Raw genomic sequence first — 451,844 nt, forward strand, 5'->3', positions numbered from 1 at the left:
GTGTGGGAGCGCATCGGAGGTGGGGGGCGAGGGAGTGTCGGCTTCGCAGTGCCCGGGTGCGAGATCGCGATCGCGGAGGACGGCGAGATCCTCGTCCGGAGTCCGGGCAACACGCCCGGTTATCGGAACGCGGACCGCGGGGAGTCCGGACTCTTCATCGACGACTGGCTCGCCACCGGCGACGTTGGCCACCTCGACGAGGGCGGACGCCTTCACGTGACCGACCGGAAGAAGGAGCTGATCGTCAACGGTTCTGGGAAGAACATCTCGCCCACGGCGATCGAGGACAAAATCTCAGGGCACGGGTTCATCAACCAGGTCGTCGCCGTTGGCGACGGGAGGCCGTACGTCACGGGGCTGATGACGGTCAGCGAGCCGGCTCTTGTGTCCTTCGCCCAGGAACGCGGTATCGACGGTGCCGTGTCGGAGCTGATCCGTCACCCTGCTGTGCTCGAAGAAGCGCAGCGGATCGTGGACCTAGCGAACGAGCGCTTGTCCCGACCGGAGCAGATCAAGCGGTTCCGACTTGTGGAGGATCAATGGTCGATCGACTCCGGGGACCTGACACCCACGTTCAAGCTGCGGCGGCGGGCCGTCCTCGCGCGCTACTCCGCCGTCGTCGACAACCTCTACGGACAGCCGAGAAACGGAGAATCATGAATTACGACTACGTGCAGGTGGAGCGCCGCGGGCCGGTGATGCTGATCGGCATCAACCGACCCGACAAGGCCAACGCCCTGAACCTGCAGGCTGTCCGCGAGCTCTCTAGCGCCTACGCGGGGCTCGACGCTGACGACTCCGTTCGCGTGGGCGTGCTCCACGGCATCGGCCGGCACTTCACCGCCGGGATGGACCTCCGTGAAGTTGCTCCCGAGGTGTCGAGGGGAAACTCCTTGCTCGCCCCTGGCGGTATGCACCCTTGGCAGGTCGAAGGCGAGAGACTCTCCAAGCCCTTGATTGCAGCCGTACACGGAAAGTGCCTGACCCTCGGGGTCGAGCTGGTGCTTGCAGCGGACATCGTGGTCTGCGCGGTGTCGTCATCGTTTGCGACGCTCGAACCGCAGGTCGGTCTCTTCCCGTTCGGAGGAGGCACCATTCGACTTCCCCAGAGAGCCGGCTGGGGAAACGCCATGCGATGGCTTCTCACCTCCGAGGAGTACGACGCCCAGGAGGCCTACCGCATCGGCCTGGTCCAAGAGGTGGTGGATGACGGTGACCACCTGACGCGAGCCATGCAGCTGGCCGACAAGATCGCTCGCCAAGCGCCACTGGCGATCAAGGCAATGCTCGGGAACAGCCGTCGGGCCCAGCGAGACGGTGAGGCAGCGGCCGAGCTCGAGATGCCCCGGCTCGCTCAGCAGACCTTCACCTCCATTGACGGTCAGGCCGGCATCGACTCGTTCAGGGAGCCTGGCGGCCCTCCCGTGTTCGTCGGGCGATGACCGCGGTGGAAGCCGGCGCGGCTCGACCACGTGCGACTGACGATCTGGCTTCGATACTCCTCTCCGAGCAGCAAGGTGTGATGGAGGTGCCCCCGTTTGCCTGGGGATTCGGTGGCCTGCACGGTGGCTTGGCCCTATCGCTCGTCGCATCCTCGATGCAGCGCACGGCCCCCGACCGACCGTTGCGCTCGATCAGCGGGCAGTTCCACCGGCCGATTCGCGAGACGTTCACGATCGAATCGTACGTGCTTCGCTCCGGCCGCAGCGTGACAGCGATGCAGGCAACGTGCTACGGCGCCGCCGGGGTCTGTCTCACAGCTACAGCGTTCCTCGGGTCCGACCAAGAGCCAGGCGCGCCCGTGTATGCCCCCGATGCGCCAGACGTCCCAGGCCCCGATCTGCTGGCGCCGCTGCACGGGATGGATGACAAGGTTCCGGTCCTCAGCCAGGTCGAGGTCCGACCCGTGGGCTCTGTCCGGCCGTACGCCGGTGCTGCGGATCCGGTCATGACCGCTTGGATGCGGTTAAAAGATCAAGAGGAGCCCGTAGACCCGTGCAGCGTGATCTTCTTCCTGGACGCCCTTCCTCCGTCGTACACAGCGGTCCTGACTGAGCAGCGACCTGTGCCGACACTGGAACTCTCGGCTCACCTCACTTCCAACGTCCCGACATCGCCCTGGGTCCTCGTTCGATCCAGGACGGTGCGGGCCAGCGAAGGCGGATGGGTGACCGAGACGATCGACGCCTGGGACCCGGAAGGCGCACATCTGGGGTCTGCTCGGCAGCTCCGACTCACCGCAGCAGCCGGCTAGTTCTCGACCCCGACGCAGACACATCCCAAGGCGCCCCGAACGCCGCGATCAACCTAGGAGCACTTCCGGTGGCAGCAAACATCCATGACCGGATCAACTACGGCGTCGCGGACCGGGTGGCACGCATCGAGCTCGCCCACCCCGGAGCCGCCAACAGCCTGGACCAGCGCATGGGTGAAGCCCTGCGCGAGGCGGCCGCCCGCGCCGCGACGGATGCCGGGAACGGCGACGCACGCGTCGTGGTCGTGAGCGCCCAGGGCCGACTGTTCAGCGTCGGCGGTGACCTGGGCGAGTTCGCAGGAGCAGCGGATCGCGGCGCCCAGGTCCAGGCGACGTCCGACAACCTGCACGCGGGTCTGGCGACTCTTCGGGCGCTCGAGGTGCCGCTGGTCTCGGTCATCAACGGCACTGCCGCGGGCGGCGGTCTAGGTGTTGCCCTCGTCGGTGACATCGTGATCGCCGCAGCCGAAGCGAAGCTCGTCCTGGCGTACACCGCCTCCGGCCTGACACCAGACTGCGGGCTGAGTTGGGTGATCCCGAACCGACTGTCCTGGGCCCGCGCCATGGACCTCGCTCTCACCAACCGTGTCCTCACAGGAGCCGAAGCGGCCGACTGGGGACTGGTGAGCCGCGCCGTACCCCGGGAGGCCCTGGACACAACGGTCGAGGCCGTCGTGTCCGGACTCCGCAATGGCGCCTCGAATGCCATGGCCAACTCCAAGCGGTTGATGCGCGAGTCGGCTGGCCGGACCATGGCAGACCAGATGGGCGAAGAAGCGGCGACCATCTCCCGCGCCATTGTGGGGCCCGACGGCGTCGAGGGCGTCGACTCCTTCCTGGCAAAGCGCCAGCCGTCCTACCAGTGAGGGTCAGATGTGACCGGCATGAGCGAAAGCGCCGACGTGATCCGGTGGGACCAGGAGTGATCGGCGCTTTCGAGATCTTCACCCGACGTTGGAATCTCGCCATCCTCGCTGAGTGCCATTTCGGGGTACGCAGGTTTAACGATTTCAAGAGGCGACTCGGGATAAACCTCAAAACATTGACAATGCATTTGGAATCTCTTGTCGAGGACGACGTCTTCCGACGGTCGCATTACAGACCAAGCCGGACAGGTTCGAGTATCGGATGACGGCGAAGGGCCGCGACCTGTTTCCGATTCTCATGACCATCGAGAGTTGGGCTGCGCGATGGGCTCCCCACGGAGCGGCAGACCGCTGGTACGTCGAGCACATGCTCTGTCAGCAGAGTTGCAGCGCACGCGTGGTGTGCGACCGCTGCGCGGAGCCAGTCGACTCGCAGCAGGTGCACGTCGTCGCGCGCGCCGACGCACCTACGCTGCAACTCGCGAGCAGGTCCTCCTACCAGGAACGCAGGCCACGATGAAGGCATTGAGAATTCGTGCGTTCGGGAAGCCGACCGCGGCCCCCGAACTGATCGAGTCCGACGACGTCGAAGCGAGCACCGGACAGGTGCTCGTCGCAATGGAGGCAGCGCCCATCAACCCGTCGGACCTGCCGTTCATCAGGGGCCACTACGCCATGCTGGGTGTCAATCCTCTGACTGCCGACCTTCGGCTCCGATCCTTCGTCCGGCTCACGCCAAGCACGTCGGCGTCCGCACCCTCAACGTGGTCCTCCGACCCGAGGTCGCGGCCGAGCTTCTGGAACTAGGCGGCGACGCAGTGGTCGTCAGTGGGCCCGTGCTGGGTGAGCAGATGGACACGGCACTCGGCGACGAGCGCCCGTCGCTGCTGCTCGACTCAGTCGCCGGGCAGACCTCCACGAGCCCCGCGTCCTGGCTCGCTAACGGGGGCACCGTCGTGAGCTACGGCGGGCTGAGCGGCACCCCCGTCGCCGTCATGCCCGCCGATTTGATCTTCCGCGACAACATCCGCGTCCGCGGCTTCTGGCAGAAGCACTGGCTCGACACCACGCCGCGCGAGGAGATCATCGCGACCTATGCCCGACTGGCCGCTCTCGTCAGCGAGGGTGTCTTGGCGGCTCCGCTGGCAGCCACCTACCCCCTCGAACGGCACCGGGATGCGTTGGCCCACGCCGCGCAGACCGGCCGCGGCGGGAAGGTGCTTTTCGTCTGGTGAGGAGTTGCTCATCAAGCATCCGCTGCCCGTGGGGGCGTCCCCGACGTATCCTCAGTACGTGTAGAAGCCGCGCCTAGACTTCCGACCGAGCAGACCGCCCTGTCATCGGGACTCCACGACCACGACATCGAGACCAGCACGCACGCTCACTTCAGCAATGCGGGCCCCGTCAGGCCGCTTCCGATGACACCGATTCGCTGCATTGCCTGTCCTTTCCTTGGGCATTGCAGCGTAGGAAAGCTGACGCGCGTCTCTAGAACGATCGCGTCCTGCATCGGTACGGGGTCCGCCACTGAGGGAACCTCTGCCGCGCCAAGGCAGTCCGGTACTAGCGCCGGGCGCGACCGTCCTAGAGCACGAGGTTGCTGTGTTCCTATCTTGAAAAGAGGCCAATACTAATTTTGGCTGGGCCGGATGTCCCGGCGTACCAACCGCCCATTGGAGGCGCCACGTGAACACCGAAACGAACCCAACCGCCGTGCCGATTCGGGCGACAGTCTTCGCCGGGCGGTGGCCGAACGTCCCATTCGAGGAGATGCCCGACCTGATCCCCTCCGGCACCTTCTCGCCCACCACGGCGACCCTCATCAGCGGTGCTACGGAGATCGTCCTGATCGACGCACTGCACCTGATCGAAGAGGTCAAGGACCTCGGCGACCTGATCGAGCGCACGGGCAAGAAGCTGACGACGATCTACATCACCCATGACCATGCCGACCATTACCTGGGCATGGGGCCCCTCCTGGAGCGGTTCCCGGAGGCGAAATGCGTCGCCCTGCCCAGTGTCGTCGAGTCCATGAAGGAAACGAGGGAGATGCAGGTCGGCCAGTGGCAACTGCTGTTCGGTGACACCGGCGTGGCCTTCGGACCCTACCCGGAGCCGATCGATGGAGACACCCTGTGGGTCGACGGCTCCCCGATCCGGATCATCGAAGTGAAGCAGGCCGATATCCACCCGACGTCGCTGGTCCACGTGCCCGCGCTCGACCTCGTCATCGCCGGCGACTCGATCTACAACGAGATCCACCCGATGCTCGGACTGTCGACTCCCGCGGAGTGGCAGGACTGGCTCGAGACCATCGACGTGGTCGAGAGCCTGCAGCCGAAGATGATCGTCGCTGGTCACCGCCGGCCAGACGGGGACGACTACGCCGTTGACACGATGATCGCCGAGACCCGGGCCTACATCCGGGACTTCTCGGCTGCATTCGACGTCGCGACGAGTGTCGAGGAGTTGGTCGGCGCGATGATGACGAAGTACCCCAATCACGGCAACGTCTGGAGCTTGATGTTCTCGGCCGCGAGCGTGATCGGGGTCCGCGAGAACGGCGTCTCGGTCTCAGCCGCAGTCTCAGCCGCCACATCCTGACAGCTGCATGATCTTCCGGCTGGCCCCGGCGAGCAATTCCCCGCGTCCAGCCGGGCCTCACTGCCGATTGTCGGCCGCCTCAGGAACGGCGGCGTCAGGTACGGGACCAGGTTCGCCGAGCGGGTCGTACCTGTCGCCGGGCAACGCGAAGAAGGCGGTGGAACCGCGCCATGCACAGAATCCCGACGACGATCTATCACTTATTCACGCAAGGGAGCGCCGTGTCCGAGAAGCCCGCAACCCTGGAGACCTTCCAGTACCCTAGAACCACTCCGCTGAGACCCTCACCGAGATCTGCACCGAATACGTCCACCATGCCGGTTTCCGCTTTGCCATCCTGACGCTTGAGAACGCTGACCGCCGCCCCGTGACGCTAGATCCGGAGTCGCTGAACAACGTCGTGGCCGCAGTGCGGGCCTTGGACTTGTCTGCGGTGGATGCAGTCGCCGTGACTGGAGCGGGCAGCAGGCAAGAACCTCTCGGCACGGGCGGCCGCGGAACTTGGCCTCGTCGATGCCGTCCTCCCGGAATACGGCTTCCTGACAGCGTCGTTGGTCTCCCGGGTTATCGCCGTCATGAGCACCGTAGTGCTGGCCTGGCTCCTGCGCCGCAAGGAGCAGGCTGCAGACAACGCGTCGGTTGGCCTCCTTGAATGATGCCGCTGCGGGCTTTTGACACCTGCCCGCGCCCAGTCCTGCTTCCTACGAAGAAACGAGAATCACATGACCAGCGCTAGCCAGGAATGCACCGACCTTCAGATCTCTGACGAACTGAGGGACCGGATGCATCAGTTGTACAAACAACTCCACGCCAACCCAGAACTGTCCATGCAGGAACACAAGACGGCCGCCCTTATCTCCGAGCGCCTCGGTGCCCTGGGCATCGAGAACTTCCCCTGCGGCGGAACCGGCGTCGTCGGGGTCATCCGCAACGGCGAGGGCCCTGTCGTCGGATTCCGCGCCGACACCGACGGGCTGCCGATTGCGGAGGACACGGGGCTGGAGTATGCCAGCACAGCCCGCGGCGTGCTGGCCGATGGCACCGATGTGCCGGTCATGCACGGCTGCGGACACGACATTCACATCGTGTCCCTGCTAACCGCGGCCGAGTTGCTGCTCGAAGCAAAGGAGCACTGGAGCGGCACCATCGTGCTGATCTTCCAGCCGGGGGAAGAAACAGCCGCCGGCGCGAAGGCCATGGTGGCGGACGGACTGTGGCACAAGGCGCCTCACCCGGAAATTCTCTACGGCCAGCATGTGGTGGCCGGCCTGGCAGGCACCATCTCTGTCAGCCGGGGAAACGCGATGGCGATGGCAGACTCGTGGAAGGTGACGGTCGATGGCCGGCAATCGCACGGCTCGCAGCCGCAGAGCGCCATAGACCCCATTGTCCTGGGCGCCCAGATGGTGGTGCGCCTGCAGACTATCGTCTCCCGCGAAGTCGACCCGCTGGAGTCGGCCGTGGTGACAGTCGGCACCTTCCATGCCGGTCTCAAGGAGAACATCATCCCCGCGACGGCCGAATTCACCCTGAACATTCGGACGCTGGAACCGGCTGTCCGCTCCCAGGTGCTCGATGCCATCCGGCGGATCCTCGACGCAGAGGCAGACGCTTCCGGCGCTCCGCACCCGCAGGTCGAGGAGCTCTACACATTCCCGCGGATGTACAACGAACCCGCCGGCACGGACGCTGTAGTGGAAGAACTCCGCGCCGCGTTCGGGGAGGGGCAGGTGGATTTGATGCCCCCGCTGATGGGCAGCGAGGACTTCGGGGCCCTGGCAGAACCCCTGGGGATTCCGTCCGTCTATTGGGCGTTCGGCGGTCTCAGCAGCGAGATTCTCGACGCCGACGCGCCCGTCCCGGGCAACCATTCACCGCATTTTGCACCCGTGATTGAACCAACGCTGGCAACGGGTGCCCGGGCAGCCGCCTCGGTCCTGCTGGCCCGGTTGCGGATCTCGTAGCCTGCACCGACAGGGCCCAGAGGGAGGGCACTGCAGTGGTCATGTCGAAGCCCCCACTCCTTGAATGGCGGTCGTTACCGAAGAATGCGCGCACGGATCCTTGCCGCTTCGGTGCCCCAGAATGCCATTGCCGGCTCCGCTCTGGCGATCCCGATTCTGGCCGTGCAGCGAATGAACGACGTCGGCGCCGGGGGTGCGCTGGTTGCCGCCTCACTGGGTCCGATTTTCTTCGCGGCACCACTCGCAGACGCAGCCCTCGATAGACCTCGCCGCCCCGGCTCGTTGGGCGCGGTTTCCAGTTTGCATACCGCCACGGCTCTCGCGGCGTCCGCATTCCTCGGCCAGATGGCCATGCCGGGGTTGCGTTCGCACTCCTGGCTGTGTTTGGAGCAGCCTCGCCCTTCTAACATAGGCGGTCTCTCGTGCTGCGCCTTGTGCCGGTGTGGATGGTCTCTCTCTTCAGGAAGTAGGGCTGGAATGGCTCTCCAGAATGGGGGTAGCACAACAGTCATCGAAGTGAATCAGCTTGCGTTCATTGAATCCGTTGCGGATCCAGATGATGGCCCCATCTTCGGTCTTTGCTTCGACCGTTCCGGTCCCTGGACCGATACCCGATCCGTCCAGGTAGGGCCATGATCCTGGGTAGGGCCACTGCATGACTGGCGCCAGACGTGGACCGCGCAGGGAAGGCACACGGCAACCATCGCCACCATCAAGACGCTGAGCCAACCATGCGTGACATTGCCGCCGAGGCAGCCATCTCATCAGGGCCAGAGCGGACTTACAGCGCTTCGACTGTTCTGCCACGGGGTGCTCCCCGTTGGATGAAGCTCGACCGGGCACGGCAACCGCTACTTCGCCCGGGTCCTAGGCGAAGCCGATACCTTCCTGGGCGAACGCTACCGAAGAATCGCACGGCGGCGCGGCAAGAAACGCGCCATCGTCGATGTCGGACGTTCCATTCTCGTGATCATCTGGCACCTGATCCAAGATCCGGACGCACGGTCCGTCCATGACCTCGGCGCCGACCACTTCAGCCGCCACACCAACCCCGACACCAGCAAACGCAACCACGTCCGCCAGCTCGAAGCCCGCGGTTACACCGTGACCCTGACCCCGGCAGCCTGACCCCATCCTCATCATCCACCGGCAGGCTCACCCCCGCCCGCCGGACAACTCCACCTGCACCGACTACAGGAAGCTCACCCCATTTTCGGCAGACGGTCTGGGTCACCAGATCGACCAGATGTCGCCGGTGGAGGTGGAAGGTGCTCGCAATGCACTACTGGTCCTCACCGCAGGCATGATCCGAGCGGTCCAGGGTCCCGACGTCGGCGACGCCGACTTCCTGCCGCTCCTCCGGCAACAACTGGAGGCGTGGATCGTTGAGCACCTCGCCTCGGGTGCGATCAGGGTCCGCGATCTGGCCGCAGCGCACAACGTCGCGTCCAGGACCGTCCATCGCGCCTTCGCCAGGACCGGTGACACCGTCGGATCTGTTATCCGTGTGCACCGTATCGCGGCCGCCCGCTCTGACCTGGTGAACGCGGGCTCTTCGATCGCCACGATCGCTCACCGCTGGGGGTTCTGCGACGCGAGTCACCTGGGACGGGAGTTCCGACGCGAGTTCTCGATGTCGCCCAGCGACTATCGCGAGGCATACGCCGTTACCTGATTACCAGACGATCGACGTGGCGCTCGGGTACCGGCGCCGGGCGTGATCGTTCTAGTTTTGGCCCGTCACATGACCAAAACTGAAGATGTGACGCGCGCCTCATCGGTGAGGAGTGCATCAACACCGGCAGGTCTGACGAACTTACGCTCAGGCATTCAGCCGCTACAACTATTCAGGAGGAACCGCAGATGCCGAGAACCCCAAGGGCGGGCCACGGACTGCGGTGGCTCGAGAAAGGCTCACCATGGCCAGCAACGTTCCGGCCGCAGCGGTCGATGAATTGAATCAGGAGTGTGTGCTCCGATGAAATTACCGACGGCGGTACGCCGTATCCATCGAACAGAAAGTTCACTGATGGCAATGAACAAAAAAGCCCTGCGCAGCGTTATCGCGTTCGCGGGCATCTCCGCATTCGCTTTGACGGCCTGCACGGGCCCGTCCGGCGGAGGCGGTTCGGCTTCTTCAGCTGCCGGCGGCCCGATCGCCTACGGCACCACGGACAAGGTCACCGCCTTGGATCCTGCGGGCTCGTACGACAACGGTTCGTTCATGGTGATGAACCAGGTCTATTCCTTCCTGCTTAACTCGAAGCCGGGCAGTGCCGAGCCCGTTCCGGACCTGGCCGAGTCCGCGTCCTTCACCTCACCCACCGGATACACCGTCAAGCTGAAGCCCGGACTCAAGTGGGCCAACGGCCACACCCTGGACTCCAAGGACGTGAAGTTCTCCTTCGACCGGCAGGTCAAGATCGCCGATCCTGTCGGCCCTTCCAGCCTCTTGACCAACATTGAGAGTGTATCCACCCCGGACGCAACCACTGTGGTGTTCAAGCTTAAGCAGGCCAACGACCAGACCTTTGCGCAGATCCTCAGCAGCTCGCCGATCGTCGACGACGAGGTCTTCCCGGCGGACAAGCTGCTTTCGGATGACGACATCATCAAGGCCAAGGCGTTCTACGGCCAGTACACCATCGACAGCTACAAGAAGAACGAGCTCATCAGCCTCAAGGCCTACCCGGACTACCAGGGTGTCTTGGGCAAGCCAGCCAATGATGCCGCCACGATCAAGTACTACGCCGATCCCACCAACATGAAGCTGGACATCCAGCAGGGCAACATCGACGTCGCAAACCGCAGCCTGAGCGCCACCGACATCGATGACCTGAAGAAGGACTCCAAGGTCAAGGTCAATGTGGGCCCCGGCGGCGAAATCCGCTACATCACGTTCAACTTCGACACCATGCCCTTCGGTGCCAAGGCTGCGGATGCCGATCCGGCCAAGGCGACCGGCGTCCGCCAGGCCATCGCCAACCTCGTTGACCGCCAGGCCATCGCGGACCAGGTCTACAAGGGCACCTACCTGCCCCTGTACTCCAACGTTCCCGGCGGCTTCCTCGGCGCCAACGAATCGTTCAAGGACGCTTACGGCGACGCCGGCAAGCCCAGCCTGGACAAGGCCAAGAAGGTCCTGGCCGACGCTGGTGTGACCACCCCTGTGTCGCTGAACCTGCAGTACAACGCGGACCACTACGGCAAGTCCTCGGGCGACGAGTACGCCATGATCAAGGACCAGCTGGAGAAGTCGGGCCTGTTCAAGGTCAACCTGCAGTCCACCGAGTGGGTTACCTACAGTAAAGCTGCGCGTGCTGATGAATACCCGCTGTTCCAGCTCGGCTGGTTCCCGGACTTCAGTGACGCCGACAACTACCTGTCCCCGTTCTTTCCGAACGGCGGCTGGCTGAAGAACCACTACAACAACCCCACCGTGACGGACCTGATCAACAAGCAGCTCACCACCACGGATAAGACCGCCCGCGAGTCGGCCATCAAGGACGCCCAGAACGCGCTGGCGAAGGACATTTCGACGCTGCCGCTGCTCCAGGGCGCGCAGGTTGCCATTTCGGCGAACGGTGTGAACGGCGTCGACAAGACGCTTGACGCCTCCTTCAAGTTCCGTTTGGGAACTGTCTCCAAGTAAGGCTGCATCAGCTGTCCTGACCAGCCTGCGAGGCGGGGGCGCCCTCGAGGCGCCCCCGCCTTTCCTGGTGATTGCCGCATCCTGCAGTTCACGGGGCCGGCCCCTGGCCGCGAAAGCACAACTTTAGGTACCAATGACAACACTGATTGAGGCGCCGCCAAGCGCCGCCGACGGACTCCTTCCGTCCAAGAAAAAATCCACGGGCGGGGGACTGGGCACCTACATCCTGGTCCGGTTCTTCCTGATCATTCCGACTATTTTCATCCTGGTGACCCTGGTCTTCTTCCTGATGCGGGTCATCGGTGACCCCATCACCGCCGCCCAGGGCGGCAGGCTTCCCCCCGAAGCGCTCGCCCAGCGCATTCACGACGCCGGGTACGACCGCCCGATCCTGGTGCAGTACCTGGAATACGTCGGCCAGGTGGCGACCGGCAACTTCGGCACCACCATCACCGACCGCCGGCCCGTTGTTGAAATGCTCGCAACCTTCGGCGCGGCAACCCTGGAACTGGCCATCAACGCCCTCATCGTGGCCCTGCTGGTCGGCATCCCGCTCGGCCTGATCGCCGCCTACAAGCGCGACAAGGCACCCGACGCCGTCCTGCGCTTCTTCGCCATCCTCTGCTACGCCACCCCTGTCTTCTTCGCGGGCATTCTGATGAAGCTGACCTTCTCGGTCTGGCTCGGCTGGCTGCCCGTCGCGGGACGGGCCTCCACCAGGACCGAACTGGCCATGGGAAGCCTGGCTTCCCCCACCGGGATCTATTGGCTGGACGCGCTGCGCAGCGGCAACATGACCGCGTTCGGCGACGTCGCTGCCCATTCGGTCCTCCCGGCCGTGACCCTGGGCCTGCTGACGGCCGGGGTCTTCCTCCGGCTGGTCCGCACCAACGTCATCGGCACGCTAGGCAAGGACTACGTCGAGGCCGGCAGGTCCCGCGGCGTCAGTAACTACCGGCTCGTCACCAAGCACGCCTACAAGCCAGCCCTCATCCCGATCATCACGGTCATGGGCCTCCAGATCGCCCTCCTGCTGGGCGGGGCCATCCTCACGGAGTCCACCTTCGAGTGGAAGGGCCTCGGCTACCAGCTGGTGCAATACCTGAACTCCCGCGACTTCGTCGCCGTCCAGGGCATCGTCGTGCTGCTGGCGGTCATCGTTGCCATCACGAACTTCATCGTCGACGTCATCGCAGCCCTGATCGACCCGCGAGTGAGGTACTAGCCATGAACGCAACCACAGTAAGCGGGCGCAAGCAGCCCCTCCTTTACCGCCTGCCGGTCATCTCGCACTTCCGGACGAGCGTCGGGCTGCAGCGCGGCATGCTCGTCACCGGCCTGGTGCTGGCCGTCGCCTTCCTGCTGACGGCGGCGCTGGCACCGGTCATCACCCCCTACGGCTTTGCCCAGCTCAGCGATGCGTCGGGTACATTCCCGGCACAGCAGCCCCCCAGCTCTGCCCACATTTGGGGCACCACGGTGAGCGGCTATGACGTCTTTTCCCGCGTGATCTGGGGCGCCCAGACGGCCTTTGTCGTGATCGTCGTCGCCGTCGTGATGTCGATTTTCCTCGGCGTCGCACTCGGCCTCCTCAGCGGCTACTTCGGCGGCTGGCTGGACCGGATGCTGGTGGTGATCGCCGACGCGATCTACGCTTTCCCGTCGCTCCTGCTGGCCATCGTGATGTCAATCGTCATCAACCACGGCCAGTCCAGTTTCTGGGGCGGCATCGTTGCCTGCGCCATCTCCATCTCCGTGGTGTTCGTCCCGCAGTACTTCCGGGTAATCCGTGCCGAGACCATCCGGCTGAAGGCAGAGCCGTACGTTGAATCAGCCAAGGTGGTGGGCGCCTCAAGCGTCCGCATCATGGGCCGCCACATCTTCAAGAACGCGACCCGCACACTGCCGCTGATCTTCACGCTGAACGCCTCCGAGGCAATTCTGACCCTGGCCGGACTCGGCTTCCTGGGGTTCGGTATCGAACCAACCTCCGCCGCCGAATGGGGCTTCGACCTCAACAAGGCCATAGCTGATGCTTCCTCGGGCATCTGGTGGACGGGTATCTACCCCGGTACGGCCATCGTCCTGACCGTGCTTGGGCTGACCCTGGTCGGTGAGAGCATGAACGATCTCAACGATCCACGGCTCAGGGGCCGCAAGAAGGCCGGGAGCAAGGTACCCGCCCCCGTCGGCCCCGCCCCCACCGCCGGCGCGCAGGACGCCGCTGAAGCAGAATCGAGCAGTTCATGACCACCAACATCGACCGGCCGGGCCCCGTTCTGGACATCGAGAACCTCAAAGTCACGTTCGCGACCGATGCTGGCGACGTCTTCGCCGTCAAGGACGTCAGCCTCGAAGTCAACCCCGGCGAGGTAGTCGCCATCGTTGGCGAATCGGGATCCGGTAAGACGGTGACGGCCAAGACCATCCTGGGCCTGCTGCCGGAGACGGCCGCCAGTCAGGGCGCGGTCCTGATCAACGGCAACAACGTCATCAGCGTCAGCGAGGCCAGGCTGCGGGAGATCCGGGGCCGCGATGTGGCCATGGTGTTCCAGGAACCGTCCACGGCCCTCAACCCGGTCTTCACCGTGGGCTGGCAGATTGCCGAAGGCATCCGCGCGCACGCCGGCACCAGCGGCAAGGTCTCGGCCAAGGACGCCAAGGCGCGGGCAATCGAAGCCCTCCGCAAAGTGGGCATCCCTGACCCGGAAACGCGGGTCAACTACTACCCGCACCAGTTCTCGGGCGGCCAGAAACAGCGCGTCGTGATTGCCGCCGCGCTCGCCCTGAACCCTGGCCTCATCGTGGCCGACGAGCCGACCACCGCCCTGGATGTCACCGTCCAGGCCGAGATCCTGGAACTGCTGCGGGACCTGCGCGATAACTACGGGACTTCCATTGTGCTGATCACGCACAACATGGGCGTCGTCGCCGACCTCGCCGACCGCGTCGTGGTCATGTACCAGGGCGACGTTGTGGAGGAGGCGTCCTCACGAGTGCTGTTCGCCCAGCCCAAGAAGGACTACACCAAGAAGCTCCTCGCCGCCGTCCCGCACCTGGGCCGCAACTCCGCATCCGTAGGCATGGTCGAACGTGCCCACCAGGGCGGCCAGGTGCTGGTTGAGTCAAAGAACCTGACCATCGAGTATCCGGGACGATTGGGCAGCCCGGCGTTCAAGGCCGTCGACGACGTCAGCTTCACCGTGTCCGAAGGCGAAGTCTTCGGTCTCGTGGGGGAGTCCGGCTCCGGCAAGACGACCATCGGCCGGGCGATCGCCGGCCTCAACCGGACCACGGGCGGCAGCCTGAAGGTGCTGGGCTACGAAATGCTGAACTTCAAAGAGCGCACCTTCAAGCCGCTCCGCAAGGAGATCGGCTTCGTGTTCCAGGACCCGGCGGCCTCGTTCAACCCGCAGCTGACCATCGGCGACTGTGTGGCAGAGCCGCTGATTATCCACTCCAAACCGTCCGCGGCAGAGGCGCGCAAGAAGGTCGGCGAGTTGCTCGAGTCGGTGCAGCTGCCGGCGTCGTTCGCTGACCGGTTCCCGCACGAACTCTCCGGCGGGCAGCGCCAGCGCGCCTCCCTGGCCCGTGCGCTCATCCTGAACCCGAAACTGCTCATCGCCGATGAGCCGACGTCGGCCCTGGACGTGTCCGTGCAGGCCGTGGTGCTGGAACTTTTCAAGGAGATCCAGCAGGAGTTCGGCTTCGCGGCCCTGTTCATCAGCCATGACCTCGCCGTGGTGGACATGCTCGCCCACTGGGTCGGGGTGCTCTACAAGGGCAAGATGGTGGAGCAAGGCCTTGGCAACCAGGTGATGGGCAACCCGAGCCACGACTACACGAAGAAACTCATCGCGTCGCTGCCCGTTCCCGATCCTGAAGAACAAGCCAGACGCCGCGAAGAGCACCGCGAGATGCTCGAAACCGAGCTGCTGGGAAACTAAGGCGCAGCCAACCGTAAAACAGTCGTAAACAGGCCCTTCGCAGTTAAGCATGGTTGGCCAGTTGGCTCCGATAGGGCGGCTTGGCCGACGGTGTTGTTGAAACCAAAGACCGGGCACCGGGAAATGGGGAACCTGGCCTTTGAAGCTGCCGTTTCGTAGCTGGCTGCGTTGACCGGGAGGTGCGCCCGGGCTTGTAGAGCCACAGCTCGTCCGGCGCCGCAGGGCAGGCCCTCCCGGTGGCGGACGGCCTGCCCTGCGGCGCCGACGATCTGCGGCGGGACGACCTCACCTGGACCTCCCCTTCCGGCGGGCCAAGAGCACTTCCAAAAGACCAATACTTTGAACAACCTGAAGGGCAGACCGTTGACCGACCTCCTCCGACCTGGGCCTCAGGATCACCGCCACCCACCGTGGCGCTGGAAAAGAAGCTTCCGCGCACAGAGCCCGGGACGCATCCCTGGCCATGATCCAACCATTGATCCTCGAACTTTCCCGCAGGATCAGCCGCCGGGCTGCGCTCCTGAAGGCCTCATCGATGGACCCGCCCCCAAAGCTCCAACGACCTGGCCGCCCTCGCGTGGATCCAGCGATCCCTGGATGAAGTTGAAGCCACCATCGTTGGTCTGTCGGCAGCAAACCGCCGCCATTCTGCGGCGTTCCAAGGTCCTGCTGAAAGCCTGGCCCCTAAGTTCCGCTGGGCCAATCGACCGGCCGGTTTCGTCCCCGACTGACCATGCCGGCGGCTACCGCTTCTCCTTCCACGCCACGGCAGCTGGCCTGTCGAAAGTACTGATCACCCCCTGAGAGTGAGGACTCATCACCATGCACGCAACACCCGGTTGTCTCGTCGTAGCCGTTCAAACGCGAAAGGAACTGGACGCCGTTCTGGATGAGGCGGTGGATCTCCTGAAGCCGGCGGCGATGGCTGAACACGTCGGCATCTCCGTGACGCGGCTGGCCCCCGGCCGCTATGAAGCGCGCCTGAACAGCGAAGTTCCCCCCGGCGTGACACTCGAAAAGTGGGGGTATGAGCTGCGATGAGCCAGGGTCAGAGCGGTGTCTCCGGTGCGCCGGCCAGCAGCGTGTTTAATATGGTCTGCCCTGCTGCCCGCCAGGCCGGCTGTTCGCTGCGTGCGGCAGCTCTCGACGCAGGGCCAGGGAGAAGCGGGTCGAAAGAGTCGCTGACAGAATGCGAAATTGAAGTTTTCTTGTCCCTGGCCCGCGGCCACCGCATCGCCGTGAGAGATCACGAAACGGGCGCATTGTCGCATGGGTGGGTTGACATGGCGTTTCCCGAACACGGATTTGTCTGGGTTATCACGGACGTCGGTGAGCGGAAGCTGCTCGACATTGGTCGGCACACGGTCTGGCGGCCCGACCAGTCCGAACCCTGCGGCAGCGTTCGCCGGGAAGCCGGTTGCCGTCCGGAGTCCGGAGTCCGGAGCGCGGCGTGTGCCGCGGAGCACGCGTAAGCCCGCCCTAACGGGGTCGCCGTAGTACTCGCCGAAAATCGGGCGGATATTGCTGGGGTAGGCTTCTGAGCTGGGAACTTGTGGGCTCGTTGGAGGTCGTTCTTGGCTACGCACGTGTTTGCTGATGAAGAGCTGGATCGGCTTCGGGGGTTCCCGGAGATCGGCCGGGACGAGTTGTTCCGGTTCTTCACCCTGACCCCGGCGGATGTCGCGTTCGTCGATCCCGGCCGGGGGCGTGGACCGGCTGACCGGCTGGGTTTGGCAGTGGCGTTGTGCACGTTACCGTGGCTGGGGTTCGTGCCGGACAAGGTGTCTTCGGCGCCGCCGGTGGTGGTGGCCCGGCTGGCCGGCCAGCTCGGTATCGATGCGGAGGAGTTGCGGTCCTATGGGCGGCGCGCGAAGACCCGGACCGAGCATCTGCGGTTGGTGGCGAAGTATCTGGGGTGGCGGCTGCCGTCGACGATGGAGCTCAAGGAGCTGGACGAGTTCCTCCTGGCCCGGGCGTTGGAGCACGACTCGCCAACGTTGCTGTTCCGGCTGGGATGCGAGTACTTGATCTCGGCACGAGTGCTCCGGCCCGGGCCGGTGGCCGTGGTCGAGCGGGTCGCGCATGCCCGCGCCGAGGCGCAGCGGGAGACTTTCGACCGGCTGGCCCGCGAATTCACCGAGGCCCGGTGCGCCGCGCTGGACGCACTGCTGGTGACCGACCCCGGGATCGGCATGTCCCGGTTGCGGTGGCTGTCGACAGGCCCTGTCGAGGCGTCCCCGGCCGCGGTGAAAGCTGAGGTCGCCAAGCTGGAGTTCCTGCGCGGCCTGGGTGCGGATACCCTCGACTTGTCGGTGCTGCCCGCCGAGCGGCGTCGGTTCCTGGCCACGGTCGGGCGCCGGTTGACCGCGCAGGCGCTGGAACGACGCGATCCGCAGCGCCGCTACCCGATCCTGCTTACGATGCTGGCGCAGTCGGCGACCGATGTGCTCGACGAGGTGGTGCAGCTGTTTGACCAGGCCATCTCCGCGCGGGAAAGCAAAGCCGGGCGCAAGATGCGCGACGCGCTTGCCGAGCGGGGCAAGGCCGGGGAGGACCGGCAGGCGCTGCTGGATGACCTGCTGGCCATCATCACCGACCCGGCCGTGCCTGATGAGCAGATCGGCGGGTTGATCCGTGGTGACCGGATCGGGTGGCCCCGCCTGCGGGCCGCGTTGGCGCAGGCTTGCCCGCGATTGCCGCGCGATCATGGGCATCTCACGGCTTTGGACGGCTCCTACGGGTATCTGCGGCAATTCACGCCGCACGTCCTCGCCGCGGTGACGTTCGCCGGCGGCACCGCCGCGGCCGGGCTGCTCGATGCTGTGGAGATCCTGCGAGGACTCAACGCCGCCGGTGCCCGCCTGGTCCCGGCCGACGCGCCGACCGGGTTCGTGCCTGCGCGGTGGCGCGGCTACCTGGAGGGTGCGGCCATGTCCGGCAACACCAGCGCCTACCGGCACTACTGGGAGCTGTGCACGCTGCTGGCCCTGCGCGACGGGCTGCGCACCGGGGACGTGTTCGTGCCGGGCTCGCGCCGCTACTCCGACCCGGCTGCCTACCTGCTCACCCCGGACAGGTGGGGATTGCAGCGCGCAGAGTTCTGCCGGCTGGTGGGCAAGGCCGCCGATCCCGCCCGTGCGCTGGCCGCGGCTGAGGACGAGCTGGGCGAGGCGCTCGGGGAGCTTGAGGTGGTCCTGGCCGCCGGGGACGGCCCGGTGCGCCTGGACGAGGACGGTGACCTGGTGATCTCGCCGCTGTCGGCGGAGGACGTGCCGGCCGAGGCGACGGCGTTGAAGGCGGAACTGACCGCGATGCTGCCGTTCGCGCCGATCGTGTCGTTGCTGATCGAGCTGGACAAGCGCACCGGCTACTTGGACTTCTTCACCCATGCCGGGGGCAAGCAGGCCCGCAGCCCGGAGTTGAAGCGGAACCTGATCGCGGTGCTGATCAGCCATTCCACCAACCTTGGACTCACGCGGATGGCTGATGCGTGCGGGATCTCCTACGACGTGCTGGCCTGGACTGCGGAGTGGTACGTGCGGGAGGAGACGCTGCGCGCGGCGAACCTGGCGATCATCGACTACCACCAACGGCTGCCGCTGGCCCCGGTGTTCGGCACCGGCACCCTGTCCTCCTCGGACGGCCAGCGCTTCCCGACCCGCGGCAAGTCCGTCACCGCCAGGGCCCTGAGCAGGTATTTCGCGAACGAAGGGCTCTCGACGTACACGCACGTGACGGACCAGCACACCACCTACGGCACGAAGGTCATCGTCGCCACGAAACGCGAGGCCCATTACGTCCTTGACGAAATCCTGGGGAACGCGACCGACATCCCCATCACCGAGCACGCGACGGACACGCATGGGGTGACGCTGGTCAACTTCGCCCTCTTCGACCTGCTCGGACTCCAGCTCTCGCCCCGCATCCGGGACCTGGGCAAGATCACCCTCAACCGCATGGGATCCCGCGCGCAGGCCGAAGCCGACTACCCGAACACCGGGCCGTTGCTGACACGCAAGCTGAACACCGAGCTGATCGCCGAGCACTACGACGACCTGCTCCGCCTGGCCGGGTCGCTGAAATTCGGGCACGCCACCGCGTCCCTGCTGGTCGGCAAGCTCTCCGCGTCCGGCAGGCAGAACGCGCTGGCGGCGGCGCTGAAGGAGTACGGGGCGCTGCGCCGCACCATCTACGCCGCCCGCTACCTGGCCGACCCTGCCTACCGGCGCAAGATCTCCCGGCAGTTGAACAAGGGAGAGTCGCTGCACGCACTCAAACGGGACCTGCTTTACGCGCACGAGGGCGCCGTTCGTGCCCGGCACCTGGAACGGCAGACGGAGCAGGCGTGGTGTCTGACCCTGGTCACCAACGCCGTGGTCGCGTGGACCACGGAGTACTACGGTCTGGCCGTCGAGTCGATGCGGACGGCGGGGCGGCGTCTCGACGACGAGGTGTTGGCACACATCTCCCCGGCGCACAGCGAGAACATCAACTTCTTCGGATCCATCGACGTCGACATCGAAGGTGAGCTGGCCCAGCTCGGCCCCACCGGCTACCGGCCGTTGCGGGTGCGCGACACGCTGTTCTGAAGTGAGGGCGTGGGGCACCGCTTGGTGGGGCACGGTGGTGGCGGGTTTCCCGTCAGGTGTGTAGGCACGGTCTCCCCGGAACGGCCGGTCATGCGCCCGCCCGGACCCCAGGTGAACGTGTTGGTGGTGGGTGGCCCGGCGGCTGGGGTGCCGGTCACGGACTGGAGTCGCTGGGGGCCGGGCTCTCCGGCTGCCGGGTAGCCGTGTTTCGGTGGTGGCGAGGTCCACTGCAGCGTCGAAGCGTTTGACCTGGGACCGGTCCCAGGCGCGATGCCGGGGCCGGGACGGTTCGTTTCCGCGATCATGGATGCCGTGCGGGATGCCCTTGCTGTTGGCTGGAACTGTGGGGTTGGTGCCCCGCGCGGTTCGTGCGGCTAGGGTACGGTGTAGGAGTTCAGCGGCCGGCCGGTGCTGCCGTATGTGAGGTCCAGGGTGAGGAGGCCTTTGCGTTCCAGTGCGCTGAGGTACCGTTGGGCGGTCGGGCGGCTGACGCCGAGCTGGTCGGCGATCTCCGCAGCGCTGACGGGGGCGCCGGCGGCGCGGACGGCGTCGAGCGCTTTCTGCATGGTGGGCTGCAGGCGCGGCGCCGGGGCGGGGGGCATGGGCCCGGCCGAGCGGGCGTTGTAGAGGCTGTCGATGGTGGCCTGGTTGGCGGTTGATGCGGATTCCAGTTCCTGCCGCCACTTCCGGTACGCCTCCAGCTGGGTGCGGAGCCGGTCAAAGCTGAAGGGTTTGACGAGGTAATAGACCGCGCCGCTGGCCATGGCTGACTTGACGGTGGCCAGGTCCTGGGCGGCGGTGATGATGATGCAGTCAACCTGGGTTCCGGCCGCTTGCAGGGACCGTAGCAGGGAGATCCCGTCCTCGTCCGGAAGGTGGACGTCCAGCAGGAGCAGGTCCGGGTTCAGACGCGCGATTGCCTCCCGCGCGGCTGCGGCGCTGTATACTTCGCCCACGCATTCGAAGCCGTCAACCCTGGCCACGCGGGCCGCGTGGATTCCGGCGACCCTGAAGTCGTCGTCAACGACCAGTGTCTTGATCAATGCCTGCCCTCCTGTCCTTGTCCGCAATGTGCGGGTTGGCCGGCAGCCATACCTCAAAATTGCCGCCTGGCCCCGGGAACACGTCGAGGGTGCCCCCTGCCCGATGCACGATTCTCCTGACCAGGGCCAGTCCGATTCCTCGCCGCATGCCCGGTCGCGGGTCCTTGGTGGAATAGCCGTCCACCACTACCTGGTCGATCTTGTCTGCCGGGACGCCGGGTCCGTTGTCGCGCACGGCGATGAATACACCGTCGGCGTCATCAAACTGTACCGTGACCGTGCGTGGGCGGGGCGTGTTGGCCAGCGCGTCCAAGGCGTTGTCCAGGAGGTTCCCGACGATGGTCAGCAGTTCCGCCTGGTCAACCTGGGGACGTTCCAGCCGAGACTCGGCGGTCACCTCGATTTGCACGTCCTGTTCGGCGGCAACGGTGATCTTGGCCAGCAGCAGGGCTGCCAGTTCCGGCGGCGCGAGCCGTGAACGGAGCCATTCGCTGAGCGATCTGGACGCGGTGGATAGTTGCGAGACGTAGCTCTTGGCCTGCTCCACTTCCCCCATCTCCAGCAGGCCGTCTACGATGTGCAGCCGGTTGGCGTATTCGTGCTCCAGGGCGCGCATTGCCTCCATCAGGCCCTGGATGGAGTGCAAGTCCCGGACCAGGGCCTCGATCTCGGTGCGGTCCCGCAGGGTGATGACGGAACCGATGCTCCGCCCGGCGGTCGAGACGGGCATACGGTTGACCACCAGCAGCGCATCCTTTGTCAGTGCCACCTGGTCGGTGCCGGAGAGCTTGCCGGTGAGCAGGTCCCGGAGCCTCCCGTCCGGAATCAGTTCGGCAACCGGTTTTCCCAGCGCCGGTTCCTCGATCTGGAGCAGCCGGCGGGCTTCCCCGTTGATGACCGTCACCCTGCCGTCGTCGTCAAGCCCGACGACGGCCTCCCGGATCCCGTGCAACAGCGCCTCGCGCTCTTGCAACAGGGAGGCGATCTCGGCCGGCTCCAGGTTGAAGGTGACACGCTTGATCCGGCGGGAGAGCAGCAGTGAACCGCTGATTCCCAGGGCCAGGACCAATGCCGAGAACCCGGTGATCAGCCAGATGTTCTGGACCTGGGTGTCCAAGATCTTGGTTTCCTCAATGCCCACCGACACCTGGCCGATGACCGAGCCGTCCGCCCCGAAGATCGGGGCCTTGGCGTTGGCCGACGTGCCCAGGCTGCCCTGGTTGAACCCCAGGTGGGTTTCGCCGTCCAGCACGGCGACGGGTTCCTCCAGCGTGTGGCCGATCAGGGCCGGGTTCGGGTGGGAGAACCGGACGCCGTTGCGGTCGGTCACCACGACGTAGGCGGACTGTGCGGCGGCCGTGATCTCCTGGGCGAGCCCGTCGATGATGTGCTGGGGATCCCCGGCTGCCAGGGCGGACCGGATCTCCGGCATCTGCGCGGTGGTGCTCGCAATCCCCAGGGCACGCAGCTGGTACTGCCGGTCCAAGGTCTGGTTGCTGATCAGCGTGAACAAAAACCCGCCCAGGACGACGGTGAGCAGCAGCAACAGGAGCGAGACCCGGAGGATCAGGGTGGTCAGGGTCGAAGAATGGCGCCCGGACCGGAAGCGCCGTGTCGCTGATGCGCGGCTCACCGGAATCCGCGCCCCGGCCGGGCATTTACCCTGCTGCAGAAAACGCACAAAACGTGCACTTTCCCTGTTAAGGCGCACAACTTACTGAAGTCTTCTGGCACGAACGATCACTTTCTAAGCTTGACATAGTTTCCGTGATCCACCTCACGGACGTGAAGGACTCCCAAGGAGGGGATTCGAGAGTGACAAGGGTGTCAGAACTCCAAGGAAGCAGCCGCACGCCCGCCGGAACCGGCGTTCGGGCCCCACAGGCTGCTGGAAGCCGACGACCCCCACCTTGAAGACCGGCATCGCGCGGACCTGAAGTCGGCGGCACGCGGCCAACGTCACAACCATAAACACCGCAGCTTCACGATGCCGCTGAACCGAAAAGAACCTACCCGGCCGTCTCGCTTACCTGACACACCACGGTGGCGTCTGTCGTAACGAGCGGTCACAAGAACCGAAAGACAGAGAGGTCTTAGCACAATGGATGCTAATCATCCCAACCGGCCGCCCGCGGCCCCCCAGAGAGCCGAGGACGCGGCAGGCATCGACATCGTCGGGTTGACCAAGCGTTATCTCACGCCCAAAGGCGAGACATTCACCGCCATCCGTGATGTGACCCTCAGCGTGGAACCGGGCCAGTTCTGCTCCATTGTCGGACCGACCGGCTGCGGCAAGTCCACCACGCTCGCCCAGGTCTCGGGCCTGGAAAACCCGAGCGAAGGCTCCGTCAAGGTGGGCGGCCTGACCGTGGAGGGCATCACGAACGGCGTGAGCTACATGTTCCAGGCAGACGCGCTGTTCCCCTGGAAGAGCGTGCTCGGCAACGTGATGATGGGCCCGACGCTCCTCGGCACGCCCAAGCGCGAAGCCACGGCACTAGCCAGGGACTGGCTGCGTCGGGTCGGCCTGGCCGGCTTCGAGGATCGCTACCCGCACCAGTTGTCCGGGGGTATGCGCAAGCGCGTGGCAATGGCTGCGTCCCTCATCAACAATCCTCGGATTCTCTTGATGGATGAGCCGTTCGGCGCGCTCGACGTGCAGACCAAGGCCATCATGCAGAACGAGCTGCTGAAGCTCTGGGAGGAGCTGCGCCCTTCGGTCCTGTTCATCACTCATGACCTCGACGAGGCGGTGGCGCTCTCCGATCGGGTCGTCATCATGACGAGCAGCCCGGGCTCGGTCAAGGATGTCTTCGACATCGATCTGCCGAGGCCGCGCGGAAATGTCCAGGAGATCCGCCACGAGGAGCGCTTCCTGGAGCTCCAGGGGCAGATTTGGGAGTCCTTGAAGGACGAAGTTGACCGCGCTTATGCGCGGTCAGCAGGAGCAGCAGGAGCAGCAGCATGACAACCCTCACCCATAATGAAACGCGCAAGAGCGAGAAGCCAGTGGAAACCGAGACAGCAGCCAAGAACGCCGGCCGGAACAAAGCCCGGCGCCGCACGAGAGCGATCTGGATAGGTCGCCTGGCACTCGCCGTCGTCGTGATTGGCGGCTGGCAGTGGTTCACCGAGGAGGGCTGGGTCGACAAGTTCTTCTTCGGCCAGCCCACGCAGATCTGGGACGCCCTCGTCAAGCTCTTCACAGAGGGAACCGCATTCGGCACCATTTGGGAGAACCTCGGGGTCACGGCCCAGGAAGCGCTCCTCGGTTTCGTGCTCGGGACGCTCGTCGGTGTCGTGCTCGGCCTCCTCCTGGGCTCAAACAAGTACCTCTCGGCGGTCGTCGGGCCGTACATCCGGATCTTGAATTCGATCCCCCGTATTGTGCTCGGCTCGATCTTCATCGTGGCGTTCGGCCTCGGGAGCTTCCCGAAGATCCTCCTCGCAGCCGTGCTCGTGTTCTTCGTCGTCTTCTTCAATGCGTTCCAAGGCGTCCGCGAAGTGGACCAGAACCTCGTGGCGAACGTGCGGGTGCTCGGCGCCTCCCCGTTCCAGGTGGCGATGCACGTGACGATCCCGTCCGCCATGACGTGGATCATCGCGAGCCTCCACACCGCATTCGGCTTCGCGATCATCGGTGCCCTCGTCGCGGAGGTGCTGGGCGCCCAGAAGGGTATCGGCCTCATCATCAGCCAAGCCCAGGGCACCTTCGATCCGGACACAGTCTTCGCCTGCATGGTGATCATTGCCGTCATCACGCTTGGGGCCGAATTCCTCATCGGGCTGCTTGAGCACCGGCTCCTCAAGTGGCGTCCACCGAACCGCTCCGAGGCCCAGTCGATCTAAGGCCGAAAACAGACTTTCCCACCCAGCAATTCTGTTCCACCAAAACACCCACATCCCTTCGGGGATCAACATAGGATGCGTAAAACAATGATGAAACGCACTATCTTTGCCGTCGCCGCTACCGGAGCCGTTGCCCTCAGTCTCGCGGCATGTGGCGGCGGTGCCCCCGCTGCCAGCGGCGGGGGCACTGCGAGCTCCGGCCCGATGCCCACCGTGAAGATGATGATCGGCGGCATCGACAAGCAGATCTACCTGCCGTATAAGCTCGCGGACCAGCTCGGCCTGTACAAGAAGTACGGCGTCAATATGGAGCTCTCCACCGAGACCGACGGCGGTGTTGGCGCCGAAGACGCCATGGCATCAGGCCAGGTCGACATGTCCGGCGCTTGGTACATCCACACCTTCGACTTCCAATCGAAGGGCAAGAACATCATCAACCTCGTGCAGCTCTCGGGGGCCCCGGGCGAGCGCATCATGTGCAGCCCCAACGCCAACGTCCACTCCGGCGCCGACATCAAAGGCAAGAAGATGGGCGTCACCGACCTCGGATCCGGCACCGACACGCTGACTCAGTTCATCGCCGCGCAGGCCGGCGTCTCGCACAAGGACTACACCACCGTCAAGGCCGGAGCGGGCGCTACCGCCCTTGCCGCCATCAAGACCGGTGCGGCTGACTGTGTGATGACGACCCAGCCGACCGTGGCCGCGATGGAGGGCCAGGGCATCGCTCAGTCGGCGATCGACCTCGCCACGACCGACGGCGCGAACAAGGCCGTGGGCGGCACCTGGCCGGCTGCGGGCGTCATCGCCAACGCCGACTGGGTCAAGACCCACGAGGACGCCGTTCAGCGGGTCGTCAACGCGCTCGTGGAGACGATGCACTGGATCGCGACGCATTCGGCCCAAGACATTGCCGACAAGCTGCCCCAGGACTACGTCCAGAACAAGAACGTCAAGAAGGAGGACTACGTCAAGGCGCTCGAGGAGGACAAGGGTCAGTTCCTCCCGGACGGCATCATGCCCGCGGGCGGCCCCAAGACCATCGCTTCGATGGAGAAGCTGCTCGGCATGGACGTCTCGAAGATCCCGGTCGGCGGCACCTTCACGAATAAGTACGCGATCGAGGCGAACAAGGTTGGCGGCTTCACGACCACCTCGACGCCTGCCGGCGACAACGGCTGATGTGATCCCCACATAGAAGTACCGGCGTCACAATGCCACCGAGCAAATGACGCCTCACGATCGGCCTGCGTGGTACTCCACGCAGGCCGATCGAACCTCACCCGCTCCACATGACCACGACCTCCGCCCACAAGGACGTTGACCAGAACCCCCGCCAATATCTAACGTCAAGACGCTGAAGTACATCCAGGACCGCACGGCCGCCGGACTGACCGATTCGGTGCCCGCGATTACTACGCCGGGGTCGGCAACCCTGCCTACACCCGGCCACAGGATGCGAAGCCAAGGCAAGACCACCGACATGGCGCCACAACGCCGACGCGCAAAAAGGAACCCCACCACCAAGCGCCACCCACAGAAAGGACAACCGTGACAACCGACGAATACGTCCGGGACTGGACAAGGATCCGGACCCGCGACGAAATCAAGCTCAGCAAGGACGGCCAGGTATTCGCCCGCGGACTCGCCGACGGAGTCACCCACGACGGGAACACGCTGTGGCTGATCCAACCCGTGGGAAAGGGCCGGTCCATGTTCAACAACCAGGAAGGTGTCCTCGCCTTCCGCACCTACCCGTCAACCCCCGCCCCGCAGATCTAACCCCCTCTGCCGCGAAGCGCGCCCCGGACAAGGACCCCGCCGTGAACGAAACCGCACCGCTCCGCCTCGACATCGCCGTCAGCGAGGCCCAAAGCAAAGACGACCGGCTCACCGACGCCGTCAACCGACTGATACCCGCTGCACTGGAGCACAGGCACGGCATACTCGTCACCCAACACGACACCGCCAACTACACCCTCGAGGTGCACCCCTCCGTCCCCTGCGGAACCATCCACGAAAAAAGCCGCTCGGAACCATAAACCGAACCGGAATATATCCCCGGTGTGACAACAGGCCGGAGAATTCCCCACCTTCCTGACCATCCCGGCCTATGCCCGCTACCAAACGTCAGCCAGGTCCCAGCAATCCATCGCAACAGGAAACCCGAAAGTCGGGTGCATGGGCTGGCTGCGGTTCGAGTGATGCGCCAGCACCTGAAGCGGCGTATGACCGGGCCCTAGCTCCGCGTGCCGTTCGACAGGGCGGTACGCGGAGTGTCGGTGCTGAGAATTCCTAGAATCTGCTCAGTTCCTAAACCTCCTGGAAAGCAATGAGACATGATCTCTGAGACCGCAGGGCCTCTGTGACTCTGAAGAGTAGTCGCAGCCCCTATGAGGAGGCACTCGCTTCCCGATTCGGACGGCGACTTCGTTGGCAGAGCACGTTGCGTGATTCTCCACTACCCCCAGACGCCGCTGGCCCCCTGGGGCTCGATGCCGTGCCAAGCGGGGGTTACCCTCAACGGCTCCCAGATTCCAGCCGTGGATAACCCGATTTGCCCCCGATTGTGGACAGGTAAAAGTCACCCTGACTTTGCTGGACCTACAGTGCTGTTTGCTCTTGTCGGCGTCCCGTCCCATACCTAGACTCTCTAGGTATGGGACGAAGTTCAGTGAACGGACAGCTTGACCTTCTGCTGCTTGGCTCGCTCGGTGCGGGCGAGGCACACGGCTACGCGCTCATCGCGCGCGTTCACGAGCGCAGCGGAGCGCGGCTTGAGCTTCAGGAGGGCTCGGTCTACCCCGCGTTGCACAAGCTTGAGACGGCGGGGTGCGTCTCGAGCCGTTGGGCGGACGACGCCGGCGGCCGCCGGAGAGTCTATGCGCTCACCGGGGCCGGGCACGCCGAGCTTGCCCGCATGGTGGAGGAATGGAAGGGCTTCTCGGCGGCGGTGCGGGGCGTCCTTGGGGTGGCGTCGTGAATGCGGGGAGCGGCGCCGGGGCCGAAGAGTGGCCCATCGACGCATACCTCGACGAGCTCTTCGTGGCCGCGCGTGACGGCGATCCCGCTGCCGCGCGCAGGCTCCTCGCTGAGACCGAGGCGCATCTGCGCGAATGCGCCGCCCGGCTCCGCGGGCAGGGCCTGGACCCGGAGGACGCCGAGCGCGAGGCTGTCCGCCGCTTCGGACCTGTCGGCACCGTGACGCCGGTCCTGCGCCCGTCACTTCGTGACGTCGCCCGGCTGCCTTTGCGCGCGTTCTTGCGCCCCTTGGTCGGCCTCGCGGCTGTTGGCGCGATCGCCGTCGGCGTGAGCGGCGCCATTTCGGAGCTGTTGGGCCGGATCTGGGGCGCGGGCTTCGTGGCCGGCGATCTCCCCGGCGTCGCCTATACGGCCGCCAGGTGCGCGGTCCTTCAGGCACCTTATGCTGGCCTCGACTGTGCCCAGGCCGCCGCCGAGCACCACTGGGGCGAGGTCGTCGAATACCGTGTGGTTTTTGGTGTGCTGGGCCTTGTCCTCCTGCTCGTATGGCGGCTCCTGCCCCGAGAAGCCGCGCTCCCGGCAGGCCTCGCGCCGTCGCTCGCGGCAGCGGCTTTCCTGCTCGCCGCCGCGGCGACCGGCGTCCAGGCCCTCAACGCCGCCGTCCAAGGCTGGCAGGGCACGGGGGCGTGGCTGAGCGCCGTCGTCGTCGCCCTGCCGCTCGCCGTCGTGTTCGCGGTAGCCGCCCTGCGCAGGATGCGCATGAAGCCCGTGCGTTCATAACGCCGCACGGCGACGGGAGTTGCCGCGGCCGCTGTCGCTGTTGTCGGCCAAGCGCATGGTTCTGGCCTATGACCGGGAACAAGCCGGCCTGAACACGGAGCCGTACACTTCGTTGCAGAAGGCCCTCGACCGGAATAACAAGCGGCACATCCACGGCCGGGCACCCCTTTGACCACGATCCTCTTCTGAAGGATGACGACTCATGAGCATCCCAGCCGACGCCTTGGCTGCACGCACGCGTCTCGCGGTGCTGCCTCAGCCGGCCCATTCTGTCCTGTACCCGGCCATCCTTGCAGTCATCACCTTTGCTCTGGGGTTCTCCGTCAAAGGGTTGCCCGATGTCACCGGGGCGGAACTCGCGGTCGATCAGCTGTTCGGCCGCCACCACAACGGTGTGCTCGACGCCATGGCCCTGACCATCAACACCGTCTTCTCCCCGGTCGGGAACATTGTCATCCTGATCCTGGTCTTCTCCTTCCTGCTGCTGGTGAGGAAATCCCCGGTGAACGCGGTCGCGGCTTGTTCCGCGGCCGCGGTCGGCTGGCTGTCGAGTGAAATCTTCAAGCTCCTCGTCGCTGAACCCCGCCCCAACCAGTCTCTGCTGACCGATGTCCTGGTGCCCGAACCCGGATCGGACAGTTTCCCCAGCGGGCATACCGCGTTCGCTGTCGCCCTGGCCATCGCTGTCTGGTTCCTGGCCTGGAACACCAGATGGTCGGTGTTGGCGTTCGTTACCGGGCTGGTTTTCGCCGTCGCGGTCGGGCTTTCGCGGATCTATCTGGGCGTCCATTTCCCTACCGATATTCTTGGTTCGTTCCTTTCGGCCACCGCTGCGATCACGTTCTACACCGGAATCTGGAACCGATACGGACTGGCCGTGCTGCGCCGTGTCCCGCTCATTGAACGGTTCGGCACTATTCCCGCCGCTCCCGTCCGCAGCGCCACCCGCGGGAGCACGAGCGCACACGGCGACGGGTCGGATAGTTGATGCGGGCATGGAAGGACGTGACGCGTCGACCGCGGCCTGCCGGGCACGTGCCTGAAGACACTTGGCCCCCTTTACGCGGCCGGGTTCACACGGCGTTCGGGGCCCATGGGAGCGCCGCAGGACCTCGGCGCGGAACCGGCAGCATCGGGATCGGCTTATTGGCCTTCGGAATGCTGCTGGCCCTCTATGACGTCGCCGAAATCATCCTCAAGCCCATCTTCGGATCCGTCAGCGACCGGATCGGGGCCAGACCGTTATCATTGGCGGCCTCCTAGGTGCGTTTCTTAGCCGCTGAGCCGGACCACTTTGGCGCCGAGGTCCGGGCCCCCCAGGGTGAAGTCGCTCAGGCTGGTGAATTGCACGAATTTGCCGATCAGGCCTTTGCAGCTGCCCTTGCAGCTGGGGGAACCGTTGTTGTTCCAGCTGTGGCCCGGGAAGTTGAAGCCAAGGAGCTGGAATGCGGCGAAGCCTTTGATGTGGTAGTTGCCGTTGCTGTCGACGTCATCGAATACGGGCAGGATGATGGTCTGGTTTTCCAAGGAATCAAACACGGCCGAGCACTGCCCGGGTTCGCTGACACCCTGCTTGGATGGAACCCAAGGGCTGGCCAGTGAAACCGTTGCCCCGCATTTTCCCGTGTCCGATTGCAGCCAGCCGAATCCTCCGGGGATGATGTGACCCGACGGGCTGGAGCTGACGCACGTCGTGGTTCCGTGGATCGGCAGGACCTGGATCGCTCCGGACAGATCGAACTCGCACTCGGAGAAGGTGACCGGCAGGGTGACGGTTCCGCTGTACGGGGACCCCCACTTGGCTGTGGACTCAGCCTTGACATCAGTGCGGCTAACGCCGAATATCCTTGCCAGGCCCAGCGAGACTCCGCTCCCGTTGGCGTCCCGGGCCGAGACATCGACGACTACGGTGCCGGGGCCGGGGAAGGTCGGGGCAGCCGCGTCAGCGATGCCGCCGTTGTTGTTTGCCCGGGCAAGCTGCAGCGCCTTCCCGGCGGCGGCGGGGGTGCACAGACTCGCACCCCGGGTAGCGCAGTCCTGGGCGATCGCCAAGGCCCCGGCATCGGCACCGTTTTGGAGTTGCGCGCGCTGAGCGTAGAGGTTGCCGACGTCAATGGCGATGGCCCCGAAACCCAGCAGCACCACCATAAGCAGCGCGATCAGGACAGCAGCGGCACCGCGTTCACTAGTATCTTTCAAACCCGCCCCCAGGCAGCGTCTTAGGGGTCGCCAGTTCTCAGTGGCGACCCCTGCCGCAATCATAGGGGGTCCAGGGCAGTTCAGAACAGGTGCCCGCTGTCAGTTTTTCAGCTTCGATGGCGGGGCGTGAAGTGCCAGCGGTCCTTGGGAGTCAACGGATCTCGCGGGCCGCCGCCGTGCAACTGCGAAAGAATTTCGCAACACTGCTCGTCTGGATGTCCGTGCTCCCGCTTGTAGTCATTCCCCAGTGATAGGAGACCCCGGGTTCACCCCATGGTTCATGACGGCTTTCGCCGTTGTTTTGGTGATTGGGACGATGTTCGTTGTTCGCGACTTCCAGCGGGCTGGCAGGTTCCTTGCCAGCACAACAGAGCCGGGAGCCCCGAGCGCAGCCCAGTGACGACAACCGTGGCCGGCCATAGCCGGCTCCCTCGCCACGCCGGAGCCGATCATGAATGCGCGCTTCCCAGCTGGCATGGGCTCCATAGGGGTTGTCGTCGGCATCTGCCTAGCCGCCTTGGACAAGTTCGATGTAGCGGCTGTTCAATTCCTCAAGTGGGGCCGTGAAGTAGTCGCCGGTTCTGGTTGCTTCCGCGTACGAACTGACTCCGAAGAGGGCCGCCGCGCAGACCTGCCCGCCGATCAGATAGTTCCGCTCGTCCGGTTCGTGGTCCAAGGTATATCCGGCAACGGGGCCGTCGAACGTGTAGTAGGGCACCGCGCTGGTTATCGTCGGGTGGCTTCGCTGCGTCTCGAGCAACCACGCCTGATAGACGGGCTTGAGTTTGTCCGGGTAAGCAAGGACGAGGTTCCTAAGGTGGCTGAAGTTATCGAGAGATTTGAAGTCATCGCTGGATTCGGCCTGGAGCTCCTCCAGCGCTTCTATTTCTTCGTCCGTGTACGTCCAGCTTTCTGACTGGGAGGCACGCATTCTCGCGATACTGACCGTGCGATCCCGCAACGCAAGCTCCAATGCTTCCGCTCCGACCTGGGCGACCCAGAAAAGCCGCATTGAATGCTCGAGTGTAGACCGGACAAGGGGCGACGACTCTTCTGCATACCCCTGAGAGTCCAACAAGATCGCAGCGGCCCCAGTCCGGAGGAGCCGGGTGACCCAGCCCCAAGACATTGCGATAGAAGCAGCGTTACTGAGGTGCTCCCTTTCCCCGTTACCGTACGGGGCCGGATCCGGCGCCGGCGCCGCAGCCACCAACGCTTCGATGGCCCGATACAAAGCGGCATAGTCTTCCCGGCGTGCTGGCTGGTCCACTCGTTACTCGATTATTTCCAAGGGCGGAAGCTGGTCCACGATCTTCATCGTTTCCACCGACACGGTAACGATGCGTTTGATGAGATCCAGGATGTAGCGCGGGTCGCCTACTTCACGGCAGTAGTCGTTGGGGTCGTTGGTGATCTGGGAATCCTTGTGGGTCGTGACCTGGTAGCGGTCGATGATCCACTCCAAAGCCGACTTGCCGTTGACCTGGTAGTCGTAGGCTTCGTCCGGGATCCCGGCAAGTGTTATCCGCGGGTTGTAGATAATGCTGGAGCGGTCCTTGCGGGCGCCGAAGGACAGCTTGTTCACGCGGTAGAAGTCGTACTCGTCGCCTGCAGACGTGCCCTGGATGATCTCTTTCAGTGGGTACTGTTCGACGGTCTCGTAGTTGAGATGCAGCGCGGTTAGCTGACGTCCTGCCGTGCTGAAACCCCAGAAGTCCTTGACCTTCGGGATTCTGGGCAACATCTTCATCAGGTCCGCCTTGTACGTCTCCTTGTACGTCGGGCTGTGCAGGAGACCGTAGACGTAGTAGAAGATGTCCTCCTTGCCCAACTGCGAGTCCTCGTAGAAGACCCGGTAAGAGGACAGGGTGGAGTCGGTAATGTTGTCCCTGCGACGGTAACCGTCGACGACAACACCCTCGGAATCCGTGAACAAGTCGGATTGAACCTCTGCCCCCACCGCTTCATATGTGTAGAGGCTGAACCATTGAGCCTTGGAAATGTATTCAAGGTCCGGAAGGTCCGATGTGATCAAGACCGAATAATCGCGCCGGCGTTCTCCCGACGATCCGATGGCGAGATTCTGGTGCTTCGGTGTAGGGAACAGCTTCGGTAGTTGATACACGCGGGTATTTACGGACCTATCGAAGTAAGTGGTCTGACGGGCAAAAGGCCGGTAAGCAATCGGAACGATCCGCTCGCCGTCAAATGAATGGATGGTGCCCCTGCTAGCGTCCTGGGCGAAGTTTTCGCTCCAACTGATCATTGAGGGGTTGAGGTCGATCGTGCTTGTGGGGTTCACTCTGAGCCGGGCAACTTCTGCGTTGTAATACTCGATCATCCGCTGAACATTTCGATCGACTTCACCTCGGCTGAAGTTGGTGACCCACGAATCGCGACCTGTGGCGACTCCCAAGCTGTAGGTGGAAAATATCGGGGTCTGGGGCAAATCGCCTTTCTTAGGCTTGTGCCCGAGGGGCTGGTAAGCGTCGTAACCCGCATCCCTCACGTTGATCCAATCCCCGTGATCATTGGGAACGACGGACTCCCACTCGGTGCCTTCCAGCGATTGCTCGATTTCGAGGATGTCCAGCTTCTGTTCGCGCGTGAGGTAGTCCCCAATGTCCCGGTATTGGATGTCGACCGACCCGCCATGGGCCGAGTTTTTGATCAGGATGCAGATTGCAATCGGAGTGCGTGCACCGCTCCCGAAGATTTTGCCGCCTTCCTTGCGAGAAAGCTCGCCGGATGTTCGCTGATTACCGCGGAGGTTGTAGACGAAGATTCGGCTGAATTCGGCTTCAAACGTCTTACGGAAACCATCCATCGAGTTGCTGTCGATGAAGCTACCGTTGGAGACGAAGGCAATAACTCCGTCATCCTTGATTCGGTTCGAGGCCCACCGGATTCCGCGTATGTAGGAGTCCATAAGATTTTTCGTCGAGGACGCGTTGGACCGAGCTGCATAAGTATTCGTGATCGCTGCGTCCAAGACCGGATACTTCTGGTTTTGGTTATTGTCGTTAGCGCTTGTCTGACCGACAGAGTACGGCGGGTTCATCACGATGACGCGGATGTCTTGGTGCTTCTGCCGCTGTACGCGCTCAGAGTTCTCCGGAAAGAGTTCACTCGACTCGATCTGGCCGTCAGATTCGTTGAGCTGAAATGTGTCAGTGAGGGCGATGCCTTCGAAGGGTACGTAGCCATTACCCAGCCCGTGTTTGGCCGCTTCCTCGGCAAAAACAGTCTCGATGTTTATGGCGGCGATGTAGTAGCTGAGCAGGACGATTTCGTTGGCGAAGAGCTCCTGGGTGTATTTGCGGTGCAGGTCCTCGGGTTTGATTAGCCCGGATTGCAGCAGCCGGGTCATGAACGTTCCGGTGCCGACGAAGGGTTCCAGGATGGAGACACCCTCGTCCGAGAGGGACTTTCCGAACTCCAGCCGCAGTGCGGCGTCGGCCGACCGAAGGATGTAATCGACCACGGGGACGGGGGTGAACACGATTCCGAGGCGGTCCGCGACACGGGGGAACGCGTTGCGGAAGAAGTTGTCGTAGAGCTCCAGGATGATCTTCTGCTTCGCTGCTGCGTTGTCGATGGACTTCACGCGGGCCCGGACCGAGTCGTAGAACTTCTCCAGCCCGGCACGTTCCTTTTCGAATGCGGAGTGGTCATCGAGCTGGTTGAGGATGCTCTGCATCGAGACCGAGACTGGGTTGTGTTCGGTGAAGTTGGAGTCTTTGAACATGGCGTCAAAGACCGGCTTGGTGACCAGGTGCTGGGCGAGCATTTCGACGGCCTGGGCCTCGTCGATCTCCGGGTTCAGGTTCTCCTGAAGCCCCTGGATGAAGTCGTCGAACGCTGCACGGTGCCCCGCATCGGCGTTGGCCAAGAGACTGTTGATCAGGACGATGTGCTTGTTGGCAATCGCCGCGATGTCCTTGGACCAGTCCTCCCAGTACATGCGGTTGCCGCACTTGTCCACGATCTTCGCGTACACGGAGTCCTTCCACTCGTCCGCCGGGAACTGCAGGGCTGGCTGCTCCCAGACCGGCTCCTCCGAGCCGCCACTCTCGCCGGCGCCACCCTGACCGCCACCTTCGCCGCCTGAGTTTCCGCCGACGTTTGTCCTGGCCTTCTTCTTCGGCGTGAGGTCCACGGTCTCGACCAGGATCGATTCGGGAGCTTTGTGGTTGAGCTCGATCTGGTTGATCGAGGCATCCATGCGCTCATCATGCGCGCGAAGGGCCTGCAGCACCTGCCAGACGACCTTGTAGCGGTTATTGTCCCGCAGCGCGTCGGAGGTGGACATGCCCTCCGGGATGGCAATCGGCAGCACGATGTATCCGAACTGCTTTCCCTTGGCGATCCGCATCACCCGGCCCACGGCCTGAATGACGTCCACCATGGAATTGCGGGGGTTCAGGAACAGGACGGCGTCCAGCGACGGGACGTCCACGCCCTCGGTCAGGCAGCGGGCGTTCGTCAGGATCCTGCAGACCGGCTCGTCGGAGTCGACGTCTTCCTTGAGCCAGTCGAGCCGCTCAGCGCGCGTGATGGCGTTGAATCCGCCGTCGACGTGCTTCACCTCGACCCTCAGGTCATCGGTGGGGTCATCGTTTTCCAGGTTGGTCAGGTGCACCCGCACCAGGTCCTCGAACTCGGACTCAACCAGCTTGGAGGATTTGATGTCACGGTTGAAGGCCACAGCCCGCTTCATCGGTGCCAGGTCGTTGCCGAAAGAGACCTCGTGGGCGCCGGAACGGCGCTTGGCCAGGCCGTTCCAGCAGCCGATGAGCTTGGCAACGTCGTCGATCTGCAGTTCCATGTTGGAATCGGCGAGCTGGTCCTGGAAGGAGGAGACCACCTGGGTTTCGTCCACGCCAAGGACCAGAACCTTGTAGTCCGTGAGGAGCTTGTTGGTGACGGCCTCACCGAAGCCGATCCGGTAGAAGACCGGGCCGTACATCGTCTCGTCGTCCATGGAGCAGAGGATCGCGTCCCGCTCCATCGCCTTGTTTTTCGTGTCGTCATTGAACAGACGCGGGGTGGCCGTCATGTAGAGGCGCTTGGCGCCGGCCACGACGTCGTTTCGGTGGACCTTCACGAAATGGGAATCCTCGGTGCCGGCCAGGGTGGCGCCGGTGGTGCGGTGGGCCTCATCGCAGATGATCAGGTCGAAGTCGGCCAGGCCGGCTTTCTGTGCCTGGGAGACGGCGTCGATGGACTGGTAGGTGGAGAAGACCACGGTCATGCCCTCGTCCAGTTCCCGGTTACCCATCGCCTCCAGCAACGTGGCGCCGTCCGTGGTGGCCGGAATCTGGAGGTCATGGATGGCGACGTCGGTGAAATCGGAGTTCTTCTGCCGGCCGACTTTGTTGTCGGAGCAGACGGCGTAGGCGTGCATGGTCAGGCTGGTCTCGTCCGACCATTCCTTGAGTGACTGGGACATCAGTGCCAGGGAGGGGACAAGGAAGAGGATCCTCGCGTGCCCTTCCTGCTCCGCGATCCGTTCGGCGATCTTGAGCGCCGTGAAAGTCTTGCCGGTACCGCAGGCCATGATTAGCTTGCCCCGGTGGTTCGTCTCGAAACCCTTCATCGTGGCGCTGACGGCTTCATGCTGGTGGGTTCGCAGCTGCTTCTTGTCGTGCAGGCGGGGTGCCTTGGACGGGTCCGTAAGTTCGTAGGTGGCCCAGTCGATGTTGGAGTTCCGGAAGTCCGTGAGCCCGATGCGCTGGATCGGCAGGTGCTGGTTGTCCAGCATTTCCTCGGCATTCGGGGACCAGTCGCGGCCGGTGGTGTCCACGATAAGCCGATGGCTGAAGACCGACTTCCCGGAGGCGGAGATGAAGGAGTCAATGTCCTTCTTCTGGATCTTGTGGCCCTCGGCGTAGAACTTGCACTGGACGGCCGTGAGGCCGCCATCCTGGCGTTCGGCCACCAGGTCGATGCCGTTGTCTTTCTTGCCGTCGCGGTCCGGCCAGTCCCGCCACAACCAGACATTGCGGTACTGCGGAGCCTGGACCCCGTCCTTCTCCAGGTACCGGCCAACGAGCTGTTCGAAATAGTTGCCCTTCATCCGCTCCGAGTCGGCAAGCTCGCGATACGAATCAAGCAGTAGATCGAACGTTGCCACAGAGAGACCCCCGGAGAAGAGCGTAAACACGAGATCGGCTGAAACCGACGCTTCTGATCATATGGTGGAGGGGAGGTCCAGTCCGCCATTTTCTGGCCTGACTGGGATACTTGTCCCCATGACATCGCTGCTGGAAACAATGGCCCGGTACGAGATGACAGCGTCGTGGGCCGTGTGGCCGCCGGCCGAGTCCTACATGCGCACGAGTGATATTTCCTTCCCTGCGGAGGACCTCGACGGCGTCCTCCATGCCCGGTCAATCATCCTCGGGCTCAACCCCGGCGAACCATCCGTCGAGCGCAGGCCATGGCATAACTTCCACACCGCGGGGAAACACAACGACCACTTCCTTGCCGAAGCATTCCGCGGCACCCCGCACTGGGGCGCGTACATGACCGACCTCCTCACCGAGGTCAACTCGAAGTCGGCGACCCTTGACCTGAGCGGCGAAAGAATCCGCCGCGACGTCGCTGTGCTCGTGGAACAGCTGCAGGCCCTGGGAGCGGCCGATCCGCTGTTCATTGTCCTCGGCACGAAGGCCGCCAAGGCGTTCACCGACCACGTGCCTGTCCTTGCGGACGCGCTCGGTCTCAACACTGTCCGCTGGGCCGCGGTGCCCCACTATTCGGCAGCGAATGGCCGGGTCCACGGGAACAGCACCGGAAAATACCGGAAACTCGTCCTCGACGCGCTGCCGGGCGTCGCGAGCTGAGGCGCTGCTTGGGCCGGGAGACCGCCCAGTCCGCACACATAGAGCACATGCCTACTTCCCCTGTTGTCGCCTTCAACCTCAAGCGGCCCTGTGGAGCGTGCCCGTTCCGCAACGACCAGCCTTCCTTCCTGGACTCGGACCGTGCCCAGGAGATCGCCGACCACCTCCATGCCGGCGAGTCATTCCATTGCCACAAGACGCTCGTCTACGAAAACGAGGACGGGACCGGCGAGACCACGGACAAGTCGATGCACTGTGCCGGGGCGATGATCGTCCTGGAGCATGAGGAACGGCCCAACCAGATCATGCGCATCGGTGAACGCCTCGGGTTCTACGACCGCTCCGCTCTGGTCATGGATTCCCCGGTCCCCGCCTCCCTGGATGAGTGGGTCGGCCTGCACTCAGGGCGTCAGGCATGAGTGCCTCCGTCATCGCCCACGTCAGGGTCAGGACTCCAGCCGCCACCATCGAAGTGTGGAAGGAAGAGTCCGGGGATCTGAGCATCCGGATTACAGGACTGGTCCGGGACTGGTACGGCTTCATCGACCTCAGCGGCTCGGGCGCCATTGAACCCGGACCGGAACACGCCTGGATCCGGACCCAGGTCTGCGAAGCGCTTTGCACGGCGATGGGACCTCACGGACTTGATAAGTACACCCGAACGCTGATCACTACGTCACCGGGTTGGTATGAGGTCTGCAAGATGGCCAGCGCCGAACTCGGTGGCGGACGGGCCCTGGAATAGCTATTTCCGCGGCCCTTCAGACGTCACTGCCCCACGCTGGGTTTCCTAGTGGCTTCCGCTAGGTAGATAAGTGCCTGCCGTTCCGTGAACCCCGCCTTGCAGAGCTCCGTGAACGCCTCGTGTAGGCTCGTCGCCGCGATCTGCAGCGGCGTCAACGCGGAAGAGTCCTCGGCCATAGCCTGATGCTACAAGGCCAGGGGGTCCTTGTCCCGAGTACATCGCACGTGACCCCATTTCCTATCAGGGATCTTGGTATTCGCTTTCACTGCCATTGGCAAATGCGATTCGTTCAGAGCCGCTTTGCAATCCGGTCTGGAAGCACGAAAGCCCCGACTGGCAGTTGAGGGCTCGTCGGGGCTTTCGGTGACCAGACTGCAGCGAGCAAGCTGCGGGCGTCGGCCAATTCGGCTGCCAGCGCCGGGAGTAGCCGGTGGGCGGCTGCGATGAACTCGGCGTTTGCCCGGCCGTAGTCGTCAGGGGCGGTGGATACGTCGGCGATGAGCCCGAACAGCCCGCGTCCTTCCAGGATGATCTTGGTGTCCTGATGCATCTCGGGCAAAACGACCCAGTTACCCTGGGTTGTCTTTGCGTGGAGCGCAATGAGCCCGTCGAGGTCGCCCGGGTTCAGCTTAGCCATCGGTGAGGCCGTCGCCGGTCTTCACGGCCTGCACTTCCTCGACCTTGACGCCTTTGAAGAGGGCCAGGACGGAGGGTTCGATCCAGACGTTCTCCGGGTTCTTGTCAAGGATGCTTTCGATGTGGACGCGGGTGTGGTGTCCGCAGAGCATGATGTCGCGCAGCTCCGTGGTGCCGTCAGGCTGGGGTAGGCGGAAGTCGAATTGTGCCTGCGCGTGCTGCGGGCAGCGGTCGCACCGGTCCAGGAGACCGAGGGTACGCACGGGCTTGCTGATCTTCTGGGCGTCCAGCAGTGCGTTGAGACGGGATGCCAGGGAAAGTGTGGGGACGGCCGGGGCCGTCAGGGTTGCTGTACTCATGACGGTCATGTGTGCGGCTCCTTAAACTGCGCTCACCGGGGCTGAACGTACGGCGCGGACAACGTAACGTGCGGCCATGGCGACCACGAGGCCGATCAGACCGAACTCGAACAGGTGGCCTGTGATGACCCCGGCGGCGAAGAGAGTGTAGGCGGCAAGGCCGAGCACGGGCTCCATGAAGTGGCGGCGGCCGGCGAAGCTGGCCACCAGTGTCGAGGTGAGGTACCTGACGGCGGCGAAGACACCGAAAGCGGCCAGGCCGGTGATGGCCAGCCACGTACCGATCTGGATCGGGCTGCCGCCCTTGATCATGTAGGTGAGCACGTCCGGGTCCAGATCGATGATCTTCCAGATGACCAGAAGCGCGAGCAGGGTGCCGGCGATGGTCATCGCAACGCTCCAGAGCCCGGGCGAGCGGAGCAGGGATGCGCCTGCCGTGCCGTCGTCAAGAGTTGTCATTGTGGTGCCTTCCGTCAGCGGAGTTGCGTTCATGCCGGACGATACCGGCAAGGACTGACACGGCCGCCTCGGCGACATCTGCCGGGAGGTCTTCCCGGAGGGCCTCAGCTGAGGCCCGGAGGATCTGGCGAACGACCAGGGGTGCGAGGTGTACGGCGTGCTGGGTTGATAGCAGAACGCCTGCGTTGGTGAATTCTTCCGTGCAACTGCATCCCGGAACGCCGGCCTTGAATCGAAACTGGTGCCCGACGATCAGGTCCGAAACTGCCCCGATCAGGTTTGGCTCCGGTCGGGATCGCGGCGCGGCCACGGCACTCATGCTGCATCCTGAAGCTTGGCGGGCCGAACCGTGACGTCATAACCGAGACGGGTAAAAGAGGCGACGGCACCGTCCGGGTCGGTGGCCAGTGCGTCGACGGTCTTGTCGAAGGTACGGTGGTCCACCGTATGCCACGGCGATGCCCGGGGATCCGGGCCAGCGACAAGTGCCGCGAGCCAACCGAGGACACCCGTGCCGCGAGTCGGAGTCGGCGGCCGCCAGCGGAGCTCAACAATGGTGTCGGTGTCGCTCAGGTAGAAGCGGTGCAAGTCGGAGGGCGGCATACCGATTATCATGCGGCGATACCAGAGAAAGCGGCACCGGCGCCCGGGATATCCGGTTGTGATGTTCGTTTCACTGCGAGAAGGGATCCCGTTCGGATTCGTGCAAGGCAGCACAGGCGGCTTGTTTGGCGGCCAGTAGCCTGGAATCGGCGGTCATCTCGCCGGTGCCTTCCAACAGCAGTTCGCGGGTCAGCTCAGGAAGGGCGCGCTCGACGGCCGAGGCGACCGCACCTAGGGTGTTGCGCTTGTCGAGAGCATCGGTGAGTGCGTTCTCGGAGTCGAACCGGCTGGCTACGGGGTCAACACGGTCCGGGCTCGCATGGCGGACAGGTAGGCCGCGTAGCTCCACGTCAGGTTGTGAACACTGCGTTCGTAGCCCGTGGCGCCGTCGAACTGCTCTGAGAGCTCTAGGTTGTCACTGTGGTAGATGACCGCCCGCACCATGGCGTCACCGGTTGCCGCCAAGGCGGCGGCGGCTGCCGCGGGGGCCGTCAGTGCGTCGATGCCGGACTGGGCAAAGAAGGGTGTGGACAGGTTGTCCACAGGTAACTTGCCGCTCGACTTGATCTCGGCGGCCAGCTTGTAGTGCAGCTCAGCAACATTGCACGTGGAGAGAGCCCAAGGGTGATCGCCGAGCACCGGGTGCAAGGTGTCACCGTCGTAGACGTCGCCCGGGTAGCGGCCGAACAGCGGACCGATGCCGAACTCTTCCTTGTCCGCCTTGTTAATCGGGTAGAAGGCCATGCCGCCCTCCTCCCATTGCGAGCGTAGCTGGGCGGCAGTGGCCAGCAGTTTGGTGTCGGTGACGGGAATGGCACCGTAAACGGCCGACTGGACGATGTCGATGTTCGGGTCGTAACCGCTGACGACCGGGTTCTGGGGCGATGGCTGTGCCCCGTTACCGGGGTCGGCCATCATGCTCACGTACTTGCTCCCGTCCCAGTGGCCTGCGAGGGCGTGGTGCAGCCAGTCGGCGGCGGGCTGTAACCCGGCTGGCTTGTTGATACCGGCAACGGTCGAGGCCTGGATCTCCTCGAAGCAGCGCAGTTGGGCGGACCGGGCGAAGAAACTGTACCCGCTGTGCTCCTCCCACAGGTTCGTGGTGGGACCCTTGTAGACGCCGAGGAGGAAGGCCACGTTCGAGTTCACCAGGTCGACCGCCTGCTTCTGGGTGTCAGGGTCGAGCTGGTCGTAGGCGGCCAGGATGGTGATCGATTGCAAGGCCGGACCGTCGTTCTGTTCGGTCCAAGGGCGGATGTCGCCGTCGATCTTGAAGCAGGCGTGACCCTTGGTCAACGGCGGCTGGGCGTTGGAGTGGCAGAGGTCGGCGAACTTCACGTAGTCGTTGAGGGTCTGGACCGTCCCGCCCGGACGGGTGGGCATATCAGCTTTAGCCACCTCCATGGCAGCGATGGCCCCGTCGCGCACCCAGTTGAAGACGTAGTCCTCATCGATGCCTGGGGTGTCGGCCGGGAAGGACGGGGCGGCGATGATGCAGCCGGGCTTCGAGTCTCTGGAAACGTCACCCGGAAACTGTGGATCGCTGTAGATGAATCCGTCACTGGCGATGTTCCGGAACATGAACGTGTACATGAGCGGCGCGAGCAACGGCAGATCGACCGCTCCCGGCGCAAAGGAGACTTGGACGTTCGCCCGAGCTCGGGGAGTGCCGGCGGGTCGGTTCGTGCGGGAGTGCATGGTGGTGGACTCGAACATTGCTGATCCTCAATATGTTCCGCGCGGATGTCGGATCGGGAAGCGCCCCTCAACTGATCCAGATACTCGACCTCGCCCAAAGGAATGTCAAGACTCAGAATCAAGGTGTGAGAACTAGCCTGGGGGAGGGAGCCGCTAACCGTTGAGGATCTTGGTGTTCATCGGCTGAGACGTTCCTGGTCCAGTTCGTAGAGCGCCTCGCACGCCGCCTTCATGTCCTCCGCATAGGCCGGATCGATGACCGCCCCGTGGGAGCCTTCGGTGACCAGTTCCTGGGTGATCGCCAGCAGATGTGCTGCCGCCACATCGGTGACGAGGCTGAGCTTCGCTGACCGGCCGAAGCCGACATGGTTGATAGCGTCACGGACGTCGACGCCTTTCTCGTTGACCAGGTACTGGAGGTAGGCGTTCCCGCCCGCGCCACTGGCCCGTTGGGTGTCATTCGGAATTGCGGCGAAAACGGATGAGGTGTCGTCACCGTCGATGCCCAGAAGGCGCTGCACGCCCCGGTCGGAGGCGTGCCGGAGGTTGAAGGTCATCATGTCGGACCGTCCCCGGCCCGGGATGATTCGGTCCCAGAGGGCCTCACGGACTTCCCAATCGGCACGGGTGACGCCGTCAGGGTAAGAGTCGGAGCTGTCCCAGAAGCCGTATTCTTCGATCTCCTCCATCGTTGAGAAGGCGGCGCGGAGGTCCTGGTTGTAGGTGACGGCCAGCAGGTAGAACCCGCCGGTGAGAGGGTCCTTGCCGATCTGGACGCCGAATTCGTTCGGGTCGTGGCGGCGCTCCATGGGACTTGTCCTGGCTTGCTCCAGGTGCCATTCACGCCAGGCCGTATATCCTGCTCGTTCGGCGATGGGGTCGCCCCGGAACCAGGTCTCGTCGATGGCGTCAACGTAGAGACCGGCGAGCAGCTTCGCGTCGGCAGCGTCACGGGCAGGGTCCAGGACCTCCCGGACACGGGTAATGAAGTCGAACGGCTCGATGCCGGGCATGAGGCGGTAGCCGTGGCTGATATCGGTGCTCAAGTGAAGTCCTTCAGGGTCGGGATCTGATGGACTTCATGTGTGCGGAGGGAACCGAGGAGCTTCCCGCCGCCGAGATAGTGACGAGGAGCGCCGGGCACCCCTGTCAATACGGATGAGCCCTAATGGACGGCGGGCTTAAGACTCCAGGTGGAATTCCACCCGGTACCGCATGAACCGGATGTTCTGAGCCACCGACAACGCGCGGCGGATCCGTATGTCGTCATCGAGGGCGATGATGATGCCTTCGACGGTCTGCCCCGGTTCCAGCAGCTTCTCCTGGACGAATCCCATGTAGCGCTGGATTTGTCCGACGACAACGTCGCTGGCCCGGGCACGCTTGAGTTCGACGACGAGGATGCGCTTCCGGTCCTTGCTGACCGCGAGGATGTCCATCGGGCCGGTGTCGGAGGGGTACTGCTGGCCTGCAAGCTGGCCGTCTTCCTCGTAGATGTCGTACTCCTGTCCCAGGACGGTGCTGCGCCAGTTGTGCACCAGGAAGTCTTCGAGCTGTTTCTCCATCTGGAAGGCAAGCTGCTCTTCCACCTCGGTGGCGATGGCAGCCTCCATGATCGGCACGTCGGGTCTCCCGGTCAGCTGTGCGAGCTCTGCGCTATGGGCGGTGAGCTGCAAAACCGTCTGCGGCCGGCCTGCCGATGATGCAAGCAGCGGACTCATGTCATCCCGGCTGAAGGAACCCTGCCAGTCGACGCGGCGACGGTGGGGGAGTTCGGTCCCGGCGTGGTACTCATAGCCGGACGTGACAACCCCGTACTGGTAGGTCCGGCCAGGTTTCGGGGCAAGGACGACGTCGCCCTCAGTGATGGCCTCACAGGCTGCGTGAAGATTGCCCATCCCGAGACCCGCACCGATCTTCGACATCTCCGGGTACATTTCCCGGTAGATGCCGTTCAGTGCCCCGCGGAACGCATCGGAGCCCGCACCGAGGTACGGCTTGATGTCGTAGTCCATGAAATGGACGCCCAAGTAACCGGCCTCGATCATTTCCTCCGCGTTGACGCCGCCCGTGCCCAGACGGACGACCCAGTATGCTGTCACTTCTCTCCCAGCCAACGGTCCCGACGGTCCGTTTAGTCATTTGGTTGAACCTACAGCACCGAACTGGATCCCATGAACGGCTAAGACGCTTGGGCGGGGTTAGAGGCTTTCCTTTGCAGCGCTATCTGGCGTTCGGATCAGTCCTCGCGTCATCTTCAGATAATGCGTCGTCGCGGTCAGGAACAGAATTGCAGTAATCCCCCCCGTCACCGTGCATTTCATCGTGCGGGTCTTACGTACATAACGCTTGCCAGGAATCGTGCGGACAGGAACATCCGCTTCTCGTGGCACGGCAGTCGACCGTCTAACGGGCGGTTCGCAACCTGGGGCCGGCCCACCGATGACATTTTCCGAAGTCATCTGCACGGAACGTCAGGAGTCCTCTGCACTACAGGAACAGCTCATCTGGGGCGGGGCGGGTCCAGCAAGGATCCAGCGGGCCCGCCTGATTGGTGGTGCGGTTTGGCTAATTCGTTGGTGAGGCGTGCATGCCACAATGAGGCCCATGACTCGAATCCTCATGATCGGCATCCACGCGCGAGCCCTCGACTATAGCAAGCTGCCTCCTGGCCTCGACGAGGCCACGATGACCGAACGGATCGAAGCGGGGTTCGGGGCCACTACGGCCGCCGGCTTCGACGCCGTCAACTGCCTGATCGGCACCTCCCCGGACGAGGCCGAAGCAGAGATTCGCTCGGCGTTCGGTCGTGATCGTTTCGGCCTCGTGATGATCGGGGGCGGCATCAGGATGATCCCGGAGTACACCGAGCTCTTCGAACGGATCATCAACGTGTGCAATGCGGAATCGCCCGGAATCACATTCTGCTTCAACACATCGCCCGAGACGACTCTGGACGCGTTGGAGCGTCACGCCCAGCCGTGAACGTCTGCGACGCGATCCGGTGCGCCGACTGAAAGGTCAGTGTCGGCGTTCCGCGAATTGGCGCGGCGTCAGGAGCCGCGGACGATGCGGTGTGGCCAGCGCACGAATACGACCGTTACTGGTCACGCTCACCCGCAGATTTTAAAGGTGCGCACCGGCTGATGTCGTCGCGGCCGGTTCCGGCGCGCCAGTAAGCCGGACCGGTTCCGATCACGGAGGGAGTCGCTCGTAGAATGGCTCCTGCCGACCATCGACGGTTGGTGGAAGTTTAGGTTTGGGTGGATGGGCTCGTCTATGTGGGCAAAGTCGGAACAGAACGGCTCTCACGGAGGTCGGCGTTGATCGACTGGAGCGGCATCGGTCAGCCAGTTTTCGACCGGATGGTCGAGCTGCTGATCAGGCGTTGCTACAGAGACCCCAAGTACAAGGTCTGGGCGGTAAACGGCCGGGGCGGCGACGGCGGCCTCGACGTTGTTGTCGACGATGGCGATAGCCGCCATGTTTTCCAACTTAAGTACTTCCCCGGCGGCTTTCCCGCCAGTGGTAGCCGACGCGCCCAAATCCGCCGCTCGCTCGTGAAGGCACTCGGTGAGAAGAGGATGGACGAGTGGACGCTTGTCCTTCCCGAGAACCTCACTATCGGTGAGGAGAACTTCATCCGCAGGCTTGCAAAGAAGCATGAGGTCAGCGCATCGTGGTGGGCTCGACTCGAACTCGACAATCTGCTCTCGCGGAACTCGGACCTTGAGACTTACTTCAAGCGGGACGACCTGCGGGAGATGGCCAGGGACTACAACGTCGAGGCGGCCATGATAGCCAACGGCGCTACCGACATCGTCGAGCGGATGAAACGCCTCCAGGAGGCCATTGACACCACGGATCCCCACTGGACGCTCGAGCCGTCCATGGTCAACGGCGAGGTCCAGCTCGCGGTGAAGGCGAAGACCCCGCGTGCCGCCGAGGATTCACCTCTGAAAGTCCACCTCGAGAGCACTTTCGGACCGGACCAGGCCGAACTGCTGGAAAGGGTCCAACGTTCCCTCGGCTACGGCACGGGCGAGTCTGTCTCGCTCCCTCCCGAGGTCGTCCAGAGTCTGCGGGTCACCGGCCCGTCTCTCCTCGCCGCCGATCTTGAGGGCGCCCATGTCTCCTTCGTCCCTGAACCCTCCGCACACATGGTGGGATCCACTGTGGACGTGAAGGTCCTCGGCACCAACGGGGAAGTCGTCTTCAGCCGCGAAGGTACGGTCAGGCACTTTGGTGTGGCGGCTCTAGGCATCTCGGTGGTAGCCGGGTTCGGGCCTTGCTTCACCCTCACCCTGCTCGTCCCGCGAGAGAACGGGAAGCCATGCGAGTTCTCCTTCAAGTTCAGCACCGAGGGCGCTTACCCCCAGGACGTCCTCGCGGCCGTCGAACTCGCCCAGAAGCTTACCGACGCGGCCCAGCTCGAGGTCTGGGTCGGCGAACAGAAGCTCATCGCCGGATCGGCTCCGACCACCGACGGACTCCACGACAGGGACGCACTCGAGCAGCTCAAGCTGGCGATGACCGACCTCATCAGAATCCAGGAATTTACAGGCCGGCACTTCGCCGTCCCGGTGTTGAAAGCAGACAGCCTCATCTCGCTCCGGACGATCGCCATCATGATCAACGGAGGTTGTAGCGTGTGGCCGTTCTCCGTGGCCGTCCCGGATCAGGCAGTCATTGCAAGAGAGCAGCTTCCGAACCTCCTCGCGCAGTTCGAGGGAGAGGTTTCGAACGGCTACTTCTATGCCGAGTACACAACCCAGATCGGTCGCCACCAAATCGACATCGGACCCGTATGCCTCATCACGCAAGCCATCCGGCTCTCGAACCGCAAGGAGATCCTCGCAGCCCTCGACGATACCGACAGCACGGAACCGGTCGCCGTCTCATTCGAGGTCCCGGAAGCAGCAGTCCTGGCCTACATGCCTCACCGGGTCAAAAGTCCCGGCGTACCGCTCGCAGTAACGCCGTGGCAGATCCCCGGCGTACCCGAACCCCTGGCCCCCGAAGCGTTCGAATCCACGACGATCACCCCAGCCGACCCCGCCGGACTCCCGCCCCGGGAGTCCTAGGCATCACAGCCAGCCCGAACCGCACCTCGGTGGGTTTTCGGGCCAGCCGAAGAGTGTCCAGGGCGACACGACGAGCAGGCCGCAGACGGGTACTGTCGTACGGCAGCCTTGGCGCAGCCACTCACCGTAGGGGTGTAGGCGGCCCTTTCGCGGGGGCGATTGTCAATCGAGTGCGTGACAGGTGCACGGATAGGGATGGTTGAAGAGCGCTCCACAGAATAGAGTTCGGTAACAGAAATATAGGGGTAAGCCTGGGTAAAACTAAGGCTTGCGGTTCTCGGCCCCGCCATTCTCATGATCGGTTTGGTCTTCCTTGCCTTCGCCCAACCCGACCTATTGCGGCCCCTCATGTTGGTAATGTTCGGCGTCATGGCCGTCGCTCTTTTGACAGCATTCTTTGTGGAACGACGGGTGAAACGGCGAGACCGGTAACTGCCACAGACCGGTAAAGGATCCCATTACGCGCTGAGGGGATCCCTGACCGGGCCGAAAAGTGCCCTTCAGGCGCGCGGGACCAAATGCCAGCCTGTGCCGGCCCAAGCAGGAAGCCACCCTGACCGAGTAACACGCTCGGCTCGATGTTCTGTTGCCTTCACCGTCGAAAGTCCTAAGGCAGCCTCACCGGGAAAGACCTGAAGCTCGCCATGGCACGAAGCGCCAGCCGACGGGAATGGTTACCCTCGCCATGCAGTCGTTCCGGATCAGTCAGTGTTGTTTGTTGTGATCTGCTGAGGGCCGACCAGGGCTGAATAGGTATCGGTGCCAAATGATGACGTGAGGACCGGCAAGAATCCCGGCGAAAAGGATGCTCATCCATGGAGGCTGGCCGCTGTGAACAACGATCAGGAGTGCCCATGGCACTGAGCAGAACAGCGCCACGATCGACCACAACAGTCTCTTACGTACGTCGGCTGGTTCCATGCCGCCATCGTAGCCGCGCACGGTTACGGGCGACAGCCTCGGAACGAAGAGTTTTCCCGCAGGCACGCTGGTGGATCCCTATTCGTGCATGATGGCCGACCAGCTGGCGGGCAGTCGCGCGGGATGATGCGAGCCTAGGCATCCCGGTAGTGGAGGCGCCGGAGTGGGGAGGACGGGTCGTCCTGGCTTTGGGAACGTCGTCCCGAATTTCTCCCAGTGGCCGCTACAGACGTGAAGTCCCTCTACGACATCGCGTTTCCCGTACCGGTATAAGAGCCAAACGTGAATGTCGGCCAGTGGCGGGTTCTGTTTCGCTAAAGAAGATGATCTGTCACTGACCGCGCCATTGTGCTCTCCCGTTAAGGAAGCCCAGCGTTGCCTGAGAGAAAACGGTGGGGGACCAAGTCGATGTCTTACAGCACGCCCAGGAAGCTGCCGAAGACTGAGCTGATGCGGCGGTTTGTATTGGACTGTCGATCGCAACGATAAGTGGGCCGTTTTCGCAGCGCTAGATGTCACCTTGGTGGCCGTTTGCCGATCGGATAATGGGACGCCATTCACGGCCCGAGCTCCGCAAATGTCCCGATGTGTACGCTATCCCAATGAGCAAGGTGACCTCGGAGGGCAGTTTGTGGCGACGAGTCCTACAGGCGTTGAGGAACTTGTTTGCGGACGGTGGGCCATTGGCGCCTGGATGGGGCTTCGGTCGGCGGAAGAACTGACGAAAATGTTCGATAAATCACTTCTGTGCCTCGGAGACCGCTAACCTCAGGGGAGGACTAAGGGGCCCATCATGATGGAAATCGCGTTGACCTGCACACACGCAACCTTGAACGTGGATGCGCAAGGCACCTTCCATCTGCGGTGGGCGCCCGGATCATCGGTGTCGGGCGACGATGCTGACGCCGTCGTCGCAGCCATCCGGGGCGTGAGCGGAGGCCGGCTGCAGCCCATGCTCGTAGAGGTCGTGGACGTGTATATGAGCCTCGAGTCCAGAATGACGCTGCAGGGGACGCAGTTTGTATCCGCTGTGGCACTAGTCGGGGCCACCGTGGTCGACCGGGTGATGGCCGGGGCCCTGATGCGGGAGCAGGTGTGCCCGCGCGGATACTTCACTTCCGTCGAGGAGGCCAGGGAATGGCTGAACCGGTTGCCGGTTCCGGAAGCGTTGGAAGAATCCGTCAGCCTGACTGATGAGAGACCCGATGCCTCGGGCCTCCTGGTGTAATAGACATATTTCTCGCCTACACTCTCGAAGACCCCATCGTGCGTCAAACACCAATCCATGATTGGCACATGGCCTCCAAGATAAGCGTTCCAAGCACGAATACGTCGGGGCTTTCTGCGGATCCTAGGCGGCGGCCAGGTGGGCGATCGGGTACTGCTGCAGGTCGGTCAGGTGGGTGCGGACCAGGGCGTCGACGGCCTGGAACCGGGTGGTGCCGTGCTGCTTGATTCCGGCACCGGTCCGGTCCGGGACCCAGTCACGGACGGTAGTGTTGGGCTTGAGAGTTCCCGTGACGGAACCGATGTGTTCACCATCGAGGTAGACATCGGCGGTCACCAGGAAAGTTGATCCTTCGCCGGTTTTGCGGTCCGGTCCGAGTTCGGCGGTTCGGGTCCGGAACCAGGCCGGCTTGTTCCACTTGCCGGGAGTCACGGGCTTCAGTTTGATGTCAGGCATGAATCTCCAATCAGGACTGTTCAGCCCCTCATGTGTGCGGGGACTCACCCCGCCCTCACCGCCCCGGCATGCCGCGGCTTACTACAGAAGGAGTCGGCCTTTAGCCCAGCCCCTGACTGCCAGCAGGTCCAGATCCGTGGCGACTGGTCCGTCGCGGAAGAACCGTTCATATACCGCTTCGGGATCAAAAGCGCCGAGGGCGAACTCGTCTATGACCTGCTCGAGGGCGTCATGAATCCTGGCGTCATCCGGCGTGGAACCGAGTACGTCAGCCAACGCCTGAACCAGATCGTCGCGGGTGTGGCGGACAACTTCGTCGGGATGTTGAGGCATCGCTGAACCTCCGGTCACAGAACAGCGCAGATGCTGTGGCTACATGATAGCGACTCGGCCTACCAAGGCAAGGTGTCGGCGGATGTGCCTGTCTCGATGCGCTCAACAGGGTGGAAGTCGATGCGGTGCTTGTCCGGGCGGGCACGGGTGAGGAAGTCGAGGGAGTCGTCGGCACGGGGAAGGCGGACCGGTTGCACGGGATGCGGCGTCGATGAGGACCCAGACTCCCCGGTCCTCGTCCAGGATGATCGTATCGGAGGCGCCGGCCGCGTCCCTGGCTACCGGTTGCGCATAGACAGGCAGGACAGCCAATGCCTATCTAGTGGTTGTCGCCGTCCGGCCAGAGTCGTATCCGGCGCCCCGCCGCGCGCCCTTTCTCAGCGGCGTCGGTAGCCGCTTGACGCCGCCCGGCTTCCGCGGCTGCTTTCACGGCGCGCTTCACTTCTTCCTCGAAGGCGCCGGCGGCATATGCGTGACGGACCATGTCAATGACCCGCTCATCGGACCTGTCCCAGGCGAGTTCGAGCTCGGCGGCCAGATCGGCGCCGATGGCCCGGGCCCGCGCGTCGTCGAAGGATTCCCTGGCCCTCTTCTCGGCGGCAGCCTGGACCGCCGCCCATTGCTCCGGGGTAAGCAGGACATCGTCCGCGGTCCCCTTGCCGCTGACCGACCGGTGGAGCAGCGCTTTGAGCCTGTCCTTGGTCTCGTCTTTGACCAGGTCCTTGGATGCTTCTTTGAAGATCTCCGCAAGTGCGGAGACCGCGGCGGCGGCAGCGGCGCCAATGGCAGAGGGTGAGAGGAGTGCGGCCAGTGGGTCCTCAGCGGGGCTGGGCTCGTGCTTCTGGGACACGCGCGCCGCGATGTCTGGCGCCAGTCCGCCCCCGGAGGACGAATCGTCCTCCAGGGGCAAAAGAAGATCCGGGGTGTTCTCCTTCGTGGCCTCACGGGGTGATGTGTTGGTGCCCGCCTCCGGGGGGTGGGACGCAGCAGCCACTGCGCCCAGGGCGGCCGCCGCGCCGACGAGCATGCTGCCCGCTCCCGCTCCGAGCCGTCGCAGGAGGCTGGGCCTGTTCCTGTCCGGCCCCGAGGAGCCGTCGCCCGTCCGCATCATGTCCACATTCTAGGCTCCGAGCGTGCCCTGGGGGAGGCTTTGGTATGATCGGCGGTTGCCTGGGCGCAATCGAGGCCAGGGTAAGGGGCTTGCAGGACAGCACATCGGGCGGCCGTGTAGGTGATAAGGATCCCCCAAAACACGGCTGGCGTGATCTCCTCTTCGCTGCCAGGCTCGACCCATTCGTTCGGGGCTGCCTTCTCGAAATGGTCTTCAGCGAGTAGGCCGGACAGACGAGCGAGTCGGCAGCGACGGCTTCGAGTTCCGCTTCGGAGCGGACACTGCGGAATGGTTGCATGGCTTCTTTCCGCTACCAGGGCAGCTGGGACCTGAAGGTCCCCTTAGGGATGCTGAATAAGGTTTCGAACTTGCCCGTGACCGGGTTCAGCTCCTGAATCGACATGTCCACGCTGGCCACGCCGCCGTACATCTGATGGGAGATCGCCGCCTTTGCGTTGCCCAGACCGGTATGCGCCTTCTTGACCGGGCTGCGGCCCGGGATGATCGACGTCCACGAGCTCGGCTTCAACGGCTCGGGCGCGGTCGCTGCGGCATCCCACAACACCCACGCTTCGGGGGCATCCGTGGGGCAATGCATGGTCAGGATCGTCCAGAGTTCGTGGATGTTCCACTCGCGGGTGGACCCGAACCCGACGTAGATGTCGCTGCGTCCGTCGTCGGGGACTCTGCCGGCCCACGCTTTGCGGTATGCGTGCCCTGGGAATCGCGGCGGACAGACGATCGAATCGATGCTCAGGGCGGCGAGCTCTTCGCGGGTCATGATGATGCGGAACGGTTCCATGCCCTGCATGTGTGGGGCAAAGACAGGAAAGCTCCCCGGCCGGCCGCTGGTGAACCTTGGGCACATGAGTCATGAGCCCAAACCGGGGTGGGCTTCTGACCGGCTATGCAGAACGACGGCTTCGCCCTAGGGTTGGCGCTAACCATCCAGTAGCCAGGGGTCTCATTGAACATGTATCGCCGGACCCGGCGGATCTCATCGATAAGAACCACCCCGCTCCAGCTATTCTTTCTGGTTACAGCCCTCTTTTTCGCGGCCGCGGCCCCGTCACGGATTCAGTTCATAGTCTCGGGTGTGGTGCTCGTGCTGGTCGGTGTGGCCATGGCGGTCACCACTCTTAGGAAGGAACGGCCCCGGCCCGAGGTGTTTCTTGAGGAGGAGCACTTCGACGGTGGAGGGACCGTGCGCTCCAAAGAGACCATTTGGGGCGGCCTTGCCGTCCATCCGGCGTACAGGATGCTGGTGCTCAGCCCCACATCCGAAGCTCTCAACTTCAGCGTCGCGTACGGCTTGGGGAGACTCTTCGGGCCCTGGTCTCTTCAACGGGCCGAAGTCGCCAAGATCGAGCGCGTCAGGACCTGGCTAACCGCTCACGACGCCATCAGGATCATCCCGGTCAGCGGTCCGCCTTGGTATTTCCTGTCGCATGAGCCAGGCACAGTACTGGCCTGTCTGGAAGACCTTGGCTACCCGGTGTCCACCGACATCGTCAGGTGGCCCTGATCGTGGGATCGGTCAGGAGCGGGCTGGCCTTTTCTCCCGCCGGGCTCAGGTTTCGCTTCCTAGGTTCCGGTAGGCGTCCACGGCAGCGTCCACCTTGGCCCGGCGTTCAGCAGGTGGCGTGCCGGGACCATCGGTCATCTCGACCGCAAGCCAGACGCCGCGGAGCCGGTTGAGACGCCTCTGAGTGAGCTCGGCGAAGGCTTGTGCCTCTGCAAGGTACTGGCGCGTTTCAACGGCAGCGTCGGCGTGGCCGGCGTCCTCCAGGGTCTGGGCCATGGCCTCCATAGCCTCAAGACGAGGGAAGACCTCAGCCGGGTGCATCACGTTGCCGACCAAGTCGTATGCCCGCGGGCTCATGGCTTAAATATCCTGCCGGTCTTCGGGTCGATCTGGGGGATGTGGACTGCCCGGGCGAAAGCGTTCGGGCGAGGCTTCGGAATCAGACCAAGGCGTGCCCGGGCAGCGTCGGCGGTGATGTCGTCTTTGTCCTCGATCATCATCCACAGGGTCTGGCTATCCAGTGAGGGGTTGTTCGCGGCGTTCCGACGGGCCATGCAGTCGTCCTGGTCGGTGGCGAGTTCCCTGAGTGTCTCCAGGGACGCGGATTGGTTGGCGGCGACGTACTCGCGGCACCAGCCGGCATCCGAGTCGCCGTCGCCCCGGTTGCCGGGGAGATTGATCAGTTCGTGGAGGCGCTCGGGCGAAGTTTCAGGGTTCTGTGCTTCATCGCGGAGGGATGTCATGGACACCATGTGTACGGAGTTGGTGCCGGCTCTCACCGCCTCCAGCCGCGAATCATCCGCGTACGACACGGGAAAGGATCGCGAACATCTTCCTTCGGCCAGCGTCGGCGGCGTACTGTGCTGCCTACCCTAGGCAAGGAGACCATCCGTGAAAGCAAACAGTAAGATCCGGGTCATCGCACCGGCGCCGATCCTGATCGATCGGGTCCTGATTATGGCAGTTTGAGTTGGGACCGGTTCTGCAGGTCTGAGTTGAGCCCGCTTCGAGGCTCGCTGGTTGATGAATCGCAGTTTCAGCTTAGGGGGAGGTGGCAATGGCTTCGCGGACGGCGGCGAGCCGTATCCGGGTGTCGTTATTCTGGGACTTTGTGTAGAGGCGTGTTTGGTAGACGTCGGAGGTCACGGACATCAGCGGTGCCCGGGCGAGCGGGTCACACATGGGAGGAATCTGGCCGCTGACGGCGTCAAGGAATGGGTTGAGGAATCCATTGGCGATGACGTCCTCCTGGCGTCACCCTAGATTGCCCCTGAAGACACCTTCAGGAGGACCAGGCCTACAAGGGCGGGTACGGGTTCGCGCCCTTGATCGCCAGCGTTAACTATGGTGCCGGCAACGGAACCGGGGATATCCTGGCCGCCGTGCTGCGCCCGGGCAATGCCGGGGCTAACGCTCACAGCAATTGCTGGACTCACGGTTGTCGGAACGCGCTCAGACCTGTACAGGGGGGAGGGTGCCACCGGGAGGAGTACCACCGGGAGGAGTGCCGCCGCCGGTGCCGCCGCCGTTGTTGCCGCCGTTGCCGCCGCCGTGGGTGCCGCCGCCGCCGCGCCCGCCGTGATCGCCGCCGCGACCGCCGTCGCCGCGACCGCCGTGATCGCCGCCGCGACCGCCGTCGTTGTGATCGCCGCCGCGATCGCTGTGACCACCACCATGAGGGGCTGCCATCGCGGGTGCAGCACTGACCGACAGAGAAAGAGCGGCGGCGAGGACGATGCTTGAAAGAATTTTGGACTTGGACATCAGATTCCCAAACTTGAGTTGAAAGAAGAGGTACATCCGCCAGCCACGTAGCGGGTGAGAAACGACAAGCTGACACCACGTAAAAATCCGCCAACTAAATGAACGTCAGCAAAACCCCTTTCCCGTGCTCGGCGTAGCTGTGGACCGTGAGCTCCAGCTGCGGAGCCAGACCTTTGTCAACGCGACCGAGGTCTGCCCTTCTCTCGGGTCTTCGGTTGGCGGAAGCCGAGCTAATGTCGGTGTCCGAAGGAAATCGCCGCGGCGCGCTGCTGCGCTGCGGCCATCGGATGTCGGCTGGCGCCCGCCGAAATAGCGGCCAGTCCGGAGCCTAAGGGCCGGCCACCGCTTGGGCAAGAGTGGCGGTACCTGTCTTATGGGGCAGGATCACTCAGGACTAACTACTGGTTTACATGATCGTCTTTGCCTCCACAGTGGAATCAGCCGGAGGGTATCCGGTGTTCATCAGTGACGTGTCACCGGATTCCATTCTGATGGTCTGAGTCCGGCCGAGGGCCCATGTGTACGGAACCGGCGTCGGGTCTCCCCGCATTGGAGACGGGTGTGTCAGTGCCCGCCGCGGCGCAGCAGCCCGGCGACTGCGGAACGGATACCCGGTACGAACCAGACGGCGCCTCCGGCGATCGCCACGATACCGATGATCGTCAATAGCGGGACCGGGTTGAACGGCGCAGTCTGCGATGCCGGGCTGACCGCGGCCTGCGACGACGGCGACGTCGTCGTCGGGGGCGGGGTGTGGACCGCCATCTCGGTCATCGTAGGTACCGGGGTAGCCCGTGCCGACGGTGCTGCCGTCGACGACGGCGTCGCCGCGGCGGCGGTCGACGCAGAGGATCCGGAAGCTGAAGCCCCGGATCCGTTTGATGCACCGGGCGGATTAGCCGGAGGCAGCTCCTTCGTAACCGGCTGGGCTGGGGGGACTCTTGCGGTGACCCCGGAGGTTCCGGGTTCAGTCACCCCAGGTGGCAGGGTGCCGGTGAGCACGCCAGGGTCATTCGGCGCGGGAGCCGGGGCCGGAGGCGGCTGGTACCCGGGGGCCGACCATGCCGGCGGAGTTGCAGCCGTCATCGGGCGTCCGTCCGGGCCGATCGCGCCGGGGGTGCCGTTGTTGATGCCAACGCCAGTGTACGCGCCGGGCTGTCCTGCGGACGGACCGAATCCGCTGGCCCCGCAGACCTGGTTGCCTTTGTCATCGAGCATGCAAGTGTCGGCTTGCGCAGGGGCAGACAGCAGCATCATGGCGACAGCAGCAAGTGGAACGGTCAGTGCCGCGCGGCGGAACCGGAGCGTGATCACAGTAGCCTCCTCAGCATCTGGCATATTCACCAGGGACCATGCGTAGACCCCAACCCCGTCCTCACCGCAGCGAGTGGGAAATGGTCGGGAGAGCGGCTGGAAAGAAATCAGCCGACGTAAATCTCCCCGAATATGGCTTGTTGGACTGTTCTGTCCACGACCAAGGCATCGAAGCCGCGAGTATCGTTGTCGGTCTCGACCATGAATACCTCCCGGTCGGGCAGCTTGTTTGTGCTGGCCAAGGTGTTGAACGCTCCACGCAATTGATCGAAAGTGAGGGTTTTGTCCGAGGGTACTTCGTCGTCGGGCAGCAGCTCGCGCACGAAGTCCCGCACGATGATCCGGCAGGTCTTTGCGTCTTTGTCGACAGTGGCACTGGCCGCCCAATAGGCAGTAGCAGAGCCGTAGTGGTCCAGGAGGTCGATGATCTTCTCGTCACTGAGCCGGACGGAGGGGGTTTTCGTGGTCGTCATGTGACTTATGTGTGCGGAGCATACCCACATCCTCATCGCTGAAGCGGGCAGGCGGGCGGCGGCGGTCAGAAGACCGGTCTCAAACGATTCTGCCGCCGCCGGCCGCATCCATTGGGTTCCATCCGGTCGTTCACTCCGAAGGTCACCAAAGAGGTAATCGCTGCTGACGCTGAGAGGGTTACGCGTTCCTGAAGAATTTCTTTCCGTGATCACGCTCACACCGTGTTAGCGGGTGCGTCCAACCACGGGGCAAGGAGTGGCCTGTGCCGTACACATGGGGCACATGAAGATCACGGCCTACATGAACCTGCAGCCAAAACACATCAATTTCGATCTCACCACTGGCACGGTCAGCTTGGATAATTCGGCGCGACGGTGGGAAAACGACGTCTATCCTTCCATCCTGGCTGCCACCGAAGCACTGTCTCCGGATGCCGCCATCTACGCCGTCACAGCTCAAGTGCCCGAGGGGAGCCTGTTTGAGGTTTACGGGTCGAAAGACCAAACCGAAGGGCGCACCGGCGGATATGTAGCGGGCTTCTTCGACAATTTCCCGGCCGCCTACGCCGCGGCCGAAGGGCTTGGGGTACAGGGTGACCGCGGCGACATCAGGATTCTCCTGGCCCCCGCGAGGATCTACAGCACCGTTGAGGAGTGGAAGCAGGGGTTCGATCTGGACGCAGCCCGGAAATCCACGCGCCTGGAGTCGGCTGACTTACTCCACATCGTGCAGCTCGACGCCGACGATGCGAAGGCGCTCGGCGCCGCTGACCCGGAGTATGCCATGTGGAAGAAACTGAACGAAAAGTTCGGGGCGAAGACCGGGGCCGCCGAATGAGCGATACCGTCCTTGCCGAATGGAAGCAGCGCATCGCCGCCGACCCCGAGGCCCGGTTCGCTATCTCCCTGGACCGGCTCGCGTATGCCAAGGACAACCACACCCTCGGCACCGATTTGGTCCGCACCTTCGTGCGCACCGTGGATCCAGAATACTTGCCCGAACCGGACGCGGCTGCTGTCGCTCGGCTCCGCCACGGCATGAACGCACTCACCGGCCGGGCCAGCATCCTGGGCGGGCGGTACGGTGACCTGACGGTCGCCGTGCGTGACGCCGACGGATCGGTCTTTGACTGGATTACCGACGTCGAGGCCCGCGACACCGTGCAGAGAATCGCCGGATCCAACAGGGCGTTGGCGGAGAGGATCGCCCGCCGGTCCGCGGCTTAGCTCAGAGTGCGCCGCGCGGTGTTGCCGTCAAGCAGGTCGCTGACGCGGGCCGGAACAAGCTCCCGCAGGAACCCGAGATTGCCCTGGGCCGAGGATCCGGCGGCCGCTTCTGCAATGGACTCCAGAACCGACACCGCGGTCTGCCGTGCGTCATCCGCGTCCATTCCCCAGGCTGTACCCTCGCGAACGAGGTGTTCCAGGGTGATGTAGCCCAGGCGGATCTGCCCTGCCACGGCATGGCCGGCGTTGTTGCTGGCCGCATAGAGCAGCAGGGTGGGCGCCACATCGTAGAGCGGGGCGAGCAGCACTTCGCCGCCGTCCCGCAAGATGAGCGAGTAATTCTTGGAGTGGGCGTCCCCGTTGCCGATCGCCACGTTGAAGGAGACAGCCCGGAGCAGATCCCTGCGGAACTCGGCGTCATCGCGCGTGTGCGGGGCGGCCGCATTGACCAGGCGGGTAAGCCGCGATGGCGGGGCCGAGGTGCCTTCGTACTTCGCTGCGCTCGTCAGCGCCAACGCCTGGGTGAAATCTTCCTGGTGCAGCCGGCTACCATCCGGCGCCCGGTCGAACCTGTCCACGACGATGGCCTGTCTGGTCCCGAAATTCTCCAGGTGCGCCTTCGCGGCGGGCAAGCCGGCGGCCGCAGCCGTCTTCAGCGCCCAGTCCTCCGAGCCGAGGAGATCGGGGATGGTCGAGTCCAGGGGCTCCGGCTTGACGATGTGGGTGGAGACGGCTCCGCGCCCCGGCCATGCCCAGCCGCAGCCGTTCCGTGTCAGCAACACCTTGGACTGGACACCGCCCAGGGACGCGGTGACGAGGAAGTCGTCGGGCAGGTCCCAGGTCGGGAGTGACTCCACAACCCCCGTCACCTCGTCGTCCGTCATCGGAATCGCAGCGCCGGGCAGTTCAGGCGATTCGCCGGGCGGCAGGACTTGAACGGCGCCGGCGCAGTCGGCACCCAGCACGCGGAGAAGGCCGAAGGCATCCGGTGCGGTGAGCTTGTTTTCTTTGGCAATATGGGACCGCACCTGGCCTTCCGGCAGGAGTCCGTCGAAGAAGTTGTAGACCTCCGGCCCGCCGATCCTCTTCCGGCTCAGGGGCATGGACAGCGACAGCAGGATGGACTCGGCGCCATACTCGGCCAAGGGTGCCAGGTCGTACAGGAAAGACAGCTTAAGCCCGCTGCCCTGAAGCTCACCGATCCGCCTGCCGCGAAGGAAAACATCGAGGGTGCGTGCACTCATGAGATGACCTGAAGCTTCGAGAAGCGCGGCACAAGGGCAACGTCACGGCCCAGGACCCTGATTGCCCGCATGGCGACCACGACGGATACCGCCTCACCCCGCTCAAGCCGGATAACGGTTCCGCGGGTCACTTTGAGCCGATCCGCCAGATCCTGCTGGGTCAGGCCGGCTTCCTTGCGCGCGTCCGCGATGGACCGTCCCAGGGACGGCGCATCGACGGCCCGGTAAAACGGGGTCAGCTGGTCATGTTCCATATATCGATCATATTGCCAACATGCGCATTTGTTCAATATCTCGAACATTCAGCTTCCATGGAGGAATGTTCGATATTTCATACAACGGGAACCGTTGGGTGCACTTTTCCGCCCAACGGAGACACTTCTGTGAAGCACCGCACACATACCCGGCATGAGCACCCGACAGATCCTCCAGCTGACCATCCTCGCTTCCGCCCTTGTCCTCGGCATCATCCCCGAGTCCTTCAACGGCCTATCCGTCCTGGCCATCCTGCTCGCCGCTTCGGTCTTCCTGCTCCAGCCCGGCACGATGACGCACCTCCGGCGTCGCCCAGTCCTGCGCCTCGTCAAGTAATCGGGAATCGCGCACCCCTAGACAAAAAGAGTGACGGCACCGATTCGGTGCCGTCACTCTTTTATTGGTCCCGGTTCGGCCCGGAACCTAGGTCCGGGTTCCGATCAGGCGGTGAGACGGTAGCGGACCCGGCGGCCGAGGGCCGCTTCGTCCTGATCGATGTCCGGGTCGAACAAGACATCTTCCCAGCCGTCCTGCCAGCACCACAGCAAGCAGGTCATGTGGCGGGAAGCCATGACACAAAGCCGGCCGGGGGAGAGTTGGTGCGTTCCGGCGGTGGTGTAGCCGATCAGCGGATCCATTGCCACCACGGCGTGCCACTGGCCGCCCTGCAGCTTGTCAGCGGTGCCGACCGTGATGCCGTCCATCTTGAACGATTCCAGAATGGCCTTGATCTTCGTCTCCTGGGCGTTGTGGGCGACGACGACGGCGACATCCGCGGTTCCCAGGAGCCGGGTGACGGGCATGCCGTCCTTGTCGAACTCGACCAGCGTCGTGCCGACCAGGTCAGCGGCATGCCGGGCGATGATTTCCAGGGTAGGCAGGTGGTCATACGTCGGCGAGACCTCCAGCTGGAGCGGGACGATCTCGGAGGCCCGGTTACCGAACGCATCGGTCAGGTAGCGGTCAGGACGCTGGGACGTGAAAGGGAACTTGTACAGGGGTGCGATCACATCGACAGTTTCCTGGCCCAGACGGTAGGTCGTGTCCATGGACAGAATCTCAGCACCCTCCATCTGGGAGAACACCTCGGGAGCCCGCATGTGGGGCGCGCGCTGCTTGCCGCGGAATGCGTCGGTAGCAATCGTGACGACAGGGCCGATCTGCCCGGGGTCACCGACGAACAAAACCTGCTGGGCGTTGTCGGCTGCTGCCGCCACGTCCGCGAACGTTGCCTGGTAGGCCTCGTCGACAATCATCAAATCACAGTCGGTGCTGGCCGACGAAGACTTCAACGACGCGAGAGTCCGCACCACCGGGGTGTTGCGTCCACCGTCGTGGGCGCCGCCTTGGGAGACGCCTTCGGGCGGTTCCATGTTGTTGACGGAAAGGGCGACCTGCGGGTTGCCGTTCTTGTCCGGCCCCAGCTCGGCGGCGATGCGCGCGGAAATGTCGTAGGCGCCGTTGCGGGTCGGGCAGCCGATGATCATTTTCAGATCGGAACGCTCTTTCAGGTACGCAACGATCATGGTGACCAGCCAGGTCTTGCCGGCACCCGGAGGGGAGTCGATGACCGTCACCGGAGACCCGGACCAGACGCTGTGCAGAGCCTTGGCGAGCACAGAACCGATCACAAGGGTCCGCCCGTCATCCTCAACAAGAGGTTCCGGTTCGGTCACCGTGGTGCCGGGGGCGGCGTCAATTCCGAGGTCTGAGAGATCAAGTCCGAATGTCATGTACCCCATGTGTACGGCGGAGGTTGGCCCCCTCACCGTCGCGAAACAGCTCCCGGAGCCCTTTTCCGAACCCGATTGCACTCTCGATTCGAGCCCGCAGTCGGTCAAGACTGCCTCCTGCCGACCTTTGCCGCACCCCGGTCGGTTAGTTTTATGGCCTTGGATCCCAGTGTTGGCGCGGTTTTTGTGGTTTCTGCCGACCTAACCGACCTTTTTGGGGATGTGCGGGCTTATATAGAGAAGAGATATGTATTGGCTATATATACCGGGGTCCCCCTATAGAGAGAGTTAAAAGGTCGGTTAAGTCGGTTTTATATATATAGGGGCCCTGCTTCCCAGTGTTGGCGCGGTTTTTGCTGACCGACCCAGGGGTCGGTTTCCGGTCGGTTTTGGTCGGTCAAGTGCAACCCGAGAGCGCAATGCCCGGGTGACCCGGGTCGGCCCCGCCTCGACAGGACCTTGGCCACGGACGCGGGATGCCCGGCCTGGTTGCGATCGGTCGCCTTCCCGCCGCCCGTTGGCATTCTTTTCTTCGGTCAGGTAACGTTCGCTTCAGAAGGGGCCGCCAAGGCGCGAACACGAGGATGTTCGAATCCAGCTGGCCCGGGTTTCGCAGCAGGATTTCGCGGACGCTAACAACGCAGCCATTAGGCCATTCTGAAGTCACAATAACGTCTCTACGAGCCGCCAAGGGAGTTGGTACTTAGCGCTCGAAAGCTTTGTCGGCTACTACGTCGAGAGGTAGCCATCCGCGTCGAAGACCAGATGTGGGCCCTCCGGATTCGCTAACCCCGTTCTCGTTGCGGCGTTGGACAACCAGAGGGATTCAACACTCGCATCGGCGTTGCGTTCCTTGCGGGAGGCAAACTCCGGGGATCTTGTCTGGACCATGGATCCCTAGGGCGACAAGGCGACCGACTCTCGACCAGGACATCCGCCATCCTGAGGAGGACACGATTGCCGATTCAGACACGCTCGTCACCGTCGGTGAGAGGGCGCCGGAGAAAACGCTGGCGCGGTTCGCGGGGCCGTAATGTGTGAGCTATGAAAACCTTGGTCCTGCTCGACGTCGATGGCACCATCGTGCCGACTCGGTACCCGTGGACCACGACAGGGCTCCGAGGATTGCAGGAATTCAACCTCGTCGTCCCGCCCTATGCGCCAACGACCGTGCGCATTCGCCCATACGTCATTGCCGCCCTTAGCTCGTTCCACGCGCAAGGCGCAGACATTAAATGGCTTTCTTCCTGGGGGCGGAAAGCTAGATTCCTGGCCCGGTCAATCGGCCTCCCGGAATTCGAGGTCTTCCATGACCCCTCTCCCGAGGAAATTTTCATGTACGCCCGCTCTCAGCGGCCTTGGAAGTGGTTTGGCGTCAGGGATGCCGCCGAAGACGTCTGGGAGACGCCAGTGCGCGTGATCTGGGTTGATAACGAGCCGGCAGGCGGCCAGACAAGAGACCTCGAGGCGCATCTAACAGAGATGCACGCCAACATCGCCGAGGTGAAGCTGGTTCGGCCCTTCGACGAGCGAGGACTGACACTGAAGGATCTGCGGAGAGTCGCAGCATTGTTGGGCGTCGAGCCGCCGCCCCGTTCGCCGGACACCACCGGCCTGCCCGGGGGTACTAGAGATGCAGCACGATGACGCCCTAGCCCGCGCTGAGGCGGCCAAGGAACGCTGGATGAAGCGATTGTGCCTTGGGTCGTTCTCCCTCCCCGAGGCCGCCGTGCTGATGAACCCCATTGCGCCGGACCCGGCCCAGGTCGTAAAGCTCAGCCGCGAGGGAAAACTTCTCGCCTTCGAGTACGCAGGCGAGCTGTGGCTCCCCAAATATCAGTTCGCCGGGAGGGAGATTCTCCCGGTCATTCCGAAACTCATTACGGTTGCGCGCGAGGCCGGTGTGCCCGACACCGATTTGGCCCTCTGGGCGATCAGCCCCTCGACCTTATTCGGGGAACAGGACTCGCCCGCCAATCATCTGGATACTCCGGCCAAGGTCATTGGCGCGGCTCACATCCACTTCGAGGCCACGTGGTGAAATACGAAGGTGCCGAGCGGCGCGAGGGCCGTTTCGGCTACGAGCCGCACCGACAGATATGGCTCGCCGAATGGGACAGGTTCTTGCATGCCACCGCCGAGGAATTGGTCGATGGCATGCTCCGGCTCTGTGAGCTTGAGAACGACATGCGGAACATATCGCGGCCTCGTCGGCGCGGGACCATTCCAACCAGAAGAGGGCGGCAGCGCGGGCCCACTCCTCAGTCATCAGGTCTGGTCGGATGAGCTCACGAGGGTAGCCCTTGCGGATCGATTGGTCGACCAGATACCGGCTGACCTTGATTCGGTCGATCCGGGCGGAACCCGGGGAGTGACCCAGAGGTCTTTGCCGTCCGTTTCGAAATCGTGGCCGTTCAGGGAGAAGGCCAAAGGTTCGGCCGGCGCCGAACGGGTACGGAGGTATCCGCGGCCGCGCTCAAGAGGACCTGGCCTACCCATCGGCGGGCTCCCGCACGCGTTCCGTGCGCATCACGACGGCAAACACGGAGATGGCGACCAGGAGGACGATCAACGGACACAGAATGTCCTCCAGGAAGTATTCGATCAACAGGTCAACCACGACCGCCCCTTTCAAGCAGAAGCGTGTCCTCCATAGTTTGAGTCCAAAGGCGCTTTCGTATCCATCTCGGGTCACCGGAACGAGGAGCATGCGCTCCGGGCCCATGGTGAATATCTTTAGCGGACGCTCGGATTCAAGTTCACGATCTACAAGCGCAATCACAACGGCATCGAGATGAGAATCTTTTCCCAGGACCTTGCCGCGTGGTTCCTGCAGATGTTCGGACACCGCGCCCAAAACAAGCGTTTCCCGTCATGGATTTCGACCTTTCGAAGTCCCAGCTCGAGCAGGTTTTCCTCGGTTACATGGCCGGCGACGGGCACGCTAAGGTGTCGGCCAACGGTGAGAAGGCAGTGTTCTCGTGGACAACGGTTTCAACGTCCCTGAGCGGCCAGCTTGGGCTCATCGCAGCAGCTCTCGGGTACTGGACAGGCACGAGGACCATTCGAGGCGGCTTCAAGGATGCGACATCTACTATCAACGCAATGAATGCGAGTGACTCCTATGTGACTGAATTCACGGATGACACTCACGAGGGTCCCTGGAACTGGAGGCGAGTCTCAAAGGTCACTTCCAGATACGCGAAACGCGGGGAGCGACTCTGGGACCTGTCGTTGGAAGGCGACGAGTCGTACGTGGTCGGTAGCGCTGCTGTCCACAACTGCAATCGAATCGGGCAGCAGAACACCTGCATGGTTACGACGCTGCTCGCGACCAACACCCTTGATGCCCACATGCGAGCGATTCTTCGGAACAAGGCGAAGGATCTGAACGTCATGCTCCCGGGCGCCGACAACAACGTCACCGAGATGACCTCGGCACTGAACGAGCAGTCCAACGCCTACAAGGCCATCACCCCGGAGGACCTGGAGATGGAGAAGCAGTTCAAGTCCCTGGGCGACATCATCGAACACATCGTCTTGGATGTCATGGACGCCCGCGGCTACGAGCTGGCCGCCTGATGACGGGACGACGGCCTGCCGCACACATGATCAGCATGAGCACGACAGGGGACCGCTGATGGCGGGCCTGGAAACCAATTCCGAGTACGGGGAGACCGCCCAGGCGGTTAGCCTCGGCCTTGCCGTGCTGCGCAAATGCAAACAGAACTCCTGGGACGGGTTGACTGCAGCCATGGCAGCCGACGATGTCAACGTCATCAAGGCATTCAAGGCCCTCGACATGGACGATGCCCAGCTGGACCTGATGAGCCGCCGCCAGCCGGAGATCAGTCTTATCAGGATCAGCCCGGCTGTCGTTCCGGTCATCTGCCCGGTCTGCGGCATGTTCATCCTCACCTCGGACACCGCGCCGTCAAAGTGCCAGGTCACCGCAGGCTGCGAAGGCAAACCCGCGAAGGTCGCCGCCGCGAAAGCCACCAAAGCCGCACCAAAGCCGACCTCGGCCGCAGAGACCGTTAATGAACCGACCGCCACCAAGCCCATGCCCATCGACGAAGTAGTGGGCGGGATGGCCGCCGCCGTGGAGGAGCTCCACGAAGTCGTCTCGGCGAAGGACGCTGCAGACAAGGAATTCGAGGCAGTCGCCGAGGCCGGTATCGCCGACTTCGAGGCCGAACAACGCCCGACGGAGAATCTCGCCTTGGAAGACCTCGCCGAGGACTTCATCAAAGCGCCGGCAGCACCCCAAACCATCCGCTCCCGGATCGTCCTCGACGACGACAACGGCTTCGACTAACGTGTGTCGTCTCATCCGGAGTGCTAAGTACGTCCCGTAAGGTCAGAGTAGTTTCGGCCATGTGGCCACCGGGATACGAAAGGCCGAGAGTCCAATGACAACTCCACCAGCTGGTTGGTACGACGATCAGACAACCCCGGGCCGCCAGCGATGGTTTGACGGCACTCAATGGACGGACCACTTCCAATCTGCCCCCGTGATGCCTCCACCGCACGCAGGCTACGCGCCACAGCCTTACCAGCAGCCAGCTCCACAGCAGCGGAACAGCTGGGGCCCGATGACTTCATCGAATCTCAACGTCAACCGCGAGGTCGTCTACAACCGCCAGCAGACCCCCCACAGCATGACCAAATGGATCCTCATCTCCATCTTCACGGGCGGCATCGGATTCATCTGGATGGTCTACTACGGCATGAGTCCTAACCACTACTGGAAGGCCTGACCGTTTCGGCCAAGGCATAGCCGGGCTGCTAGGCCATCGTCAGGCTAGATGATTCTCGGTCGCTGAGGACCCTGGCGACTGTCGTTTTTGACACCCCGAGCCGCTGCGCGATTGCCCGCTGGCTGAGGTCCTGATCGGCCAGTTCACGGATCGTTTTCGGGTCGACCTCAGCGCGCTTTTTCGGGGTGGTCCGCGGGTGGTCCTTTTGGTGGTCCACAAGTGGTCCATCAGCTGGTCCTTTACGTGGTCCATTTGAAGTGGTCCACTGGTCCTTTTCTCCGGTCCGTGAGTGGTCCATCTGGTCCAATTTCTTCTGCGCGCGGCGCCGGCGGGACGCCACCGACCCATACACCGGAGCAACCGCGAGCTTCACGGTCGTCTCCGTCGCGAAGAACAAGCTGACCGGCATTATGGCTGCCAGGAACGCCCCGAACATGACAGTCCCATTCCAGGCCGTGAGCACACCGCCGGGCGCCAAGACGTGCGCTGCGTTGGCGAGGACGGAAACGAACGTGAAGAAGCCGACGGCGACCCAGGAAAGGGCCGTCGATTCCCCTCTAGCCCTTTGAACACTGGCCGCAACGGCGTATACGAGGATCGTTGAGTCGACGACGATGGGGACGAGCCAGCGGAGTTCGGAAGGGATGCCGGCCCATGTCGCGGCCTGGATCAAACCCAGGAACGAGAGGGTAAAACTGGCGATCGCGAGGATCCCCACGAGCCCCAGCGATAGCAGCATCATTGTCCGGCCGTCTGGTTCGATTCGTGCGCTCACAGATGTCCTCCCTGCTCCTCTGGCCCTCGGGCCGCCTCTGGATGCCCAGTCTAGGGGTGGTCCACGACAGTCTATGGACCACTAAAAGGACCACCCTGCTGATTCGGGATGGACCACCGCATGGACCACTAAAAGGACCACCCTGGACCACACAAAAGGACCACCCCAAAAACCCCTGGTGAGAGCCGTCCGAAAGTCCGTACACATGAGGCCCATGAACCCCTCGACCCGCACTCTTCGCGCCCTTGCATTGACCGTCCTGATCGCCGCCGGGACAGCCGGTTGCGGCTCCCCGCAAATATGCCGATGCACAGTCGGCCCTGGTAACGTCTCTGAACCGCCTGATGACGACTGCCGCAAAACACCCAGGCCTGGTCGCCAATAAGGAGTTCACTGCCGCCGCGAAAACGCTGCAGGACACGACCCCGGAGATTGTGGCCGCCCAGGCCGCCTACAACGACGCAGCCGAACACTACAACAGCGTCCGCGAGAGTTTCCCGGGTAGTTTACTGGCTCCCGTCCTCGGGCACGGTACAGCTTGGGGAACTTTCATACCTCGGTAGCGTCGTCTCGGCGTCGGGTACCCGGCGTGGCCGGATGGCAGGGAAGAGGATCCTGACGAACGCCAGCCCACCGGGGACAATCCAATCTGCCGTGGGCGTGAGCTTTCCGTCCAGAGCGACAAAAATGAGCGGGATTGCGAATCCGATGCCCCACAGGGCCGCGAGCAGATCCTTGCCGATCTCAGAGCCTTTTGGCGGCCGGAAGCCCTTTGAGCAGTTCTGGACAATGACAATGACACAGAACAACGCGGCAGCGAGTATCGAGATGCTGAGGCCAGCATCGAAGAGGTTTGCTGCCGGCCCGTGAAGGCGAAACAGTATGCCAACCGCTAGACAAGAATCGTGAACACTACCGGGGACACCGCAACGTAGATGTTGGTCTTGCGCGGCGTCGAGGATTTCTTAGCGCCCGGCGCGGTCGAGCCCTTGGTCTGGTTGGTCAATTTTCCCCCACTGTTGTTGTTCCGCCGTTGAGTCTAATGGCAGTGCCGGTGACAGTATCGACGCCACCCGCACACATAGCCGGCATGAGTACCGCGACCATCCCAGCCCCCACCGACGACGCTGCCCTCGCCACGCTGCGCGAACTCCTCACCGGAGATGGACAGGCACTCGCTCCAGCTCCAACCATGTGGTCGGCCAGTTGGAACGGCCCAGGGGTCCGCGTCCTGACCTCAAGCCGCCAGGCCGCCACCGGCTGGACACGCCGCTGCGCCGACCCGTCCTACGGTGTCGCTTGGCGCCTTCGCGACGATATCGTAGACGTCCTTGAAACCATCCTCGTCCCCGTGGACTAGCGACACCTCGGGGTAGAGAGCGGCTCTGTCCGCACACATGAGTCCTGAGACATCATCCCCGACCCCTGGAGACCTTCCTTGACGTACGCCGAAGCGAAACTCGCCGAATACCCGACTCAGGACGAAAACCAGCTGCTGATCGCCTTCGCCGCCGAACTGCTGGCACGGCGCAAGTTCGCGTCCACCGGCCACGCGGGCACGACCTGGGGTGACTGGATCGGCAATCGGGCCGAAACCCGGGAAGAACGCATGGAGCCGTTCGTTGCCCATGCCGCCAACCTGGCCGCAATTGGGATCCTCTCCTGGCCAGACTCCGAGACCGTGGGGATTGTCTGGACAGTTGAAGGCCCCGGGCAGACCCGCGGGTCGAATGCCGCCCCGGCCCTCGATTGGATCCAGCCCTTCGGCTGGAACGCTAAACGTGCCATTGCCTACTTCCGGGCCTGCGCATTGACCGGACAACCGTGCCGTCTCCAATGGTCGTTCTCGGCCAAGAAGGGTTTGAACCTTGCCTGATCCAGTTGCCTCCCCGCCGCGGCTCCTTATCACCGGCTCCCGCACTTGGGTTGACCGTCAGGTCATCAAGAATGCTCTCCGCGACTGGTGGGATTCCACCGACCGCGACCCCGAAGCCATCCTGGTGTCCGGGGCGTGCCCGAAAGGTGCCGACCGGATCTGCGAAGAAGTCTGGGAACACAACGGCTTAACCGTCGAGAGGCACCCGGCCCAGTGGAAGAAGCCGGATGGTTCTAAAGACATGGGCGCTGGATTTACCCGCAACAGGGCCATGGTGGATACCGTCCCGGACCACCTGATCGCTTTCATCATGGACGGCTCGAATGGCGCGACGCACACGCTCAACTACGCCAAACGCAAAGGGATCCCGGTCACCGTCCACGAAGCTACTTCGGCATGAAAAGTGATGTCACGGAGGGGCCACATCTGATCAATCCGTTTGACCTGCTCGAAGCCCACGGCATCACAGCCAGCGTTACGGACCCACAGCATGACTGCCGCTCCGGTGCGAGCTTTGTCATCGACCCGTTCGCTGAGCAGCCGTTCGCAGCGTCCGGCGGCCACATCCGCGAGGTCATGAACGCTGCAGCCAACGCGGCCGCCGCGTTCCTAGCCGTGGCAGACAACAAGGGCACAGAGCTGCCGGATGAAATTCGGAGCTTGCTCGTCCAGGTTGCCGCCGAAAAAGGCGACCGGCCGGGCTGCCGCGGTCAGAGACGCGTGACGTGACCTCGGGGAGAGCGACTCACGGCTCTGCGCATGGGTGGGTCAGAACACTTCCTGAGGAGACCCCTTGCCGCACCTCGCTTCACCCGGCGCCACCCTTGCCGGTCCCGATGACCTAGAGATACCGTCCCCGGCCTACGGGAGGTAGAGCGTCAACTCGCGGGCAGGACCGGTGTAGTTGATCATCACCGCGCGCCTTTTGAGGAAATCCGCCAGCGTGTCGACATACACGCGCGGGAACGCGAAGTCGCCGATGGGTACCGGATGGAGCTCCGCGTCCTTCTTCATGTCCAGGAGCTGGTCCCGGTTGTACGGCTTGCCTTGCCGATCCTTCATCCCGGACCCGGCCCCGGCCGATTGGATACTTTGCAGGAAGTGTTCGATGCGGCCGTCCGGGCGCACCGTGCCGCAATGATCGCGGGCGATCTTCACGATGGTGCCAGGCGGCAGGGTGTACCCGTTCTGGATGTCGGCCAAAAGCTTGGTTTCCATGGTGTGGACAATCCTCCGGGGCCCGACGGGCGGGTCCGAGTCGCGCCAATCAACTGCCTTTTTGTCCTTGGCATGGTCGACGACGAAGACCGGATGGTCCCAGCAGAAGACGGCGGCTTCGGGCTGCTTCCCGATCTGGATCTGGCCATCGGCTTGGGAGGTCCCTTGGACCATGAGTTGCAGGAGAACTTTGGAGTTCTGCCGATCGAGCAGACATGCGTCGTCGTCCCAGCAGCGCGTCTGGTGGTCGTAGGCGTAGAAGGGTCGCGGATTCCCTGTGGCATCGGCAAACAGCAGGCGGCCGCTGGTATCGATACTGAGGGGCTGGACGGAGAACGGCCCCGGACCTGGCGCGGTGTCGGGGGCGTAATGGAGGGCAAGAGACCATCCCGCGCCCGTCAGGGATATGTTGCGGCCGGGCCGGTCACCGGTGGAGGGGTCGTCGGCGGACTTCACCAGCCTGACCACGATATGGCTGGTGAACAGTCTCTCCGTCTCCGGGCAGCTGCTCGGGCGGGGCAGGGAGGCGGGGTCGGGCTCGATGACGATCTTGCAGGGGTGCTCCATGATCTGGATCTCGCCATCGGCTTGGGAGGTCCCTTGGACCATGAACTGCAGGATGACTTTGGAGTTCTGCTGCCGGCGGAGCACGCATTTGTCCGCGTCCCAGCAGCGCGTCTGGTAGTCGTAGGCGTAGAAGGGTTGCGGCTTCCCTGTGGCATCGGCAAACAGCAGGCGGCCGCTGGTATCAATACCGAGGGGCTGGACGGAGAACGGCCCGGGATCCGGTCCGGTGTCGGGGGCGTATTTGAGGGCAAGAGACCATTCCGCGCCCGCCAGGGTTGTGTCGGGGCCGAGCCGGTCACCGGTGGCGGACTCGCCGGTGTCATAGTTCTCCAGCCTGACCACGATGCGGCTGGTGAACGGTCTGTCCGGGGCGCTGGTAGAGCGGGGCAGGGAGCCCGGGTTCGGCTCGATAACAACCCTGCAGGTGTCCAGCCGGATGGCGGCGGGCTGGATCCGGTCCGGCGGGACCTGCGGTAAGTGCTCCCGGCAGGCCTGGTAGTGCTGGGCGGCCATCCAGTCGAAGGCGCCGCTGGTGGATTCCTGCCCGAAGCCGTAGCCGGTGGGCCGGACGTTGAAGGATACCGGGTAGCTGCCCTGCGGGCTCGCACCCAGTTTCTGCATGGCGGGGTCGTCCCGGAGGTGGAACAGGCACCTCAGCGTCACGCCCTGGCGCCGTTTGGCCGCGTCCGCGGGCCGCGCCACGGGGTGGCCGGCGATGTCCAGCCCGCGCGGGTCCTGGGTCAGTTCGAAGTAGTCGTCCAGGCGCAGGGGCTCCCCGCCGGGGATGTCCGCTGCGTGCGGGATCTGCACGATCTCCAGGCCGCCCGGGTAGGGGGCTTCCTGGCCGAAGAGGAACAGTGCCGGCTCCACCCGGATGCGGGTGTTTCCGTCGGTGAGCCCGCGGGACTTGTCTGCCCACAGTTCGAGCCGGGGGCCCGCGCCGATCGCCTGGACCTGCACGGGAGGGCTGGTGGCCGGGACCGGGACCGGGTTAATCTCGCGCGTCTTGGCGTTGCGCACGACGACGTCGAGCACTGCCCAGACGTTGAGCGGGTGGTCCAGGTCGCTCCACTGGGCCGTGATCACGACCTGGGTGCGCGGGGGCAGGGCCGGCTGGATCCGTGCGACCGGGATTGGGTTGAGGAAGTAGGTGCGCCCGTCCGCGAATGAGTACCTCATACTCGGCACGTAGTTCTCAGCGACGACGATCCGCTCCCACTGGCCGGGGCCGGAGCTTGCCCTGAAGGGTTGCGGGGTGACCACGTGGTCGAGCTCCCACAAGTCCGGGGGGCCGACGGTGACGTCGTACTCCGCGAACACCAGGTCGACACCATCACTCCAGATTTGCTGGTACATGCCGCGGGTCCGCACGGAGGGACTCACCCGCACGGTGACATCCACCTGCGGGCCGGTCCGTGGGTCCACCCTTCGAGGTGGCGGAGGAACCGCCACGGGCCGGGCCGGGCGGCCGGGCGGACGGCCCGCCGCGGCGCGCCGGGTGTGACCGCGGTGCCGGAGGTAGCCCAGGGCGCCCAGCGCACCGGCCAGCGCGAGTGCCGAACCGGCGATCAGCGGTGCCAGGTTGCCCGCCTGTCCGCCTGCGGCATCCCGGGCGAAGGAGACGCTCTGCGGTAAGGCACTGATGTTGTTCTGCGTGTCGCGGGCGACCACACTCACCTGGTGGGATCCGACGGCAACGTTGTCCAGCGACAGTTCCCCGCCGGTGACCCCGGACTGGGCCTGCCCGTCGAGCGACCAGTCGTAGACGATCTGGGCGTCCGGGGCCTGGTCGGTGACCGACGCGGTGCAGATGACCTGCCCGGCGTTCTGCAGGGAGTTGGTGTCGCATGCCAGCCCGGCGGTGAGTGCGGGCGGGGTCGGGGTGGTGGATGCGCCGGCGTTCGGGCAGGGCGGGATCGTCTTGAGGATCGCGTCGGTTTGGCCGGCGATCTGGTACATCGTGTCGGTCGGCAGGGTCCGGGTGCTCGAGTCGGGATTCACCACGTACCCGGCGTTGGTGAAGACGGCGTAGCAGCCGCGGCTGAACACCAACGTCGGAACCGCCCCTGTTGAGCCGCCGCCGAACTCCTCTCCGGCCTCGCCGTACGTCGTCTCGGGACGCGGCGGGTCCAAGGGGTTGTCGGAGGACGGCGCGGTCGCGAAGGCTCGGGCCTCGTCGGCGCTGGCGTGGACGCTCACCGCGACGATCCCGAAGGCCAGGTACCCTCCGGCGGGTGCCGGATCAGTGGTGTAGATGCGCTTCTGGCACATGTTGCCGGGCTGGGCAGGTACGGTGGTGGGCTCCCCCGGGAGCACCGGAGGCAGACCCGACGGCATCAGCGTGCATAGATCATTCGGGTCCGGGGCAGCCACCGCCTGCGGTACACCGACCGTGTAAAGCAGGACCAGCGCGGCCATTGCGCCGAGGATGGCAGCCGCGCGCCCCCACAACCGGCAACGACGGGCGAGCCCCACCCCGGATCCTGTCCGGGATGGTCCTTCGGGGCGGACCCGGGGGGCAGTGTGGCCGATATTCATGGAACGACCCGTTCCAGCTGAGAGCAGCGCTGTTCGTACCGGCCCGCCAGAGCGCCGCCCTGTTCCTGACCGCCGCACCATGTGCATCAGTACAAATTCCGTACCCGCGCACAAATCCGCGATATGTGATAGCCGCCACAATTTTATCCCGGCGCCCCGGAACCTGTCAGCGCGATCCGGGCAGATAGTCCGTCTATACCGAGTCCGGACCTTGATTCAGCCGGCTGTTGATTCAGATTGGCTGCGGCTGCGGTCCGATCTCTTGGATCGACTGTGACCTGCGGCAGGAGGGGCTGGATACGTCCCTTGCAAGCCATGGCTCCAGCCGCCGTCACCGAGCTCAGCGCAGCGCCCCGCGCGGATCTGGACGAAAACGACGGCGGTTCCGGATGGCGGTCCCGCTACACCATCGAACCAGAGGAAAGGTTCAACCTTTCCGGCCATCTCATTGGTGTCATCGAGTGAGTCAGCTCCCACAGGGGCATCGCGGAAAGGTATTTGAGCGAGTGCCGACATAAGCGCACGACCGCCGATTTCCGGCTCATGCTCGACTTCGCGCCTTCGGACAAAAGGGAGGAAGTTACTCCTTGCCTGTGGGGTCCGCGTTTGTCCCGCTCTCAACCGGCGAACCTCCCGGCCTCGGCCCCCGACGCTTCAACGCTTGATCAACTGTGACAGAACCAAAGTAGAAAGCCACAACGACGGAGGTAAGAGATGTGAAGCTCTTCAGCAGTTCTTCGGACGTAGTATTCACCCCTGACGCAGGGCCCCAAAACACGGCCCACGATGTCAGGACGAGGTACAAGAGGACCACCGTGGCCGCGATGGCATCGCGCATGGCAACCGCACCCGGCTCCTGCCGATAGGCCCGTTCATAACCCCAGATGCCATAAAACGTGAAAACGACGAGGCAACCGAGTCCGATGATGTACCCGAGGTCCTTGAAGGACCCCAGATCCGTGAAGGTGTTAAGTTCAACGATGGGCGCTGCGATAACTACTAGGATTCCGGGGGCGACAACGATGACCCACATCCAAGGGAATTGCCTTGGACCATAAACCTTTTCCGTCCGAGCGTCCGTAGCCATATGAGCCTCCGCCGGAGTATTTGAAGCCCGGCTGAGCCCCAGTTTCGACCCCCACTTTCAGCCTGTCAACCCCCTGTTGACTCATCGGAGATGCCCAAGGGAATCAGTGGCTTTGCCGCCCTCGTGAAACCGCTCTGGTTCACCTGGCAGGGAGCCGCAGCACACGGTCGAACCCTCCGGGCTGGCGCGCGATTCCTCCGTGGCGACGGTGCTGACGCCTGGCTGAACCGCTCCGTCAGCCTCGCCGTGGACCTGGCCGCTGGCTGGTCCGTGAACCCGCTGACCATCCTCGAAGGTTGTGCCATGTCCGTCGTCGTCCTGTGCCGGGACGCGACTGGCATCTTGTCGGTGCTGAAAATTCCCGGGAACCGTGCCATGGTTCTGGCGGAGTCGTCGGCCCTGGCCATCTGGAACAACGGAGCGTTGCCAGGACTGATCGCGACCGACGCGGAAACCGGTTCGTTCCTGATGGAACATGTGCCTTCGTGCGGAACTGAGCTGGACGCGCAGGACATCACCGCACTACTGGCCCGGCTCCATATTCCCGCGGGACCAGACCTGCAGCCCCTCGAGAACATCCTCCAGGACAGGATTCTTGGCGCCACGACCCGCGCTGCCGGACTCGGCATGGAAAGCGAACGCGCCGACTTGGCCGTGGCGACAGCACTGATCGCCCGGATGCAGAACACCGCGGTTCCCGTCATGGTGCACGGGGACTTCCAAGCCAAGAATGTCTTGCATGGAGTTTGCGGTCCGGTCGCGATCGACCCGTTGCCGGCCTCCGGCGACCCGGTATCCGACTTGGGCCTGTGGATCGGCGGGGGCTCGGCCGGGCCCAGGGCCCGTGCACTGTGGACATTCATGGAATGCGCGGAGGACCCGCTGCGCCTGTTGGCCTGGACCTAGGCGATGACGGTGCTCGAGTATCGGCCAGGAAACCCGGGGTCGGAGGACGGGGCTGAGTTCATTGCTGGACACCGTGACGTTGCACTACCCGCCTAGACCCGACGAGCTCACGCCCGTTCAATCAGGCAGCACTTGGGTCAGTGTTCAGAACGGTCGTTGAGGGAACGTTCCGAGGATGTTGTACGCGATGCTGTTCAAGGTTGTCGGATCCTTGGAGAAAGCGGTGTGTGTGGCGGCGTGGCTCTGCATTCCCAATGCTGCACCAGAGTTTGTGGGTGTCCAGACAAGGTGGTCGAATGTTTTCTTCAGATTGTCATACGCCTCGAAGTTCACCTGGATGCCGAGGAGGTCGGAATCGAGGGGATCCTCCAGGACGTTGCGGATGAACCACAGGAGCGACCCGTCCTTGTAGAGACCAAGTAGCCTGTCGGCCGCCTCGTGGTCCTTGTCCATGCTGAACATCCATTTCTTACCGATGGCGCCATTGTTGACCGCGGTGATGAACTCTTTGTAAACGTCCACACGGATGGCCGGTGCAAGAAATTGGAGGGTCTCGATCTTGAATTCCTTGTTGGTCAGAAGCGGGAGGAAGTGCGCGTGGAAGATGCTCCCGGCGCTGCATCCCACAGCGTGCAGCTCGGTTTTGGACTGAAGGGTGGACTTCTGCCCGACGAGTGCTTCCGCGAAGAGGAACGCGCCGCCGTCGGACCCAGTGTTCGAACGCTCGGCGGCCTTCTTCATCTGGCCCCAATCGATGGGGACGCCGAGAAGGTCCGCGCTGTCGACGAACCAGCCATCCTCTGGTTCCCCTTTGAGAGCCGCCTTGACGTGGTCGAATTTCTTCGTCTCTTCCGCGCCTGTGAAAGCTTTCCAGAAAAGGTCAACCATGGTGGCAAATGGGCCGGTGTCCCAGAGTAAGTAGATGGGGTAGACCCCGTTGTCGATCCATAGGGGGGCGCGGTCCACAACTTCCTGGATGGCGCTGGTGCGCGGGACGTTCCCGCCGTGCGCCCAGAACATCACCGGAACCCTGTGGTCCGGCCCGAGTGCGTCCCGCTGCTGGTCGATGAAATCTGGCAGGGCGTGTTCGAAGATGAGTTCAAACTGATCATTTGGCTTCACACCGTCGGCCCCTGCGGGCAGACCATCATCGAGGAAGATGGCATGCTGGCGAAGCAGTTTCTTGTGGCTTGGGAGCAGGAACATTACCGATCCTTTCCGTAATTTCTATGCCCCGGCTGCACTGCTTTCGCTCTCACGGACACCCTGGTAAAGACTGCGTCGATGTCAGCGATATGGGATCGGTGCAATCGGAGCTGGTGGTTGAGTATAGGAGTGCTTCAAGCTCGATTCCAGAGGGAATTATTGACTGGCGAGCGACCCTACAGACGCCTTCAACGAATCGGCGATCCCGAGCCCTTGCCTTATGGCACATGCGTCAGGACACGAGCGGGAATCGGGCTACCCGCCGGCGGCTGAAGGCGGGGGAGGGATGGTGGTCTCTCCGCACACATGTCGACCATGACTACGCCCTCAACGTCCCAGCCCGCCCGCGTCGCAGTCCGGACAGTTTCCGCGGTCAGGAAGCTCAGCACCGACCAGATCCTGGCCATTATGGAAGCTTCGGACCGCCGGGAGGGTCGGGTCCTTCCGATCCTCTGGGAGACCGTCCGGGCTGCCGATCCGACCCTGGTTCACACACTCGATGAGTTGCACGCCAAAAACGCCGCAGCCGATCTGCCCCGGTTCGAGGAACTTCGTTCCCTCCACAACAAGAACGTTGCTGCCGCTGTCGCCGGCCCGGCCGGGAAACGCCTCGCGGTCTTGGCCGTGGGGGCGCTGGTCCTCGCGCCGGTGTCCTTTTTCGCCGCCGCCATCGGCATGATCGGGGCAGGGTTCATGATTGCGGGAATCGTCGCTTCCCTCGTCCTGGCTGCCTTCGTATACCGATCAGGCCACAGGATCGCCGCGTCAATACCCACCCGAGTCTTCGCCGACCCCCAGCACGCAGCCTCCATCGTGTGGGATACCGCCATCGACGCCGCCGCTTCGATAGCGCTGCGGCACCGGGAAGGGGAGGCCGGGCTGACCCCGGACGTACTCGGAGCACTCTCCTCGACGTGGACTAACGCTGGCCTGTCCCTGGACCTCTTGGTCCCGGTTGTTCGGGCGCCACGGACCAATTCCGTCGCCGCTGCTGCTCCGGCCAAAGCCCGGTCCGGAGCAGCACGACGTAGTCCGCAGGCGACCTCAGGTGCGGGGCACCGGGTTCAGGCTGCCTGACCACGGACCCCGGCTCATGCACGGACCCCGGCTCATGCACGGACCCCGGCTCATGGAATTCTGATCGGCAAGCTTGAATCACCGGTTGTGCCGGTGCCGAGGCGACCGGACCCATTGAAGCCCCACGCCCAGGCCGTGCCATCATTCTTGATCGCGAACGCTGAACTTCCGTCCGCCGTGATGGCCTTGATGCCGGTCAGGTTAACCGATATTGGTCTGAACGCATTTGCACCAGCAGTGCCATTTCCAAGTTGCCCATAGAAATTGCCGCCCCAGGCTACAGCAGTACCGTCGGCCTTTAGCGCGTAAGTGGAGTATCCGGCTGTGGTGACGTGTTGTACCCCTGCAAGTCCGTTGACCGGAGCAGGGGACGGTGAAGACGACCCGGAGCTTCCGATGCCGAGCTGGCCGTTGAAATTTCCACCCCAATCCCACAAGGTTCCATCGGTTTTCACCGCATAGACCGAATACCCGTCAGTTGTGAGTTCCTGAACGCCCGTAACTGCCTTGGCCTGCACCGGCGTCAAGGAGTCCGTGGTGGTGCCGTTGCCGAGTTGGCCGTTGCCATTGCCGCCCCAGGCCCAGACGGTTCCGTCTGCCTTCTGCGCAAGAGTCGTTCCCCGTGAAGTTGCCAGCCCGTTTACTCCTGAAAGGGTAGTGACTTGAGCAGGGGTCGAGATCTTGACGGTGTTTCCAATACCAAGTCGTCCTCTGCTGTTGTCGCCCCAGGCCCAAACTGTCCCGTCGTTTTTCACTGCAAAGGCCGACTGGAGTGAGGCCACAACGTGTTGGATGTTGGTCAAGCCGCTAACTTGTACAGGTGCGAGGGAGTCTGCAGTCCCTCCGTTGCCAAGCTCGCCCCAGGCGTTGCTGCCCCAAGCCCAAACCGTTCCGTCGGTTCGCAGTGCGAGGGTGGTGAACTCATCGCTGACGATGCTCTGGACCTTGGTCAACCCTTGTACTTGCGCAGGTGAGGTCAGGTCGGTCGTGGTTCCATTGCCGAGTTTGCCGGAGGAATTTCTCCCCCATGCCCACACTGTTCCGTCAGTTTTTACCGCGAACGCAGAGAATCCGTCAGTAGTGATGTTTTGGACTCCGGCTAGTCCGGTCACTTTTACTGGGGAGGTTGACGGAGTTGTATTGCCGATGCCGAGTTGGCCGTAGCGATTCGAGCCGAAAGCCCAGACAGTTCCGTCGCTTCTCACCTCGTAGGTGGTGGTTGAATACTCGCCTGTTGCTATGGATGTGTTTATGGCCTGACCCGACGGGACTACGGTCAAGGTGGCCGTGCCTGGTACTAGATCCCTCGCGGCCTTAACTGTGTGCGGGCCAGGCGATGCCGGAGTGCAGATGTTTCGTTTGCAAACGCCATCCGGAGAGATGCCGAATGTGGTTTCGGATGTCACATCGCCGAGGGGCACGTTGAAGGGGTTGATGGCCATGGCTTGGTATGTCTGAGGGGTTCCGGCCGCAATGGTGGCCGACGCTGGTGTGATGCTTAGGTGGTCAACAACCCCGGGTAGCTGGCTGAGTATCGTTTTCGCAATTTTCGATCCTGTCGAGATCACCGTTTTGTTGTTTTGGTAGCTGTTCGTATGGATGTCAAGGGCAGGTCCGTAATTTCCAAACGTGGACCAAGAGGTGTCGCAGACAAGGTCGCCTTTGTTGCAGATGTCATAGGTGCTGGACGGTGTGGGCACGTCGTCCGACTGAACGTTGAGGTTCTTTTCAAAGAAGGTCCGGATGCCTTGGGCCGAGGCGGGCGCAGTACCGAAGCGCATCGCGTTGCTTCTACTGACCTTCGCAGGGTCGGCGATCAACACGGTGCCAACGATGCGACGAAGGTACGCGGGGCCTTCGGAATTGTTTGGATTACTGAGGCGGAGAAGCAATTCATGCATCACCATTGCCCCTTGGGAGAAACCCGCCAGTACAAACCGCATGTTCGGACACTGAGATGCCTCGGTAGTGAGTTCATCCATGGCAGCTGTGATGCCCTCGTCAACACTTGCCAGAAACGTTTCCACGTGGTTTTTGGCGTACATGGCACCAAAGGCTGCAAGGGCGGGTCCCCTGCGTACCCCGTGCTTCGGAATTTGGTTCCATTGCGTCTGTTCAGATGGGGTCAACTTTGTCGGGTGCACTGCCGAATACACTACTAAGAGAGCTTTAGTCTTCAGTGTTCGGCCAAGACTAGGCACGACTGTCTTGCCGAGGTCCGTCCTCATCTGCTGAAAGACGGAATCGACTTCAGGACCCATTCCAGACTGTACGCCACCGCCTATCGCGTCAGGCTCTCCGGATCCACGGGCCCCGATAAAAAGGACATCCTGGCAGTCAGACGGTGCAGCAAGAATTGTTGCTTTGCTAAGGGACTCGGACGGTGACGCAAAAGCAACCTGGGGAGTGAGGGCCGTGGCACATACAAAGGTCGAGACAATCGTTGAAGCTAGAAGTCGTCGCGCCAACGAACCGTTCCTGATTGTCCGAAGCCGTTGCGTAATTGTTCCGAGAATCCCGGGTTCTGAGCCTGAATGAGTGGACTGGTCTTCATGGAAAGCTGGCATAGTTTCACCCTTCTTGCTGAGACCATGCATCGTCGGCAGGACAGGGGTCTTTTGGCTTCCCCAAGCCAAAGACTCCCCAGTCTTATCCGAGCACTGAGCCTGCTGTCAATGGAGTGATATGTAGTTAACGGATGTATGAGGATACGGGTAATAGCCTCCGGTGAGAGTTCGCCACGGCACCGCACACATAGATTTCAAGCCTGGGAAACCGGGTCATCCGAAGGTCGGGGAAAGCGCGCCCCGGAGGACGGACAGGGAGGCTGGTCGGCACCAGTCCACCTGGTCCTAGATTGGAACCCCTTGAGATAGGGGCCCGGATTCGCCTTCCGGCAATGGACAAAGAGCCCGAGACGGCGGCCTCCGGAACTAGCCGACGGATGAGAAGTGCTTGGCCGACGATGTACAGGACATCACCGATGCAAGGCGGGCTGGTTCGAATCCAGGTGGCGGCGTGCTTCAACATAGCGAAAGAGGCAGGGTGAGTAATCTCCCTGCCTCTTCTTTGCCCTGCTGCTGAAAGTCAGGCACTCAAGTGTCGGCCCCTCCGGTGCGAGGCGTGGGCGAGGCCCACCTGCTTTGCCCAGAAGTCCATCTCCGCTTCGACCCCGTCGTACAGGCCTTCCTGTGCGGCGAGGGTGAAGAATCCTTTGCCAGGGTAGTTCTCCCCGCTGAGCTTGACCAGTGAGGTCAGCATGTATTCGTTGCCGTCCTCCCAGTCACGGGCTGCGATCCGGACCAGCAGTGCACTGATGCCTGCGCGGCCATCCTCCGCGTTCAGGTTGAACGCGGGTAGACCGGTCGATTTCGCCAGATCCTTGTTGAACACCCCGTAGTCTGTCAGGGACTGGTCACGGGCCACCTGTTGCAGGATCCGCCGACCCTCCTCGGTTAGCTCGTTCCACTCTGCTTCGCTGCGCTCTGCCATGTTCAACCCCTCGTCGTTGTGCGGCCAGACTAGCAGGGTGGGAGAGCGCATCGACCGTGTCCGTACACATAGGACCGGAACGCCGCCGGCTGTGCGGCCAACCCCCAGCCATCAAATGAAAGAGAACAAGCTCCATGCCTGAAACCCGTGCCGGACTACCGGCCATCTTGACCGACGGTCTGGGCCGTGCCAGCATCCGCTCAGTCCAGGCCCTGGCCGTTGCTGCCCTCGCCTGGGTTGTTATCTGGTCCCTGACCCGCGTGCCACTGGTCATGATTCCGGTCATGATCGCCCTGATCCTCGCTGCCGCAATTTCACCGCTGGTCCGTTGGTTGACCGCTCGCTCCTGGCCGCGCGCCCTGGCGACCGCCACAGCCTTCGTCGGGATCCTGGTCGTATTCGGCGGGATCGTCACCGGGGTTGTCTTCCTCATTCGCGCCCAATCCAAAGACCTCGCCGCCAAGGTAGCCACCGGCATCTACCGCCTCCACGAGTTCCTAAACAACGGACCCATCCCGGTCAGCGACACCCAGATCAACGACACCCGCGGGACCGTCCAGCACTTCTTCACCTCCAGCTCCTTCGACACCCAGGCACTCACCGGGGCACGTACCGCCGGTGAAATCCTCGCCGGCATGGTCCTCATGGCCGTCATCTTGTTTTTCTTCCTCAAGGACGGCGAAAAGATCCGGACCTTCCTCATCGGTTTCCTGCCCGCCGATCACCGCGCCAAGGCGCATCTGGCTGCTGACCGCTCCGCTGCCGTCCTGGGCGGCTATGTCCGGGGAACCGCCCTTGTGGCAGCCTCCAACGGGTTGATCGTCGGTGTCGCCCTCGCCATCCTCGGAGTACCGCTTGCCTTGCCGTTGGGCGTCTTCGTGTTCATCGGCGGTTTCATCCCGATTGTCGGTTCCACGGCCGCCGGTACCGTAGCGGTCGTGATCGCGCTGATCTCCAACAGCCCTGTCACGGCCCTGATCGTTCTCGCGGTGATCGTCGGCGTGAACCAGCTCGAACACCACTTCCTGCAGCCGGTGCTGATGGGCAAGGTTCTGAGCATCCACGGCCTGGCCATCCTGTTGGCCCTGGCCGCCGGCACCATGCTCGCCGGTGTCATCGGGGCTCTCTTGGCCGTACCGGTCATCGCTGTCGGCTGGACCGTTCTCAAGACGCTCACTGACCGGGACCCGGCTCCGGAAGCTACAGCAGAGACGCTGGAACCAGTGAAGGCCTGATAGCCCAAAAGCCGCCTTGCCACCTGACAGGGCGGCATATTCGAGACGATGGTACTCATGGACCGGGACATCAGTGGACCTGGAGATGACACGCCATTACAGCAGCAGGGACCAGGCTCAAGCCGGCCACGCCAGGAGGTGCGCAAAGGTGCGGAAACTGGTTCACTCGGAGCCACGACAGCGGCAATTGATCCGCAGGGGTCGTAAGCGTAAACGGCAAGAGCCTGGACCAAAGGCCGGAAAGCTAGCCAATAAGACCTCGCTGAGATTGCCCGCGGTCTTCTGTCGGTAATCGGACTCTAGCCATTCATCCTGGACGTCCGACAGATCAGTCGATGTCCACGACCAATGGCATGTGGTCGCTGTGCTGCAGCCAGGCATGGGGCTCACCGATGGCAACCTTCGCTGCAATCGTTGAAGAAAGAAACGCGTAGTCGATGTGGTGCCCGAGTTCAGGGTTCCAGTTGTGGAAGAAGGTCTTGACCTGCTCGCTGCCATGAGCTGTCTGATTCTGGCGGTGAAAAATACTGTCCATTCCGATGCCAGACAGCTTGTCGACGAGCATTGAATGGTTCCGGCCCCGGTGTTCTGCATCCCAGATCGTGTTGCTGTTGAAGTCACCGACTAGCATCCCGCGGCCCGCACTGAGGAAGCGAGTGTGCGCGTCAACAATTTCATGCGTAACCCGGACATATCGCAGATCCCGTGTCAGCTGGTGTGCCCACAGGGCGACGACGTTTAACCCGTCGACGCTGAACGGAATATGCCACGGCATGGCGGGATCACCTGGCTCCGTAACTTTGTAGCTGGCGGGGCTCATTCCGATCACCCCGAGACCCTTGTGTGGATTGGAGCCCACCCACGCAGCGAAGTTATAGTCTCCGCTTTCAATATCCTTTTTCGAGACTTCCTGGACGATGGCGACGTCAGGGAGCAAAGCGTCAAGCAGGTGACGCTTCTTGTAGAAAGCCATCGAGCAATTCCAAGAGACGATCCGCATTTAGCACCCTTTGCGTTGTAGACCTCAGAAATCCTATCCGTGTACGGAACTTTCAGACGAAAGGAGCCGACCAGCTGGCGGAGCGCTACAACATAGCGGAAGGCAGCGGGAGAGCGCCCTCCCGCCGATTTCCGTTGGCACAGTCCTAGTGCCGTCTACTTGCTTGCGACGGCTGCTTTCAGTTTTGACCCGGCCGTGAACTTCACGGCGTGGCCTGCGGCGATTTCGATCGCTTCACCCGTCTGCGGGTTGCGGCCGGTGCGGGCAGCACGCTCGGTGCGTTCTACGGCGAGCCAGCCTGGAATGGTGATCTTCTCACCGCTGGACACCGATTCTGCGAACACTTCGAACAGTCCGTCGAGGATCCTGTTCACTTCCGTCTTCGCAGCGCCGGCTTTGCCTGCAACCTGGTCAATCAGCTCGGTGCGGTTTATAGCCATAGGTTGGTCCGTGGGTTCTGTCTTTGTATCTGGGAAACTACCATCGGTCCGCATGGCACGCTCCGTCCGCCACACCGTGACAGGGCCAGGTTATTTTGAACCCGACGGTCCCGCCTGTAACGATTGCTGGGTATTGCCGACCTGCTCCTGCCAAAAGTCGAGCTCGTCGCGCTCGGCCGGATCGATGAAGTGCTCCCTCTCCGCGAGCGTTGAAGAAGCACTGGCCTGGACCGCTCTCTGTCGTGCGTTTCACCAGGCGATGTGAGCATCAGCTCTTCACACATGTTTTGCAGAAACCGCTGACATGCAGGTGTCAACATACGGAAAGCCGGTCGCGTCAAACAGGCAAGCGCCGTTTCACTCGAATATGGTTTCAGGAGACTGTGCTGTCACAACAGGCGGTGCTCGAGGCTCGATCAAATGGGGATTCATGAATATCAAGGCTCTGGTTGTCACTCTGGGATGTGCCATCCTCCTTTCCGCTTGCAGCCCCGGGCTTCAGAAGGACGCTTCATACAAAGATGTCATGGCCCTGCGTGACGCTTACGTCGCCGCAGCAATCGTGAGCGACCCCAAATGCCCAGACAAGCCGACCCAGGACGCTAAGGCAGATCAGGGGTGGCAGGCTACGACCTGTGGCGCCAACACTGTGCTCCTTGTCGCAGACAACAGCGCAACACTCAACAAGATGGTCGCGCAGGACGTGAAGTATAAGACCGCCCGAGATGCCGTCCTGGTCGGTCCTAACTGGGAAGCCCGGGGCCCGGAGTTCGAGATCAAGGACCTTCAAGGAAAGCTTGGCGGCAAGCTCCAATAGCCTTCGAAGTGCCCTACACAAGGCGCCTCTGGCACCCGTCGCCGAATAAGCGTCCGGGCTCAGCTTTTCTGAGGAAGTTCAGATGCCTTCTCAAGAAGCACGCTCGGTTCTACTTCCAGGACTTCAGCAATCCTGAAGAACGTCGGCATCGGTATGGATCGCTTTGCTGTCATGTAGTGGCTCATCGTCGCGCGGGAGACGGGGACGGCGTCGGCCAGGGCATGTTGCAGCATGGAGCGCGACTAGTTCGACCCCCGGGGTCTTTGTCCGAAAGCTCCACGACAGGAACCCAACAAAATCCCTGATGATCTCCTAAGGCAGCTTCTTTGGGGACGTTCGGTGAGGGATCCTTCTCCGGACGGTGTCGGCACCCTTGAAAAGTTTCGGGTATGGACTCCGTTGTGTCCCGTGACAGCGCAGGCCATGCTCCCCGAAGGCACAGGATCTTCCAAGGATTCGCCAAAGGGACATAATGGCGCCGGTCGTCTCTAGGATGTCCCGGAGGGAGACTCGCAGAGCGCGGCGCGGAACCGTAACGGTCCGGCGAATGACGCGCGCCTGAGGCGGAATTTCTGGTTTGACCTGTACAAATGAGGTGGCTTGGTGCGCGTCGCCGGGCCCTCACACCCGTAATACACGTTCTCTTCGAGGGGGAAAATTGAATAGGAAGTCCTTGGTCGCGGTTGCCCTGCTGACGGCAGCCCTGAGCGGCTGCTCCGCATCTACCCAGACCGGCGGCGGCACCGGCGGAAGCAACAGCAGTGCCGCGGCCGCGACGTCCGCCCAGACCGCGCAGGCTGTCAAGCCCCTGTCGGTCGCCGACATCGTCTCCCAGGGCTGGCTTGCCGGAACGGCAAGCCCGCAGTTCCCCGAGGGCACGGCTGGGAAGACCGATGTCGTCGCGTCGGCCCCGATTGTCCCGAGTCAGACGGGGACGTCCGTGGCGGTCGCGGTCAGGAACAACACCTCGGCACCCGTCATTCACGTCGACGTGACGGCTGCGGCAAAGGATGCGACCGGGAAAATCGTGGCCTCCGGGTCCAGCCAGGGCTTGAGCCCTCAGACAATCCCGGCTGGCGGAATCGGCCTCGGCTACGTGTACTTCGCCCCGGGCACCGCGATCACGGCTGATTCGAAGCTGTCCTTCACCGTCGCGTCGCGGCCGGTGAAGGGCACGCCCTACCAACGTGACCTCAAGGTGGACCAGGCCAGTGCCTCCGGGGAGAACATCGTCGGACAGGCCACGAACACCTCGAAGGATACCCTCACGGGCCCCTATACGGTCACCATGACCTGCTTCGACGACAAGGGCGGGCTGCTGAGCAGCAAGCTCGACTTCGCCAAACCGGGCGCTGACCTTGCCGCGGGGCAGAGCGTCACCTTCCAGATCGGGCTGTACGGTCAGCCGTGTCCGTCGTTCCTCGTCGGGGTCTCGGGCTTCGGCCCGCTCTCGTAGGCGCGCCGAGCACTGCGCTGGGAGGGACCCGTGGATGACTGCTTAGATTCCGGCCTTGGACCAATAGTCCAAAGTGCTTTGGACAATTGGATTCCGCTTATGCCGGGGCCACCCCACGGGCGGCTGTTTTCAATTGTCCAAAGCACTTTGGACTATTGCGTACACCCCTGGGCCGGGGTTCCTGTTGGCCGCAGCGGCTAAGGTGGGTGCGTGCCAGAGATCGAACCTAAACTGCCCAGCGGCTATGCCGGAATGCTCGTCTCCCTCAAAGAGCTGGTCACCTCGGCGCAGCTGCGCGCACAGCAAGCCGCGAGCAACGCCATGGTTGAAATGTACTGGGAGATCGGCTCCACGATCCTGCAGCGCCAGGCGGACCAGCCTTGGGGGACCAAGATTCTGCAGCGACTTGCAGCTGATCTGAAATCCGCCTTTCCACACATGCGTGGGTTCTCCCGCTCAAACCTGTTCTACATGAGGGCATTCGCGGCCGCTTGGGACTTATCGAAGCCATCCGTCCGAAACCGTGTTAGCGGGCTGCCCTGGGGCCACATCATCGAACTCCTCAAGCTGAAAGACCCGGCGATCCGTGACTGGTACGCAGAACGGGCCGTTGAGCACAAATGGCGGCTGGAAGTTCTCGAGCACCAGATCACTACCGGGCTACACCGCAGAGTCGGGGCTGCTCCGAACAATCTCGAAGAACGTCTCTACGAGGATGGGGCGGCCCTTGCCCATAGTGTTGCCAAAGATCCGTTGGTTTTCGACTTCCTCGGCCTGACCAAGGAAGTCGAGGAACTGGCCATGGAGGAGGCCATGACCCAGCGGATGTCGCAAACGCTGGCCGAGTTCGGCCGGGGATTTGCCTTCTACGGCCGCCAGTATCACCTCGATGTCCAGGGTGAAGACTTCTACATCGACCTTCTTCTGGTCCATGTCCCGACCAACCGCTTCGTGGTCGTGGAGCTAAAGTCCGGGAAATTCAGGCCAGAGAATCTGGGGCAGTTGACTTTCTACGTCGCAGCAGTCAATGACCTCGTGAAGTTCCCGGGGATGGCCCCCAGCGTGGGGATTCTTGTTTGCGGATCAAAGCACGAGCCGACAGTGCGATACGCGCTGGACGGTTCATCTCAGCCTGTCGCCGTCAGCTCGTACACCTATGACTCGCTACCGCCGGAGGAACGAGCCGCCTTGCCATCCCCGGAGGCGATCACCGCGGCACTCGAACAGGGAACTGTGGAAGGCACGGAAAGTTTGTAATCGCCGGTCGCGTCCGACTCAACCTCCGGTTGACCGCTTGAAACCGTCCCTGCCGTGGAAGCGCCGATGAGTGGACCTGTTCCGCCGGTGCCGCACACATGAGGTGCATGCCCAAGAAGAAGCAAGCACAGCCGATCCGACCCGAGCTCATGGCGCCCCTGACCGAGATCCTCCGCGACCGCGGCCTTGACGTGCGCCACTGGCCCGCAGACGAGGCGGCCGCCTACCGTGACAACGGCGGATTCCAGGAAGGGCGCGACGCTGTGCACTGTGTTCGGATTGCCAAGGCCGCCGAATCCATCGAAGAGGTCTTCCAGTCCGTCTTGACGCAGGCCTTCATTGACGGCGTCTCGGCCGCTCAGGCAATGACCGGCTTCACCGACGAGACCTTCCAGTCCATTCTGGACAAGGAAGGCATCGGAGACCAGGCGATCTGAAACCGGCTGCGGGGGAGAGGCCCCGGATTATCCGGACACATAGGGGCCATGACGTTCACGTTCCTCCGCCGTCCCTGGCCTGTCGTCTTGAAGCCGGGCTTTCTTGCGCTGTTCGCCGCCATGACGCTGGGCGGGGCGATGCTCATCTTCTCTCGCCGCCTCGCCCTCACCGGGCAGTCAGCGATCATCTGGCAGGAAGCGGCACTGAGCGGGGCGCTGGTCGTCACCGGGCTGGTCCTGCATGAGACGGGCCACGCCTTTGCAGCGCAGGCCACCGGCCGCAAGGTGGAACGGCTCGAGTTCGGCTTTGCCGGGGGAGCGGCCACCAGCGGCAACACGACACCGTGGCGACGAGTGATGGCCATCGCCGCGGGGCCCTTTGCCGATCTCGTCTTCGGATCTCTCTTGTGGTCATCCGGCGGCGGCAGATGGGACAACGCCCTGGGAGCCGCGGGCTTCATGGTCCTCATCAACGGAGCAGGGAACATCCTTCCCATCCACCAGGCCCTGGACGGAACCCGGCTCTTGCGCTTCCTGCGGCTCGCGCTGCACGGCAACGATCCACTCCTCTGCGTCCCAATCGGACCATGCCCGGCATGCACCGGCGCAACCCCAGACCCGGTGCCGGAGCAGCTCGGGTCGGCAACGATGATCTAGCCAAGCTCCAGTACGCCGTCACCAAGCGAGTCCTGAAGCGGCCAAGCAGCAGCGACCAACGGCGACAACCTGCCTCCAAGGGCAGTATCACTCCCAGAACTTGCGGAACCCCTTCATTTGCTGAAAGGGTTTTGTCAGAAAGACCCCGTCGGCGTCCCCCACGTCTGCGGGGTTTTTCCTTTGTCCGGTACGTGCTGGGGCCGCACACAGAAATGCATGACCAGAAAACCCAAGCACCAGCCCGCAGGGCAGCCCGACGGCGGTCAATTCGCCCCCGAAACCCGTTCCGAACCCGACATCAGCCTGGACGGCCTCGCCGGTCCGATCACGGCCGCCGACATCATCGGTGCCGGCACATATCCGGTAACCCTGCGCTTCGTCGACTACGACGACAAACTCACCCCGGATCAGATGGAAATGATCCTGGCGGGCCGGTGGAACGACGCGGAGAACGATGTCGAGGAGAACTTCACCGATAATGCGTACGAGGAAGCCGTCCGGGTGGCACGGGAAGAGCTCGAGGCCGCGGTGCAGGCGGGCCGGTTCGACCGAGAATGGGATGAGCTTGAACTCGACGAACAAGACGAAGCCCGCTACGCGGTCGAAGCGCGCGACGATTCGGACCCGGTGAAAGACCTGCTGCGCAACACCCGCGACCAGCTCATGCGGACGTCCCTCGGCAAGCCCGCTGAAAGGCTCTCGGACTCCCGTTGGGCCTTCGGGCACAAGCTGGACGACGGCGGCTCAGAAGCCCGCCAGAAAGCCCTCCGCGACCTTCTGAGCGAGGCCGGCATGGACACTTCCTCCGAGGATGTCCAGGAGGCGCTGGCGGAACTCGTCGACAACGGGCCCTGGGACTGGCACGAAGGGGTGCAGCTGGACGTGATTTTCTATGCTCCGCTCGAAGGGAGGAAGCAGCGGATTTGTGCCGCCCTTCTTCGTTTCACAGTCGCCGAAGCTGCCTTCTGCCGACCTTTTTCGCACCCCGGTCGGTTAGTTTTATGGGCTTGGATCCCAGTGTTGGCGCGGTTTTTGTGGTTTCTGCCGACCTAACCGACCTTTTTGGGGATGTGCGGGCTTATATGGAGAAGAGATATGTATTGGCTATATATACCGGGGTCCCCCTATAGAGAGAGTTAAAAGGTCGGTTAAGTCGGTTTTATATATATAGGGGCCCAGCTTCCCAGTGTTGGCGCGGTTTTTGCTGACCGACCCAGGGGTCGGTTTCCGGTCGGTTTTGGTCGGTCAGGCGCTTCTGGCCTCCGACGGGGTGGTCACACCGATCTGCGCATGGTTACGTGCATGGCGACCAAGACCAAAACCACTCCGGCTAAGACGCAGCGGACCACAGCGGCAAAGACGCCGCGGCCGAAGACCGCCAAGCCGGCATCACCTGGTAAGCCGGCTCGGAAGAAGGTTGCCCCGAAGACCGGCGCGCGCCGGACCACTGCTGCAGCATCGCCATCGACAACACGACCGGTTTCCGGAACACGCCCGGCACGCCCGGCAGCACCCCGCCGGAAAACGTCCCGCGCCCCAAAACCGAAGGCCATGGAAGTGCTCTACTCGGGCAAGGTTTTCCGGTCCCGGCTGGAGGCCCGCTGGGCCGTCTTCCTGGACCTGCTCGGGGTCAACTGGGACTACGAACCGTGCCATTACGAAGTCGGCCCGGATCTGTATTACCTGCCCGACTTCTATCTCCCTGACCACCAGGCCTGGCTCGAGGTCAAGGGAGCGCCGTTCATGGACGCCGACTCCTACGCAAAGGTCCTCGGCGCCATCGCCGGCCCGCAGCGGGTCCCGCTACGGGAGTACCCCTACACAGCTTCGGAGCGGCTCCTGCTCGGCGGCCCGTTCAAGGCACCGAAGCACGGGCATGTCCCGGTCCACACGCTGATCACACCGGCGGGGGAGAAGTCAGCACACCTGAGCTACGCCGTCTTCGCAACCAGCGCCGATGGTGCGGCCCTCATCAAGCCCATCGGCCAGCCCTGGGACACCGCGCCGGCGACCGGAGCCAGGCCCGCCCGCCGGCCCTCACCAGGACGCCTCGCCCAGCTCCTTGAACCCGAACCGCACCTCGGCGAGGTCAAGGATGAACGGATTCCCCGCGCCTACGACGCGGCCTACCGGCTCACCTTCGACGAAGGCACCCGAAAGGTCACCGACAATGCCGCCCGCACGCTCTTGGCCGCCCTTGCACACCGCCGCTCGGGCCGCCCCCTTGGCGCCACCTCAGCGGCGTGATTCTAAGGCGGCGCCCGCCGGGTAGCTTTGGCCCCGTCTCCGCACACATGGGGTCCATGCCTGAAACTGCCCCTGAACCTCTCGACGGAACCGCCCTCGCCGCGGTCCTCACCGGACTAGCCACCACTGCCAAGCGGGACCGCCGCGCGACCGACGCCTACCGCATCATGGAATCCGCGGACAGCGTCGACGGCGTCATCCGACGGCTCTCGAACGCGGCCAAGCACGCCGTCCTGGACGCCTACGACGTGCTGAAAACCAAGTTCGGCATGGAGGACTCCCACGAGCTCTACGACTTCCTGAACCAGGTTCTGGCCAGGACCCACCTATACGAGAAGGCGTTCAACGCCGAAACCCACGTCGGCTGCGTAGACCGCGCAATGGCCAAGGCCACCGAGGAGACTCTCGTCGCGGCTGGCCGCGCAGAAGCCGGACCACGCCAGCAGGGTCGGCGCATCGATGCCGCGGCCCTCGCCCCGGACAGCAACGGCGGCATCATCGGGAACGTCTCAGCCGCCGACGCGCTCGTACTGGCCGACCTGGCTGATGACGCCCTGCGTATCCAGCGGATCTCCGTCGATGTCCGCACCATCACTGATCGCCTCGCCGCTGCCCACTCCGAACTGCCAGCCGACAAGCTCTCATCCATAGTCCGCTTGGTGCTAGCAGAAGCGTCCCTGATCGCCCGGGAACAAGACGGGCTGCCCTCATGAGCTTCCAGACAACCCTCACCCTCTGTCTCTTCAGTGCTGTCACCGTCCCGACGGCGCTGCTGATCATCGCCCTCGTTGTCACCTCCTGGTGGGAGAAGCGCCGCATCCGCCAGGCCGTCCATCTCGCCGATCGTCGGATCGCCATTCTTCCCGCCCGCAAAACCGCGGCTCTGGAACGGGCCTTGCACGACTACCTTCGCACCCCGGCCGGTTCAGCCGTCGCCTCCGACCCGCGCATCATGGCCCGGCTGGAAGTGTTCGCCAGCCTGGCCCGGGCACGCACCTTCGACCGCGAACTGCACCTGCGCCGCAAAGCCGAAGAGGATCTGCTCCTCGCACCACTTTTCGAATCCGCCTGAAAGGACCACCCATGTCATCAGTCACCGCCGGCCGCAAAGCTGCCGCACCCCTGTCCCGCCCCATTGTTGCCACCGGGATTGCCACGACCGTACTGATCGGTGCCGGGGCGTTCATCCTTTCGTTTGCTTCCTTGACCGACCTGGCCTCCCGTTCCGGGATCAACCCGGCACTGGCGTGGATCTGGCCGATCATCGTCGACGGGCTCATCGTGGCCGCGACCGTCGCGATTGTCGCCCTTGCCGGTCACGACCGCCGCACCCTGGCCTACCCGTGGGCTCTGCTGTTCCTGGGCGCCGTCGTTTCCACTGCGGCCAACAGCGTCCACGCGATCATCTCGGTGGACCAGAACCACGGGGGTGTGCCGCCGATCGTCTCGGCCATTGTTGCCGCCATGCCGCCGCTGGTGCTCCTGGCCATTACCCACCTGACCGTCATCCTCGTCCAGAAGGCCGCCCCGGTCCCGGCGCAGAAGAAGAAGGCGCCAAAGCCCTCGGCAGCCTCGAAGGCGCCCGTACCGGCCGCACCCTTGCCCGTGAAGAAGCCCGCGTTTTCCTCCACCTTCTTCGAACCAGTCGACCGGGCCCCCGAGTCCGTACCAGCCGCCCGGGAGCCTGAGCTCGCGCACGTCTAGCTCCCGGCGGTGACGCAGCACAGTGCCGCCGCACACATTCCCGGCATGAAGAAGACCCGCAAATCCGTCCACCTCGAGCTGCTGTGCATCGTGTGCAGCGGCGGCAAACAGGACAGCAACGGGGCCTACACGGTATGCGCACTGTGCACCCTCGATGGGGCCGTCGTTCCGATTGCTGCGCCGGCTGCTGCATAACCGTAATTGCCGCACACAGTGGGGCATGAGCTCAGACCAGCCCCGCGTCCGTCCCGGCGTACCCGACTCGGGACAGTGGACGGCCTACGGCCACAACGACAACGTCCCGGGCCTGCACACCCCCGTGACGGCTCCCGGACCGGTGTTCGGGCTGACACCTGAATACTTCGATCCCTCGGACCAGGCGGTCTACGATCGGCACGAGCAACTTCTCATCGCCTCCGGTATCGAGGCCACCATTGAGGACAACCCCGTGCTGCTCGGAGGACGCACCGAATTTGTCGCCACCACCTCGGGGCACCGTTTCATCCTGGGAGTCACCGACGCAGGGGTAAGCGTCCACCGCGACCCGGATCAGGTCCCGACGGACGCCCGCGACACGACCGGATTCATCCTGGAAATCGACGGCGAAGCTACCCGCCCGGACCACATCTCCGAGGCCATGGACTTTGCGATCCGCCGTGCCGCCTTCGACGACGCGCTCCACCACGCCGGGATCACATCCACGGACGCGGTCGAGTTCAGCAAATTCACCGTTCATGAAGCACGCGGTGGCAGACACACCGCAGAACTGACCATCGCCACCTCCAGCGGCACGTTCCGCCTCGAAACCCGCGACACCGAACCTGGCGCCGAATACGGCATCGCCGATTTCACGGCTGGCCGATTCCTGACCGGCAGGGCGGCCGAAGCCGTCCTGATGAGCGCAATCAAATCGTCCGGACAGAAAAACCTCGACGCCGAAGGATTCCTCCGGAAACTCACCGACGCGGCCACCGAAGCCTGGGCCTTGATGACGGCACAGCACGAGAAGGTTGAAAACTCATGACGATCCAGAACCGCGTGAAGCCCGGGGTCCCGTCCGGCGGACAGTATTCGGCCACCGACCACGCCGAGAGCGCTATCTCCTTGGACGCGCCCCGGATCCGGATTCCCTCTGCACGCTCGTTACACCGGTTGATCTTCGAGGATCGACCCTCCAACGGCGAACGCCGCAGCCTGGCCAGGACCGCTGTGGAGCAGGCCCTGGACGGTGACGCCTTCGACGTCGTCCGCAGTTCCGCGCTCAAGGACGCTGTCCGGGCCGAGGCTGAACGGGACGACTCCCTGGACCGTGCACTGGACCGGGTAGCCCGGAAAGACGTCAGACCCCACCAGCTCGGCGATGACCTGGCCACCGAGCTGAACGACATCAGGGAAAGGCGTGAGGCCATCGAGTCGCACTACGTCACGCACCGCCAGGATCTTTATGAGGCGGCCGCCGGGCATGTCGGTGATAGCCCGGCGGACTACGAGGCTGCTTTGAAGCGCATCTTCCCTCACGCGGGGCCGATCTGGTACGAACGCGCCTTGGCAGACCAGAAAAGCGAACCCGAACACATCCAAAAGATGGAACTCGCCCGCATGGCCGTCGTCGCCGAACGTGACCTGGTCCTTCGCGCCGTCCACCCCGAGGTTCCCGTCGAGGAGAATCCTGATTTCACCTCGCATCCGGTCTGCGCCCTTGAATCCTCCATCGACGGGCTCATCTCCCGCCGCGGAGATCCGACCTGCGACGAAAATGTCCGTTATCTCGCCAACAACACGGACGGCGGCGCCGGCTACGGCAACGCCTTCATCCGGCGAATCGCTGAAAAGCGCCTAGCCGCCTGGCGCCACACCCCGATCGACCGCACTGGAAAGGCATGACCATGACCCTCGCTACCAACACCCCGATTGACACGGCTCCAGATGAGCCTGCGACCAAGCCCGGCGCCATCATCGAAATGATCGCCGTCATCAACGCAGCCACCGTGCCCGGGACCATTGAACGGCTGGATGGCGAGACGGTCCTGGAGAACAAGTTCATCAGGAGACCTACATATCAGCCATGCAGGGGCGGCTTCGCTCGTCCCGCCGTGGAACGGGAAAATTCGCCCGGAAGCTTCCTTTGGGTTCCAGCCGTCTTGTTCCGGAGGTAGCGCGGGCTGATACTGCTGCTGTGTTCCGGAAACGACCCTGCTAACTCTGTGGTGCCGCGAGCCCGCATATCAGCCTGGTGGTGGAGAGCCCGTTTCCGCGGGGACCGTGGAATGTTGCCATCAGCACGGGCGTCAGAATTCTGCTTCTTTTGCTCTCCTTTCCGGTCCATGCTTCCTGCTCAACGACGGCAAAACGGATGGTGAAGCGATGGATGTTCTCTATCAACGATGTGCGGGACTGGATGTTTCCAAGCGGGACGCGAAGGCCTGCGTGCGCATCACGAGCGAGGGCGGCAGAACGACCCAGGAGATCACGACCTGGACGGCCATGACGAACGAGGTCAACCGGCTGGCCGAATACTTGCTGGACCAGGGCGTGGCCCTGATCGTGATGGAGGCGACCGGGGATTACTGGCGCCAGTTCTACTTCCTGCTCGAAGACAAAGGACTGAACGTTCAGCTGGTGCATGCCAGAGAGGCAAGGAACCTGCCCGGACGCAAAACCGATGTTTCGGACTCGGCCTGGCTGGCACAGCTTGGCGCGCACGGCCTCCTGCACGGCTGCCTGGTCCCACCGGAAAACATCCGCCAGCTTCGCGATTTGACGCGGACGCGCTCCGCCATCACCGACGAGAGGTCCAGGGAAGTCCAGCGGCTGGAGAAGATGCTGGAAGACTCCGGAATCAAGCTCTCCTCGATCGCAACAGACATCACCGGCGCCTCCGGCAGGGCAATGCTCCAGGCCCTGATTGAGGGCCAGAACGACCCGGCAGCGCTGGCCGATCTCGCGAAACGGAGCATGCGACGGAAGATCCCCGCGCTGACGGAGGCGCTGACGGGCCGCTTCAACGCCCACCACGCGTTCATGGCCCGGCTGTTCCTGAACCGGATCGATGCCCACAGCAAGGACATCGCCACCCTCGACGCGCGGATCGATGAGCTCATGCAGCCTTTTAGCGCTGCCCGGGAACTGCTGGCGACAATCCCGGGCATCAGCAGCCGAACCGCCGAGGTCATCATCGCCGAAACCGGGGCGGACATGTCCGTTTTCCCCACGGCCGGGCACCTGGCATCCTGGGCCGGCACCGCGCCGGGGGCCAACGAATCCGCCGGGCGGGTCAAATCGACCAAGACCAGGCCCGGGAACCGCTACCTGAAACGGGTCCTGGGCACGGCCGCAATGACGGTGGCCCGATCACAGACCACCTATCTCGGCGCGAAATACAGGCGCATCAAGTCCCGGCGCGGGCCAATGAAAGCACTCGTCGCCGTCGAGCATTCCATGCTCATCGCCATCTGGCACATGCTCAACACCGGCGAATGCTACGCCGATCCGGGCCCGGACTACTACACCCGGCGCCAGCCCCTACGCAGCAAGGAAAGAGCCATCCAACAACTCGAAAGTCTCGGCTACCAGGTCACCCTCGAACCGCTCCAGCACACCGCATAACCCGCACGCTGCCGCCCCCTGGGACCACAGCCGCGACCACACAATTTTCGCGTCAGAGGTCGGCCTGTATGTCGGCCATGTAGCCTCTGGCCTGGAGCCCCTTCCTCCTGGCCACAACAACTAACCCTGCCGTTGCCAAGCATCAGTTCCTGGCCGGACCCGGTTTTTCTGCCGTTCGATGACCTCCGGGATGTAATCTCCGGGGAAAAGCCCGAAGCTCCGGTTCGATGTCGAACCGCCTTTCTGATGCTCCAACTTAAGCGCACGCTTCTCCGCCTGCTCGGCAGGAGCCAGAGCCTCATCCCACTCGCGAAACCACTCATCAATTGCTTGGGACCGATCGCGCACCTTGTTTTGCCGCACCAGGACATCCACGTCAATGGGCTCTTCCGGCAGTTTCGGCGGGGCGGCGTTCCTGGCCGCGGGTGCGGGCTTGACGGGTTTTGGTGTCGATACGGGTTCCCGGCTCGGGCCGCGTTGCGGAGGCTTCGACTGTGGCCTCGCTCGTCTTTGTTCGGCGGCACCTTTGGCGATTGCGACGGGCACCGCGACAAATAGCGCAGCAAGAGCCCATTGGGCGATCTGGAGGACCAGGTACATGAGTTTGGCCAATGCGATCACTGAATACCAGACCAACTTGCCCATCAGCCAAAACAAAGGCCACAACAGGAAACCCACGAGTCTAAACATCATGACCTACCCTAATCCCGGAAGACCACTTGCCGGGAGCTCTTGAGAAAGCTACCTGGGCAAGCGAACAGCGAGGCGACCGGTTAGTGCCGCGCAAAAGCTGTTGAGTAGCCGTTCGGCGGCTGACCCCCGCGCGGGTTCGGAGTCCTCCCAATTCATAACCCATCACGCCAGTATGCCTGTGCCGCCAAAATCGCGCTCAGCGTGTCCGAAAATGCTCGCGCGCCCGGGACGAATTGGCTTCCGGACGGCTGCAGCCGGGTGAGTTCTGAAATGATCTGCGGAGCATAACCCTCGAGCCGGCGCCTGGCCGCAGACGGAGCGCTTGAGGACCTTGCGGAGAGCAAGAGGCGCTTACCAATGGAAGCCCATAACCGGTGCGAATAATGGCGGTAAGGAGTTGCCGGACCATCGAGTTAAGGCCTACGGTAACCTGCACCTCTGAGTACCGGTATCCGATTTGTAGTGATAGTTTCGAGTGTTCGTGCCCAAACCGCTCCCAGTGGCCAAAACGGGGAGCTTAAAGACCGCGAACCGAAGTCTCCCCCGATTCGAAGGACGCAAATGACAGCCGCAGTAGGGCACATAGGTAGTTAGGCCCAGCAAAGGAGACCGTCGCTTCATGGGCTTTCGTATGCCGACCGGGCCCGCAGAACATGTTGCCCTGATAGCGGCGGCCAGGGGACTGACCGTGCAGGACTATGTAGTAGCTGCCGTGACGGCCCAGTTGAACCAAGACCTCCGACGGCCCGAAATCGAGGATCTCACTGGGCATCAACAGCTGACACCGAAAAACGAACGCCGTCTGATCAGCTTTAGACTAGCGACCGAGAAAGCGGAAATCGTCCGCGAACTCGCCACCAAAGAGGGCTACGAGAATCTCAGCGACTGGGTGGCGATGGTGGTCAGTGAATACATCGATGCGAAGAGGCCGGCCGGACATTCTACTGATCGCCTCTCCGAAAGAAGCGCCTGACAGTTGCCGTTTGTGACAGAATCCAGAAACCCTATGAAGGAGAATCATGGCGGCGCAGGTTTACAAGCTCGGTTTCGGGGCCGGCAGGATCAGGGACAACGGAGACGGCACCGCCTCCTACTTCGGGTCCCTCGACCCCAATCCGTCCTTCCAAGTACGAATCTCCGACGTCACCGGTTTCGCACTGAGCAGTGGATGGATGTTCCGGATCCTGGGCAACGGAGCCGGACTGGCCTCCGCCTCCGTCACGCGCTTCGCACCGCCCCGGATCGAAGCATGGTTCCGGGGACACCCGGACTTCGGCCGAAACACGTCCCCTGCACCCAGCCCCGCATTCCAGCAGCTGGACGGCCGGCTCATTGCTGACGAGCTGATCAAACTTGCCGGGCTTCGCGACGCCGGCATCCTGAGCGGTGACTGGTTCGCCGCCCAGAAAGCCCGACTCCTGGGCTGAGCTCAAGAACCCACGAACACGACCAGGGCCCCGGGAACTTCCGGGGCCTTGTTGCGTGCCCGGTGGGGAGCACTAAGCAGGGGCAAACGGCGGGACTCGCGGCGGTTGTCTTCCGCCCCTGTGTGCTTTTGCGGTACGAGTTGCGTGGCACCTAGACGAGGTGGTTCCAAGGGGAGGAGCAACCACGATGTCCAATGTTTATGTCGAGTCGCTGCCAAAGGGCAGTTCGGCTCCGGTTACTGGCTGCGCCCTAGAGCACGAACACAACGCAAACGTTACTGGTAAGACATAACAAACCCAGCAACAAGCCATCGACGACGCTGAGCGACTGGGTCATCGGCCACTCATCGCGCGCGTTCGGAACACGGGCAAGAGGATTCCAGATCACTGGCGTAGCTGATGAATAGCTCGCGTCCGATGGCGCGAGCTATTCGGGGTGCTTCCGCCTCTCCAGTCCCCGTTTTGACGCCCTTGGCCGCCGAACGTCATCGGCGAGCGGTTCTGGCGGGACGAGGAGCCAGTTTCCTAGGCCGAGCTTCCGGAGACCGAGCCCTTGGTCCCTAGTGGCTCCGGTACCGCTACTTCCACTCGACCTGTATCAGGTCGTTGTGGAAGATGCGTTGTCGCGTTTTCGGAACGGGAAGAATCGTGACAACCATCAAAATGTCGATGGCTTTTCGTTTTTGAGCCCAGGTCAAGGATTCCCAGGCATCTCGAATATTGTCCGCACTGAGCAGATCGTTCACGACTGGCGTAGAGACTGGTCCTGACATCTGGCGCTCGACCCGTGCGAGCTTGTCCTTGAGCGACAACGTACGCGAACGAAACTTCTCGCCGCTGATAATGCCGTCTTCGTACAGTGCGAAGGCTTCTTCCAAGAGATCCCGAAGATCTGCCGCCTGGATCGCGAGCGGCTTCTCTGCGCTGGCGGGGGCAGGGGCATGAGTGCTGAGCAGTTTGCGGGCATCCGTTCGAGACAAACGAGCGATTACGATCTCAGAAACCAAGGCGTCGCTTTTCACTGCGTTCCGGGCGAGGTGGAGCCCGGAGTGGCATCTGTATACCGACCACCGCTTTGATTGACTGCCGCCTGAAACGGCCGATCGGACAGTTGCGTTGCGGCCATTCGCAGAGCACACTCCGCACAGTGCAAGGCCGGAAAGTAGCCATTTGCCGCGCGTGTCGAAGCTGCGCCGTCGTGTCGGATCGGACAGGATCGCACCGGCGCGTCTGAAAGTCGCCTCGTCGATAATCGGCTCCCACTTCGCGAGGCCAACGACAGTGCCCTTGTAGGTCGACATTCCGTAATTCCGGTCGCGGAGGAGGAGTTGCTTCAGGGACTGGACTCCCCAGTCTCGGCCTGTTGTTGTTTTTACGCCTTTCGCGTTCCATTCACGGCAAATGCTCCCCAGAGAAGTGCCACTAATCACTGCGTCGTAAGCAGACCGCACGAGTGCAGCTTCTCCGGAGTGGAGGCGCATGGCTCCTTGTTCGTAGCCAAATGGGCGTGCGCCCCCGCGCCAGGTGCCCAGCTCGGCATTTTGCTTGTGGGAGCGGGTGATTCGTTCCGCTTTGTGCTCGGATTCATAGCGGGACATAGTCCCAACCGTGCGTGCGATCATGCGACCGGTTGGAGTTGCTAGATCGACGCGGCCCCCCGTCACGAAGTGCGTCTCGATACCACGGGGTTCCACGACGTCGATGTACGCCTCGAGTTCCCTGGGCGAACGATGAAGCCTGTCACCGTGCCACGCAATGACTACTTCGACAGCACCAGAAGCTACGGCTTGGAGGAGGTCTTCGTAAGCCGGGCGCTTCTTTCCGCTGTAGGCACTTACGTCGTTGTCGATAAAGGTCTCCACCTTACGAAACCCAAGGCTCTTCGCGAGCTTTCGGCAATCTTCCTCCTGCCTGCGGACGCCGAGGCCTTCCCCGGCTTTGTCATCAGAGATCCGAACATAGACCGCGGCGGTCATGCGGCACACTCCGTCTGAGCACGTGCAGTAATCAGGGCTGCGAGAGCTTCGGCCTGCGTACTGCGCAGCCTGGGTGCCTTATTGGCAATGCTTATCGCCAGCGTGCGAACGGCGGGATCGTATTGGTTAGGGGCTGTAGTTATTGGGTCCACACATGCTTCTATGCGTCGAGTTGGCCGACGGCCCACACTTGTCGCGCGCAGCTCATTCTGGGGCTTCCGGGCATGTGTACCGTTCACGCCAACTCTGCCCACGATGCCGTGACCAAGATTTGCACGCTGCCGCTGCTGGCCGGTGACAACATTTCGAGTGCGTTCGTTGTTCCAACAGTGGCGTCCTGCATCGACCTCGTGGTCCATTGCAGCCGCCATGCGGACGGACGCCGGCAAGTCACCGAAGTCCTTTCGCTGGGCCGACGCGTGGAAAACGGCATCATTGAGTCGTCCATGGTATTCGCGATGCAGGATGGCCGCCTTCAACCCAAAACGCATTCCATGCCCGCTGCGGAGAAATTCGCCCGGGCAGGCTTCGATGTTGCGACGCTGCTGGAGCACTACTGATGGCGCCGTTGTTGGGTGTTCTATGTGGGCTGGGCGTATTTCTCATCTGGTGGTCCGCCTGGGAGCAACAGCCTGCTGTCAACGAATCTAAACCGAAACGCCTCGAGACCTTGCTGCTCACCGCCGGGATCGAAAAAGTGAGCGTCCGGGGATTCATTGCGTCCTGTGTGGGATTGGGCCTTTTCGCCGTGTTGGTGATCTTCATCATGACAGCCTCCCTTTCGATCGCGGCCTGCTTCGGCCTGTTCGGAGCCTGGCTTCCATTGGCCATTGTCAGCTGGCGGGCGCGCAAACGGACAGCGATGCTCCGGGAGCTATGGCCAGACGTGGTTGACCATCTGCGCTCGGCAATCCGAGCGGGACTTTCGCTGCCCGAGGCCCTCGTCCAGCTCGCTGACAAAGGTCCCGAGGACCTGCGGGAACTCTTCCGAGAATTCGGCGCGGATTACCGTTCCGGTGGCCATTTCGATTCAGCACTGAGCAAGCTGAAAGAGCGCCTGGCCGATCCCGTTGCCGACCGGATCATCGAGGCGCTCAGACTGACCCGGGAAGTGGGCGGCTCCGATCTCGGCCGACTTCTGGGAACTCTCGCCGAATTCCTTCGCGAGAGCGCGCGGACTAGAAGTGAGCTTGAGGCACGACAATCATGGACTATCAACGGAGCGCGACTGGCGGTTGCCGCTCCTTGGATCGTCCTTATGCTGCTGGCTAGTAGGCCGGAAGCTGTTGATGCGTACAATTCCGCGGCGGGAGCCAGCGTGCTGGGAGGCGGACTCTTGGTCTCGGGGCTCTGCTACTGGGGCATGCTCCGCATAGGCGCCCTTCCCGAGGACGAAAGAGTGCTTCGATGACTGCGCTGACTGCCATGACCGTGTTCTGCGGTCTTCTCCTGGGAGCCGGGCTGTGGCTCATCTTCGTTCGCATGCCATTTATGCGCTCTACTCCTTTCTCGGAACGCATTGAGCCGCAACTAAGGTCCCAAAACCTTGAGTCCCGATTGCTCGCATCCTCCACTGACATTGCGCCGTTCGGCCCTTTGGAACGCATTCTGCGGCCTGTTTTCCGGGACGCGTTGCACCACCTGACGCGGTTCAACTTCGGTACCGCCGCACTCAACAAGAGGCTGGCGAAGGCCGGTTCGGGAAAATCTGCGTTGGACTTTCGCGCAGAGCAGCTGTTGTGGGCAGCGGCGGGCTTTGCCATGGCGGTTGTCGCCGCGATCATGGGGGTAACGGCGGGCCGGTTCAGCCCGCTGCTTGCGGTCGTCTCAGTCGTGGTTTGTGCGCTTGGTGGGTTCCTTTTCCGCGACTACTTGCTGGGGGTGCAGATCAAGCGACGGGAGAGCCGGATGCTGGCGGAATTCCCCAGCCTTGCCGAACTGATGGCACTTGCGGTCGGCGCGGGGGAGAGCGCTAGCGGCGCCCTCGACCGCGTGTGTCGTACGGCAAGCGGCGAATTGGCGAAGGAGTTTGCCTTGGTATTGGCCGCAACGCGCGCCGGCACGCCTCTGATCGAAGCGCTGCACGAGTTTTCGGGACGAACCGACCTCGGCCCGCTTGTCCGGTTCGTGGATGGAATGGTAGTTGCCGTCGAGCGCGGTACCCCCTTGGCCGATGTATTGCGGGCCCAGGCTGCAGACGTCCGTGATTCAGCCAAACGCGAGCTGATGGAAGCGGCAGGCCGGAAGGAGATCGCCATGATGGTCCCGCTTGTTTTCGGCGTCCTGCCCCTCACCGTGGTCTTCGCCGTGTACCCGGGCCTAGCCGCGCTGAATCTTGGCTTCTAATGCGCGATCCACGACGACCTTTTCGTATCCATCACATGGACTTCGCTGAATGTCCACAACAAAAACCGCACGGAAATTCGCAACGGATTCCTGCACATGGAAATGGGGAATAATGAAGAAACTCGGACGCAGCGGCTTTCCCGCATCAGGCCTTCTGCTTTGGCAATTGTGGACTCTCCTGCTATCCGGATCAGGACTCAAGACGGACGCGGGAAAGTACTTGGCCTCCGGAGACAATCATCCCGAGCGAGGCGATGTGCCCGGTTGGGTGATGATCACATTGATGTCTGCGGCACTCGTTGCGGGTTTGCTCGCACTCGCCGGTCCGGCTCTTGAAGGGCTCTTCAACCAAGCCATAAGCAAGGTGGGAAAGTAGCCCATGCCGTTCCGCAGCAGGGGAGCGGAGCATGGCAGCCGAGCCGGTGTTTGTCGCCGGGACGAGCAGGGATCCGCCGTCGTGGATTTTGTTTTGGTCGGTGGGCTCGTGACAGTGTTCTTCCTTGCCATCGTCCAGCTGACCCTCGTGATGCATGTGCGAAATACCCTCATCGATGCGGCCTCGTCCGGAGCCCGCTACGGCACCCTCGCGGACAGGACGCCGGCAGATGCGCGTGAGCGTACCGCCGACCTGATCGGCACTGCCCTGAATGCCGAGTTTGCCCGGGACATCTCGACGTCGGAGGCTAGCGTCCAAGGAATCCGCACCTTGGAAGTGACGGTCCGGGCGCCCTTGCCCGTCATAGGGTTGCTCGGACCGGGCCCTGCTCTGGAGGTGAGGGGTCATGCCGCGATTTCCGACTGATCTTGCCCGCGCTGGTCTTGCCCGGTTCCGCGAGGCGCTCTGCCTTCCACTCCAGGAGGGGCCAGACAACAACGGGACGCGGCGTGCCCCCGGACAGCGTGCTCCTGAGCGGGGAAGCGCTGTGGTGGAGTTCACTCTTTTGTCCCTCCTGCTCATGGTTCCTGTGGTCTATTTCATCGTCACCATCGGGCAGGTCCAGGGTGGTTCTTTCGCCGTCGTCGGTGCAGCGGACCAGGCCGCAAAAGTTTACGTGACGCGGAAAGACGCCTCCCAAGGCCGTGTCGCAGCTGAACAGGCTGCCTCATTGACTCTCGCCGACTATGGGCATTCCTCCCGACGGGCGACTGTAGACATCGCGTGCGACCGCGATGACTGTCTCTCTGCCGGGACCGCTGTCACTGTTACGGTCAAGCTCACGGTACCGCTGCCGATGGTGCCCTTCGGCGAGGCTCTAAGCCTGGATGCCGCGCATCTGAATGCGTCTGCCACGCAAATCGTCGGACGGTTCAGGTGACGGACGTTGCCCCGCCCGCAGACGCGCAGAGGTCCCGCGCAAAGGGCAGGGAGAATGGCCAAATGATGGTCTTGACCATCGGCTACGTGGTGGTCGCATTGTTGCTGGCAACGGTCGTTGCCGCGGCTTCCGCAGTGTACATAGAACACAAGAAGCTTCTCTCCGTGGCCGACGGAGCGTCGGTAGCTGCTGCGGACAGCTATTCGCTGGGCCAAGTAGGGGGTGCTGAAAAGCCCTCGGCCGTCCTCAGCAGCGAGAGGGTTCGCAGTGTTACCGAGTCATACTTGAGCCAAAACAGTGCGTATTCAAGGTTCGATCAACTTGCCGTCGGACTGGACACGGGAAGTCCGGACAGCGCCACGGCTGAGGTGGTGCTCAGGGCGGTTGCCCATCCGCCCGTAGTGAGTTTCCTGCTGGCCGAAGGCGTTCCGATCGAAGCCCGATCCACCGCGCGTTCCCGACTGACCCGCTAAGACAAGCCTTCATATCTCTATTGCCCCGCGCCACGCCGGGCAAAGGATGGCGTACTCTGGTACAACCATGGCTGAGATTGACTTTCCCGCAGAAATCCGCGCACTTCGCTCCACCTACCGCTCCATCGAACAGGTTTCCGACGTCGAGAAGCTCAAGGAAGAGATCGCGGAACTGAGCGAGCAAGCTGGTGAGCCGAACCTCTGGGACGATCCTTCCTCCGCGCAGGTGATTACGTCCAAGTTGTCACACCGGCAGTCAGAACTTGAGCGGTTGAACAGGCTGGCGGGACGCATCGACGATCTCGAAGTCCTTGTCGAGCTCGGCCAGGACGAAGACGACGACGCCTCCATGGTCGAAGCCGCTGTGGAACTCGATTCAATCCGTAAGGCCCTCAAGGAACTTGAGGTGGTCACCTTGCTCTCGGGAGAGTACGACGAACGCGAAGCCGTGGTCACTATCCGTGCGGGTGCAGGCGGTGTTGATGCTGCAGATTTCGCCGAGATGCTGATGCGCATGTACCTACGCTGGGCAGAGCGCCATGGCTACCCGACTACCGTGATGGACACTTCGTACGCTGAAGAAGCGGGCCTCAAGTCAGCTACCTTCGAGGTCAAGGCGCCGTACGCGTTCGGAACGCTCAGTGTCGAAGCCGGAACGCACCGACTTGTCCGCATCAGCCCCTTCGACAACCAAGGCCGGCGACAAACTTCCTTTGCCGCCGTCGAGGTTATTCCGCTCATTGAGCAGACCGACTCGATTGACATTCCGGACAATGAGATCCGCGTCGATGTCTTCCGTTCTTCCGGTCCTGGCGGACAGTCGGTCAACACTACGGACTCCGCTGTGCGTTTGACCCACATTCCGAGCGGAATTGTGGTCTCCATGCAAAACGAGAAGTCCCAGCTGCAGAACCGCGCAGCTGCCATGCGCGTGCTCCAATCGCGCCTCCTCCTGCTGAAAAAGGAACAGGAAGACGCTGAGAAGAAGGCATTCGCCGGGGATGTGAAGGCGTCGTGGGGCGACCAGATGCGTTCCTACGTGCTCAATCCGTATCAGATGGTCAAGGACTTGCGCACTGAACATGAAGTGGGCAACACGTCAGCGGTGCTCGACGGCGACATCGACGACTTCATCGACGCCGGCATCCGCTGGCGCACCGGCAACCGCAACGCCGCAGAGTAGCCACTGACCGTCCGATTGGGCGACACACCGCACCAACCCCGCAATTCCCCTGCGGAGCGTGCGTATAGTCGAAGAGCCGGCGCTCAACTTCCCCCATCGAAAGCCCGTGCGCTGGCGGTTGGACTGGCCGAACGTGGCATGTCCGGCGGGGTTCTGAAGAGTCATGATCCGATTTGAGAATGTCACCAAGGTCTACGACCCCAATGCCCGTCCGGCGCTGGATGCTGTCAACCTTGAGATTGACCGTGGAGAATTCACCTTCCTCGTCGGGGCCTCAGGCTCCGGCAAGTCGACGTTTCTGCGACTCATTCTGAAGGAAGACCGGGCAACATCCGGTTCGGTCTACGTCGCCGGCCAAAACGTGGCCAACATTTCAAGCTGGCGCGTCCCCAAGCTTCGCCGTGGCATCGGCGTCGTTTTCCAGGATTTCCGTTTGTTGCCACAGAAGAACGTCTTCGCCAACGTGGCCTTCGCCATGCAGGTGATTGGCAAGAGCCGAAGCATCATCCGGGAGACAGTTCCAGAGGTGCTGAAGACTGTTGGGCTTGAAGGCAAGGAACGCCGCATGCCCCATGAGCTCTCCGGTGGTGAGCAGCAGCGCGTGGCCATCGCCCGCGCCGTCGTCAATCGGCCCGGCATCCTGCTGGCGGACGAGCCTACCGGAAACCTGGACCCCATCACCTCGATGGGCATTATGGGCGTGCTCGACAAGATCAACCAGAACGGCACCACTGTGGTCATGGCGACGCATGACGACGACATTGTGAACGAGATGCGCAAACGCGTGGTGGAGCTCCGGAACGGAGTTGTGGTCCGTGACGAGGCAAGGGCTCTTTACACCTCGATGATTCCGGTCGTGGGGGAGTCCCGGCGAATGAAGGACGCCAGCGATGCGGAAATCGACCGCGCGCAGGGGGGTCAGCAGTGAGACTCGCGTTTATCCTGGGCGAGATCGGCAGCGGCCTCCGCCGGAACGTGTCCATGGTGATTTCCGTGGTCCTGGTGACTTTTGTGTCCTTGACGTTTGTTGGCGCGGCTGGCATGCTGCAGATGCAAATCAACCAGATGAAGGGCTACTGGTATGACAAAGTCCAGGTTGCCATCTTCCTCTGCAATGACTCCTCGACGGCGACCGGCTGTGCTTCGGGCGCAGTGACCAAGGAACAGCAAGACAACCTCGCCAAGATGCTCGACTCGCCCGCCGTCAAGCAATACATCAGCGACTACCAATTTGAGTCCCAGGCCGAGGCGTTCAAGCACTTCAAGGAACAGTTCTCCAACTCTCCGATTGTTGACTCGGTAACCCAGGATCAGCTTCCAGCATCGTTCCGAATCAACATGAAGAACCCCGAGAAGTACCAGATCATCAGCGAAACATTCTCCTCCCAAGCCGGCGTAGAGACCGTGAGCGATCAGCGTCAGGTCCTGGAACGGATCTTTGAGTGGATGAACGGCGCATCTGTGGCGGCAATGGTGGTCGCAGGAATCATGATCTTCTGCGCTGTCCTGCTAATAACCACAACCATCCGATTGTCCGCGTTCAGCAGGCGACGGGAGACAGGCATTATGCGGCTCGTTGGAGCATCGAAAACCGTTATCCAGCTGCCGTTCATACTTGAAGGCGTCATTGCCGCCGTCGTCGGAGCCGTGCTGGCCTCCGGCACACTGTGGCTGGTGGCCCAATTCTGGCTCAACGGAGACTTGTCGAAACAGTTCCTGAATACTCCATTTATTTCCTCGGCCCAGGTACTCGTGATAGCGCCGGTCCTGATAGCGTTGGGCGGCGGCCTGGCAGGGATATCTTCCCTCCTGACCCTTCGCCGATACCTCAAGGTGTAGCCATGAAAAGCAGTGACCTCCAGCGAACAGGACAGCCGATGGCCCGGAAGTACCAGGCTGCCATGCAGCTACGCATGGTTAGCGGCCGTGCGAAGGTTGCTGGCTCTGTGCTGGCCATTGCACTGGCTGCGAGCTTGGGCACCGCCCCCCTGGCACGCGCAGATGACCTCGATGACCAGCAGGCCGCCCTCAACGCGGAATCGGCGCGAGTACAACAATCCTTGGAGTTTGTGGACGCGAACATCGCCAAGGCGGCTGGCGACCTCGTGATCTACCAGGGCAGGCTCCCCGGAGCGCAACAAGCACTTCTCGAAGCGCAGGGCAGGGTCGCTTCTGCGGTGAAGGAAGCCGAAGCTCTCGCAGCGCGTGTCGATTTGGCGCAGCAGAGCAAGGCCAAGATCACCGAGCAGTTGGAAAACGACAAGCAAAAGATCACGGACACCAAGAAACTCATCGGCCAGATCGCGGCCCAGGCGTACAAGTCCGGCGGCGTGCCCACAAACGTTGCCCTGCTGTTCGGATCGAACGACGGCGGCAACCTCACCGAAACCATGGATCTCGCCAACCAGGCGATGCGTAGCCAAAACGCCACGATGACCAAGTTGACGCAGCAGAGTGCCACCAACGTGAACTCGCAGGCCCGGCTTGCCGCCGTCGAACAGGAAATTCGCGATCTCAAGGCGAAGGCTGATGCCGCACTGGAACGTGAAAAGGCAGCTCGTGACGATGCAGCGGCCAAGAAGGCCGAGGTGGACAAGCTGATTTCCGACACCACCCGCCTCAATAGCCAACTTCAAGCGGCCAAGCCAGGGATTCAGACTCAACTGCAGCAAGTCAAGGCGATGCAGGATGCCGTCGCGGCTGAGATCTCCGAGCGGGACCGCAAGCTGCGTGAAGCGTGGCTGGCCGAGCAACAGCGGCTCGCCGCAGCCGCGGCTGCTGCCGCCCAGGCCCAAGGCCAGGCACCGCAACCGTACGTCCCACCTGTGAGCAATCCGCGCTCCGGCTTTGGCCTGATCCACCCGGTTCCCGGGAATATCCCCATCACGTCGGGATTCGGATGGCGTGCGACGCCGCCTGGAACCATTGATTTCTACGGCCAGGGCGGTTACATGCACACCGGTATCGACTTCGGTGCGCCTTGCGGCACCCCGGTGTATGCGGCCGCGGCCGGCACGGTCTTTTCGGCTGGCTGGGGCAACGACGGCGGTGGGAACCGGGTCAAGATATCGCACGGGGTCATCAACGGCGACTCCCTGACCACTATCTACTACCACAACACCAGTGTGGTGGTTTCTTCCGGGCAGCAGGTGAGCCAAGGCCAGCTCATCGCCTACTCGGGTACAACGGGTAACTCCACTGGATGCCATGTACATTTTGAAACCTGGGTGAATGGTCAGGCTACGGATCCCATGAACCTTCTGTAGCCCACGCGGCAGGGTTCTGCTGGCGTAGACTAGTGTGATTCTTCGACAACCAAGGAGTTCTACCGTGCCCAAGGAAAGTGGCCGTAAGGTAGTGGCCACCAATCGGAAGGCCCGGCATGACTACCACATATTGGATACTTATGAGGCTGGAATTGCCCTGATGGGAACTGAAGTGAAGTCCCTGCGTGAGGGTCATGCCTCCATGGTTGATGGCTTCTGCACCTTCTACAACGACGAGTTGTGGATGGAGGGCATCCACATCCCTGAGTACAACCAAGGGAGCTGGACCAACCATGCCGCCCGCCGCCGTCGTAAGCTGCTGCTTCACCGCGAGGAACTCAACAAGATTTCCGGCAAGATCCGCGAGACCGGTCTGACGGTGGTGCCGCTCCAGCTGTACTTCCTGGACGGACGCGCCAAAGTCGAGATTGCCCTCGCTCGGGGCAAGAAGGACTATGACAAGCGGCAGACGCTGCGTGAGCAGCAGGATAAGCGCGAATCGCTGCGCGAACTCCGCGAGCGGAACCGCCGCTAAATCGGTGAGGATTCCGTCGGGGCGGCGGCTAAGGCGTGTCCCGGAATGTTCCGGCGCCTCCGTGCGTTATGATGATTACCCCAGCAGGAATTGTTTCGTGGGTGCTCTTGAGCGGTCGCGGTTCTGCAGGGATTGATAACAAAATACGGGGATGATCGGTTTCGACGATGTTAGTCGCGACAGGTGAAGCGGGCCGAGGATGCAGAATTATCTCGTAAACGCTGTCTGCAAACCAATAAGTGCCAATTCTAAGCGCACTGACTTCGCTCTTGCTGCCTAAGCAGTAAGACAGTCCGTCAGCCCGAGGTTGCTATTGCCCCGGATCCTGGCGTCATTTAGATAGCCACTGCTGTTTGCCTTCGTCATCGAGGCAAATGGGACACTTAGATGACTGGGCCCGGATCAGCTACTTGTTCGCAGGATAGCTGGGGCCGAGAAATTCCGACGCGAACTGCGCCCGGAGAAGCCCTGACAACACGACATCGGACGGGGGTTCAATTCCCCCCATCTCCACCTAAGATGACCCCTAGATCCTTGAGATCTAGGGGTTTTCTTTTTGCCTGTTGGCGGGAACCCCGATTTTGTTGGCGCGAAACGACACTGATAGGGGACAGACGTGGAAGCGGCAAGGGGCAGAACGGTACAGACCGATCAAGTGGGGGGGCGTGGAGCCGAACCGACGAACTGAATTGGGCGGCTGACCGAACCGTGCTCCGTGACCTCCGCAAGCGAGGAGATCAGCCCTCCGACTGGCTCGCCAACGCACCTCCTAGACGCGAACGTACCCGTTCACGTGGTGCAAGCGCGGCTCGGCCACGAGGACCCGCAGACGACACTTCGCGTCTACGCTCGACTGTCCAAGGCATCCGACGCCGCAGCGGCGGACGCGCAGTCAGCAAAGCACCCCAGGCTCCCGCGGCACCCGCCGGCGACGTCATCACGCAACTCGAGCGGCTTGCCGAGCTGCGCAAGAATGGGATCTTGACCGAGGAAGAGTTCCAAGCCCAGAAGTCGGCGGTCCTCAACCCCTAACCGAAAAATGCCACGCCGCCATAGAACGCTGGGGGTGGAAGTTACCTGCACAATCGAAGCTCCAGACGGCAGCTTCAGCCATGTCAGCACAACGGCACCAACCTATGAGGAAGCGCTGGCTGCGGCGCGGTCCCGGGTGCCAGAAGACAGTCGCGTGATTGTGATCAGGACTGCCAGCTACTAGTGGTTGAAGCTGGTGGCTATCGGGTCCTGCCACTTAGGGCGCGGGCGAGGTGATGGTTCATGCTGCCGGTTTCGACGAACCTCTGGTGCCAGGAGAGGGCTTCTGCGAGGAGATGCGGCGTGTGTTTTCCGTAGCTTTCACGCTTGGCGCGGTCGTAGTAGTCCTGGAGCAGTGGGCGGTAGTCGGGGTGTGTACAGCGGTCAATGATTAGTTGTGCGCGCTGTTTCGGTGCGAGTCCACGAAGGTCCGCCAGGCCCTGTTCGGTAACGATGACCATGGTGTCGTGTTCGGTGTGGTCGACGTGGCTGGCCATGGGCACGATGCCGGAGATGCTGCCTGCCTTGGCGGTACTGGGGGACATGAAGACCGAAAGCGAGCCGTTTCGGGCGAAGTCGCCGGAGCCGCCGATGCCGTTCATGATTCTGCTGCCGGCGATGTGGGTGGAGTTGACGTTGCCGTAGATGTCGGCCTCGATCATGCCGTTCATCGCGATGCAGCCCAGACGGCGGATGAGCTCGGGGTGGTTGGAGATTTCCTGGGGGCGCAGCAGGATACGGGTGCGGTAGAAGTCGACGTTGTTGTTGAATTCCTGCACGCCGGCGGCGCTGAGCGAAAATGAGGTGGCGGAGGCCATCTTCAGGACGCCCTCGCGGATCAATTCGAGCATGCCGTCCTGGATGACCTCGGTGTAGGCGGTCAGTCCTTCGTAGCCGCTCTCGGACAGAGCGGCTAGTACGGCGTTGGCGATGTTGCCGACACCGGATTGCAGCGGGAGCAGTTTCTTGGTCAGTCGGCCCTGTTTGATTTCGTGTGTGAAGAAGTCCAGCAGGTGCCCTGCGATCCGCTGTGAGGCTTCATCGGGAGCGCTGAAGGGGGAGTTCCGGTCGGGGGCGTCGGTGGCGACGACGGCTACGATTTTGGCGGGATCCACGTGGAGGTATGGTTCCCCGATGCGATCATCAGGTCTGGTCAGCGGTATGGGTTTCCGGTCGGGGGGCAGAGCCGTGCCGTAATAGATGTCGTGCATTCCTTCCAGCCCGGCCGGCTGGAAGCGGTTGACTTCGAGAATGATTTTATCTGCCTGTTCGAGCCAGGTCTTGTTGTTCCCGACAGACGAGGACGGTATCAGCCGGCCATCCTCAAGGACACCGGCTACCTCGATCACGGCGACGTCGATATTGCCGAAGAACCCGGCCCAGGTGTGCTGGGCGACGTGACTGAGGTGCATGTCGATGTAGTCGATCTCACCCTTGTTGATGCGTTCGCGCAGTGCAGGGTCGGATTGGTACGGCAGACGCAGTTCAATGCCGTTGACTTTGGCCAGGGCGCCGTCGAGCTCGGGGGCTGTGGAAGCGCCGGTGAGGACCTTGATCCGGAACGGATCGCCCGCGGCAGTGGCGGCCTCCATTCGGGCCGCCAGGGCCTGCGGCACCGCTTTCGGGTAGCCGGCGCCGGTGAAGCCACTCATGGCCACCGTCATGCCGGGTTTGATCAGGCCAGCAGCCTGCTCAGCGGACATCAGCCGGTTGAACATGTCGGCGTTACGGATACGGTCGTGCATCAAGGCCCCTTCATTGGAACTTCCGCATCAACTTTACGTCGTGGAGGGTTCAAACCCTGTTTGTGAAGACAGATCGAAACACCCTCCTACGTCTATTTGGATGATCATGTCCTGCCGGGGCTGGGCTGGTTGCGGACGGCCACGATCATTACGACGGCGGCTTCAGACGCGTTGGGCCACATCCACGACCGCACACCACTGATCGTGCCGCCCGACATGTTTTCAGACTGGCTTGACCCTGAAACCACAGCCGAGGCTGACGTCCGCGCCTTGCTGGACTCCATGCCTGAACCACACCTGGTGCCCCGGGTGGTCAGCGACAAGGTCAACTACGTGCGCAACAACGGCCCCGAACTCATCCAGCCGGCCGCCTGAACGCAACCGGGAGTGTCACCGGCGCCCAAAGGCCATAACAATGGCCACCACGGCCGCGACGACTAGCACCGCCACAACCCAGATCCACTGTTGTCCGTCCAAGTTGGCCCCAATCTCAGGTCTTGGTTCAGTCTCCCAAAATGGCGGTTATTGAGCGAGTTCCGGAGACCGCACATCTTGACCAAGGGAACAGCCGCCGATTGTCTGCCCGCGGTGGCAGACTCTGGCTGTGGAGGAAAAGAAGTTCTGGAATCCGCCGCGCTCGTCGGCTCCCATGCCCGTGGTGCCTCCGGTTGACCCGGCGGTGGTGGATGGCGCGACGACGGCCCGGGAGCCGCTGCCAGTGTTCGTGATGCTGGAATACGATAACGGCGAGACCCATGAGGTGCCGGGGTTCGCGCATGGGTGGACGCGAGCCCATGTGTTGGTGTCAGTGCCCTGGCCGATGGATTACTACGAAGGCCGCAAAGTAGTCTGGGTCGAAGCATCCAAGGTGCGACGCCGGACCATCGACCGGAATGTGCGTTAAGCACGAAATCAGCCCTCACCGTGGGGGACGTCGAGGGCTGATGGTGTGTAGGCCTGGGCGCGGGTACACGGCCCGCTAAGTTGCCGGTTACCCCAATCCCACAGGGGCCGCATGTCGGCGCGGATCCGGCGCGGCTGGACCGGTCAAGCCTAAGACCAGCGACCAGTGTCGAGCAAGAAGAGCTATGCCGGCCCGTCTCAGACGGATAACATGAGCGCGTTATCGGGTCGCCCACGTCTTTATCGAGAGCGGATACTTGGGCGTTGAGGTCTTCTTCGTCCTGAGCGGATTCATCATTAGCCATAACTATGCTGACTGTTTCCGCAACGTCTCGTTGCAGAACTACCGGGGATTCTTAGTAAACAGATTTGCCAGACTCTACCCTGCGCATCTAATCACCCTCGTGGTTGTTGCGCTGCTTGTCGTAGCTGCCGGTGTTCTTCATGTCGCTCTCGCCTCAGACGGGAAATATGATCCGCTCGGCTTCGTGATGAACGTGCTGATGTTGCAGGCTGTCCCACCCGCGGACGCGTGGAACGGTCCAGCCTGGTCGATCAGCGCCGAGTTGGGGGCGTACCTCACCTTCCCACTGCTCGCCTTGGCTGTGATGCGAGTCCGCTCACGAGCCAGCATACTCGCGCTTGCGGCTGCCGCCCTTGCGTTCACCGTGGCCGGACAGTTCGCTCTTGCAGCGAACTCAGATTTCGCACCAATCGGGTACGGGTCTATTTGGATTCGGGTCCTTGGTGAGTTTACGGCGGGCTGCTTCCTGTGGCGCTTTTGGGCACGAGTTGTCAAGGGGCCGAAGTATGATTTCTACGCCATTGCCGGCGTCATCGTGGTTTGCATCGCAACCCACAAAGCAAGACCACGCTCACCAAGGCCAGAAGGAACATCCACGGCGCGGCCTCCTACATGATCAGCCTGTCGGCGGGTGCTTTCCCGCCCAAATGCGGGCAAAAACCATCGCCACCACGAGGACCGCAGAAATCGCAACCAACACCCACGACACGACCGGATATTGCGCGCTACCCTCAGCCAGACTTACGAGCTGGGAACCCGCGATAAATGCGTACAGGACGGAAAGCCAGACCATCTGCAGCGTGGTTTTCTGCCACTTTTTCCGAGCGGCCATGGCCCAACCCTAGCCACAGTCCAAGAGGTTAGACAGACTTAGCCGAGGCTCGGGGGGATATTTTCGCTAATGCCTGGGGTGCGAACGGGAGGCTCCGGGGAGGGGTGTTCCCCCATACCCCGATACGGGTTTCTGGGATACGAGTTTTCGTATCTGGGGTTATCCACTTTTCACCATCGGCGGCTGGTTTTGAGCGGCTTGGCTGCCATGACCGTTGTTGCTTTTGGTGCAGCGCGGTTTCCTTTGGATTGGTTGCATCTGCGGCAGCAGACTACGCAGTTCTCGATGCTGTCTTGTCCGCCTCGTGAGTGCGGGATGACGTGGTCTGCTTCGGCGCTGTTGGGGTTGAGTCCGACGCCGTAGTCGAGGACAACGCTGCAGTACGGGCATCGGGTCTGGCCGTCGGATCTGGCTTGCTTCTTGGCTGCGCGTGAGATGCGCTTCCATGTGGCTGTGCCCGTACGTGAGGTAGCGATGACTACCTCGCCGTTCATGTCCGGCTACCTCTGTATTTAGTTGTGGTGGCCACGTTTTAACATTGCAAAGGCCATAGCGGGGCAACAAAAAAGGCCGAACCCATACTGGTTCAGCCTTCGGTAGAAGAGACAGTTGTCCTGTGAACGGATCTAGATTAACACATCAACTTACGGCGGCAAGCTGGTTGGTGCGCGTGTCTGCAGCGTTTCAGGACCAAACGAACGGTGCCGGGGCTCGTGCGGGCACTGGCCCCGGCACCTCAGTTCTAAATGACTAGCCGCCGCACGTGATCGTGACTGAGCCAGACTGGTGGACGCCGGGGCCGAGGTCTGCACACTGCTTCGCCACGGTTGCGGCGCCAACGGCAATAGCAATAATGACGATGATCCCCACGACTACGCCAATGGCGCCGATGATGATGCCGGCTAGGGCGAAGCCGTTCTTGGCTCCGGCCTTGCGTGACTGGACCTTCGCGATGATGCTGACGATCAGACCGACGAAGGTCAAGGGGCCAAGCAGGGACAGAATGAACCCGACGATTCCGAGAGACTTACCCGGAACGGGCGTAGACGGCTGGGGCTGGTAAGGCTCGGGCTGCTGGGGGGCGCCTGGGACCGAATTGACAGCATTGTGCTGGGCCATAGTTTTTCCTTCATGAGAATGAGACCTGAAATGCGAGGAAGATGCTCCATGGTGATCGCGTCGGCCGGCAAAGTCTATAGTTCCCGTCGCGCATGCTCATCAATCTGTCCATGGACAAGCCAAAAATAACATAGTCTATTCTCTGCCTTTCCGCTTTCAGTAAATCGTCTCGAATATTTCGCAGGACATTCACGGAACGTGAATCTACAGGCAATCCTCTAGCTGATCCACGCCAGCTGGTCTCCGGCCCATTCGGCCCCGCATCCGTCGCATCCGGCCGTCCAGAGCGAGGGATGGTTCATCTTTTCCTCGTCATGGTTCCAGTATTCGACCCAGAGGTTTGGTTCTCGTTCCGGGCCATGGGCGCCATGGTGGCCTGCGTTGCACGAGCAGAGCCCGGATTCGGTCAACCCAATCGAGCGCGACGCCTGCCAAGTAGGCTGCCCATTCGCCGTCGAGGATTGCCCATCCCTTGAGCATTTCGACGAAGGTTGCCCCGGTACTCCTTTCCGGTTCGCTCGAATTCTTCTGCCAGGGCATCTTCACGTATCCGAGTCTCGAGCTCGATTGCTTTGACGTTGACGGCCATGCCGATGCCTTGGCCAGTCCCGCCGTCGAGTCCGCTAGCCTGGGCCCGGAGCCTCCACCGGAGCCTCCACCGGAGCAGTAACCGGACACGCAAAAATGAGCCCCATCCTCAACTCGAGGGTGGGGCTTATTTGTTGGGCAGATTGCCCCTCGAATATTGTTGGCGTCGCCAACATGACCTAGAACGACCTAGATTCGACCTAGGCAAAAACAGCGGAATCTAGCGGAACCTGGATGCAACTGATATCCAAAAAAGTGCCAGATGGGGTTTTCAATTCCCCCATCTCCACCTTTGTGATGAGTCGAGGCATCCTTCACGGATGAGTCGGGTCATCGATTACACCCCGGTCTTCGGACCGGGGTGTTTTTCTTTGTCTGGGTTGGTAGTCGCGGGCGGGGTCGCGGCCTGCTGTTTCCGTCGGCCTCAGGATTCCGGATGATGAGGCCCGGGCTCGTCGCCCTTACCGCCGTCGTTGGCCAGGGGATATCCAGTGTCCTGTTCGCGGTGTTTGGGAGTGCTTTTGCGATCAAGCAACGTCCGTCGCTGGCGTCCAAAGACCATCACAGCTCCTACCACCGCTGCTCCAACAATCACCAGCGCGACCCAGATCCATTGTTGCCCGTCCAAGTTCGCCCCCAATCCCAGCACATCGGCTGTTTCCGGCATTGCTACGAAAGGCCGATGCCCCGGCGGCCCAGTCCGGGAGGCGGACCCAGTACGGAGTCAGTCCTTGTCCCTACGCGGTGATGCACCTACCCTGGTTCTGGGACGGCGGGTAGTCCATCCAGCCCGTCCACCTTCTTGGCTGTGGGCGCTAGCAAGCGGGGTCCGAATCAGCCTCATCGTCATCATGATTTACCCCATTCCTGATGGTTGCGGACTCTGGACTCATCCGCGGTCCGGGCTCAGTCGCGGAAATCTGGCCCATCCGTCTCGGCATTGACGCTAGCCGCAACAGTAGGAGTACAGATCGCCCCTGTCGCGAGTGGTGGTTGCTTGTTTTGGGGATTTCCTACTCGACAACTGCCTCGGTGCGCCGGGTGTGGTTGTTAACCAGCGGTGCGTCACGGAAGCCGCCCGTTCGGTGCTTCAGTTCAGGGAGGGTCCGACGGCGCCACGCCGCTCCGCTGACGAAGGCGCCGTTCGTTAGTCGATCAGGAAGATCCGGACGAGCACCCGATGGGGATGGCGTTCGCCGGTTCCGATGGCAAGACGGCTGTTGAGCCAGGAAAGTTCGGGTGTGGAACTGGTCAGGCGTGGCCAGCAACGAAAGTAGATCCGGTCCGGGGAGACGGCCTCGCCGCGGTTCAAACGTTCGATGTCCTCTTCCGTGCCGTGGCGGCATCTAGTTCGGTGAGTTCCGGGCTGCGCAGTATCTGGTAGTCGGCGCCGCCCGGAAGGACCTTCCCGCTGACATGGCGGCCGTGGAAAGTTCCTCCGGTGATTGGCACGATCCGGCGGTGCCCCTCCGGTGTAGTCCCGAGGTCGACCGGCGGCCCGACGTCGACAGAGACTTCGGCGAAGAAGGACAGCCCGGGGCGGTTGTCCGGTCGGTGGTCACAATACGCCTGCGATCAGCTGGCTCGGGTGCAGCTCATCGAAGTGGATGGTTTGCCGGGCAGTGACCGTCTCGTCGGAGTCGTAGGCGCGCTTGCCGGTGTTCAGGTTTCTGTCCCAGCGCGGATGGCAGCTGGAGGTGACTTGCACCCGGAGGCGTTCGCCGGGCTTGTTACCGCTACAGAGGCTTTCCGCATCCGCACGATGGCCATGGACGACTGGCGCGCCTTTCCCCGGAACGGCCCCAAGAGCTCCTCCCCCAAGAAATGGCCCTTGGCCGAAGCCCGCAAGATCTTCGTAGGCTTGTACGATGGTCTTGCAGCTTCGGCCCTGGCCCAAGTCGAGGCGATCGTTGCCGACACCGCACCGACCCTTGGTGGATCTGCGTCGTGCCTCCCTATCGAGGCCGAACGCTGACATGCCAAGCTTCCTAGGAACGAATACTTCAGGAAACGGTGCTTCGGCGGAGCTCGCTTTTGCGGATCTTTCCGCTGGCAGTTCGCGGCATGTCGTCCACGAACACCACAGTCTTCGGGATTTTGTAGCGGGCCAGTTTGCCTGCCAAGTGTTCCTTGAGTTCGTCCCCGGTTAAGGACGCTCCCTCGCGGAGCACTACCACGGCGCGTGGCACTTCTCCCCACTTCTCGTCCGGCACGCCGATGACTGCCACGCTGCCCACGGCTTCTAGTTCACTGATCGCTTGTTCCACCTCGGCAGGGTAGATGTTCTCGCCGCCCGAAATGATCATGTCCTTGAGCCTGTCCGAGACGAAGACGAATCCGTCCGCGTCCTTGTAACCCATGTCCCCGGACTTGAACCAGCCGCCGTCTTCATATGATTCAGCCGTGGCATCGGGCCGATTCCAGTATTCGTGGATGACGTTGGGGCCCTTGATCTGGATTTCCCCGACTGTCCCCTGCTCGGCAAGGCCTCCTGCGACGTCGGCGATCCGGACGTCGCTGAAGAAATGCGGGAGTCCGGAAGAGCCCGCCTTGTCCCAGGACCTGGCGGCGGGCAGCGTGGTGGCGCCCGGCGCGGTCTCCGTCATTCCATAGCCGTTGGAGAAGCGCAGCCCGCGCGTCTCGTACGCTTCGAGTACGCGCATCGGTACTGCCGATCCGCCGCAGGTCAGCTTGTTGAGGGAGCTAAGGTCCGACGTCGGCCAGGCCGGGTGCTCGCAGAGCATCTGGTAGGTGGTGGGCACCCCGCTGATGGTAGTGGCCCGGTGCCGCTCGATGAGCTCAAGGGTGCGTTGGGGATCGAACCTTGACTCCAGGACCACTGTCCCGCCCTTGAGGAGCGTCGGCAGCACTCCCATGTCGAGCGAGGCCACGTGGAACATCGGGGAGATCATCAGGGCCACGTCGGTGGAAGAGAAATCGAAGTCGACGATCACGTTGATGCAGTTCCAGGTGATATTGCCGTGGGTCAGCAGCGCACCCTTCGGTCGACCCGTCGTGCCTGACGTGTAAAGGATCATGGCACCGTCGTCTAGCCCTACTTCTTCGTCCAGATGCTGCGGAGCCCCCGAGGCGACGACGTCCTCATAGTCTTCCGCCGGCGTCGTGCTCTCACGTCCGCTGTCGCCGGAAGAAGCGGTACGGTCGCCCATGAACCAGTCGCCGACGGCGATGCGCCGGCTCACGTGGGTGCCTTCCGCGCCGCTGGCCGCAAGACTGCCGAGGCTCGCGGAGTGGATCAGCGCAACGGCGCCGCAGTCGTCAAGCTGAAAGGTGATCTCCGGCGGCGCCAATCGAGTGTTGAGCGGTACGAAGATCGCTCCGAGCTGCCCACAAGCAAAAAGCGTTTCCAGGAAGGCGGGGTGGTTTTCACCGAGGTAGGCCACCCTGTCGCCCTTGGCGACACCCCCGGCTTTGAGGGCGTTGGCGAGCCTGTCCGATCGTTCCGCAAATTCCTCATAGCTGAGTTGGCGGTCTCCGGCGATCAGCGCAATCTTGCTTCCGGACTTCGGGCGGCGACGCTGCAGCCACGAGCCAATGCCAAAATTCTCCATGACGGTCCTTTCTTCTTTCCAAGCTAGACCTTTCCCCGCCTCACGGCCGGATGGTCTGCAAATCGTTGTTCTTCGGTTCCCGCGTCAACAGGATGAAGATGATGGAGACGACCGACATCGCGGCAAGGTAGAAGACCACCGAGCCCGTGTTTTGGCCCGAGTCCTTGAAGATCTGGGCCACGATCCCGGGTGTGAAACCCGCACCGAGGAGCGTCGCGAGCTGGTACCCGAGCGAGGCCCCCGTATAGCGGGATGTGGTGCCGAACTGCTCGGACACGAATGCGGCCAGAGGGCCGAAGAGCGTCGAGTGGATCATCAGGCCGAGGGTGAAGGCGACGAAGATCAGCAGGATGTTGTTCGAGGACAACATCTGGAACATCGGGACCAGATAGGCGATGAAGAGTACGAGTCCGCCGATCATTACGGGCCTCCGGCCCAGCTTGTCCGAGAGCCGGCCACCAAGGATCACGAAGACGATGGAAATGAATGAAGCAGCGGCGAAGGCGTACAAGACGCCCTGCCGGTCGGCGCCCTTGGAGACGGCGAAGGTGACGGCGAACGTCGCCAGGACCACCTGGAGTGCAAAACCCGCCGCCCCGGCGAGCATGGTGAAGATCAGGGTCTTAGGCCGGCGCAGCACCTGGAGGAGCGGGATGACGGGCTTCGCGACGGGGCGGGAGTCCTCCTCCGCGTTCCGGGCTGCCCTTTCCTGTTCAATGGCCGCCTTGAAGATCGGGCTCTCCGAAACCTTCAACCGGACGAACATGCCCACTGCGAGCAAGACAAACGACAGCAGGAAGGGAACGCGCCAGCCCCAGGCAAGGAACTGGGAGTTCGGCAGGGCCGAGAAGACGCCCATGATGAGGGTGCCCAGCACGGCGCCCGATGGCGCCCCGGCGTTGACGAACGAGGCTGCGAAACCGCGCCTTCCCGATTCCGAGTGCTCCAGAGCCATCAAGGCGGCTCCGCCCCACTCGCCGCCCACGGCGATGCCCTGGAAAACACGAAGCACAACAAGCATCACGGCACCCCAAGGCCCGGCCACCGAGGCGCCCGGGACCAGGCCGATCAGCGCGGAAGCCAGGCCCATAACCAACATGGAGACAATGAGCATTCCCTTGCGCCCCAGCTTGTCGCCGAAGTGCCCGAAGATGACGCCACCCAGAGGGCGGGCCACGTATCCCGCGGCGAAGGTGCCGTAGGCGGCCACGACACCCACCCAGTCGTCCATTCCCGAGAAGAAGACCTTGGGGAAGACCACTGCCGCCGCAGTGGCATACAGCAGGAAGTCGTAGTACTCGATGGTGCTCCCCAAGTAGCTGGAAGCAATGACCGTGCGTGCTTCCTTGCGCTTGGTGGCCACGTCCATGGATTGAAGCTGCGATATTTGGGACATCGTTGTTCCTTAAAGCAGTGGTGGGGGTTGGGAGTAGTGGACTACTTGTAGAAGCGGGCGAGGAATTCGGCCACGACTGCGGGGCGTTCCTGGCCTTCGATTTCGATGGTGTTGGAAACCTTGATCTGGGCGCCGCCTTTGACCTCGGTGACTTCGGCGATGGTGGCTTGCATGCGGATGCGCGCTCCCACCTTGACCGGCGAGGTGAAACGGACTTTGTCCAGGCCGTAGTTCACCTTGGTGGTGACGCCCTCGACGTCGAACAGCTCGCCCCAGAAGGGGATGATGAGCGAGAGGGTGAGGAAGCCGTGAGCGATCGGGGCGCCGAAAGGTCCGTCCTTCGCGCGTTCCGGATCGACGTGGATCCACTGATCGTCTCCGGTTGCATCCGCGAATTTGTTGATTTGTTCCTGGGTGATTTCGCGGTATTCGGTGACGCCGAGATCGGTCCCGGCGAGGGTGAGCAGTTTGTCGAAGTCGACGACGAGATTGGGCATTGTTGCCTCCTGTGGTGGTTTTGCATTATTGAAGAAGTACGACGGCGGTGCTCGCCGTGCGGGGGCTGCCCGCCGCCGTCGTCGGGCATCTAGCGGGTAAAGGCGCTTTCGCCCGTAAGGGCGCGCCCGACGATCAGGGCGTTGATTTCGTGGGTTCCTTCGTAGGAGTAGACGGCCTCGGCGTCAGCGTGGAACCGGGCAACATCGCTCTCGAGGGTGATGCCGTTGCCGCCCGCCAGCTCGCGGGCCAGAGCGACTGTTTCCCGCATCGCCAGGGACGTTTGCATCTTGGCCAGGGCGGAGTCCTGGTCGCGGTAGACCCCCTTGGCCTGCTGCTCGGTCAGCCGGACCACGAGGGACAAACTTGCCGTGAGGTTGCCGAGCATGCGGGCCAACTTCTCCTGCACCAACTGGAAAGAACCCAGCGGGCGGCCGAACTGCCGGCGCTCGCCGACGTAGCGGAGCGCTGCTTCGAACGCGCCAGCCTGGATACCGGTGGCGATCCAGGCGACGTCCGAGCGCATGGCCCGGAGCATCGCGGCAACGTCCCTGAACGAGTTCACGTTGTGCAGGCGCATGGATTCGGAGACCCGGACGCCGTCGAGCGTGATGTGGGCGTTTTGCATCATCCGCAGGGCGGTTTTCCGTTGAATCTTCTCCAAGGTCACGCCGGCGGCTCCGCGGTCTACGAGGAACGCCTTGACCTGTCCGTCCGCGACATCCCGGGCGAATACTGCGAGGACATCCGCCGTCAAGGCGCCCCCGATCCAGCGCTTGGCACCATCGAGCACCCAGGTGTCGTCGCTGGGATCGCGGCGCGCGGTGGTGGAGAGTCCGCCGGCAATGTCCGAGCCGGATTCCGGTTCGGTCAGCGAGAAGACGCCTTTGAGTGAGAAATCGATCACGCGCGGCATCCACTCGGCCTGCTGTTCCGCCGAGGCGCCTACGCGGATGGCGGTGCGGAAGAGGCCGGCTTGCGCCGTGTACCACGTGGCCAGCGAAGCATCCGTGCGGGCGATTTCGAAGATCCTGAAGCCCTGGTAGATGCCTCGTGCGGGACCGTTCTCTGCCCCGGAGCCCCTGAGCTCCGCCGGTTCCATAATGTCGAGATCGATGAGCGGCTGGGCCAACTGCGCAGGGAACTCGCCCCGCTCCCAGTAGTCGGCCAACAGTGGCTTCGCTTCGCGGTCCAGGAAGTCGCGCAAGCGGCCCAGGACCCGGCGCTCGTCCTCCTTGAGGAGGGACTCGGCGTCGTAGTAGTCGCAGACGTTGTAGAGCCTGCTCGGCTCAGCTGTGATGGCGCCCATGTCAGGCGTCCAATCCGAGCAAGCGCACGGCGTTGTCCTTGAGGATCTTGGGCCGGACCTCGTCCTTGAGCGGGAGGTCGGCGAAGGCAGCCAGCCACTTCTGCGGCGTGATGAGCGGGAAGTCCGTGCCGAAGAGGACCTTGTCCTGCAGCACGGAGTTGGACATGCGCACCAGTGACTCGGGGAAGTACTTGGGGGACCAGCCGGATAGATCGATGAACACATTCGACTTGTGCGTCGCGATGGAGTTGGCTTCATCCTGCCAGGGGACCGAGGGGTGGGCCATGATGATCTGCAACTCGGGGAAGTCTGCGGCGATGGCGTCGAGCAGGAGCGGGTTGGAGTACGCCAGCTTGATGCCGTAGCCGCCGGGCAGGCCGGCGCCCATGCCGTTCTGGCCGGTGTGGAAGATCGCCGGGAGGCCTAGTTCCTGCAGTGTCTCCCAGAGTGGGTAGAACTGCTCGTTGGAGGGGTCGAAGCCCTGCAGGCTCGGGTGGAACTTGAAGCCGCGGGCGCCCAGGTCGATCACCTGGTGCTTGGCGCCCTGGACGGCCTCGGCGCCTCTGCGGGGGTCCACGCTGCCGAACGGGATCAGCACGTCGTTGTTCCTGGCGGCTCCCGCGATCAGTTCGGGGATGCTGTTGGGCTCGTGATTGAGCTGCGTGCGGGCGTCCACGGTGAAGACGACCGCGGCCATGTTCAGTTCGCGGTATACCTCGGCGATCCGGTCCAGCGAAGGGGTGCGGTCCTCAGCCTTGAAGTACTTGGCGGAAGCTTCCGTCAGGGCCGGTGGCAGCGATTCGTGGCTATGGCCATCCACTTCGAGATGGACGTGCATGTCGATCGCGTCAAGTTTTGAGGCGTCGATGCCGAGCTCGTAGCGCTGAGGTGCGGAGTGCGCGGCCACGTCAGCGGACCTGCGCTGCTGCGGCAGCTTCGGGCTGCAGTTCCTCGGGCAGGGGCAGGAATTCTTCGCCGACGCTCTGCAGCTTGTCGCCGAACAGCGAGTCGAAGTTCTCTACGAGGTCCTGGTAACCCCATCCGCCCTCGCGGTACTCTGTCGCGGCAGCTTCGGGGTGGGTCCAGAGTTGGAGTCGGTCTCCGCCGGCGCCGATGGCCTGGCCGGTAATGCCAGCCGCTTCGTCGGAGGCGAGGAAGGCAATGAGCCCGGAGACGTCGTCGGCCGTTCCAAAGCCAAGCTCGTGGCGGAAGAAGTGCGGCATGGCCTCGCCGCGCTCGTCCGCCTCCACCGCTTTCCGGAAGTACGGGATGGTCTTGGTCATGGCCGTCGCGGCCACGGGGATGACAGCGTTGGCAGTGACACCGGCCTTCTTCATTTCCAGCGCCCAGGTCCGGACCATTCCGACGATTCCGGCCTTCGCAGCGGCGTAGTTGCTCTGGCCGAAGTTGCCGCGCTGCCCGGTCGGCGAACCGATGGCGATGATGCGGCCAGCGGTGCCGTTCTCCTTGAAGTAGCCGAAGGCCTCGCGGGCGCAGGTGAAGGTGCCGCGGAGGTGGACGTTGATCACCAGGTCGAAGTCCTCGTCCGTCATCTTCAGTAAGCTCTTGTCGCGCAGGATCCCGGCGTTGGTGACCAGGATGTCCAGACGGCCGAACTCCCTGACGGCCGCCGCCACCAGCTCTTTCGCTGCTTCCGTGCTGCCGACGGGAGCGACGACGGCGACTGCCCGGCCGCCGTCGGCCTCGATGGTCCGGACTGCTTCGCCGGCTACCTCGGCGTCGACGTCGTTGATGACCACCGCCGCGCCCTGGCGGGCGAGTTCCCTGGCGTATGCCAGCCCCAGGCCACGGCCGCTTCCGGTGACAATCGCTACTTTTCCTGACAGGCTCATCGCTGCTCCTTTGCTCGATCCCCGTGCATCCGTCCGCTAGGCATGGGATGCTGTTCTGTATCCATGAAAATACGTATAGTTGAAAATGTCAACGATTGATTTTGAAGATTATTGGAGTTTATTATGACGATCGAGGCGCAGGACGAACAGCAGGCTGCCACGAAGGACCGGCTCGTCGCCGCGCCGATCAGTCAGGACGTGGGTTTCCTGCTCGCCAAGCTCCATGCAGGCGGGTCGGTGGTGAACAACCGGGCGCTTGCTGAGTTCGACCTCAAGGAGCGCTCGTACTCGGTGCTGCTCCTGGCCAACAGCGGCCTGGAGCCTACCCAGCGGGAATTGGCGGACTTCCTTAGCCTCGACCCCAGCCAGATCGTCGCGTTGGTGGACGAACTCGAAAAGCGGAAACTCGTGGTCAGGGCACCCGGCAAGCAGGACCGCCGGGCAAAGACTGTGACGGCTACGGCGAAGGGGACCCAACTGCTCGCCCAAGCAGCCGTTGCTGCCCGCCGCGCAGAGTCCGAGGTGCTCGCGGCGCTCGCGGACGAGGAAGCCGCCGAGCTCAAGGCGTTGCTGCGCAAAGCATTGTGGGGTTAGGCACTCTGGGGTTAGGCGCTGGGGGGTAGGTGCCAATTTCTCGTTCACCCACGGCGTAGGACGGAACGGACTAACCGCAGCAGAGTATTCGTTGATATAGACACCACCGGTTACAGGAGGTGCACGATGAGTACGTTGCCGGAACAAACTTTTCCTGAGGACGTCCCTGACGCCCCGTCGGATGACGAAGCCTTGGACGCCTACTCGCGGACAGTGATGCACGTCGCAGAGGCTGTCACGCCGCATGTTGCAGCTTTGGAGATGAGCAGCGCCCGCAGAAACGGCCAAGTCAGGATCGGAAGTGGATCGGCTGTGGTGTTCACGGGAGACGGCTACATGCTGACCAACGCCCACGTGGTCTCGGGTCTCCGCTCCGGGCGGGCAATCTTCGCCGACGGAACCCATACTGACGTCGAACTCGTCGGTGCGGACCCCTTATCCGATCTCGCCATTGTCCGCGGGCACCACACCCCGCCGCCCGCCACATTGGGCAACGCTGAGTCACTGCGCGTGGGCCAATTGGTGATCGCTGTGGGCAACCCGCTAGGGCTCGCAGGATCAGTGACCGCGGGCGTCGTCAGTGGGCTCGGACGTTCCATCCCGGTCAGGTCCGGCAGGCACAGCAGGGTCATCGAGGACGTCATCCAGACCGACGCAGCCCTGAATCCGGGCAATTCCGGGGGAGCCCTTGCCGACACCAAGGGGCGGATAGTTGGAATCAACACCGCTGTGGCTGGCTTGGGCCTCGGGCTTGCCGTGCCCATCAACACCACCACTCAACGGATCATCGCCGCGCTGCTCAGGGACGGACGGGTCCGCAGGGCATACCTTGGCTTGGTGAGTACCCCTATTCCGTTGGATGCGAGTGCGGTGATCCGGACAGGCCAAAAAGAAGCACTCCGGGTGGTGGAAGTCATCGCTGGATCTCCGGCTGAGCGAGCGGGACTGCTTGCGGGCGATCTTGTCCTCAGCGCACAGTCGCGGGCCGTATCCAGCGCCGAAAGCCTTCAGAAACTCTTGTTTTCGCAGGCCATAGGGGAGCCGTTCCTGCTGACGGTCCTTCGGGACGGAAAAGTCCACGCAATTGTGGCCGTGCCCAGCGAAATGACTGACGCGGATTCATGAGGAGCCGGGGCCATGATGGAACCAGTTCGTTAAAAAGCCGGGTGGCTAAAAAGCCGGGGCCTGACGGCCCCGGCTTTTTGCTATTTCTTCCTCATCCTCAAATGGGCCACGGGATCCACGGCAGCGTCGGATTCGTGCTTGGCACGCTTCACGGCCCGTTTCTCCTTGATGGACTTGATACTCTTCTTCGCCTCGTGCTGGTGCGGTGCTTTGTCAGGCATGTCATGCTCCCTAACTACGGATCTTCCCTGAAGATCCTGCAAAGAGGGTCCTGAAAGGCCCTCTCTTTGTAAGCTACGCCTGTTTCCGCCGAAAGCAACCGGCCGCTCAACGCACTAACAGCTATGCTTCGGACGCCGGAACGTCAACAATGCCCACGAATCGCGAGCCGATTCCCTCGTACTCGCTGCGGACCTCGCCGGGCAGGATTCCGGGGACCTCGCTGTTGCGGTGGTGCCCGCAGAAAACGTAAGTGAACTCGGGCCACCACTTCTTGGGACGGGCAGCCTCCGTGTAACCGCACACCACACAGCTCAGGTGAACCCAGACAGGCCGCTTGCCGGTGCGGTTGGCGCGCGATTGGACGAGCCATTGCGGTGGATTGTCCTGGAGCTCGGTCAGCTCGGCTTTTGAAAGCCTGGACGGGATGCCGTGGCGTTGGGCCATTTCAATCGAAATATCAAGGGCCAGTGCGGCGTCACGTCTGCTAATCACCATTCAACGATACGGGACTTTCGCCGTGGCAGGATTGCGGAGGAATCCCGGCGTCAGCGGACAAGCAGGCGTAGGCTGTGCTCATGACCGACGCAGCGGCCCTGCTGCCAAGCACTCCGCTGCAAAAGCGGGTCCTTGTTGTGGCTATTGTGGCTTCCTTCATCGCTATTTTGGATGGCTTTGTAGTGAACCTCGCGCTCCCGGCGATTGGGCGCGAATTGGGTGGTGGACTTGTCATCCAGCAATGGGTGGTGGATGCCTACCTTTTGACCTTGGGCGCGCTGATCCTGGTTGCTGGCTCCCTGTCTGACCATTTCGGTCGTGCGCGCATCCTGGAATGGGGACTCGCCGGTTTCACCATCACTTCCGTCATCTGCGGTCTCGCCTGGAACGGTGAGGTGCTGGTGGTGTCACGGGGCCTGCAAGGGATCGCCGGGGCGCTCCTGGTTCCGAGTTCGCTCGCCATGATCGTCACGTTCTTCTCGGGGCCGGCGCAGTCAAAGGCGATCGGCCAGTGGTCCGGCTGGACCAGCGCGGCAGCCATCGTAGCCCCGCTCATCGGCGGCGCCTCGGTAGATCTGTTGTCCTGGCGCGTGATCTTTTTTATCAACGTGATTCCGGGCGTCGCCGTCTGGCCGATTCTGGCGGGGTTGCGGAAGTCCGACGCCGCCACGGACAGGAACAAGAAGATCGACTACCTCGGTGCTTTCCTGGCCATGGTGGGACTGGGCGGCCCGGTTTACGCCTTCATCGAACAGGGACGGACGGGCTGGGGGAACATGCTGGTCTGGATGCCGCTCGGCGTCGGGGTGGTGGGCATGACCCTGTTCCTGATCCACGAAGCCAGGACCCCGGAACCAATGCTGCCCCTCCGGCTCTTCGCCATCCGCAACTTCGGTTGGGGAAACCTGGCCACGCTCGCCATTTATGGCGCCTTGGCGCTGGGCTTCTTCGCGGTGGGTATCTATTTGCAGCAAGTCGGAGGAATGAAAGCGACCACTGCGGGAATAGCTTTGCTTCCCGCGACTGTGATCCTGATGCTCATGGCCTCGTTCTTCGGCGGCCTGGCCGGCAAATACGGTCCTCGGTGGTTCATGACGGCGGGACCGTTCATCTGTGGAATAGGGTTCCTCATGACCATGGCCGTCCAGGAGCCCCTGAACTACTGGACGCAGGTGCTACCAGGGCAGATTGTCTTCGGAATTGGCCTCAGCACCCTGGTGGCCCCCCTCACCGCGGCTATCCTGGGTGCCGTTCCTACCGAAGAGGCAGGGATCGGCTCCGCCGTGAACAACGCCATAGCCCGTATTGCGGGCTTGATCTGCATCGCGTTCGCCGGGCTCATCATCGGCCCGGTCTTCAGCCGCCAAGGTCTCATCAATGCCGTGGTGGTCACCGCAGTGCTGTTCTTCATCGGGGCGGCGGCATCCGCCGTCGGGATCCGGAACCCGGTCTTGGCCCCTGCGGTGACGGATTCTCCGGAGGGTCCAGCCCCCGACGACGGCGGGACGGCAACCCAGCGCGTCTGAAACACAGCGCGGTCCTGAAACACTGCGCGGTCCAGCGGCCGTTTCGTTAGCGTTCCGCGAGGACGCAACCCTCGTGCGCGGTGTCCGTGGCTACCCAAAGCGCCGACGTGACTTCGTCGGCGAGATCGTAGTCGCGGCTGCCCGGGCCTTTTCCGATCCGGACCACCAGAGCGCCGCCGAACGGCTTGCGGCCAATTACCTGGATGTTGGCATCAAGGTCGATTTCCTCGGCAGACAGGTAGCGCAGCAACTCCGGGTTCTCGTCGCTGATCCGGGTAATCTTCCCGGAGTGGCCGTCGTCGAGCTCGATCATTCGGTGCGCATGTGGCAGGGTCACCGAACCGTCAGCGGCGGGGATGGGGTCACCGTGGGGATCGCGTCCGGGATTGCCCAGCTTGGCTGCCATGCGATCGATGAAGGTGTCCGAGACGGCGTGCTCGAGCATCTCGGCCTCGTCATGGACTTCGTCCCAGCTGTAGCCCAGTTCCCTCACGAGGTAAGTCTCGATCAGGCGATGCCTGCGGACCATGCCCAGGGCAAGCTGCATTCCCTGGGGCGTCAACGTAATGGCACTGTAGGGCTGGTGGTCCACCAGGCCTTGGTCCTTGAGCTTGCGGACCATCTCCGAGACGGAGGAATTGGCGACGCCTAGCCGCTGCGCCAGCTGCGAGGACGTGATGGGTTTGTCCTGCCACTCCGTGAAGGAGTAGATGACCTTGACGTAGTCCTCGATCGAGGAGGAGGGCGCACTGGTCTTCACGGTTACAAGCCTATCTTGAACCGGCGGCCTCAGACCTTCCACGCCCGCCAGCTCTGCGTGAGGTACGGCAGCGTGACGACCTCGCCCTCCGTGTGCCCCAGATGCTCGAAGAGATACCACTGGAGGTTCCCCAGCACCTTGGCCCGGGTGGCGTCATTCGCCCTCAGATAATAGCTGCGGGACTTCACCAGTTCGAGGATGTCAGCCGGGGTCACGGGATCCTCCCAATGCGTCACGTGACTTTCCAGACCGGCAAACTCCGGTCCAACCACAGGCCGGAAGTCCCGTTTGTGGACATCGCCGGCATGCATGATGCGGGACAAGCGGTGGACCCAGGGCACGGATGTGTCCAACTGGTTCCAGATCAAGCCGATAACGCCCCCGGGGCGCAGGATCCGGGCGATCTCGGTGCTGGCGGCGAGGGGATCGCACCAGTGCCAGGCTTGGGCAACGCTGACGACGTCGAATGCTGAGTCCGCCAGTCCAGTTGCCTCGGCCGTTCCCTCCAGGGCGACCACTTGTGGATACATTTTGCGCAGTTGCATGAGCATGTCCGTGGAAGGGTCCACCGCGGAGACGGCCAGGCCGCGCTCGACCAGGAGCGCCGTGAACTTTCCAGTCCCGGCTCCCAGGTCCGCCGCGTCTTGCGCCCCTTCCGGCAGGAGCCAATCGGCTGAATCCGCTGGATAGCCCGGCCGGACCCTGTCATAGTGCTCCCCGCCGTCCTGAAAGCTCTGACCGAGCTCAAGGCGCCGTTCCTCATAGAGCTTGGGGCCGGCTGACGTGCCTTTGGATCGCGGGGCCACGCAGGAACTCCTTCGTAGGACGTGAAAATACCCTACGAATCTATCGCAATCAGTCGATAGTGCAGGGAGCTGCGCCCGCGGTCCCGGGGGTGTTGGGAGCCCACTCCGGGTAGCTGCGGTGGTCGTTCGCAGGGACCCAACGGCCCGCATCCACGACGTAGTCCCAGCCGAGGCCGTTGCTCTTGAGCGCCTGGATGCCTGCGATGAGCCGTGTGGCGTCCTCCAGCCGCGACCCCACGCCGAAACTGGCCCGCAGGGATCCGGACGGGAGGCCTAAGCGCTTGAGCAAAGGATGGGCGCAAAAACGCCCATCGCGGAGGCCAATGCCGTGTTCGGCCGCAAGATAGGCCGCCACGAGGCCTGCGTCATAGCCTTGGAGCGAGAAGTTCACGACGCCGATGGTGTCCTGGGGATCGGTGTCGCTGAAGATCTGGTGGACGGTCACGCCGTCGATCGCATTGAGGCCATCAACCAAATGTGTACGGATGGCGGCTTCGTGGGCATGCCATTCCTCGTGGTCCAGGCTGGCGATGACCTGCGCGGCCCGTGCGAGGGTGGCCGCGCCGAGCACGTTCGGCGAGCCTCCTTCGTGCCTGGCCGGTCCCGTGGCCCAACTCACGGAGTCAAGGCGTGCCTCGCGGACTGCTCCGCCTCCAGCAAGGTGGGGTGTGCCGGCGTCGAGCCAGTCGGGACGGCCCACCAGGACGCCCGCGCCGAACGGTGCATAGAGCTTATGCCCGGAGAAAACCAAGTAGTCAACATCCGCGGCGGCGATATCGATGCGGCGGTGCGGAGCGAGCTGGGCCGCGTCCACCACAATCCGCGCGCCGAATTCGTGGGCCAAAGCAGCAAGTTCCTTGATGGGCAGGATCTCGCCCGTCACGTTCGAGGCACCCGTGACTGCCAGGAGGCTGACACCCCCGTGGGAGAGTGCCGTGCGCAAATTGGCTACGGTGTCGACCAAAGTTCCCGCTGCCACAATGCCGCGGTGCGGAACGCCTTGCCACGGCAGGAGATTGGCGTGGTGTTCGATGTCCAGATAGAGGACCTCGCCAATGTGGCGCCCGTCCGCGACAGGCAGGCACCCAGCCAGGAGGTTGAGCGAGTCGGTGGTGTTGCGGGTGAAAATCACGGAATCGTCTGCCCGGCCACCAACGAAGTCGCGGACGATGTTGCGGGCGTTTTCATAGACTGAGGTGCTGATCTGTGAGGCATAGCCTGCGCCGCGATGGACACTCGCGTAGTACGGGAGGATCTCGTTGAGATATGCCGAAACTACGGTCAAGGCAGGCGCCGAGGCGCCGTAGTCGAGGTTGGCGTAGCGGACGTGGCCGCCCTGGATCAGAGGCGCTTGCAGTTCTGCGCCAGTCACCGCGGCCAACGGACGGGATGCCGGAGATCGGGATTCACTGCGCTGCTGCGCGGCATCGTGGTGCTGCGAGAGAGCGGGAGAAGTAAACGTGGCTGTGCTCATGGGACCTCACTCAAGAGGGACCCCTGCGTGCAGGGGGTCCGCGCTTGCCGCATCCGTTCCGGACCGGCCGGGTCGTCACCCGGGGCACCCCGCCGCGATGGAGGGTTGCCGGCCAGCAAACCGGGGTTTCGCGCTGGCACTCGTGACCTGTAAAGAGACTAGGACACCCGCGAGGCGGGTTCCAATGTGACCCTGATTGTTAAGCGGATTGTTACGATCACCGGAAAATGTGCCTTCTGCCGAAGAAAAAGTGGCGGACGCCCCGAAAAGGGGGCGTCCGCCGTCGTTTATTCAGTGAATAGAGTGGATTAGAGGAGGTCGTCGAGCTCGGGGTTGAGCCTCTTTAGGACCTCGGAATGCAGGATTGAGTTGGTAGCGACGGCGTTTCCGCCAAAGGGACCATCCGCGCCGTTCAGGGACGTGAAGCGTCCGCCGGCTTCAGTCACGATCGGCACCAAGGCAGCCATGTCGTAGACCTGGAGTTCCGGTTCCGCGGCGATGTCCACGGCGCCCTCGGCCACCAGGCAATAGGACCAGAAATCGCCGTACGCGCGGCTGCGCCAGACATCGTTCTCAAGGCCCAGGAAGTTGTCGAGCGAGCCGTGCTGCTTCCACTCGGAAAGCTCAGAGTAGGAAAGCGAGGCATCCTCAAGCCGTGACACGTTGGAGACTTTCAGCCGGGTGGCTGCGGCCAGTGATCGGCCCATGTAGGCGCCCGAGCCCTTGGCAGCCCACCAGCGCTTGCCGAGCGCCGGAGCGCTGACAAGTCCCACCACAACTTCGCCCTCGTCCACGAGGGCGATCAGCGTTGCCCAGACGGGTACGCCACGCACGAAGTTCTTGGTCCCGTCGATCGGATCGATGATCCAACGCCTTGCGCCGTGGCCGGTGCTGCCGAATTCTTCGCCGAGGACGGCATCGCGGGGGCGGGAACGGGAGAGCTGCCCGCGGATTGCTTCCTCGGCAGCCTTGTCGGCATCGGTCACTGGGCTCAGGTCGGGTTTGGTCTCGACCTGAAGGTCCAGTGCCTTGAACCGCTCCATTGTCAGGGAATCGACGGAGTCGGCCAGGACATGGGCCAGCCGCAGGTCGTCGTTGTAGCTCGAATCGGGTTGGGTCATGGTTCCAAACTACCGTCTATTCGCCAGTGAACCGGGGAGGTAGGACGGCAACCGACGCGCAGTCAGTTGACCCTGCGGTTCAATTGACTGTGCCCAATTCCTTGGCCTCTTGGACTTCCATGCGCGGGTCCGCGCCAAGGAGCCGACGCAACGATGCCAGGCGGGCGGGGCCGGCCTCGCCGGCATGGCCATTAGCGACCCACGAATCCAAGCCACAACGGACGGCGGAGGCATCGTGCTTGCAACCCCGCTCGCACGATTCCGTTCCGGGTTCCAGATCCGGGAAGGCGTGCAGGATGCGGTCCGGGTTCACGTGGGCCAGGCCGAAAGAACGGATGCCGGGCGTATCGATGATCCAGCTGCCGCCAGGGGCGTCGCTGAGCTTCAATGCAAGTGCTGAGGACGAGGTATGGCGGCCCCGGCCCGTGACGGCGTTGACCCCACCGGTGGCGCGCTCGGCGCCCGTAAGGGCATTCACCATGGTGGATTTCCCGACGCCGGAGTGGCCCAGGAGGACGGTGACCTTGCCGTCGAGGTAGTCCCGCAGTTGGCCGACGGCGTCGCCATCAAGCCGGGCGGACAAGCCATCGTCGGACCGGGCGTCGATGCCGGAGGCGCCTGCATCGGCCGTCCGGCTGATGATGATGGGGAAGCCAAGGCTTACATAGTTGGCGAGCAGTTCCGTGGGATCCTTGACATCCGCTTTGGTGACGAGCAGTAGCGGCTCGATCCCGGCGTCGTACGCTGCTACCAAGGCGCGGTCGATAAATCCTGTCCGGGGCTCCGGGTTGGCAGACGCAACCACCACCACGAGCTGGTCGGCGTTGGCCACCACAGCCCGTTCGATGGGATCCGTGTCGTCGGCGCTTCGCCGCAGGAGGGTCTTTCGCTCCTCGACGCGCACGAGGCGGGCGAGGGTATCCGGGGCTCCGGACACATCGCCGACGAGGGCCACGAAGTCTCCAGGGACCACGGGGGAGCGCCGGAGTTCCCGGGCACGGGCCGCAATGACGATTCGCTCGTTGTCCGAGCTTTCGCCCACTATTGCGGTGTATCGGCCGCGGTCGACCGTAATGATGCGCCCTATCACGGCGTCGTCGTGGCTGGGGCGGTCCTTCGTGCGGGGGCGGGTGCCCTTCTTGTTGGGGCGGATCCGGACATCGGATTCGTCCCAGGAGCTTGCGTCGCGAGCCATCGTTAGTTGCTTGTCTCCGTTGAACCGGTGTCCGCGGCCGCTGGGCCACCAGTGAGCATTGACGCCCAGATTTGCGGAAATTCCGGCATGGTCTTGGAAGTGGTCGCGATGTCTTCGACCTGGATGCCCTCGACGGCGAGCCCAAGGATGGCGCCCGCGGTCGCCATGCGGTGATCGGCGTAACTGTGCACGACGCCGGCATGCAGCGCTGCGGGGCGGATCACCAAGCCGTCGCTGGTTTCCTCGGCGTCGCCACCGAGCCGGTTGATTTCAGCCACCAGCGCTGCAAGCCTGTCCGTTTCGTGGCCGCGCAAATGCGCGATGCCAGTGAGCCGGGAAGGGCCTGAGGCCAGGGCGCACAATGCCGCCACAGTGGGGGCGAGCTCGCTGGTTTCGTCGAAGTCCGCACCAAGGATTTCGGAGCCGCCCGTGACAGTCAAAGTGCCGTTGTCCAGCGTGACGGTCGCACCCATGGTGGCAAGAATGTCCCGCCAGAGGTCGCCCACCTGTGTGGTGTTTGCAGGCCAGTTGGGGATTCGGACGGTTCCCCGGGTGGCCAGCGCCGCAGCGAGGAACGGTCCTGCGTTGGAGAGATCCTGCTCGATTCTCTCGTCGAAAGCCTGGATGGGCCCGGGGGCCACACGCCAATGGTTCGGCACGGAGTCATCCACCTGGACTCCCGCGCCGCGCAGGACCGAAACTGTCATGTTGATGTGGTCGAGGCTCGGCACGGGCTTGCCCACATGTTCCAGGTGCAGGCCTTCTTCGAAGCGGGCACCGACCAGCAGCAAGGCGGAGACGAACTGCGAAGAGGCGCTCGCATCAATGACGAGGTGGCCACCGCGTACCGAACCGGTACCGGAAACTTTGAACGGCAAGGAAGCGGCCGGTTGCCCGTCCAGGGCGCTGACTTCTACCCCGAGTGTTCGGAGGGCTTCGATGATGGTGCCCATGGGCCGTTGGCGCGCGTGTGGATCGCCGTCGAACACCGAAATGCCGTTGCGGAGTGCAGCAAGGGGCGGCACGAAGCGCATGACTGTGCCGGCAAGTCCGCAGTCGATGGCGGACTCGGGAGCAGCCGCAGCCGCGTCCATCGGGGTGACTTCAAGGTCCGGGCCGTACTGTCCGTCGCCTGGAACTCCCGTAACGGTTGCGCCAAGCTGGCGCAGGGCTTCGACCATCAGCGCAGAGTCCCGAGAATGCAGGGGTGCCCGCAACCGGGACGGGCCGTCGGCCAATGCCGCCAGAACGAGATAGCGGTTGGTCAGCGACTTGGAACCGGGAACCGTGACCGTGGCATCCACGGGGTGGCCGGCGAAAGGCGCCGGCCACAAGGGGAGTACGGAGGCTGTAGGGCTGCCTGATTCGTCTGTCTGCGTTGCGGGGGTTCCTGGCATGCTTCCTTATGCTCCAACTGCGTTGTCTACGGCCTTGCGAACGGCGCGGTCTGTCTTCTTGAGCTGCTTACCGGTGGCCTTCTTGGCGTCCATGGCGAGGTGTTCGGCGCGCCACGCGAGACTTGGCCGGCCGGCCGTGTCCACGGCAGCGAGCAGCACGCCGCCGGTCAAGGATATGTTCTTGAGCAACTGGGCGCGGCGGGCGAGCCGGCCTTCCTTCGTGCTGATGTCTGCGGAGCGCCATTCGACAAAAGTGTTCAGCACCGAAATACCCGCAAGCAGCGTAGCCGAGAACCGGGAACACTTGCCGAGGGCGAGCAAGGCGCCCGCGCCTACCTGCGTGCCGCCGATGACGCGCGCCAGCATTTTTTCGTCCGCCTGGAAGGGCAGCGACTCCGAAGCACGGCGGAGCAGCGGGGAAAGCTGCTCGGCAGTGTCATCCGCGTTCTTGAGCTTGTCCAGCCCCGCGACAACAAAGCTGGAAGCCAACATTGGCCTGGCGAGAAAACGGACGAGGGACATGTTTTTGCCTCCTGGATGGCTTGCCACAATGGTCAGGTGGTGCTGCGTTCGAGTGGTGCGGTTTTCACGGGGTGCAGTCGGATCTAGTCTTGCATCTTTGTGGAATATTTGCCCGGAGCCTGCCGTTGTGAGAAGAAGGTGCGGTATGGGCTGGACCTCGGGTTTAGGCGTGTGTGTTGTGCTGCGCCTGTGTCAACGTCGTTGAGCGGAGATGGTTTTTTGGCCTTGGTTAAGGACCGCGAGGAACACTTGGCGCTTGGGCGGGAGCTGCCAGTGGACTCCCGGAGGGTGACAGTAGACTTGGATGCAATGAGCACCATGGATCCGGCCGCAGCGGCCATGTACAAAGCAGCGACGGAAGTCGCGGACGCAACGTCCGGTGACGACGCAGCTGTTGAGGCCGACGTCGAGATTGCGGTGGACTTTGCGTCCGAGACTCCTGAACAACGGAGGGCGCGCTTCGAACGCGACGCCATGCAGTATGTCGACCAGCTCTATTCGGCTGCCATGCGCATGGCCAGAAATCCGTCCGACGCCGAGGATCTGGTCCAGGAGGCCTACACAAAGGCTTTCTCGGCCTTCCACCAGTACAAGCCAGGTACCAACCTCAAGGCATGGCTGTACCGCATCTTGACCAACACGTACATCAACCTCTACCGGAAGCGGCAGCGCGAACCGCTGCAGTCGAATTCGGACACCATCGAAGACTGGCAGCTGGCGCGGGCGGAATCGCACACGTCTACGGGGCTGCGCTCCGCGGAAGCGGAGGCATTGGATCATTTGCCGGACTCGGACGTGAAGAGCGCCTTGCAGTCCATTCCGGAGGAATTCCGGCTCGCGGTGTACTTCGCTGACGTCGAAGGCTTCGCATACAAGGAAATATCAGACATCATGAATACCCCGATCGGGACGGTAATGTCCCGGCTTCATCGCGGCAGGAAAATGTTGCGTGATCTGCTGGCGGACTACGCCGCGGAACGGGGAATCAGCGCCGGCGCGGAAGACAAGGCATTGGCCGTGGGCGCGGCCGCAAGCAAAAAACAGGAGAAAAGGAAATGAGCTGCCAAGGATTGGGCGACTGCGACGATGCTCGGATGCAGCGTATCTACGAGTACCTCGATGGTGCGTTGACCCGTGAAGACATCGCAGAGATCAAAGTGCACCTGGAAGACTGCCCGGAGTGCACCGAGCAGTACGACCTTGAGTGCGTCATTCGCACCGTGGTGAAGCGCTCCTGCACTGAGGCGGCTCCTGAGAACCTCAAGAACTCGATCCTGGACAGGATCCACTCGATGAAGTCGGTGGACGTCTAAGCGCCTGGAACGGCAAGGGCCCCGGAAACCTGATGGTTTCCGGGGCCCTCCGCATTAAGTCTTACGCTAAGCCGCTGGCTTAGGTGTTGGGACGCTTGCCGTGGTTTGCGCCGCCGCGCTTGCGGTCACGACGCTTACGTGCACGCTTGCTCATAGCTGGCCTCCTTAGATTCTTGATACTCAATAAAGCTGCCCTCCAGTCTCCCACATCCGGGGGCCGCCCCGCGAACCGGAAGATCAAGGGTGGGAGGCGCTGTGCCAGCCCCTCAGTGGATTCCGGACTCAGCCCCGCAGGGAATTTCGGATGGAGATCCTTGCCTGGTCCAGGACGGTGCGCACGGTTTCAAGGGCGATCGGAGTCAGGGCCTTGGACCCCGCATGCTGTCGCAGTTCCACGCGGATGTCATCACGGAATGACTGGACCATCATCTCGGCCTCCTTGAGGATCCGGTGTCCCTCCGGCGAGTAGCTTCCCGCCCACGACTGGAATTCCGGCGACTTCGCACTGGCGCGTGCGGCTTCGGCGGTTGCCGCCAGGTCTGCCCGCAAGCCGCGCATGTTGCTGCGGATATCCTCGCGGAGATTATCAGCCAACCGCCGCACGGACGCAGAGATGTTGTCCTCGACGTCGGCCAGTTCCTGCCGCCGGCTGTTGAGCTCCGCCAGTCCGGCAGTGGTGATGGAGTAGTTGGTGCGGCGCCCATCACTGCTGGTGGCTACCAGTCCTTCTTCCTCGAGTTTGCCAAGGCGCGGGTAGATGGTTCCGGCGCTGGGGGAATAGGTCCCTCCGAAGCGTTCGCCGAGGGCTTTGATGAGCTCATAGCCGTGCTTGGGGCCTGATTCCAAGAGTGCCAGCAGATAGAGCCGGAGGGCTCCATGGGCAAAGACGGGCGGCATCAGACTTCCTCTTCTCCGGGGACTGAGTGTGCTGTTCCGGGGGTTGGTGCGCTGCCATGGATGATAGAGGTTTTTCCGGACACGGAATTGGTGCGCACCACCATGAGGCGCTCGTCGGGGCCAGCGATGGTCTGGACCCTGCCGCCTCCCTGGGCGTAGAGCTGGTCATCGATCATCACGGTGCCGCCGGCCGTCTTGGCAACGATGTCCACTCCGACGTCATGCGGCAGGCGGATCGTGAGGTCGCCCGATACGGAATTGGCTCCGAGATCCTGGGTGTAGCCGTGGAGATCGAAGCTGAGGTCGCCGCTGACAGTGTTGGCCCGTATGTTCTTGAAGCGGCCCGAAGCCGTGACCTCGCCTGAGACGCTCTTGGCGGTCATGATGCCGTCGTGGTTCCGGGCGATGACTTCGCCGCTGACTGTGTTGACTTGAAGCTCGCCGCGCGTGCCGTCTGCGAGGACTGACCCGGAAACCGTGTTGAGGCGGATATGGCCAGTGACGCCCGACACCATGCCGTCACCGCCCACGGTTCCTGCTTCGACGTCAACACCGGCGGGCAATGCAATGCTGATGACGACGGTGTTCGTACTGGTGTTGTTGACCGTCCCCATAAGGTTGCGGAACCAACCCTGCGGGCCGTGCAACTGATGGCGGACTTCGAGCCGGCCATCAACGAGGCTGACGCTCAGTGGATCACCGTTGATTTCCGAGACTTCGATCCTGGCGATCGGTTCATCGTGCGTGACCACGTCGAAGCGGCCTTTGACGATCCCCAGCTTAAGTGAGCGGACGCCGTCGACGTCGATGGTCTGCGGGCCAGTAACGGTCCAGTTTTCTTCTGACATGACCCCTCCAAAGGATGCGATATATCGCGTATGAAACTTACGATATATCGCAAATTGCAATTGGGCAATGGGTCCATCGTTGGAGGGGGCGCCCCGTGCTGCGGTTATTCCGGCTGGGCGATCCTCAGCCATTGGAACCAGCCGCGGTGCAACACGAGCCAGGCCATGAGGCCGTAGCCCGCTTGGCCCGGGGTGCCACCGTTGGCTGCGAGGTCAGTACGCCATTGTTCGTGGCTGAGCAACGGCGAGAACGTGTCCACGTACTGGTGGTTGCGGCGGGTAGTGACGTCTGCAAATGCGGCGTTGAGTTCCGCGATCCGGCGGTTCTTGGCCGGGTCCAGCGTAGGTGGCGGACCGACGACGAACACTTCGATGTTGCTTTGGGATGCCCCGTCCAGGATATTGGCCAGGTTGAGGCGGCTACGCGCTGTGGAGACGCCGAATTCGATGTCACGGCTGGACAGGCCGATCACGAGGCGGTTCTCATGGACGTTGCTGAAGCGTCGCCCGGCCTCGTCGAGCCAGCGGCCCGCAAGGCCCTCTGTGCCCTCCATGGGGCAGGGAAGCGAGTAACTCTCCACAAGAACGCCGTCCTGGGGAGTTCGTGCAAGAACCCTTCCGAGCCAGCCCAAGGCCCTGGGGTCACCGAGCCCGGCGAGTAGTTCATCACCAACAGCTGCTATGCGCAGCTTCCTGTCTTCCACAGTTACCTCTTCACCAAACGTTGCGGTCCTTGCATTGTGCCCGGCCGGGCGGCAGGATCACCGGACACTTGTTCCATTAAACAGAACTGCCCGGCTGGAAGCGGGTATTGAACCTCCAGCCGGGCAGTCGCCGTCTTACTTGCGTTCGAACGCCTGCTTGAGCAAGGTAGCCTGCTCGGCGCTGTGGCGCTTCATGGAACCGGCTGCCGTGGAGGCCGACGCCGGACGCGAAACGAGGCGGACCTTGCGGTCCAGTGCTTGCGGCAGATTCAAGCCGATGAACGGCCAGGGACCCTGGTTGGCGGGTTCGTCCTGCGCCCAGACGATGTCGGCGTTCGGGTATTTGGCCAGTTCCGCTTCGATCAGGGCCTGGGGCAACGGGTACAGCTGCTCCAGGCGGATGATTGCCGTCGAGGTGTCGCTGATCTTTTGGCGGTTCGACAGGAGATCGTAGTAGAGACGGCCGGAAACCAGGATCACGCGGTCCACGCTCTGAGCCTGCAGGGGCTCGTGCTCGCCGATGACCGGCTTGAAGCCGCCTGTGGTGAAGTCCTCTACCGCAGAAGCCGCCCCCTTGAGGCGCAAAAGCTGCTTGGGGGTGAAGACGATGAGCGGCTTGCGTGGACGGCTGTAGGCCTGCCGGCGCAGCAAGTGGAAGTGCGAAGCAGCCGTCGTGGGGTTGGCCACGATCATGTTGTCCTCGGCGCACAGCTGCAGGAAGCGTTCGATACGGGCGGACGAGTGGTCCGGTCCCTGGCCTTCGTAGCCGTGCGGCAGCATGAGCACGAGCGAGGAACGCTGGCCCCACTTCTGCTCGGCGGAGGAGATGAATTCGTCGATGATGGTCTGCGCACCGTTGACGAAGTCACCGAACTGGGCTTCCCACAAGACCAAGGCATCCGGGCGTTCCACGGAATAGCCGTATTCGAATCCCATGGCGGCGTATTCGGACAACAAGGAGTCGTAGATCCACAGCTTGGCCTGCTTGTCGCTCAGGTTGCCCAGCGGCATCCATTCGCTGCCGTTGGCCCGGTCGTGGAAGACGGCGTGGCGTTGCACGAACGTGCCACGGCGGGAGTCCTGGCCGGCCAGTCGGACGGGAACGCCCTCCATGACAAGCGAACCAAAGGCTGCGATCTCACCGAAGCCCCAGTCGATGCCGCCTTCGCGGGACATCTGCTCGCGCTTCTCCAGGAGCTGCTTGAGCTTGGAGTGGACCGTGAAGTCCTCAGGAACGTCCAGGTGCGCCTGACCGATCCGTTGGAGCATCTCGGCTGAAATAGCGGTGGTGGCCGGCGCGTTGGTCCCGGAGTCCGCCTGCTGGGCGATGGGACGCTCGATGTCGGAGACCGCGGCGGAATCAGCCGTGATGATCGGGATCGGCGAAGTCTGTGCAGCGTGGGTCTCAGCGAAGACGCGTTCCAAGCGTTCCTGGTAGTCGCGCAGCAACTGCTCGGCTTCGTCCTCGGTGATGTCGTCACGGCCAATGAGCGACTCGGTGTAGAGCTTGCGGACGGAGCGCTTGGCTTCGATCAAGTTGTACATGAGGGGCTGCGTCATCGAGGGGTCGTCGCCCTCGTTGTGTCCACGGCGGCGGTAGCACACCATGTCGACAATGACGTCCTTGTGGAAGCGCTGGCGGAATTGGTAAGCCAACTGCGCGATGCGCACCACAGCTTCGGGGTCGTCACCGTTCACGTGGAAGACCGGGGCTTGGATCATCTTGGCCACGTCGGTGGAGTACGTCGAGGAACGCGACGACGAAGGCGCCGTGGTGAAGCCGACCTGGTTGTTGACGATGATGTGGATGGTTCCACCGGTACGGTAACCACGCAACTGGGACAGGTTGAGCGTTTCCGCCACGACGCCCTGGCCGGCAAACGCGGCATCGCCGTGAACCATGATCGGCAGCACTGGGAATGCCTCGCCCTGGTCCAGCCGGTCCTGCTTGGCCCGGACAATGCCTTCAAGCACGGAGTCAACCGCTTCAAGGTGGGACGGATTGGCGGCGAGATAGACCTTGGTCTCATTGCCGTTGTCCGAGGTGAACGTGCCCTCGGTGCCGAGGTGGTACTTGACGTCGCCTGAGCCTTGTACCGAACGGGGGTCCTGGGTGCCTTCGAATTCACGGAACACCTGGGCGTAGGTCTTGCCTGCGATGTTGGTCAGCACGTTGAGGCGGCCACGGTGGGCCATGCCGATCGCAACTTCGTCGAGGCCGTCGTCGGCAGCGTCGGAAATGATGGTGTCCAACAGCGGAATCAGGGATTCTCCGCCTTCGAGGGAGAATCGCTTCTGGCCCACGAACTTGGTCTGCAGGAAGGTTTCGAAGGCCTCCGCTGCGTTGAGCTTGGAAACGATACGAAGTTGCTCTTCGCGGCTCGGCTTGGAGTATGGGTGCTCCACCTGGTCCTGGAACCACTTGCGCTCTTCAGGCTCCTGGATGTGCATGTATTCAATGCCCGTGGTGCGGCAGTAGGCATCGCGAAGGACGCCGAGGATGTCGCGGAACTTGAGCATCGGCTTGCCGCCGAAACCGCCGGTGGGCCATTCGCGGTCCAAGTCCCACAGGGTGAGCCCATAAGTGAGGACGTCGAGGTCAGGGTGCTTGCGCTGGACGTACTCAAGCGGGTTCGTGTCTGCCATGAGGTGGCCGCGGACCCGGTAGGAGTGGATCAACTGCTGGATGCGGGCAACCTTGTTGATCTCGTCAGCCGGGTCCACCTGAAGGTCGGGGCTCCAACGGACGGGCTCGTAGGGAATGCGCAGGGCTTCGAAGATCTCGTCGTAGAAGTTCTGTGCACCGAGGAGCAGCTGGTGGACGAGCTTGAGGAATTCACCACTGCCGGCGCCCTGGATGACGCGGTGGTCGTACGTGGACGTCAACGTGAGGATCTTGCTGATGGCGTTCTGGGCGATGATCTTCTCGCTGGCGCCCTGCCATTCAGCCGGGTAGTCGAGGGCTCCGACGCCGATGATGGCAGCTTGGCCCTTGGAGAGCCGTGGCACGGAATGCACGGTGCCGATGCCGCCTGGGTTTGTCAGGGAGACCGTGGTGCCCGCGTGGTCGTCCGCAGTGAGCTTGCCGTTGCGGGCGCGCTTGATCAAGTCTTCATAGGTGTGCCAGAACTCCGCGAAGTTCATGGTCTCGGCCTTCTTGATGTTGGGGACCATCAGGAGGCGGGTACCGTCGGGCTTTGGCATGTCAATGGCGATGCCGAAGTTGACGTGCGCGGGCTGCACGGCAACGGGCTTGCCGTCAATTTCGTCATAGTACACGTTCATTGACGGGAACTGGGAGAGGGCGCGGACCACAGCGTAGCCAATGAGGTGCGTGAAGGACACCTTGCCGCCGCGGGCTCGGGCAAGGTTGGAATTGATGACAACGCGGTTGTCGATCAGCAGCTTCGCCGGAACGGCCCTGACGCTCGTGGCAGTAGGGACTTCAAGGCTCATGACCATGTTGGAAGCGATGGCCTTGGCCGGACCGCGGAGGACGGATACGACGTCCTCTTCCGGCGGAGTGGGGGCCTTGGTGCTCTTGGGAAGCTGTGCCGGGATCGGCTGGGCCTGGCTGCCGTCGGACGGCTTCTGCGCGCCGTCTTTGGCGACAGTGGCCGGAGCCTTCTTGGCCGGCGCTGTAACGGCAGGAGTTGCGGCCGGGGCAGGCGTGCCGGTGGCAGGAGCGGCTGCCGGAACAACCGCGGGCGCGATCGGCGTCATTGCCGTTGCTGCGGCCTGTGCCACGATAGGAATTTCACGAGTGGGAGGGTTCGCAGGGGCTGCGGATGTTCCGTTGGAAGAAGTGCCGTCAGCGGTATCGAAGGATTCGAAAAGCGGCCACCACTTGGCGTCGACCGAATTCTTGTCCTGCTGGTACCGCTCGTACAGTTCGTCAACGAGCCACTCGTTTCCGCCAAATTCCTCGGGTAGACGGTGGCTTGGCTGCTCTGGCACTTGAAATACGCCTCTTCCATGAGTGTTGATTTCCAGCTGGCCCGGGGAACTGCAGGGGGTGCAAGGCGAGCCAGGGTCTGGGTCCCGCGAACTCAGACCCTAGCCAGTCTAGTGACGAGCGACGGCTATCTGCCAATAGTGGTGACCTAAATCATGCCAATCCCGATGTGCGCTGGATGAAGCGCCCTGACGGGGCCCTGTTTTCGCGTGTCATTTCCGCGGATTATCAGGCGCAGACCTTGTCACGGCCGGTGAATTCGCTTCACCGCCGGACTGTAGACTGGGATTCTTATGGACAGTAATTCTAGGTGCCGGCCTGGGACCTGCGGGGGAAGCCGTTTGGCAATCTCCGCGCAGCGCACCCGTCGAGCCGGCAACACCCGTACACGTGCCCATCGAACCCCGGAGCTTCAGGCCGGCAGGGCAGCGGATCGTTCTTCTGCTGCGTCCGACCAACCCCCGCCGGGTCAATCAGCCATTAGTCTCCCCAGGCTCCTGCTCCTGCCTTCCGCACAAGCCGGCGGTGGCCTCTAATGGAGTGGCTTTTCCTTCTCGCCGGTGTGTTCCTGATTCTGGGCACGGGCTTCTTTGTCGCCGTGGAATTCTCCCTCGTGACACTCGACCAGGCGACCGTCCAAAGGGCGATCGACGACGGCGACCACGCCGCCGTGGCGTTGCTGAAGTGCTTGAAATCCCTTTCTACCCAGCTGTCAAGCTGCCAATTGGGGATCACCCTCACTACCCTGCTGACCGGTTTCGTCATGGAGCCTTCGGTTGGCTCTCTGCTGCACGGACCGTTGCTCTGGGCCGGGCTGCCCGAGGCTGCTGCGCAGTCCGTGTCGCTCATCATTGCCATGACCTTCGCCACCGCGTTGTCGATGCTGATCGGCGAGCTCGTCCCCAAGAACATGGCCTTAGCCTTGGCTTTTCCGCTGGGCCGGGGGTTGGCCCGTCCGCAATTGATGTTCACAGCCGTGTTCAAGCCCGCAATCGTGGTGCTCAATGGCTTCTCCAACAAGATGCTCAACCTCGTTGGGCTTGAGGCCAAGGAAGAGATCTCCGGCGCCCGCTCGCCTTCTGAACTGGCCTCGTTGGTGCGCCGTTCGGCGGAGCTGGGAACCCTCGACGCCGGGACGGCCAACTTCGTTGCGCGCACGCTGAACTTTTCCGCCCGGACCGCGGCGGATGTCATGACGCCGCGCATCCGTATGGAAACCATTGACGCCGATCAGCCGGTATCGGACATCATCGAGGCCGCCCGGCGCACCGGATACTCCCGCTTTCCTGTCATCGGAGAGTCCGCCGATGACATCCGTGGTGTGGTGCACATCAAGAAAGCCGTGTCCGTCCCGTCTGAACGCAGGAGGAGGGTCGAGGCCGGCGCCATCATGTCCGAGGTCCTGAGCGTGCCCGAAACCATCCACCTCGACTCTTTGCTCTTGGAACTCCGCGAGGGCAACCTGCAACTCGCCGTCGTGCTTGATGAGTACGGCGGAACCGCAGGAATCGCAACGCTCGAGGACCTGGTGGAGGAAATCGTTGGCGAAGTGGCAGATGAACACGACAAAGTCCGGCCTGGCTTGCTGCAAAGCGCCTCGGGGGACTGGTACTTCCCAGGACTATTGCGGCCGGACGAGGTCAGCGAACAGATCCCTGGCCTGACCGTCCCGGACGACCCCGCGTACGAGACCGTAGGCGGCTACATCATGAGCAAACTGGGACGAATCGCGATTGTCGGCGACGTCGTTGAGGCGGGTGGTGGCACCCTAGCTGTCACTCGAATGGACGGCCGCCGGATCGATCGCATTTGCTTCCATCCCACAGCACCCGAGCCTGACCATGAAGGCACTGACGTTAAACCCACTGCGGAACGTGAAGCGACGGGATGGCAAAGCAGGAAGCAAGCCAGCAAGCGGCTAGGTAAGAGCTCCGGCAGCTCGGCAGGCGATGCCATTGGCAGCCCCGCAGGCAAAACCGCCCGCAAAGGACGTGCAGCATGAGCGACTGGGCAGGAATCCTGTGGCTCATAGTGCTGTTGATCGGCAACGCGTTCTTTGTCGGCGCCGAGTTTGCAGTCATGTCTGCGCGCCGCAGCCAGATTGAACCTTTGGCCAAACGCGGTTCCAAACGCGCGCAGACCACCCTCTACGCGATGGAACACGTCTCGTTGATGCTTGCGTGTGCTCAGCTTGGCATTACCGTCTGTTCGTTGCTGCTTCTCCTCGTAGCCGAGCCGGCCATCCACCATTTGCTGGGAACACCACTGGAATCCGTGGGCGTCCCCGTCGAATTGGCCGATGTTATCGCTTTTGCGGTTGCCTTGCTGGCGGTCACGTTCTTGCATGTCACCTTTGGCGAGATGGTCCCCAAGAACATCTCTGTTTCGGTGGCGGACAAGGCAGCATTGCTGTTGGCGCCTCCTTTGGTCCACATAGCCCGCTTCGTGAAGCCGGTTATCTGGACGCTGAACTTTCTGGCAAATCGTATTCTGCGCTTGATGAAGATCGAGCCGAAGCACGAGGTGACCTCCTCCTTCACGCTTGAGGAGGTGCAGTCGATCGTCCAGGAATCGACTCGCCACGGACTGGTGGACGACGACGCTGGCCTTCTGAGCGGCGCACTTGAGTTTTCAGAGCACACCGCAGCGCACATCATGGTGCCGCTCGACAAGCTCGTGATGCTCAAGCCGGGATCCACGCCGCGCCAACTGGAGAAAGCCGTCAGCCGCACCGGTTTCTCGCGTTTCCCGGTGTTGGACGACGACGGCGAGCTGACCGGGTACCTGCACATCAAGGATGTGCTCTCCATTCCGGAAGAGGGACGGCGCTATCCGATTGCGGAAAGCCGGATTCGGTCCCTCGTGAACCTCGCCCCTGAGGACGAGATTGAAGATGCCATGTCCGTGATGCAACGGACCGGCTCGCACCTTGGCCGGGTTGTCGGGGCGGGCGGCGCGACGCTGGGCGTGCTGTTCCTGGAAGACGTTATCGAACAGTTGGTTGGCGAGATCCGGGATGCTACCCAGGCCACGGGGATCCGGCGCTTGGGCGGACCTGCGTCAACATAGGTTCTTGCCGGCCCTGCGGGGCCGGCAAAAACCTCTCATAAATCCTAAATAGGAATCATTCCCATTTATGGATACACTCATTGAGCCAACTATTGTGCCTGATTCTCATTTGAGTAGATCCGAGGTTTCCCGTGCGTCGCACCGCCGCCCGTCTTTCCCTTGCCGCTTCCGCTGGCCTTGCCGTCCTGCTTGCCGCATGCGCGGCACCCGCCGCGACTGCGCCGTCGTCCTCCTCCGGGGTGATCGATGTGGTCGCCTCCACCAGTGTTTATGGCGACATCGTCAAGAGCGTCGGTGGCGACAAGGTGGCGGTGACCTCCATCATCACCAAGACCAGCCAGGATCCGCACTCCTACGAAGCCAGCACCCAGGACAAGTTGGCCATCTCGAAAGCCCGGCTGGTGATCGACAACGGTGCGGGCTACGACGACTTCTTCAGCAAGCTGAGCAATGACAGCAAAGTCCCCGCTGACGAGGTAATCACCGCCGTCAACGCGTCCGGGCTCCTTCCCACCGCAACGGCCGGCGCAACCTCCAAGGTGCCGGAAGGGTTCAACGAGCATGTCTGGTACAACTTCGACGCCATGGGCAGGCTGGCCGATGCCGTTGCTGCGAAGCTCGGAAGCCTGAACTCCGCGGAAGCCAAGACGTTCACCGCCAATGCCGATAAGTTCAAGTCGTCCCTGAGCGGGCTCAGCGCCAAAGTGGCCGAAATCAAGGCGTCCAAGGGCTCCGCTCCGGTAGCCATCACCGAGCCGGTCCCCGGCTACTTGCTCGAAGCTGCTGGCCTGGAGAACAAGACACCTGAGGAATTCAGCCACGCGATTGAGGCAGGCTCGGACGTTCCTCCAGCGGCAGTCAAGGAAACGAGCGATCTGATTGCTTCGAAGTCGGTGCGGTTCCTGGCGTACAACGAACAGACCGCGGGCGCCGAGACGGAGAAGCTGAAGGCCGCGGCAACCACGGCCGGAGTTCCGGTTGTCGGATTCACCGAGACACTTCCGGAGGGCAAGGACTACATCGCCTGGATGACGGACAACGTGGGCAACATCGCCGCTGCGCTGAACAAGTAGCCAGCATGGGCAAGACAGGAAGCTGACGGGCCCCGCAATCGTCCTAAGATGTACAGGGCGGCTGCGGGGCGTTTTGTGTTCCGAACATAGGGCGCTTTCCAAAACACAGGGTGCATTCCAGGCGCATGCAACAGCAATACAGCTTCGCGAACCCCAGGGATCGAGGATTTCTTTTTGACACCGGTAGTGAGCCTTCGCGGTGCGGGTCTCCAGTTTGGCCAGCGGGCCCTCTGGAAGGACCTCGATGTGGATATCAGGGCGGGTGAGTTCTTCGCTGTGCTTGGTCCCAACGGCAGCGGCAAGACCAGTTTCCTCAAAGTCCTCCTCGGCCTGCAGCAACTGCACTCAGGGACGGTGACCGTGGGCGGACACCCCGTTGAACGAGGCAGCCGAAGGATCGGCTATGTCCCGCAGCAGAAGTCCTTTGCCCCGGACACACCACTGCGCGCCCGGGACTTGGTTGCCCTCGGCGTCGACGGCCACCGCTGGGGTTTGCGGATTAACGCCAAGGCTGTCAATGACCGCGTCGACAGCCTTTTGGAACTGGTGGGGGCAAGCGATTACGCCCGCGTTCCAGTTGGCCAATTGTCAGGAGGGGAGCAGCAGAGGCTCCGCGTTGCGCAGGCGTTGGCCACTGAGCCTGAACTCCTGCTCTGTGACGAACCGCTGCTCTCCCTGGATTTGCACCACCAACAGGCCGTGAGCGCCCTCATTAACCGACAATGCCACCAACAGAACAGCGCAGTGGTGTTCGTGACCCACGAGATCAACCCGGTCATCGACTACGTAGACCGTGTCCTCTACCTCGCAGGCGGCAGGTTCAGGGTGGGAACGCCTGAAGAGGTCATGACCACAGAGGTCCTCTCCGAGCTGTACAACAGCCATGTGGAGGTGATCCGCGCGAACGGCCGGATCGTCGTCGTCGGGCTTCCGGACGCCACCACCCACTACCATGACGACGCGCACGCCGGCGTGGAGGAAGGCCACTAAATGGACTTTGGCAGCATCCTGCACACCATCTTCAACTTTGAAAACTACGGCGAACTGCTGGCGTTAGTACAGAATTCCATCTGGGCTGGTGCCGTCCTAGGCCTGCTCGGCGGGCTCGTCGGCACTTTTGTCATGAAACGGGACCTTGCTTTCGCCGTGCACGGCATTTCGGAATTGTCCTTCGCCGGGGCCTCATTCGCATTGCTCATCGGAACGGACATCATTCTTGGCTCGCTGGCGGGTTCTGTTGCGGCCGCACTGCTGCTGGGACTTATGGGCGTCCGGGCGCGAGACAAGAATTCGATCATCGGTGTCATCATGCCGTTCGGACTGGGCCTTGGCATCTTGTTCCTGGCCCTTTACCAGGGCCGGGCTGCCAACAAGTTCGGACTCCTGACCGGCCAGATCGTCTCGGTGGACACCGTGCAGCTCCAGGTTCTGGCAGGCACGGGCGTGGTGGTCATGATCGCGCTGGCCGCAATGTGGCGGCCGCTGAGTTTCGCAAGCGTTGATCCCGAGATGGCGGAAGCCAGGGGAGTGCCCGTCCGCGGGTTGGCGATTGCCTTCATGGTGTTGCTCGGCGTCAGCGTCGCACTGTCCATCCAGATAGTCGGCGCACTGCTGGTACTGGCCCTGCTGATCACTCCCGCGGCAGCTGCCCTGCGGGTGACCACTTCGCCGCGGCTTGTGGTCCTGTTGAGCGTGCTCTTTGCCATCACTGCCACGGTGGGCGGAATCCTCCTCGCGCTCGGCAGCAGGATTCCCATCAGCCCGTACGTCACCACATTGTCGTTCCTGATCTACGTGGTGTGCCGGATCATCGGCAACGTACGCGCGAAACGGGGGATCAACGGAAGGATAGTCCGTCCGCACCAAACCGTCCTGGACCAAGCAGCGGAAGACCGCGCGGTGGCCGGCTAGAGCAGGCCGGCGGCCTTCTTGGCAGTGCACTCGGGGCAGAGTCCGAAAATCTCCACGGTGTGGGCCACTTCGGTGTAGCCGTTCTCGGCTGCCACCCGGGCCGCCCACGTCTCGACGGCCGGTGCCTCCACCTCGACGGCCTTGCCGCAATTGCGGCACAGCAAGTGATGGTGGTGACCCGTTACGGCGCAGCGGCGGTAGACGGCTTCACCGTCGGCATTGCGAAGAACATCTATGAGACCATCGTCGGCCAGGGACTGCAGAATGCGGTAAGCCGTGGCCAAGGACACGGAGACGCCCTGGTTCTGGAGCAACCTGTACAGTTCCTGGGTGCTCACGAAATCGTCCAGTTCGTCCAGGGCGGCGCTGACAGCCAGGCGCTGTTTGGTGACGCGCTGCTCCTTGACAGCGGGATCCTTCGCAGCCGGGAGCGGCTGGGCTGCGGGCCCGGACGTGGCGGCATTGGCGCCGTGTGACATTCGTGAACTCATTTCGATGTGGATGTTCGCAAACACCAAGGTTACCAGCCGGCCACCCGTGGACATCGGTTCTTGGGCGCCGGCGCGTGGACACCGCCGGAGGCCCGCCCCTAGGCTGGCAGCATGAAGCTCACCAAGTTCACCCATGCTTGTGTCCGCCTGCAAAAGGACAGCCAGGTCCTCGTGATTGACCCGGGCACCTACTCCGAGTCCGAGGAAGCCCTTGCCGGGGCCCACGCGGTGCTGATCACCCACGAGCACGCTGACCATGTGGACGCCGACGCCGTGGTCGAGGCGCTCAAAGGAAACCCCGGATTGCAGGTGCATGCACCTGCAGGTGTCGCCTCCCAGCTCGCTGCCAAAGCGGGCGACGACGGCGGCCGGGTGCACGCCGTCGAACCCGGCTCCTCCTTCGAAGCCGGTGGCTTCGCGGTACGCTCCTTCGGAGGCCAACATGCCCTCATCCACCCGCAGATTCCCGTAGTGGCCAACATCGGCTACCTTGTGGACGAAAATGTCTTCCACCCCGGGGATTCGTTCGTTGTCCCTGATGGCATTGACGTCAAGACGCTCCTGGTGCCGATTCACGCACCGTGGTCAAAGGTGGGCGAAGTGGTGGACTTCGTGATCTCCGTCCGGGCACCCAAGGCATACCCGGTCCACGACGGCCTGCTCAACGAACTGGGGCGCGGGCTGGTTGAAGCGCACGTGACCCGGATCGGCGCGAAGTATGGCACCAGCTACGCCAGGCTGTCCCCGCGGGAGTCGGTGGAGGTCTAGCCCGGTCCGCTGGCCGTCCCGTCTACATATTGCTTGGCCACGTGCCCGTCTCGAAGAAGTCGACCAGGACGGCCTCGTACGGCTCGGGATCCAGGCCGCGCTCGGCGATCCAGGCCGGGTTGTAATAGCTTCCCGCGTAGCGATCGCCGGCGTCGCACATGAGGGACACAATGCTGCCGCGCTTTCCCTGGGCAACCATGTCGGCAATCAATTGGCAGACGCCCCAAAGGTTGGTTCCTGTGGATGGCCCGGCATGAAGCCCTGCAAGCCGCTGCAGTTGGCGCATGGCCGCCACAGAAGCGGCGTCGGGAACCTGGATCATCGTGTCGATGACGGCCGGGACGAAGCTGGGCTCCATCCGGGGCCGCCCAATGCCTTCGATGCGGGACGGCATCCCCGTGGAATAGTCTGGGACGCCGTCGCGCCAACCCGGATAGAACGCTGAGTTCTCCGGATCGACAACGGCCAGCCGGGTGGAGTGGCAGTGGTACCGCAAGTACCGGCCGATGGTGGCACTGGTTCCCCCGGTACCCGCGCCCACCACGATCCACTCGGGTACGGGGTGCTCTTCGAGGGCGAGTTGCTCAAAGATCGACTCGGCGATGTTGTTGTTCCCCCGCCAGTCCGTGGCGCGCTCGGCGAAGGTGAATTGGTCCATGTAGTAACCGCCAGACGTTCGGGCAACGTCCTCGGCTACCGCATAGACCTCGGAAGCATGGTCCACCAGCAGGCAGGCGCCACCGAACTCTTCGATGAGCGCGATCTTTTCCGGGCTGGTGGTCCGGGTCATCACGGCGATGAAGGGAAGACCGATCAGCCTGGCGAAGTATGCCTCCGATACCGCTGTGCTGCCGCTCGAAGCCTCGACGATGGTGGTCCCTTCGGTGATCCAGCCGTTGACCAGGCCGTAGAGGAAGAGCGACCGGGCTAAACGATGCTTGAGGCTGCCGGAACGGTGCGTGGACTCGTCCTTGAGGTAGAGCTCGACGCCCCAGTGTTCGGGGAGCGGCACCGCGTAGAGGTGCGTGTCCGCCGAGCGGTTGTTCTCGGCCTCGATGCGGCGGATTGCCTCGCTGGCCCATGCCCGGTCCTGGTTGCGTAGAGTGCTCACCGATCCAGCCTACCGGCGGTGCCTGCCGCGCAAGGATAGGCTGGTGACCGGTTGGCAGCTGCATGGCAGCTGATAGGTAGTCGCTGCAAAACGAAGGAGATTTGATGGCCACCCTCATTGACGTAGCCGCGCTCAAGGAACGCATGGACGCGGGCAAGCGGACCGTATTGCTTGATGTCCGCTGGGTGCTGGGCGATCCGCACGGCCATTCGCATTTCCGCCAGGCCCACATCCCCGGCGCAGTCTACGTGGACTTGCACAATGAGCTCGCGGATCCCTCCGCCGAGGGCCAGGGTAGGCACCCGTTGCCGCGCACCGCCGCGCTGCAGCAAAGCGCCCGTGCTTGGGGCATCAACGACGGCGACACCGTGGTTGCGTACGACGACAGCGGCAGCACCGCGGCCGCGCGGTTATGGTGGCTGCTCCGGGACGCCGGTTTCCATTCCGTGTTCCTGCTCGACGGCGGATTGGCCGCCTGGCGCGCAGCCGGCTACCCGTTGGCCCAGGATGAGCAGCCACCGGTTCCCGGCGACGTCGTTCTTGGACACGGCCACATGGAAGCGATCAGCATGGAGGAAGCGGCAGACTGGCACAATCGCGGAATCCTTCTCGACGCCCGCGCGGGAGAACGCTACCGCGGTGAAATCGAACCCATTGATCCCCGCGCCGGACACATCCCCGGCGCGTTGAGTGCCCCCACCGCCGGAAACCTCGGCCCGGACGGCACTTTTCTCCGTGCAGCCGAGCTCCGCGATAGATTTGCTGCCCTGGGCATCGACGATGGCAGCAAAGTGGCCGTGTATTGCGGTTCAGGTGTGACGGCAGCCCATGAAATCGCAGCCCTTGAAATTGCCGGATTCAAGGCCGCGCTGTTCCCGGGCTCCTTTTCGCAGTGGTCCTCGCTTGACTCCAACCGGGTGGTGACCGGTGCCGAGCCCCTGGGCAATGATATCGGAGGGCCTAGCGGCAGTGAGTGGCAAGAATTCAGTTCGCGGGGGTAGCGTCGAAGCATGACTCCCGGACGCCCCGTTCCCCCGCCCCTTGGCAAACCGCTCGTCGTGAGTGACGAGACAGCGGACGCCGCGCCCGCCACCCCATCAACCCCCGTGGCCGCGCAGGGCTCGCCAACTCTCGCGGCCGCCTACGGCGCGACTTCTGCGGTGAGCGGTCTTGTCCCCCTGACTGTGGCCCGTCGCGCACCCAAGGAAGACGACGTCGAGATCGAGATCGATTTCTGCGGCCTGTGCCACTCTGATGTCCACGCGACACGGGGCGAATGGGGGGCCCAAAACTATCCGCTGGTTCCAGGCCACGAAATCGTGGGCCGGGTCCGCAGCGTGGGCTCCGCCGTCGACGACTTCGCGCCCGGTGACCTGGTGGGCGTCGGCTGCTTGGTGGACTCCTGCCGGGAGTGCGACAGCTGCCTCGAAGGCCTGGAACAGTATTGCGAACGCGGAAACGTGGGGACCTACGGGGTGAAGGACGCCCGGAACGGCGACTCCATCACCCAGGGCGGTTACTCCACCTCGGTGGTGGTTGACCGCCGCTTCGTGCTGCGCGTGCCCGAGGGCCTTGACCCGGCCGCGGTGGCGCCATTGCTGTGCGCGGGCATCACCACCTACTCGCCGCTGCGTTACTTTGACGTCGAGGAAGGGGACGTGGTGGGTGTCGTCGGACTCGGCGGACTGGGCCACATGGCCGTCAAGATCGCCAAGGCCATGGGTGCGCAGGTGGTGGTCTTCACCACGTCGGATGCCAAGATGGAGGCGGCAATCGAGCTTGGTGCGGACGACGTGATCCTCTCGAAGGACCCCGAAGCAATGGAGGGCGCCAACCGCACCATCGACGTGATTATAGACACCGTTGCGGCGCCCCATGATCTGAACCCGTACTTCCGCACCCTGCGGCTGAACGGCGCCCTCTTCCAATTGGGACTGCCTTCCACCGACATGCCTCCGGTCAGTCCCGGGGCGCTGATCCGACGCCGGCTCTCCTACGCGGGCTCGTTGATCGGCGGGATTGCCGAGACCCAGGAAATGCTGGATTTCTGTGCCGAGCACGGCCTGGTCAGCGACGTCGAAGTCGTCACCGCCCGGCAACTCAATGAAGCCTTCGATCGTATGGTTGCCGGCGACGTAAAATACCGTTTCGTCCTCGATACCAAGACCCTTCAGCCCCCTTCGGAAAAGGCAGACGTATGAGCACCCTGTTTACCAAGATCATCAACGGCGAGATTCCCGGACGTTTTGTTTGGAAGGACGACGACGTGGTGGCCTTCCTGACCATCGCCCCCATCACCCAGGGCCACACCTTGGTGGTCCCTCGAGACGAGGTTGATTCCTGGACTGACGCTTCTCCGGAATTGTTGGGCAAGGTCATGGATGTCGCCCAGAAGATCGGCAAAGTGCAGGAGGATGTGTTCGCGGCCAAACGCATCGGCGTTCTCGTGGAGGGCTTCGAGATCGAGCACCTGCACGTCCACGTGTGGCCGGCCTACTCCATGGCCGATTTCGAGGTCCACAACGTTGACCGCCACCCGGATCCCGCAACAATGGACACCAGCGGGGTCAAGCTTCGTGCCGGCCTCCGCGCCGCCGGGCACGGAGAGTTCGTTCCGGCGGACTGAGGCAGGATGCCGCGGAACTCTCCCAGATGCTCGCTCACCGTTGGCGCCCTTTCCCGATCCTCCTGCAGATATAGGCCGTTTTTGGACGACGCTCGCTCACCTTTGGTGGAGAAACCCGAAACCCTCCTGCACAAGAGTTGAATTGCTCCCCGGAAGTTGGACTAAGAAATTCAGTCCCGATTTCCGGGGAGCAGTTTTGTGAACTGCAGGAGGGTTTCGGTTTTGACCCTTATAAGTGCAGGAGGGTTGAAAGAATGGCCGCGATAAGTGAGCGAGGATCGGTACCCTCCCGGCGCATTGCGGGACGGGCTGAGGGAGGTGGGGCTAGTATTTTGCGCCCGCGCCTCGGCTACACGGGTGCCAACGCTTGGTTGAGCACCGTCCGGATACGTTTTTCCGAGACCGAGTAGGCCGTGCCAAGCTCGACCGCGAAGAGGCTCACGCGGAGTTCCTCGATCATCCAGCGCACCCGTGTTAACTCGGCACCCGCGCGTCGGCCGGGCAGCAGCGCAGAGACAGCGTCGTCGTAGTCGTCTTCCAAACCCTGCACCACTGACATGTTCAGCCCGTCCCGCTGGACATTGTTCGGAAGCTTTTCGAGGCGCTTCTCGATTCCAGCCAGATATCGAGGCAGTTGGCTGAGCTGTGCGTAGCCCGTCCGTGCCACAAAACCGGGGAAGACGAGTTGCTCCAGTTGGCTCTTCATATCGTTGAGCGCACTGATCAAGGCGAGGCTCGTGCTGCCCTTGAGTTGCTTCTCGATCCGCCGGGTGCTGGCCAGGACGCGTTCGACGACGGCTGTCACCGTGAAGACGGTGTCGATCAGTTCCGCTCGGACCACTTCGTAAAGGGCATCGAACGATGCCTTGTCCCAGGGCAGTTCGGCCGGAGTCAGCTTGTCGATAGCCGCGAGGGCACAGTCCGCGATCAAAGCGCTCACCGAACCGTGCGGGTTCTGGCTGAACGTCAGTTTCTCGGTGTTGCTCAAGTGCTCCAGGACATAGCGGTCCGGGGCGGGAACGCGGAGAGCGAGCAAACGGATGACACCGCCACGCATGGCGGACTCTTGCTCCGCCCGGGTCTGGAACACCCGCAGCGCGACGGACTTGCCCTCATCTACCAGGGCCGGGAAACCCGTGACGTCGTGCCCCTTCACCGTGCGGGTCACTTGGCGTTCAATTGCGCCGAAGGTCCACTCAGTGAGCCCGCTTTGCTCGTACAGGAAACGGGCAGTGTGTGGGACCGGGCTACCGCCGGACGAGGCTGGGACTCCGGCAGCGGTAACCTCGGCAGTGAGCGCTCCGGTGCCCCTCGGTCCGTTGGTGCGGGCCGTCGTCGCGGGTGTTGCTCCGAGGGATTCGGCGATGGCCCGGCGGGTGGCCGGGGCCAGTTGCTCCTGGAGCGCGGCGAGGTCCTTCCCCTCGTCCAGTACCTTGCCGCGGCTGTCCACGACCTTGAAACTGACGCGCAGGTGCGCCGGCACGGCGTCCCAATTCCACGAGCCACGCGGAATGACGTGCCCGCGGATACGGCGCAACACGAGCTCGAGCGAGGCCTCAAGCTCGTCCACGGCAGGATCGAAGTCGGTTTCCAACGCAGCAGCCGCTTGCCGGGCCACATCCGGGGCCGGGACGAAGTTCTTGCGGATGTGCTTGGGCAGCGACTTGATCAACGCCGTGACGAGCTCCACCCGTTGGCCGGGGATCTGCCATCTGAAGGCGGCGTCGTCGAGTTGGTTAAGGAACAGCACGGGGACTTCGGCTGTGACACCGTCCGAGGGATTAGGCGGCGAGCCGGGAGCCACGGGGTGGAATTCATAGCTCAGCGGCAGCTCAAAGCCTTTGTGCAGCCACGTTTGCGGATAAGCAGAATCATCCAAGGCCTCGGCATCCTCGCTGATGAGGAGCGATTGGTCGAAGTCCAGCAGGGTGGGGTCTTGCTGGCGGGCTTCCTTCCACCATTTGTCGAAGTGCCGTTCGGAGACTACGTCTTTGCCGATCCTGGCGTCGTAGAACTCGAAGAGCGTGTGGTCGTCCACCAAGATGTCCCGGCGGCGCATCCTGGTCTCGAGTTCCTCGATCTCGTGGAGGAGGGCACGGTTGCGGTGGAAGAACTTGTGGTGGGTCTTCCAATCGCCTTCGACGAGGGCGTGCCGGATGAAGAGCTCGCGGGAGATTTCCGGGTCGATCCGGCCGTAATTGATGCGGCGGTTCGGGATGATGGGAACTCCGTAGAGCATCACCTTCTCGTGCGCCATGACCGAGCCTGTCCGGGGGGACCAGTGGGGCTCGCTGTAGGAGCGCTTCACGAGATCCGGTGCTACTTGCTCAGCCCACAGGGGATCGAACTTCGCCGCGACCCGGGCCCAAAGCCGGCTTGTCTCAACCAATTCCGCGGCCATGACAAAGGCCGGAGACTTCTTGAACAAAGCCGAGCCCGGGAAGATAGCGAACCGGCTGCCGCGTGCTCCGGCGTATTCGCGCTTGCGTTCGTCCAGCAAGCCGATGTGGCTCAGCAGCCCCGAGAGCAAGCTGATGTGGATGGCCTCGTTGTTGCCTACGGGGTCGGCCTCGCGCTTGTTGTCGATCGTGATGCCCAGTGGCTTGGCTAGCTGGCGCAATTGCTGGAAGAGGTCCTGCCATTCGCGGACGCGCAAATAGTTGATGAACTCGTTCCTACATAGCCGGCGGAATTGCGTGGAGGAGAGCTCCTGCTGCTTTTCCTGGATGTAGTTCCAGAGATTCAGGAATCCGGTGAAGTCCGAGTTCTCGTCCCGGAAGCGCGCGTGCTTCTCCGCTGCAAGTTGTTGCTTGTCCGTTGGGCGCTCGCGCGGATCCTGGATCGTCAAAGCGGCCGCCAGGATCATGACTTCCTTGACGCAGCCGCGCCTTCCGGCCTCCACAATCATCCTGCCGAGCCTGGGGTCCACCGGGAGCTGGGCCAACTTCTGCCCGACGGCGGTGAGGCCGCCGCCCGCACGCCCGTTGCCACGGTCGCCCGTGGGAGGAGCTCCGCCGTCGATGGCTGGGGGAGTGCCGCCGTCGCCCGTGCGCGCGGCGCTTAGGGCGCCGAGTTCGCGCAGCAGCGTGACGCCGTCGTTGATGGCACGGGAGTCCGGTGGCTCAACAAAGGGGAAGTTCTCTACGTCTTTGGGGCCGCGGGCTACTCCCATGGCCGTCATCTGCAGGATGACCGCGGCAAGGTTGGTTCTCAGGATCTCCGGATCGGTGAACGGGGGGCGGGACTCGAAGTCTTCCTCGGAATAGAGCCGGATGGCGATACCCTCCGAGACACGCCCGCAGCGGCCGGAACGCTGGCTTGCCGATGCCTGTGAAACACGTTCAATCGGCAGCCGCTGCACCTTTGTCCGGTGCGAGTAACGCGAGATACGGGCTGTACCAGTGTCGATGACGTACTTGATGCCGGGAACCGTCAGGGATGTTTCCGCGACGTTGGTGGCGAGGATGATCCGCCTCTTACCGCCGGGGTTGAAGACCCTGTGCTGCTCCTGCAGGCTCAAGCGGGCAAACAGTGGCAGGACTTCGGTTCCCGCTAGCCTTCGGTTGGACGCGATCCGGCCGTTCAGGGCCTCGGCTGCGTCGCGGATCTCGCGCTCGCCGGAGAAGAACACCAGAATGTCGCCGGGAGCTTCCAGTGCAAGTTCGTCGACGGCGTCGCACACTGCATCGAGGGGATCGCGGTCTTCCTCGAGTTCGTCGTCGGACGCGTCTTCATCGCCACCGCCGGCGGGCTGGGACAGCGGACGGTAGCGGATTTCCACGGGGTACGTACGGCCCGAGACCTCGATGATTGGCGCGGGGTCCTCCTCGCTGCCGAAATGCTTGGCGAAACGCTGGGGATCGATCGTGGCCGAGGTGATGATGATCTTCAGGTCCGGCCGCTGCGGCAGGATCCGCTTGAGGTAGCCCAGGATGAAGTCGATGTTGAGGCTGCGCTCGTGTGCCTCGTCGATGATGATGGCACTGTATTTCCGCAGCAGCTTGTCGCGCTGGATTTCTGCGAGCAGGATGCCGTCGGTCATCAACTTGATCTTGGTGGCCTTGCTGACTTCGCCTGTGAATCGGACCTGGAAGCCGACTTCCTGGCCGATCTCCACGTCCATCTCGAAGGCGATACGTTCGGCAACCGTTCGTGCGGCAAGGCGGCGCGGCTGGGTGTGGCCGATCAGCCCCTTGTCCCCGAGGCCGAGTTCCAGGCACATCTTGGGGATCTGGGTGGTCTTGCCGGAGCCGGTTTCGCCGGCGATGATAGTCACTTGGTTTGCGGCGATGGCCGCCATCAAGTCCTCGCGGCGCTCGGAGACGGGCAGCTCTGCGGGGTAGGAAATATGAAGTGTCATGGCTGCTGACAGTCTACTGTGGCGGCGCCTCGCCCTGCAGTGCGTGGTTCCCTGCGGCTTTTTCCAATCGCCCGGCCATGGTGCGGGCGTAGTCCTTGAACTCCTCGGGAGAGATGATCTCAAAGTCCATGTCCAGGGCAGCGAGGTGGGCGGCCGGCTGCGCCAGGCTGTCCCAGCCCGCGCGGAGCAGGGTGGCGTTCCCGCCGTCGTCGCTCAAGCTGGCGAGCTGCGGGCCGACGACGGCGGCCACCTCGCCAATGGGGGCATGGAGGCGGACGACCACGTCGTAGCGGTAAGGCGAGCGGGTCACGGATCGCTGGACGTAGTCCGCTAGGTCCTTGGCCGGCAGTGGGCGCGGCACATACTTTTTCCGTTCAACCGGCAAGGACGCGATGCGGTCCGCACGGAACGTGCGCCAGTCTTCCCGGTCAACGTCCCACGCCACCAGATACCAGCGGCGCCCGGTGTCCACCAAGCGGTACGGTTCCACGAGGCGGCGGCCGGCGTCGCCGTCGGCCTTGACGTAGTCAAAACTGAGTTGCCGTTTGTCCGCGATCGCGGCAGAGGCCACCGTGAGCTGCTGGGGGTCTACCGACGCCGCGTTGCTCGGCAGCGTGGTGACTGCGGCTTTGAGCATGGCGAACTTGGGGCGCAGCCGCGAGGGCAGTACCTGTTCGAGTTTGGCGAGTGCGCGTACTGACGCCTCCCCGATGCCGGCCACAGGGCCCGCCGCCACGGAGTTCAGTCCCAAAGCAACCGCCAAGGCCTCGTTGTCGTCGAGCAGAAGCGGCGGGAGCTGGGCTCCGGCGCCCAATTGGTAGCCGCCGGCTACGCCAGGTGAGGCATGGATGGGATAGCCGAGGTTGCGGAGCTTATCGATGTCGCGGCGGACAGTACGCTCTGTGACTCCCATCCGGTTGGCCAATGCCGGACCGGTCCATTCACGCCGGACCTGCAGCAAGGACAGCAATTGCAACAGCCTGGCGGACGTCTGGATCATGGCATTGAATCTAGCCCAAAATGCGGACAAAAGCCGTCCTCATTGAGTTCCAGGCCGCGTCCGAGCCTTCCGGCAGCGGCTGGGTCGCGCAGGAAGGCTCGGACAGTGGGTGGTTAGAGACAGGGCGTGGTTAGAAGACGCGAAGGGTCCAGTAGGGGGTGCTAGGCAGTTCCCGGGCGGTCCAAGGCTCTTCGGAACGGACGGGGGGAAGGTGACCGCGGCCGTCCCGAAGAACTGCTGAGACGGTAGCAGCGGCAGTGATGACGAGGATGATGAACACCAAGATTCCGACGATTTCCATGTCTCCATCGTGTTCCTGATCCAGTTCAAGAAACAGTGGCAGAAATGACCCATTTAGGCAATTTTCTGCCACACTGGAGTTATGTTGAAAACGGTGGCAATCATTGTGGTTCCCAACTTCTCGATCTTCGAGTTCGGGACCGCCTACGAGGTCTTTGGCATTGATCGCAAGGACCGGGGGAGTGGCGTTCCCAGCTTTGATTTCAGGGTCTGCACCCCTGTCCCGGGCGATGTGAAGATGAAGTCCGGCCTGTCGATGCACGTCGGCCTGGGGCTGGAGGCCGCGGACGATGCCGACCTCGTCATCATGGCCCCCTACGGCAGGGACGAGGACGTTCCGGAATCCGTGCTGGATGCCCTGAGGGCAGCCCATGCGCGCGGGGCATGGGTCATGTCGATTTGTTCCGGAGCATACGCACTTGCGCGCGCTGGGCTCTTGGACGGGCGTCGCTGCACCACACACTGGCACTACTCGCAGGATCTGGCCAGCAGGTATCCGAAGATCCATGTGGACGAGAACGTGCTCTACGTCCAGGACGGAACACTCATTACGAGCGCGGGTACGGCAGCGGGGATTGACGCTTGCCTGCATCTGGTCCGTGTGGAGTTGGGTGCCAATGTCGCAGCAGCCATTGCGCGCGACATGGTGGTTCCACCGCACCGGGACGGCGGCCAGGCCCAGTTCATCGATCGGCCCATGCCCACGTGCGGCTCGGCGCCCATGGAGGCCTTGCTGCGCTGGATGGTGGAGAACCTGGATCGGGACCACAGCGTCAACGAATTGGCGTCCCGGCTTCACATGTCCGCCCGGACCTTCGCACGCCGTTTCCGGGCCGAGACGGGCGCCACACCTGCAGCCTGGCTCAACTCGCAGCGAGTGCTCCGAGCCCAGGAACTCCTGGAAACCACCGAACTGAACATTGACGAAGTTGCACGCGAAGCCGGGTTCGGGCATTCCGTGCTGCTGAGGCACCACTTTGCCAAAGTCCTGGACACGAGCCCGCAGTCCTACCGGAGGGCTTTCCGCGGCCAGTTGGCCGAAGTTGGCTAGCGGAGGGTTTCCCGGCCTTCCACCTTGGCGTGCTCCACGAGGGTGTGCCATGGACCGGTGACCGCGGTCTCCGGGAGCGTTGCCCTGTGTTGACCTGCTCGGATCGAATACGTGAACCGGTCGGCTTGCCCAGCCATTTGCCCGGCTGATTGCCCGCGAGACGGCACTTGGTCCCAAGGGCAGGCCTCCACGATCGGCATCCAGCGTTGCTTGTCTTCGGAGCTGGCGGCATCCACGGTCCAGACGCGCGTGATCGCGGCGACGCCGCCGCTGCGCTGGACGGTGATTTTCATGTTCGACGGCTTCCACTGCTCTGGTATGTGTTGCTAGAGCTTTACCTTCACAGTTTCCCACGCCTTCAGGACGGCGTCATGCTCGGCTGAATCAGCTCCGAACAGTTCCTCCGCCGACGTCGCGGTTGCCTTGGCGAAGCGCCGGAAGGTGCAGGTGGCAGGTAGGGAGCCGCTTGTCAGGGTGTTGTACCAGATCTGGCCGGGCGCCTCCCACGCATTGCCGCCCAGCTCCAGCGCAACGACGGAGAAAGCCCTGTTGGGGATCCCTGAGTTGATGTGGACACCGCCGTTGTCCGCGGTGGTGCGGACATACGTATCCATGGAGTCCGGTTGCGGATCCTTCCCGAGCACGTCGTCGTCGTAGGCGGTGCCCGGTGCCATCATTGAGCGCAGTGCGGCCCCTTGAACGGCATCCGTGAACAAGCCCTCGCCAATCAGCCAGCTGGCCTCGGCCGAGGATTGCTTTTTGGCATGCTGCTCCACCAACGCTCCAAAAACGTCGGACATGGACTCGTTGAGGGCTCCCGCCTGGTTCCGATAGGCGAGTGCTGCTGTGTACTGGGTGACGCCGTGTGCGAGTTCGTGCCCGATCACACTGAGCGACTTGGTGAACCTTTGGAAGATCTCGCCGTCGCCGTCACCGAACACCATCTGGCTGCCATTCCAGAACGCATTGTCGTATAGCTGGCCGTAGTGGACCGCGGCATCGAGTTTCAGCCCGGCGCCGTCGATCGAATTCCTGCTGAACACTTCTGCGTAGAGCCTGTGGGTTTCGCCCAGTCCGTCGTAGGCTTCATCGGCGGCCGCGTCTCCGGTAGCCGCACCGCCCTCCTTGCGGACGAGCTTTCCGGGCAGGACCTCGGTGGACCCGGTGTCGTAGATGGTCCGTTTCGGCGGACCAGGCTTGGCCTGGCGGGCTGTGGGTACCGGGGCTGGCACTGGAAGCGAGCGGACGGCCTGAAGGGACTTGATGTGGAGCAGGGATTCCTTGGCCGCCCGTGCAATGATCCGCAGGCGGGGCTCATTCTGGGTTGCCAGCCTGCGCAGCATGTAGGGCGGAATGATGGAACAGATCACAGCGAACCCTTTCGTACCTGGTGGACTTGACCGGGTACGAACAGCTTAGAAGCGGCCACCGACATTTTGGCCGGCTGGGTGCGGCATGTCCGTCATCACGTGAAGTGAGAGGCCTCGACCCGGCATGGAGGCAAGGAGTCCACGTCGTTTTCGGAACCCTTGAGGATCCGTTGCAGCTTGCCGAGGTCCACGATGCCGTTGCCCCACGCCAACTCGATTTCGTAGAGGGCTTGTTTGTTGCGGCGGGCGGCTTCACAGTCCGGCATCAGTGTCCTCGGGTTCCGGGCGAAGGACGGTTGCGAGTTGCACCGCTGGCAGCCGCGAGAGTTTCCCGGCAAGGACCGGCGCTTTGGCTTCGAGCTCCGGGAACGCAGTTGCGGGCTCCATTTTTGGTATCTGCACAAGAACCATGTGTAGGGAGGGAGCAAAACGTGACGCGGTTTTTCCACTTATTTTTGATTGCCATCCCAGCAACCCGCCGGAGCAAAGAAAAACCCCGCCAGTTCTTGAACTGGCGGGGTTTTCTGTTGTGCCCTCGATAGGATTCGAACCTACGGCCTTCTGCTCCGGAGGCAGACGCTCTATCCCCTGAGCTACGAGGGCATCCAGGGCTCCCATCCGTTGCCGGAGGGACGTCCATGAGCTTAGCAGGTCACCGCGCCGCAATGGAAAACGGTGGGGCTTCGCGCCGCGTCAGTAGCCCGAGAACGAGTCGGTATGGATTCGTCGGGCTCCAGCACGGCGTGCGGCAGCGCGAAGGGAGTCTACGTTTGCCGGGGACCCGGACACGTACACGTCCCGTTCGGCAACATCGGGAACGAGTTCCCGCAGCGAGTTGCCATCGATCCGGCCCTGTCCGGCGTCGTGCATGAACGACGGCGGTGCGGAACCGTCTGCCACGCGCGCAATGACGCGCGCACCGGAGGCCTCCAGGACATCTCGCCCGGCAAGTTCGGCAGCGCTGGGGGCGAGATACAACACCACGATGTCCCTTCGCGCGGAGTCGAGCGACGCGAGCTGGGACAAGAAAGGCGTGATCCCGATCCCCGCAGCGATGAGCAGCACGGGTTTGCCGACGTCGGACGGTAGGACAAAGTCACCGCCTACCGCGGTGCCACGAACGCATTCTCCGGCCTCAAGGGCGAGCAACGCTCGCTTGGCGGCCGAGATCGGTTCCGCCGTGCCGACGCCGAATGTCACTTCCGGTGAGCCTGGTGCGCTGGTGATGCTGAAGACCCGTCTCCGTCCCTTCCCGTCGGAGCGCAAGTGCGGAAGGTTGAGCTCCATGAACTGCCCGGGAATGAAACGAACGGGACGGCGCGGCTCAAAACGGAATTCGGTAGTGAAAGGAGTCAGGGGACGCGACCCCTTGAAGGTCAGCATGACCCCGCCGCGTTGTCCCGCGAGGAATGCGAGGAAGTTGCCCACGAGCAGCGCAAGTTCCGGCGAATTGGCCACGATACCCAGGTTGTACGGCACTGCGAACAACACGCCGACCACCACCGCCAGCGCCAATTGCTGCAAACGCCGAGGCGGCAAGGTAAGCGGCTCCGTGAGCATGAAGCCCACGAAGAACAGGAGCGGCCGTTGCGCAAATGGCTGCCAGAGGGCGGATCCCCATGTCATGCCCGCTTGCAGGAGTTCGGCGCACACGATGGATACCGTGACCACGAGGAACGTGCAGGCCATCAGCATCTTCTGCGTCCTGTACAGCACCAGCAGGACCCCGGGCACCAGGAGCCACAACATGGCCGGTGTCGCCGCCCACCATGTCGCGATGTTCAAACCCGTGAGGCTGGCTATGAAGGCGCCGGCGGCAGCGGGGTTGAAAATGTGCCGGCCACGGAAAGCCAGCACATACTTGGACGCGGACGCCAGGACACATGCCACAACCACCCCGGCAAGGTCAGGAACCTGAACTGTGGGCACGAGTTCGGTGGGCCAGAACAGGAAGTACAGGAGAAGGCCCGTGATGAGCGAAGACTCCGAATGGGGCCGGACCTTGAACAGCATGGCCATGAGCCGGTTGGACGCATACGTCAGTCCCACGCACAGCACGAGGTGGACGAGCATTTCCGGCAGGCCGAACGTCAGCCAGCCGAGGACGTTCAACACCATGCTGTACACCGCGAGGATGGCGAGGATCCAAAGAATCAGCCGGTACATGGTGAAGCGGCCAAGCCAGGCGTCCGCACGCGCTTTGATGGCAATCATGTGAACAGTGTCCCTTCAAAACCTGCAGAGTAGGCGGCGTGTCCGTCCGAATAGACCTTGAGCCAGGAGAAATCGAATTCTTCGTCGAGCACCTTCGGATCCACCAAGAAGAGTGCCGTGGCCAGCGCATCGGCTTCCAGTGCCGAGGCGGCCATGGTCCAGGTGGCCACCACCGTCTCCACCGGGCGCCCGGTGGCGCCGTCCAGGACATGGTGCAGGCCGTCGCCCCACGCGCGCCGGTTTGCCGCAGAAGCGCACAGGGCACCGTCGTGGAGTTCGACGACGCCGATCGCCTGGGTGGGGTCGTAAGGGTGTTCGAGGGCCACGCCCAAGGGTTCCGCGCCGGAGTGGAGCATGTCGCCGCTCGCATCCACAAGGAACTCTGTGATCCCCGCTGAGCGCAGGACCGCGGCTGCTAGGTCCACCAGTTGGCCCTTTCCCGCAGCACCAATGTCCAGTACCAAGGGAGCGGAAGTGGAGATCTTTGAGCCGTTCCACTCCAGGACGTCTTCCCAGCGCGGCGCCGGCACCGGGTGGCCGAGGGGCCGCAGGGCATAGTCCGCCCCGTAGCCCAGCTGCTCAAGGCTGGTGCCGATAAGTGGCGTCATGGCACCCCTGCTGAGGTGGTACAACTTCCTGAACAGCACTTCCAACTCGGACGCACCCGCCGGGAGAACCACAGTTCCGGGTTCCCGCGCGAGCCGCGCAATGAGGGAGTCGGTGCGGAACCGTGAATAGCTTCGGTCGTAATCCTCCACGACGCCAAGCACGCTGCGGCGGACCGCACTGGGAAGCGGCTCCGGCGTCGAAATCTCCCACCTGGTTCCGATTCCGTCGAAGGCGAAGTCGCTCCAGCCCACGTGCGGCATCGCGGTTATTTGGCCTCGGACTTGATGGTTTCCACGGCTTGGTTGAACCCGCCGCTGGTCAGGGAAGAGCCTGCGACCTTGGACACGTTGATGTCGTCCAGCTTCTTGCCGACGATCTGCGCTGCGATTCCGTCCTTGAACTCGCCCTGGAACTTCTTGGTGTTCGGGTTCGAGGGGTGGACGGTGATGTCGACGCCGGAAATGGTGCCACCAGACAAGGTCAACTGGACGCCTACGGTTTCCTGGCCGTTGGGCGAAGTGTAGGAGCCGTCGGCACTGTAGGTACCGTCCTTGTACGAGGCCGATGATGACGAGCCTGTCGTGGCCAGCTTGCTGGCGCCCGCCTGCGTGCTCGTATTCTGCGGTGTGCTGCCCTGGGCTGCGCTGGCTTGGGTGGAGGGCGCGCAAGCCGCCACCGAGCCGGCGAGGGTGAGGCCGGCGGCGCCGACGAGAATGCTCCTGTGGAGTGGCGTAGTCATGTTCTGCTCGTTTCAACTGGACAAGAAAGGGTCTTGGCACATGGACCGGACGCACGGTTCGGGCACGAGGCCGTTCCGCTGTTCAACGTGGAAATCAGCCTAGCGGCTCAGTCTGGGAGCTGTAGGTGGTGAAACTGTGCGTAACCTGTGCGCTAACCGGTGCCGACGTGCACGTGATCACCAAGCAAAGAATTCCACCACTTGCAAGCCCCACCGGTAGGCTAGACGGGTGACTCCCGAAGAACTCTCCGCCGCCATATCCGCCTGCCTGAAAGACGCTGTCGCCGCTGGCGAGCTTGCGCTTTCCGAATCTGCCCTCCCCGAGGACGTACGCGTGGAGCGACCCAAGAACCGGGAGCATGGCGACTGGGCCACCAACATTGCTTTGCAGCTGGCCAAACAGGCAGGGACCAACCCGCGCGAATTCGCCACGGTTCTCAGCAAGCGACTGGAAGCGATCGACGGCGTCACCGCTGTGGACATCGCCGGCCCGGGCTTCCTCAACATCACCGTGGACGCGGCCGCCGCCGGCACACTGGCCAAGGCGATCGTCGAGGCGGGAAGCTCCTACGGAACCAACCAGGCGCTCGCAGGCCATGTGGTCAACATGGAGTTCGTCTCCGCCAACCCCACGGGACCGCTGCACATTGGACACACGCGCTGGGCCGCCTTGGGCGATTCCATTGCCCGCGTCCTCCGCGCCTCCGGCGCGGAGGTCACCGCCGAGTACTACATCAACGACGCCGGCACGCAGATGAACGTATTTGCGAACTCGGTGCTGTCTCGCCTGCACGGGCGCGGCGTTCCGGAAGGCGGCTACCCCGGAGAGTACATCCGGGAACTCGGCGATGAGGTCCTCAAGGCCCATCCGGCAATCCGTGAACTCACCGATGTGGCAGCGCTGCCGGTGATCCGCGCCGCCGCCTACCAAGCCCAGATGAAAGACATCAAGGACACACTTGCCGAATTCGGCGTGGCTTTCGATGTCTTCTTCTCCGAACAGGAACTGCACGACGCCGGTGCGATCGAATCCGCTGTTGCGCGCCTCCGGGAGCAGGGTCATGTGTTCGACGACGGCGGGGCCGTCTGGCTGCGCACCACGGACTTTGGGGATGACAAGGACCGGGTGATGATCCGCGCCAACGGTGAACCGACGTATTTCGCCGCCGACGCAGCCTATTACCTGTCGAAGAAGGACCGCGGCTTCACGGAGAAGATCTACCTACTCGGCGCGGACCACCATGGCTACATCAACCGGCTCAAGGCCATTGCTGCCTGCGCCGGCGATGACCCCGAGGTCAACATTGAGGTCCTGATCGGGCAACTGGTCTCCGTCAACGGAGCCAAGCTGTCGAAGCGTGCCGGCAACATCATCGAGCTCAAGGACCTTATCGAGTGGCTCGGGAAGGACGCGGTGCGTTACTCGTTGGCGCGCTTCCCCGCAGACTCGCCGCTGACACTGGATCCGGAACTGCTGAAGAAGAACAGCAACGAAAACCCGGTGTTCTATGTGCAGTACGCGCATGCCCGTTCCCGCGGAACCGCCCGGAACGCGATCGAGGCCGGCGTGGGCCACAGCGCTTTCGACGCCTCCCTCCTGGACCACGCCACCGAGAACGAGCTGCTGTCCTACCTCGGCAGCTACCCGTCCATCGTGGCCAAGGCCGCGGAGCTCCGCGAACCGCACCGGGTGGCCCGCCACCTCGAGGTCATCGCCGGGGCATACCACCGTTGGTACGACGCCTGCCGCGTTTCGCCGCTGGGCGACGAGCCGGTGCAGGACGTCAACCGCACACGGCTGTGGCTCAACGACGCCACGAGCCAGGTCCTGGCCAACGGACTTGGGCTCCTCGGCGTTTCAGCTCCGGAACGGATGTGATCTGGCGTGCAGAATAGCGACACAGCCTCACCACTTGCCCCCGAATGGCTCGCAGTACCGGAGGACGTGAACGCGCTTCACGCGCCGATGTGGGCCGAAGACGTCCAGAGGAACGACGACGGCGAACTCGCCATTGCCGGGGTTCCCGTCAGTGAGCTCAAGGCGGAGTTCGGCACCCCGCTGTTCGTGATGAGCGAGGGCGATTTCCGTGCCCGCGCCCGCTCCTTCAAGGATGCCTTCGACGCGGCATTCGACGACATCTGCGGGGGAGTGGACGTTTACTATGCTGGAAAGTCCTTCTTGTGCACTGCCGTGGCGAACTGGGTGGCCGAGGAAGGCCTGCGCCTGGACACCTGCTCCGGCGGAGAGCTCGCTGTCGCGGCCCGCGCCGGCATCAGCGGTGCCAATTTGGGCCTCCACGGCAATAACAAGTCCGATGCCGAGATCAATCGGGCACTGGACATGAAGCTCGGACGCATTGTGGTGGACAGCCTCGACGAGCTCGAACGGGTGGCCAAGATAGCCTCCGGCCGCGGCGAAACGGCGAAGGTGATGTTGCGGCTTACTCCCGGTGTCCACGCCCACACCCACGAATTCATTGCCACGGCCCATGAGGACCAAAAATTCGGGCTCTCCATGGCCGAAGACTCCACTGAGGCAGTAGGCCTCTCGGCAGCGGAGGAAGCCGTGGCGGCGGCTACGTCCTACCCCAACGTGGAACTCCTGGGACTGCATTGCCATATCGGTTCGCAGATCTTCGAGCCGAACGGGTTCGCCGTTGCGGCCGAAAAGCTCCTGGGATTCCTTGCCGCAATGCAGGAGAAGTACTCCATCGTCTTGCCGGAACTGGACCTGGGCGGTGGCTACGGGATCGCCTATACGCCGGCCGACACCCCGCGCCCGCCAGCCGAAATCGCGCAGGCGATGGCCGCCGTCGTACGCTCAAAGTGCGCTGAGCTGGGCATCACTTCGCCGCGTATTTCGATTGAGCCCGGCCGCGCGATCGTGGGCACCAGCACCTTTACCTTGTACGAGGTCGGGACGCTTAAAACCGTTCGCGTGGATGCGCCTGCAGATGCCGATGGCAAGGAAAACGTTACGTTCCCTCGTCGCTATGTGTCGGTGGACGGTGGCATGAGCGACAACGCCCGTCCGGTGCTGTACGACGCGGATTATTCGGCCGTTATCGCCTCGCGCGCCTCGGATGCCGTCCCGCAACTGTCCCGAGTAGTGGGCAAACATTGCGAGAGCGGCGACATAGTTGTTAGAGATGTATATCTGCCCGAAGACGTGGCAGCCGGTGATCTTCTCGCTGTACCGGGGACCGGCGCTTACTGCTGGGCCCTCTCAAGCAACTACAACTATCTGGCCAGGCCTGGCGTTGTCGCTGTGCGCGATGGATCCGCCCGGCTGATCGTCCGCGGGGAAACCGAAGAAGATCTTTTGAACCGCGACATGGGAGTGGCGAATGTCTGAAGTGCGAACCCTGAAGGTGGCCCTGCTGGGCTGTGGCAATGTTGGGGCCCAGGTAGCGCGGATTCTCCTTGACGACGCCGACGCCCTTGCGGCCCGCAGTGGTGCGCGCTTGGAGCTGTCCGGAATCGCCGTGCGCAACATCGATGCAAAGCGCGACGTTGAACTGCCGCGCGAACTGTTCACCACCGACGCCGACACCCTGGTCAAGGACGCGGATCTGGTGATCGAGCTCATGGGCGGCATTGAGCCGGCCCGCTCGCTCATCCTGGCTGCCATGCAGCACGGCGCCTGCGTCGTCACCGGCAACAAGGCCCTGCTGGCACAGGACGGCCCCACACTCTACGAAGAGGCTGACAAGGCGGGCGTCCAGCTGTCCTACGAAGCGGCCGTCGCCGGAGCCATTCCGATCCTGCGCCCCATCCGCGACAGCCTCTCCGGCGACCGCATTACCCGGGTCCTGGGCATCGTCAACGGCACCACCAACTTCATCCTCGACCAAATGGACAGCACCGGTGCGCAGTTCGCCGACGCCTTGGCTGAGGCCCAACGCCTTGGTTACGCGGAAGCCGACCCCACCGCCGACGTCGAAGGCCACGACGCCGCAGCCAAGGCTGCCATCCTCGCGTCCTTGTCCTTCCACACGCGTTTCGCGCTCGAGGACGTCTACTGCGAAGGCATCACCAACGTCAGCGCAGCTGACATTGTGGCAGCGAAGGAGGCCGGCTTTGTCATCAAGCTGCTCGCCATCGCCGAGAAGATCGAGAGTTTGGAGCCCGGTAACGGCGGCGGGATCTCGGTCCGTGTGCATCCCACCCTCCTGCCGCGTGAACACCCGCTTGCGGCCGTTCGCGGTGCGTTCAACGCAGTCTTCATCGAAGCCGAAAATGCCGGCGAGCTGATGTTCTACGGCCGGGGCGCGGGCGGAACCCCGACGGCGTCTGCCGTGTTGGGCGACCTCGTCTCGGCTGCCCGCCGCGTGGTGCTGGGAGGTCCCGGTCGAACCGAGACCACCACCGGGCACGTGCCTGCATTGTCGATAGATGCCTCGAACACCAGCTACTACATCGGCCTCGACGTTGCCGACCAGGCCGGCGTGCTGGCCCGGATCACCCATATCTTTGCGGAGCACGGCGTATCCATCGAAATCATGCGCCAGACGATCCACCGTGACGCCGCCTCGAACGTTGAGTCGGCCGAGCTGAAGATCGTCACGCACCGCGCATCCGAAGCCGCACTCGCGGCAACCGTCGAGGCCATCAAGGGCCTGGACGTCATCAATTCTGTGACATCCGTCCTGCGGGTAGAAGGGGTCTAAGTGGCTCACCAATGGCGCGGAGTAATCCGCGAATACGCTGATCGTTTGCCTGTAACGGAAGCCACGAAGGTCATTACCCTCGGTGAGGGCGGAACACCGCTCGTCCACGCGCAGAAGCTCTCCGAGCTCACTGGATCCACCGTCTACCTGAAGGTGGAGGGCATGAACCCCACCGGGTCCTTCAAGGACCGCGGCATGACCATGGCCATGACTGCAGCAGTCGAAGCAGGCGCCAAGGCAGTTGTTTGCGCATCCACGGGCAACACCTCGGCTTCGGCCGCCGCGTACGCCACGGCCGCCGGGCTGAAGTGCGCCGTGCTGGTTCCCGAAGGCAAGATCTCCATGGGCAAGCTCAGCCAGGCGATCGCACACGGCGCCACGCTCCTCCAGGTGGATGGTAACTTCGACAACTGCTTGGACATCGCCCGCAAGCTCGGTGAGTCCTATCCGGTGTTCCTCGTGAACTCGGTCAACCCCGCCCGTATCCAGGGACAGAAGACCGGTGCCTTCGAAATTGTCGACGCCCTCGGCGACGCTCCGGACATCCACGTCCTACCGGTGGGCAACGCTGGCAACATCAGCGCGTACTGGAAGGGCTACAAGGAGTACTCCGCGCCCTTCGAGTCCGCAACCGCGGGCACCCTTCCCGCCGTCTCCACTAAAACGCCAGCCATGTGGGGCTTCCAGGCCGCAGGTGCGGCACCGTTCGTGGTGGGCCACCCCATCACTGAACCGGACACCATCGCCACGGCCATCCGCATCGGCAACCCGGCATCCTGGGATACGGCGATCGCGGCACGTGACGAATCCGGTGGCTTCATCGACGCCGTGACTGACGAAGAAATCCTCGACGCACACCGCTGGCTTTCCGCCAAGGAAGGCGTTTTCGTCGAACCCGGCTCCGCGGCGGGCGTCGCCGGGCTCATCAAAAAGCACGCCGCAGGCGAAGTTCCCTCCGGAAAGACGATCGTCATCACGGTCACCGGTCACGGACTCAAGGACCCGCAGTGGGCCCTCCGTACCGAAGACGGCAATGAAGTCCAGCCCGTCAAGGTACCGAACGACGTCGTGACTGTGGCAGCTGAACTGGGACTGGAAGAAAGCTAAGAGTGGAAACCACGCAGCCCACCGCGACCGGACTCGAGCTTGTCGCGGCAGGCCAGCAGCTGACCGTCAGGGTCCCGGGCACCAGCGCCAACCTGGGCCCCGGCTATGACAGCCTCGGCCTGGCGTTGTCGATCTACGACACCCTGACCGTCGAAACGCTCACCACCGGAGAGCTCGAGTTCGAGCTTTCCGGTGAGGGGGCCGACAGTCTTCCACGTGATGCCAGCCACCTCGTGGTTCGCGCGATCAACACGGCCCTGGAACGCCTCGGCTTCCGGCACAATGGCTTGAAGATCACCGCGGACAACGTCAACCCGCATGGCCGCGGACTCGGTTCCTCGGCATCTGCGGTGGTTGCGGCCGTTACCGCAGCCAACGCTTTGGTGCCCGAATCCGCACAACGCGACCGTGAATGGATTCTGCAACTCACGAGCGAGATGGAAGGCCACCCGGACAACGTCGCACCGGCGATTTTCGGCGGACTGGCCTTGTCATGGCAGGACAGCGAGCAGTACAGCAGCACGCGTGCGGAAGTGGTTCCGTCCGTCATCCCCATCGTCGCCGTTCCCGACTACGAACTGTCCACCGAGACAGCCCGCGGCTTGCTTCCGGCCTCCATCGGTCATCATGCCGCCGCCATGAACTCCGGACGCGCCGCGCTCTTGATCCACGCCTTGACTGCGCAGCCCCGTTTCCTGCTTCCCGGAACTGAAGACTACCTGCACCAGAGCTACCGCGCAGAGGCCATGCGGCCTAGCGCGGCCCTGATTGCGGCATTGCGGTTATCAGGCCATGCCGCGGTTGTTTCCGGCGCAGGCCCTACAGTTCTGGCATTGGCAAACGGCGCGGACGAGGCAGAAGCGATTACGGAATTCATTGCCTCTTTCACTGCGGACAACACACCGGACGTTTCTTGGCGCGTGATGACACTGGCAGTGGACGTTGAAGGTGCTAGAGTGGACTTGCACCGGCGGTAGAACCGCGGGCAGTTCCCTGACATTGGATCCCGGCATAACGCCGTTCCCGTCTCCTACTGTGTCGAAGTCTGCCGGTGCCGTCTCCTTATCGGCCTGTCGCAGGTGCCACAGAACCCTTTCTGTTACCCGGACCGTCAGCCCGCGCCCCGCCCGCCGGAGCATCGAAGACGTATCAGTATCCGGCCCTGCTGAAACTAAACCGGCAAGACCGAAATCACGGCTGCAGATCTGAACTGCAGTCCAGAACAAATCATCGCGTCCAGCTCTAGGTCTGGACGCCGTCGAGGGGGAAGGATCCTTCGTGACAGAAACCACTGAGCTGGCTTCAGCTGTGGACACAACATCTTCTGCAGCTGAATCAACGGCCGCAACCGCCAAGAGCAGCGGCCTTGCAGGCCTCAAGCTCGCGCAGCTCCAGGCTCTCGCCAGTCAGCTGGGCATTTCGGGCGGATCCCGGATGCGCAAGGGGGACTTGGTTTCGGCTATCTCAGCCCACCGTGCCGGTGCAACCACTAGCAAGGCCCCTGCCGCGACCAAAGCCGTAGCACCAAAGGTCTCGCCTGCAGCAGCAACAGTTGAGGATGCTGCCGCACCTGCCGCAGCATCCACCGAAGCTCCTGCGCAGGAAGGCACCAGGGCACGTGGCCGTGGCCGAAGCCGCCGCGCCACGAGCGACGGCGTCGTTGCCGCTCCTGCTGCCACGGAAACCGTGGAGGCTCCCGCCCCTGCCGCCGAGGCTCCTGCTGCTCCTGTAGCCGAAGCAAGCGAGGCCGTCGGCGAACGTCGCCAGCCCCGCACACGCAATCGTCGTCGCGGCGAAGCGGCCGCAGCTCCTGCTGAGGCCGGAGAATCCAGCGAGACCCGTGCGGCCGAGCAGCCCCAGGCTGAACAACCCCGCGTGGAACAGCGTCAAACCGAACAGCGCCAAGCCGATCAGCGTCAGGCCCAGCCGCGCCAAGGTGAGCAGGCTTCTGCCGAAGCCGGCGAACCTTCCCAGCGCGATCGCCGCGACAACACCCGTACGCGGCGCGAAGACACTAACGACGGCGATGACACCGGCAACCGCCGCAATCGTCGCAACCGCCGCGACCGCAACGATCGTCCGGGTCCGCAGGACAACCGTGATGGCCGCGACAACCGCGAAGGAAACACCCGCAGCGACCGCTTCCGGGACCGCAACGAACGCCGTCGCGGCCGCGGCCAAGGCCCCGACGTCGACGACGTCGAGGTCACCGAGGATGACGTCCTGCTGCCCGTTGCCGGCATCCTGGATGTGCTGGAGAACTACGCGTTCATCCGCACTTCCGGCTACCTGCCCGGCGCCAACGACGTTTACGTGTCCCTCGCCCAGGTCAAGAAGTACAACCTGCGCAAGGGCGACGCCGTGGTCGGCGCAATCCGCGCTCCGCGTGACGGCGAAGACCGCAGCCAGCAGACCGCACGCCAGAAGTTCAATGCGCTCGTCCGCGTCACGTCGGTCAACGGCAAGACACCGGAAGAGCTCAAGGACCGCGTCGAATTCGCAAAACTCGTCCCGCTGTACCCGTCCGAGCGCCTGCGCCTCGAAACGGACCCCAAGAAGATCGGCCCGCGTGTCATCGACCTCGTGGCCCCGATCGGCAAGGGCCAGCGCGGCCTGATCGTCTCCCCGCCCAAGGCTGGCAAGACGCTCATCCTGCAGTCCATCGCCAACGCGATCACCACCAACAACCCTGAGGTCCACCTCATGATGGTGCTGGTTGACGAACGTCCCGAAGAAGTCACGGACATGCAGCGCACAGTCAAGGGTGAGGTCATTGCCTCCACCTTCGACCGTCCCGCCGATGACCACACGACGGTTGCCGAGCTCTCCATCGAACGCGCCAAGCGCCTTGTGGAAATGGGCATGGACGTGGTGGTCCTCCTGGACTCCATGACCCGCCTGGGCCGCGCCTACAACCTGGCAGCACCGGCCTCCGGCCGCATCCTGTCCGGTGGCGTCGACTCCGCTGCGCTCTACCCGCCGAAGCGCTTCTTCGGTGCTGCGCGCAACATCGAAAACGGTGGCTCGCTGACCATCCTGGCAACCGCGCTCGTGGAGACCGGTTCCAAGATGGACGAGGTCATCTTCGAAGAGTTCAAGGGCACGGGCAACATGGAGCTCCGCCTGTCCCGCCAGCTCGCGGACAAGCGTATCTTCCCGGCCGTGGACGTCAACGCCTCCGGTACCCGTCGCGAAGAGAACCTGCTTTCGGCTGAAGAAGTCAAGATCATGTGGAAGCTGCGCCGCGTCCTGTCCGGACTCGAGACCCAGCAGAGCCTTGAACTCCTGACTAACAAGATCCGGGAGACCGGGAGCAACGTCGAATTCCTGATGCAGGTACAGAAGACGACTCTTGGAGCTAAGTCGGATAACGACAAATAGCTGGCTTCGTGAGCCGCTGAATTTGCTGCCCCGCCCCTACGCCGGGTGGGGCAGCAAAATCAGCGGCTCGCTGTTTAAGACGGAATTCCTGGCCCTACAGCAACGCGGGGTCAGATACGGCCCATCCTGGCCCTCAGCATGGGCCGTATCTGACCCCGCGTTGCAGTTACTAGACTTGGTTGCAAGTCGAAAGAGGTTTTGAAATGTTTGAGTCCGTACAGGGATTGCTTGATGAGCATGCTGCTATTCAGGCGCAGTTGAGTGATCCTGCTGTTTATGCCGATCAGTCCATGGCTCGCAAGTTGGGGCGGCGTTCTGCCCAGTTGCAGGGCATCGTGGAGGCTTACAACCGTTGGCGCGGGCTCATGGACGATCTTGAAGCGGCTAAGGAAATGGCTTCCGAAGATGCCGAATTTGCTGCTGAGGTCGGCGAGATTGAGGTAAAGCTTCCGGCAGCTCAGGAGAAATTGCGCCGGCTGCTGATTCCTCGCGATCCTGACGACGCCCGCAACGTCATTCTTGAGGTCAAGGGTGGTGAAGGCGGCGATGAAGCGGCCCTCTTCGCCGGGGATCTGCTGCGCATGTACATGCGTTATGCGGAGTCGCGCGGCTGGAAGACCGAGCTCATCTCGGCCACGGAATCCGATCTAGGTGGCTACAAGGACGTCCAGATGGCCGTCAAGGGCAACTCGAACGATCCCGCTGAGGGCGTGTATGCCCGGCTGAAGTTCGAAGGCGGCGTGCACCGCGTTCAGCGTGTTCCCGTTACCGAGTCCCAAGGCCGTATTCACACCTCTGCGGCAGGTGTTCTGGTGCTCCCGGAAGTGGATGAGCCCGAAGAGCTCGAAATCAACCAGAACGACCTCAAGATCGACGTCTACAGGTCCTCGGGCCCTGGCGGCCAGTCCGTCAACACCACAGACTCTGCAGTCCGCATCACCCACCTTCCTACGGGCATCGTGGTGGCAATGCAGAACGAAAAATCCCAGCTACAGAACAGGGAAGCCGGCATGCGCGTCCTGCGTGCCCGCATCCTCGCCCACCAACAGGAGCAGATCGACGCCGAGAACTCGGCCCAGCGCAAGTCGCAGATCCGCACCATGGACCGTTCGGAGCGCATCCGCACGTACAATTTCCCGGAAAACCGGATCGCCGACCACCGAACCGGCTACAAGGCCTACAACCTCGACGCCGTCATGAACGGCGACCTGGAGCCGGTCATCCAATCGGCCATCGAGATGGACGAACAATCGCGCCTGGATGCCCTGGGCGAGTAACAGCCTGCAGGGAAACTCATGACGCTCTTTCCTGGCCAGAGCCTGGCTGACGCCGTCCGCGAGGCGACTGCCATCCTGTCCGACGCGGGCGTGCCCACTCCGCGCGTGGACGCCGAGCTCCTCGCTGAACATCTCCTGGGTGTCGGCCTCGGGCGCTTGCGTGCCATGCTCCTCGGCGATTCTGCAGCCCCTGAAGGCTATGCGGACCTGGTGGCCGAGCGTGCACGGCGCGTACCGCTCCAGCACATCACCGGCGTCGCGCATTTCCGCTACCTCGCGCTGGCCGTGGGCCCTGGCGTGTTCATTCCGCGCCCTGAAACGGAATCGGTCGTTCAGTTGGTCATCGACCACCTCGAGGGTCACCCGCACCCCAAGGTTGTGGATCTCGGCACCGGATCCGGCGCTATTGCTGGCTCGATCGCCCACGAACTGCCTGGGGCCGAGGTCCACGCCGTTGAATTCAGCACGTTTGCCCACGCCTGGGCCGCCAGGAACCTGGAGCCACTAGGCGTTAAGCTCGTGCAGGGCGACCTCCGCAACGCCTTGCCCGAACACAACGGAACTTTCGACGTCGTCGTTTCCAATCCGCCCTACATCCCCGCTGAAGCCATTCCGAACGAACCTGAAGTGGCACTACACGATCCACCCGAGGCGCTGTACGGCGGGGGAGCGGATGGGATGGAGCTTCCGACGGCGGCTGCCGCCTCGGCTGCCCGGCTCCTCAAGGGCGGCGGCTTCTTCGTGATGGAGCACGCCGAGGTGCAGGCAAAGTGGATTTCCGAACATCTGAAGGCCGTGGGCTGCTGGATGCAAGTCACTACCCACCTTGATCTCAACGGCAAGGAACGTGCCACGAGCGCAGTGTTGGCAATCGATGCCTCCGGGAAATGAAAGAATAGCGCTGTGACCACAAGCTACAACTGCACGTCAGAGGAACAACGCGCCGAAGGGCTGGAGCATGCGCAGCGCGCCATCAGCGAGAAAAAGTGTGTCGTCATGCCGACGGACACCGTCTACGGCATTGCCGCCGACGCGTTCTCACCCCAGGCCGTCACCATGCTGCTTGTCTCGAAAGGCCGCGGCCGCCATATGCCGCCCCCCGTACTGATCCCACGGCTCAATGCGCTGGACGGGCTGGCAACCGATGTGTCGGAAGACGCCCGTAAACTGGCAGACGCCTTCTGGCCTGGTGGCCTGACGCTGATCTTCCACGCCCAGCCGTCCTTGGACTGGGACCTGGGGGAGACCCGCGGAACCGTGGCCCTGCGCATGCCCGACGACGAAATTGCGCTTGAACTGCTCAACCGCACAGGTCCGCTGGCGGTGTCTTCAGCCAATCGCACCGGTCAACCCGCCGCGCAGACGGCTGCAGAGGCGAGGACCCAGCTTGCCGAATCGGTCGAGGTGTACCTCGAGGGCGGGTTCCGGCCTGTCGAGGGAACCGAGTCTGTAGCATCAACCATTGTTGACGCCACCACCCTGCCGCTCCGCGTGGTACGCGACGGTGCTGTTTCCCTGGAACGCCTCCGCGACGTGGTTCCCGGCGTGCTGGCGCTCGGCGAAACCGTGCCTGAGCCGGAGACGGAGCCGGAGACGGACGAGATTAGGGCCGAATGAGCCTGGTCCGGGATCGCGTTCCGCTACTGGACGTAGACGTCACTGCCCTGTGCACGGACGAACTTATCGAGGCCATGAGCGGGTTCGTTTCGGATGGCACCACCAAGGTGGTCCTTGGGCACAACCTGCACAGTGTCACGCTGTTTCATTCGAGTCCGGATTTCCGCGACCTTTATGAGCGCAGCGATGTGGTCCTCCTGGATGGAGCGCCTGTCGCCATGCTTTGGGGACTTGGCCACCGTGGAGGCTCACGGAGCGACAGCCCAGGCCTGATGGAATACCGCTTGGGATCCACTGACTGGGTGCCGGCGCTAGGCGGCGTCGAGGGACTACGCCGGATCGCCGTCGTCGGGGCGGGCCCCGAGGCCAACGCCAAGACAGTCCAACGGCTGCGCGAGATCGTGCCCGGTGCCGAGGTCTCTGGCCGGCCCGGTGAGAATTGGGACAACTCCAGCGAAGAGGCCGCCGTTGCCTGGCTCGCGGAGTTCCGTCCCCAACTGGTGCTTCTTGGCCTGGGAATGCCGCTGCAGGAGTCGGTCTTGCACCGGCGGCTGGACGAGCTTCCGCCCGCCGTCTACTGCACCGTCGGCGGGGCTATCGAACAGTTGGCGGGGCTCCAGAAGCTCGCTCCACGCTGGCTCGGCCGCCTCGGGCTTGAATGGGCTTGGCGACTTGTCCTGCATCCGGGGCGCGTCGCGTACCGGGTCTTCGGTGAGCCGTGGGTGCTACTCGGCCTGCTGGCCCGGCGTCGGCTCTCTCGTAAGGACAGCACCCAGCCGGGCCGCTAGAATTTCTGGTCCTCCAGCGGGCCAAAGCCCTTGTTGCGCAAACCGGCCGAGAATGCCCGGAACCACTCGGCGAGCCCACGGAAGTCACCGCGGGGAAGGAAGTAGCCCAGGTAGCCTCCGACATCGGCCACCATGGATTTGCCGCGCCGATACCGGCGGATCAAATAGCCGCGGTTGCGGTAGTAGAAGTAGCGCTTGAACGCCGAATCCGGCACGATCACGTGCCAGCGCGCCCCAAAGACGTGCTTGGTCTCGGAAAACGCATGCGGGTGGGTGATCCACGCCGTGGCGACCGTACCGAAGCGTATCCCCGCTTTCCTGAGGCGGATCATGAAGTCCACTTCATCGCCGCGGATGAACAGCCGGATATCCGGCACTCCCACTTTGAAGAAGACGCTGGTACGGATGAGGGCCCCGTTGAAGAAGTGCCCGACGTCGGGCAGGAACCCGGCCTTCTCGACTTCGGAACGGTCGTGGGTCACCTTGCCGTCGATCCGGAAGAAGAAGGAGAGCTTGTCCGGGTGGCCGGGAGCCACTACGAGCGGGACCACAGCATCCAGTCCCCGGGCTTCCGCCTCGCGAACCAGGGTTTCGAGGCATTCTGGATCGCCTGGTTCGGCGTCATCGTCCATGATCCAGACCCATTCAGCGCCGCTGGCCACTGCCTTGAGGATCGCAAGGGCGAAGCCCCCCGCGCCGCCCAGATTGGCCTCGGAGCGAACGTAGTCCACGTTTGGGTGGCTTGATGCGAGCTCCCGCGAAGGGGTAGTACCGCTGTCCACAAGACAGATGGTGTCCACCGCGATGGACTGATTGTTGACAGCGTCCAGCAGGACAGCAAGCTCTCCGGGGCGGTCAAAGGTCACAGCCGCAACGGCAACGGAGACAGTCATGTAGGGTTCCTTCCGGGCAGTAGCGGGGAGGATCCTCCCGGCTCGCCCTAGGGGCGCGTGAAACGGAGCAAAGCCGCCGTTGCCGCTAGTATCTTGACAGAGTCCAACTGTAGTACAGCAATATTCGGCGGTGCGCAGAGGTGTTGCGGGTGACGTGCCGGCAGCTATTCGCCGGGGACGAAATCCACCACCGCCAACAGGAGCCGCCACGTGATCATGTACTCACTCATGATGCTCACGGCTGCCGTCGTGTCGTATCTTGCAACCTGGGTAGCCCGCCAGATGGGGAACAAACTTCGGCTGTTTGCCCCTATCCGCAGCCGCGATATGCACTCGGTGCCGATCTCCCGACTCGGTGGCCTGGGACTTTTCGCGGGCTTTGCCGTGGCCCTCGCCGTAGCAAGCAATTCATTTTTCGTAAAAGACATCTTCCACGGGAACGGTGCGCCGTGGGGGATACTGGCCGGCGCCCTGGTAATCGTCGCGGTCGGTGTTGCCGACGACGTGATGGACATCCGATGGTGGGTCAAACTGATCGGCCAGTGCACAGCCGGCACGATCGTTGCGGTCTGGGGCGTGCAGATGTCGGTGATTCCGTTTGTTCCGGAGCCCATTCGGATTGAGTCGGAACCGCTGCGGGTCGTTCTGACCGCCCTCCTCATTGTGACCACCATGAACGCCGTCAACTTCATCGACGGACTCGATGGCTTGGCTGCGGGTGTCGCCGCGATTGGCGGGGTTGCGTTTTTCCTGACGGCCTACTGGGTCCACCGCAACGCGACACTCACGGACCGCTCGGACTTGGCGGCGCTGCTGATGGCGATCATCGTAGGTTGCTGCATCGGCTTCCTGCCACACAACTGGTTCCCGGCCAAGATCTTCATGGGCGACTCAGGCGCCATGCTTTTGGGCCTCGTGATGGCCTCGGCAGGTGTGGTATCCACGGGCCAGATCAGCTCCGGACTTTACGACCGCGCCAACGGTATTCCTACGATCGTCCCCATCCTGCTGCCGTTCGCGATTCTCTCGCTGCCGTTGTTGGACCTCGGGCTGGCGGTGTTGCGGCGGACTGCACGTGGGCAATCGCCGTGGTCGGCCGACCGAGGACACCTGCACCACAAGCTCATAGAGCTTGGTCACACACACCGGACGGCAGTGCTCATGATGTATGTGTGGACCTGCATCCTGGCGTTCGGAGGCCTGGCCTTCGCTGTTTTCCCCTGGCAGATGGTTCTCACGGTGGACATCGTGGCCGCGCTGATTATGGCCGGCGTGACAGCCTGGCCGTACTTCGCCCGCGGCGGAGGCTCCACCCGGTAGTCGGTGTGTGACAAGGGCGTTAACATCACAGTTCTATCTCATGTAGAATTCTAGGGCGGACAGTCACTCGCCCGTGCACCCACCCTCCTGAGACTTTGGCATCTTTGCCACGACGATTGGCATCCCCATGACCTCCAACGCCGGCGGACAACAGTCCGACTCGAACGGCGTTGCTGTCTCCCGCTCCAGTTCTTCGCTGTGGCTGCGGCTTCTTTTCCTCAGCTCGACGGCGGCGGTCGCGGCTCTCGCCGCAACGTCCATTGTTGCGGCGGTCATGAACGGTGGCCTGGGAGTTCTTTCCGTCGCGTTCGGCGGGGCGCTGGTGATGGCCTTTTTTGCCATCAGCTTGCTGATCGGCCATTTTGTTGGCCGTGACAATCCCTCCGGCGCCGTCGGCCTCTTCGTTGCCAGCTACTTTGTCAAGGTGGTGGGCTTTGCCCTGGTGCTGTTCGTCTTCGGAGCCCCCGCGTGGCTGCACGGTCGCTGGTTCGTGATTGGCGCCGTCGTCGCCGTTGTCTCGTGGCAAGCCGCCGAAATCTACGGCTTCAGCAAGGCCCGGCTCCAGATATATAACGACCCCGCAGCAGGCGAAGGAGGCGACGATGTTCACTCCTAGGAACAAGCTACGCCCCGCCACGCCCAATGCCGCAAAACCCGGCAATTCCACTGTGTCCGCGAGCGACGGAAGCGACGGCGGATACAACGCCGGCATTGCCGTCTTCAGCTACATTGTTGGCGGAATCATAGTCTGGAGTTTGATAGGCTGGGGTCTGGATAATCTGTGGGGGACTCACTGGATTGTGCTCCTTGGCGCTCTGCTTGGAGCCGCAGGAGGGTTCTATCTTTCCCATATGCACGGCCTCACTAGTCAGCGCTCGTCTTCCGGTGAGAGCAAAGCAGACAGTGGTCCGTCCCAGGACGGGGACAGTAATGCCAAATAATTTCACACGGGAAATGGCTGCAAGAAACGCGGCCGGATCCTCAACAACGCCCAATGATGGACACTGCAGAGAGGAAACGCGTTGATCGCGCTTGCGCTCCCGGCCCAGGATTCAGGGACCTTCACTCCTCCCGGAATCGACCAAATGCACCTGCCGGCTATCCTGCCGTGGGGTGCGAGCGATGGCTTCTCCAAGCAGATGTTGCTGGTGATCCTGTCGGTCGTCCTTATCGCTACATTCTTCATCCTCGCCGCGCGTAAGCAGCAGCTGGTTCCCGGCAAGCTGCAGTTCGCAGGCGAGATGGCCTACGGCTTCGTCCGCAACAGCATCGCCAAGGACATTATCGGCGGCCGCGACTTCATGAAGTTCGTGCCGCTCCTGTTCTCCTTGTTCTTCTTCATCCTGGTGAACAACATCTACGGTGCCATTCCCGTGATCCAGCTTCCGAGCTTCTCGCACGTCGGCGGGGCCTATGTGCTGGCCGCGGTCGTGTATGTCACCTGGATCGGCATCGGAATCAAGAAGAACGGGTTGAAGTACTTCAAGCTCGCCACCGTTCCTTCGGGTGTTCCGTGGTACATCCTGCCGATCGTCGTGCCGATCGAAATCATCTCCAACTTCATGGTCCGCCCGGTCACGCACAGCCTCCGTCTCTTTGCCACCATGATGGCAGGGCACCTTATTGTGATGATCGCCGGCTCCGGCATTGAGTTCCTCGTCATGCAGGAAAACGTCCTTCTCAAGGGTGCATCCGTGCTGGTACTCGTTGGCGCCGTCGCCATGTACATGCTCGAGGCCTTGATCATGGTGCTGCAGGCATATGTCTTCACTCTTCTGACCGCGATTTACATCGAAGGCGCGCTCCACGCGGACAGCCACTAGGCACACCCCCTAATCTTCCCCCTCGGGGGTTGAAGCAAACCAAACAACCTGCCGCGACTGCGGCATCTTGAAAGGAAAACAATGAACGGCGATATCAACGGCTCCCTTAACCTCATTGGCTACGGTCTCTCCGCAATCGGCGGTGGTATCGGTGTGGGTCTCGTATTTGCTGCTTACATCAACGGTGTTGCACGTCAGCCGGAAGCCCAGCGCGTGCTTCAGCCGATCGCGTTCCTTGGTCTGGCTCTGACGGAAGCCCTCGCCATCCTCGGCCTGGTCTTCGCTTTCGTTCTCAAGTAAACCGCTAAGAACCAAGCGAACATTCAGAACCGAGTAGATAAGGACGGGTGAAACATGAATCAGCAGATCATCTCAGCCGCCGCTCAAGGCGCCGCCGAGTCGGCTAATCCGCTCGTTCCCAACCTCTGGGAAATGGGCGTCGTGCTCGTCGGCTTCGGGGTCCTCTTTTACATCGTGGTCAAGTTTGTTGTCCCGATGTTCGAGAAGACTTTTGCCGAGCGCGCAGAGGCGATTGAGGGCGGCATTGCCAAGGCTGAAAAGGCCCAGGCTGAAGCTTCTGCAGCTCTCGAAGAGTACAAGCAGCAGCTCCACGATGCCCGCGCCGAGGCTAACCGCATTCGCGAAGAAGCTCGTGCCGAAGGTGCCCAGATCCTCGCGGAGCTGAAGACCAAGGCAGCAGCCGAGTCTGCACGCATCACCGAGCAGGCGCATGCCCAGATCGAATCGGAGCGTCAGGCAGCTGTTGTCTCCCTTCGTTCCGAGGTGGGCACCTTGGCCACGACTTTGGCTGAGCGCATCGTTGGCGAATCGCTCAGCGATGACGAGCGTGCCGCCCGCGTGGTGGACCGCTTCCTCGCAGATCTGGAGACCCAGAGCGCAGGTGCAGCTAAGTAATGGCAGGTGTATCGAGCGAATCGCTGACCAAAGCGCTGGAGCAGTTGGAAGCTACGCTTCCAACGGCCTCGCTGCAGTTGGCTAAGGACCTCTTCGGAATCCTGGGAACGGTGGACAGCTCGGCTGGCTTGCGCCGCGCCCTGACTGACCCTTCCCGCAGTGGAGAAGAAAAGTCGGCGCTGGTCAAGCAGCTGGTTGGCGGGAAAGTCTCCGCTGATGCTGCGGAAATTGCGAGTGGATTGGCCAGCGCACGCTGGGCATCGGCACGCGATATCGGCGATGCACTCGAGACTCTTGCCGCCACGGTGGTTATCGCTGTGGCTGAAAACAAGTCGGCCGTTTCTGCCTCCGGAATCACGGGGCTGGAAGAGCTGGAAAACGATCTGTTTGCTTTCAACCAGACCGTTGCTTCCAGTCACGAGGTACAACGTGCTCTGGGAGAGTCGCAGGCAAGTGCTGCGGCCAAGATCAGCCTGGCCGGGAAGCTGGTTCCTGGCGCAAGCCCGGAAGCTCAACTTCTCATCGGCCAGGCCGTGTCGCAGCCGCGCGGTGTCAAGCCGAGCAAGCTCATCGACAACTTTGCCAAGCTTGCAGCCAAGCGCCAGCAGCGCTGGATCGCAACTGTCCGCGTTACCCGTCCGTTGACGGATGCGCAGGCCAGCCGTCTGCAGGCCGGGCTTGATGCCCTCTATGGCCGCGAGCTGAAGGTCAACATCAGCGTTGATCCGACGTTGATCGGTGGAATCCGGGTCCAGGTGGCTGACGAAGTGCTTGACGCTTCCGTCGTAGCCCGCCTGTCCGAGCTCCGCCGGCAACTCGCCGGCTAGCCAGACAAGCACAACTTAACTGATACAAACACCGGTCATCGTGAGCAACGATGATCACGAAAACAGGAGAGCAGGGACTGCAGATGGCCGAATTGACCATCAACGCCGACGACGTCCGTAATGCGTTGAACGAGTTCGCGGCGTCCTACGAACCCGGAAACGCAGAGCGCGTAGAGGTCGGCCGCGTGACCGCCGCAAGTGACGGCATCGCCCGTGTTGAGGGCCTTCCCTCGGTCATGGCGAACGAGCTGCTTCGCTTCGAAGACGGCACCCTGGGCTTGGCCCAGAACCTCGACGTCCGCGAAATCGGCGTCATCATCCTCGGTGACTTCACCGGTATCGAAGAAGGCCAGGAAGTCCACCGCACCGGTGAAATCCTGTCCGTCCCGGTAGGCGACGCCTTCCTGGGCCGCGTGGTTGACCCCTTGGGCCAGCCGATCGATGACCTCGGCGAGATCAAGGCCGAGACCACCCGCGCACTGGAACTCCAGGCTCCAGGCGTGACCCAGCGCAAATCGGTTCACGAGCCCATGCAGACCGGTCTCAAGGCTATCGACGCCATGATTCCGATCGGCCGTGGCCAGCGTCAGCTGATCATCGGTGACCGCCAGACCGGCAAGACCGCCATCGCCGTGGACACCATCATCAACCAGAAGGCCAACTGGGCTTCGGGCGATGTGACCAAGCAGGTCCGCTGCGTTTACGTCGGCGTCGGCCAGAAGGCTTCCACGATCGCCGCTGTCCGCCAGACCTTGGAAGACCACGGCGCGCTGGAATACACCACCATCGTGGCCTCTCCGGCATCTGATCCGGCTGGCTTCAAGTACTTGGCTCCGTACGCAGGCTCTGCCATCGGCCAGCATTGGATGTACGGCGGCAAGCACGTGTTGGTGATCTTCGATGACCTGTCGAAGCAGGCTGAAGCCTACCGCGCAGTTTCCTTGCTGCTCCGCCGCCCGCCGGGACGCGAAGCGTACCCGGGTGACGTTTTCTACTTGCACTCCCGTCTGCTTGAGCGTTGTGCCAAGCTCTCCGACGAGCTGGGCGCAGGTTCGATGACCGGTCTCCCGATCGTTGAAACCAAGGCAAACGACGTCTCGGCCTACATCCCGACCAACGTCATCTCCATCACCGATGGCCAGATCTTCCTGCAGTCGGACCTCTTCAACGCCAACCAGCGCCCCGCTGTTGACGTCGGTGTGTCCGTGTCCCGCGTTGGTGGTGCGGCGCAGGTCAAGTCGATGAAGAAGGTCTCCGGTACGTTGAAGCTGGACCTGGCACAGTACCGCGACATGCAGGCGTTCGCGATGTTCGCGTCGGACCTTGACGCGGCCTCCCGCCAGCAGCTGACCCGTGGTGCCCGCCTGATGGAACTGCTTAAGCAGGGCCAGTACTCGCCGTTCCCGGTCGAGGACCAGGTTGTGTCCATCTGGGCCGGTACAAAGGGCTACTTGGACGATGTCCCGGTTGAGGATGTCAGCCGGTTCGAGTCCGAGTTCCTGGAGCACCTCAAGCACAAGTCCTCCATCCTGACCACGCTGGCGCAGACCAACGTCCTGGACGACGACACCGCTGAAGCGCTGAAGACCGCCATCGTTGCCTTCAAAAAGGGCTTCTTCGGCGAAGGCGACAACCTCCTGGTTGGTGCCGGACACGAAGAGCACGAAGCGATCTCCGGCGGCGAAGTCGACCAGGAAAAGATCGTCAAGCAGAAGCGCTAGAGCATTGGTTCCCGGGCCTGCGTAAACGCAGGCCCGGGGCCTTCGCCAAGCCTTAGCCGCTGATCCATCGGGATCTTAGGAAAGGAAATGTATGGGAGCCCAGATCCGGGTCTACCGCCAGAAGATCAGCTCGACGACGTCGATGCGCAAGATCTTCAAGGCGATGGAACTGATCGCTACCTCGCGCATCGGTAAGGCCCGCGCCCGCTTGGCAGCTTCACTGCCTTACGCAAACGCGATCACCCGTGCCGTTTCTGCTGTCGCAAGCCAGAGCGAAATCGATCACCCGCTCGTCACCGAGCCGGAACAGATCCGCCGTGCCGCCGTCCTGGTTATCACCTCGGACCGTGGCCTGGCTGGTTCTTACTCGGCGAGCGTGCTCAAGCAGGCCGAAGGACTCAACGAACTTCTCCGAGCAGAGGGCAAGGAAGTCAAGACATACCTGGTTGGCCGTAAGGCCCAGGCATACTTCGACTTCCGCAACCGTTCGTACTCCCGCGTATGGACCGGCGGAACGGACGCACCGGAATTCAAGACCGCAAGGGAAATCGGTGCCGCTCTTCTCGAAGAGTTCGCCAATGACTTCGCTGAGGGTGGCGTGGATGAGATCCACGTCGTTTACACCCGCTTCAAGTCGATGGTGACACAGGAACCCACAGTTGTTCGTCTGCTGCCGCTCGAAGTTGAAGAGCAGACGGTCAGTGAGTCCGAGCTTCTGCCTCTGTACGAATTTGAACCAGAATCGGAGCAAGTGCTCGACGCACTGCTGCCGCGTTACATCGAGTCCCGCATCTTCGCAGCGATGCTGCAGGCAGCAGCTTCCGAGCTCGCCGCCCGCCAGCGTGCCATGAAGTCGGCAGGCGACAACGCGACCGATCTGATCAAGAAGTACACGCGTCTGCGCAACACGGCCCGCCAGGCTGAGATCACGCAGGAGCTTTCCGAAATCGTGGCCGGCGCCGACGCCCTGAGCGCGTAGCCGCCGGTGTCTGGTTCGGCGCAAGCTGCACCTGCACCAAATAGATAAACTTAACCCCACGCCATCTACTGAGTGAAGTGAGAGAGATGACTGCCACCGCTACCGAGCACGCAGCTGCAACGGCCGGCGCCACCGGCCGTATTGCCCGTGTCATTGGCCCGGTTGTCGACGTCGAATTCCCGGCTGACGCAATCCCGTCGATCTACCATGCGCTTACCACTGAGATCACTCTCAACGGTGAGACCAAGACCATCACGTTCGAGACCTCCCAGCACCTGGGTGACAACCTCGTCCGCGCCATCGCCCTGCAGGCCACCGACGGACTTGTCCGCGGCACCTCCGTGCAGGACACCGGTGCCCCGATCTCCGTGCCTGTCGGCGACGGAGTCAAGGGCCACATCTTCAACGTCCTTGGCAAGCCGCTTGACGTTGACGAGTCCGAGATCAAGGCTGACGCTTACTGGCCGATCCACCGCAAGGCTCCCGCCTTCGCGTCCCTCGAGGGCTCCACGGAGATGCTCGAGACCGGTATCAAGGTTATCGACCTTCTCACCCCGTACATCAAGGGTGGAAAGATCGGTCTGTTCGGTGGCGCCGGTGTCGGCAAGACCGTCCTGATCCAGGAAATGATCACCCGTGTTGCCCGTAACTTCGGTGGTACTTCGGTATTCGCCGGTGTTGGCGAGCGCACCCGTGAAGGCAACGACCTCTGGGTTGAAATGGAAGAGGCAGGCGTCCTCAAGGACACCGCCCTTGTGTTCGGCCAGATGGACGAGCCGCCGGGAACGCGTTTGCGAGTGGCGCTGTCCGCCCTGACCATGGCGGAGTACTTCCGCGATGTGCAGAACCAGGACGTGCTGCTCTTCATCGACAACATCTTCCGCTTCACCCAGGCCGGTTCCGAGGTCTCCACCCTGCTCGGCCGCATGCCGTCCGCAGTTGGCTACCAGCCGAACCTCGCCGACGAGATGGGCCTCCTGCAGGAGCGCATCACTTCGACCAAGGGTCACTCGATCACGTCGATGCAGGCGATCTACGTGCCCGCTGATGACTACACCGACCCGGCTCCGGCAACGACCTTCGCACACCTCGACGCGACCACGGAACTTTCCCGTGAAATCGCCTCCCGTGGTCTGTACCCGGCCGTTGACCCGCTGACGTCGACGTCCCGCATCCTGGACCCGCAGTACATCGGCAAGGACCACTACAACACGGCCGTCCGCGTGAAGCAGATCCTGCAGAAGAACAAGGAACTCCAGGACATCATCGCCATCCTCGGTGTTGACGAACTGTCCGAAGAAGACAAGATCGTCGTGTCTCGTGCACGCCGCATCCAGCAGTTCCTGTCCCAGAACACCTACACCGCCAAGCAGTTCACCGGCGTCGAGGGCTCCACCGTGTCCATCAAGGACACCGTGGAAGGCTTCACGGCCATCTGCGACGGCGAGCTGGACCACATCGCAGAGCAGGCGTTCTTCAACGTCGGCGGCCTGGATGACGTTGAGCGCCAGTGGGCCAAGATCCAGGAACAGACCAAGTAGTATGGCTGAGCTCGAGGTTGAGATTGTCGCAGCGGACCACTTTGTGTGGTCCGGTGCGGCCAAGATGGTCAAGGCCCGGACCAGCGATGGAGAAATCGGGATACTGCCGGGCCACTCGCCCCTCCTCGCCATCCTGGCCGAGGGCGAGCTGGCCATCGAGCCGGTTTCCGGAGACCGCTTGTCGGTAGTTGTGGACGGCGGGTTCTTCTCCGTCGACAACAACCGCGTGGTGATCGTCGCTGACAACGCCAAGCTGGGCGAAGCAGCTACTGCGGGGATCCGATAGCAAGACCTTGATGGACGATTCTGCTATTCCGTTCATCGCCTTGGCAACGGCGTTTGCGTTGCTGATTTTTACACTGTGCCTCGTCGGGGTGCGCCGCTTCAATTTGCGGCGCGCCTTGGGCACGGTCGACGCCTCCATTTGCATGGCTGGAAACAGCTGGCGGATGGGGGTTTGTCGTTATCAGGACTCGGAACTCGAGTGGTTCCGCTTGCTCTCCCTCAGCTTCCGTCCGAGGCACAGCTTTCGGCGCAGTTCCTTGGAGCTCCTGGGTCGCCGGAAGCCAACCGAAGAAGAACTGACGAGGCTGCAGCCCGACGTCGTGGTCGTGGAACTCCAGCATGACGGCCGGCGGTTCATGCTGGCGATGAGATTTGATGCTTACGCCGGGTTGTCTTCTTGGCTGGAAGCTGGCCCCGTGGTGGGCGTCGGCACCTGGCGCTGAGGGCTGTGGACTTTCTTGACAAATTAAGCCTTGTTGATGGTCCATTCTTTTGGACTATCCTTGGCGCGGGAATCGCCGGGGGAGCATTCCTGCTCCTTCGACCAAGCTGGCGCTGGCTGCTCTCCATTTTTGTGGCCGTTGTCCTGGCAATCGGAGTTGTGGCATTCATCCACTGGTTGCTCGTCAACGTTCTCACCGTGTTCCCTGAGGATCTCCCCTTCGATGTTCTTGCGTGGTCCGTGGTTGCCTTCTCAGCGGTGGCCCTCTTCCTCTTCCGGCTCCCCGGTTCTTCGTGGCGTGTCAGGAGCGCCGCCGCAGGCTCGTTCGTCGCCGTTTTGCTCCTTGCTGCGCTTCAGATCAACAGCTATTTCGGCCTCAACCACACGGCAGCAGATCTCTTCGGCCACAATGTGGGGCGGATTCCGGAGCTTGGGGACGAGTTCAAGAAGGTTGCTTCGGGACCCCTCCCGGTATCAGCGCATGGTGCGGGAATAGTCCGCAGGGCATCGATTCCGGGGACCGAATCCGGTTTCAAGGCGCAGGATGCTTTCATCTACCTGCCGCCAGCCTACCTGGCCACCGACCGAACCCAATTACCCGTGCTGGTTTTGTTCGCCGGCCAGCCCGGACGTCCCGCTGACTGGCTGACCGGCGGACTACTCGAACCGACCATGAATGCCTTCGCGGCAAAACATGGTGGAGTAGCGCCGGTTGTGGTGGTGGTCGATCCAAACGGTTCCGACACTGCAAACACCATGTGCATGGATAGCCGGATCGCCCGTGCCGACACGTACCTCGCGGTCGATGTTCCGCGCTGGATCAACTCGACTCTCGATGTGTCCGCCGATCCAAGGAAATGGGCCGTCGGAGGGTTTTCCTTCGGGGCGACTTGTGCCATGCAGATGACTACTTTGCATCCTGAAATCTACCCTTCCTTCATTGCTTTCTCGGGCGAGCGGGAGCCTTCACTTGGTCCCGACCGCCGGCGGACCATCCAGACGGCATTCGGCGGAGACTCTGCGGCTTTCGATGCCCTGACTCCGCTGACCTTGATGAAAAAGCAAAGCTACGCCGGGCATGCAGGCTTCATAGCGGTGGGTACCGCTGATGGTGAGTTCGGCCATTTCGCCACCGAGCTTGCGACGGCGGCCCGCGGTGCCGGGTTCGATATCAAGCAGGCTTCGGTTGCGGGAGCCGGCCACTCCTGGGCGGTGGCCGTGCAGGAGTTTCCTTCCGCGATGGATTTCCTGGCGCCGCGGTGGGGGATCACGCAATGAGCACCCAGGAAGCTCAATTGTCCAAGGACCAAGCAGCCGTGCACGAGGACGCCAAGCCCGCACGGAAGATGGTGGCAGCGCTCGTTCAGGCCTTGGTTGGAAACGTGGCCGTCCACATTGGTGCAATCCCCTTCACCGTAGTGGTGCTCGCGCTCTACCTGCTTACTCCGGCAATCTTCGATCCCGACGTCGCGTTCAGCCCCGATGTGTTGCGGCACCTCACCAGCGTGAGCGGTGGCGGATTGAAGTCAGGGGACTGGTGGTCCATCTGGACCTCGATGTTCTTTCCCGTCAATCCCTTCGACTACGTTACGAGCTCGCTCCTGCTCGTCGTGCTGCTGGGGTCCTCAGAGCGCAAATTTGGCTGGTTCCGCACTGCAGCAGGGTTCCTTGGTGGCCAGTTTGCCACGGTCACTGCTTTCCTGCTGGCGGTCCAGGTCGCAGCCTACGCCGACGACGGCTGGTTGGGACGGATGATGGACGCCAGCACTTCCGGTCCCCTTCCCGCAACCCTCTTCGTCTCGATGGCCGCCAGCGGTCTTTTTCCCACGCTGTGGCGTCGGCGACTAAGGGCGACAGTTGTGTCATTGGCACTTCTCCTGGTCCTCTACGTTGGCGATCCCTCGGCTGTCATGGCGCTCACCGGAGCGCTGGTGGGACTGGGGAGCGGTCTGTGGCTCCAACTCGACCAAGGCATACAACCGAGCCATCGCGCAACCAGGCGTGAGACGCGAAACCTGTTATCACTCATGGTGGCGATCTTCGGCGTCGGGCCCCTTGTAGCCGGCGCCGTGCGGAGCCCTGCGGGGCCGATGGCATTGCTCCGCGAGATGGTCCTGAACCCTGTCCCCACACTCACGCAACTGCAGGCCAATTGCGGCGGCACCGTGGACATCAAGTGCCTGGAACTTGGACGGCAGGGCTATCCCGGGCCAGCCGGAGTAGCCCTGGCCGTCGTACCCGCATTGCTTCTCCTCATTTGTGCGGTGGGCATGCGTCAAGGAAGGCGCTTGGCGCTGAAGATCGCCATTGGCGTGCAGCTTGGTGTGGTGGCCCTGTCCTTCGCCTATCTGGTTTTGTTTGCCAGCATTCCGCACTTTCCAGGGCATGGCCGCACTGTGGTCCTGGGCTCCGCAGTATTCCATATCCTGACCCTCGCGCTTGTTCCGCTCATCCTGGCGGTTCTGCTTTTCCTGTTCAGGGGCAACTTTGTGGTGGCGTCGAGGGCGCCCCTTCGCCGGAAGATGGCGTTGCTGGTTGGCGGAACGTGGGTTGTACTGGCGAGTGCCTACACAGGTGCCTGGCTCGGCTCGGGCGGAATGGCGTACGACGGCGGCGTCCTGGGGCTCGTTGCCGAACTCGCCCGGCAGTATCTTCCCCTGCCGATACCCACGGCTTTTGGGCGCGTGTTCGCGGAGCGCAGCGCCGCGGAATCAATATTGTTCGCGTGGTCGGGGATTGTCTTCTGGCTTGTAGCACTCGCCGCGGTGTGGATGCTGCTCCTCAAGCGGCAACACGGTCCTGGCGGGGACGATCCTGCCCGGCAAGTGGCAAGGGAATTGGTTAAGCGCGGCGGAGAGTCCCTCTCCTGGATGGCGCTTTGGGAGCCGAACAAGTTCTGGTTCACTCCCGGAATGGACGCCGGGATTGCCTACCAGCAGCATGGAAACGTTGCACTGACCCTCGCCGGTCCGTTCGGCGTTCGCGAACAGGCCCGGGCCGCGACCGAAGGTTTCCTCGACTACTGTGCGGACCACGCATTGGTGCCGTGCCTCTACTCCTGCACCGAGGAATTGTGGCCGATGTTGCGATCCGCGGGATTTCGCCGAATTGCCGTCGCCCAGGAAACCCGGCTCTTCATCCGCGATCTCGAGTTCACGGGCAAAGCATGGCAAAACGTCCGGACAGCCAAGAACCGGGCGCTCAAAGCCGGCGTTGAAGTCCGGTGGGGACGCTATTCAAAGTTCTCCCAGCACATCCGTTCCCAACTTGGCGAGGTGTCAGAAGAGTGGGCCGCCAGGAAGAAAGTACCTGAAATGGGCTTTACCCTGGGTTCCCTCGACGAGCTGATGGACGACGACGTGCTGTGTTGCATAGCCGTCGACAGCAAAGGGTTTGTCTACGGGGTCACCAGTTGGCTGCCCGTGTTTCGTGAGGGTCGAGTGATTAGCTGGACATTGGACTTCATGCGCCGGCGGGGTGATGCGTTCCCGGGCATCATGGAATTCATGATTGCCTCAGCGGTGCAGGAGTTGCGTCACGGAGTGGAGGTCATATCCTTGTCTGGTTCACCGTTGGCCGGGGATCCCGAGGAGTTCTCCAGCGGAGACGCCGGTATGGCGGGCATTCTCGACCTTGTTGGCAGGACCTTGGAACCTGTTTACGGATTCCGGTCGCTGGCACGCTTCAAATCCAGGTTCCAGCCCGAGTACAGGACTCTCTATATGTACTACCAGGACAGCTTGGAGATTCCCGCGATCGGCGCTGCGCTAAGCCGGGCATATTTGCCAGGGCTGTCCGTTCGGCAAACTGCCAGGCTTCTTCGCACTCTCGTTGCGTGAATAGCGTGCGTCACGAAGGCTAATTCGCTACAACGAAAGGCCTTGCACAACAAAGGGCCCTGCGCTTAGCGCAAGGCCCTTTGTTGTTGAATCTACCGCAGGTGAATCTGCTCAGCAGAATTCAAGCAGTCAAACTAGACAGCGGTTACGCCGGTGGCCTGCGGGCCCTTTGCGCCCTGACCGATCTCGAACTGAACGCGCTGGTTCTCATCGAGGGTGCGGAAGCCGCCGGTCTGGATCTCGGAGTAGTGGACAAAGACGTCGCCTTCTGCGTCGTCCGGGGTAATGAAGCCGAAGCCCTTTTCAGCGTTGAACCACTTGACGGTGCCCAGTGCCATTTTTGTTTCTCCTCATTGTGGAACTATTAAGTCCGGCACACTGCGTGCCGACCTTGGTTACTCCGCGAGAAGACCTGGTTTTCCGTCCAAGCAAGGCTTGGTTGGCTTCGCAGGAGCTTCACGCTCGCAACGCGTCTTGCGAGCATGAATCACACCTACACAAAGACTGCTACAACACTTTCATGGCGGCTACTGGAGGTCAACGGTCTGTCCGGGAATTCCGACAAATTTTAAGTAAAAAGAAGGTAACGGAAGAAAGCGGCTCCCACCATTGGGCGTTTGCGAATTCGGCCTAGCCTCGATCTTTCATGAGGCAGGATTTCGGCGGGGTCAGGGCTTACCGGCGGCCTGACGTGGTCGATTTTTGCATGAGGGTGTGACGGAAGGGCCGCTGACCGATGGCGGCTGGGCGCGGGCGGTTCCACTACCACCCGGGGTGCGGCTTTTGCTTCCCGTGGTTCCCTGTTGTCCGGTCCGGTTGCCGGCTATGGCGGGGTGATAGCCCTCAGCCTCGCGAGAGCGTTTATCAGCAGAGACGTTTCGGGTGCCTTGGATGCCAGGTGAAGGGTGATCTGTCGGGCGTGCCGGCTGATCTTGCCGGCGATCTCGAAAATCCGGGCCCGGAGTTTCTTGGGTTCCCACCGCCGCGCCTTGGTTCCGGGGAAAGCGAGCATCTGCGCCCATGCGGTGATCTCGGCCGCGAGCATGACCAGGTGGCACCAGAGCGTGTTCGCGGCGAAGGAGTGCAAGGGCAGGTTCCTCAGGCCGGTGTCCTTGACGCCCCGGATCCTATCCTCGCACCGGGCCCGCAACCGGTGCCGTGCTTCAAGATCGGCGAGCTGCCCGCGGGCCTGGTTTGTCGCGAACGCTGTGTAGCGCATCCCGTCGATGTCGGTGATCCGCAGCTGCGCGCCCGGGTGCGGGATTTCCTTGCGGACGATGACCCGCAAACCTTTGGGCCATGCGGAGAGCTCGAGCATGCCTGTGACATCCGCGACCCAGGCGCCGTCACGTTCTTCCCCGTCGCTGTTGTAGGCCCGCGTCCACGCCTTTTGAGGGATCAGCGGCAGGACGTTTTCGAGGGCACCATGGATCGGGAATCCGACCGAGTACCCCAGGTTCCGGTGGCGGGCGGCGAGCCAGTGCAGGAACTCGTGGGTGCCGCCGGCGGAGTCGGTGCGGATCATGAGCTTCCGCCCGGACCGGTGTCCGGCCGGGAGTTGTTTCAGCGCGTCTTTGACGATCTGGATGTGGTCGGCGGCGGTGTTGGAGCCGGCGTTGCCCGGGCGCAGGATCACTGCCAGGGGTTCACCGGTTCCCTCGGCGCCGTGGTCGATGAACGCGGCCAGCGGGTGGAACCCGAAGCCTTTCTTCCACGTCGGGCGGGCGTGTTCCTTGTCCGAATGGGCGCTCAGGAGCGTGGCATCAACGTCGATCACGACCGGGTTCCAGACGCTGGCGTTGTGCAACGGGGAGGCGTCCCCGGCAGCGTTCCAGGCACGGGCGCGGGCTTCGGCACGCGCCTTGTTGACCGCGGCCAGCGCCTTGGCCGGGTCGACCGTGGCGAGCACCTTGACCAGCCTGCTGACCGTGGGATCCGAGGCCACCAGCCCGTAAACCTCCGGCTGGGTCCGGAGCCGGTCCACGTCCGCCAGGCAGTCCCCGCCGGTCGCCAGGGACAGGGCCTGGTCGGTGAGGATCTTGCCGGGGTCATGCCGGGCGAAGGGCTTACGCCACGGCCCAAGTCCGGCCGACAAGCCAGCCATCAACCCCGTTGCCCGGACGGCTTCCGTCAGCACCAGCCCACCGGCCTGGGACACCACCCCGTCCCCGGCGGAATCAACACGGACAGACGGGTACGACGGGGTAAAGTGGTTCACCAGAAAGGTGCTCCTTCGAGCGGGTCAAAACAGTGCGTCAACAACACTATTTTCCCAGCTCAGGGGCACCTTTCCCTGCTTAAACACGCACTGGCCGCACCACCCCCTGAAATACCGAGGCTAGGCCAGCCAATCCCCATTGCGCAATACGCCCCCAAGTTGCAGATCTTTGTCAACGACCACCAGATCGGCCCGCAGGCCCCGGCGAAGGCCGCCGAGTTCATCGGAGAGTCCCAAAACTGCGGCTGGAACCGCCGTCGCCGACGAAACGGCGTCGGCGAGCCCGACTCCGGCCGCTACGGTGTGCCGGACGACGTCGAGCATGGTGGCAGTGCCGCCGGCGATGGAGCCGTTGGCATCCAAGGTGGCCACGCCGTCCGTCACGGTCACGGGCGATGGGCCCAGCATGTAGTTTCCGTCGGAGAGTCCCGCTGCTGCCATCGAATCGGTCACGAGGACAATGTTCGCGGCACCTACCAGCTGAAAAACGGTTGCCACGGTGCTTGGATCGAGGTGGGTCCCGTCCGCAATCAGTTCCACCACGGCCTTGCCTTCTTGCGCCGTGCGAAGGGAGGCAGCCACGGGGCCGGGGGAGCGGTGATGCATGGGAGGCATGCCGTTGAACAAGTGCGTGACAGTCGGCAAGGAGCTGACGCCGTCAAAACCAGCGGATTCCAGGCCCTCCCTTGCCGCAGTGAGGGAGGCAGCAGCTGTTGCGTCGTCGCAATCCGTGTGGCCAAGTGACGGCGTCACTCCGTGGAACGTCATCAGGTCCACCAGCGCCGCGGCCCCGGGCAGCTCGGGGGCATAAGTCATCGTGGCAAGCTTGCCGGCGGCGGCCTCAACCAACTCGTTCATGAGATCCAGGTCAGGCTCGAGCAGATAAGCAGGATTCTGCGCGCCGCAGCGGGCATGGGAGAGGAAGGGCCCCTCCAAGTGGATTCCCGCCACAAGCCCTTCATCGGCCAAGCGCACGTAGAGCTCGATGCCGCGGAGGAGGTCCTCCCGAGACGCAGTGACCATGCTGGCGAGCAAGGTTGTGGTTCCTGACCGGTGCAGGAAATCGATGGCCTTGCGCGCAGAGGATTCGTCGGCCCCTGGGAAGTCGCCACCGTTGCCTCCGTGGCAATGCACATCCACGAAACCGGGAAAGATGTAACGTTCCGAGGGGAAATCCGTCCGCGGCGTTTCCTCGAAGCCTTCAAAGGAAGCTTCGTGGAATTCGGCGGCCCGCCCGGCAAAGGCGATGCGGTCGTCCTCCACCGCCACCAGCCCATCTTCGATCACCACACCGTCAGTGACGATGGTTCCGGTTATAAGGTGGCGCACAGGCGCAGACGCAGGCCGGTCTGGGACAGTCATGCTTTGATTCTAGTTGCCTGTGGTTGCCTCTGACCCGGTTTAGCCCAGCATGAAGGCGGGGCCAACCGGAGCACCTAGAACAAGCGCGACTCGCTGTCATCTACGCCGCGCATGGCGTCATAGTCCAGGGTGATGCAGTCGATTCCGCGGTCGTTGGCAAGGACTTTGGCCTGCGGCTTGATCTGCTGGGCGGCGAAGATGCCCCGTACCGGCGCCAGCAGTGGATCGCGGTTGAGCAGTTCGAGGTATCGCGTGAGCTGCTCGACCCCGTCGATGTCGCCGCGCCGCTTGAGTTCGACGGCGACTGTTCCGCCGTCGCTGTCCCTGGCGAGGATGTCCACTGGCCCGATGGCGGTGAAGTACTCACGGCGGATGAGCGAATAGCCGGCCCCGAGGGTTTCGATCTGCTCGGCAAGCAGTCGCTGCAGGTCGGCCTCGACGCCATCCTTGATGAGCCCGGGGTCGGTTCCGAGGTCGTGGAACGTGTCGTGGAGGTGCTGGTAGATGTTGATGATGAGCCGGTCATCGGTCTTGGCCGATTGCACGGTCCACTGCTCTACCACGCCTTCTTCGACCTCGGTCTCCTCCGGCGTGGTCACCCGGAGAGTAGCGGGCGGGCTCATCCAGTTCAGCGGCTTGTAGGAGCCGCCGTCGGAGTGGACCAGGACCGAACCATCGGATTTGACGAGCAAAAGCCGTGTGGCAAGCGGGAGGTGGGCCTTGAGGCGGCCAACGTAATCAACGGAACAACGGGCTATGACGAGTCGCACCCGCTCCACTTTACTTCCTCTGCCGTTTGCATTCAGCGACTGGGGCAGAATGGAGACATGCCCCGCTCCAACCGCCCCCGACGCACCGAATCAGCCAAGGCAAGCTGGAAACGGACAGGCGCGTCGCCGGAACTGGATCTGGAACGCGCCCGTTCGGGCATCGCCCGCAGGGAAAGTGCCCCCGACGGCGACTGGATGGTCCGGACCATGACCGCACGGAATGCCGAGAAGACCTATATCTGCCCCGGTTGTTCGATGGCCATCGTGCCGGGAATCGCCCACTTGGTGGTGTGGTCCGAGACGCACCTTTTCGGTGAAGCCGCCGGATTGGCGGAACGCCGGCACTGGCACAACAACTGCTGGACAGGCCGCACGTACCGGTACCGCTGAGCACTTAAGCTTGGAAGCATGAGTTTCGATCCTGCGTCCCTCGTTTTCAGCCAGCCGGAGTCTGCCACGGACATCAGGGCATCCACGGTTTTGCCGGCGCGCCGGGAGAATGTGGAGTTTCTCACCGAAGACGGCAAGTTGCTTGTGGGGGAGCTGGCGCTGCCGGAATCCGGTGAGGTCAGGGCAACGCTGATTACCCTGCACCCTTTGCCGACGCACGGGGGATTCATGGATTCGCACGTTTACCGCAAGGCGTCGTATCGACTTCCGGCACTGGCCGGCGTCGCGGTTTTGCGCTTCAATACCCGGGGGACGCATTCGCCGCGGGGGACCAGCCAGGGGCATTTCGACGAAGGAATCGGTGAGCGGTACGACGTCGAGGCCGCCGTTCGCTTCGCGGTGGAACGCGGGCTTCCGAACCGCTGGTTGGTGGGTTGGTCTTTTGGTACTGAGCTGGCCTTGATGTACGGGGCAGTTGAACCTGTGGCTTCCCAAGTGGAGGGCGCCGTCCTGCTGTCACCACCGCTGCACCGGGCAACGGATGTGCACCTGAAGGAATGGGCTGCCTCCGGAAAGCCACTGACAGTCCTGGTCCCGGAACACGACGACTATCTTCAGCCTGCTGAGGCCGCTGAGCGATTCAGCCAGGTGCCCCAGGCCCGTGTATTGGGGATCGACGGCGCCAAGCACCTGTGGGTCGGGGAGAAGTACGCGGCACGGGTTCTGGACGAGATCGTCGACGACGTGACGGAAGCCGGCGCAGGACCCGATGGCCTGCCGCGCCAATGGACAGGCCCAGTGGCCACGGTCTAATGGTCACGGCCTAGTGGCGGTCCTGCCGGATGATGAAGACTTCCTTGATCAGCAGCATGATGGCTGCCGCCGTCGGGATGGCAATCAAGGCGCCGAGGACGCCCAGCAAGCTGCCGCCTGCGATCACCGAGATCACGGCGACTGCGCCGGGAACTGCGACGGCTTTCTGCATGATGCGTGGGGAGATGAAATAGGCTTCGAATTGCAGATAGGCGAAGTAGCAGATGGCGTAGACCACTGCCGTTTGCCACCCAGCAGTCAAGGCCACCAGAATGACCACCACGGCGGCGATCATTCCTCCCACCAGGGGTATGAACGCGAGCAGGGCCACCACGAAAGCCAGAAGGACGCTGAACGGAATGCCCAGGATACTCATGACGATGAAAGCGAACAATGCGTTGAGCAAGGCCACGCAAGCTTGGCCGATCACGTAGTTGCCCACAGAACGCGTGATTTCCTCTGACAAGGCCTCCACACGCGGCCGGCGCGAGCGGGGGGCAAGCCTGTAGCCCCACCTCTTCATGGCGGGCAGCGCACCGAGGAAGTACAGGCTGAGGACCAGGACGATCAGCGTCCCGAATACGCCGTTGGCCACCGTGGAACCGAAACCTACCACGCCGCCGAAGATGCCACCCATCGCGTCCGGGTTCTTGACGAACTTGTCCAGCTCCTGGCTGATCCTGTCGCGGACGCCGAACTGGCTGTCCAAGGACCGGAAGAAATCGGAATCCACGAAACCGCGGATCCAATCAGGAGCCTGCCGCACGAGCTGCGAGACCTGATCCACGATCGTGGGGATGAGAGTGCCAAAAAACGCTGCCACTCCGGCAACAACCGCTCCGACCGCAATGACGACGCCGGCAGGGCGCGGAATCCTTCGGCCCTCGAGCCAACGAACCACGGGATCCAAGCCCAGTGCAATGAACAAGGCGGTCACGATCCATAGCAACAGCTGGGCGGTATTGGTACCGATGTAGTACAGCAAGAGAGCGACACCGACGCCGGCCGTGCCCATGAATCCGACATAGAGCGGATGCTGCGCGGACATCCTCGGACCGGGGGAGCCGAAGCGCGGATCGTCGGATTCGTCCTGCTCGGCCTCGGCTGTTTCATGCTCAAGCTCGGGCGGCATCTCGAAACGCACCCGCGGCTGTGCGCCCGGAATGGGCTGGCGGAGCCGGCGCACGAAGGAAGCCATCAGCCCCTCGCCATGATCTCTGGCGTCCTCGGCGGACCCGTTGGCCAAACTATCCGGGCTGGTCCCGGGCTGTTGTTCGGCGGGAGCCGGACCCTTTCGCTCTTTCACGTGTTTCAGCTGCCTTTTCGTTCCGCGTTCAGGCTCCGGCGGTGCCCGCTGTCATGTTGTTCGCCACACTATCAGGAGGCCTGAATTGGCGGATTCCAGGGGCCAACCGGCGTGCCGGGGTGCTCCACGGGAGGACCTCGAACTGACTCTTCGGTAACAAAACCGTTACCCTTGAAGTTCAACGACCGCTGATGATTGGTATTCCTGTGCGATTGAAGACTGCAGTTTCGCTGGTGCTGCTTGGCCTGCTGACACTGTTGGCCGGTGTTGGCCAGCTGACCTTTTGGGCTCCCGCCGAGACCGTGACCGCGTCCACTCCCGGCGACGCCAAAGCCGCTCCGCTGACGGTGATCAACCAAACCGTGCTGACGCACAAGGGCGGTCCCACAAAGATCAGCGTCAAGGGTGATGGCAATTTCGTACTGGCTGTTGGCCGCCCGGATGACGTCGACGCCTGGGTGGGAAAGACCGCACACAACAGCGTCAACGGGGTCTCCGAGGACAGCAAGTCCCTCCAAGTCGCCGGCGCTGACGGCGAAGCAACAGCTCCATCCCCGGCCGGATCGGACCTGTGGGTGGAAACCGAGAACGCCAACGGTCAGCTGGACTACACCTTTACCCCGCCGGCGAGTGGCGACTGGTCGCTGCTCTTGGCCAGCGACGGAACCAAGCCCGCGCCGTCCACGGTCTCCGTGACGTTCCCCAACGATGCCACCATGCCGTGGGCCGTCCCGCTCATCGTTATTGGCGCGATCCTCATCGTCGCGGGTGCGGCGCTGCCCTTCGTCAACAAGTTCACACGCGGCCGGGGCAAGGGCCCTCGCCCAAGCGATCCCGCCGACGGCGGGAAGACAAACGAGAACACGGAAGTCGATAACGGCACCGCTGGCGAGGACACCAAGAAGAGCACGGGCGGCGGTCCTGCGCTCCGTGTCTCGGTCGTGGCCGCCGCAGTGGCAGCTGCCCTCGTTGGTGGCACTGCGGCGGGCGCCCAGGCGAGCGAGACCCCTTCTCCCTCAGGGGCACCGAGCGCGAGCCCGTCTGGGACCTCCGCGGCCCCGTCTGCCCCCGTCTTGGTGGACGCCCAACTCAAACGCATACTGGAACAGGTCGCCAGCGCAGTGGCCGCCGGCGATGCCGCGCGCGATGCCGCCAAACTCGCTCCCCGGGTTGACGGCACGGAGCTGCAGGTGCGGACCCAGAACTACAAGATCCGGTCCCAGGTTGCAACGCACGAGGCACGGATGCCTGTCCGGTCCAGCAAGTTGCTGGGCAGCGTCATTACCACTCAGCGCAGCTGGCCGCGCACGGTGATGGCCGTGACGCAGGGCGACGGCAACGTGGTTCCCCAGGTCCTGACCCTTGTGCAGGCTTCGCCGCGCGAGAACTACAAGCTCAAGAGCGCTTCTCCGCTCCAGCCCGGGACGTCCTTCCCGGCGATCCCCCTGGGCGGAACCCAGCAGTTAGCAGCCGGGGACAAATCCGGGCTGCAGTACAGCGGGACCGAAGCGCTGGCCGCCCTGGGTGATCGCCTGACCAAGGCGGACTCCGCGTTCAAGGACAAGCTGGTAGAGGGAACCAACTCGCCCTACATTGCCGACGTCCTGGACTACCAGGCCAGCACGGTGAAGGCCGGCGCCAATGGAAACTTCACCTTCACCCACACCCCTGCTCCGGCGGACACGGCAGTGTTCAGGACGTCCGACGGAGGCGCTGTGGTTGTGGGAAAGCTGGACTTCGATTTCACCAGCAAGCCCAAGTCTGATGGCGACACGCTGACCGTGGACAAGGCTGCGGCTGTGCTTGCCGGCGGGGATTCCACGAAAGTGGGCCTGGTGCAGACCTTCGCGGAGTCAGTGGCCGTGTACATTCCGCCGGCTGGTTCGACTGCTCCGATGAAGCTCGTTGCCGCGGTCCGCGGTCTGGTGGGAGCCAGCTTCAAGTAGGCAAATGCTTGTGGCGCAGCGGCTAGAGTGGACGGTATGAGTTCGCCAGGATCCCGTCCCGTCTCTCCAGCCGCTGCCAGCCAGCTCAACCTTCGCGGCGCCGTCGACCTCTCTGCATTGCGGCGCCCTGCGCCGTCGGCATCGAGCGGTGTCCCGGCTGCCTCAGGGGGAAGCAGCGGAAGTGCCCAGCCCCTGCGAGTAGATGCCACCGAGGCTAATTTCCAAGACCTCGTGCAGCTGTCCTCGCAGATTCCGGTCCTTTTCCTCCTGTGGTCCAACCGCTCCTTGGAATCTTCGAATCTGCTGCAGAGCCTCGAAACTGTTGTCGAAGGTTTCGCCGGCAAAGTCGTCCTGGCCGCGGCGGACGTTGACGCGTTCCCGCAGCTTGCGCAGGCGTTCCAGATCCAGGCCATCCCCACCGCTGTCGCAGTGTTGAAAGGCCAGCCTGTGCCGCTGTTCGAGGGGCCCGCCTCGGACCAGGAAATCCGCAGCCTTATCGATGAACTCCTCAAGGTGGCCGAAGCCAACGGAGTGACGGGCAGCATCGGCGAAGGCGCTCCTGCCGCTGAGGCCCCGCCTTTGCCGCCCCTGCACCAAGCAGCCTTCGATGCCATTGAGGCCGGGGACTACGCCGCTGCCGCGATCGCTTACCGTCAGGCGCTTGCCGAGAGGCCCGCAGACTCGGAAGCGAAGGCCGGACTCGCGCAGGTGGAACTGATGGGCCGGCTCGAGTCCTTGACCGCGACAGAAGCCGAAGCCCTGCGCCTCCAGGCCGCGGAGGAGCCGGACAATATCGAAGTGCAGCTCAGTGTGGCGGACCTCGACATCTCTGGTGGCCACATCGAGGACGCGTTCAACCGCATCATTGCCTTCATCGGCCGCAATTTCGGGCCTGAGCGCGAAACCGCGCGTGTGCGCCTGCTTGAGCTGTTCGACGTCGTCGGCATTTCGGACCAACGTGTGGCCAAGGCCCGGCAGGGTCTCGCGCGAGTCCTCTTCTAATGACGCAGCCGGCGTTGTTCAGCCCGCTTCAGTTGCGCTCCTTGACCTTGCCTCATCGAGGCTGGGTGTCACCGATGTGCCAGTACAGTTGCTCGCCCGACGGCGATGGCGGAGTGCCCAACGATTGGCACCTGGTGCACCTCGGAGCGTTTGCCACGGGCGGGGCGGCCCTCATCCTCACCGAGGCGGCAGCGGTAAGCCCCGAGGGGCGGATCAGCCCGAGAGACGCAGGGCTTTACACCGATGAGCAGGCGGCGGCCTGGGAGCGGATCGTGGACTTCGTCCACCGGAACAGCGCCATCGGAGGCAAGATCGGCGCCCAACTGGCACACGCCGGGCGCAAGGCTTCGACCTATTGGCCCTTTGCTGAACGGGACGGATCCGTTGCGGAGGCCGACGGCGGCTGGGTGCCCCGGGGCCCTGGCGATGAAGCCTTTGCCGGGCTTGCCACCCCCGTTGCGATGAGCGAGGCGGACATCCAGGCCGTGATTTCCGACTTCGCGGCGGCGGCCGTGCGGGCAGTGGACGCGGGTTTCGACACCGTCGAGATCCACGGCGCCCATGGCTACCTCCTGCATGAGTTCCAAAGCCCGCTGATCAATAAGCGCGATGATTCCTGGGGAGGCAGTGAGGGCGGCCGTAACCGCCTGACTCTTGCGGTCATCGATGCCGTCCGTGCCGTCATCCCCGACTCGATGCCATTGTTGCTTCGGATTTCGGCCAGCGACTGGGCCGAGGGTGGCGTGGACATTGACACCTCGGTGCGCCTGGCCCGGGCGGCGTCCGAGCGCGGTGCGGACTTGGTGGATGTCTCAAGCGGCGGCGCCGTGGCCCATCAGCGGATCAAAGCCGGCCCCGGCTATCAGGCGGGATTCTCTGAGCAGATCCGGCGCGAGGCAGGCGTCCCCACTGGGGCTGTCGGCTTCCTGACGTCCTCCGGGCAAGCCGAACATACCGTGGCCACCGGCCAAGCCGACGGCGTCTTCATGGCCCGCGCGGCACTTCGAGATCCGCACTGGTGGCTTCGTGCAGCTTTTGAACTCGGGTTCCCCTTGGAGTGGGCGCCGCAGTATCAGCGCGCGGTTCCGCGGCACAGCTTCTGACGCCAAGCGTTTGGAGATCTGATCCTTTCCACGTCTAGTCCTTTGGGAGGAGGCAGGTTCGGAAGGGGTGGTCCGGAGTTCCCCCTCACGGACGACCCCCGGGAGCCTTGCCGGGACTAGGCTGGCTGCATGAGTGTCCAGGTTCACGACTCCGCTCCCACCCTCCCGGTGCCCGCTTTGGCGCTTCGCGGGCTGGCCAAACGCTTCGGCGGCAAGATCGCCGTCGACGGCATCAGCCTGGATGTGCCCGCCGGCTCCTTCTACGGAGTGGTTGGTCCCAACGGGGCGGGCAAGACGACCACATTGTCCATGGCAACGGGGCTCCTTCGGCCGGATTTCGGAACTGCCTTCATTCATGGCCTGGACGTATGGGCGAAGCCTCTGGAAGCCAAGAAACTGATGGGCATATTGCCGGACGGTGTGAGGCTCTTCGACAGATTGACCGGCGAACAGCTGGTCACCTATGCGGGCCTGCTGCGCGGCATGGACAGGGAAGTTGTTGCCCAGAGGGTAGGCGAACTGCTTGAAGCATTGGATCTCAGCGGCGACGCGGGCACCCTCGTGGTGGACTATTCCGCCGGCATGACAAAGAAGATCGCACTGGCCTCGGCGCTCATCCATGCGCCAAGGCTGTTGGTGCTGGACGAGCCCTTTGAATCGGTGGATCCAATATCAGCAGCCAACATCAGGCGGATCCTGGACAATTATGTGTCCTCGGGAGGGACCGTGATCGTCTCAAGTCACGTCATGGACCTGGTGCAGCGCATGTGCGACCACGTGGCCGTGGTGGCGGCGGGCAGGGTGCTGACCGCCGGAACCGTGGATGAGGTCCGCGACGGCGCCACGCTCGAGGACCGCTTCGTGCAGTTGGTGGGCGGCGGGAACCGGACGGAAGGCCTGGAATGGTTGCGCACCTTCTGAGCCTGAAATGGCGGCTCCTACTGAACGGCTTCCGGCGCAGTCCCGGCCAGATCGTGGGGATCGCGATCGGCGGGCTCTACGCATTGGGAGTCGTGGCGACCCTGATTGCAGTCCTTGTCGCCTTGCGGTGGGCCGACACTGAGACCGCACATACCGCCGTCGTCCTCGGCGGCGCTGCTGCGATTCTGGCTTGGGCTGTGGTGCCGCTGATGGCCTCGGCCGCGGATATGACGCTTGACCCTTCCCGCTTCACGACGTCGGCGATCCCCATGCGCCAGCTGCTGACCGGACTTGCACTCGCCGGATTCATCGGATTGCCGGGCTCGTCCACCCTGATGGTGGCTTTGTTCACTGCTGCAACATGGTGGCGAAGTGTGCCGGCGGTGGCCGGTGCTCTGGTGGGCGCCGTGCTGGGCGTCGGCAGCTGTGTGGTGCTGTCGAAAGTGGTAACGACGGCGACAGCCAGCCTCGCTGCCTCCCGTCGCTTCAAGGATGCGAGCAGCATTGTGGTCTTTGTGCCCCTTGTCTTGATGGGACCCATCGTGGCCGGCGTAGTCGGGGGAGTGTCCACTTCGACCGACTATCTTCCCGAACTCGCCCGGACGGTCTCCTGGACTCCGCTCGGCGCTCCCTGGGCCCTCGGCGGGGATCTGGCATCGGGAGATGTCGTGGGCGCCGCCATAAAGACGCTCATCTCGTTGGCCACTCTCCTCGCGCTGTTTGCATGTTGGAATGCACTGCTCAAGCGGGCGCTGGTTACTCCGAGATACTCGGGCGGATCAGGAAAACGCGGCGGAAAACTTGGCTTGTTCGGATTTGTGCCGGCAACTCCTACCGGCGCTGTGGCGGCACGCGCCCTCACCTACTGGCTCCGTGATCCGCGCTATGCGGCCGCACTGACTGTGATCCCGTTGCTGCCCGTGATATTCCTGTTCCAGTCCGGGCAGTCCGGAGGCTACTCCATGCTGATGGTCCTCGGGCCCCTGACTGCTTTTGTCCTCGCCTGGTCCATTGCCGCCGATGTTTCGTACGACAACACCGCGTTTGCCTTGCATCTGGCCACCGGGGTCCGCGGCATCGACGACCGGCTTGGCCGGGCCCTGGCTTGCCTGGCCTTCGCGCTCCCCGTGGTGCTGATCTTCGCCGTCGGGCCATTTTTCCTGACGGGAGATTGGGACTGGCTGCCCGGTATTCTTGGACTTTCCTTGGGCGTATTGTTTACGGGCCTGGGGTTGTCTTCCATCGTGTCGGCGCGGTACACGTCAAGCGTGCCGTTGCCCGGTGACAGCCCGTTCAAGAAGCCGCCAGGCAACGTTGCCCAGACACTGGCCGTCCAGTTCGGAGGAATGGCGGTCCTGCTAGTCCTGCTCTTTCCCGAACTTGTGCTCGTGATTGTCCAGTCCGTCACGGGCGATCCGTTGTGGGGGTGGATCAATCTTGCAATGGGGGCACTTCTTGGAGTTGTTCTCTTCGTGGCGGGTATCCGGATCGGCGGCCGCTGGCTTGACTCACGCGGGCCGGAACTCTTCGCTCAACTTAGCGTCCACCGTTGATTCCAGCGACAATGACACGATATGGGACATGGGATAACCTAAAAGTCGAACCAGTCGAACCAGTCGAACCGGGAAACTCAGCTAGAAAGGTCGTGGACCATGGAAGTTGTCATCCTTCCGGGAAGCAAGCAGATCGGGGCACTTGCTGCAGATGCCATCGAGTCGCTGCTTCGTCGAAAGCCGAACGCTGTCCTGGGCCTTGCCACGGGCTCGTCTCCGCTCCCTGTCTACGACGAGCTTGCGCGCCGCCACCAGGAAAGGGGCCTCGACTTTAGCCAGGCCCACGCTTTCGCCCTGGACGAATACGTAGGGCTCGAGCCTGGACATCCGGAATCGTACCGTGAAGTCATCCGGCGCGAATTCACGGACAGGGTCAACATCGACCCCGCGAACGTCCATAGCCCCGACGGCACCGCAGTAGACCTTCCTGCAGCGTGCCAGGCGTATGAGGACTCCATGCGGGCACTCGGCGGCGTTGACCTGCAGATTCTCGGTGTGGGGACCGATGGCCACATCGGATTCAATGAGCCCGGCTCGTCGCTCGCCTCGCGGACCCGGATCAAGACGCTGATCGAGCAGACCCGCAAGGACAACGCCCGCTTCTTCAAGAGCATCGACGACGTCCCGCACCACGTGGTCACGCAGGGGCTCGGAACCATCATGGATGCCCGGCACGTCGTCCTGATTGCCACCGGCGCGCAGAAAGCCCAAACTGTACGGGACTTTGTGGAAGGGCCCGTCGCAGCCATCTGCGCCGCATCGGTGCTGCAGATGCACCAGCACGCCACCATCCTGATTGATGAAGCTGCCGCTTCCTCGCTCAAGCTTGCCGACTACTACCGGCACACGTACGACAACAAGCCGAAGTGGCAGAGCATCTGATCGCGTAGCTGCAACGGCTAAGATGGATGGCATGACGACGCTGCCTCCGGACCCATTCGAAAACGATCCCATGCGCGAGCTTTCCGGAGCCGGAACTTCCACTGCAACCATTGAGCGCGAGGAAGTGCGCCAGGAGGTGGAACCCGGTGACCGGGAGCGTTTCTCGCACTATGTCCGCAAGGAAAAGATCATGGAGTCCGCCCTGACAGGCGCACCCGTGATTGCGCTGTGCGGCAAAGTGTGGACTCCTGGCCGGGATCCGCAGAAGTTCCCGGTCTGCCCCGAGTGTAAAGAAATCTATGACGGACTTCGCCCCGGTAACGACGGCGGAGACAAGGGCAGCGGCTCGGGCGACTCCAAGTAGTAAGCAAGTCCCAGAAGTGAGCAATCCCTAGTAGTTGGATATTTCCTAGTAGCAGACGGGGGAGTGTTTTGTCCTGCCTGTTTGCTGCCATGCGTGATCCGGCGCATCCGGAAAGATTGGTGTTTTTGTGGTTATTTGGGTTTCGCTGCCTACAGCGGCCTTGCTTGGAATCGTCGCTGCCTCGTGCCGCGGCCTGCCTGGAACTGCGCCTGGTGGCGTGGCCCGCGGCTTGATTGCCGCGAGTCAGGCAGACACCAAGCGGGTGGAATCCGCGTGACTGAAACACTTTTCGGCGGCCCTGCCCTGCCCCCGGCCTATCCGGAACGCGCGGCCTGGGGAACCGCCCCGAAACTGCGTGCCTGGCAGCAGGAAGCCCTGGATCTGTATCTGACCACCAACCCCCGTGACTTCCTCGCAGTAGCCACGCCGGGCGCCGGTAAGACCACCTTCGCTCTCCGGATCGCTTCGACGCTCATAGACAACGGAACCGTCAACCGCGTGACGATCGTTGCTCCCACGGACCACTTGAAGCGCCAGTGGGCGGATGCCGCTGCCAAGGTGGGCATTGCCATCGACCCGAACTTCAAGAATTCCGACGGTCAGCACGGCAGGGGTTTTGTCGGCGTCGCGGTGACGTATGCACAGGTAGCCAGCAAGCCGATGCTCCACCGCGCCAAGACCGAGGCCGCCCGCACGCTGGTCATCCTGGATGAAATCCACCACGGTGGAGAGGCGTTGTCCTGGGGCGACGGATTGCGGGAGGCCTTCGATCCCGCTGCGAGGCGCCTGGCCCTCACGGGTACGCCGTTCCGCTCGGATACTTCGCCCATTCCTTTCGTCGAATATGCCGAAGACCGCGATGGCATCCGGCGATCGAAGGCGGACTACACCTACGGCTACGGCAACGCATTGAGGGACCATGTTGTCCGCCCCGTGCTGTTCATGGCGTATTCGGGCCAGATGCGATGGCGTACCAGCGCCGGCGACGAAATCGCGGCTTCCCTCGGCGAGGCCGCCGTGACCAAGGACATCACCTCCCAGGCCTGGCGGACCGCCCTGAACGCAAGCGGCGAATGGATCCCTGCGGTTCTTGCCGCCGCGGACAAGCGCCTCAGTGAGGTGCGCCGTACCGTGCCCGACGCCGGAGGCCTCGTCATTGCGACGGACCACGACGACGCTCGTGCGTACGCTGGCCAGCTCAAGAAGATCACGGGTCAGTCGCCCACGGTGATTCTGTCCGATGATTCCAAGGCTTCGCACAAGATCGAGGAGTTCACCGAGAGCGACAAGCGCTGGATGGTGGCTGTCCGCATGGTGTCCGAAGGCGTTGACGTCCCCCGGCTTTCAGTCGGCGTCTACGCCACGTCCACGTCCACGCCGCTGTTCTTCGCCCAGGCCGTTGGCCGCTTCGTCCGTGCCCGCAAGCGCGGCGAGACAGCGTCGGTGTTCCTGCCCTCCGTCCCGCCCCTCATGGCCCTCGCCAACTCCATGGAGGCCGAGCGGGACCATGCCTTGGACCGGCCCGAGAAGGAAGATCCGGACGGTCTCTTCAACCCCGAAGAGAATCTGATGGCCGAGGCCAACCGCGAGGAGAAGGCGTCGGACTCCTTGGAAAAGGGCAAGTTCGAAGCACTCGATTCCCAGGCGTCCTTTGACCGCGTGCTGTTCGACGGCGGCGAGTTCGGTACCGGAGCAGATATCGGTTCCGAGGACGAACTTGATTTCCTCGGGATTCCGGGGCTGCTTGATGCGGAACAGGTGGGAACTTTGCTCAGGCAACGGCAACACGATCAGCAGTCCCGGAAGAAGCGTCAGTCGCCGTTGGCGGCCGCAGCGGCACCCGCGGTTCCGGACCACCGGATGCTGATGGATTTGCGCAACGAGCTTGCCAAGAACGTGGCGGCGTGGTCTGCCCGCACAGGCACTCCGCACGGCGTCGTTCATAACAAATTGCGCGAAGTGTGCGGCGGGCCGGCCGTCGCCCAAGCGAACGAAGACCAATTGCAGTCTCGGCTGCGCAAGCTTCAGGATTGGTTCATCGGGCGGAAGTAGAGCCGCTTGACTGCTTGGCCGGGATTCGCGGCCTCAGCTCTGTCCCAGTTCGACGCCGTTTTCCTCGAGTTCCGCGTAGGTCTCGCCAAGATCTTCCGCGATTCCGGCGGTGAGTTCGCCGATCACTGTCACGGAGTAGCCGGCCTGGACGGCATCCAAAGCGGTGGCTTTGACGCAATAGTCCGTGGCTATTCCCACTACCACCACTTCTTCCACTCCGTGGCTTTGCAGCCAGTCGTCGAGGCCCAGCGCGTCTTCGTCAAGCTCGGCAGTAGGGACGGCGCCGGGCGCGAGCTCGCCGGTGGGCACCTCGTCTTCGGGTGCCAGGACTCCTTCGAACCCCGAGTACGCCGCAGTGTACTGTCCCTTGCGGAAATAGGCCTGGATATATTCGGCATCCAGGTCCGGGTGGAGCTCGGCACCCTTGCTCCCGGCGCGGCAATGCGGAGGCCAACTGTCCACCAGGTCCGGCGTGTCCGAAAAATGGCTTCCCGGGTCCACGTGCCAGTCCTGTGTGGCCACGATGTGGTCGAAATGCTGGTGATTGGAATCGAGGTATTCGCTGATGGCTGCGGCTGTGGCAGCGCCACCTTCCACGGCAAGGGATCCGCCCTCGCAGAAGTCGTTCTGGACGTCGACGATGATCAGGGCCCGGGACATTCAGTCCTCCTCGTAGATGGTGGGGATTGCCGGCTCGCCTCGTTGCAGCCTCCGGACCACGGGTGGGAGCTCAGCCATGGTGGCTGCATGGCGGTCCTGTGCCCGGACTACCCCTTCGTGCCCTGTCCACCCAGGGAGCAGTTCACCATTCTTGATGAACTGCTGGAGCAGCGGGCGGTCGTTGCCGTCGTCTTCCGGCCGGTGTCCGGTGCCTACGATCTCGTGCGTTGCGATGCCGTGTTCGTCAAGTTTGCGGAGGGCGTATTTGCGCCCGCCCACGCTGGCCTTGTTCTTGGCAACCTTGGCGACAGAGACGAATTCCCCGGCATCGTTGGTGCGGCTGACCAGCTTGTAGACCATGCTGGCCGTCGGCGCTCCCGATCCGGTGACCAGGGAGGTGCCCACGCCGTACACATCCACCGGGGCCGACTGGAGGGCGGCGATGGCGTATTCATCGAGGTCCGAGGTGACGACGATCCTGGTGTTGACGTTGCCGAGACTGTCCAGAAGCTCGCGAACCCATTGTGCCTGGGCCACGAGGTCTCCGGAATCCAGGCGGACCGCTCCCAGCTTGTCACCTGCGAGTTCGACGGCGGTGCGAACCCCGGTCCCGACGTCGTAGGTGTCTACCAGAAGCGTTGTTTCCGGTCCGAACGCGGAGATCTGCGCTTCGAAGGCCTCGCGCTCGGTATCGTGCAGGAGCGTGAACGAGTGGGCCGCGGTGCCTACGGTCTTGATGCCGTAACGGCGGCCCGCCTCAAGGTTGGATGTGCTGCCAAAGCCGGCGATGACCGCGGCCCGTGCGGCCGCCGTCGCGGATTCCTCCTGCGTGCGCCGAGAGCCCATCTCGATGCAGGGCCGGTTCCCGGCGGCACTGGTCATGCGGGAGGCGGCCGAAGCTATGGCGGTGTCGTGGTTGAGGACGGACAGGATGTAGGTTTCCAGGATGCACGCTTCCGCGAACGTGGATTCGACGATCAGGATGGGGGAGCCTGGAAAGTATGCTTCGCCCTCGGGATAGCCCCAGATGTCGCCGGAGAACCTGTAGTCAGCCAGGAAGTCCAGGGTTTGCCTGTCCACCACTTTGTGCTGGTCCAGGAAGGCGAGCTCGGCGTCGCCGAAACGGAAGTCCTTGATTCCTTCGAGCAGCCTGCCGGTGCCGGCGACGATGCCGTAGCGGCGCCCATCTGGCAGCCGGCGGGCGAAGGCCTCGAAGACCGAGCGCCGGTGCGCCGCCCCGGAATGCAGGGCAGCTTCCAGCATTGTCAGCTCATAGTGATCGGTGTACAACGACGTGCGGGGATGGTCCCAGGCGACGGATCTACTCACGAATTCACTCTAGTCCCCACCGGCTCCCAGGTCTCGCTTCGCTCGGCCCGGGCCCCTCGCCGGCGTGGGCCCACCCACCGGCTCCCAGGTCTCGCCGGTGTGGGCCCGTCCATCGCCATTAGAATGGACAGATGACCACTACCGTCGCCCCCGGCACCTGCGCAGCCACAGACATAGGCTTAAAGGGAGAGGAACGGACGGACACCGCGGAGCAGTCGTCCACCGACGTCCTCAGCGCTGCTGACATCCCTTGGAACCTCGTGGTCTGGAACGATCCCGTCAATCTCATGAGCTATGTGAGTTACGTGTTCCAGAGCTACTTCGGCTATTCCGAGGCGAAATCCAACAAACTCATGCTCGAGGTCCATAGAAAGGGCCGTTCGATCGTAGCGTACGGTGGCAAGGAACAGGTTGAGCAGCACGCGGTTGCCATGCACGGCTACGGTTTGTGGGCAACGGTTGAAAAGGCGAGTAGCAGCGGCGACGGCCGGGGACGCAAGGGTGGCGCACGTGGCTAAGGCTTTTAAGTACGGACTCAAAGGGATTACCGGCTACCTTGAGCCCGCCGAGCGTGAACTCCTGCGCGGCCTTCTGGACGATGTCATTTCCATGCTGGAACCGGAGCTGTCCCAGAATGAAGACCCCTTGACGGCCCTGATCGGCCTGGACATGAATGTCAAGGAACCGTCCGATCGCGCCTTGCTCAGGCTGCTGCCAAACGTCATGAAGAACGACGACGCCGCTTCCCTCGAGTTCCGCCAGCTCACCGAGCGCTCGCTGCGGGAAGGAAAAATCGGTGCGCTTCGGGCCGCAGCGATGGGCCTGGACCGCAACGAGCTGGTGCTCACGCCGGAGGAGGCCAAGCTCTGGTCCATGGCGCTCAACGACGTCCGCCTAGTGCTGGCCGAGCGCCTCGATATCCGCGACGAAGCCGATGCCGACCATGTCCACGCCATGCAGGACTGGTCCCAGGCCGAAGACGTAGAGAGCTATCTGGCCCTCGTGTACAACTTCACTACCTGGCTCCAGGAATCGCTGGTGCAGGCCATGATGGCATCGATGGACCGGAAAGCCTGAGATGAAATTGGACGTGCTCGCCGCCTTTCGTGTGACAAAACAGACACGAGGCCCCCGCCACAAGTCATGGTTGCGGCACATGCCTTGGCTTATTCTCTAAGAATCATGAACTCAGCATCGGATACGGTATCGGGTGGGGAGAGCGCCGCACCGGCGCCGGAATCCCAGCGCAAGCCGGAAACAGTGAACAACAAGGCAGACAACACTTTGCTGGGATCACGCCCCATAGGTGTCTTCGATTCCGGAGTGGGCGGGCTTACTGTGGCGCGGTCGATCATCGACCAATTGCCCAATGAGTCCATCATTTACGTGGGGGACACTGCCAACGGACCTTACGGGCCTCTTCCTATCGCCGAAGTCCGGGCCAACGCCCTCGGGGTCATGGACGAGCTCGTGGACTCCGGGGTCAAGCTTCTGACGATCGCCTGCAATTCAGCCTCGGCCGCAGTCTTGCGCGATGCCAGGGAGCGGTACACGGCCCGCTACGGGATTCCCGTCATTGAGGTCATCCAACCGGCGGTCCGCCGGGCGGTGTCCGCTACGCGATCTGGCCGGATAGGCGTGATCGGGACATCGGCCACGGTAGGCTCCCGGGCCTATGAGGACACCTTTGCCGCCGCCCCGGACCTGAGTATCACCTCGGTGGCCTGTCCGGAATTCGTGAGCTTCGTGGAGGCCGGCATTACCACCGGTCCCGAGCTCCTGGCCGCAGCCCACGAGTACCTGGAACCGCTCAGGGATGCCGGAGTGGACACCGTGGTGTTGGGTTGCACGCACTACCCGCTGCTGACGGGAGTGATCTCATACGTCATGGGGGAGGACGTCACCCTTGTGTCCAGCGCCGAGGAGACTGCCAAAGACGTGTACCGCGCCCTGGCCACGCACGGGATCCAGCGCACCGACGCCAGCCTGCCGCGCCACGACTTCATGGCGACCGGCGACGCTGTCCAGTTCGAAACCCTGGCGCGCCGCTTCCTCGGCCCTGAGGTCCTGTCCGTGCGCCACGTGGACCATGTAGCCGCGCAGTACCCGACAGGAAGCCTCGCGCGCATCACCCCGGAAATGCTGGAGGCCGCCCGCACGGGAGGCCACCATGCGAGGACATCCAACTTCGTTGATCCTGCAGCCTTCACCGTAAACGAATTCGGCGCGGCCCGCGGGGGCCGCATCCAGTGAAACTGACCATTGTTGGCTGCACGGGTTCCTTTCCCGGGCCAGGCTCTCCGGCGTCGTGCTACCTGCTGACCGCGCAAGACGGCGAACGCCAGTGGAAGATCGTCATGGACCTAGGCAGTGGTGCGCTCGGGGCCATCCAGCGGTACACGGACCTCGAAGACATCGACGCGATCTTCCTGACCCATTTGCACCCGGACCACTGCATGGACCTGTGCGGACTGCACGTGGCCGTCCGCTGGAAGCCAGGCGGTTGGGGTCGGGACAGGATCCCCGTGTGGGGGCCCGCCGCGACGGCCGACCGGATGGCCACTGCCTACGGGCTGGAACTGGACCCCGGAATGCACGAAGAATTCGACTTCAGCAACTGGCGCGAACGCCAGTCCGTGCAGCTCGGACCGTTCACGGTGACGCCGTATGCCGTGAACCATCCGGTAGAAGAGGCCTATGCATTGCGCGTAGAGGTCACGGAGCCGGGCAAGGAAGGAAGCCCCGTCACCAGGATCCTGACGTACTCCGGAGACACCGACTCGTGCGAGGGACTAGAGGATGCAGCCCGCAACGCGGATCTCTTCCTGTGTGAGGCAGCCTTCGAAGAAGGCCGCGACGACGACATCAAGGATGTGCACCTGACCGGCAAGCGCGCGGGGCAGGCAGCCACAGCCGCGGGAGCCCGACGCCTCCTCCTGACTCACATTCCCGTGTGGACGTCGCAGACCAAGGTCATGGCAGAGGCGCGGCCCGAGTTCGCCGGCGATGTCGCCGTCGCGGTTGCCGGGGTTCACTACACCGTCTGAACCCGCAGTCCAGCAGCGGCTGTGTGATCGCTAAGCTTGCAGTATGACTTCCGAAGCCACATCTGTCCCCGTCATCCGAGCCGATGGCCGCACGCCTGACCAGCTCCGTCCCATCAGCATTACGCGCGGCTGGTCCAAGCAGGCCGAAGGCTCGGCCCTGATCGAGTTCGGCAACACCCGGGTCCTGTGCACAGCTTCCCTGACTGAAGGTGTGCCGCGCTGGCTCAAAGGTGAAGGCCGCGGCTGGGTCACGGCCGAGTATGCCATGCTTCCGCGGGCCACGAACACCCGTTCCGACCGTGAGTCGGTCAAGGGAAGGATCGGCGGACGCACGCACGAGATTTCGCGCCTGATCGGCCGGTCGCTGCGTTCCATCATCGACACCAAGGCGCTAGGCGAGAACACGATCGTGCTGGACTGCGATGTCCTCCAGGCCGACGGCGGAACCCGCACCGCAGCGATCACCGGCGCCTACGTGGCGCTCGCCGAAGCGATCCGCTTCGCCCGGGAGAACAAGATGATCGCCAAGAACGCGCAGCCGCTGATCGACACCATCGCTGCCGTCTCTGTAGGGATCATCGACGGCATCCCCATGCTGGACCTGCCCTACGTAGAGGACGTGCGTGCCGAAACCGACATGAACGTAGTGGTCACCGGCTCGGGGAAGTTCGTAGAGGTCCAAGGAACCGCCGAGGGAGCCCCGTTTGACCGCGATGAGCTGAATGCGCTGCTGGACCTTGCCCTCATTGGCACGGGCGAGCTGGCGGCGATCCAGCGCGAGACCCTGGCCGAGGCCCCGTGAGCGAGGCGATGGCCTCAGCTGTTCCGCGACTCGTTCTCGCCACCCACAACAAGGGCAAGCTGCGCGAGCTCAGGGAACTCCTCAGGGGGCAGGTCCCAGGGCTCGACGTCGATACCCAAGTGATTGACGCGGCCGCGGCCGGAGCACCCGACATTGCAGAGACCGGGGTAACTTTTGCCGAGAACTCCCTGCTCAAGGCACGGGCCGTAGCTGAAGCCACCGGACTGGTGGCGATTGCCGATGATTCCGGGCTCGCCGTGGACGTGCTGGGTGGAGCTCCCGGCATCTTCTCGGCCCGTTGGTCCGGCCGGCATGGTGACGATGCAGCCAATCTCCAGCTCTTGCTGGCGCAATTGTCCGACGTCCCCGACGCGCACCGTGGAGCGGCGTTTGTCTGCGCGGCGGCACTCGCTGTACCCGACGCCGTCGACGGCGGTGGGCGGGAGGTGGTCGAATACGGCCAGTTGGAAGGCACCCTCTTGCGTGAACCCCGCGGTGCGGGTGGATTCGGCTACGACCCCGTGCTGCAGCCGCAGGGCTTGGACCGCAGCTGCGCCGAGCTGAGTTCCGAGGAAAAGAACGCCATCAGCCACCGTGGCAAGGCGTTCCGGGCGCTGCTTCCGGCCATCGTGGACGCCCTTCGCTAGAAACGCGAATGGCACCCCGCTACCGCAGGGTGCCATTCGACTTGATGGGGCCGGCTCAGCTATTCGCTGCGCTTGCCGGCTTCGTGTTCTTCGGTGAACTCCTCGACGGGTTCTGTTCCACGTTCGGTGGCCTTGCGCTTCGCCATGAAGCCGCGGATGACCTCGATTGCGACGGGGACCACTGAGATCAGCACGATGACCACAAAGATGATGTCGAGGTTGTCCCGGACCCACGGCACCTTGTCGCCCAGAAGATATCCGAGCAGCGTGACGCCGCCGCCCCAGAGCACGGCGCCGATGACGTTGAAGATGAAGAACTTGCGCTTGTCCATTTGCGCGACGCCGACGATCACCGGGACGAAGGTGCGGATGATCGGGACGAAGCGGGCCAGGATCAAGGCCTTGCCGCCGTGCTTTTCGAAGAAGGCGTGTGCGCTTTCTACATTCTCCCGCTTGAACAGCTTGGAATCAGGCTTGTTGAAAATGGCAGGTCCGGCCTTGGAGCCAATGAGGTAGCCGCTCTGGTTGCCGATGATCGCCGACACAATGATCAGGGCAGCAAGTGCCCAGATATTGAACTTGATGGTGTCCGTGGCCACGAGCAAGCCCGCAGTGAAGAGCATGGAATCGCCAGGGAGGAAGAAGCCCACCAGGAGCCCCGTTTCTGCGAACACAATTCCGCAGACAACCAGGACTACCCACGGCGCCAAAGCGGGGTTGGCCAGGAAGACCTGGGGGTTCAACCAGTCGGGGAGGAGCGCGGACATGTGCGGCTGCACCTGTCCTGCGCCCCCCCAAGCGGACACGGCAAAGTCGTTCATCGCAGAAAGGGTCACCCTTCAAGGGTACGGGACAACCGCCGTCGGGCCTTGAGACATCCGCTTGGGGGTGTCTGAGAGACACTGCCACCAGCCGCCCGGCGTGCGTAGCGTGGTGGATGTGGACAGAAGAGACGACATCCGTGACTTCCTGATATCGCGTCGAGCGAAGATCAGCCCGGAGCAGGCCGGCATCCCCGTGTATGGGGAGTTGCGCCGTGTTCCCGGCCTGCGCCGTGAGGAAGTGGCGCAGCTGGCCGGGGTCAGCACGGACTACTACACCCGCCTGGAACGCGGCAGTATTCGCGGCGTCTCCGACGCCGTGCTCGAGGCCGTGTCAGCGGCCCTTCAGTTGGACGAGGCTGAGCGGGCGTACCTGATGGATCTGGCAAGGACGGCCAACGCCCCGTCGCCGCGGGCGGCACGCCGGCCACCGCGGCAAAGGGTCCGTCCCGGGGTGCAGCGTCTGCTTGATGGGATGACCGGAGCGGTCGCCATCGTGCAGAACGGCCGTTCGGACGTCTTGGCCGCTAACCTGTTGGGCCGGGCGCTGTACGGGCCGGTGTTCAGTTTCGCCGAACAGCTCAACCCCGCCGAACAGTCGGGACCGGGGACACTCGCCCGGCTGCCGAACCAGGCGCGCTATCTCTTCCTCGATCCGGGCGCGGGTGACTTCTACCCTGATTGGCGCGCGATCGCCGCGACCACGGTCGCGATGCTGCGCCTGGAATCGGGGCGGAACCCCGACGACCGGGCGCTGAACGAGCTGGTCGGGGAGCTGACCACGCGCAGCGCACTGTTCGCCGCCCTGTGGGCCGGACATGACGTACGGATCCACACCTCGGGCACCAAACGCTTCCACCACCCTCTCGCCGGGGACTTGTCCCTGCAGTTCGAGACACTGGACCTTCCCGGCGACGAGGGTCAAACCCTGTTCACCTTCACCGCGGAACCTGGCTCCGCGTCCGAGAACGCGCTGGCGTTCCTTGCCAGCTGGGCGGCATCGCCTCCCGGAACAACTACCGCCGGCACCCCTGCCGGTGGATCCACCTCCCCAGGCCTGCCTTCCCATTCGCGGCCAGGGACACCCAACCCAGGAAAGACAAAACCATGAGTGAGCAGAATTACAAAGCAGGACCAACGGAAAGCAGGATCGCGAAGCAGGTCTGGTTCGTCACCGGAGCGGGCCGCGGCATGGGGACCGACATCGCGAAGGCGGCTCTGGCCGCCGGCCACGCGGTCGTCGCCACCGGCCGCAACCCCGAAAAGGTCGCCCAGGCCGTTGGCGAGAACGAGGACCTGCTGGCCGTCAAGCTTGACGTCACCGACCCCGCCGCCGCGGAAGCGGCCGTCCAGGCCGCCGTCGACCGCTTCGGCCGGATCGACGTGCTCGTGAACAATGCCGGCAACTTTTACGCCGGGTTCTTCGAGGAAATCACCCCGGAAGACTTCCGGGCACAGATCGAAACCACCATGTTCGGGCCCATGAACGTTACCCGCGCCGCGCTGCCGGTCCTGCGGGCCCAGCGCTCGGGCCTGGTAATCACGATCTCCTCGACCGCCGGGATCGTCGGCGGGGAGTTCCTGACCGCCTACGCCGCGTCCAAGTTCGGTGTCGAAGGCTGGGCCGAGTCCCTGGCCCCCGAAATCGCACCCTTCGGGATCCGCACCATGCTCATAGAACCGGGGTTTTTCCGCACCGAACTCCTCACCCCGGAATCCACGAGCTACGCCGAATCCACCATCAAGGACTACGGCGAACGCACCGAACAGACCGTCACTTCATGGAAGAGCATGGATGGACAGCAAGGCGGAGACCCGGCCAAACTCGCGGATGCCCTGATCCGACTGGCCGAGTTGGAGGATCCTCCACTCCGGTTCGCCGCAGGGTCGGACGCAGTGGGTGTCTTCGAGCAGCGGGCCAAAGCTCTCCGGGCTCAGGCCGAGGCCCACCGTGACCTCTCCAGCAACCTCGCCTACAGCGACGCCTGAGGACACCATGACACCTGCGTCGATGCAGCCCGCTTCGCAACAGGCCACATCTGAAGGATCGTTCCGAGCCCCGAGGTTCCCGTGGGGTGGACTTCTGATCCTCGCCGCGGCAGGTTTCACAGCCGTCACCACCGAACTCCTTCCGTCCGGACTGCTGCCCCAGATCAGCAGGGACCTCGGGGTGGTGGAATCAGCTGTGGGCTCCCTCACGGCCGCCTATGCGGCAGTCATTGTCTTCACTGCGCTTCCCTTGTCGAGGCTGCTAGGCGGACGAGTCCCGCGCAAGCCATTGTTGATCGCCACCGTACTCGCGTTCGCACTGAGCAACGTGCTGTTGGCCTCCAGCCCCAGCCTGGGCTTGGCAGTTGCCGCGAGGCTCCTCGGCGGTGTGGCCCACGGGATGCTGTGGTCAAGCATGGCCCCTTACGTTGCCAGGATCGTTCCAGCGCACTCTGTCGGAAAAGCAATGGCCATGGTCTTCAGCGGTAACAGCATCGCGCTTGCGGTCGGCGCTCCGATCGGCACACTCATGGGCTCGGTGCTCAGCTGGCGTGCCTCGTTCCTCGTCCTGGCCGGAGTCGGTGCGGTCCTCGCCTTGCTGGCGGTGTGGGTGCTCCCGGCCGCCCCCGACGTGGACGGCAATACCAGGCCGACCCTCCGCGGAGCCCTGAAGCTGCCCGGCGTGATCGCGGTGGCCACGGCCTGGCCCCTCTTGCTCCTGGGCCACTTCACCCTCTTCACCTATATCGCCCCGTTCCTCCACGGCTCAGGCCTTCCGGATGCCTTCACCAGCATCTCCCTGTCCGTAGTGGGGGCTGCCAGCCTCGTGGGGATCTGGATCGCCGGTCTCACTGCCGATTCCTATCCGCGGCGCTCCCTGCTTTCAGCGGTCGCTTTGCTTGTGGTCGCCTTCGGCCTGTTGCCAGTAATGGGCGGCACATGGGGCGGTGAACTCGTGCTGGTGACCGTGTGGGGAGCTGCGTTCGGGGCTGTCGGTATTTACAATCAGGCTGCGATCCTCCGCGCTGGCGGAGAACACAAGGACGCCGCGAACGGCTTGACGGTGGTTACCATTCAACTGGGCATCGCCGTCGGCGCCGGGTACGGCGCTTTGGCCCTGACTACTGCCGGCGCCCTGTGGGTGCCGCTAGCCGCAGCCGTCCCGACGGCGGCAGCCCTCGCAATCGTCATGGCCAGCCGCCGGGGCGGATACCCGGCCGGACCGCGGGAGCTGAGGGCCCCAGGACACCGGCCTTCCACATGACCGAGGCGCTGGGCGGCTCTTTCCCCTGTAACCTTGACCAGTGGCATTGGACTTTACGGCGATCGACTTTGAAACTGCGAACGGCTTCAGGGGCTCGCCGTGCTCGGTCGGCCTCAGCAAGGTCCGCGGCGGAGTAGTGGTGGAGGAAGCCTCCTGGCTCATGCGCCCACCAGAAAACCACGACCACTTCGAGTACCACAACACACGAATCCACGGCATCCGGGCCGAGGACGTCGCCGGCGCTCCACGCTTTGGGGAAGTCTTTCCCGAAATCGGGGCTTTCATCGGCGGCGATATTTTGGCCGCCCACAATGCAGCCTTCGATCTCGGCGTCATCCGTTCCGGGCTTGAAGTGTCCGGGCTGCCTGGCCCGGCCTACGAATACGTTTGCACCGTGATGTTGTCCAGGCGCTGTTATTCCCTGGTTTCCAATTCCCTGCCCTACGCCGCGGAAGAGGCCGGCGTGCCCCTCGTGAATCATCACGATGCCGCCGAGGACGCCCGGGCCTGCGCGGGGATCCTGGTCGATATTGCACGCAGAAACGATGCGAACAGTATTGCCGAGCTCTACTTGTCCCTCGGCCTGGCCTTGCCAAAACAGCAGGCCTTCCAGCCGGGAGACGGCCTGTCCAAGCAAACCCTGGCTGCGCTCGCGGCCGTCGGGGCCGTGTCGCAACCTTCTGGCCGCTCCGGCGTCGGGAATGGCGCCGGCCAACTTGGGCGAGCCTGGAGCAACTGGCCGGAAGAGGGCACCAATCCGGTGCCCAACCCTGCAGCGGAACCGGGACACCCGCTGTTCGGCCAGACTGTAGTTTTCACCGGTGAACTTGCCATTGCCCGGCCGGAGGCGAAACAGCGGGCCGCGGAGATGGGCGCACGCCCCGAGAGCCGCGTCACCGGAAGGACCACGGTCCTGGTGGTCGGTGACGGCTTCGTGGCAGGCGATCTCCGGAACGGTCGCCTCACGGGGAAAGCCAAGCGGGTCCTGGAGTTGCATGGCCGCGGCCAACAGATCGAGGTGCTTTCCGAGGGAGAGTTCCTGCAGATGGTCGGCGGAAGCTAGCAGCATCAATATTCACACGGAGCAACAAAGCTTCCCGTTGCGTGCCCGCACTCCTAGCCTTGAGCCATGACACAGGGAAAGAAGGCTGACACCGCACGGTTCACCGCAGGGACGCCGGCTCCGGCGGCCATTGGGTGGCGGGCCGTCTTCGCTTTTCCCAATCCTGTCAATGAGTACGCCGCGAGGATCACTGCGGGCCTTGTGGTTTTGGCTGCGGTGCTTACGCTCCTCACCGGTTTTGGCTGGGGGCTCGTGCTGATTGCGGCCGGTTTCTGGTTGCGGGTGCTGTTCGGGCCCAGGATCTCGCCGTTTGCCTTGTTGTCCGTTAAGGTCCTGGCACCCCGGGTCGGTCCTGCCAAGCTTGTTCCGGGTCCGCCCAAGCGCTTCGCACAAGGAATCGGCGCCGTGCTGAGTAGCGCTGCCGTGGTTCTCTTCTTCGCCGGTTTCGCGCTGGGGGCGTGGATCCTGCTGGCCCTGTTGATTGTTGCGGCGTCCCTTGAGTCGTTTGTGGGATTCTGCCTTGGCTGCGCCATTTTCGGTTTCCTGCTGAAGCGTGGCCTCATTCCCGAGGAAGTTTGCGAAGCCTGCAATAACATCGCACTTCGCCAGGCCTGAACTAGCTTTTCCTAGCCGACCTTTTCCTAGCCGACCGTGACGGCGATCAACTGTTGTGCCATCGCGCGGATGACTTCCGGCGCCTCAAGGGCTTCAAGCCAGTCCGACGGCAGGGCGGCCTCACCGTGGAATGCCCCCAGGATATTGCCCGCAATTGAAGCGGTGGAGTCACTGTCACCGCTGTGGTTCAGCGCGACGGCCACCGCCTGACGGAAATGAGCGGCCGGATCGAGCTGTGCCTCGTCCGCCGTGGCGGTCGCCAACACGGCATAGAGCCCGACGGCGAGTGCCTCCTCCGCGACCCAGCCTTCGCCCAGTTGCGCCGTGAGTTCTTCGGGGCTGAGCACGGTTCCGGTGGAGGATAGTTCCAGCGCTTGGCGGAGACGGTCCAACAGTTCAGGGGCTGGATCCGGCAATGCCGCCACCACACTCAAGGCATGTTCAGCCGCAGTCCGTACATCCAAGCCCGTGGCCAGTTTGTGCACCAGCACGCTGAAGGCGCCGGCACTCTGCCGTGCCGAAGGGTGCCCGTGGGTCAGCGACGCGGCGTCAGTGCTCAGCTTGTAGACCGTGGCTTCGGAAATATGCGGGACCAAGCCAAATGGAGCGGATCGCATCACCGTGCCGCAACCCTTCGATTCCGGATTGACAGGGCGAAATTTTGTCCCCATCTGGCCCGTGGCGAGTCCGCTCAGGCACGCTTTGCCCGGATGCCTGCGGTGCCGGAGCACTTCCTGGCTGTCAATCCAACGCGGTTGGGGAACGGGGGCCGATGCCGGCAAGGCCACGTCCTGCGTGGCGAGCCAGCGAAGATACGCAAGCCAGAGGCACGCCGTTTCATCGGCTGCTACGCCGTCGTTGGCCCACTCAAGCGCGTCCACGAGGCCGTCCACGGTGTACAGCGTCATCTGGGTGTCGTCCGAAAAGTGGGTGCCGCCGTCGAGCTGTCCGAACGAGGTGAGGCCTGCCGCGCCGTAGCGGGAGCGGATGGTGTCCATGTCGTCGAATTCCACCGCGTATCCGAGCGAATCGCCCAGGGCCCCTCCCAGCAGGCAGCCGAGGACCCGGGACTCGAAGGATGGCACGGCGGAGGGGGGCGGTTCAGCACTCATAGTGGTAATTTACCGCGGCTGCTTCGCCGGACTTCACATGCCCACTGATACGGTGGCTCCTGAACCAGGAGGCAGTGATGCGTGAACCCGCGTGGCGGAAAACCGGAAAGACGCCGGACTACAGATTCTCCCTCGCAAATGAGCGGACCTTCCTAGCCTGGATTCGCACTTCCTTGGCGCTCCTGGCGGGCGCCGTCGCGATCGATCAGCTTGCTCCGAACATCGCACCACAGCCGGTGCGCATTGTCCTGTGCGTCGTGCTTTCAATTATTGGCGCTGGTCTCGCGACGCTTGCCTACCGACGTTGGGCGCAGATGGAGGCCGCCATGCGCAACGACCAAGCGTTGCCGTTCTCACGGGTCATGATGCTGATGACCATCGTGGTTGCCGTGGCAGCCTTCACGTTTGCTGTGTTGATCCTGGTGGCGCGTTGAGCGTCGAGGCCAGGGATTCAGGGCTGCAGCCGGAGCGCACCACGCTCGCCTGGCGCCGGACCCTTATTTCGCTTCTGGTTGTGGATCTCTTTATCTGGCGCAGGTGGCTGTCGGCCAAGTCGGGTGCGGGGCAACTGCCCACTGGAATACCCGGGCTCGACTACCAAGGAATCTGCGCTTTGACGGCCGCCGCTGCGACGATTGCTCTGGGCAGCGTTGTTTGGGTAAGGTCCCGTCAGCTCCACCAGGGCGCGGACGAAGCGTCGGCCGTCCTCATGCTGGCAAGCGCGGGGTCCATCATCGCACTGGGTTGCGCGGCTGTCGCCGCGATCGCACTTGGCGACTAGGCTCGGATTCAGGTAGCGTCCAGACTCGGCTGACAGGATGCTGCAGGGCACAGCGCGCGATCTGCTGCGTAGCTAGCTGTTGCCGTGCGCCTCCGCAACACGCCACCCGAACTTCGAACTAAGGAATCATCCGACATGACCACAACTGTGTCCGTTCCCTCCTCCCGCGGTACCGGGCTCATCGCCCGGGCGTCCGCTGAAGCTCTGGGGACGTTGTTCCTTGTGGTTATTGGCTTGGGTGTGCTCATCTTCATCAATCCCCAGGCGGTTCCGATGCCGGCATCGCTGGCCAGCGGCCTCGCCGTTACCGCTGCCATGCTTGCCTTCGGCTACTTGTCAGGTGGGCATTTCAATCCGGCAGTCACCGTTGGCCACGTGATCGCGGGCCGCACGAAGCTCGTGGATGGAGCCGCCTACCTGGGAGCCCAGCTTGTGGGTGGTTTGCTGGGCGCACTGGCGATCTTCGCCGTCGTGCGGACTGTTCCCGGAATCACCGACAGCCGTAACGTCTTTGACACCGCGACCTCGGGGTTCGGTGCGCATTCCAGCTTCCAGGTTCCGCTGACCGGCGTGATGCTCATCGAGGTACTCGGCGCAGCGATCCTGGTGGGGGTCTTCCTGGGGGTCACCGCCCGGCGGAACCCCAGCAAGGTTGCCGCACCGTTCGCCGTCGGCCTGACCGTCGCAGTCCTGCTGCAGCTGGGCCAATCCACCGGAAACCTTGCCTTCAACCCGGCCCGTGCCACCGCATCCGCAGTTTTCAGTTCCGGCTGGGCGCTGGAGCAGCTCTGGCTCTTCTGGGTGGCGCCCTTGGTGGGGGCAGCGATCGCGGGTCTCATCTTCCGCGGCTTCGGTGAGTCCGCTCCGGCGGTCGTCGCGGAGATTGAAGAACCGGCGCAGTCCGGCGAATGGGACGAAGAGTCCGACGACGACGCGGACGCCGCCGCCCCGAAGGGCCCGGCAGAGGTTTCACCCGCTGCTGCGCCCGCTGCGCCTGCGGCAGAAGTGAAGCCCGACGTCGACCCCGCCCGTGATTTCTTCGACGGCAAGCGGGACTGAGACCGGAATTAGTTGCCCGGAAGGCCCCGATATTCCCGATGCCGCCGTGCCGCGCCAAAAATGTCTGTGCCTCCCGTTAGCGTGAAAACATGAAGCTTCTTCACACTTCGGATTGGCACCTGGGCCGCTCATTCCATGGCGTCGGGATGCTGGATGCCCAGCGCAACTTCATTGAGCAATTGCTGGCAGTTGTCCGCGATCAATCGGTCGATGTCGTGCTGATTGCCGGTGACGTTTACGACCGTGCCCTTCCCGGCCTGGATGTTGTGAAGCTTCTCGACGACGCCCTGGTTCGGATCACAGACGCCGGGGCCAAGGTGGTGCTGACCAGCGGCAACCATGATTCCGCGATCCGCCTCGGGTTCGCCTCACGCCTGCTGGAGCGCGGGGGAGTCCATTTGAGGACACGCGTGGAGGACTTGGATTCCCCGGTCTTGTTCGCACTTGACGGGAGCGGCGCCGGCAAAGCCAATCCGGGGGCCCCGGTGCTGGCCGTCTACGGCATTCCCTATCTTGAACCGAGGCTCGTTGCCGAACGGCTCAGCACCCAAACGGCGAGTCATTTTGACGTCACCCAGGCAGCGGTGCAGCTGATTCACAAGGACATCTCCCGGCGAAGCGAGACGGGACCCGTGCATTCCGTGGTGCTGGCACACACGTTCGCGAGTGGAGGCATTACCTCGGACAGCGAACGCGATCTGAGCATCGGCGGTTTGGGAGCAGTGCCACTCGATCTCTTCGATGGCTTTGGCTACACGGCCTTGGGCCATCTCCACGGGCGGCAGGAACTTTCCGAGCACGTCCGGTACTCGGGTTCTCCACTTGCCTACTCGTTCTCCGAAGCCAAGCATCGGAAGGGTGCCTGGCTGATTGACGTCGGAGTGGACGGCGTGAAGAGCGTCGAGGAAATCTTGTGGAAGGCACCGCGGGAGCTGGCGATTCTCAGGGGGAAGCTCGCCGGGCTCTTGGAGTCCGAGGAACACAACTGGGCCGAATCCGCCTACTGCCAGATCACCCTCACGGACTCCGCACGGCCGGCGCAGGCCATGGAACAGTTGCGTACCCGTTTCCCGGACACACTGGTGTTGGGCTTTGACCCGGAGGACGCCGAGGGCAGAGCCAAGGCCAGCTACAGCAGCAGGCTTGCCGAAGCCGAGGACGATCTCGGCGTTTGCTGTGGTTTCCTTGACCATGTGCGCGGGAGGCCCGCTGACGAAACTGAACTTTCCGCGCTTCGTGAAGCCTTGGAAGCCGTCCGGCTGGAAGGAGCGGAGCTGTGAGAATCCACCGCCTTGAGATCGAGGCTTTCGGTCCGTTTGCGGGGGTTCAGTCGATCGACTTCGATCAGCTGGGAGCCCAGGGTCTGTTCCTCTTGAATGGTGCTACAGGCGCCGGAAAGACGAGCGTGCTCGACGCCATTTGCTTTGCCTTGTACGGTTCGGTGCCCGGCGCCCGCCAAGACGGCAAACGCTTGCGGAGCGACCACGCGGAACCGGCTGCAGAGCCCCGCGTTGTCTGCGAATTCTCGGCGCGCGGGAGGCGCTTCGAAGTCACCCGCTCCCCGGCGTGGGACAGGCCCAGCGCCCGCGGACGCAAAGGCTTCACCACCCAGCAGGCCAAGACCCTCCTGCGCGAACGGGTCAATGGTTCTTGGGAAGAGAAGAGTTCCCGCAACGACGAAGCCGGTGCGGAAATCGGTGATGTCCTCGGGATGGATCGGGAGCAGTTCACCAGGGTGGTCATGCTCCCGCAGGGAGACTTCGCGGCCTTCCTACGCTCCAAGGCTTCCGACCGGCTCGACCTGCTGCAGAAGCTCTTCGGCACCCAGCGTTTTGAAGCCATCGAGCAACAGTTGGCGCTCCAGGCAAATGCCGCGCGCGCAGAAGTGGAAGGCAACCAGAACGGTCTTCACTTGCTCCATCAGCGCGCCGAATCGGAGTTCGCGCAGCTAGGCATTGAAGATTCAGTGGAGCTGGATGTCCATGAGGTCGGTTCCGCCGTGGCCACGCCCGAACTCAGGCTCGGGCACCTGGAGGCACGGGCGCGGGCCGAATCGCGGGAGCGGCAACAGTCTGCCAGCTCCGCCGACGCCGCCACGCTTCAGTTGGCAGATATGCTCAACTCTGCCCGGGAACGGGTGCAACGGCACGCGAAGCTTGACGCCGCCACGCGCCGGCACGAAGCGCTCTCCGCACGCGCGGCCGAAGTCCAGGAATTCCGCGACCGTCTTGGGCGTCACCGGAAGGCTGCCGTTCTCGGCGGCCAGCTCGACGCCGTAGACCGTGCTGCGAAGGCATTGGACCTGGCGGCCTCGAAGGCCGATTCGGCTAGGGCCAAACTCCTTGCGGCCTCCCTGGACGCAAGCGATCCGGCCGCGGCCCTGGCAAGGATTCGGGAAACCACGGCCGTCCTGGAAGCCCGGGTTGAGGACGAGCAAAAGCTCGACCACGTTGCGGGCCGGATTGTCGGACTCAATGCTGCGGCAAAGCATCGGGATACCGCCAAGGAATCAAGGTCACTAAGCTTGGTGGCGCTTCGCGCGGAGGCAGCCTCCTTGGAAACCGGCCTGGGCCCACTGGAAGCGGCAGCCTTGGAACTGCCCCTGCGCGAAAGCGAAGCCGCGGCAGCACAGAACACAGTCAGGACCGTGGCTCGTCACGCAGCTGCCCTCGAATCCCTCTCCGCGGCGGTAAAACGGCACGCGATGGCCCGCGCGCTTTCCCAGGACCTCCGCCAACTCTGGTTGGATCTCCGCGAATCCCGCTTGGCAAACGCCGCCGCAGAGCTCGCAGCAAAGCTGCACGATGGTGACGCATGCCCTGTCTGCGGAAGCTCCGAGCACCCTTCGCCAGCGTCAACCGGATTGACGGCCTTGGCCCTTGTCGAGGAAGAGCAATCCGCCCACGAACGATATGACGAGAGCGATCACGAGCTGCTCCAGGCGTCGGCCGAGCTCGCGTCCGTTGAGCAGGAGGTTGCAGTGCTCGCGGCCCAAGGCGGAGGCATCGATTCTAACGAAGCTGATTCCACCGAGGCCTTGGCCAAAGACGCGCTCGCCTCAGCACGGCTCGCCGTCGACGGACTCAAGCGAGGCAAAGAAAGCCTCGCCCGTGTGATGGAGCGGATTGCCCGCGTGGAAGAAGAGCAACTCCGGGATGACACGGTTGCGGCCCAGGAGAAGTCGGCCCTAATCCTGCTTAGCGAACAACGCCAGTCCCTGGACACCTTGCTTTCCGGGCTTCGTGACGGCTTCGAGTCGCTCCGTGGCAGGATCGAGGCTTTGACCAGGCAACGCGAACTCCTCCAGTCCGCTGTCACCGCGGGCGCCCAGTTGGAAGGCGCCCGGGAGGCCTTGGACGATGCATCGGCGGCCTTGGAACGTGCCCTGTCGGCAAACCATTTCGAGACAGCTGAGGATGCCCGGCGAGACATCCTCGACGAACAGCACGCCGCACGCTTTGACGAAGCCATCAGAGATTTCGAGACCGAAAGCGCCCGTCTCGCGGAGCTTTTTGAGTCCGAGGACCTTGTGCTCGCTGCCAAGGAAGCCCGAATCGGCGAGGTGCCTTTGGCCGCCGTCGAGTTGGCCGCCCTCGAAGAGGAAGCCGGTCAAGCGGAAGAAGCGGCGCGCCGTCTTGCCCTTGCTGCGGGGCTCGCCGCCCGGACCCTGGCGAGCTTGGCAACGATCCGTGCCCAGTATGAAGCAGCGTCGGCCTCGGGACGGGAGCCCCTCGAACGCGCCCGGGTGCTCAGCGAACTCGCCGAAACTGCTAGGGGGTCGGGCGACAACGGCTACAGAATGAGCCTCAACAGCTATGTTCTGGCTGCGCGGCTCGAACAAGTCGCAGCGGCGGCGTCAGAGCGCCTTGTTGCCATGAGCGACGGCCGCTACACCCTGCAGCACACGGACGCCAAGGCAGCCCGGGGCGCGAAATCCGGGCTAGGCCTGGAAGTCGTGGATGAATGGACGGGACAGCGGCGGGACACCGCCACGCTTTCCGGCGGGGAATCCTTCATGGCCTCGCTCGCCTTGGCCCTGGGGCTCGCGGATGTTGTCCAGCAAGAGGCCGGCGGCGTAGATATCGAGACCTTGTTCGTGGATGAGGGCTTCGGGAGCCTCGACGAGCAGTCCCTGGAACAGGTGATGGACGCGCTGGAAGGATTGCGCGACGGCGGCAGGGTAGTCGGACTCGTCAGCCACGTTGCCGAAATGAAGCAGAGAATCAGCACCCAGCTTCAGGTGATCAAGGGCCGAAACGGCTCCAGCGTGCGAATCGTCGACGCCGCAGCCGCGTAGGACGGAGCCGTTAGACGGACGCATCCTCCGCGAGCCGTCCGGTAGACTTGGAGGGTTACACCGGGTCGCGCGCATCGGGAGGAGGGACGATGCGCACCGTTCAGCGAACCCGGAATCATGAACTCCTTTCCACAAAACTCCGCGGCCAACACCGCGCTCCAGCCTGCCCAGTCGCAGCCTGGCCCCCAGCGCCGTTCCCGTCTGCCTGGCCGCTTCGCGCGCCTGCCCGAACTTGCCGGCCGAGACTTCCTGCCGTTGGGACTCTTCGCGAGGCTGCCCCTCGCCATGCTGACCGTTGGCACCTTGACCCTCGTCACGGCCGTCAGCCATTCTTACGCCATCGGCGGCCTGGCCGCCGGCGCCGTAGGTATCGGGTCAGCCGTGGGTGCGCCGGTGCTCGGCTCGCTCGCTGACCGGGCAGGCCAACGCCCGGTCCTGCTGGTAGCCGCGGCCGTCAACGCGGTCACGGTCATTGCGCTGCTTGTTGCCGCCTACCTGACGCCGGATTTCAACGCACCCACGGACGCGATCGCCGTTCTCGTGACGGCCTTCCTTGCTGGAGCTAGTTGCCCGCAGGTGGGTCCCATGGCCCGTGTCCGATGGATGGCCCTGACCACAAGGAACCTGCCCGCACGGAACGCGGGCTCCGGAGCTGGTGGGCAAGCCGCCGGTTCCGGCAGTGTGGCGGCAAGCCGCGCAGACCTGGATACTGCCTTGTCCTACGAGGGAACCGCAGACGAAATCACTTTCGTCCTGGGGCCGGCGCTGGTAGGCATTTTGGCCAGCCTCGTAGCTGCTTGGCTGCCGTTGGCATTGGCTGCGGTCCTCACTGCCACTCTGGTACCTGCTTTCGCCGTGCATCCTTCGCAATTGTCTGTGGTGCCGGCAAAGCGCAAGGGACCAACCGCCGTCGGGAGCGCTCCTGAAGGACAGAGATCACGGGTCCGTTCCCTGGCCTGGTTGAAAGTGGCCGTTCCGGTATTGGCCATGGTCTGCATGGGAACATTTTTCGGTGCCACGCAGAATGCGTTGAGCGCTTTTTCCGCCCAATTCGCCACTGCCGAAATCGCGGGGCTCATGTACTCCGTCATGGGCCTGAGCTCCGCCGTCGCCGCTCTGTCTGTTGCCTACTGGCCGCAGCGCTTTGGTCTGGCGATCCGCTGGGTGGTCGCCGCGGCGGCGATGACGGCGTTCTCCCTGTTGTTGTTCCTCCCGGCCGGGATCTGGCCGATGGCCATGGTTCTGCTGGTGCTGGGAATTCCGGTGGGACCCGTCATGGTGACGGTCTTCAGCATCGGGGGAGTTGTGGCCCCGGCCGGCCGGATGGCAACGGTCATGACCGCCCTGGCGAGCGGGATCGTGGCCGGCACGGCCTTGGGCGCCTACCTTGCCGGCCAGTTGGCACAGACCCAAGGTTCCGGCGCCGCCTTTGTGGTGTCCACCGCCGCTTCGGGTGCGCTTCTGATACTCGGCATCGTGGCGGGACTTTTCCTCCGGCGCAGGCCAAGCACCCAGCAATAGCGACGCTCGCTCACTTATGGCCCACTTTTTGGAAACCCTCTTTCAGATCATCTGCAAAAGGATTCCCGGTTTTGGCCTTAAAAGTGAGCGAGCGTTGGAAGAAATTGGACGACCGCACGCATCAAGGGTGAAATGCAGAATCCCTTAGGCCAGCTGGGACTCTATCCGGGCTGCGCTCGCGGCTAGTGCTTCCCCGACGGCGGCTTGGTCCTGTTCGCGGCGGATGTAGACGACGGCGATCGCCGCGGGCCGCCCGCCGGGCACCTGGATGGGAGCGGCCAGGGATGACAAACCCGCGATGACCTCGTCGTGGCTTGCCGCATAGCCGAGCCGACGCGCTTCGGTTGCCTCGGGCCGATAGGGCAGGCCGGGGGCGCGGGTGGCCCATTCGTCCTCGCTCATGGTGGACTGGATGGCGATTCCAGGCGCTCCGGTGTTCACGGGGTGGCGGGTCCCCGGGTGCTGTGCCAAGGTCGCGGCCGAGTGCCGTGGCTCCACGGTGACTAGCGTGACGCAATCCTGATGGTCCCAGACCGCCACGAATGCCGTCATGTTCAGAGTATTGGCGAGTTGGGTCAGCTCCGGGAGGGCGGCAGTCTGGAGATCGCGTGAGACGCCCCGCGCCAGCACCGCCAGGCCAGGACCGGGCTGAACCCGACCGCCGTCGTCGCGCACCAAAAGGGAATGGTCCTCCAGCGTGCGCAGAATCCGGTAGGCCACGGAGCGATGAACGCCAAGGGCGGTGGCGAGCTCGGCAATGGTCAAGGGGCGCTCGGCGGCGGCCAGGATTTCCAGGGCCTGGATTCCGCGGGAGAGAGTCTGCGACGGCGAAACGGTCGCCGTCGTTTCCAGCGGCTTTTTCGTGGCACTGGGAGACATCATGGGCTCCATCCTATGTTGTGGGGTCTAACGCGGCGGACCCGCTGTCTTGTGCCGTGGATCGCAAAAGACTATGGTTCTGTATGAGAATTTATTGTTCAAATATAGAACAAGTTCAAATATAGAACAATCTCCAGGAATCAATGATGATTGCCAAGTCCAGCCAGAATGCGGAGCCAGGCCGCCTGGGCCGCACTTCGCGGCCACGGGCACATCACTTCCGTGGCAGTCTGGGCCGATTTGCCACAGGCGTGGCCATCGTGACGTTCGACGGCGCCACCAAGCGGCACGGCATTACGGTCAATTCGTTTACCTCCGTGTCCATGGAGCCGCCGTTGGTACTTGTCAGCATCGCCCGCACCGCCAAAGCCCACGACGAGCTTGCCGGCCGGCCGTTCAGCGTCAACATCCTGGGTGCGGAGCAGCAGGAGCTCGCCCTGCACTTCGCAGGCCGTCCCGGGCCCGAGCCGCGTTGGGTCGAAGGCGACACCGCGCCCCGCCTTTCCAATGTCCTCGCCTACTTCGAGTGCAAGCCATGGGCCGCCTACGACGGTGGTGACCACACCCTCTACGTGGGCGAGGTGGTCGACTTCAACTATCGCAACGGCGATGCGCTGGCCTTCGCCAACAGCTCCTTCACCACCATCCCGGAAAGCCAATTGGGAATGGAGGATCTTCTGTAGTTGCCGCGGCGCCGGAATGCCGCATCCACACACGCAATGCCGTTTCAGCTCAACCATCATTGGAGACAACCATGGGAATCCGGACCGGACAGCAGTACTTGGACAAGCTCAACTCGATGAACCCCCACGTCCTGATCGACGGCGAGATGGTCACTGAGAAGATCGCTGACCATCCGTCCTTCAGGAACGTGGCCCGCACGTACGCGAAGCTCTTCGATATGCAGCATGACCCGAAGTATGCGGACGCCCTCACCTACGAATCTCCGACAACCGGGGATCGCGTCAGCGCTTCGTTCCTGGTGCCGCGGAGCAAAGAGGACCTTGAACACCGGCATGCGGCCATCCGCACCTGGGCCGAGTACTCCCATGGATTCCTCGGCCGGACCGGTGACTACATGAACGGAGCCCTCACGGCGCTCGCGGCTGCTGAAAAGTGGTTCGCCCAGGCCGATCCGATGTTCGGCGAGAACATGCGCAAGTACTACGAGCATTGCCGCGAGAACGATCTGCTGGCCACGCACACCCTGATTCCGCCCCAGGTCAACCGCTCGGTGTCCGGGTCCGAACAGCTCGGTGGCCAACTCGCGGCCAGGGTGGTGGAGGAACGGGAAGATGGGATCGTGGTCCATGGCGCGCGCATGCTGGCCACGATCGCGCCGATTGCCGACGAACTCCTCGTGTTTCCCTCGACGCTCCTCCGAGCAACGCCGGAAGACGCCCCCTACTCCTACGCCTTCGCCCTCCCGAATGACGCACCGGGCATGCGCTACCTGTGCCGGACCTCCCTCTACAACGGCGGAAGCACCCACGATGAACCCCTCGCCAGCCGCTTCGAGGAGATGGACGCCGTCGTGGTCTTCGACCATGTGTTCGTCCCCAACGAGCGCATCTTCATGCTTGGCCATCCCGAACTCTGCAACGCCTTCTACTCCGAGACCGGCGCGGGGGCCCTCATGACCCACCAGGTGGTCACGCGGACCATTGCCAAGAGCGAGTTCTTCCTTGGCCTCGCGTCCGAGATCGCGGCGTCCATCGGGATTGACGGTTTCCAGCACATCCAGGAAGACCTCGCGGAGCTGATCGAAACTGTTGAAATCGAAAAGGCCCTCATGGTGGCCGCGGAGGCCCAGGCCGCCCCAAGTCCGGATGGGGTGTTCCTGCCGCATTGGCCCACGTTGAACGCCGCACGCAACTGGTACCCCAAGGTTGCCCAGCGATTCCCGGCAATTATCCGCAAGTTCTCGGCGTCCGGCCTCATGGCGCTCCCCGGCGAAGCAGACATGGCCAGCGAGGCATTGCCGGACATAGAAATGTACCTGCAGGCGAAGGCCCTCACTGGTCCGGAGCGCGTCCGCCTCTTCAAACTTGCCTTCGACGCGAGCATTTCCTCGTTTGCCGGTCGCCAGGCTCTGTATGAATACTTCTTCTTCGGTGACCCCGTCCGCATGGCGGGCGCCCTCGTGAACAGCTACGATCGCGAGCCGGTCCGCGCCCGGGTGCGGGAGTTCCTCGAACGGCAAGACTAGACGCGCCACGGCGACGTACGACGACGGCGGCGGCCTCCCGCCGTCGTCGTCATCTTTTGCCGCCCATGACGCTCGCTCACCTTTGACGCGTAATTCGCTGACGCTCGCTCACCTTTGACGCGTAATTCGCTGACGCTCGCTCACCTTTGACGCGTAATTCGCTGACGCTCGTTCACGTATGAGCCCAAACGGCGGCTCCCTCCTGCAGTTCAAATCATGAGAAGGAGCGTTCCGAATTTTTCCCTCATTTGTGCAGGAGCGTCGGGTTGGAAGCCGACGTATCTGCAGGGGCGTCGGGAAATGGGCCATCAGATGTGAGCGAGCGTCGGAGTTCCCGCGAATACCGGCGGGCTCAACCAGCCCGCTCCAGGAGCCGCACGGCGTCGTCGTCAGTCAACTGTTCGAAGTGCTCGTAGAACGCGCCCACGGCGTGGAATTTGCCCGGTGTGTGCAGGCAGATCATGAAGTCGCACACCCGGCTGGTGGACGCTTGGGCTTCCAGGGATGACACAGGGACCGCGGCCACTACGGTTGCCGCCCCACCGGCGCGGACAGCCTCGACGGCGGCGCGCATGGTTGCGCCGGTGGCCAGCCCATCGTCGACAAGAACCACCGTCTTGCCCGAGAGATCGATGCTGATACCCGGGTAGGTTTTCACGCGCCGCAGGAGTTCACCCCGCTCGCGCACCTCCACGGCGTCAAGCGAACCCTGGGTGATTCCGTGCCACCGCATCCGTTCGGCGAGGGGCCGATTGATTATTCGGACAATTCTGCCGTTGGACCAGGCCAGGGCGCCGAAGGCGGTTTCCTCACGTCCCGGGATGCCGAGTTTGCGCACCAGGACGGCACCGTACGGCTGGTTGAGTTCGACGGCGGCGGCGGCCGCTACGGGGACCCCGCCGCGAGCCAGGCCAAGCAGGATCGTGTCTGGCCGTTTCCGGAGCTGCGGAAGCCCGGCCGCTAGCCGGCGTCCGGCGTCCGCGCGGTCCTTGAAGCGCATGCCCATTCGTCTCACTTCCACGTAATCCAGCGCTGAACCAAGCCTACCTTTCTTGCCGCGGCCGCTCCTCGCTGCCACGATGGGCCGTGTGAACAAGCCCATCGGTTACTGGATCAAACGCCTGGATGCCGCATTGGAAGCGCATCTGGACCGCACCTTGGCGAGGTTGAAACTCAGCCGGAGGCAGTGGCAGACACTCAACGTCCTGGCGGAGGCACCTCTCAGCCCCGAAGACCTTGACGGCGTTCTCAGCCCTTTTTGGGGCGGCGATACGCGTCGTCGCGAAACTGAACTGGCCGCGCTGGTAGGCCGTGGAATGATCATCATGGTGGACGATCGCATCAGCCTCAGCGAATTGGGCCACGTAATACATATGGAAGCCCAAAAGCTCGTCGAGGACTCCCGCCGGGACATCTCGATGGGGATAGGCCTGGATGAATACGCCATGGCCGTCAGCGTGCTGGAGCGGATGACCCTTAACGCAGAGCGGCTGGCCCGGTAAGGCCAGCCGCTTCATCGTCGGCCTAGACGCCGAGGAACGCTATCGCCGCGTCCTTGAACACCCGGCTGGTCACGGCGTTGCTGTGGTTCCGTCCGGGGACGAGCAATTGTTCCACCATGCCGCCGGAGTGGGAGGCGATTGACGCGAGCTCAGACATGGTGACGGCCCGCTCGTCCTTGTCACCGGCCACTAGCAACACCGGCATGTGCGGCACCGCCTCGGCGGGATCGTACGGTTCGCCTTTGATCGCCTCGATCAGCGACAAGAGCGCAAACAAATCGTTGCTCGGCAAGAGCTGCGCCATTTTGAGCAACCCCGCGGTGGATTCGTCTTCAATGGGCGTGCCGTCCGCGAGGTAGTGCTGGGCAGCCACGAGATCGAAGTATGCCAGCGGGTCCTCCTTGTTCGGGCCGCCCAACACCAGGCGGTGCACGAGTTCGGGCTGGGTTGCCCCGAATTCCCAAGCGAGCCGCGAGCCCAAAGAATAGCCAATGATGTCGAGTCCGCTGGAAGGGTCGCCATCGCGCAACGGGCGCGCGCCGGCGTCGGCCACTATCTGGAGCAGGTCCGCGCGGATCCGGCTGGGGGAGTAAGAGTCCAAGTCCTCGGGCGAAGCGCTTCGGCCGTGCCCGGGGAGGTCCACTGTGATGACGCGGCGGCCGGCGGCCTGCAGGGCGGTAATCCACCCGGTGTCTCCCCAGTTGAGCTTGCTCGAGGAAGAGAAGCCATGCAGGAGCAGGATGGGGCGCAGTCCGGCGTCGGTCCCTGCGGCGGGTTCATGGATTTCCACGAAGATATGGGGATCCGTTCCTTCCACCGTATGGATGTGCTCTTCTGTGTGCCTGCCGCTCATGGTGTCAGTCCTCATCAAGTACGGCGCTCAGGCGGACCCGGCGCTTGGGTGCATCATCCTTCGGAACCGTGCCCACGATGCCGGCGGTATTGTCCGGCACCTCGAACACCACCAGCGGTTCACCGACGTTGACAGTGTCGCCCGGCGCACCGTGGATACGGATCACTTTACCTGCCTGCGGGCTCGGCAACTCGAGGGCGGACTTACTCGTTTCCAGCTCCACGAGCGGCTGATTCCGTTCCACCTGGTCGCCGGGGGAGACGAGCCAGTCCAGCACGGTCGCTTCGATGAGGCCTTCGCCGAGATCGGGCAGGGGGAAGCTGATTTCAGCCACGTCGATACTCCAGTACTCGTTGGATCCCCAGGAGGATGCGGTCAATGTTCGGGATGTATTCGTCCTCCAGGTCGCCGGAGGGATACGGCACGTCGAAGCCGGTGACCCGCTCCACGGGCGCCTTCAGCGTGTCAAAGCAGCTTTGCGTGATCAGTTGGGCCACTTCGGCCCCCAGCCCGGAGGTCAGCGGAGCTTCATGCACGACGACGGCGCGCCGCGTCTTTCCGACGGAAGTCGCCAATGCTTGGGCGTCGATCGGCTTGAGCCAGCGCAGATCAAGGACCTCGACGTCGATTCCGTCCTCAGCCGCGAGTTCCGCAACCTGCAGGCACCGGGCCACCATGGCGCCCCAAGCCACGAGGGTCAGGTGGCGGCCCGGCCGGACAATCCGGGCGCCGGTGAGGGTTCCGCCGTCGGAAGCGTCGACGTCGCCCTTTTGCCAGTACCGGGACTTAGGTTCCATGAAGATCACCGGGTCCGGCCGCGAAGCCGCGTACTTGAGCAGGTGGTAGGCATCGTGCGGGCCCGACGGCGAGACAACCTTGAGGCCCGGAACGTGTGCGAAGAGTGCCTCGAGGCTTTCGCCGTGGTGTTCGGGGGCGCGAATGCCGCCGAAGCTGGGGACCCGGAGCGTGATCGGCATCGGAAGCTTGCCCCGGCTGCGGTAGTTCATCCTGGCGACCTGGCACACGATCTGGTTGATGGCGGGATACGCGAAGCCGTCGAACTGGACTTCCGGAATAGGGTGGAAGCCAGCCATGGCGAGCCCCACGGACATGCCCAGGATCCCCGATTCAGCCAGCGGCGTGTCGAAGACGCGGGATTCTCCGTGCTTGGCCTGCAAGCCATCCGTGATGCGGAAGACGCCACCCAACTGGCCGCAGTCCTCGCCGAAGACCACCGTCTTTGGATCGGCGAACAGGATTTCGTCCAAGGCGCGGTTGAGGGCCTGCTGCATGGAGATGTGTGTCCGCTGGGACTCTGTGGTTGTCCCGGCTTCGAGGGTGGCTGTGATGCTCTCAGACATGTTCGGACTCCTCGCGCCAACGGATGGCCTGGTTTTCAAGGGCAGGGGTGGTTTCCTGGAAGACGAAATCGAACATCTCAGTGCCTGGCCGCGGGCCGAGGGCTTCGATTCCGGTGCGGATCACTTCTTCCTCGATTCGTGCTGCTTCGTGGGCTGCCGCGAAGAAGGCGTCATCTGCCGCGCCCTCGGCGAGCAGACGCTCGCGGAGACGCTCCAAGGGATCCTTGCCGGCGTCGATGCGCTCATCGTCGAGGCTCCGGTACCGGCCGGGGTCGTCAGCTGTGGAATGGGGACCGCGGCGGTAGGTCATTGCTTCGACCACTACTGGGCCGTTTCCTGCGCGGCAGTGGACGAAGGCGTCCCGGGTGGCCTCATAGACGGCAACCACATCGTTGCCATCCACCTGAATGCCCGGGATGCCGTAGCTGGCTGCGCGGCCAGCCACCGAACCGCCGGCCACTTGCCGCTCGGTGGGCACGGAAATCGCCCAGCCGTTGTTTTGAATGAAGAAGACAACCGGTGTTTTCATCACGGCGGCAAAGTTCATGGCTTCATGGACATCGCCTTGGGAGGAAGCGCCGTCGCCGAAGTAGCTGAGCGCAACTCCCGGCTCGCCGCTCAGGGTCTGGCCGTGGGCCCAGCCGACGGCATGGAGCACCGAGCCTGCCACCACGGCCTGGATAGGCGCGAGGCGGCTTGCCAACGGATCATACATTCCGCCGTGCCACGTTGCCTTGTGGGTGGACATGTACCCCAGCATGTCCACGCCCATGGTCCTTGCGACACCCATCTCGCGGTACGTCGGAAAAGCGAAATCGCGTGCCGTATCGAGGGCGTAGGCGCTGCCGACCTGGGCTGCTTCCTGGCCGAGTTCCGGAGCATAGCCGGGAATGATTCCCTGACGCTGCCAAGCAACGGCCGAGGTATCCAGATATCGAACGGCAGCCATCAGGGAGTAAAGCTCCCTGAGCTGCTCGGAGGCCAAGGGCGCGGCGTCGGCTGCGGCCACAGCGGGAAGAAGTGAGTCCATGGACGTGACCGTAGTCACTGTGTGGGCCGTAGGCAATCCGCCTATTTGTGGCTGGGCAAACTGCCAAGAACTGTCAATGGTTCCGAGGGACGGCATAGCAGTTTGTACAACTTTCCCTCACCCAAGCAATCCCCACCGCCACCCTCGCCTCGCAAGTCCCCACAGGCTCCCAGCCTTCGCAAGCTCAGGCAGGGACCCTCGCCGGTGGGGCCCCACGGCCAGGGAACCCTGGCGGCGTGGGCCCAGCAGTTGTTGTCGTTGTGAGGCGTCAAAACGACAACAACTGCGAGTCAGTTGGGTTTGCTATGCGCTTCGTGCCGCCTTGGCCTTGGCCCCGATGCGACAGGCCACGGCGAGGCACGCGATCAGAAGGAACGTGCCGATCAACTGGCCCGCGCTCTCGGCGTTCGAGAAGCCCACCACGAAGATGAGGGCAAGCAGTGCAAGTCCGAACACTGTCAGGAAGGGGAAGCCCTTCATGCGAAGCGGCAACTCGGTTCCTTCGCGGTCGGCACGGCGACGCAGGATGAACTGGGACACGAGTGCCGTACCCCACACCACGAGGCAGGTGGAGCCCACCAGGTTGAGCAAGGCCGGCAGGACGTGATCGGGAAAGAGCAGTTCCAGCACGGTGGCGATGAAGCCGAAGGTGACAGAGACGCCGACGGCGGCCATTGGCACCCGGGCGCCGCGCAGCCGCGACAGGAAAGCCGGGGCTTCGCCGCGCTCGGATAGCGAGAACACCATGCGTGAGGCCCCGTAGAGGTTCGCGTTGAGCGCTGACAGCAGGGCCACAACGGCAACAAGGGTGATTGCCGTGCCGGCTCCCGGGATGCCCGCCAGGTTCAGGACGCCAGCGAACGGCGACTTCAACCCTTCTGAGTCCGAGGGAAGGACGGCCGCAATGACGAAGACTGAGCCGATGTAGAAAACCAGGATGCGCCACACCACGGTGCGGATGGCCTTGCCGACGCTGTGAACCGGGTCCTGCGTTTCCGCGGCAGCCACGCTCACGATTTCGGTGCCGCCGAAGGCGAAGATCACTACAAAGAGCGCCGCGGCAATTCCGGCCCAACCGGACGGTGCGAAGTTACCCGTGATGTGTCCAAAGCCGGGGGAAGTCACTCCAGGCAGCCAACCGAACAGCAATGCCGCGCCGATGATGAGGAAGACCACAATGGCCGCAACCTTCAGGATGGCGAACCAGAACTCGAACTCACCAAAGTTCCGGACTCCGGCGAGGTTGATCGCGGTAAAGGCCACCATGAAAATCAGCGCCAGTGCCCACACGGGAATGACCGGCCAGACCGAGAAGAGCAATCCGGCCGCCCCGAGGGCTTCCGCGGCGATGACGACCACCAACTGCAACCACCAGAGCCATCCGACCGTTGAACCGGCCGTTTTGCCCATCGCCTTTTCGGCATAGACGGAGAAGGCGCCGCTGTTGGGGTTGGCTGCGGCCATTTCCCCCAGGGCCCACATCACCAGGATGATCAGGGTGCCGGCCACAAGGTAGGAGATAAGCACTGCGGGACCGGCCGCATGGATCCCGGCGCCTGAGCCGAGGAAGAGGCCTGCACCGATGGCGCTGCCCAAGCCCATCATGGTCAGTTGGCGGGGCTTCATCGAGTGGCCAAGGCCTTGCGAAGGAATGGCGGGTCGAACAGCGGTGGACGTCGTTGTCATTCGTGTTTGCCTTCTTGTGGAGGGTTTGTCAGCTGGTCCTCGTGGGACTTATCGAATTTACCGCTTACACAGGCAAAGTGGCGAAAAACACTTGTGAGACCATGGACGCAATGTGAACGAAGATCAGCATGTTTCCTATCGATTTGTGCAGTGTCCGGGTGGAAGTAGGGAAAATTGGTGGCTGTTGACGAGTTGGATGCCAAGATTGTCCGATTTTTCACCGACTCCCCGCGTGCGTCTGTCCTTGAGGCATCCAGGGTGTTGAAGGTGGCTCGCGCCACGGTCCAATCCCGGCTGGACAGGATGGCCGAGCGGGGTGTGGTGGCTCCTTGGGTTCCTCAGCCGGACCCTGCAGGCTTCGGCTATCCCGTGGTGGCCTTCTGCTCGCTCACCATCAACCAGGACCTGGGGCACGACGCCGTCGTCGAAGCCTTGGCCGCTATTCCCGAACTTATTGAGATCCACACTGTTTCCGGCAGTTCGGATCTCATGGTGCGGGTGGTGGGCAAGTCAAACTCGGACCTGCAGCGCGTGCTGGACAAGCTCATCGCAACCAAGACCGTGCTCCGCTCGTCGTCGGTGATCGTGCTGAATACGCACTTCCAAGGCCGCACCTTGCCCCTCCTGGAAGCGGCAGCCAGGGAGAATGCGGGCTGAAACATTTGGACACTGTCCCCAGGCAGTCGTACCATGAGTTCTAGTCATTTTGACTTTAACTATCGTTCCAGTCCCTGAGGCAAAGAAGCGGGGTGAAACCGTGTACGCCACCTCCGCCAATGTGGCAGAGCGCAGACTCGCACCGCCGTCGTTGGCTATTTCCACGGTGATTTTCGCCCTCCGCCCGAGCGAAAGCTCCGGCCGCCCGACGCTGTGGCTGCCGCTGGTGCGCCGCATCCGCGAACCGTTCAAGGACATGTGGGCGCTTCCCGGCGGTCCCTTGCAGCATGACGAGTCCCTCCAGGATGCAGCGTCGAGGAACCTCCGCGAAACAACCGGGTTGGCGCCTCAGTACCTCGAGCAGCTCTACGCCTTCGGCGGCCTGCACCGCTCGCCTGCCCAACGTGTTGTCTCGATCGTCTACTGGGCGTTGGTGCAGCCCACGGAAGCCGCACTGGCGGACGAGTCAGAGAACGTTCGTTGGTTCCGGGCAGACAGGCTCGCCGAATTGGCCTTCGACCACAACACGATTGTCGACTACGCCCTATGGCGGCTGCGCAACAAGATGGCCTACGGGTCCATTGCCTATCACTTGCTGGGGGAATTCTTCACCCTGGCCCAGGTCCGCGAAGTCTATGAGGCTGTCCTGGACCGCCAGCTGGATCCGGCGAACTTTCGCCGGCAAATCAAGGGAGCACCGGAAATCGAGGAGACCGGTGAATACCTCCAGGGCGGAAAACACCGCCCGCCACGCCTCTACCGCTTCACCGGCACGCCCGGACTCGGGCCAGACAACAGGAGTACACCATGAGCAGCGTCAACACAGCTATTCAGCTGATCACGCGGGAGGAAGCCGAGAGTGGCCGTTCCGCGGCGGGCTCAACGTGCAGCCCCGCTCTGGCCAAGGGCCCGTGGGAGTACGACCTCGCAGAGGCCCTCGCCGGCATTCCCGCCTATGGTCCCGGCGCTTCCAGCTCCGACGACGCCCCAAAGGCCACCCCCCGGCAGGGCCAATTGCCTGAAGAATACAAGCTGGCCAGTGACGCAGAGCTCGACGCCCGGATCCGCGCCGCCAAGGAGACGCTGGGGGACCGGGCCGTTATTCTGGGCCACTTCTACCAGCGCGACGAAGTTGTCCAGTATGCGGATTTCGTGGGCGACTCCTTCCAACTTGCCAACGCGGCCCTGACCAAGCCCGACGCCGAGGCCATCATCTTCTGCGGTGTGCATTTCATGGCGGAGACTGCGGACATTCTTTCCAGCGAGAACCAGGCCGTGGTCCTGCCGAACCTGGCCGCCGGTTGCTCCATGGCGGACATGGCAGACGAAGACTCGGTGGAGGAATGCTGGGAGCAGCTCGAAGAGATCTTCGGGACCGCCCCTGATTCCGAAGGCAGGGCCCCGGTCATCCCGGTGACCTACATGAACTCGTCAGCAGCATTGAAGGCCTTCTGCGGCCGCAATGGCGGCATCGTCTGCACGTCCTCCAATGCCAAGACAGTGCTCGAATGGGCTTTCGAACGCGGCCAGCGGGTGCTTTTCTTCCCTGACCAGCACCTGGGCCGCAACACTGCCAAAGCCCTTGGCGTGCCTCTGGAGCAGATGCCTATGTGGAACCCGCGCAAGGAGCTCGGCGGAAACGATGAGCAGACCCTGCTGGATTCACGGGTCATCCTCTGGCACGGCTTCTGCTCCGTCCACAAGCGCTTCAACGTGGGCCAGATCGAGAAAGCCCGCGCCGAATTCCCCGGCGTGAACGTCATTGTGCACCCCGAATGCCCCATGGAAGTTGTTGACGCGGCAGACGGCGCAGGCTCCACCGACTTCATCAAGAAGGCCATCGCCGCCGCAACCGAGCCCACCACCTTCGCAATCGGGACCGAGATCAACATGGTGAACCGTTTGGCGGCCGAGAACCCCCAGCACACCATCTTCTGCCTGGACCCGGTGATCTGCCCTTGCTCCACGATGTACCGCATCCACCCCGGTTACCTCGCCTGGGTGCTTGAAGAATTGGTGGAGGGCCGCGTGGTCAACCGCATCACCGTAGACGACTCCGTCAAGGACAACGCCAAGATCGCCCTCGAGCGCATGCTTGCAGCACGGCCGCTCTAGGCCCATCCCGTCAACCAGTCGAATTGAGCCTGATATGACTGCAGAACACTTTCCCGGTGCTAGGGCGCCGCGGCGACTCATCGTCGTCGGCAGCGGCATCGCCGGACTCTATTCCGCACTGCTTGCCGCCGAGGCCGGTGCGGACGTCGTCCTGCTCAGCAAAGGCGCGCTGGCAGACAGCAACACCTTCTTCGCGCAAGGCGGGATTTCGGCAGTGCTCGAGCAGCCCGCCCCCGGGGATACCGTTGCCGCGCACATTGCGGACACCCTCAAAGCCGGCGGCGGCCACTGCAACGAGGAAGCCGTGCGGGTGCTGTGCACCGAAGCTCGCCTCGACATCATGGGGCTTGAGCGTTTCGGTGTCCGTTTCGACGCGGACGACGACGGCGATCGCGCCTTGGGGCTCGAAGCCGCTCACTCGGCTCCGAGGATCCTGCACGCCGGCGGAGACGCCACTGGCGCCGGAATTGCGAAGGCACTCATCCTCGCAGTCCTTGACGCGCAGGCCGCCGGGAAACTCCAGGTGCTGGGACACGCACAGGCCACCGGCTTGATCCAGTCCGAGGGACAGGTGACAGGCGTTGAATTCCTGCGTAACGGACGCCTCGAGGCCATGCAAGGCGATGCCGTCCTGCTTGCCACCGGTGGAGCGGGGCAGCTATTTGCCCGGACCACCAATCCCTCGGTTGCAACGGCCGACGGGCTCGCGCTCGCGTGGCGGGCAGGAGCGGAACTCGCGGACCTCGAGTTCTTCCAGTTCCACCCCACGAGCATGGTGCTGCCAGCTGCCGCAGGCCCGGCGGCCGGCGGCGCTGATCCCCTCCTGATCTCCGAAGCTGTCCGCGGTGAAGGCGCCATCTTGGTGGACGCCAAGGGCGAACGATTCATGCCGGCCTACCACCCGGACGCCGAACTTGCTCCGCGCGACGTCGTCTCCCGCAGCATCGCCCTCCACTTGGCTTCACTTGGCGATCCCAACGGCCACGTCTTCCTTGACGCCCGGGTGGTCGAAGCAGCCAAGGGGCAAGGCTTCCTCAAGAAACGATTCCCCACCATCAGCGCCCGGACCCGCGAAGCCGGCGTCGACTGGACCCGTCAGCCCGTTCCGGTTGCCCCGGCCGCCCATTACTGGATGGGAGGCGTCGTCACCGATCTGTACGGCCGCACCTCCGTGCCCGGGCTGCTTGCGGCCGGCGAAGTGGCGTGCACCGGTGTCCAGGGCGCGAACCGACTGGCCAGCAACTCCCTGCTCGAAGGACTCGTGTTCGGGCGGCGGGCTGTTGAGGGGTTCCTTGGCGAGGTGCCTCCGAACGACGGGGAGACCGGCTCGCTGGTTCCCTCGGCGCCTGCCGGGGCGCTCGCGTGGCAGCCTGAACTTGTCCCCGAGCCGTTCAGCCGTACCGCCCTTCGTCGGCTGATGACTGCCAAGGCCGGGGTTCTCCGGACTGGGGGGCTGCTCCGGGAGGCTGCTGAGGCACTCAACGCTTGGGCCGACGTCCTGGATCCGGAGGCTGTTCCGGACTCGGCGGATTCCTTGGTGCACGAGGACGCCAATTTGCTCCTGGCGGCGCAACTGTTGGTGCAAGCTGCCGGGGCGCGGCGGGGGTCGCTGGGGGCGCACTACCGGAGTGACGCCGTCGAAACCCCGTATGAAGAACCGAATCAGAGATACACCATCCGCCGGAAAGCGAGCCTCGTCAATGACTAGCCTGACCCTCCCCGCAGCACCCGTCCGGGACATTCTGGAGCGGGCCTTCGCGGAGGATGCGCCAAACGGGGACATCACTTCGCAACTGCTCATCCCCGCCGAGGCCAGGGCCACCGCCGTGCTCAATGCGCGCGTTCCCGGGGTCTTCAGCGGCGGAACTGTGTTCCGGGACGCCATGCTGCTCATCGACCCGGACACCGAAGTGGAGTTACTGCTTGCCGACGGTGAAGCGTTCGACGCCGGAACCCGCCTCGCGCGGGTCAGCGGCCGCGCCCGCTCGGTGCTGCTCGCCGAACGCGTCGGGCTCAACCTGGCCCAGCGCATGAGCGCAATTGCCACCAAGACGTCAGAGTTCGTGAAGCTGGTCGAAGGCACCAAGGCCCGGATCACGGACACCCGGAAGACAACCCCCGGGCTGCGGGTATTGGAACGCTACGCCGTGCGTTGCGGCGGGGGAGCCAACCACCGCTACAGCCTGTCTGATGCGGTCCTGGCCAAGGACAACCACTTGGCCGTGATGACCGGTGGCGATTCCGCTAAACTCACCGCATTGCTCGCGGCCGCCAAGGCACAGCTGGGCCACACCACGCATTTCGAGGTGGAAGTAGACCGTGCCGAGCAGATCGAACCCGTGCTCGCCGCTGGCGTGGACACGATCATGTTGGACAACTTCTCCCTTGAGGAGCTCCGTGCCGGCGTGGAGCAGGTGGCCGGGCGCGCCATCGTCGAGGCAAGTGGCAACGTCAACGTCAACACCGTGGCGGACATCGCCGCGGCGGGAGTGGATGTCATTTCCATCGGCGGACTCACGCACAGTGTTGCCGCGCTGGATTTGGGCCTGGACGTGACGCTGGACGTGGGCGTTTCCCCAGGCCTGGGCTGACGCAATGATCTTCCTCGACGCCGCGGCCGCAACTCCCGTCCGCAGGGAAGTCCTCGAAGCGATGTGGCCCTACTTGACGGGCGAGTTCGGCAACCCCTCAAGCCACCACAGCCTCGGCGAAGCAGCTGCGAACGCGTTGTCCGGCGCTCGTGCGGCGGTAGCGAAGGTCCTGGGCTGCCGGCCGGGCGAGGTCACCTTCACCTCCGGCGGCACCGAAGCCGACAACTTGGCCGTGAAGGGAATCGCCCTCGCAAGGCGGTCCGCGGATCCGGCCCTGAACCGGATTGTCATCAGCGCGATCGAACACCCTGCCGTCGAGGAATCCGCACACTACCTGCAACGCGTCCATGGATTCGACGTGGACGTGGTCCCCGTGGACAGGTACGGAGTCGTCACCCCTGAGGCGCTCCGGTCCACCCTACGTCCGGAATCCGCCCTCGTCAGCATCATGTATGCCAACAACGAGATCGGGACAGTGCAGCCGGTGCGGCAGCTCGCGGAGGTGGCCGCGGAACATGGCGTGCCGTTCCATACGGACGCCGTCCAGGCCGCCGGCTGGCTACCCATTGGCGTCAAGGAACTGGGCGTCGACGCGCTGAGTATTTCCGGCCATAAACTCGGCGCGCCCAAGGGCAGCGGCGTTCTTTATGCCAAGGGAAAACTCAAGATCGAGCCAGTAGTCCACGGTGGTGGCCAGGAGCTGGGGCGACGCTCCGGAACCGAAAATGTAGCGGGTGCCGTTGCGCTGGCCACGGCATTGACCCTTGCCCACGCTGAACAATCCGGATTGGCTGAACAGTCGGGACTCGCCGGCCGGGTCTCTGAGCTGCGGGATGCCTTCATCGGGACAATCCTTGAAACTGTGCCCGGAGCTTTTCTCACCGGCCACCCCTCGCGCCGGCTGCCATCCATCGCGTCCTTCTGTTTCCCCGGCACCAGCGGAGAATCCGTCTTGCTGGAACTTGAGCGGCTTGGGGTGGTCTGTTCGAGCGGATCGGCATGCGCCGCGGGATCGGATGAGCCGTCACCAGTCCTGCTGGCGTTGGGCATTGAGGCCGAGGTAGCCCAGACTGCCGTCCGCTTCAGCTTCAACTCCGCTGTGACCTCAACGGAACTGGAGCAAGCCGCGCAAGCCGTGGCTGCCGCCGTCGGGAGCGTGCAGGGACTCGGTCGCCGCTGACTGTCCCCTACCCAACTGACTGGCAGCAACTGTCGTTTTGCGGGCTCTAAGCGACAACAAGTGCGAGTTGGGAATCCGACGGCAGCTCAGACGTGCCGCGCCCGACGGAAAATCCAGTGCCGCAGCATGGTGAAGCGCACGGCCGTGGCGAAGAATCCGGACAGCGTGGTGGTCCAGAGGTCCTCGGTCAGGGTGGCATTGGGCCGGAACGCATGCAGCACGCCCAGGCTCCCTCCCGTGATGACCAGGGCCACCGCGATCACGATCAGCCCGTTCAGATGGTCCCGGGTCCTCTTCCGGTTGCCGGTGATTTTGAAGGTCAGCCGCCGGTTCAGTGCCGTATTCATGACCGACGTGATGATCAGCGCTGCGGCGTTGGCCAGCTGGGGTCCCATCCACGGCCGGAACAGTGCGTACAGGGCCAGCGACGTTGCCGTGCAGATGATTCCGACGCCGGTGAAACGGATGAGCTGCCGGACCACCGGATAGCGCAGGATGCCTTTGCGACGCTTGCTGGTAAGCGTTCTCGAAAGGGACGTCTGCCGCGGCTCAGTCGTGGGCGCGGCAGAAGAGTCCATGGCTCAAGCCTGTCATATCACGCCGGGGATTTCTCCCAGGAAGCAGCTTTGACAGGGTTGGTCAGCTCCGATGCCCTCAACGCGGCAGGTCACAACGTCTCCCGGCGCGATCCGGGCGCACTCAGCCGGGAAAATGGCACCGCCCGGTCCGATGACACTTGTGGCGGCCTTGCGGAACGCTTGTGCGGGCAGGTCCCGGCCTGGCCGGCCAGTCTTGTGTGCCATGCCGAAGATGTTGGCTGGTACAGGCTCTCCACCACGGTCCAGCTGCGCCCTGCCTCCGAAGCGAATTCGACAGCGTCGTTCGCCACGAAGAATTGTTCGTCCCGAGTGGCGGGGAGAGGGGGCGGACGCGGGCGATCCTGCGTGCACGTGGGGAGGTCATGAAGACATCCTACGTCCTCGCGCCTATTTAGAGGGGCAGGTAAAGCTCACCGACCGGGATGTCCGCGGCCAGGCGATTCGCCGGTCCGGCCAAGGGGCAGGCCCAGGCCTCGTTGTACGCGCAGGACGGGTTGTAGGCGAAGTTGAAGTCGAGGACAAACTCCTGCGTTTGCCCGGATCCTCGAAGGCCGTGGAAAGCGCCCTTGATGGTGTCCAACAGGTATCGGCCGGCGCCGTAGCTTCCTCCCGGCTTACCGGCTGTGGCGTCGCGGAAGGGGACGAAGATGCCGCCGCCATAGCTGCGGAGGCGCCACACAGCCAGCGAACCAAGCTCGTCGAGATCGAATGTGCCGAGGCGGACGAATGGCACTACGCCGTCCGTTCCGGTCTGGACGTTCATCTCCTGCCCCGCGCCTTCGGGAGACAAAGCAGCATAGCGGCGGAATCGGGAGTTGTAGTCTGCCGTGCGCAGGCCGGCGAAAGCTTGCTTGCTAGCTGGCGTCAAGGCCGACGCCGGGTGGGTACCGAACATACGGTCCCGTTCCTGGCGCCAATAGACATGGGCCTGAAAGGGATCGCTCACTGCAATCTTCCGGACGTCGTCGTACAAGGCAAACGTACGCAAGCGCCAATCCGCGATGTCCACAGCGGAGATTCCCGCCACACTGTTTTCGTCCTCGTCAAACTGATCTGGAGCCATGCGTCCAGCCTAGTCCCACAGCGCGAGGCGCAGCCGCTCGCCGAACGCCCTGCGGTTTGGGCTCGCGAAACGCCGACCAGGACAGGCGGGCAGCGGCGGGGCGCCGCTAGGCTGGTGCGCATGAGAGCGAAGCGGATCCCGTTGCAGTTTTCAGTCGCCTTCGTGGGGGCGCTCCTTGTGGTGTCCTCGGCAGGCTGCAGTTCCGATGGCAAGGGCGGAACCGTCTGGACGGCCGGGTCCACCAGTCCGGCGCCGGGCACGACGGCGCCGTCGGGCTCGAGTTCTGCCCCGCCGTCGGGCACTTCCGCTGCATCGGGGAGCCCCTCCGCGGGAAGTACGGCGACGGCGGGGGCTACGGCCTCTGCTTGGAAGACGTATTCGGATGCGGCCAAGAAGGTCAGCTTCGATCTTCCAAGCGACTGGATTGCCCAATCGGTCATGCCCGACGCCGGCTCCTTGCCGGGCGCCCTGAAGATCGTGGTCAAGGATGCCAAGGGAGGGTATCTGGCGACGCTGCACACCGGGCTGCCCGTAGAGAGCCCGGCCGAGTGCAGCCCGGCCGCCAAGCGGCCTTATGTGGTAGTCAGCAGCGTCCCGATTGACCTGCCCCACGCGGATGGCGAATCGACGATTCCTCCGCACGTGGTGTTCAGGGTTATTCAGGGCTACAAGTTCTTCGGTTCGTACGGCATCACCAATATGCTGGCTGGAACTGATGGACAGACCTGCCAACTCCGGAATCTCGTGGTGGGGCCCGCAGGAAAAGGCAACTACTACTTTGGCGACATGCCCGCAGTGCACGCTTTTGCCACGGACGAAGTAGTTGCGCCCGCGAAGTCCTTCGACACCCTGGACCAAGCCGCCAAGTACGTCGATCAGAGTTCGGAATTCGCCAACGTCCAGCGGATGCTACTGTCTCTGAAGATCAATCTGTAGAACCACGGATTGACACACATAGATCGGCGACAGCGGGGGGTTGTCTAGCCGCAACACTCCGGAGATCCATGGAACGCAACGTTGCTGCCCAACTCGTTTTCAAGACCGTCGCCAACACCAAGGTGGCGATGGCAATCGCCGTCGCCACCAATTCAGGCTACGAATCGTTGACCGAAGAGTTGTCAGTCACGGTGGAAGGCGACGCTGTCCCGCTCACTGAGTTGACGGACCACCATGGTGGACGTTTCCACTACATGGAGTTCGCCGAACCCAGCGAGGTCACGGTTGATTACCGGGCCTCGGTGAAGGGCGTTGGCCTCCCTGATGAGTCCTCGCGGATGGAACTCATCCGTTATGTGCGGCCAAGCCGTTATGCCGAATCCGATCGGCTGCTTCCGACGTCGTACGCCGAGTTCGGGGGGCTGCACGGCGAGGAACTGTTGCAGGCCGTCCGGAAGTGGGTCCACGACGAACTGCGTTACATCAGTGGATCCTCCCGGGGGACAGATGGCGCAGTGGAAACGCTCCTGCACCGCAAAGGTGTTTGCCGGGACTTCGCCCACCTTGCCATTGCCCTGCTCCGCTCCAAGGACATCCCCGCCCGGCTCGCCGCCGTCTATGCCCCCGGGCTGAGCCCCATGGACTTCCACGCCGTGGCCGAGGCCCACATCGACGGAACCTGGTACGTGATAGACCCCACCGGGCTGGCTCCCCGGGAGTCCATGCTCCGCATCACGGCCGGTCGCGATTCCTCGGACACTGCGTTCCTGTCCACGGTGGGCGGGAGCTTGTCCTTGAAGAGCTTGAAGGTCACAGCGGTAGTGGCCGACGAACTGCCGGATGAGGATCCGGCAAAGCTCGTCGTCCTGCGCTAGACGCCGTCCGGCCGCCTACTTGTGTGCCACGAACGCTTGCAGCTTTTCGGTCAACCGGAGAAGCTCGCGCTGTTCCTCTGCCGTCAGGGCCGGAGCCACAAGCTCGGCGATGTCGCGGATGTGTTCGCGGCCGATCTCTTTTTGCAGTTCCTGCCCGGCTTCGGTAAGTCCCAGAAGGATCCCACGGCCGTCGTCGGGGGCAATGCTGCGTTCGACGAGTCCGCGCTTCTCCAACCTGTCAACCAAGCGGCTCAGGCTCGATTGGCTGAGCAGGACGTGATCATTGATCTCGTTCAGCCGGAGCTTGCCCGTGGGGCAGCGGGAGAGCGTGAACAGGACGTCATACTCCTTGATGGGGAGTTTCTTGAACGCCTGTCCGGCCTGGAGCCGGCGCATCACCGCAACCTGGGAGCGGAACAAGGACTCCCAGGTTTCTGCGGCGAGGCGCACGGCCGACGAGGTGGGCGCCTTGGTGCTCACGCCGACCTCCCGGCGGGATCGGTCACATCATCGCTGGAGGAAGCGGCCAAGGAAGCGGCAACGCGCGACGCGTGGGTAGGTGCGTCAGGCACATGGGCGGGCTTGCGGTCCGCGAACTCCTTGCGCAGGACCGGAAGGACTTCTTCGCCGAAGAGATCCAGCTGCTCCAGCACGGTCTTGAGCGGCAATCCGGCGTGGTCCACCAGGAACAGCTGCCGCTGGTAATCGCCGAAGTATTCGCGGAAAGTCAGCGTCTTCTCGATGACTTCCTGGGGGCTGCCCACAGTCAGGGGCGTCTGGGAGGTGAAGTCTTCCAAGGAAGGCCCGTGGCCATAGACCGGAGCATTATCGAAGTAAGGGCGGAATTCCTTCACCGCATCCTGGGAGTTCTTGCGCATGAAGAACTGCCCGCCGAGGCCCACGATGGCCTGGTCTGCCTTGCCATGGCCGTAGTGCTCGTAGCGTTCGCGGTACAGGCCGATCAGCTGCTGGTAGTGCTCCTTGGGCCAGAAAATGTTGTTGGCGAAGAAACCGTCGCCATAGTACGCCGCAAGTTCCGCGATCTGGGGACTGCGGATGGAGCCGTGCCAGACGAAGGGCGCGACGCCGTCGAGCGGGCGGGGTGTGGACGTGAAGTTCTGCAGCGGGGTGCGGTATTTGCCACTCCAGTTGACGGTGTCCTCGTCCCAGAGCCGGCGCAGCAGGGAGTAGTTCTCCACGGCGAGTTCGATCCCGTCCTGGATGTTCTTGCCGAACCAGGGGTAAACCGGAGCCGTGTTGCCCCGGCCCATGATGAGGTCCACGCGGCCATCCGCCAGGTGCTGGAGCATGGCGAAGTCTTCGGCGATCTTGACGGGATCGTTTGTGGTGATCAGCGTGGTGGACGTGGACAGCGTGATGCGTTCCGTCTGTGCCGCGATGTAGGCCAAGGTGGTGGTGGGGGAGGACGAGAAGAAGGGGCGGTTGTGGTGTTCGCCGATCGCATAGACGTCCATGCCGATCTCTTCGACCTTCTTGGCAATTGCCACAGCGGCCTTGATGCGCTCGTTCTCCGTGGGGGTATGGCCCGTGGTGGGGTCAGTGGTGATATCGCTGACGCTGAATACGCCGATCTCCATGATGTGCCTTTCTGCCTGCCCGGTTGGTGTCCGGGCTCTGCCAACAGTCTACCTCAAGATAGATGCATTTGCATGTATCGATGGTTGCAACAGGGCAAGGCATCATTTTGTTCCCGGTGTGTTGCCCTACTCGGCGGGGCCGGAAGCGGACCGGCGGCCGGTGACCCTGGGGACCATTCCGGTGGTCCAGTCCAGGTGGTCTGCCTGGCCATGGCCGGCCGTGCCATCCTTTGGGACGTCGGGACGCTCCGTGAGTGCCTTGAGCAGCGCCTTCTTCTCGCGCCGGCCTTCGACCAATTTGTAGAGCACCGGCACCAGGACCAGGGTCAGTGCCGTGGATGAGACGAGGCCACCGATGACCACAATGGCCAATGGCCGGGAAATGAAGCCGCCGCCTCCCGTGATACCCAGGGCCATGGGGGTGAGGGCGAAAACGGTGGCGAGGGCGGTCATCAGGATGGGACGCAGCCGCTGCCGGGCGCCGTGGGTGATGGCTTCCGCCACACTCATTCCGGGGCCGCCGCCGTGTGGCTTGCGGTATTGGTTGATGAGGTCGATCAGCACGATCGCATTGGTCACCACGATTCCCACCAACATCAGCATGCCAATGAGGGAAGGGAGCCCGAGCGGGACGCCCGTGACGAGGAGCAAAGCGATGGCACCTGTCGCCGCGAAAGGCACGGACACCAGCAGGATAAGGGGCTGGATGAGGGATTTGAAGGCGGCAACCATGATGACATAGACAATGGCGACGGCGGCCAGGAGAGCGAGTCCGAGTTGCCGGAACGAGTCCGCCTGCTGCGTTGTGGCGCCGCCGATCGCGGCAGTGACGCCAGCAGGCAGCTGCACGGAGTCGAGCCGGTCACGGACGGCCGTGCTCACGGCACCAAGATTGGAGCCCGACGGTGTCACTGTCACCTTCGCGCTACGCTGGCCGTTGCTGCTGGTGATGGACACAGGCGTTTCCACTTGGTCCACGGAAGCGATGCTGGACAGCGGAACCGGTCCTGACGCCGTCGGGAGGTTGATGGCCCTGACATCGGCGATGCTGCTGAAATGCGTGCCTTCGCCGATTTGGACCGGAAAATCCGTGGTGTCGATACGGACCGTGCCGGCGGGTACGGGACTGACGGTGGACGCCAGGACTCCGGCCACTTGTTCCTCGTTCAGTCCTGCGGCGACGGCTTTGGCTCGGTCGACCTTAACCTGTACTACGGACTGGCTGGAATCCAGGTTGGTGGCTACCTCGGAGCTACCGGGTAACCCGTCCATGGCCTTCGCCACAGCGTCGCTCGCGGTTTTCAGATCAGCGGCGTTGGCTGCGTTGATCGTGATGTCCACGCTGGAAGACGTGCCCAGGCCGCCCTGCTGGGCGCCAACAGTGACCTTTCCTGCGGACGCGGCGCTTGCGAGCCGGGACCGGACCGTGTCCTGCAGTTTCTGCTGGTCGGCTTTTTCGTCCGTCACTACCGTGAATGTAGAGTTCGAGGCGCCACTTGACGTGAGGGCGGCGAAACCTGTCTGGGCGTTGCCTGACGTTACCTGTACGTCCTTGATGCCGTCGATCCCGCGCAGGACCGATTCCACCTGGGCAGCGGCGGCGCCAGTCTGCTCCAGGCTGGTACCGGCGGGAAGAACCTGGCGCACGGTCATGTTGTTCTGACCGGAGCTGCCCAGCAGGTCTGTGGCCAGCAGCGGGGACATGGCTGCTGTTCCACCCAACACCAGGACCGCGGCGACGATCGTCACGACCGGGTGCTTCTGGGTCTTGGCCAGGATGGGCAAGTATCCGCGCTGCAGCACGCTGCGCTGCTCTGCCTCGTGCGCAGCGGCAACGGCACGCTCGGCGGCACGGGCGTCATTGGCGGCGGCCTGAGATGGCGACTTGAGGAACCAATAGGCCAACACCGGAACGATGGTGAGCGACACAAGCAATGAGGACAGCAGAGCGATGGTTACCGTCAGGGCGAAGGGGCGGAATAGCTCGCCCGCCAGATTGCCCACGAAGGCGATCGGCAGGAAAACGGCAACCGTCGTGAGGGTGGACGCCGTGATGGCCCCCGCAACTTCCCGGATGGAATTGAGGATTGCCGCGAGCTTGTGTTCTCCGTAACTGAGGTGGCGTTTGATGTTCTCGATCACCACGATCGAGTCGTCCACCACGCGGCCGATCGCAATGGTCAACGCGCCCAGGGTAAGGATGTTCAGCGAGTAGTGGGTTGCCGATATCCCGATGAACGTGATCAGGAGGGACAGGGGAATGGACACCGCCGTCACCAAGGTGGAGCGAACGGACATCAGGAACACAAGGATGACGGCTACCGCGAAGCCCAGTCCAAGCAGCCCCTCCGTGGTGAGGTCCTTGATCGATTTTTCGATGTACGGGGCTTGGTCGAACACGGGGGTGAAGTGCGCATTGGAGCCGAGTTCTGCCTCCATCTGGGAGAACGAATCCTTGACCGCGTGCGAAATGGCAACCGTATCGCCGTCGGGCTTCTTCGTCACGGACAGCGCCAGTGTCGGCTTCCCGTTGGTGCGCGTAATGGAGGTCGCGGCGTCGTCCTTGATGCTTACATCCGCGACGGTGCCGATGGTGGTACCGCCCTTGGCCCCGGCCAGCGGCAAGCCCTTGATGACATCGAGGGAGTCCACCGGGCTGCCGATCTGGAGGGACAAGGTCTTGCCTTGGTCCTCGATGGTCCCTGCCGGAACCAGCGTGCCGTTGTTCTTGAGGGCGTTTGTGAGCGACTGGACCGTGGCGCCGGTTGCGGCCATGGCCTGTGCTTTGGGCTGGATCAGGATGTGCTGGGTTGCCCCGCCGGTCACGTCGGCGCTGCGGACCCCGTCCAGCTTCTGCAGCCGGGGAACGCTGAGCCGCTGAAGGTCCGTGTTCAGCTCACTCAGCGGCTTGTCCGAAGACACAGCCAAAAACACGATAGGGAAGTCGCTGATGCTGCCGGCAAAGGAGCGGGGCTCGACATTGGCCGGGAGTACACGTTTCGCGTTGGAGATGGCGCGATCAATCTGGTTGCGCGCGCGGTCAAGGTTCGACCCGTAGGTGAACACCATGGTGATCTGCGAAACGCCGTTCCGCGATGTCGACGTGGTCGATTCCAAGCCCTCGACGCTGTTCAATGCTGTTTCGAGGGGCCGGCTGAGTTGCTTGTCGACGACTTCCGGAGATGCGCCCGGCATGGCCGTGATCACCGAAATCTGCGGAAACTCGATCGAAGGAATGAGTTCCTGCTTGAGTGAGGACATGGTGATCACGCCGAACACCGCAGCGAAAACGGTGATCAGCGCGATCAATGCCCTGTTCGTCAGTGAAAGCCTTGCCAGACGGAACATTGCACTGTCTCCTGGGATCTACGGTCTGTCTTGTGTCTCGAACTGGCCGCAGCCCGGACTGTTGCTAGTGCTGGATGGCGTTGGCAGCCTCGAGTTGGAGCGAACGGGCGGTGCTCGCTTCCAGCTCCGCGGCAAGCTCCGGGTTGTCGTTCAGCTTGACGCCGTAGCCCGGCATCATTTCCTTGAGCTTCGATTGCCAGCCCTTGAAGTTCTTCGGGAAGGATCGCTGCAGCATCTCGATCATGATCGGGACTGCGGTGGATGCGCCAGGCGATGCGCCGAGCAGTGCGCCGATGGAGCCGTCGCGAGCCGTGATGACCTCGGTGCCGAACTGCAGCACGCCGCCCTTTCGGGAGTCCTTCTTGATGATCTGCACGCGCTGGCCCGCTGTGATCAGCTCCCAGTTGCCGCCGTCGGCCTGGGGGTAGTACTCGCGGAGGGCCTCCACCTTGGCATCGTGGCGCTTGGCCACTTCCTTGATCAGGTAAGCGGTCAGGTCCATATTGTCCTTCGCCACGGCGAGCATCGGGATGATGTTGCTCGGGCGGATTGACAGCGGCAAGTCAAGGTAGCTGCTGGTCTTAAGGAAGTTCGTGGAGAAACCGGCGTACGGGCCGAAGAGCAGGGAACGCTTGCCGTTGACGTATCGGGTGTCGAGGTGCGGCACGGACATGGGCGGGGCGCCTACAGAGGCCTGGCCGTACACCTTGGCGCTGTGCTGGCTGGCGATGGCCTCGTCAGTGCAGCGGAAGAACTGGCCCGAGACCGGGAAACCGCCGTAGCCCTTGCTTTCCGGGATGCCGGATGCCTGCAGCAGGTGGAGTGCTCCACCGCCGGCGCCGACGAAGACGAACTTGGCGTGGATCTGGCCATGCTCGCCGGAAGCGGGGTGCTTGAGCGAAAGGTCCCAGCCGCCGTCGGAGGCTTTGCGGACGTTGGTGACGTCGTGGCCGTAATTGACTTCAACGCCGTTGTTGGCGAGGTAGCCGGTCAGCTCGCGGGTCAAGGCCCCGAAGTCGACGTCGGTGCCTTCCGCTGCGCGGGTGGCGGCAACGCGCTGCTTGGCGTCGCGGCCCTTGACGATCAGGGGAGCCCACTTGGCGATCTGCGCCTGGTCTTCCGTGTATTCCATGCTGCGGAAGAGCGTGTTCGGCTTGAGTGCTTGGTAACGGGTCTTGAGGAAGTCTGCGTGCTTGTCGCCGATGACAAAGCTCATGTGCGGAACGGTGTTGATGAAGCCCTTGGGGGAACCGATCAACTTGTTGTCCACCAAGTGGGACCAGAACTGCCGGGAAAGCTGGAATTGCTCGTTGATGTGCAGGGCCTTGGACGGGTCAACTGAGCCGTCCTTCGCTGCGGGGGAGTAATTAAGCTCACAGAGCGCTGCGTGTCCGGTTCCCGCGTTGTTCCACGGTCCGGAGCTTTCAAGGCCGGCTTCGTCGAGTCGCTCAAAGAGGGAGATGGTCCAGCTGGGTTCGAGTTGCTTGATGAACGCACCGAGGGTTGCGCTCATGATTCCGCCCCCAATAAGGACGACGTCAGCGTGGTGTGTCTTGGAAATGAAGGTCACGATCAATCTCCGATAGCGGCGGCACTGGCTGTCACAGAATATCCCCGCGTGGGCACATAACTGAAATTGCGGCGGCCCGTCAAGACTTCAGGCGAACGTTTGTAAAAACTTCGTTTAAGACAGGCGATGCAGGGTACTTCTCGACACGGTCGGAGAGGGCCAAAGCCGAGATGGGGAAGGCAATGGGGACCGCCGGGAGGGTCGCGGCAATTTGGGCATTGATGGTCTGGTACTGGGAGTTGCGGTCTGAGCCATCAGGGAGTCCGCGGGCGCGGTCGATTTTCGAGAACACTTGCGGATCGCTGTAGCCGAACTCGCCGTTGTTCTCGCCGAAAAGGGTGCCCACGAAGTTGTCCGGATCCGAATACGCGCCGTTCCAGCCGAGCAGGTGGAGCGCATGATCGCCTGGCGATTGGACCTTCTGGAGGTAGCCGTCGTCCCAGCTCACAGGCACCGGTTTGATGTTGAGCCCGACGGCGGTCAGCTCGGCGCTGATCTCCGCGTAGATCTTTTCCGGGGTGGGCATGTAGGCGCGGGTGACGTTGAGCGGGTAGTAGAACTTGAGTTCTTCGCCCTTGTAGCCGGATTTAGCAAGCAGCTGCTTGGCTTTGTCCGGGTCATACCCGAGCGCCGGGGCATTGTTGTTGAATCCGCTCAGCTTGGGCGGAACGAACTGGGATGCCGGTGACGTGTTGTCGATAAAGAACTTATGAATGAGGGTCTCTTTGTCGATGGCCATTTCGATTGCCTGGCGGACTCCAAGGTTCTGGAGAGGATCCACGGACTCGTTCATTCCCAGGTACATCACGGAGAACGGATCCCGTTGGACGATCTGCATACCCTTCTTGACCAGTTGGTCGAAGGTTCCGGCGGTGACGAGGTCGTAGCCGTCGATTGTGCCGGCGAGCAGAGCCTGAAGGCGACCTTGCGGATGGTCGAACGGAATGAAGTTGACTGTAGCTATCTGTCCGCGATCGCCCCAGTAACCCTTGTAGCTCGTGAGGGTGATGCGGTCCTGACTCCACGAGGAGAAGACGTACGGGCCGGTGCCGACGGGATGGGAGGCGTACGACGACGCCGGTTGCCCTGCCAATTTCTTGTCCAGGACGTTCGCGGTTCCTTCGGCCATCGCTTTGGGGGACGACATCGCGAAAGCAGGCAGTGTCAAGGCTTGGAGGAATCCGGTAAAGGGCTTCACCAAGTTGATTTGGACGTGGTCGGCAGAGATCGCCTTGCAGCTCTTGAATAAGGAGAGAGCGGCGTCGTCCGAGAAGGACTTGAAGACGCTCTTGAAGGGAATGCCGGGCACTTGTTGGCGCACGGTTGCCGGAAGGTTGAACCAGCGGTTGAAGTTGCTGCAGACTGCCGCGGCATCAAAGGCTGTTCCGTCGTGGAAAGTGACTTTTGTGCGCAGCGTGAAGTCGTAGCTGAGTCCGTCATTTCCTTGGGACCACGCCGTGGCCAGAAGAGGCGTCGGTTGCCCGGTGGAAGCATCCACGCCCACAAGGCCTTCCATCACTTGCCGGGTGACGCGATACGACTCCGAGTCGTTCGTCAGGGCGGGATCGAGCCCAAGCGGCATCGACGGCGTGCCGAAGTTGAACGTCTTGCTCGGCTCCGGCGGTACGTCGCCCGCGGCCGATGTTGACGGCGCCGGACCAGGGGCTACCGTGCACGAGGTCAAGGCCACGGCCAGAAGGCCTGCGCCGATTTGTAGCGTGACACGGCGAAGCTTGCTGCTTACCACTCTTGTCCCCTCAAGGCAGTTGAACGGGCGAAGGCCCGCGGCAGCCGGACCGCAGTCCAGTCTAGTTCAGGGGCCTGAGTCCTGGCTGAAAACGGGAAGTGCCCCGGTCAAGGACCGGGGCACTTCCGACGTGTGCGCAAGGGGGGACTTGAACCCCCACGCCCGAAGGCACAGGAACCTAAATCCTGCGTGTCTGCCAATTTCACCACTCGCGCTGGTGCTGGTACCTGGCCGGGATTCAGGGTTTCCTGCGTCCCGGGCATATACCGCGCTCTATTGTACCCGTGGTTTTGCGCCAGCCGTTCCCTCCTGGCCCGACGCGGGCATGTGGTGGCTACTTATCGAGCTTGAGGTCCCTGCGGAGCTTCGCAACATGTCCGGTGGCCCGCACGTTGTACTGGGCCACGGCTACCTTGCCGTCGGGGTCCACTACGATCGTGGATCGGATCAGCCCTTGGTAAGTGCGTCCGTAGTTCTTCTTTTCGCCCCAAGCGGCGTAAACGTCAGCTACGTGGTGCCCTTCGTCGGACAGCAGGGGAAAGGTCAGGGATTCCTCGGCCACGAACTTTCCCAAGTCCTTCACCGCGTCCGGAGACACGCCAAGGACTTCGTAACCGGCGGCACGAAGAGTTTCGAGGGAATCCCTGAAATCGCAGGCCTGCTTCGCGCATGCCGGGGTGGACGCCGCCGGGTAGAAATAGATGACCGTATTGCGGCCACGGTACGAGGCCAAGCTGACGTCGCGGCCAGTGTGGTCCTTGAGGGTGAAATCGGGGGCAATGTCCCCAGGGATGAGTCGTTCCGCCATACTGTGCTCCTTGCTTGGATTCCCGAGCACCCAGCTTAGTGACGAGCTGTTTGCTTCACGAATTGGACCCGAACCAGATCGATACGTCCGGCCGATATACTGGCCCTTATGCCTGATATGGAACGGTGGCCCACCGGGCGCCTGCTCTCCACGGCGGCGCGGCTCGTGGAGCACGCCTGGAATGAGAAACTGCGCGGTATGGGGCTGACCCACGCCGGGGTCATTGTCATGGAAGTACTTGCCGTCAAGGGACCCACCACGCAGTCGATGCTCGCACAGATTGTCCGCGTTCAGGCGCAGACCATGGGGAAGACCCTCGCCAGGCTGGAAGCGCACGGGCATGTCAGCCGCGCTCGCGGCATTTCGGACCGCCGAAGCCAAGTGGTCAGTCTGACCGAAGCGGGGGAGCGCACGCTCGGGCTCGCCACGCAGTTGGAGCGGGAAGTTCTTGAACTCGTTCCCGTGGATACCGCCAAACTGCGGCGGGAACTTCAAGCCCTGGTGCGCGAACTGGCGAACAACTATTCTGCGGCCGCCGTAAATGTCATTGTGGCCGCGGCCGATTCCGGCGCATCGCACGACGACGTCCCGGACTAGGCCCGCGAGGCGGCCGGCCTGGGACACCGCGAGGCGGCCGGTCCGGGGCGGAGCAGGCCGAAAAGCAAAAAGATCCCTAGGTGGCGTTTCGGCCATCCAGGGATCTTTCTTTGGTGCACCCCCCGGGACTTGAACCCGGAACCCATTGATTAAGAGTCAATTGCTCTGCCAATTGAGCTAGAGGTGCAATTGTTTGTTGCTCACAACGCAAAGAAATAACCCTTGATCAGCTATTGCCGCTCAAGGGCCCTTCCCTTGGTGCACCCCCCGGGACTTGAACCCGGAACCCATTGATTAAGAGTCAATTGCTCTGCCAATTGAGCTAGAGGTGCATTCGTCGATTTCGATCAGCTGAGGCTTTTGTTCCCTCGCTGATCTCCGCAACGACATGTAACTCTACACGAGACTTGTCGAAGTGTGAAATCGGCCCGAGCCCCCTCCACGGCGCTACCGGGGAGGCTTCAGGACCAGCGCAAAATCGGGGTTTTGGTTGTTGCTGAGAACCCACAGGGTGCCGTCGGGAGCAAGCGAAACGTCCCGGAGCCGGCCGTATTGGGCTGTGAAGTATGCCACAGGAGTCCCAGCCGTTTCACCACTGAGCGGCACCGTCCACAATCGCTGCCCCCGCAACGCGCTCGTGAACGCCGTTCCGTTGACGATTTCCAGGCCGCTCGGGGAGGAATCCGCCGTCGACGGCCACACAACCTTGGCATCAAGGTAACCGGCGCGGCCGGGCGCCCCGGTTACTTCCGGCCAGCCGTAGTTGCCGCCCGCTTTGATGAGATTGAGTTCGTCGTTCACATCGGGCCCGAATTCGCTCGCCCAAAGTCTGCCGGCGCTGTCCCACGCCAGGCCCTGCACATTGCGGTGTCCGTAGCTGTACACCGGATTGTTGCCGAAAGGGTTGCCCGGCGCCGGTTTTCCATCGGGTGTGAGCCGCAGGATCTTCCCGCCAAGCGCATTGCGGTCCTGTGCCTGCTCCGGGCGCTGCGAATCCCCCGTGCCGACGTAGAGGAAGCCGTCGGGTCCAAAGCGGATACGGCCGCCGTCATGGGTTGGGGCTTTGGGGATGCCGGAGAAGATGACTTCGGGCGTGCCAAGACTGAGGCGGCCGTCTGCTGACTGTTCCAGCCGGGTCCGGGCAATTCTGTTGTCCGATTCAGCGGTGAAATAGCTGTAGAGCAGGCGGTCTCCGGAGAACGTCGGGGAGAGGGCCAGTCCCAGCAGGCCGCCTTCGACGCCGGGTACGACGCCGGGAAACTCGCCAATGGTGGTGGCGTGGCCGTTCCGGACGGATTTGATGAGCCTGGTGTCCCGTTCGGAGATGATGGCCGTGCCGTCGTCGAGGAACACGATGGACCACGGGAGGGTGAGATTCAGGTCCAGTTTCTGAAGCAACTCCGGTCCGTTGCCTTCGGGCTGAGGGGACTGGACGGCATGTGATTGGCTCGCGGCCGGTGACGCTGCCGGCGACCCGGTGGACGGTCCTCCTGGCGACGAGCCAGTTCCGGGGGAACTCCCCGTGCAAGCGCTCAGCAGCAAAGCCGAGACGCAGGCCGTCGCCAGGAGCGCCCGGGCAGGCAAAAGGCGGGGCCGGAGAAAGCTCCCGGAACCCGCCTTTGCCTGGTTCATAGTGTCAGCGGCGATTCCTGCGAGGTGGCCGGAAGCCGGCGGCCTCGGCGTGGGCGCTCGAGACAAACCAGACCCCGGCCTTGACCTCGTCGTAGGACGGACTGTCTTCGTCGTGATAGGTCATCGTGTCGGCGTTGCCCTTGACGGAGTAGCCGTCGGGGCCGCTCCCGTCAGCGCCCGCGGCAGCCGAGCCCTCGCCGTACGGCTGGTCGGCAGCGAGATGGCCGCCCAGCGGCGTGGCATCGCCGGAAACGACGTCCGGGCCGGCGGCCGCGACCGGCGCCGCGGCGGCGTCGGAAGCCTCCTGCTGCTCTCGTTGCTGCCCGTCCGGAGCGGTGTCGTCGGTCTCCGCCGCGGCGGATTCGGCACCGGGAAGCGTCGGTGCGTGGGCGTCCGTGTATTCGCGGTGGTGGACCGGAACGGGTGCGGCCGGTGCGCCGACTTCACTCCACGTGGCTTCCCATTCGGCGCTGTCGGCCAGCTGTTCGGGAGTGGTTGGTGCGGGGGTGGCTGGTTTCTTTCCTGCTGCCACCGAACTGCCGGCTGCGGCGGAAGGTCTGTCGGCCGCTGTGACGTCGTCGGCCGTCACGCCCTCTTCGAGTTCAGGCTCGGAAAGTACGGGTTCCGGAACGATCGGCTCGGCCTCTTCGGAGACTGCGGCCACGGAAACCGTCTCCGCGACCATCTCTTCGGACAGCACGGGTTCCGGGAGGGTGGGCTCCTCGAATAATGGCTCCTCCATGTCGGCTCCAACGGCTGGAGACTCTGCCGGGGCGGCCAATCCAGATTCGCGCGGAGAGTCCGGGCGCTCCCAGTCGTCGACGTCGACACCGCCTGGCTCCGGTGACGGCTCGGGCTCGGGCTCGACGGAGCGTGACTCGGCTAGATCCTGTTCGGCGGTGGCCGTTGCAGCGACCAACGGGGCGGAGCCTGTCAGGGCGGCCGCCGTGGTGTCTATTTGCGGTGACGACGCAGTTTGCGACGGAGAGGACGGGGCCATGCCGCCCGATGAAGACTTCGCGCGGTTGCGGCTCAAGAGCCACCAAGCAATCGCGACGATCAACACAATGACGATGACCGTGATCAACCATTCCATGGGAGGAGCCCTTCTAATCGATTGGCACAGCTGTCGTGATTTGACGTTACGTGCGTGGCAAGGGGCTGTCTAGGTTTGTCAATCGATTCGAGGCGTGCGCCGCGTCTGCATCACTCCGGTGCTGCGGCTGGAAAGAACCGAGGCAGGACCCGCATCCCCTAGGGTGTCCTCATGGACTTCAAGAGGCTGCGCATCCTCCGTGAACTGGCCGACAGGCAGACCGTCGGCGCCACGGCGGAAGCCATGAATGTGACAGCTTCCGCGGTGTCGCAACAGCTCAAAACACTCCAGGAGGAGCTCGGCGTCGTTCTCGTGGAGAAGGACGGCAGGGGAGTCCGGCTGACCGAGGCGGGCCTCGCAATGGCGGAAGCGGCAGCCGACGTCGCCACGGCGATGGCCCGGGCCGAATCGACGGTGGACATCTATCGCCGGGGGTGGCAGGCCCACATCCGGGCAGCCTTCTTCCCGAGCGCCGCCGAGATGCTGTTGCCTGGACTGCTGCACCGTGTCAAGGCTATTGAAGGGCTGCATTTCGAAGCCCATTTCGAGGATCCCGGAACGGACGGTTTCGCCGGATTGGCTGCGGACTACGACATCGTCCTTGCCCACAGCGTGGACGGCCCCGAAGTCTTCGCCCGGCATGGCCTCGAGGTACTTCCACTGCTGGAGGAAGCCTTGGACGTTGCCATGCCGGCGGGCCACGAACTCGCGGCCAAGGCGCGGCTGACGGCCCATGACGTAGTGGGCTACCCGTGGCTCGGCGTTCCTGTCGGCTTTCCCTTTGACGCCGTGCTCCGCCAGATCGAGCTCCAGGCGGGCACGACGGCGGTGCGCGGCCAGCGGTATCCCGATCTCCGGGTCCTTGAGGCCCTGGTTGGTTCGGGGCACGGAATCTGCCTCCTTCCGCGCTACACAGCCCGCGCGAACCAAAGAAAGAAGTTGGTCCTGCGGCCGCTCGTTGGGGTCCGCGCCAGCCGCAGCATTGTGGCCCTTGTCCGTCCGGAGGTGGCCGCCCGTACCACCATCAGGCAGACTCTCAGCTTGCTTCAGGAGGAAGCCGCGGTGATTGCCCGCGAGCTTCGACTGGGTGACGAGTGACAGCTGGACACTCGATTCAGTCTCGCGCCGTCTCGCATATTGAGACGGGCGTCCACTATTTGAATGAAATATTGAATGAAATAGCGCCAAATTTGCCTTAACCCGCCCACCGTGTTCGTTGGCCACAGCCCAAGAGTCATAGACTCGTGCCCATGAGTGACCACACCCCAATTGCGACAGACAACCAGCCGGACATCAAACCACGCAGCCGGGTCGTAACGGACGGCATCCATGCCGCCCCCGCGCGAGGCATGTTCCGGGCCGTAGGCATGGGCGATGACGACTTCGCCAAGCCGCAAATCGGTGTCGCGAGTTCGTGGAACGAAATTACGCCGTGCAACCTCTCGCTGAACCGACTCGCCCAGGGCGCCAAGGAAGGCGTTCACGCCGGCGGTGGCTTCCCCATGCAGTTCGGCACCATTTCCGTTTCGGACGGAATCTCCATGGGCCACGAGGGCATGCACTTCTCGCTCGTCTCCCGTGAAGTCATTGCCGACTCCGTCGAGACTGTGATGCAGGCCGAGCGCATTGACGGCTCCGTCCTGCTGGCCGGCTGCGACAAATCCCTCCCAGGTATGCTGATGGCCGCCGCCCGTCTGGACCTCGCCAGTGTGTTCCTGTATGCCGGTTCCATCATGCCGGGCTGGGTCAAGCTCGAGGACGGCTCGGAGAAGGAAGTCACCCTCATTGACGCCTTCGAAGCCGTTGGTGCCTGCGCCGCCGGCAAGATGAGCCGCGGAGACCTGGACCGCATCGAACGTGCCATCTGTCCTGGTGAGGGCGCTTGCGGCGGCATGTACACGGCCAACACCATGGCGTGCATCGGCGAAGCTCTCGGCATGTCCCTCCCGGGCTCGGCCGCCCCGCCCTCGGCAGACCGCCGTCGTGATGACTTTGCCCGCAAGTCCGGCGAGGCCGTGGTCAACCTGCTCCGCCTCGGCATCACCGCGCGGGACATCATGACCAAGAAGGCGTTCGAGAACGCCATCGCAGTCACCATGGCCTTCGGCGGTTCCACCAACGCCGTCCTGCACCTGCTCGCGATCGCCCGCGAAGCCGAGGTCGAACTGACCCTGGACGATTTCAACCGCATCGGCGACAAGATCCCGCACCTGGGCGACCTCAAGCCTTTCGGCCGCTACGTCATGACCGATGTCGACAAGATCGGCGGCGTGCCCGTCATCATGAAGGCACTGCTCGACGCCGGACTGCTCCACGGAGACTGCCTCACGGTCACGGGCAAGACCCTTGCCGAGAACCTGGCATCCATCAACCCGCCGGACCTCGACGGAAAGATCCTGCGCGCCCTGGACAATCCGATCCACAAGACCGGCGGCATCACCATCCTGCATGGTTCCATGGCGCCGGAAGGGGCCGTCGTCAAGAGCGCCGGCTTCGACGCCGATGTCTTCGAAGGCACGGCCCGCGTGTTCGAGCGCGAACAAGGTGCCCTCGACGCCTTGGATAGGGGCGAGATCAAGGCCGGAGACGTCGTCGTAATCCGTTATGAAGGACCCAAGGGTGGCCCGGGCATGCGTGAGATGCTCGCAATCACGGGCGCCATCAAGGGAGCAGGCCTCGGCAAGGACGTGCTCCTGCTGACCGATGGCCGCTTCTCCGGCGGTACCACCGGTCTCTGCATCGGTCACGTTGCGCCTGAAGCCGTCGACGGCGGCCCCATCGCCTTCGTCAAGGACGGCGACAAGATCCGCGTGGACATCGCTGCCCGCTCGTTCGACCTCCTGGTGGACGAAGCCGAGCTCGAGTCGCGCAAGGTCGGCTGGGAGCCCCTCCCGGCAAAGTTCACCAAGGGTGTCCTAGCCAAGTACGCCAAGCTGGTGCACAGCGCCTCCACGGGCGCCTACTGCGGGTAGCGGGTAATTCCTACCCTGAGGATGCGGCGCGGCCGCCGCGTCCTCAGGGGCCCTCGGAATCTCCCTTATTAAGCCCTGCCGCCAAGGCGGTCAGGTCACCGAGAAACATGCCCAATCTGTGGACAACGAGGTCCACATAGTGAGATGACATCTTCATCGTTTGACACTTATCTCACAAAGAGGGAACACTGAACGCATGATCGCATTCGTTACTGTCGGCGCCACCGTGGGCACTGTCGTACTTACCAAGCGCGTGGCCTCCTAGCCCGACTGGTAACGAACCGTCACGCGCAACCCCTCGAAGAGCCGCAAGGCTGAGGGGTTTTTTTTATTTCCCGCAGGGGACAGCGCATTTAGCAAGACCCGCACGAACGCAGTACCCAAGCAGTAACTTTCACTAATTGAAGATCTCCAAAGGAAGAGTCCGATGAGCAAAGGATCGCCGATCAGCCCCTCGCTGATGGCTGCAAAGTCCGCTGGAGCCCCCAAAGCTCCGGATAAGGCCGACCGTCCGGCTGACGCCGTCGTCGACAATGCTGCAACTCTTTCTCCCGTACTCGGGCCGAACAACGTTGTACCCCCAACGGTGATGACCGGCTCGGAAGCTATTGTCCGATCGCTCGAAGAACTCGGCGTGGACGATATTTTTGGTTTGCCCGGTGGCGCGATCCTCCCCACCTATGACCCTTTGATGGCCTCCAAGATGAATCACATCCTGGTCCGTCACGAACAGGGAGCCGGTCACGCAGCCCAAGGCTACGCCATGGTTACCGGACGGGTTGGCGTCTGCATCGCCACCTCGGGCCCCGGTGCCACCAACCTCGTTACCGCCATCATGGATGCCCACATGGACTCCGTGCCGCTGGTCGCCATCACCGGCCAGGTATCGGCTTCCGTCATTGGTACGGATGCCTTTCAGGAAGCGGACATTGTCGGCATCACCATGCCGATCACCAAGCACTCCTTCCTGGTGACGGACCCCAACGACATTCCGCACGTCATGGCCGAGGCTTTCTACCTAGCCAGCACAGGCCGTCCTGGACCGGTACTGGTGGACATCGCCAAGAACGCCCAGCAGGGCACCATGACCTTCTCCTGGCCGCCCAAGATCGATCTGCCGGGCTACCGCCCGGTGGTCCGTGGCCACAACAAGCAGGTGCGCGAAGCGGCCCGGCTGATCGCTGCGGCAAGCAAGCCCGTCTTGTACGTGGGCGGCGGTGTGGTCAAGGCGCATGCTTCGGCCGAGCTGCGCGAACTCGCAGAGCTGACGGGCGCGCCCGTGGTGACCACCCTCATGGCCCGCGGCGCGTTCCCGGACTCCCACCCCCAGCATGTCGGCATGCCGGGCATGCACGGCACCGTCTCTGCGGTCACCGCACTGCAGCAGTCCGATCTGCTGATCACCCTCGGTGCGCGCTTCGATGACCGGGTGACGGGTGTCCTCAGCACCTTCGCTCCGCACGCAAAGATCATCCACGCGGACATTGACCCCGCGGAGATTTCCAAGAACCGCTTGGCCGACGTTCCGATCGTGGGCTCCGTCAAGGAGATCATTCCGGAACTGACCGAGGCCGTCCGGACCGCTTTCGAACTATCCGGCACCCCGGATCTCGACAGTTGGTGGGCGTTCCTCAACAACCTCCGCGACACCTACCCCCTGGGTTGGACCGAACCCGAAGATGGACTCAGTGCCCCCCAGCGGGTCATCGAACGCATTGGTGCGCTGACGGGTCCGGAAGGCATCTATGTTGCGGGCGTGGGCCAACACCAGATGTGGGCCGCCCAATTCATCAAGTACGAGCGTCCCCATGCCTGGCTGAACTCCGGCGGCGCCGGAACCATGGGTTATGCCGTGCCGGCAGCCATGGGTGCCAAAGTCGGTGAACCGGACCGGGTGGTCTGGGCGATCGACGGCGACGGCTGCTTCCAGATGACCAACCAAGAGTTGGCCACCTGCGCCATCAACAAGATTCCCATCAAGGTTGCCATCATCAACAACTCTTCGCTGGGCATGGTGCGCCAGTGGCAGACCCTCTTCTATGAAGGCCGCTACTCCAACACCGACCTGAACACCGGCCACGACACCGTCCGCATCCCGGACTTCGTCAAGCTGGCGGACGCGTACGGCTGTGCCTCGTTCCGCTGCGAGCGGGACGAGGACATCGACGCCACCATCCAGAAGGCACTGGAAATCAATGACCGCCCTGTGGTCATCGACTTCGTGGTCAGCCCGAACTCCATGGTGTGGCCGATGGTCCCCTCCGGAGTCTCCAACGACCAGATCCAGGTTGCCCGCAACATGACCCCGGAATGGGAAGAGGAGGACTAGCCATGAGCCGCCACACACTGTCCGTTCTGGTCGAAGACAAGCCCGGCGTGCTGACCCGCGTGGCCAGCCTCTTCGCCCGGCGCGCCTTCAACATCAACTCCCTCGCCGTCGGCCCCACGGAGGTCACCGGGATTTCCCGCATGACAGTCGTCGTCGACGCCGATGGCGACCTCATCGAACAGGTCACCAAACAGCTCAACAAATTGATCAACGTGATCAAGATTGTCGAGCTGACCCCAGAATCTTCCGTGCAACGTGACCACATCCTGGTCAAGGTACGTGCGGATGCCGCGACACGCCTGCAAGTCACCCAAGCTGCAGACTTGTTCCGTGCCTCAGTGGTTGACGTTTCCACAGACTCGGTGGTTATCGAGGCAACCGGTACCCCGGAAAAGCTCGCAGCGCTGCTTTCTGTGCTCGAGCCATTCGGCATCCGCGAAATCGTTCAGTCCGGCACCTTGGCCGTTGGACGGGGATCCCGCTCCATGAGTGACAGGGCCCTGCGCAGCGCGTAGGCACTGCGTAGCCGCCCAACAACGCACCACAGACAATATCTACAAAGAAATCCACTCAAAGGAGTTACGCAAGTGACTGAAATGTTCTATGACGACGATGCAGACCTGTCGATCATTCAAGGCCGCAAGGTTGCCATTGTCGGCTACGGTTCCCAGGGCCACGCCCACGCGCTGAACCTGCGCGATTCCGGCGTCGAGGTTGTCATCGCGCTCAAGGAAGGCTCGAAGTCGATCGCCAAGGCCGAGGACGCAGGCTTCACGGTCAAGAACGTTGCCGACGCCGCCGAATGGGCCGACGTCATCATGATCCTGGCGCCGGACCAGCACCAGCGCTCGATCTACAACGACTCCATCAAGGACAAGCTGACCGCCGGCAAGGCCCTGGCCTTCGCACACGGCTTCAACATCCGCTTCGGCTACATCGAGGCACCGGAGGGTGTTGACGTCATCCTGATCGCGCCGAAGGCTCCGGGCCACACCGTGCGCCGCGAGTTCGAAGCCGGCCGCGGTATTCCGGACATCATCGCCGTGGAGCAGGACGCCACCGGCTCCGCTTGGGATCTGGCCAAGTCCTACGCCAAGGCCATTGGCGGCACCCGCGCCGGTGTCATCAAGACCACCTTCACCGAGGAGACCGAAACCGATCTCTTCGGCGAGCAGGCCGTCCTGTGCGGCGGTGTCTCCCAGCTGATCCAGTACGGCTTCGAGACCCTGACCGAGGCTGGCTACCAGCCGCAGATCGCCTACTTCGAGGTGCTTCACGAGCTCAAGCTCATCGTTGACCTTATGTGGGAAGGCGGCATTGCCAAGCAGCGCTGGAGCGTTTCCGACACCGCAGAGTACGGCGACTACGTCTCCGGCCCGCGTGTTATCGACCCCCGCGTCAAGGAAAACATGGCCGGCGTCCTCGCCGACATCCAGTCCGGCGCGTTCGCCAAGCGCTTCATTGACGACCAGGACAACGGTGCAGTCGAGTTCAAGGAGCTGCGTGCCAAGGCAGAGCAGCACCCCATCGAAGGCGTCGGCCGCGAACTGCGTTCCCTCTTCTCCTGGCAGCAGCAGGACGAGGATTACGTCGAAGGCTCTGCAGCCCGCTAATTAAAGGCACCGTTGACGCCGCGGCAGACGCCGTAGCAATTCAACACAGAACGCCGTTCGGGATAGGCTCGAAATGAAGCCGCCCGGCATGGAGGCCGGACCCGGTACACCGGGTCCGGCCTTCGTCGTCAAAGAATCGTTTCACCAAAACCCCACCTGAAAAAGAGAGCTAAAGAGGTCACCGGTGACTAGCACCAAGCCAGTAGTACTCCTCGCTGAGGAACTTTCGCCCGCCACGATCGAGGCCCTTGGTCCGGACTTCGAGATCCGCCAAACCGACGGTGCGGACCGCTCCCAGCTGCTCTCCGCAATCGTCGACGTCGACGCCATCCTGGTGCGTTCAGCCACCCAGGTGGACGCCGAGGCAATTGCCGCAGCCAAGAACCTCAAGATCATCGCCCGCGCCGGCGTCGGCCTGGACAACGTGGACATCAAGGCCGCAACCCAGGCCGGTGTCATGGTGGTCAACGCCCCGACGTCGAACATTGTGTCCGCAGCCGAACTTACGGTCGGACACATCCTCAGCCTTGCCCGCCACATCCCGCAGGCCAGCTCCGCCCTCAAGGGCGGCGAGTGGAAGAGATCCAAGTACACGGGAATCGAGCTCTTCGAAAAGAAAGTCGGCATCATTGGCCTCGGACGCATCGGCGCCCTCGTGGCTGCCCGCCTCCAGGGTTTCGAAACCGAGATCCTGGCTTACGACCCCTACATCACGTCCGCCCGGGCAGCCCAGCTTGGCGTCAAGTTGGTCACCTTGGACGAGCTCCTGGAGAAGTCGGACTTCATCACCATCCACATGCCCAAGACTCCGGAAACCGTGGGCATGCTGGGCGCTGATGCCTTCAAGAAGATGAAGGAAACGGCCTACGTGGTCAACGTGGCCCGTGGTGGCTTGATCGACGAGGAAGCCCTTCACGAGGCCCTGGAGGACGGTCAGATCGCCGGCGCCGGCATCGACGTGTTCGTCAAGGAGCCGAGCACCGACCTGCCGTTCTTCGGCATGGACAACGTCATCGTGACCCCCCACCTGGGTGCCTCCACCGATGAAGCCCAGGAAAAAGCCGGGGTTTCCGTGGCAAAGTCAGTGCGCCTCGCCTTGGCCGGCGAACTCGTGCCCGACGCCGTCAACGTTGCCGGCGGTGTGATCGCCTCCGAGGTTCGCCCCGGAATCCCGCTTATCGAAAAGCTCGGCCGGATCTTCACAGCACTGACCCACGCGTCCCTGACGCAGATCGACGTCGAGGTTGCGGGCGAAATCGCAAGCCTGGACGTGAAGGTCCTCGAACTCGCCGCCCTCAAGGGCGTGTTCGCCGACGTCGTGACCGAGCAGGTCTCCTACGTCAACGCACCTGTCATCGCCGAGCAGCGCGGAATCAACACCCGCTTGATCACGACGTCGGAGGCTGAGGACTACCGCAACGTCCTGACCATCCGCGGAGCACTCAGCGACGGTTCCCAGATCTCCGTGGCCGGCACCCTCACCGGACCCAAGCAGGTCCAGAAGCTGGTGGGCGTCAACGGCTACGACGTCGAAATCCCGATCAGCGAGCACCTGGTGGTTGTTTCTTATGCTGACCGTCCGGGCGTCATTGGCACCATCGGCCACATCCTCGGCATGAACAACATCAACATCGGCGGCATGCAGGTGGCCCGCCAGAGTGAAGGCGGCCAGGTCCTGGCACTGCTGACGATTGACACCTCCGTGCCGCAGCAGGTCCTTGAAGCAATCAAGGCCGGCATCGGTGCCGATATGGTTCGTGAAGTGGATCTGGAGGACTAGCATCCGAACCGTTTGAGCTAGAATCGTGTGCCGCAGTTCACATCGGCCACATAATATTGGCCGGTCTGCCTACAATGGCTTGGTCCGAAATTCGGATCCGGCGGCAGGCCGGCCAATACCTTTTGCACACACCCAATGGATTCCTATTGCCCCGGCATGGTTTCAGGGAGAGCAGTGTGCACACCCGCAATCCAGGACTCAGGGAGCCCTATGAACGCCGTCCAGAGGTTCATCAGAAGCCGTGTGCTGCTGTTGACCGCGGCCATTTTGATCGTCGCCATGTGCTTGTCCGTATTCATCCAGAGCCAGTCGCAGGCCGCGCTGAACCGGACGGTGGATGAGAACTCGCGAGGCCTGTACGACATCCTGGTGCAAGCCAAAGCCGGGAATAGCAAAGGCGGCGGGGCACTCATCCAGCCGGACATCGCCACCGGCCAAGGTGGCATCAGCTTCCCGCAACTCGAGAAGATCCGTGGGCTGGGTGGCACGTCCGTTGCCGCCCCCATCAGCCTCGTCTCCCGGGTGACGCAGAACCTGGAGACCCCGCGGCTTGATGCGATGGACTACCTCGGCTACAACGCAGGGCTGGCTGGTGGTGCCACTGCGGGAGACCCCACTGGAACTGACGCCAAGAAGTGGCCCGCGCCGGAATCCGTCCTTCCCGCCCAGCCGAAGAAGTACCGCCTGACAGCCTCTGCCGTGAGCTCCGACGGAGTGTCCCAGCAAACCCTCTTCCAGACCAGTGCTGAAGGCACCCTGGGCAAAGGCCAGGTCATTGAGCAGCAGGCCGCCGGGGGCAAGAGCATTCGCATTGCGGGCCCGGCAGGGGAGACCGGGATCAAGTTCCCTGCACCTGCAGGTGGCTCCGAGCACAACCTCTTCAACCTCTCGGTGGCCCTTCCCATGGCTCCCCAGGTCACCGAATCCGTGGTCGCGGTCGACCCGACAGCCGAACGTGCCCTCCTTGGCTCGGCTGGCGACTTCCTTGCACCTCTGCAAAAGGCACCGCCGGCCGACACCCGCAGCGCAGGCGCCATCGGACGCTACTTTGAGCAACTCTTCGCCAAGAGTCCAACGCAGCAAGAGCTCGAACAGGGCCCGGACTTCCTCGGTGTCAAGCTCAAATACTGGGCGCCCCTCATGACGCAGTACCAGCAGGCCAAGTTGTCCGGCCAGATCACGGATGCCTCGCAGGCCATTCCCTTGATCGTCCGGCAGGGAACCTCCCTCGACCTGAAGTACTCGGTGAAGATCCAGGAAATCGATGATTCCGGCAAGGTCGTCAACGACGTCGGCACCGTCTCGCGTTCCCTGGACAAGGACTATCTGCCCTTCGTGTCAAAGTCGCCGTTCGCCCTGCAATGGCCCGGATCTACCGACCACAGCCAGTTGCTCGGTAACACAGGCAACTTCAGCCAAGGCCTGTACCAGCCTGCCCAGTGGAGCACGGACTTCGCGGCCGCACCCAAGTACAAGGACGGCGACACCTCCGCGAATGGCGCCGTCGGCAAGTCGGCCACTCCGGGTGACTGGGTGACTGTCAACAAGCTGCCCGAAAAGTCGGCCTTTGGGGCTATCGTGGACCAGGCCCAACGCAAGCCTGTCGATGAGCGCTCGTACCGTGAGAACCTTCCTACCGGATCCAAGCCAGCCACTCCCTTGCCGATGGTCTACGGGACGTTTGATCCGGCCCAGATCCAGAAAGCGGCAGGCGACGTCAATAAGCTGCCCTTGGGTGGCTACGACCCCGCCCCGATGACGCTCCAGAAGGACGCCTCAGGCAATGACACCGCAGCCAAGGGCCTCAAGCCCTCGCTGAGCGCCACGGGCTTGGTGAGCCAGTCTGCCGGTGCCATCACGGACTACTACGGCCTTGCCGCGGCCCGCGGATACAACACCAACGCCAACGTGATCGATGCCGTCCGGGTTCGCGCAAGTGCCGCCGGCAACTGGAAGCAGGCTCAGCCGGAGGTCGACAAGCTCGCAGCCCAGATCCGCGACATGGGACTCGAAGCCACGGTCGTGGCCGGTTCTGCGCGTCAAGACGCCAACATCTTCGTCCCCGGTTACTCCAAGGACGACGCCGGCAAGGAGTCCGCACTCGGCACGGTCCAGCAGTCGTGGGTCCGGCAGGATGCGGCAGATACCGTCTCCGGCTCGCTGACCGGCACCAACATCACCCTTCTCTTCCTGGCGCTGTGCGGAGCCACCTTGCTGACAGGCGCTTCCACTGTCAGCTACATCCGTCAACGACGAAGCGAAGCCGGGATCCTTCGGGCCATGGGCTGGACCCAAAGGAAGATCCGCAGCTGGGTGCTTGAGGAATTCGGCATCGGTGCGGCGATCGTTGCCTTGGCAGGCATTGCGTTAAGCCTTCTGAGCTGGAACCTGGCAACGGTGATTGTTTCCGCGTCTGTGTTGGTGCTTTACTCCGCTGCCGCCTACATCGCGGCCCAGCAATTGCGGCACCGGGACGTCGTGGACCAGGAACCACAACACGATGAACGCCTCATCGCCGTGGATTCGCCGCTAACGTTTGCTTACCGCCAACTGGTCACCCACCGTTTCAGCTCAGTGTCACTGGCCGTAGCCGTAGGGGTGTTCGGGGCGGCCGTTGGTGCCTTGATCGCCTTGCTCATCGACATCCCACGCGCAGCGGGAGCGAGCGCCCTCAGCGGACTGGCGTCGGCCGCCGTCGCACTGCCGAGCGTCATCCTGGCAGTCAGCGGGGTTCTCGTGGGCCTCGTGCTGACCTTGGTCACAGGTCGGTTCGAACTCCAGGCCAGGCGCGAGCAACTCAGCACGCTCAAGGCCATGGGCTGGAACCCGGACATGCTGGGCCAGGTCCGATTCTTCGAAAATGCCCTGGTTGGAGCTGTGGCCCTGATCCTGGGCGTCTTGGGGGCGCTGGGCCTAGGCCTGCTGCTCGCTCCCTATGCAGCACTATGGGCCGCCTTGGCCGGAGTGCTGGCCGTACTTTGCTGGATTCCCATTGCAACGAAAGTGGTCAAATGACTGACAATCTCAATCCCGATCTGACCCCGACCACGGAATCCACCGACGAGTCGTTCCAGACGCGCGCCAACACCATCGTCAGGTCGGCGGACCACGCTACGCCCCTGCAGTTGAGCAACATCACCATCCGCTATGGCGGGGACAAAGGTGGCGCCGAGCCGGTCACCGTCGTCGAGGACTTCAGCCTCACCCTCCACGCAGGCGAGATGCACTGCATCGCCGGGCGAAGCGGCTCAGGCAAGACCAGCATCCTGACAGTGGGCGCGGGACTCACGCTTCCGACGTCGGGCCGGGTCCTCTGGGAAGGCGACTCCCTCGAGAAGATGGGCGACGACGAAATCGCCGACCGCCGCCGCGCGCTGATCGGGTACGTGGACCAAGGCGGTGCGTTGATCGATGGCATGAGTGCTTTGGAGAACGTGCTGCTGCCGGCCGTTCCCGACGGCGAAGTGGAGCAGCGCACCGAAATGGCCAAGGACCTGCTGGACCTGGTCGGACTGGGCCGGCGCATGCGCCACCGTCCGGCGCAGTTGTCCGGCGGTGAGCGCCAGCGTGTTGCCATCGCTCGCGCCCTGATCCTGGGCACCCGCGTCCTGGTGGTGGATGAGCCCACGGCTAGCCTGGACCGTACCTCGGCCAACCGCATCATCAGTATCCTGAAGGACACCACCAGCGACGGTATTGCCGTGCTGGTGGCGTCGCACGACCACGAGTTGGTCCGGCTCAGCGATACGCTGACTGAATTGATCTAGTAGCCGATGCTTCCGGACTGGCCGTCATATGCGGCCGGTCCGGTCTTTCAATCTCCAAGAGAAGGTAACTTCGTAGAGTGACGTCTCCAGAAAAACCCCCGTTCTACATCACCACTGCAATTACGTACCCGAACGGCGAGCCGCACATCGGCCATGCCTATGAGTACATTGCCACCGACGCGATGGCCCGGTTCAAGCGCCTCGACGGCTACGACGTGATGTTCCTGACCGGTACGGACGAGCACGGCATGAAGATTGCCCAGGCGGCGGAAAAGGAAGGCATCACCCCCAAGGAACTCGTGGACCGGAATGCCGAAATCTACAAGGCCGCCCACGCTGCCTTGGGCATCTCGTACGATCGCTTCATCCGCACCACGGATGAAGATCACTACGCGGCCTCCCAAGCCATCTGGAAGAAGATGGAAGCCAAGGGGGACATCTACCTGTCCAAGTACGAGGGGTGGTATTCGGTCCGCGACGAAGCCTATTACACCGAGGACGAGACTGTCCTGAAGGACGACGGCGTCCGTTACTCGCGCGGTACCGACACCGAAGTGACGTGGACGGCGGAAGAGAGCTACTTCTTCCGGTTGTCCTCTTACCAGGATAAGTTGCTGGCATTGTATGAAGAGCAGCCGGAATTCGGCGCCCCGCAGTACCGCTTCAACGAAGTCATCAGCTTCGTCAAGCAGGGCCTGCAGGACTTGTCCATCAGCCGGACGACTTTCGACTGGGGTGTCCCGGTACCGGGGAACGACAAACACGTCATGTACGTGTGGGTTGATGCCCTGACCAATTACCTGACGGGAGTCGGCTACCCCGATGCCGAATCGGAGGCGTTCCGTAAGTTCTGGCCGGCGGACGTCCACGTCATCGGCAAGGACATTTCCCGGTTCCATGCGATCTTCTGGCCCGCGTTCCTGATGAGCGCCGGCCTGGAACTGCCCAAGAGGGTCATGATCCATGGCTTCCTGACCAACAATGGCGTCAAGATGTCCAAGTCCCTCGGCAACGTGGTGGCTCCGAAGGATTTCGTGGAGCAGTACGGCCTTGACCAGGTGCGCTTCTTCTTCCTCCGCGAAGTGCCCTTCGGCGCAGACGGCAGCTACAACCACGAGGCAATCGTTGGCCGCATGAACGCCGACCTTGCCAACAACTTCGGCAACCTGGCTCAGCGTTCGCTGTCCATGGTGGCCAAGAACTGCGAAGGCAAGGTTCCGGTTCCCGGCGATTTGTCGGCCGAGGATTCCGCGCTGCTGGCCCAGGCCGGCGGACTGCTGGACGTGGCCCGCGCTGCCTTCGAAAAGCAGGAATTCAGCCGCGCCCTCGAGGCAATCTGGGCCGTGCTCGGTGACACCAACGCCTACTTTGCCGAGCAGGCCCCGTGGGTCCTGCGCAAGACCGACATCGAGCGCATGAACACGGTTCTGTACGTCACGTTGGAAGTTGTCCGCATCGTAGCGATCCTCGCCCAACCGATCATGCCGACGTCGGCAGCCAAGCTGCTTGACGTGCTGGGACAGCCCGAAGGCGAGGCCCGCCAATTCGCTGCAATCGCCACTCCGATCGTCCCCGCCACGGAGCTCCCGGCGCCGGCCCCGGTCTTCCCCCGCTACGAGGAGCCCGCCGAGACTTAGACGCTCGCTCAATTTTGGTGCCTTAAAGCCAAACGCTCGCTCACATACGCGGCTTTTTGGGCGAACACTCGCTCACTTATATGGGGCGTGACACCCCCTCACCCAACGGGTGAGGGGGTGTTCCTTTCCCGTCTGCGACCGGTCGGTGTCCGAAGGCGGATCCGGCGGGTCGCTGGATTTCCGAGTGGCGCCATCGCGCTGGCGAGTGGTGACCCACCCGGAGCAGGTAGCAGCCGGGACAAGGCGCACTGGCTCCTGCATGTAAACGCGTACCCGCCACTCGCGTTAATCAGGAGAACGAAACCTAGCCTGAAAAGCAAGCGAACTGATGACACTTTCTGGGGAGTAACTGTCAAGATTCATCTCGCTGGTTGAGGTTTCCCGTACTTGTCTTTCCTGGGTCTCGAAGACGGTTACTCCGCAAAGTTTGGTCAGCTCGAACCTGATGTGGTTGGAGGGACCGAAATGAAACGGACTATTGCGACTATGGGGGTCGTGGGCCTGGGATTGCTGGGTGCCACCGTGTCGGCGAACGCTGCGCCCTCAGACAAGATCACCATCTGCCATGCCACGCATTCGGCGTCGAACCCATACGTCGCAGTGACCATCGACTTGGCGGCGTTGGCCGGGCATGTCGCCGACACCAACGATATCGTCCCTGCAAACGCCGGCGCCTTTATGCCCAACGGGCAAAACCTCACCCCGGAAAACATCGCCATCCTCAACGCCGGCTGCCGGGTGGTCAGCCCGCCGGTGACGAGCCCGCCGGTGGATCCGGTGGTCAGCCCGCCGGTGACGAGCCCGCCGGTGGATCCGGTGGTCAGCCCGCCGGTGACGAGCCCGCCGGTGGATCCGGTGGTCAGCCCGCCGGTGACCAATCCGCCCGTGAGTCCCGTGAACCCGGTGGGTCCTGTGGAGCAGGTGGCGCCAGTGGCGCCACCGGTCGTCACTCGTGTCGTTCCCCCTGTGGTTCCACCGGTCGCCGCGCCGGCAGCGCCCGTGCCTGCAGCTGTCATTCCCGCTACGGCAGGTGACGCAGCCGCGCCGGACGCCGCAATAACGAATGCGGGCTACAACGTCCAGACGGCCGTTGGCGGGAAGGCGGACGCAGGGATCCCCGGTTGGCTAGCCGGCCTGACTGGCCTCTTCAGTGCAGTGGCCGCATTTGTAGTCCTGAGGAGCGGTGTGCGGGCACGGAAAGCCGACCGCTAGGCAAACCCCGGTGGGTGCTGCAATACGATGTGCGGCACCCATCCACTTGTTAACTGTCTCCGGGAGTGATCATGGCACGTCACCGCTACGTACGGCAGCCTCGCGCAGAAGGCATCCGTGGCCTGGTGATCAGTCCCAGGGATCTTCTCCTGTTGGCGATCTGCGCCGGGGGGCTGCTTGCGTCCTGGCTGATCTACGGTGTATCCGGCCCAGCGAACCCGGCCGCTTACGACGCAGGGACGCTTTCGTCGCCGGTTCCCGCGAACAAGCCCGCGGCGAACTACGTGGCGGTGGGCGCACCTGCCTCTAGGCCGGGAAAGCCGCTACCTGCGGCGTCGGCTCCAATGCAGATTACCTACCCGGCGGCCGGCCTAAATGTGGTGGTTCACCCGCTGCAACCGGACCCCGCCGAAACTGGCGGGCACAGCATTGAGCCGCCGGAGACGATGGACGGATATTGGCTTAGTCCGTTCGGAACCCCGGGAGCGGGATCGACGAACACCACGTACGTGATCGGGCACAGTTGGGAGGGCCTCGACGCGCCGTTCAACCATCTCAGCTACGCAGCAGCCCCGGGGGATGAGCTCCGAGTCGTCACGGCAACGGGAGCGTTGACGTACAAGGTCGAGTCCGTCACGACCTACACAAAATCGACCTTGAAGGACAGCCCCATATGGACGGCGGTGCCGAACCGCCTGGTCCTGATCAGCTGTTACACGCGGGATCTCTGGGGCAAGAATGTCGCAGTGGTTGCCTCGCCCGTTCCTGGCCGGTAGCTGCTCCCGAGAGTTCAAATGCTGAGACGATTTTGACCAGCATGTGGATGCCTTGGCAGTCTGAAAACATGAGTGCAACGCAACCCGCCGCAACGATCAATCTGGCTGTCATTCCGGGCGACGGCATTGGCCCCGAAGTCATTGCCGAAGCCCTCAAGGTCCTGGAAAAGGTCGTTGCCGAAGAAGGCGTCGCCCTGGAGCAGACCCAATACAAACTTGGAGCCCAGCACTGGCTCGAAACCGGTGAGACCCTCCCCGCTGAGGTCCTGGCTGATCTGCGCACCCGGGACGCCATACTGTTCGGTGCCGTCGGTGCAGCCCCGGGGGATACCCGCATTCCTTCCGGCATCATTGAACGCGAGATGCTGCTCAAGCTCCGTTTCAGCCTGGACCACTTTGTCAACCTGCGCCCGTCACGGCTCTACGGTACGGTCGGCAGCCCGTTGGCCAACCCCGGCAATATCGATTTCATCGTGGTCCGCGAAGGCACCGAGGGTCCCTACGTCGGTAACGGCGGCACGCTGCGCGGGGGTACCCCCCATGAGGTTGCCACCGAGGTGTCACTGAACACGGCGCACGGCGTCGAGCGTGTTGTCCGTGACGCGTTCCGCCGCGCCAGCGAGCGGCCCCGCAAACACGTCACCCTCGTCCACAAGCACAACGTCCTGGTCTTTGCCGGCCACTTGTGGAAGCGCACTGTTGAAGCCGTGGCCGAGGAGTTCCCCGAGGTCACCCACGACTACCTGCACATCGACGCCGCCACGATCTTCATGGTGACCGACCCCTCCCGTTTCGATGTCATTGTCACCGACAATCTCTTCGGGGACATCATCACGGACCTCGCCGCGGCAATTACCGGCGGCATCGGCCTGGCAGCCTCGGGCAACATCAACATGGACCGCACGGCGCCCTCCATGTTCGAACCCGTCCACGGTTCCGCTCCGGACATCGCAGGCCAGCAGAAAGCGGATCCGACCGCCGCCATCCTGTCCGCGGCCCTGTTGCTGGACCACCTCGGCTACACCACAGCCGCCCGCAGGATCGAAGCCGCAGTCGTGGCCGACATCGAAAGCCGCCGCGGCGAAGCCCGCAGCACCGCGGCCATCGGTGACGCTATCGCAGCCGCACTTTAGGGCCTGTACTCGGGCGTAAGCTTTACTTGAATTATTTACCTGCTGCCGTGGTCCGTCGCTGAACCATATCCTCCAAGAGATGGTTCGCTCTGCCAGGTGGCCGACTGGAGGAAACATGACTCAGACTGCCCATGGCGTCGAATTCAGCCAGCAGCTCTCGGAGACCCCGAAGTCTGCTGAGGAGCGTGCAGCGATCCTGGCAAACCCGGGATTTGGCGACTACTTCACCGACAACACCGTCATTGTCGACTACAGCGTTGACGCCGAGGGCAAGGGCGGCTGGCACAGTGCCCGCGTCGAGGCCTACGGGCCGATTTCCCTGGATCCTTCCGCGGCAGTGCTGCACTACGGCCAGGAGATCTTCGAAGGCCTCAAGGCCTACCGCCACGCCGACGGCTCCATATGGACTTTCCGTCCCGAGGCCAACGCCGCTCGGCTGAACAAGTCGGCCCGCCGCTTGGCCCTCCCGGAACTGCCGGAGGAGTACTTCCTCGGCGCCATCCGCGAACTTGTGCAGGCGGACAAGGAATGGGTCCCGTCCGGCGACGGCGAAGCCCTTTACCTGCGCCCGTTCATGATCGCCACGGAGGCGTTCCTAGGTGTCCGCGCCGCCCGCGAGGTCTCCTTCCGGGTCATCGCGTCCCCGGCCGGCAACTACTTCGGCGGTGAGCTCAAGCCGGTGTCCATCTGGATCTCCCGTGAATACGCCCGCGCCGGCCGCGGCGGCACCGGCGCTGCCAAGTGTGGTGGAAACTATGCTGCTTCCCTGATCGCCCAGATGGAGGCCGAGGAGAACGGCTGCAAGCAGGTCCTCTTCCTGGACCACTTCAATGACGACGCTGTCGAAGAGCTCGGCGGCATGAACGTCTTCTTCGTCATGAAGGACGGCTCGCTGGTCACCCCGGCGCTCACAGGAACCATCCTTGAAGGCGTGACCCGGTCCTCCGTCATCCAGGTGGCCAAGGACATGGGCCGCGAGGTTTCAGAACGCAAGATCACCCTCGCCGAGTGGCGGGACGGCGTGGCAACAGGAGAGATCGCCGAGGTCTTCGCTTGCGGAACCGCGGCCGTCATCACGCCCATCGGCGTGCTCAAGGACAAGACCGAGTTCATCGGCTCCGAGGACGCCAAGGCAGGCGAAACCACCATGGCGATCCGCGAGCAGCTGCTCGGGATCCAGACCGGAACGGTTGAGGACAAGCACGGCTGGCTGACCCGCCTCGCGTAAGGCTTGGCGGCTTCTGCAATGCCCGACGGCGGCCCCCCACTTCGGTGGGCAGGCCGCCGTCGGCGTTTCACCAGGGAACAGTCGGCTGGCCGGAAGCCAGGGGTTTCCGGGCCACCGGTCCCTGGGGCTGGGGTTACTGGGGCTGGGGCCTTTGGATCAGTGGTTCGATGAGTGCTTCCATCTTGGCTTGCAGGTACTGCTGGCCGGCCGCGGAGGGGTGGTCGCCGTCGGGCCCGATCAGGTTCTCGGCATCGTCCATGATCCAGCCGAGGTCAATCGGATCCACGAAGCCGGCGCCTGCTTGCTGGGCTGCGGCTTTATCCTGGTCCCGTATCTCGAGTCTTTCCGATTCCGGCGTACTCGTATACGACGGTGGACCAATCACCAGGATGTTGGCATGGGGAGCCCGGACCTTGACCGACGCAAAGGCCCGAGCCGCTGCAACTTGGGTCTCCCCTGGGGCAGCACCCATATCATTTTCGGAGCCAAAGAACACCACCAAGCGCGTGGAGTCCGTTACTGCCCCGTCCACCTGGGAACCGAAGGTCGATCCGTCGTCGCCGACGCTGACATAACCGCTGCCATCCTGTGCCGCATTGACGATGGTTGCCTGAAACTGTTGAAAAAGGGGATCGTTCTCCACGAGGTTTGGCCACGCGTCAGCGGGTGAGGTGCCGTGTCCGGTACTGAGGGAATCTCCGATGATCACGACCGTTGGCTGTTTTGCGGACGCAGCAGAGCGGGGTCCCGCGTCGGACGAACAAGCACTAAGGGTCGCGAGAACGGAAAGGCAAACGGTTGCGGTCGCCGTCGTGGTCCAGAGAAGTCCTCTTCGAGGGATTTGAGTCCGGAACAATTCGACCACTCCTCTGCATCCATTCAAGGCAATCCGCGCTGTAGATCAGCCCTGCCGGCTTGTGCTGATGCCTTGGCACCATGCTACGTCGTGTGCCGGTTTTGCTCGCTGTGCAACTGCTCCAACTCGGGCAGCTGGCCTTGTGACATGTGCCAAGATGGAATCGTGAATCCGGTCAATGACGCCTCTTTCCAGAACAGCAGTTTCCTCACCCGCTCACGGTTGGCACCCAATCCGGGGCCGATGAGCCTCGATGGGACCAATTCCTACGTCATTGCCGCCCCGGACGCTACCGGAGTGGTCGTCGTCGATCCCGGGCCGCTCGACGAAACGCATCTGGCCGCTCTGGCCGCCAGCGGAACGGTTGAGCTCGTTCTTATCACCCACCGCCACAAGGACCATACCGAGGCGTCCGCGCGCTTCCACGAACTCACCGGCGCACCCGTCCGTGCGGCGGACCCGGCGCACTGCCACGGTGGCGAGCCGCTCCGCGGTGACGAGATCATCAAGGCAGCAGGGGTAGAGATCCACGTACTTGCCACGCCGGGCCACACTTCTGACTCAGTGTGCTTCCATCTTCCCGACGACGGGACTGACGGCTCTGTGCTCACTGGTGACACCATCCTGGGACGAGGAACCACAGTCCTGGACTATCCCGACGGCAGGCTAGGGGACTACCTCGCGAGCCTCGACACACTTGAAGGACTTGGTCCGGCAACCCTGTTGCCCGCGCACGGGCCCGTCCTGCCGGCGTTGGACGCGGTGTGCCGGGAGTATCGGGCCCACAGGGAGATGCGTCTGGACCAGATCCGTGAGGCCCTCGCACGACTCGGGGCGGAGGCCGAGGTGCAGGCTGTCACCGATGCCGTGTATCCCGACGTCGATCCTTCCGTGCGCTGGGCTGCGGAAACCTCGGTTGCCGCGCAACTGGACTATCTGCGCAGATAGCGGACACTGTCCGCAGCCGGGGCGCGTACCGGCCGCGCTAACCGACCGCGTGCGGACGGTACGCTAGAAACCATGCGTATCGCTCGGTTTGTTGTTGATTCTGATCCCGTCTACGGCGTCGTCGAAGGTGAGCCCGGCAGTGAAGTCATCACTGTCATTCACGGCGATCCCTTCTTCAACGGCGTTGAGCGGACCTCGGTCCGCCACAAGCTCGAAGACGTGCGCTTGCTGGCACCCATCATTCCGCGCAGCAAGGTGATCGGCGTCGGCCGGAACTTTGCTGATCACGCCAGGGAACTGGGCAATGAAGTTCCGCAGCATCCCCTGCTCTTCCTGAAGCCGAACACGGCCGTCGTTGGCCCCAACGACCCCATTGTGTTGCCCGAGTTCTCAGAGGAAGTCTCCTTCGAAGCGGAACTCTGCGTCGTCATCGGCCGCATTTGCAAGGACGTGCCCGAAAACCGCGTGGACGACGTCATTTTCGGTTATACCTGCGGCAACGACCTCACGGCCCGCGACGTCCAGAAAACGGATCTGCAGTGGGCGCGCGCCAAGGGCTTCGACACCTCCGCGCCCCTGGGCCCGTGGATCGAGACCGACCTTGACCCCGAGGACTTGGCTATCAAGGGCTGGCTCAATGGCGAACTTCGCCAGGAGGGCAACACCAATCAGATGATCCGCAGCGTGCGTGAACTCGTGTCGATCGTTTCGCAAGCATTCACATTGCTGCCCGGCGACGTCATCATGACAGGCACTCCGGCCGGCGTCGGTCTGGTACAGGAGGGCGATCGCTACGAGATCGAGATCGAAGGCATCGGCCGCTTATCCAATCCGGTAGTCCGCCGCTGAAGGTTTGACGGGTTCGCCTGCTGCTTGAGCCCAGTGACATTGGGGATTCTGCCAAGCGGCAGGCGGTAAAGTTGGAACCATTATGACTACTGTTGCTGCGTCGAACTCTGCCGCCATCCCTGCCGTGAACGCCGAAACCCCGGTCCGCGTCCGGTTCTGCCCCTCGCCCACGGGAACCCCGCACGTCGGATTGATCCGTACGGCCCTCTTCAACTGGGCCTACGCCCGGCATACCGGAGGCAAGCTGATTTTCCGTATCGAGGACACTGACTCGGCCCGCGACAGCGAGGAAAGCTACCATCAGCTGCTTGATGCGCTGAAGTGGCTCGGCATCGACTGGGACGAGGGCGTCGAGGTCGGTGGACCGCATGAACCGTACCGTCAGTCGCAGCGCAGCGACATCTACCAGGACGTCATCGCCAAGCTGAAGGCCGGCGGTCACATCTACGAGTCGTACTCCACTCCGGACGAAATCGAAACCCGGCACCGCGCTGCCGGCCGGGATCCCAAGCTCGGCTACGACGGCTTCGACCGGCATGTGACCGAAGAGCAGCTCGCCCAGTACAAGGCCGAAGGTCGCCAGGCCGTGCTGCGCCTGCGTATGCCGGACGAAGACTTGACCTTCAATGACCTCGTGCGCGGGGAGATCACGTTCAAGGCAGGCTCCGTGCCCGACTTTGCCGTCGTGCGGGCCAATGGTGCACCGCTGTACACCCTGGTGAATCCGGTCGACGACGCCCTCATGGGCATCACGCACATCCTGCGCGGCGAGGACCTGCTTAGCTCGACTCCGCGTCAGATCGCCCTCTACCGTGCGCTGTACGCCATCGGCGTCGCCGAATACATGCCGGAGTTCGGCCACCTTCCCTACGTCATGGGCCAGGGGAACAAGAAGCTGTCTAAACGCGATCCGGAATCGAGCCTGTTCCTGCACCGCGAGCGTGGCTTCATCCGCGAGGGATTGCTCAACTACCTGTCGCTTCTGGGCTGGTCCCTGAGCGCCGACGAGGACATCTTCACCGTGGAGCAGCTCGTGGCCAACTTCGACATCCACGATGTCCTGGGCAACCCGGCGCGCTTCGACATCAAGAAGGCCGAGGCGATCAACGGCACGCATGTGCGTATGCTCGCCCCTGACGACTTCTGTGAGCGGCTCGTTCCCTACCTGCGCGCTGCCGGTTTCGTGGGGGAGATCCTGACCCCGCGCCAGGAAGAGATCCTTGAGGAGGCCGCGCCGCTGGTCCAGGAACGGATCACCCTTCTGGGCGAGGCACCCGAGATGCTCGCCTTCCTTTTCAAGCAGGACGGCCACATCGACGTCGCGGACGACGCCCGCAAGGGTCTTCCCGAAAACCTGACCGAGGTGTTGGACGCTGCGTTGGCCGCCCTGGAACCCGTCGAGGACTGGACAGCAGAAAGCATCCAGACGGCGCTCAAGCAGGCCTTGGTGGAAGACCTCGGCATCAAGCCGCGCCTTGCGTTCGGCCCCGTACGCACGGCAATCTCCGGCCGCCGCATCTCGCCGCCGCTTTTTGAATCCATGGTCATCCTGGGCAAGGATTCCTCGCTCACCCGCTTGCGCGCCTTCCGCGGCTAGTCCAGGCTCGCCGTGATCAACACACTTCATGAGTCATTCGGCACGGTCCGGGGTGTCCTGTTCGACATTGACGACACCCTGGTGGACCTCGAGTACGCCATGACCACGGCTCTGCGTGACGTGAGCGAACATCTCCTGCCCGGCCTGGACCAGGCCGCGTGGGAGAAGTTCGGACGGATCTTCACGCACGAAACGACGCATTTCTATGACCGCTACCTGGCGGGCGAGTTAACCTTCAACGAGCAGCGACTCCTGCGTGGCCGTGCGGCGCTAGGGCATTTCGGCGTCGAGCTTGGCGGCGAGGACTCCCACACATGGCTCAGCGACTACTCCCGCCTGCAGCCCAGCTATGTCAGGGCCTTCAGCGACGTAGTTCCCGTGCTTGACGTCTTGGATGCCGCCGGCATTCCCTATGGCGCCGTGAGCAATAACGTCCACGATTACCAGCGGGTCAAGCTCGACAGCGCAGGACTCGCGCGGATCACGGTGCTTGTGGGGACGGACACCGTTGGTGTGCCGAAGCCGGACCCCGCCATATACCTCGAGGGGGTCCGCCGCCTGGGCACGGTTCCGGCCGAGACGCTCTTCGTCGGCGACAACCGGTTGCTCGACGCCGACGGCGCCACGGCGGCCGGATTGCAAGGTGTCTGGCTGAACCGTACAGGTGAGGCCACGTCCGACTTTTCCGGCCACGAAATAGACTCCTTGACGCGACTGCTCGCCTGAGCCTTGCTGCTCGCCTGAGCATTGCCGTTGGCCTGAACAGCGGCGGGGCTTCGGCGACTACGCGCCGAGCCGGAACTTCCGAAGGAAGACAAACGCGCCCACGGAGCTGGCACCCAGGACGCCAACAAGTCCAAGCGCCGTGCCGGTATCTGATTTTTCAGCCATGCTCGACGGCGATACCGCCGCGGCCCCCTGATGGAGTTCTGCCGTGCCCGCCGCGATCCGGGCATTCCCGTCCGCGAGTTTGTCGGCTCCGGTAGACAGCCGGGCCGAGCCCGCAGCCAGTTTGGCGTTTCCTTCGGACAACTTCGAGGCGCCCGCAGCCAATGCAGTGGAGCCGTCCAGAAGACCGGGGGAGGAGGGATCGGCGGGGCTGCCCTTGATGCCCGCCATCAGGGATTCCGTGCCCGACGCCAATCGTGACGTTCCATCCGTCATGCTGGCCGTGGCCTTGAGGAGCCCCGGATGCTCCGGGTCACCCGGAACGCCGTCCATGCCCACGCGGATCTTTGCCGTTCCATCGGCAAGCATCTGAGTTCCCAGAACCACGCCCGGAGAGGCCGGGTCCTGGCTGTTGAGCTTCTGGGCGAGCGTCGCGAAGCCGGCCGTCAGCTTTCCGGTTCCTGCCGCCAGTTTCCCCGTGCCGTCGGCGAGCCTTCCGGTGCCGTCGTGCAGTTGCCCCGCCCCGGCTTGGAGCTGCCCTGCCCCCGCCTGCAATTGCGAGGCTCCGGCATCAAGGCGATGTGCGCCATCGTTGAGCATATTGATCTGGGCCCTCAGCACTGCGAGGGGCACTACGCCCTGGACTCCGTTGGCGGCATCGGCGAGCTGCTGCAGCCCCTGGGCCAATGCTGCCGTTCCTGTTCCCTTGGTGGGATCGTTTCCGGCGCCCGGGTAGCCCTTGAGCTGATCAGTGCCAGCCGCCAGACTCGCGGTACCCGCGTCGAGTCGGGCAGCGCCGGCGTCGAGCTGTGCGGCGCCGCTGTTGAGTTGGACTGCCCCATTGTTGAGCTGCGTGGCGCCGTCGGCGAGGTTGTTTTCGGCGTTGCCGGCCGGGGTCGGGGTCAGGGCCGCGGAGAGCTGAACAGCCCCGGCCGCAAGCTTCTGCGCGCCGTTGTCCACTTTGTAGACTCCCGGCGCAAGCTTGGCGTTGACATCGTTCTGGATCTTCACCGCCCCTGTAGCCAGTTTGTCGGCGCCATCCTTCAACTGCTGGGCTCCTGGGGCCAGCTTGCCCTGGATTCCGGTTTGGACCTTCGACGCGCCATCAGCCAGTTTGGCCGCGCCAGTCCCCGCTTCCGCGGCTCCTCCCGCAAGCCTTGCCGCACCGTCCTTGAGCTGTCCCGCGCCGGCTGATGCCTGTCCTGCGCCGTCATTGAGCTGCTCGGATCCTGCGGCGATCTTCCCAATGACCAAGGTGTAGAACCCGAGGAGAGCGATCAGTAGGAGGGCCAGCGCACCGATGGCGATCATCTGGGCCCGGCTGCGTGTTCTGGTGGCGATGGCAGAGTTCCGTGTCATGGGCAAATTCCTCTCGATGACTTCCCGACGGCGACGCTGCTGCCGGGGATCCCCCCATGTGACGCAGCTAACAGGCGAAGTGACCTGATGCTGTGCCACGAAACAAGTGTTTGGCGTTGGTTACCGAGTGGTAACTTACCGAGAGTAAACTTAAGGTCCGGGGTATTGCAAGGGTTTTTTGCTCCCATTGGCGGATCATTCAGCGTAGGGCGGTGCCCGTCGCGTGACCGTGCGCTCGATTTGTGCGCATCGAGAGTCTCGGGTAAAGTAATTACTCGTGCTGAGGGGCACGGAGCGAAGGTTTACGCCATCGAATCCGGCCTAAAAGCACCAATGGGATATGGTGTAATTGGCAACACTACGGTTTCTGGTACCGTCATTCTAGGTTCGAGTCCTGGTATCCCAGCTCTGAATAGTCCATGTATTTGCGTGGTAATTTGGAAGTTTTGAAGCGGTTCGCCGATTTGAAACAACGTTGAATGTATGAAATACTCATTCAGCTTGATTGCCGGAAGCGGTATTCAAAACGCAATAATTCAAAGTGCAAGGCCCCATCGTATAGCGGCCTAGTACGCTGCCCTCTCACGGCGGTAACGCGGGTTCGAATCCCGCTGGGGTCACAATATGAATCCCCCGGAACCAACATGTTCCGGGGGATTTTTCTTTGCCCTAGGTGCGGGTGGGACATCGGACGCCGTACCTTCCTCCCCTTGTTTGCCGCCCGAAAGCCCCCAAATGGCTCTACTCGCCGTGTCGCAAACGCTTTCCCACCTTAGAGGCTGGGAGGACTGTACATGCGGCAGCCGCGGGCATCCACATCCAGGTCCTCAGCCCTAAGCGCTGTCCTTCTGGAGGGCTCCCGCTGCGTCCCTGACCTTGATGAGCGTGCGCAAGTTCCGGGTGGTGGTGCTTGCCTTGTAGCGGGCCTTTGAAGAGAGCTTGCTGAAGGGGCTGTCCAACGTCCCTCCTGCCGGGGCGAGCCAGGCCGAAGCCTCGGGGCCCAAGCGGACTTGTTCGACGCCGCCCTGTCCCGGCGTGCCGAGGGCTGTGCCGGCGTCGAACAGTTCGTCCAACATGGCCGTGTCCGAAGCCAGGGTGATGTAGCTGTGCGTGGTCTTGTCGTCGGCGGGATAGGGGCAGGCTTCCACCAGTTCGGCAACCCGTTCTGCGGTCAGCACCACTACCCAGGCGTCATAACCGAATGCCTCCCTCAGGCATTTCTCACACTGTTCTTTGACTTCGGCCGCGTCCAGATCGCTCTGAAGGACCACGTTGCCGCTGGCAAGCAGGGTCTTGACCCCGGTGAAGGGGTATGCCTTGAGGGCCACTTTGAGGTCGGCCATCTTGATGTTGATCCCGCCAACGTTGATCCCACGCAGGAACACGGCAAAGCTGTTCATGCGCCCACCCTACATGCGCCCACCCTGCGACGGGCGCCCATCTAAGCAGAGAGGGGTTGAGGAGAGCGGATCAGTCGTTGTTCTTGCGCAGGGCCTCCGTCAGCACCCGCGCGGCATTGCAGACAACCTCGGCGTGGAGCCTTCCGGGTTGGCGGGTCAGGCGCTCGATGGGGCCCGAGATGGACACGGCAGCAATGACCCGGCCGGAAGGGCCGCGCACCGGCGCGGAGACTGAGGCGACACCAGGCTCGCGTTCGCCCAGGCTCTGAGCCCAGCCCCGACGTCGTACTCCCGCCAGGACCGTCGGCGTGAACCGGGCATTCTGAAGTCCGTCCAGAAGGCGGTCGTGGTCTTCCCACGCCAGGAGGATTTGCGCGGCGGAGCCGGCCTTCATGGACAGCTGGGTACCGACGGGAATGGTGTCGCGGAGGCCGATCGGGCGTTCGGCCGAAGCGACGCACACGCGCCAGTCGCCCTGCCGGCGGAAGATCTGAGCGCTTTCTCCGGTGGCGTCCCGGAGCTGGATGAGGACAGGACCGGCCGAGGCGATGAGCCTGTCTTCGCCGGCCGCCGAGGCGAGCTCAACGAGGCGGCTGCCCAAGACAAAGCGCCCTTGGATGTCACGGCTCACAAGACGGTGGTGGACCAGGGCCAGTGCCAGCCGGTGCACGGTGGGACGGGCCAGCCCGGTTGCGGCCACAAGCTGAGCAAGGGTGGTTGGTCCCGCCTCAAGTGCGTCGAGCACCTGGGCCGCTTTATCGATGACGCCGACTCCACTAGAATTGTCCATGTAATGATATTGCCGTCTCAATATCTGAGATGCAAGTTGTTTCACTGGCGCAGTTTGAATCGCTGATGTTCAGTGGAAGTAGTCAAGCCAACCGCAGTGAAGGGAGCAGGCCGTGGGAAAGACACTGGCCGAGAAAGTTTGGGATGCGCACGTAGTGCGCAAGGGCGAAGGCGAAGGAGCCAACGCCCAGCCCGATCTTCTGTTCATCGACCTGCACCTCGTGCATGAAGTGACTTCGCCCCAGGCCTTTGAGGGTCTCCGATTGGCCGGCCGCAAACTGCGCCGGCCGGACCTCACCATCGCGACCGAGGACCACAACACTCCCACCCTGGACATCGACAAGCCGATTGCCGATCTCACCAGCCGCACGCAGATCCAGACCTTGCGCAACAACTGCCAGGAGTTCGGGGTCCGCCTGCACTCGCTCGGCGATGCCGAACAGGGCATTGTGCACGTGGTAGGCCCGCAGCTGGGACTCACTCAGCCCGGCATGACGGTTGTCTGCGGCGATTCCCACACTTCCACGCACGGTGCATTCGGTGCGCTGGCCATGGGCATCGGGACCTCCGAGGTGGAACACGTCATGGCCACCCAGACGCTGTCCCTCAAGCCGTTCAAGACCATGGCGATCAATGTTGAGGGCACCCTGCGCCCGGGCGTGTCTGCAAAGGACATCATCCTGGCGGTCATCGCCAAGATCGGCACGGGTGGCGGCCAAGGCTACGTGCTGGAGTACCGTGGATCGGCCATCCGCGCGCTCTCAATGGATGCCCGCATGACCATCTGCAACATGTCGATTGAAGCCGGCGCCCGTGCAGGCCTGGTGGCTCCGGACCAGACCACGTACGACTACATGTACGGCCGTCCCCACGCCCCCCGGGGCGAGGAATGGGACGCAGCCGTCGAATACTGGAACACGCTGCACACCGACGACGACGCCACTTTCGACGTCGAGGTGGACCTAGACGCCGATGCTTTGGAGCCGTTCGTTACATGGGGGACCAACCCCGCCCAAGGTGTTTCACTCAACGATGCGGTTCCGTTCCCCGGGGACTTCGGCGACGAAAATGCCAAGCTGGCTGCCGAACGCGCGTTGCAGTACATGGGCCTCGAGGCCGGTACGCCGATGAAGGACATTCGGGTGGACACGGTGTTCCTCGGTTCCTGCACCAACTCCCGCATCGAGGACCTACGTGCCGCGGCAGATGTTATCCGCGGCCGGGAAAAGGACCCGAAGGTACGGATGCTGGTGGTCCCCGGGTCGGCGCGCGTCCGTCTCGAGGCCGAAGCCGAGGGACTGGACCAGGTGTTCAAGGAATTCGGTGCCGAGTGGCGATTCGCCGGCTGCTCCATGTGCCTGGGTATGAACCCGGACCAGCTCGAACCGGGGGAGCGCTGCGCATCCACCTCGAACCGTAACTTCGAAGGACGCCAGGGCAAGGGCGGCCGCACGCATTTGGTCTCGCCGGTAGTGGCCGCTGCCACGGCCGTGCGCGGGACGCTGAGCTCGCCGTCGGACCTGGAGCCCGCCTCCGTCTCCGCATCCACCACCACCGACGCCGCCTAGGAGGATCCCCATGGAAAAGTTCACAACCCACACCGGCATCGGTGTCCCGTTGCGCCAGAGCAATGTGGACACGGACCAGATCATTCCTGCCGTCTACCTCAAGCGGATTACCCGTACCGGCTTCGAGGACGCACTGTTCTCAGCGTGGCGCAAGGACCCGTCCTTCATCCTGAACCAGGAGCCCTTCACCGCGGGATCGGTCCTGGTGGCGGGCCCCGATTTCGGCACCGGCTCGTCCCGCGAACACGCAGTCTGGGCGCTGAAGGACTACGGATTCAAAGCCGTGTTGTCTTCCCGTTTCGCGGACATCTTCCGCGGCAATTCGGGCAAGCAGGGCCTCTTGGCTGCCGAGCTTGCCCAAGACGATATCGAGCTCATCTGGAAAGTGCTTGAAAACGCTCCGGGCACCGAAGTCAAGGTTGACCTTGTGTCCAAAACCGTTGAATGCGGCAACGTCGTGGCGCCGTTCGAGATCGACGATTACACCCGCTGGCGCCTCCTGGAGGGCTTGGACGACATTGGATTGACGCTCCAGCACGAGGAAGACATCACGGCCTACGAGGCCACGAGGCCCTCCTTCAAGCCGAAAACCCTGCCGGCACGGATCCAGTAGGTCAGCAGGAAAGGACCGGCCGGGACGAAGATCCGTGACGGTCCTTTTCTGTCGGCGGAAACACTTCGGGGCGTGCTCCATTTCGAATCGGTAACGTCAGCTTTTATGCTTAGCTGGAGCCTTCGTAAGTATGGGGGCATCAACTCGTGAGGAAACCGGTATAGATGAGTAGTGTCCTGACAATCCGCGGCGGCGTCCCCTTGACCGGCCGCGTCACCGTCAGAGGTGCCAAGAACCTTGTTCCCAAGGCCATGGTGGCTTCGCTCCTCGGCAACGAACCCTCGGTGCTGCGGAACGTCCCGGAAATCAAGGACGTGGAGGTCGTCACCAGCCTGCTGCAGCTCCATGGCGTGACTGTTCAGAAGGACCCCGTCACTGGCGATCTCACCCTGGATCCCAAGAACGCCAAGACAGCGTCCAGCACCGCGATCGACGCCCACGCGGGGGACTCCCGCATCCCGATCCTGCTGTGCGGGCCGCTGATCCATGCCATTGGCGAAGCGTTCATTCCGGACCTCGGCGGCTGCAAGATCGGTGACAGGCCCATCGATTACCACCTCAACGTACTTCGCCAGTTTGGCGCCGTCGTCGAAAAGCGCCCGGGCGGCATCCACATTTCCGCTCCCAAGGGACTCCACGGCGCCAAGATCTCCCTCCCGTACCCTTCGGTGGGAGCCACGGAACAGGTCCTGTTGAGCGCCACCCGCGCAGAGGGCATTACAGAACTCAGCGGTGCGGCCACCGAGCCCGAAATCATCGACCTTATAGCTGTCCTTCAAAAGATGGGCGCCATCATCAGCGTCCAGACGGACCGCACCATCAGGATCGAAGGCGTCAAGGACCTTGGCGGTTACGACCACCGCGCGCTGCCTGACCGCAATGAATCGGCGTCGTGGGCTTCTGCTGCTTTGGTGACCCGTGGAGATATCTTCGTCGAGGGTGCTTCGCAGCGAGACATGATGACTTTCCTGAACACCTACCGAAAGGTAGGTGGCGGCATGGATATCCGTGAGGACGGTATCCGCTTCTACCACCCTGGCGGCAAGCTCAGCCCGCTCGTCCTTGAAACCGATGTGCACCCGGGATTCATGACCGACTGGCAGCAGCCGTTGGTAGTTGCCCTGACCCAGGCTGAAGGCGTGTCGATCGTGCACGAAACCGTGTACGAAAACCGCTTTGGCTTTACCGAAGCGCTGACCCGCATGGGTGCCACGATCCAGGTCCACCGTGAATGCCTCGGAAGCGTGCCGTGCCGGTTCGGCCAGCGCAATTTCCTGCATTCCGCCGTCATTTCGGGACCCACCCCGCTCAGGGGCACCGACATCGATATCCCTGATCTCCGCGGCGGATTCAGCCACCTTATTGCGGCGCTTGCCGCAACGGGCACGTCCAGGGTGACCGGGATCGATATCATCAACCGTGGCTACGAGCGCTTCACTGAAAAGCTCGCCGGCCTGGGTGCCGATTTCGACCTCACCGACTCCAAGTAACGGGGGACACCTTGAAGGAATCGGCCACGAGCCGTGCCATGTTCGCTGTTCTCGCGGGAATTGCGCGCCCGCTCATGAACATCCTCATGGCAAAGAAGTGGGAGGGGACTGAAAAGCTCCCCGAAGGTGGCTTCATTGCCGCCCCGAACCATTGCACCGAGATCGACCCCATTGTGGTGGGGCACATGCTTTACAACATGAAGCGTCCACCGCATTTCCTTGCGAAGTCGGGCCTTTTCAAGGCCCCCGTCCTGGGTAGCCTGTTGCGCGCAACGAACCAGATTCCGGTGGAACGCTCGACGACGGGAGCGAACCGCTCGCTGCAAGCCGCCCAGGACGTGGTGGACGCCGGAGGTGCCATAATCATCTATCCGGAGGGCACCCTGACGCGCGACCCGGATTTGTGGCCGATGAAAGGCCATACGGGAGCCGCGCGCCTGGCGATCCAAACGGGTGCTCCCGTAGTTCCCATTGCCCATTGGGGCGCCCATGAAGTCTTCCCGCGGTATGCCAAGCGTCTGTATGTCTTCCCCCGGAGGACCTCCCGCATCCTGGTGGGCGATCCGGTGGACCTCAACGCTTTCCAGGGTCGGACCCTGGACCGCGCCACCTTGGTAGAGGCGACCGACATCATCATGGGCGCCATCACGGAACTCCTGGCTACCTTGCGCGGGGAAGAACCCCCCGCGGAACGTTGGGATCCCGCAGCCCACAACCAGTCCAAGCACGGTCGGTTCCAAGCGACTGAAGAAACCGGCACCAACGGCGCGGACGGACAGAAGTGACCGCTGGCGAGGTACCCATGTCCAATACGGCGGTAGTCGCCGTTCTTGGCGCTGGATCCTGGGGCACCACGTTCGCCAAGGTCCTGGCGGATGCGGCAGTAGCCACTGGCACGGAGCGCAGCATTCGTATTTGGGGCCGGCGGGACGAAGTGGTTGCCCAGATCAACACGGAACACCGCAATGCGCAGTATTTGAAGGACATTGCGTTGCCCGATTGCATCACGGCGTCAACGGATGTATCCGAGGTCCTTGCCGGTGCCGGGATCGTCATCCTCGCCGTGCCGGCACAATCGCTTCGGCTGCAACTGCGCAAATGGAAGCCACTCGTGGCTCCGGACGCCATTGTCGTCTCCCTCATGAAGGGCCTTGAACTCGGCACTGACTCGCGCATGAGCCAGGTTATTTCCGAGGAACTCGACATCCCGCAGGAGCGGATTGCCGTGGTTTCGGGGCCCAACCTGGCCATGGAAATCGCGCGGCAAGAACCGACCGCTTCCGTGGTGGCATGCAGCGACGAGGCGACTGCTGCCGAAATTGCGCACTGCTGTACTGCGCCGTACTTCCGCCCCTACACCAGCAATGATGTGGTGGGCGTCGAAATCGGCGGAATCGTGAAAAACGTCATCGCCCTCGCCGTCGGCATCTGCGAAGGCAAGCAGATGGGTGACAACACGAAGGCCTCGGTGATCACCCGGGGCCTCGCGGAGACATCGCGGCTTGCCCTTGCCCTGGGTGGCGAGGCACGCACCATGGCAGGTCTTGCTGGACTGGGCGACCTTGTGGCGACCTGCTCCTCGCCGCTCTCCCGCAACCATACGGCGGGCCGTTTGCTCGGCGAAGGCCTGACCCTTGACCAGGTTACAGAGCGCATGACGCAGACCGCGGAAGGCATCAAGTCCGGGTACGCTGTCCACGAACTAGCCGGAAAACTCGGCGTCGAAATGCCGATCACGGCGGCCGTGGTGGCCGTCCTAGAAGGCAAACTATCCGTAGATGAACTTGGGCCCAGACTCCTGGCCCGCTCCCTGAAGTCCGAAGGCGATTACTGACTGTGACCGAAGAATCCTTGTCTGCCGGAGCTGCTGAGTCCTCTGGAACTGCTGCTTCCGCAAAACCCTCCGAACGTCGTCGGCCGCGCGTCGCAGTGCTCTTTGGAGGCCGCTCAAGCGAGCACGCGGTCAGCTGTGTGACCGCTGCCGGTGTCATGGGCGCCATCGACAGGAGCAAGTACGACGTCGTCCCCATCGGCATCGCGAAGTCCGGCCAGTGGGTGATCCCTTCGGCTGATATCAGCAAGTGGTCATTGAGCGGCGCGGCGCTGCCTGAGGTGGCACCGTCCGGGAAGACCGTCACGCTTGCCGAGGTGGGCGGAGCCCACCAGTTGATCGTCACGGCACCGAACGCTGTACCCGAGGAACTGGGTTCGGTGGACGTCGTTTTCCCGCTCCTGCACGGGCCTTGGGGCGAAGATGGAACGGTCCAGGGACTCCTGGAGCTTTCGGATACCCGGTACGTGGGAGCCGGAGTTCTGGCATCCGCGGTCGGCATGGATAAGCACTTCATGAAGGTCGTTTTCGAGGCCGCCGGCCTTACCGTGGGACCCTACGTCGCCGTCACGGACCGTGAATGGATCAACGACGCTGAAGCCGTGCGCAAGCGCGTGGACCGCCTCGGCTTCCCGGTCTTCGTGAAGCCCGCTCGCGCCGGTTCCTCGATGGGGATTTCCAAGGTCGATTCCATGGACGGGTTGGATGCCGCCGTCGAGGAGGCGCGTCGGCACGACCTCAAACTGGTGATCGAGGCCGGCATTGTTGGCCGGGAAATCGAGTGCGCCGTCCTTGAAGGACGGGGTACTGCGGCGCCGCGCACCTCGATGCCGGGAGAGATCGCCGTCGCTCCGGGCGAGCACGAATTCTATGACTTCAACGCCAAATACGTGGAAGACGGCGCCGCCGCCTTGAGCTGCCCGGCTGATATTCCAGACGAGGCCATCGCCCGCGTGCGTGAGCTTGCTGCCGCAGCGTTCGATGCCGTCGGTGCTGAAGGCCTCAGCCGCGTGGACTTCTTCTACACCCCGGACGGCGAGCTCATCATCAACGAGATCAACACCATGCCCGGATTCACGCCCAAGAGCATGTATCCGCAGATGTGGGCGGCTTCCGGCCTGAGCTACGCCGAGTTGATCGACGAACTCATCTACCTGGCACTCAATCGGAAAACCGGCTTGCGCTGAACCGGCCGGCGCCGAAAACCGGCTTGCGCTGAACCGGCCGGCGCCGAAAACCGGCTTGCGCTGAACCGGCCGGCGCCGAAAACCGGCTTGCGCTGAACCGGCCGGCGCCGAAAACCGGCTTGCGCTGAACCGGCCGGCGCCGAAAACCGGCTTGCGCTGAACCGGCCGGCGCTGAAAACCGGCTACGGCGTTCGGCCTGCTACTTCCCTGGGGTGCTTGTCGGCAGGTTCTGCAGCAGCTCAGGCTGGCCAACGCACTTTCGTACGGCCTTGATCTTCGCTGCGGCAGGTGCCAAATCGGCAAGGACCGTAGCAGAACTGATCTTGTTCGGGTCCATGAGGATTTCCGTGGCCGGCTCGCGTCCGTAGGTGGTCAGTGTCCACACCGGGTCGCCTTCCTTGATGACCCAGTCGACGTCGTTCACGGTGACGCAGCGGTCCGTGGTGGGGCCGGGCACGTTGACGCCGCAACGCAGGATCAGGACAGAAGGGTCGCCCCATGCGGCCGTCGCTTGGCTGTTGGTCTTCCGCAGGGCGGCATCGCCGATGGTGTCCGGAAGTGCCACCATCATGGGTGCGCAAGCCGCGTTCGCGGCATCAGCGGCAGGCTTGACGTCAACGACGGGGGAGCAGGCTGCCAGGCTAAGAACCGAAACCGCGGCGGCCGTCAGGGAGCAAAGGGCGCGGACATACACGGCGGTTTTCGTTTGTTGCATTGATCAAGCCTATCGCGGCAGCGGCTCCCCGGAGGGAGCAGCAGATCGGCGAAGCAGGCGGAGGATGCCGCACTCAGCCAACGCTGGCCAGTCAAGCCCCGGCTGCCGCGGACGGGCCCTTCTTTGTCGGCAGTTCGCGATAGCGTAGACCTGTGTCCATAGAACAACAGACTGTCGCTGAGCTTTCCGAAGGGGAACTCCTCGCGCGTATTTTTCCGCGCCTGCACCATAGCGGCAGTGTGCTGCTCGGGCCGGGAGACGATGCCGCCGTCGTCGCCGCTCCGGATGGCCGGACCCTTGTTTCCATTGACACCCAGACCCAGGATCAGGACTTCCGCCTGGAATGGAACAACGGATACCGCACCACGGGATATGACGTCGGTTGGAAGTCGGCGGCACAAAATCTCAGCGACATCAACGCGATGGGTGGTACGGCGGTGTCCCTCGTCGTGAGCCTTACCATGCCGCCCGGCACTCCCGTGCAGTGGGTTGAGGACTTTGCAGATGGGTTGACAGCCGGCATCGTCGGTCTGGGGGCTTCCGACTGTTCGGTTGCCGGGGGAGACTTGGGCCGTGGCAGTGAAATTGCCGTGACCGTCGCGGTCATAGGGTCAATGCACGGGCTTCCCCCTGTGCTGCGCTCCGGTGCCAGGCCCGGGGATGTCCTGGCCCTTGCAGGAACTGTTGGCCGCGCTGCCGCCGGGCTGGCTCTCTTGGAAAGCACCATTCCGGTCGGTACGCTGGATCCCGCCCAACGCGCACTCATGGACAGCCAGTGCCGGCCGCAGCCGCCGCTTACGGCAGGTCCGTTGGGTGCCAAAGCCGGAGCAACCGCCATGATGGATGTCTCCGACGGGCTGTTGCGCGACGGCGTCCGGCTCGCCGAGGCCAGCGGTGTCGGGCTCGATCTCGACCCCATAGCGCTCAAGGCGCTCGCCACCCCCTTGGAAGCTGCCTCGGCTCTCCTCGGCCTCGATCCCATGGACTGGATTCTCGGCGGTGGAGAGGACCACGGTCTGCTGGCGACTTTTCCAGCAAATGTTCAGCTACCTTCCGGCTTCACTGCGATAGGCTCAACCCAGGCCGTTGCCGAAGGGCAGCACAGCGGCGTCCGGATAGCGGGAATGCCCGCTGACACCGTGGGATGGGATCACTTTGCAGACTAAGATTGCCGCCAATGCGCACGCAATGAAACGGTGGCTGGGCAAGGCGGAGACTACGCTCGGGAACCACAGCGATCGCCTCAACGCCATCAACATCTTTCCGGTGGCAGATGGCGATACTGGCACCAACCTGTACCTCACGGTCCGCGCCGCCGCCGCGGCATTCATTGATGGATCCGGCCAGGACGAGCCAACAAACGACGTCGGTACCGTTCTGGCCAATGCAGGCCGGGCGGCCATGGAACAGGCGCGCGGGAACTCCGGAACACTCTTCGCCGTCTTTCTGTGTGCGGCGGCTGAGCCGCTCGCCGGCCACACCCGCCTCAGCGCGCCGCTCCTTGCCACCGCCCTGAACCGTGCCCAGATCCGGGCGTGGTCTGCCTTGAGCGAGCCTGTGCCGGGCACCATGCTCTCCGTTCTGGAGGCTGCTGCAAGGGCCGCGGGTGAATGCGATACCGCGCACAATGGCGATGACAGCAACCAGGCACTGGGACTGGCCCTCGATGCCGCCGTCAATGCCGCGCTGGATGCGGTGGTGCGCACCGAGGATCAGCTCGCCCCTCTGCATGCTGCCCATGTGGTGGACGCGGGCGGCGTGGGCATGTTGTTGATCCTCGACTGCCTGCGTTCGGCCGTGCTCGGCGAAGAACTCCAGGATGAGCTCTTGGACGGCCTCCACGGCTATGACCTGCAGGATCCGCACATCCATGCGGGAATGCCTGATGACGACGGCGTCGAAGTCATGTGCACTATTAGTCTTTCACCGCTGGCCGCTGCTACGCTGCGCCAGCGATTGGACGAACTCGGCGACTCCGTCATCATGAGTCAGGTGGGCAGCGCGAGCCCTGGGGGCAGCCCGGCAGGACGGGACGACGACGATGCCGATGATGACGATGACGCGGTAGAAGCCAGCTACCGCTGGCGGGTGCATGTCCACGTACCAGACGCGGAATCTGCAGTCGCAATTATTCGCTCACTCGGCGACCCCACCGACATCTCCGTCAGCCAGCTGTCGATGCCGCGCGACCCTGGCCTCCCGGCAGGCCAGCACGGGCATGAATCCTGAGCTCCAGCTTCCGCTCGAACGAAGGATCGGCAAACGCTCCGCCTCCGTCATCGAGAAGCACCTCGGCCTGGACACGGTCGGGGAGCTGCTGAACTATTTTCCCCGCCGCTACCTGAGCCGCGGGGAGCTGACCCCCATCAGCAAACTGCCGCTGGATGAAGAAGCCACCCTTATCGCCAGGGTGCTGTCCAACTCCACCCGGCAGATGCGGGCAAGGCGCGGATCGTTGACCGACGTCGTGGTCACTGACGAGGCCGGCGGCGCGCAGATTCCCGGAACCCTGAAGATCAGTTTCTTCAACGGCTTCCGCGCCCGCAGCGAACTCCAGCCGGGGCGCCGCGTTATGTTCTCCGGCAAGGTCAGCCGCTATGGCGGATCCTTGGGCATGACCAATCCGGACTTCATGTTGCTGGACGAGGACCCCGAGTTGGCCGGTTCCGTTGATCCGGAGAAGCTCGCGGCCATGCCCATCCCCGTCTATCCCGCCACAGCGAAGCTCACCAGCTGGTCCATCCACAAGGTCATCACCACCCTCCTGGACACTATCGATGTGGACAGCATCGAAGATCCACTCCCTTCGGAAATTGCCTCTCGGGAGAATTTCCTCAAGGTAGGGCAGGCGTATCGGCTGATCCATTCGCCGGAAACGGCAACGGACTGGCAGCGTGCCCGGGACCGGTTCCGCTACCAGGAAGCCTTGGTGCTGCAGACCGCGCTGGCACGGCGTCGGGCCCAACTGGCGGCAGAAGAGGCGACCGCGCGGCGGCCCTTGCCCGATGGCATCCTTGCCTCCTTCGACCGGCAGCTTCCGTTCACGCTGACCGCCGGTCAGGCCGCCGTCGGGAAGACGCTTTCCCAGGAGCTGGCGCTGGACTCGCCGATGAACCGGTTGCTGCAGGGTGAAGTCGGGTCCGGAAAGACGATTGTGGCCTTGCGCGCAATGCTGCAGGTGGTGGATGCCGGCGGACAGGCGGCGTTGCTTGCCCCCACCGAGGTCCTCGCGGCACAGCATTTCGATTCCATCCGGAGGACCTTGGGTCCGTTGGCCCGGGACGGTCTGTTCGGTGGTGCTGGAATGCTGGGCGGGGCCGGATTGTTGGACAGCGGCCCCGGGAGCGGCCCGGGATCGGTCCAGGTCACGTTGCTGACAGGCTCCATGCCTACGGCCGCCCGCAAGCAGGCCATGCTGGACGCCGCCTCGGGCAATGCCGGCATTGTGATCGGTACCCACGCATTGCTGAGCGACAAAACCTCCTTCGAGGACCTCGGGCTGATCGTCGTGGATGAGCAGCACCGGTTCGGCGTGGAGCAGCGGGATGCCCTCCGAGCCAAGGCGAACCGGCCGCCTCACCTGTTGGTGATGACCGCCACTCCGATTCCGCGCACCGTTGCCATGACGGTCTTCGGCGACCTTGAGACGTCGGTGCTGGACGAACTTCCCGCAGGCCGGGCACCGATCTCCACCCACGTGGTGGGGCTCGCGGAAAACCCGGGCTGGGCGGCGCGGATCTGGAAGCGCTCGCGGGAAGAGATCGACGCCGGGCACCAGGTGTACGTAGTGTGCCCTAAGATCGGAGACGACGACGACGGCGACTTCAGCCCCGGCGAGGCTGAACCAAGCGACGCCGAACTTTCGGACGAGGGTCCCGCGCGCGAGCTCGCCTCGGTGACCGCCGTCGTCGAGACACTCAGCCAGGAACCCGCCTTGCGCGGCGTCAGGGTGGAACCCCTTCACGGACGACAGGACCCGGCGCTCAAGTCTGAAACCATGGCCTCGTTCACCGCCAACCAGACCCAGCTGCTGGTGTCCACCACGGTCATCGAGGTAGGTGTGGACGTCCATAACGCAACCCTGATGGTGATCCTGGATGCTGACCGCTTCGGTATTTCGCAGCTTCACCAGTTGCGCGGGCGGGTGGGCCGGGGCGGTCTGCCGGGCACGTGCCTGCTGGTCACCTCGCTCGAGCCCGGCCATCCGAGCCGCAGGCGCCTGGACGCCGTTGCGTCCACCACCGACGGCTTCGAACTTTCCCAGGAAGACCTCAAATTGCGTCGCGAAGGTGACATCCTGGGCGCTTCGCAATCGGGTGGGCGCTCCACCCTCAAACTGTTGCGGGTCCTGGAGCATGAAGATGTGATCGCCCGTGCCCGCACCGATGCCCAGCAGCTCGTGGCCAACGATCCAGGGCTTCAGGGCCAACAAGCACTCGCTGCGGCAATCGACGAATATCTCAACCCCGAAAAGGAGGCGTTCCTTGAACGCGGCTAAGGAATCCACGCCCGGCAGTACCCCAGGGTACAACGCCTCCGGAGCACGCCCGTGAGCCGGATCATTGCCGGCGTGGTGGGCGGCAACCCCTTGGTCAGCGTTCCGGGAAATGCCACCCGGCCCACGACGGACCGCGTCAAGGAGGCCTTGTTCTCGCGGCTCGAGGCGCTCGACGCCATCGACGATGCCCGCGTCCTTGACCTTTACGCCGGCTCGGGTTCACTCGGCATCGAAAGTGCCAGCCGAGGCGCCCGCACCGCCGAACTCGTGGAGTTTGATGCCCGCGCGTCCGAAGTCTGCCAGCGAAACGCGGACATGGCCAACCAGGTGCTGGGACGCAGGACGGTCTCCGTCCACCGTTCCAAGGTGGAATCTTTCCTGGAGCGCGCTGCGGACGACGCCCTCTGGGACTTGGTCTTCCTGGATCCGCCGTACCCCTTGGACGAACTTTCCCTCAAGGCTGTCCTCGCCAAGCTTGCCTTCCACCTGGACGAAGGCGCCGTCGTCGTCGTCGAACGTTCCTCGCGCTCTCCGGAGCCGGACTGGCCGGACGCCCTGGAACGGTTCGCCGACAAGAAGTACGGCGAAACAAAGCTCTGGTTCGCCGAACCCGTCTAGCGGGTCCCTGGCCGGAGATGCGGCGCTAGCCCGAAAGGCGGCGCTAGCCCGAAAGGCGGCGCTAGCCCGAAAGGCGGCGCTAGCCCGAAAGGCGGCGCTAGCCCGAAAGACGGTCCAGCTCCACTCCGCTCAACACGGCGGCAGGGTGCGGTCCCCGGGCCAAAAGCTCTGCTGTCCACACGGCTGGCCATGGCCAGCGCGTTCCCACGAGGATGATGTTGCCGGGATACCGGCCGGAGAACATGCCACTCTCGGCGAAGGCTGCAACATCTGTCATCGCCTCGCGCATCGCTGCGACCTGGCTCCGCACCAAGGTCAAGGCCGCTTCATCGCCGACATTGACAATGAGCACGCCGTCCGGCCGGAGCCGCGCGGCGGCTTCCTCGTAGAACTCCCTGCAGGCAATATGGGCCGGAGCCTCGGGACCGGAGAAGATGTCCAGGATCACGACGTCGAACGCGAGTTCCCTGGGCAGTTCCCCGAGGGTTTCACGCGCGTCGCCGATATGCGTATACAAGCGGGTACCGTCCGGCAGGGGCAGTTTTTGGAGCACGAAATCCAGTAGCTCGCGTTCGAGTTCGACGGCGTGCTGTTCCGAACCGGGTCTCGTCGCCTCGATGTACCGGGCCAGGGTGAGCGCCCCGGCACCGAGGTGGAGGGCCGTGATAGCTTGCCCGCCAGGCGCGACTAGATCCACCAGATGGCCGATCCTGCGCAAGTACTCGTAGAAGATATCCGCGGGCTCCGCGAGATTGACATGGGACTGCTCGGCCTCGCCGATTCGCAAGATGTAGGCGCCGGCAATCAACGGGTCGGCTTCGATCGCGGCATGCTGCCCGGTGGTCCGTAGGAACCGCCGTCCCTCGTGAGCTTGCTCGGTAGGCACAGTCACAGCTTGCTCCGCAGGGTGGCCAGCCGTGCGGCGGCTTCTTCGAGTACCTCGGTCTTCTTGCAGAAGGCGAACCGAAGGAGGCTGCGGGTCCGCTCCGCGCCTTCGGGGTGGCAGAACACCGGGACGGGGATGGCGGCCACCCCAACAAGCGACGGAAGCCGCCGCGCCAAGTCCACGGAGTCGTCGATACCCAGCGGTGCGGTGTCCACGTTGATGAAGTATGTACCCCGCGGGGTGTAGACGCCGAAGCCAGCGGCCCGCAGGCCCTCAGCCAGGATGTCCCGCTTGTGCTGGAGAGTGGAGGCGATGGCTGTGTAGAACTCCTCCGGCAAGGCCAGGCCCACGGCTATCGCGCTCTGGAAAGGAGTGCCGGAACTGTAGCTGAGGAATTGTTTGACGGTGCGGATCGCTGCGACGAGGTGTTCAGGACCACTGAGCCAGCCGATCTTCCAGCCAGTGAAGGAGAACGTCTTTCCGGCCGAGGAAATTGTCACGCTTCGTTCAGCAGCACCGGGGATGCTTGCGACCGGAATGTGCTGCACACCAAAGGTCAGGTGTTCATAGACTTCGTCGCTGAGGATCACGGCGTCGTATTTCCGGGCGAGTTCGACCACGCGTTCCAGCACCTCGCGCGGGAAGACCGCACCGGTGGGATTGTGCGGGTTGTTGAGGAGCACAACCTTGGTCCGCTCACTGAAGGCCGTTTCCAAAGTGTCCAGGTCCGGGAGGAAATCGGGCGCGAGCAAGGGAGCGGTCACGTGCTTGGCACCGGCGAGCCCGATGATGGCGCCATACGAGTCATAGAACGGTTCGAAGGTCAGGACCTCATCGCCGGGCTCGATGAATGCGAGCAATGACGCGGCGATGGCCTCGGTGGCCCCGGTGGTCACGATGACCTCGGTCTGCGGGTCCGGAGTCAGTCCGTAGAAGCGTGCCTGGTGTGCGGAGATGGCCTCACGAAGTTCAGGGATGCCCTTGCCCGGTGCGTACTGGTTGGCCCCCGCCGAGATGGCTGCTTGCGCCGCTGCCTTGATTTCCGCGGGACCGTCCTCGTCCGGGAATCCTTGGCCCAGGTTGATGGCTCCGGTGGAGATTGCCAGAGTCGTCATCTCTTCGAAGATGGTCACGCCCAGGCTGCCGTCGGCGGAAAGCAAGTTGGCGCCGCTTGCGGCCCGTTGCCACGGGGCAGTACCGGTAGCCTGTTGCCAGGGGGCGCCTGGGGTGTTCGCGCTGAGAGGGGCCGGGCTCGTCACTGTATGTTGCCTTCCTGGAGTGGTGGCCTCCGGCTCGTCCGGGCCAGCATGTCAGCCATGCTATCGCCATAGTGCCTGCGGCCCTGGATGCGGTAGGTTCGAACCATGAGACGCGCAGTGTGCCCTGGCTCCTTTGACCCTATCCACAACGGACACCTGGAAGTCATCGCGAGGGCCGCTGGCCTGTTCGACGAAGTGGTCGTGGCAGTGTCCACCAACTACGCGAAGAAGTACCGCTTCAGCCTCGAAGAACGTATGGAGATGGCGCGGCAGACCCTGGCGTCGCTCCGAGGGATCATCGTGGAGCCCATGGGGGAGGGGCTGTTGGCTGAGTATTGCAGGCATCGGGGGATTTCGGCGATCGTGAAGGGCCTGCGTTCGTCCTCGGATTTTGACTATGAACTTCCCATGGCCACCATGAACCGCCAGCTATCCGGCGTCGAGACTGTTTTCCTTCCGGCGGAGGCCCATTACCTGCATTTGTCCTCCACCCTGATCAAAGAGATCGCCGTTCTGGGCGGCGATGTCTCCGATTTCGTGCCCAAGTCCGTTCTCAAGAGGCTCCTGGCTGGCGAGTCGTCTGCAGAGTAGCCCCGCAGCGGGTAAGCTGGATCGGTACCTCGGGGCAGAACGCGCTGAAATTGACCCGGTTTGAGTCCGTTCACGCGTTCAGGCTAAGATGGTACGTCGGTCATATGTTCTACAGGAGTTCTCATTAAGCGAGATGCAAGTTCGCCTTTGACGCTGGACGTCAAGGACCTCGGACGTAGTCCAGGAAGCATGCGGACGCTCACTGAACATGTACCCGCGCCAAGTGACCTTGGTGTGGCACTCATTGGCGTTCAGGAAGGCTCGGATATCGAGCTCGACCTGAGGCTTGAGGCCGTACACGAAGGAATTCTGGTATCTGGAACCGTATTCGCTGAAGTCAAGGGCGAATGCGGACGATGCCTGGATCCCCTTGCGTATGACCTTGAGGTCAATGTGCAAGAACTTTTCTTCTATGAAGGCATTGAGCTTTCGGACGAAGAAGACGATGAAGAGCAACGTCGAGTCGAGCACGATCTAATCGATCTTGAGCCGGTGTTGCGGGACGCAGTTGTAACTATGCTGCCGTTCCAGCCGGTGTGCCGGGAAGACTGCCAGGGCCTCTGCTCCGAATGCGGAGTGCGTCTGGAAGACGAGCCGGGGCACCACCACGAGGTCCTGGATCCTCGCTGGGCTGCCCTAGCTGAACTGGCTAAGTCTGACCGGCAAACTGATTAGTAAGTGTTGACTAAGAGAGAAATGAGATAGCCGTGGCTGTTCCCAAGCGGAAAATGTCTCGCGCGAATACACGCGCCCGCCGTGCCCAGTGGAAGGCAACTGCCCCCAACCTGGTCAAGACCATCGAAAACGGCCAGGTTGTTTACAGCCTGCCGCACCAGGCAAAGGTCGTTACCGACTCTGCCGGCACTGCGCTGTTCCTTGAATACAAGGGACGCAAGGTCGCAGACGTCTAAATCCGCCACATAGGCTGACAAAGGATGTCTTCAACTGAAGAGCTTCTGAAGCGTCTCGGTGTCTCTATTGACGCCGAGACGCTTCGTCTTGCTCTCACACATCGTTCATACGCGTATGAAAACGGCGGGATTCCCACCAACGAGCGCCTCGAATTCCTCGGCGACTCCATTCTGGGCTTCTCCGTGACCGATTCCCTGTACCGGGATAACCCGGCACTGCCGGAGGGCGAACTCGCCAAGCGACGCTCCGCCGTCGTCAGCACCCGCGCCCTGGCAGGTATTGGCCGGGACCTTGGCATCGGCGAATACATCTATCTCGGGCAGGGCGAAAGACTCACCGACGGTAAGAACAAGTCCTCGATTCTTGCGGACACCATGGAAGCGCTCATCGGCGCAACCTACCTGTCCAATGACATCGAGACCGCGCGCAAGCTGGTCATGCGACTCGTTGGTCCATTGCTGAAGGACGCCGCAGCCCTCGGGGCCGGTACCGACTGGAAGACCAGCATGCAGGAGCTTGCCGCCAGCCGTCAGCTCGGATCCATCTACTATGCGGTGGAGGGCTCCGGTCCGGACCACGCGCGCTCTTTTGAGGCAGTGCTGCAGATCGGCGGTACCGCTTACGGCAAGGGCTCCGGCCACTCCAAGAAGGAAGCCGAGCAGGAGGCTGCCGCAGATGCATGGCGCACCCTCAACAGCAAGGCCAACCCGGGGAGCGAGATCGCCGCGACCAGCAAGGCTGACGCCCCGGCTGATTCCGCGCACGGCGCCTGAGTCCAATGCCGGAACTCCCCGAAGTCGAAGTGGTACGCCGCGGTTTGGCGCGCTGGGTGCGGGGCCGGACCATCACGTCCGTGGACGTCCTGGACCCGCGCTCCATCCGCCGCCACGCGCTGGGCACGGAAGACTTCGTCGGCAACCTTGAGCACGCCACGGTCTTGGACGTCGTCCGGCGAGGTAAGTTCCTCTGGATGCCTTTGCAGGCTGAAGAGCCTCGCGGCGCCGGTGGTGCCCGCAGTACCGACGCAGATCGGCTGCCCGGCGTCGCGCTCATGGCGCACCTTGGCATGAGCGGCCAGCTGCTCATGCAGGATCCCGGCGTTCCGGATGAGAAGCACCTCAAAGTCCGCATCAGCCTGAGCCAGTCCGACGGTATGCCCGAGCAATTGCGGTTTGTGGACCAGCGGATCTTCGGCGGACTGTTTGTCACGTCCCTTGTGCCAACGCCCGACGGCGGTCCCGGCGGTGAGGGTGAGACGCCACTTCCGGAAATTGCCGAAGAAGCCTCCCACATTGCCCGCGATCCGCTGGATCCCCACTTCTCCTTTGACGACTTCTACCGCAAGGTCAAAGCCCGCAAGACCGGGCTCAAACGTGCTCTATTGGACCAGGGCGTCATTTCCGGGATAGGCAACATCTACGCCGACGAGGCCCTCTGGCGGTCCAAACTCCACTATGCGAGGCCGACCGACACCCTCCGGCGGGCCGACGCCGCCCGGATTGTGGATGCCGCCCGGGACGTCATGGTGGACGCCCTGGTAGCTGGCGGTACGAGCTTCGATTCGCTCTATGTCAACGTCAATGGTGATTCCGGATACTTTGCCCGATCCCTCGATGCCTATGGGCGGGCCGGCGAACCATGCAGGCGCTGCGCCGCTGCCGGGCTGCCCGGTGTGATCAAACGCGAGCAGTTCATGAACCGGTCCTCCTACACTTGCCCCGTTTGCCAGCCGAAGCCGCGCAACGGCCGCTGGTAGCACTTTTCGCCCGGAAATGAGCGCCGTTTCCATTGCCGGGCCACCGTAGGCAAAGGCAACAGCCCTGAACGCGCCGCGGGAGCTACGGCCGCCGGAAATCAAGGGTACGTCCCGCAAATCCAGGGATTTCCGCCGTCGGGCAGTAGATTGAGAAGGGGAAATCAGCCACTCAGGAGAACCGAAACACCTTGCATCTGAAAAGTTTGACTGTCCGGGGGTTCAAGTCGTTCGCGTCGGCCACGACGTTCGACTTCGAGCCGGGCGTCACTGCCGTTGTCGGCCCCAACGGTTCGGGCAAGTCCAATGTGGTTGACGCGCTGGCCTGGGTGATGGGCGAACAGGGCGCCAAGACCCTGCGCGGCGGCAAAATGGAAGATGTCATTTTCGCCGGGACATCGGGGCGGCCGCCCTTGGGCCGCGCGCATGTTTCGCTGACCATTGACAACGCCGACGGTGCCTTGCCGATCGAATACAGCGAAGTCACCATTTCCCGCACGCTCTTCCGGACCGGCGGGTCCGAGTACGCCATCAACGGCTCGCCGTGCCGTCTCCTGGATATCCAGGAATTGCTCTCGGATTCAGGGCTGGGCCGGGAAATGCATGTGATCGTGGGGCAAGGGCAGTTGGACCGGGTCCTGCACGCCACTCCTGAGGACCGCCGGGGATTCATCGAAGAGGCCGCAGGCATCCTGAAGCACCGGCGTCGCAAGGAAAAGACTGTCCGCAAGCTGGAAGCCATGCAGGCAAACCTGCAACGCCTTGGCGACCTCACGGCAGAAATCCGCCGGCAACTCACGCCCCTGGGCAAGCAGGCTGAAGTCGCCCGCCGGGCCCGGACCGTACAGTTCGACGTCCGTGATGCCAAGTCCCGGCTGTTGGCGGACGAACTCGTGCAGCTCACCAAAGCTTTGGAGAAAGATGTCGCGGATGAAGCTGCGTTGAAGGAACGCCGCGAGACCGTTGAAGCGGAACTCGGCGCAGGTCGCCAACGCCAGCTCCGTCTTGAGCAACTCGCTGCTGTTGCGACGCCCAGGCTCAATGCGGCCCGGGACAATTGGTATCAATTGTCCGCCACCAGGGACCGGCTTAGAGCTTTGGGATCGCTCGCCACCGAGCGTCGCCGCCTCCTCGGATCCACAGATGCTGGCCCCGATTCCGGCCGCGACCCGGATCACCTCGACCGGCAGGCGGCACGGGTACGGCAGGAACAGTCGGAACTTGAGCACGACATCCTGGCGAAGCAGGCAGCTCTTCTCGAGGCCACCGCTGCCAAACAGGAAGCCGAGAACCTGGCCTCAGCCGAGGACAAGCGCCTGACAGCCGTGCTGCGCGCGGCGGCCGATCGCCGTGAAGGACTCGCGAAACTCGTTGGACAGTTGGCTGCCGCGCGTTCCCGGGCGGAGGCTGCCGAGGCCGAGCGGGGCAGGCTCAGGGAATCGCTTTCTGCCGGTGAGGAGCGCCGTCGCCACGCGCAAAGCGAGTTCACGGCCCTCGAGTCACAAGTGGCCGGGGTTGAAGACGGCGAGGAGAGCCTCGACGCCGAATACGAGGGCGCCACCGCCCTTCTCGACGAGATCAACGCCGAGATCGAGGCCTTGAAAGCTGCCGAACGGGACGAAGTCCGCGAACGTGATGCCCTTATCGCCCGCCGTGATGCCCTGCAACTGGGACTCAACCGCAAGGATGGCTCTTCGCGGATCCTGTCCTCGGGTCACCCCGGGGTCGTGGGTTCGTTGGCTTCGCTTCTGACGGTCGAGCCCGGCTATGAGGCCGCAGTGGCCGCGGCGCTCGGCAGCGCCTCAGACGCCGTGGTCGTGACCGACGGCGCAGGAGCGGTCGCCGCGATGCAGTTGCTGAAAGACGCCGACGCCGGACGCGCTTCACTTTTGCTGGCGGGCGCGGCACCGTCCGCCGCTCCGGAGCTTGACTTGCCGGAAGTGCCGGCGCTGCCGGACGGTGCTCGTTGGGCCACTGAGTTGGTTCAGGCCGATGGTCCCGAAGCGAGTGGCGCCGTGGCCCTCCTGGCCCTCCTGGCCCTCACCGCCGTCGTCGACGGACTGGGCGCGGCGGCAAGCCTCATTGCCGACAACCCGAGGCTCACCGCCGTAACCCACGAAGGGGACGTCTTCAGGGCCCTGACCGTGGACGGCGGATCGGCCACGGCGCCGTCGCTCCTTGAGGTCCAAGCCGCAGTGGACGACGCCGAAGCCCGGCTTCTGGAGCTCACCACCCGTCTTGAACGTGGCAAGTTCGCCCTGGCGGGGGCCGAAGCCCGCCGGGCCGACGCGCAGGAACGCGCGGACGCTGCCCTGGATAAACTCCATGACTCGGATGCCCGGCTGGCCGCCGTGGCCGAACGGCTTGGCCACCTGAATTCCCAGTTGCGCAGCGCCGTCGCGGAAAGCGATCGCCTGGCGGATTCCTTGGCCAAGGCCGAACTGAACATCGCCGTCGCCGAGGAATCCCTTGAGCTTGCCGCGGAACGGCTAGCCGCGGCACAAGAAGCCCCCCAGGAAGAAGAGCCTTCCACGGAGCACCGGGATGCCTTGTCGAGGGCTGCCAGCGAAGCCCGGTCCCGTGAGATGGAGGTCAGGCTAGGGTTGCGCAGTGCTGAGGAACAGCTCGCCGCAACCAGCAACCGGGCTGCATCCCTGGAACGGGCCGCCGCAAGCGAACGGCGTGCCCGTGAGGAGGCGGCGCGGCGGGCCCTGCGGCGCAAAGCCCAAGCCGAGCGGGCCTCGGCAGTGGCCTCCGCCGTCGAACAGACGGTTCGCTTCGTTGACGTTTCAGTGGACTTGGCCGCCCGCGCCCGCGACCTCGCTGAGGCGGTCCGTGAACAGCGGGAGAGGGAACTCGCCGATGTCCGGAGCAGCAACGACGCCTTGGCCCAAGAACTGGCCGGACTGACGGATTCCGTGCACCGCGACGAACTCGCGCGAGCCCAACAGAGGCTCAGGATCGAAGCCCTGGAAACGCGCGCCATCGAAGAACTCGGCCTGTCGGCAGAGCAACTCGTGGCCGATTTCGGTCCGGAACAGCCCGTTCCGGCGCCCGCTGCCGCCACGGACAAATGGGCCGAACTCCGTGCCCCGGTGGACGAGGACGGAAACCCTGTTGTCGAGGGTATTCCTTTTGTCCGCGCTGAGCAGGAGAAACGGCTCCGGAAGGCCGAACGGGACCTCGCCGCGCTCGGCAAAGTGAACCCGTTGGCGCTTGAGGAATTTGCGGCACTCGAGGAACGGCACCAATTCCTGAGCACACAGCTGGAAGATCTCAAGTCCAGCCGAAAAGACCTTCTGGACATCATTAAGGAAGTGGACAACCGCGTCCAGCAGGTCTTTGCCGAAGCCTTCGCCGATACGTCCAAGCAGTTCGACCACGTCTTTGCGCGGCTCTTTCCTGGCGGGGAGGGCAAGTTGGTACTGACGGACCCGGACGACATGCTGAGCACCGGCATCGAGGTTGAGGCAAGGCCTGCCGGCAAGAAGATCAAGCGCTTGTCCTTGCTTTCTGGCGGCGAACGGTCGCTGACAGCTGTCGCCCTGCTTGTGGCGATTTTCAAGGCGAGGCCGTCCCCGTTTTATGTCATGGACGAGGTGGAAGCTGCGCTGGACGATACGAACCTGGGCAGGCTGATCACGATCTTCGAAGAACTGCGCGAGTCCAGCCAGCTGATTGTCATTACCCACCAGAAGCGGACCATGGAAGTCGCGGACGCCCTGTACGGAGTGACAATGCGGGGCGACGGAGTGTCTACCGTCATCAGCCAGAGGCTCGGTGCCGAGGTCTAGCTTTGTGAGAAGCTAGGGGAGTGAATGATCTCCTCCCCATTATTCTGTCCATTGTCGCTGCCATTGTGGTGGTCGGAGGGCTGATTCCTGTCCTGCTCAAGGCGCGGAAGTCTTCCTCGACCTACGCTGGAACGCGCGACGCCAACGATCCTGTTAATACGGCGTCGGCGGGCGGCGGAACGATTGTCGACGACGCCCCCGGTGCCGTGCGGGAACGCCCGGCGCCCGGTATCGTCGTCGAGCCAGACCTTGCCGTTCCGGAGACCGACGTTCCTGACGACGCCGCGGGACTGGAACTCATCGAGGTGGAGACCCCTGCCCCGGTGGAGGGCCGCCTCAACCGGCTTCGGGCGCGACTGGTCAAATCCAACAACATCCTCGGCAAGGGACTCCTGGCACTGCTTGCGAGCGACAAGATCGACGAAGATGTCTGGGACGAAGTCGAGGAAACGCTGCTCCTTGCCGACCTTGGCACCGAGCCCACCATGCAGCTGGTGGATGCACTGCGTGAACGGGTGAAAGTCCAAGGCACCCGCAACCCGGAGGAAGTCAAAGCCCTCCTGCGCGAGGAACTCATCAAGCTCGTAGACCCCACCATGGACCGCAGCCTGAACGTGGACCGTAAGGGGGACCACCCCGCCATCATGATCGTGGTCGGTGTCAACGGTGTCGGCAAGACCACCACCGTGGGCAAGCTGGCGCGTGTTCTGGTCGCCGAGGACAAGGACGTCCTCCTTGGCGCTGCCGATACCTTCCGTGCGGCGGCCGCGGAGCAGCTTGCCACCTGGGGGCAGCGCGTCGGCGTCGCAACGGTCAGGTCCCACGTCGACGGAGCGGACCCCGCCTCTGTCGCGTATGAGGCCGTCAAATCCGGCATCGAGCAGGAAGTCGATGTCGTCATGATCGACACCGCTGGCCGCCTGCAGAACAAGGTCGGCCTCATGGACGAACTCAGCAAGGTCAAGCGGGTCATCGAGAAGCTGGCTGAAGTGGACGAGGTCCTGCTGGTGCTGGATGCGACCACCGGACAGAACGGCTTGAACCAGGCCAAGGTCTTTGCCGAGGTGGTCAACATCACGGGAATCGTGCTCACCAAACTGGATGGCACCGCGAAGGGCGGCATCGTCGTCGCGATCCAAAAGGCTCTAGGCGTCCCGGTCAAGCTTGTTGGCCTTGGCGAAGGCCCGGACGACCTCGCCCCGTTCGAGGCCGAAGCCTTCGTCGACGCCCTGCTGAACTGAATGCCCCGCTGAACTAGCCGCTGGGTGAGTCGATTCGCTCCGGCACGCGCTGCATCGGCTCGCGGGCCACGGACCAGCCGACGGAGGAGAGCAAGAGGATGCCGCCTGTTGCGCCGAACGCCCAGCCGTAGCCAAAACCGTCGGCCAGGAGGCCAACCAGAACAGGCCCGACGATCGCTCCGGCATCGGAGGCCATCTGGAAGGCCGCCAGTACCTTCCCGCCTGAACGGCCGCGACCTATGATGTCCCCGACGGCGGCCTGCTGGGCAGGGTTCAGCAAACCCGAGCCGAAACCGGCAACAGCGGAAGCCGCGAAAAACGCGGGAAGACTGCTCGTCAAGCCGATGGTGGCAGTGGCCAAGCCCGTGACGATCAGGCCCAGCAGCATCATGGGCTTGCGGCCGAAGCTGTCGGCCAAGCGGCCGGAGAAGGTCAGCGCCAGCGCGTTGCCCCCTGCGAACACGGCCAGGGCCCAGCCCGCCGAGCCGGCACCGGCGGCCAGGACAACCACGGCGAACAATGGCACGGTGGCCATGCGCACCCCGAAGGTCGCCCAGCCGTTGCTGAAGCTCGAGAACAGCGCGGCCAGGTAGGCAGAATCGCGCAGGGCCTCTTTTAGTTGCATTGCCGGCCCCGCCGCGTCTCCCTGCCTCGCTCCCTTTGAACTGCCCCTCAGTTGCGTGCGTACGACGAGGGCCGCGAGCACCAGGGCAGCCGCGTAGGCAAGGAATGGGACGCGTAACCCGAACCCGGCAAGCAGTCCACCAACCACGGGGCCGAGGACGCTGCCTATCAAGAAGGCAGAAGCGTAAGCGCCGGAGACCCGCCCGCGGCTTTCCGGGGGAGCGAGGCGGATCAGCAAGCCCATCGCTGCGACCGTGAACATCACGGAACCGGCCCCGCCGAGGCCCCGGAACACCAGCAGTTGCCAATAGCTTTGGGCGAAGGCGCAGGCCGCCGTGGAGGCCGCCACAATCAGCAACCCCGCGATGTACACGGGGCGCTCGCCGAAGCGGCCCATCAGGGCGCCCCCGGCTGGAGCGAATACCAGGCGCATGAAGGCGAAGATACTCACGATCACGGCGGCCGCCGTTGCTCCGACGTCGAATGTGGTGGCGAACTGCGGGAGCACGGGCGCTACGAGGCCAAAACCCAGTGCGATCAGGAACGCTGCCACCAACATCACCTTGATGTCCCGAGGCAGGGCGGCCTTCGTGGCGCGAGCCCCTTGGTTTGCGCGGGATTTGGGGCTTGCGGTCATTGTGTTGAGGTCCTCCGGGTCGTGTTGGTGCGGGGAATGTGGAACTGACGAAACATATCCGTAACAAGGGCGATATGCACCATTTACTTTCGAGAAGTTCTTGTAACAGCCCGGCAATCTAAAACCTTCGCAGGTGAAACACTGCCCCGCAAAAATCTTACGTAGAACGCAAACGCGTTGGGATAGGCGGCTCAGCCGCATCAACAGCAGAGAGGACGTAGACATGGACTTCACAGCCGGTCTCGTTTGGCTCCTGGTCGCATCAGCCTTCGTGCTGTTCATGACCCCGGGCCTGGCATTCTTCTATGGCGGCATGACCCGTGCCAAGGCCGCCTTGAACATGATGATGATGAGCTTCATCGCCATCGGCACAGTGACCCTCGTATGGGTTCTGTGGGGCGCATCGATGTCCACCAGCAACGACGACAACTTCTTCCAGCTGTTCGCGAACCCGTTCAGCCACTTCGGTTTGCACAACTTCACCGATCCGGCAGACCTCCTCCACGTTGGATACGCCGTCACCTTCGCGATCATCACCGTCGCTCTCATTTCCGGTGCCATCGCGGACCGCGCAAAGTTCTCGGCATGGACGCTCTTCACCCCGATCTGGGCCACCCTCGTCTACGCGCCCCTGGCCTACATGGTCTGGGGTGGCGGCCTCTTCTCCGCGACCGGCTGGTTCGGCCAGACCTTTGCCCCCGTCATCGACTTCGCCGGTGGCACCGTGGTGCACATCAACGCCGGTGTGGCCGGCCTCATCCTTGTCCTGATCATCGGCAACCGCAAGGGCTTCGGCAAGGACCCGAACCACCGCCCGCACAACGTACCGCTGGTCATGCTTGGTGCAGCCATCCTCTGGTTCGGCTGGTTCGGCTTCAACGCAGGTGCTGCGGCAAACGTGCAGCAGGCCAGCCTTATCTGGATCAACACGCTCGTCGCACCGGCAGCCGCCATGCTCGGCTGGCTTGTTGTGGAGCGCATCCGTGACGGTCACCCCACCTCGCTCGGAGCTGCTTCGGGTGTCGTCGCCGGTCTGGTCGCTATCACCCCGGCTTGTGCCAACGTTTCCCCGCTCGGTGCCATCGCGCTCGGTATCGCAGCCGGCGTTGCCTCGGCTCTCGCCGTCGGCCTGAAGTTCAAGCTTGGCTACGACGACTCGCTCGATGTCGTGGGCGTCCACTTGGTGTCCGGCATCATCGGCACTGTGGCCATCGGCTTCCTCGCCACCCCGACCCAGGGTCCGGCCGGCCTGTTCTACGGCGGCGGTACCACCCAGCTGGTTGCACAGTCCCTCGCGGCGCTTTGCTCGATCGTGTTCACCGGCGTCATGACATTCATCATCGCCTTCCCGATCCACAAGCTCATGGGCTTCCGGATCTCCGAACGCCAGGAGATCGCCGGTGCAGACCTTAGCCTGCATGCCGAAACGGCATACGAGTTCGGCATCGGCGGCCACGGAGGCAGTTTCCAGCCCCTGCACGACCTCATCACCGGCAAGGCATCGTCCGAGGCAGCTGACGAAGCATCCGTATCAGGCAAGGAGAGTGTCCAGGCATGAAACTCATCACGGCGATCGTCCGCCCGGAGAAGCTCGACGCCATCCGAGAGGGGCTCGAAGCTTACGGGGTACAGGGACTGACGGTCAGCGCGGCCAGCGGCTACGGCCGGCAGCGCGGTTACACCGAGGTGTACCGCGGAGCCGAGTACAACGTGGACCTGCTTCCCAAGATCCGCGTGGAGGTCCTGGCCACGGATGAGCAGGCAGACGACATCCTCGATGTCCTGATTGCTTCCTCCAACACCGGCCGTGCCGGTGACGGCAAAGTCTGGACCGTGGACGTCTACGAAGCGGTCCGTGTCCGCACGGGCGAGCGCGGCGCAGCAGCCATCTAAAGCACCCAACGCAAAGAGGGGCCGGGTACCTGGAAAGGTACCCGGCCCCTCTTGCATGTCAGCTTCCGCAGGATCCCAGCCAGCAGTCCGGCCGGCTCAGCCCCCGACGGCGGTGGGCCAGTCCGCGGGACCGGAGCCGCCGGCGTCGTACTTTTCAAGCGGCACCGAATCCTTGGCCCAGGCTTTCAGTACGGGCTCAACGATCCGCCAGCAGTCCACGGCAGTGTCTCCGCGGACGGAAAGCAGGGGATCGCCGGTGATGATCCCCTCCAGGACTTCTCCGTAGGGCAGGAGATCGGAAGCGTTCAGGTCGGAGGTGAGCGTCACGCGATCAAGCGTGAAGACGTCCCCGGGGCCGTTGACGTCAACGTCGAGCTGCAGAGTGTCCGGACCGAATCCGATGCGCAGCTGGTTGGGGGAGTCCACCCCTTGGAACCCGGACGGCAGGTGCGGAACGGGCCGGAAGGTGATGATGGCTTCCTTGCGCGCGCGGCCCAGGGCCTTGCCTGAGCGCAGGATGAAGGGGACTCCCTTCCAGCGCCAGTTGTCGATCGACACTTCAACTTCCGCGAGCGTCTCGGTGTTCCGGGCGGGATCCACGCCTTCCTCTTCGACATAGTCCGGAACCGGATGCCCGCCGCTTCGGCCGGAGCTGTAGCGGGCTCTGCGCGTGGTCTTCCGGTAGGGCGCGCTGATGCTGCTTGCGCGCAGCACGGTGGCGATCGCGCCGCGGAGATCGCCCTCGCCGATGGTGGCGGGGGCATCAATGGCCAGGAGCGCCATGATGTGCAGCAAATGGCTCTGGATCATGTCCTTCAGGGCGCCCGCGTTGTCGTAGTAGCGCGCACGCCCTTCGAGTGCGAGGTCTTCGTCGAAAATGACCTCCACCTTTTCGATGTGGTCCCGGTTCCACACGGGTTCGAGGAACCTGTTGGCGAAGCGCAAGCCCAGGATGTTCAGGACGGTGGCTTTGCCGAGGAAATGGTCCACGCGGTGGATGTGGTCTTCCGGGACCAAGGCCGCAAGGGTCTTGTTGAGGTCCCTGGCCGACTCCGAACTGGAGCCGAACGGCTTCTCCATCACCAAGCGCGTCCCGGTAGGCAGATCTGCGGCGTTGAGTACTTCACAGGCCTTTTGGCTGATGTGTGGAGGCAAAGCAAAGTAGACGGCTACCGGTGCTTCGAGTCCGGCCAGCAGCGTGGCGAGCTGGCCATCGGCCGTGACATCCAGCTGATGGTAGGCGGTGTTGTCCTCCATGGCCGCGACGGCTTTCTTCCCTGTGGCACCGGCGCCCTTGCCGGCCTCCTCAAAGGCGCCTTGCACCCGTTTTGTCCATTGCTGGGGGGTCCAGGGGTCGGAGCCGGCTCCCACAAGCTTGAGGCCGTCCGCGAGCCCGCCAGCTACAAGCCTGGCAAGGCCCGGCAATAGCAACCGGCCTGTCAGGTCACCGGAGGCACCTAAGATGAGCAACGTTTTGACTGTAGTTTTGCTGGTCACTGTGCCAGCATGCCATCTTGCAGGCGCGTCTTGGTACCCTAGATAGTCGAGTCCCCCAGTTGAGTCAGATTTGTTTGGGGCAGGAATCGTCAAGATGTTGGCGCGCCGGAACGGCCGCCATTCGTAGACCATTGAAAGAAGTGCACGGCGCGTGTTCAATTCACTCTCTGACCGGTTGACAGCAACCTTCAAGAATCTCCGTGGCAAGGGTCGCCTCACCGAGGCCGACGTCGATGCCACCGTCCGTGAGATCCGCCGTGCCCTTTTGGACGCGGACGTTGCCGTTTCCGTGGTCCGCGAGTTCACCGGGCGTATCCGTGAACGTGCTCTGGGTGCCGAGGTTTCCGGTGCCCTGAACCCCAGCCAGCAGATCGTGAAGATCGTCAACGAGGAACTCGTGGAGATCCTCGGCGGCGAGACCCGCCGTATCCGCTTGGCGAAGACCGGCCCCACCATCATCATGCTCGCCGGTTTGCAGGGTGCCGGTAAGACCACCCTCGCGGGCAAGCTGGCCAAATGGCTCAAGGCCCAGGGACACAGCCCCGTACTTGTTGCCGCCGACCTCCAGCGTCCCAACGCCGTGACGCAGCTCCAGATCGTCGGTGAACGCGCCGGCGTCCCCGTCTTCGCGCCGCACCCCGGCACCACAGTGGACCTCGACGTCCCGACGGGCGACCCCGTCGCCGTCGCACGTTCCGGTGTCGACGAAGCGCGCCAGAAGCTGCACGACGTCGTGATTGTCGACACCGCCGGCCGCCTCGGCGTCGACGCAGGAATGATGGACCAAGCCCGCCGTATCCGCCAGGCAATCATCCCGAACGAAGTGCTGTTCGTGATCGACTCCATGATCGGCCAGGACGCCGTTAATACGGCGGTTGCCTTCGATGAAGGCGTCAACTTCACGGGTGTCGTGCTCTCAAAGCTCGACGGCGACGCCCGCGGCGGTGCCGCCCTCTCGGTCGCGTCCGTCACCGGAAAGCCGGTCATGTTCGCGTCTACCGGCGAAGGCCTTGACGACTTCGAACTGTTCCACCCCGACCGCATGGCATCCCGCATCCTCGATATGGGTGACGTTCTCACCCTGATCGAGCAGGCCGAGAAGAACTGGGACAAGGACGAAGCGGCCCGGATGGCGAAGAAGTTCGCCGACCAGGAAGACTTCACCCTGGACGACTTCCTCGCCCAGATGCAGCAGATCCGCAACATGGGCTCCATGAAGAAGATGCTCATGATGATGCCGGGTGCGCAGAACATCCGCCAGCAGCTGGAGCAGTTCGACGAGCGCGAGATCGACCGCGTGGAAGCCATCGTTCGCTCGATGACCCCGCATGAGCGTCTGGCTCCGAAGATCATCAACGGATCCCGTCGGGCCCGCATTGCCCGTGGTTCCGGTGTGCACGTCTCCGAGGTCAACGGCCTCCTGGAGCGTTTCGCGCAGGCCCAGAAGATGATGAAGAAGCTCGCGCAGGGTGGCGGCATGCCCGGGATGCCGGGTATGCCGGGCCTCGGTGGCGGAGGTTCCCGCAAGGGTGGCAAGAGCGCGCCGAAGAAGAAGGCACGTTCCGGCAACCCCGCCAAGGCGGCCCAGGAACTGCGCGACGCCGAGAACAAGCGGGCGAACGCGGTCCCCACAGGCGCGGCATTCGGTCAGACCGGCGGCGACTTCGATCCTTCACAGTTGAACCTGCCGAAGGGCTTCGACAAGTTCCTCGGCGGCAAGTAGCCCTCGGCGCCCAACTGGCTACAGTAGGTGTCGTTTTGAGGGCTCAGAACGGCATCAACTGCCAGTTAGTTGGGTTGTCAGTCCCGTGCCATAGGGTGGATGAATGCAAAAGCAGCGCGTTGTGTTCGTCCACGGAGCAGGCACATTCGGCGCTGCCGCTTGGCCGAAGCAACACGGCATGGCGCTGGAATACGACGCGCTCTTCCTGAAACGCCACGGCTTCGATGCGCAGGCGGAGCCATTGGAATCCGATGTCGCCGCCGATGTGGACATCGTGCTCGAGTGCCTGGGAGCGCGGGAGACCGCATCATCCTCGGGGCCGGCTCGTGGTGGCCATGTTGTTGCGCATTCCCAAGGCGCGATTTCCGCCATGCTGGCTGCAGTAGAGCGGCCGGATCTGGTCCGTTCCCTTGTGCTGGTAGAGCCGGCGTGCCTTTCCTTGACGGCTGAATTGCCCGCCACCGCAGCCTACCGGGCTCTCATGGAGCCCTTATTCCGGGTCCGGCACGAACTCAGCGATGACGATTACCAGCGCGAGTTCGTCCGCCGGGCGTTTTCCTCGGAGGCTGCAGTCCTCAGTACCCCGGAGGCCCGGCGTACTGCTCGGCGCCTGCGGCTGCAGGCGCCGCCCTGGGAGGCCCCCCTGCACATCGTGCCGGGAGTCCCCACGCTTGTCTTGACCGGTGGTTGGGAACCGCTCTACGAAGAGATCGCCGGCTACCTGCAGGAAACCGGCGCCCTCCACCGCGTTGCGGCAGGAGGACACCGGCCTCATGACTCAGTTGAAGGAGACCGGATAATCCGTTCCTTCATTGCGGACGTCAGCCGCGCCGGATCAGTCCAAGCTTCCTGATTAGTTCAGGCTTCCTGACTTCGCTCCCGGTTGTCCCGCGGGAACCTCGAGCTCGGGCAAGTAGACCTTGCCTCCGGATGCCAGGAACTCCTCGCTCTTTTCGCGCATGCCGCTGTACATTTCCGCGATGGCTGCTTGGGAATCCGCTGAACCGTATTCATCGCGGATGTCCTGGCTGATGCGCATGGAGCAGAATTTCGGCCCGCACATGGAACAGAAGTGCGCCGTCTTGGCTGGTTCGGCCGGGAGCGTCTCGTCATGGAATGACTCTGCCGTCACGGGGTCCAGGGAGAGCGCGAACTGGTCGCGCCAGCGGAACTCAAAGCGGGCCTTGGACAGGGCGTCGTCGCGTTCGTGTGCGCCTGGGTGGCCCTTGGCGAGGTCGGCAGCATGGGCGGCGATCTTGTACGTGATCACACCAGTTTTGACGTCGTCCTTGTTTGGCAGGCCCAAGTGCTCCTTCGGCGTGACGTAGCAAAGCATCGCTGTTCCGTAGCGGGCAATCTCCGTGGCGCCGATCGCCGAGGTGATGTGGTCGTAGCCCGGGGCCACGTCGGTGACCAGGGGGCCCAAGGTGTAGAAGGGGGCGCCCTTGCACAGTTCCTGCTGGCGTTCCACGTTTTCCCGCACCAAGTGGAACGGAATGTGGCCCGGCCCCTCGACCATGACCTGTACGTCAAACTCCCAGGCCCGCATAGTCAGCTCGGCCAAGGTGTCCAGCTCGGCGAACTGCGCGGCGTCGTTCGCGTCCGCCGTCGCTCCAGGGCGCAGCCCATCGCCGAGGGAGAACGCGACGTCGTACTTCGCGAAGATTTCGCAGAGTTCGTCGAAGTGGGTGTAGAGGAAGTTTTCCTCGTGGTGGGCCAGGCACCAGCCCGCCATGATGGAGCCGCCGCGGGAAACGATGCCGGTCACTCGGTTGGCGGTCAGCGGAACGTAGCGCAGCAGTACGCCGGCGTGGATGGTCATGTAGTCCACGCCCTGCTCGCATTGTTCAATGACGGTGTCGCGGAAGATCTCCCAAGTGAGCTTGTTGGCTTCGCCGTTGACCTTCTCCAAGGCCTGGTAGATCGGCACGGTGCCGATCGGCACGGGGGAGTTGCGGATGATCCATTCGCGGGTGGTGTGGATGTCGTCGCCGGTGGACAGGTCCATGACCGTGTCTGCGCCCCACTGCGTGGCCCACTGCAGCTTGTCCACTTCTTCGGCGATGGAACTGGTGACGGCCGAGTTGCCGATGTTGGCGTTGATCTTCACGAGGAAGGCCTTGCCGATGATCATCGGTTCGGATTCGGGGTGGTTGATGTTGTTGGGAATGATGGCCCGGCCGGCGGCGACTTCGCTGCGGACCAGTTCAACATCGCAGTTCTCGCGAAGCGCCACGAACTGCATCTCGGGCGTCACGATGCCCTGCTTGGCATAGTGCATCTGAGTGACCGTCTTGCCTTCGAGGGCGCGGCGAGGCACCGGCTGTGCGCCCTTCCACTCCGCGGAGGCGGCGCCGCGGCGCACGGCCGACTTGCCGTCGTCGAGCAGGTTCCGTTCACGGCCGCCGTAGACCTCGGTATCGCCGCGGGCTTCGATCCACTCGCTCCGGAATGGCTCAAGGCCAACCACCGGATCGCTCCCGGGCCCTGCGGTGCGGTACACCTGGAAGGGCGCGTTGGCCTCGCCGTTCGGGGATGGTTCCAGGGCGATTTCCGTCACCGGAACCCGGATTCCAGTCTCGGCATCCTCCAGGAACGCGAGGGAATGCGACTTGAGGGACTGGGTCACTTCCTGCGCCGATCCGTTTTGGATAGGGCTCAGCTGTGTTTCTTTGGTGCTCAAAGGATCACTCACTTCCTTCGCCGGCATTACCCGGACAGGTTCAACGGTCGCAGGCTGCGTCAGCCCGATCTCAGCCCTTGCGAGGGCCCCCGTGTGGTCGTAGACGAAGCTACCACAGCCATTGGTACCCAGGACAGATGTGACCGAGGACAGATGTGACCGAGCAGGCGATCGCCGCCGGAGCTTAAGGTGGAGGCATGCCAGAAATCATCGAGTTCAGCGGCACCATCCTCACGGGGCCGAAGGATGAACGGCGCGGGCTCTGGTCCGTCGACGGCCGGCTGACCTTTGTCCGACCCCCTGCCAAGCCGGACGCCGTCTTGGACGGATGGGTGCTGCCCGGCCTGGTGGACGCCCACTGCCATATCGGTTTGGGCAGTATCGGTGAGGGCAAGGGCGGGGCGGTGGACGAGGAGACCGCGCGCCTTCAGGCAACGGCTGACCGGAACGCCGGAACGCTTTTGATCCGCGACGCCGGCTCCGCAAGCGATACACGCTGGCTTCAGAACCAGCCGGATATGCCGAGGATCATCCGCGCGGGCCGGCACATCGCCAGGCAGCGGCGGTATATCCGTGGGCTGGCCGAGGAAGTTGAGCCCGAGGATCTGGTGGAAGCGGTGCGCAAGCAGGCCCGGTCCGGCGACGGGTGGGTCAAGATCGTAGGAGATTGGATCGACCGGTCCACCGGGGACTTGGGTCCGTCCTTTCCGGCCGCCACCGTCAAGGACGCTGTCGCAGCCGCACACGACGAGGGAGCCCGCGTGACGGCTCACTGCTTCGCCGAAGAAACCATTGACGACATGCTCGACGCCGGCATCGACTGCATCGAGCACGCCACCGGCTTGTTGCCGCACCACATTCCACGCCTGCTTGATCAGGGAGTGCCGATCGTCCCGACGCTCATCAACATTGCCACCTTCCCGGACATCGCCAGGCAGGCGGAATCGAAGTTCCCGCGCTACGCCGCCCACATGACCAGGCTCTGGGAGCGCCGGCATGAGCGGATCCGCGAGGCGTTCGACGCCGGGGTGCGGGTGTATGCCGGGACCGACGCCGGCAGCGTCATCAAGCATGGCCGCATCGGAGAGGAAATCCTGGAGCTTCACCAGGCCGGATTGCCGGCGTGGGCTGCGCTCGATGCTGCCTGCTGGTCCGCCCGGGAATGGCTCGGCGTGGATGGCGTCAGCGAAGGCGCCAGTGCCGACGTCGTGCTGTACGAGAAGGATCCCCGGGCCTTCCTGGACCTCGTTCTGGAACCGACCGCCATCGTACTCAGGGGGCAAATTTCAGGAAGCGGCAAGCATTAGGAATAAATTGAAGCTTCAAGTAATTTAGATAGATAGAGGTTGCCGAAGGGCGGCGCCACAAAAAGCCGGGAGTTTCACATGACCATCACATCCAGCCAGGATCTCCTTCCTGCCGAACTCACCATGGGTACGGTGATGCTCAAGGTGGGGGACATGAAGCTCATGAGCGACTACTACCAGCGGGCCCTCGGGCTGGACGTCGTCGCCGAACAGGACGGCGGACTCTACTTCGGCAGGCTCGGCAAGCCGCTGGTGCACTTGGCCCCGGCCTCCGGACTCCAGATCCCGGGCCGCCGAGAAGCTGGACTCTTCCACACAGCTTTGCTCTTCGAGGACCAGTCCTCGCTCGCCGCCACCGTTGCCTCCGCCGCGCAGTACGAGCCCCACGCATTCGTCGGCAGTGCCGACCACCTGGTAAGTGAGGCCTTCTACTTCACCGATCCCGAGGGCAACGGCATCGAGCTCTACTATGACAAGCCCCGCGAAGGCTGGGAATGGAATGGCAGTTCGGTTGTCATGGACAGCCTGCCCCTCCCGCCGCAGCGCTACCTCCAGCAGTACCTTAGCGAAGCAGCGGTGATCGGCCAGCACGAGGCGGGCGCCGGCGTCGGGCACGTCCACCTCCAAGTAGGCGACGTGCAGACCGCCCACGATTTCTACGTTGATACCTTGGGCTTCGAGAAGACCGCCGGTTGGCACGGGCAAGCGTTGTTCGTCTCCGCAGGCGGCTACCACCACCACATGGCGATGAATGTCTGGAACAGCCGTGGCGCGGGCCCCCGTAAGGACACGCTGGGTCTGGGCGAGGTTGTGATCGAAGTGCCGTCAGGGGACGACGTCGGCGCGCTCGCCGACCGCCTCAAGGTTGCCGGTATTGCGTCCCACCACACCGGGCTGGAGTTGCGCTTCGAGGACCCGTGGCGGAACCGGCTGCGCGTCGCCGTCCGCTAGCGTCCAACTGCTCCCCAACCTCGCTCCGCTCTGCCGTTAGACTTGGGCTCGACGGCGTGGCGCATCTTTTCGGCCACGCCGCAGCTCCGTCGGCACGAATGAATGAGGGTAGTTTCCATGGGCTTTGCTGAAATCTTTGTTGCCACCCACGATGAAGCACTCAAGAGGGCCGCTGCCCTGGAGAAGGGCAGCGACGTTTCCGGGGCCGCGGTACGGATCCCGGGAATCAGCGATTTCGAAGTCGAACAGCTGGGCGACCTGGCCGGCACTGCCGTGCACGCCGCCGGCGCTGACTACGAGTTGGCCCTGGTGGATGTGACCAGTGACGCGCTGCTCGGTGTTCCCGAAGCCATGGTGCGTGCGTTGTCCGAACTTCTCAGCTACGAGACTGAGGGTGAAGGCAGCGTCCTGGACGACGTCGCCGAGCGCTGGGCAGCCCAAGAGGATATGCCCTTCGATGCCCAGCAGTCCCGCCTTTATGTCCAGCAGTTGGCGGCACTTGCCAGCGACGTCGAAAATGCCGAGCGCGCTGGCCTTTACGTCTGGTCAGCCGAGCATTAATTCCGCAGGAAACCCGCCACACGGGCACGTAGTTCGAAATACCGTCGGCCATCTGGCACAATGGACAGGTACTCGATCCGCGCGGCCCCTCTCTCCGTGTGTGCATCTTGTCCTTCGAACCCTCAAGTATGGCCCGCCCCACGGGTGCAGAACGACGGGCTCAACCCCGTTTCAGAAACAGGAGTGACCACAAAAGTGGCCGTAAAGATTCGCCTTAAGCGCTTCGGTAAGATGCGCGCACCGTACTACCGCATCGTCGTCATGGACTCCCGCTCCAAGCGCGATGGCCGTGCGATCGAAGAGATCGGCAAGTACCACCCCACCGAAGAGCCCTCGTACATCGAGGTCGCCTCCGAGCGTGCACAGTACTGGCTGTCCGTCGGCGCCCAGCCGACCGAGCAGGTTGCTGCGATCCTCAAGATCACCGGTGACTGGCAGAAGTTCAAGGGTCTCCCGGGCCAGGAAGGTACGCTGAAGACCAAGGTCGCCAAGCCTGCTTTCGTTGCTCCGGAGAAGGGTTCCGTCATCATCCCGGAAGCCATCACCAAGAAGGCCAAGCAGTCGGAAGCAACTGAAGCTCCCGCTGACGCTGAAGCAGAGACCACCGAGGCTGAGTAAATTGCTGGCAGAAGCGCTCGAGCACCTGGTCCGTGGGATCGTTGACAGCCCTGAGGATGTCAAGGTCAGTGCCAAGAACAACCGCCGCGGGGAATCCCTCGAGGTACGTGTTCACCAGGACGACCTCGGACGGGTAATCGGACGCCAGGGCCGCACCGCACGCGCTTTGCGCACGGTGATTGCGGCATTGGCAGGCGGCGAGCAGGTCAGGGTCGACGTCGTCGACACCGACCGTCGCCGGTAACGCGCCCAGCAATACTTGTCTTAGATCCGGCCCCTTCACCAGATTATGGTGGAGGGGCCGGATTGTTTTACGACCAAACTCCAGCATTGGTCCCGAGTCCGGTCCCAGCGAAGAAATCAGAGGAATCCCATGCAGCTCCAGGTTGCCCGAATCGGCAAGCCCCACGGAATCCGTGGCGAAGTCACCGTCCAGGTGCTCACTGACGCGCCCGGCGATCGTTTTGTCCCCGGGACCGAATTCGTGGTGGAGCCCGCAAAAGCCGGTCCTTTGACCATCAGCAGCGCCCGGTGGAACAAAGACATCCTCCTGCTCGGATTCGAGGGGATCTCCACCCGCAACCAGGCCGAGGAAATCCGCGGCGCGAAGCTCTTCATCGAGACGGAAGAACTGGACGAGGACGACGACGAGGGCTGGTACGAACACGAACTCGTCGGCCTTGAAGTCCGTGTCGGCTCCCAGACCGTGGGCAAGGTGACCGCACTCAACACCATGCCCGTCCAGGACCTGCTGGTGATTGAAGACGCGGATGGCAAGGAAATCCTGGTGCCCTTCGTCGAAGAGATCGTCCCCGAGGTCAACGTCGAGGACGGCTACGTGCTGCTCACGCCTCCGCCGGGCCTCTTCGAGCTGAACACGGACTCATCCGCCGACGACGATGCCGAGGACACCGAAGACAAGGACGATGCCTAGATGCGCATCGACGTCGTCAGCATCTTTCCGGAGTACCTGGCGCCCCTTGAACTTTCCCTCATAGGCAAGGCTCGCCAGGATGGCCTCCTGGAACTGAATGTCCATGACCTACGGACCTTCACCACGGACAAGCACCGCACCGTGGACGACACTCCTTACGGTGGCGGGGCAGGAATGGTCATGAAGCCCGAGCCTTGGGCCCAGGCCTTGGAGTCCATTGCCGTTGCGCGGCTTGCTGCAGGCGAAAGTGCGGCGGCTGAAGGGGATCCTTCGCAGGACGAGTCCGCGAAGAAGCCGGTCCTGATTGTCCCGTCGCCGGCGGGGGAGCGCTTCGACCAATCCATTGCTTATGAGCTCGCCGAGGAAGAACAGCTCGTTTTCGCTTGCGGCCGCTATGAAGGCATCGACGAACGCGTCATGGAGTGGGCAGCCGAACACTTCAGGGTCCGTCCGGTCAGCCTGGGCGATTATGTCCTCAACGGCGGCGAGGTCGCAGTCCTGGCCATGGTCGAGGCGATCGGGCGGTTGCTTCCAGGCGTCGTCGGGAACCCCGAATCCCTGGTGGAGGAATCTCATTCGGACGGCCTGTTGGAGTACCCGGTCTATACGAAGCCCTCATCATGGCGCGATCGTGACGTGCCTGCCGTCCTCTTGAGCGGCAATCACGGCAAGATCGCCCAGTGGCGTCGCCACGAGCAGTTCCGCCGCACGGCGGAACGCCGCCCGGATCTGCTGGCAGGGTTCGACGCCGGCCGCCTGACCCGCGCGGACCGCACCGCTTTCGGGGAACTGGGGTACGACGTCGTCAACGGCCAGTTGCGGCACCGCCCTGAGGACGACGGCCCGGCCTGAGCCTGCCGCCGTCGGGCAGTGCTCGCCGCGACTGGACCGGGAAAACCGGACCGCATCCGCGGGATTGGCCGGAACTCCCGGGGTATGGCAGAATTAACCCTTGTGTCTACTGGGTTCGCGCCTGCCACAGGGGGAGCGTAGCCAACAGCCTGACAACCCGGAACCACCAATCAGTGGTGGTGCTGGACTTTGAAAATCTTCGGCGGTAATTTCCGGACGGCCACGCGCCCCGGGCTTGCCCGCCGTGACCCAAAGTGGATGACCTGTGGCGTTCACCAGGAGTGGATTAATGCATATCCTCGATAACGTAGATGCAGCTTCGCTGCGTAACGATGTTCCCGAGTTCCGCGCGGGTGACACCATCAAGGTTCACGTGAACATCATCGAAGGCAAGAACTCCCGTGTCCAGGTTTTCCAGGGCTTCGTCCTGGGCCGCCAGGGTGACGGTGTTCGCGAAACCTTCACCGTCCGCAAGGTCTCCTTCGGCGTCGGCGTAGAGCGTACCTTCCCGGTGCACTCCCCGATCATCGACAAGATCGAGGTCGTCACCAAGGGTGACGTCCGCCGCGCCAAGCTCTACTACATGCGTGCACTGCGCGGTAAGGCTGCGAAGATCAAGGAAAAGCGCGACTTCGCCACCGGCAAGTAGGTCTTCGACCAAAAGTGGGTCCTGGATTCGTGTCCGGCCTGTGCCGGAGAAATCCGCAACGCAACAGGAAACGAATCATGGACCACGCAAAACGCCAGCCCCGGAAACAGGGCTGGCGTTTTGTTTTGCTCGCATTTGTCCTGGCCGTGGCGATCAGCGGGCTAGTCCGATCCTTGTGGATCGACGTCTACTTCATTCCCTCTGAGTCCATGGAGCCGCTCCTAGGCACCGGAGATCGCATCCTTGTGTCGAGGTCCGATTATTCCGCAGATCCCATCCGCCGCGGAGACATCGTGGTCTTCGACGGCAGGGGCACTTTTGCCCCGCTCAACAGCGGCAAAGGCCCATTTGACGACGCGGTGGCCGCCGTGGGCCATTGGCTGGGATTGACGGGAAGTGACACCACTTACGTCAAGCGTGTCATCGGACTTCCCGGAGACCACGTTGTCTGTTGCGGCACCGATGGCAAACTCACAGTCAACGGTCAGCCGCTTGAGGAACGCTATCTGTATCCCGGCGACACGCCGAGCGAGCAGAAATTCGACGTCATCGTCCCCAATGACCGATTGTGGCTCATGGGGGACCACCGTTCACGATCGGCCGATTCGCGTAGTCTTCTGGGCGCACCCGGTGGAGGAATGGTGCCGCTGGAGCGTGTCGTCGGCCGTCCGGTCCGGATCATCTGGCCGCTTGATAGATTTGCAGAACTGCCTCGCCCTGCGCAGGCCGGTACAACCTCGAAGAACGGACAGTAGATGCCGGAGACAACTCCCGGGAAGCCAGAACGGCACGACGACGACGCCCGGCTCCTGGACGGACCGTCCGCTCCAGCCAGGGAGCTTGCAGGGGGCGACGCCGGCCCGGCCTCCTCATGGCCGGCTGTCCAAGCGGCGGCGCTGCCGGATGGACCGGAGTCTCCTCGCCGGGCCGCGCGGCGGGCCGCCGACGAAACCGATGAGTCCGATGCCGTCGCCAAGACCCATGGCAGTCCGTTCCTCAGTTGGCTCAAGGAAATCGGCACCGTAGTGGTCATCGCCGTCGTGTTGTCCTTCCTGATTAAGACATTCCTGTTCCGTGCTTTCTTCATCCCTTCAGAGTCCATGGTCAACACCCTCGACGTTGACGATCGGATTTTCGTCAACCTGCTCGTCCCGAAGCCGTTTGCGCTGGAACGTGGCGACATAGTGGTCTTCAAGGACGCTCAGGGATGGCTGCCGCCCACGCAGAAGACGGCGCCCGGCCCGTTCAAGTGGTTCCAGGATGGCCTGGTCTTTGTCGGCCTGCTCCCGGATGAGACCAATCAGCACCTCGTCAAGCGTGTGATCGGCCTGCCAGGGGACAGGGTCTCGTGCTGTGACAGTTCCGCGAGGGTCAGCGTCAACGGCACGGTTCTCAACGAAAGCTACATCAACCCGGCCCAGGTTCCGATGGCCAAGTCTTTCGATGTGGTGGTCCCGGAGGGGAAAATTTGGGTTATGGGCGATAACCGTAATAACTCGGCAGACTCCCGCGAACACCAAGCTGTCAATGGCGGGTTCATCAACACCGCCGACGTGGAGGGTAAAGCCGCCGTTATTGCGTGGCCCATCAACCGTTGGCAGATCCTCGACAACCACTCCGAGGTCTTCCGCACCGTCCCCGCGCCGTTGCCGCAGAACACGGCCTCGCCCACGGCTCCAGCGAGCAAATGATGGCGCCCGCGGGGACCAAGCCCAAACAGCCCGCCGGCTTTCCGACCCTCGAGGTCGAACGGGGTTTCCTGGCCCAGGGAGTCACGCTCCTGGCCGGCGTGGATGAAGTAGGCCGCGGAGCCCTCGCCGGCCCGGTGTCGGTGGGGATCGCCGTCGTCGACCTCCGGGACCACGGTTTGCTCGCCGATGTCCGCGACAGCAAGCTGCTGAAGCCCGAAGACCGTGAGCGATTGGAACCGCTGGTACGCGAATGGGCGGTTGGCTCCGCAGTGGGCCACGCAAGTTCGGCGGAGATCGATGCGCTGGGAATTGTGGGTGCCCTGCGCCTTGCCGGAACACGGGCATGGTTCGAGATCCTCGCTGCGGGCGTGCGTCCAGACCTGGTCCTGCTGGACGGGAGCCACAACTGGCTCTCTCCGCAAAGCCAAGGTTCGTTGTTCGACGCCGAGCCTTCGGGGCCCGCCTGTGAGGCCCCGGTGCACACGCGGGTGAAAGCGGACATGAGCTGTCTCAGCGTGGCAGCCGCCAGCGTGCTGGCCAAAGTAGCCAGGGACCGCATCATGCTTGATCTCCACGAGGAATATCCGGCCTTCGGTTGGAACGAGAACAAGGGCTACGGCACTTCCTCGCACCGGGAAGCCATCCGTTCCTTGGGGCCCACTCGGTACCATCGGACCAGTTGGAACCTGCTCTAGCGATCGCTTTTCCCTGTGGCGGACGCTGGCCGTGCCAGCGTTGCGGCGTGTGCCCGCTCCATGGTGCAAGATGGAACTATGAGTGCCGAGGATCTTGAGAACTACGAAACCGACATGGAGCTTCAGCTCTACCGCGAATACCGTGATGTCGTCGGGTTGTTCAGCTACGTTGTCGAGACCGAGCGCCGGTTCTATCTGGCAAACCACGTCGACCTGCAAGCCCGCAGTGCCGACGGCGAGGTCTATTTTGACCTGACGCTCCAAGATGCCTGGGTTTGGGACGTCTACCGTTCGGCCCGTTTCGTCAAGAACGTCCGGGTGATCACGTTCAAGGACGTCAACGTCGAAGAATTGCCCCGGAGCGAGGAACTTTCCCTGCCGAAAGACGGCGACCTAGGTGATCTCGGCAACCTTGGCAACTAGGAAGCTGGCCAACTAGGAGAGCTCGACAACTTCTCCTCCACACCATCCCTCTGACGGAGTTTCCCACATAGCCGAACTCCTCCCTGTCTTTGGACTCTCCGCGCCTCCACGCTGGTAACGGAGGTGGTTATGAAAGCCAAAGACCTATTGGGCCAGCACGGTGAAACGCTGGCAGCCGGGTTCCTTGAAACCCAGGGGATGCGCATTGTCGACCGCAATTGGAGATGCCCGGAGGGCGAGATCGACATTGTGGCGCTCGACGGCGACATCTTGGTGATTGCCGAGGTGAAGACCCGGAAGAACTTGGCCTACGGGCATCCTTTCGAAGCCGTTGATGACGCCAAGCTTGCGCGGCTGCACCGCTTGGCCTCGTCTTGGTGCCGGGACCACGAGCTGCGCGCCTTGCGTCGCCGGGTGGACATCGTAGGAGTCATCGACGACGGCGTAGGCGAACCAAAGCTGGAACACCTCAGGGGTGTGGGCTAGATGGGCGTGGGCCGAAGCTACTCCGTAGCGCTGCTGGGCCTGAACGGCTACATCGTGGAGGTCGAGGCAGACATTGGCCAGACCCTCCCGAACTTCGTGATCCTCGGGTTGCCCGATGCGTCCTTGAACGAAGCCAAGGAACGCATTCGCTCCGCCGCCCAGAATTCCGGCATCCCCCTGAGCCGTCGAAAGATCACTGCCAATCTGGTTCCGGCCTCGCTGCCGAAGCGTGGTTCGGGGTTCGACCTCGCGATCACCATGGCAGTATTGCGGGCTGCTGGCGACATCCGTTCCACCGAAGACGCGGTCTTCATCTCGGAGTTGGGACTGGACGGCAGATTGAGGCCGGTTCGCGGCATCCTGCCAGCGGTCATGGCTGCAGTGCAGGCGGGGCACCGTGAGATTGTGGTGGCCCAAGCGAACGTCGCAGAAGCGAAGCTGGTTCCTGGGGCCGCGGTTCGTGGCTACAAGACCTTGGCCCGTCTGGCCTTTGATTTCGGGGCCGATCCCCAGGACCTGGCCCTGGACTACGATCCAGCGGATGGTGAAGCCAGCGGAGACGGCAACCGAGGCGCCGGAGTTGTTCCAGACCTTTGCGATGTCTCTGGGCAAGGCGATGCCCGACGTGCCCTCGAGGTTGCGGCGGCCGGGGCACACCATGTGCTCCTGTGCGGCCCACCGGGTGCCGGTAAGACCATGCTCGCAGAGCGGCTCCCGGGGCTCTTGCCGGATCTCGGCGACCAGGAAGCCATGGAAGTCACCGCCATCCACTCGCTTTCGGCTGTCCACGTTGACTCGGTGCAGCTGTTGCGCCGCCCACCTTTTGAGAACCCCCACCATAGTGCGACGGCCGCAGCCATCATCGGCGGTGGCTCTGGCTTGCCACGGCCTGGAGCGGCATCCCGGGCCCATCGTGGCGTCTTGTTCCTTGACGAGGCGCCCGAGTACGAACGCCGCGTTCTGGACGCCCTGCGGCAACCATTGGAGAGTGGTGAACTTGTCATCCACCGCTCGGCCGGTACCGCGGCTTACCCTGCCCGTTTCCAACTGGTCCTTGCAGCGAATCCTTGCCCGTGCGGAAAAGCCACCGGCAAGGGCGTCGATTGCACCTGCACTCCACTGATGCGGCGGCGCTACTTCGGGCGCATGTCAGGACCGCTATTGGACAGGGTGGACATCCAGCTTCAAGTAGAACGCGTATCCCTCGCAGACTTCGGCCAATCCGGCGCGGAGGAGGACTCAGCTACTGTCGCAGGGAGAGTCCATGCCGCCCGGGCACGGCAACGCGAACGCCTGGCGAGATTCGGGATGGAAACCAACTCGCAAGTTCCCGGGCGTGTGCTGCGCGGCGCACTGCGCCTCCCTTCTTCGACCACAAAGATTCTGGACACCTCCCTGGAGCGTGGAATCCTCACCGCGAGAGGCTACGACCGCGTCCTGCGCTTGGCGTGGACGCTTGCGGATCTAGGCCACAGGGACCGGCCCCACAACGACGATATCGGGCAGGCCCTTGGCTTGCGGCAGGCGGTTGCGGCCGCATGAAAGGACACGCCATGACTGAGAAGCACCCGCAGCCGCATTGCGAAACACCGCCCTCGCACGCCGCTCCGTCCTTGCATGGAACCGGAAGCCCGAACCGGACGAAAGAACGCCTGGCGCGGGCTGCGCTGTCGAGGCTGATGGAGCCACAAGACGCAGCCGGACTTGCGTTGGTGCAAGCCGCGGGAGCCGTCGATGCTCTCAGGATAGCTACCGGGGGGCTCGCGCCTGGTCCCGAGCTTGAGCAGGAAGTGGCTTCCGTGCTTGACGACAACGGGGTTTCCCCAGCGGGGGCCGGATTGGCTCCCGCATTGCGTCGGTGGGCGCCAAGGATCCCGGATCTGGCAGCTGAACGGGATCTAGCCACGATGCAACGCCTTGGTGGCCGCATGATCATCCCCGGCGACCCGATGTGGCCCACCCAGTTGACCGACCTTGGCCTGCATGAACCGTTGTGTTTGTGGTGGCGAGGACACGAATTGGAGTTTCCACCCGTGCAGCGGGTGGTCGCGCTTGTCGGCTCTCGGGACAGCACGAGTTACGGGGCCTCAGTAACGGGTGACTTCGCGTACGGGCTGGGCCAGCGCGGCTATACCGTCGTATCGGGAGGTGCGTACGGAATAGATGCCCATGCCCATCGTGGGGCGCTGACCGGAGGTACTAACGACATGCCGACCATCGCAGTGATGGCGGGGGGTGTGGACAGGTACTACCCGTCCGGGAATGAGGATTTGCTGCGGGCCGTGGCAAATCAAGGTTCAGTCATCGCAGAGGTTCCCCCCGGATCGGCGCCCACCCGTTACAGGTTCCTGCAGCGCAACAGAATTATCGCCGCCTTGGCGGGTGTGACGGTTGTGGTGGAGGCACGCTGGCGTTCGGGCGCGCTGAATACTGCCCATCATGCCGAATCCATAGGCAGGGCCGTCGCCGCGGTTCCGGGATCCATCCATAGTGCCAACTCGGCGGGCTGCCACCGGCTTCTGAGGGACGGCGGGGCTGTTTGCGTCACGGATATCGGCGAGATTGCCGAACTGGCGGGGTCCAGCGGTGAAGCGCTCGCCGAGGACAAGGAAACGGATCCTTCCGACCATGATGGCCTCACGCTCGAGGACCTTATCCTGCTGGATGCCCTACCAGTCCGTTCAACTAGCTCAGTGGAGAAGCTCGCCGTGGTTGCGGGACTCAGCCCGGAGTCGGTGCGGGCAGGGCTTGGACGGCTTGGATTGTTGGGACTGGCAGCATCGGTGCGCGGCGCCTGGAAGAGGTCAGGGAAGCGGGGGTGAGCAAACGGTTGAGGCGGTGCGGGGCTGAGCGGGATTCAGCCGAGCGGGATCCAGCCGACCCGGATCCCGCTCTCGGTCCGGAACGTGGCGATGCCACCCTCACAGCTCCTCGGCTGGCACAGTGGAGAGGTGCAAGAGAAACCGCTCCCCCCAGCACTCGCCGGGCCTGTTCGGGACTTCCGGCGTTACCTGGAGGGCGAACGGGCCAGATCGGCTCACACTGTGAGGGCGTACATCGCGGATGTCGAGAACTTACTGGGCTTTGCCGCCTCGGAGGGCGTGGGGGAGCTCGCGGCTCTGGAACTTGGCACTCTACGTCGCTGGTTGGGTGCACAGAGCGAAGCTGGCAGGTCGAGAGCGACTCTGGCCCGGCATGCCGCCACGGCCCGGGCATTCACCTCTTGGGCTTTGAGGGAGGAACTGATTGCATCGGACCCGGCTCTCCGCCTCCAAGCCCCCAAACGGGATCGCACTCTCCCCGGAGTGCTTCACCAACAGCAAGTCGCCAGGATCTTCGAAAACCTCACCGAGGCGGCCGCGGATGGTTCCCCGATGCCGCTGCGTAACCGTGCCGTTGTCGAACTCCTCTACGCCACGGGAATCCGCGTCGGCGAACTGGCCGGTCTCGACATCGACGATCTCGACCCTGATCGTCGGACCCTTCGCGTGCTCGGCAAAGGCAATAAGGAACGTACCGTCCCTTACGGGGTCCCGGCTGCGCTCGCCGTCGACGACTGGCTCCGTCGCGGCCGTCCGCGGCTAGTTACCGAGCGGAGCGGGCCGGCGCTGTTTCTCAGTTCGAGGGGCAACCGGATCGATCAACGCCAGGCACGCAGCGTGGTAAATGACCTCCTGGCGGCGCTTGGGGATACCGCGGCAACAGGGCCCCACGCCCTGCGCCACACAGCTGCCACCCATTTGCTCGACGGCGGTGCGGATCTGCGCGCGGTTCAGGAGATACTTGGACACAGCAGTCTCGCAACAACCCAGATCTACACGCACGTGTCGGTGGACCGGCTCCGCAAGAGCTATCAACAGGCCCATCCGCGTGCCTGAAAGAACGCCGTCTGGAGAAACCCTGCAGCGGTCTAAAGAGCCCCTGCGGAGGCGAAATCGGTGTATCCGGGAATCGCACTGGCGTAATTCCGGTCCGTACGGCAAAATGAAAGCAATGTCGGGGAACTTTCAACTTGAACTTGAATGTTTTCCGCTGTGGAAAAAATCATAGAAGGCTAGGGAACCGGAACAGCTCGGCACGCGCGCAGCAAACTTTTCATCCAGGCAGAGGTCGTTGGGGAAGACGTACCTACAGCTATGGAGGATGGAATGTCTGTTGCAACAACCCGCGGTGTCTTGTTTGTGCACTCGGCCCCTACCGCGTTGTGCCCTCACGTTGAGTGGGCCATCGGATCGGTCGTTGACAAGCGGACCGACCTAGAGTGGACCCCTCAACCGGCCGCGCCCGGAATGTTCCGCGCCGAGTTGTCATGGGCGGGAGTCCCGGGAACCGGCGCGCAACTGGCGTCGGCCTTGCGTGGATGGGCGCACCTTCGCTACGAAGTCACCGAGGAGCCCAGCCAAGGCGTGGACGGTGCGCGTTGGTCCCACACACCGGAGCTCGGCATTTTCCATGCCGTCACGGATGTACACGGCAACATCATGGTGACCGAGGACCGCATTCGCTACGCCTATGAGTCGGCAGCGGGGGACCCTGCGGCTGTGTATCACGAGCTTTCCTTGGCGCTCGGCGAGGCTTGGGACGAAGAACTCGAGCCTTTCCGCCACGCTGCCGAAGGCGCGCCTGTCCGCTGGCTCCACCAGGTGGGCTAAGCCCCGCCGGTAATCCCCGCGGCCCAGGCGCCGGCGCGAAGGAGCAAAGACAGCATTTCCATAGCAAAGAGGAGGGCCCCACCGTGGTGGGGCCCTCCTCTTGTGCGCGATTGTGCGCCGAACCGGCAGGAAGATGTCAGACGTTGCGGACGGCGATGACGGCGTTGTGGCCGCCGAAGCCGAAGGAGTTGCTCAACGCAACGATGTCACCGGCAGGCAGCTTGCGAGCTGAAGTGACGACGTCGAGCGGGATCTCCGGATCCTGGTTTTCGAGGTTGATGGTCAACGGAGCCTGGCGTTCGTAGACCGCGAGCACCGTCAGTACGGCTTCCACGGCCCCTGAAGCACCCAACAGGTGGCCCATCTGGGACTTGGTGGCAGAGACCGCCACATTGTCGACGTGCGCGCCCAGGGCGGCACGGAGCGCCGTGTACTCGGGCTTGTCGCCCACCGGCGTTGACGTAGCGTGGGCGTTGACGTGCACTACGTCCTCGGGCTGGATCCGACCATCGAACATGGCAGCCTTCAAAGCGCGGGTAGCGCCCAAGCCCTCCGGGTCCGGAGCAGTGATGTGGTAAGCGTCTGCCGTGACTGACGTACCGGCGAGCTCAGCGTAGATGCGGGCACCGCGGGCGATGGCGTGTTCTTCGGCTTCCAGGACAAGGGCGCCCGCGCCTTCACCCATGACAAAGCCGTCGCGGTCGCGGTCGTATGGCCGCGAAGCGTGCTCGGGATCGTCATTACGTCGGGAGAGCGCCTGCATCGAGGAGAACGCGGCAAGGGGCATCGGGTGGATGGCGGCTTCTGCGCCACCACAGACAACGACGTCGGCCTTGCCCGAGCGGATGAGCTCAAGGCCGAGATGCATTGCTTCGGTGCCGGACGCGCAAGCAGAAACAGGGGTGTGCGCACCGGCGCGGGCGCCAAGGTCAAGGCTGACTGCAGCGGCGACGCCGTTCGGCATGAGCATGGGGACCGTCATGGGCAGTACCCGGCGGGGGCCTTTTTCCTTCAGGGTGTCCCAAGCGTCCAAGAGCGTCCAGACGCCGCCGATGCCGGTGGCGAAAGCCACGGCAAGGCGATCGTGGTCGATTTCGGTGATGCCGGAATCTGCCCAGGCTTCGCGTGCTGCGATGACGCCGAACTGCGTGGACGGATCCATGCGCTTGGCTTCAACGCGGCTCAGAACCTCGAGTGCCGGCGTCGAGCACCGGGCGGCAAAGTGGACCGGAAGGTCATACTTGGCAACCCACTCGTCCTCGAGTGTGTGGGCACCGGAGACCCCTTTGAGCGCGTTCTTCCACATCGTGGGGACGTCGCCGCCGATGGGCGTTGTGGCGCCCAGACCGGTTATGACTACTTTGCGTGCCATGCGATCACTCTCTGTCGGATCAGCCAACCCAATTGCTGTTCTCACTGGGCGGCAGGAAAAAACTCTGGGAGATAAAGCAGCTGTGCCGGGCTTCGGATGCAACAGGGCGCACCCGAAGTCCGGCACAGTTGAGGCCAGGCTAGGCCTGTGCGTTAGAGATGAAGTTGACGGCGTCGCCGACGGTCTTCAGGTTCTTGACCTCTTCGTCCGGAATACGGACGCCGAACTTCTCTTCAGCGTTGACGACGATGGTCATCATGGAGATGGAGTCGATGTCCAGGTCCTCGGTGAAGGACTTGTCCAGCTCGACGGCGTCGGTGGCGAGGCCGGTCTCTTCGTTCACGATTTCAGCCAGGCCGGCCAGGATTTCTTCGTTGCTAGCCATTGTTGGCTCCTTTTCTTGTTGTGCCGGCTGCTGCCGGAAATGGGGGCAAACCGCGGATACGGTCTGGGTTTCAAAGAACTATTCAATTGGGGTGAAGCTGTCCAAACTACGGAAGAACGATTACCTGGGCACCAAACACCAAGCCGGCACCGAATCCGATCTGCAAGGAGAGGCCGCCGCTGAGTCCGGGGTTCTCTTGCAAAAGACGGTGCGTGGCCAGCGGAATGGAAGCGGCAGAGGTGTTGCCGGCATCCGCGATATCGCGCGCAACCAGAACGGTCTCAGGGAGCTTGAGCTTCTTGACCATTTCATCGATGATCCGCATGTTCGCTTGGTGGGGGACAAAGGCCGCAAGATCCGAGGCTTCTATCCCGGCGGCGTCGAGGGCTTGCTGGGCAACCTTCGCCATTTCCCAGACAGCCCAGCGGAAGACCGTCTGGCCGTCCTGGCGGAGCGTCGGCCAAACATCCTGTGCTGCGGAAATAATGGCCTGATCATCGGATTCATCCGAATGGCGGGCAGTCTCGCCAAGAGTACGGACCTCGTCGAGGGAATGCGTCATGCCGATCGCGTTCCACTTGCTTCCATCCGAGCCCCAGACGGAAGGGGCAATACCGGGCGTATCGGACGGACCGATGACCACTGCGCCGGCTCCGTCGCCGAGGAGGAAGGAGATGGTTCGCTCGTGGTTGTCGATGACGTCCGAGAGCTTTTCGGCTCCTACCACCAAAACGTATTCTGCTGCGCCCGAGCGGACCAGGGCATCGCCCTGGGCAATGCCGTAGCAGTAGCCCGCGCAAGCCGCGGAGATGTCATACGCCGGTGCCGGGGTGGCGCCCAAGCGGTCGGTGAGCGCGGCAGCTGCGGACGGTGTGGCGTACGGGTGGGTGACGGTGGAAACGATCACGGCGCCCAGCTGCGAAGCCTCGATGCCCGCTCGCTTGAGTGCCTCGCGGGCCGCTCCCTCGGCCATATCGATGACGCTGACACTGGCAGCTGCACGGTGACGGGTCACGATTCCGGTGCGCTGGCGGATCCATTCGTCCGACGAGTCGATCCACTGGCAGACGTCGTCATTGGTGACGATGATGTCCGGGCGGTATGCCCCGATGCCTACGATGCGTGAGTAATCGCGGGCCGGTGCCTGCTTGAGTACGGGGGCGCTCATGCTTCTCCTTCCAGTTCCGCGAAAAGGGCAAGTGCCGCGGACAAGTCGTCCGGGGTCTTGACAGCAACTGTTTTGACGCCTGGCATGCCACGCTTGGCGAGCCCTGCCAGGGTGCCGGCCGGCGCCAGTTCGATGAGTCCCGTGACGCCTCGCTGGACCAGGTTCTCCATGCAGAGATCCCAGCGCACCGGGCGTGAGACCTGGGCGATCAGGCTTTCGACGGCGGCGCCGCCGTCCGTGACTTCCTGGCCGTCGAAGTTCGAGAGCAAGGGAACCGTGGGCGCCTGCGGCTTGAGCGAAGGCCGGAGTGCTTCAAGCGCATTCACGGCCGGAGCCATGTGGGAGGTGTGGAACGCCCCGGCGACCTTCAGCGGGATGACCCTGGCCTTGGCAGGCGGGTTGTCAGCGAGGGCTTGAAGTTGTTCGAAGGTGCCCGCGGCAACGGTTTGCCCGGCGCCGTTGACGTTCGCGGGTGTTGCGCCCGCGGCCGCAATCGCAGAAAGAACCTCAGCCGGGTCCCCGCCGACGATGGCGCTCATCCCGGTGGGGGTGACGGCCGCGGCGGCCGCCATGTTGTTGGCACGCTCGCGGACGAACGTCATGGCTTCTGCCTCGCTGAGGACACCCGCGAGTGCCGCGGCAGTGATCTCACCGACCGAGTGCCCGGCCAAAACGATCGGAAGGGTGCTGAGCTCGACGTCGAACAGCGACTTCGCTGCCACGAGTCCGGCGGCGACGATCAAAGGCTGCGCGATCGCGGTGTCCTTGATGGTTTCCTCATCGGAGGTGGTGCCGTGGGCCTTGAGGTCGATGCCTGCGATTTCGCTCAGGGAGGCCAAATGGCCTTCTACGGAAGGGAGCTCCAGCCAAGGGGCCAAAAATCCAGGGGTCTGGGAGCCCTGTCCAGGGCAGACGATTGCAAGCACGTAACCAGCTTTCCAAATTGCCGCGCGAACTACTGGTGTTTGCGTACACCAAGCTCACTGGGTCAGTTTGTAGGAAGTCTACAACGGTTCAACCCGCGGATCGGGTCCCGTGACGCTCCGACGTCGCCTTTGGCTGAGCCGAAAGCCTGCCCACAACCAGGGCAGTTTGGAGCACAAAAGCCTCCCGGGGAAGGAGCGGATCCCACCCTGTGACGTCGCAGACGCGCTTGAGACGATACCGCACAGTGTTTGCATGGACGAACAGCTCGCGGGCGGTTGCTTCGAGGGAATGGCCGAGCTCCAAATAGGTGCCCAGCGTCTCAACGAGCCCGTTGGAGGCGGCCAGCAGCGGCCGGTAGATGTTCTTGATGAGGGAACGGCGCGCGGCGTCGTCGCCGGAGACTACGCGTTCCGGGAGCAGGTCGTCGGCGGCCACCGGTCGCGGCGCCGAGGGCCAGGCTTTGGCCGCGGTGAGCCCTGCAAAGGCTGCTTGCGCAGAGCTGCTTGCCTCCAGCAGGGAGCCAGCCTCCGGCCCATAGACCACCGCGCCAGGGGCGAACAGTTCGCTGAGCCTCAAATAGGCGGTATCGCGGTCCTGCACACCACCCAGAATAAGGATGAGGCGATCGCCCTGGATGCCAACCAAAGCATCCTCTGAGTAGCGTCCGGCAGTCCGGCGCAACTCGCTCACATAGCTTGCGCTCGGTTCCGACGGCGAGTTTCCCACCATCACGGTGAAGCGTTCCTGGGCCTTCCAACCGAGGGCTGCAATGCGTGAGCGAAGGGCATCGGTGTTCTCGCCGCGGAGGATTGCGTCGACAATCAGGGCCTCAAGCCGGGTGTCCCAGGAACCGCGGGATTCCGCGGCCCGGGCGTAGACGTCCGCGGCCGCGAAAGCCACCTCCCGTGAATAGCGCAGGACCGCTTCGCGCAAGGATGGCTGGTCGGCTTCAGGCGCGATCACGGGCACTTGGTCCTCCACTACCTCAACCACGATCCGGATCAACTGGAGGGCTTTTTGCAGGCTGATGGAGCGTGTCAGCTCGGTGGGAGCATTTCCGAAGACATCCGTCAGGATCCACGACGGCGAGCTGGGCCGTTCGTACCACGTTACGAAAGCCGCGATTCCGTTTTGGGCAACCAAGCCCAGCGCTGAACGTTCGTCGGAGCTCAACCGGCTGTACCAAGGCAGTGATTTCTCGAGCTTGCGCATGGTGGTGGTGGACAGTTGCCCCACATTGGCGCGGAGCCGCTTCAGGGTCTCCGCCTTTTCGGGTGTTAACGCGCGCGCAGCCGCTTTGCGTTTCGCGGGGGTTTGAATCGGCTCTGCCATTCCTTGAGCATACGGCGCATCATCCACAAGCTCCATTTGTGCGAAGGCTACAACTGCGTTTGGTGTGGGTCACGCGAGTGGCCGGGCCGCGTAGCGTTGTGCGGAGATTGTTAAAGCCCGACGGCGGCCCGCACCTTTCGGTGTGGACCGCCGTCGTGGCCTGGTGACTTTGATTCGCTTCGCTCGAGGCTTAGCTTTCGCCGCCTGCACCGCCGGTGGTTCCGGCGTTGACATCGAGAAGACGGTACTTCTCGATTGCCTGGGCCGGAGCTTGGGCATCCACTTCGCCGCGGCGGGCGAGTAGTTGCAGGGCTTTTACGACGATGGAGTGGGTGTCGTTTTTGAAGTAGCGGCGGGCGGCTTGGCGGGTGTCGGAGAAGCCGAAGCCGTCGGCGCCGAGGGAGGCGAATTCGTTGGGGATGAATTGGCGGATCTGGTCCGGGACGGCTTTCATGTAGTCGGTGACGGCGATGACGGGTCCGGTGGCGCCGGCGAGTTGCCGGGCGATGAAGGGGGTGCGGGGTTGTTCGCCGGGGTTGAGGAAGGCGTGTTCTTCGGCGGCGAGTCCGTCGCGTCGGAGTTCGTTCCAGGAGGTCACGGACCAGACGTCGGCGGAGACGCCCCAGTCGCCGGCGAGGAGTTTCTGGGCGTCCAGGGCCCAGGGGACGGAGACGCCGGAGGCGAGGATCTGTGCGCGGGGTCCCTTGGTGTCCCGGTCCTCGGGCTCGGCCGGGGCGAGCAGGTAGATGCCTTTGAGGAGGCCTTCGGTGTCGAGGTTTTCCGGTTCCGCGGGCTGGGTGATGGGTTCGTTGTAGACGGTGAGGTAGTACATGAGGTTCCGGTCCTCGGAGTGTTCCCCGTACATGCGTTGGAGTCCGTCGCGGATGATGTGGCCGATTTCGTAGCCGTAGGCGGGGTCGTAGGTGAGCACGGCGGGGTTGGTGGAGGCCAGGATGGGGGAGTGGCCGTCGGCGTGCTGGAGTCCTTCGCCGGTGAGGGTGGTCCGTCCGGCGGTGGCGCCGATGATGAAGCCGCGGGTCATCTGGTCCGCGGCGGCCCAGAAGGCGTCGCCGGTGCGTTGGAAGCCGAACATGGAGTAGAACACGTAGATCGGCACGAGGGGTTCGCCGTGGGTGGCGTACGCGGTGCCGGCGGCGGTGAACGCGGCGACGGCGCCGGCTTCGTTGATGCCGGGGTGGATGAGCTGGCCCATGGGGGATTCCTTGTAGGCCAGGACGAGGTCCCGGTCCACGGAGAGGTAGTTCTGGCCCTTGGGGTTGTAGATCTTCGCGGTGGGGAAGAACGCGTCCATGCCGAAGGTCCGGGACTCGTCCGGGACGACCGGGACGAAGCGGGCGCCGAAGTTCTTGTCCCGCATGAGGTCCTTCAGGAGCCTCACGAAGGCCATGGTGGTGGCGGCCTGCTGTTTACCGGAGCCGCGTTTGGCGACCTCGTAGGATTTCTCCTCGGGCAGCACCACGGGGGTGTGGGTGGAACGGCGTTCGGGGACGGGCCCGCCCAGGGCGGCGCGGCGGTCCATCATGTACCGGATTTCCGGGGCGTCCATGCCGGGGTGGTAGTACGGGGGCCGGTACAGGTCCGTGTCGAGTTGTTCGTCGGTGATGGGGATGCGCAGGTGGTCCCGGAAGGCCTTGAGGTCTGCCATGGTGAGTTTCTTCATCTGGTGGGTCGCGTTGCGGCCCTCGAAGTGGGGTCCGAGCCCGTAGCCCTTGACGGTCTTGGCCAGGATCACGGTGGGTTTGCCCTTGAACTCGGCCGCGGCCTTGTACGCGGCGTAGACCTTGCGGTAGTCGTGGCCGCCGCGTTTGAGGCCCCAGATCTGGTTGTCGTCCAGGTCCGCGACCAGGTCCTTGGTGGCCGGGGTCTTGCCGAAGAAGTGTTCGCGCACGAACCCGCCGGACTCGGCCTTGTAGGTCTGGTAGTCCCCGTCCACGGTCTCGTTCATGATCTTCACCAGGGACCCGTCGGTGTCCCGGGCCAGCAGGTCATCCCATTCCCGGCCCCAGACGACCTTGATGACGTTCCAGCCCGCGCCGCGGAAGAACGCCTCCAGTTCCTGCATGATCTTCCCGTTGCCCCGCACGGGCCCGTCCAGGCGCTGGAGGTTGCAGTTGATCACGAAGTTCAGGTTGTCCAGGTTCTCGTTCGCGGCGAGCTGGAGCAGGCCGCGGGACTCGGGCTCGTCCATTTCCCCGTCGCCCAGAAACGCCCAGACCTGCTGGCCGGAAGTGTCCTTCAGCCCCCGGTCGTGCAGGTAGCGGTTGGACTGGGCCTGGTAGATCGCGTTCATCGGGCCGATGCCCATGGACACGGTCGGGAATTCCCAGAACGCGGGCATCAGGCGCGGGTGCGGGTACGAGGACAGGGCATGGCCCTGTCTGGACTTTTCCTGCCGGAACCCGTCCAAATCCTCCTCGCTCAGCCGGCCCTCCATGAACGCCCTCGCGTACATGCCCGGGGACGCGTGTCCCTGGAAGAACACCTGGTCCCCGCCCGAGGGGTGGTCCTTGCCGCGGAAGAAATGGTTGAAGCCGACCTCGTACAGGGTCGCGGCCCCGGCATAGGTCGAGATGTGCCCGCCCACCCCGATGTCCGCCCGCTGCGCCCGGTGCACCATCACGGCCGCGTTCCAGCGCATGTACGCCCGGTACCGGCGCTCGAACTCCTCGTTGCCCGGGAACACCGGCTCCTGGTCCGCCGGGATCGTGTTCACGTAATCGGTGGTCGTCACCATCGGCACCCCCACCGACTGGGACCCCGCCCGCTGAAGCAGGCTTCGCATGATGAACTGCGCCCGCTCCGTGCCCTGCTCCCTGATCAACGCATCCAAAGACTCAACCCACTCGGCAGTCTCTTCCGGATCACGATCAGGCAGCTGGGAAGTCAACCCGCTAAGGATGTGTGAGGTCTCTTCTCCTGCAGCCACGTCCAACCTCTCTTTTGGCGCATTCATCGTCGCCTCAGGTCCGGCAGGGTAACTGCCCGTCATGAACGCGGCGTGTGCGACATATCGGTTACAACAGCCCGGTCATGTGCGCCGGGCAGGTTCTCTTGAGCTCAAGCTGCGCTATTCGCGGCGGGCGGTTGCCCTGCAGCCAAAGTCTTCACTGGCCACTGTAGCTTTGTACGAGCCGCGATGCGTAGCCGTGCTGCCGCGAAGGCGTTGTATGTCACACTCAAGCTGTTACATCGTATGCAGGAGTAGCTGTGGTCACAGCTATTGCCCTGGCTGCAGGCGTGGCTGGGGCGCGGAATATGGTGGAACGCGGGACAATGGCTTGAAGCCCACGCCCAAAGGGTGTTGGCTTGTAGTAATCGAAATCACTTCAAGAGGAGGAAACGTGAGCGAGGCCGACGCCGCCACATCGGTAAATGTGGCGGAAAGATTGGGTTTCAAAGATGGGGATCTGATTCAGGAACTCGGTTACGACGATGACGTCGATTTCGATTTACGTGATGACATTGAGGAACTCACTGGTTCCGAACTGCTCGATGAAGACGATCACGAGGTAGTGGATGCCGTCATTTTCTGGTGGCGCGACGGCGACGGAGACCTTGTCGACGCGCTCGTGGACTCCCTGACCACTTTGGGCGAGGGCGGAGTGGTTTGGGTTCTGACCCCTAAGTCTGGCCGCGACAACTACGTTTCGCCGTCGGACATTCAGGACGCCGCCCCGACTGCGGGATTGCACTGCACTACGTCCGCAGGCGTCTCCAAGGACTGGAGCGCTACTCGGCTGGTGGCACGCAAGAAGAACAAGTGACGCACACCAAATTGGACCGCGCCGGGCTGCGCCCTGGAGTTCCTGTCGTAGGGCAGGAAGCCCCGGATTTTGAATTGGTAAACCAGTTTGGGGAGCCAGTTCGCTTGTCTGGACTTCGCGGCCGCAACGTGGTTCTTGTCTTCTATCCCTTCGCCTTCTCCGGAATCTGCACAGGGGAACTGTGTGAGATTCGTGACAATCTCGGTATTTTTGAACACGCCAACGCCACCGTTCTTGGCATATCGGTTGACAGCAAGTTTGCTTTGCGGGCCTACGCGGAGAAGGAAAGCTACGAGTTTGATCTCCTTGCAGACTTCTGGCCGCACGGCGCGGTCGCCGAAAGGTATGGAGTTTTTGACTCCGCTACCGGCATGTCCTTGCGGGGCACGTTCATCATTGATGCGGCGGGCATTGTCCGTTATGTAGTCGTCAACCCGCGCGGCCAGGCACGGGATCTAGCGGAATATCGCGAGGCATTGTCCGCACTGGGCCAGGCCTAGCGCCGATGAGCACCCAACGGCCCGGCGTCGGAATGACTGGCTTTGCCATTTTGCCGCCGGCCGACACCGTTGCATTAGACGCGGATGAGCTTGAAGTTCTCCGTGAAGCGGCGAGGATTCTCGGCGGCAAAAGGCTTGCTGTTCTGACAGGTGCCGGCCTGAGTACAGACTCCGGAATCCCTGACTACAGGGGTCCGGGAGCTGCGCCACGGAATCCCATGACCTTCCAGGAGTTCATCGGAAGCTCCGCCAACCGGCGCAGATACTGGGCGAGGAACCACCTTGGATGGTCTCACCTCCGGCATGCTGACCCCAATGCAGGGCATGCCGCCGTCGCACTCCTCGAGCGCCGCGGGCTGATCACCGGACTCATCACACAAAACGTAGACCGGCTGCACGAGGACGCAGGCAGTATGAACGTTGTGGACTTGCACGGCCGCTACGATCGCGTGATTTGCCTGGACGGGGGACACGTCTTCACGCGAAGGCTCGTGGCGTCGATCCTTGAGGAGATCAATCCAGGATTTCTGGAGGCCGCTCAAGCTTCCGGCGTCGTGGAAATGGCGCCCGATGCCGATGCCACAGTGGAGGATCCCGAGCTCATCCGATCGTTCGTCGTCGCCGTTTGCCCGGTTTGCGGAGGAACGCTCAAGCCCGACTTCGTGTACTTCGGCGAAAATGTGCCAAAGGATCGGGTGCAGCGCGCCTATTCCATGGTGGACGAGGCCGGGGCCTTGCTGGTGGCAGGGTCTTCTTTGGCTGTGATGAGCGGGTTGAGGTTCGTGAGGCATGCGGCCAAACTCGGCAAGCCTGTGGTGATCATCAACCGAGGGCCGACCCGCGGGGACGGTTTCGCAAGCCTCAAAGTGGATGCCGGGGTCAGTGGCGCTCTAGCGTGGCTTGCTGCCGAACTTCCCGATCTATTGCCCCCGGATTCGCGGATTAGTGTTACAGGCGAATGATCCGGTAGAGTACATGTTCGTTGGTTGAAGCGCCGAAGGCGTTGAAATCAGTGTTTGGGTCTTTAGCTCAGCTGGTAGAGCGCCACGTTTACACCGTGGATGTCATCGGTTCGATCCCGGTAGGACCCACCAAAAAAGAAGAGCCCCTGAGTCGCGAAAACGCAGCTCAGGGGCTCCTTTCTTTTGCTCAAAGAAGCGTGTGGGCTGATCCTTGCCGCCCATCGTTGGGCGGTTCAGAATGGTCGCATGACAGCAACTGAAGATGCGGCGCGTGAAAAGAGGCTGGCGGCCATTGGCACCACGGTGTTCGCCGTCGCCCCGGCAAGCGTTGCAGGTCTGTTGCCGTGGGTGGTGACCCGCTGGAAAGTGCAGGAGCCTGTGCCGGGAGGGCTGGTTGCCCAGTGCGCTGGAGTCCTGATGATTGGCGCAGGCACGGCCGTGATCACCGATTCGTTTGTACGTTTCGCACTCGAAGGACTGGGCACGCCGGCACCTTTTGCACCGCCGAAGAACCTCGTGGTCAGCGGGTTCTACAGGTTCGTGCGGAACCCCATCTACGTGGCCATTGGGGCCGCCGTGACCGGACAGGGTCTCTTGCTGGGACAGCCGAAGCTGTTCGTCCTGGCGGCGTTGGGCGCCGTTCCCGTGGTGGCCTTCGTCAGGTTGTATGAGGAGCCGACGCTGGCTCGCAAGTTCGGCGCCGAGTATGAGGACTACCGCGCCAACGTCCCGCGGTGGCTGCCGCGCCTCACGCCTTGGCAGCAGAGCTAGCGTTGGACCCGTTCCGCGCTGCGGGGAATTGGAAGAGCTCTCCACCGCGACTATTGGGGGATGCCGCGGTGGAGAGCTCAAAGATGAATATACAGAGAATTTCTGGATATGGAAAGGAAGCGTGCCCTACGTACGGGACAACTCCTTCGAGCGCCGAGCCACTATGATGGTATTTGTTCAGTGGATTGAACAAGCGTGATTGCCGCGGATCGAAGTTCCGCTGCCTAGGCAGCATTTCTTCCGGCCAGCACGCGCCCACTCTGCGCCAGACGCACTATTGCGAAGGAGAATCATGGCTGATTCCCGCACCCCCCGTTCCGCCGACGGCTTGGGGAGCTCCTCGCCAGCGCCTGCCGTGACTCGCGCAGCTGCGGTACTGGACGCCTTGGCTCAGGCTCCCTCAGGTCGGCTGACACTCAGTGACCTTGCGAGGGAGCTGGGGATTCCGAAATCCTCCACCTCAAACCTGCTGCTTGCCCTCGAGGAAGCCCGGCTTATTACCCGCGAAGGTGCCGACTTTTCCCTTGGCCGGAAATTGGTTGAACTTGGTGCCGCGTACCTTAGCCGGCTCGATGAAGTCCAAGAGTTCTACAAGTTCTGCGAGCAAGCGCCGACATTGTCCGGCGAGACGGTCCGGATCGCGATGATCGACGGCGATCACATCATTTACCTGGCGCGTTATGAAGGGCACCCGGCCGTCCGGCTTACCTCAAACATTGGCGACAAGATGCCGCTTTCCCTGAGTGCCGTCGGCAAGGTGCTCTTGGCACAGCTTCACGACCATGACATCGAGGCGATGTTCCCGGATGACGTGGAGCTTCCTGTGATGACTCCCAAGTCCCTGCGCAGCGCTGCCGAGCTCAAGGCCCAGGTGGCTGCCATCCGTAAACAGGGATATGCCTTGGAGGACGAGGAATCCACCCTCGGCGTGGTTTGCCTTGCCGTGCCCGTTCCCACCCATGGGGCACACGGCCCCAGTCTCGGTCTTTCGGTGACCGCCCTGAAGGCCACCTTTTCCGAGGAGCAGGCTGCCCTGATGGTGAAGGAGCTCAAGGAGCTCGCTCACTCGCTGGGCAACCCGATGGGCTAGCTGATCTCGCCGCCGGCAAGGGTCATACATAAATCTGATTACATCACTTGAAACCTGTCCAATGTGCTGTACTCTGTTCACTATAGTGATTCACCCCATGGAGGCTGACGCTATCTCGCCAGACCAACGGGGGTCTGGGGTGTTCTTGAGGGAGTGCTTGTGACAACTCGTACTAAGACAAAGCTTGCTGATATGGACGGCGCAGTAGTTGAGCCGGAACAGCTGCGAAGGGCAACTCTTGCCAGCTCCGTAGGGTCCGCCCTGGAGTATTACGACTTCTACATTTACGGCCTGTTTTCGGCCCTGATCTTCGGACCGCTGTTCTTCAAGCCTCTGGGCGAAAGCGGCGCGTTAATCGCATCGTTCGCAACCTACGGCGTCGGATTCTTAGCGCGGCCGTTCGGCGGTATCTTCTTCGGATTCATCGGAGACCGTTTCGGCCGCAAGATGGTCCTTCTGATGACCATCGGCATGATGGGCCTTGCCAGCTTCGCCATTGGCTTGCTGCCGACGTTCGACCAGGCGGGCATGCTCGGCGCTGTCCTGTTGGTGACTCTCCGTATTGTCCAGGGCCTCGGTGCCGGAGCCGAACAGGCAGGCGCAACCACGCTGATCTCCGAAGTCGCTCCGCGCCGGCGCCGCGGCTTCTTCGCTTCGCTACCGTTCGTGGGCATCCAGTTCGGAACCCTTCTCGGCGCCGGCACCTTTGCGCTGATTGGCATGGCCAACAAGAGCGTGCTCGAAGGCTGGCTGTGGCGCGTCCCCTTCCTGGCCAGCTTCATCCTGATCGTCGTGGCAATCTTCATCCGTCTCAGGCTGAAGGAAACCCCGGTGTTCCAGGAGCTGGAGAAGCACAAGAATGTGGTGAAGAACCCCGTTGGTGAGCTCTGGAAGCACTCCAAGAAGAACGTGCTGGTAGGCATCGGGCTCCGGCTGGGCGAGAACGGCAACTCTTCGATCTACTCGGCGCTGCTCATCTCCTTCATGTCCGTCAAGCAAGGTGTCTTCCCGGGCGACACATTCATCGGTCCGGTCGGCCTCGCGATCGCGGCAGGATTCGCTGCCGTCATGGTGGTTACTTTCGGCGCGCTGTCTGACCGTATTGGTCGAGTGAAGGTTTACCGCTACGGGGCGCTGTTCCAGGCAATCTTCGCGATTCCCGCCTTCTACCTGGTGACCCTTGGCAACGTCACGCTCGTCTGGGTCGTTATGGCTGTCGGTATTGCCATCGGTGTCCAGGGAATGCTCGGCCCTCAGTGCGCACTGCTGCCCGAGCTGTTCGGTTCGCAGTACCGCTTCACAGGCGTGGCCTTGAGCCGCGAGCTGTCGGCTGTTCTGGCTGGCGGCCTCGTGCCCGTAGTTGGTGCCGCCCTCCTTGTTTCGACGGGGAACTCCTGGGTGGTCCTGGCGGTCTACTCGCTCGTCCTGGCACTGATTTCGTTCATTACGACCTTCTTCACGCCGGAAACAGCCGGCCGCGACCTCCTTTCCCTGGAGGACGCGAAGTAAGGATCCCCGTAGCACGACGTACGCAAGCAGCGGCGGCCTCTCCCGACAAGGAGGGGCCGCCGCTTTGCAGTCACTGCAACCGCTAGGAGTAGCTCAGGCTCATCAAGAGGGCCTTTAACTGGGCATACTGCTCTGTCGCCATCCAGGCTTTGGCTGCCGCCCGGCTGGCGAATGCCGGCTCGTTGAAGATGACGCTGGCTTCAGCGCCACTGTTGCCCATTACCAGCCACGTGCAAGCTGATGAAACGTCACCCTCTTCTAGATTGCTGGGATTCATGACCGCCATGGTGTACCAGTCACGGCCGGAGTCATCCACGATGAAACCGAATTCGGGCGTCGCACCGTCGGCGTTACGCATTGCCGGAACTGCCGCCTTGTCGAACACCGTGCGGCCGGTGGGGCCCGCAGCGCAGAGGCCTTTGGTTACACGCCGGGGAGGAATTCTGCGCGTCCGCTCGCCCGGCCGGGCAAGGTCAGTGGGATCGCCCAGCGCCACGAACGTCGGAGCGGCACGTGCAGCAAAGCGACCCCTCCGGAATGCCGGAGGGGCCGCCAGGGCGCTGCGTTGGTTGTGTCGGCCTAGTAGAAGTGCACCGTGTCGACGAGGTGGGGGAGCTCCCCGCCGTCGAGGAACGTGCGCAGGTTGGTGACGAAGCGCTCGGCGATGAGGCGGTTCTCGGCGGCGCTGAGTGCCGAGGTGTGCGGAGAGACCATGACCTTCGGATGGTTCCACAGCGGGCTGTCCTGGGGGAGCGGCTCCACGGCGAAGACGTCCAGGCATGCGTAGGACACCTGACCGTCGTCCAAGGCTTCGAGGAGGGCCTCTTCATCAACCACGGTTCCACGGCCAACGTTGACAAAGACCGTCCCGGGCTTCATTGCCGAGAAAACGTCGTGGTTGAAGAGCTTCTCCGTGTACGGCGTGCCGGGGAGGGTGTTGACGACGGCGTCTGCCGAAGCGAGGAGCCCGGCGAGGCCCTGGTTGTCTGCCACCTCGTCGATTCCCTCGATGGTTTCGACGTTCCGCTTGGTTCCGCTGACCTTCATGCCCAGTGCGCGGGCGATGCGGGCGGTTTCCAGGCCGATCTCACCGAGGCCGGTGATGACCAGCTTGGAGCCGTTCGCAAGTTTGGTGGGAGTACGCAGCTCGGGCCAGACCTTGGCGGCCTGGTTCTGTGCGAGTTCCGCGCTGCGCTTGAAGCCGTTGAGGATGCCCAGGGCTGCAAACTCGGCAAGCGGAAGGGCGTGTACGCCTGCGGAGGTGGTGACCTTGAACTTCTGCAGAGTCTCGCTGTCGAGGCCAGAAGCCTTGACGGCGCCACCGGCACCAGCGGCCATGGCGTGGATCCACTGCAGGTGCGGGTTGCTCTGCGCGATGCGGGCCAGTCCGGCCGGGTTCTCGTTGGGGAAACCGTAGAGGATCTGAGCTTTGTTCAGCATTGACCAGTAGCGTTCCTCTTGTTCGGGAGTCCGCTTGAAGTCCGGATCGCCGGAGTGGTCTGCCGGGAAGCGTTCCGGAGGAAGTAGCTCGGGTTCGTAGAGCACCGTAATGCTCGGATCTACTGCGCGGATACGCTCCACATGCTCAGCTTCGAGCGGGACTGCGATCGCGATGGTAAGTTCATCAGTCGTCATAGTGTTCATCATACTGAATTGAGGCTAGGATATTGAACAGTTTTTGAAATATGAACCACAAAGAAGTGAGGTGCAAACGGGACATGACAGCCAAGACTGTAGGTTTTGTGGGACTCGGACTCATGGGCTTCCCCATGGCTGCCAATCTCCTTGCAAGCGGCTGGGAGGTGACCGCTTGGAACCGTTCGGCCGAGGCGTTGACGGAGTTGGAGAAGCTCGGCGGAAAACGTTCGGAGGCGGTTGCTGAACTGCGTGACCAACCCGCCATCATTTTCATGCTTCCAGATCTCTCCTACATCCAGCACGCCGCCGGGCCGCTGCTCGACTCCTGGCGTTCGGCCGCGCCGCTCCCCGGAACCACAGTGGTCGTTATGAGCAGCGTGTCGCCGACGGCCGTCCAGGAATTCGGCCGGACCGTCCGTGACGCCAGTGGCGGGAACGCCGTCGTCGTCGATGCCCCTGTCAGCGGCGGAACCAAAGGTGCGCAGGACGGCACGCTGGCCATCATGGTGGGAGCCAGCGAAGAAGACTTCCGGCGAACGCTCCCGGTACTTCAGGCCATGGGCACTACTGTCCGCCGCATGGGCAATCTGGGTGCCGGTTCGCTGGCCAAGGCCTGCAACCAGCTGATCGTCGGGACCACGACGGCGGCGCTTGCAGAAGCTGCCGAACTCGCCGAACGATCGGGCATGGATGCTTCGGCCCTGTTCGAGGTCCTGGCAGGCGGACTTGCTGGAAGCCGCGTTTTGGAGATCGTCGGGCCTCGGCTTGCAGCCAAGGATTACGCGCCCACGGGTCCCGCGAAATTCATGCACAAGGATCTCAAGTTCGTCCTCGAAAGCGCCGAAGCGGCCGGTGCCGCCGTCCCGATGGCAACTGCCGGCGTCGAACTTTACCGCGAACTGATCGATCAAGGCCTTGGCGACCAGGACCTCGCCGTCGTCCGCCAGGCGATCGCCAATCTCAGTGACTCCTCTGTAAGCCCTCTGAACTAGGTAAGGAAACAACCATGACTGGAATCTTTGATCTCACCGGGCGCGTCGCGCTCGTTACGGGATCCAGCCGCGGCATCGGCAATGCGTTGGCCCGCGGATTGGCCGATGCCGGTGCCACCGTAGTTCTCAACGGCATCAACACAGAACGGCTCAAGGATGCAGAAGCCGCCATGGCGGCGGACTTCGGACCCGGCCGCATCCACAGCTGCGCGTTCGACGTTACCAGCGACACCGAAGCAGCCCGCGGCGTTGCCTGGGTTGAAGAAAACGTTGGCCCCCTCGACATCCTGGTCAACAATGCGGGCATCCAGCACCGCGTCCCCATGCTGGACCTCGATGTGAAGGACTGGGATCGGGTCATCACCACCGACCTCACAAGCGCTTTCCTCGTAGGGCGAGAAGCTGCCCGCCACATGATCCCGCGAGGCCGCGGCAAGATCATCAACATCTGCTCGGTGCAGACGGACCTGGCCCGTCCCACGATCGCCCCCTACGTCGCTGCCAAGGGCGGCCTGCGCAACCTCACTCGCGCCATGACCGCTGAATGGGCGGCTTCGGGCCTGCAGATCAACGGCATCGCCCCGGGTTACATCCACACTGAGATGACCCAGAACCTCGTGGACGATCCCGACTTCAACTCCTGGATCCTTGGCCGCACGCCGGCCCACCGATGGGGCACCGTGGAGGATCTTGCCGGTCCAGCCGTCTGGCTTGCCTCGGAGGCTTCCAATTTCGTCAACGGCCAGACGATCTTCGTCGACGGCGGAATGACGGTGGTCGTCTAATGGCCGCGTTCCAGCTTCCCCGGACTTCGCCCGCTGTCGTCGCGCATGCGGCCGGCGACCTTCGCATCGAGGACATCACCCTCACTGCTCCGGCTCCCGACCAGGCCGTCGTGGAAATCGCCTACGGTGGCATCTGCGGCTCGGACCTGCATTACTGGCTCCACGGCGCGGCGGGCGAATCCATCCTCAAAGCGCCCCTGGTCCTTGGCCACGAAATCGTCGGCACGGTAGTCCAGCAGGCCGCCGACGGCACTGGTCCGCAAGCCGGCACCGCCGTCGCCGTCCACCCGGCGAGCCCCGCCCCCGGCGCAGCTAAATACCCGGAAGACCGGCCCAACCTTTCCCCCGGCTGCACCTACCTCGGCAGTGCCGCACGGTTCCCGCACACCGACGGCGCGTTCAGCCGCTACGCCACCCTGCCGTCCCGCATGCTCCGGGCACTTCCCGCCGCACTGGACTTGCGTACCGCGGCGCTCGCGGAACCTGCAAGTGTCGCGTGGCATGCCGTTGCCCGAGCCGGGGACGTGGCCGGAAAAACGGCTCTCGTGATCGGAAGCGGCCCGATCGGGGCGCTGGCAGTTGCCGTCCTCAAACGTGCAGGGGCGTCCCGGATCGTGGCTGTCGACATGCACGACAAGCCTCTTGAGATTGCCCGCGCGGTGGGTGCGGACGAGGTCCTGAAAGGCGATGATTCCGAGGCTATCGCAGCGGTGGAGGCAGACGTGGTGATCGAGTCCTCCGGCAGCCACCACGGGCTGGCATCGGCTATCAAGGGTGCCGTGCGCGGTGGCAAGGTGGTCATGGTCGGGCTGCTGCCCTCGGGCCCGCAGCCGGTTTTCATTTCGTTGGCCATCACCCGCGAGCTCGAACTGCTCGGCTCATTCCGCTTCAACGACGAGATCGACGACGTTATTGCCGCACTTGCGGACGGCTCGCTCTACGTGGATCCGGTGGTGACGCACGAATTCACGCTGGACCGGGGCTTGGAGGCCTTCGAAGTGGCCAAGAACTCGGCCGAATCGGGGAAGGTCCTCCTGAACTTCCAGCCTGCGGCCTAGCCGCCCAGGGAATCAATCGAGCGGTGCTGGCGGGTCAGCCGTCAGCGCCGCTCGACTGGAACAAACACCCGTGGCTGGCCTTCCCAGCTAGGTGACAAGTCCGCGATGGTCTCCCGCATGATGTTGGACGAGGCCTCGCGGGCTTTGTCACCGTCCCCGTCTCTGATGCCCTGGGCCACGTCCAGGTGCCATTGCAAGGCCGCTTCCTTCGGATGTTCGGGCATGAGCCCGTGGACCGTCCGGCCGGTGAGTGTCTCCGAGACCTGGCCGATCAGGTTCGCGAACATTTCATTGCCGGAACCGGACAAGACCAGCGCGTGAAAGCGGATGTCCAGGTCCAGGAAGGTGGGCATGTCGCCCGCACGGCCTGCTTCACGCATGGCCAGGGAGATTTCCAACAGCTCGCTCCGGAGCGACTCCGGAGCGTTCTCCGCGGCCAGTTCTGCGGCTACAGGCTCGACGGCGGAGCGGAGTTCGGCGAGGGAGCGCAGCTGTGCGCCGCGGCCTTCTCCGGCCAACCGCCAGCGGATGACCAGCGGGTCGAACGGATTCCAGCGGTGCGCGGGGAGCACCCGGATGCCAACGCGCTTGATGGTTTCCACCAGTCCCAAAGACTGCAGCACCCTGACGGCCTCGCGTACCACCGAGCGGGACACCTTGAGCTCCTCCTCAAGGTGCTCGGCCAACATGACATGACCCGTGGGGAGCCTGCCGCCGACGATCCGGGTACCCAGATGCTCGACAGCGCGGAAGTGGAGGCTGGTTGACATAGTTGTAAGCATAGTGGCGTTGACCGCGGCGTTACTGGCAGCCCGGCCGGCGGGCAACTCCCCACAGCGCGGGGTCGCAACATAGACTCTTTTGTGACGCGGACGCTTCCGAAACGTGGGCGAAACTTTCCCAGACTCGGTCCGAATACGTATGGTTTATTTCAGTTACTGCTTTGGAAAGCGTTTCCTCGCTTCCAGCAGGGCTCAATGCACAAGAACGAATTGGAGTTTTGATGTCAGCACACATCGGTGTCACCGGCCTCGCGGTGATGGGCGCCAATCTGGCCCGCAACCTGGCCCGCAACGGCTTCACCGTTGCCCTCCACAACCGCTCCGTCGAGAAGACCGACGCCCTGCTGGCCAAGCACGGCACGGACGGCGACTTCATCCGCACGGAAACCCTCCAGGAACTTGTGGACTCCCTCGAGAAGCCCCGTCGCGTCCTGATCATGGTGAAGGCCGGCAAGCCGGTTGACGCCGTCATCGACCAGCTCGTTCCCCTGCTGGAGCCCGGTGACATCGTGATTGACGCCGGTAACTCGCACTACGAGGACACCCGCCGCCGGGAAGCAGCTCTTGCCGAGAAGGACCTGCACTTCGTGGGTGTCGGTGTTTCCGGTGGCGAAGAGGGCGCCCTCAACGGCCCCTCCATCATGCCCGGTGGATCCAAGGAGTCCTACGACGCTTTGGGTCCGCTGCTCGAAAAGATTTCCGCCAAGGTTGACGGCCAGCCGTGCTGCGCCTGGATCGGCACCGATGGCGCCGGACACTTCGTCAAGATGGTCCACAACGGCATCGAGTACGCCGACATGCAGGTCATCGGTGAAGCCTTCGATCTCCTCCGCTCCGGCGCGGGCATCGAGCCCGCCGAGCAGTCCAAGATCTTCGCCGAATGGAACAAGGGCGAACTCGCTTCCTTCCTGATCGAAATCTCCGCAGAGGTCCTGGGCCACGTTGACGCCAAGACGGGCAAGCCGTTCGTCGACGTCGTCGTTGACGCGGCAGGCCAGAAGGGCACCGGCCGTTGGACGGTCATCTCCGCCCTCGAACTCGGCTCCCCGGTTTCTGGTATCGCGGAGTCTGTCTTCGCTCGTGCCCTGTCTTCCCAGGCAGAGCAGCGCAAGATCGGCCAGGAGCTCCTCGCTGGCGAGGAGCTCGCCGTTGACGTTCCCGAGAACTTCGTCGAGGACGTCCGCCAGGCGCTGTACGCCTCCAAGCTGGTTTCGTACGCGCAGGGCCTGGACATGCTGACTTCCGCTGCCAAGGAGTACGGCTGGGACCTCAAACTTGATGAAATCGCTTCGCTGTGGCGTGGCGGCTGCATCATCCGTGCCGAGCTGCTGAAGGAAATCACCAACGCCTACGCAGCCGAAGAGAAGCCGGCCAACCTGCTGTTCGCTCCGGCCTTCACCAAGGCGATCGCCGGCGCCCTGCCGGCATGGCGCCGCGTGGTGGCAACCGCAGTCCAGCTGGGCATCCCGGTTCCCGTGTTCTCCTCCTCGCTGGCCTACTACGACGGACTGCGCCGCAAGCGCCTCGCTGCGGCGGTCATTCAGGGACAGCGTGACCTCTTCGGTGCGCACACCTACGGCCGCGTTGACGCCGAGGGCACCTTCCACACCCTGTGGGGCGAAGACAAGTCCGAGATCTCGGCAGTCGACACACACTAGGGACCCCGCCCTACCGCTCCTGACAAAGGCCGGCACTTCCCCGATACTGTGGGAGGCGCCGGCCTTTGCCGTAGGCGGGCCGTTCGCGATTACACCCCCAGACGAGGAGCAATCCATGCCGCAACGCGTCGCATTTGTCACAGGTGCGTCAACAGGAATCGGTTTCGAAGCCGCTATCAAGCTCAGCAAGGCAGGAATGGTGGTGTACGCCGGGGCGCGGAGGGTCGAGAAGATGGAGCCCCTCAAAGCCCATGGGATCAAGGTGTTGTCCCTGGATGTCACGGTCGAAGAGTCCATGAAGGCCGCTGTGGACCTTGTCCTGGCCGAGCAGGGACGGATCGACGTGCTGGTCAACAACGCCGGATACGGGTCCTATGGCTCGCTGGAAGAGTTACCGCTGGACGAGGGCAGGCGCCAGTTCGAGGTCAACGTCTTCGGTCTCGCCCGGATGTCCCAGCTCGTGATTCCGGTGATGCGGGCCGCGGGTTCAGGCAGGATCATCAATGTTTCCTCGATCGGCGGCAAGATGTACGAACCCCTCGGCGCCTGGTATCACGCAACCAAGTTCGCCGTCGAGGGCCTCAGCGATTCGCTGCGGCTTGAGCTCAAGCCGCATGGCATCGACGTCGCAATCATCGAGCCCGCAGGAACCGACACGGAATGGGGCACCATCGCCGGGGAGAGCCTGCTCACGGTGTCGGGACATGGACCCTATCGGGACCAGGCAGGCGTTGTCGCGGCCGCTTTGGCTTCGACGGCAGGGACGGCGCTGTCGACGCACCCGCGGACCGTAGCGGGCGCCATCGCACATGCTGCAAAAGCGCGGAGGCCCAGGACCCGATACCCGGTGGGTAGGGGAGCCTGGACCATCCTGGCGTTGCGGAGGGTTCTTCCGGACCGGGCCTTCGACACGGTCTTTTGGAGCGCCTACAAGCGCTTCGCTGCCTAGATCCGGTATTCGATGTAGTACTCGGCAGGGTCAACGGCAGGCTTGGTTTCGCTCTTGGCATCGCGGTGCCGCCACGTTGCGGGAACGCCGGTGATGATCGACTCGGGCGGTGCGTCTTTGACCACGACGGCGTTGGCGCCTATGGCACTGTCGGCGCCGATGGTGATGGGGCCAAGGACCTTCGCCCCGGCTCCGATGGTGACCCGATCTCCGATGGTGGGGTGGCGCTTGACTTTGGCCAGTGAGCGGCCGCCCAGCGTCACGCCGTGGTAGATCATGACGTCTTCGCCGATCTCGGCGGTCTCACCGATCACCACGCCCATGCCGTGGTCAATGAAGAACCTCCGGCCGATGGTCGCGCCGGGATGGATCTCGATTCCGGTCAGGAACCGGGCAAGCTGCGAAATGAGCCGTGCCGGAAAGCGCAGGTCAGGGTTCTGCCACAGTTTGTGCGTCAAGCGGTGCGCCCAGATGGCATGCAGTCCGGAGTACGCAAAAAAGTTCTCAAAGGAGCCCCGGGCCGCCGGGTCATGTGACCGGGCGGCCTCGAGGTCCTCCATAAGTCTTGCGAAGAAGCTCACAAAGACCTTTCTACAGGAAATGAATGAAGGCGGTTGCGCAGGGTCTGCAATCAGCCGCGAATATCGTCAAAAAGCACGGTGGAGATGTAACGTTCGCCGAAGTCGGGGACGATTGCCACGATGAGCTTGTCCTTGTTCTCCGGGCGCTTGGCGAGCTCCAGGGCACCCCAGACGGCTGCGCCGGCCGAGATGCCGCCGAGGATTCCTTCCTTGGTGCCGAGGGCGCGAGCGGTGGCTACGGAGTCCTCCAAGGTTGCGTCGAGAACCTCGTCGTAGACGTTGGTGTCCAGGATTTCCGGAATGAAGTTCGCGCCAAGTCCCTGGATCTTGTGCGGGCCGGGGGCTCCGCCGTTCAGGATGGGGGAGTCCTTCGGCTCGACGGCCACGATCTGGATTTCCGGCTTGCGCTCCTTCAGGACCTGCCCGACGCCGGTGATGGTACCGCCCGTGCCGACGCCGCCGACGAAGATGTCCACTCCGCCGTCGGTGTCTGCCCAGATTTCTTCGGCCGTAGTGGTGCGGTGAATCTCCGGGTTTGCCTCGTTGGCGAACTGCTGGGCCCAGACGGAGTTCTCCGTGTTGGCCACGATCTCCTGTGCCTTTTCGACCGCGCCGCGCATGCCTTCCGAGCCGGGGGTCAGGACGATCTCGGCACCGTAGGCGCGCAGCATGACGCGGCGCTCGGTGGACATGGTTTCCGGCATTGTGAGGATGACCTTGTAGCCGCGTGCCGCGCCGACCAGGGCCAGTGCGATGCCGGTATTGCCGGAGGTCCCCTCAACGATGGTGCCACCCGGCTTCAGCGCGCCGGATTTCTCGGCAGCGTCGACGATTGCGACGCCGATACGGTCCTTGACGCTATTGGCGGGGTTGTAGAACTCCAGCTTCACTGCAACCGTGGCTTCCAAGCCTTCGGTGAGCCGGTTCAAGCGGACCAAGGGGGTTCCGCCGATCAGCTGGGTGACGTCGTCGTAGATCCGTGCCATGTAATCATGCCTATTCTCTGGATTCGCTGAAATAGCTACTGCTGAGGTCAGCCTAACGAGCGGTGTAACACGCTGCTACGCGCGGAGCCACGAAGAGTAATATTTCCGGGCCTTGGCGAGTTTGGGGTTGATGATCACCTGACAATAGCCCTGCTCCGCGAATTTGGCGTAGTAGTCCTGGTGGATGGACTCGGCCTCATAGAATTCCGGCAGCCTGCTGACCTCGGTCACAATCGGCTTGGACCACAGTTCCTGGTTCCGAAGGATGGCTTCTTCGAAAAGGATCTTCTCTTCCGTGGTGGTGTAGAACATCGAGGAACGGTACTGGGTCCCGACGTCGTAGCCTTGGCGGTTGAGCGTGGTGGGATCGTGCAGTGCAAAGAACATGTCCAGGATGACTTCCTCCGGGATAACGTCCTCATCGAAAGTCACTGCTACAACCTCTGCGTGGCCCGTCATGCCGGAGCAGACATCGTAGTAGTCGGGGTTGCGGATGTGCCCTCCCGTGTAACCGGAAACCACGGAACTGACGCCTTTGGTCTTCTGGTAGACGGCATCGAGGCACCAGAAGCAGCCTCCGCCAAGTACAAAAGTTTTCATGATCTCTTCAATGGCCGGGAGTCCTGGATGATTCCCGCACAACCTTACGGGAGTGTGACGGCGGAGACCCCGCTACCGGCAGCAATCTCAGATAGTTCGGTTGCCGTAAGCGCGTCATGGCCACCGGATGCGCAAGAATGTAGTGCATGGAAGCTGTGAACACCGCGGTTGCAGATACAGGATCCGGGGAAGAGCCGGAAGACGGTGCAGCCGGAACTTCAGGAACCAGTACCCCCACGCTTGGTCAGGTCTTGCTGGCTGTCGAGGAACTCTGGCCTGAGTCCCTCGCCGAGGACTGGGACGAGGTGGGCCTGGTGGTCGGGCGGCCGACTGCGACCGTCACCAAGGTCTTGTTCGCCGTGGATCCCACCCTCGCCGCCATTGACGAAGCCATTGAATGGGGTGCCGAGCTCCTCGTCACGCACCATCCTTTGCTGCTTAAGGGCGTCACCTCGGTGGCTGCGACGAGCGCCAAGGGCCTCGCTGTCCACCGGCTCATCGAGTCAGGTACCGGCCTGCTGACCGTGCACACCAACGGAGATTCCGCGGTCGGAGGTGTTTCGGATGTTCTCGCGGACGCGTTCGGACTGGACAATGTTGTCCCGCTGGCCCCTGCTGCCCACGGCCTGCCGGAAGAGGGCATCGGCCGGGTCGGGGATCTTCCGGAACTCATGACCCTCGGCGATTTTGCGGCGCGCGTTTTCGAGATTCTGCCTTCGGTAGCCGGGGGAGTGCGTGTAGCCGGGGACAAGGACGGATTGGTACGGCGTGTTGCTGTATGTGGCGGCGCTGGCGACAGTCTGTTCGATGCCGTCCGGGCGAGCCAAGCTGACATCTACGTCACCGCGGATATGCGCCACCACCCGGCGTCGGAAGCGCGCGAAGCTGCTGTTGACGGCAGGCCGTACCTTATTGACGTATCCCATTTCGCGAGCGAGTGGCTATGGCTGCCCGCCGCGGCCGAGGCGCTCGGCAACGTGCTCGCGGACCAAGGGCACGACGTCGAGATCCGGGTCGCTTCCACCAATAGCGATCCCTGGGACTTCATTCTGACTCCCGGCTAAGCCTGGCGTGCGAGGAGCCCGGTGACCATAGCGAGGCAGGGGAGCACGCTAGGCGCTAGAGTCGAGACAAGCAGGCCTGAGAGCCTGGCCGGGAATGGATATCTTCCCCGGCACGATCAAGCGGAGGTAAGCGTGGCCAAGGCAGCACCGGCGGAACAGTTGAAATTGCTCGAACTGCAGGGGTTGGACGCGAAGCTCAAATCCTTGGCCAACCGCCGCCGCACTCTCGAGAGCGACCCCCGCATCACCGATCTTCAGGACGCCCTCAGTGTGGCCAACGGGGCACTCGGGACCGCGAAGCTCGCCGTCCACGACGCCGAAGCCGAGTTGAGGCGGGCGGAGACCGACGTCGAGCAAGTCGCTGGCCGCATTGAGCGGGACGAAGCCAGGCTGAACAGCGGCACCGGCCTCTCCAAGGATCTCGTTGCGTTGCAGAGCGATATCGCATCACTGAATAAGCGTCGCTCCGACCTTGAGGACGTCGAACTGGAAATCCTCGAACGCCTGGACGGACTGAGGGAGCGCCAAGTCGCCCAACAGCAGATCGTTGATGACATCCAAGGTTCCTTCTCCGGAATCCGTGCAGAGCTGGACGCCGCGATCGCCGAGATCGTCGCCGAGGAGACTGATGTGCGCGCGCAGCGGTCCGGTTTCGCCGAAAGGCTCGACGCCGGGATGCTGGCTATCTACGAAAAGACCCTCGCCAAGCGCGGCGTCGGGGCCGCCAGGCTGTTCCACGGCAAGTCCGAAGGCTCAGGGATGATGCTCAGCCCCGGCGATCTTGCCGAGGTCAAGGCCGCCGCCGAGGATGAGATTGTCTTCTGCCCCGATTCCGGCTGCATCCTGGTGCGCTCCGCCGAATGGAACTAGAGGGCTTCCCTGCGCCTGTTGCCTGGGCCCACGCCGCCAGGGTTCCCTGGCCGTGGGGCCCCATCGGCGAGGGTCCCTGCCTGAGCTTGCGAAGGCTGGGAGCCGGTGGGGACTTGCGAGGCGAGGGTGGCGGTGGGGATTAGTTGGGCAGGATGATGCTGAGGGTGTGCGGCTTGCGGGCCGTGCCTTCCGTTAATTCCGCGGTCCAGATTTCCGAAGTGGCCTTGAGCAGCAGTTCCGGGGTTGCCGGAGCCTTGCCTCGACGGCTCAGCAGATGCCGGGCCAGTTCGCCGCGGGTGTGCTTGGCGAAGTGGCTGACGACGGTGCGCTTGCCGTTCGTCTCGGAAAAGACGTTGACGGAGACGGTTTGCTCCGCGGGCGGAGCCCACGCCGCGGCGTAGGTGCTGGAACGGCAGTCCACCAGCAGCTCGCCCTCCACCCTGGAAGCAAGGGCCTGCGTGAGCTGCGGCTTCCAGAATGAGGCGAGGCGTCCGACGTCGGGCAATGCGGTTCCCATGGACAAGCGGTAGGCGGGCACGCGGTCGCCGAAGCCAATGGCACCCCACAGGGCGGACACCACGAGGATCGACTCCGCCGCTTTGCGGCGCTGCGCAGGCGTCAGGGTCTTGTACCCAAGAGCGTCGTAGAGAACTCCTGAATACACTTGGTGGGCGGGCGCGGCCGGTTCTTCGTGCAACCGGGTATTGCGTTCGACGTCGTCCTTCAACGACGCGCCCACGCCCAACAAGGTGAGGGCGTCCTCGTGCGCGCTGACCAAGCCCAGGGCGTCGAACACTTTGGCCCGGTAGCTGTTGAGTTCCGGAAAACTCAGGGACTCCCATTCGACGGCGGGGCCCTTGACAGCGGGGGTCTTGCCTTCGGAAGGCGGCAGGAGAATCAGCACTTGTCGATATTAGCGGTAATGCCGGGTGCACCTGTGTCGGGTCAGCACAGTCCGGCAGTGCAGAGGGCCCGACGCCGGTAGACTGTAGGGCGGATGGGTTGACCAGGCGGCCGCGCGCCACGTGAGTGGCTCGAGGAACGTCCGGGCTCCACAGGGCAGGGTGGTGGGTAACGCCCACTCGGGGTAACCCGCAGGCCAGTGCCACAGAGAACAGACCGCCGGCAGCTGTTTGTGCCTGCACAAGCCGCTAGCAGGTAAGGGTGAAACGGTGGTGTAAGAGACCACCAGCTCCCTGGGTGACCAGGGAGGCTAGGTAAACCCCACCCGGAGCAAGGCCAGACAGGGCACGATCGAGGGCTGCTCGCCCGAGTGTCCGGGTAGGCTGCTGGAGGGCGTCGGCAACGGCGTTCGTAGATGGATGGCCGCCACTCTTTCGCCGGCAACGGCGGGGGAGGACAGAACCCGGCGTATCGGTCAACCCATCCCTCAGCCGCGTGTGAGTGAATTCACGCGTCCCGGCTGCCAAAGCTTCCCGTGTCAGACCTTAGAATGGACACTGAACGTAGAAGTTCCACCGCCGGTTCTGCGTTCGCAGCCGGCGGTTTTTCTTTGCAACGTTCGAGGTGTCCGGGCAGACCGAAGTCCCGCCGATGCCAGTGCCGCAGGATTACTCCGGGCGGCCGCCATCTACGTACGAGGACGTATGTAGCTGACCCTAGGAAGGTAGTTCTGTGAGCCAGTCATCAGATTCTTGTCTTGATACGTGGATGGGCCGCGAAGCGCTGGCCGAGGCCATGATTCCGGTGATCGGCCGGCTGTACCGTGAAAACAACGTGGTCACGAGCATTCATGGGCGCAGCCTCATCAACAAGTCGTCGATGAACATCCTGAAAGCCCACCGGTTTGCGCGCCGGATGAGCAAGGACGAACTCCTGCTCGAGGAAACCGCGCCGCTGCTGAATACCCTTGCCGAGCTTGAACTCGGGGCCGCTGCGATCGACATCGCCCGCCTGAATGAGAAGTACAAGGCCGAGGCTCCGGGTGCGCCGCTGGAGGACTTCCTCCGCGCAGAACTCGCCGAGGTTGTTGGACGCCGCGGCGCGGACGACCGGACCAGCACCGACGTCGTCCTCTACGGATTCGGCCGCATCGGCCGGCTCCTGGCCCGCCTCCTGATCGAAAAGGCCGGTGGCGGCCACGGACTGCGCCTGCGCGCGATCGTGGTCCGCAAGGGCGCCGAGAATGACCTCGTCAAGCGGGCCAGCCTGTTGCGGCGCGACTCCGTGCACGGTTCCTTCGAAGGCACCATCCGCGTGGACGAGGCAGCCAACACCATCACGGCCAACGGCGTCCAGATCCAGGTAATCTACTCGGACAACCCCTCCACTGTTGACTACACGGCGTACGGCATCACGGATGCCCTGGTGGTCGACAACACGGGCCGCTGGCGCGACGCCGAAGGCCTCTCCCAGCACCTCCAGAGCAAGGGCGTCGCGCGCGTCCTGCTCACGGCCCCGGGCAAGGGCGATCTCAAGAACATCGTCCACGGCATCAACCACTCCTCCATCGAGGACTCTGACAAGATCGTGACCGCAGCCTCCTGCACCACGAACGCCATCACCCCGGTGCTGAAGGCACTCAACGACAAGTTCGGCGTCATCCACGGCCATGTGGAAACCGTTCACTCGTTCACGAACGACCAGAACCTGATCGACAACTTCCACAAGGGCGATCGCCGCGGACGTTCGGCCGCACTCAACATGGTCATCACCGAAACCGGCGCGGCCAAGGCCGTGGCAAAGGCCCTTCCGGAACTGCAGGGCACGCTGACCGGCAACGCGATCCGCGTTCCTACCCCGGATGTTTCGATGGCCATCCTGAACCTCAACCTGGAAACGGGAACCACGAAGGACGAGGTCAACAACTACCTTCGTGAGATGTCGCTGCACTCCGAGCTGCGGAAGCAGATCGACTTCATCGACTCTCCCGAGGTTGTCTCCACCGACTTCGTCGGCTCGCGCCGTGCCGGCATCGTGGACGGTCTGGCCACGATCGCCAATGACAAGAACCTCGTAGTGTACGTCTGGTACGACAACGAATTCGGCTACTCCTGCCAGGTAGTGCGCGTCATGGAAGAAATGGCCGGCGTGAACCCGCCGTCGTTCCCAGCGCGCAGCGTCGCCGTTGAGGTGGAGCCCAACAAGTCGTTGGAGCCCGCCGTCGTCTAGCAGCTTCCGGTCTAGGCCAGAAAAGACACACAGGGTTTCCCGGCTGATGCGCTGGTATCAGCCGGGAAACCTGACCAGAATGGACGCATGGAACGCGAAAAGATTCTGGAACATGACACAACCCTGGAACACGCACTGGACGTGGCGCGCGCCAACTTCAAGGAAGCCCAGCGCCTGCTCGACGAAGCCAAGGTGGCATTCGCGGCGGGGGATATCGCCGAGGACCGCGTTGTCCAACTGGAGTCACTTCTTCAGCTCGCGGCCGAGGACCTGAAACGGGTCACCAGGGAGCAATAACCGACTGCTCGTGTTGCCTGCGCTGAGATTGTTCCGAGGCAGTGACTTGTCCTCCACACTGTGGATATCGGGGCCGGTGGTCGGTGCCCTGACCTAGTCTCAAGGGACGTATTCCTCCTCGAAAGGAACCCATCCCTTGAGCGCCACTTGGGCTGCATATCGACGTGCCCGCCGCCAGTCCCGTCAGGCCTGGGTGCTGCTGATTGTCTTGATCGCGGGTGCACTTGGCGGCGTTGCATGGTTCTTCACCGATGGCCAGTTCGCCGTTGCTGAGTCTCCGGGGAATGGACCCACGGAAGCGCCCGTCGTCGACCCTTCCTGGATGAAGCCGGTGGAACCCGTACAGCCAGTCCCCGTCGATTCAGCCGTCGATGCGCTGGAGACGCTGCCCGTGAAGGGGCGTGCCGTCAAAGACAACTACGACCGCAGCGAATTCGGCCAGGCATGGCTCGACGTCGACCGGAACGGTTGCGATACCCGGAACGACATCCTGAGGCGAGATCTTACTGCAGTGGAGTTCACTGCAGGCTCCAAATGCAGGGTTGCATCCGGAGAGCTCCGCGAGCCCTACGTCGGGCAGGACATCCATTTCCGCAGGGGATCCGAAAGCAGCTCGGCCGTGCAGATCGACCATGTGGTCGCCCTCGGCGACGCCTGGCAGAAGGGTGCCCAACAGCTCACTGCGAAGCAACGTCAAAGCCTCGCCAATGATCCCCTTAACCTCATTGCTGTCGACGGCGCCGCCAACGTGAAGAAGAGTGCCAGCGACGCCGCAAGCTGGCTACCGGCGAACAAGGGCTTTCGTTGCCATTACGTGGCCCGGCAGATCTCCGTGAAGGCGGCGTACCGGCTCTGGGTCACCCAAGCCGAGAAAGACGCCATGAAGCGCGTCCTGGACTCGTGCCCGGGCCAGCAGACCATCAGGGCGATGGAGTAGCGGCATGGTTCCCGGGCGGCGGAGGAAGCACCAAGCGGCCGTGGCCAAGTTGCCAGACCCCGCCGTCGTCGATCCTCTCCAGGACCACGCGCTGGAGCGAGGTCTCGCGGGGCAGCCCGGCAAGGCTTTCCATGTCCCGGTGCCGGAAGGTGAAGTAGACGGCGTCGCTCGGGGCATCAGAACAGCGGTCCAGGGTGAACCGGCGGGCAAATGCGGCGATGTTGCTATCCGGCAGTTTGCGGGCAAGATAGGGGTCCAGCATCCAGGAGTCGCAGCTCGCGACGGCAACGGCCTTGTCCGGGAAGTAGCGGTCAAAGAACTCCCGGGCGTGGTTGAAACTCGCGTCCACGAGGGCAGGGGAGAGGCCTCCATCCTCGGGAATATGAACGCCAAGCATCCACTGATCGTCTGCATCGGTGTGATCTGCCGTGTTGTTGCGGACAAGGTGGAACTGCAAGCGGCCGATCCGGAAGATGTTTCCCGCCATGTGCAGCGTTAGCCAGGCCCACGTGTCCAGGCCGAAGCGTCCGTGAACCCGTCGGTTGATGCGAAGGTTCAGTCCCACGTCGGCGAGGATCGCGGCCGAAGATTCCCGCGGGATGCCGAGGGAAAGGTGATGGCTGTTGACCACGGGCCCAAAGCGGAGGAGCGCCTCGATCCAGTCAGTTTCCGTGCAGCCCTCCGCCGAGGCGGACTCCGTGGGAAAGGCGCCCAGGCGGGCGTCCAGGACGGTAAGAGCCCGTCGTGTTCCGTCTCCGGGCGGTGACGCCAGCAGGGCGGCGCACGCGGAGGCGTCCTCGCCGTGGATGTCGAGGAGCCTGAACAGGTCGTCCTGCGCGATGCCGCTCATCAGTCAGTGCCCGAAGGGATCCGGATCGACGCCCGGCATCCAGGTCAGGCCGGGGACTCCCCAGCCGTTCTTCTTGGCTTGCTTCAGGGCCTTCTTGGCGTAACGGTCGACGAGGCGATTCACATAGAGCTTGCCGTCGAGATGGTCGAATTCGTGCTGCATGACCCTGGCGAACCAACCTGTCGCCACGAAATCCACCGGTTTTCCGTAGCCGTCGAACCCTTGTACGCGGGCCCACTCAGCCCTCTGCAGGGGGTAATGCTCTCCGGGGAAAGACAAGCAGCCTTCTACGTCTTCCTCCGGATCCGGAAGGGTGCCGGGGATCTTGGAGAGGGTGAGAACCGGGTTCACCAGGACGCCTTCGTCGGGTGCGTCGTCTTCATTGGCGTATTTGAAGATGAAGATCCGTTTGCCGACTCCCACCTGGGGTGCGGCCAGTCCGACGCCGTTGGCGGCTTGGTTCGTCTCGAACATGTCGGCAATCAATGTCCGCAGTTCGTCGTCGAACACTTCGACCTCGCTCGCCCGGCGGTGGAGCACGGGCTCGCCCCAGATGGTGACTGGCAGGACGGTCATGTCAGGTGTTCCCCTGGTTCTCGGGTCTGGAAGACTGGATGGCCGGAATCGGCCCGGACAAAGCAAAGGCCGCACTGGATAACCAGTACGGCCTTTGGCTGCGATCGGCAAACTGCACCGATCTCATGAGGGTGAGCGACGGGGGTTGAACCCGCGACCTCCTGGACCACAACCAGGCGCTCTGCCAACTGAGCTACGCCCACCATGCGCCTTTGACCGCTTTCGGAATGACCCGTCAGCTGCGAAGGCAACGACAAAAACTATACCCCGTCTTCCGGGATGGTTTTGCCACTTTTGACCCTTTGGATGAAATTTCCCCAAAAGGTGCCGCAGATCACGTACTTGCGGGCGTCTCCGGGCCGCCAGTGACCTGCTTGGAAATCCGCTGTGCCGTTGCTGTATCTGGTCCAGGTGCCGGGACGAAGACTGCCTCGCGGTAGTAACGCAGTTCGTCGATGGAGTCCTTGATGTCTCCGAGCGCACGGTGGCCACCATGTTTGGCGGGGGACTGGAAATAGGCGCGGGGGAACCAGCGGCGCGAGAGTTCCTTGATGGTGCTGACGTCGATGACCCGATAGTGAAGGTGTTCAACGATGTTAGGCATATCGCGCGCGAGGAACATGCGGTCTGTTCCCACCGAGTTGCCGCCCAGCGGTGCCTTCTTGGGGTCGGGCACCCACTTCTCGATGTACTCAAGGACGATTGCTTCGGCCTCGGCCATGGTCTTGCCATGGGGGAGTTCGTCCAGGAGCTTTGAACGGGTATGCATGTCGCGGACGAAGTCGTTCATCTGCTCGAGAGCGGCGTCTTCGGGTTTGATGACGACGTCCACGCCATCACCCAGGATGTTGAGGTCCGAATCTGTGACCAAGGCCGCTACCTCGATCAGGGCGTCGTTTTCAAGGTCAAGACCGGTCATCTCGCAGTCGATCCAGACGATGCGTTCATTAGTAATAGGCACTCGCCCAGCCTACCGTTCGGGCGCATGGGAAGCGTGGCGGGGCGCTCGATTCCGGTTTTGAGGCGTGCTCCGGCTGGTAAACTGGGCCGTTGTCGAGCGGCTATTGCCTGCCTCGATGAGCTGGACCAATGTGCGTAGGGACTGGAATATCATGACGGCAGGCGGATCGGGCGTGGGCACCTCAAACAGCCGGGATGAGGCAATGGAACCAGCCATGCCCCCTGAGACGATCGCCGCGGGTCTCGATTCCCCGAACAGTGCGCGCACGGGTGCCGGTACCGCCAGCCAGGTCAAGGCCTATGTGGCCATCTGGGAGGGTTTCTTCGGATCCCTCATGATCTTCGCCGGTTCGATCGGCGCCGGCTGGATCGCCAACGGGTCCCCCATGTTCAGGCACCCGGTTGTCATCGCACTGCGCACTGAGGGCTGGGGCGTTACGACCTCCACCATCTTGCTGACAGCCGGGGCCATGCTTTTGGTCAGGTCCTGGTTGCGGCTAGGGCAAAGGCTCAAAGATTGGGGGCCAGGCTCGCTCAGATCGGTGGTCGTGGCGGTCGCGGCGTGGGCCGCGCCAATGATGTTCGCCGTGCCCATCTATTCGCGGGACGTGTACGCCTACACAGGCCAAGGCAGGCTGGTTTTGGAGGGCCAAAACCCCTACACCGCCGGTATTTCCTCGCTCAGCAACTGGTTTTCCCTTGGTGCCGACCCGGCCTGGGCTGAAGCCAAGACCCCCTATGGACCGTATTTCCTGTGGCTTGCGAGGTGGGTGGTGGGCATCACCGACGCCCAGCCCGATTTTTCCGTCTTGCTCTTTCGCGTTTTGGCGACGGTGGGAGTGCTGCTCTGCGTGGTGTACGTTCCCAAGCTGGCCGAGCTGCACGGGATCAATCCGGGCCGTGCGCTATGGATCGCTGTGGCGAATCCGCTCTTTCTCATCAGCTTCGTAGCCAGCGCCCATAACGATGCCTTGATGGTGGGCCTGGCCGTGGCAGGGATGTACTTTGCCGCCACCGGCCGCCATATCACCGGTCTATTACTGGTCACGGCTTCCATCGGAATCAAACCGATCACAGTGCTTCTCCTGCCTTTCATCGGCCTCATGTGGGCTGGCCCGGCCGCGAGCTGGACCCGCAAGTTCCTGTTCTGGGGCGCGACGGCGGCCATAAGCTTCGGCGTGCTGGCTGTGAGCGGAATCCCTTACAACCTTGGTTTTGGGTGGGTCTGGGCCATCCTCGATCCCACCCCCGGCTACACCGGGTATTCGCCTTCCGGTTTCCTGGGCCAGCAGTTCGAGATGACAGCGAACCTTTTGGGCCTGCCAGGGCCAGCTGTCGCCACGGGGCTCCGTACACTCATGAAGTGGGCCGGAATGGCTATGGTGGTGGTCCTGATGTTCCGTGGAGACTATTCGCTGCTGGTGCGGCGCGCGGCCCTGGCGTTTGCCGCCGTCGTCATGCTTTCTCCCATCATCCAGCCGTGGTACATCCTGTGGTTTATCCCGCTGCTCGCGGTCACAGGCATCAGGGACGACTGGCAGATCAAGTCGCTGTATGTCGCCATTACGTTTTTCGTGGCCTTCGGCGCGCAAGACCAGATTTCAGTGCTGTCCTTTGTGGAGATGAACGTGAAGGTGTCGTCCCTGGCTTTCGTGGTGGCGGTTGGATTCACAATCTACTTGATGGTCCTGGACGTCCACACACGCAAGTTGCTGATCCGGTCCACTCCCATGGAACTGCTCCGCAGGCTCGAGCGAAGACTCAGGCGCCCCGAATAGCGGTTGCCGCGCCGGACTTACGGCCTAGCTCGAGGGACCGCTGTACGGACCACCACAGCAGGACTACCAGAAGCACATTACGCGTGGTGAGTACTGCCGCCATCACGGGGTTGGCGTGAATGAGCGGGGTGTAGAACAGCGGATAGATCACAAACGTCGTCATGGCGATGCCCATGAGAAGGGCGGCAGGAACACGCCACCGGTTCCAGTCGTGGGTCAGGCCGGCTACAACCACCGGAGCCAGCCAGATGATGAATTGCGGCGAGCCCACCTTGTTGAACACGATGAACGCGGTGGTCATCATGAGGGCCCCCTCAAGAAACAGCTCTTCCGGTTCGGCTCCGCGTCGAAGCGCCCAAACCAACAGGGCTGAGCCCGCGACGGCGGCGAGCACCAGGAGGGGCTGCATCATGAATGCGGCTACGTTCGCGCCGGGTCCATACACTTCCGTGGAATTGATGGCGACGTTGTCGGCGATTTTGGAGCCGCCGATGTTGAGCACGCTCAGCCAGACCCAGGGAGTTGAGAATGTGGCCTCCAGTTGCATGCCGCGCTCGCCCTGGTTGGTGAGGAAGTCGAGGATGTGCGGAAGCCCGCCCGAAAGGTAAGTACCTAACGCGACGACTGCTGTCACGGCGGCACCGCAGGCGATGATCTGCAGCCTGCGGCCACTCGCGATGACGATCGGCACCAGGACGGCGGCTGGCCAGACCTTGATCCAGGTGGCAACGCTGAGAAGGATCCCCGCGGCGACAGGACGCGTGGCTGCATACAGCAGGGCTACCAGCACGATGGGCGCGGTGATGCCCTCCACCCGGGCAAAGCTGAGGTAACCCATGAAGGCGGTGAAGAACAGCCACCACCAAGCCGGGGCAATGCCGGCTGTCCGGCGCGGCCCGCGGGTCAGGATGAACAATCCGGCGGCGTTGAGCGCGGTGATAATCAGAGTCCAGACCAGCAAGTACGGGCCCGGGCCCGCGATGTTGGCCAGGAAGATCGGAATCTGGGCGAGCACTGGATAGACCCAAGGGCTGATCATGCCGTTGAGATCCGCGGGGTTGTAACCGTTCATTGCCCACTGGCGGTACTGCTCGGTGTCGCTGAAGGTGTTCCCGGAGACGAAAAAGCTTGCCATCCAGCCGAGGAAGTACAGATGGACTGCTGCGAAACCCCACCAGACGCTGGAAGGACGGCTGAACCATGCAACGGCGGCAGGCGGCATGGCAGAGTTGCGCACGCGGGCCAAGCCGTCAAAGAATCGAACGGAAATCTCAGGACTCCTTGGCAGCGGCGGCCGGTTCGTTGGCCGGAATTTTTTTTCCCAAAAGGTACAGCCGGCGGACGGACCAGCAGAAAAGCACAACCAGCAGGACATTGCGGACGGTCAAAACCGAGGCCATCCAAGGGTTGTTGTGGCTGAGGGCATCGTAGAAGAGGGGGTAGATGAAGTATGTGGCCACCGCAATCGCAATGAGCATCGTCGCTGGGACCCGCCATTCCTTCCAGCTATGCGCGAGTCCGACGGCGACAGCTGGTGCCAGCCAGACCATGAACTGCGGGGATCCGACCTTGTTGAATACCACGAAGGCCGTGGCCATGGTCAGGGAGCCGGCCAACAACAGCTCCGTGCGGTCAGCCCCGCCGCTTCGCTTGCCATTGTGAAGTGCCCAGAAAGTCAAGGCAGCGACCAGGAGCGCAGCCAAGACAAGGAGGGGCTGCATCAGTTGTGACATGAAGGGCGTGCCGGGGCCATCCACCTGCATCGAGTTGATGTCCGTATTCATGTACATCCGGGAGTTGCCCACATGAAGGACCGAGAGCCACAACCAAGGAGTAGTAAAAGTGGCCTCCAGTTGCATGCCACGATCACCCTGCTGGGTGAGGAAGTTGAAGAGCTTGGGCAACGCGCCCACGGCAGCCGTGAGCCCGACCACCAGGGCGCTGGTCAGAATCCCGGCCGCCATCACACGGGTTCTCTGCTTGACCACGGTGAACAAGGAAAGCATGACGGCGGCCGGCCAGACCTTCATCCAGGTGGCTACGCTCAAAAGGGTTGAGGCAATGAAGGGGTGCGACACTCCGTAGGCCAGTGCGATCAGCACGATGGGTGCGGTAAATCCATCCACTCGGGCGAATCCCAGCCATCCCATGATGAAGACGAAGACCAGCCACCACCATGCTGCCGGGATGGCGTCCCGACGACGTCCCCACCCCGTGAGCTTGGCGAGAGCTACGCCGTCGAGCACGGTGATCATGAGCACCCACAGGAAGAAGAACGGGCCTGGACCAGCCAAACCCGCGATCGCCATTGGTATCAGGGCCAGGACGGGGTAGACCCACGGACTGGGCCCGCCACTGAGGTTCTCATCCCGGAACCCCGCAGCAGTCCAGTCCCGATAGATGAACGTGTCGCTGAAAGCTTCGCCACGCAGGGAGACGATCAAAGCGAACACGAGGAAGACCAAATGCACAACGCAGAAGCCCGCCAGCAGACCCTTGGGGGAGTTGAGCCTTGTTTCCAACGAAGAGGGAATAACACGACGACGGAACCGTGTGAGCGCGCTGAAGAATGAGTCCGTGGAAATGGGAGGATCCTTGTCAGGTAGTTATCGTCACAGGGTGCCGCGAGCCGTTGCGGCGGGAGCCGCTCCAAGCAACAGTGGTTCCGCTGAAATTCATGCAGAACCGGCGTGCCTGTGGGCCTTCGGCATCAAACCAGAGCCCTGTCCATCCTATCTCAGGCCACTTTCGCGGTCCGACCCGGGGTCCGGAGCGCCCCGGGATGCCGCGGGCGGCGATGCTACAGTTGCAATAATCCATGGCAGCCGGCACTATCACTTGGCCCGGATGCGGCAAGGAACCGGACAGGATTTTGTTTGATGGTGACGTCGAAGTTTCGCGAGCGTGAGGTGAGGAGTTCGTTGACTCATCCAGAGGCGCTTGGCGGCTCCAACGCCCCGGTGCACGGCACTGTTATTGCCAAGGCGGCAAGGACGGCGATCCTTCAAGGATTCATCGGGTCTTTGCTCATGGTGGCTGGGTCGATAGGTGTCGGCTGGCTGGCCAGCAGCAGTGCGTTGATCCGCACCCCACTTTTCATCATGGCCAGGACATCTCCGGCAGGGGTGATTCTATGCACTGTGATGCTCTGCCTTGGCGCACTCCTGCTCCTACGCTCATGGCTGCGCATTGCCCAGCGGATCGGCGGCTGGAACCCCTCCGCGCGTCCTGTCCTCCGGCGAGCATTGTGGATGTGGGCACTGCCGCTGACGCTCGCGCTGCCCCTGTTCAGCAGGGACGCTTATGCTTACATCGGCCAGGGCCGTCTGATGGAGCAGGGCCTGGATCCTTACACCAACGGCATCTCCGCCCTGAGTAACTACTTTTCGCTCGGACCCGACAAGATGTGGACCGAGGCTCCAACGCCATACGGTCCGCTCTGGCTGTGGATCGAACAGGGAGCCGTGTGGGTGAGCGCAGGCATCCCCGAACTTGCCCTGATTCCCTTCAGGCTGGCGGCACTCGGCGGGGTCTTGCTGCTCACCATCTACGTTCCCCGATTGGCCGCGCTCCATGGAGTGAACCCGGACAGGGCGCTTTGGCTTGGGGTTCTCAACCCGGTTCTCCTCATCAACTTCATCGCGAGCGCGCACAATGACTCCTTGATGTTGGGCCTGGCCGTTGCCGGGCTGTACTACATTTCGGTCAAACGGCCCGTGCTCGGAATCGTGCTGATCACCGCTTCGATCGCCGTCAAGCCAATTACATTGATTGCGTTGCCCTTTGCTGGCTTGGTGTGGGCCGGGTCCCGTGCCGGGTGGGGCCGCAGGATGTTCTGCTGGACGGCCACGTTGGGCCTATCCCTAGGGCTACTGGCCGCCGCAGGCTTCGTAGACGGCCTGGGATTCGGTTGGCTCGGTGCGCTGCAGACTCCCGGTGCCGTCTGGATCTGGTACGCGCCAGTGGGCCTGCTGGCCCATACGGCAGGCTCCGTCGTCGGACTTTTCGGCGGTCCCGGCGTCCCCGTGACGGATGTCATCCAGACCATCGGAACGGTGGTCTCGGCGCTTGCTATCGTCTGGCTTGCCGTCCGCACGCCGGGCCGTGGAATCGGAATGCCCGCGCCGATCGACGACGAACCTGGGTTCAACAAGACAGTGCTTCGCAGGATGGCCTGGGCCTTCGCCGCCGTCGTCGTCCTGGCGCCGGTGATTCAGCCCTGGTACATGGTCTGGTTGCTGGTGTTCTTTACCGTGACGGGAATCGCGGACGGGCCCCAGCTTCGGACGGTCTTCTATTTGACGGCGTTCTTCACCCTTATCGCACTGACGGACCAATTGAGCGTCTTCCAATGGATCCCCATTGAGGTGGTGCGCGGAGTGGCCATCGCCATCGCGGTCTCCTTCATCGCCTATCTGGTGTTCTTCGACGAGAAGACCCATGTGCTGTTCCGCCCGCGCCGCGGGACTTTGAAGCTCAAGCTCAAGCCGAAGTCCTGAACCGGATTCAGCCGAGGCGTTTCATCGCCTCGCGAAGCGACAGCTGGCTCAGGCCGGCCCGCCGGGTTTCGACGTACTCCCGCACCCATTGAGGATCCGTTTTGGCGTACTCCCGCAGCGTCCAGCCGATTGCCTTCCGGATGAAGAATTCCTTGTCGGCCAGATTGGCGTCGAGCACAGTGGAGAGAAGTTCCTTGTCTGTGGCCGACTTTGCCTTGAGTTGGGAGGTGATGGCGGCGCGCCGGACCCAGAAGTCCGGGTCGGTCGCCCACTTCCGCAAGAGCGGGGTCAGGGTGCTCCGGTGGTGCTGCAGTAAGGCGCAAATGCGGTCCGAGACACCGTCAACGAAGTCCCACCACGCACCTGTCCGGATGATTTCTTCGTACAGCGGCAACATCTCCAGATCCTCGGCCACGGACTTGAGCGAGGTCAGATCGATGGCCGCGTAGCGTTCTTCCCGCCATGTTGCCTCCCGCCACAGCAGCCTGACGTCGTCGCGCAGTTCGACCGAGGATCCGAAAGGCAGTTCCTTTGCGGTGGTGAGAACCATGCGGCGGACCACAGGAACCCTGACGCCGAGGGAGGGCATGGATGACCTCATGTACGCCTGTGCTGATTTCGCCCGTTCTGGATCTGCTTCTGCACGCAGGCGTTCCCGGATGATGGCGATTCTTCCGTGTTCCATGCTGCGACTCTAGGGCAGTCTTGCGGAAGGACACCCTCGCGGCGCCTCGCTCCTCTGCGGCGCCTCGCTCCTCTGCGGCGGGCCGCTCGAGCAGCGGGGTCAACACGCCACCTGTTGACTCGCGCCGGGGCGCCCATAAAGTGGGTGGAAAGAGTTCATCCGGTGGCCGCCTCGGGCCCCTTTTCCTAGTGCTTTGGAGGCCCGCTTTGTCCATGGTGAAGACGCCAGACGAGATTGCACTCATGCGTGAAGCCGGGCGGGTGGTTGCCAACACGCTTTCCGCGGTTCGGTCGCAAGCCGAAGTTGGGGTGTCGCTCAAGGAACTGGACAATGTTGCTGCCGCTTTCATTGAATCCGCGGGAGCCAAGCCGGCGTTCCTGAATTACCGGCCGCGGTGGGCATCCACGCCCTTCTCCGGTGTCATTTGCACGAGCGTCAACGACGCCGTGGTTCATGGCATTCCGGACGGATACGTGCTGCAGGACGGCGATCTCCTGAGCGTCGACTGCGGGGCATTCGTGGAGGGTTGGTGCGGAGATGCAGCCATAAGCTTCATCGTGGGCACTCCGGATCCGGTGGACCAGGAGTTGATCGATGCCACAGATGCCGCCCTTGCCCGCGGAATCGAGGCCGCCCGGATTGGAAACAAGATGGGCGACCTTGCGTACGCCATTGGCGGGGAAGCCAAACGGAGTGGCTATGGGATCCTTGCCGATCACGGGGGCCACGGCATTGGCCGGACCATGCATGCGGAACCGAACGTGCCGAACATCGGCAGGCCGGGCCGCGGGGTGAAGCTCACGGAGGGTCTGGTGATCGCCATTGAGCCGATGCTGATTCTGGGTGGCAGCGACGACTACTATCACGATGATGACCAATGGACCCTGCGCTCTGCCAACGGCCGCCGGGCGGCGCACATCGAACACACCGTCGCGATCACAGCAGCCGGCCCCGTAGTCTTGACGCTGCCGTAAGGCGTTTTTGCCTCGGCACCCTGTCCGCAAGAAATCAGCGCAGCAGGCGCATGACCGCCCTTCCGGGCACGGCCGTGGAAACGGTCGCGAAGCCCGCCGCCGTGAACAACTTGACCGTCCCTTGGTAGAGATCGGCCGAACCGGCCTTCGGTCGGAGCGAGGGATCCACGGGGTAGCCTTCAACTATTCCGGCCCCGTGGGCGAAGGCATGCCCGACGGCGGCAGCCAGCAACGCTGCGGCCACACCGCTCCGGCGGTGGTCGGGAGACACCACGAAACAACTGACCGACCAAACCCGAGTGCCTTCGTGCGCGCCTGCTCCTGCGGCTTTTAGGACTTGGGACCTTTCGATACGCGGATAGCACTCGCGCGGCTCGACGGCGCACCAGCCTACTGCTTCACCGCCGCGGAACGCGAGAACTCCTGGTTCCGGGCCGCCGTCGTCGAACTTGGCTTTGAGCTGTTCTTTCCGCGCGTCAGGGGGAGTGGTTTTCCAATCCTGACCGGGGAGGGCGAACCACCGGCACCAACAGCGCGAGGGCTCGCCGCGGATGCCGAAGAGCTTTTCGACGTCGGGCCAGGTCGCGGGGCACGTGGTGATCGCGGCGGAGCCGGGGACGTTCGGGACCATGGGAACAGCGTAGATCGCGGTGTGCGGGAAGGCATTGATGGTAGCGGGCGGCCGGTTGGCTGAAGCGGTTGTCGGGTTGCATGGGCTCGACGGTCGTCGATGGTGTCCGAACCGCCAAGCCCACGTTGGAAGCACGGGAGCGTGGCGTGGGGGGACCGCGCGCTTGGGGGCGGGATTCTCTGTGATCAGTCCGCCCCCGAGGCTTGTTGACTAGCCGTTGTTACGGTACAGGGACGCGACGCATTGCCCTTCGTTCTTGAACTGTGGATAGTTCACCCAGCCACCCTTAGTGCATTGGTCCCGGCTTGTGGGGTTCGGGCTCCCGTCGATCACTGACACTGTGCCGTTGACGGATTCGGTGAAGTTGGTCACGTAGACAAGATGTGTTCCCGGATCGACCGCCACACCCAACGGGCGGTCAACTGCATCAAGCAGACCCTTGCCGCTGTCCCAGATGGTTTCTCGTATAAAGAAGGCCGACGCGAGGATTCCGTGCGCGTGTCCTGCTAGCTGCTCGGCCACGTTGCGGTCGTCGCCGTTCCTGGCACGCGCACTCTCCAAGGTTGCCCGGATGCCGTGCACTGCTGTAAGGAGGCCGATCACATCCATCCGCAGTTCGCCGGGCTCGAAATCCTTGACGCCTGCTCCTGAAGGCGCTTCTCCCATTGCTTCACAAGGACCACCCCGATGAAAACGCCGCTCAACGCCCCGGTAACTGCATTCACTGGTGCCATCAACAGCGAGGCCACGCTGGAGTTCTCCTGCAGGCCCAGCCACCCGACAGGACAATCAGTAAGATCCAAACGAGGAACCACACGGCGGAGTCCCACCACTGCCATCTGGCTGCGCGCGTGAATGTTTTGGCCGTCATGGAGCCTCCACTTCAAAAGCACGGTTCGGTCAAGGTCGCCAATTGCTTCCATCCTGTTGTACCGCCGCCGCTTTCAGCAGCGGCCACCAGATTCCGTGTGGCAGGTTGTCTCAGTCCGGGGCGGGCCCGTTCTTCTTGTGCTCGGTGAGGATCCCGGCGAGGGCGGCGAGGTCGGCGCGGATTTGCCGCGAGTAAGCCTTCTTGACCAGCGGATCGGCGAGTCGGCCGAACACCCCGCCGGGGGCGGTTTCGAGGTGGTAGTTCAGCCGCGTTCCATCTCCGCCGCGGTCAGAGCCAGCGGCGCGCAGGGCCGGGGCCGGAAGCTACGGCCACCCGCCTATTATTCGATGGAGTCCAGAATGCCGCGCACCCGCTCGGCTTCATCCGGCAACAGATTGGCGAGGGCGTTCCATAGGATCTCGTAGTCCACTTGGTCGTAGTTGTGGGCGACGAGATTGCGGGTCGCCTTCATGGCTCGCCATCGGACCTGCGGGTTGGCGGCAGTGAACTCGTCAGGCAGGCGGGCCACGGCTTCCCCGAGTTTATGCAAGATGGATTCCGCGGCGAGCCGCAAGGCCTCGTCGGAGTCGTAGGCCGCCTTGCCTTTGGCGACAATGACCTCGGCCGCTGTCTGGCTGAACCGCAGGAAGTCTCGCAGGCTCCGGGCCATCCGCTCGCGTTCCCGATCCGTCACAGGGTCACCGCTTCGTCGCGGATCGGGTTCGGTCCGGGGCGCAGACCGCCCTCGGACACTACATCCACGTGGACCCCGGTTATCTCTTCGAGCGCGACCGTGAGTTCGGCGAGGTCGAACATCGTTGCATCCGGGGCGAGTTTGACCAGCAGGTCGATGTCGCTGCCAGAGACATCGTCCCCTCTGGCCACCGAGCCGAACACTCGTACATTGTCGGCCTTGTACTCTTTGGCGATGGCGATGATCTGTCCGCGCTTCTCGGCGAGCACAGAAGAGGGGCGCGGGCGGGCGGCGCGCTGCAGACGTGACAGCATGGCGCGGGAGGGCGAGCGTTGGCCGCTCTCGTATGCGGCGATGTTGGGTTGGGCGACGCCAGAGTGTGCCGCCAGCTCGGCCTGCGTGAGCCCGGCCGCTAGGCGCAGCTTGCGAACCTCATCCATGACTAGACTATATCAAGTGATATAGGACTCTGGCCATCCTTGGCTCAGAGCCAGCCGTCGCCGAGGCGGGGGCTGTCGCTGTCCAGCCACGCGCGGAGTTCGTCCACGGCCTCGCTGCTGTCCGGGTCCATGCCGCGCTCGTCCGTGAAGGAGAGGATCCTGTCGAGGTCGGCCGGGCGTTCGCGGACGAGCTGTTCGAGGTGGCGGTTGAGGATCTGCATGTAGGAGAGGTTGGCGGGGAGGCCGCGCGTGTCGCCGAAGCGGGAGAGACTGTAGTTGGTTGCGCACACGAGGAACTAGGCGACGGCGGCTGACCTTTTAGGAGGCGTTCGGCTAGGGCGACTCGAATGACGGACCCGCGATCACATTGGGGCCTCAGCATCGCCCCGCCGATGACCGAGACCATCCGGCGGTGGGATTGTTGCCTCGTGCCGCCGCCTATTCCCTTGGGCTGCGCCGTTGGCAGCCTGGCACCGCTTTCCGCTTGTGTGATGGCGGCTTTGCGTCCCGCCAGAGGTTGCTTCAAGGGCGTATCGAGCGCCGAGCGGAGTGACTACAGGCTATTGGGCACGATGGGAGGCATGGGGCGCCTTCGATGGGGCGCGGGCATGAAATAGCCTCTGTTTGCGATAGCGCGGAGACCAGCAAGTGGGGTGTGCCCGTTAGACGTCGAAGGATCCGTAAGCTCAACTTAAGCTCACGAATCCTTCGGACGGTCCGTATAGTGCTCTTCAAAATCCGCTAGAACTAGCGGCATTCACCGTGCCCCGGGAGGGAATCGAACCCCCGACCAAGAGATTAGAAGGCTCCTGCTCTATCCTCTGAGCTACCGAGGCTGGTGACGCTTTCACAGCACGTGGCTGAGGCGCCATCAAGAGTTTACATTGCGGCGGCTGCCTGTGTTGTCAGGTCGGCTAAAGGCGTGACTCTTCCTCCACAGTCGGCTATTCGGCGTAGCTATGCACATACGGGAATTGGGTACTGCCGGAGAACCGGGCAGGGCGAGAAGCTGAAAGAGCCAGCCAGGCACTTCAACTCACGTTAGGACAAGACCATGAACGACATCATCACCGTCCGGGGATTCGTGGCCTCGGAAATCAGAAGCTCGACGACGCCGGGCGGAACAGGGACTGCCTCATTCCGCCTGGGCTCCACGGAGCGCAGGTTCGACCGTGCCAACGATGTCTGGATCGATGGGAACACCAACTGGTTCACGGTCCAAACGTTCAGGCACCTCGCGGGAAATATTGGGTGCAGCGTCAAGAAGGGCCAGCGGATCATCGTGGTCGGCAAACTCAAGTTGAGGCAATGGGAACGCGACGGCAAGATCTACCACGTTGCGGAGATCATTGCCGAATCAGTGGGGCACGACCTCATGTGGGGCTCGGCGAACTTCATCCGGACCACAAGCGGCACGAGTCCGCAGATCACGCCCGCTGCCCCGGACGCGGAGCCCGAGAATCAGTGGCCTGCTGCGGAGGACGACGGTGAAGGCGGCCCGCACGACGACGAGGACGCGGGTGGCGCAGCTGAGCGGGGAGTCATTCTTCCAACCGAAGAAGGCGACGAGCCGGTTCTTGTTGATGCTGATACCGGAGAACTTGTGGACGCAGGCGTTTGAAAGAATGATGCCGTGGACATCCGCGGATTGCCGTGCGGCGCAGCAGACAGTGCGCCGCATGGCAGAATGGCCGGGTGATGAGCACGGGAACGCCGCGAAGACCATCAAGACACCGCCACGTCGCTGGAAGCCGACGCTTGCTGCTTGCTGGGCCGCTACTCGTCGCCGGGCTGGTGGCGGGCTGTTCCGCACCGGCTCCGGTCGTGTCTGGAAGCAATCCAATTTCATCGCGTTCCCCGTCGAGTCCAGCCACCCCCGTTCCGGCTACCCCCGGTCCGGCCACCGCCAGTCCCGGCGCTGGAATCCATTCGGCTTCGGCTTCGCTCAGCCCAAGCACGGTGAGCCTGAAGCAGACCATGGAGTCCGCGCTCAAGACCCTGGCCGCGGCGACGCCGAAACCGGCACAAGAGGCATTGCGAGCACAACTCGTTTCCGCCGGCGTTCCCGCCTCGACTTTGGAGGTGTCCGCGAGCAAGACGCCCACGGGACTGGACGCCGATGCCATCGAGGCGGCCGCCAAGCTGGACAAGGACTGTGTCATGGGCGAGATCAGGGACGGCCAGGTATCGGTGTCCGTCCTGCCCGTGCTGGCCAGCGGAAAATGCTTCGTCGGGGATTCCCGCTAACAGGGCCGAATGTGAGTTATGCCTTGCCACCCATTAGATTTAACGGCATGGCGGAATTCATTTATACGATGACCAAGGCTCGCAAGGCCGTTGGCGAAAAACTTATCCTGGACGATGTCAGCATGTCGTTCTTCCCTGGCGCGAAGATCGGCGTCGTTGGCCCGAACGGAGCCGGCAAATCCACGATCCTGAAGATCATGGCTGGCATCGACACACCGTCGAACGGCGAAGCCCGCCTCAGCCCCGGCTACTCCGTGGGCATCCTCCTGCAGGAGCCGCCCCTGAACGAGGAAAAGACCGTCCTGGGCAACGTCCAGGAAGGCGTAGGCGAGATTTACTCGAAGATCCAGCGCTTCAACGAGATCTCCGAGGAAATGGCCAACCCGGATGCCGACTACGACACCCTCCTGGAGGAAATGGGCCACCTCCAGGAAGCCATTGATGCTGCCGATGCCTGGGACATCGATTCCCAGCTTGAACAGGCCATGGACGCGCTGCGCTGCCCGCCGGGCGACTCCGACGTGACTGTCCTGTCCGGTGGTGAGCGCCGCCGGGTGGCGCTCTGCAAGCTCCTGCTCCAGAAGCCTGACCTCCTGCTCCTTGACGAGCCCACCAACCACTTGGATGCCGAAAGTGTCCTGTGGTTGGAGCAGCACCTGTCTTCCTACCCCGGCGCTGTCCTCGCGATCACTCACGATCGCTACTTCCTGGACCACGTCGCCGAGTGGATCTGTGAAGTCGACCGCGGCCGCCTGTACCCCTACGAAGGCAACTACTCCACGTACTTGGAGAAGAAGCGTGCCCGCCTGGAAATCCAGGGCAAGAAGGACGCCAAGCAAGCCAAGCGGCTCACCGAAGAACTCGAATGGGTCCGTTCCAACGCCAAAGGCCGCCAGACCAAGTCGAAGGCTCGTCTGGCCCGGTACGAGGAAATGGCAGCCGAGGCTGATCGGACGAGGAAGCTCGACTTCGAGGAAATCCAGATTCCGCCGGGACCTCGCCTGGGTGGCCTGGTCCTGGAAGCGAAGAACCTGCAGAAGGGCTTCGAAGACCGGACCTTGATCGACGGGCTTTCGTTCTCCCTTCCCCGCAACGGCATTGTTGGCGTCATCGGCCCCAATGGTGTCGGCAAGACCACCTTGTTCAAGACCATCGTTGGGCTCGAACCCCTCGACGGCGGCGACCTCAAGGTCGGCGACTCCGTGAAGATCTCCTATGCAGACCAGAGTCGCGGCGGCATCGACCCCAACAAGACGCTCTGGGAGGTCGTCTCCGACGGGCTCGACTTCATTCAGGTCGGACACGTCGAAATGCCATCCCGTGCCTACGTCGCGGCCTTCGGCTTCAAGGGTCCAGACCAGCAGAAGAAGGCCGGGGTGCTCTCCGGTGGTGAGCGCAACCGTCTGAACCTGGCGCTGACTCTTAAGCAGGGCGGAAACCTGCTGTTGCTTGACGAGCCCACCAACGACCTCGACGTCGAAACCCTCAGCAGCCTCGAGAACGCCCTCCTCGAGTTCCCCGGCTGCGCCGTGGTGGTCTCTCACGACCGGTGGTTCCTCGACCGAGTCGCCACCCACATCCTGGCTTATGAAGGCGATGAGGAGAACCCCTCGAAGTGGTACTGGTTCGAGGGCAACTTCGAGTCGTACGAGGAAAACAAGGTGGAGCGACTCGGCCCGGACGCAGCCAAGCCGCACCGTGTGACGCACCGCAAGTTGACCCGCGACTAAGCGGATCCAATCACGGAAGGCCGGCGCTCCTGGATGATTTCTCCCGGGGCGCCGGCCTTCTTCGCGTGATGATCTTGGCCGCGTTGTGGCAGCGACGCAAGCAACTACTGCGGAATCCGGAGCATGCCCTCCTGCGCCACGGTGGCGACGTGCAGGCCATCACGGCTGAAGATCTTGCCCGTGGCCAGTCCGCGCGCACCCTGGGCACTAGGGGACTCCTGGACGTAAAGCAGCCATTCATCCACGCGTACGGGCCGGTGCCACCACATGGCGTGGTCAAGGCTGGCTACACTCATGCCCGGCGTCATCCAGCTCAATCCGTTCTTGCGAAGCACCGATTCCAAGATGGTGTAGTCGCTCGCGTAGGCCAGGGCTGCCAGGTGAAGGTTGGGATTGTCCGGCATCGGGCCGAAGGTCTTCATCCAGACGGCATTACTGGCTATCCGGTCCTTGGGCGCTTCCACATACAGTGCGGGATCGACGTGGCGCACATCGAAAGGTCGCTCGAAGGACATGTGGCGGGCCAACGGATGGTCGTACTTCTGAAGGAGTTCCGCAGTACTCGGCAAGGATTCGGGGTCCGGAATTCCCACTGGCATGGAGGACTGGTGCTCCACGCCCTCTGCCTCGGTCTGGAAGGAAGCGATCATCGACAGGATCGGTTGGCCCTCCTGGTATGCATGCACCCGACGCGCGGAGAACGAGCGTCCGTCACGGAGCCGTTCAACGCTGAACGTGATGGGTTGGTTGGCGTCCCCCGGACGAAGGAAATAGCCGTGCATCGAATGGACGGCTCGGTCCTCATCCACGGTGCGCATACCGGCCACGAGCGATTGAGCAAGGACTTGGCCGCCGAACACCCGATGTCGTGGCTGTTTCTGGGACGGTCCGAGGAAGATGTCCTCGGCGGTCCTCGCGCCGTCGAAATCGGCCAGGGACAGCAGCTCGATGAGGGTGGATGTCGGGTCCTCAATGGCAACCTGATGTTCCAGGCCGGCGTGCGCGTCAGTCATGGTTCGACTCTAGACGCCGCACCGACCCCTCTCAACCGAGGACATGCCGGTAGAGTCGATGATGTGTCCGATGTACTGACCCAGTCCTTCCGTTTCGTCGATCCCCGCGATCTGGCGGATCTCCGCACCTATGTCACGCGCGCCAAGAGCATCGACGACGGCGCGATTCGGCTTCAAGCAACCGGTCGCGTGCTGGCTGCATATGTCTGCGTCCTGAGGCCGCGTCTCCTGGGCGAATCGACCCCCACCATCCTCGGGCTGCGCACCATCGCCCTGGCAGATGACGCCCATGCGGACGTCACAGTGACCCTGTCCTCCGTCCTGGACCGCCTCGCGCGGTCCGGTGCCGACGACGTCGAGCTGGCCATCCCGCCGTCGACCGTTTCCGAGTCGTGGGCGGGAGTCGGGGCGCCCCGCAGCGGCTGGGAGCCGCTCGGTTCAGTGCCCGACGCCGAACTCAGGGCCGTGGCGAATGCCGGCATAGCAGAGGTGGCCGGGATTGTTCCGGATCAGCCTGGTGCCTTGATCGTCAACAATGCCAGGGCAGCGGTGTGGGGACGGGAGATTCCCGGGCTTGCCGGCGTGCCCGCAGGCGCGGCGTTCGCGGCCTTGGCTCTCGGTTTCCTTGGCGATGCGGAGCACCGCCTCTTCCGCAACGGGCGTTGGTTCCGGCTCAGCGGAAGCCGGGGCCACATCCTGGCACGATCCGGATCAGGCCTGGGCTTCCAGACCCGCTGACCCGGCGTGCGCGAACCCGGACGCACCGCGCCCGAGCCAACACAACCCAGACCCCTACGGGCTCAGGGCTGCCTGATCGACGGGCTGTTCACCATGGTGAGTGCAGCCCGCTCCATGTAGTCCCACAGCGTGCCTTCGTGCAGCGGAGACAAGTCGAGCGAATCCACTGCCGCGCGCATGTGGAAGAGCCATCGGTCCTTGGCTTCGGGCGTCACCTGGAACGGCATGTGCCGCATCCGCAGGCGGGGGTGCCCACGTTCTTCGCTGTAGGTGCCTGGGCCACCCCAGTACTGCTCGAGAAACATGAGGAACCGGCGCTTAGCCGGGGCGAGGTCTTCCTCCGGGTACATGGGCCGGAGCAAAGGATCTCCGGCGACGCCGTCGTAAAAGACGTCGATGAGTTTCACGAAAGTCTCGTGGCCACCGATGGCGTCGTAGAAGCTGTCAGTGTAGGCAGGCTGGCTGAAGGGATCGTTTTGCATCAACTGCCGCCGCTCGGCCGGCTGCGGTGCTGCGGATTCCTGCTGGCTGCTCATGTCACTCGCCGGCTTTCTGCTCTTGAATCTTGAGAGATTCCTTTGAAGATTGAGGCGCGCCGGATGCAGCGGTTTCGGCAGGCGCAGTACCCGGGGGTGCGGGCGGAACGTCGTCCGGGACGGCTGGTTCCTCGGGCACGTAGTCGCCTTGCGAGCGGTTGCCCACCCTCAGGATTTCTCCGTTGCGCAGATACCAGATGGCGCCGTCTTCGGCCCGGAGCCTGGTGATCCGGAGGCCCACGGATTCCACGGTGCCAATCACTTCGGTGGTCACAATCACATCGCCGATCCCGAACTGGTCCTCGATGGTGATGAAGATGCCGGACAGGAAATCGCGGATGAGCTGTTGGGCGCCGAAGCCGATGGCCACACCCAAAATGCCGACGCTCGTGAGCAGCGGTGCGATATCCACATTGAGGTATTTGAGGACGTAGATGATGACGATGACCACCACCACCACGCTCAGCACGCTTGTCAGCAGCGAGCCGATGGTGTGGGCGCGTTGGGCGCGCCGTTCATGGTCGAGCGCCCGGAAGGCCGGCTGCACCCACCTGAAATGCGATTTCTTGAAGAAGCTGGTGCCCTCTGCCACGCTGCGGGTAATACGCAGAATGATGAACCGGGCCACAACCCAGACCACCAACCCAATGCCCAGCGTCACGAAGATTGACACGAAATCGATCTTGGCTGCATCGGCCACGATGTTGTCGGTCGACGAGGCGACGTTCATTTGCGGGAATGCTCCTCACGGGATCCAATTGTTCGCCGGGCCCTTTTTGCCGGGCGCTGAACACTCTGTCCACGGTCAACCCTATCGCCGTAGCGTGGCCGCATGCGCATCCTGATTCTTGGTGGAACGGCCTTCTTGTCATCTGGCTAGCTAGCGGCCGCCGTCGTGCTCGGCTCATGCAGAACGGGAAAGTTGACGCTCCGGGCGATGAAGCACACTTGGTTGGCCTCATGGTGCAATTCGTCCACGAGCGAAAGATGGGCGGGGTCGGCAACCGTGACCTGCGGCTTCAAGGTGACGTTCTCGAACTGTCCACTGCCATCGCGGTTGAGGCGCATCATCCCCTCGGCATGGTCCGCATAGTCCGTGACAACTACGCCATGTTTGACCGCGACATGCAGGAAAGACAGCATGTGGCACTGGGACAGGGCGCTGAGGAGCAACTGTTCGGGGTTGTACCGGCTACGGTCGCCATGGAAAGTCGGGTCCGAGGATCCCTTCAGGACGGGCAGCCCCGGGATCTCAACATCGTGGTCCCGGGAATAGCCTCGGTAACTGGAGGTCCCGCTCCCCAGATTTCCGGTCCAGCGCACGGTGAGGGAGTAACGGTGTTCGTCCAGGCTCATGCGGAAAGTCTACCGGCGGCACTCGCCGCCGGTATGCGAAGTGCCCCGGTTCCAAGATGCGGAACCGGGGCCCGACGGTGATTTACCTGGCGGCGGTTTCTTAGGCGTCTGCTGCGCGCGCCCTGAGCGCACGGGCGACGCCGTCGCGGTTTTCGAGCATCATGCGCCGCAGGGCACTGCTGTCCGCCGCCAACTCAGCCAGGAACTTGTCAGTGCGGTCCACCGTGGCCTGTGTGGTCAGCTGTGCCGGGTAGAGCCCGACGACGATTTGCTGGGCCAGAGCATGGGTGCGGTTGGCAACAATCTCCGGGACGGCCTCAAAGTACTTTTCCGCGTACGGTTCCAGCAGGGAGGTGTCCAGCACCCGCGTGAAGCCGGCGACGGCCGAGCTTTGGATGGCATTGGAAAGCTCGCCGGTCACAACGATCTTCTTCCACGCCGTGGCCTTGGCCTCGGGAGTGGGAAGGGCTGCCGTCGCCAGTGCGGCGGCGTTCTGGCCATTGGCCGTGTGGTCACGCTCGAGTTCGGCGTCGATCCGGTCCTGGCCCTGGCGGCCACCCACCACCAGTGAGGTGAGGAGTTCCCAGCGCAAGTCCTGGTCAACGGTCAGTCCATCCAGGACTGTGCTGCCGTCCAGGAGCGCCTGGACCGTGTCCAGTTGGGAGTTGCTGGCGGCAAGCAGAGCGAAGGACTTTACGAATTGGAGCTGGGCGTCCGATCCGGCGGCTACGGTGGACGAGAGTTCCCACAGTTTGTCCGCAGCATCCACCGTGGCGGGATCCTTGTGCTCCGCTGCGACGTAGTACGTCAGCGTGGTGGCCAGTTGGCGGAGTTGGGTCTGGATCACCGAGGAATCGGTCTCGGACGCGATGTTCGCCAGAATCAGGTCGATGTAGCCGCGGGCGGGAGTCTCCCCGTCCCGGGCCGCATCCCACGCGGAGCCCCACACGAGGGTGCGGGGCAGGCTGCCGGAAAAGTCCTTCAGGTGCGCTTTTGCAGTGGCCCAGGATGCGGGGTCGAGGCGAACCTTCGCATAGGCGAGGTCGTCATCGTTGAGTAGGACCAGGTCCGGACGTGCCAGCCCGGCGAGGGCGGGGACATGGGTCCGGGCGCCGTCGACGTCGAGCTCTTCCCTGTGGGTGCGTTCGAGCTTGCCGGCGGCTGAGAGGTTGTAGAAGCCCACCGCGAGGCGGTGTGGACGCAGGGTGGGCTGTTCGTCGATGGCGGTCTGCAGGATCGAAAACGAAGTGATGGCGCCGTCCGCGTCGGCCTCGAGCTCGGGCGCGAGCGTGTTGACGCCGGCGGTCTCGAGCCAGAGCTTGCCCCACTGGTCCAAGTCACGGCCGCTGGCAGCTTCGAGTTCCTTCATGAGGTCTACCAGTTCGGTGTTCTGCCAAGCATGCTTCTGGAAGTACTCGCCGACGCCGGCCGTGAACTGATCCTGCCCCACCCATGCAACCAACTGCCGCAGGACGGAAGCTCCCTTGGCATACGTGATGCCGTCGAAGTTGACCTCGACATCCTGGAGATCATTGATCTCGGCGAAAATCGGGTGGGTGGTGGGAAGTTGGTCCTGGCGGTAAGCCCACGACTTCTCCACGGAGGCAAAGGTGGTCCAGGCCCGGTCAAATTCGGTGTTTTCGACCGCGGCAAGGTGGGACATGTATTCGGCAAAGGACTCGTTGAGCCAGAGGTCGTTCCACCAGCGCATCGTGACGAGGTCGCCGAACCACATGTGGGCCAGCTCGTGCAGCACGGTGATGGCCCGGCGTTCGACCTGGGCGCCGGTGACCTTGCCACGGAAGACGTAGCCCTCGAGGATCGTCACGGCGCCTGCGTTTTCCATGGCGCCGGCGTTGAACTCGGGGACGAAAAGCTGGTCGTACTTCTCGAAGGGGTATGGGAAACCGAACTGGGCCTCGAAGAACTCAAAACCCTGGCGGGTCAGTTCGAAGATGTTGTCGGCGTCCAGATACTGCATGAGGGACTTGCGGGCAAAGACGCCCAGGGGGATGACCCGGCCGTCGGAGCTGGTGACCTGGCTGCGAACCGCTTGATATGGTCCCGCGATCAGGGCTGTGACGTAGGAAGAGATACGGGGAGTGGGGGCGAAATGCCAGACCGAGCGCGCACCGCCGTCGTCCGCGGGAGTGGTTTCCACTGGTACGGGAGTGGGAGAGTTGGAGATGAGATCCCAGTGTGAAGGGGCAGTAACCGTGAACGTGAATGCCGCCTTCAGGTCCGGCTGTTCGAACACGGCAAACATGCGGCGGGAATCGGGCACTTCGAACTGGGTGTACAGGTAGACCTCGTTGTCCACCGGATCCACGAAGCGGTGCAGGCCTTCACCCGTGTTCATGTAGGGGGCGTCGGCAACTACCGTGAGCTCGTTCTCCGCGGCGAGCTCCGGCAGTTGGATGCGGACGCCGTCGGACACTACGGCGGGATCCAGCTCGGTGCCGTTCAGCGTCACGCTGTGCACGGTTTCCGTGATCGCGTCGATAAAGCTCGAGGCACCCTCGACGGCGGAGAACTTCACCACCGTGGTGGAGCCGAAGACGGTGGCGCCCTTGGTCAAGTCGAGGGTGACGTCGTACGAGGTCACGGTGAGCAATTCTGCGCGCTGTGCCGCTTCTTCGCGCGTCAGGTTCAGGCCTGGCAAGGTGGTGCCTCCAAGAATGGGTTGCAGAAAGCCGGCTGACTTCAGCCAATGCCGGCGCTGTGAAGTCATTCTTTCATTTGATCCCGGCTTGGCAAGGACGCTGGATCACAGTGTCGCCGGCCGGGGGGTAGCGTTGGATCATGGGAAAGATGCGCGACTCGTTGGACCTCCGGGCACTCCGCTTTGCGGTGGCGTTTCCGCTGCTGCTCGCCGCCGCATTTGCTGTGTGCGCACTCATGTTGCGCAACAACCTTCCTGAGCCCGTCGCCATTGCGTGGAACGCCGACGGCGGAAGCAGCTTTGCGCCGTTCGCCGCCTACGTGTCCGGCGGAACCGGCCTCATGGTCCTGACCGGATGGTTGGTCTTCGTCCAAGCGGTTCCGCTCGCCAGGCCGGTGATCATGCGCCGGTTCATGATGGGCTTGGGTCTCATGGTGACGCTCTTCATCACCTCCGTGCTGGCCGCCGGACTCGTGGGACAAACGGGCCTCACCGATGCGCGCAACTCGCACGTTGATGCCACAGTCCTCGCGCTGGGTGCCGGTGCGGCCTTGCCCCTGGGCGTGGTCATGATGATGGCTTTCAAGCCTGATCCGCGCTGGACGCCGGAGGATGACGCCGCCCTCGAAGCTGAAGTAACCCTGAAGGAAGACCCCGGCCTGGCAGAGGATTCCATGTTGCTCTGGGTTCACGCGAGAAGCTCGGTGTTCGTGATGATCTGCGTGGCCACCCTATTTCCTGCCATGTTGATCGCTATTGCGCTCCCGTGGCTGGGGGCATTGCTCGCGGCAACCGCCGTCATAGGAGCGTGTTTCCTCTTCGTCCGGGTGCGCGCCGACCGGGGAGGAGTGCAAGTCTTTCTGGCCGGAGTCCTGAAGGTCTTGACTGTGCCCGCCGTGGACATCGCCGGAGCTGCCGCACAAGAAATCAGGGCCGCCGACTTTGGCGGCTGGGGACTCCGGCACCACGGAGGAGCCACGGCCATCCTCGTGAGTAGCGGACCCGCCGTCGTCGTCCGTCAGGTCAGTGGCCGCAGGGTGGCTTTCAGCGCCGGGACCTCGGCCACGGCAGACCGGCTCGCTGGAATCCTGAACCGCGTCGCGGCCCGTGCCCAGCGCGGGGAACAGCCTCCTGCTCCCTGAGCGACTGAGGTTCGCCGCGTCAGCAGGCTTCGTCTTTACCGGCTTCGTCTTAAGAGGTGGGCAACGGCCCGATCCTAGTAACCTAGGAACCGCATCCCTCACCGTCGCGCCCGGCCTTGCCGCGTTCGCGCGCCAGACTGAATGGACTTCTTGTGACCACACCCCGCGTCCACATCGCTACGGACCACGCCGGCATGGAGCTCAGCGCCCACCTGGTAAGCCACTTGACTGCCAAAGGCTACGACGTGGTTGACCACGGCCCCAAGGTTTATGACGCCCTTGATGACTACCCTTCGTTCTGCATCAACGCGGCCGCTGCCGTGGTCGCCGACCAGACCGCCGGCGTCCACGCGTTGGGCATTGTCCTTGGCGGATCCGGCAACGGTGAACAAATTGCCGCTAACAAGGTCAAGGGTGTCCGGGCCGCACTGGCTTGGAACCTTTCCACGGCGAAACTTGCCCGTGAGCACAACGACGCCAACGTGATCGCCGTGGGCGGTCGCCAGCACACAGTCGAGGAAGCTACCGAACTGATCGAGGCCTTCCTCGAAGAACCGTTCAGCAACGACGAACGCCACGTCCGCCGGATCGGAAAAATCGCCACCTATGAAAACACCGGCGAAATCGTTGCATAGTGCCTGAAGGGCATTCGATCCATCGCCTGGCACGTCAGTTCCAGGATGTCTTTGCTGGCCGAGTGCTGGAAGTTTCCAGCCCGCAAGGCCGCTTCACCGCGGGTGCCGCGCTTCTGGACGGACACAAGCTGCAGGAAGCGACGGCACACGGTAAGCAGCTCTTCCTCCGTTTTGACCACGGAATGATCCTCCATGTTCATCTGGGTCTCTACGGTGCTTGGAACTTTGGCGGCGACGAGTCCTTCCGCGGGGCCTCGAGCATCGGGGCGCCGCGGCGTATCGGCGAGCGTGAGACTTTTCCGCAAGACGCCGAGCAGGATGCAGGAAGCCTCACAAGCAGCTATACGGGACCGCCCGAGCCGGTGGGGGCCGTCCGGGTGCGCCTCGTCTCAGGGAATGGTTGGGCGGACCTGCGCGGCGCCACCACGTGTGCGGCGATCACCGAGGCCGAGGCGGCGACTGTCCTTGCGCGGCTCGGTCCCGATCCCCTTCATAACCTTCCAGGGGACCGTGAGGAGTTCATTCGACGGCTCCGGCGCCGCAAGACGGCCGTAGGGCTCCTCCTGATGGACCAGTCCGTTGTGGCGGGAATCGGAAACATCTATCGCGCTGAGGTGCTGTTCCGGCAGGGCGTTGATCCGTGGACCACTGGGGGTGCCTTGGACGACGAAACCGCCGGGCTTCTGTGGGATGACACAGTGGCGGCCATGAACGACGGCGTCCGTGACGGGCGGATTGTTACGACCCCTCCGGCTTGGTGGAGCGGCGGGGACGCAGGAGCGCTCGACGGCGAGGCCCACTTTGTCTACAAGCGCCAGGGCCAACCGTGCCGGCGATGCGGCGAAGCAGTTGGGATGGCTGAAATCGGTGCGCGCAAGCTCTATTGGTGTCCCGGCTGCCAAGACTAACATCTACCCCTGGCCGGGACAATCACGCAGATAGCGCGCTTAAATGTGAAGGGCCCCTCAGTAAGGGGCCCTTCGTTTTGGAGGGGACGACGGGAATCGAACCCGCGTAATCAGTTTGGAAGACTGAGGCTTTACCATTAAGCTACGTCCCCGGGCGAGACCGCATGCACCCTTGGAGGTGTTCCGCGCATCTTTCCGGCGGCTGTTGAAGCCGGATATAACTAAACCTAATTCAGGGGCCAAGTGTCAAATGTGCATTCTCCGGCGCTATGCCCGTAGACTGTCCTGTGCATTCACGGGGTGTAGCTCAGCTTGGCTAGAGCGCCTGCTTTGGGAGCAGGAAGTCGCAGGTTCAAATCCTGTCACCCCGACTCTGTGTGCCTGTCCCGGTCCGGGACGCGGCAGAACCCCATCCTACAAAACCAGGAGTACTTAGACTGTGAAGAGCGCTGTCGAGAACCTCACCGCCACGCGGGTCAAGCTCAACGTTGAGGTTCCCTTTGAGGAACTGAAGCCGAGCATCGATGCCGCTTACAAGACCGTTGCTTCGCAGATCCAGGTTCCCGGGTTCCGCAAGGGCAAGGTCCCCTCCAAGCTGGTTGACCAGCGCGTTGGCCGTGGCTACGTCTTGGAGACCGCCATCAACGATGGCCTCAATGGCTGGTACCAGGCTGCCGTCCAGGAAACTGGCCTCCGCCCGCTGAGCCGTCCCGAGGTTGAGATCACCGAGGTTCCGGACCCGTCCTCGACCGATGGTGAGCTGAAGTTCCAGGTTGAGATCGATGTCCGGCCCGAGGTTGAACTGCCCGACTACGCCGGCATCAAGGTCGAGGTCGCTGCAGCAGAGTCCTCCGACGCGGACGTCGACAAGGCCCTGGATGAACTCCGCGGCCGCTTCGGCACGCTGAAGTCGATTGACCGTCCGGCTGCCGACGGCGACTTCCTGACCATCGACATCACCGCCACGATCGACGGCGCCGAGATCGACTCCGCTACCGGGCTGTCCTACCAGGTTGGCGCCGGCACCATGCTCGAAGGCCTCGACGAGGCCGTCACCGGCCTGTCTGCCGATGAAGAGGCAATCTTCGACACCACGCTGGTTGGCGGCGAGCACGCTGGCGAGGCTGCCCAGGTCAAGGTTGTTGTCAAGACCGTCAAGGAGCGCGAGCTTCCCGAGGCAAACGACGACTTCGCCCAGTTGGCATCCGAGTTCGACACCCTCGCTGAGCTGCGTGAAGACCTCGCCAAGCAGGCCGCTGAGTCCAAGGTTGTCGGCCAGGGCGTCGAAGCCCGCGACAAGGTCCTGGACAAGCTCGTCGAGCTCATTGAGGTTCCGGTTCCGGACTCTGTTGTTGAAGAGCAGCTCGAGGCTCACTTCAACCCGGAGAACGCCCACGGTGAAGGCGATCACGACACCGAGGAACACCGCGCCGAGGTCAAGGCCAACACCGCGCGCGCCTTCCAGAACGAAATCATCCTTGACGCCATTGCCGACAAGGAAGAAGTGAGCGTCAGCCAGAACGAGCTGATCGACTACATCGTCACCACGGCAAGCCAGTACGGCATGGACCCGAACCAGTTCGCCCAGATCATCGATCAGAGCGGCCAGGTTCCCATGATGGTTTCCGAGGTTCGCCGCCGCAAGGCTCTCGCAGTTGTCCTCGGCCAGGCCGAGGTTGTCGACTCCGAGGGCAACAAGGTTGACCTGAGCGACTTCGTGCGCCCCGCTGGCGAAGAGACCGCGAATGTCGAAGAAGCTGAAGAAGCAGCTATCGTCCCGAGCGATGACCCTGCAGCAGTGAAGTTCTAGTTTCATCTCTCGCCGCCCCCGGATCGCCTGATCCGGGGGCGGCTTGGTTTAAGCCGCGCCGGTGCCGAAAAGCCGCACGTCCGCAATCGTGCGCCGTCAGCGAACAGCGGGATTTGGGAGAACAAATCGCCATCGAAAACGGTTAGTGTCCAAGTAGTGAAGATCAGGGATGGCAAGTTCAGCAATGGCCCTGTCACCAGCGAGAGGTAAGTACTTATGTCACAGCACGCAGAGGCCCCCAGGATGGCCACCGTCGATCCAGCGGCCCAGGACAACTACATCTACAACCGTCTGCTGAAAGAGCGCATCATCTGGCTCGGATCCGAAGTCCGTGACGAGAACGCCAACGCGATCTGCTCCCAGCTCCTCCTCCTCTCGGCTGAAGACCCGGAGAAGGACATCTACCTGTACATCAACTCGCCTGGTGGCTCGGTGACTGCCGGCATGGCCATTTACGACACCATGCAGTTCATCCCGAACGACGTCGTGACGGTAGCCACCGGACTGGCGGCCTCCATGGGCCAGTTCCTTCTTTCCTCGGGCACCAAGGGCAAGCGCTACGCCACGCCCAACGCCCGCATCCTGATGCACCAGCCTTCCGGTGGCATCGGTGGCACGGCATCGGATATCAAGATTCAGGCTGAGTTGATCCTGCACATGAAGAAGGTCATGGCGGAACTGACTGCAGAACAGACCGGGCAGACTGTCGACACCATCCTCAAGGACAATGACCGCGACAAGTGGTTCACCGCCGTCGACGCCCTCGAGTACGGCTTCTTCGACAAGATCGCCGCCCACGCAGGCTCGGTGGCCGGCGGTGGCGGAACGGCCAACGCCTCGAACTCAGAGAACTAACCGGCACCAAGAAACATTCAGATCAGGAGCAATAAACATGAACTACAACTTTGGATGGTCTGCCGGTAATCTCCCGTCCAGCCGGTATGTCCTCCCGCAGTTCGAAGAGCGCACGCCCTATGGCTTCAAGCGCCAGGACCCGTACACGAAGCTCTTCGAGGACCGCATCATCTTCCTCGGCGTGCAGGTTGACGACGCTTCCGCTGACGACATCATGGCCCAGCTACTGGTACTCGAGTCCACGGACCCGGACCGCGACATCACGTTGTACATCAACTCCCCGGGCGGCTCGTTCACGGCCATGACGGCCATCTACGACACCATGACGTACATTCGGCCGGAGATCCAGACCGTCTGCCTTGGCCAGGCGGCCAGTGCCGCCGCGGTGCTGCTCGCCGCAGGTACTCCGGGCAAACGCCTTGCCCTGCCGAACGCCCGGGTACTGATCCACCAGCCGTCGCTGTCCGGCGGCCAGGGCGGGCAGGCCTCGGACCTCGAGATCCAGGCCGCAGAAGTCATGCGCATGCGCTCCTGGCTCGAGGATACGCTGGCCAAGCACTCAGGCCGGACGCCGGAACAGGTCAACAATGACATCGAGCGCGACAAGATCCTCACCGCCGCCGAGGCGATGAACTATGGATTGATCGACCAGGTGCTTGATTCCCGCAAAATCAAGCCCCAGGCAATCGCCAGGTAACTGGCCAAAACTCGACGCCGGTGCGGTTCAGGAAATATGGACCGCATCGGCGTTCTGTTTCAACCCAAGCAGCCCATTGTGTCCTACAGTGGAAGTTGTCATGGTGGCGCCCCCGCTGCGATCTTGCGAACTTGGCGGATAGGTACGGGGCTGCACCACCCGCATGAAACGAAGGGATTCCCACATGGCTCGGATTGGCGAGAGCACGGATCTGCTGAAGTGTTCTTTCTGCGGAAAGAGCCAGAAGCAGGTGCGGAAGCTGATTGCCGGGCCCGGCGTGTACATCTGCGACGAGTGCATCGAACTCTGCAATGAGATCATCGAAGAGGAGCTCGCCGAAGTATCGGATCTGGGCAGCTTTGAGTTGCCCAAACCGCGGGAAATTTTCGATTTCCTCCAGGAGTATGTCATTGGCCAGGAGCCTGCGAAACGCTCCCTCGCCGTCGCGGTCTACAACCACTACAAGCGCATCCAGGCAGGTCACGCACCGAAGACCGGCCTAGGCGAAGGCGGACACCACGAGGACGTGGAGATCGCCAAGTCCAATATCCTGCTGATTGGCCCCACCGGTTGCGGCAAGACCTACCTGGCACAGACGCTCGCCCGCCGCTTGAACGTTCCTTTCGCCGTCGCTGACGCCACCGCCTTGACTGAAGCCGGATACGTGGGCGAGGACGTGGAAAACATCTTGCTGAAGCTCATCCAAGCCGCTGACTACGACGTCAAGAAGGCCGAACAGGGCATCATCTACATCGACGAGATAGACAAGATTTCGCGCAAGAGCGAGAACCCGTCCATCACACGCGACGTCTCCGGCGAAGGCGTACAGCAGGCACTCCTGAAGATTCTCGAAGGAACGGTGGCCTCGGTTCCACCGCAGGGTGGTCGTAAGCACCCGCATCAGGAATTCATCCAGATCGACACCACCAATGTGCTGTTCATTGTGGCCGGCGCCTTCGCCGGACTCGAGGACATCATCGGATCGCGGTCCGGCCGCAAGGGCATTGGATTCGGGGCGCCGCTTAACGAGGTCAAGGACAATGTGGACAGCTACGGCGAGGTGATGCCGGAGGACCTGCTCAAGTTTGGGCTGATTCCTGAATTCATTGGACGCCTGCCTGTGATCACCACTGTGTCCAACCTTGACCGCTCGGCGCTCATCCAGATCCTCTCCAAGCCCAAGAACGCGCTGGTCAAGCAGTACCAGAAGATGTTCCAGCTGGACGGCGTAGAGCTTTTGTTCGACGACGACGCCCTGGACTCGATTGCCGACCAAGCGCTTGAACGCGGGACCGGAGCCCGCGGCCTGCGGGCCATCATGGAAGAAGTGCTGTTGCCGGTCATGTTCGACCTGCCCAGCCGCGACGACATCGCCAGCGTGGTCATCACCGCGGACGTCGTCAACAAGAAAGGCCAGCCCACGATGATCGCACACGAAGTCGTGGCGAAGCGGCGGAATAAGTCCGCCTAGACCGAGGTTGGCACAACTGGAGCAGGAAGCACATTCTTCCGGCTAGCCCCGCCCCTGTATGTCCTATCCGAGGAGTTCTCTGTGCCCGAGCAGACCGCAAACAAGGTTGATTTCTGGTTCGACCCCATGTGCCCTTTCGCCTGGGTGACATCCCGCTGGATTGGCGAAGTGGAAGACGTCCGGTGCATCGAGACCACCTGGAACGTCATGAGCCTTTCGGTGCTTAACGAGGGCCGTGAACTTCCGGCAGAGTACGCCGAGAAGATGGAGCTTGGCTGGGGACCGGTCCGGGTCATCATTGCCGCCCGCGAGCTGCACGGAGACGAGTACATCAAGCCGCTGTACGACGCGATGGGTTCCCTCATCCACCACGACGGCATCAAGGATTTCGCCGAGGTCATCTCCAAGGCCCTGGCTGAAACCGGCTTGCCCGCCGAGTTGGCCCGCTTTGCCGATTCCGAGGAATACGACGTCCAGCTGCGTGCCAGCCACGAATCCGGTATTTCCTTGGTGGGCCAGGACGTGGGGACCCCGGTGGTCGCGGTCAACGGCACTGCGTTCTTCGGCCCCGTCCTGACCCGTATTCCCAGAGGCGAAGAAGCCGGCCGAATCTGGGATGCCACGGTCACGTTGGCCGGTTACCCGCACTTCTTCGAGCTCAAGCGAAGCCGGACGGAAAGCCCCGAATTCAACTAGGCCGGACTCCGGATCACGTTGAACGGATCGCGGTTGAGCTAGGAGGGCGGTTGAGCGAACCCCTGGCGCAGCTATTTCAGGAAGCGCGACGTCCTACGGTCCGCCAGGATCTTTCCGTTTGTTTGGCAGCCCGGGCAATACTGCAGCGCGGTGTCGGCAAAGGACACCTCGCGGATCGTGGACCCGCAGACCGGGCATGGCTGGCCCGCCCTGCCATGCACTCTCATGGTGCTCCGTTTCGCGTCCTTGAGCTCGTTGGAGGCTTTCCCGGTGGCGGCGGCGACAGCCGCACCCAGGACGCTTTCGATGGCCTCATAGAGGACCTGGGTGGTATTCCTGTCCAGCGACTTGGCGATCGCGAACGGTGAAATTCTGGCGGCGTGGAGGATCTCGTCGCTGTAGGCGTTCCCGATGCCCGCGATGACACCCTGGCTGCGGAGCAGTCCCTTGATCTGGTGTGAGCTGGTGGCCAGGATCCCGGTCAAGGTTTCGGCCGTGAATTCCGGGCTCAGGGGGTCCGGACCCAGGGTTGCGATGCCCGGAACGTCCATTGGGCTTCGCACCACGTATACGGCCAGGCTTTTCTTCGTGCCCGCCTCCGTCAGATCCACGCCGACGTGTGTTGAGCCATCGCTCTTGGTGAAACTGAGCCTGGCGGCAATATTGCTGCCGCCCATCCGTAGCTGGGCCTGCGACGGCTGCTCGGTGTAGCGCAACCATCCGGCCTTGGCGAGGTGGAAAATGAATTGGGTCCCCCCGGCGTCGAGACTGATGAACTTGCCGAAGCGCTCCACTCCGAGGACTTTCCGGCCCTCCAGGGACGAATACGGTGGATCGGCGGTCTTGAGCACTGCAAAGGAGGTGATCTGGATTTTCGTCAATTCGGCACCGAGAAGATTCCTGCCCAGGAAGGCGGCTAGCCCGGCCACTTCGGGAAGTTCTGGCATAGCAACACTGTCCCACAAAGCACCCAGCTGCCAGAACCCCGGAGGCCAGTACGAACGCCAAGAATTACACGCCAGTAGTTCTTGAAGAGGGCTTGTGCTGGCTGGGGAGCGGGTCAAGAATAGAACTTACCCACTTCGAAAGAAGCGGGACACGGAAACCAAAGATTCAGTGATATGTGTCTGACGCAGCCTTCGGCAAAGTTGGATGCAAGCTACCAGTGACGAGGTAGGAAGACCTGAAAGTCCGAGGATTCCGCCAGACTGTCAAGACGTCACCGGACAGCCGAAAAGTCGAAGCCCCACCAACGGCTAAACGCTGATGGGGCTTCCCCTTTGCCCGAAAACTCACGGACAGGACCGGAAACTCCCGGGCTCTTCGAAACTAGGCTTGCGCGGGCTCCTCGGCAGGTGCCAGGACCACGTCGCTCACCGTGAGTTCGCCGTCAGCGGCTACCAGTGAAATCTCCTGTGCATTGGCCGCAGCCTTCAAATCTCCCAGTCCAGCTTCCAACTGCACAACAAAGGATTCGCCCGCAGTGATCGTGGCGGAGCGAACTTCGGTGCGCTGTTTGACCTTGGCCTCTGACTTGGCCTTGCGGATGCCGCTCAGCGCAATGCCAACGGTGCCCAGCATGGTGGTGTCGCCGTCGACGATTTCCAGGGCCGCCGGCCACGCCGCGCGGTGCACCGAGCCTGCGCGCCACCAGCTCCAGACTTCTTCAGTGGCGAAGGGCAGGAACGGTGCGAACAGGCGCAACAGTGAATCCAGTGTGGTGGCGAGGGCCGCAAGGACGGAGGCCTGCTCTGTCTCGCCGGCGGCACCGTAAGCGCGGTCCTTGATGAGTTCAACATAATCGTCAGTGAACTGCCAGAAGAACGATTCCGTGATCTGGAGGGCCCGGGCGTAGTCGTAGTTGTCGAACGCCTTGGTGGACTGTGCCACCACGTCGGCCAGCTGTGCCAGCAGCGCGCGGTCCAGGGGGTTGCCCAGGACGGAAAGGTCCGCGCTGACAACCGAGTTCTCGGTTGCGCCCAGGTTCAGCACGAACTTGGAGGCGTTGAGCAGCTTGATGGCCAGGCGGCGGCCGATCTTCATCTGGGCGATCTCGTAGGCGGTGTCCGCGCCAAGCTTGGCCGAGGCAGCCCAGTAGCGAACGGCGTCGGAACCGAATTCGTTGAGGACGTCGGTCGGAACCACCACGTTGCCCTTGGACTTGGACATCTTCTTGCGGTCCGGGTCCAGGATCCAGCCCGAGATGGCAGCGTGCTTCCACGGTGCGCTGTTCTGCAGGGCATCCGCCCGCACCGCCGAGGAGAAGAGCCAGGTGCGGATGATGTCGTGGCCTTGGGGACGGAGGTCGAAGGGGTAGACCTTGCCGAACAGTTCCTCGTCACGGCTCCAGCCCCCCACGATCTGCGGTGTCAGGGAAGACGTGGCCCAGGTATCCAGGACATCCGCGTCACCGATGAAGCCGTTGGGCTGCTCGCGCTGGGACTCGTCGAAGCCGGGCGCCGCGTCTGCCGCAGGGTCCACGGGCAGGGACTCGTCGGACGGGAGGATCGGGTTCGCGTAGTCCGGGTTGCCCTGGGCATCAAGCGGGTACCAGACGGGGATCGGCACACCGAAGAAGCGCTGGCGCGAAACGAGCCAGTCCCCGTTCAAGCCGGAGATCCAGTTCTCATAGCGGGAGCGCATGAAGGACGGGTGGAACTCGATCTCGTGTCCTCGCGCGATCAACCGTTCACGGCGGTCCTCGTCCCGGCCGCCGTTCCGGATGTACCACTGGCGCGATGTGACAACTTCGAGGGGCTTGTCGCCCTTTTCGAAGAAGTTCACCGGGTGCGTGATCTTCGTGGGCTCGCCGTCCAGCAGATCGGCAGCCTTGAGGAGTTCCACCACGGCTTCCTTTGCGCCGAACACCGTCTTTCCAGCGATCGCGGCATAGGCTTCACGGCCGGCGTCGGTGGTGATCCATTCCGGAGTCTCCGCGATGATGCGCCCGTCGCGGCCCACAATCGCCCGCGTGGGCAACTGCAGCTCGCGCCACCAGGTGACGTCCGTCAGGTCGCCGAAGGTGCAGACCATGGCGATGCCCGAGCCCTTGTCCGCCTTGGCAAGCGGGTGCGCCTTGACCTCCAGTTCGACGTCGAACAGGGGAGACGTCACGGTCTTGCCGAACAGTGGCTGGTAACGCTCGTCGTCGGGGTTTGCCACCAGAGCCGCGCACGCCGCGAGCAGTTCCGGGCGCGTGGTCTCAATGTAGATCTTCTCGCCGTCGGCGGTGAAGAAGGGGTAGCGGTAGTACGCTCCGGCAACTTCGCGGTCCTCCAGTTCGGCCTGCGCGACGGCGGTGCGGAACGTCACGTCCCACAACGTGGGAGCCTCAGCCATGTAGGCGTCGCCGGCATTCAGGTTCGTGAGGAAGGCGCGCTGGGACACCGCACGGGAAGTGTCATCGATAGTGCGGTAGGTGAGGTCCCAGTCCACGGACAAGCCAAGAGTCTGGAACAGGTTCTCGAAGACCTTCTCGTCCTCGACGGCGAGTTCCTCGCAGAGTTCGATGAAGTTCTGCCGGGAGACGACGTCGAAGTCGCGCTGGTTCTTTGCGGGCTCCGCCGGCGGGCGGTAGTCGGCGTTGTACGGAATGGCGGGATCGCAGCGGACGCCGTAGTAGTTCTGGACGCGGCGCTCGGTGGGCAGGCCGTTGTCGTCCCAACCCATCGGGTAGAACACGTTCTTGCCGGTCATGCGCATGTAGCGGGCCTGGACATCCGTCTGCGTGAACGAGAACATGTGGCCCACGTGGAGCGAACCCGAGGCGGTAGGCGGGGGAGTGTCGATCGAGTAGACCTGCTCCCGGGTGGTGTCCGGGTTGAACTTGTAGGTTCCTTCGTCCAGCCAGCGCTGCGTCAGGGCAGCCTCAAGGCCTTCAAGGGCCGGCTTGTCGGGAACGTTGATGGGGGCGGTGGCGGGCGTGTCTGTACCCTGCGTTGATTCAGCCATGCGCCAATTGTTTCATGGCCCCCATTGTTCCGCGGCACGCGGACGTGCAGTAGCATGCGGCCCATGACGGAACTCAAAGATGTTTTGGCTATCAAGCGCATCTATGACGAGGCAGCCGACGACGACGGCTACCGGGTTTTGGTGGACCGGCTCTGGCCGAGAGGGGTATCCAAGGAACGCGCCCGTTTGGATCTCTGGCTGAAGGAGATCGCACCGTCGCCGCAGCTGCGCACGGAATTTGCGCACATGCAGGAGCGCTTCGCGGACTTCAAGAAGCAGTATGAGGCCGAGCTGGAAAAGAATCCCGCCGTGGACCAGTTGCTGGAGTTGGCGGCCGGCAAGAAGCGTGTGACGCTGCTCTACGGCGCGAGGGATCCAGAGATCAACCACGCCCGCGTGCTCCTGGGGTTCTTGCTAGGCGTCGGGGCGGCAGGGACATGACCCCGCAGCACCCGCGCTTTGCGCGGGCTTACGCCCGAGCGGTTCCAGCGATAAACCGCCGCGGCGGCACCGAGCACCGCCGCAGTTTGGTGGCCGGCCTGCTGGGCCGGGTCATCGAGGTCGGTGCCGGCGAGGGCTCGTCGTTCGGCTTGTACCCGGCCACTGTGGAAAGTGTCCTCGGGGTTGAACCTGACGACTACCTCAGGGGCCTTGCTGAGGGGAAGGCAAAGCTCGTTGCTGTCCCGGTCACGGTTGTTCCCGGCACCGCCGAGAACATTCCAGCGGCCGATGGCGAGGCGGACGCCGTCGTGGTCAGTCTTGTCCTGTGCAGCGTCGCTGACCAAGCTGCGGCCTTGGCGGAAATCCGCCGCGTGCTTCGTCCCGGCGGAACCTTGGCATTCTACGAACACGTGCGCTCGGAACGGAAGGCATTCGCCGTCGTCGAGGATCTGCTCACTCCCGTTTGGCAGCGCATGGCCGGAGGCTGCCACCCCAACCGCGACACGCTTCAAGCAATCGCCGCCGCCGGTTTTCAGGTACTGGACACCGAGCGTTTCGGCTTCTCGGCCGGACCACTGTCCCCGCCGATCGCCCACATCCTTGGCCGTGCGATTTCTCCCGATGAACCACGTTAGGGTGGTGCCATGACTGAGGAAGTACAGACGAAGACTGCAGTAGTGACCGGCGCCAGCACAGGAATCGGCGAAGCCACAGTGCGGGCCCTCACCGCAGATGGATGGAAGGTGTTCGCCGTCGCCCGCCGAGCCGAACGGCTCGAGGCCCTCGGCGCCGAGACCGGCGCTGTGCCGTTCGCAGCGGATATTACCAACGACGACGACGTCGCCGCCTTGCTCTCTGCGGTCACCGAAGCAGGGGGAGCAGACACCCTCATCAATATTGCCGGCGGCGCACGAGGCGCAGACACCCTGGCCAATGCCCAGACCGAAGACTGGGACTGGATGTACCAGGTCAACGTGCTCGGCACCCTGAAGCTGACCCGGGCGTTCCTCCCGATGCTGCGGGCCAACGGCGAGGGCACCGTCCTGAACTTGACGTCGACCGCGGGATTCACGGCCTACGAGGGCGGCGGCGGATACAACGCGGCCAAGTTTGCCCAGCACGCGATGACCGGCGCCCTGCGCCTGGAGGAAGCGGAGAACAACATCCGCGTCATCGAGGTAGCACCCGGTCTCGTCCGCACTGAGGAATTCGCGCTCAACCGCCTCGGTGATGCCACTGCGGCAGCCAAGGTGTACGCCGGCGTCGAGAAGCCGCTCACGCCTGAGGACGTCGCCGACGTCGTCAAGTACGCGGTGTCCGTGCCGCACCACATCAACCTGGACGAGATCATCGTCCGTCCGGTGGCACAGGCTGCCACCCACAAGTTGATCCGCAAGGGCTGAGGGGTACCGGCGCCGCGCGCTCCACGCCCCAAGTGGAGCGCGCGGCGCCGCTGCCGCTAGACTTGTGGCACAAGCTTTGACCCGGACATCACCGGTGAGCTTCCGGAAGAACGCCCACCAAGGGTCAGTAGAACCGGACGGGTAAGCCCGTCACAGCAGCAATGAGCGGCCGACGCCGGAACAGCTCCTCCTCAAGGGAGCAGCGCCAGCGGCGGTAAGTGAGGTGGTACCGCGGTACCGGCGCTGTTGGAAACAACGGCCTGGGGCCGTCCTCGCATCCTGAATGAAACTTTGTGTTCACCGGCTCAACCCAGGATGAAGAGATGACGTACTACCCCAAGGCCTCCGCAACACTGTCCGGCACAGCTCTGTCCGGCCCCGCAACAGGGGTGTCGGCCTCCGTGAAGTTCCCGGAGATCGAAGAGCGCATCCTCAAGTACTGGGATGAGGACGGAACCTTCCAAGCCAGCATCGACAACCGCGATGCGGGCCGCGATGGCAGCAACGAGTTCGTCTTCTATGACGGCCCTCCCTTCGCCAACGGCCTGCCCCACTACGGCCACCTCCTGACCGGTTACGCCAAGGACCTGGTGGGCCGCTACCAGACCCAGCGGGGCAAGCGCGTCGAGCGACGCTTCGGCTGGGATACGCACGGCCTTCCCGCTGAGCTCGAAGCCATGAAGCAACTGGGTATGACTGACAAGACCCAGATCGAAGCCATGGGCATCGACAAGTTCAACGACGCCTGCCGCGCCTCCGTCATGAAGTACGCGGACGAGTGGAAGAGCTACGTCACCCGCCAGGCACGCTGGGTGGACTTCGACAACGACTACAAGACACTCAACGTCGAATACATGGAGTCGGTCCTCTGGGCCTTCAAGCAGCTCCACGAGAAGGGCCTCACCTACAACGGCTACCGGGTCCTGCCGTACTGCTGGAAGGACGAGACCCCGCTGTCCAACCATGAGCTGCGCATGGATGATGACGTCTACAAGAACCGCCAGGACCAGACCGTCACCGTGACTTTCCCCATCAAGGCGGGGGAGTCGGACCTCTCCAAGTCCCTTAAGGGTGTGCAGGCTCTCGCCTGGACCACCACCCCCTGGACACTGCCCACCAACCTGGCGCTCGCCGTCGGGCCTGACATCTCCTACGCGGTGGTTCCAGCCGGTCCGAACGGCATCAAAGCGGCCTCCCCGGAGGCCCCGGTGACGGGCAGCTTCCTGCTGGCCGCCGATCTCCTCGGCACTTACGCCAAGGATCTCGGGTACGACGACGGCGCTGCCGCGGCCGCGGCGGTCACCGCCAGTTACACGGGCACCCAGTTGGCCGGCCTGGAATACGAACCGCTTTGGGATTACTTCTCCGACGTCGAGAAGTACGGTACGCAGAACGGCTGGCGGTTCCTCGTAGCGGACTACGTCACCACCACCGACGGTACGGGTATCGTCCACCAAGCCCCGGCCTACGGTGAAGACGACCAGAAAGTCTGTGAGGACGCCGGTATCCCCGTGGTCCTCTCCGTTGACGAAGGCGCCAAGTTCCTCCACCTGTTCGCGCACGGACCCCTTGCCGAGATCTCCGGGCTGCAGGTCTTCGATGCCAACAAGCCCATCACGCAGGCCCTGCGCTCCGGCGGTCGTTTGGTTCGCCAGGCCAGCTACGAGCACAGCTACCCGCACTGCTGGCGCTGCCGCAACCCCTTGATCTACCGTGCCGTGTCTTCCTGGTATGTGGAGGTCACCAAGTTCAAGGACCGGATGTCCGAACTGAACCAGGAGATCAACTGGATCCCCGGCAACGTCAAGGACGGACAGTTCGGCAAATGGCTGGCCAACGCCCGCGACTGGTCCATCAGCCGCAACCGTTACTGGGGCTCGCCCATCCCGGTGTGGCAGTCCGATGACCCCGAGTACCCGCGCACGGACGTTTACGGCTCGCTCGCCGAGATGGAGACCGATTTTGGCCGTCTTCCGATGAACAACGACGGCCAGGTTGACCTGCACCGCCCGTTCATCGACGAACTGACCCGGCCCAACCCGGACGACCCGCGTTCCCCAGAACAGGGCCAGTCCACCATGCGTCGTGTCGAGGACGTCCTGGACGTCTGGTTCGATTCGGGCTCCATGCCGTACGGCCAAGTGCACTACCCGTTCCAAAACGAGGAATGGTTCGACACCCACAACCCGGCCGACTTCATCGTGGAGTACATCGGGCAGACGCGCGGCTGGTTCTACATGCTGCACATCTTGTCCACAGCGCTCTTCGACCGGCCGGCCTTCCGCAATGTGATCAGCCATGGCATCGTCCTGGGCTCGGATGGGCAGAAGATGTCCAAGAGCCTGCGTAACTACCCGGACGTCTCCGAGGTCCTGGACCGCGACGGCTCCGACGCGATGCGCTGGTTCCTGATGTCCAGCCCAATCCTGCGCGGCGGCAACCTCGTGGTCACCGAGCAGGGAATCCGCGACGGCGTCCGCCAGGTCATCTTGCCGCTGTGGAACGTGTACAGCTTCTTCACTCTGTACACGAACGCCTCCAATAGTGGCGCCGGCTATGACGCCAAACTGCGCTACGACGGCTACACGGACACCCTGGACCAGTACCTGCTGGCAAACACCGGGGACCTCGTCCGCAACATCACTTCCAGCCTGGACGACTACGACATTTCCGGCGCCTGCGATGAACTGCGCAGCTACTTGGACATGCTCACCAACTGGTACGTGCGCCGCAGCCGCCAACGCTTCTTCGACGAGAACGCTGACGCTTTCGACGCCCTCTACACGGCGCTCGAAGCCGTCTGCCGTGTCTCTGCATCGCTGCTTCCCCTTGTTTCCGAGGAGATCTGGCGGGGCTTGACCGGCGGCCGCTCCGTGCACTTGGCGGATTGGCCCGAGGCCGCGCTGTTCCCGGCAAACCCGGATCTCGTGGAAGCCATGGACCGCGTCCAGCAGATCTGCTCGGCCGGTTCAAGCCTGCGCAAGGCCGCCAACCTCCGCGTTCGCCTGCCGTTGCAGGAACTCACTGTGGTGGCACCCGGTGCGGATGCGCTGGGAGGCTTCGCCGCCGTCGTCGCGGATGAACTGAACCTGCGTTCCGTCCGGCTCTTGGATGCCGCCACGGCGTCGCCGGAGGAATTCGGCATCGAGCAGAAACTCGTGGTCAATGCCCGCGCGGCCGGTCCACGCCTGGGCAAGAACGTCCAGCAGGCCATCAAGGGCTCCAAGTCCGGCGACTGGTCGGTTTCCGATGAAGGAGTGGTCACGGCAGGCGGCCTCGAACTGGAACCGCAGGAGTACACACTGGAAACCGTCGTCGCGGAATCGGCTGACGGATCGTCCGCGGCCGTTGCTGTCCTCCCCGGTGGTGGCTTCGTGGTCCTGAACACCGAGGTCACCCCCGAACTTGCTGCCGAAGGCCTGGCGCGCGACATGGTCCGTGCCATCCAGCAGGCCCGCAAGGACGCTGGACTCAACGTCAGCGACCGCATCCACACCACCGTGCTGGCTGTCCACGACGTTGTTGACGCGCTTCGCGCCAATGAAGAGTTGGTCAAGACCGAAACCCTGTCCCTCAAGCTCGACCCCGTCGTCTCCGGCGACGCCGTCGAGCCGCAGATCACCGTTACAAAGATCGAGGCCTAGTACATGAGCGACGAATTCTCCGTAGAAAGCGTCTACGCCGAACTCCTGGGCCGCGCCCCGGAAAACAAGATGGAGCCGCGGCTTGCGCCGCTGTACCGGGCCATGGACGTGCTGGGCGAACCCAACAAGGCGTTCCCGATCATCCACATCACGGGCACTAACGGCAAGACATCCACTGCCCGCATGATTGAGGCTGGGCTCCGCGCCCATGGCTTGAGCACCGGCCGCTACACCAGCCCGCACCTGTCAAAGGTCACCGAGCGCATCAGCATAGACGGCGAGCCGGTTTCGGATGAGACCTTCGTCCGGATCTGGGACGAGATCCGGCCTTACCTCGAGATCGTGGACAAGGAACTCGAGGCCGACGGCCAGCCCAAGCTCACGTACTTCGAGTGCCTGACCATTCTGGGTTTCGCGATCTTCGCTGACCAGCCCGTCAATGTCGCCGTCATTGAGGTTGGCCTTGGTGGCATCACGGATGCCACCAACGTGGGCGACGGCCAGGTTTCCGTGGTGACGCCGATTTCCCTCGACCACACGGATCTCCTGGGCGACACCACCGAGGACATCGCCCGCGAGAAGGCCGGGATCATCAAGCCTGGCGGCTTCCTGGTGAGCGCAGCCCAGCCCGTGGACGCCGCGCAGGTGCTCTTGGAGAAGGCGCGCGAGGTTGGGGTGCCGTTCCGCTTTGAAGGCGTCGAATTCGGTGTGGAGTCCCGCAGCGTCGCCGTTGGAGGTCAAGTGCTGACCATCCAGGGCCTCGCGGGCCGCTATGAGGATCTGCTGCTGCCTTTGCACGGCGCCCACCAGGCCGAGAACGCCGCAGTAGCCGTCGCGGCCCTGGAGGCGTTCTTCGGTGGCGGCGAGAAGGAGCTCGACGGCGATGTCCTCCGCGAGGCTTTCGGCAATGTCACGTCGCCCGGCCGTCTTGAGGTGGTGCGCACCGCTCCCACGATCATTGTGGACGCCGCCCACAACCCTGATGGCATCCGCGTCTCGGCCGAGGCAATTGAAGAGGCCTTCAGCTTCAGCAAGCTGGTGGTGGTCCTCGGAGTCCTCAAGGAAAAAGATGCGGAAGAAATCCTGCGCCAGCTCAAGGAATCCCTGGGCGGACTGGCGGAGGAGTTCTGCTTCACGCAGTCGAGCTCACCGCGGGCTATCCCGGCCGCGCAATTGGCCGATCTCGCCGTCGACCTTGGCTTCGGTGCGGACAACGTCCACATTGCCGAGAAGCTGGATGATGCGATCGAATGGGCTGTGGAACGCGCAGAAGCCAACGAAGACCTGGCCGGCGGGGTACTTGTTACCGGCTCCATCACCGTGGTGGCCGAAGCCCGCATGCTCCTTGGAAAGGCCGGTGCTTGAGTATGGCCAAACTCACGAAGGCCCAGCGCGAATGGCGCCCGGGGATGCCCAAGAAGCGCCGTTCCACCAAGGTGATGTTCGCTTCGACCGTGCTCCTCCTGGAAGCTTTCGTCGCTTTCTTCGCCACTTTGGCTGTTTTCGGCCTGAAGCGTGGAGAGATATCGCCGGCACTGATCCTGACATTCGGCATTACATTAAGCGTGGTGCTGGTCCTGGCCTGTGCTGTCCTCAGCAAGCCGTGGGGCGTCGGAGTTGGCTGGGTTTTGCAGCTGGTCCTGATCCTTACTGGATTCGCCGAGCCTACGATGTTCGTCGTGGGAATCCTGTTTGCGGCGTGCTGGTGGTACGGCATCCGCGCCGGCATGAGGATTGACCGCGACAATGCCAAGCGCGATCGCGAACAAGCCGAGTGGAACGCCTCGCACGGGGAAGACGCTACGGGTCAGTCCGTTTGAGCCTAACCCCGTAAACTGGCTGGGAAACCCACACACCACCACATTGGAGCAACCGTGAGCATTGAGCGCACCCTTGTACTGATCAAGCCCGACGGCGTCGCCCGCAACCTGAGCGGCAGCATCCTCGCCCGCATTGAGTCCAAGGGATACTCCTTGGTCGAATTGAAGAAGGTCAACGCCACCCGCGAGCTGCTGGAAGAGCACTACGAAGAGCACCTCGGCAAGCCGTTTTACGAGCCGCTGGTTGAGTTCATGCTCAGCGGCCCGGTTGTCGCCGCCATTTTCGAGGGCCATCGCGTGATCGAGGGCTTCCGCTCTCTTGCCGGAACCACGGACCCGACGACGGCGGCACCCGGCACAATCCGCGGTGACTTCGGCCGCGACTGGGGCCTGGCCGTGCAGCAGAACCTGGTGCACGGTTCCGACTCGGTGGATTCCGCCGAGCGCGAGATCAAGATCTGGTTCGGCGCGTAGTTTTCCCCAAGCCAATGGCTGAAGGGGCCCATGTTCACGCGAACACGGGCCCCTTCTGAGGTTAATTGCTCAATTACGGTATAAGCGCTCAGTAGCCCGATGTGCCAATGAAGACGTTGATGAAGGCAAAGAAGATGCTCGCAATCACGGCAACGTAGAGCAGCGCGGAAATGATCCAACCGGATTCGCCCAGGATCTTGGCCAAGCGCGCGGGAGCCGGAATGACCCCATGCACCACGTTCCTGATGGTCACGAACACGAAAAGCGGAATCATGCATGCCCACACCACCATGCAGAACGGGCACAGGATGTGAATGACATACAAAGCCTGCGACCACAGCCACACGATGAAGATGAAGCCCAGCGTCACGCCGGTCTGAAGCCCGATCCAGTACCAGCGGGCGAACTTGGCCCCCGCAAAAATTGCCATGGCAGTGGTGATGATCACGGCAAAGGCCACGATGCCGATGAACATGTTGGGGAAGCCGAAGACCGAACTCTGCGGTGTCTTCATGACGCTGCCGCAGGACACCCACGGATTGACGTCGCAGACCGTTGCGTGGTTCGGGTCGATGAGGACCTGCAATTTCTCGAGGACGAGCGCGCCGGATGCCAGCCAGGCTATGGCACCGGTGACGAGCAGCAACCACGCAATGGGCCGGTCGCGGACCATGGGCGGTACCGCCGCGTCGGCGGTGTTTCCTCCATCGGGGCTTTTCCTTGCATTGTCCTTCCGGGCTTTCTCGTGCCGGAGGGAGCGGGCGTCGTTATTGGCCAGGTTCGGGCTGGCGGGGCTCGGCATGGTTAGCGGTCCTTTACTGGAAAGCCCGGCCCGGGGCCGGGGGTGCTCTTGGGAGGATTCTAGCCTCGGTGGCTGGATGCGGCGTCCAGAGGGTCACGGCACGCAAGCTTTCGCGAGGTGATTCCTGCCGGGAGCGCGGGCGTGTGAGAGAATGAACATGGCCGGAAGCCGATCCACATGCGGAATCCGGTCCGGTATCTTGTTCGCAAGACCGCCATTCACGTGCAGGGCATGCCCAGGATCCGTTGATCCACGGTAGGCCCGCGGTGGCAATGGACGGCACCTGGTTGTGGCACTAGAACAACGGGTTTGGATCAAGGCCGGCTTTCCGTGAATGCCGCACCCTCAAGCTGGTGCGAACCGGAGAGACCACTACTGACTTCTGTCAACGCCTGCGGGTTTTGACAATATTTGCCCCTCTGGGCGCCGGATGTGGCGGTTGCGCAAGGGCAGGAGTGTCACCACATATGGATAACGAGCAAGTTGTAGCCGTCGCCGAAGATGCGGCGTCCACCGAGACCACTGAAGCGCCCAAGAAAGCCACCCGAACCCGCCGCAAGGCGGTGCCGAAGACGTTCGCTGCGGAAGAAACCCCCGACGCCGGTGCTGCCGCATCCGCTGCGGAGCCGCCTACCGAAGATGCAGGCGCCGAAGCGTCCAAGGCTCCTGTCCGGCGTAGCCGGACACGCAAGAAGGTCGAAACTCCCGAGCCGCTGCCAGGATTCGCACAGGAAGCTCCCGCCGGTGGCGAGGCAGCAGAGGCTGCCGCCGTCGTGGAACCTGAAATTGCGGCAGAAACTGAAGCGGTCCCGGAAAAGCCGGTCCGCCGTCGTCGTACTACGAAGGCGAAGACCGCAGAGCCGGTTGCCGAAGAATCCGAGGTTGAAGCGCTGGTTACCGAGGTTGCGCCCGTGGAACCGCCGGCTGCGGAGATTGCGCCCGAGGAAACCACCGAGGAACCGGCCGCCAAGCCCGCAGCTACAAGCCCGGTCGCCTCGCTGTTCCTGGAACCGGCCTCCGTCACGTCCATGATCTTCCAGGCACCGGACTTGAGCGCAGTTGCCAAGCCGGCCGTCGTCGAAGGGGAATCTCAAGCCGACGTTGAGGAAGCTGCCGAGGAGGGCGAGCTCGATGATGCCGGCAGCCGCCGCCGCCGTCGCAGCCGCGGGCGCCGCGGGCGTCGCGGCACCGAACGCGAAGATGCCGCTGGAGAAGAAGCTTCCGCGGAATCCGATGACGAAGTGGAAGTCGGCACCGAGGAAGTCCTTGAGGAAGGCGTGACCTCCCGACGTCGTCGGCGCCGCCGTCGTGGCGACCAGGACCTGGAGCTGACGGGCGGCGGAGACGACGATCCCCCCAACACTGTGACCCGTGTCCGCGCTCCCCGCGCACACGTTGAGTCCACCAGCAGCTCCGACCGCGTCACTAGCGTCAAGGGCTCCACTCGCCTTGAAGCCAAGAAACAGCGCCGCCGCGAGTCCCGCGAGACCGGTCGCCGCCGCCAGGTCATCACCGAAGCCGAATTCCTGGCTCGCCGCGAGTCCGTGGACCGCCAGATGATCGTTCGCCAGCGCGACGACAGGATCCAAATCGGTGTCCTGGAAGACGGCGTGCTCGCGGAGCATTTCGTGTCCAAGACACAGCAGGATTCCCTGATCGGCAACGTCTACCTGGGCAAAGTCCAGAACGTTCTGCCGTCGATGGAAGCCGCATTCGTCGACATCGGACGCGGCCGCAACGCCGTGCTGTACGCCGGTGAAGTCAACTGGGACGCCGTCACTCTGGAAGGCAAACCGCGCCGCATTGAAAACGCCCTGAAGTCCGGCGATTCCGTGCTGGTACAGGTCACCAAGGACCCCGTTGGCCACAAGGGTGCGCGCTTGACCAGCCAGATTTCGCTCCCGGGCCGCTACCTCGTGTACGTGCCCGGGGGTTCCATGACCGGCATCTCCCGCAAGCTGCCCGACGTCGAGCGCAACCGTCTGAAGAAGATCCTCAAGGATCGCCTCCCCGACAACGCGGGCGTCATTGTCCGGACCGCGGCTGAAGGTGCTTCCGAGGAAGAGCTGACGCACGATATCAACCGACTGCGGGCCCAGTGGGAAGGCATCGAAAGCCAGTCCACGTCCACCAAGATCCTCGCGCCCGAACTGTTGTACGGCGAACCGGACCTCACCATCAAAGTTGTCCGTGACGTCTTCAACGAGGACTTCTCCAAGCTCATCGTCTCCGGCGATGAAGCCTGGGACACCATCGAGGCTTACGTGACCTACGTGGCTCCGGATCTGGTAGGCCGCCTTGAGAAGTGGACTTCAGACCAGGACATCTTCTCGGCATGGCGCGTGGACGAACAGATCCACAAGGCATTGGATCGCAAGGTCTTCCTGCCCTCCGGCGGCTCCCTCGTGATCGACCGCACCGAGGCCATGACCGTTGTTGACGTCAACACCGGGAAGTTCACCGGCAGCGGTGGCAACCTCGAGGAAACCGTCACCAAGAACAACCTTGAAGCTGCCGAAGAAGTGGTCCGTCAGCTGCGCCTGCGCGACATCGGCGGAATCATTGTCATCGACTTCATCGACATGGTCCTGGAATCCAACCGCGATCTCGTGTTGCGCCGCCTGGTCGAGTGCCTCGGCCGGGACCGCACCAAGCACCAGGTTGCCGAAGTGACCTCGCTTGGCTTGGTCCAGATGACCCGCAAGCGTATGGGCACCGGACTGCTTGAGGTCTTCGGCGAGCAGTGCGAAACCTGCGCAGGGCGCGGAATCGTCACGCGCGACGAGCCCGTGGAGCACCGCCGGGCCAACGTGGTGGCCGCTGAACATCACCACCCGCGCACGGAGTCACAGCCGACTGTCCGCCCGGAGCAGCGCAAGCGCCGCCGCGGCAGGGGCACGGGGCAAGGGACAACTGAGCTTCCGCTGACCCCTCCGGCTCCGGTCCACGTCGAATCGACGGATCCTAATCGTCTGGCAGCAACCCGCGCTGCCCTCGCCACCATCGCGGCTGCGGCCCACGCTGCACACCTGCACGACGACGAGCTACACCACGCCGCGGAATCGCTCGCTGGCGGGCACGTAGCGGAAGCAACCCCGGTCCAGGCTCCCGCGGCCCCGGTTCAGGCTCCTGCTGCCGCTTCGAGTGGCGAGGAACGTTCAAAGCCTGTCCTGCGATTCGGCGGCGAGGAAGTGGCGTTGCCTTTCGTCCACCACGAAGAAGAGCCAGCGAGTGGCGCACCAGCCATGAGCTTGGATCTGTTGGCAAAGGCGTTCGCAGGCCTCGGCGAGGCCCCGGACACCGCGAGGATGGCGACAGAAGCCCAGGAAGCCCCCGCAGGGGCCTCCGCCGCTGCAACCGGGGAGTCCTCGGAATCAGGATCGCGTGGACGCCGAGGTCGCCGCAACCGTAGCGCCAGCCGGGCCCAGGGTGCCGCCAACGCCACCGACGTGGAGCACCACGAGGTTGCCGCCCCTGCCTCCGGCGGGGCCGCGCACGAGGCCAAGGCCCCCGATGCTGCTCCGGCTAAGTCGACGGCGGCAGCGGAACCGATCATCCTCGGAGTCGGCGTGCCCAAGTCCGAGCTCTGAGCGAAGTACCCTGTCCGAAGCCCCGGCCGTTTCCGCTCCTGTGAAACCGCCGGGGCTTCGGCGTTGCTGGCCATTTCAGCGGGCGCCGTGTGATCCGGGTTAAGCTAAGGGACTGACACGGGGTGCCGCGCACCAAGCCGGCTGAGACCAGACCCGTTGAACCTGTCCGGTTAGCACCGGCGAAGGGATGTCTCGTATGACTGTTTCAGCCCAATCAGCTGTCTACCCGCTCAAGGCCATCCAGCGCCCTATCCCCAGGGTCCTCAGCATTGCCGGCTCGGATCCTTCGGGTGGTGCCGGGATCCAAGCCGATCTGAAGAGCATTGCGGCCAACGGCGGCTACGGCATGGCCGTCATCACTGCGCTCACCGTACAGAACACGCAGGGGGTCACTGCCGTCCATGTGCCTCCCGTGGCGTTCTTGCGCCAGCAGTTGGACGCCATTAGCACCGACATCACGGTTGATGCCGTCAAAATCGGTATGCTCGGGGACGCCGCGGTCATCCACGAAGTTCGCCGCTGGCTCGGCGAGGCGCGCCCCGCCGTCGTCGTGCTGGATCCAGTGATGATCGCTACCAGCGGCGACCGGCTCTTGGCGGAGTCCGCTGAAACCGCACTGCGGGAACTTCTGCCCCTCGCTGACTTGGTGACCCCCAACCTTCCTGAATTGGCCATGCTGCTTGGCGAACCTGAAGCCACTGACTGGGCATCGGCGTTGGAGCAGGGCAAGCGCTTGGCTGCTGCCTGCGGAAACACCGTCCTGGTGAAGGGCGGCCATCTGAGGGGAACCGACTGCCCGGACGCCCTGGTCAACACCGGGGGACTCCTGAGCCAGGACGTCGTCGAGTTCGGCGGCCTGCGGGTGGAGACCCGCAACAGCCATGGCACGGGGTGTTCCCTGTCCTCAGCGATGGCGACGGCGAAGGCGCGGCTTGGCGATTGGGAGTCAGCACTGCGCGTTGTCAAGCCGTGGCTCCAGGAGGCGCTGACCCAGTCCGAGGTGCTGGAAGTGGGGAAAGGCAACGGACCGATCCACCACTTCCACGCGCACCAGCACGCCCTCCAACCGGGTGCTTTCGCGGTCCGGATGTGGGACGCCGCCCAATCGGAACTCGAGGCCATCTACGGACTGGACTTCATCAGGGAACTGCAGTCCGGCGCGCTTGGTGAAGAGCAGTTCACCTACTACCTGTCGCAGGATGCCATCTATCTCAACGGCTATTCCCGGGTTCTGGCGCGGGCAAGCGCCCTCGCTCCCAGCGAGACCGAACAGCTGTTCTGGGCCCGCGGTTCGCAGATGTGCCTTGAAGTCGAGTCCGAGCTGCACCGGAACTGGCTCAGCGGACGCCAGGCAAGCGGAGAACCGGGACCTGTCACCAAAGCTTACGTGGACCATTTGCTGGCGGCATCGGCGTCGGGCAGCTATGCCGTGTTACTGGCTGCCGTCCTGCCTTGCTACTGGTTGTACGCCGAGGTGGGACAGCAGCTCCATCATGGCTATCTTCAGGCGGAAGCCTCGGAGGAGCACCCTTATGCGGACTGGCTGCGCACCTATGCGGACGAGGCGTTTGCTGAGGCTACCCGCAGGGCAATCGACATCACAGATGCTGCCGCGCAGACAGCCTCCCTTGGGGAGCGGGCCGCGATGATGGAAGCATTCGCCCAATCCTGCCGCTACGAAACTGCGTTCTTTGATGCTCCACGTGTGCATGGTTGAGCCTGGTTTCTGACGCGGAAAAGTTGGATCGTCAGGCCGTTTCGGCGGGAGCCGCCGCGTGTCGGACCAACGATCCGTACTTTTCCAGGCTGGCAGGGTAAGGTAGACGGGCACGGTACCGGACGGCGACATAGCCAGTCTGTGGCAGCCATCACGTGGCAGCCTCCGGGCCTGGCCTCATTTGCAGCCGAAGGCGAAACTAGCGTAATCTAGATCTTCGGTGCTTACGCCAACACTTGGGTTATGCCCCTAGAGACCTTTCATTTGGAACTAGCCTTTCACTTGGAACTGTTTGAGGGATGACTCATGGATTCCGTACCGGAGTCCACGGCGTTGAGGCACAGCGTGAACCAGGCCCGTTTTCGGATCGGGGTTCCGCACGCAAATTTAGTAATAAACGTCGAGAGAAGTGAGTGCCCAAGTGGTGTACGCGATTGTCCGCGCAGGCGGCCGCCAAGAAAAGGTTTCCGTTGGAGACTACGTAACCCTGAACCGCGTCCCCGGTGGAGCCGGCAGCACTCTTGAGCTGCCCGCACTGCTCCTGGTGGACGGTGACAAGGTCACCTCCGCTGCTGCGGATCTGGCCAAGGTCAAGGTTACGGCTGAGATCCTCGAAGACCTCCGTGGTCCGAAGATCGTCATCCAGAAGTTCAAGAACAAGACCGGCTACAAGAAGCGCCAGGGTCACCGTCAAGAACTGACCAAGATCAAGATCACCGGTATCAAGTAACCACTGGTTGCTGTTCAGGTTTTCAACAGATTCCCCAGAATTTAAAGGCAGGCATTTCAAATGGCACATAAAAAAGGCGCGAGCTCCACTCGCAACGGTCGTGACTCCAACGCCCAGTACCTCGGCGTAAAGCGCTTCGGTGGCCAGGTCGTTTCCGCTGGCGAGATCATCGTCCGCCAGCGCGGCACCCACTTCCACCCCGGCGCCGGTGTCGGCCGCGGTGGCGACGACACCCTGTTCGCCCTGCAGGCAGGTGCGGTTGAGTTTGGTACTCGCCGCGGCCGTCGCGTAGTGAACATCGTTGCTGCTGCAGCTGCAGAGTAATAACACGTTCTGAACGGGTGGAGCGGGCCGTATGGCCCGCTCCACCTGTCTTTTTAACCGCACTAGAATTTACTAGGGCGGGCGGCGGCGCATCAGCCGGCAACACGCACTTCAAGCAGTAATTTCCACATAGAGGAGAAACACGTGGCGACCTTCGTAGACCGGGTAGTACTTCACGTATCCGGCGGAACAGGCGGCCACGGCTGTGTCTCTGTTAAGCGCGAGAAGTTCAAGCCCCTCGGCGGACCCGACGGCGGCAACGGCGGTAATGGCGGCGACGTCATCCTGCGCGTTGATGCCCAGACCACCACTTTGCTTGATTACCACCACGCACCCCATCGCCACGCAACCAACGGTGGACCCGGCATGGGCGACTGGCGCGGCGGCAAGAACGGCGAAACCCTCGTGCTTCCCGTCCCGGACGGCACTGTGGTCAAGACCAAGGACGGCGTTGTCCTTGCTGACCTTGTAGGTGAAGGCACCGAGTTCATCGCCGCTGCAGGCGGCCTGGGCGGCCTCGGTAACTCGTCGTTGTCTTCGCAGAAGCGCAGGGCTCCCGGTTTCGCCCTCCTCGGCACTGAAGGCGACTCCAGCGACATCGTCCTGGAACTGAAGTCCATCGCGGACATCGCGCTGGTTGGCTTCCCCTCCGCAGGCAAGTCCAGCCTTGTCGCGGCGATGTCAGCGGCGCGGCCAAAGATCGCCGACTACCCGTTCACTACCCTGATCCCCAACCTGGGCGTGGTTCAGGCCGGTGACGTCAGGTTCACCATTGCCGACGTTCCCGGTCTGATCGAGGGCGCGAGCGAGGGCAAAGGCCTGGGCCACAACTTCCTGCGCCACGTAGAGCGTTGTGCCGCACTGGTGCACGTGCTGGACTGCGGGACCCTTGAAGCAGATAGGGACCCCCTCTCGGATCTTGCGATCATCGAGCAAGAGCTGGACAAGTACGCAGTGGATATGAGCTACGCCGGCGTTGACGGCGAAGTAGTTCCCCTGAACGAACGCCCAAAGCTTGTGGTCCTGAACAAAGTGGACCTGCCTGATGGTCGGGACATGGCCGAGTTCGTCCGTCCCGAACTGGAACAGCGCGGCTACCGCGTCTTCGAAGTCTCCGCCACGAGCCATGAAGGCCTGCGCCAACTGAGCTACGCCATGGGCGAGATTGTCATGGCGGCCCGCAAGGCCGTTGCCACTGCGCCTCCCAAGGTCCCAACGCCCGTTCTCCGCCCCCGTGCCGTCAATGAGTCCGGCTTCAAGATCCGCCGCGAGGAGAAAAACCTTGAGCCGCTCTTCCGCGTGCTGGGGGAGAAGCCGGTCCGCTGGGTCAAGCAGACGGACTTCACCAATGAAGAAGCCATTGGCTATCTTGCCGATCGCCTTGCCAAGCTCGGCATCGAGAACGAGTTGTTCAAGATGGGTGCCGTTCCGGGTGACACCGTGGTGATCGGCGAAGAGGACGGCGTCGTCTTCGACTGGGAGCCCACCATGATGGCGGGCGCCGAACTCCTGGCGACGCCTCGAGGCACGGATATCCGTGTTGCTGACATCGGCGACCGTCCCACCCGTTCGCAGAAGCGCGATGAGCAGCTCGAGCGCCGCGAAGCAAAGGCCGCAGCACGCGCCGAGCTCGAAGCCGAGCGCAAGGCGGGCATCTGGACTGAGTCCGTCAGCGGCCGCCGTCTACCCAAGCCGCTGAAGGAAAGCGGCCTGGAAGCCGAAAATGACGACTAGTACGGCCCGCGTCTCTGAAGTGATTGAAGACGCCGACGCTGCTGAACGCCAGGCCTTGGCTGGCGCCAAGCGGATCGTGGTGAAGGTGGGTTCATCCTCGCTGACCAGCATCAAGGGCGGCATCTCGGAGAAAGCACTGACGGCCCTCGTCCACGCACTGGCCGAGAAGCGCAACTCAGGGACGGAGATCATCCTGGTCTCTTCCGGTGCAATCGCGGCAGGTCTCGCGCCGCTTGGCTTGGCAAAGCGTCCTAAGGACCTTGCCACGCAACAAGCCGCGGCCAGTGTGGGCCAAGGGCTGTTGATGGCTCGCTACTCGCAGGCTTTTGCCGCGCACGGTGTCACCGTCAGCCAGGTCCTGCTGACTGCGGATGATTTGATGCGGCGCACGCAGCACAGCAACGCGTACCGGGCGCTGGACCGCCTGCTGAACCTCGGCGTCGTGCCCGTCGTGAACGAAAACGACACTGTTGCCACGCATGAAATCCGTTTTGGTGACAACGACCGGCTCGCAGCCTTGGTGGCGCACTTGGTCCGGGCTGACGCGCTGGTCCTGCTTTCCGACGTCGACGCGCTCTACGACGGTCCGCCGTCGCTCGGTGCCAAGCGCATTCCGCTCGTCACTGGCCCCCAGGACCTGGTCGGCGTGACCATCGGCAAGGCAGGCAAAGCCGGCATCGGTACGGGTGGAATGACCACCAAGGTGGAGGCTGCGTCGATCGCGGCAGGCTCCGGCATTCACGCCTTGGTGACGTCCACCGCCAATGCCGCGGCCGCCCTCGCGGGCGAGGACGTAGGCACGTGGTTTGCCATCAACGGCAACCGTAAACCCGTCCGCCTCTTGTGGCTGGCCCACCTCGCTTCTGTTCGGGGCCGTTTGGTGCTCGACGACGGCGCCGTCAAAGCCGTGCGCGACCGTCACACCTCGCTGCTGCCCGCCGGGATTTCCTCAGTGACCGGGGATTTCGAGCCCGGCGATCCTGTGGAGATGATCTCTACCGAGGGCACCGTGATTGCCAGGGGACTGGTGAACTATTCCTCGGAAGAGCTTCCGCGCATGCTTGGCCGTTCAACCAAGGAGCTCGCCAAGGACCTTGGCCGCGGATATGACCGCGTAGTTGTTCATGTTGACGACCTCGTACTGGTTCAACCCTCCCGCTCCACTAAACTTGGAGAATGACTGAGGCCCTGACCCCTGATTCTCCCGTGATGACCGACGCCCTGACTTCCGGCAATGCCGCCCAGGTGCCGGAAACTCCGGAGTTGGGAACCGTGCCGCTCACCCCCGAGCGCGTCGAAGCGGCCGTGCATTCGATTGCGGACCGCTCACGGCAGGCCGCACGGCGCATGGGCCAGGCGAACCGTGCCTGGAAGGACCGCGCGCTGCACGCGATCGGCGCTGCCCTCAAGGAACAGCAGGGGCTGATCCTCGCTGCCAACGCCAAGGACGTTGAGTCGGGCCGCACCAACGGAACCTCCGCTGCCTTGCTGGACCGCCTGACCCTGACTCCCGCTCGCATCGACGGCCTCGTCGCCGCCCTTGAAAACCTGGCAGGCTTGCCGGATCCCGTGGGCAACGTTGTCCGCGGCCAGACTCTTCCCAACGGGCTGCGCTTGCGCCAAGTCAACGTGCCCATGGGCGTGGTGGCAGCGATTTACGAGGCCCGCCCCAACGTCACCGTGGACATCGCCGGACTAGCGCTGAAGAGCGGCAACGCGGTGATCCTGCGCGGCGGATCGGCTGCGGACCACACCAACGCGGCCCTAGTGAAGATCCTCCGCGACGCACTGGAATCCGTTGACCTTCCGGCTGACGCTGTCCAGACCGTTGACCAGTTCGGCCGCGAGGGCGCCAATGTGCTCATGCGTGCCCGCGGCCGGGTGGACGTGCTGATTCCCCGTGGTGGACGGGACCTGATTCAGACTGTGGTCAACAACTCTTCGGTGCCCGTCATTGAGACCGGCGAAGGCAATGTGCACATCTTCATCGACGAATCCGCCAGCGAACAGATGGCCGTCGATATCCTGCTCAACGCCAAGACCCAGCGTCCCAGCGTCTGCAACACCGTGGAGACGCTCTTGGTTCACTCCAAATCGACCGTGCTGCCGGCAGTCGCTGGCGCGCTGCGTTCTGCCGGCGTAACTCTCCACGTCGATTCCCGGATCCAAGCAGCGTTGTCCGGCGCCGTGGATACGGTTCCCGCCGACGACGTCGATTGGGCGACGGAATACATGGACCTTGACCTCGCGGTTGCCATGGTGGACAGCCTCGACGAGGCGGTCGCCCACATCCGCAAGTGGTCCACGGGCCACACGGAAGCCATCCTGACGAACAACTTGGCCAACGCTGAGAAATTCATCGCCGATATCGACTCCGCGGCTGTCATCGTGAACGCTTCCACGCGTTTCACTGACGGCGGCGAGCTCGGCTTGGGCGCCGAGGTGGGAATCTCCACGCAGAAGCTGCATGCTCGCGGTCCCATGGGGCTCACGGAACTGACCACCACCAAGTGGATCGTGCAGGGTGAAGGCCAGATCCGCGGCTAACAACGCTGTAACATAGAACAGAAGTCCTGAACGGTGGGAGGATCCGCCGTCGACAATCCTTTGAACCGCTAGGGGAGAAAATGCAGTTTCAGCAGATCGCCATTTCCATTCTCGCTCAAGGGGGCGAGAGCGAGGCGCCGGCGCCGTTGTGGGTTCCTCCGTTCGTCTTCGGCATCACTATCTTCTGCATCCTCCTGGTCCTGATGTTCGTGGCAGTCTCCTACACCAACCTCGGAAACCGTCACGACGCCGTCGACGAGCACTCGGATCCGCACCGCCAGCACCCGGCCAAGCACCCAGGGCTGGGTCACTAACATTTCCGCCGCAAAACCCTTCGAGGAAACGGGGCGTCGGCTTCGCTTGGGCGTGATGGGTGGGACATTCGATCCCATTCACCACGGCCACTTGGTTGCTGCCAGTGAGGTTGCAGCCAAGTTTCGGCTGGACGAGGTGGTCTTCGTGCCTACCGGACAGCCCTGGCAGAAGTCGAACAAGCAGGTCAGCGAAGCTGAGCACCGATACTTGATGACTGTCATTGCCACGGCTTCCAATCCCAATTTCACGGTAAGCCGTGTGGACGTAGACCGCCCCGGTCCGACGTTCACTATCGACACCCTGCGCGATCTGCGGACCCAGCGGCCGGACGCCGATCTGTTCTTCATCACGGGCGCGGACGCCTTGGCGCAGATCTTGTCCTGGAAGGATGTCGACGAGCTCTGGTCCTTGGCGCACTTTGTGGGTGTCACCAGGCCAGGCCATGTTCTCGATGGCATGGGCAGGGAGGACGTCAGCCTCCTGGAAGTGCCTGCCATGGCGATTTCCTCGACGGATTGCCGCGCGCGCGTGGGTGCAGGCAATCCGGTCTGGTACCTCGTGCCCGACGGCGTGGTGCAGTACATCGCCAAATACAAGCTGTACTCGGGCAAACCCGGCATGGGGGAGCCCCTGCATGCTATGACCGGATCAGACCACCAAGCACGTACTGAGTGAGTTTTGAATGAGCCAGGAACAGCCCCCCATCCGTAGCCGGCGTGACCTTCGACGAGCCCGGGACGCCAGCCTGGAACAAACGGGCGGAAGCCCCGACGCAGCGGAGAACGCTTCGTCCGACGACGCCAACCATGCGCCCGGGGTAGCCTCGGTCAATCGGGTGCGCCGCGTAGCGGATGCCCCTGTGGATGCGAAGCCGGCTGCGGAACGTTCATCCCAAGCCCGTGCCCGCGACCGTGCCGCCCTCCGCGCCATCAAGGAATTGGCGGACAAAGAGCAGCAACTTTCCCGAGGCGGTCCCCCTACACGCCGTCAGTTGCGCTTGCAGCAGCTGCAAGAGGAAGTTGCCCCTGGTACTTCGGCGATCCCGATCGTCGCAGCACCCGGATCCGGGCCCAGGACATCCAGCATCCCAGCCCAGGCTTCCGGCAAGCAGCAACCCGGCGGCACCCCCATCGGCACATTGCCGGACGGTGGTGTCCGGGTTACGGCAGGGCCGCCTCCGGGCGCGCCGGAAATGACCGTGGAGCAGGCCTTGATGGCGCGCGAGCTCCTGGCTGCACAAGCGAACAACCAGTCCAACAAGCTTGAGCACATCGCCGCAATGGAATCGGCAGTGCGAAAGATCGCGGTCGCCGAACCTGAGGCTTCCGGGGCGGACGTTGAGCCTGCTGATCCTGAGGTGCTGGCGGAACAAATCGCCCAGGCTGAACGCGAGGCGATCCTCAACAAGAGGGCCATGGCCAAGCAGAAGCTTGCTGAACAGAACAGCCGTCCTGCTCAGGACCGGGTTGAGCCTTCTGCGGCCAGCAACCTCGCCATGGTCACGCCCTTGGAATTCGTCATGGTTCCGGGACTGGATCGTCCCGTCATGAAGCCTCCCGGCACCACCTTTGTCCCTCTTGTGACTTCCCCTGCACCGAAATTGAAGTCCGGGCAGTCGGCGCCGGGCAAACCACGCAACTTGCGCGGCCGGGCCGGCGTCTTGGCGCGTGCGGAAGCCGCCGCTAAAGCGGCAGGTCGGCGCCCGGCGTCGGACTCCGCATCAGGTGACGAAGCGTTTGCCGAACCGGCCGAGCACCCGCCCATCTCGGCAAGTTCGGCTTACGGACTTGAACCGCTCGACGCCGCGACCGCGGGACTCGGACGCGCCCAGCGTACCCGGCTCCTTGTCCTGGGGCTCGTTGGCATCGGAGTCGTCGCCCTGATTACGGGCATCATCATGATCACCAGCGGACTTTCCCGCTGACAACAATAGGCTTTAGGCCATCAAACAGGCTTCGATCTATCTTCGAAGCCGCATACAAGGAGTCCCGTGACTGCACATGAACAATCCGTCCTCTTAGCCCGCCACGCAGCGCGCGCGGCAGCGGACAAGCTGGCCGAGGACATCATCGCCTTGGACGTCAGCGAGCGTCTGGCCCTGACCGACGTCTTCCTGATCGCGTCCGCTCCGACGGAACGCCAGGTCAACGCCATTGTTGACGGCATCGAGGAAGAGCTGCTCAAGCAGGATCTTCGTCCTGTCCGCCGCGAAGGACGTTCCGAGGGCCGGTGGGTCCTTCTTGACTACGCTGACATCGTGGTGCACGTCCAGCACACCGAGGACCGGGTCTTTTACGCCTTGGAACGCCTGTGGAAAGACTGCCCGGTGGTGGATCTGGATCTCGGTGACGACGCCTCGGCGAAGGCTCCGGCCATCGAGGAATCCTAGGCGCCGAGCGGCAATCCGGCCGAATATGCCCGATTTGGAATTTTCGGAAATGCTGTTCTAAGATATTTGAGTTGCTTCGGAGGAATCCGAAAACTGGACGAGATTTTCGCGCCAGTCCACGGTTCGTGAAGCAGCAAGAATATGGGGCTGTGGCGCAGCTGGTAGCGCACCTGCATGGCATGCAGGGGGTCAGGGGTTCGAGTCCCCTCAGCTCCACCATAGAGGCCTTGTTTGGAATGTGGACCTGTCCATTTTTCGAGTGGGGCCTCAGTCTTGTGGGAAGGGAATCACCCGAGGGGTGGTTCCATTTTTCGAGTGGGGCCTCAGTCTTGTGGGAAGGGAATCACCCGAGGGGGTGGTTCCCTTTTTCGTGTCGTGAACCAGGCACCCTCGGGACCGCGTACTCGCATAGCTGTTGAGTGTATGGAACAGTGGGCTCAGCATGGCTGCACCACTTTGCCAACCGATTACGGTTTACTATTGGTGGGCATCGCCGTCAGGCGGATTGCGGTCATTCGCTGGCGTATCGCCAACCGGCCGCCGACAACGTAGGGGGATAGTACTTGGTAACCATGGCCGATGTCGCACGGATTGCTGGCGTTTCCCGAAGCACTGTGTCCTATGCCCTCAGCGGCGTCCGGCCGATAGCCTCCGAAACGCGTGAGCGGATTTTTCAGGCCATGTCCGACCTTGGATATACGCCGAACCTCCTTGCCCAAGGACTGGCTGGTAAGCGGACCGGCATCGTCTCTTTGATCTTCCCGGTCGGGGAGCAAGGGATGAACACCACGGAATTCGAGTATGTCCAAGGCGCGGCGGAGCAAGCGCGCGCGGACGGATACCATCTGCTTCTGTGGCCAATGGACCCTGACGATCTGGGCGAGATGCAGCGGGTCGTGGCCCAGGGCTTGGTGGATGGAATCCTCCTCATGGAAGTCAGGTCATTCGACGAGCGGATTCCGATCTTGATCGAAACCGGTGTTCCGTTCGTCTCGATCGGACGGCCGACGGATGCCGATGACCTGGCATTCGTGGACGCGGATTTTGAAGCCATGGGCGAGCTGGCAGTGTCCCACCTCGTCAGCCTTGGGCACACGGAAATAGGCCTCGTGACGCATTCGCGGGAGTCCCTGGACACCGGATACGGCCCGATGGTCCGATCCTGGGATGCCGTGGCAGCTGCCGCGTCGCGGCACGGGATCACTGCTCGGCTATTCCCAGCCGCAAGCTCACTTGTCGGTGGTCGCGACGTGTTCGGACAGATCCTCAAAGAATCCCCGGAAACAACCGGCCTCGTGATGATCAATGAAGCGGCAACTGCAGGCCTTCTGGGTTCGGCGGCGACCCATGGTTGGGGAGTCCCCGAGTCTCTCTCCATTGTCGCGATCAACACCAGTGCCGGCTCCGCGGAGCGCTTCATGCCCGCTCTGACCACGGCGTCCGCCGAGCCCCGGGCAATGGGGCGGCAGGCAGCCCAATTTCTTTCGCGCCGCCTGAAAGGCGAAGGTTCGGAGGCTCTGCAGTGGCTGGCTGAACCGGCGCTGACATTACGAGGAAGCACCACCCTGGCACGCGTCACTCAGCCGTAAAAAAATTGCGTCGTTTGGGGGCAACCCGCCAAAACGACACATCATTACGCGGTCCCATCACACGAGATTGTGATATTTGACACACCGCTGCGCCGCCAACTACTGTCGAGCCATCGACCCGCGTCGACAAGGCGCGTCGACGAAACGGCGATGAGATTCCTCCTGGTACAACATGGTGGATGGTCTCCGATCAGTGTTCCTAGAGACGAAGGAAGTAACTCGTGCTTGGAATCATTCGGTACCAGTCCCGGGTGTTGACGATGCAGCTGATGGCAGGCGGCCCGGAATTGGAATTCCCAGGCTCTCGCCGCGGGTCCATGAGCAACCGCATCCCCTTAATCCTGGGCCGTAGAGGCCCTGGATTAGCGCGAGGACGGAACTTGGAGACCGCTACTTTCGTCTGAGCCTCATCACCGGAGCGCCTCTGGGTTCAAGGCGCCCGCTCAAAGCATGTAAGCGCTTGCCCTGCTCAGGCGGAGCCGTAAAAGCCTCCTCACCTGACGGCACCGGGTTCCCCCTACCCGAAATCTCCCCAATGATCACAACAACCTCTTGGAGGTACAACATGGAAACGTTGACCAAACCGGCCCTCGCCGCGTTCGAAGGTGGCCGGAAGTGAAGGCTATTCGACGGTTCACGGTCCGGACGGTTCTGCCGGAAGCAATCGCCCCGTTGTCACGGTTGGCGAAGAACCTGCGTTGGTCGTGGCATTTGCCGACGCGTGAACTGTTTTCCGCGCTGAATCCCGAGGCCTGGGAACAGGGCAGGCATGACCCCATGACGTTCTTGGGTCTGGTCAGCCGCGAGGAACTGCATGAGCTCGCAGCGGATGCTGCAGTTGTTGAGCGTGTCCAGCACGCGGCTGCGGACCTTGACCGGTATCTGAGCGAGCCGCGCTGGTACCAGGGTCTGGGTCCGGACGCTCCGGCATGCATTGCCTATTTCTCGCCCGAGTTCGGTATCACGGAGGTGCTTCCGCAGTATTCCGGGGGCCTGGGGATCCTGGCCGGGGACCACCTGAAGGCCGCTTCGGACCTGGGCGTGCCGTTGATCGGCGTCGGGCTGCTCTACCAGGCGGGCTATTTCAAGCAGTCCCTTTCGCGGGACGCCTGGCAGCAGGAAACCTACCCGGTGCTGGACCCGGACGGCCTGCCGCTGACGTTGCTGCGCGAGGAAGACGGTTCGCCGGCCCTGATCACGCTGCCGCTGCCCGGTGACCGGAAGTTGCGGGCGCACGTGTGGCGGGCCGACGTCGGGCGCGTTCCGCTTCTGCTGCTGGACTCGAACGTGCCCGCAAACGATGACGCGGCGCGCGGGATCACGGACCGCCTCTACGGCGGGGGCGGTGACCACCGGCTGCAGCAGGAGCTGCTGCTGGGCATGGGCGGGGTGAAGGCGCTGCGCGTCTACCAGCGCCTCACGGGCACCCCGGCTCCGGAGGTGTTCCACACCAACGAGGGCCATGCCGGGTTCCTGGGCGTCGAACGGATCCAGGAGCTCATGTCCGCCGAGGCCCCGCTGACGTGGTCCGAGGCCCTGGCCGCGGGGCGTGCGTCCACGGTGTTCACCACCCACACCCCCGTGCCTGCCGGGATCGACCGGTTCGAGGCCGTGCAGATCAGGCACTTCTTCGACGCCGGCCTGGCCCCGGATGTTCCGGTGGACAAGGTCCTGGAACTGGGCCGGGAGAACTACGACGGCGGCAACCCCGCGGTGTTCAACATGGCCGTGATGGGCCTGCGCCTGGCGCAGCGGGCCAACGGCGTGGCCAAGCTCCACGGGGTGGTGTCCCGGGAGATGTTCTCCGGGCTCTGGCCGGGCTTTGACCACTCCGAAATCCCCATCACCTCGGTCACCAACGGCGTGCACGTGCCCACCTGGATCGACCCGAAGATGAGCAGGCTGGCTGCAAAGTACTTTGGCAGCAGTGATGTGGATGCCACCGGTTGGGACAAGATCTACGACGTGAGTGATGCGGAGCTGTGGACTCTGCGGCGTGAGTTGCGCTCCGCTTTGGTGGAGGATGTACGGACGCGCCTGAGGGCTTCGTGGAAGAAGCGCGGCGCCGCGGATGCGGAACTGGGCTGGACGGACACCGTGCTGGACCCGGATGTCCTGACGATCGGCTTCGCCCGGCGCGTGCCCACCTACAAGCGGCTCACCCTCATGCTCCGGGACCCCGCCCGCCTCAAGGCGCTGCTGCTGCACCCCAAGCACCCCATCCAGCTGGTCATCGCCGGCAAATCCCACCCGGCGGATGACGCGGGCAAGAAGATGATCCAGGACCTGGTGAAGTTCACCGACGATCCCGCCGTCCGGCACCGGATCGTGTTCCTGCCCAACTACGACATCGCCATGGCCCGCACCCTGTTCCCGGGCTGCGACGTGTGGCTGAACAACCCGCTGCGGCCCCTGGAGGCCTGCGGGACCTCGGGCATGAAGGCGGCCATCAACGGGTCCCTGAACCTGTCCGTCCTGGACGGCTGGTGGGATGAAATGTACGACGGCGAGAACGGCTGGGCGATCCCCACCGCCAACAACGACGCCTCCCCTTCCGAACGCGACGACATCGAGGCCGCCGCCCTCTACGAGCTCCTGGAAACCCAGGTGGCCCCGCGCTTCTACGGCTCCACGGTCTCCGCGGAAGCCGGCGCGGCCGGTCCCTCCCAGTCCAGCCCGGAAGCCGTCCCCACGCACTGGGTCTCCATGATCAAGCACACCCTGGCCCACCTCGGCCCCGCGGTCTCGGCCGACCGCATGCTCCACGACTACGTCAACACCCTCTACCGCCCGGCGGCTGTCGCCGGCAGGCAGGCGGGAACGGCCTCGTTCAAGGAAGCGAAGGAACTGGCGGCCTGGACCACCAAGGTCCGCAACGCCTGGCCGCAGCTGATCGTGGAACACGTCGACTCCGTGGGAGTCTCCGAGGAGCCGCAGATCGGCGACACCTTGCAGGTCAACGCCTACATCGCCCTGCACACCCTGACACCGGACGACGTCAGCGTGGAGGTGGCCTATGGCCGGGCCCAGGACGGAGACACGCTCGAGGACGTGGCGCTGGTCGAGCTGACCGAAACGGAGGACCTTGGCAACGGGCGGCACTTGTTCACCGGCTCCATCCTGATCAACCGCTCCGGATCCTTCGGCTACACCGTCCGCGTGTTCCCGAAGCACCCCTCCCTGGCCTCGAAGGCCGAACTGGGGCTGATCGCAAACGCATGAAAGTGTGCACCCCCGCTGCCGGCCGAGCAGCGGGGGTGTCATCCATCCAAAGCATCCGCACCGCAGTAGAGTCCTTTCCGGGGGATCTTGCGATAGGATCACGGCGAATCTGATCTGACCCGCAACCCGGCCCGCGGCTGGTACTTGGCTACCTGAAATCACGGGAGTTGGACTTCACTGTCAGAACCAGGGGTTCAAGTTTGTCCGCCACGAGGTTGGTGACTCCTTCCGGCGAGCGTTCGAGGAAACCCCGGATGATCAGCGCGGATGATTCCCGGGCCACGCGGCGGTGCCTCTTCCAGAGGCCAACGCTGCAGATGACGTTGAGGATGCCGCTCTCGTCCTCGAGATTGACGAAGGTGATCCCTTGCGCGGTCTGGGGGCGTTGGCGGTGGGTCACGACGCCGGCCACTTCAACACGCGTGCCGGACTCGACCTGGGAGAGCCGGTCAATCCGCGACACACCCCTGGAATCCAGCCCGTTGCGTGCGTGCCGCATCGGGTGGTCATCGGTGCTGATGCCTGTCGCCCACATGTCGTAGGCAACATTCTCCTGGGGCGAGAGCTCGGGTAGCAACGGCGGCTGGATGGCGACGTGTGTCCCTGGCAACTGTCCTTCCCGCTCCAGGGCGGCATCGCCGGCTTGCCACAGTGCTTCGCGGCGGTTCATCCCCAGAGAATCGAGTGCGCCGGCGGACGCGAGTGCCTCCAGCTGGTCCGCGCTGAGATTCGCGCGGCGGGACAGATCCGCCATGTCCCGGTAGGGGCCATGCTCCTCCCGCTCAGCCACGATCCGCTTCGCTACCTCAGTCCCGATGGACGTGACGCCGTCGAGTCCCAGCCGCACTGCGTGGGAGCTATCCCGTCGGTGCAGGTGGTCCTCGCGTGGCTGATCCTGCTGGAATAGGCCGATCTCCGGCTGATGGAAGTCCAGGCAGGAATCCATGCCGCCCACCTGACCCGCCCCTGTGACCTCGTCGAGCACTTCAAGGGTTGCCTCGGCAAGGGAATGCAGGACATCCGGGCGCAACACGTGGACCCCATGCCTGCGGGCATCCGCCACGAGGGTTTGCGGGGAGTAAAAACCCATGGGTTGTGCCCGGAGCAGGGCCGCGAGGAATGCGCCAGGATAGTGCAGCTTCAGCCACGAGCTTGCGTAGACCAATACCGCGAAGCTCAAGGAGTGGGATTCCGCGAAGCCGAAGTTCGCAAAGGCCTGGATCTTGGCATAGATTGCGTCGGCGTCGTCCCTGCTGATCCCGTTGGCAGCCATCCCCGCATAGAGTTTGGCCTCAAGAGACTCGATCTTCTCCCGCCCCCTTTTGGAGCCCATGGCTCGACGGAGTAGATCCGCATCCTCGGCAGTACAGCCACCCACGGCAACTGCCATCTGCATGAGCTGCTCCTGGAACAAGGGGACACCCAAAGTCCGTTCAAGGACCGGCTCCAATAGCGGATGAAGATACGTGATGTCTTCCTTGCCTGCACGGCGTCGTATGTACGGGTGGACCGCGCCACCCTGGACGGGACCCGGGCGGATCAGCGCGATCTCCACCACCAGATCGTAGAATCTCCTCGGCTTCAGACGTGGCAGCGTGCTGATCTGGGCCCGTGATTCCACCTGGAACACCCCGATCGAGTCGGCCCGGCAGAGCATGTCGTAGACAGCCGGCTCTTCCCGCGGGATACCCTCGATGGTCCAGCGCTCACCGAAATGCTTGTCGATTAAATCAAAGGAGTACTGCAGGGCGGCGAGCATGCCCAAGCCGAGAAGGTCGAATTTGACCAGGCCCATCCATTCGCAATCGTCCTTGTCCCATTGCAGAACCGTGCGGTTTTCCATCCGGGCACGCTCGATGGGAACCACCTCGCCAACGGGCCGTTCGGTGAGGACCATCCCGCCGGAGTGGATGCCCAGATGGCGGGGGAAGCCCAGTATCTGGTCCGCAAGCTCCAGGACCGGGGCGGGGATGTTATTGGTCTTGCCCTCGCTGAGATCGCCCCAGTGATCGAGCCGTTTGGACCAAGCGTCCTGCTGGCCCTGGCTGTAGCCGAGTGCCTTGGCTATGTCGCGGACAGCGTTCTTCGGGCGGTAGCTGATGACGTTCGCTACCTGGGCTGCGTTGAACCGTCCGTATTTGCCGTAGACGTATTGGATGACTTCTTCGCGCCGATCCGAGTCGAAATCGACGTCGATGTCCGGTTCTTCCTCGCGGAGGCTGGAGAGGAAACGCTCGAACGGAAGGTTGTAGAAAATACTGTCGACGGCGGTGATCCCCAACGCATAGCAGACGGCAGAGTTCGCCGCGGATCCCCTGCCCTGGCAAAGGATCCCTCGGGAGCGGGCAAACTGCACGATGTCGTGCACAATCAGGAAATATCCGGGGAAGTTTTTCGCCTCGATCACTGCGAGTTCCTGCTCGATCCGGCTATGGACCCGTTCGTCCGCATCCGGGTACTTTTCCCTGATACCTTCGTCGACGAGGTGCCGGAGCCAAGTGATAAGACTGTGCCCAGCAGGAACATCGAGCTTCGGGAGCTTCGGACGGGCAGCCCGTAACTGGAACGCAAGCTGGTCAGCGATCTCGACAGTCCGTTCCACCGCGCCGGGGTAGCGGGCGAACCGCGCTGCCATTTCGGAACCGCTCCGTAGATGGGCGCCGCTGTTTGCGGGTAGCCACCCGTCCAGTTCCTCCAGGCTGCGGCGTGCCCGGACAGCTGCCATGGCTGCGGCCAGCGGGTATCCCTCCGGAGCGGCATAATGCACGGCGTTGCTGGCGATGAAAGGTATGCCCGCACGCTCGGCAATACGGACGAGGGCGTCGTTATGGCTGCTGTCGAGGGGGTTCCCATGGTCGAAGAGCTCCACAACCACATTTCCTCGTCCGAATCTATCGATCAACGCATCTACTTCCCGTGCAGCGGCATGCTCGCCATCGCTGAGGAGGGCTCTCCGGACTGAGCCTTTGCGGCATCCGGTAAGTATCAGGCAATGGTCTTTGAGGGCGTGCGCCAGGGTGTCGAGATCGTAGATGGGGTGGCCCTTTTCCGCATCAGCAGCCAGATGTGCGGTGGTCATCGCTCCTGCCAGCCGGTGGTAGCCCTCTTCCTTGCGTGCGATGACGAGCAAATGGTCACCTTCAGGATCGGCTTCGCCCTGCTGGGGTTTGCTGAGTCCGAGTGACAGCTCAGCGCCGAACACTGTCTTCAGCTCGTAGGCTTCGGCGGCTTCCGCCATTCGCACGATCCCGTAGAAGCCGTCATGATCGGTCAGCGCGAGGGCATGGAGGCCCAGCCGGACTGCTTCCTCAACCAATTTCTCGGGTGAGGAGGCGCCGTCCAGGAAACTGTAATGCGAATGGGCGTGCAGTTCGGCATAAGGCACGACGGCGGTACCCGCTTGCGATGCAGTCCTTGCGGGATTGAGGGGGACCGGACGGTAAGGCCCGCGTTTCCTTGACCAGGCGGGGCTGTCACCGCCGTCCCCTTTGGTCTTGTGGGTGTCCTGCCCGCGCCGGTCTGACAGCGTGCGTTCGAACTCCGACCATGGGATTGACGGGTTGTTCCAAGCCATCTTTGTCTTCCTGCCTAAAGTTCGGTGTTCCACTCTGGCTGTTCAGTCGTAGCGGGCCTCTGCCCACCAGTTCTGCTCGTCCAGGAGAAGGAGCCAGGCCTCTCCGTTGCCGTCCACAAGCTGGAACCGGTCCGCTTCAAGGCGGTGGTCGGCGTCCCACCATCTCTGTCTTAGCGGCCAGGGGCCGGCCCACTGAGCCACCAGTCGCCGTCGTGCAGGGTCTCCGCTGGGACAGAACCACATTGGTGGGGCAAGCAATCCGCCGCGATGGTCTGTACGGACCTTTTCCTTGTTTGCATCCAGCAGCAGGACCGGGATGAGGGAAGCGAACACCGTGGCGGGCTGCGGGTCTGGAATCCTGCCGGGCCATGGCCTGGAGGCCAAGGCAGCCGTTCCCGGGGGCAAGGCATCGCCCCAAGGAACCAAGCTGCGCCGCTCGGCCAACAACCGACCTCCCGAGATCGCGGGCACTACTACGGCTTCATGCCCCAGCATGCTTTGTATCCGGCTGAGTCCGTGGTGAATCTGTTCCTCGGCTCCATCCCCGAAGAGAGCACGCCCATGATGGGCGATGGAATCCACCCGGACGGGGACGAACTCCACCCCGATGACCGGTGAGGATAGCCCGGCGCCGGTTGTGCCGCCGTCGGGCATTCCGCTGTTGGCCGTTGTGCCGTTGGCTCGGGCAGGGGGCTGCGACTGAAGTTGCCAACGCACCCTGTCCACGACGTCGCTGGCTGTGAAATGACGGGGGTGTCCCCACGTACGTTCGGAGCGGCTCCCTGCTTCGTCAGCGATCAGAACCCTTAGCTCCGTGCAAACCAGCCCTTCCGTCTGGAGTCCGGCCACGAAGGTGTCGGCAGTGGCGCGGAGTTGGAACGCGAGTTGGTCAACCCGGTCCAGGCCTGGTTCGAACTCCGCCCGTTGATCCAGTTTCCGTGGGGGCGTCCGGGGGATCACCCTGCGAGGATCCTGGCCGCTTGCCAAAGCATGCGCAGTGATTCCCGCAGCACCGAAACGGGCACGGACATCTGCAACCGGAAGGTTCGCGAAACTCCCCAAAGTGAGAATGCCAAGGCGTTTGAGCAAGGAAGCCAGCTTCGGCTGTCCCAGTACTTCCACCGGAAATGGACTTAGGAAATCCCGGGATGAGCCTGGCTGCAGCACAAGGAGGGGGGAGAGCTCACTGGTGCTCCGGGCTGCCTGTTCGGCGGCAAACACGGAGTCTGCGATCCCCACCCTGGCTTCCACGCCGAGGAGGTCGGCCGATTCAAGTACAGCGCCCGCGGCCGCTTCCTCACCGCCATAATATCTGGCGGCCCCCCGGGCCCGGATAGCGCATAAGCCCGGTCGGAGTACTTCCACGCCAGGAGTCCGTTCCTCAAGCGATGAGAGCACAGGTTCGAATTCCCGTGCATCCCGCACCGGATCAACGGCGCATACCACTAAGCCGGTACAACGGGTCTGCGCTTCCCGCAGCCGCAAGCCCCGGACGACTCCTTCTGCCCGGGCTTCCGCGGAGCAGGCAGCTATCACCCCTTTGCCGATGACTGCCGCCGGCACGTCCGGAGGCAGGGCATCTGCCAAGCGGGCGGCGACAAGCGGCCAATCCGGGAACCATGTCACCAGCGCGCGTACCGGTGTTTCAACCCGTACCAGCATCATGCTCCAATCCGATGACTGGACAGATCTACCGGGCCGCTGTCCGCAAGATCCACGGATGCCCTGCGGGAACTACCCCGGAGAGCCACTTCGAGCTCAAGTTCCTGCTTGGCGAAATGTCCATGGCCCTGCCCGAGCCCGGCCCACTCATATCCATTCACCTGCAAGACGGCTTCACTCTGTGGCCATGGTCCCAGGACAATCAGGACGGAACTCCGCTCGCGGAGCCGGGCTCCCAAGCGGGCAGCCTCTGCCGGTGCCACCCTTTCCGGGGCGCATGCAAGCACCACCGAGAGTACGTCCGCCATGGCGGCGATCACAGGAGTCCAGCTAGCCCCGGGGTCAGGCACCAGCACCAGTCGATCGAGCGCGATGCCGAAACCTGCTGCCGCCTCGATCCCGAAGTCAGGAAGCCCTGCCACTCCGCACCACGAGCCATTGCGTGAGGGGCCAGCCAACAAGGCCATTGCCAGTGACATGGATCCCTGTACGGAATACGCCGCACCCGGGCGAAGTCCGCCCGGTAGAAGCCGGCTGAGTGAGGGGAGTACGGGCAGGGAGCGTTCGCTGCCGCGCTTGCCCTGCATAAGGTGGATTTTCGCCTGCAAGTCATCGCGCAGCAAAGCTGGCGAGGCGGAAGTCAGGCGGGAAGACATGGTTCAATTTTCGAACATATATTCGAATGAGTCAATTGCTCAGGATTCCATCCCGAACGCTTGGACTACTCCGAGTTGCGCACCGCTCGTGCCCCCTGAAATGGCGGCGGAGGATCTTGCGCGGGAGACCGCGTCTACGCCGCGCATGTGCTCAGCGAAAGACCCTGTGCCTCAGACGGTAGTCTCGGGAGCGATGGAAAATCTGGGCGGCACCGTACTGACAGCGGCTGGAGCCTTTGCTGCGACAAACCTCGATGACGTCCTGGTTTTGTCGGTTCTTTTCCTGTCGGCCAGGACGCGGAGCGTACCTGGATACTGGAGAATCTGGGTAGGCCAGTACATCGGCATCGGAATACTGACGGTCGTGGCGGCTGCAGCAGCCTGGGCACTCACTCCTGTCCCGGTGGAGTGGGTAGGTCTTTTCGGCTTGGTTCCGCTTGTTTTGGGCTGCTACGCCCTGTTCCAGGTTGCCCGCCCGTCCGGAGATCCACCGAAGCCACGGTCACTGACGCTGCCCGTGGTTGTCGCCGTGACGGTAGCCAATGGTGGAGACAACATTTCCGTGTACATACCGCTATTTCGCTCGCTGGGGCCCGCTGCTACGGTCACGACAGGACTGACTTTCGCGGTGATGGTGGCGGTGTGGTGTGCCGCCGGCTATTGGCTGACGGCACACCCGAAGGTCGGTGCCCTCTGCCGCCGGGCCGGGAACTGGGTCATCCCAGTGGTGTACATCGCTCTAGGATGCACCATCATTGTCCGCTCCGGAGTCATTGCTTTGCTGTTCCAGGGATAATCGGCAAGCCTTGGCAAAGGACGGCGCGGCTCTCCGGCTTCCTGGGATGCCGGGAAGCTGCATTACACGCAGGATTCTCCCATTCCGAAGTGATATGACTGCGGGTGGGCTTCAACCGGAGGTGCGCAGGAGGATTGACAGGGTATGTACCGAAGTTGGTTTGTTGTGGGCGCATTGCTGCTGCTTTTCGGGGCGGCGGCAGTGTTGGGTTTCGGAGCCATCTTCCGGGCCAAAGCTGTCGGTGCCCGGATTGAGGCGGCCGCCGCAGGGGTGTTGGCCGCGATCATGGTGGCGGTAGGGCTTGGATGGGCGCCGCTTGCCGCCGTGCCGTTGGGGGTTGCGATTGGCGTTGTCTTCCTTTCGTTCGCTGTGAGAATTGCGTACCAAGGGAAAGGGTCCGGCGAGACCGGGCGATTGTCGGCGATCTATGGCGCACTGGTGACGGCCCTTTCAGGCTGGGTGCTGCTTTCCGCGGCGAGTGGAACCGGATCCGCGTCGGATCATCCAGGACACGAACTGGGCACCATTCTTGTTGACATCATGGGCGCACTGCTCATGGCCTTCGCGGCCACAGGGTGGCTTTTAGGTACGTTCGCGATGCCTGCCGAGAGTAAATCGCACGCTGTGCCTCGATTGAAAGGGGTCCGCGAGGCGCTGATGGCTGCTGGACTCGCCGTCGCGTTCTACGCCATCTCCTAGGCTGGCGTCAGGATCCCCAACTGGCATTCTTTTGGGCGGGAGTGGCCTCCAGTTGCACCACCTGGTCGAACCGGCCCTCTTTGAGCGCTTTCGAGACGGCCTTGAGTAGCTCAGCTCTGGACAAGGTGCCGTCTGACTTGGCCAACGGAACGTCCCAGCGGTGGCTTTAGAATGGAGCCATGATCGATATTTCGGTCGAGAAGGTGGTCCTTCTCTTGATCATTGCGGCTTTGGTCCTCGGCCCGACGAAACTTCCAGAGTATGCAAGGAAGCTGGGGCGGCTCATTCGCGAACTGCGGCGGATGGCCTCTGGCGCGCAGGAAAAGATCCGCCAGGAGCTCGGCCCCGAATTTGAGGACATTGATTGGCGCAAAATGGATCCACGCCAATATGATCCCCGACGCATCATCCGCGAGGCCCTCTTGGAGGAAGATCCGGTTCCGGAGCCAGTCACCCCAGTCCAAGCGCAGCCTCCTGCCCGGCCGGTCGTACGGTTGGCCGCCGGGCAAAAGGCCCCTTTCGACGACGAATCCACCTGATCCGTCAGTCGAGGCGCGGTGTGCGCGGGGGAACGGTGCGGCGCTCGCCTGTTGCTTCGAAGGCTGCGGCCAAGGCTAGGAGTGCGGTGTCGTCGTAGGCGCGTCCGGCGAAGGTGAGTCCCACGGGCATGCCGGTATCCGGCATGGTGCCCATCGGCACGGTGACGGTGGGGATGCCCAGGTGCCGGGGGACGAGGTTGCCGTTGGCGACCCAGACGCCGTTGCGCCAACCGAGTTCGGCCGAGGCTTCGTTGGTGTCCATGTCGGCTGGTCCGACGTCGGCGGCGGCGGGGAAGACGACCGCATCCAGACGGAGACCATCCATCCATTCCTCGAGGTCAAGCCGGCGGGTCTGTTCGAGTCCCCGGAGGCCTTCTTCGAGGTGCGGGATGTCGGTGACGGAAGCAACCCCGTGCGCGCGGATGTGCGCCGGGTAGTCGGCGATGTCGTCGTCGAACCCGTCATAGCGGTCCGGGAGCGAACCTTCCTGATGCGGGAAGATCGCGGTGCCGTCGACGTCGGCCAGGCTGCTGAGTGCCGGATCCCCGTTTGCCGCGAGGAAGTCATCCCATGCCCACGCGGAGAGGTCCACGATCTCCCGTTTCAGGTATTCGGGGCTCACGAGTCCGCGGGTGGCGATGGTGGGTGCACCGGGGCGGTCGCCTTCATAGTTTGAAACCACAGGTAAGTCCACCAACACCACGTCGGCACCTGCGGACTCAAGATCCCGCCGAGCAGCTTCCCAGAGTTCGATCACGGAAGCACGGGTCTGGATTGGTTGGCCCGTGGGTCCGCCGATGCCAGGCTTTTCGCTAGTGCCGGCGGCGGGGTCTGCATTGATGTACATGGCCGGCACCCCCAAGCGTTTGCCTTTTAAAGCCGAGCGCGCGGCGTCGACGTCGAATGGCGCCAGTGCCGGGTAGGAGGCCGGGCGGACCCGGGACGCGGCCGGAATCTCCACCCAGGGCTGCGCGCGCCAGAAGTCGCCGCGGGTTTCGGCGTCGTCGGAAACGATCACATCGAGCAGTTCCAGGAGGTCAGCCATGGACCGGGTGTGAGGCACTACCACGTCCATGGTGGGGACCAACGGCCAGTTGCCGCGCACGGAAATGATCCCGCGCGAGGGCGTGTACGCGCACAGGGCATTGTTCGACGCCGGCGCGCGGCCGCTGGACCAGGTCTCCTCGCCGAGCCCGAAGGCTCCGAAGCTTGCCGCGGTGGCGGTTCCGGAGCCGTTGGAGGAACCGGAGCCGAAGGCCGCAGTGAGGTAGTCGGCGTTGTAAGGGCTTTCGGCGCGTCCGTACACGCCGCGTTGCATGCCGCCGTTGGCCATGGGCGGCATGTTGGTCAGGCCAATGAGCACGGCCCCGGCGGCGCGGAGGCGTTCGATGGTGAAGGCGTCCCGTTGAGCGGTGAGGTGTTCGAAGGCAGGGGAGCCGGCGGCAGCCGTAAGTCCCTTGGCCAAGTAACTGTCCTTGGCGGTGTACGGAATCCCGTCAAGAGGCCCGAGGGCGGTGCCGTTTGCCCGGCGCTCGTCGGAGGCCCGGGCATCTGCGAGCGCTTCGGGGTTCATCACAACAAGTGCGTTCAACTTGATGCCGTTGCGGTCGTAGGCGTCGATGCGGTCCAGGTAGGCCTGGGTGAGTTCCTCGCTGGTGGCTTCGCCGGTCTCCAGTGCTGTCCGCAACTGCGCAATGGAGGCCTCGACGACGTCGAAGCGGCTCATCGTGCAGCCTGCCTGTTGAGTTTGGGCTGCTGTTGCGTGATGCAGTGGATGCCTCCGCCGCGGGCGAGGATTGGCCGGGCGTCCACCGTGACGACGCGACGGCCCGGATAGGCCTCCGCCAGGATCTCCGCGGCCAAGGCGTCGGCCCGCTCTTCGCCATAGCCGCACGCAATAACGCCGCCATTGACCACGAGGTGGTTGACGTAGCTCCAGTCGACGAAGCCTTCTGCGTCGCGCAGGGTCTGGGGCGCTGGCAGCGGAATGATCTCGAAGGGCTTGCCCGTGGAATCCTCCTGGGTTTCGAAGAACCGCTGCAGAGTGCGGCTGACCTCGAAATCGGGGTGCTCGGGGTTGGTCTGGGAGTGGAGCAAGACCCGGCCGGGGGAGGGAAGGGTGGCCACCATGTCGATGTGGCCACGCGTGCCGAGGTCCTCGTAGTCACGGGTGAGGCCCCGCGGCACCCATACGGTGTGTGTGGTGCCGAGTGTGCGTGACAGCTCCGCCTCGACCCGGGCTTTGTCGGCGTAAGGGTTCCGGTGTGGATCCAACTGGACGGTTTCGGTGACGAGCACGGTGCCTTCACCGTCGACATGGATGGCGCCGCCTTCGTTGACCAGCAACGAGCCAACCAGCTCGGCGCCGGCCTTTTCGGCGACAAAGCGTGCCATCCCGGCGCTCTTTTGCCACTCGGACCACGCCGGTGCCCCCCAGCCATTGAAGATCCAATCCACCGCGCCGAGTACGCCGGGACGTTCGTCGTCGACGACGAAGGTGGGTCCGACGTCGCGCATCCAGAATTCGTCGAGCGGTGCCTCAAGCTGTTCGATCCCGGAGCCGAGCATGCGATTGGCCCGGTTCCGTTCGGTAGGGTCGACCACCATGGTGATGGGCTCGAATTCAGACACTGCGTGCGCGACGGCGGTCCAGGCGGCGTAGGCCTCTTCCGCCGACGCCGGGCCGTCGCCTAATGTCAGGCCGGTGCGGGGGAACGCCATCCAGGTGCGCTCGTGCTGTGCGGTTTCGGCTGGCATTCTCCAGGCCATGGACGACTCCTCCGTGGTTTGAGGTTGGTAGCCACAAGGGCCAGGGCGTCCTTGCCTTGGCGTGTGGCTGAGTATTTGGATTCCTTATTGATCGCGTGATCAATAAGATGAAAACCTACTTTAGACTGTTGTGTGATGTCAAGCACCATACAGAAACGCGCTGCGCGGAAGACGCCGGCCGAACGCGCGGCCGAAATAGTCGAGGCTGCAAAGGAAATAGCGCTTGAACAGGGGCTTTCCGCCATTACGCTGCGCAACGTGGCAGCGCGGGTCGGGGTGGCCTCCGGCCTCGTTGCGCATTACCAGCCCAACGTTGACGCCCTCGTTGCGGGCATCTTTGCGACCATTGTGGCGGCTGAGACCGAGGAGGTTTCGGGCCTTCTGGATCGGCTGCCGACCCCCTTGGAACGGCTCGGGATGCTCCTCGAGACGCTCATGGATGGCAGTCGCCTGGACGTCACTGCCATCTGGGTGGAGGCGTGGACCCTGGGGCGTCGGAACGAGGCGCTCGCGGCCTGCGTTCGTGAGCAGATGGATGCTTGGCAAGAGGTGGTGCAACGTGTCGTCGAAGCCGGGATCGCGGCTGGCGAGTTCGACACTTTCGACGCTCCATCCGTTGCTTGGCAGATCCTGGGCATGGTGGACGGCCTGAATGCCCAGGCATTGGTGCGTTGGGATGGCGTCAGTGACCGCGGTACGCACCTTGCACGCGCTGTGGAAGGCATGGTCGGCGCGGCCCGCGGCTCACTGCTCCCGGGCCAGGCTGGATAGCTCTCCGCGCGAGCTACGAGGCTTAGTTGGCGGGGCGCACTGCTCGTCCCGCCGCCGCGATCACCAGCTTCTCCGGGAGTAGCTTGACGGCCACCCGGGCAATGAAGGAGTTGAGCCGGCCATCCACTACGCTCGGCTTGTTCGCGCGGATCGCGGACAGGGCAGTGTCCACTACTTGGCCCGGAGTCCGCATGGATCCAGCGGCTGCCGCCTCGCCGGCGATTTCGAAGAAGGGCGTGTCCGTAGCGCCCGGGCAAACCGCAAGGACTTTCACGCCTGTGCCTTGTGTTTCGGCCCAGAGTGCCTGGGTGAAAGAGAGCACGAACGCCTTTGTCGCGCCGTAAACGGCCATGTGGGGTATTGGCTGGAAGGCGGCTGTACTCGCGATATTGATGACGGCACCAGTGCCGCGCTCCACCATGCCGGGCAGGTATCGCGTCGTCGTTCCGACCAAAGTGGAGCAGTTCAGCTGGATCTGTTCGCTGAAGCGGTCGGCGTCGGCATGGAGAACTTGTCCGTGCGTCCCAAAGCCTGCGTTGTTGACCAAGATGTCCACTGTGAGTCCAAGGGCTTCGGTAGCGAGATGGAGTTCCTTCGCAGAGTCCGGGAGGCTCAGGTCCATCGCCAGGACGGTCACTTCGGTGCCGTGTTCGCGAAGTTCGCGCGCAAGCTCGTCAAGCTTGTCCTCGCTGCGGGCAACCAATATCAGGCGTGCGCCCTCGGCGGCCAGCCTTCGGGCAAAGACTGAACCGATGCCTGTAGACGCTCCAGTGATAAGGGCTGTTTTGGCTGAGATGTTCATTTTCTACTCCTAATAAACTGACTGTGCGGTTTGTTTTTTGGTTATATAGGGTTTTTGGCTGTTGGGTCTGATGCCTTGCTAGCTGGAAATGAACTGCCGTTCGAGGAGTTGCAAGAGAAGCTCGGCACGTCGCTCGAAGGCGTCGAGATCTCGGGGATCGAGGGCGTCGGTGACAGACTTCAGTCCATCGAATGCGGCCACGACGACCGTTGCGGAGTCGTTGGGATCTCCTGGAAACGTCAAGACGCCACTTGCGCGCCCTCGTTGAAGGATGCCCGCTACGAGGTCCACCCATGCGGCGAGGGGAGAGGCGCCGCCGGGGTGCCCCTTCACGGAGGCCAGTTGATTGGCAAGGTGCACCACGCCCCACGCGGAAGAGTCGCTCAGGACGGTTCTGACCATGAACTCCCCGAGAGTGCGCAATTCCTCAGGTGGATTGTCCTTGCTGAGAATTTCCTCTTGGACGCGGCGTAGCCAACGTGTCTTTTGCTCGTCGACGACGGCCTGGGCCAAGAGCGCTTTCGAAGAGAAATGAAAGTAGATGGCTCCCTTCGTGAGCCCGACTTCGCGGATGATGTCGTCCATCCGGGTCTGCTCGAAACCCTTTCGCGCAAAGACATCAGCGGCAACCCTAAGGATCTCGCTGCGCGTGGCCGCGCCCTTGGGTGTGCTGCCGGTGTCGCCAATCTCCATAGAACGAAACTACAAACCGACTGGTAGGTATGTCAACTGGGTGGTGCGATGGCCGGGAGCATGAAGCGCCACATGTCGTCAATCCGCTTGAGAACGTCACGTCGTTCGGTCAATACGTTGGACACCATTTGGACGCCTGTGAAGGACGCAACCAGGTACCGGGCGAAGTCTGCGGCATCAATATCGGGCCGCACGTCACCCTCGTGTTGAGCCTGGCGGGTCAGTATCTCCATGGTGGCGACCCAGTCCTGGTAGGGGCCTTTCACATCTGCGTTGAAGGCCGAGGCTTCGAACGTCAGCCGGATGCCGGCCCGCACAACTGGCTCATCGAGCAACTGCTGGCCGAATGTTCTGCACATGGAGATCATGGTTTCCAGCGCCGGCAACCCGGCCGCGGCAATCTTCTCTCCCGCGACACGCACAATGCTGTGCTGTTCGGCGATGACAGCCAGCGCCAGGTCTTCCTTCGACTTGAAATGGAAATACAACGCGCCTTTGGTAACGGCGGCCCGCGCCGTGACGTCGCTGAGGCTCGCATTCCCGTATCCGACCTCTTCAAAGATCGACGCTGCCCCCTCAATCACCGCTGTTCGGGTGGCTTTGGCACGTTGTTGCATGATCAGCCTTGAGACCTCTCCGGTTTCTACATCCGGGATTCTTGAGTACGCGAATCCGACTGAGCCCGGGGACCGGTGAGGTCAACCGGATCCGGAGGGGCACACGTAGGGGCGCTCTCACGAAAACCCGACGTGGGGCTCCGAAACCATAACGCTACCATTGTGACCGCCGATATTTCGGTCCCGGGGAGCCTGATCCCATTCCTGGCCGGCACAGAGTTCGCAGCGCCCTTGTTGAATTTTCTGCTTCCCATCAAGTCTCCGCGATGCCCTGCCCACCGTAAACCGGTTGAACGGTTTGTTTAATGACCATCCTGACTCTACACTTCAAAGCGGTGGCTCGTTGTGTTTACGGCAACCAGCTGAAGGGCAGTAATGGGGGGAGGTGCGGCCGAGTAATCGACCGCACCTCAGCTGTCCGCAGCGGGCGGCGTTCGATTTCCTATCTCACATCCTTGTGGTTTAGTATTGACGAGTTGCTCCGGCGGGGATGGAAATTCCCGGCAAGCAAAGTTTGGGGCTGTGGCGCAGCTGGTAGCGCACCTGCATGGCATGCAGGGGGTCAGGGGTTCGAGTCCCCTCAGCTCCACAACATTCGACGTATTCGGACCATCGAGTAAGTCTGCAGCACGGAAAGGGAATCACCCGAACGGGTGGTTCCCTTTTTTGCGTCCAGTCCATCATTCCCGGACGAGCGCCGCTGCCGCCGCCGGCACGGGGAGGACGACGGCGCTTGCCCGCCTCGTGAGTGTCAGTGCCACGGCGCCGATCGCCGCGCCGGGCACAGTGAAGGCGAGGCATCCGGGATCCCGGTCGCCGACGAACTCTGCCCGTGTGCTCCTGCCGATGTCCCGGGCTAAGGATCCGGGGCCCCGGCAGGAGGTGTTGTAAAAGGAGGCCGGGCTGCTACTCGCGCTTGACCCCAAATTCTGCTGCGCTGACAAATTCGATGGCCGAGAACGACTCGTCGCCTACGACCCAGGCGTTGTGTCCTGGCGGGATGGTGTAGGAATCTCCTTTGGAAATGCTGATCTTCTTTCCGTCCTCCGTCTCGACTTCAAGGGAGCCAGCAACGCAGTACCCCACGTGGTTGAGCTGGCAGGAATCGGTTTGGGCCACCGGCTTGATGCAATCCGCCCACGTCCAGCCCGGCTCGAAGGTGAGGCGGCCGATGGTGTAGTCACCGACAGTGACGTTTTCCACCAAGGTTTTGTCCGGACGGCGGGTTTCATCGGGGGAATTGTGCGACTTTACTTGAAGCTGCGTAACGAGGTTGACAGTCATAGTCTGCTCACAAGGGGAGTGGGAGCCTGATTTTCCAGGTCCGCAACGTGGCTCGCCCTCCGCAGCGGACCCTGCTGTGTCTGAGCTGCTTGCGGCGCGTGCCGTGTCCTTCAGCAGCGGGCAGACGGTCGGTTACTTGCAATGTCTACCATCCTCCGCCGCCCCCGTGTTGTCGAGACTTTCAGCGGGGGATAGATTGCTGGAGGCCGCCGGACCTTTCCAGCAAGCCGAGAAGCGAAAGAAGGCTCGAGTTCAGCGTGACCCCAACGGACCCTAACGACCCTCGTGCAGCGGACCTTGATGCATTATTTGGCGGTCTGCGCCGGTTCCCCGACGTCGAGGCCGAGAACCTGCAGGCGCACGACGCCACCGATCACCTTCTCCTCAAGACTGCGGCAGGGTACGTGCGTAGCCCGAAGACCCGCGTTGCGGTGATCGGCGACCGCTACGGAGCTCTGACCCTGGGCGCTTTGGCGGCCCTCGGCGTCGAGCACATCCGTGTGACTCAAGACCTTTATGTGAGCAGGCTCGCACTCCAACGGAACGCTGAGGCGTCAGGGTTGTCTGGCCGCTTCGAACAGTTCGAGTTGGGAGCCGGGCTGCTCGACGGCGCCGAACTGGTGATCATGCAGTTACCAAAAGCGCTCGCCGAACTGGAGGAGATCGCCGACGCCGTAGCGCGCTTTGCAGCGCCGGGCGCAGTCCTGCTGGCCGGTGGACGCGTCAAGCACATGTCCGTGGGCATGAACGCCGTCCTGGATCGCAGCTTTGGGTTCGTACAGCCACAGCTCGCGCAGCGGAAGTCGCGGGTCCTGCTTGCCAGCAGCCCCAAGCGCCCGGCAGGTGCGCCGCCCTTCCCGGTCTCGGAACTGAACACCGAGCTGGGAATGACGGTGTGTGCCCACGGTGCTGCGTTCTCGGGTACGAAGCTGGACATCGGCACCCGATTCCTTTTGGGCTTCCTGGACAGGATTCCCGATGCGCGCCACGCGGTGGACCTCGGCTGCGGGACAGGAATCCTCGCCACGATGTACGCACGTAACCGGCCTAATGCCCGCGTTACTGCGACAGACCAATCAGCCGCAGCCGTCGCGTCCACGCGGGCCACCGTGGCGGCCAATGGGGTGGGAGACCGAGTCACCGTAGTTCAGGACGACGCCATGTCCGCCTTCGAACCAGGAAGCACAGACCTCATCTTGCTCAACCCTCCGTTCCACCTAGGTGCCAGCGTCCATGCCGGCGCGGCCATGAAGATGTTTGAGGCCGCAGCGCGGGTCCTGGCTTCCGACGGTGAACTCTGGACTGTCTACAACAGCCACTTGCAGTACCGCCCGGGGCTGGAACGCCTGATTGGTCCCACCACTGAAATAGGCAGGAACCCGAAATTCACCGTGACACGCAGCATCAAACGTTGAGGGTCAGTGCGGCTCAGACAGCAACTGGTCCAGCGCGAAGTGCCCGATCCCCGACATCTGAGGGTTGTCATCCGAAAAACTGAGCATGGCCGTCGCGAACAAGACGGCCCAGCCTCGGGCCCGATTCCACGTGCCCGCATCAACTGCGGGCCCGAAGGCCGCCATGAAACGGCGCCGCGCACCGGCGTCGAACATCAACCAGGCGACGGCGAGATCAACCGCCGGGTCGCCAGCCCCGAGGTCCCCGAAGTCGAGGACAGCCGCGAGCCGCCCGTCAGGGCGCAGGAGGACGTTCGCGGGGTGAAGATCTCCGTGCAGCCACAGGCTGGGCCCGTCCCACGGCGGTACCAGACGGGCTTCGGACCAGAGCTCCCGCAAGCGCGGGGCTTCCGGATAACGGCCGGAATCAGTGAGCCGGTCCTGTACCGCGCCTGACCTCGTCCCGAGGGGAACCCCGCGGAAGGGGTTGACTGGGGCGTCCGGTGCTGCGGGCACGTGTATGGCGATGAGGAACGCGGCCATGTCCTCGGCCGCCGAATTCCGGGATGCCTGGGGCACAAGCGCCGCGGAGACTCCTTCCAGCCAAGGGGTCACGCTCCAGTGCCATGGATAATTGGCGGATGGACGTCCTGAATGGACAGGACGGGGGAGGGGAACGGGCGAACGCCGGGCATACACCGGGAGGTACTGCTGTTCATGGAGTACCAACAGTGCTGCCGCCTCCCGTCGTGGCAAGCGAACGGCCCAGTCCTTGCCGAGACGGTAGATGACGTTGTCCCAACCGTTGGCCACCAGCTCCAACGGAAGGTGAGAGAAAGCGGGCAATTGCTCCTCGAGCAAGCTCCGCACGAGTCCCGCGGTGATGTCCAGCTCGGCCTGCGGCATGAATGCCATGTCCCGGGGCTCCTGTCTGCAATATCCGCGTCCGTTCCACCTGACAAGCGTGTGGGCATACCGGGACACGCACACGTGCCGTACGATGCAAATGCAACAGCATTATTCGAATGATTTTAGGGGAATCCGTGACTGAGATCCGCCAGCCGACTCCGAGGCGCGGAACCAATCTGCCCCGTATGGGGGACTTCAACCTGACCGTCATTCTCGACGCAATCAGGCGCTCATCGGGCGGACTGAGTCGAGTGGAACTGGCCCAGATCGTTGGACTTTCGCCGCAGACAATCTCGAACATCTCCCGCCGCCTGCTGGATCAACGGCTCATTGTCGAGGCAGGCAAGGAAGGCAGCGGTCCGGGCAAACCGCGCACCATCTTGCGACTGAACCCCGCCGGAATGTATGCGCTGGGCGTCCACCTTGATCCTGCAGTCATTACATCCGTGGTCCTGGACCTGGTGGGCGACGTTGTGAAGCATTCCCGGATTCCCACTCCTGCCGGGGGCAATCCGCAGCGCGTCATCGCCGCCATCGCCGAGGAAATCAAGGCGCTGATCGAAGACTCCGGTGTTGATCAGGGAAAGATCGCGGGACTTGGTGTCGCGGCGCCGGGACCCATAGACCTCGATGAAGGCACCGTGGTGGACCCTCCCCTGATGGTGGGGTGGGACCGGGTGCACTTGAGGGACGCCCTCGCTGAAGCCACCGGACTGGAGACCCTCGTTGATAAGGACGTGACCAGTGCGGCCGTCGCCGAAACGTGGGCGGGCGGACCAAGCGGGACGGGTAGCTTCATTTTCATGTACATGGGTACCGGCATCGGCTGCGGGATCGTCCTCAATGACGAAGTGGTCCGCGGAACCTCAGGCAACGCAGGCGAAATCGGCCACATCATTGTCGACCCGGACGGTCCTCCATGCGATTGCGGTCTGCGTGGGTGCGTCAAGTCCTCCTGCATCCCGCAGGTCCTCGTGGCCGAGGCCGAAGACCAGGGTGTCCTGAACGGTGGCCGTAAGGGTACGGAGGGGCCGGAAGTTCAGGAAGGCTTTGCCAGGCTCTGCGATGCCGCGGATTCCGGCGACGAACGCGCCATCGCGATTATCGACAAGTCCGCGGTGCTGGTTGCCCGGGCCGTCGCGGTGGTGACCAACACCCTCGACGTCGAACGCGTCGTCTTCGGGGGCCCCTTCTGGGGCCGCATGTCCGAGCGATATCTGGATCTAATTCCTCCCCTGCTTGCCGCCAACAGCGCCGCGAACAGTATTCACGGCATTGAAGTCGTCGGGACGGGGGTGGGCGAAGACGTCGGGGCCATCGGGGCGGCCTGCCTGGTACTGGAACACACCCTTGCGCCGCGCGCCCAGCGGCTCCTGTTGGAAGGCTGAACCCCCTCACGGCCCTGCGTCGCAGGACCGTGTTTATTAATATCGGCAACAGGCTGGGCCAGCTGAAGTGTGGGGGCTGCAGCCGCTTAAAAAGATCGGAGCGTCATGCGTCGCCCAGCCCGGATCGGAGCAGCACTGCTCGGCGTAGTTGGCCTTTTGGCCTCGGCCGCCTGTTCCACCCAACCGCAAGCCAATGAAAAACAGACCATCAAGATCGTCTATCAAAAGACGGACTCGTTCACCGCGTTGGACAAGGTCTTCAAAGACGCCAAGCAGGAATTCGAAGCCGCCAACGCAGGCGTCACCGTGGACCTGCAGCCTATCCAAGCCAACGACGACGACTACGGCACCAAGCTCGCGCTGGCCCAGCGGTCTCCGGACACAGCACCGGACGTCTTCTACGAGGACACATTCAAGGTCCGTTCGGACGTCGACGCCGGATACCTGATGAAACTCGACTCGCAACTGGCCAACTGGGACGAGTGGTCCAAATTCAACGAGAGCGCCAAGGCCGCAGGACGCGGTGACGACGGCAGTATTTACGCGGTCCCGCTGGGCACCGACACCAGGGCGATCTGGTACAACAAGACAGTCCTCCAGAAGGCCGGCATACCGTTGCCCTGGCAGCCGAAAACCTGGGATGACATCCTGGCGGCGGCCCGCAAAATGAAGTCCGCCGATCCGAGTGTGATTCCCTTCAGCATGTACGCCGGAAAAGGCACCGGCGAAGGGACTGTCATGCAGAGCTTCTACGAACTGCTTTATGGCACGGGAAGCTCGCTGTATTCGGAAAGCGACAAGAAGTGGGTGGTGGGATCCAAGGGCTTCACCGATTCGCTCCAGTTCCTGAAGACCCTGTACGACGAGAAACTCGCAGTCACGCCGGCGGACGCGCTCGATTCGAATGTGTGGAAGAAAGTCTTCGGCGAGTGGCTGCCACAGGGCAAAATGGGCGCCACCGTGGAAGGCTCGTACGCGCCGTCGTTCTGGCAAAAAGGCGGTTCCTACGAATGGGCCGGCTATGCGCAGGATATGGCCGTAGCCAAGTTCCCCACCCAGTTCGGGAAGGATCCCGGCGGTGTGAGCATGTCCGGCGGGTGGACGCTCGCGGTTGGCGCGAAGACCAAGAGCCCGGACTTGGCTTTCAAGTTCCTGGCCACTGCCGTGAACAAGAAAAACGCGCTCGCCTTCGACGTCAACAATTCGCAGATCGCAGTCCGCACCGATGTCGCTTCAGATCCTGGTTACCAAGCGGCCAACCCGTTTGTGAAGGACGTTTCCGATCTTGTGGGCGTGACACACTATCGCCCCGCGACCGCTGACTACCCGAAGATTTCCCTCGCAGTCCAGCAGGCCACCGAGGCCGTCATCACCGGCAAACAAGCCCCAGCGGAGGCCGCAGCAGAATACGACGCTTCGGTCAAGAAACTGGTCGGCGACGCCAAGGTCATGCAGAAATGACGCATGCCAGTCCCTGATTCCCTACATCGCGGCTCTATGCGTCGCAGGTTCCGCTTGCTGCCGGTAGTGCCGTCAATCCTGCTGTTGGTCCTTTTCATGCTGGCACCCGTGGCGTGGTCCTTCTACGCCTCTTTGACCAACGCCGCGTTGTCCGGCAAGGCCGCCTTGAACCCTCAATGGATCGGCCTGGACAACTACGCCCGGATGCTGACGGATTCCGTCTTCCCGCTCTCTGCCTGGCTGACGTTGGTCTTTGTGGCCGTGTCCGCGATACTCGGACAGAACGCCCTGGGCCTCGTCATAGCCCTTCTGATGACCAAATCCGGGGGTGCCACGGCGTCGTTCGTGGGCACCGCAGTGATCGCCTCGTGGGTGTTGCCGGAGATCGTTGCTGCCTTCGCGGCATATGCGTACTTCAGCCAGGACGGCACGCTCAACCAGCTCTTGGGAATGCTCGGCGTTCACGGCGCCAACTGGCTGTACGCGTTCCCCATGGCCGCCGTCATCCTGGCCAATGTCTGGCGTGGCACCGCCTTTTCCATGCTGGTCTACCGGGCGGCCCTCGCCCAGGTCCCGCGCGACATTTTCGAAGCCGCCCTCATGGACGGCGCCCGGGGGTGGCAGCGGCTCGCCTTCATCACCCTGCCGATCATCCGTGGGAGCATCGCCACCAATCTCATGCTGGTCACTCTCCAGACGCTCGCAGTCTTCACCCTCATCTGGGTGATGACGGCTGGGGGCCCCTCCAACTCGAGCACCACCTTGCCGGTGCTTGCGTACCAGGAAGCCTTCAAGCTCGGAGATATCGGTTACGGCACCGCGATCGCTTCGGTGTTGATCCTGATCGGCATGGTCTTCGGAACGGTGTACGTCAGGCTCCTCCGCAGGGCGAACCAGTGACATCCCTGCGCCGTGAGCCGCGGTTTACCGAAAGGCGCCCGACGGCGGGGGCCGGGAGACGGCCCCCTGTCCGGTTAGCTGCCAATGCAGCTTTGGCCGTGATCGGCTTGTGCTTTGTGCTGCCGCTTGCGTGGCTGCTTTTTGCCTCCGTTGATCCGCACGCCGGATACCAGACGCGGTGGCCGCAATCGCCGTCGTTCGCTAATTTTGCTGCTGTGCTGACTCCTGAGCTGTTGTTCCTGCCGCTCGTGAACAGCCTCCTGCTGTCTGCTGGTACCGCCGTCGTGAACCTGGCGGCTGCGGTACTCGCGTCCTATCCGCTGTCCCGCTACCAATCGCGATTCAACAAGCCGTTCCTGTATGCGATCCTGTTCGGCACGTCGCTCCCGGTCACGGCAATCATGGTGCCGGTCTATGGCTTGTTCGTGCAGCTGCAATTGCTGGACTCAATGCCGGCGACGATCTTCTTCATGGCAACCACCACCTTGCCCATGGCTATCTGGATGACCAAGAACTTCATGGACTCCGTGCCACTGGAATTGGAGGAAGCGGCCTGGATGGACGGCGCCTCGGGACTAGCCACCTTGCGGAGAATCGTCCTGCCCTTGATGCGGCAAGGGCTGGGCGTGGTGTTCATCTTCGTCTTCATCCAGGCCTGGGGGAACTTCTTCGTCCCGTTCATCCTGCTGCTGTCCACTGCAAAGCAGCCGGCAGCGGTGTCCGTTTTCAGCTTCTTCGGCCAGCATGGAGCCATTGCCTACGGGGAGCTCGCCGCGTTCTCCATCTTGTATTCGGTCCCGGTGCTCGTCCTTTACACCGTGGTGGCACGGGGCTCGGGCAGCGCGTTTGCGCTTTCCGGGGCGATGAAGGGCTGAACAGACCGCAGCCAAGGCCGGGGCCAGGCGCTGGACCCCCATAGTCCGCGTCGCCGCGTGCTAGTCGATGTCCTCCACGATGGTGCCGTACGGAATGGAATCATCGAGGTGGGCCTGGTGGCCGGTCAGCCCTGGGTTATAGAGGACACGGACACCGTGGAGCTTGTCCGCGGCGGATTGCATCAAGATGGGGCGGATGGTCTGGATGAACCGCTCATCCTTGCCATCGAGGTATTCCTGATAACTGGCTGGAAGCTGGATCATGGCAAAAGAATAGTCCTGCAGGACCGTCATGGGGAGGGCTTCCAGACGGGGTTCTCCGTGGCGTACTCTCTGCCGGTTAAGCCTCGCCGAAAGTCCAAACGAACAATCTTCAGAAATCGGGCGAAACGTAGCGTAAAACTGCGTCTTAATTCGGTGGACGATTTGTGGCGCCCGGAGCCTCGATCTAGAGTCGTAGTCAAGTTACCGCGGTAACGTGTCAGCGATCCTCCGCCGGATCTGCCTCTCGAAGGCAGGCAGGAGGGTGTGGGTGCCCCCATGTGGGCCTGACATTTGCACACGGACAACTTCATTTCAGGCGTAACAGTCGCGGCTGCGCCCTGTTGGAGTTCGTTGCGTGTATCCCCAAACTCAATTCACCGATTCTGCAGTCCAAGGACCTGGCTTTCAAGTCCGTGAACGCAGGCCCGCTGACACACAGCCAAGGACGCAAATGTCACCACCAAGCCTCATCGACACCCATCCAAACTTGACCGGCGCTGCTCCCGTCGCCTTGTCCTACGAACTTTTCCCGCCCCGCTCTCCAGCGGCTGCCGAATCGCTGTGGACCACCATCGGCGAGCTTGAGGCCACGGATCCCGACTTCGTCTCCGTCACCTATGGCGCCAGCGGTTCCAACCGCGACACCGCCGTCGAGCTCATCAACCGGCTGCTGCTTGAAACCACCCTCCGGCCGCTGGCCCACTTGACCTGCGTCGGAAACACCCCTCAGGAGCTGGCTGAGATCATTGGCGAACTCCTGGACAACGGCGTGCGCGGCATCCTTGCCCTGCGCGGCGACCTGCCCAAGGACAGCGGCAAGCCGGTCAGCGGCTCGTTGCGTTACGCCCAGGATCTGATCGAACTGATCCGCCGCGTGGAACAGCGACGTTCGGCCCTGCTGTGCGCAGGCAAGATCGCGGTCGGGGTGGCTGCCTACCCCACCCGCCACCCCGAGTCGCCGAGCGTGGAGCACGACGTCGAGGTACTGCTCGCGAAGCAGCGCTCGGGCGCCGATTTCGCCATCACGCAGGTCTTCTTCCACACCGAGCAATATGCCGACCTGATCTCGCGTGCCCGGCGCGCAGGAGTCACCATCCCGATCATTCCAGGGGTCATGCCGTTGACGAGCCTTCGCCGGCTCAAGCGCCTCGGCGAGCTCACCGGCGTCGAACCGGCACCGGAACTCATCGAACGCCTTGCCGCCGCGGACACTGACGCCGAACGGCGCAAGATCGGGGTCCGGGCCACGGTGGACCTGGCCAACGCAGCCCTCCAAGCCGGGGCTCCGGGCATCCACCTCTACACGTTCAACGAGCACACCTGTGCCCTGGACGTACTGGACAAGCTTGCCCTGCCCCGGCCGGCCCGCCCTGCCAGCCGGCTCAGCGCCATCGCCCGGCGCCAGGAACTCGTCAGCTAACCCGGCTCCAACGCAGCCCCAAAGACAACAAACCTTTTCCACCAACTTCTTGAAGGAAATTCGAATGACTGAGCAGAAGACCACCCAATTCCCCGCAGCCTCCCTCCTCGGCTACCCGCGCATCGGCCGCCGTCGCGAACTCAAGAAGGCCGTTGAAGCCTACTGGGCAGGCAAGATCGACGCTGCCGCCCTTGACGCCGCTGCCAAGGACATCCAGCTGACCATTGCCAAGCGACTCCAGGAACTGGGCCTCAACGAAGCCGCCGCCGTTCCTGGCACTTTCTCCTTCTACGACCAGGTGCTCGACGCCACCGCACACCTGGGCGCTGTCCCCGCCCGTTTCGGCCAGCTGTTCAACGCAGAAGGCCAGCTCGACATCGATGGCTACTTCACCCTGGCCCGCGGCAACAAGGAACAGCAGCCGCTGGAAATGACCAAGTGGTTCGACACCAACTACCACTACCTCGTTCCGGAAATCGGCCCGGAGACTGACTTCAAGCTCGCCTCCAACCGCATCGTCGAGGAATTCGAGTTCGCCCTGGCCAACGGCATCGAGACCCGCCCGTACATCGTCGGCCCGGTGACCTACCTGCTGCTCTCCAAGGCTTCGGATGACGCCCCCGCAGGCTTCGCTCCGCTGTCCCGCCTTGAGGACATCCTCCCGGTCTACGTTGAACTCCTCGGCAAGCTGGCCGCCGCCGGCGCCAGCTGGATCCAGTTGGACGAGCCCGCCCTGGTTGTTGACCAGGACACCCCGGCCTCGGAAATCCAGGCTGCCGTTGCCCGTGCTTACGAGGTCCTCTCGGGTGCCGCAGCGCGCCCGCAGCTCTTCGTCTCCACCCCGTACGGCTCCCTCGACGGCCAGCTCGGCACTCTTGCCGCCACCAACATCGATGCCCTGCACATCGACGTCTTCAAGGGCGCGGTCCCGTCCGCAGCGGCCCTGGCAGGCCTGGGCAACAAGACCCTGGT

The 451,844-nt window shown here is 63.2% G+C and carries 438 protein-coding genes, 13 tRNA genes, 2 other RNA genes, 5 pseudogenes and 3 riboswitches (2 of these 461 only partly in view); of the genes and pseudogenes, 288 read left to right on the plus strand and 170 right to left on the minus strand.

Features of this window, described 5'->3' with window-relative positions; translation table 11 throughout:
- The 17 genes and pseudogenes from AC3ANQ_RS07960 to AC3ANQ_RS08040 all read left to right on the plus strand — a co-directional run.
- Positions 1-660, plus strand: the end of a protein-coding gene (locus AC3ANQ_RS07960; RefSeq protein ID WP_488304590.1) for an AMP-dependent synthetase/ligase. It extends 1,158 nt beyond the left edge of the window; the window shows 660 of its 1,818 coding nt (coding positions 1,159-1,818); the start codon falls outside the window, past its left edge; the stop codon is at positions 658-660.
- The gene (locus AC3ANQ_RS07965) at positions 657-1,442 is read left to right on the plus strand and encodes a crotonase/enoyl-CoA hydratase family protein (RefSeq protein ID WP_488304591.1); all 786 of its coding nucleotides are present in this window, start codon (positions 657-659) and stop codon (positions 1,440-1,442) included. The genes AC3ANQ_RS07960 and AC3ANQ_RS07965 overlap by 4 nt, the downstream gene beginning before the upstream one ends.
- An 80-nt stretch (positions 1,443-1,522) precedes the next feature.
- Positions 1,523-2,254, plus strand: a complete 732-nt coding sequence (locus tag AC3ANQ_RS07970) for an acyl-CoA thioesterase (RefSeq protein ID WP_488304592.1) — start codon at positions 1,523-1,525, stop codon at positions 2,252-2,254.
- 68 nt (positions 2,255-2,322) lie between these two features.
- Positions 2,323-3,120, plus strand: coding sequence for an enoyl-CoA hydratase/isomerase family protein (locus AC3ANQ_RS07975; protein WP_488304593.1), 798 nt, complete (start codon positions 2,323-2,325; stop codon positions 3,118-3,120).
- 56 nt (positions 3,121-3,176) lie between these two features.
- Positions 3,177-3,640 (plus strand): annotated as a pseudogene (locus AC3ANQ_RS07980) (winged helix-turn-helix transcriptional regulator).
- Positions 3,637-3,927 (plus strand): hypothetical protein, encoded by a 291-nt coding sequence (locus tag AC3ANQ_RS07985; RefSeq protein ID WP_488304594.1) that lies wholly within the window; start codon positions 3,637-3,639, stop codon positions 3,925-3,927. The pseudogene AC3ANQ_RS07980 and the gene AC3ANQ_RS07985 overlap by 4 nt, the downstream one beginning before the upstream one ends.
- Positions 3,885-4,355 (plus strand): zinc-binding dehydrogenase, encoded by a 471-nt coding sequence (locus AC3ANQ_RS07990; RefSeq protein ID WP_488304595.1) that lies wholly within the window; start codon positions 3,885-3,887, stop codon positions 4,353-4,355. The genes AC3ANQ_RS07985 and AC3ANQ_RS07990 overlap by 43 nt, the downstream gene beginning before the upstream one ends.
- 451 nt (positions 4,356-4,806) lie before the next feature.
- The gene (locus AC3ANQ_RS07995; protein ID WP_488304596.1) at positions 4,807-5,724 is read left to right on the plus strand and encodes an MBL fold metallo-hydrolase; all 918 of its coding nucleotides are present in this window, start codon (positions 4,807-4,809) and stop codon (positions 5,722-5,724) included.
- Positions 5,725-6,446: 722 nt separating this feature from the next.
- Positions 6,447-7,688 (plus strand): amidohydrolase, encoded by a 1,242-nt coding sequence (locus AC3ANQ_RS08000; protein ID WP_488304597.1) that lies wholly within the window; start codon positions 6,447-6,449, stop codon positions 7,686-7,688.
- Between the two features lie 966 nt (positions 7,689-8,654).
- Entirely contained in the window at positions 8,655-8,816 is a 162-nt protein-coding gene (locus tag AC3ANQ_RS08005) for a hypothetical protein (RefSeq protein WP_488304598.1), read from the plus strand.
- Between the two features lie 118 nt (positions 8,817-8,934).
- Positions 8,935-9,363, plus strand: coding sequence for a helix-turn-helix transcriptional regulator (locus AC3ANQ_RS08010; RefSeq protein ID WP_488304599.1), 429 nt, complete (start codon positions 8,935-8,937; stop codon positions 9,361-9,363).
- A gap of 354 nt (positions 9,364-9,717) precedes the next feature.
- The gene (locus AC3ANQ_RS08015; RefSeq protein ID WP_488304600.1) at positions 9,718-11,340 is read left to right on the plus strand and encodes an ABC transporter substrate-binding protein; all 1,623 of its coding nucleotides are present in this window, start codon (positions 9,718-9,720) and stop codon (positions 11,338-11,340) included.
- Between the two features lie 133 nt (positions 11,341-11,473).
- A complete protein-coding gene (locus AC3ANQ_RS08020) occupies positions 11,474-12,565 on the plus strand; it encodes an ABC transporter permease (protein WP_488304601.1) in 1,092 nt (363 codons plus the stop codon).
- A gap of 2 nt (positions 12,566-12,567) precedes the next feature.
- Positions 12,568-13,590 (plus strand): ABC transporter permease, encoded by a 1,023-nt coding sequence (locus AC3ANQ_RS08025; protein ID WP_488304602.1) that lies wholly within the window; start codon positions 12,568-12,570, stop codon positions 13,588-13,590.
- Positions 13,587-15,287, plus strand: a complete 1,701-nt coding sequence (locus AC3ANQ_RS08030; RefSeq protein ID WP_488304603.1) for an ABC transporter ATP-binding protein — start codon at positions 13,587-13,589, stop codon at positions 15,285-15,287. Before AC3ANQ_RS08025 ends, AC3ANQ_RS08030 begins: the two co-directional genes overlap by 4 nt.
- A gap of 822 nt (positions 15,288-16,109) precedes the next feature.
- Positions 16,110-16,328: a hypothetical protein gene (locus AC3ANQ_RS08035; protein ID WP_488304604.1), complete on the plus strand. Its 219-nt coding sequence runs from the start codon at positions 16,110-16,112 to the stop codon at positions 16,326-16,328.
- A 545-nt stretch (positions 16,329-16,873) separates the two neighbouring features.
- Positions 16,874-19,876 (plus strand): Tn3 family transposase, encoded by a 3,003-nt coding sequence (locus tag AC3ANQ_RS08040; protein ID WP_488304605.1) that lies wholly within the window; start codon positions 16,874-16,876, stop codon positions 19,874-19,876.
- Between the two features lie 374 nt (positions 19,877-20,250).
- Here the strand turns inward: AC3ANQ_RS08040 and AC3ANQ_RS08045 are convergent, their stop codons facing one another.
- Both AC3ANQ_RS08045 and AC3ANQ_RS08050 read right to left on the minus strand, forming a co-directional pair.
- Positions 20,251-20,919: a response regulator gene (locus tag AC3ANQ_RS08045; protein WP_488304606.1), complete on the minus strand. Its 669-nt coding sequence runs from the start codon at positions 20,917-20,919 to the stop codon at positions 20,251-20,253.
- Positions 20,897-22,552: an ATP-binding protein gene (locus AC3ANQ_RS08050; RefSeq protein WP_488304607.1), complete on the minus strand. Its 1,656-nt coding sequence runs from the start codon at positions 22,550-22,552 to the stop codon at positions 20,897-20,899. The genes AC3ANQ_RS08045 and AC3ANQ_RS08050 overlap by 23 nt, the downstream gene beginning before the upstream one ends.
- Before the next feature lie 468 nt (positions 22,553-23,020).
- Here AC3ANQ_RS08050 and AC3ANQ_RS08055 point away from each other — a divergent pair, with 468 nt between their 5' ends.
- The 9 genes from AC3ANQ_RS08055 (at position 23,021) to AC3ANQ_RS08095 (ending at position 29,793) form a co-directional block, all read left to right on the plus strand.
- Positions 23,021-23,887, plus strand: a complete 867-nt coding sequence (locus AC3ANQ_RS08055; protein WP_488304608.1) for an ABC transporter ATP-binding protein — start codon at positions 23,021-23,023, stop codon at positions 23,885-23,887.
- Positions 23,884-24,768, plus strand: coding sequence for an ABC transporter permease (locus AC3ANQ_RS08060; RefSeq protein ID WP_488304609.1), 885 nt, complete (start codon positions 23,884-23,886; stop codon positions 24,766-24,768). The genes AC3ANQ_RS08055 and AC3ANQ_RS08060 overlap by 4 nt, the downstream gene beginning before the upstream one ends.
- 87 nt (positions 24,769-24,855) lie before the next feature.
- Complete coding sequence (locus AC3ANQ_RS08065; RefSeq protein ID WP_488304610.1) at positions 24,856-25,950, plus strand: ABC transporter substrate-binding protein; 1,095 nt, start codon at positions 24,856-24,858, stop codon at positions 25,948-25,950.
- A gap of 369 nt (positions 25,951-26,319) precedes the next feature.
- Positions 26,320-26,550 carry a hypothetical protein gene (locus tag AC3ANQ_RS08070; RefSeq protein WP_488304611.1) on the plus strand — a complete coding sequence of 77 codons (231 nt, stop codon included), beginning with the start codon at positions 26,320-26,322 and terminating at the stop codon, positions 26,548-26,550.
- 41 nt (positions 26,551-26,591) lie between these two features.
- Entirely contained in the window at positions 26,592-26,810 is a 219-nt protein-coding gene (locus AC3ANQ_RS08075) for a hypothetical protein (protein WP_488304612.1), read from the plus strand.
- A gap of 617 nt (positions 26,811-27,427) precedes the next feature.
- Positions 27,428-27,751, plus strand: a complete 324-nt coding sequence (locus AC3ANQ_RS08080) for a PadR family transcriptional regulator (protein WP_488304613.1) — start codon at positions 27,428-27,430, stop codon at positions 27,749-27,751.
- Positions 27,700-28,530 (plus strand): permease prefix domain 1-containing protein, encoded by an 831-nt coding sequence (locus AC3ANQ_RS08085; protein ID WP_488304614.1) that lies wholly within the window; start codon positions 27,700-27,702, stop codon positions 28,528-28,530. The genes AC3ANQ_RS08080 and AC3ANQ_RS08085 overlap by 52 nt, the downstream gene beginning before the upstream one ends.
- 202 nt (positions 28,531-28,732) lie before the next feature.
- Entirely contained in the window at positions 28,733-29,518 is a 786-nt protein-coding gene (locus AC3ANQ_RS08090) for a phosphatase PAP2 family protein (RefSeq protein WP_488304615.1), read from the plus strand.
- A 17-nt stretch (positions 29,519-29,535) separates the two neighbouring features.
- On the plus strand, positions 29,536-29,793 hold the full coding sequence (locus AC3ANQ_RS08095) for a hypothetical protein (protein WP_488304616.1): 258 nt from the start codon (positions 29,536-29,538) through the stop codon (positions 29,791-29,793).
- 9 nt (positions 29,794-29,802) lie between these two features.
- Here AC3ANQ_RS08095 and AC3ANQ_RS08100 read toward each other — a convergent pair whose 3' ends face one another.
- The 3 genes from AC3ANQ_RS08100 to AC3ANQ_RS08110 all read right to left on the minus strand — a co-directional run bounded on the left by AC3ANQ_RS08100 (position 29,803) and on the right by AC3ANQ_RS08110 (position 36,895).
- A complete protein-coding gene (locus AC3ANQ_RS08100; protein WP_488304617.1) occupies positions 29,803-30,729 on the minus strand; it encodes a TadE/TadG family type IV pilus assembly protein in 927 nt (308 codons plus the stop codon).
- Between the two features lie 508 nt (positions 30,730-31,237).
- Positions 31,238-31,741 carry a hypothetical protein gene (locus AC3ANQ_RS08105; RefSeq protein WP_488304618.1) on the minus strand — a complete coding sequence of 168 codons (504 nt, stop codon included), beginning with the start codon at positions 31,739-31,741 and terminating at the stop codon, positions 31,238-31,240.
- Positions 31,742-32,002: 261 nt separating this feature from the next.
- Complete coding sequence (locus tag AC3ANQ_RS08110; protein ID WP_488304619.1) at positions 32,003-36,895, minus strand: DEAD/DEAH box helicase; 4,893 nt, start codon at positions 36,893-36,895, stop codon at positions 32,003-32,005.
- Positions 36,896-36,983: 88 nt separating this feature from the next.
- Here AC3ANQ_RS08110 and AC3ANQ_RS08115 point away from each other — a divergent pair, with 88 nt between their 5' ends.
- The 3 genes from AC3ANQ_RS08115 to AC3ANQ_RS08125 are packed head-to-tail and all read left to right on the plus strand — an operon-like array spanning position 36,984 to position 38,322.
- Complete coding sequence (locus tag AC3ANQ_RS08115; protein ID WP_488304620.1) at positions 36,984-37,577, plus strand: hypothetical protein; 594 nt, start codon at positions 36,984-36,986, stop codon at positions 37,575-37,577.
- A 47-nt stretch (positions 37,578-37,624) separates the two neighbouring features.
- The gene (locus AC3ANQ_RS08120) at positions 37,625-37,996 is read left to right on the plus strand and encodes a hypothetical protein (RefSeq protein ID WP_488304621.1); all 372 of its coding nucleotides are present in this window, start codon (positions 37,625-37,627) and stop codon (positions 37,994-37,996) included.
- Positions 37,993-38,322: a hypothetical protein gene (locus AC3ANQ_RS08125; RefSeq protein WP_488304622.1), complete on the plus strand. Its 330-nt coding sequence runs from the start codon at positions 37,993-37,995 to the stop codon at positions 38,320-38,322. The genes AC3ANQ_RS08120 and AC3ANQ_RS08125 overlap by 4 nt, the downstream gene beginning before the upstream one ends.
- A gap of 23 nt (positions 38,323-38,345) precedes the next feature.
- On the opposite strand, the gene AC3ANQ_RS08130 is transcribed toward AC3ANQ_RS08125, so the two are convergent.
- From AC3ANQ_RS08130 to AC3ANQ_RS08175, 10 genes are all read right to left on the minus strand, one after another.
- On the minus strand, positions 38,346-38,498 hold the full coding sequence (locus AC3ANQ_RS08130; RefSeq protein WP_488304623.1) for a hypothetical protein: 153 nt from the start codon (positions 38,496-38,498) through the stop codon (positions 38,346-38,348).
- A gap of 113 nt (positions 38,499-38,611) precedes the next feature.
- Positions 38,612-38,959: a hypothetical protein gene (locus tag AC3ANQ_RS08135; protein WP_488304624.1), complete on the minus strand. Its 348-nt coding sequence runs from the start codon at positions 38,957-38,959 to the stop codon at positions 38,612-38,614.
- Complete coding sequence (locus AC3ANQ_RS08140; protein WP_488304625.1) at positions 38,952-39,326, minus strand: DUF7455 domain-containing protein; 375 nt, start codon at positions 39,324-39,326, stop codon at positions 38,952-38,954. The genes AC3ANQ_RS08135 and AC3ANQ_RS08140 overlap by 8 nt, the downstream gene beginning before the upstream one ends.
- Positions 39,327-39,338: 12 nt before the next feature.
- Complete coding sequence (locus AC3ANQ_RS08145; RefSeq protein ID WP_488304626.1) at positions 39,339-39,776, minus strand: hypothetical protein; 438 nt, start codon at positions 39,774-39,776, stop codon at positions 39,339-39,341.
- Positions 39,763-40,095 carry a hypothetical protein gene (locus AC3ANQ_RS08150; protein WP_488304627.1) on the minus strand — a complete coding sequence of 111 codons (333 nt, stop codon included), beginning with the start codon at positions 40,093-40,095 and terminating at the stop codon, positions 39,763-39,765. The genes AC3ANQ_RS08145 and AC3ANQ_RS08150 overlap by 14 nt, the downstream gene beginning before the upstream one ends.
- On the minus strand, positions 40,092-40,379 hold the full coding sequence (locus AC3ANQ_RS08155; RefSeq protein ID WP_488304628.1) for a hypothetical protein: 288 nt from the start codon (positions 40,377-40,379) through the stop codon (positions 40,092-40,094). Before AC3ANQ_RS08155 ends, AC3ANQ_RS08150 begins: the two co-directional genes overlap by 4 nt.
- Positions 40,380-40,449: 70 nt before the next feature.
- Positions 40,450-40,728, minus strand: a complete 279-nt coding sequence (locus AC3ANQ_RS08160) for a hypothetical protein (protein WP_488304629.1) — start codon at positions 40,726-40,728, stop codon at positions 40,450-40,452.
- A complete protein-coding gene (locus tag AC3ANQ_RS08165; protein ID WP_488304630.1) occupies positions 40,671-42,095 on the minus strand; it encodes a glycoside hydrolase family 15 protein in 1,425 nt (474 codons plus the stop codon). The genes AC3ANQ_RS08160 and AC3ANQ_RS08165 overlap by 58 nt, the downstream gene beginning before the upstream one ends.
- Positions 42,096-42,253: 158 nt before the next feature.
- Positions 42,254-43,123: a hypothetical protein gene (locus AC3ANQ_RS08170; RefSeq protein WP_488304631.1), complete on the minus strand. Its 870-nt coding sequence runs from the start codon at positions 43,121-43,123 to the stop codon at positions 42,254-42,256.
- 135 nt (positions 43,124-43,258) lie between these two features.
- Positions 43,259-44,179 carry an endonuclease NucS domain-containing protein gene (locus AC3ANQ_RS08175; protein WP_488304632.1) on the minus strand — a complete coding sequence of 307 codons (921 nt, stop codon included), beginning with the start codon at positions 44,177-44,179 and terminating at the stop codon, positions 43,259-43,261.
- A 505-nt stretch (positions 44,180-44,684) separates the two neighbouring features.
- Here AC3ANQ_RS08175 and AC3ANQ_RS08180 point away from each other — a divergent pair.
- The 3 genes from AC3ANQ_RS08180 (at position 44,685) to AC3ANQ_RS08190 (ending at position 49,310) form a co-directional block, all read left to right on the plus strand.
- The gene (locus AC3ANQ_RS08180; protein WP_028275079.1) at positions 44,685-45,062 is read left to right on the plus strand and encodes a hypothetical protein; all 378 of its coding nucleotides are present in this window, start codon (positions 44,685-44,687) and stop codon (positions 45,060-45,062) included.
- A 278-nt stretch (positions 45,063-45,340) separates the two neighbouring features.
- Positions 45,341-47,161: a hypothetical protein gene (locus AC3ANQ_RS08185; protein WP_488304633.1), complete on the plus strand. Its 1,821-nt coding sequence runs from the start codon at positions 45,341-45,343 to the stop codon at positions 47,159-47,161.
- A 1,714-nt stretch (positions 47,162-48,875) separates the two neighbouring features.
- Complete coding sequence (locus tag AC3ANQ_RS08190) at positions 48,876-49,310, plus strand: DUF7793 family protein (protein ID WP_488304634.1); 435 nt, start codon at positions 48,876-48,878, stop codon at positions 49,308-49,310.
- Between the two features lie 123 nt (positions 49,311-49,433).
- Here AC3ANQ_RS08190 and AC3ANQ_RS08195 read toward each other — a convergent pair whose 3' ends face one another.
- From AC3ANQ_RS08195 to AC3ANQ_RS08215, 5 genes are all read right to left on the minus strand, one after another.
- Positions 49,434-49,766, minus strand: coding sequence for a hypothetical protein (locus tag AC3ANQ_RS08195; RefSeq protein WP_488304635.1), 333 nt, complete (start codon positions 49,764-49,766; stop codon positions 49,434-49,436).
- 81 nt (positions 49,767-49,847) lie between these two features.
- Positions 49,848-50,099: a hypothetical protein gene (locus AC3ANQ_RS08200; RefSeq protein ID WP_488304636.1), complete on the minus strand. Its 252-nt coding sequence runs from the start codon at positions 50,097-50,099 to the stop codon at positions 49,848-49,850.
- A gap of 59 nt (positions 50,100-50,158) precedes the next feature.
- Positions 50,159-50,296, minus strand: a complete 138-nt coding sequence (locus AC3ANQ_RS08205) for a hypothetical protein (protein WP_488304637.1) — start codon at positions 50,294-50,296, stop codon at positions 50,159-50,161.
- Positions 50,297-50,418: 122 nt separating this feature from the next.
- Entirely contained in the window at positions 50,419-51,210 is a 792-nt protein-coding gene (locus tag AC3ANQ_RS08210) for a hypothetical protein (protein ID WP_488304638.1), read from the minus strand.
- Between the two features lie 310 nt (positions 51,211-51,520).
- Positions 51,521-52,012: a hypothetical protein gene (locus AC3ANQ_RS08215; protein WP_488304639.1), complete on the minus strand. Its 492-nt coding sequence runs from the start codon at positions 52,010-52,012 to the stop codon at positions 51,521-51,523.
- Between the two features lie 294 nt (positions 52,013-52,306).
- Between AC3ANQ_RS08215 and AC3ANQ_RS08220 the strand changes: the two genes are divergently transcribed.
- Positions 52,307-52,735, plus strand: coding sequence for a hypothetical protein (locus tag AC3ANQ_RS08220; RefSeq protein ID WP_488304640.1), 429 nt, complete (start codon positions 52,307-52,309; stop codon positions 52,733-52,735).
- A gap of 45 nt (positions 52,736-52,780) precedes the next feature.
- Here the strand turns inward: AC3ANQ_RS08220 and AC3ANQ_RS08225 are convergent, their stop codons facing one another.
- From AC3ANQ_RS08225 to AC3ANQ_RS08250, 6 genes are all read right to left on the minus strand, one after another.
- Positions 52,781-53,092, minus strand: coding sequence for a hypothetical protein (locus AC3ANQ_RS08225; protein ID WP_488304641.1), 312 nt, complete (start codon positions 53,090-53,092; stop codon positions 52,781-52,783).
- Positions 53,089-53,478, minus strand: coding sequence for a hypothetical protein (locus tag AC3ANQ_RS08230; RefSeq protein ID WP_488304642.1), 390 nt, complete (start codon positions 53,476-53,478; stop codon positions 53,089-53,091). Before AC3ANQ_RS08230 ends, AC3ANQ_RS08225 begins: the two co-directional genes overlap by 4 nt.
- A gap of 298 nt (positions 53,479-53,776) precedes the next feature.
- On the minus strand, positions 53,777-53,917 hold the full coding sequence (locus AC3ANQ_RS08235; RefSeq protein ID WP_488304643.1) for a hypothetical protein: 141 nt from the start codon (positions 53,915-53,917) through the stop codon (positions 53,777-53,779).
- Between the two features lie 77 nt (positions 53,918-53,994).
- On the minus strand, positions 53,995-54,411 hold the full coding sequence (locus AC3ANQ_RS08240) for a hypothetical protein (protein WP_488304644.1): 417 nt from the start codon (positions 54,409-54,411) through the stop codon (positions 53,995-53,997).
- 652 nt (positions 54,412-55,063) lie between these two features.
- Positions 55,064-55,813 carry a hypothetical protein gene (locus AC3ANQ_RS08245; protein ID WP_488304645.1) on the minus strand — a complete coding sequence of 250 codons (750 nt, stop codon included), beginning with the start codon at positions 55,811-55,813 and terminating at the stop codon, positions 55,064-55,066.
- A gap of 107 nt (positions 55,814-55,920) precedes the next feature.
- A complete protein-coding gene (locus AC3ANQ_RS08250) occupies positions 55,921-56,286 on the minus strand; it encodes a hypothetical protein (protein WP_488304646.1) in 366 nt (121 codons plus the stop codon).
- Between the two features lie 283 nt (positions 56,287-56,569).
- Here AC3ANQ_RS08250 and AC3ANQ_RS08255 point away from each other — a divergent pair, with 283 nt between their 5' ends.
- On the plus strand, positions 56,570-57,124 hold the full coding sequence (locus AC3ANQ_RS08255; RefSeq protein ID WP_488304647.1) for a hypothetical protein: 555 nt from the start codon (positions 56,570-56,572) through the stop codon (positions 57,122-57,124).
- Positions 57,121-57,513: a hypothetical protein gene (locus AC3ANQ_RS08260; protein WP_488304648.1), complete on the plus strand. Its 393-nt coding sequence runs from the start codon at positions 57,121-57,123 to the stop codon at positions 57,511-57,513. Before AC3ANQ_RS08255 ends, AC3ANQ_RS08260 begins: the two co-directional genes overlap by 4 nt.
- Here the strand turns inward: AC3ANQ_RS08260 and AC3ANQ_RS08265 are convergent.
- Both AC3ANQ_RS08265 and AC3ANQ_RS08270 read right to left on the minus strand, forming a co-directional pair.
- The gene (locus tag AC3ANQ_RS08265; protein ID WP_488304649.1) at positions 57,510-58,757 is read right to left on the minus strand and encodes a type II toxin-antitoxin system HipA family toxin; all 1,248 of its coding nucleotides are present in this window, start codon (positions 58,755-58,757) and stop codon (positions 57,510-57,512) included. The two genes, AC3ANQ_RS08260 and AC3ANQ_RS08265, sit on opposite strands and share 4 nt — an antisense overlap.
- Entirely contained in the window at positions 58,754-59,011 is a 258-nt protein-coding gene (locus AC3ANQ_RS08270; protein ID WP_488304650.1) for a helix-turn-helix transcriptional regulator, read from the minus strand. Before AC3ANQ_RS08270 ends, AC3ANQ_RS08265 begins: the two co-directional genes overlap by 4 nt.
- 154 nt (positions 59,012-59,165) lie before the next feature.
- Here AC3ANQ_RS08270 and AC3ANQ_RS08275 point away from each other — a divergent pair, with 154 nt between their 5' ends.
- Positions 59,166-59,348 (plus strand): hypothetical protein, encoded by a 183-nt coding sequence (locus AC3ANQ_RS08275; protein ID WP_488304651.1) that lies wholly within the window; start codon positions 59,166-59,168, stop codon positions 59,346-59,348.
- Between the two features lie 104 nt (positions 59,349-59,452).
- On the opposite strand, the gene AC3ANQ_RS08280 is transcribed toward AC3ANQ_RS08275, so the two are convergent.
- On the minus strand, positions 59,453-60,745 hold the full coding sequence (locus AC3ANQ_RS08280; protein WP_488304652.1) for an AAA family ATPase: 1,293 nt from the start codon (positions 60,743-60,745) through the stop codon (positions 59,453-59,455).
- 729 nt (positions 60,746-61,474) lie between these two features.
- On the minus strand, positions 61,475-61,636 hold the full coding sequence (locus AC3ANQ_RS08285; protein WP_488304653.1) for a hypothetical protein: 162 nt from the start codon (positions 61,634-61,636) through the stop codon (positions 61,475-61,477).
- Between the two features lie 153 nt (positions 61,637-61,789).
- Here AC3ANQ_RS08285 and AC3ANQ_RS08290 point away from each other — a divergent pair, with 153 nt between their 5' ends.
- Positions 61,790-62,392, plus strand: a complete 603-nt coding sequence (locus AC3ANQ_RS08290; protein ID WP_488304654.1) for a hypothetical protein — start codon at positions 61,790-61,792, stop codon at positions 62,390-62,392.
- Positions 62,393-62,429: 37 nt separating this feature from the next.
- Positions 62,430-62,786, plus strand: coding sequence for a hypothetical protein (locus tag AC3ANQ_RS08295; RefSeq protein WP_488304655.1), 357 nt, complete (start codon positions 62,430-62,432; stop codon positions 62,784-62,786).
- 450 nt (positions 62,787-63,236) lie between these two features.
- On the opposite strand, the gene AC3ANQ_RS08300 is transcribed toward AC3ANQ_RS08295, so the two are convergent.
- Complete coding sequence (locus tag AC3ANQ_RS08300) at positions 63,237-63,365, minus strand: hypothetical protein (RefSeq protein WP_488304656.1); 129 nt, start codon at positions 63,363-63,365, stop codon at positions 63,237-63,239.
- A 254-nt stretch (positions 63,366-63,619) separates the two neighbouring features.
- On the opposite strand from AC3ANQ_RS08300, the gene AC3ANQ_RS08305 reads away from it, so the two are divergent.
- From AC3ANQ_RS08305 to AC3ANQ_RS08320, 4 genes and pseudogenes are all read left to right on the plus strand, one after another.
- The gene (locus AC3ANQ_RS08305) at positions 63,620-64,327 is read left to right on the plus strand and encodes a hypothetical protein (RefSeq protein ID WP_488304657.1); all 708 of its coding nucleotides are present in this window, start codon (positions 63,620-63,622) and stop codon (positions 64,325-64,327) included.
- A gap of 58 nt (positions 64,328-64,385) precedes the next feature.
- The gene (locus AC3ANQ_RS08310) at positions 64,386-65,063 is read left to right on the plus strand and encodes a hypothetical protein (protein WP_488304658.1); all 678 of its coding nucleotides are present in this window, start codon (positions 64,386-64,388) and stop codon (positions 65,061-65,063) included.
- Between the two features lie 94 nt (positions 65,064-65,157).
- Positions 65,158-65,259: pseudogene (locus AC3ANQ_RS08315) on the plus strand (DUF2510 domain-containing protein); the annotation flags it as partial.
- An 81-nt stretch (positions 65,260-65,340) separates the two neighbouring features.
- On the plus strand, positions 65,341-65,505 hold the full coding sequence (locus AC3ANQ_RS08320) for a hypothetical protein (RefSeq protein ID WP_488305413.1): 165 nt from the start codon (positions 65,341-65,343) through the stop codon (positions 65,503-65,505).
- Between the two features lie 28 nt (positions 65,506-65,533).
- On the opposite strand, the gene AC3ANQ_RS08325 is transcribed toward AC3ANQ_RS08320, so the two are convergent.
- A complete protein-coding gene (locus AC3ANQ_RS08325) occupies positions 65,534-66,280 on the minus strand; it encodes a DUF2637 domain-containing protein (protein WP_488304659.1) in 747 nt (248 codons plus the stop codon).
- A gap of 299 nt (positions 66,281-66,579) precedes the next feature.
- On the opposite strand from AC3ANQ_RS08325, the pseudogene AC3ANQ_RS08330 reads away from it, so the two are divergent.
- The 5 genes and pseudogenes from AC3ANQ_RS08330 to AC3ANQ_RS08350 all read left to right on the plus strand — a co-directional run.
- Positions 66,580-66,843: pseudogene (locus AC3ANQ_RS08330) on the plus strand (LemA family protein); the annotation flags it as partial.
- A gap of 527 nt (positions 66,844-67,370) precedes the next feature.
- Positions 67,371-67,640 (plus strand): hypothetical protein, encoded by a 270-nt coding sequence (locus tag AC3ANQ_RS08335; RefSeq protein WP_488304660.1) that lies wholly within the window; start codon positions 67,371-67,373, stop codon positions 67,638-67,640.
- Between the two features lie 78 nt (positions 67,641-67,718).
- On the plus strand, positions 67,719-68,156 hold the full coding sequence (locus AC3ANQ_RS08340; protein ID WP_488304661.1) for a hypothetical protein: 438 nt from the start codon (positions 67,719-67,721) through the stop codon (positions 68,154-68,156).
- Positions 68,149-68,556: an SLOG family protein gene (locus AC3ANQ_RS08345; RefSeq protein WP_488304662.1), complete on the plus strand. Its 408-nt coding sequence runs from the start codon at positions 68,149-68,151 to the stop codon at positions 68,554-68,556. Before AC3ANQ_RS08340 ends, AC3ANQ_RS08345 begins: the two co-directional genes overlap by 8 nt.
- Complete coding sequence (locus AC3ANQ_RS08350; protein WP_488304663.1) at positions 68,553-68,885, plus strand: hypothetical protein; 333 nt, start codon at positions 68,553-68,555, stop codon at positions 68,883-68,885. The genes AC3ANQ_RS08345 and AC3ANQ_RS08350 overlap by 4 nt, the downstream gene beginning before the upstream one ends.
- A gap of 132 nt (positions 68,886-69,017) precedes the next feature.
- Here the strand turns inward: AC3ANQ_RS08350 and AC3ANQ_RS08355 are convergent, their stop codons facing one another.
- Complete coding sequence (locus tag AC3ANQ_RS08355; RefSeq protein WP_488304664.1) at positions 69,018-72,359, minus strand: hypothetical protein; 3,342 nt, start codon at positions 72,357-72,359, stop codon at positions 69,018-69,020.
- 435 nt (positions 72,360-72,794) lie between these two features.
- Here AC3ANQ_RS08355 and AC3ANQ_RS08360 point away from each other — a divergent pair, with 435 nt between their 5' ends.
- The gene (locus tag AC3ANQ_RS08360) at positions 72,795-72,944 is read left to right on the plus strand and encodes a hypothetical protein (protein WP_488304665.1); all 150 of its coding nucleotides are present in this window, start codon (positions 72,795-72,797) and stop codon (positions 72,942-72,944) included.
- A gap of 115 nt (positions 72,945-73,059) precedes the next feature.
- Here AC3ANQ_RS08360 and AC3ANQ_RS08365 read toward each other — a convergent pair whose 3' ends face one another.
- On the minus strand, positions 73,060-73,512 hold the full coding sequence (locus tag AC3ANQ_RS08365) for a hypothetical protein (RefSeq protein WP_488304666.1): 453 nt from the start codon (positions 73,510-73,512) through the stop codon (positions 73,060-73,062).
- Positions 73,513-73,656: 144 nt separating this feature from the next.
- Between AC3ANQ_RS08365 and AC3ANQ_RS08370 the strand changes: the two genes are divergently transcribed.
- Complete coding sequence (locus AC3ANQ_RS08370) at positions 73,657-74,472, plus strand: aminoglycoside phosphotransferase family protein (protein WP_488304667.1); 816 nt, start codon at positions 73,657-73,659, stop codon at positions 74,470-74,472.
- Between the two features lie 144 nt (positions 74,473-74,616).
- Here the strand turns inward: AC3ANQ_RS08370 and AC3ANQ_RS08375 are convergent, their stop codons facing one another.
- Positions 74,617-75,678 carry a hypothetical protein gene (locus AC3ANQ_RS08375; protein WP_488304668.1) on the minus strand — a complete coding sequence of 354 codons (1,062 nt, stop codon included), beginning with the start codon at positions 75,676-75,678 and terminating at the stop codon, positions 74,617-74,619.
- A 315-nt stretch (positions 75,679-75,993) separates the two neighbouring features.
- Between AC3ANQ_RS08375 and AC3ANQ_RS08380 the strand changes: the two genes are divergently transcribed.
- On the plus strand, positions 75,994-76,755 hold the full coding sequence (locus tag AC3ANQ_RS08380; RefSeq protein ID WP_488304669.1) for a hypothetical protein: 762 nt from the start codon (positions 75,994-75,996) through the stop codon (positions 76,753-76,755).
- A 50-nt stretch (positions 76,756-76,805) separates the two neighbouring features.
- Here AC3ANQ_RS08380 and AC3ANQ_RS08385 read toward each other — a convergent pair whose 3' ends face one another.
- Positions 76,806-78,800 carry an RCC1 domain-containing protein gene (locus tag AC3ANQ_RS08385; RefSeq protein ID WP_488304670.1) on the minus strand — a complete coding sequence of 665 codons (1,995 nt, stop codon included), beginning with the start codon at positions 78,798-78,800 and terminating at the stop codon, positions 76,806-76,808.
- A gap of 1,042 nt (positions 78,801-79,842) precedes the next feature.
- Complete coding sequence (locus tag AC3ANQ_RS08390; RefSeq protein WP_488304671.1) at positions 79,843-80,247, minus strand: hypothetical protein; 405 nt, start codon at positions 80,245-80,247, stop codon at positions 79,843-79,845.
- Between the two features lie 134 nt (positions 80,248-80,381).
- On the opposite strand from AC3ANQ_RS08390, the gene AC3ANQ_RS08395 reads away from it, so the two are divergent.
- Positions 80,382-81,482, plus strand: a complete 1,101-nt coding sequence (locus AC3ANQ_RS08395; protein WP_488304672.1) for an AI-2E family transporter — start codon at positions 80,382-80,384, stop codon at positions 81,480-81,482.
- A 328-nt stretch (positions 81,483-81,810) separates the two neighbouring features.
- Here AC3ANQ_RS08395 and AC3ANQ_RS08400 read toward each other — a convergent pair whose 3' ends face one another.
- Together AC3ANQ_RS08400 and AC3ANQ_RS08405 are read right to left on the minus strand one after the other, a co-directional pair.
- Positions 81,811-82,482, minus strand: a complete 672-nt coding sequence (locus AC3ANQ_RS08400; RefSeq protein ID WP_488304673.1) for an endonuclease/exonuclease/phosphatase family protein — start codon at positions 82,480-82,482, stop codon at positions 81,811-81,813.
- Between the two features lie 155 nt (positions 82,483-82,637).
- Positions 82,638-82,922, minus strand: coding sequence for an HU family DNA-binding protein (locus tag AC3ANQ_RS08405; protein ID WP_488304674.1), 285 nt, complete (start codon positions 82,920-82,922; stop codon positions 82,638-82,640).
- Positions 82,923-83,352: 430 nt separating this feature from the next.
- On the opposite strand from AC3ANQ_RS08405, the gene AC3ANQ_RS08410 reads away from it, so the two are divergent.
- Positions 83,353-83,739: a hypothetical protein gene (locus AC3ANQ_RS08410; RefSeq protein ID WP_488304675.1), complete on the plus strand. Its 387-nt coding sequence runs from the start codon at positions 83,353-83,355 to the stop codon at positions 83,737-83,739.
- A gap of 59 nt (positions 83,740-83,798) precedes the next feature.
- Here the strand turns inward: AC3ANQ_RS08410 and AC3ANQ_RS08415 are convergent, their stop codons facing one another.
- Positions 83,799-83,972 (minus strand): helix-turn-helix domain-containing protein, encoded by a 174-nt coding sequence (locus tag AC3ANQ_RS08415; RefSeq protein ID WP_488304676.1) that lies wholly within the window; start codon positions 83,970-83,972, stop codon positions 83,799-83,801.
- Between the two features lie 425 nt (positions 83,973-84,397).
- On the opposite strand from AC3ANQ_RS08415, the gene AC3ANQ_RS08420 reads away from it, so the two are divergent.
- From AC3ANQ_RS08420 to AC3ANQ_RS08440, 5 genes are all read left to right on the plus strand, one after another.
- The gene (locus AC3ANQ_RS08420) at positions 84,398-85,195 is read left to right on the plus strand and encodes a hypothetical protein (RefSeq protein ID WP_488304677.1); all 798 of its coding nucleotides are present in this window, start codon (positions 84,398-84,400) and stop codon (positions 85,193-85,195) included.
- Between the two features lie 210 nt (positions 85,196-85,405).
- The gene (locus tag AC3ANQ_RS08425; RefSeq protein WP_488304678.1) at positions 85,406-86,452 is read left to right on the plus strand and encodes a PDDEXK nuclease domain-containing protein; all 1,047 of its coding nucleotides are present in this window, start codon (positions 85,406-85,408) and stop codon (positions 86,450-86,452) included.
- Between the two features lie 107 nt (positions 86,453-86,559).
- Positions 86,560-86,889, plus strand: coding sequence for a hypothetical protein (locus AC3ANQ_RS08430; protein ID WP_488304679.1), 330 nt, complete (start codon positions 86,560-86,562; stop codon positions 86,887-86,889).
- 48 nt (positions 86,890-86,937) lie between these two features.
- Positions 86,938-87,546 (plus strand): M50 family metallopeptidase, encoded by a 609-nt coding sequence (locus AC3ANQ_RS08435; RefSeq protein WP_488304680.1) that lies wholly within the window; start codon positions 86,938-86,940, stop codon positions 87,544-87,546.
- 216 nt (positions 87,547-87,762) lie between these two features.
- Positions 87,763-88,599, plus strand: a complete 837-nt coding sequence (locus tag AC3ANQ_RS08440; RefSeq protein WP_488304681.1) for a hypothetical protein — start codon at positions 87,763-87,765, stop codon at positions 88,597-88,599.
- A gap of 221 nt (positions 88,600-88,820) precedes the next feature.
- Here the strand turns inward: AC3ANQ_RS08440 and AC3ANQ_RS08445 are convergent, their stop codons facing one another.
- Positions 88,821-89,099, minus strand: coding sequence for a hypothetical protein (locus tag AC3ANQ_RS08445; RefSeq protein WP_488304682.1), 279 nt, complete (start codon positions 89,097-89,099; stop codon positions 88,821-88,823).
- On the opposite strand from AC3ANQ_RS08445, the gene AC3ANQ_RS08450 reads away from it, so the two are divergent.
- From AC3ANQ_RS08450 to AC3ANQ_RS08490, 9 genes are all read left to right on the plus strand, one after another.
- Positions 89,098-89,793: a PDDEXK family nuclease gene (locus tag AC3ANQ_RS08450; protein ID WP_488304683.1), complete on the plus strand. Its 696-nt coding sequence runs from the start codon at positions 89,098-89,100 to the stop codon at positions 89,791-89,793. The two genes, AC3ANQ_RS08445 and AC3ANQ_RS08450, sit on opposite strands and share 2 nt — an antisense overlap.
- 56 nt (positions 89,794-89,849) lie before the next feature.
- Positions 89,850-90,506, plus strand: coding sequence for a hypothetical protein (locus AC3ANQ_RS08455; RefSeq protein ID WP_488304684.1), 657 nt, complete (start codon positions 89,850-89,852; stop codon positions 90,504-90,506).
- A complete protein-coding gene (locus AC3ANQ_RS08460) occupies positions 90,503-90,865 on the plus strand; it encodes a hypothetical protein (protein ID WP_488304685.1) in 363 nt (120 codons plus the stop codon). Before AC3ANQ_RS08455 ends, AC3ANQ_RS08460 begins: the two co-directional genes overlap by 4 nt.
- A gap of 11 nt (positions 90,866-90,876) precedes the next feature.
- Positions 90,877-91,497: a DUF2637 domain-containing protein gene (locus AC3ANQ_RS08465; RefSeq protein WP_488304686.1), complete on the plus strand. Its 621-nt coding sequence runs from the start codon at positions 90,877-90,879 to the stop codon at positions 91,495-91,497.
- A 45-nt stretch (positions 91,498-91,542) separates the two neighbouring features.
- Entirely contained in the window at positions 91,543-91,692 is a 150-nt protein-coding gene (locus AC3ANQ_RS08470) for a hypothetical protein (RefSeq protein ID WP_488304687.1), read from the plus strand.
- 25 nt (positions 91,693-91,717) lie between these two features.
- Positions 91,718-92,521, plus strand: a complete 804-nt coding sequence (locus AC3ANQ_RS08475; RefSeq protein ID WP_488304688.1) for a hypothetical protein — start codon at positions 91,718-91,720, stop codon at positions 92,519-92,521.
- Positions 92,518-93,381, plus strand: a complete 864-nt coding sequence (locus tag AC3ANQ_RS08480) for a hypothetical protein (protein ID WP_488304689.1) — start codon at positions 92,518-92,520, stop codon at positions 93,379-93,381. Before AC3ANQ_RS08475 ends, AC3ANQ_RS08480 begins: the two co-directional genes overlap by 4 nt.
- A gap of 2 nt (positions 93,382-93,383) precedes the next feature.
- A complete protein-coding gene (locus AC3ANQ_RS08485; protein WP_488304690.1) occupies positions 93,384-93,653 on the plus strand; it encodes a hypothetical protein in 270 nt (89 codons plus the stop codon).
- A gap of 208 nt (positions 93,654-93,861) precedes the next feature.
- Complete coding sequence (locus AC3ANQ_RS08490; RefSeq protein WP_488301857.1) at positions 93,862-95,103, plus strand: IS110 family RNA-guided transposase; 1,242 nt, start codon at positions 93,862-93,864, stop codon at positions 95,101-95,103.
- A gap of 120 nt (positions 95,104-95,223) precedes the next feature.
- On the opposite strand, the gene AC3ANQ_RS08495 is transcribed toward AC3ANQ_RS08490, so the two are convergent.
- Positions 95,224-95,796, minus strand: coding sequence for a hypothetical protein (locus AC3ANQ_RS08495; protein ID WP_488304691.1), 573 nt, complete (start codon positions 95,794-95,796; stop codon positions 95,224-95,226).
- Between the two features lie 619 nt (positions 95,797-96,415).
- Here AC3ANQ_RS08495 and AC3ANQ_RS08500 point away from each other — a divergent pair.
- Entirely contained in the window at positions 96,416-96,769 is a 354-nt protein-coding gene (locus AC3ANQ_RS08500; protein ID WP_488304692.1) for a hypothetical protein, read from the plus strand.
- A gap of 46 nt (positions 96,770-96,815) precedes the next feature.
- The gene (locus tag AC3ANQ_RS08505; RefSeq protein ID WP_488304693.1) at positions 96,816-97,223 is read left to right on the plus strand and encodes an SHOCT domain-containing protein; all 408 of its coding nucleotides are present in this window, start codon (positions 96,816-96,818) and stop codon (positions 97,221-97,223) included.
- A 578-nt stretch (positions 97,224-97,801) separates the two neighbouring features.
- On the opposite strand, the gene AC3ANQ_RS08510 is transcribed toward AC3ANQ_RS08505, so the two are convergent.
- Entirely contained in the window at positions 97,802-99,199 is a 1,398-nt protein-coding gene (locus AC3ANQ_RS08510; protein WP_488304694.1) for a recombinase family protein, read from the minus strand.
- Between the two features lie 212 nt (positions 99,200-99,411).
- On the opposite strand from AC3ANQ_RS08510, the pseudogene AC3ANQ_RS08515 reads away from it, so the two are divergent.
- The 14 genes and pseudogenes from AC3ANQ_RS08515 to AC3ANQ_RS08580 form a co-directional block, all read left to right on the plus strand.
- Positions 99,412-99,759, plus strand: a pseudogene (locus AC3ANQ_RS08515) (CpaF family protein); the annotation flags it as partial.
- On the plus strand, positions 99,759-100,610 hold the full coding sequence (locus tag AC3ANQ_RS08520) for a type II secretion system F family protein (RefSeq protein WP_488304695.1): 852 nt from the start codon (positions 99,759-99,761) through the stop codon (positions 100,608-100,610). The pseudogene AC3ANQ_RS08515 and the gene AC3ANQ_RS08520, both read left to right, overlap by 1 nt.
- Entirely contained in the window at positions 100,607-101,545 is a 939-nt protein-coding gene (locus tag AC3ANQ_RS08525; RefSeq protein ID WP_488304696.1) for a type II secretion system F family protein, read from the plus strand. The genes AC3ANQ_RS08520 and AC3ANQ_RS08525 overlap by 4 nt, the downstream gene beginning before the upstream one ends.
- 112 nt (positions 101,546-101,657) lie before the next feature.
- Positions 101,658-101,921 carry a hypothetical protein gene (locus AC3ANQ_RS08530; protein ID WP_488304697.1) on the plus strand — a complete coding sequence of 88 codons (264 nt, stop codon included), beginning with the start codon at positions 101,658-101,660 and terminating at the stop codon, positions 101,919-101,921.
- 3 nt (positions 101,922-101,924) lie between these two features.
- On the plus strand, positions 101,925-102,347 hold the full coding sequence (locus AC3ANQ_RS08535; RefSeq protein WP_488304698.1) for a TadE family protein: 423 nt from the start codon (positions 101,925-101,927) through the stop codon (positions 102,345-102,347).
- Positions 102,328-102,861 carry a hypothetical protein gene (locus AC3ANQ_RS08540; RefSeq protein WP_488304699.1) on the plus strand — a complete coding sequence of 178 codons (534 nt, stop codon included), beginning with the start codon at positions 102,328-102,330 and terminating at the stop codon, positions 102,859-102,861. The genes AC3ANQ_RS08535 and AC3ANQ_RS08540 overlap by 20 nt, the downstream gene beginning before the upstream one ends.
- Before the next feature lie 62 nt (positions 102,862-102,923).
- Positions 102,924-103,334 (plus strand): pilus assembly protein TadG-related protein, encoded by a 411-nt coding sequence (locus AC3ANQ_RS08545; RefSeq protein WP_488304700.1) that lies wholly within the window; start codon positions 102,924-102,926, stop codon positions 103,332-103,334.
- A 67-nt stretch (positions 103,335-103,401) separates the two neighbouring features.
- Positions 103,402-104,517 (plus strand): peptide chain release factor 2, encoded by a 1,116-nt coding sequence (prfB, locus tag AC3ANQ_RS08550; RefSeq protein ID WP_488304701.1) that lies wholly within the window; start codon positions 103,402-103,404, stop codon positions 104,515-104,517.
- Positions 104,518-104,680: 163 nt separating this feature from the next.
- Entirely contained in the window at positions 104,681-105,445 is a 765-nt protein-coding gene (gene ftsE / locus AC3ANQ_RS08555; protein ID WP_488304702.1) for a cell division ATP-binding protein FtsE, read from the plus strand.
- On the plus strand, positions 105,442-106,356 hold the full coding sequence (gene ftsX, locus AC3ANQ_RS08560; protein WP_488304703.1) for a permease-like cell division protein FtsX: 915 nt from the start codon (positions 105,442-105,444) through the stop codon (positions 106,354-106,356). The genes ftsE and ftsX overlap by 4 nt, the downstream gene beginning before the upstream one ends.
- Positions 106,357-106,418: 62 nt before the next feature.
- Entirely contained in the window at positions 106,419-107,783 is a 1,365-nt protein-coding gene (locus AC3ANQ_RS08565) for a peptidoglycan DD-metalloendopeptidase family protein (protein WP_488305281.1), read from the plus strand.
- Positions 107,784-107,847: 64 nt separating this feature from the next.
- Positions 107,848-108,318: an SsrA-binding protein SmpB gene (smpB, locus tag AC3ANQ_RS08570; protein ID WP_028264808.1), complete on the plus strand. Its 471-nt coding sequence runs from the start codon at positions 107,848-107,850 to the stop codon at positions 108,316-108,318.
- Between the two features lie 147 nt (positions 108,319-108,465).
- Positions 108,466-108,834, plus strand: a transfer-messenger RNA (tmRNA) gene (gene ssrA / locus AC3ANQ_RS08575).
- A 192-nt stretch (positions 108,835-109,026) separates the two neighbouring features.
- A complete protein-coding gene (locus tag AC3ANQ_RS08580) occupies positions 109,027-109,350 on the plus strand; it encodes an SHOCT domain-containing protein (RefSeq protein ID WP_488304704.1) in 324 nt (107 codons plus the stop codon).
- A gap of 200 nt (positions 109,351-109,550) precedes the next feature.
- Here the strand turns inward: AC3ANQ_RS08580 and scpC are convergent, their stop codons facing one another.
- Positions 109,551-111,095 (minus strand): succinyl-CoA:acetate CoA-transferase ScpC, encoded by a 1,545-nt coding sequence (scpC, locus tag AC3ANQ_RS08585; RefSeq protein ID WP_488304705.1) that lies wholly within the window; start codon positions 111,093-111,095, stop codon positions 109,551-109,553.
- Positions 111,096-111,191: 96 nt separating this feature from the next.
- On the opposite strand from scpC, the gene AC3ANQ_RS08590 reads away from it, so the two are divergent.
- The 3 genes from AC3ANQ_RS08590 to AC3ANQ_RS08600 all read left to right on the plus strand — a co-directional run bounded on the left by AC3ANQ_RS08590 (position 111,192) and on the right by AC3ANQ_RS08600 (position 112,918).
- The gene (locus AC3ANQ_RS08590) at positions 111,192-111,470 is read left to right on the plus strand and encodes an SOS response-associated peptidase family protein (RefSeq protein ID WP_488304706.1); all 279 of its coding nucleotides are present in this window, start codon (positions 111,192-111,194) and stop codon (positions 111,468-111,470) included.
- 229 nt (positions 111,471-111,699) lie between these two features.
- A complete protein-coding gene (locus tag AC3ANQ_RS08595; RefSeq protein WP_488304707.1) occupies positions 111,700-111,999 on the plus strand; it encodes a hypothetical protein in 300 nt (99 codons plus the stop codon).
- A gap of 256 nt (positions 112,000-112,255) precedes the next feature.
- Positions 112,256-112,918 carry an acyltransferase family protein gene (locus AC3ANQ_RS08600; RefSeq protein ID WP_488304708.1) on the plus strand — a complete coding sequence of 221 codons (663 nt, stop codon included), beginning with the start codon at positions 112,256-112,258 and terminating at the stop codon, positions 112,916-112,918.
- Here the strand turns inward: AC3ANQ_RS08600 and AC3ANQ_RS08605 are convergent, their stop codons facing one another.
- The 3 genes from AC3ANQ_RS08605 to AC3ANQ_RS08615 form a co-directional block, all read right to left on the minus strand.
- Positions 112,919-113,134: a hypothetical protein gene (locus AC3ANQ_RS08605; protein WP_488304709.1), complete on the minus strand. Its 216-nt coding sequence runs from the start codon at positions 113,132-113,134 to the stop codon at positions 112,919-112,921. It abuts the gene before it with no gap.
- Positions 113,135-113,304: 170 nt separating this feature from the next.
- On the minus strand, positions 113,305-113,628 hold the full coding sequence (locus AC3ANQ_RS08610; protein WP_488304710.1) for an HNH endonuclease: 324 nt from the start codon (positions 113,626-113,628) through the stop codon (positions 113,305-113,307).
- A 256-nt stretch (positions 113,629-113,884) separates the two neighbouring features.
- Positions 113,885-114,253, minus strand: coding sequence for a hypothetical protein (locus tag AC3ANQ_RS08615; protein WP_488304711.1), 369 nt, complete (start codon positions 114,251-114,253; stop codon positions 113,885-113,887).
- 472 nt (positions 114,254-114,725) lie between these two features.
- Here AC3ANQ_RS08615 and AC3ANQ_RS08620 point away from each other — a divergent pair, with 472 nt between their 5' ends.
- On the plus strand, positions 114,726-114,923 hold the full coding sequence (locus AC3ANQ_RS08620; RefSeq protein WP_488304712.1) for a hypothetical protein: 198 nt from the start codon (positions 114,726-114,728) through the stop codon (positions 114,921-114,923).
- A gap of 342 nt (positions 114,924-115,265) precedes the next feature.
- Here AC3ANQ_RS08620 and AC3ANQ_RS08625 read toward each other — a convergent pair whose 3' ends face one another.
- The 9 genes and pseudogenes from AC3ANQ_RS08625 to AC3ANQ_RS08665 all read right to left on the minus strand — a co-directional run bounded on the left by AC3ANQ_RS08625 (position 115,266) and on the right by AC3ANQ_RS08665 (position 123,466).
- On the minus strand, positions 115,266-115,508 hold the full coding sequence (locus AC3ANQ_RS08625; RefSeq protein WP_488304713.1) for a hypothetical protein: 243 nt from the start codon (positions 115,506-115,508) through the stop codon (positions 115,266-115,268).
- A gap of 480 nt (positions 115,509-115,988) precedes the next feature.
- Positions 115,989-116,374, minus strand: a pseudogene (locus AC3ANQ_RS08630) (DUF3237 domain-containing protein).
- A gap of 25 nt (positions 116,375-116,399) precedes the next feature.
- Positions 116,400-116,819, minus strand: coding sequence for a CocE/NonD family hydrolase C-terminal non-catalytic domain-containing protein (locus AC3ANQ_RS08635; RefSeq protein WP_488304714.1), 420 nt, complete (start codon positions 116,817-116,819; stop codon positions 116,400-116,402).
- Positions 116,820-116,844: 25 nt separating this feature from the next.
- On the minus strand, positions 116,845-118,413 hold the full coding sequence (menE, locus tag AC3ANQ_RS08640) for an o-succinylbenzoate--CoA ligase (RefSeq protein ID WP_488304715.1): 1,569 nt from the start codon (positions 118,411-118,413) through the stop codon (positions 116,845-116,847).
- Positions 118,414-118,453: 40 nt separating this feature from the next.
- The gene (locus AC3ANQ_RS08645) at positions 118,454-119,809 is read right to left on the minus strand and encodes an MFS transporter (RefSeq protein WP_488304716.1); all 1,356 of its coding nucleotides are present in this window, start codon (positions 119,807-119,809) and stop codon (positions 118,454-118,456) included.
- Between the two features lie 41 nt (positions 119,810-119,850).
- Complete coding sequence (locus tag AC3ANQ_RS08650; protein ID WP_236811820.1) at positions 119,851-120,306, minus strand: MaoC family dehydratase; 456 nt, start codon at positions 120,304-120,306, stop codon at positions 119,851-119,853.
- 89 nt (positions 120,307-120,395) lie between these two features.
- Positions 120,396-121,613: an acyl-CoA dehydrogenase family protein gene (locus tag AC3ANQ_RS08655; RefSeq protein WP_488304717.1), complete on the minus strand. Its 1,218-nt coding sequence runs from the start codon at positions 121,611-121,613 to the stop codon at positions 120,396-120,398.
- 1 nt (position 121,614) lies between these two features.
- Positions 121,615-122,451 carry an amidohydrolase family protein gene (locus tag AC3ANQ_RS08660; protein WP_488305282.1) on the minus strand — a complete coding sequence of 279 codons (837 nt, stop codon included), beginning with the start codon at positions 122,449-122,451 and terminating at the stop codon, positions 121,615-121,617.
- 70 nt (positions 122,452-122,521) lie between these two features.
- The gene (locus AC3ANQ_RS08665) at positions 122,522-123,466 is read right to left on the minus strand and encodes an SDR family NAD(P)-dependent oxidoreductase (protein ID WP_488304718.1); all 945 of its coding nucleotides are present in this window, start codon (positions 123,464-123,466) and stop codon (positions 122,522-122,524) included.
- A 123-nt stretch (positions 123,467-123,589) separates the two neighbouring features.
- On the opposite strand from AC3ANQ_RS08665, the gene AC3ANQ_RS08670 reads away from it, so the two are divergent.
- Both AC3ANQ_RS08670 and AC3ANQ_RS08675 read left to right on the plus strand, forming a co-directional pair.
- Positions 123,590-124,060 (plus strand): MarR family winged helix-turn-helix transcriptional regulator, encoded by a 471-nt coding sequence (locus AC3ANQ_RS08670; protein WP_488304719.1) that lies wholly within the window; start codon positions 123,590-123,592, stop codon positions 124,058-124,060.
- Positions 124,061-124,186: 126 nt separating this feature from the next.
- Positions 124,187-125,185, plus strand: a complete 999-nt coding sequence (locus AC3ANQ_RS08675; protein ID WP_488304720.1) for a S1C family serine protease — start codon at positions 124,187-124,189, stop codon at positions 125,183-125,185.
- An 80-nt stretch (positions 125,186-125,265) separates the two neighbouring features.
- Here the strand turns inward: AC3ANQ_RS08675 and AC3ANQ_RS08680 are convergent, their stop codons facing one another.
- A complete protein-coding gene (locus tag AC3ANQ_RS08680) occupies positions 125,266-125,406 on the minus strand; it encodes a hypothetical protein (protein ID WP_268021188.1) in 141 nt (46 codons plus the stop codon).
- Positions 125,407-125,527: 121 nt separating this feature from the next.
- Positions 125,528-125,902, minus strand: a complete 375-nt coding sequence (locus AC3ANQ_RS08685) for a hypothetical protein (protein WP_488304721.1) — start codon at positions 125,900-125,902, stop codon at positions 125,528-125,530.
- 80 nt (positions 125,903-125,982) lie between these two features.
- Between AC3ANQ_RS08685 and AC3ANQ_RS08690 the strand changes: the two genes are divergently transcribed.
- Positions 125,983-127,428 (plus strand): MFS transporter, encoded by a 1,446-nt coding sequence (locus AC3ANQ_RS08690; RefSeq protein ID WP_488304722.1) that lies wholly within the window; start codon positions 125,983-125,985, stop codon positions 127,426-127,428.
- Positions 127,429-127,474: 46 nt separating this feature from the next.
- Here the strand turns inward: AC3ANQ_RS08690 and AC3ANQ_RS08695 are convergent, their stop codons facing one another.
- From AC3ANQ_RS08695 to AC3ANQ_RS08725, 7 genes are all read right to left on the minus strand, one after another.
- Positions 127,475-128,188 (minus strand): metal-dependent transcriptional regulator, encoded by a 714-nt coding sequence (locus AC3ANQ_RS08695; RefSeq protein WP_488304723.1) that lies wholly within the window; start codon positions 128,186-128,188, stop codon positions 127,475-127,477.
- Positions 128,189-128,217: 29 nt separating this feature from the next.
- The gene (locus AC3ANQ_RS08700) at positions 128,218-128,994 is read right to left on the minus strand and encodes a class I SAM-dependent methyltransferase (protein WP_488304724.1); all 777 of its coding nucleotides are present in this window, start codon (positions 128,992-128,994) and stop codon (positions 128,218-128,220) included.
- 49 nt (positions 128,995-129,043) lie between these two features.
- Positions 129,044-130,468, minus strand: a complete 1,425-nt coding sequence (locus AC3ANQ_RS08705) for an aminotransferase class V-fold PLP-dependent enzyme (protein WP_488304725.1) — start codon at positions 130,466-130,468, stop codon at positions 129,044-129,046.
- A 35-nt stretch (positions 130,469-130,503) separates the two neighbouring features.
- Positions 130,504-130,616, minus strand: a riboswitch (SAM riboswitch).
- A gap of 160 nt (positions 130,617-130,776) precedes the next feature.
- Complete coding sequence (gene hisN, locus AC3ANQ_RS08710) at positions 130,777-131,589, minus strand: histidinol-phosphatase (RefSeq protein ID WP_488304726.1); 813 nt, start codon at positions 131,587-131,589, stop codon at positions 130,777-130,779.
- Positions 131,590-131,668: 79 nt separating this feature from the next.
- The gene (gene rsgA / locus AC3ANQ_RS08715; RefSeq protein WP_488304727.1) at positions 131,669-132,784 is read right to left on the minus strand and encodes a ribosome small subunit-dependent GTPase A; all 1,116 of its coding nucleotides are present in this window, start codon (positions 132,782-132,784) and stop codon (positions 131,669-131,671) included.
- Positions 132,785-132,786: 2 nt separating this feature from the next.
- Positions 132,787-134,181 carry a 3-phosphoshikimate 1-carboxyvinyltransferase gene (gene aroA / locus AC3ANQ_RS08720; protein WP_488304728.1) on the minus strand — a complete coding sequence of 465 codons (1,395 nt, stop codon included), beginning with the start codon at positions 134,179-134,181 and terminating at the stop codon, positions 132,787-132,789.
- Between the two features lie 6 nt (positions 134,182-134,187).
- Positions 134,188-134,703, minus strand: a complete 516-nt coding sequence (locus tag AC3ANQ_RS08725) for a DoxX family protein (RefSeq protein WP_488304729.1) — start codon at positions 134,701-134,703, stop codon at positions 134,188-134,190.
- A 219-nt stretch (positions 134,704-134,922) separates the two neighbouring features.
- Between AC3ANQ_RS08725 and AC3ANQ_RS08730 the strand changes: the two genes are divergently transcribed.
- Together AC3ANQ_RS08730 and rsrA are read left to right on the plus strand one after the other, a co-directional pair.
- The gene (locus AC3ANQ_RS08730; protein ID WP_488304730.1) at positions 134,923-135,762 is read left to right on the plus strand and encodes a sigma-70 family RNA polymerase sigma factor; all 840 of its coding nucleotides are present in this window, start codon (positions 134,923-134,925) and stop codon (positions 135,760-135,762) included.
- Positions 135,759-136,016, plus strand: coding sequence for a mycothiol system anti-sigma-R factor (gene rsrA, locus AC3ANQ_RS08735; RefSeq protein WP_265977188.1), 258 nt, complete (start codon positions 135,759-135,761; stop codon positions 136,014-136,016). Before AC3ANQ_RS08730 ends, rsrA begins: the two co-directional genes overlap by 4 nt.
- Positions 136,017-136,095: 79 nt before the next feature.
- On the opposite strand, the gene AC3ANQ_RS08740 is transcribed toward rsrA, so the two are convergent.
- From AC3ANQ_RS08740 to AC3ANQ_RS08760, 5 genes are all read right to left on the minus strand, one after another.
- Positions 136,096-136,170 (minus strand): 50S ribosomal protein bL37, encoded by a 75-nt coding sequence (locus tag AC3ANQ_RS08740; RefSeq protein ID WP_369299106.1) that lies wholly within the window; start codon positions 136,168-136,170, stop codon positions 136,096-136,098.
- A 128-nt stretch (positions 136,171-136,298) separates the two neighbouring features.
- On the minus strand, positions 136,299-136,913 hold the full coding sequence (locus AC3ANQ_RS08745) for a PadR family transcriptional regulator (protein ID WP_488304731.1): 615 nt from the start codon (positions 136,911-136,913) through the stop codon (positions 136,299-136,301).
- The gene (locus AC3ANQ_RS08750) at positions 136,913-137,761 is read right to left on the minus strand and encodes a DUF4097 family beta strand repeat-containing protein (RefSeq protein WP_488304732.1); all 849 of its coding nucleotides are present in this window, start codon (positions 137,759-137,761) and stop codon (positions 136,913-136,915) included. Before AC3ANQ_RS08750 ends, AC3ANQ_RS08745 begins: the two co-directional genes overlap by 1 nt.
- A 104-nt stretch (positions 137,762-137,865) precedes the next feature.
- Positions 137,866-138,465 (minus strand): GDSL-type esterase/lipase family protein, encoded by a 600-nt coding sequence (locus AC3ANQ_RS08755; protein ID WP_265977191.1) that lies wholly within the window; start codon positions 138,463-138,465, stop codon positions 137,866-137,868.
- Between the two features lie 135 nt (positions 138,466-138,600).
- Entirely contained in the window at positions 138,601-142,422 is a 3,822-nt protein-coding gene (locus AC3ANQ_RS08760) for a multifunctional oxoglutarate decarboxylase/oxoglutarate dehydrogenase thiamine pyrophosphate-binding subunit/dihydrolipoyllysine-residue succinyltransferase subunit (protein WP_488304733.1), read from the minus strand.
- A gap of 533 nt (positions 142,423-142,955) precedes the next feature.
- On the opposite strand from AC3ANQ_RS08760, the gene AC3ANQ_RS08765 reads away from it, so the two are divergent.
- From AC3ANQ_RS08765 to AC3ANQ_RS08785, 5 genes are all read left to right on the plus strand, one after another.
- Positions 142,956-144,422, plus strand: a complete 1,467-nt coding sequence (locus AC3ANQ_RS08765) for a hemolysin family protein (protein WP_488304734.1) — start codon at positions 142,956-142,958, stop codon at positions 144,420-144,422.
- The gene (locus AC3ANQ_RS08770; RefSeq protein ID WP_488304735.1) at positions 144,419-145,489 is read left to right on the plus strand and encodes a hemolysin family protein; all 1,071 of its coding nucleotides are present in this window, start codon (positions 144,419-144,421) and stop codon (positions 145,487-145,489) included. Before AC3ANQ_RS08765 ends, AC3ANQ_RS08770 begins: the two co-directional genes overlap by 4 nt.
- A 131-nt stretch (positions 145,490-145,620) precedes the next feature.
- The gene (locus AC3ANQ_RS08775) at positions 145,621-146,562 is read left to right on the plus strand and encodes a metal ABC transporter solute-binding protein, Zn/Mn family (protein ID WP_488304736.1); all 942 of its coding nucleotides are present in this window, start codon (positions 145,621-145,623) and stop codon (positions 146,560-146,562) included.
- Positions 146,563-146,736: 174 nt separating this feature from the next.
- Positions 146,737-147,552, plus strand: coding sequence for a metal ABC transporter ATP-binding protein (locus tag AC3ANQ_RS08780; protein WP_488304737.1), 816 nt, complete (start codon positions 146,737-146,739; stop codon positions 147,550-147,552).
- The gene (locus AC3ANQ_RS08785; RefSeq protein ID WP_488304738.1) at positions 147,553-148,473 is read left to right on the plus strand and encodes a metal ABC transporter permease; all 921 of its coding nucleotides are present in this window, start codon (positions 147,553-147,555) and stop codon (positions 148,471-148,473) included.
- Here AC3ANQ_RS08785 and AC3ANQ_RS08790 read toward each other — a convergent pair.
- Positions 148,470-148,952, minus strand: coding sequence for a Fur family transcriptional regulator (locus AC3ANQ_RS08790; protein WP_268021207.1), 483 nt, complete (start codon positions 148,950-148,952; stop codon positions 148,470-148,472). The two genes, AC3ANQ_RS08785 and AC3ANQ_RS08790, sit on opposite strands and share 4 nt — an antisense overlap.
- 123 nt (positions 148,953-149,075) lie before the next feature.
- Between AC3ANQ_RS08790 and AC3ANQ_RS08795 the strand changes: the two genes are divergently transcribed.
- Complete coding sequence (locus AC3ANQ_RS08795; RefSeq protein WP_488304739.1) at positions 149,076-149,732, plus strand: MBL fold metallo-hydrolase; 657 nt, start codon at positions 149,076-149,078, stop codon at positions 149,730-149,732.
- A gap of 22 nt (positions 149,733-149,754) precedes the next feature.
- On the opposite strand, the gene cds1 is transcribed toward AC3ANQ_RS08795, so the two are convergent.
- Positions 149,755-150,843, minus strand: coding sequence for an L-cysteine desulfhydrase Cds1 (gene cds1 / locus AC3ANQ_RS08800; RefSeq protein WP_488304740.1), 1,089 nt, complete (start codon positions 150,841-150,843; stop codon positions 149,755-149,757).
- A gap of 104 nt (positions 150,844-150,947) precedes the next feature.
- Here cds1 and AC3ANQ_RS08805 point away from each other — a divergent pair, with 104 nt between their 5' ends.
- From AC3ANQ_RS08805 to AC3ANQ_RS08815, 3 genes are read left to right on the plus strand one after another with little or no spacing between them, the layout of a single operon-like run.
- Positions 150,948-151,844 carry a sulfurtransferase gene (locus AC3ANQ_RS08805; RefSeq protein WP_488304741.1) on the plus strand — a complete coding sequence of 299 codons (897 nt, stop codon included), beginning with the start codon at positions 150,948-150,950 and terminating at the stop codon, positions 151,842-151,844.
- A gap of 9 nt (positions 151,845-151,853) precedes the next feature.
- A complete protein-coding gene (locus AC3ANQ_RS08810; RefSeq protein WP_488304742.1) occupies positions 151,854-153,044 on the plus strand; it encodes an NAD(P)-dependent alcohol dehydrogenase in 1,191 nt (396 codons plus the stop codon).
- A complete protein-coding gene (locus AC3ANQ_RS08815; RefSeq protein WP_268021212.1) occupies positions 153,041-153,469 on the plus strand; it encodes an HIT family protein in 429 nt (142 codons plus the stop codon). Before AC3ANQ_RS08810 ends, AC3ANQ_RS08815 begins: the two co-directional genes overlap by 4 nt.
- A 349-nt stretch (positions 153,470-153,818) precedes the next feature.
- Here the strand turns inward: AC3ANQ_RS08815 and hrpA are convergent, their stop codons facing one another.
- The 3 genes from hrpA to AC3ANQ_RS08830 all read right to left on the minus strand — a co-directional run bounded on the left by hrpA (position 153,819) and on the right by AC3ANQ_RS08830 (position 159,130).
- Entirely contained in the window at positions 153,819-157,829 is a 4,011-nt protein-coding gene (gene hrpA / locus AC3ANQ_RS08820; RefSeq protein WP_488304743.1) for an ATP-dependent RNA helicase HrpA, read from the minus strand.
- Between the two features lie 13 nt (positions 157,830-157,842).
- The gene (locus AC3ANQ_RS08825; protein WP_488304744.1) at positions 157,843-158,829 is read right to left on the minus strand and encodes a helix-turn-helix transcriptional regulator; all 987 of its coding nucleotides are present in this window, start codon (positions 158,827-158,829) and stop codon (positions 157,843-157,845) included.
- A gap of 130 nt (positions 158,830-158,959) precedes the next feature.
- Positions 158,960-159,130, minus strand: coding sequence for a hypothetical protein (locus tag AC3ANQ_RS08830; protein ID WP_265977206.1), 171 nt, complete (start codon positions 159,128-159,130; stop codon positions 158,960-158,962).
- Between the two features lie 81 nt (positions 159,131-159,211).
- Here AC3ANQ_RS08830 and AC3ANQ_RS08835 point away from each other — a divergent pair, with 81 nt between their 5' ends.
- Positions 159,212-160,180, plus strand: coding sequence for a GlxA family transcriptional regulator (locus AC3ANQ_RS08835; RefSeq protein ID WP_488304745.1), 969 nt, complete (start codon positions 159,212-159,214; stop codon positions 160,178-160,180).
- On the opposite strand, the gene AC3ANQ_RS08840 is transcribed toward AC3ANQ_RS08835, so the two are convergent.
- From AC3ANQ_RS08840 to AC3ANQ_RS08875, 8 genes are all read right to left on the minus strand, one after another.
- Entirely contained in the window at positions 160,177-160,473 is a 297-nt protein-coding gene (locus AC3ANQ_RS08840) for a protealysin inhibitor emfourin (protein ID WP_488304746.1), read from the minus strand. The genes AC3ANQ_RS08835 and AC3ANQ_RS08840 overlap by 4 nt on opposite strands.
- 33 nt (positions 160,474-160,506) lie before the next feature.
- Entirely contained in the window at positions 160,507-161,523 is a 1,017-nt protein-coding gene (locus tag AC3ANQ_RS08845; protein WP_488305283.1) for a M4 family metallopeptidase, read from the minus strand.
- A 122-nt stretch (positions 161,524-161,645) separates the two neighbouring features.
- Positions 161,646-161,816, minus strand: coding sequence for a hypothetical protein (locus AC3ANQ_RS08850; RefSeq protein ID WP_488304747.1), 171 nt, complete (start codon positions 161,814-161,816; stop codon positions 161,646-161,648).
- Positions 161,803-161,937, minus strand: a complete 135-nt coding sequence (locus AC3ANQ_RS08855) for a hypothetical protein (RefSeq protein ID WP_488304748.1) — start codon at positions 161,935-161,937, stop codon at positions 161,803-161,805. Before AC3ANQ_RS08855 ends, AC3ANQ_RS08850 begins: the two co-directional genes overlap by 14 nt.
- Before the next feature lie 143 nt (positions 161,938-162,080).
- Positions 162,081-162,153, minus strand: a tRNA-Arg gene (locus tag AC3ANQ_RS08860).
- Between the two features lie 90 nt (positions 162,154-162,243).
- Complete coding sequence (locus AC3ANQ_RS08865; protein WP_488304749.1) at positions 162,244-163,764, minus strand: FAD-dependent oxidoreductase; 1,521 nt, start codon at positions 163,762-163,764, stop codon at positions 162,244-162,246.
- Positions 163,761-164,633, minus strand: a complete 873-nt coding sequence (locus tag AC3ANQ_RS08870; RefSeq protein WP_488304750.1) for an FAD:protein FMN transferase — start codon at positions 164,631-164,633, stop codon at positions 163,761-163,763. The genes AC3ANQ_RS08865 and AC3ANQ_RS08870 overlap by 4 nt, the downstream gene beginning before the upstream one ends.
- Before the next feature lie 5 nt (positions 164,634-164,638).
- Positions 164,639-165,112 (minus strand): FMN-binding protein, encoded by a 474-nt coding sequence (locus AC3ANQ_RS08875; RefSeq protein ID WP_488304751.1) that lies wholly within the window; start codon positions 165,110-165,112, stop codon positions 164,639-164,641.
- A 229-nt stretch (positions 165,113-165,341) separates the two neighbouring features.
- Between AC3ANQ_RS08875 and argS the strand changes: the two genes are divergently transcribed.
- The 10 genes from argS (at position 165,342) to AC3ANQ_RS08925 (ending at position 177,952) form a co-directional block, all read left to right on the plus strand.
- Positions 165,342-166,991: an arginine--tRNA ligase gene (argS, locus tag AC3ANQ_RS08880; protein WP_488304752.1), complete on the plus strand. Its 1,650-nt coding sequence runs from the start codon at positions 165,342-165,344 to the stop codon at positions 166,989-166,991.
- Positions 166,992-166,997: 6 nt separating this feature from the next.
- Positions 166,998-168,467, plus strand: a complete 1,470-nt coding sequence (gene lysA, locus AC3ANQ_RS08885; RefSeq protein WP_488304753.1) for a diaminopimelate decarboxylase — start codon at positions 166,998-167,000, stop codon at positions 168,465-168,467.
- Positions 168,460-169,782, plus strand: coding sequence for a homoserine dehydrogenase (locus AC3ANQ_RS08890; RefSeq protein ID WP_488304754.1), 1,323 nt, complete (start codon positions 168,460-168,462; stop codon positions 169,780-169,782). The genes lysA and AC3ANQ_RS08890 overlap by 8 nt, the downstream gene beginning before the upstream one ends.
- Positions 169,783-170,889, plus strand: coding sequence for a threonine synthase (gene thrC / locus AC3ANQ_RS08895; RefSeq protein ID WP_488304755.1), 1,107 nt, complete (start codon positions 169,783-169,785; stop codon positions 170,887-170,889).
- A gap of 2 nt (positions 170,890-170,891) precedes the next feature.
- Positions 170,892-171,866 (plus strand): homoserine kinase, encoded by a 975-nt coding sequence (thrB, locus tag AC3ANQ_RS08900; RefSeq protein ID WP_488304756.1) that lies wholly within the window; start codon positions 170,892-170,894, stop codon positions 171,864-171,866.
- A gap of 301 nt (positions 171,867-172,167) precedes the next feature.
- Positions 172,168-174,270 carry a transcription termination factor Rho gene (rho, locus tag AC3ANQ_RS08905; RefSeq protein WP_488304757.1) on the plus strand — a complete coding sequence of 701 codons (2,103 nt, stop codon included), beginning with the start codon at positions 172,168-172,170 and terminating at the stop codon, positions 174,268-174,270.
- A 203-nt stretch (positions 174,271-174,473) separates the two neighbouring features.
- A complete protein-coding gene (gene prfA, locus AC3ANQ_RS08910; protein WP_488304758.1) occupies positions 174,474-175,547 on the plus strand; it encodes a peptide chain release factor 1 in 1,074 nt (357 codons plus the stop codon).
- Positions 175,548-175,565: 18 nt separating this feature from the next.
- A complete protein-coding gene (gene prmC / locus AC3ANQ_RS08915) occupies positions 175,566-176,438 on the plus strand; it encodes a peptide chain release factor N(5)-glutamine methyltransferase (protein ID WP_488304759.1) in 873 nt (290 codons plus the stop codon).
- A gap of 12 nt (positions 176,439-176,450) precedes the next feature.
- Positions 176,451-177,164 carry an L-threonylcarbamoyladenylate synthase gene (locus AC3ANQ_RS08920; RefSeq protein WP_488304760.1) on the plus strand — a complete coding sequence of 238 codons (714 nt, stop codon included), beginning with the start codon at positions 176,451-176,453 and terminating at the stop codon, positions 177,162-177,164.
- Positions 177,161-177,952: a WecB/TagA/CpsF family glycosyltransferase gene (locus AC3ANQ_RS08925; protein WP_488304761.1), complete on the plus strand. Its 792-nt coding sequence runs from the start codon at positions 177,161-177,163 to the stop codon at positions 177,950-177,952. The genes AC3ANQ_RS08920 and AC3ANQ_RS08925 overlap by 4 nt, the downstream gene beginning before the upstream one ends.
- On the opposite strand, the gene AC3ANQ_RS08930 is transcribed toward AC3ANQ_RS08925, so the two are convergent.
- The gene (locus tag AC3ANQ_RS08930) at positions 177,949-178,845 is read right to left on the minus strand and encodes a glycosyltransferase (protein WP_488304762.1); all 897 of its coding nucleotides are present in this window, start codon (positions 178,843-178,845) and stop codon (positions 177,949-177,951) included. The genes AC3ANQ_RS08925 and AC3ANQ_RS08930 overlap by 4 nt on opposite strands.
- A gap of 210 nt (positions 178,846-179,055) precedes the next feature.
- Between AC3ANQ_RS08930 and AC3ANQ_RS08935 the strand changes: the two genes are divergently transcribed.
- The 14 genes from AC3ANQ_RS08935 to AC3ANQ_RS09000 all read left to right on the plus strand — a co-directional run bounded on the left by AC3ANQ_RS08935 (position 179,056) and on the right by AC3ANQ_RS09000 (position 192,537).
- On the plus strand, positions 179,056-180,165 hold the full coding sequence (locus AC3ANQ_RS08935) for an MraY family glycosyltransferase (RefSeq protein WP_488304763.1): 1,110 nt from the start codon (positions 179,056-179,058) through the stop codon (positions 180,163-180,165).
- A 127-nt stretch (positions 180,166-180,292) separates the two neighbouring features.
- A complete protein-coding gene (locus tag AC3ANQ_RS08940; protein WP_488304764.1) occupies positions 180,293-180,781 on the plus strand; it encodes a Cg1360 family ATP-synthase-associated protein in 489 nt (162 codons plus the stop codon).
- A complete protein-coding gene (locus AC3ANQ_RS08945) occupies positions 180,768-181,106 on the plus strand; it encodes a hypothetical protein (RefSeq protein ID WP_488304765.1) in 339 nt (112 codons plus the stop codon). Before AC3ANQ_RS08940 ends, AC3ANQ_RS08945 begins: the two co-directional genes overlap by 14 nt.
- A gap of 81 nt (positions 181,107-181,187) precedes the next feature.
- Positions 181,188-181,988, plus strand: a complete 801-nt coding sequence (atpB, locus tag AC3ANQ_RS08950) for a F0F1 ATP synthase subunit A (RefSeq protein WP_236811724.1) — start codon at positions 181,188-181,190, stop codon at positions 181,986-181,988.
- A gap of 81 nt (positions 181,989-182,069) precedes the next feature.
- Positions 182,070-182,288 carry an ATP synthase F0 subunit C gene (atpE, locus tag AC3ANQ_RS08955; protein ID WP_028264751.1) on the plus strand — a complete coding sequence of 73 codons (219 nt, stop codon included), beginning with the start codon at positions 182,070-182,072 and terminating at the stop codon, positions 182,286-182,288.
- Between the two features lie 54 nt (positions 182,289-182,342).
- Positions 182,343-182,903, plus strand: coding sequence for a F0F1 ATP synthase subunit B (locus AC3ANQ_RS08960; protein WP_488304766.1), 561 nt, complete (start codon positions 182,343-182,345; stop codon positions 182,901-182,903).
- Positions 182,903-183,730 carry a F0F1 ATP synthase subunit delta gene (locus AC3ANQ_RS08965; protein WP_488304767.1) on the plus strand — a complete coding sequence of 276 codons (828 nt, stop codon included), beginning with the start codon at positions 182,903-182,905 and terminating at the stop codon, positions 183,728-183,730. Before AC3ANQ_RS08960 ends, AC3ANQ_RS08965 begins: the two co-directional genes overlap by 1 nt.
- An 83-nt stretch (positions 183,731-183,813) precedes the next feature.
- Positions 183,814-185,451 carry a F0F1 ATP synthase subunit alpha gene (gene atpA / locus AC3ANQ_RS08970; RefSeq protein ID WP_265977309.1) on the plus strand — a complete coding sequence of 546 codons (1,638 nt, stop codon included), beginning with the start codon at positions 183,814-183,816 and terminating at the stop codon, positions 185,449-185,451.
- A gap of 91 nt (positions 185,452-185,542) precedes the next feature.
- Entirely contained in the window at positions 185,543-186,430 is an 888-nt protein-coding gene (locus AC3ANQ_RS08975; RefSeq protein ID WP_395797404.1) for a F0F1 ATP synthase subunit gamma, read from the plus strand.
- 86 nt (positions 186,431-186,516) lie between these two features.
- Complete coding sequence (gene atpD, locus AC3ANQ_RS08980) at positions 186,517-187,971, plus strand: F0F1 ATP synthase subunit beta (RefSeq protein WP_265977230.1); 1,455 nt, start codon at positions 186,517-186,519, stop codon at positions 187,969-187,971.
- Between the two features lies 1 nt (position 187,972).
- Positions 187,973-188,257, plus strand: coding sequence for a F0F1 ATP synthase subunit epsilon (locus AC3ANQ_RS08985; RefSeq protein WP_488304768.1), 285 nt, complete (start codon positions 187,973-187,975; stop codon positions 188,255-188,257).
- 10 nt (positions 188,258-188,267) lie between these two features.
- A complete protein-coding gene (locus AC3ANQ_RS08990) occupies positions 188,268-188,699 on the plus strand; it encodes a DUF2550 domain-containing protein (RefSeq protein WP_488304769.1) in 432 nt (143 codons plus the stop codon).
- Positions 188,700-188,704: 5 nt separating this feature from the next.
- Positions 188,705-189,976 carry an alpha/beta hydrolase gene (locus AC3ANQ_RS08995; protein WP_488304770.1) on the plus strand — a complete coding sequence of 424 codons (1,272 nt, stop codon included), beginning with the start codon at positions 188,705-188,707 and terminating at the stop codon, positions 189,974-189,976.
- Between the two features lie 68 nt (positions 189,977-190,044).
- Entirely contained in the window at positions 190,045-192,537 is a 2,493-nt protein-coding gene (locus AC3ANQ_RS09000) for a bifunctional lysylphosphatidylglycerol flippase/synthetase MprF (protein ID WP_488305284.1), read from the plus strand.
- 134 nt (positions 192,538-192,671) lie between these two features.
- Here the strand turns inward: AC3ANQ_RS09000 and AC3ANQ_RS09005 are convergent, their stop codons facing one another.
- The 4 genes from AC3ANQ_RS09005 to nucS all read right to left on the minus strand — a co-directional run bounded on the left by AC3ANQ_RS09005 (position 192,672) and on the right by nucS (position 196,887).
- Positions 192,672-192,875, minus strand: coding sequence for a cold-shock protein (locus AC3ANQ_RS09005; protein ID WP_028264741.1), 204 nt, complete (start codon positions 192,873-192,875; stop codon positions 192,672-192,674).
- Between the two features lie 485 nt (positions 192,876-193,360).
- Positions 193,361-194,755 carry an IS1380 family transposase gene (locus AC3ANQ_RS09010; RefSeq protein ID WP_488303123.1) on the minus strand — a complete coding sequence of 465 codons (1,395 nt, stop codon included), beginning with the start codon at positions 194,753-194,755 and terminating at the stop codon, positions 193,361-193,363.
- 120 nt (positions 194,756-194,875) lie between these two features.
- A complete protein-coding gene (nagA, locus tag AC3ANQ_RS09015) occupies positions 194,876-196,117 on the minus strand; it encodes an N-acetylglucosamine-6-phosphate deacetylase (protein WP_488304771.1) in 1,242 nt (413 codons plus the stop codon).
- Positions 196,118-196,191: 74 nt separating this feature from the next.
- Positions 196,192-196,887: an endonuclease NucS gene (gene nucS / locus AC3ANQ_RS09020; RefSeq protein WP_488304772.1), complete on the minus strand. Its 696-nt coding sequence runs from the start codon at positions 196,885-196,887 to the stop codon at positions 196,192-196,194.
- Positions 196,888-196,944: 57 nt separating this feature from the next.
- On the opposite strand from nucS, the gene AC3ANQ_RS09025 reads away from it, so the two are divergent.
- Both AC3ANQ_RS09025 and AC3ANQ_RS09030 read left to right on the plus strand, forming a co-directional pair.
- Positions 196,945-197,277 (plus strand): ATP/GTP-binding protein, encoded by a 333-nt coding sequence (locus AC3ANQ_RS09025; protein ID WP_488304773.1) that lies wholly within the window; start codon positions 196,945-196,947, stop codon positions 197,275-197,277.
- 18 nt (positions 197,278-197,295) lie between these two features.
- On the plus strand, positions 197,296-198,090 hold the full coding sequence (locus tag AC3ANQ_RS09030) for an alpha/beta hydrolase (RefSeq protein WP_488304774.1): 795 nt from the start codon (positions 197,296-197,298) through the stop codon (positions 198,088-198,090).
- A gap of 10 nt (positions 198,091-198,100) precedes the next feature.
- Here the strand turns inward: AC3ANQ_RS09030 and AC3ANQ_RS09035 are convergent, their stop codons facing one another.
- A complete protein-coding gene (locus AC3ANQ_RS09035) occupies positions 198,101-199,288 on the minus strand; it encodes an AI-2E family transporter (protein ID WP_488305285.1) in 1,188 nt (395 codons plus the stop codon).
- 299 nt (positions 199,289-199,587) lie between these two features.
- Here AC3ANQ_RS09035 and AC3ANQ_RS09040 point away from each other — a divergent pair, with 299 nt between their 5' ends.
- The 8 genes from AC3ANQ_RS09040 (at position 199,588) to AC3ANQ_RS09075 (ending at position 209,219) form a co-directional block, all read left to right on the plus strand.
- Positions 199,588-201,342: a DUF8094 domain-containing protein gene (locus AC3ANQ_RS09040; protein ID WP_488304775.1), complete on the plus strand. Its 1,755-nt coding sequence runs from the start codon at positions 199,588-199,590 to the stop codon at positions 201,340-201,342.
- Between the two features lie 36 nt (positions 201,343-201,378).
- A complete protein-coding gene (locus AC3ANQ_RS09045; RefSeq protein WP_488304776.1) occupies positions 201,379-202,344 on the plus strand; it encodes a co-chaperone YbbN in 966 nt (321 codons plus the stop codon).
- Positions 202,344-203,447, plus strand: a complete 1,104-nt coding sequence (locus AC3ANQ_RS09050) for an NADH:flavin oxidoreductase/NADH oxidase (protein WP_488304777.1) — start codon at positions 202,344-202,346, stop codon at positions 203,445-203,447. Before AC3ANQ_RS09045 ends, AC3ANQ_RS09050 begins: the two co-directional genes overlap by 1 nt.
- Before the next feature lie 129 nt (positions 203,448-203,576).
- On the plus strand, positions 203,577-204,368 hold the full coding sequence (locus tag AC3ANQ_RS09055) for an ABC transporter ATP-binding protein (RefSeq protein WP_488304778.1): 792 nt from the start codon (positions 203,577-203,579) through the stop codon (positions 204,366-204,368).
- On the plus strand, positions 204,350-205,921 hold the full coding sequence (locus AC3ANQ_RS09060) for an ABC transporter permease family protein (protein ID WP_488304779.1): 1,572 nt from the start codon (positions 204,350-204,352) through the stop codon (positions 205,919-205,921). The genes AC3ANQ_RS09055 and AC3ANQ_RS09060 overlap by 19 nt, the downstream gene beginning before the upstream one ends.
- Positions 205,922-206,020: 99 nt before the next feature.
- On the plus strand, positions 206,021-206,803 hold the full coding sequence (gene nagB, locus AC3ANQ_RS09065) for a glucosamine-6-phosphate deaminase (RefSeq protein WP_488304780.1): 783 nt from the start codon (positions 206,021-206,023) through the stop codon (positions 206,801-206,803).
- Positions 206,804-206,825: 22 nt separating this feature from the next.
- Complete coding sequence (locus AC3ANQ_RS09070; RefSeq protein ID WP_265977242.1) at positions 206,826-207,167, plus strand: DUF3039 domain-containing protein; 342 nt, start codon at positions 206,826-206,828, stop codon at positions 207,165-207,167.
- Between the two features lie 273 nt (positions 207,168-207,440).
- Positions 207,441-209,219, plus strand: a complete 1,779-nt coding sequence (locus AC3ANQ_RS09075) for a DEAD/DEAH box helicase (protein WP_488304781.1) — start codon at positions 207,441-207,443, stop codon at positions 209,217-209,219.
- A gap of 33 nt (positions 209,220-209,252) precedes the next feature.
- Here AC3ANQ_RS09075 and AC3ANQ_RS09080 read toward each other — a convergent pair whose 3' ends face one another.
- Both AC3ANQ_RS09080 and AC3ANQ_RS09085 read right to left on the minus strand, forming a co-directional pair.
- Complete coding sequence (locus AC3ANQ_RS09080; RefSeq protein WP_488304782.1) at positions 209,253-209,879, minus strand: isochorismatase family protein; 627 nt, start codon at positions 209,877-209,879, stop codon at positions 209,253-209,255.
- Positions 209,880-211,208, minus strand: coding sequence for a nicotinate phosphoribosyltransferase (locus AC3ANQ_RS09085; protein WP_488304783.1), 1,329 nt, complete (start codon positions 211,206-211,208; stop codon positions 209,880-209,882). It lies immediately after the preceding gene.
- A 131-nt stretch (positions 211,209-211,339) separates the two neighbouring features.
- Here AC3ANQ_RS09085 and clpS point away from each other — a divergent pair, with 131 nt between their 5' ends.
- From clpS to rdgB, 6 genes are all read left to right on the plus strand, one after another.
- A complete protein-coding gene (gene clpS / locus AC3ANQ_RS09090) occupies positions 211,340-211,726 on the plus strand; it encodes an ATP-dependent Clp protease adapter ClpS (RefSeq protein ID WP_488304784.1) in 387 nt (128 codons plus the stop codon).
- Entirely contained in the window at positions 211,719-212,285 is a 567-nt protein-coding gene (locus AC3ANQ_RS09095) for a DUF2017 domain-containing protein (RefSeq protein WP_268021253.1), read from the plus strand. Before clpS ends, AC3ANQ_RS09095 begins: the two co-directional genes overlap by 8 nt.
- Before the next feature lie 105 nt (positions 212,286-212,390).
- The gene (gene murI / locus AC3ANQ_RS09100; RefSeq protein WP_488304785.1) at positions 212,391-213,461 is read left to right on the plus strand and encodes a glutamate racemase; all 1,071 of its coding nucleotides are present in this window, start codon (positions 212,391-212,393) and stop codon (positions 213,459-213,461) included.
- Positions 213,458-214,255 (plus strand): MBL fold metallo-hydrolase, encoded by a 798-nt coding sequence (locus tag AC3ANQ_RS09105; protein WP_488304786.1) that lies wholly within the window; start codon positions 213,458-213,460, stop codon positions 214,253-214,255. The genes murI and AC3ANQ_RS09105 overlap by 4 nt, the downstream gene beginning before the upstream one ends.
- 43 nt (positions 214,256-214,298) lie before the next feature.
- Complete coding sequence (gene rph, locus AC3ANQ_RS09110; protein WP_078108499.1) at positions 214,299-215,057, plus strand: ribonuclease PH; 759 nt, start codon at positions 214,299-214,301, stop codon at positions 215,055-215,057.
- Between the two features lie 8 nt (positions 215,058-215,065).
- A complete protein-coding gene (gene rdgB / locus AC3ANQ_RS09115) occupies positions 215,066-215,704 on the plus strand; it encodes an RdgB/HAM1 family non-canonical purine NTP pyrophosphatase (RefSeq protein ID WP_488305286.1) in 639 nt (212 codons plus the stop codon).
- Between the two features lie 59 nt (positions 215,705-215,763).
- Here the strand turns inward: rdgB and AC3ANQ_RS09120 are convergent, their stop codons facing one another.
- Positions 215,764-216,525, minus strand: coding sequence for a VTT domain-containing protein (locus AC3ANQ_RS09120; protein ID WP_488305287.1), 762 nt, complete (start codon positions 216,523-216,525; stop codon positions 215,764-215,766).
- Positions 216,526-216,643: 118 nt separating this feature from the next.
- On the opposite strand from AC3ANQ_RS09120, the gene AC3ANQ_RS09125 reads away from it, so the two are divergent.
- The 5 genes from AC3ANQ_RS09125 (at position 216,644) to AC3ANQ_RS09145 (ending at position 221,456) form a co-directional block, all read left to right on the plus strand.
- Positions 216,644-217,636 carry a helix-turn-helix transcriptional regulator gene (locus AC3ANQ_RS09125; RefSeq protein ID WP_488304787.1) on the plus strand — a complete coding sequence of 331 codons (993 nt, stop codon included), beginning with the start codon at positions 216,644-216,646 and terminating at the stop codon, positions 217,634-217,636.
- On the plus strand, positions 217,633-218,514 hold the full coding sequence (locus AC3ANQ_RS09130; RefSeq protein ID WP_488304788.1) for an SDR family oxidoreductase: 882 nt from the start codon (positions 217,633-217,635) through the stop codon (positions 218,512-218,514). The genes AC3ANQ_RS09125 and AC3ANQ_RS09130 overlap by 4 nt, the downstream gene beginning before the upstream one ends.
- A gap of 22 nt (positions 218,515-218,536) precedes the next feature.
- Entirely contained in the window at positions 218,537-219,778 is a 1,242-nt protein-coding gene (locus AC3ANQ_RS09135) for an MFS transporter (RefSeq protein ID WP_488305288.1), read from the plus strand.
- A 40-nt stretch (positions 219,779-219,818) separates the two neighbouring features.
- A complete protein-coding gene (locus AC3ANQ_RS09140; RefSeq protein ID WP_488304789.1) occupies positions 219,819-220,841 on the plus strand; it encodes a 3'-5' exonuclease in 1,023 nt (340 codons plus the stop codon).
- A gap of 66 nt (positions 220,842-220,907) precedes the next feature.
- The gene (locus AC3ANQ_RS09145; protein ID WP_488304790.1) at positions 220,908-221,456 is read left to right on the plus strand and encodes a DUF4395 domain-containing protein; all 549 of its coding nucleotides are present in this window, start codon (positions 220,908-220,910) and stop codon (positions 221,454-221,456) included.
- Positions 221,457-221,482: 26 nt separating this feature from the next.
- On the opposite strand, the gene AC3ANQ_RS09150 is transcribed toward AC3ANQ_RS09145, so the two are convergent.
- Positions 221,483-222,568, minus strand: coding sequence for an ADP-ribosylglycohydrolase family protein (locus tag AC3ANQ_RS09150; protein ID WP_488304791.1), 1,086 nt, complete (start codon positions 222,566-222,568; stop codon positions 221,483-221,485).
- Between the two features lie 77 nt (positions 222,569-222,645).
- Between AC3ANQ_RS09150 and AC3ANQ_RS09155 the strand changes: the two genes are divergently transcribed.
- From AC3ANQ_RS09155 to AC3ANQ_RS09180, 6 genes are all read left to right on the plus strand, one after another.
- Positions 222,646-223,002 carry a YidH family protein gene (locus AC3ANQ_RS09155; protein WP_265977258.1) on the plus strand — a complete coding sequence of 119 codons (357 nt, stop codon included), beginning with the start codon at positions 222,646-222,648 and terminating at the stop codon, positions 223,000-223,002.
- Entirely contained in the window at positions 222,999-223,349 is a 351-nt protein-coding gene (locus AC3ANQ_RS09160) for a DUF202 domain-containing protein (RefSeq protein ID WP_488304792.1), read from the plus strand. Before AC3ANQ_RS09155 ends, AC3ANQ_RS09160 begins: the two co-directional genes overlap by 4 nt.
- A 135-nt stretch (positions 223,350-223,484) precedes the next feature.
- A complete protein-coding gene (locus AC3ANQ_RS09165) occupies positions 223,485-224,408 on the plus strand; it encodes an MIP/aquaporin family protein (protein ID WP_488304793.1) in 924 nt (307 codons plus the stop codon).
- An 89-nt stretch (positions 224,409-224,497) separates the two neighbouring features.
- A complete protein-coding gene (locus tag AC3ANQ_RS09170; protein WP_488304794.1) occupies positions 224,498-225,688 on the plus strand; it encodes an exonuclease SbcCD subunit D in 1,191 nt (396 codons plus the stop codon).
- A complete protein-coding gene (locus AC3ANQ_RS09175) occupies positions 225,685-228,705 on the plus strand; it encodes an AAA family ATPase (RefSeq protein WP_488304795.1) in 3,021 nt (1,006 codons plus the stop codon). Before AC3ANQ_RS09170 ends, AC3ANQ_RS09175 begins: the two co-directional genes overlap by 4 nt.
- Before the next feature lie 117 nt (positions 228,706-228,822).
- Positions 228,823-230,226, plus strand: coding sequence for an MFS transporter (locus AC3ANQ_RS09180; RefSeq protein WP_488304796.1), 1,404 nt, complete (start codon positions 228,823-228,825; stop codon positions 230,224-230,226).
- A gap of 144 nt (positions 230,227-230,370) precedes the next feature.
- On the opposite strand, the gene AC3ANQ_RS09185 is transcribed toward AC3ANQ_RS09180, so the two are convergent.
- Positions 230,371-231,105 (minus strand): IclR family transcriptional regulator, encoded by a 735-nt coding sequence (locus AC3ANQ_RS09185; protein ID WP_488305289.1) that lies wholly within the window; start codon positions 231,103-231,105, stop codon positions 230,371-230,373.
- A gap of 146 nt (positions 231,106-231,251) precedes the next feature.
- Between AC3ANQ_RS09185 and AC3ANQ_RS09190 the strand changes: the two genes are divergently transcribed.
- Both AC3ANQ_RS09190 and hpaB read left to right on the plus strand, forming a co-directional pair.
- Positions 231,252-231,788, plus strand: a complete 537-nt coding sequence (locus tag AC3ANQ_RS09190; RefSeq protein ID WP_265977264.1) for a flavin reductase family protein — start codon at positions 231,252-231,254, stop codon at positions 231,786-231,788.
- Between the two features lie 71 nt (positions 231,789-231,859).
- Positions 231,860-233,314 carry a 4-hydroxyphenylacetate 3-monooxygenase, oxygenase component gene (gene hpaB, locus AC3ANQ_RS09195; RefSeq protein WP_488304797.1) on the plus strand — a complete coding sequence of 485 codons (1,455 nt, stop codon included), beginning with the start codon at positions 231,860-231,862 and terminating at the stop codon, positions 233,312-233,314.
- A gap of 352 nt (positions 233,315-233,666) precedes the next feature.
- On the opposite strand, the gene AC3ANQ_RS09200 is transcribed toward hpaB, so the two are convergent.
- Positions 233,667-234,320 (minus strand): phosphoribosyltransferase, encoded by a 654-nt coding sequence (locus AC3ANQ_RS09200; RefSeq protein ID WP_488304798.1) that lies wholly within the window; start codon positions 234,318-234,320, stop codon positions 233,667-233,669.
- Positions 234,321-234,393: 73 nt separating this feature from the next.
- On the opposite strand from AC3ANQ_RS09200, the gene AC3ANQ_RS09205 reads away from it, so the two are divergent.
- Positions 234,394-234,816 (plus strand): MarR family transcriptional regulator, encoded by a 423-nt coding sequence (locus AC3ANQ_RS09205; protein WP_488305290.1) that lies wholly within the window; start codon positions 234,394-234,396, stop codon positions 234,814-234,816.
- A gap of 22 nt (positions 234,817-234,838) precedes the next feature.
- Here AC3ANQ_RS09205 and AC3ANQ_RS09210 read toward each other — a convergent pair whose 3' ends face one another.
- The 5 genes from AC3ANQ_RS09210 to AC3ANQ_RS09230 form a co-directional block, all read right to left on the minus strand.
- Positions 234,839-235,669, minus strand: coding sequence for an alpha/beta fold hydrolase (locus AC3ANQ_RS09210; protein WP_488304799.1), 831 nt, complete (start codon positions 235,667-235,669; stop codon positions 234,839-234,841).
- 4 nt (positions 235,670-235,673) lie between these two features.
- Positions 235,674-236,003 (minus strand): biotin/lipoyl-containing protein, encoded by a 330-nt coding sequence (locus AC3ANQ_RS09215; RefSeq protein ID WP_488304800.1) that lies wholly within the window; start codon positions 236,001-236,003, stop codon positions 235,674-235,676.
- Complete coding sequence (locus AC3ANQ_RS09220) at positions 235,996-237,030, minus strand: alpha-ketoacid dehydrogenase subunit beta (RefSeq protein WP_488304801.1); 1,035 nt, start codon at positions 237,028-237,030, stop codon at positions 235,996-235,998. Before AC3ANQ_RS09220 ends, AC3ANQ_RS09215 begins: the two co-directional genes overlap by 8 nt.
- Positions 237,023-238,060, minus strand: coding sequence for a thiamine pyrophosphate-dependent enzyme (locus AC3ANQ_RS09225; protein WP_488304802.1), 1,038 nt, complete (start codon positions 238,058-238,060; stop codon positions 237,023-237,025). Before AC3ANQ_RS09225 ends, AC3ANQ_RS09220 begins: the two co-directional genes overlap by 8 nt.
- Positions 238,061-238,363: 303 nt before the next feature.
- Positions 238,364-239,746 carry an amino acid permease gene (locus AC3ANQ_RS09230; RefSeq protein WP_488304803.1) on the minus strand — a complete coding sequence of 461 codons (1,383 nt, stop codon included), beginning with the start codon at positions 239,744-239,746 and terminating at the stop codon, positions 238,364-238,366.
- A 177-nt stretch (positions 239,747-239,923) separates the two neighbouring features.
- Here AC3ANQ_RS09230 and AC3ANQ_RS09235 point away from each other — a divergent pair, with 177 nt between their 5' ends.
- The 6 genes from AC3ANQ_RS09235 (at position 239,924) to AC3ANQ_RS09260 (ending at position 246,289) form a co-directional block, all read left to right on the plus strand.
- Positions 239,924-240,403 (plus strand): Lrp/AsnC family transcriptional regulator, encoded by a 480-nt coding sequence (locus AC3ANQ_RS09235; protein ID WP_488304804.1) that lies wholly within the window; start codon positions 239,924-239,926, stop codon positions 240,401-240,403.
- Between the two features lie 100 nt (positions 240,404-240,503).
- Positions 240,504-241,214 (plus strand): NUDIX hydrolase, encoded by a 711-nt coding sequence (locus AC3ANQ_RS09240; protein ID WP_488304805.1) that lies wholly within the window; start codon positions 240,504-240,506, stop codon positions 241,212-241,214.
- Positions 241,211-242,518 (plus strand): quinolinate synthase NadA, encoded by a 1,308-nt coding sequence (nadA, locus tag AC3ANQ_RS09245; RefSeq protein ID WP_488304806.1) that lies wholly within the window; start codon positions 241,211-241,213, stop codon positions 242,516-242,518. Before AC3ANQ_RS09240 ends, nadA begins: the two co-directional genes overlap by 4 nt.
- Positions 242,519-242,552: 34 nt before the next feature.
- Positions 242,553-244,226 carry an L-aspartate oxidase gene (nadB, locus tag AC3ANQ_RS09250; protein WP_488304807.1) on the plus strand — a complete coding sequence of 558 codons (1,674 nt, stop codon included), beginning with the start codon at positions 242,553-242,555 and terminating at the stop codon, positions 244,224-244,226.
- Positions 244,219-245,109 (plus strand): carboxylating nicotinate-nucleotide diphosphorylase, encoded by an 891-nt coding sequence (gene nadC, locus AC3ANQ_RS09255; protein ID WP_488304808.1) that lies wholly within the window; start codon positions 244,219-244,221, stop codon positions 245,107-245,109. The genes nadB and nadC overlap by 8 nt, the downstream gene beginning before the upstream one ends.
- Positions 245,110-245,113: 4 nt before the next feature.
- Entirely contained in the window at positions 245,114-246,289 is a 1,176-nt protein-coding gene (locus tag AC3ANQ_RS09260; RefSeq protein WP_488304809.1) for a cysteine desulfurase family protein, read from the plus strand.
- An 86-nt stretch (positions 246,290-246,375) separates the two neighbouring features.
- On the opposite strand, the gene AC3ANQ_RS09265 is transcribed toward AC3ANQ_RS09260, so the two are convergent.
- Complete coding sequence (locus AC3ANQ_RS09265) at positions 246,376-246,867, minus strand: GtrA family protein (protein WP_488304810.1); 492 nt, start codon at positions 246,865-246,867, stop codon at positions 246,376-246,378.
- 412 nt (positions 246,868-247,279) lie between these two features.
- Positions 247,280-247,951 (minus strand): DUF1684 domain-containing protein, encoded by a 672-nt coding sequence (locus AC3ANQ_RS09270; RefSeq protein WP_488304811.1) that lies wholly within the window; start codon positions 247,949-247,951, stop codon positions 247,280-247,282.
- A 120-nt stretch (positions 247,952-248,071) separates the two neighbouring features.
- Between AC3ANQ_RS09270 and AC3ANQ_RS09275 the strand changes: the two genes are divergently transcribed.
- The gene (locus AC3ANQ_RS09275; protein ID WP_488304812.1) at positions 248,072-248,887 is read left to right on the plus strand and encodes a hypothetical protein; all 816 of its coding nucleotides are present in this window, start codon (positions 248,072-248,074) and stop codon (positions 248,885-248,887) included.
- 68 nt (positions 248,888-248,955) lie between these two features.
- Positions 248,956-249,762 carry a transglutaminase-like domain-containing protein gene (locus AC3ANQ_RS09280; RefSeq protein WP_488304813.1) on the plus strand — a complete coding sequence of 269 codons (807 nt, stop codon included), beginning with the start codon at positions 248,956-248,958 and terminating at the stop codon, positions 249,760-249,762.
- A gap of 15 nt (positions 249,763-249,777) precedes the next feature.
- Here AC3ANQ_RS09280 and AC3ANQ_RS09285 read toward each other — a convergent pair whose 3' ends face one another.
- The 7 genes from AC3ANQ_RS09285 to bcp form a co-directional block, all read right to left on the minus strand.
- Positions 249,778-250,242, minus strand: coding sequence for a MarR family winged helix-turn-helix transcriptional regulator (locus AC3ANQ_RS09285; protein WP_268021283.1), 465 nt, complete (start codon positions 250,240-250,242; stop codon positions 249,778-249,780).
- Entirely contained in the window at positions 250,239-251,360 is a 1,122-nt protein-coding gene (locus AC3ANQ_RS09290; protein ID WP_268021284.1) for an LLM class flavin-dependent oxidoreductase, read from the minus strand. Before AC3ANQ_RS09290 ends, AC3ANQ_RS09285 begins: the two co-directional genes overlap by 4 nt.
- 126 nt (positions 251,361-251,486) lie before the next feature.
- On the minus strand, positions 251,487-254,708 hold the full coding sequence (locus AC3ANQ_RS09295) for an efflux RND transporter permease subunit (RefSeq protein ID WP_488304814.1): 3,222 nt from the start codon (positions 254,706-254,708) through the stop codon (positions 251,487-251,489).
- Between the two features lie 64 nt (positions 254,709-254,772).
- On the minus strand, positions 254,773-256,278 hold the full coding sequence (locus AC3ANQ_RS09300) for a malate:quinone oxidoreductase (RefSeq protein WP_488304815.1): 1,506 nt from the start codon (positions 256,276-256,278) through the stop codon (positions 254,773-254,775).
- A 79-nt stretch (positions 256,279-256,357) separates the two neighbouring features.
- Positions 256,358-258,025 carry an ABC transporter substrate-binding protein gene (locus AC3ANQ_RS09305; protein WP_488304816.1) on the minus strand — a complete coding sequence of 556 codons (1,668 nt, stop codon included), beginning with the start codon at positions 258,023-258,025 and terminating at the stop codon, positions 256,358-256,360.
- Between the two features lie 133 nt (positions 258,026-258,158).
- Positions 258,159-258,240, minus strand: a tRNA-Leu gene (locus AC3ANQ_RS09310).
- A 119-nt stretch (positions 258,241-258,359) separates the two neighbouring features.
- The gene (bcp, locus tag AC3ANQ_RS09315) at positions 258,360-258,833 is read right to left on the minus strand and encodes a thioredoxin-dependent thiol peroxidase (protein WP_488304817.1); all 474 of its coding nucleotides are present in this window, start codon (positions 258,831-258,833) and stop codon (positions 258,360-258,362) included.
- Between the two features lie 108 nt (positions 258,834-258,941).
- Between bcp and AC3ANQ_RS09320 the strand changes: the two genes are divergently transcribed.
- Positions 258,942-259,430, plus strand: a complete 489-nt coding sequence (locus AC3ANQ_RS09320) for a MarR family winged helix-turn-helix transcriptional regulator (protein WP_488304818.1) — start codon at positions 258,942-258,944, stop codon at positions 259,428-259,430.
- Positions 259,431-259,541: 111 nt separating this feature from the next.
- Here AC3ANQ_RS09320 and AC3ANQ_RS09325 read toward each other — a convergent pair.
- From AC3ANQ_RS09325 to AC3ANQ_RS09340, 4 genes are all read right to left on the minus strand, one after another.
- Positions 259,542-259,617 (minus strand) — tRNA-Lys (locus AC3ANQ_RS09325).
- Positions 259,618-259,686: 69 nt separating this feature from the next.
- Positions 259,687-259,762: transfer RNA gene (locus AC3ANQ_RS09330), tRNA-Lys, on the minus strand.
- A 115-nt stretch (positions 259,763-259,877) separates the two neighbouring features.
- Positions 259,878-261,062: a PQQ-dependent sugar dehydrogenase gene (locus AC3ANQ_RS09335; RefSeq protein ID WP_488304819.1), complete on the minus strand. Its 1,185-nt coding sequence runs from the start codon at positions 261,060-261,062 to the stop codon at positions 259,878-259,880.
- 4 nt (positions 261,063-261,066) lie between these two features.
- Entirely contained in the window at positions 261,067-262,158 is a 1,092-nt protein-coding gene (locus AC3ANQ_RS09340; protein ID WP_488304820.1) for a sunset domain-containing protein, read from the minus strand.
- 171 nt (positions 262,159-262,329) lie between these two features.
- Here AC3ANQ_RS09340 and AC3ANQ_RS09345 point away from each other — a divergent pair, with 171 nt between their 5' ends.
- The 13 genes from AC3ANQ_RS09345 to AC3ANQ_RS09405 all read left to right on the plus strand — a co-directional run bounded on the left by AC3ANQ_RS09345 (position 262,330) and on the right by AC3ANQ_RS09405 (position 280,605).
- Positions 262,330-263,256, plus strand: a complete 927-nt coding sequence (locus tag AC3ANQ_RS09345; RefSeq protein WP_488304821.1) for a LysR family transcriptional regulator — start codon at positions 262,330-262,332, stop codon at positions 263,254-263,256.
- A gap of 152 nt (positions 263,257-263,408) precedes the next feature.
- Complete coding sequence (ilvD, locus tag AC3ANQ_RS09350) at positions 263,409-265,130, plus strand: dihydroxy-acid dehydratase (RefSeq protein WP_488304822.1); 1,722 nt, start codon at positions 263,409-263,411, stop codon at positions 265,128-265,130.
- A 427-nt stretch (positions 265,131-265,557) separates the two neighbouring features.
- Entirely contained in the window at positions 265,558-267,459 is a 1,902-nt protein-coding gene (locus tag AC3ANQ_RS09355; protein ID WP_488304823.1) for an acetolactate synthase large subunit, read from the plus strand.
- Positions 267,460-267,461: 2 nt separating this feature from the next.
- Positions 267,462-267,974 carry an acetolactate synthase small subunit gene (gene ilvN, locus AC3ANQ_RS09360; RefSeq protein WP_488304824.1) on the plus strand — a complete coding sequence of 171 codons (513 nt, stop codon included), beginning with the start codon at positions 267,462-267,464 and terminating at the stop codon, positions 267,972-267,974.
- A 72-nt stretch (positions 267,975-268,046) separates the two neighbouring features.
- Positions 268,047-269,072 carry a ketol-acid reductoisomerase gene (gene ilvC, locus AC3ANQ_RS09365; RefSeq protein ID WP_461837092.1) on the plus strand — a complete coding sequence of 342 codons (1,026 nt, stop codon included), beginning with the start codon at positions 268,047-268,049 and terminating at the stop codon, positions 269,070-269,072.
- Positions 269,073-269,256: 184 nt separating this feature from the next.
- Positions 269,257-270,852, plus strand: a complete 1,596-nt coding sequence (gene serA, locus AC3ANQ_RS09370) for a phosphoglycerate dehydrogenase (RefSeq protein ID WP_488304825.1) — start codon at positions 269,257-269,259, stop codon at positions 270,850-270,852.
- Positions 270,853-271,062: 210 nt separating this feature from the next.
- Complete coding sequence (locus tag AC3ANQ_RS09375) at positions 271,063-273,867, plus strand: ABC transporter permease (RefSeq protein ID WP_488304826.1); 2,805 nt, start codon at positions 271,063-271,065, stop codon at positions 273,865-273,867.
- Entirely contained in the window at positions 273,864-274,619 is a 756-nt protein-coding gene (locus tag AC3ANQ_RS09380; protein WP_488304827.1) for an ABC transporter ATP-binding protein, read from the plus strand. Before AC3ANQ_RS09375 ends, AC3ANQ_RS09380 begins: the two co-directional genes overlap by 4 nt.
- A 77-nt stretch (positions 274,620-274,696) precedes the next feature.
- Positions 274,697-276,256 carry a methionine--tRNA ligase gene (metG, locus tag AC3ANQ_RS09385; RefSeq protein WP_488304828.1) on the plus strand — a complete coding sequence of 520 codons (1,560 nt, stop codon included), beginning with the start codon at positions 274,697-274,699 and terminating at the stop codon, positions 276,254-276,256.
- A gap of 465 nt (positions 276,257-276,721) precedes the next feature.
- Complete coding sequence (locus AC3ANQ_RS09390; RefSeq protein ID WP_488304829.1) at positions 276,722-277,468, plus strand: hypothetical protein; 747 nt, start codon at positions 276,722-276,724, stop codon at positions 277,466-277,468.
- Positions 277,469-277,539: 71 nt separating this feature from the next.
- Positions 277,540-278,244, plus strand: coding sequence for a class F sortase (locus AC3ANQ_RS09395; RefSeq protein WP_488304830.1), 705 nt, complete (start codon positions 277,540-277,542; stop codon positions 278,242-278,244).
- A gap of 68 nt (positions 278,245-278,312) precedes the next feature.
- Positions 278,313-279,377 (plus strand): 3-isopropylmalate dehydrogenase, encoded by a 1,065-nt coding sequence (locus AC3ANQ_RS09400; RefSeq protein WP_488304831.1) that lies wholly within the window; start codon positions 278,313-278,315, stop codon positions 279,375-279,377.
- 115 nt (positions 279,378-279,492) lie between these two features.
- Positions 279,493-280,605 (plus strand): branched-chain amino acid aminotransferase, encoded by a 1,113-nt coding sequence (locus AC3ANQ_RS09405; RefSeq protein ID WP_488304832.1) that lies wholly within the window; start codon positions 279,493-279,495, stop codon positions 280,603-280,605.
- A gap of 133 nt (positions 280,606-280,738) precedes the next feature.
- Here the strand turns inward: AC3ANQ_RS09405 and AC3ANQ_RS09410 are convergent, their stop codons facing one another.
- Positions 280,739-281,314 (minus strand): SGNH/GDSL hydrolase family protein, encoded by a 576-nt coding sequence (locus tag AC3ANQ_RS09410; RefSeq protein WP_488304833.1) that lies wholly within the window; start codon positions 281,312-281,314, stop codon positions 280,739-280,741.
- A 312-nt stretch (positions 281,315-281,626) separates the two neighbouring features.
- Here AC3ANQ_RS09410 and AC3ANQ_RS09415 point away from each other — a divergent pair, with 312 nt between their 5' ends.
- The 4 genes from AC3ANQ_RS09415 to AC3ANQ_RS09430 all read left to right on the plus strand — a co-directional run bounded on the left by AC3ANQ_RS09415 (position 281,627) and on the right by AC3ANQ_RS09430 (position 285,581).
- Entirely contained in the window at positions 281,627-282,409 is a 783-nt protein-coding gene (locus tag AC3ANQ_RS09415; protein ID WP_488304834.1) for an MBL fold metallo-hydrolase, read from the plus strand.
- Between the two features lie 72 nt (positions 282,410-282,481).
- Positions 282,482-283,258, plus strand: a complete 777-nt coding sequence (locus AC3ANQ_RS09420; protein WP_488304835.1) for a fumarylacetoacetate hydrolase family protein — start codon at positions 282,482-282,484, stop codon at positions 283,256-283,258.
- 82 nt (positions 283,259-283,340) lie between these two features.
- Entirely contained in the window at positions 283,341-284,855 is a 1,515-nt protein-coding gene (gene gltX, locus AC3ANQ_RS09425; protein ID WP_488304836.1) for a glutamate--tRNA ligase, read from the plus strand.
- Between the two features lie 12 nt (positions 284,856-284,867).
- Positions 284,868-285,581 carry an HAD family hydrolase gene (locus AC3ANQ_RS09430; RefSeq protein WP_488304837.1) on the plus strand — a complete coding sequence of 238 codons (714 nt, stop codon included), beginning with the start codon at positions 284,868-284,870 and terminating at the stop codon, positions 285,579-285,581.
- A 57-nt stretch (positions 285,582-285,638) separates the two neighbouring features.
- Here the strand turns inward: AC3ANQ_RS09430 and AC3ANQ_RS09435 are convergent, their stop codons facing one another.
- Positions 285,639-287,102 carry a hypothetical protein gene (locus AC3ANQ_RS09435; RefSeq protein WP_488304838.1) on the minus strand — a complete coding sequence of 488 codons (1,464 nt, stop codon included), beginning with the start codon at positions 287,100-287,102 and terminating at the stop codon, positions 285,639-285,641.
- Positions 287,103-287,436: 334 nt separating this feature from the next.
- Here AC3ANQ_RS09435 and AC3ANQ_RS09440 point away from each other — a divergent pair.
- Positions 287,437-287,508: transfer RNA gene (locus tag AC3ANQ_RS09440), tRNA-Gln, on the plus strand.
- Positions 287,509-287,649: 141 nt separating this feature from the next.
- Positions 287,650-287,722, plus strand: a tRNA-Glu gene (locus AC3ANQ_RS09445).
- Positions 287,723-287,935: 213 nt separating this feature from the next.
- Here AC3ANQ_RS09445 and AC3ANQ_RS09450 read toward each other — a convergent pair.
- A complete protein-coding gene (locus tag AC3ANQ_RS09450; RefSeq protein ID WP_488304839.1) occupies positions 287,936-288,502 on the minus strand; it encodes a DUF1697 domain-containing protein in 567 nt (188 codons plus the stop codon).
- Between the two features lie 70 nt (positions 288,503-288,572).
- Complete coding sequence (locus tag AC3ANQ_RS09455; RefSeq protein WP_028264661.1) at positions 288,573-289,292, minus strand: IclR family transcriptional regulator; 720 nt, start codon at positions 289,290-289,292, stop codon at positions 288,573-288,575.
- A 112-nt stretch (positions 289,293-289,404) separates the two neighbouring features.
- Between AC3ANQ_RS09455 and leuC the strand changes: the two genes are divergently transcribed.
- The 6 genes from leuC (at position 289,405) to AC3ANQ_RS09485 (ending at position 295,980) form a co-directional block, all read left to right on the plus strand.
- The gene (gene leuC / locus AC3ANQ_RS09460; RefSeq protein ID WP_488304840.1) at positions 289,405-290,859 is read left to right on the plus strand and encodes a 3-isopropylmalate dehydratase large subunit; all 1,455 of its coding nucleotides are present in this window, start codon (positions 289,405-289,407) and stop codon (positions 290,857-290,859) included.
- A gap of 10 nt (positions 290,860-290,869) precedes the next feature.
- Positions 290,870-291,472 (plus strand): 3-isopropylmalate dehydratase small subunit, encoded by a 603-nt coding sequence (gene leuD, locus AC3ANQ_RS09465; RefSeq protein ID WP_268021309.1) that lies wholly within the window; start codon positions 290,870-290,872, stop codon positions 291,470-291,472.
- A 164-nt stretch (positions 291,473-291,636) separates the two neighbouring features.
- The gene (gene murA, locus AC3ANQ_RS09470; RefSeq protein WP_488304841.1) at positions 291,637-292,962 is read left to right on the plus strand and encodes a UDP-N-acetylglucosamine 1-carboxyvinyltransferase; all 1,326 of its coding nucleotides are present in this window, start codon (positions 291,637-291,639) and stop codon (positions 292,960-292,962) included.
- Positions 292,963-292,973: 11 nt separating this feature from the next.
- The gene (locus tag AC3ANQ_RS09475) at positions 292,974-293,747 is read left to right on the plus strand and encodes a lysophospholipid acyltransferase family protein (protein WP_488304842.1); all 774 of its coding nucleotides are present in this window, start codon (positions 292,974-292,976) and stop codon (positions 293,745-293,747) included.
- A 17-nt stretch (positions 293,748-293,764) separates the two neighbouring features.
- The gene (locus AC3ANQ_RS09480; protein WP_488304843.1) at positions 293,765-294,796 is read left to right on the plus strand and encodes an NAD(P)H-dependent glycerol-3-phosphate dehydrogenase; all 1,032 of its coding nucleotides are present in this window, start codon (positions 293,765-293,767) and stop codon (positions 294,794-294,796) included.
- A 17-nt stretch (positions 294,797-294,813) separates the two neighbouring features.
- A complete protein-coding gene (locus AC3ANQ_RS09485; protein ID WP_488305291.1) occupies positions 294,814-295,980 on the plus strand; it encodes a D-alanine--D-alanine ligase family protein in 1,167 nt (388 codons plus the stop codon).
- A 199-nt stretch (positions 295,981-296,179) separates the two neighbouring features.
- On the opposite strand, the gene AC3ANQ_RS09490 is transcribed toward AC3ANQ_RS09485, so the two are convergent.
- The gene (locus AC3ANQ_RS09490) at positions 296,180-296,695 is read right to left on the minus strand and encodes a DUF3515 family protein (protein WP_488304844.1); all 516 of its coding nucleotides are present in this window, start codon (positions 296,693-296,695) and stop codon (positions 296,180-296,182) included.
- A 152-nt stretch (positions 296,696-296,847) separates the two neighbouring features.
- On the opposite strand from AC3ANQ_RS09490, the gene thiL reads away from it, so the two are divergent.
- Genes thiL through rsmD form a run of 4 tightly spaced genes read left to right on the plus strand, consistent with a single transcriptional unit; the run spans position 296,848 to position 301,811 of the window.
- On the plus strand, positions 296,848-297,861 hold the full coding sequence (gene thiL, locus AC3ANQ_RS09495) for a thiamine-phosphate kinase (RefSeq protein WP_488304845.1): 1,014 nt from the start codon (positions 296,848-296,850) through the stop codon (positions 297,859-297,861).
- 22 nt (positions 297,862-297,883) lie between these two features.
- Positions 297,884-298,924, plus strand: a complete 1,041-nt coding sequence (locus AC3ANQ_RS09500) for a DAK2 domain-containing protein (protein WP_488304846.1) — start codon at positions 297,884-297,886, stop codon at positions 298,922-298,924.
- Complete coding sequence (locus tag AC3ANQ_RS09505) at positions 298,914-301,193, plus strand: ATP-dependent DNA helicase RecG (RefSeq protein ID WP_488304847.1); 2,280 nt, start codon at positions 298,914-298,916, stop codon at positions 301,191-301,193. The genes AC3ANQ_RS09500 and AC3ANQ_RS09505 overlap by 11 nt, the downstream gene beginning before the upstream one ends.
- A 51-nt stretch (positions 301,194-301,244) precedes the next feature.
- Positions 301,245-301,811, plus strand: a complete 567-nt coding sequence (rsmD, locus tag AC3ANQ_RS09510) for a 16S rRNA (guanine(966)-N(2))-methyltransferase RsmD (protein ID WP_488304848.1) — start codon at positions 301,245-301,247, stop codon at positions 301,809-301,811.
- Between the two features lie 97 nt (positions 301,812-301,908).
- On the opposite strand, the gene AC3ANQ_RS09515 is transcribed toward rsmD, so the two are convergent.
- Both AC3ANQ_RS09515 and AC3ANQ_RS09520 read right to left on the minus strand, forming a co-directional pair.
- Positions 301,909-302,697 carry a spermidine synthase gene (locus AC3ANQ_RS09515; protein ID WP_488304849.1) on the minus strand — a complete coding sequence of 263 codons (789 nt, stop codon included), beginning with the start codon at positions 302,695-302,697 and terminating at the stop codon, positions 301,909-301,911.
- 2 nt (positions 302,698-302,699) lie between these two features.
- The gene (locus AC3ANQ_RS09520) at positions 302,700-303,956 is read right to left on the minus strand and encodes an aminotransferase class I/II-fold pyridoxal phosphate-dependent enzyme (protein WP_488304850.1); all 1,257 of its coding nucleotides are present in this window, start codon (positions 303,954-303,956) and stop codon (positions 302,700-302,702) included.
- 105 nt (positions 303,957-304,061) lie between these two features.
- On the opposite strand from AC3ANQ_RS09520, the gene coaD reads away from it, so the two are divergent.
- The 7 genes from coaD to ftsY all read left to right on the plus strand — a co-directional run bounded on the left by coaD (position 304,062) and on the right by ftsY (position 312,247).
- Entirely contained in the window at positions 304,062-304,547 is a 486-nt protein-coding gene (gene coaD, locus AC3ANQ_RS09525; RefSeq protein WP_268021320.1) for a pantetheine-phosphate adenylyltransferase, read from the plus strand.
- A gap of 147 nt (positions 304,548-304,694) precedes the next feature.
- Positions 304,695-305,222, plus strand: a complete 528-nt coding sequence (locus AC3ANQ_RS09530; protein WP_488304851.1) for a YceD family protein — start codon at positions 304,695-304,697, stop codon at positions 305,220-305,222.
- A 32-nt stretch (positions 305,223-305,254) separates the two neighbouring features.
- Positions 305,255-305,458 carry a 50S ribosomal protein L32 gene (gene rpmF / locus AC3ANQ_RS09535; RefSeq protein ID WP_028264646.1) on the plus strand — a complete coding sequence of 68 codons (204 nt, stop codon included), beginning with the start codon at positions 305,255-305,257 and terminating at the stop codon, positions 305,456-305,458.
- A 24-nt stretch (positions 305,459-305,482) separates the two neighbouring features.
- Positions 305,483-306,232, plus strand: a complete 750-nt coding sequence (rnc, locus tag AC3ANQ_RS09540; protein ID WP_488304852.1) for a ribonuclease III — start codon at positions 305,483-305,485, stop codon at positions 306,230-306,232.
- Positions 306,233-306,237: 5 nt separating this feature from the next.
- Complete coding sequence (gene mutM, locus AC3ANQ_RS09545; RefSeq protein ID WP_488304853.1) at positions 306,238-307,215, plus strand: bifunctional DNA-formamidopyrimidine glycosylase/DNA-(apurinic or apyrimidinic site) lyase; 978 nt, start codon at positions 306,238-306,240, stop codon at positions 307,213-307,215.
- Positions 307,216-307,403: 188 nt separating this feature from the next.
- The gene (gene smc / locus AC3ANQ_RS09550) at positions 307,404-311,006 is read left to right on the plus strand and encodes a chromosome segregation protein SMC (RefSeq protein WP_488304854.1); all 3,603 of its coding nucleotides are present in this window, start codon (positions 307,404-307,406) and stop codon (positions 311,004-311,006) included.
- A gap of 20 nt (positions 311,007-311,026) precedes the next feature.
- Positions 311,027-312,247 (plus strand): signal recognition particle-docking protein FtsY, encoded by a 1,221-nt coding sequence (ftsY, locus tag AC3ANQ_RS09555; protein ID WP_488304855.1) that lies wholly within the window; start codon positions 311,027-311,029, stop codon positions 312,245-312,247.
- Between the two features lie 13 nt (positions 312,248-312,260).
- Here ftsY and AC3ANQ_RS09560 read toward each other — a convergent pair whose 3' ends face one another.
- Entirely contained in the window at positions 312,261-313,508 is a 1,248-nt protein-coding gene (locus tag AC3ANQ_RS09560; protein WP_488304856.1) for an MFS transporter, read from the minus strand.
- 223 nt (positions 313,509-313,731) lie between these two features.
- On the opposite strand from AC3ANQ_RS09560, the gene AC3ANQ_RS09565 reads away from it, so the two are divergent.
- Positions 313,732-315,066, plus strand: a complete 1,335-nt coding sequence (locus AC3ANQ_RS09565; protein ID WP_488304857.1) for an ammonium transporter — start codon at positions 313,732-313,734, stop codon at positions 315,064-315,066.
- Entirely contained in the window at positions 315,063-315,401 is a 339-nt protein-coding gene (locus tag AC3ANQ_RS09570) for a P-II family nitrogen regulator (RefSeq protein ID WP_028264639.1), read from the plus strand. The genes AC3ANQ_RS09565 and AC3ANQ_RS09570 overlap by 4 nt, the downstream gene beginning before the upstream one ends.
- Positions 315,402-315,497: 96 nt before the next feature.
- On the opposite strand, the gene AC3ANQ_RS09575 is transcribed toward AC3ANQ_RS09570, so the two are convergent.
- Positions 315,498-316,898 carry a glucose-6-phosphate dehydrogenase gene (locus AC3ANQ_RS09575; protein WP_488304858.1) on the minus strand — a complete coding sequence of 467 codons (1,401 nt, stop codon included), beginning with the start codon at positions 316,896-316,898 and terminating at the stop codon, positions 315,498-315,500.
- A gap of 151 nt (positions 316,899-317,049) precedes the next feature.
- Here AC3ANQ_RS09575 and ffh point away from each other — a divergent pair, with 151 nt between their 5' ends.
- Both ffh and AC3ANQ_RS09585 read left to right on the plus strand, forming a co-directional pair.
- The gene (gene ffh / locus AC3ANQ_RS09580; RefSeq protein WP_488304859.1) at positions 317,050-318,621 is read left to right on the plus strand and encodes a signal recognition particle protein; all 1,572 of its coding nucleotides are present in this window, start codon (positions 317,050-317,052) and stop codon (positions 318,619-318,621) included.
- Positions 318,622-318,724: 103 nt separating this feature from the next.
- A complete protein-coding gene (locus AC3ANQ_RS09585) occupies positions 318,725-319,474 on the plus strand; it encodes an alpha/beta fold hydrolase (protein WP_488304860.1) in 750 nt (249 codons plus the stop codon).
- On the opposite strand, the gene thiC is transcribed toward AC3ANQ_RS09585, so the two are convergent.
- The gene (gene thiC, locus AC3ANQ_RS09590; RefSeq protein ID WP_488304861.1) at positions 319,475-321,304 is read right to left on the minus strand and encodes a phosphomethylpyrimidine synthase ThiC; all 1,830 of its coding nucleotides are present in this window, start codon (positions 321,302-321,304) and stop codon (positions 319,475-319,477) included. It abuts the gene before it with no gap.
- Positions 321,300-321,407: riboswitch (TPP riboswitch) on the minus strand. (Overlaps the previous gene by 5 nt.)
- 94 nt (positions 321,408-321,501) lie before the next feature.
- Between thiC and AC3ANQ_RS09595 the strand changes: the two genes are divergently transcribed.
- The 17 genes from AC3ANQ_RS09595 (at position 321,502) to AC3ANQ_RS09675 (ending at position 335,123) form a co-directional block, all read left to right on the plus strand.
- Entirely contained in the window at positions 321,502-322,611 is a 1,110-nt protein-coding gene (locus AC3ANQ_RS09595; protein WP_488304862.1) for an amidohydrolase family protein, read from the plus strand.
- Between the two features lie 78 nt (positions 322,612-322,689).
- Positions 322,690-323,562 carry a VOC family protein gene (locus AC3ANQ_RS09600; RefSeq protein ID WP_488304863.1) on the plus strand — a complete coding sequence of 291 codons (873 nt, stop codon included), beginning with the start codon at positions 322,690-322,692 and terminating at the stop codon, positions 323,560-323,562.
- 117 nt (positions 323,563-323,679) lie between these two features.
- Positions 323,680-324,123 carry a hypothetical protein gene (locus tag AC3ANQ_RS09605; protein WP_488304864.1) on the plus strand — a complete coding sequence of 148 codons (444 nt, stop codon included), beginning with the start codon at positions 323,680-323,682 and terminating at the stop codon, positions 324,121-324,123.
- A 195-nt stretch (positions 324,124-324,318) separates the two neighbouring features.
- Positions 324,319-324,741, plus strand: a complete 423-nt coding sequence (rpsP, locus tag AC3ANQ_RS09610) for a 30S ribosomal protein S16 (RefSeq protein WP_184737373.1) — start codon at positions 324,319-324,321, stop codon at positions 324,739-324,741.
- Position 324,742: 1 nt separating this feature from the next.
- Positions 324,743-324,985 carry an RNA-binding protein gene (locus AC3ANQ_RS09615; RefSeq protein ID WP_028267532.1) on the plus strand — a complete coding sequence of 81 codons (243 nt, stop codon included), beginning with the start codon at positions 324,743-324,745 and terminating at the stop codon, positions 324,983-324,985.
- 129 nt (positions 324,986-325,114) lie between these two features.
- On the plus strand, positions 325,115-325,675 hold the full coding sequence (rimM, locus tag AC3ANQ_RS09620) for a ribosome maturation factor RimM (RefSeq protein ID WP_488304865.1): 561 nt from the start codon (positions 325,115-325,117) through the stop codon (positions 325,673-325,675).
- Entirely contained in the window at positions 325,676-326,527 is an 852-nt protein-coding gene (trmD, locus tag AC3ANQ_RS09625) for a tRNA (guanosine(37)-N1)-methyltransferase TrmD (RefSeq protein ID WP_488304866.1), read from the plus strand.
- Between the two features lie 289 nt (positions 326,528-326,816).
- Positions 326,817-327,176, plus strand: a complete 360-nt coding sequence (gene rplS, locus AC3ANQ_RS09630; protein WP_234752061.1) for a 50S ribosomal protein L19 — start codon at positions 326,817-326,819, stop codon at positions 327,174-327,176.
- A 77-nt stretch (positions 327,177-327,253) separates the two neighbouring features.
- Positions 327,254-327,931, plus strand: a complete 678-nt coding sequence (gene lepB, locus AC3ANQ_RS09635; RefSeq protein ID WP_488304867.1) for a signal peptidase I — start codon at positions 327,254-327,256, stop codon at positions 327,929-327,931.
- Positions 327,932-328,867 (plus strand): signal peptidase I, encoded by a 936-nt coding sequence (lepB, locus tag AC3ANQ_RS09640; RefSeq protein WP_488304868.1) that lies wholly within the window; start codon positions 327,932-327,934, stop codon positions 328,865-328,867. It abuts the gene before it with no gap.
- Complete coding sequence (gene rnhB, locus AC3ANQ_RS09645) at positions 328,864-329,562, plus strand: ribonuclease HII (RefSeq protein ID WP_488304869.1); 699 nt, start codon at positions 328,864-328,866, stop codon at positions 329,560-329,562. The genes lepB (AC3ANQ_RS09640) and rnhB overlap by 4 nt, the downstream gene beginning before the upstream one ends.
- Before the next feature lie 78 nt (positions 329,563-329,640).
- Positions 329,641-329,985 carry a DUF2469 domain-containing protein gene (locus AC3ANQ_RS09650; RefSeq protein WP_059387678.1) on the plus strand — a complete coding sequence of 115 codons (345 nt, stop codon included), beginning with the start codon at positions 329,641-329,643 and terminating at the stop codon, positions 329,983-329,985.
- A gap of 129 nt (positions 329,986-330,114) precedes the next feature.
- Complete coding sequence (locus AC3ANQ_RS09655) at positions 330,115-330,471, plus strand: YraN family protein (protein ID WP_488304870.1); 357 nt, start codon at positions 330,115-330,117, stop codon at positions 330,469-330,471.
- The gene (locus AC3ANQ_RS09660) at positions 330,472-332,013 is read left to right on the plus strand and encodes a YifB family Mg chelatase-like AAA ATPase (RefSeq protein ID WP_488304871.1); all 1,542 of its coding nucleotides are present in this window, start codon (positions 330,472-330,474) and stop codon (positions 332,011-332,013) included.
- 137 nt (positions 332,014-332,150) lie between these two features.
- Entirely contained in the window at positions 332,151-333,293 is a 1,143-nt protein-coding gene (gene dprA, locus AC3ANQ_RS09665; RefSeq protein ID WP_488305292.1) for a DNA-processing protein DprA, read from the plus strand.
- A 90-nt stretch (positions 333,294-333,383) separates the two neighbouring features.
- Positions 333,384-334,349, plus strand: coding sequence for a tyrosine recombinase XerC (locus tag AC3ANQ_RS09670; protein ID WP_488304872.1), 966 nt, complete (start codon positions 333,384-333,386; stop codon positions 334,347-334,349).
- Positions 334,350-334,619: 270 nt separating this feature from the next.
- Positions 334,620-335,123: a DUF3145 domain-containing protein gene (locus AC3ANQ_RS09675; protein WP_265980849.1), complete on the plus strand. Its 504-nt coding sequence runs from the start codon at positions 334,620-334,622 to the stop codon at positions 335,121-335,123.
- Between the two features lie 136 nt (positions 335,124-335,259).
- On the opposite strand, the gene fabF is transcribed toward AC3ANQ_RS09675, so the two are convergent.
- The 6 genes from fabF to aceE all read right to left on the minus strand — a co-directional run bounded on the left by fabF (position 335,260) and on the right by aceE (position 343,281).
- Positions 335,260-336,495 (minus strand): beta-ketoacyl-ACP synthase II, encoded by a 1,236-nt coding sequence (gene fabF, locus AC3ANQ_RS09680; RefSeq protein WP_488304873.1) that lies wholly within the window; start codon positions 336,493-336,495, stop codon positions 335,260-335,262.
- Between the two features lie 139 nt (positions 336,496-336,634).
- Complete coding sequence (locus AC3ANQ_RS09685) at positions 336,635-336,880, minus strand: acyl carrier protein (protein WP_184737393.1); 246 nt, start codon at positions 336,878-336,880, stop codon at positions 336,635-336,637.
- Positions 336,881-336,986: 106 nt separating this feature from the next.
- Positions 336,987-338,048, minus strand: a complete 1,062-nt coding sequence (locus tag AC3ANQ_RS09690; protein ID WP_488304874.1) for a beta-ketoacyl-ACP synthase III — start codon at positions 338,046-338,048, stop codon at positions 336,987-336,989.
- Positions 338,045-338,974 (minus strand): ACP S-malonyltransferase, encoded by a 930-nt coding sequence (locus tag AC3ANQ_RS09695; protein WP_488304875.1) that lies wholly within the window; start codon positions 338,972-338,974, stop codon positions 338,045-338,047. Before AC3ANQ_RS09695 ends, AC3ANQ_RS09690 begins: the two co-directional genes overlap by 4 nt.
- An 88-nt stretch (positions 338,975-339,062) precedes the next feature.
- The gene (locus AC3ANQ_RS09700; protein WP_488304876.1) at positions 339,063-340,307 is read right to left on the minus strand and encodes a PucR family transcriptional regulator; all 1,245 of its coding nucleotides are present in this window, start codon (positions 340,305-340,307) and stop codon (positions 339,063-339,065) included.
- Between the two features lie 190 nt (positions 340,308-340,497).
- Complete coding sequence (gene aceE, locus AC3ANQ_RS09705; RefSeq protein WP_488304877.1) at positions 340,498-343,281, minus strand: pyruvate dehydrogenase (acetyl-transferring), homodimeric type; 2,784 nt, start codon at positions 343,279-343,281, stop codon at positions 340,498-340,500.
- Between the two features lie 388 nt (positions 343,282-343,669).
- On the opposite strand from aceE, the gene AC3ANQ_RS09710 reads away from it, so the two are divergent.
- From AC3ANQ_RS09710 to AC3ANQ_RS09740, 7 genes are all read left to right on the plus strand, one after another.
- Entirely contained in the window at positions 343,670-344,092 is a 423-nt protein-coding gene (locus AC3ANQ_RS09710) for a DUF3052 domain-containing protein (RefSeq protein WP_059387755.1), read from the plus strand.
- Positions 344,089-344,592, plus strand: coding sequence for a peroxiredoxin (locus AC3ANQ_RS09715; RefSeq protein ID WP_488304878.1), 504 nt, complete (start codon positions 344,089-344,091; stop codon positions 344,590-344,592). Before AC3ANQ_RS09710 ends, AC3ANQ_RS09715 begins: the two co-directional genes overlap by 4 nt.
- A gap of 5 nt (positions 344,593-344,597) precedes the next feature.
- Positions 344,598-345,554, plus strand: coding sequence for an NAD-dependent protein deacetylase (locus AC3ANQ_RS09720; protein ID WP_488304879.1), 957 nt, complete (start codon positions 344,598-344,600; stop codon positions 345,552-345,554).
- A 56-nt stretch (positions 345,555-345,610) separates the two neighbouring features.
- A tRNA-Val gene (locus tag AC3ANQ_RS09725) sits at positions 345,611-345,686 on the plus strand.
- Positions 345,687-345,800: 114 nt separating this feature from the next.
- On the plus strand, positions 345,801-346,325 hold the full coding sequence (locus AC3ANQ_RS09730) for a methyltransferase family protein (RefSeq protein ID WP_488304880.1): 525 nt from the start codon (positions 345,801-345,803) through the stop codon (positions 346,323-346,325).
- A gap of 292 nt (positions 346,326-346,617) precedes the next feature.
- Entirely contained in the window at positions 346,618-347,415 is a 798-nt protein-coding gene (locus AC3ANQ_RS09735; RefSeq protein WP_488304881.1) for an IclR family transcriptional regulator, read from the plus strand.
- Between the two features lie 153 nt (positions 347,416-347,568).
- A complete protein-coding gene (locus AC3ANQ_RS09740) occupies positions 347,569-348,924 on the plus strand; it encodes an MFS transporter (RefSeq protein WP_488304882.1) in 1,356 nt (451 codons plus the stop codon).
- An 82-nt stretch (positions 348,925-349,006) separates the two neighbouring features.
- Here the strand turns inward: AC3ANQ_RS09740 and AC3ANQ_RS09745 are convergent, their stop codons facing one another.
- Positions 349,007-349,282 (minus strand): hypothetical protein, encoded by a 276-nt coding sequence (locus AC3ANQ_RS09745; RefSeq protein WP_488304883.1) that lies wholly within the window; start codon positions 349,280-349,282, stop codon positions 349,007-349,009.
- Between the two features lie 221 nt (positions 349,283-349,503).
- Complete coding sequence (locus AC3ANQ_RS09750) at positions 349,504-350,571, minus strand: D-2-hydroxyacid dehydrogenase (RefSeq protein WP_488304884.1); 1,068 nt, start codon at positions 350,569-350,571, stop codon at positions 349,504-349,506.
- Positions 350,572-350,642: 71 nt separating this feature from the next.
- Between AC3ANQ_RS09750 and AC3ANQ_RS09755 the strand changes: the two genes are divergently transcribed.
- The 3 genes from AC3ANQ_RS09755 to AC3ANQ_RS09765 are packed head-to-tail and all read left to right on the plus strand — an operon-like array spanning position 350,643 to position 353,397.
- The gene (locus AC3ANQ_RS09755) at positions 350,643-351,554 is read left to right on the plus strand and encodes an NAD(P)-dependent oxidoreductase (RefSeq protein ID WP_488304885.1); all 912 of its coding nucleotides are present in this window, start codon (positions 350,643-350,645) and stop codon (positions 351,552-351,554) included.
- A 14-nt stretch (positions 351,555-351,568) separates the two neighbouring features.
- Positions 351,569-352,339, plus strand: a complete 771-nt coding sequence (locus tag AC3ANQ_RS09760) for an SDR family oxidoreductase (protein WP_265979898.1) — start codon at positions 351,569-351,571, stop codon at positions 352,337-352,339.
- Complete coding sequence (locus AC3ANQ_RS09765) at positions 352,339-353,397, plus strand: L-idonate 5-dehydrogenase (protein WP_488304886.1); 1,059 nt, start codon at positions 352,339-352,341, stop codon at positions 353,395-353,397. The genes AC3ANQ_RS09760 and AC3ANQ_RS09765 overlap by 1 nt, the downstream gene beginning before the upstream one ends.
- A gap of 41 nt (positions 353,398-353,438) precedes the next feature.
- Here AC3ANQ_RS09765 and AC3ANQ_RS09770 read toward each other — a convergent pair whose 3' ends face one another.
- Positions 353,439-354,167, minus strand: a complete 729-nt coding sequence (locus tag AC3ANQ_RS09770) for a FadR/GntR family transcriptional regulator (protein ID WP_488304887.1) — start codon at positions 354,165-354,167, stop codon at positions 353,439-353,441.
- 233 nt (positions 354,168-354,400) lie between these two features.
- Between AC3ANQ_RS09770 and gndA the strand changes: the two genes are divergently transcribed.
- Positions 354,401-355,837, plus strand: a complete 1,437-nt coding sequence (gene gndA / locus AC3ANQ_RS09775) for an NADP-dependent phosphogluconate dehydrogenase (RefSeq protein ID WP_488304888.1) — start codon at positions 354,401-354,403, stop codon at positions 355,835-355,837.
- Positions 355,838-355,952: 115 nt separating this feature from the next.
- Positions 355,953-356,786 (plus strand): oxidoreductase, encoded by an 834-nt coding sequence (locus AC3ANQ_RS09780; protein ID WP_488304889.1) that lies wholly within the window; start codon positions 355,953-355,955, stop codon positions 356,784-356,786.
- On the opposite strand, the gene epsC is transcribed toward AC3ANQ_RS09780, so the two are convergent.
- The 3 genes from epsC to msrA form a co-directional block, all read right to left on the minus strand.
- Positions 356,783-357,367 (minus strand): serine O-acetyltransferase EpsC, encoded by a 585-nt coding sequence (gene epsC / locus AC3ANQ_RS09785; RefSeq protein WP_268021368.1) that lies wholly within the window; start codon positions 357,365-357,367, stop codon positions 356,783-356,785. The genes AC3ANQ_RS09780 and epsC overlap by 4 nt on opposite strands.
- Before the next feature lie 50 nt (positions 357,368-357,417).
- Positions 357,418-358,353, minus strand: coding sequence for a cysteine synthase A (cysK, locus tag AC3ANQ_RS09790; RefSeq protein WP_265979905.1), 936 nt, complete (start codon positions 358,351-358,353; stop codon positions 357,418-357,420).
- 75 nt (positions 358,354-358,428) lie between these two features.
- Positions 358,429-358,953, minus strand: a complete 525-nt coding sequence (gene msrA / locus AC3ANQ_RS09795; protein WP_488304890.1) for a peptide-methionine (S)-S-oxide reductase MsrA — start codon at positions 358,951-358,953, stop codon at positions 358,429-358,431.
- Between the two features lie 146 nt (positions 358,954-359,099).
- Between msrA and AC3ANQ_RS09800 the strand changes: the two genes are divergently transcribed.
- Both AC3ANQ_RS09800 and AC3ANQ_RS09805 read left to right on the plus strand, forming a co-directional pair.
- Positions 359,100-360,017: a Nif3-like dinuclear metal center hexameric protein gene (locus tag AC3ANQ_RS09800; RefSeq protein WP_488304891.1), complete on the plus strand. Its 918-nt coding sequence runs from the start codon at positions 359,100-359,102 to the stop codon at positions 360,015-360,017.
- Positions 360,018-360,149: 132 nt separating this feature from the next.
- Positions 360,150-360,887 carry a zinc ribbon domain-containing protein gene (locus AC3ANQ_RS09805; protein WP_488304892.1) on the plus strand — a complete coding sequence of 246 codons (738 nt, stop codon included), beginning with the start codon at positions 360,150-360,152 and terminating at the stop codon, positions 360,885-360,887.
- Positions 360,888-361,026: 139 nt separating this feature from the next.
- Here the strand turns inward: AC3ANQ_RS09805 and AC3ANQ_RS09810 are convergent, their stop codons facing one another.
- Entirely contained in the window at positions 361,027-361,791 is a 765-nt protein-coding gene (locus AC3ANQ_RS09810; protein ID WP_488304893.1) for a YaaA family protein, read from the minus strand.
- Between the two features lie 94 nt (positions 361,792-361,885).
- Here AC3ANQ_RS09810 and rnpB point away from each other — a divergent pair.
- From rnpB to AC3ANQ_RS09830, 4 genes are all read left to right on the plus strand, one after another.
- Positions 361,886-362,277, plus strand: an RNA gene (gene rnpB / locus AC3ANQ_RS09815) — RNase P RNA component class A.
- A 245-nt stretch (positions 362,278-362,522) separates the two neighbouring features.
- On the plus strand, positions 362,523-364,019 hold the full coding sequence (locus tag AC3ANQ_RS09820) for a glyceraldehyde-3-phosphate dehydrogenase (protein WP_488304894.1): 1,497 nt from the start codon (positions 362,523-362,525) through the stop codon (positions 364,017-364,019).
- 87 nt (positions 364,020-364,106) lie between these two features.
- Complete coding sequence (locus AC3ANQ_RS09825; RefSeq protein ID WP_488304895.1) at positions 364,107-364,316, plus strand: hypothetical protein; 210 nt, start codon at positions 364,107-364,109, stop codon at positions 364,314-364,316.
- 136 nt (positions 364,317-364,452) lie between these two features.
- The gene (locus tag AC3ANQ_RS09830; protein ID WP_488304896.1) at positions 364,453-365,253 is read left to right on the plus strand and encodes an HNH endonuclease family protein; all 801 of its coding nucleotides are present in this window, start codon (positions 364,453-364,455) and stop codon (positions 365,251-365,253) included.
- Here the strand turns inward: AC3ANQ_RS09830 and AC3ANQ_RS09835 are convergent.
- From AC3ANQ_RS09835 to orn, 4 genes are all read right to left on the minus strand, one after another.
- Positions 365,237-366,103: an acyltransferase domain-containing protein gene (locus AC3ANQ_RS09835; RefSeq protein WP_488304897.1), complete on the minus strand. Its 867-nt coding sequence runs from the start codon at positions 366,101-366,103 to the stop codon at positions 365,237-365,239. The genes AC3ANQ_RS09830 and AC3ANQ_RS09835 overlap by 17 nt on opposite strands.
- A gap of 3 nt (positions 366,104-366,106) precedes the next feature.
- Positions 366,107-366,679 (minus strand): peptide deformylase, encoded by a 573-nt coding sequence (gene def / locus AC3ANQ_RS09840; protein WP_488304898.1) that lies wholly within the window; start codon positions 366,677-366,679, stop codon positions 366,107-366,109.
- 130 nt (positions 366,680-366,809) lie between these two features.
- Positions 366,810-366,882, minus strand: a tRNA-His gene (locus AC3ANQ_RS09845).
- Positions 366,883-367,013: 131 nt separating this feature from the next.
- Entirely contained in the window at positions 367,014-367,640 is a 627-nt protein-coding gene (gene orn / locus AC3ANQ_RS09850) for an oligoribonuclease (RefSeq protein WP_488304899.1), read from the minus strand.
- Between the two features lie 202 nt (positions 367,641-367,842).
- Here orn and mptB (AC3ANQ_RS09855) point away from each other — a divergent pair, with 202 nt between their 5' ends.
- Entirely contained in the window at positions 367,843-369,417 is a 1,575-nt protein-coding gene (gene mptB, locus AC3ANQ_RS09855; RefSeq protein WP_488305293.1) for a polyprenol phosphomannose-dependent alpha 1,6 mannosyltransferase MptB, read from the plus strand.
- Here mptB (AC3ANQ_RS09855) and AC3ANQ_RS09860 read toward each other — a convergent pair.
- Both AC3ANQ_RS09860 and AC3ANQ_RS09865 read right to left on the minus strand, forming a co-directional pair.
- Entirely contained in the window at positions 369,401-370,639 is a 1,239-nt protein-coding gene (locus tag AC3ANQ_RS09860) for a glycosyltransferase 87 family protein (protein ID WP_488305294.1), read from the minus strand. The two genes, mptB (AC3ANQ_RS09855) and AC3ANQ_RS09860, sit on opposite strands and share 17 nt — an antisense overlap.
- Positions 370,640-370,688: 49 nt before the next feature.
- Positions 370,689-372,002: a glycosyltransferase family 87 protein gene (locus AC3ANQ_RS09865; protein WP_488305295.1), complete on the minus strand. Its 1,314-nt coding sequence runs from the start codon at positions 372,000-372,002 to the stop codon at positions 370,689-370,691.
- Positions 372,003-372,338: 336 nt separating this feature from the next.
- Between AC3ANQ_RS09865 and mptB (AC3ANQ_RS09870) the strand changes: the two genes are divergently transcribed.
- The gene (gene mptB / locus AC3ANQ_RS09870; protein ID WP_488304900.1) at positions 372,339-373,916 is read left to right on the plus strand and encodes a polyprenol phosphomannose-dependent alpha 1,6 mannosyltransferase MptB; all 1,578 of its coding nucleotides are present in this window, start codon (positions 372,339-372,341) and stop codon (positions 373,914-373,916) included.
- A 7-nt stretch (positions 373,917-373,923) separates the two neighbouring features.
- On the opposite strand, the gene AC3ANQ_RS09875 is transcribed toward mptB (AC3ANQ_RS09870), so the two are convergent.
- A complete protein-coding gene (locus AC3ANQ_RS09875) occupies positions 373,924-374,601 on the minus strand; it encodes a DNA alkylation repair protein (protein ID WP_488304901.1) in 678 nt (225 codons plus the stop codon).
- A 206-nt stretch (positions 374,602-374,807) separates the two neighbouring features.
- Between AC3ANQ_RS09875 and map the strand changes: the two genes are divergently transcribed.
- Positions 374,808-375,575: a type I methionyl aminopeptidase gene (map, locus tag AC3ANQ_RS09880; RefSeq protein ID WP_488304902.1), complete on the plus strand. Its 768-nt coding sequence runs from the start codon at positions 374,808-374,810 to the stop codon at positions 375,573-375,575.
- A gap of 34 nt (positions 375,576-375,609) precedes the next feature.
- On the opposite strand, the gene AC3ANQ_RS09885 is transcribed toward map, so the two are convergent.
- From AC3ANQ_RS09885 to AC3ANQ_RS09915, 7 genes are all read right to left on the minus strand, one after another.
- Positions 375,610-376,206 (minus strand): GNAT family N-acetyltransferase, encoded by a 597-nt coding sequence (locus tag AC3ANQ_RS09885; RefSeq protein ID WP_488304903.1) that lies wholly within the window; start codon positions 376,204-376,206, stop codon positions 375,610-375,612.
- Between the two features lie 210 nt (positions 376,207-376,416).
- Positions 376,417-376,872, minus strand: a complete 456-nt coding sequence (locus AC3ANQ_RS09890) for a hypothetical protein (protein WP_488304904.1) — start codon at positions 376,870-376,872, stop codon at positions 376,417-376,419.
- Between the two features lie 315 nt (positions 376,873-377,187).
- Positions 377,188-377,310, minus strand: a complete 123-nt coding sequence (locus tag AC3ANQ_RS09895; RefSeq protein WP_488304905.1) for a hypothetical protein — start codon at positions 377,308-377,310, stop codon at positions 377,188-377,190.
- 107 nt (positions 377,311-377,417) lie between these two features.
- Entirely contained in the window at positions 377,418-377,771 is a 354-nt protein-coding gene (locus AC3ANQ_RS09900) for a HepT-like ribonuclease domain-containing protein (protein ID WP_488304906.1), read from the minus strand.
- The gene (locus AC3ANQ_RS09905; RefSeq protein WP_488304907.1) at positions 377,768-378,211 is read right to left on the minus strand and encodes a helix-turn-helix domain-containing protein; all 444 of its coding nucleotides are present in this window, start codon (positions 378,209-378,211) and stop codon (positions 377,768-377,770) included. The genes AC3ANQ_RS09900 and AC3ANQ_RS09905 overlap by 4 nt, the downstream gene beginning before the upstream one ends.
- A gap of 44 nt (positions 378,212-378,255) precedes the next feature.
- Positions 378,256-378,501 carry a hypothetical protein gene (locus AC3ANQ_RS09910; protein ID WP_488304908.1) on the minus strand — a complete coding sequence of 82 codons (246 nt, stop codon included), beginning with the start codon at positions 378,499-378,501 and terminating at the stop codon, positions 378,256-378,258.
- Between the two features lie 473 nt (positions 378,502-378,974).
- A tRNA-Arg gene (locus AC3ANQ_RS09915) sits at positions 378,975-379,047 on the minus strand.
- A 218-nt stretch (positions 379,048-379,265) separates the two neighbouring features.
- Here AC3ANQ_RS09915 and AC3ANQ_RS09920 point away from each other — a divergent pair.
- The 3 genes from AC3ANQ_RS09920 to ettA all read left to right on the plus strand — a co-directional run bounded on the left by AC3ANQ_RS09920 (position 379,266) and on the right by ettA (position 382,188).
- The gene (locus AC3ANQ_RS09920; RefSeq protein ID WP_488304909.1) at positions 379,266-379,832 is read left to right on the plus strand and encodes a single-stranded DNA-binding protein; all 567 of its coding nucleotides are present in this window, start codon (positions 379,266-379,268) and stop codon (positions 379,830-379,832) included.
- A 338-nt stretch (positions 379,833-380,170) separates the two neighbouring features.
- The gene (locus AC3ANQ_RS09925; RefSeq protein ID WP_488304910.1) at positions 380,171-380,458 is read left to right on the plus strand and encodes a DUF6993 domain-containing protein; all 288 of its coding nucleotides are present in this window, start codon (positions 380,171-380,173) and stop codon (positions 380,456-380,458) included.
- 47 nt (positions 380,459-380,505) lie between these two features.
- Positions 380,506-382,188 carry an energy-dependent translational throttle protein EttA gene (gene ettA, locus AC3ANQ_RS09930; protein ID WP_265979931.1) on the plus strand — a complete coding sequence of 561 codons (1,683 nt, stop codon included), beginning with the start codon at positions 380,506-380,508 and terminating at the stop codon, positions 382,186-382,188.
- 104 nt (positions 382,189-382,292) lie between these two features.
- Here ettA and AC3ANQ_RS09935 read toward each other — a convergent pair whose 3' ends face one another.
- A complete protein-coding gene (locus AC3ANQ_RS09935) occupies positions 382,293-383,201 on the minus strand; it encodes an acyl-CoA thioesterase (protein ID WP_488304911.1) in 909 nt (302 codons plus the stop codon).
- Positions 383,202-383,264: 63 nt separating this feature from the next.
- Between AC3ANQ_RS09935 and AC3ANQ_RS09940 the strand changes: the two genes are divergently transcribed.
- Positions 383,265-383,939 (plus strand): DUF8185 domain-containing protein, encoded by a 675-nt coding sequence (locus tag AC3ANQ_RS09940; RefSeq protein WP_488304912.1) that lies wholly within the window; start codon positions 383,265-383,267, stop codon positions 383,937-383,939.
- Between the two features lie 62 nt (positions 383,940-384,001).
- Here the strand turns inward: AC3ANQ_RS09940 and AC3ANQ_RS09945 are convergent, their stop codons facing one another.
- The 4 genes from AC3ANQ_RS09945 to pepN all read right to left on the minus strand — a co-directional run bounded on the left by AC3ANQ_RS09945 (position 384,002) and on the right by pepN (position 388,493).
- A complete protein-coding gene (locus tag AC3ANQ_RS09945; RefSeq protein WP_488304913.1) occupies positions 384,002-384,475 on the minus strand; it encodes a globin in 474 nt (157 codons plus the stop codon).
- A gap of 1 nt (position 384,476) precedes the next feature.
- On the minus strand, positions 384,477-385,205 hold the full coding sequence (locus tag AC3ANQ_RS09950) for a mechanosensitive ion channel family protein (RefSeq protein WP_488304914.1): 729 nt from the start codon (positions 385,203-385,205) through the stop codon (positions 384,477-384,479).
- A 146-nt stretch (positions 385,206-385,351) separates the two neighbouring features.
- On the minus strand, positions 385,352-385,831 hold the full coding sequence (locus AC3ANQ_RS09955) for an OsmC family protein (RefSeq protein ID WP_488304915.1): 480 nt from the start codon (positions 385,829-385,831) through the stop codon (positions 385,352-385,354).
- A 100-nt stretch (positions 385,832-385,931) separates the two neighbouring features.
- Positions 385,932-388,493, minus strand: coding sequence for an aminopeptidase N (pepN, locus tag AC3ANQ_RS09960; RefSeq protein WP_488305296.1), 2,562 nt, complete (start codon positions 388,491-388,493; stop codon positions 385,932-385,934).
- A gap of 140 nt (positions 388,494-388,633) precedes the next feature.
- On the opposite strand from pepN, the gene AC3ANQ_RS09965 reads away from it, so the two are divergent.
- The 3 genes from AC3ANQ_RS09965 (at position 388,634) to AC3ANQ_RS09975 (ending at position 391,178) form a co-directional block, all read left to right on the plus strand.
- Entirely contained in the window at positions 388,634-389,635 is a 1,002-nt protein-coding gene (locus AC3ANQ_RS09965; RefSeq protein WP_488304916.1) for a hypothetical protein, read from the plus strand.
- Between the two features lie 152 nt (positions 389,636-389,787).
- On the plus strand, positions 389,788-390,270 hold the full coding sequence (locus AC3ANQ_RS09970) for a ribose-5-phosphate isomerase (RefSeq protein WP_488304917.1): 483 nt from the start codon (positions 389,788-389,790) through the stop codon (positions 390,268-390,270).
- Entirely contained in the window at positions 390,270-391,178 is a 909-nt protein-coding gene (locus AC3ANQ_RS09975) for an Fpg/Nei family DNA glycosylase (protein WP_488304918.1), read from the plus strand. Before AC3ANQ_RS09970 ends, AC3ANQ_RS09975 begins: the two co-directional genes overlap by 1 nt.
- A 78-nt stretch (positions 391,179-391,256) precedes the next feature.
- Here the strand turns inward: AC3ANQ_RS09975 and AC3ANQ_RS09980 are convergent.
- Positions 391,257-391,330, minus strand: a tRNA-Gly gene (locus AC3ANQ_RS09980).
- Between the two features lie 144 nt (positions 391,331-391,474).
- Here AC3ANQ_RS09980 and AC3ANQ_RS09985 point away from each other — a divergent pair.
- The 6 genes from AC3ANQ_RS09985 to AC3ANQ_RS10010 all read left to right on the plus strand — a co-directional run bounded on the left by AC3ANQ_RS09985 (position 391,475) and on the right by AC3ANQ_RS10010 (position 396,707).
- Positions 391,475-391,549, plus strand: a tRNA-Pro gene (locus tag AC3ANQ_RS09985).
- Positions 391,550-391,617: 68 nt separating this feature from the next.
- On the plus strand, positions 391,618-392,988 hold the full coding sequence (gene tig, locus AC3ANQ_RS09990) for a trigger factor (protein WP_488304919.1): 1,371 nt from the start codon (positions 391,618-391,620) through the stop codon (positions 392,986-392,988).
- 243 nt (positions 392,989-393,231) lie between these two features.
- The gene (locus AC3ANQ_RS09995) at positions 393,232-393,843 is read left to right on the plus strand and encodes an ATP-dependent Clp protease proteolytic subunit (protein ID WP_234749995.1); all 612 of its coding nucleotides are present in this window, start codon (positions 393,232-393,234) and stop codon (positions 393,841-393,843) included.
- Between the two features lie 37 nt (positions 393,844-393,880).
- On the plus strand, positions 393,881-394,540 hold the full coding sequence (locus tag AC3ANQ_RS10000; protein WP_028267470.1) for an ATP-dependent Clp protease proteolytic subunit: 660 nt from the start codon (positions 393,881-393,883) through the stop codon (positions 394,538-394,540).
- Between the two features lie 184 nt (positions 394,541-394,724).
- The gene (gene clpX / locus AC3ANQ_RS10005) at positions 394,725-396,011 is read left to right on the plus strand and encodes an ATP-dependent Clp protease ATP-binding subunit ClpX (protein WP_488304920.1); all 1,287 of its coding nucleotides are present in this window, start codon (positions 394,725-394,727) and stop codon (positions 396,009-396,011) included.
- Between the two features lie 126 nt (positions 396,012-396,137).
- The gene (locus AC3ANQ_RS10010; RefSeq protein ID WP_488305297.1) at positions 396,138-396,707 is read left to right on the plus strand and encodes a mycothiol-dependent nitroreductase Rv2466c family protein; all 570 of its coding nucleotides are present in this window, start codon (positions 396,138-396,140) and stop codon (positions 396,705-396,707) included.
- 71 nt (positions 396,708-396,778) lie between these two features.
- On the opposite strand, the gene AC3ANQ_RS10015 is transcribed toward AC3ANQ_RS10010, so the two are convergent.
- Positions 396,779-397,654 (minus strand): Fpg/Nei family DNA glycosylase, encoded by an 876-nt coding sequence (locus AC3ANQ_RS10015; protein WP_488304921.1) that lies wholly within the window; start codon positions 397,652-397,654, stop codon positions 396,779-396,781.
- Positions 397,655-398,036: 382 nt separating this feature from the next.
- The gene (gene valS / locus AC3ANQ_RS10020; RefSeq protein ID WP_488304922.1) at positions 398,037-400,658 is read right to left on the minus strand and encodes a valine--tRNA ligase; all 2,622 of its coding nucleotides are present in this window, start codon (positions 400,656-400,658) and stop codon (positions 398,037-398,039) included.
- Positions 400,659-400,721: 63 nt separating this feature from the next.
- Here valS and AC3ANQ_RS10025 point away from each other — a divergent pair, with 63 nt between their 5' ends.
- From AC3ANQ_RS10025 to ndk, 7 genes are all read left to right on the plus strand, one after another.
- Positions 400,722-401,099: a DUF488 domain-containing protein gene (locus AC3ANQ_RS10025; protein ID WP_488304923.1), complete on the plus strand. Its 378-nt coding sequence runs from the start codon at positions 400,722-400,724 to the stop codon at positions 401,097-401,099.
- Complete coding sequence (locus AC3ANQ_RS10030; protein ID WP_488304924.1) at positions 401,096-401,734, plus strand: class I SAM-dependent methyltransferase; 639 nt, start codon at positions 401,096-401,098, stop codon at positions 401,732-401,734. The genes AC3ANQ_RS10025 and AC3ANQ_RS10030 overlap by 4 nt, the downstream gene beginning before the upstream one ends.
- Before the next feature lie 9 nt (positions 401,735-401,743).
- Complete coding sequence (locus AC3ANQ_RS10035; RefSeq protein WP_488304925.1) at positions 401,744-402,502, plus strand: SDR family oxidoreductase; 759 nt, start codon at positions 401,744-401,746, stop codon at positions 402,500-402,502.
- Between the two features lie 323 nt (positions 402,503-402,825).
- Complete coding sequence (ileS, locus tag AC3ANQ_RS10040) at positions 402,826-406,146, plus strand: isoleucine--tRNA ligase (RefSeq protein ID WP_488304926.1); 3,321 nt, start codon at positions 402,826-402,828, stop codon at positions 406,144-406,146.
- Between the two features lie 3 nt (positions 406,147-406,149).
- Positions 406,150-407,511, plus strand: a complete 1,362-nt coding sequence (locus AC3ANQ_RS10045; RefSeq protein WP_488304927.1) for a bifunctional folylpolyglutamate synthase/dihydrofolate synthase — start codon at positions 406,150-406,152, stop codon at positions 407,509-407,511.
- A gap of 2 nt (positions 407,512-407,513) precedes the next feature.
- The gene (locus AC3ANQ_RS10050; protein WP_488305298.1) at positions 407,514-407,966 is read left to right on the plus strand and encodes a DUF4233 domain-containing protein; all 453 of its coding nucleotides are present in this window, start codon (positions 407,514-407,516) and stop codon (positions 407,964-407,966) included.
- A 54-nt stretch (positions 407,967-408,020) separates the two neighbouring features.
- Positions 408,021-408,440 (plus strand): nucleoside-diphosphate kinase, encoded by a 420-nt coding sequence (gene ndk, locus AC3ANQ_RS10055; RefSeq protein ID WP_268021400.1) that lies wholly within the window; start codon positions 408,021-408,023, stop codon positions 408,438-408,440.
- Between the two features lie 88 nt (positions 408,441-408,528).
- Here ndk and AC3ANQ_RS10060 read toward each other — a convergent pair whose 3' ends face one another.
- Positions 408,529-409,242 (minus strand): vitamin K epoxide reductase family protein, encoded by a 714-nt coding sequence (locus tag AC3ANQ_RS10060; RefSeq protein WP_488304928.1) that lies wholly within the window; start codon positions 409,240-409,242, stop codon positions 408,529-408,531.
- A 467-nt stretch (positions 409,243-409,709) separates the two neighbouring features.
- On the opposite strand from AC3ANQ_RS10060, the gene AC3ANQ_RS10065 reads away from it, so the two are divergent.
- From AC3ANQ_RS10065 to glgP, 14 genes are all read left to right on the plus strand, one after another.
- On the plus strand, positions 409,710-412,832 hold the full coding sequence (locus AC3ANQ_RS10065) for an Rne/Rng family ribonuclease (RefSeq protein WP_488304929.1): 3,123 nt from the start codon (positions 409,710-409,712) through the stop codon (positions 412,830-412,832).
- A gap of 108 nt (positions 412,833-412,940) precedes the next feature.
- A riboswitch (TPP riboswitch) is annotated at positions 412,941-413,037 on the plus strand.
- On the plus strand, positions 413,029-414,549 hold the full coding sequence (locus tag AC3ANQ_RS10070; protein WP_488304930.1) for a bifunctional hydroxymethylpyrimidine kinase/phosphomethylpyrimidine kinase: 1,521 nt from the start codon (positions 413,029-413,031) through the stop codon (positions 414,547-414,549). (Overlaps the previous riboswitch by 9 nt.)
- Before the next feature lie 421 nt (positions 414,550-414,970).
- Positions 414,971-415,279 carry a 50S ribosomal protein L21 gene (rplU, locus tag AC3ANQ_RS10075; RefSeq protein ID WP_028267456.1) on the plus strand — a complete coding sequence of 103 codons (309 nt, stop codon included), beginning with the start codon at positions 414,971-414,973 and terminating at the stop codon, positions 415,277-415,279.
- Between the two features lie 60 nt (positions 415,280-415,339).
- Entirely contained in the window at positions 415,340-415,603 is a 264-nt protein-coding gene (rpmA, locus tag AC3ANQ_RS10080; RefSeq protein ID WP_003803426.1) for a 50S ribosomal protein L27, read from the plus strand.
- 144 nt (positions 415,604-415,747) lie between these two features.
- The gene (gene obgE / locus AC3ANQ_RS10085; protein ID WP_488304931.1) at positions 415,748-417,337 is read left to right on the plus strand and encodes a GTPase ObgE; all 1,590 of its coding nucleotides are present in this window, start codon (positions 415,748-415,750) and stop codon (positions 417,335-417,337) included.
- Positions 417,327-418,517: a glutamate 5-kinase gene (gene proB / locus AC3ANQ_RS10090; protein WP_488304932.1), complete on the plus strand. Its 1,191-nt coding sequence runs from the start codon at positions 417,327-417,329 to the stop codon at positions 418,515-418,517. The genes obgE and proB overlap by 11 nt, the downstream gene beginning before the upstream one ends.
- A complete protein-coding gene (locus AC3ANQ_RS10095) occupies positions 418,514-419,884 on the plus strand; it encodes a glutamate-5-semialdehyde dehydrogenase (protein ID WP_488304933.1) in 1,371 nt (456 codons plus the stop codon). The genes proB and AC3ANQ_RS10095 overlap by 4 nt, the downstream gene beginning before the upstream one ends.
- A gap of 80 nt (positions 419,885-419,964) precedes the next feature.
- Positions 419,965-420,198, plus strand: a complete 234-nt coding sequence (locus AC3ANQ_RS10100) for a hypothetical protein (RefSeq protein WP_268021407.1) — start codon at positions 419,965-419,967, stop codon at positions 420,196-420,198.
- Positions 420,199-420,244: 46 nt separating this feature from the next.
- Entirely contained in the window at positions 420,245-420,874 is a 630-nt protein-coding gene (nadD, locus tag AC3ANQ_RS10105; protein WP_488304934.1) for a nicotinate-nucleotide adenylyltransferase, read from the plus strand.
- A gap of 7 nt (positions 420,875-420,881) precedes the next feature.
- A complete protein-coding gene (locus AC3ANQ_RS10110; protein ID WP_488304935.1) occupies positions 420,882-422,123 on the plus strand; it encodes a hypothetical protein in 1,242 nt (413 codons plus the stop codon).
- Between the two features lie 66 nt (positions 422,124-422,189).
- Positions 422,190-422,588, plus strand: a complete 399-nt coding sequence (rsfS, locus tag AC3ANQ_RS10115; RefSeq protein ID WP_265979969.1) for a ribosome silencing factor — start codon at positions 422,190-422,192, stop codon at positions 422,586-422,588.
- A gap of 143 nt (positions 422,589-422,731) precedes the next feature.
- Positions 422,732-422,807 (plus strand) — tRNA-Ala (locus tag AC3ANQ_RS10120).
- Positions 422,808-423,160: 353 nt separating this feature from the next.
- Positions 423,161-424,177 carry a LacI family DNA-binding transcriptional regulator gene (locus AC3ANQ_RS10125; protein ID WP_488304936.1) on the plus strand — a complete coding sequence of 339 codons (1,017 nt, stop codon included), beginning with the start codon at positions 423,161-423,163 and terminating at the stop codon, positions 424,175-424,177.
- Between the two features lie 615 nt (positions 424,178-424,792).
- Positions 424,793-427,399, plus strand: a complete 2,607-nt coding sequence (gene glgP / locus AC3ANQ_RS10130) for an alpha-glucan family phosphorylase (protein ID WP_488304937.1) — start codon at positions 424,793-424,795, stop codon at positions 427,397-427,399.
- Between the two features lie 148 nt (positions 427,400-427,547).
- Here the strand turns inward: glgP and AC3ANQ_RS10135 are convergent, their stop codons facing one another.
- The 3 genes from AC3ANQ_RS10135 to AC3ANQ_RS10145 are packed head-to-tail and all read right to left on the minus strand — an operon-like array spanning position 427,548 to position 433,291.
- Positions 427,548-430,973 (minus strand): error-prone DNA polymerase, encoded by a 3,426-nt coding sequence (locus tag AC3ANQ_RS10135; RefSeq protein ID WP_488304938.1) that lies wholly within the window; start codon positions 430,971-430,973, stop codon positions 427,548-427,550.
- Between the two features lie 42 nt (positions 430,974-431,015).
- Positions 431,016-432,638 carry a DNA polymerase Y family protein gene (locus AC3ANQ_RS10140; protein ID WP_488304939.1) on the minus strand — a complete coding sequence of 541 codons (1,623 nt, stop codon included), beginning with the start codon at positions 432,636-432,638 and terminating at the stop codon, positions 431,016-431,018.
- Positions 432,635-433,291 carry a hypothetical protein gene (locus AC3ANQ_RS10145; protein ID WP_265979991.1) on the minus strand — a complete coding sequence of 219 codons (657 nt, stop codon included), beginning with the start codon at positions 433,289-433,291 and terminating at the stop codon, positions 432,635-432,637. Before AC3ANQ_RS10145 ends, AC3ANQ_RS10140 begins: the two co-directional genes overlap by 4 nt.
- Before the next feature lie 193 nt (positions 433,292-433,484).
- On the opposite strand from AC3ANQ_RS10145, the gene AC3ANQ_RS10150 reads away from it, so the two are divergent.
- The 3 genes from AC3ANQ_RS10150 (at position 433,485) to AC3ANQ_RS10160 (ending at position 435,325) form a co-directional block, all read left to right on the plus strand.
- A complete protein-coding gene (locus AC3ANQ_RS10150) occupies positions 433,485-434,087 on the plus strand; it encodes a cadmium resistance transporter (protein WP_488304940.1) in 603 nt (200 codons plus the stop codon).
- A 144-nt stretch (positions 434,088-434,231) separates the two neighbouring features.
- On the plus strand, positions 434,232-434,786 hold the full coding sequence (locus AC3ANQ_RS10155) for a hypothetical protein (protein ID WP_488304941.1): 555 nt from the start codon (positions 434,232-434,234) through the stop codon (positions 434,784-434,786).
- 179 nt (positions 434,787-434,965) lie between these two features.
- Positions 434,966-435,325: a sec-independent translocase gene (locus AC3ANQ_RS10160; RefSeq protein ID WP_488304942.1), complete on the plus strand. Its 360-nt coding sequence runs from the start codon at positions 434,966-434,968 to the stop codon at positions 435,323-435,325.
- A gap of 4 nt (positions 435,326-435,329) precedes the next feature.
- Here AC3ANQ_RS10160 and AC3ANQ_RS10165 read toward each other — a convergent pair whose 3' ends face one another.
- Positions 435,330-437,051, minus strand: a complete 1,722-nt coding sequence (locus AC3ANQ_RS10165) for an amidase (protein WP_488304943.1) — start codon at positions 437,049-437,051, stop codon at positions 435,330-435,332.
- Entirely contained in the window at positions 437,048-438,094 is a 1,047-nt protein-coding gene (locus AC3ANQ_RS10170) for an agmatine deiminase family protein (RefSeq protein ID WP_488304944.1), read from the minus strand. The genes AC3ANQ_RS10165 and AC3ANQ_RS10170 overlap by 4 nt, the downstream gene beginning before the upstream one ends.
- Positions 438,095-438,229: 135 nt before the next feature.
- Here AC3ANQ_RS10170 and AC3ANQ_RS10175 point away from each other — a divergent pair, with 135 nt between their 5' ends.
- Positions 438,230-438,865: a TetR/AcrR family transcriptional regulator gene (locus AC3ANQ_RS10175; RefSeq protein WP_488304945.1), complete on the plus strand. Its 636-nt coding sequence runs from the start codon at positions 438,230-438,232 to the stop codon at positions 438,863-438,865.
- A gap of 22 nt (positions 438,866-438,887) precedes the next feature.
- Here AC3ANQ_RS10175 and AC3ANQ_RS10180 read toward each other — a convergent pair whose 3' ends face one another.
- From AC3ANQ_RS10180 to AC3ANQ_RS10190, 3 genes are all read right to left on the minus strand, one after another.
- Positions 438,888-439,667, minus strand: a complete 780-nt coding sequence (locus tag AC3ANQ_RS10180; protein ID WP_488304946.1) for an SDR family NAD(P)-dependent oxidoreductase — start codon at positions 439,665-439,667, stop codon at positions 438,888-438,890.
- Positions 439,668-439,745: 78 nt separating this feature from the next.
- Positions 439,746-440,360: a TetR family transcriptional regulator gene (locus AC3ANQ_RS10185; RefSeq protein WP_488304947.1), complete on the minus strand. Its 615-nt coding sequence runs from the start codon at positions 440,358-440,360 to the stop codon at positions 439,746-439,748.
- A 32-nt stretch (positions 440,361-440,392) separates the two neighbouring features.
- Positions 440,393-440,977 carry a ScbR family autoregulator-binding transcription factor gene (locus tag AC3ANQ_RS10190; protein WP_488304948.1) on the minus strand — a complete coding sequence of 195 codons (585 nt, stop codon included), beginning with the start codon at positions 440,975-440,977 and terminating at the stop codon, positions 440,393-440,395.
- Between the two features lie 516 nt (positions 440,978-441,493).
- On the opposite strand from AC3ANQ_RS10190, the gene AC3ANQ_RS10195 reads away from it, so the two are divergent.
- A tRNA-Ala gene (locus AC3ANQ_RS10195) sits at positions 441,494-441,566 on the plus strand.
- A gap of 317 nt (positions 441,567-441,883) precedes the next feature.
- Here the strand turns inward: AC3ANQ_RS10195 and AC3ANQ_RS10200 are convergent.
- Entirely contained in the window at positions 441,884-442,261 is a 378-nt protein-coding gene (locus AC3ANQ_RS10200; RefSeq protein ID WP_488304949.1) for a cupin domain-containing protein, read from the minus strand.
- Between the two features lie 257 nt (positions 442,262-442,518).
- Between AC3ANQ_RS10200 and AC3ANQ_RS10205 the strand changes: the two genes are divergently transcribed.
- The gene (locus AC3ANQ_RS10205) at positions 442,519-443,676 is read left to right on the plus strand and encodes a class I SAM-dependent methyltransferase (protein ID WP_488304950.1); all 1,158 of its coding nucleotides are present in this window, start codon (positions 442,519-442,521) and stop codon (positions 443,674-443,676) included.
- A gap of 3 nt (positions 443,677-443,679) precedes the next feature.
- Here AC3ANQ_RS10205 and AC3ANQ_RS10210 read toward each other — a convergent pair whose 3' ends face one another.
- Positions 443,680-444,570 carry an aminoglycoside phosphotransferase family protein gene (locus tag AC3ANQ_RS10210; protein ID WP_488304951.1) on the minus strand — a complete coding sequence of 297 codons (891 nt, stop codon included), beginning with the start codon at positions 444,568-444,570 and terminating at the stop codon, positions 443,680-443,682.
- Between the two features lie 128 nt (positions 444,571-444,698).
- On the opposite strand from AC3ANQ_RS10210, the gene AC3ANQ_RS10215 reads away from it, so the two are divergent.
- The 4 genes from AC3ANQ_RS10215 to AC3ANQ_RS10230 all read left to right on the plus strand — a co-directional run bounded on the left by AC3ANQ_RS10215 (position 444,699) and on the right by AC3ANQ_RS10230 (position 449,188).
- Positions 444,699-445,952: an ROK family protein gene (locus AC3ANQ_RS10215; protein ID WP_488304952.1), complete on the plus strand. Its 1,254-nt coding sequence runs from the start codon at positions 444,699-444,701 to the stop codon at positions 445,950-445,952.
- Positions 445,953-446,057: 105 nt separating this feature from the next.
- Entirely contained in the window at positions 446,058-447,413 is a 1,356-nt protein-coding gene (locus AC3ANQ_RS10220) for an extracellular solute-binding protein (RefSeq protein ID WP_488304953.1), read from the plus strand.
- A 3-nt stretch (positions 447,414-447,416) separates the two neighbouring features.
- Positions 447,417-448,313, plus strand: a complete 897-nt coding sequence (locus AC3ANQ_RS10225; protein WP_488304954.1) for a carbohydrate ABC transporter permease — start codon at positions 447,417-447,419, stop codon at positions 448,311-448,313.
- Positions 448,310-449,188: a carbohydrate ABC transporter permease gene (locus AC3ANQ_RS10230; protein WP_488304955.1), complete on the plus strand. Its 879-nt coding sequence runs from the start codon at positions 448,310-448,312 to the stop codon at positions 449,186-449,188. The genes AC3ANQ_RS10225 and AC3ANQ_RS10230 overlap by 4 nt, the downstream gene beginning before the upstream one ends.
- Positions 449,189-449,248: 60 nt before the next feature.
- Here AC3ANQ_RS10230 and AC3ANQ_RS10235 read toward each other — a convergent pair whose 3' ends face one another.
- Positions 449,249-449,452: a hypothetical protein gene (locus AC3ANQ_RS10235; protein WP_265981384.1), complete on the minus strand. Its 204-nt coding sequence runs from the start codon at positions 449,450-449,452 to the stop codon at positions 449,249-449,251.
- 451 nt (positions 449,453-449,903) lie between these two features.
- Between AC3ANQ_RS10235 and AC3ANQ_RS10240 the strand changes: the two genes are divergently transcribed.
- Both AC3ANQ_RS10240 and metE read left to right on the plus strand, forming a co-directional pair.
- Positions 449,904-450,872, plus strand: coding sequence for a methylenetetrahydrofolate reductase (locus AC3ANQ_RS10240; RefSeq protein WP_488304956.1), 969 nt, complete (start codon positions 449,904-449,906; stop codon positions 450,870-450,872).
- Positions 450,873-450,936: 64 nt separating this feature from the next.
- A protein-coding gene (metE, locus tag AC3ANQ_RS10245) for a 5-methyltetrahydropteroyltriglutamate--homocysteine S-methyltransferase (protein ID WP_488304957.1) crosses the window boundary here: on the plus strand, positions 450,937-451,844 show its 5' end (the start). The gene runs 1,426 nt beyond the window's last position; 908 of the gene's 2,334 nt are visible here — the first part of the coding sequence; the start codon lies at positions 450,937-450,939; its stop codon lies beyond the right edge, outside the window.

Source organism: Arthrobacter sp. DMZ02-1R (assembly GCF_057747935.1).

Bases quoted from the DNA above. Each gene is read 5' to 3' on its own strand.
- bcp (WP_488304817.1), bottom strand. From the start codon at position 258,833: ATGGCGGAACGACTCATCCCTGGGGACATTGCCCCCGATTTCACCCTC.
- AC3ANQ_RS09040 (WP_488304775.1), top strand. From the start codon at position 199,588: ATGATTGGTATTCCTGTGCGATTGAAGACTGCAGTTTCGCTGGTGCTG.
- AC3ANQ_RS09025 (WP_488304773.1), top strand. From the start codon at position 196,945: ATGCCCCGCTCCAACCGCCCCCGACGCACCGAATCAGCCAAGGCAAGC.
- AC3ANQ_RS08055 (WP_488304608.1), top strand. From the start codon at position 23,021: ATGGATGCTAATCATCCCAACCGGCCGCCCGCGGCCCCCCAGAGAGCC.
- AC3ANQ_RS09565 (WP_488304857.1), top strand. From the start codon at position 313,732: ATGGACTTCACAGCCGGTCTCGTTTGGCTCCTGGTCGCATCAGCCTTC.
- AC3ANQ_RS08130 (WP_488304623.1), bottom strand. From the start codon at position 38,498: ATGGCCGAGGACTCTTCCGCGTTGACGCCGCTGCAGATCGCGGCGACG.
- AC3ANQ_RS08250 (WP_488304646.1), bottom strand. From the start codon at position 56,286: ATGACGACCACGAAAACCCCCTCCGTCCGGCTCAGTGACGAGAAGATC.
- AC3ANQ_RS08135 (WP_488304624.1), bottom strand. From the start codon at position 38,959: ATGGCTAAGCTGAACCCGGGCGACCTCGACGGGCTCATTGCGCTCCAC.
- AC3ANQ_RS09345 (WP_488304821.1), top strand. From the start codon at position 262,330: ATGGACTTCAAGAGGCTGCGCATCCTCCGTGAACTGGCCGACAGGCAG.
- AC3ANQ_RS08155 (WP_488304628.1), bottom strand. From the start codon at position 40,379: ATGCCGCCCTCCGACTTGCACCGCTTCTACCTGAGCGACACCGACACC.
- AC3ANQ_RS10135 (WP_488304938.1), bottom strand. From the start codon at position 430,973: ATGGCTTGGAACAACCCGTCAATCCCATGGTCGGAGTTCGAACGCACG.
- AC3ANQ_RS09835 (WP_488304897.1), bottom strand. From the start codon at position 366,103: ATGAGCGGCATCGCGCAGGACGACCTGTTCAGGCTCCTCGACATCCAC.
- AC3ANQ_RS07970 (WP_488304592.1), top strand. From the start codon at position 1,523: ATGGAGGTGCCCCCGTTTGCCTGGGGATTCGGTGGCCTGCACGGTGGC.
- AC3ANQ_RS09130 (WP_488304788.1), top strand. From the start codon at position 217,633: ATGAGTGAGCAGAATTACAAAGCAGGACCAACGGAAAGCAGGATCGCG.
- AC3ANQ_RS08925 (WP_488304761.1), top strand. From the start codon at position 177,161: ATGAGCCTGGTCCGGGATCGCGTTCCGCTACTGGACGTAGACGTCACT.
- AC3ANQ_RS09650 (WP_059387678.1), top strand. From the start codon at position 329,641: ATGAGTGCCGAGGATCTTGAGAACTACGAAACCGACATGGAGCTTCAG.
- ettA (WP_265979931.1), top strand. From the start codon at position 380,506: ATGGCGGAATTCATTTATACGATGACCAAGGCTCGCAAGGCCGTTGGC.
- clpX (WP_488304920.1), top strand. From the start codon at position 394,725: ATGGCTCGGATTGGCGAGAGCACGGATCTGCTGAAGTGTTCTTTCTGC.
- AC3ANQ_RS08380 (WP_488304669.1), top strand. From the start codon at position 75,994: ATGACTACGCCCTCAACGTCCCAGCCCGCCCGCGTCGCAGTCCGGACA.
- AC3ANQ_RS08285 (WP_488304653.1), bottom strand. From the start codon at position 61,636: ATGGTCCAGACAAGATCCCCGGAGTTTGCCTCCCGCAAGGAACGCAAC.
- AC3ANQ_RS09950 (WP_488304914.1), bottom strand. From the start codon at position 385,205: ATGAACGTCGCCTCGTCGACCGACAACATCGTGGCCGATGCAGCCAAG.
- AC3ANQ_RS08510 (WP_488304694.1), bottom strand. From the start codon at position 99,199: ATGACCGCCGCGGTCTATGTTCGGATCTCTGATGACAAAGCCGGGGAA.
- AC3ANQ_RS10190 (WP_488304948.1), bottom strand. From the start codon at position 440,977: ATGCAACAACGTGCCAAAGCCACCCGAACAGCGGTGATTGAGGGGGCA.
- AC3ANQ_RS10045 (WP_488304927.1), top strand. From the start codon at position 406,150: ATGAGCGACGAATTCTCCGTAGAAAGCGTCTACGCCGAACTCCTGGGC.
- AC3ANQ_RS08535 (WP_488304698.1), top strand. From the start codon at position 101,925: ATGCCGTTCCGCAGCAGGGGAGCGGAGCATGGCAGCCGAGCCGGTGTT.
- AC3ANQ_RS08455 (WP_488304684.1), top strand. From the start codon at position 89,850: ATGCCTGAAACTGCCCCTGAACCTCTCGACGGAACCGCCCTCGCCGCG.
- AC3ANQ_RS08445 (WP_488304682.1), bottom strand. From the start codon at position 89,099: ATGGCCTTCGGTTTTGGGGCGCGGGACGTTTTCCGGCGGGGTGCTGCC.
- AC3ANQ_RS08500 (WP_488304692.1), top strand. From the start codon at position 96,416: ATGGGCTTTCGTATGCCGACCGGGCCCGCAGAACATGTTGCCCTGATA.
- AC3ANQ_RS08770 (WP_488304735.1), top strand. From the start codon at position 144,419: ATGAGCGACTGGGCAGGAATCCTGTGGCTCATAGTGCTGTTGATCGGC.
- AC3ANQ_RS09905 (WP_488304907.1), bottom strand. From the start codon at position 378,211: ATGGATGAGGTTCGCAAGCTGCGCCTAGCGGCCGGGCTCACGCAGGCC.
- AC3ANQ_RS10140 (WP_488304939.1), bottom strand. From the start codon at position 432,638: ATGATGCTGGTACGGGTTGAAACACCGGTACGCGCGCTGGTGACATGG.
- AC3ANQ_RS09400 (WP_488304831.1), top strand. From the start codon at position 278,313: ATGAGTGCAACGCAACCCGCCGCAACGATCAATCTGGCTGTCATTCCG.
- AC3ANQ_RS08060 (WP_488304609.1), top strand. From the start codon at position 23,884: ATGACAACCCTCACCCATAATGAAACGCGCAAGAGCGAGAAGCCAGTG.
- rplS (WP_234752061.1), top strand. From the start codon at position 326,817: ATGCATATCCTCGATAACGTAGATGCAGCTTCGCTGCGTAACGATGTT.
- AC3ANQ_RS09860 (WP_488305294.1), bottom strand. From the start codon at position 370,639: ATGCCGCCTGCCGCCGTTGCATGGTTCAGCCGTCCTTCCAGCGTCTGG.
- rnc (WP_488304852.1), top strand. From the start codon at position 305,483: ATGTCTTCAACTGAAGAGCTTCTGAAGCGTCTCGGTGTCTCTATTGAC.
- AC3ANQ_RS08465 (WP_488304686.1), top strand. From the start codon at position 90,877: ATGTCATCAGTCACCGCCGGCCGCAAAGCTGCCGCACCCCTGTCCCGC.
- AC3ANQ_RS08960 (WP_488304766.1), top strand. From the start codon at position 182,343: ATGAATCAGCAGATCATCTCAGCCGCCGCTCAAGGCGCCGCCGAGTCG.
- AC3ANQ_RS08805 (WP_488304741.1), top strand. From the start codon at position 150,948: ATGGCCACCCTCATTGACGTAGCCGCGCTCAAGGAACGCATGGACGCG.
- AC3ANQ_RS09660 (WP_488304871.1), top strand. From the start codon at position 330,472: ATGGGCGTGGGCCGAAGCTACTCCGTAGCGCTGCTGGGCCTGAACGGC.
- AC3ANQ_RS09080 (WP_488304782.1), bottom strand. From the start codon at position 209,879: ATGTCCCGGGCCCTGATCATCGTCGACGTCCAGAACGACTTCTGCGAG.
- AC3ANQ_RS09270 (WP_488304811.1), bottom strand. From the start codon at position 247,951: ATGGCTCCAGATCAGTTTGACGAGGACGAAAACAGTGTGGCGGGAATC.
- AC3ANQ_RS09295 (WP_488304814.1), bottom strand. From the start codon at position 254,708: ATGTTCCGTCTGGCAAGGCTTTCACTGACGAACAGGGCATTGATCGCG.
- AC3ANQ_RS09055 (WP_488304778.1), top strand. From the start codon at position 203,577: ATGAGTGTCCAGGTTCACGACTCCGCTCCCACCCTCCCGGTGCCCGCT.
- AC3ANQ_RS08565 (WP_488305281.1), top strand. From the start codon at position 106,419: ATGCAGCTACGCATGGTTAGCGGCCGTGCGAAGGTTGCTGGCTCTGTG.
- AC3ANQ_RS08215 (WP_488304639.1), bottom strand. From the start codon at position 52,012: ATGGAACCGTTCCGCATCATCATGACCCGCGAAGAGCTCGCCGCCCTG.
- AC3ANQ_RS09290 (WP_268021284.1), bottom strand. From the start codon at position 251,360: ATGGAGATCGGCGTATTCAGCGTCAGCGATATCACCACTGACCCCACC.
- nadC (WP_488304808.1), top strand. From the start codon at position 244,219: ATGACTAGCCTGACCCTCCCCGCAGCACCCGTCCGGGACATTCTGGAG.
- AC3ANQ_RS10015 (WP_488304921.1), bottom strand. From the start codon at position 397,654: ATGCCAGAACTTCCCGAAGTGGCCGGGCTAGCCGCCTTCCTGGGCAGG.
- menE (WP_488304715.1), bottom strand. From the start codon at position 118,413: ATGGAGAATTTTGGCATTGGCTCGTGGCTGCAGCGTCGCCGCCCGAAG.
- AC3ANQ_RS10050 (WP_488305298.1), top strand. From the start codon at position 407,514: ATGGCCAAACTCACGAAGGCCCAGCGCGAATGGCGCCCGGGGATGCCC.
- atpD (WP_265977230.1), top strand. From the start codon at position 186,517: ATGACTGCCACCGCTACCGAGCACGCAGCTGCAACGGCCGGCGCCACC.
- AC3ANQ_RS09000 (WP_488305284.1), top strand. From the start codon at position 190,045: ATGGTGGCAGCGCTCGTTCAGGCCTTGGTTGGAAACGTGGCCGTCCAC.
- rdgB (WP_488305286.1), top strand. From the start codon at position 215,066: ATGGCCTCAGCTGTTCCGCGACTCGTTCTCGCCACCCACAACAAGGGC.
- AC3ANQ_RS08530 (WP_488304697.1), top strand. From the start codon at position 101,658: ATGAAGAAACTCGGACGCAGCGGCTTTCCCGCATCAGGCCTTCTGCTT.
- AC3ANQ_RS08930 (WP_488304762.1), bottom strand. From the start codon at position 178,845: ATGACTGTCTCCGTTGCCGTTGCGGCTGTGACCTTTGACCGCCCCGGA.
- AC3ANQ_RS08365 (WP_488304666.1), bottom strand. From the start codon at position 73,512: ATGTGGGTCATCGTTGTCGCCCCCGGAATCCTAGTAGTTATCGCAGCG.
- AC3ANQ_RS10100 (WP_268021407.1), top strand. From the start codon at position 419,965: ATGCAGTTTCAGCAGATCGCCATTTCCATTCTCGCTCAAGGGGGCGAG.
- AC3ANQ_RS09745 (WP_488304883.1), bottom strand. From the start codon at position 349,282: ATGCGTAACGCCGACGGTGCGACGCCCGAATTCGGTTTCATCGTGGAT.
- AC3ANQ_RS09035 (WP_488305285.1), bottom strand. From the start codon at position 199,288: ATGGCTTCCTTCGTGCGCCGGCTCCGCCAGCCCATTCCGGGCGCACAG.
- AC3ANQ_RS09885 (WP_488304903.1), bottom strand. From the start codon at position 376,206: ATGGTCCCGAACGTCCCCGGCTCCGCCGCGATCACCACGTGCCCCGCG.
- AC3ANQ_RS09770 (WP_488304887.1), bottom strand. From the start codon at position 354,167: ATGTCAACCAGCCTCCACTTCCGCGCTGTCGAGCATCTGGGTACCCGG.
- AC3ANQ_RS09875 (WP_488304901.1), bottom strand. From the start codon at position 374,601: ATGGAACACGGAAGAATCGCCATCATCCGGGAACGCCTGCGTGCAGAA.
- scpC (WP_488304705.1), bottom strand. From the start codon at position 111,095: ATGCACGACCGTATCCGTAACGCCGACATGTTCAACCGGCTGATGTCC.
- AC3ANQ_RS09685 (WP_184737393.1), bottom strand. From the start codon at position 336,880: ATGGCTAGCAACGAAGAAATCCTGGCCGGCCTGGCTGAAATCGTGAAC.
- AC3ANQ_RS08840 (WP_488304746.1), bottom strand. From the start codon at position 160,473: ATGAAAATCACCGTCCAGCGCAGCGGCGGCGTCGCCGCGATCACGCGC.
- leuD (WP_268021309.1), top strand. From the start codon at position 290,870: ATGGAAAAGTTCACAACCCACACCGGCATCGGTGTCCCGTTGCGCCAG.
- AC3ANQ_RS08815 (WP_268021212.1), top strand. From the start codon at position 153,041: ATGAGCACCCTGTTTACCAAGATCATCAACGGCGAGATTCCCGGACGT.
- AC3ANQ_RS08195 (WP_488304635.1), bottom strand. From the start codon at position 49,766: ATGCCTGACATCAAACTGAAGCCCGTGACTCCCGGCAAGTGGAACAAG.
- AC3ANQ_RS08680 (WP_268021188.1), bottom strand. From the start codon at position 125,406: ATGCCTGACAAAGCACCGCACCAGCACGAGGCGAAGAAGAGTATCAAG.
- AC3ANQ_RS08690 (WP_488304722.1), top strand. From the start codon at position 125,983: ATGACCGACGCAGCGGCCCTGCTGCCAAGCACTCCGCTGCAAAAGCGG.
- AC3ANQ_RS08635 (WP_488304714.1), bottom strand. From the start codon at position 116,819: ATGTCAGCGTTCGGCCTCGATAGGGAGGCACGACGCAGATCCACCAAG.
- AC3ANQ_RS09560 (WP_488304856.1), bottom strand. From the start codon at position 313,508: ATGACCGCAAGCCCCAAATCCCGCGCAAACCAAGGGGCTCGCGCCACG.
- AC3ANQ_RS10160 (WP_488304942.1), top strand. From the start codon at position 434,966: ATGATCGATATTTCGGTCGAGAAGGTGGTCCTTCTCTTGATCATTGCG.
- AC3ANQ_RS09375 (WP_488304826.1), top strand. From the start codon at position 271,063: ATGAACGCCGTCCAGAGGTTCATCAGAAGCCGTGTGCTGCTGTTGACC.
- rsrA (WP_265977188.1), top strand. From the start codon at position 135,759: ATGAGCTGCCAAGGATTGGGCGACTGCGACGATGCTCGGATGCAGCGT.
- AC3ANQ_RS09760 (WP_265979898.1), top strand. From the start codon at position 351,569: ATGACTGGAATCTTTGATCTCACCGGGCGCGTCGCGCTCGTTACGGGA.
- AC3ANQ_RS08945 (WP_488304765.1), top strand. From the start codon at position 180,768: ATGTTCACTCCTAGGAACAAGCTACGCCCCGCCACGCCCAATGCCGCA.
- AC3ANQ_RS09750 (WP_488304884.1), bottom strand. From the start codon at position 350,571: ATGATGAACACTATGACGACTGATGAACTTACCATCGCGATCGCAGTC.
- AC3ANQ_RS09920 (WP_488304909.1), top strand. From the start codon at position 379,266: ATGAACGACATCATCACCGTCCGGGGATTCGTGGCCTCGGAAATCAGA.
- AC3ANQ_RS08080 (WP_488304613.1), top strand. From the start codon at position 27,428: ATGGGACGAAGTTCAGTGAACGGACAGCTTGACCTTCTGCTGCTTGGC.
- AC3ANQ_RS09655 (WP_488304870.1), top strand. From the start codon at position 330,115: ATGAAAGCCAAAGACCTATTGGGCCAGCACGGTGAAACGCTGGCAGCC.
- AC3ANQ_RS08985 (WP_488304768.1), top strand. From the start codon at position 187,973: ATGGCTGAGCTCGAGGTTGAGATTGTCGCAGCGGACCACTTTGTGTGG.
- AC3ANQ_RS09600 (WP_488304863.1), top strand. From the start codon at position 322,690: ATGACCATCACATCCAGCCAGGATCTCCTTCCTGCCGAACTCACCATG.
- AC3ANQ_RS08750 (WP_488304732.1), bottom strand. From the start codon at position 137,761: ATGTCAGAAGAAAACTGGACCGTTACTGGCCCGCAGACCATCGACGTC.
- AC3ANQ_RS08025 (WP_488304602.1), top strand. From the start codon at position 12,568: ATGAACGCAACCACAGTAAGCGGGCGCAAGCAGCCCCTCCTTTACCGC.
- clpS (WP_488304784.1), top strand. From the start codon at position 211,340: ATGACCACTACCGTCGCCCCCGGCACCTGCGCAGCCACAGACATAGGC.
- AC3ANQ_RS08545 (WP_488304700.1), top strand. From the start codon at position 102,924: ATGATGGTCTTGACCATCGGCTACGTGGTGGTCGCATTGTTGCTGGCA.
- trmD (WP_488304866.1), top strand. From the start codon at position 325,676: ATGCGCATCGACGTCGTCAGCATCTTTCCGGAGTACCTGGCGCCCCTT.
- AC3ANQ_RS08140 (WP_488304625.1), bottom strand. From the start codon at position 39,326: ATGACCGTCATGAGTACAGCAACCCTGACGGCCCCGGCCGTCCCCACA.
- AC3ANQ_RS09480 (WP_488304843.1), top strand. From the start codon at position 293,765: ATGTCCAATACGGCGGTAGTCGCCGTTCTTGGCGCTGGATCCTGGGGC.
- AC3ANQ_RS08230 (WP_488304642.1), bottom strand. From the start codon at position 53,478: ATGACATCCCTCCGCGATGAAGCACAGAACCCTGAAACTTCGCCCGAG.
- AC3ANQ_RS09120 (WP_488305287.1), bottom strand. From the start codon at position 216,525: ATGAACGACTTTGCCGTGTCCGCTTGGGGGGGCGCAGGACAGGTGCAG.
- AC3ANQ_RS09265 (WP_488304810.1), bottom strand. From the start codon at position 246,867: ATGGACTCTTCTGCCGCGCCCACGACTGAGCCGCGGCAGACGTCCCTT.
- valS (WP_488304922.1), bottom strand. From the start codon at position 400,658: ATGGCTGAATCAACGCAGGGTACAGACACGCCCGCCACCGCCCCCATC.
- AC3ANQ_RS08225 (WP_488304641.1), bottom strand. From the start codon at position 53,092: ATGAGCCCGCGGGCATACGACTTGGTCGGCAACGTGATGCACCCGGCT.
- AC3ANQ_RS08310 (WP_488304658.1), top strand. From the start codon at position 64,386: ATGGCGGGCCTGGAAACCAATTCCGAGTACGGGGAGACCGCCCAGGCG.
- AC3ANQ_RS08295 (WP_488304655.1), top strand. From the start codon at position 62,430: ATGAAGCGATTGTGCCTTGGGTCGTTCTCCCTCCCCGAGGCCGCCGTG.
- AC3ANQ_RS09220 (WP_488304801.1), bottom strand. From the start codon at position 237,030: ATGTCTGAGAGCATCACAGCCACCCTCGAAGCCGGGACAACCACAGAG.
- mutM (WP_488304853.1), top strand. From the start codon at position 306,238: ATGCCGGAACTCCCCGAAGTCGAAGTGGTACGCCGCGGTTTGGCGCGC.
- nadA (WP_488304806.1), top strand. From the start codon at position 241,211: ATGAGCAGCGTCAACACAGCTATTCAGCTGATCACGCGGGAGGAAGCC.
- AC3ANQ_RS08865 (WP_488304749.1), bottom strand. From the start codon at position 163,764: ATGATTGCCATCAAAGCGCGTGCGGACGCCTGGCTTGGCCGCTTCACC.
- AC3ANQ_RS09505 (WP_488304847.1), top strand. From the start codon at position 298,914: ATGAATCCTGAGCTCCAGCTTCCGCTCGAACGAAGGATCGGCAAACGC.
- AC3ANQ_RS09165 (WP_488304793.1), top strand. From the start codon at position 223,485: ATGACCACAACTGTGTCCGTTCCCTCCTCCCGCGGTACCGGGCTCATC.
- AC3ANQ_RS08850 (WP_488304747.1), bottom strand. From the start codon at position 161,816: ATGCCGGACTGTGAAGCCGCCCGCCGCAACAAACAAGCCCTCTACGAA.
- AC3ANQ_RS08010 (WP_488304599.1), top strand. From the start codon at position 8,935: ATGTCGCCGGTGGAGGTGGAAGGTGCTCGCAATGCACTACTGGTCCTC.
- AC3ANQ_RS09720 (WP_488304879.1), top strand. From the start codon at position 344,598: ATGAGCACCCAACGGCCCGGCGTCGGAATGACTGGCTTTGCCATTTTG.
- AC3ANQ_RS10035 (WP_488304925.1), top strand. From the start codon at position 401,744: ATGACTGAGGAAGTACAGACGAAGACTGCAGTAGTGACCGGCGCCAGC.
- nagA (WP_488304771.1), bottom strand. From the start codon at position 196,117: ATGACTGTCCCAGACCGGCCTGCGTCTGCGCCTGTGCGCCACCTTATA.
- lepB (WP_488304867.1), top strand. From the start codon at position 327,254: ATGGACCACGCAAAACGCCAGCCCCGGAAACAGGGCTGGCGTTTTGTT.
- AC3ANQ_RS09180 (WP_488304796.1), top strand. From the start codon at position 228,823: ATGAACTCCTTTCCACAAAACTCCGCGGCCAACACCGCGCTCCAGCCT.
- AC3ANQ_RS09945 (WP_488304913.1), bottom strand. From the start codon at position 384,475: ATGAGCAGCCAGCAGGAATCCGCAGCACCGCAGCCGGCCGAGCGGCGG.
- hrpA (WP_488304743.1), bottom strand. From the start codon at position 157,829: ATGACACTTCATATTTCCTACCCCGCAGAGCTGCCCGTCTCCGAGCGC.
- AC3ANQ_RS08450 (WP_488304683.1), top strand. From the start codon at position 89,098: ATGGAAGTGCTCTACTCGGGCAAGGTTTTCCGGTCCCGGCTGGAGGCC.
- AC3ANQ_RS08810 (WP_488304742.1), top strand. From the start codon at position 151,854: ATGACTCCCGGACGCCCCGTTCCCCCGCCCCTTGGCAAACCGCTCGTC.
- AC3ANQ_RS08435 (WP_488304680.1), top strand. From the start codon at position 86,938: ATGACGTTCACGTTCCTCCGCCGTCCCTGGCCTGTCGTCTTGAAGCCG.
- rnhB (WP_488304869.1), top strand. From the start codon at position 328,864: ATGATGGCGCCCGCGGGGACCAAGCCCAAACAGCCCGCCGGCTTTCCG.
- AC3ANQ_RS09490 (WP_488304844.1), bottom strand. From the start codon at position 296,695: ATGCAACAAACGAAAACCGCCGTGTATGTCCGCGCCCTTTGCTCCCTG.
- AC3ANQ_RS10025 (WP_488304923.1), top strand. From the start codon at position 400,722: ATGACGGAACTCAAAGATGTTTTGGCTATCAAGCGCATCTATGACGAG.
- AC3ANQ_RS08255 (WP_488304647.1), top strand. From the start codon at position 56,570: ATGAAGATCACGGCCTACATGAACCTGCAGCCAAAACACATCAATTTC.
- AC3ANQ_RS08965 (WP_488304767.1), top strand. From the start codon at position 182,903: ATGGCAGGTGTATCGAGCGAATCGCTGACCAAAGCGCTGGAGCAGTTG.
- lepB (WP_488304868.1), top strand. From the start codon at position 327,932: ATGCCGGAGACAACTCCCGGGAAGCCAGAACGGCACGACGACGACGCC.
- ilvN (WP_488304824.1), top strand. From the start codon at position 267,462: ATGAGCCGCCACACACTGTCCGTTCTGGTCGAAGACAAGCCCGGCGTG.
- AC3ANQ_RS08395 (WP_488304672.1), top strand. From the start codon at position 80,382: ATGCCTGAAACCCGTGCCGGACTACCGGCCATCTTGACCGACGGTCTG.
- AC3ANQ_RS10180 (WP_488304946.1), bottom strand. From the start codon at position 439,667: ATGAACATCTCAGCCAAAACAGCCCTTATCACTGGAGCGTCTACAGGC.
- prfB (WP_488304701.1), top strand. From the start codon at position 103,402: ATGGCTGAGATTGACTTTCCCGCAGAAATCCGCGCACTTCGCTCCACC.
- AC3ANQ_RS09825 (WP_488304895.1), top strand. From the start codon at position 364,107: ATGGAACGCGAAAAGATTCTGGAACATGACACAACCCTGGAACACGCA.
- nagB (WP_488304780.1), top strand. From the start codon at position 206,021: ATGGAAGTTGTCATCCTTCCGGGAAGCAAGCAGATCGGGGCACTTGCT.
- AC3ANQ_RS10030 (WP_488304924.1), top strand. From the start codon at position 401,096: ATGACCCCGCAGCACCCGCGCTTTGCGCGGGCTTACGCCCGAGCGGTT.
- AC3ANQ_RS08540 (WP_488304699.1), top strand. From the start codon at position 102,328: ATGCCGCGATTTCCGACTGATCTTGCCCGCGCTGGTCTTGCCCGGTTC.
- AC3ANQ_RS08470 (WP_488304687.1), top strand. From the start codon at position 91,543: ATGAAGAAGACCCGCAAATCCGTCCACCTCGAGCTGCTGTGCATCGTG.
- AC3ANQ_RS09050 (WP_488304777.1), top strand. From the start codon at position 202,344: ATGACGCAGCCGGCGTTGTTCAGCCCGCTTCAGTTGCGCTCCTTGACC.
- AC3ANQ_RS10145 (WP_265979991.1), bottom strand. From the start codon at position 433,291: ATGTCTTCCCGCCTGACTTCCGCCTCGCCAGCTTTGCTGCGCGATGAC.
- AC3ANQ_RS09355 (WP_488304823.1), top strand. From the start codon at position 265,558: ATGAGCAAAGGATCGCCGATCAGCCCCTCGCTGATGGCTGCAAAGTCC.
- AC3ANQ_RS08235 (WP_488304643.1), bottom strand. From the start codon at position 53,917: ATGTGTGACCCGCTCGCCCGGGCACCGCTGATGTCCGTGACCTCCGAC.
- AC3ANQ_RS08475 (WP_488304688.1), top strand. From the start codon at position 91,718: ATGAGCTCAGACCAGCCCCGCGTCCGTCCCGGCGTACCCGACTCGGGA.
- AC3ANQ_RS08685 (WP_488304721.1), bottom strand. From the start codon at position 125,902: ATGGTGATTAGCAGACGTGACGCCGCACTGGCCCTTGATATTTCGATT.
- AC3ANQ_RS08505 (WP_488304693.1), top strand. From the start codon at position 96,816: ATGGCGGCGCAGGTTTACAAGCTCGGTTTCGGGGCCGGCAGGATCAGG.
- AC3ANQ_RS08670 (WP_488304719.1), top strand. From the start codon at position 123,590: ATGACGATCGAGGCGCAGGACGAACAGCAGGCTGCCACGAAGGACCGG.
- AC3ANQ_RS10235 (WP_265981384.1), bottom strand. From the start codon at position 449,452: ATGATCCAGCTTCCAGCCAGTTATCAGGAATACCTCGATGGCAAGGAT.
- AC3ANQ_RS08615 (WP_488304711.1), bottom strand. From the start codon at position 114,253: ATGGCCCAGCACAATGCTGTCAATTCGGTCCCAGGCGCCCCCCAGCAG.
- murA (WP_488304841.1), top strand. From the start codon at position 291,637: ATGAGTAGTGTCCTGACAATCCGCGGCGGCGTCCCCTTGACCGGCCGC.
- def (WP_488304898.1), bottom strand. From the start codon at position 366,679: ATGACCGTCCTGCCAGTCACCATCTGGGGCGAGCCCGTGCTCCACCGC.
- AC3ANQ_RS08360 (WP_488304665.1), top strand. From the start codon at position 72,795: ATGGCTCCAGCCGCCGTCACCGAGCTCAGCGCAGCGCCCCGCGCGGAT.
- murI (WP_488304785.1), top strand. From the start codon at position 212,391: ATGAACTCAGCATCGGATACGGTATCGGGTGGGGAGAGCGCCGCACCG.
- AC3ANQ_RS10200 (WP_488304949.1), bottom strand. From the start codon at position 442,261: ATGACTGTCAACCTCGTTACGCAGCTTCAAGTAAAGTCGCACAATTCC.
- aceE (WP_488304877.1), bottom strand. From the start codon at position 343,281: ATGAATGCGCCAAAAGAGAGGTTGGACGTGGCTGCAGGAGAAGAGACC.
- AC3ANQ_RS08430 (WP_488304679.1), top strand. From the start codon at position 86,560: ATGCCCAAGAAGAAGCAAGCACAGCCGATCCGACCCGAGCTCATGGCG.
- AC3ANQ_RS09690 (WP_488304874.1), bottom strand. From the start codon at position 338,048: ATGAGCGCCCCCGTACTCAAGCAGGCACCGGCCCGCGATTACTCACGC.
- AC3ANQ_RS10010 (WP_488305297.1), top strand. From the start codon at position 396,138: ATGTGCCCTTTCGCCTGGGTGACATCCCGCTGGATTGGCGAAGTGGAA.
- AC3ANQ_RS08490 (WP_488301857.1), top strand. From the start codon at position 93,862: ATGGATGTTCTCTATCAACGATGTGCGGGACTGGATGTTTCCAAGCGG.
- AC3ANQ_RS09755 (WP_488304885.1), top strand. From the start codon at position 350,643: ATGACAGCCAAGACTGTAGGTTTTGTGGGACTCGGACTCATGGGCTTC.
- AC3ANQ_RS10070 (WP_488304930.1), top strand. From the start codon at position 413,029: ATGACTGTTTCAGCCCAATCAGCTGTCTACCCGCTCAAGGCCATCCAG.
- AC3ANQ_RS09800 (WP_488304891.1), top strand. From the start codon at position 359,100: ATGGAAGCTGTGAACACCGCGGTTGCAGATACAGGATCCGGGGAAGAG.
- AC3ANQ_RS09390 (WP_488304829.1), top strand. From the start codon at position 276,722: ATGAAACGGACTATTGCGACTATGGGGGTCGTGGGCCTGGGATTGCTG.
- AC3ANQ_RS08120 (WP_488304621.1), top strand. From the start codon at position 37,625: ATGCCTACTTCCCCTGTTGTCGCCTTCAACCTCAAGCGGCCCTGTGGA.
- AC3ANQ_RS09185 (WP_488305289.1), bottom strand. From the start codon at position 231,105: ATGTCTCCCAGTGCCACGAAAAAGCCGCTGGAAACGACGGCGACCGTT.
- AC3ANQ_RS08845 (WP_488305283.1), bottom strand. From the start codon at position 161,523: ATGCTGCGCAGGCTGGCAACCCAGAATGAGCCCCGCCTGCGGATCATT.
- AC3ANQ_RS08835 (WP_488304745.1), top strand. From the start codon at position 159,212: ATGTTGAAAACGGTGGCAATCATTGTGGTTCCCAACTTCTCGATCTTC.
- AC3ANQ_RS10165 (WP_488304943.1), bottom strand. From the start codon at position 437,051: ATGAGCCGCTTCGACGTCGTCGAGGCCTCCATTGCGCAGTTGCGGACA.
- AC3ANQ_RS08275 (WP_488304651.1), top strand. From the start codon at position 59,166: ATGAGCACCCGACAGATCCTCCAGCTGACCATCCTCGCTTCCGCCCTT.
- AC3ANQ_RS08825 (WP_488304744.1), bottom strand. From the start codon at position 158,829: ATGATCCAGACGTCCGCCAGGCTGTTGCAATTGCTGTCCTTGCTGCAG.
- AC3ANQ_RS09965 (WP_488304916.1), top strand. From the start codon at position 388,634: ATGGGAAAGATGCGCGACTCGTTGGACCTCCGGGCACTCCGCTTTGCG.
- nadB (WP_488304807.1), top strand. From the start codon at position 242,553: ATGACTGCAGAACACTTTCCCGGTGCTAGGGCGCCGCGGCGACTCATC.
- AC3ANQ_RS09340 (WP_488304820.1), bottom strand. From the start codon at position 262,158: ATGGAATGGTTGATCACGGTCATCGTCATTGTGTTGATCGTCGCGATT.
- AC3ANQ_RS08180 (WP_028275079.1), top strand. From the start codon at position 44,685: ATGACTCGAATCCTCATGATCGGCATCCACGCGCGAGCCCTCGACTAT.
- AC3ANQ_RS08090 (WP_488304615.1), top strand. From the start codon at position 28,733: ATGAGCATCCCAGCCGACGCCTTGGCTGCACGCACGCGTCTCGCGGTG.
- AC3ANQ_RS08890 (WP_488304754.1), top strand. From the start codon at position 168,460: ATGTCTGAAGTGCGAACCCTGAAGGTGGCCCTGCTGGGCTGTGGCAAT.
- prfA (WP_488304758.1), top strand. From the start codon at position 174,474: ATGTTTGAGTCCGTACAGGGATTGCTTGATGAGCATGCTGCTATTCAG.
- ilvD (WP_488304822.1), top strand. From the start codon at position 263,409: ATGAGTGACCACACCCCAATTGCGACAGACAACCAGCCGGACATCAAA.
- AC3ANQ_RS08975 (WP_395797404.1), top strand. From the start codon at position 185,543: ATGGGAGCCCAGATCCGGGTCTACCGCCAGAAGATCAGCTCGACGACG.
- AC3ANQ_RS07985 (WP_488304594.1), top strand. From the start codon at position 3,637: ATGAAGGCATTGAGAATTCGTGCGTTCGGGAAGCCGACCGCGGCCCCC.
- AC3ANQ_RS08260 (WP_488304648.1), top strand. From the start codon at position 57,121: ATGAGCGATACCGTCCTTGCCGAATGGAAGCAGCGCATCGCCGCCGAC.
- gltX (WP_488304836.1), top strand. From the start codon at position 283,341: ATGACTACTGTTGCTGCGTCGAACTCTGCCGCCATCCCTGCCGTGAAC.
- AC3ANQ_RS09500 (WP_488304846.1), top strand. From the start codon at position 297,884: ATGAAACGGTGGCTGGGCAAGGCGGAGACTACGCTCGGGAACCACAGC.
- AC3ANQ_RS08400 (WP_488304673.1), bottom strand. From the start codon at position 82,482: ATGCGGATCGTCTCTTGGAATTGCTCGATGGCTTTCTACAAGAAGCGT.
- AC3ANQ_RS09070 (WP_265977242.1), top strand. From the start codon at position 206,826: ATGGATGGCATGACGACGCTGCCTCCGGACCCATTCGAAAACGATCCC.
- AC3ANQ_RS09570 (WP_028264639.1), top strand. From the start codon at position 315,063: ATGAAACTCATCACGGCGATCGTCCGCCCGGAGAAGCTCGACGCCATC.
- AC3ANQ_RS08030 (WP_488304603.1), top strand. From the start codon at position 13,587: ATGACCACCAACATCGACCGGCCGGGCCCCGTTCTGGACATCGAGAAC.
- AC3ANQ_RS08725 (WP_488304729.1), bottom strand. From the start codon at position 134,703: ATGTCCCTCGTCCGTTTTCTCGCCAGGCCAATGTTGGCTTCCAGCTTT.
- AC3ANQ_RS09205 (WP_488305290.1), top strand. From the start codon at position 234,394: ATGGGCCGTGTGAACAAGCCCATCGGTTACTGGATCAAACGCCTGGAT.
- AC3ANQ_RS09230 (WP_488304803.1), bottom strand. From the start codon at position 239,746: ATGACAACGACGTCCACCGCTGTTCGACCCGCCATTCCTTCGCAAGGC.
- AC3ANQ_RS08675 (WP_488304720.1), top strand. From the start codon at position 124,187: ATGAGTACGTTGCCGGAACAAACTTTTCCTGAGGACGTCCCTGACGCC.
- AC3ANQ_RS08650 (WP_236811820.1), bottom strand. From the start codon at position 120,306: ATGCCCAATCTCGTCGTCGACTTCGACAAACTGCTCACCCTCGCCGGG.
- rimM (WP_488304865.1), top strand. From the start codon at position 325,115: ATGCAGCTCCAGGTTGCCCGAATCGGCAAGCCCCACGGAATCCGTGGC.
- AC3ANQ_RS08605 (WP_488304709.1), bottom strand. From the start codon at position 113,134: ATGGCCGCTCGGAAAAAGTGGCAGAAAACCACGCTGCAGATGGTCTGG.
- AC3ANQ_RS08525 (WP_488304696.1), top strand. From the start codon at position 100,607: ATGACTGCGCTGACTGCCATGACCGTGTTCTGCGGTCTTCTCCTGGGA.
- AC3ANQ_RS09005 (WP_028264741.1), bottom strand. From the start codon at position 192,875: ATGGCACTGGGCACCGTCAAGTGGTTCAACGCTGAAAAGGGCTTCGGC.
- AC3ANQ_RS08665 (WP_488304718.1), bottom strand. From the start codon at position 123,466: ATGAGCCTGTCAGGAAAAGTAGCGATTGTCACCGGAAGCGGCCGTGGC.
- AC3ANQ_RS09675 (WP_265980849.1), top strand. From the start codon at position 334,620: ATGTCTGTTGCAACAACCCGCGGTGTCTTGTTTGTGCACTCGGCCCCT.
- AC3ANQ_RS08065 (WP_488304610.1), top strand. From the start codon at position 24,856: ATGATGAAACGCACTATCTTTGCCGTCGCCGCTACCGGAGCCGTTGCC.
- AC3ANQ_RS08085 (WP_488304614.1), top strand. From the start codon at position 27,700: ATGGAAGGGCTTCTCGGCGGCGGTGCGGGGCGTCCTTGGGGTGGCGTC.
- AC3ANQ_RS08485 (WP_488304690.1), top strand. From the start codon at position 93,384: ATGACCCTCGCTACCAACACCCCGATTGACACGGCTCCAGATGAGCCT.
- rsgA (WP_488304727.1), bottom strand. From the start codon at position 132,784: ATGGCTCGCGACGCAAGCTCCTGGGACGAATCCGATGTCCGGATCCGC.
- coaD (WP_268021320.1), top strand. From the start codon at position 304,062: ATGAGACGCGCAGTGTGCCCTGGCTCCTTTGACCCTATCCACAACGGA.
- AC3ANQ_RS09955 (WP_488304915.1), bottom strand. From the start codon at position 385,831: ATGAGCCTGGACGAACACCGTTACTCCCTCACCGTGCGCTGGACCGGA.
- AC3ANQ_RS08265 (WP_488304649.1), bottom strand. From the start codon at position 58,757: ATGAGTGCACGCACCCTCGATGTTTTCCTTCGCGGCAGGCGGATCGGT.
- AC3ANQ_RS09060 (WP_488304779.1), top strand. From the start codon at position 204,350: ATGGTTGCGCACCTTCTGAGCCTGAAATGGCGGCTCCTACTGAACGGC.
- AC3ANQ_RS09735 (WP_488304881.1), top strand. From the start codon at position 346,618: ATGGCTGATTCCCGCACCCCCCGTTCCGCCGACGGCTTGGGGAGCTCC.
- AC3ANQ_RS09435 (WP_488304838.1), bottom strand. From the start codon at position 287,102: ATGACACGGAACTCTGCCATCGCCACCAGAACACGCAGCCGGGCCCAG.
- AC3ANQ_RS08830 (WP_265977206.1), bottom strand. From the start codon at position 159,130: ATGGAAATCGTCGGAATCTTGGTGTTCATCATCCTCGTCATCACTGCC.
- prmC (WP_488304759.1), top strand. From the start codon at position 175,566: ATGACGCTCTTTCCTGGCCAGAGCCTGGCTGACGCCGTCCGCGAGGCG.
- AC3ANQ_RS08655 (WP_488304717.1), bottom strand. From the start codon at position 121,613: ATGGGCGCCATCACAGCTGAGCCGAGCAGGCTCTACAACGTCTGCGAC.
- cysK (WP_265979905.1), bottom strand. From the start codon at position 358,353: ATGGCACGGATCTACGACGACGTCACCCAGCTGATCGGCGGAACCCCC.
- AC3ANQ_RS09190 (WP_265977264.1), top strand. From the start codon at position 231,252: ATGATTGCCAAGTCCAGCCAGAATGCGGAGCCAGGCCGCCTGGGCCGC.
- AC3ANQ_RS08415 (WP_488304676.1), bottom strand. From the start codon at position 83,972: ATGCTGCAACATGCCCTGGCCGACGCCGTCCCCGTCTCCCGCGCGACG.
- AC3ANQ_RS08785 (WP_488304738.1), top strand. From the start codon at position 147,553: ATGGACTTTGGCAGCATCCTGCACACCATCTTCAACTTTGAAAACTAC.
- AC3ANQ_RS08200 (WP_488304636.1), bottom strand. From the start codon at position 50,099: ATGCCTCAACATCCCGACGAAGTTGTCCGCCACACCCGCGACGATCTG.
- AC3ANQ_RS09420 (WP_488304835.1), top strand. From the start codon at position 282,482: ATGCGTATCGCTCGGTTTGTTGTTGATTCTGATCCCGTCTACGGCGTC.
- AC3ANQ_RS08190 (WP_488304634.1), top strand. From the start codon at position 48,876: ATGATGGAAATCGCGTTGACCTGCACACACGCAACCTTGAACGTGGAT.
- AC3ANQ_RS10225 (WP_488304954.1), top strand. From the start codon at position 447,417: ATGCCAGTCCCTGATTCCCTACATCGCGGCTCTATGCGTCGCAGGTTC.
- AC3ANQ_RS10155 (WP_488304941.1), top strand. From the start codon at position 434,232: ATGTACCGAAGTTGGTTTGTTGTGGGCGCATTGCTGCTGCTTTTCGGG.
- AC3ANQ_RS10095 (WP_488304933.1), top strand. From the start codon at position 418,514: ATGACTGAGGCCCTGACCCCTGATTCTCCCGTGATGACCGACGCCCTG.
- AC3ANQ_RS08105 (WP_488304618.1), bottom strand. From the start codon at position 31,741: ATGCGGCTTTTCTGGGTCGCCCAGGTCGGAGCGGAAGCATTGGAGCTT.
- AC3ANQ_RS09210 (WP_488304799.1), bottom strand. From the start codon at position 235,669: ATGAGCGGCAGGCACACAGAAGAGCACATCCATACGGTGGAAGGAACG.
- AC3ANQ_RS10220 (WP_488304953.1), top strand. From the start codon at position 446,058: ATGCGTCGCCCAGCCCGGATCGGAGCAGCACTGCTCGGCGTAGTTGGC.
- AC3ANQ_RS08305 (WP_488304657.1), top strand. From the start codon at position 63,620: ATGGATTTCGACCTTTCGAAGTCCCAGCTCGAGCAGGTTTTCCTCGGT.
- AC3ANQ_RS08660 (WP_488305282.1), bottom strand. From the start codon at position 122,451: ATGCACGTCCATCTCGAAGTGGATGGCCATAGCCACGAATCGCTGCCA.
- AC3ANQ_RS10170 (WP_488304944.1), bottom strand. From the start codon at position 438,094: ATGGCCTGGAGAATGCCAGCCGAAACCGCACAGCACGAGCGCACCTGG.
- AC3ANQ_RS08035 (WP_488304604.1), top strand. From the start codon at position 16,110: ATGCACGCAACACCCGGTTGTCTCGTCGTAGCCGTTCAAACGCGAAAG.
- AC3ANQ_RS08795 (WP_488304739.1), top strand. From the start codon at position 149,076: ATGAAGCTCACCAAGTTCACCCATGCTTGTGTCCGCCTGCAAAAGGAC.
- AC3ANQ_RS08520 (WP_488304695.1), top strand. From the start codon at position 99,759: ATGGCGCCGTTGTTGGGTGTTCTATGTGGGCTGGGCGTATTTCTCATC.
- hisN (WP_488304726.1), bottom strand. From the start codon at position 131,589: ATGACCCAACCCGATTCGAGCTACAACGACGACCTGCGGCTGGCCCAT.
- AC3ANQ_RS09335 (WP_488304819.1), bottom strand. From the start codon at position 261,062: ATGAACCAGGCAAAGGCGGGTTCCGGGAGCTTTCTCCGGCCCCGCCTT.
- AC3ANQ_RS08270 (WP_488304650.1), bottom strand. From the start codon at position 59,011: ATGGAACATGACCAGCTGACCCCGTTTTACCGGGCCGTCGATGCGCCG.
- AC3ANQ_RS09595 (WP_488304862.1), top strand. From the start codon at position 321,502: ATGCCAGAAATCATCGAGTTCAGCGGCACCATCCTCACGGGGCCGAAG.
- AC3ANQ_RS09275 (WP_488304812.1), top strand. From the start codon at position 248,072: ATGAGAGCGAAGCGGATCCCGTTGCAGTTTTCAGTCGCCTTCGTGGGG.
- AC3ANQ_RS10125 (WP_488304936.1), top strand. From the start codon at position 423,161: ATGGCCGATGTCGCACGGATTGCTGGCGTTTCCCGAAGCACTGTGTCC.
- AC3ANQ_RS08350 (WP_488304663.1), top strand. From the start codon at position 68,553: ATGAAAAGTGATGTCACGGAGGGGCCACATCTGATCAATCCGTTTGAC.
- AC3ANQ_RS09200 (WP_488304798.1), bottom strand. From the start codon at position 234,320: ATGGGCATGCGCTTCAAGGACCGCGCGGACGCCGGACGCCGGCTAGCG.
- ileS (WP_488304926.1), top strand. From the start codon at position 402,826: ATGACGTACTACCCCAAGGCCTCCGCAACACTGTCCGGCACAGCTCTG.
- AC3ANQ_RS09450 (WP_488304839.1), bottom strand. From the start codon at position 288,502: ATGAACAGCTTTGCCGTGTTCCTGCGTGGGATCAACGTTGGCGGGATC.
- AC3ANQ_RS09670 (WP_488304872.1), top strand. From the start codon at position 333,384: ATGCCACCCTCACAGCTCCTCGGCTGGCACAGTGGAGAGGTGCAAGAG.
- AC3ANQ_RS09150 (WP_488304791.1), bottom strand. From the start codon at position 222,568: ATGAGTGCTGAACCGCCCCCCTCCGCCGTGCCATCCTTCGAGTCCCGG.
- AC3ANQ_RS09320 (WP_488304818.1), top strand. From the start codon at position 258,942: ATGCCTGATATGGAACGGTGGCCCACCGGGCGCCTGCTCTCCACGGCG.
- msrA (WP_488304890.1), bottom strand. From the start codon at position 358,953: ATGAAAACTTTTGTACTTGGCGGAGGCTGCTTCTGGTGCCTCGATGCC.
- AC3ANQ_RS09995 (WP_234749995.1), top strand. From the start codon at position 393,232: ATGGCCACCGTCGATCCAGCGGCCCAGGACAACTACATCTACAACCGT.
- AC3ANQ_RS08495 (WP_488304691.1), bottom strand. From the start codon at position 95,796: ATGATGTTTAGACTCGTGGGTTTCCTGTTGTGGCCTTTGTTTTGGCTG.
- AC3ANQ_RS09780 (WP_488304889.1), top strand. From the start codon at position 355,953: ATGCCGCAACGCGTCGCATTTGTCACAGGTGCGTCAACAGGAATCGGT.
- AC3ANQ_RS08145 (WP_488304626.1), bottom strand. From the start codon at position 39,776: ATGACAACTCTTGACGACGGCACGGCAGGCGCATCCCTGCTCCGCTCG.
- AC3ANQ_RS08460 (WP_488304685.1), top strand. From the start codon at position 90,503: ATGAGCTTCCAGACAACCCTCACCCTCTGTCTCTTCAGTGCTGTCACC.
- AC3ANQ_RS09380 (WP_488304827.1), top strand. From the start codon at position 273,864: ATGACTGACAATCTCAATCCCGATCTGACCCCGACCACGGAATCCACC.
- AC3ANQ_RS09455 (WP_028264661.1), bottom strand. From the start codon at position 289,292: ATGGACAATTCTAGTGGAGTCGGCGTCATCGATAAAGCGGCCCAGGTG.
- proB (WP_488304932.1), top strand. From the start codon at position 417,327: ATGACGACTAGTACGGCCCGCGTCTCTGAAGTGATTGAAGACGCCGAC.
- AC3ANQ_RS09170 (WP_488304794.1), top strand. From the start codon at position 224,498: ATGAAGCTTCTTCACACTTCGGATTGGCACCTGGGCCGCTCATTCCAT.
- AC3ANQ_RS09700 (WP_488304876.1), bottom strand. From the start codon at position 340,307: ATGGCAGAGCCGATTCAAACCCCCGCGAAACGCAAAGCGGCTGCGCGC.
- AC3ANQ_RS08165 (WP_488304630.1), bottom strand. From the start codon at position 42,095: ATGTTCGAGTCCACCACCATGCACTCCCGCACGAACCGACCCGCCGGC.
- atpA (WP_265977309.1), top strand. From the start codon at position 183,814: ATGGCCGAATTGACCATCAACGCCGACGACGTCCGTAATGCGTTGAAC.
- hpaB (WP_488304797.1), top strand. From the start codon at position 231,860: ATGGGAATCCGGACCGGACAGCAGTACTTGGACAAGCTCAACTCGATG.
- AC3ANQ_RS08480 (WP_488304689.1), top strand. From the start codon at position 92,518: ATGACGATCCAGAACCGCGTGAAGCCCGGGGTCCCGTCCGGCGGACAG.
- AC3ANQ_RS08375 (WP_488304668.1), bottom strand. From the start codon at position 75,678: ATGTTCCTGCTCCCAAGCCACAAGAAACTGCTTCGCCAGCATGCCATC.
- AC3ANQ_RS10000 (WP_028267470.1), top strand. From the start codon at position 393,881: ATGAACTACAACTTTGGATGGTCTGCCGGTAATCTCCCGTCCAGCCGG.
- AC3ANQ_RS09260 (WP_488304809.1), top strand. From the start codon at position 245,114: ATGATCTTCCTCGACGCCGCGGCCGCAACTCCCGTCCGCAGGGAAGTC.
- AC3ANQ_RS08290 (WP_488304654.1), top strand. From the start codon at position 61,790: ATGAAAACCTTGGTCCTGCTCGACGTCGATGGCACCATCGTGCCGACT.
- AC3ANQ_RS08440 (WP_488304681.1), top strand. From the start codon at position 87,763: ATGACCAGAAAACCCAAGCACCAGCCCGCAGGGCAGCCCGACGGCGGT.
- AC3ANQ_RS08015 (WP_488304600.1), top strand. From the start codon at position 9,718: ATGGCAATGAACAAAAAAGCCCTGCGCAGCGTTATCGCGTTCGCGGGC.
- AC3ANQ_RS07965 (WP_488304591.1), top strand. From the start codon at position 657: ATGAATTACGACTACGTGCAGGTGGAGCGCCGCGGGCCGGTGATGCTG.
- AC3ANQ_RS09030 (WP_488304774.1), top strand. From the start codon at position 197,296: ATGAGTTTCGATCCTGCGTCCCTCGTTTTCAGCCAGCCGGAGTCTGCC.
- AC3ANQ_RS08870 (WP_488304750.1), bottom strand. From the start codon at position 164,633: ATGCCGCACGTGGGCTGGAGCGACTTCGCCTTCGACGGAATCGGAACC.
- rpmA (WP_003803426.1), top strand. From the start codon at position 415,340: ATGGCACATAAAAAAGGCGCGAGCTCCACTCGCAACGGTCGTGACTCC.
- AC3ANQ_RS09155 (WP_265977258.1), top strand. From the start codon at position 222,646: ATGCGTGAACCCGCGTGGCGGAAAACCGGAAAGACGCCGGACTACAGA.
- AC3ANQ_RS08645 (WP_488304716.1), bottom strand. From the start codon at position 119,809: ATGTCCCAAATATCGCAGCTTCAATCCATGGACGTGGCCACCAAGCGC.
- AC3ANQ_RS08240 (WP_488304644.1), bottom strand. From the start codon at position 54,411: ATGGTGGTGGTCACAGCGATCGCGGCGGCGATCACAACGACGGCGGTC.
- AC3ANQ_RS08370 (WP_488304667.1), top strand. From the start codon at position 73,657: ATGCCCAAGGGAATCAGTGGCTTTGCCGCCCTCGTGAAACCGCTCTGG.
- AC3ANQ_RS08335 (WP_488304660.1), top strand. From the start codon at position 67,371: ATGAGTACCGCGACCATCCCAGCCCCCACCGACGACGCTGCCCTCGCC.
- AC3ANQ_RS09935 (WP_488304911.1), bottom strand. From the start codon at position 383,201: ATGACTGACGCGCACGCCGGCCTGGAACATCAGGTTGCCATTGAGGAC.
- AC3ANQ_RS08745 (WP_488304731.1), bottom strand. From the start codon at position 136,913: ATGCCGCCCGTCTTTGCCCATGGAGCCCTCCGGCTCTATCTGCTGGCA.
- AC3ANQ_RS09605 (WP_488304864.1), top strand. From the start codon at position 323,680: ATGGGCTTTGCTGAAATCTTTGTTGCCACCCACGATGAAGCACTCAAG.
- AC3ANQ_RS08115 (WP_488304620.1), top strand. From the start codon at position 36,984: ATGACATCGCTGCTGGAAACAATGGCCCGGTACGAGATGACAGCGTCG.
- AC3ANQ_RS08150 (WP_488304627.1), bottom strand. From the start codon at position 40,095: ATGAGTGCCGTGGCCGCGCCGCGATCCCGACCGGAGCCAAACCTGATC.
- AC3ANQ_RS10110 (WP_488304935.1), top strand. From the start codon at position 420,882: ATGAGCCAGGAACAGCCCCCCATCCGTAGCCGGCGTGACCTTCGACGA.
- rph (WP_078108499.1), top strand. From the start codon at position 214,299: ATGACTTCCGAAGCCACATCTGTCCCCGTCATCCGAGCCGATGGCCGC.
- AC3ANQ_RS10185 (WP_488304947.1), bottom strand. From the start codon at position 440,360: ATGGAGATTGGCGACACCGGCAGCACACCCAAGGGCGCGGCCACGCGC.
- AC3ANQ_RS08940 (WP_488304764.1), top strand. From the start codon at position 180,293: ATGACCTCCAACGCCGGCGGACAACAGTCCGACTCGAACGGCGTTGCT.
- AC3ANQ_RS10210 (WP_488304951.1), bottom strand. From the start codon at position 444,570: ATGGCATTCATGCCGCAGGCCGAGCTGGACATCACCGCGGGACTCGTG.
- AC3ANQ_RS09405 (WP_488304832.1), top strand. From the start codon at position 279,493: ATGACTCAGACTGCCCATGGCGTCGAATTCAGCCAGCAGCTCTCGGAG.
- AC3ANQ_RS09890 (WP_488304904.1), bottom strand. From the start codon at position 376,872: ATGGGAGAAGCGCCTTCAGGAGCAGGCGTCAAGGATTTCGAGCCCGGC.
- AC3ANQ_RS08020 (WP_488304601.1), top strand. From the start codon at position 11,474: ATGACAACACTGATTGAGGCGCCGCCAAGCGCCGCCGACGGACTCCTT.
- AC3ANQ_RS08790 (WP_268021207.1), bottom strand. From the start codon at position 148,952: ATGTCACACGGCGCCAATGCCGCCACGTCCGGGCCCGCAGCCCAGCCG.
- AC3ANQ_RS08990 (WP_488304769.1), top strand. From the start codon at position 188,268: ATGGACGATTCTGCTATTCCGTTCATCGCCTTGGCAACGGCGTTTGCG.
- AC3ANQ_RS10240 (WP_488304956.1), top strand. From the start codon at position 449,904: ATGTCACCACCAAGCCTCATCGACACCCATCCAAACTTGACCGGCGCT.
- mptB (WP_488305293.1), top strand. From the start codon at position 367,843: ATGGAACCAGCCATGCCCCCTGAGACGATCGCCGCGGGTCTCGATTCC.
- AC3ANQ_RS08610 (WP_488304710.1), bottom strand. From the start codon at position 113,628: ATGAACGGCGAGGTAGTCATCGCTACCTCACGTACGGGCACAGCCACA.
- AC3ANQ_RS08855 (WP_488304748.1), bottom strand. From the start codon at position 161,937: ATGGAGCCCGCAACTGCGTTCCCGGAGCTCGAAGCCAAAGCGCCGGTC.
- fabF (WP_488304873.1), bottom strand. From the start codon at position 336,495: ATGGCACGCAAAGTAGTCATAACCGGTCTGGGCGCCACAACGCCCATC.
- AC3ANQ_RS09045 (WP_488304776.1), top strand. From the start codon at position 201,379: ATGAGTTCGCCAGGATCCCGTCCCGTCTCTCCAGCCGCTGCCAGCCAG.
- AC3ANQ_RS08385 (WP_488304670.1), bottom strand. From the start codon at position 78,800: ATGTACGCCAAAAACCACGTGGAAACGTTTCTGGCAAGTGTTGACGAG.
- AC3ANQ_RS10060 (WP_488304928.1), bottom strand. From the start codon at position 409,242: ATGCCGAGCCCCGCCAGCCCGAACCTGGCCAATAACGACGCCCGCTCC.
- AC3ANQ_RS08355 (WP_488304664.1), bottom strand. From the start codon at position 72,359: ATGGCCGCGCTGGTCCTGCTTTACACGGTCGGTGTACCGCAGGCGGTG.
- AC3ANQ_RS08765 (WP_488304734.1), top strand. From the start codon at position 142,956: ATGGAGTGGCTTTTCCTTCTCGCCGGTGTGTTCCTGATTCTGGGCACG.
- AC3ANQ_RS08125 (WP_488304622.1), top strand. From the start codon at position 37,993: ATGAGTGCCTCCGTCATCGCCCACGTCAGGGTCAGGACTCCAGCCGCC.
- atpE (WP_028264751.1), top strand. From the start codon at position 182,070: ATGAACGGCGATATCAACGGCTCCCTTAACCTCATTGGCTACGGTCTC.
- AC3ANQ_RS10175 (WP_488304945.1), top strand. From the start codon at position 438,230: ATGTCAAGCACCATACAGAAACGCGCTGCGCGGAAGACGCCGGCCGAA.
- AC3ANQ_RS08000 (WP_488304597.1), top strand. From the start codon at position 6,447: ATGACCAGCGCTAGCCAGGAATGCACCGACCTTCAGATCTCTGACGAA.
- aroA (WP_488304728.1), bottom strand. From the start codon at position 134,181: ATGCCAGGAACCCCCGCAACGCAGACAGACGAATCAGGCAGCCCTACA.
- AC3ANQ_RS09730 (WP_488304880.1), top strand. From the start codon at position 345,801: ATGACAGCAACTGAAGATGCGGCGCGTGAAAAGAGGCTGGCGGCCATT.
- AC3ANQ_RS08875 (WP_488304751.1), bottom strand. From the start codon at position 165,112: ATGACTACGCCACTCCACAGGAGCATTCTCGTCGGCGCCGCCGGCCTC.
- AC3ANQ_RS09225 (WP_488304802.1), bottom strand. From the start codon at position 238,060: ATGGACTCACTTCTTCCCGCTGTGGCCGCAGCCGACGCCGCGCCCTTG.
- AC3ANQ_RS08705 (WP_488304725.1), bottom strand. From the start codon at position 130,468: ATGAGCACAGCCACGTTTACTTCTCCCGCTCTCTCGCAGCACCACGAT.
- AC3ANQ_RS10065 (WP_488304929.1), top strand. From the start codon at position 409,710: ATGGATAACGAGCAAGTTGTAGCCGTCGCCGAAGATGCGGCGTCCACC.
- ftsE (WP_488304702.1), top strand. From the start codon at position 104,681: ATGATCCGATTTGAGAATGTCACCAAGGTCTACGACCCCAATGCCCGT.
- AC3ANQ_RS09585 (WP_488304860.1), top strand. From the start codon at position 318,725: ATGCAAAAGCAGCGCGTTGTGTTCGTCCACGGAGCAGGCACATTCGGC.
- dprA (WP_488305292.1), top strand. From the start codon at position 332,151: ATGGAGCCACAAGACGCAGCCGGACTTGCGTTGGTGCAAGCCGCGGGA.
- AC3ANQ_RS08320 (WP_488305413.1), top strand. From the start codon at position 65,341: ATGACTTCATCGAATCTCAACGTCAACCGCGAGGTCGTCTACAACCGC.
- AC3ANQ_RS09280 (WP_488304813.1), top strand. From the start codon at position 248,956: ATGGAACGCAACGTTGCTGCCCAACTCGTTTTCAAGACCGTCGCCAAC.
- AC3ANQ_RS08625 (WP_488304713.1), bottom strand. From the start codon at position 115,508: ATGCCGGAAACAGCCGATGTGCTGGGATTGGGGGCGAACTTGGACGGG.
- AC3ANQ_RS09765 (WP_488304886.1), top strand. From the start codon at position 352,339: ATGGCCGCGTTCCAGCTTCCCCGGACTTCGCCCGCTGTCGTCGCGCAT.
- AC3ANQ_RS08410 (WP_488304675.1), top strand. From the start codon at position 83,353: ATGAATATCAAGGCTCTGGTTGTCACTCTGGGATGTGCCATCCTCCTT.
- AC3ANQ_RS10150 (WP_488304940.1), top strand. From the start codon at position 433,485: ATGGAAAATCTGGGCGGCACCGTACTGACAGCGGCTGGAGCCTTTGCT.
- AC3ANQ_RS08210 (WP_488304638.1), bottom strand. From the start codon at position 51,210: ATGATGCGGACGGGCGACGGCTCCTCGGGGCCGGACAGGAACAGGCCC.
- AC3ANQ_RS08405 (WP_488304674.1), bottom strand. From the start codon at position 82,922: ATGGCTATAAACCGCACCGAGCTGATTGACCAGGTTGCAGGCAAAGCC.
- AC3ANQ_RS09135 (WP_488305288.1), top strand. From the start codon at position 218,537: ATGCAGCCCGCTTCGCAACAGGCCACATCTGAAGGATCGTTCCGAGCC.
- AC3ANQ_RS08280 (WP_488304652.1), bottom strand. From the start codon at position 60,745: ATGACATTCGGACTTGATCTCTCAGACCTCGGAATTGACGCCGCCCCC.
- AC3ANQ_RS09145 (WP_488304790.1), top strand. From the start codon at position 220,908: ATGACACAGGGAAAGAAGGCTGACACCGCACGGTTCACCGCAGGGACG.
- AC3ANQ_RS08390 (WP_488304671.1), bottom strand. From the start codon at position 80,247: ATGGCAGAGCGCAGCGAAGCAGAGTGGAACGAGCTAACCGAGGAGGGT.
- gndA (WP_488304888.1), top strand. From the start codon at position 354,401: ATGTCAGCACACATCGGTGTCACCGGCCTCGCGGTGATGGGCGCCAAT.
- AC3ANQ_RS09395 (WP_488304830.1), top strand. From the start codon at position 277,540: ATGGCACGTCACCGCTACGTACGGCAGCCTCGCGCAGAAGGCATCCGT.